This is a genomic window from Xanthomonas campestris pv. campestris str. ATCC 33913 (assembly GCF_000007145.1).
GTDB classification, from domain to species: domain Bacteria; phylum Pseudomonadota; class Gammaproteobacteria; order Xanthomonadales; family Xanthomonadaceae; genus Xanthomonas; species Xanthomonas campestris.
In genome coordinates this window covers 1,095,760-1,557,132 of sequence record NC_003902.1, presented here as the reverse complement: position 1 = coordinate 1,557,132, position 461,373 = coordinate 1,095,760, and the positions used below count along the sequence as shown (strand labels likewise).

Sequence of the window (461,373 nt, the reverse complement as noted above, 5' to 3'; positions counted from 1 at the left end):
GAACGCGGACCTGGTCGGCAAATTCGTCAACCTGGCCAGCCGCTGCGCCGGCTTCATCGGCAAGCGCTTCGACGGCAAGCTGGCCGACGCGCTGCCCGATCCGGCGCAGTACGCGCGCTTTGTCGAGGCACTGGCGCCGATTCGCGAAGCCTACGAGCGCAACGACCCGGCCAGTGCAATCCGCCAGACCATGGCGCTGGCCGACGAGGCCAACAAGTACATCGACGACACCAAGCCGTGGGTGATCGCCAAGCAGGAAGGCGCCGACGCGCAACTGCAATCGGTGTGCACGCAGGGCCTGAACCTGTTCCGCCTGCTGGTGGCCGCGCTCAAGCCGATCCTGCCGCGTACCGCCGCCGAGGCCGAGGCCTTCCTGTCGGCACCGATGACCAGTTGGGAGGACGTGAGCCGCCCGCTCACTTGCCATGTCATCCAGCCCTACACCGCCCTGTTCACCCGCATTGACCCCAAATTGATCGACGCCATGACCGACGCTTCCAAAGACACGATGGCCGCACCTGCGGCACCGGCTGCAACCACCGCCAGCGCTGAAAAGGTGGCCAAAATCGATGCAAAAGCGGCTACGCCGGCCAATCCCCCCGCCTCCGTCGCGAATCCAGGTCTTATTGGCATGGACGATTTCGCCAAGCTCGATCTGCGCATCGGCAAGGTGCTGGTGTGCGAAGCGGTGGAAGGCTCGGACAAGCTGCTGCGCTTCGAACTGGATGCCGGCGAGCTGGGCAAGCGCCAGATCTTCTCGGGCATCCGCGCCAGCTACGGCGAGCCGGAAACGCTGGTCGGCCGCAGCGTGGTGTTCATCGCCAACCTGGCCCCGCGCAAGATGCGCTTCGGCATCAGCGAAGGCATGATCCTCTCGGCCGGCTTCGACGGCGGCGCCCTCGCGCTGCTGGACGCCGATGCGGGCGCACAGCCGGGGATGCCGGTACGGTGAAGCAGGGAATCGGGAGTGGGGAATCGGGAATCGCAACGCACGCGGCCCTGTCCTTCACGCCTGCTCGGCTTCCACAGGGCAACGCAGCGCGAACGACACTCTGACAGCAGACGACGCAGTTCCCATTCCCAACTCCCGATTCCCGATTCCCCGCCCCAATGCAACTCGCCCTGTTCGATTTCGATCACACCGTGACCACCTGCGACACCTACGCGCGGTTCCTGCGCCAGGTGGCCAGCCCGGAACAGCGGGCGGCGGCACGGTGGCAGGTGGGTCCGTGGGTGGCGGGTTATCGGCTCGGGCTGGTGTCGGCGCCGCGCCTGCGCGCGCGGGTGACGCGGCTGGTGTTCACGGGCCGCGCCCTGGACGAGATGCAGACGCACGGCGCCAGCTATGCACGCACCGACCTGCCGGGCGTGTTGCGCCCGGAGGTGATGCGACGCATCGACTGGCACCAGGCCCAAGGCCATGAGGTGGTGCTGGTCTCGGGATCGCTGGACCTGTACCTGCAGCCGTGGTGCACGCAGCATGGCCTCTCGCTGATCTGCAACCAGCTGGAGCACGCGGCCGGCCGGCTCACCGGCCGCTACGCCGATGGCGATTGCGGCCCGCACAAGGCTGCGCAGATTCGCCTGCGCTACACACTGGCGCAGTACGACTGCGTGCATGCCTATGGCGACAGCCGCGAAGACCGGCCCATGCTCGCACTGGCGCAGCAGCGCTGGTACCGCGGCCAGCAACTGCACTGACACGCCGCGTAATGCCCACCTCGCTCCCCACGCTGGTCGAACGTCTGGACCGCCTGTTGCCGCAGACCCAATGCGGCCAGTGCGGGTTCGACGGCTGTCGCCCCTATGCGCAGGCGATGGCCGAGGGCAAGGCCACGATCGACCACTGCCCGCCCGGCGGCGATGCGGGCGCGCGGGCGCTGGCACAGGTGCTGCAGGTGCCGGCGCGCCCATATGACCGCAGCCGCGGCACCCATCTGCCCCCGCAGGTGGCCTGGATCGTGGAAGCCGATTGCATCGGCTGCACCAAGTGCATCCAGGCCTGCCCGGTGGATGCCATCGTAGGTGGAGCCAAGCATATGCACACGGTGATCGCCCCACTGTGCACCGGTTGCGAGCTATGCGTGCCGGCCTGCCCGGTGGATTGCATCGAGCTGCGTGTAGTCGGTTAAGCGCAGCGGTCGAAAACGGCTGCGCAGGTCCGCAGGCATAGTCCGCGCCTATTCGACGGTGTCCGCGCCCTGGCCGCCAACGGCGATGCCGAGCAGACGGAATGATGGCATCGCCCAAGCGCATGAACCACGCGCCCCAGGGCCCTCTGCGCCTTCGCCTCTACATGGCGACACGTCGTCAGATCCCCGAATGCCGAAGGGCACTGAGTGAAGCAGGGGGTGGCGAGGCGCACATCGTTGAGCGCGGTTGTTCGCCCGCTCCAGGCATCAGTATCAGCACCAGCTCCCCACCCCCGCCAGCCAGCCGCATCACCCCGACCGGCACCCCGCACCTGGCCACGTGCGCCGATTACTGTCACAGACGCTCGCCGCCCGCCCATCCTCCAACCTCAGGAACCCCCTGACGCCTCCCGCCGCATCCGTGCTGCGGACGCGCTCGTATCAGGTCAGGACTGTCATCGAGGAACGCGCCGATGCGCCTGCCCGCCGCCGTTACCAAGCTCGCCACGCTTTGCCGCCCCAAACCGCCGTTGCTGCTATTGGTGCTGGCCTGCCTGCCGTTGGGCGCTGCCGCCGCGGTCACCCGCGTCGACGGCGATGCCTTCGATGGCGACAGCGGTGCGCTGCGCTACCGCGAGTCGCATTGGCTGCTCGATGACGGCGGGCGGTTGGTGCTGTACCGCTGCAAGGACGGGCAGCCGTTCGCGCGCAAACAGGTCGATGGCGGCGGCAGTGCGCCCAATTTCAGCCTGGTCGATGGCCGCGATGGTTATCGCGAAGGCGTGCGGCAGCGCGACGGTGTGCGCGAGATGTACCAGCAGCTCCCGGGCAAGCCGGAACGCCGCACCGCACTGCCGGCGACCGAGACGCCACGCGTCATCGATGCCGGCTTCGATGCGTATCTGCGCACGCACTGGGCCGCCCTTGGCAGCGCTGCGCAGCAGGTGGAATTCGTGTTGCCCAGCCTGCAGCGGCAACTGACGTTCCGCGTGCAACGCATCGGCGAAACCGCCGGGCAGCGCCGCTACAAGGTCAGCCTGGATGCCTGGTATGGCGCGGCGCTGCCGGCCCTGGAAGTCACCTATGCCATCGCCGACAAGCGCCTACTGGAATTCCGTGGCGTGGGCAATCTGCGCGATGCCAATGGCCGCTATCCGCGCGTGCGCATCGTGTTTCCCGACACACCGGCGCAGCCAGCCAACGCCGAGTCGCTGCGCCAGGCCCGCGAGCAACCGCTGGTTGCGCGATGCGACGTGCCGTGAGCACCGCCGCGCTCTTCACACCCGCCCACACGCGCTTGCGTACAACGGCCCGGGCAGCCCTTTCCCCTGCAGGAGCATCGTCATGGCCAAGGCCTATCTCTGGATCAACGCAGTGCTCTATGTCGTCCTGGCGATCTGGTGCACCCTCTCGCCAAGCAAGACCGCCACGGCGGTGGGCTACACGCAGCTGTCGCCGGCTGGCCAGTCCGAATACCTGGTCATCTATGGCGGGCTGCAGTTGGGCATGGCCTTCCTGTTCGGCTATTTCGCCTGGATCGATCAACCGCGCACCGGCCTGCTGGTCGCACTGGCGTTCTACGTGCCCATCGTGCTGTTCCGCACCGTCTCGCTCTCGCGCCTGTGGCCGGTCTCCGCGCCAACGGTGGCACTGGCGGGTGTGGAAATCCTGCTGCTGCTCGCCGCCGTGCTGCTGTGGTTCAAGCACCGATGAAAGACTCTTTCGGCTCAGTCCGGTACGATCGGCGCCACCTCCGCCAACGCCCGACCGCATGAGTGCCATTCCTGGCCACGACGACGATGAGACCGGACGCCTGCTCACCGCAACGGCGGGCGGCGACCGCCACGCCTTCGAAGCGTTGTACCGGCAAACCTCGCCCAAGCTGTTCGGGGTATGCCTGCGCATGATCCCGCAGCGCGCCGAAGCCGAAGAAGTGCTGCAGGACGTGTTTACGCTGATCTGGCACAAGGCCGGGCAGTTCGACCCGAGCCGTGCGCGCGGGCTGACCTGGCTGGCGATGATTGCGCGCAACAAGGCCATCGACCATCTGCGCGCCACCGCGCCGCAGCGCCGTAACGTGGCGTTGGACGATGCCGGCGAACTGCGCTCGGCCGATGCCTCGCCGTTGGAGCGCGCCGAACGCCTCACCACGCGCCGCCGCATCGATCACTGCCTGGCCGAACTGGAACCGCCGCGCAGCGAGCTGATCCGCACCGCGTTCTTCGAAGGCATCACCTACGAAGAACTGGCCGAGCGCACCGATACGCCGATTGGCACGGTCAAAAGCTGGATCCGCCGGGGTCTGGCCAAACTCAAGGCATGTCTGGAACGATGAGCACGCCCTTCCCCATCGACCAGGAACCACCCCGCGACGTGCTGGCCGGCGAGTATGTGCTGGGCCTGCTCAGCGCCGACGACCGTCTGGCCGTGGAGCAGCGCATCGCCACCGATGCGCAGTTCGCGCAGGCAGTGGCGCAATGGCAAGAACATCTGGCGCCGCTGCTGGAAGAAATCGCCGCGGTGACACCGGCCGACCAGGTCTGGACGCGTGTGCGCCAGGCACTGGGCTTCGATACACCGTTGCATGCGGTGCCCGCATCCGGCGTGCAGAGCCCGGCGCCACCGGCGGCGGTTCCGCTATGGAACAGCGTGCGCTTCTGGCGCTGGGCCAGTGCCGGTGGCCTGGCCACTGCAGCGGTCTGCGTGCTGGCCTTGCTGAGCGTGCGCGCCCCGCCGACCGCGCCGCCATCTGGCCCGGTGCAGAACACGCCGATCGTGCAGACACCGCCGGCCAAGCCACCGGCAACCGGCATTGCGATGACCTCCACACTGGCCACCGCCGATGGGCGCCCAGGCTATGTGGCGTTGATGGATGCCGACAAGCAGGTCATCACCGTGACGCCGCTGGATCGCACCGCCACCGCCGGCAAGGTGCCGGAACTGTGGCTGATCACCCCCGATGGCAAGGCGCACTCGATGGGCGTGTTCGACGACCAGCGTGCGCGGCGCGCGTCGATCCCGGCGCCGTTGATGCCGATGCTCAGCAACGAGGCGATCCTGGCCGTCACCCTGGAACCACCGGGTGGTGCGCCGGGCGGCGTGGCCACCGGCACCGTGGTGGCCAAGGGCGGCATCAGCACGTTGGCCATGGCGCCTTGATCGCCTGAGTGCAGCGGCATCCGTCAAAGGATGCCGCTGGCAGCGTCATTGGCAAACACCTCGCGCGCCGTCGTCCAGCAGCACGGACCATGCGCACGCACGGCATCGTTCGAGCGAGCTGCTGCACCTGCGCACCGTCAGCGCCTGCCGCGCAGCCGTGCAGCCGTTTTCTTCTTCTGGCAAAGCAGACTCGTCCGCGCGCACGCGCTTTGCGCGGATGTTTTTGTGTGCGCCGCCACGCGAATCGCTTGCGTTCCCAACCGTAGACGCCGGATGCGTGCGACGATCAAGCGGACTGGTGCATCTGTTTGTCGGCAGCATCCGTAAAGGGTCCCATCCACCACGGAGAACCATGCGTGCCGAGCTCTGGACTCGACCCCCGCGTCGCACCCACGCCCCACCCCGCCACCCCGCCACAGCGCGCGGGCAAGGCCCGGCGGTTCGGCAGCCTGCGTCGCTGGGTGGATTCGCAAACCGACGAACCGCTGGACGAAGCCCGCGCGGACCGCATCGACTGGCTGCGTGCGCTGCCGTTCATCGCCTTGCACCTGGCCTGCTTTGCGGTGTTCTGGGTCGGTGTGTCGTGGTTCGCAGTGAGCATGGCCGTGGCGCTGTACGCGCTGCGCATGTTCGCGCTGACCGGGTTCTATCACCGCTATTTCTCGCACCGCGCATTCAAGACCTCGCGCGTGGTGCAGTTCGTGTTCGCCGCGATCGCCGCCACCTGCGTGCAACGTGGGCCGCTGTGGTGGGCCGCACACCATCGCAACCATCACCGGCATACCGACACCGGCCGTGACCCGCATTCGCCGGCACAGCACGGCTTCTGGTGGAGCCATACCGGCTGGTTCCTGACCCCGCGCAATTTCCGCACCGATTGGGAAGTGATTCCGGATCTGCGCCGCTTCACCGAGCTGCGATTTCTGGACCGCTTCGACATCGTGATGCCGGTGCTGCTGGCACTGGGCCTGTACCTGCTGGGCGACTGGCTGGCGGCTGCAGCGCCTGGCCTGCACACCAGTGGCGCGCAGTTGCTGGTGTGGGGCTTCGTGCTGTCCACGGTGGCGTTGTTCCATGCCACCTTCACCATCAATTCGCTGGCGCACCGCTTCGGCAGCCGGCGCTTCGACACCCGCGACGACAGCCGCAACAACTGGTTGCTGGCGCTGCTCACCTTCGGCGAGGGCTGGCACAACAACCATCATTTCTTTCCCGGCTCGGCGCGCCAGGGCGTGCGTTGGTGGGAATACGACATGACCTGGTACGGGCTCACGGTGATGTCGTGGGTGGGCCTGGTGTGGGATCTCAAACCGATGCCCGCCATGCTGACGCGACGCGCCGGACGGGTGGCGCGATGAGCGGTGGCAGGATCGCGGTGGTCGGCAGTGGAATCGCTGGCCTGGGCGCCGCATGGCTGCTGTCGCGGCGTTACGAAGTGACGCTGTTCGAGGCCGCCGATTATCTCGGCGGCCACACGCACACGCATGACATCCAGCTGGAGGGCCAGCGTTACGCGGTGGACAGCGGCTTCATCGTGTTCAACCCGCAGCACTACCCCTTACTCACCCGGTTGTTTGCCGAAATCGACGTGGCGTCGCAGTCCACCACCATGAGTTTTTCGGTGCACGACGCGCGCAGCGGGCTCGAATACAACGCCGGCTCGCTCGGAGGGCTGTTCTGCCAGCGCCGCAACCTGCTCAGCCCACGCTTCTGGGGCATGCTGGCCAATCTGCGGCGTTTTTACCGGCAGGCGCCTGCGGTACTGACCAGCGACGAGCGTTTCAGCACGTTGGGCGAGTACCTGCACCGGCACGGCTATTCGGACACCTTTCGCGACCAGCACCTGGTGCCGATGGCCTCGGCGCTGTGGTCCTCGCCCTCGCAACGCATTCTCGAATTTCCGATGGGCCAGTTGATCGGCTTCATGGCCAATCACCACATGCTGCAGATCAGCGGACGGCCGCAGTGGCAGGTGGTGCGCGGTGGTTCGTCGAGCTATGTGCGCGCGTTGCGGCGGCGTTGGCAGGTGCAGGAACGCCTGTCCACGCCGGTGCACGCCGTCCGCCGGGCTGGCAACGGCGTGGTCGTGACCTCGTTGCGCGGCGACGAGCATTTCGACGAGGTGGTACTCGCCTGCCATGCCGACGATGCATTGGCCTTGCTCAGCGATGCCACGCCTGCCGAGCAGCAGATCCTGGGCGCCATCACCTACCAGAACAACGACACCGTGCTGCACACCGATGCCAGCGTGCTGCCGCGCGACCGCCGCGCCTGGGCGGCCTGGAATGCGCATGTGCCGGCCGACCCGCAGGCGCCGTGCACGGTGAGCTACTGGATGAACGCGCTGCAGTCGATCAACGCACCGCAGCCGTTCATCGTCAGCCTCAATCGCGACCAGGACATCGCACCGGAGAAAGTGCTGCGCCGCATGCGCTACCGCCACCCGGTGCAGAACGCCGCCGCACTCGATGCGCAGGCGCGCAAGGCGCAGATCCAGGGCCAGCGGCACACCTGGTTTGCCGGCGCGGCGTGGGGCTTCGGCTTCCACGAAGATGGCCTGCGCAGCGGCGTGGACGTGGCGCATGCACTGGGAGTGCCGTGGTGACCCAGCTGCTGCGCGAAGCGATCACCGATGCCGTTCCACTGCCGCCCACCGAGGGCGGTGGTACCGGACGGCTGCACGGCCCGTTGCGCAGCGCCATCTATACCGGCTGGGTGCGGCACCGCCGCTACGCCCCCAAGCCGCTGCAATTCCGCTACCGCCTGTTCCTGATGTATCTGGATCTGGCCGAGCTGGAGCACGTCTTTGCGCGCCGCTGGCTGTGGTCGGTGGGCCGCGCGAATCTGGCGCAGTTCCGCCGCAGCGACTACCTGGGCGACCCGCAGGTGCCGCTGGACCAGGCCGTGCGCGACTGCGTGCAGGCCCACACCGGCGACCGCCCGGACGGTGCGATCCGCCTGCTCACGCACCTGCGTTACTTCGGCCATGTATTCAATCCGGTCAGCTTCTACTACTGCTTCGACCGCCACGACGGGCTGCGCTGGATTGTGGCCGAAATCACCAACACGCCCTGGCAGCAGCGCCACACCTATGTGCTGCCGGTGGCGCAGGCGCGCAGCCATCGGGATGTGCATGCCTGGCGCTTCGATAAACGCTTCCACGTGTCGCCGTTCATGGGCATGCAGCACCACTACGACTGGCGCTTCAGCGTGCCCACCGAACACCTGCGCGTGCACATGGATGTGCTGGATGCCATCGACGCCACGCCGCAACCCCCTGCGCAGCAGGCGCGCCGCTTCGACGCCACGCTGGTGCTGCAGCGCCAGCCGCTGACCGCAGGCACGCTGGCGCGCACGCTGCTTGGCTACCCCTTGATGACCGTGCAGGTGGTGCTGGCCATCCATTGGCAGGCACTGCGCCTGTGGCTGCGCGGCAACCCCGTCCACGATCACCCCACTCCGCCTGTGCGAGAACGCTCATGAGTGCCACCTCCCTGCCCGACACTGCCGCGCCGCGCGCGGCCTCGTGGACCGATCGTCTGTTGCGCAAGCGGCTGCTGGCCACACTGGGCGACCTGCGCGATGGGCAGCTGCAGCTGCATGAAGCCGATCGCGTCACCACCCTCGGCAATGCCAGCGGCACGCAGGCGCTGCAGACCCAGTTGCGGGTGACCGACCCGCGCTTCTATCGGCAGGCCGCGCTCAACGGCAGTGTCGGCGCCGGCGAGGCCTACATGGATGGCGATTGGCAGTGCGACGATCTGGTGACGCTGATGCGCCTGCTGCTGCGCAACCGCGACCGACTGGACGCGATGGAGACCGGCACCGCCCGCCTGGGCGGCTGGGCCATGCGCAGCCTGCATACGCTGGCACGCAATACGCGCAGCGGCAGCCGGCGCAACATCGCGGCGCATTACGACCTGGGCAACCCGCTGTTCCGGTTGTTCCTGGATGCCAACCTGATGTACTCCTCGGCCATCTTCGTCGACGGCGAAGAAGCGCAGGGCGAGGCGGCGCTAGAGCGCGCAGCCACCCGCAAGCTGGAACGCATCTGCGAAAAACTGCGCCTTGGCCCGCAGCACCATGTGGTGGAAATCGGCACCGGCTGGGGCGGGTTTGCACTGCATGCCGCACGCGAACATGGCTGCCGCGTCACCACCACGACCATCTCGCGCGAACAGTTCGAACTGGCCACCCAGCGCATCGCTGCAGCCGGCTTGAGCGAGCGCGTGACGGTGCTGCTGCGCGACTACCGCGACCTGGAAGGCCACTACGACCGCGTGGTGTCGATCGAGATGATCGAGGCCATCGGGCACCAATACCTGGACACCTACTTCGCCAAGGTCGGCAGCCTGCTGACCGACGAGGGCGAGGCGCTGATCCAGGCGATCACCATCGAAGACCATCGCTATGCGCAGGCGTTGCGCTCGGTGGACTTCATCAAGCGGCACATCTTCCCGGGCAGCTTCATTCCCTCGGTGGCGGCGATGACCGGCGCCATCGGCCGCGCCAGCGATCTGCGCCTGTTCAATCTGGAAGACATCGGCCCCAGCTATGCACTGACCCTGCGTGCGTGGCGGCAGCGCTTCATGGCGCAACTGCCGCAGGTGCGCGCACTGGGCTACGACGAGCGCTTCATCCGCATGTGGGAATTTTATCTGGCCTATTGCGAAGCCGGTTTCCTGGAACGCTCGATCGGCGATGTGCATCTGTGGTTGAGCAAGCCGGGCGCACGTCCGCCGCAGTTCGTGCCCGGGTTGAGCAGCGCCGCATGAAGCAGCTGGGCAACTACGTCGGCTTGCAGGTGCTGTGGCTGGTGGCGGTCAGCTCAGCCGCGCGTGGGCGCGTGTGGCCCACGCTGCTGGCGTTGGCGCTGTTTGCGCTCTACCAACTGTGGCCCACGCGGCGCGCGCGCGGCGACTGGCAGTTGCTGCTGGCCGCCGTCGCACTGGGGCTGTTGCTGGACACCACACTGGCCGCAGGCGACTGGGTGCGCTACGCCGCGCCGTGGCCGGGCAGCGTGCTCGCGCCGGCGTGGATCCTGGCGCTCTGGCTGGGATTTGCGCTCACGCTCAATCATTCACTGGCAACGGTGATGCAGCGCCCGTGGCTGGCGGTTGTGCTGGGCGCGGTCTTCGGGCCGCTGTCGTACTGGCTGGCCGAGCGCAGCTGGCAGGCCATCGAATTGCTGGCACCGCAGCGCAGTGCGGTGCTGGCGCTGGCGATTGGCTGGGGCGCGGCCTGCGGCCTGCTCTCGCTGTATGCCCGGCGCCTGGCACGCCCCGCGTTTGAGCCCATCACTGGAGACCCGCAATGACTGTCTGGCCGCTGCTGCATGTCGGCGTGTTCGCCGCCGTGGTGATGGTGTTGGGTTGGCTGTGGCAACGCCGCAGTGGCAACGCCGGCCCGGTGGACGTGTTATGGGCAGGCTGCCTGGCGGTTGCTGCGCCTTACTGCGCGTGGATGTCCGAGGGTGCGCTGCTGCCACGCGTGCTGGTGGCGGTGCTCGGCGGCGTGTGGGGCGCACGGCTTGCCTGGCACCTGGGCGTGCGCGTGTTCGGCGACCCCCACGAGGATGGCCGCTACCGCGCCCTGCGTGAGCACTGGAACGGCGATCAGCGCAAGTTCCTGGGCTTTTTCCTGGCCCAGGCGATGGTGGTGGTGCTGTTCTCGGTGCCGTTCCTAGCCGCGGCCAGCAACCCGAACCCGGCATGGAGCGTGTGGAGCAGCCTGGCGATTGTGGTGTGGTTGATCGCCGTCGGCGGCGAGGCGCTGGCCGACCGGCAGTTGTCTGCGCACAAGGCCAACCCGGCCAACCGCGGCAAGACGTGTCGCACCGGGCTCTGGCGCTATTCGCGGCATCCCAATTACTTCTTCGAATTCGTGCATTGGTTTGCGTACCTGGCCCTGGCGGTCGGTGCGGGGCCGTGGCTGCTGGCGCTGTGTGCGCTGGGCCCGGTGGTGATGTTCGTGTTCCTGTATCGCTTTACCGGCATCCCCTATACCGAGCAGCAGGCACTGCGCTCGCGTGGCGAGGACTACGCCCAGTATCAACGCAGCACCAGCGCATTTTTCCCGCTTCCCCCTTCGTCCTGATTCGCCTGGAGAGTCGCATGTCCACTGTCACCATCCCGCCCTCCGCGCATCCCGAAGAAGGCTTTGCCACCCGCCTGGCCGAATCCGGCGTGCTGCCCGATGCCGCGTTGCGTTACGGCATCCGCCGTCTATGCGCGCAGCGCCTGCTGGACGAACGCCGCGATGGCGCCGATGCCAGCGGCGAGCGCCAACGCACCTTCATCGACAGCCTGCGCGGCAGCGCCATCGCGATCGAAACCGATGCCGCCAATCGCCAGCATTACGAGCTGCCCCCGCAGTTCTTCACCCTATGCCTGGGGCGGCGCCTGAAATACAGCAGCTGTTACTGGGACGCGACCACGCCGGACCTGGACGCGGCCGAACTGCGCATGCTGGCGTTGTACGGCGAGCGCGCCGAACTGGCCGATGGCCAGCGCATCCTGGAGCTGGGCTGCGGCTGGGGCTCGCTCACCTTGTGGATGGCCGAGCGCTATCCGAATGCCAGCATCACCGCGGTGTCCAATTCGCGGCCGCAGCGCGCGCACATCCTGGAACAGTGCCGCGTGCGCGGGCTGAGCAACGTGCAGGTCATCACCGCCGACGTCAATGCGCTGGCACTGCCCACTGACAGCTTCGATCGCGTGGTCTCGGTGGAAATGTTCGAGCACATGCGCAACTACCGCGAGCTGCTGTCGCGGATCGGCAGCTGGCTGGCGCCGGGCGGCAAGCTGTTCGTGCATATCTTCTGCCACCGCGACCTGGCCTACCCGTTCGAAGTGGCCGGCGAAGACAACTGGATGGGGCGGCACTTCTTCACCGGCGGGCTGATGCCGGCGGCCGATACGCTGCTGCAGTTTCAGCAGGATGTGGTGATCGAACAGCGCTGGGTGTTGTCCGGCGAGCATTACGAAAAGACCGCCAATGCCTGGCTGGAAAACCAGGACCGGCACCGCGAACAGATCATGCCGCTGCTGCGGCAGACCTACGGCGAGGATGCACAGCGCTGGTGGCAGCGCTGGCGCATGTTCTGGCTGGCCTGCGCGGAGCTGTTCGGCTACGACGAAGGCCGCGAATGGGGCGTGGCGCATTACCGCTTCGCCAAGCGCTGACCTGCGCCGATTGACCAGCTCGGTCAGTCGGCAGCCATGCTGCCGACCGGCCCGCAGCGCGATGCCGCAGCACCGCGCGCAGTGATTGATCAGCCAATCAGCTCGTTGCTGCGGTGATCACGATCTCCACCTTCCACTCCGGGCGCGCCAGCTTGGCTTCCACGGTGGCGCGTGCCGGGGTGAAGCCATGCGGCACCCACTCGTCCCAGGCCTTGTTCATCCCGTCGAAATCGGCGATGTCGGCAAGAAAGATTTCCGCACGCAGAATCTTGGTCTTGTCGCTGGCGGCCATCGCCAGCAGCTTGTCGATCTCGGCCAGCACCTGACGGGTCTGCCCGGTGATGTCTTCGCTGGTGTCGTCGGCAATCTGCCCGGCGAGGTAGCACACGCCGCCATGGACGGTCATTTCGGACATACGCGGGCCGGTATCGAATCGCTGCAGCATCTTCAGGCTTCCTACGGTTGGTTGACCCGGGCATTGTCACGCGAATGCGATGAACGTGCAGCGCGTGCCAGCCAACTGCCCACCAGCGTCAACCAGATCACGATCAGCACGATGGCGGTCTTCTGGCTGATGCCGCGTGGCGCGGTGTGCACGCTCACGTTGAACAGCAAGACCGCAAACGCAACCAGGCCCAGGCCGAAGGCCGGCACGAAGCGGCTGCGCCAGCGTGGGTCGTTGCGGAAATACCACGACTGCAGCAGCAGCCCGGCAATCACGCATAGAAACGCGGCCTGCGCGGACAACAGATGCACCATCAACGCCGCGTTCGGCGCTAGCGTCGGCATCCAGCTGTCGCCGATCGAGACTGCGCTCAGGCCTAGTGCCGCGGCCCAGAACAAGCCCAGCACGGTGCGGCTGCGCGCGGTTGGCATCAGCGCGGCATGCAGGCCCAGCGCCAACCACGCCATGCTCGCGGCCAGCACGCAATAAGCGGTGCGCAGTACCAACCCGTAGGGCCCGTGCAGATACAGGCTCAGTTGCGCGCCCACCCAGTCCAGGTCGGCACGCATCAGTTGCAGGGTCAGCACCAGCACGACGAATGCCACGCCAACCACGGCGGCGGTGCTGCCGGCATGCGCGCTCCAGCGCGGCGGCGCGCCTGGCACGGCCTGTGCATCAGCTCCCCTGCCTTGCGCCATCTCACGCTTCAACATCCTGTCTGCACCTTCACTGCATCGCTTTGCATCGTTTCGTTCCAACCGCACGCATGCGCCCGTTTGGCCTATGATGCGCGCGGCCGTCCAGGGCCGACAATGTGTCGGCCCGATCGAACCCTGTGTTCACCCTCCACCGGCGCCCACGCGACCACGCTGCATGCACTCCCACGTTGTCCGGCCCATGCAGATCCTTCGCACTTGCTGCCTCCGCGGCGCGTGCGCACTCCCCTCCTTTCAGCAGATCCCGTTGCCCCCATGACGGATACCCCCGTGCCTTCCGAAGCGACCGCCAGCGGCTGGCGCCGTGCGCTGCCCGTGATCATCAGCCTGGCGATCCTGGCCATGGCGCTGCACGCGCTGTCCTCGCAATTCACCGATCACGGCTACCGCCAGATCCGGCAGGCGTTCCGCGCACTCGGCGCCGGCCAGATCGCACTCACCTTGCTGCTTGGCCTGAGCAGCTATGCGTGCCTGGTGGGCTTCGACTGGGTGGGCCTCAAGCGCACCGGCAAGCGCCTGCATCCGGCGCGGGTGGGCATCACCGCCTTCATGGCGCACGCGGTGGGGCAGACACTGGGCTTTGCGGCGCTCACCGGCGGCGCGGTGCGCTTGCGCGGCTACGGCAGCGTGGGGCTGACCCTGGCCGAGATCGGCCAAGTGGTGCTGATGAGCACGCTGGGCTTCATCTTCGGCGCCTGGGTGCTGCTCGGCATTGCGCTGATGCTCGAACCCGAAGCGGCCGCACGTGCACTGCCGATCGCCGCCGAAGGCATTCGCATCGCCGGCATCGCGCTGCTGGCCGGTTACCTGGCGATGCTGGTGCTGGTGGGCCGGCACGGACGCGAATTCGGCATCCGCAGCCATCGCTTCTGGCTGCCCGACCGCACCACCGTGCTGGGCGTGACTGCGCTCAGCGTGGTCGAACTGGGCCTGGCCGCGGCGGCGTTCTACGTGCTGCTGCCGCCCGATCCGGGCACCGGCTATTTCGGCTTCATCGGCATCTGGCTGGTGGCGGTGGTGGCCGGGCTGATCTCCACCGTGCCGGCCGGCCTGGGCGTGTTCGAGTGGAGCCTGCTCAAGCTGCTGCCGCATGTCACCCCGGCGGCGGTGCTGGCGGCCGCGCTGGCGTACCGGGTCACGTATTACATCGTGCCGTTGCTGATTTCGGTGGCCATGGCCGCGGCCACCGGCCTGCGCGCACCGGTGCGCGCCAGTGCCAGCACCGCGCGCACGGTGTGGAAGACCTTGCGGCCGTGGCTGCCGCAGATCCTGGCCTTGGCGGTGTTTGCGGTAGGTGCGGCGCTGGTGATCGACGGCACCCTGCCCACGCCACGCGCACGTCAGGAGGTGGCGCCGCTGCCGCTGATCGAGACCTCGCACCTGCTGGTCAGCCTGGGCGGCATGCTGCTGTTGCTAATCGGCCAGGGCCTGCAACGCCGCAGCCATTCGGCCTGGGTGCTGGCACTGGGCGTGTGCGTGTTGCTGCCGCCGCTGTCGCTGCTGCGCGGCAGCCATATCTCGGTGTCGCTGTCGGCCGCACTGGCCGCAGTGGCCTTGTGGGCGGCACGCCGGGAGTTCTATCGCCAGGGCGCGCTGCTGGACGAAGCCTGGTCGTGGCGCTGGCTGAGCAATCTGGGGCTGGTGCTGGTGGCCACGTTCTGGCTGTTGTTCTTCGTCTACAGCCATGTCGAATACAGCAACGACCTGTGGTGGCAGTTCGCCACCTCGGCCAATGCGCCGCGTGCGCTGCGTGCGCTGCTGATCCTGTGCGTGGGCGTGATCCTGTTCGGCACCGCACGCCTATTGCGCGGCGGTCGCCGGCCAATGCCGCCAGCCGATGCGCAAGCCTTGCAGGCCCTGGCACCGGTGCTGGCCAGCAGCGCCGACACCCAGGCCTGCCTGGCGCTCACCGGCGACAAGGCGTTCCTGCGTGATGAGAAGGGCCTGGGCTTTGTGATGATGCAGCGCTACGGCGGCTCGCTGATCTCGATGGGCGACCCGGTCGGGCCGCCGGAGGTGGCGCGTGCGCTGATCTGGCGCTTCCGCGAGGAAGCCGACCACATGGGCCTGCGCCCGGTGTTCTACCAGGTGGGCGAGAAATACTGGCAGACCTATCTGGACATGGGCCTGACCCTGGTCAAGCTGGGCGAAGAAGCGATCGTGCCGCTGGAGGGCTTCACCCTGGAAGGCCGCGACCGCGCCGACCTGCGCCAGGCCTGGAACCGCGGCAAGCGCGGCGGCCTGAGCTTCCGCATGCTGCAGCCCGAGCAGGTGGATGCGGTGATGGCAGAGCTGGGCGAGGTCTCCGAGCAATGGCTGGACGAAAAGGCCGGCGAAGAGAAAGGCTTCTCGCTGGGTAGTTTCGACCCGGACTACCTGCGCCGGTTTCCGATGGCGGTTGCCGAGGCGGAGGGCAAGATCGTGGCGTTCGCCAATGTGTGGTGCGCGCCTGCCGGCGGCGAGTTGTCGGTGGACCTGATGCGGCACAGCGCGCAGGCACCCAAGGGCACCATGGATTTCCTGTTTATCGAGCTGTTCCTGTGGGGCCATGCCAACGGCTACACGCGCTTCTCGCTGGGCATGGCACCGCTGTCGGGCCTGGCCGAGCATCGGCTGGCTGGCCGCTGGAATCGCTTCGCCAGCTTGGTGGCGCGGCATGGCGAACGCTTCTATGGCTTCAGCGGGCTGCGCCGCTTCAAATCCAAGTTCGCACCGACCTGGCGCCCACGCTATCTGGTCGCGCCCGGCGGCATGCATCTGCCCGCCGCGCTGCTGGATGTCACTCGGCTGATCTCGGTAGACCCGGGCCGGCAGGACTGACGCGATAACTGACCCGCGCACCGCGTGCGATCACGCGGTGCGCTGCCCTGCTCGTTACGGTTTCGACAGCGCGTGCAGCTGTTCCATGATCACCTTCGCCAAAGTCGCGTAATCGCCCTTGAAGTGATGATCGCCCGGCAGCACGACGCGCTTGGCCGTCTCCGCCGGCAGGCTTGGGCACAGCGCGTCTTCATCGTCCTGGCCGTAAATGCACACGGTGATGCCAGGCGGCAGGCGCTGCACTTCCGGGGCGATCGGCAAGCCGTCGTCGTCCGACCCCAGCCAGTTGCTGACATGGAACTCGTAGTCGGCCAGCTTGCCAACCGACAACAGCGCGGTCATGCGCAGGTTTTGCTTGGTGGGTGCGGGCAGCTTGTTGATGGCCGCCGGCAGCACGTCGGCACCTTGCGAGAAGCCGATCAGCACCACCCGCCGGCGCTGCCAACGCTGCGCATAGAACCGCGCGATGCGGTCCAGGTCGGTGGCGAATCCTTGCGGCGTGCGTTCGCTCCAGAAGTAGCGCAGCGAATCCAGTCCGACCACCGGAATGCCCTGCGCCACCAGCGCATCGGCAACCTCCTCGTCCAGCCCCGCCCAGCCGCCGTCACCGGAGACGAAGATGGCGAAGGTGTCGTCGTCGTTGTCGCCATCACCCCTGGCCGGCAATTCGACCACGGGCAGGTCTTCCAGGCCACCCGGCGGTGGCGGCAAGGCCACGCCTTTCTGCTCGCCCAGCGAGCGCGCCGCTGCGCGTAGCCCTGGCAAAATATCGCCCTGCCTGGAGCGCCGGAATGTCCGGGCCTGCGGAATCTGCTTGAGGAAGGCGTCTTCGGCAGCGGACGGGCAGCGGGTGCCCTGGCTGCTGGCAAGCACCCACGGAATCTGCAACGGCGCCGGCACCAGGCTGTTGCTGCCCGGGCGCACGCCCGGCTGGCAGATCGCCTGATCCGACACCGCCGCCGGGCACAGGCCGTCGGTCAGCACGCCGGCGAGCGTGTGCGGCTTGGCCTGCGCGGCGATCGCGTAGGCCAGTGCGGCGCCTTCGCCATCGCCCACCAGCAGCGGCAGCCGATAGGTGGGGATGTGATAGAAGGCCTGCAGGTAGCGCGAGAAGTTCTCCACATCGCCCACCGAGAACGCGCAGGTGCCGCCATCCTTGCGCACCACGCCATACAGATGCGCGGTATCCACCAGCGCCACCATTGCACCGTCGGCACGCAGCGCCTCGGCCTGGGCCTTACGGGTGGCCGTATTGCCGTCGCCGGCCAGCCAGATCACCACGCGTTGTGGCTCGCCCTTGGGCATCAGCACCGGAATCTGCTCGAAACGCCCGTGGCTGACCGCCTGCGGCGCCTGTGCAGCGGCCATGCCGGAGAGCGCCACTGCCGCCGCGCCGCAAAGCGCGCTCCACATCTCAAGTCGTCGCATGTCGCACCATCGGGAAGAGTGGGCCAAAGATAATCGTTCCACGTGCTGCCGCGAAGCGCATTGCTTCGCTCACGGCGCAGCCGCAGGCTGGCGTGCTTGCCAGGCGGCCAACGCGGCGCGGTAACGCGCCAGCTCCTCGGCGTACAGGTCATGCACGCATAAGGGGCAACCGCTCTCGCAGCACTCGTTGGGGCCCGGCGGTTGCGGCGGCTGCGGGCGTGGATCGTGGTGAGAAGAAGCGCCGTCGTGCATGTGGCAAGTGTACCGCGCAGGCTGACTGGGCCTTGGAACGCTCACTCAATGGAGCGAGCAATCGTCAGGCGGGTGCGGACAGCGCGGCGGAAGCCAAGCGTGTGGGGATGAGTGAGGATTTCGAACGCAGGCCGCGCCCGCCCGGGGGCTGCGCAATCGTGTTGATCGCTGCGCGTGGCCTAGCGGCCCAGCCGTCGGCGCAGGTTGGCCCGCGCGGCGGCATCGCAGCGCGCGTGAAAGTCATCGCTGAGGAAGATGCGCGGGCGCTTGAGCAGCCCGACCAGGAAACGGCCGCGGTTGAGCCGGAACAGCAGGCTGGGCACCACCCCACGGTATTCCTCGGCAATTCCGCGGTCGTAGGCGTCGAAAACCTCGGCCGGCGCAGCAAGAATGGCCATATCGCAATCCAGGAACAGCGCCGCGTCGGCATCCACGTCCTGCGGCTGCAGCTGGCCATGCCGGGCGGTGAGCAGGATCAGCGCCTGGACCCGGGCCAGGTCCACCGGCGCCTGCGGCCACCATTGCGGAATACAGGCCACCGCCCAGTCGGCCGAGCGGGCTTCGTTGTCGCGGCGGCCGGGCACGTACACCGCATCGTGGAACAGCACCGCCAGCCAGACTTCCACCGGCTGCTGCCAGCCTGGCCCCGCCGCAACCTCGGCGTAATGCTGCAGCACGGCCCTCACGTGGCCGAAGTGGTGGTAGGCGCGCGGCGGCGTGGCATAGGCCTGTTCCAGCGCGGCCAGATGGTCAGGCGATAACGGAAGCGGTGTGGAGTCCATGCGCGCAGGCTAACGCGTTGATGCCGGCGTGCACATCAGCGCAGTAACCAGCGCCCTTCGATCTGATAACGCGACTGGCCAAGAAAGCTGCGCACCAGGGCGAAGTTGGTGACGGTCCAGAGCAACGGGTCGCAGCGGCGTTGCGGCAGGGACTGATTGCAGTAGAGCAAGGTCATGTGCGGGGTGTATTGCGCATCGCCGGCAATGCCCACGTGCGCCAGTTGCCGGCCCAGCGCGCCTTGCAGGTCGTACAGCCCGCGTACCTGCTCTTCGCCACGCAACACGCACGGCAGTTGCGAGCGGCGCCCACCGAATGTGCCCACGCGGTCGAACTCCACCTCGAACGGTTGCTGCGCCACGCGTTCGGCCGCCTGGCTGGCACGCGCCACCAGCGATGGTGGCAGGCCGCCGGCGTAATCGCCCAGATGATGCAAGGTGACATGCAAGCGCTCCGGCGCCAGCGGCTTGCCTTCGACCAGCCCGGCCTGAAGCAGCGCACTGCCGATCTGTGCGGCATGCGTGGCAGTGGCGGCATCGGCCATCACCGCAAAAAACAGGCGCTCGGTGGTCTTCTCTTCGCCCAGGCCCAGCGACAGCTGCGCTTCGGCGGAGGACAGGTACAGGAACTGCTGCTGCATGGGATCAATCCACGACCGCGGACGCCGGCCTGCCTGAACAAGGGCGGCGGATACTAGCAGAACCGCTCACGCTGCAGAACACAGGGCGTGTTGGTGCTTGCTAATGACAGCGCTGATGCTGGGTGACTGCGGTCGTCGTTGCATCGACACGCGCAATGTAGACGATGCGACGTGCTACATCGCCTGCGTCACCCAAGTCGAGCGCCTACGCACCGTGCATCGACAAAGTGATGCGGGCCATATGCCACACATTGCCCGTAGCACTGCATATGGATGCGCCCCTGCTCCACAGCCGTTTGCCCGCTGAGTGTGGTGCGTTGGTCCAGCGCGTCCAGGTACTCGGTAATTGCGGTGCACTCGGCGATGAAGGTGCGCTCGTGCCACGTAATAACTCCATACAACTCAACAACACCACACAAAAAGAAACGGGCAGCTCGCGCTACCCGTTTCCGCCTCTATCGTTTACTTCCCGAAGCTGCACCATGCGGTGCATCCGGTCACGCTGTCGTATTACGCAGCGCTCTTCATCGCGTGCTTGCGGTTGCGCATGACGTCATGGCAAGCGCGCACTTCCGGCAGCAGGCGCAGCGCGGCATCACGTGCGGCAGCCGGGGTGTCCTGGTCGGCGATGGTTTCGTCAAACGCCTTCAGCAGGCGGTCTTCGGACTCTTCCAGCTCGGCCACGTAGCCGTACTTGGTGTCGCCCAGCGTGGCGCGCACCTTGCCGTAGAACTGCTGCATGCTGCCGACCATGGTGCCGTGGGTTTCCGGCTTGCCGCCAACCGACGCAACCACGCTGCTCAGGTTGCTGACAATGTCGGACTTCACGCCTGCAATGCGGCGGAACAGCGTTGCCAGTTCGGCATCGCCCACCTTGCTTGCGGCTTCTTCGTAGAAGTCCTTGCCGTCGCGGGAAATGGCGATCAGGTCGTTGAGGCTATGCTCGGTCTTGCTCTGGATGCTCATATGTCACTCCTGTGTTGCAGGTGGTCCAGCGCTGCGCACGCTCGTTACTGTCATGCGCTGCGGCGGAAGAAAGGGGTTTCAATCGTTCCGTGTCACTGCGGTGTCGCTGTGTACGGCCTCATCCTGGTCTTGCCGCCATAAGCCGTGTGTGAGTGATTGCCCCGCTGTCCTCACGCGGCCGTGCCTGCCATGAACATCGATTCATTCAATGCAAGCGGCCTGGACTGAAGTGACATGCATCAGCCGTCCTTGGGCAATTTGCTGGCCCACATGTTGTCGACCAGATTGGGATAGCGCCGCCCCGCCGCATCGGCGCGCGCCTTGGCTGCAGCCTTCTGTGCATCGCTCAACGGCGTGCTGCCAGTACGGCGCTTGGGCGCTGCACGCGTCCAGGGTGGTGGAGTCGGAGTGGTCACCGCGGCACGCTCACTGTGTTGGAAACCAGCAGTCTCGGCAGCGCGCCGTGAGCTAGCCGTGCAGCGCTACATGTGCGCGTTTGCAACTGAGCGGCGCCATATCGCATGCAGCGCCGCTGCGACTTAGAGCAGCTATCAAAACTACTGCGCAGCCGCCAGGTTTTGTTAGACGCTCTTAGTAGCTGGCTGCCAGCGCGCGCTGGCGACGTTCCTGCCACACCGCGCAGCTGTAGACCAACAAGCCGCCCAGTGCGGTGGCCGCACCGACATAGCCGGTGGAGGTCCAGCCCCACCCCGCCGTGATCGCCATGCCCCCCAGCCACGGCCCCAACGCGTTGGCGGTGTTGAACGCGGCATGGTTGGACGCGGCGGCCAGGGTTTGCGCTTCTGCGGCCACGTCCATCAACCGGGTCTGCAGGGCCGGTGCCAGTGCGCCCATGGTGCCGACCGCCACGATCGACACGAACACCCAGCTGCTCGACAACGCCGCCAACGGGAAGGTCAACATCACCACGATCGACCACACCAGCAACACCGGCACCGCGCGGAACTGCATGCGGTCGAACAACCACCCGCCAAGAATGCTGCCGAGCACGCCGCCTACGCCGAAGGCCGCCATGGCCAGCGGAATGCGCGCAGGCGCCACACCGGTCACGGCGGTGAGCGTGGGCGCCAGATAACTGAAGACGCAGAACATGCCGGAAAAACCTACCGCGCCAATTGCCAGCGCAAACCACACCTGCGGCTGATTGAACGCGCGCATCTCGCGCAGGGGTTGCTGGCGCGGTTCGTCCGGTGCCGGTGGCAGCAACACCGCAACTGCCGCGACCGTGCCCAACGCAATCACCGACACCGCCGCATACGCCCAACGCCAGCTCAGGCTCTGGCCAAGCCAGGTGGCCAACGGGTTGCCGACCAGCAGCGCCACGCTCAGGCCCAGCAACACGCGCCCCACCGCAGTGGCGCGCTGGTTGGGCGGGCTGATCGACGCCGCCACCAACGAGGCCACACCGAAATACGCCCCATGCGGAAGGCCGGCAATGAAGCGGCACAGCAACATGGTGTGGTAGCTCGGCGCCAATGCGCTGGCGAGGTTGCCCAGCGCATAGAACACCATCAGCAGCAGCAACAAGGTGCGTCGCGGCCAGCGCGCACCCAGGATCGCCAGCAGCGGCGCACCCACCACCACACCCAGGGCGTACGCGCTGATCACATGCCCCACCTGCGGCTCGCTGATGTGCAGCCCGTGCGCAATCTGCGTCATCAGGCCCATCGTGGAGAACTCGCTGATGCCGATGGCAAACCCGCCCATCGCCAGTGCCAGCAAGATCAGCACGTAGTCGCGGCGAGGCACGCGCGGCGTTGAAGCATCGTTGGAAGACATGCCCGGGTCCACAATGGCGAGCCGCCCATTATTGTGCAATGCAGCATCTGGCGAAAGGCGCGCCATCGCCTTGGTTCAGCACATGCCTCGTGACACTTCACAGAATGCGCTGAAACACGTTACAAAAGACGCACTGTCCCATCGGTGCAGCCTCGAATACAGATCAGTCCGCCACCATCGCTGGGAGGCCTACGTCATCGGCAAGATCGCGACGTACGCATTTTCTCCTTTTCAACTTGGCGACCGATGTCCACTTCCACTCCTTCTCCGTTGTTTTCGCCGGTGCGCCTGGGCGCGCTGGATCTGTCCAACCGCGTGATCATGGCGCCGCTGACGCGCAACCGCGCCGTTGCTGGCGCAGTGCCGTCGCCGCTGGCGGTGGAGTACTACGCCCAGCGCGCCACTGCCGGCCTGATCATCGCCGAAGGCACCCAGATCAGCCCGCTCGGCCAGGGCTACCTGGATACCCCCGGCATCCACACGCCCGCGCAGGTCGAAGGCTGGCGCGCGGTCACCGATGCTGTGCACCGGCAGGGCGGCAAGATCGCGCTGCAGCTGTGGCACGTGGGCCGCGTCTCGCACACCAGCCTGTTGCCGCCGGGCGAAGTGCCGGTGGCCCCTAGCGCCATCCGCTCCACCGGCAAGACCTTCACCGCGCAGGGCTTTTCTGATGTCTCCGAGCCGCGTGCACTGGCGCTGGAGGAAATTCCCGCGCTGATCGAGGACTACCGCGCAGCTGCGCGTAACGCCATCGATGCTGGCTTCGACGGCGTGGAAGTGCACGCGGCCAACGGCTACCTGATCGACCAGTTCCTGCGCGACGGCTCCAACCAGCGCACCGATGCCTACGGCGGCGATATCGAAAACCGCACGCGCCTGCTCGCCGAAGTGGTGCAGGCCATTGCCGACGAGATCGGCGCCGAGCGCACCGGTGTGCGGCTCTCGCCGGTGACGCCGGTGTATGACATGCACGACTCCGACCCGCAGGCCTTGTTCGAGCGCGCGGTGGAGCGGCTGAACCTGATCGGCGGGCTGGCTTTCGTGCACGTGATCGAGGGCGCCACCGGCGGCCCGCGCGACAACATCGCTTTCGACTACACCGCGCTGCGGGCCAAGTTCGATGGCGCATGGATCAGCAACAACGGCTATGACAAGGCGATGGCCGAACAGGCGATCAGCCGTGGCGACACCGATGCGGTCTCCTTCGGCCGTGCCTACATTGCCAACCCGGACCTGGTACGCCGCCTGCGCGAGGACGCGCCGCTGGCGGAACCGAACCAGGCCACGCTGTACGGCGGCGGCGCCGAAGGCTACACCGACTACCCGGCACTGCCGGCGTAACCGCACCGCTGCCCGGTCGCCATGCGTGGTGATCGGGCAGCGGCATTTTTCTTGAGCAGCCGCAGCCGAGCGTTGCCGCTGCAAACAAACGCAGCAAGTCACAAGCACGCGCGCGCGTGGCTCATCGACACAGATGACTGCGATAGCGCTGATCGCGCGCAGACGCCGTTGCACATGCACGACAACACCGAGTGGCAACGCCGGTGCCACGCCCAACCTGCACACGCTGCGTCGCAACGCGCACAGTGGACACCGACAGCGCATGGCAGACCGCACCTGGCTCCCGCGCCCTTCAACCGTCGTCTTCGCACCGGCATCAGCAACAAACAGCGCATCGCCTACAGCGCCACCACAACCTGCGCGCACATGACGCACACGCGCAGCCCGGCTAGGATCGTGCGACATGATTTTCGGGAATGCCCATGCGCCGCCTGCTCCCTGCCCTGCTGTTGTGTGCACTGCTGTTCTGCGACCAGGCAGCTGCGGTGCCGTTCTGGGGCGCGCGCCAATCCAGCCCTGCCGAAACCCCGCCGGACCAGCTCAAGCCCGGTGAATGGATCTGGGGTGGCGTGAGCAAGGGATGGGGGCCGATGGCGGTGATCGTCAGCCTCACCGAGCAACGCGCCTATGCGTATCGCAACGGCATCCTGATCGGCGTGTCCACCATCAGCTCCGGCAAGCCTGGGCACGAGACGCCTACCGGCGTGTTCACCATCCTGCAAAAAGACAAGGACCACCGTTCCAGCATCTACAACGCCGCGCCCATGCCCTACCAGCAGCGGCTCACCTGGGATGGCGTGGCGCTGCATGCCGGCGGACTGCCCGGCTATCCGGAATCGCATGGCTGCGTGCATCTGCCGTCCGAGTTCGCCCGCCTGCTGTTCGACAACTCCAACATGGGCATGGTGGTAGTTGTGGCGCAGGCCGGGGTGGATGCCGATGCGGTGGTGCACCCGCGCGCGCTCAGCCCGATCGACCCCTCCACCGGTGCACAGCGCCCGCTGTTGCCGCTGCCCAGCGGGCAGACCTATGCCTGGCAGCCCGAGCTTGCGCCCACCGGGCCGATCTCGATGCTGGTCAGCAGCAGCGACCAGCAACTGGCGGTGTATCGCAACGGGGTGGAAATCGGCCGCGCCCGCGCGGTGCTGCACGCACCTGCCGATGCCGCGCCCCTGGGCACGCAGGCCTTCATCGTTGGCCAGGGCTTCTTGCCCGGCGAGGTGCCTGGGCTGCCCGGCGTGCGCATGCCCAACTGGATGCGCATCGGCATTCCCGGCAGCGCGGCGGCCGCTGGGCAGGCGCTGGATGCGAACACCATCGCGCGGCTGCAGGTGCCGCCGGCCTTTCTCGCCAACCTGCTGCCGCTGCTGACGCCGGGCGTGGTGCTGGTGGCCACCGATCAACACATCCTGCCGGAGACCACTGGCGGCAAACTGCAGGTGCTGGATTCGGATCCGCCGGAAGCACCCTAGCGCCGGCAATGGCCGGTGAGAATCGCCGGGATACCTCGACCTACGGCGTACCGGAATGACGCACGGCATGACCGAAGCGACATCGGTCGGGGTGCGCACGCAGTCGCCTTCGACGAAGTTGCAGCAGAGCACACCGAGCGGCGTGGCGGTGACCTCGCCTACGGCAGTCAGCGGCTTATCGACTGCCCCGATGACGCGCAAGCGGCGTGGCGTCCGACCAACCGAATGGTTGGAACTTCAGTAAGAGCGGCTAACAAAACGTAGCGAGCAGTCGTCAGGTGGGTGCGGACCGCGCGGAGGAACCGGAATGTACGTGGGTACATGCCGATTCCGAGCACTGGCCGCGCCCGCCTGGCGGCTGCGCAGTCGTTTTGATAGCTGCTCTAAGTCGTTGCGCGTGCCACCCTGCAGCTCAAGGCCGCCATCACTGCCACGGTCGCCGCGCTCAACGCCGGCTTGGCCGCCGCGAACGATCCAACCTGACTCTGCACAGCGCGCCACCGCATGCGCCAAGCAGCACGCTCCCACGTGGTGGTCAGGCAGCGGATGCGCAGCGGCGCACGCACGCTTCGCCGTGCCTCCAGACCGCTAAATACGCCACCGTTCTCCTTCCCAACCAACGCTGCAGTCGCGATTGCCACACCGGCGCAGCGCGGTGATGATGCAGTCACTTCATTGCCAAGGATGTGCGTGATGCGCCAACGATTGCTCGCCCTGTTGTGTGCCGCGTTGTACGCGGCCGCGTCGCTATCGCGCGCCGATGAGATGCGCCCGGCTGCGCCCGACGCGTCCTGCCTGGATGCACGCCAGGTGGCCGAACTACAGCAGGCCGATGCCCGCACGTTGGCGGTGACCGGCCAGCAAGGCCGCCTGTTCCGCCTGCGCCTGGCCGAGGACTGCCCCGACATTGCCAACCAAACCGGCGCGTCGTTGCTGGCTGCGCATGGCTGGGTCTGCAACGGCGCGGCCGCGTTTGTGGGCACCGGCACGCAGCGCTGCGCCATTACCCAGGTGGAGCCGATCAATGCACGGATATACGCCAGCATCGCGCGTTACCGCGCAACCGATGGCACCGCCACGCTGGATCCGGTGACCGTCCGGCAGAGCCGCCGCCGCAACTTCGCCGGTTCTTCCAGCTATTGTTTCAATCCCAGCATGCTGCGCTCGTGGTCGGAGGACCCCGATGGCCTGCTGGTCGAAGTCTCCGCGCGCCATCCCGGCACACACCGGTACTACCGTGTGGAGCTCCTGGACAGTTGCCGTGAGCTCAGCGGCGCGCCGCCCATCCAGTTTGTTTCCGGCATGGGCATCAATGCCATCTGCGGCAATCCAGGCGACAAGGTGACCGTGCTCGACGAGCTCAGCCTGGCCGGCGCGGCGGCCGGCTCCGGACAGCAAGGCGAGTTCGCCACCAGCCGCGGCGGGATGCTCGCCCGCCTGCGCCAGAGCTGCACCATCGCAGCGGTGTATCCGCGCGATTGAGCGGATTGTCCGACGTCGCGATATAGACCCGGTGACGTCGGAGCGCGCTTGCGCGCGATGGGGCGTCACCGGTAACACCCCATCGCGCGCAAGCGCGCTCCTACAACGCGTTCCAGATCCAACAAGCGCTCTAGATCGCGGCTCAGGCCTTGCGCAGGAAGCAGGTCTTCAGCACCAGGCCCTTGATCTTGTCGGAGTTGCCTTCGATGTGCTCGGCATCGTCCTCGACCAGGCGAATATTGCGGATCACCGTGCCCTGCTTGAGCGGAATCGACGAGCCCTTGACCTTGAGGTCCTTGATCACCGTGACGGTGTCGCCGGCGTCGAGCACATTGCCGTTGCTGTCGCGCACGACCACCGCGTTAGCCGGCGCCTCGGCGGCGCTCCACTCGAAACCGCAATCGGCGCAGATCCACAGCGCGCCATCGGCATAGGTGTTGTCCAGACTGCATTGCGGACAGGCGGGCGCGGTGGACATGGGCTTCCTTACGAACACAAAGAGGGCGTGGATTGTAGCCGCAGCCTGCCGCGATCACGTATCGGCCACGGCAGCGGCGCGATAGTGCGTCGCCTCCCCCGGTAGTCGCAGGTTGCCCGTGTCCAATAAGCCCAGTGGTTCGCATCTGGTCGTCTACGTGGCGTTGGCAGGCAATCTGGCCATCGCCGTGGCCAAATTCATCGCCGCCGGCATCTCCGGCAGCTCGGCCATGCTCAGCGAAGGCGTGCACTCGCTGGTGGACACCATCAATGAAGTGCTGTTGCTGTACGGCCTGCGCCGCGCGGCACGTGCGCCCACGCCCACGCATCCGTTCGGCTACGGGCGTGAGCTGTATTTCTGGAGTTTCATGGTGGCGCTGCTGGTGTTCGCGATGGGTGCCGGCGTTTCGCTGTACGAAGGCATCGTGCATCTGCGCAATCCCGAACCGGCCAGCAGCCATTGGCTGGCGTATAGCGTGCTGGGTGTGTCGATCGTGTTCGAGGGCATCTCGTGGGTGGTGGCGTTTCGCGAATTCCGCGCCAAGAAGGGGCGCATGGGCTATTTCCAGGCGTTTCGGCAGAGCAAGGATCCCAGCACCTTCACCGTGCTGCTGGAAGACAGCGCCGCGCTGGTCGGTCTGTTCATGGCGCTGCTGGGCGTTGCCGGCGCGCAGCTGTTCAATATGCCCCAGCTCGATGGCATCGCCTCCATCGGCATCGCCTTCGTGCTGGCGTTCACGGCATTTCTGCTCGCACGTGAGACCAAGGGCCTGTTGATTGGCGAACCCGCGCATGCGCACGTGACCGACTCATTGCTGGCCATCGCCGCAGCCGATCCAGACGTGCGCGCGGCCAATGGCGTTCTCACCATGCAGATGGGCCCCAACCAGGTGGTTGCAGCGCTCAGCGCCGAATTCGAAGACAGCCGCACCACGCCGCAGATCGAAGCCTGCATCGGCCGCATCGAAGCGGCGGCCAAACAGAAACATCCCGAAGTCACCGCCCTGTTCGTCAAGCCGCAGACGCCGGAAACCTGGTGTGCACGGCGTGCGCAGATCGAGCGCGGCGCGCAGGCCGAGTAGCGCAGACGCTTGTGCACCAAGCTGATCCTGCCGTAACCCGCACGCGCGGTCGCGGTTGCATCGGCTGTATCGATTGCCTACCGTTGTGGTGCGCCATCGTCTCGCATCGTGATCTGACCGATGCACTCCCCTTGTACTCAATCAATGGAGGTTTCCCATGGAAATCACCCAGGGTCGCGTTGCGACCATTCACTACACCCTCTCCGACGACAGCGGCCAGGTGCTCGATCGCTCCACGCCCGACACCCCGCTGAGCTATCTGCACGGCGCCGGCAACATCGTGCCGGGCCTGGAACAGGCACTGGACGGCAAGCGCACCGGCGACACACTCACCGCCGATGTCGCGCCGGAACAGGGCTACGGCCCGCGCCATGCGCAATTGATCCAGCACGTGCCGCGCGAAGCTTTCCCCAGCGACGTGGACGTGGTTCCGGGCGCGCAGTTCGAAGCGCGCACCCAGCAGGGGCCGGTGATGGTCACTGTCACCGAGGTCGGCCCCGAGCAGGTCACCGTGGACGGCAATCACCCGCTGGCCGGGCAAACCCTGCATTTCGCCGTCGAAGTGACCGCGGTGCGCGAGGCCACCACCGAAGAACTCGACCAGGGCCACGTCACCGACATCGCCGCCTGAGGCGTTGCGCCGCGCGCCAGTGGTGCGCGGCGCTCCCGCCAGCGCAGGCCGCAGACCGGCCGTAAGGCCTGCCGCAACGGCAGGCAGGCAGCCGTAGTAAAGTGCGCGGCCCGCTCACAGGCGCGCCCGCATGAAACTCGGCATCGACTTCGGTACCAGCAACTCCGCCGCGGCGGCCATCGTCGACGGCAAGGTGGTCCCGGTGCGCTTTGGCGAGGCATTGCAGTTCCGCACCACCGTGTATTTCCCGGAAATCATGCGTGACCCGGACGATTTCAGCCTGACGCCGGCGCTGGAATACGAACTCGAACGCCTGATCGATGCCGGACGCCGCGACGCGGCCGCCGCCGGGCGCAGCCCCAGCCAGGACAGCCTGCGCCGCGACGCCCTGCGGGTGGTGCGCCGGCAATGGATGGAAGAACAAGTACGTGCGCCGCGCAGTTCCGCGGCATTGCTGCAGAACGCGGTCTACGGCGACGAGGCGCTGGATGCGTATTTCCTGGAAGGCGAAGGCAACCTGGTGCAGAGCCCCAAGTCGATGCTGGGCTACAACCTGCATCCGCGCGCGCGCCAGACCATTACCGGCATTGCCACGCATGTGCTGGAACACATCCGGCTGACCGCCTCGCAGCAATTCGATCACAACATCCGCAGCGCCACGCTGGGCCGCCCGGTGCAGTTCCGCAGCTCCATCGGCGAGGCTGGCAACGCACAGGCGCTGGAGATCCTGCAGACCGCAGCGATCGCCGCCGGCTTCGACCAGGTGGATTTCCTCGAAGAACCTGCGGCCGCAGCAATGCATTACCACGTCAGCCATGCCACCCGGCACGACACGGTGGTGGTGGATATTGGCGGCGGCACTACGGATGTCGCGCATGCCAGCGTGGGCGGCAGCGCGCCCCCACAGGTGCACCGCGCGTGGGGCATTGCGCGCGGCGGTACCGACATCGACCTGGCCTTGAGCCTGGCCGCCTACATGCCGTTGTTCGGGCGTGGCATCACGCGTGTCCCGGCGCACCACTACGTCGAGGCGGCGATGGTGCAGGACATGACGCGCCAGCGCGAATTCCGGCTGCACAAGTATCAGGACGTGCCGGCACCGTTCGATCGTCGCCTGCAGGCCCTGCAGGAGACCGGCAATACCGCACGCCTGTACCGCGGGGTGGAAGCCTGCAAGATTGCGTTGAGCGAGCACGACCGGCACAGCGCAGTGCTGGGGTTCATCGAGCGCGACCTGACGGTGGACGTCGACGCGGCCGCCCTGGTCGGGGCCGCTTCTAATTACCTGCGTGAACTGGAAGGCCTGTTGGCCCAGGTCAACGCAGACCTGAGCGCCGCGCCGGAAACGGTGTTCCTGACCGGCGGCATGTCGCGCGCCGGCTATATCCGCGACACCGTGGCAGCGGCGTTCCCGGCCTCGCGCCTGGTCCATGGCGACCCATCGTTCGGCGTGGTGCAAGGCTTGGCCTGGGCCACCGCGGGTGCCGGCGAAGCCCAGCCCGCGGTCGTTTAACGAAACTCTACGTCACCCCGACTAGACTGCGCGGTTGCTGCCGGACGCCCCGCCGTCTTGCCTGCAAGGCACGCTCCGCCGTGCCGCCGTGACCACGCACCGAACGTGATCGCACTCTTCGACACCGCTTCCGCGCGCGTACCCTAGCCGCACGCGGTGTCCTTGCACTTCCCCGCTACAGGAGGCCACATGGCACGTCCCGCGACCAAGCAGAAATCCCAGCCCAGCATCGCTCGCAGCGAAGGTAAGTCGCAGCCGCTCAGCCGTGAGCGTATCGCTGCCGACATCGCCGCGTTTCGAAAGACCGGAGGCCGGATCGAAGTGCTCACCACCAACTTCGGCCCCGCCCGTAACGACGGCGACAAGAGCGCCTGAGTTCGACCGACGTGCTGCCCTGCGGGGCGGCACGTCGTGCTGCACTGTCATGCGAGGTTGCCGGTGCCACAGGCAGCTGCCCTCAGCGGATCTGCAACACCTCAGTTGCCGTAATCGACCCGCACCGAGCCGGAATGCGACTCCAGTTTGATGTCGCCATTGCCCGCGCCCAGTGTCGTTTTCAGGCTCTTGCCTGGGCCGTACTCCGGCCGCTCGACCCGCCCGGCCACCGCGCGGATGTCGCCGCTGAAGACCTCTATGTTCAACGCCGCCGATACCGTGCGCGGCACGCCCAGCGCGATCTCTCCGCTCACACTTTCCGCCGCGATACTGCCGCCCGGCGCCAGGCCTGCCACCTTGAGCTCGGTTGTGCCAGATACGCTCTGCGCACGCAGCTGCGCCACCTGCCCGGTGCTGAGGTTGATATCGCCGGACACCGACTCGGCACTCACCTGGCCACTGGCACCGCTTGGCGCCGCGATCTCGCCGCTGACAGTGCTCAGGTTCAAACGCGTGGTGGCCACGGTGCTGCGCACATCGCCGCTGACCGACTCCAGACGCGCTTCCTTGGCGCGCCCGGCGGCCACCACCTCGCCGCTGACCGACTTGAGCTGCAGCCGCGCCAGATCGATCTGATCCACATCCAGACCGGCGCTGACCACCTCTGCCTGCAACACCGCGCCGCGCGGCACCCGCAGTTCGAGCTGCGCCCCGTTGCCGTTACGGCTGCTGCGCGGATAGATCACCTCGAACTGCAGCCGGTCGGCACTTTCATTGACATCCAGCCGCTGGCCCGGCCCAAGCGTGCCGGTCAACGACACCTCGTCGCGGTCCCAGCCACGCACGCGTACCTGCCCGGCGATGTTTTCAATCTCCACGCGCCCACCGCGCGCCAGTGGATGGGTCTGCTTCACCGCAGTCTGGGCCGCGGCGGGCAGTGCGCAGACGGCGCTCAACAACAACAGGGATAAGGTGGCGTAGCGCATGGGTGGCTTCCTCAGCTGGGGACGTAGGCCTCGCCCTGTGCGGCGAGACGGGTCAATTGCAGGCGCTTCGCATAGGTGCGCTGCAACTGCGACAACAAAAACGCAGAGCGCGGGCTCTGCACGATGGCGGTGTGGATCGACTGCGCGCTGCGGTCCAGCTCGTTCAGTGCCGGCAACAATGCAGCCGGCGCCTGCTCCACGGGAACCGCCGCGATGGCCTGCTGGTATTGCCCGGCCAGGGCCTGCGCCTGCATCACCAGCGCTGGCGGCGCAGCTGCATGGGCTGGCGCGGTCGGCAGAGGCTTAAGCCCAGGCGCGATGGCGATCACTCCCAGCGCAGCCGCGAGCGCAAGGCCGGCCGCTGGCCACTGCCATGCGCGGCGCTGCCGGCGTGGTGCCAGCGCCGCGACCGTGTCGCGCGGCGGCAGTGCGGCGGCAATGTTTTCCCACAGCTGCGGTGCTGGCTGGCGCTGCGTGGGCAAGGCCTGCAGGCGCGCGACCAAGGCCGCATCGTCGGTGCCGGATGGAGGAAGGGATTGGGTCATACGGGTTCTCCCAACCGCGCACGCAACAGGCCGCGTGCGCGATGCAGTTGCGCCTTGGAACTGCCGACCGCCATCTGCAGTTCTTCGGCGATTTCATGATGTTTCCAGCCCTCGATGTCGTGCAGCACCAGCACCGCACGCGCGCGTGGCGGCAGGGTCTCCAGCGCGCGTTCCAGATCCATTTGAGTGGCCTGGCAGGACGAAGCACCAGGAATTGCCGCGAGCAATTCGCCATCGGCATCGTCGAGCTCGTGATCGCGCGAATGTGCGCGGCGACGCAGCTCCATCAAGGCGGTATTGACCGCCAGCCGATGCAGCCAGGTGCCCAGGGCACTTTGAAAGCGAAACTGCGGCAAGGCCTTCCAGGCGGCGATGAAGGTCTCCTGCAAGGCATCGTCGGCACGGGCGGCGTTGCCGCCGCACAACCGCCACACCACCGCATACAGGCGTGGCGCATGGCGGCGGTAGATCGTCTCGTACGCCGAACGGCTGCCTGCCGCGGCTGCACGCGCCAATGCCGCATCGTCGCGGTCGGCGGGGCTGTCGCAAGCGGGGGCATCGGGGGGCACGGTGGTATCGAGCATAGCCAGTTCGATGCGCCGGGCAGCAAAAAGGTTTAGAGCAGCTATCAAACTACTGCGCAGCCGCAAGGCGGGCGCGGCCGGTGCTCGGAATCGGCATGTACCCACGTACACTCCGGTTCCTCCGCGCCGTCCGCACCCACCTGACGGCTGCTCGCTAAGTTTTGTTAGCCGCTCTTAAGCGCAGGCATCAACGCGACTGCGCAATCGCCAGACAAGCGCGGCAGACGCCCGAAATCGGCATATCTGCCCGTACACGCCAGTTCCTCCGCACCGCCCCCAACCGCCTGGCGATTGCTCACTACGTTGGTTCACCGCTCTACGCCCGACGCAGCCATTTTTCTACCGGAGTTCTAAACCTTTCTGGCGCAGGGCGCATCGAAGGCTTCGATTGCACAGCGTCGCGCCGCTGTCCTGGGCGGCCCCGCCCTGGCGTTATCCGCATGACCCTCATCGTTGGCTTGCTGCTGAGCCTGTGCCCGACCCACTGCCCTGGCCCGCTGCCCACGGCCGCCTTACGCCTATCGCTCAGCCCACAGCGCGTGGAAGCCTGCGTGCTGCCCGCAAGCAGCGCTGCGACACCGCGCTGTGTGCACGTGCCGTCGCCCAGTCACTGGGGCGCCGTGCGTACCCTGCGCGACAGTTGGCAGGCCGTGTTCGATCTCCGGGAATATCAGGCGATGCATCTACAGCGACGGTAATGCACTGCCAAGACCCGACACCCATAACGAAGGGCACTCCTGCCGCATGACAGCGATTGCAGCGGCCATCCCAGGCCCACGACCGCAGCGCTTCACGCGTTTGACCATGGATCACTGCACCACACAGCACACGCAGATGAGCGCGCATTTAGAGCGGCTGACAAAACGTAGCGAGCAGTCGTCAGGTGGGTGCGGACGGCGCGGAGGAACCGGAATGTACGTGGGTACATGAGGATTCCGAGCACCGGCCGCGCCCGCCTGGCGGCTGCGCAGTAGTTTTGATAGCTGCTCTTAGCCCACGCACCCATTGCGCAGGGAGTAGCCCGTTACACTAGGCTCCCCCACGTATCCGCTTGAGCTGATGGCTGCACCCGACCCCCTTCCCGCGATGATCCGTAGTCTGTTGCCGCACTGGAACCCGCAGTGGCTGGATGTCGCAGTGCCCGCCGTCAAGATCGTCGTGATCCTCGCCGTCGCGGGCCTGATCCGGCTGCTCTTGCGCCAACTGCTCAAACGCCTGTGCACGCGCTACAGCGTGCCGGCCGAAATGATGATTGGCATTCGGCGAACGGGCGGCTTCATCATTTCGGTAAGCGCGCTATTGATGGTGCTGCACGTGATTGGCGTCTCCGCCGGCACGTTGTGGACGGCGTTCACAGGATTTGCGGCGGTGGGTGCGGTGGCGTTCTTCGCTGCGTGGAGCGTGCTGTCCAACATCTTCTGCACGTTCCTCATCATCACCACGCGGCCGTTCCGGCTGCACGACCACATCGAATTGCTCGAAGGCGGCGACAAGCCGGGCCTCAAGGGCCGCGTCATCGACATCAATGTGATCTACACCACACTGGAAGAAACCGGCGACCACGCTGGCAGCGTCCTGCAGGTGCCCAACAGCCTGTTCTTCCAGCGCACCACCCGGCGGTGGCGCGAGACCAGCGGGTTCCATTCGCCTTAAACAGCGGCGCCTGTCAGCGCAGCTGGCTGTCCTTGCTGCCGCGCCGGTTGTAGCCGCCTTGCGCGGCTTGCGCATGGTCATGCGCCTCCTGGCAGGTGACGCATAGATGCACACCCGGCACAGCGTTGCGCCGCGCCTCGGGAATACGTGCATCACAGTCTTCGCAGTGCGTCAGGCTCGGGCCCTGGTGCAGCTGGCTGCGCGCCCGCTGGATCGCCTCGTCCACCGTGGCATCGATCTGGTCCTGCACCGCCCCATCACCCGCCCATCCGGTCGCCATGTCTGCATCACCTTGTTGGTCTGTTTCTGAAATGGGCACGCACAGCGCAAAATCCAAGCCGGCTCTGCACAGCGCCCTCAAACCGGGTGCTCTAGCATTCACCGATTCGCCGCCCACAGGAACCCCACCATGGAACAACCCGTCCACCCGTTCTCCGAACTGTTTGCACAGCTCGGCCTGCCCTCCGACGAAGCCAGCATTCGCCGTTTCATCGCCGAACATTCCCCGCTTCCGGGCGATGTGCGACTGGAAGAAGCACCGTTCTGGACACCGGCCCAGGCGCAGCTGCTGCGCGAAGAGCGCATCGACGATGCCGACTGGATCGTCACCATCGACCAGCTCAATATCGCCCTGCATACCGAAGCAGAAGACACCGGCGTGTCGGCAGGCTGAAGTACGGCTCCAGTAAAGCTAGAGCTCGTTTGCGCACTTGCCTGGCGATGGCTTGCAAGGCGCACAAAACAGCACGCACAAAAAAAGGAGCGGCATTGCCGCTCCTTTTGTATCTCTAACGCCTGCTAGCAGCGCTCGAAAGCGCTACTGCAGGCGATGGCAATCAGGTCACCTTTTTGGCAATCGTCATGCCCAGCACGAACAGCACAATGGCGATGATGATGCCGGCCCAGAACAGGAACTTGGCGATTCCCATCGCCGCACCTGCCATGCCACCGAAGCCCAATGCACCGGCAATCAGGCCGATGATGGCGAAAATAATGGCCCACTTGATCATGATGTCTCCTATCGGCAAAGCCGTTGCGTCAGTCGAGTGCTTTCAGCGGCGCAGTGCCGGAAAACATGCCGTGCACGCTACCCACCACCCTGTGCCGCACTCGTGAATAAGCGTGACACACGACGACACAGTTGCCCGGCCGTTTAGCTGTGCGAACACCTCTTCACATCGCTCGCAGACACACCGCGCATCGGCGATCATGCGGCCTGGGCAACGTTTGGATCACATGGACACGCTTCGCTATCTCACCGGTTACCCACCTGCAGTGCTGGAGCAGGTGCGCGCATTGATTGCGCAGGACAAGCTCGGCGCCGTCCTGGCGCAGCGGTATCCCGAGCGCCACACCGTGCGCACCGACCGGCAGTTGTACGACTACGTCAAAGAAATGAAGGAGCGCTACATGCGCTCTTCGCCCACGCTGCACAAAGCCATCTACGACAATCATCTGCAGGTGGTGAAGCATGCGCTCGGCACGCACACCGCCATCTCGCGCGTGCATGGCAGCCGCCTGAAAGCCAGCCGCGAGATCCGCATCGCCGCGATCTTCCGCGACGCACCCGCGCCCTTCCTGCAGATGATCGTGGCGCACGAACTGGCGCACCTCAAAGAGCCCGAGCACGACAAGGCCTTCTACCAGCTGTGCCACCACATGGCCCCGGATTACCACCAGCTCGAATTCGACCTGCGCCTGTATCTGACCCAGCTCGCGCTGAGCCCGCGCGACTGATTGCAAGCTTGGCCGGAACCCTGATCGTCCCGCTGCCGCTCCCGCCTGCTTCCCAACGTGGCACCGGCTCAGCACGATCCGCGTCTAGTTCAGTACCTTCAGGCCGGTGGTGCGGATTTGCGATACCACGCGCAGGTGCGGTGGTGTGCTTCGACAATCTGCTGGCCGACGGCACGCCTGATCCGGATTCGTTGCACGCGGGTCTGCCGGTGGATGCGGGCAGCAAATGGCTGGGCACGCTGTGGTTTCGGCAGCGCCGCTACCGGGATTGGTGAACGGGTTCATACACATCCACCGGCCAGCGTGGTTTAAAATGTTGCGGCGCGACGTGATCGGACAGGGTCTGGAGACGTCGCGTTTTTTGTTTCCCATTGCGCCGGCTGCAGGCCGGGCGTCAGGGAAGGCACATCACGCAGCCCCGCGGAGCCTTCGATGCTTTTCGAAACCCTCGATACCACCGGCCATGAGCAGGTGATTTTCTGCCACAACCGCGACGCCGGCCTCAAGGCCATCATCGCGTTGCACAGCACCCGTCTGGGGCCGGCACTGGGTGGGGTGCGCATGCGGCCGTATGCCAACAGCGAAGCCGCGCTCAACGACGCGCTACGGCTCAGCCGCACCATGACCTACAAGAACGCGCTGGCCGGCCTCAATGTCGGTGGCGGCAAGGCCGTGATCATCGGCGACCCGAAGACCGACAAGAGCGAGGCGCTATTCCGCGCCTTTGGCCGCTTTGTCGACACCCTGGGAGGCCGCTACATCACCTCCGAGGATGTGGGTACCGATGTCAACGACATGGAGCAGATCTACCTGGAGAGCGAGTACGTCACCGGCGTGCATCAGGTGCATCGCGGCTCCGGCGATCCCGCTCCGTTCACCGCCTACGGCGCGCTGCAGGCGCTGATGGCCTCGCTCAATCGCAAGCTCGGCCATGAAGAAGTGGGCAAGGCCAGCATCGCGATCCAGGGCCTGGGCCATATCGGCATGGAACTGGTGAAGTTGCTCAAGGAACGCGGCGCCAAGCTCTATGTGGCCGATCTCAATCCGGCGCTGGTGGATCGCGCAGTGTCCGAATACGGCGCCGAGGCCGTGCGCCCCGAAGAGATTCATGAAGTGCCCGCCGATGTGTTTGCGCCCTGCGCACTCGAAGGTGCCATCAACGAAGACACGCTGCCGCGGCTCAAGGCCAAGATCATCTGCGGCACGGCCAACAATCAGTTGTCCAGCGCAGCGATCGGCGAAGAGCTGCACAAGCGCGGCATTCTGTATGCGCCCGACTATGTGGTGAATGCCGGCGGCGTCATGAATGTGTCGCTGGAGATCGACGGCTACAACCGCGAACGTGCGATGCGCCTGATCCGCAGCATCTACCACAACCTGGAAAAGGTGTTCGACCTGTCCACCCAGCTCGGCATCCCGCCGCAGCAGGCGGCCGACCAGATTGCCGAAACGCGGATCGAAGCGATCAGCAAGCTCAAGCTGCCGCTGGGCCGCACCGCACCGCGCTTCCTGCACAAGTTGCGCGGCGAGTAAGCGCGCAAACGGGCGGGCCGCGGTTGACGACTCGGGCGATGACACAATGTCCACCGCACACCTGACGCCCGGGCATTGCACCCGGGCGTCAGGCACACCGATCAGAAATCGGCGCTGTACTTCAGGCTCAACGCGCGGTCATCGCCACGCTCGCCCACCCGCTGTTCGTAGCCGAAACGCAGCGCGCCGCGCTCACCGAGCGGCGCGGACGCCGCAACCCCGAGCAGCCCGCCAGACCGCGCCGGCTGCATGCCGCGTAACGGCGCCCACGCATCCACGCCGATGAAGCTGGCATCCAGGCTCAGGCCCTCGCTGCTGAGCGCTTGCTGCCACTCGGCATAACCGCCCAGCTGCAGGCCGCGCCAGCGGTACGCCGAACGCAAACCAGCCAACAGCTGCGTCCGTGCAGAGGTGCTGGCAGCGGCACGCAGACCGAACCCTTCACCCCCCTGTTCGCGGAAGCCTTCGCTGGCCAGGCGCACGTAGTCCACGCCCAGGTATGGCGTCAGCGAAGCAGCGACATCACCGAAGCGATACCCGGTTTCCAGGTTGCCGCTGAGATAGCTGCCGCTGTAATCGCTAAAGGCGGCACTGCGGTCCAGGCCAAACTGCAGGCTGCGCTCGATCTGCCGACGCACATTGCCAAAGCCCATCTGGCCCAGCGCATACCCCGGCCCGCGCGTGGTGCCCCAATACAGTTGGGCATGCACCTGGCGGTCGCGCCCACGCGCGCCATCCAGATCGCCCAGGCTGTTGGAGCGCGTTTCGCCGAAGGCAAACCCGGCCACCGCACCGGATGCCATGCGCAGATCGTTGCCCATCATCCAGCCCGAGGTGGCGAAGCCATTGCTGGTCGCACCACCCTCGCCCGGCCCGCCCAGTGCACGCTGCCAGACACCAAGCAGGCGCGGTTGTTGCGAGACGCCATCGAAATGCGTGGCCAGTGCGCGTCGACTCAGATCAATCGTGTCGAAGGTCATCGCCGCCGATTCGGCATGCGCGCGGCCGGAAAGGCTGCGCAGCGAATCCGCAGCCGTCTCACCGGTTGGCGACTGCTGCAGCGCGGCCGCAGCCTGGACAAACCCGCTACTGATCGCGCCGCTGCCCTGCAACAGCTGCACGTCCACTTGCTGAAATGCCTGTTCAACGCGCACGGCAGAGTCCATTGCCGTCGTGCCGGACAAGCCGAGCGTGCTGGCAACGGCAGTGGCTGTCAGACCGCGCAGCGCCAGGTACGCATTGTTGCTGTCGTAGGTCAGGCTTGCATCGAGAAAGGTCACCGCCGGGCCGCGCGTAACCGTCCCGAACGTGCCCTGCAAGCCACCGGCTGCCTGCAACAAGGTGTAACTGGCGTTGTCGACCACGTAATCGCGGCGCCCCAGCAATTGCAGCTCGCCGGCGATGCTCGCCGTGCCGGTGACGTTCAAGCGGTCGCCCACGTTCAAGGCCAAACGGCCGGTGCTGTCCTGGATGTAATTACCCGCGACCGCCAGCGTTGCGCCGTTGACCTGCACGGTGCCCGCATTGTTGAGCGTTCCGGCGATCCGGCCACTGCCAATCAAGCTGGCGCCGCTGGCCACGCCGACGCGCGCACTTTGCAGACTGGCGGTCTGCAAGGTACCGCCCAGCACCTGGGTGTCGCCAATAAAGGTATTGGCGGTGCTGCTCAACACCAACGTGCCGCTACCGCGCTTGGTCAACCCACCGTTGCCACTGATGTCGTTGGCCCAGGTCGAACGTAAGGTCATGACCTCGACATCCACCGTGCCCCAGTCGAAACGCGCCGGCCCCAGCACCGCCTTGCCCACGTTGAGCAGGCCATATCCGAACGTTGGATCGACGCCTGCGGCGCCGAGGTCGGTCGCCGTGCCCAACAAGGTCTGGCGCACCAGGTCGTTGTTGAAATACGGGTACGCCTGCCACACCAGCGCGGCGGCGCCGGACACCAATGGCACGGCAAACGAAGTGCCGCTGCCATAGAAGTAGCTCAGGTTACCGGCGGTACTGTCGGGGCCGACATACACCGACGTGCCCGGTGCCACCAGGCAATACCGCATCGTTACACCGCAGGCATTCGAATACGACGCCAGCTGGGTCGGATTGGCGGTATCCACTGCACCAACGACTAGCCAGCCGCGCTCTAGATCGGCAGCCGGCCGCGTGCCATTGGGGCCGGGCTGGCTGGGCAATGCAGCAGTATCGGATGGCTCGGTGCGCGATTCATTGCCGGAGGCGAATACCACCAAACCATCGTTGCCGATCACGAACGCACGGTATTCCTGTGCGACCGGGTTGGTCACGTTGGGGTCGGTCCAGTACAGCCCGCCCCAGGAGTTATTCATGATGCGCGTGCCTGCGCGGATCAGGTCCGCATGCACGGCCTCCAATCCAAGCGGCCCGTCGATCTCATTGCCCTGCCCGCTGCCGTCATCCGTAGGCGCCTTGTCGGCAATGATGCGCGCCGAGACCAGCGTCGCACCGGGCGCAATGCCGCCCGGCCATTGCCCCACCGCGCCTCCAGCCGCCAACTCAGCCACGACTGTGCCATGTCCGACCACGTCACCCACCGCGATATTGTTGTCGCGCGGATCCACATAGATGAAGCTGTCGGATAACCGCCCCTGCAACGCGGGATGATTGCCATTGATGCCGCTGTCGACCACGCCGATGCGGTAACCGGCGCCGGTGAAGCCAAGCGCCTGCGCGGTACGCGTATTGGTCAGCGCCAAGTGCGCATCGAACGCGGGCTGCGGGGTCGGTACGGTCGTGGGGGGCGGCGGCGTAGGGGCGGTCGTGGGCGGCGGCGGTGAGGTGGGCGGTGGCGGAGGTGGTGGCGAGGTCGGTGGCGGCGCAGTCGGCGTGCTCGGACGAATACCGCCCCCACCCCCACCACCGCCACACGCGGTCAATGCCACGGCCAGCGCCGAGGCCAGGACAGTCCTGGCGACGTCTGTCTTCTTCATCTTGAGTTTTCCCCTAACCAATCCATGGATCGGGCCCAACCCCGGGCCCGAATATCGCTTTTATACGTCACGTTAAGCCACCACTCCAGCGCGGTGCGCGCTGGCGCGAATCGGCCACGAGGCAGATAATCGTTTCACTTTAAACGGTATCCACTCATGTCCGACATCGTCATCGTTGCTGCAAAACGCACTGCCATCGGATCGTTCCTTGGCCAGTTCAATGGCGTCCCCGCCCCCACGCTTGCTGCTGCCGCCATTGAAGGCGCGCTGGCGCAGTCGGGCGTTGCCGCGGCCGATGTCTCCGAAGTGATCGTCGGCTGCGTGTTGCCCGCCAACCTGGGCCAGGCGCCTGCGCGCCAGGCCGCCATTGCGGCCGGCATCCCGACCTCGACCGGCGCCACCACCATCAACAAGGTGTGCGGTTCGGGCATGAAGGCAATCATGTTCGGCCACGACCTGATCAAGGCCGGTTCGGCCAGCATCGTGGTGGCCGGCGGCATGGAGTCGATGAGCAACGCGCCGCATCTGCTGCCGAACTCGCGCACCGGCAACCGCTACGGCAATTTTCAGGCGGTGGACCACATGGCGTGGGACGGTCTGACCAATCCCTACGATGGCCAGGCGATGGGCGTGTTCGGCGAAGCCACTGCCGAGAAGTTCGGCTTCTCGCGCGCCGATCAGGATGCCTATGCCATCGCCTCGGTAGAACGTGCACAGGCTGCGCAACGCAACGGCTCATTTGCCGATGAAATCGTGCCGGTGAAAGTCGCCACCCGCAAAGGCGAGATCGTCGTGGATAGCGACGAGCAGCCCGGCAAATCCGACATGGCCAAGATCCCCACCTTGAAGGCGGCGTTCAAGAAGGACGGCACTGTCACCGCCGCTAGCTCGTCGAGCATTTCCGATGGCGCCGCAATCACCGTGCTGATGGCGGCCGATGAGGCGCAGCGCCGCGGTATCACACCGCTGGCGCGCATCGTGGGCCATGTCACCCATTCGCAGGCACCGGAATGGTTCACCACCGCGCCAGTGGCCGCGATCCAGTCGCTGGTCGGCAAGATCGGCTGGACGCTGGACGACGTGGACCTGTTTGAAATCAATGAAGCGTTCGCCGTGGTGGCGATGACACCGATCAAGGAATTGGGAATTGCACACGAGAAGGTCAACGTGCACGGCGGTGCCTGCGCGCTCGGCCACCCGATCGGTGCATCCGGTGCACGCTTGGTGGTGACATTGGTGAATGCGTTGCGCAGCCGCGGCGGCAAGCGCGGAATCGCGACGCTATGCATCGGCGGCGGCGAAGCAACTGCCATTGCTATCGAATTGATTTGATTGGCATTAACAGCGAATTTGCAAAGCTGAATGCGCGCGCGCTTGACACTAGTCTTCGGGCCGTCATCATGTCGGGGGCGCGCAATAGCGCGTTGCCTAATCTAATCGACGAGGATTGAAACAATGACCATCAACAAGCTGCTGATCGCAATGGCTCTGGGCCTGGCCCTGACCGCTTGCTCGAAGCCGGAACAGGCTCAGGACGCTGCTGCTTCGGCTAACGAAGCTGCAACCGACGCTCAGACCGCTGCTGACCAGGCTGCTGCCTCGGGCTCGCAGTCGGCTGACGCCGCTCAGGCTGCTGCCAACACTGCCGCTGCTTCGGCTGACACCGCTGCTGACGCTGCCCAGGCTGCTTCCGGCGCCGCCACCGACGCTGCTGCTGACCAGGCTGCTGACGCTGCCAAGACGGCTGAAGACACCGCCGAAGCTGCTAAGGACACCGCTGAAGAAGCCAAGAAGTAATCACTTCTTAGCTCCAAGCGCGTTCGGAGAAAGCCGCTGGTTTCCAGCGGCTTTTTCTTTGCCTGGGTGTTGAGTGTTGCCCACCTCACGTCCACGCGTACTGCCCAACGCGTATCTATGCGCGCGTAACCGCACTGCGGCTCCACCGCTTCTGTTCGCGCAGCTGAGTGCGGCCTCGCGGCATTGACACCGGCTGCATCCGGGTCTGCATAAGCTCCGCTTTCCAATCGGAACCGGAACAGGACCCACCCATGAACAAGATCCGCATGCTGTCGCTGAGCGCCGTTGCTGTTGCTGTGGTAACCCTCGCCGCCTGCCAGGGCCCGGATGCCGAACAGGCACGCCGCGATGCCGCCTCTGCCGCAAAGCACGCTGCCGCCGCGACCGAGCAGGCCGCCGACCGCGCTGCCGTGCAGGCCAAGGAAGCCACTGCCGATGCACGCGTCGCCGCACGCGACCTGGCCGCCGACGCCAGCCGCGCTACCGCCAACGCCGCCGATGCCACTGCCGACAAGACCCGCGAGATGGCCAACAAGGCCGAGCAGAATGCGGCCGAAAAGAATGCCGAGCACGACGCGCAGCATTGAGTGCAACCGCAACGCCTGAGCACGCACGCAATCCGCGACGTGCTTCGCAACTCCTGCATGCACCGGTGATATCTGTCCGGTGCATGCAGCCCCGGACAAGCAGCCGGCTCGTGTTGTCGAGCCTGGCACGCTAGGATCTGCGGATGCCTTCTTCCTTTACCTCGCGGCGCCGCAATCAGCTGGCGCTGGTCTTCTCTGCGCTCATCTTTATTGCGATCGGGATCGGCATCTTCATCGGTGCGCGCCGCTCCCTCGCCGATGCCGCGCTCGTCTCGCATACGCATGAAGTCATTGGCCGCGTCGATGAGATCCAGGCGCGCGTGCTCGATGCCGAATCGGCCGAGCGCGGCTACCTGCTCACCGGCAATGACGCGTACCTGCTGGACTATCAGACCAGCGTGGAGCGGCTGCCGATCCTGATCGGCAACTTGCGCCGCAAGATCGCCGACAACCCTTCGCAGGTGGCGCATCTGGATCAACTGCATCATCTGGTCGACACGCGGCTCAAACAGATTCAGCACGTGCTCGACGTCTACGCCGACAGCGGCCTGGAGCCGGCGCGTACAAGCATTCGCCAGACCGCGTTTCGCACCACCAGCGTCATCCGCGAACAGGCACTGACCATGGTGCAGCGCGAGCAGGAGCTGCTGGCATTGCGTGCGGAAAGCAGCCGCCAAAGTGCGTTGTTGTTGCTGATCCTGGCGCTGGCCGGCATCCCGTTAGGGCTGGCCGTGGTCGGCACGGTGTACGGCCTGCTGATGCGCGAACTGCGGCATCGCGCGCAGGCCGAGCGGCATGCCGCACGTGCCAACCAGGAACTGGGCGAGAGCATCGGCGCCCTGCAGCGCAGCGCGGCCGATCTCAATTTGCTCAGCCGCTACACCGGCCTGCTGCAGAGTTGCGTCAGTGCCGAAGAAGCACTGGATGTCACCAGCCGCACGCTCGCGCATTTGCTGCCCGGCATTGCCGGCAGCGTGTATCTGCTGCGCGCCTCGCAGGACCGCGCCGAGGTGATCAGCCACTGGGGCACGCCGTTGGTGCACAGCGCCTCGCACCTGCTGCCCGAAGAGTGCTGGGCACTGCGCCGCGGCCAGCCCCACCTGATCGAAGACCTGGCGCGCGATGCGCCGTGCGCGCACATCGACCTGCCCGATGCGAGCGTGGCAATCACCACCGCGTGCCTGCCGATGTCGGCACAGGGCACGCAGCTGGGTTTTCTGTTCCTGTCCGCGCCCGGCCCGGCGCCGATGCCCCGCCTGGAGATCGCTGAAGCGGCCGCCGAGCAGTTGTCGCTGGCCTTGAGCAATTTGCGTCTGCGCGAATCGCTGCGCCGTCAGTCCATCCGCGATGCGCTGACGGGGTTGTACAACCGCCGTTACCTGGAAGAAGCGCTCAGCCATGAACTGGCGCGCTGCGCACGCCGTGATCTGCCGCTGTCGGTACTGATGCTGGATGTGGACCACTTCAAGCAGTTCAACGACGGCCAGGGCCATGCCGGCGGCGATCTATTGCTGGCCGCAGTCGGTGAATTGCTGCTCACCCGCCTGCGCGCCGAAGACGTGGCCTGCCGCTACGGTGGCGAGGAATTCACCGTGATCCTGCCGGAAACCGACGGCGAGGAAGCGATGCGCGTGGCCGAACAGATCCGCGGCCACATTGCTGCGCTGGCGGTCAGCGACGGCCAGCGCGCGCTGCCACGGGTCACCGCGTCGATCGGCGTGGCCAGCTTCCCGGCCGATGGCGAGCTGGGATCGGCCTTGATCCAGAAGGCCGATGCCGCGCTGTACGTGGCCAAGCGCCAGGGCCGCAACCGGGTGGAACGGCACGGGGCGGTGGCGGTGAATGCCGAACCGGTTGGCACAAACGGCGCAATTGTTTGAGATTCGTCACACAAAAGATGCTCTAGCGCAGCGATAGTCGGCGTGACCCATCCAAGCGAGGCAGTCCCGATGTCGATGTGGCGCGATCAAGGTCCCAACAAGAAAGACGGCGTTCCCGCAGCGCCCGAGGTTCCGCCGGCCGATGGCCGCTTGTTCAATGCCGAACCCACCCCCGCCCCGGCCGCTGCAGCGGCGGTGACGCCAAGCCCGCCGGTGGCGGCGACGCCGGCGCCAACCCGGCAGAGCGAGGCGAAGGAATCCCTGATCGCCGCCGACATCAGCATCGAGGGTAAGATCGAAGGTGCCGGACATGTGCGCCTGGCCGGCCGGTTCAAGGGCGACGTCAACGTCAAGGGCGATCTCACCATCGAACGTGGCGCCAAGCTCAACGGCGGCGTGCGCGCCAACAAGGTGATCATTGCCGGGGAACTGGAAGGCAATATCGAATCGGCTGCGCAGGTGGAGTTGCAGACCTCCGGCGTGCTGGTCGGCGACGTCAAGGCCGGTAGCCTCACTGTCGCCTCCGGCGCGCGCATGCGTGGCCAGGCCGACTTTGGCTGGGGCGAGGACACCGGCAGCAAGCCGCCGGCCAAACCGGTGGTTGCGGCCGGAGACAGCGACGCCACATGAGTGCACCCCGCCCGGGCACGCCCGGCGCCACGCGCAGCTGCCCGCATTGCAAGGCGACGATCCTGGAAAGCGCGGTCGTCTGCCCTGCCTGCCGGCACCATCTGCGCTTCGATTCGGCGGCGGCGCAGCACACCCAGCCGGCGCCGATCGTGCCGCTCAAGGTCGACGGCACGATTCGCCACCCGGCCGATGGCGATGCCTGGGAATACACGGTGGTGGTGGTGGTGCGCAACGGCAAGGGCGAGGAAATCCGCCGCCAGGTGGTGGACGTGGGCGCCATGCAGGGTGGTGAGGAACGCGGCTTCACCCTGGCGGTGGAAGCAACTGCGGTGCGAACGACTGGGCGGCGTACGCGGCATTAGCTGCGCTGCGTAATTGCGGTGTGGCGTGGCCCGCAGTCGGCGCCGTGCGCCTCCTGGGTCGGCAGTTGCATCGGCCTGTTGCGGTTTCCGGCGATCAGTCCGGACACAACGTTGGTAGCCCATCGCGCGCAAGAAATGGTTGATACTGTCCCACGTGCACCTGGATCGTGCTGGCAGCAATGGCGCCTTGTTACAGCACCTGCCCAATGCGTGCGTGCTCGTGGAGCAGTCGCCGCGCGCAGCTTCGTGACGCGGCTGCATCGTTGCCCACTGGCGACCAGCGCAACCTCCACCGCGCGGGGCTCTGTGCTCCCCATCGCGGCCTTCCACACCCAGGCACCTGACACCGCCGCGCACGCCGCATCTGCGCAACACAGGCAGCATCTCGCACGCACCGCCCCCATTCTCAGGATCTGCACATCGGCTTGGCCAGAGTTGCCGAATGCACAACGGCAATGACACACGCGGCGATCTGGTGGTGCTTGGGCCCGAAGGGCTGTACTGCCCACAAGGCGATTTCCATATCGATCCATGGCGGCCGGTGCCGCGCGCGGTGATCACGCATGGTCATGGCGACCACGCACGCGGCGGCATGGGCGAGTACCACTGCACGCGCGAAAGCCTGCCGATCCTGCAATGGCGGCTGGGCGAGCAGGTCTATCACCCGCATGCCAATGGCGAGGCGTTCACCCTGGGACGCGCGCGAGTGTCCTTGCATCCGGCGGGTCATGTGCTGGGCTCCGCGCAGGTGCGCATCGAAGTCGATGGCCAGGTGTGGGTAGCCTCCGGCGACTACAAACGCCAACACGACCCCACCTGCGCGCCGTTCGAAGTGGTGCCGTGCGACACCTTCATCACCGAAGCAACCTTCGGGCTGCCCGTGTACCGCTGGCCTGACACCGCGCAGGTGGCGGCCGATATCGTGGCCTGGCGCCATGAGTGCGCCGCGCGCGGCGAGGCGGCGATCCTGTATTGCTATGCGCTGGGCAAGGCGCAGCGCGTGCTTGCCGAATTGCGCGCCTGGGACACGCAGCCAGCGCTGTTGCATGGCGCAATCGCCGCCGGCGTGGAGGTGTACCGGCACGCCGGCATCGCCATGCTGGAGACGCAACCGGTGAGCGAACACGCACGCGGCGCCGACTACGCGGGGCAATTGGTGCTGGCCCCGCCATCGGCGGCCGGCAGCCCGTGGATTCGCCGCTTCCGGCATGCGCAGCAGGGTTTTGCCTCGGGCTGGATGCGCATCCGCGGCAACCGGAGGCGACGCAACTACGACCGTGGCTTTGTGGTGTCCGATCATGCCGACTGGCCCGACCTGCTGCGCACCATCGCCGACACCGGCGCGCGCCGGGTCATCGCCACGCATGGCAACACCGATGCGTTGATCCAGCACCTGCGCGAGCACGGCGTGGCCGCCGAAGCCTTCCGCACCGACTTTGGAGCCGAGGAATGAATCCGTTGCCTGCACGCCGCTATGTCCGCGCGCGGCCGCGGATCCGGCTGAGTGGCGCACTGGCGTTTCGCCGGCATGCGCTGGCCTTCTGCGTGCATCGCGCCACCCCCGCCGCCACGCTGGGGCCACCGCGCCCGCAACGGCGCCCACGTGCGTTGAGTGCATTCACCCGCGCTGCCTTGCGTCTGCGCGCGAAACCGCTGCTGGCCAGCGCGGAAACAACGCCGTGAAGCGGTTTGCGGCGCTGTACCGCACCCTGGACCGCAGCACCGGCACGCTCGACAAGCGCGCCGCCTTGGTGGCGTATTTCCGCGCAGCGCCGCCGCTGGATGCGGCCTGGGCGCTGTATCTGTTGGCGGGTGGCAAGGTGGCCAGTGCGCGCATGCGCATCGCCGCCAGCGGCGAGTTGCGCGAGTGGATCGCCGAGGCCGCCGGGATCGCCGACTGGCTGGTAGCCGACAGCTACGATCACGTGGGCGATCTGGCCGAAACACTGGCATTGCTGCTGGATGATCCAGCCAGCGAGGCGGTGGATGTGTCACTGGCCGAGTGGATTGAACAACGCCTGCTGCCGATCGCCAATCAAGACGTGGCGGTGCGCAAGCACTGCATCGTGCAGGCGTGGCGCACGCTGGCCTTCGACGAACGCCTGGTCTTCAACAAGTTGCTGACCGGCGCCCTGCGCGTGGGTGTGTCGCAACGGTTGGTGCAGCAGGCGCTGGCAGAACTGTCGGGCGTGGATATCGCACGCATTGCCCAGCGCATGCTCGGCAGCTGGCGCCCGCATGCCACGTATGTGGCCGACCTGCTCACGCATGAGGCGCTGCCCGGCGACCGCCAGCAGCCCTACCCGTTTTTTCTGGCATCGCCGCTGGAGGCCGATGTCGAGAGCCTGGGCGCCATCGACGACTGGCTGCTGGAATGGAAGTGGGATGGCATCCGGCTGCAGCTGTTGCGTCGTGCGGGTGAAGCGGCGCTGTGGTCGCGTGGCGAAGAACGCCTGGATGGCCGCTTTCCAGAGATCGAGCAGGCTGCCATGGGCTTGCCAGACGGCACCGTGATCGACGGCGAGCTGCTGGCCTGGCAACCAGAGCAACTGTTGCCGATGCCGTTCACCGCGCTGCAGACGCGTATCCAGCGGCTCAAGCCCGGGCCCAAGACGCTGGCGGCGGCGCCAGCGCGCGTGGTCGCCTACGACCTGCTCGAACTGGACGGCGAAGACCTGCGCGAGCGCCCGCTGCACGCACGCCGCGCACTACTGGAGCGCGTGCTCGCCACCCTCGCCGACCCACGCATCATCGCCTCGCCGCTGGTGCACTCCACCGATTGGCAGGCCGCCGCGCAAGTGCGATTGGATGCACGTGCGCGCGGCGTTGAAGGGCTGATGCTCAAGCGCGCGCGTTCGCCCTACCAATCCGGCCGCCGCCGTGGCGACTGGTGGAAGTGGAAGATCGACCCACTGACCATCGATGCGGTGTTGCTGTACGCACAGGCCGGCCATGGCCGGCGCAGCACGCTGTACACCGACTACACCTTCGGGCTCTGGCACGACGGCGCGCTGGTGCCCATCGCCAAGGCGTATTCGGGCCTGGACGATACCGAGATCCTGCAACTGGATCGCTGGATCCGCGCCAACACCACCGAGCGCTTCGGGCCGGTGCGCGCGGTCACGCCGCACCATGTGTTCGAACTGGGCTTTGAAGGCGTGAATCGCAGCACGCGGCACAAGTCCGGCATTGCGGTGCGCTTCCCGCGCATCCTGCGCTGGCGCCATGACAAACCCTTCGCCGAGGCCGACCACCTGAGCAGCCTGCAGGCACTGGCGCGGTGAGCCCGGCACCGCCACAGCGCGGCACGCCGTTGCAGCAATGGCGGGCCTGGTTTGCGCAGCGCGGCTGGGCGCCATTGCCGTTTCAACGCGATGTCTGGAAGCGCTATCTGGATGGCGAATCCGGCCTGCTGCACACCCCAACCGGCAGCGGCAAGACCCTGGCGGCATTTGGCGGCCCGCTGCTGGAAGCGCTGGCCGCACGCGGACGCACACCGCCGGCCACGGCGGTGGCACGTGGCCGGCGGCAGCCGCAGCGTAGCCTGCAGGTGCTGTGGATCACCCCGCTGCGCGCACTCGCTGCCGATACCGCGCGTGCCCTGCGCGAACCGGTGGAGGCCTTGGGCCTGGATTGGCAGGTGGGCCTGCGCACCGGCGACGCCAGCGCGCGCGACAAACGCCTGGCCCGCAGCGGCAAGCTCGATGTCCTGGTCACTACGCCCGAATCGCTGGCCTTGCTGCTGTCGTATCCGGATACCGCGCCGCAGTTGGCGGCGCTGCGCTGCGTGATCGTCGACGAGTGGCACGAGCTGCTCGGCAACAAGCGCGGCGTGCTGTTGCAACTGTGCCTGGCGCGCCTGCGCAGTTGGTCACCGGCGCTGCGCATCTGGGGGTTGTCGGCCACGCTGGGCAACCTGGCGCAGGCACGCGATGTGCTGCTGCCGCATCAACCGGACGCGGCCTTGGTGTCGGGGGTCAAGCCACGCGCCATGACCCTGGAAACGCTGCTGCCCGAGACCGGCGAGCGCTTCCCGTGGGCCGGCCATCTCGGTCTGGCGCAACTGGCGCGCGTGCTGCACAAACTGATGGAACAACGCACCAGCCTGGTGTTCACCAACACGCGCGCGCAGGCCGAACTCTGGCACCAGGCGCTGAGCGCAGTGTGGCCGGAGGATGCGGCCACACTGGCGCTGCACCATGGCTCGCTGGATCCGGCGCTGCGCACCGCGGCCGAACACGGCCTGCGCGATGGCAGCCTGCGTTGCGTGGTGGCCACCTCCAGCCTGGACCTGGGCGTGGACTTTCCGGCGGTGGATCAGGTGCTGCAAGTCGGCAGCCCCAAGGGCATCGCACGCCTGCTGCAACGCGCCGGCCGTGCACGGCACCGCCCGGGCGAATCCGGCCATGTGGTGTGCGTGCCCTCGCATGCGCTGGAATTGCTGGAATATGCGGCTGCGCGGCGCGCGATTGCACAGGGGCAGATCGAGACACGCCCGCCACCGCGGCTTTCATTGGACGTGCTAGCCCAGCATTGCGTGACCCTGGCACTGGGCGGCGGTTTCCAGGCCGATGCGTTGTTGCGCGAAGTCCGCGGTACCGATGCCTTCGCCACACTCGATGAGGCCACCTGGCAGGCCGTGCTCGACTTCATCGTGCAAGGCGGCAGCGCGCTCGCGCACTACCCCGATTTCCACAAGGTGGTGCGCGACGACGCCGGCATCTACCGCGTCACCGACCGGCGCGTGGCGCTGCGGCATCGCCTGTCGATCGGCACCATCACCAGCGATGGCAGCGTGCGCGTGCAGTTCCTGCGCGGCGGCCGGCTGGGCGCGGTGGAAGAACAGTTCGTCGGTCGCCTCAAGCGCGGCGACCGCTTCCAGTTCGCCGGGCGCTTGCTGGAACTGGTGCGGCTGGAAGACATGACCGCCTACGTGCGCATCGCCAAGGGCGGCAGCGGAGTAGTGCCCAAGTGGATGGGCGGGAGGATGCCGTTGTCCTCGGCGTTGGGGCGCGAGGTGGAGGCGGTGTTCGCCGATCCCGGCGACGCGCCGGAAATGCACACCCTGGCGCCGTTGCTGCAGTTGCAGTCCAGCCTGTCCGCACTGCCCGGCCCCGGCCATCTGCTGGTGGAAACCATCAAGGCGCGCGATGGCCGCCACCTGTTCGTGTACCCGTTCGCAGGCCGCCAGGTCAACGAAGGTCTGGCCGCATTGCTGGCTGCGCGCTGGGGCCGGCGGCAGCGCAACACCTTCAGCTTTGCAGCCAACGATTACGGGTTTGTGCTGTCGCCAGCGCAGGACGTGCCGGTGGATGCCGCGCTGCTGCAGGAATTGCTGTCGCCGGCACGGCTGTTCGAGGACCTGCGCGACAGCCTCAATCTGGGCGAGCTGGCACGCCGGCAGTTTCGCGAGATTGCGCGCGTCGCCGGGCTGCTCTCGCCATCGCTGCCTGGGCGTGCGCCGCGCAGCCTGCGCCAGCTGCAGGCCTCCAGTGGCCTGTTGTACGACGTGCTGCAGCGCTTCGACCCGGAACACCTGCTGCTGGCCCAGGCCGAGCGCGAAGTCTTCGAAGGCCAGCTGGAATTCGCGCGCCTGGCCAGTGCGCTGGAAGACTGCGCAGCGCGCGTCTTGCGCCTGTGCACGCCGCGCAGCCTGACGCCGCTGTCGTTTCCGCTGTGGGCCGAGCGCGTGCGTGGGCAACTCAGTACCGAAGACTGGAAAGCACGCGTGCTGCGTGCAGCCGCGCAACTGGAACGCAAGCATGGCCGATAGCGTGCACCTCACTCTGGCAGGCGAGCCGGTAGAGCTGCTCGGCGAGCGTGCGCTGTATCGGCCCGCGCAGCGCGCATTGCTGATCGCCGATCTGCATCTGGGCAAGGCCGATGTGTTCCGGCGTGCCGGCATCGGCTTGCCTGCGGGCGGCACCGAACACGATCTGGAGCGGCTGGACGCGTTGCTGGCATCGCGCCCGGTGGACGCGCTCTGGATTCTGGGCGACCTGCTGCATGGGCCGGCACCGCGCGCGGCCTGGCACCGCCGCTGGAGCGCCTGGCGCGAGCGCCATTGCGCCCTGCAGGTGATTGCAATCCGCGGCAATCACGACCGCGCATTGGCAGGGGCCGATCTGCACATCGAAGCGGCCGGCGAACAGGTGGAAGATGGCCCGTTCCTGCTGCGCCATGACCCGCTCCCGCATCCCAGCCGCCACGTGCTGTGCGGCCACCTGCATCCGTTGGCGGCGCTGCCCGGCCTGTCGCGCCGCTGGCCAGCATTCTGGTTGCGCGACGGCGTGACCATCCTGCCGGCGTTCTCGCACTTCACTGCCGGCATCGTGCCGACCCTGGTCGAAGGCGAACGCCTGGTTGCCTGCGTCGAGGGCGATGCGATGGCGCTGCCGGTCCGGTGACAACGCGCATCGCGTTGATGCAACAGTGCGCGTGCGGCGCACCAACTTCACTTCATCAGTGAAGCCAACCGCACGGCGACTGCCGCTGCACGTCACTACGCAGCCATGCCATCTCCTGCATTACTCGAACTTGGCACCGGCACCGGTTGCGCCAATGCATCGACGAACGCCGGGTCCAGCGCGAGCTTGCCGAACCAGCCGTGCTGGGTGCCGCTGAGCACGCGCAGCATGTGGCCGCGCCCACCCGGCACGCGGCCCATCGGCTGCAGCAACAGATCGCGTCCGCGCGCCCACACATCGCGCTCGGACTGGAACAGCGGCGTGAGCCAGCGACTCCAGCGGTGATAGATCGCCACATGCGCCTGGCGTTCGCGTTGGTAGCCCTGCAATGCGGCATCCAGATCCGCGCCGGCGCGCAAGGCATCGCGCATCGCCAGTGCATCCAGCAGCGCCATGTTCACGCCCTGCCCCAGCTGCGGGCTCATCGCGTGCGCGGCATCGCCGGCCAGCGCAAAGCGGCCGCGGTGCCAGCGCGACACCACCGCGTCGCGGTAGCTGGCGCGCGCCAAGGCGCCATGCACCTGCACGGTCTGCAGGCGCGCAAGCGCGTCCGGCCACATCTGCGCCACTTCTTCGCGCCAGGCGTCCATGCCGCGGGTTTCCCATGCAGCGAAATCGCTGCAGGGCAGGCTCCAGAAAAAGCTCAGCCGCGGCGTGTCATCGCCCGGCCGCGTGCCAACCGGCAGCAGCCCGATCATCTTGCGTGCGCCGATGTAGCGCTGCCGCAACTCGTCCACGTACGGCCAGTCTTCGCGCGGCAACAAACACCACAGCGCGCCCCATGGATACACCCGATCCAGCTGGGTGCCCTGGGCCTGTGCGCGCAAGGTCGATGCCGAGCCATCGGCGGCGATGATCAGATCGTAGGGGCCATGCCATTGCCCGCGCTGGTCCTGCACACGCACGCCGTCATGATCGATCGCAGTGATCTGCGTGCCGATGTGCAGGTTGGCGTACTCGGGCCAGGCATCGCGCAGCAACGCGAACAACGCGCCGCGCTGCATGCCCAGGCCCATCAGGCGCGCATCCAGGTCGCGGTAGCGCATGTCCATCACCGCACGCCCGCAGGGCGTCTCGCCATACAGCCGCCGCACCGGTGCACCGTGCTGCAAGGCCTGCTCCAGCAGCCCCATCTTCCACAGCACCTGCAGCCCGCTCGGCTGCAACAGAAATCCCGCACCAACCGGCCCGGGCGCGGGCGCGCGCTCGAACACGTCCAGGCGATGCCCATCGGCACCGAGCAGCACGGCCAGTGCCTGCCCCGCCGTGCCGTATCCCACTACCGCAATTCGCAATGTCTGCTGCATCGTCCGTGCTCTGTCTGCGTCCTCACCGGCCCGACATGGACCGGCGCAAAAAAAACCCCGCCGAAGCGGGGTTCTTCAATCGCACAATCGAGTGAATCACTCAACCGGCGTGATGTTCGAAGCCTGGGCACCCTTGGGGCCCTGGGTCACGTCATAACTGACGCGCTGGCCTTCCTGCAGGCTGCGGAAGCCCTTGGAGTTGATCGCGGAGAAGTGCGCGAAGACATCGGCGCTGCCGTCTTCCGGTGAGATGAAGCCAAATCCCTTGGCGTCGTTGAACCACTTGACGGTACCGTTCGGCATGGTGATGCGAGACCTTTGCAAAATTAATGGGTGGTGTACGGCGGAGCGTACGCGCCGAGTATGCAAAGCTTATGCCCCGATGACAATCACCCGCGTGCAAGTTCGCCAATCAGCTCCGGCAGTCCGGACGAGGCCGCATCCACGTTCGACAGCACCTCGGCCATGGTGATTTCCTGCGCGTCGCCACAGCCCGCCGCCCAGTTGGCCACGATCGCCAAACACGCATATTCCAGGCCTTTTTCGCGTGCCAGCGCTGCTTCGGGCATGCCGGTCATGCCGACCAGATCGCAGCCGTCGCGACGCATCCGCGCGATCTCTGCAATCGTTTCCAATCGCGGCCCCTGGGTGGCGCCATAGCATCCACCCGCTACCAGCGTGACGCCGGTCACCTTGGCCGCGGCGATCACCTTGCTGCGGAACATCGGCGAATACGGGTGGCCAAAGTCCACATGCTGCACCTCGCTGCCGGCCTCCTCGCAAAAGGTGGAGATGCGGCCCCAGGTGTAGTCGATCAACTGGTCCGGGCAGGCCAGCACACGCGGGCCGAAGGAATCGGTGATACCGCCGACAGTGTTGAGCGCCAGCACGCGGGTGGCACCAATTTGCTGCAGCGCAGCGATGTTTGCGCGGTAGTTGACCTTGTGCGGCGGCAGCGAATGACCTTCGCCATGCCTGGCCAGAAATGCCACGCGATGGCCGAGCAGCATGCCCACGCGGATCGGGCCGGACGGCGCGCCGTATGGGGTGTCGACCTCGTGCGTCTGCACCTGGTCGAGCTGGGCCAGCTTGTACACGCCGGTGCCGCCGATGACGGCCAATGCGATGGAATTGGAAGACACACAGACCTCTGCATCGAAAGACGAAAGAAGAACGCTGCACCGGCAATGGCGCAGTGCTGTACCCACCGGGGTGGGTAGGTGCGCTGGCTTACTGCTTCATCGCATAGATGGCAGGAATGCCGCGCAGCTGCTCGTTGACGTCCATGCCGAAGCCGAACACGTAGCGGTCGGCCACTTCCACGCCCACGTAGTCGGCGGTAACGCCCGGCACGCAGCGGTCATGGCGCTTGACGGTCAACACCGCCACGCGCACATCGGTGGCGCCCTGCTCCAGGCACCACTGGCGCACGCCCTGCAGGGTGTAGCCCTCATCCAGGATGTCGTCGACCAGGATCACCCGGCGGCCGAACAGCGCAGTGGCGGGGCGGTGCTTCCAGACCAGCTCGCCGCCGGTGGTTTCGCCGCGGTAGCGGGTGGCGTGCAGATAGTCGAACTGCAGGTCCTGTCCGCGCGCGCCCAGCTCCAGCGCCAACTGGCCGGAGAACGGCAGCGCGCCGTGCATGATGGTGAGATACACCGGCACTTCGCCGGCGTAGTCGCGCGCGATCGCATCGGCGATGGTGGCGACGGCGGCGTCGATGGCAGGGCGGTCGACCAGCAGATCGGCTTGGGCCAGGGCCTGGGAAATGGTGAGCGTGGACATCAGGCAAGTGTTCCGAAAGAGGCGGAAAGGGAGGTGGTGGGAGCATCGGCGAGCAGGCCATCCCAGCCCAGCGCGCCGCGGCCGATCAGGCCGATCAGTGCGGCAGTGTTGAGCGTACGGCCGGCCACCGCCTGCAAGGACTCGGCGACCAGTTCGGGGTGACAGACCAGCACCACGTCGCAGCCGGCATCCAGGTGCGCGTGCACCCGTCCGGCGACGCCGCCAGCACTGAACGAGGCGGCCATGCCGATGTCGTCGGAGAAGACCACGCCACGGAAGCCCAGTTGCCCGCGCAGGATCTGCTCGATCCAGCGCGACGCGTAGCCGGCCGGCTCCGGCGCCACCTGCGGGTAGACCACGTGGGCCATCATCACCGCGTCGGCACCGGCGTCGATCCCGGCCACGAACGGCACCAGGTCCTCGGCCAGCAGGACGTCCAGCGGCCGTGGGTCGCTGGCGTGGTCGACATGGGTGTCTTCCAGCACGGTGCCGTGGCCGGGGAAATGCTTGAGCGTGGCGCCCATGCCGGCGGCGTGCAGCGCCTGCACGTAGGCACGGGTGAAGCTGGCCACCACCTGCGGGTCGTCGCTGAAGGCGCGGTCGCCGATGGCGCGGTTGCCGCGTGCCAGGTCCACCACCGGGGCAAAACTGAGATCAACACCACTGGCGCGCACTTCGCTGGCCATCAGCTGCGCATGCGCGCGGGCCTGGGCAAGCGCGCCTTCCGGGTCGGTGGCATACAGCGCGCCAAAGCTCTGCAGCGGCGCCAAGGCGCTGTAACCCTCGCGAAAGCGCTGCACCCGGCCGCCTTCCTGGTCCACGCAGATCAATTGCGGGCGCGGCGCCGCGGCGCGGATGGCGGCCGACAACTCGGCCACCTGCGTGCGCGAGGCGAAGTTGCGCTTGAACAGCACCACGCCGGCGACGGCGTCGTGCTGCAGCCAGTCGCGTTCCTGTGCGCTGAGTTCGGTACCGGCAACGCCGATCAGAAGCATGTTGGGGACTCCCGGGCCAGACGCCACGATGGCGCAGCGCGGCATTGTCGCAGATGCGCGCAGCAGCGTCAGACCGCGCATTCAGGCAAGGGCGGCCGTGGCTGGCGGTTGTGCGGGTGCTGGGAATGGGGCCGGCGACCTTGTTGGGTGCCGGAGCTAGCCCTTCGCAGCGATTTTTTTATTGGGTTTGCTTGCAGGCGCTGTCGGCTGACTGGCTGCCGCGCTCTGCAGACCCGTGCCGGTGTGATTGCTTGTGCCGGTGTGGCGCGCGGTAACGCTTCCGCGTGACCAGCCAGGTTGCATGTGCAGGCGCAGCCAAGAATTCCCCCTCAGGCTGAAAAAGGGATCCAGCTACCAACGGCACCGAACTCGCCCCGACGGCCCCCATTGCCGTGCTACCCAGGCGCCTACAGCACCTCCAAGTGCGCGCGCCAATGCTCCGCCTGCGCCTGCAGCTGCGCCAGCGCCTCCGGCGCCATGTCGTCCAGTTGCCGGTACGGCAACGCCAGCCGCTCATTGCTTCCCAACAGCGCGCGCTGGCGGGCCAGAAAATCCCAGTACAGCGCGTTGTACGGGCATGCGCGCGGGCCCACCCGCTGCCTGCGCTGATAGGCGCAGCCAGTGCAGTAGTCGCTCATACGATCGATATACGCCGCGCCGCTGATATAGGGCTTGCTGCCGAGAAAGCCGCCGTCGGCGAACTGACTCATGCCAACCGTATTGGGCAACTCCACCCACTCGAACGCATCGATGTAGACGCCCAGATACCAGCGATGCAGGGCCTGCGGATCCAGCCCCGCCAACAACGCAAAGTTGCCGATCACCATCAGCCGCTGGATGTGGTGGGCATGCGCGTTATTCAACGAATTGCCGATCGCATCGGCCAGGCAACGCATGCCGATCTGCCCATCCCAGAACCAGTGTGGCAGCGGCGCGTGCTGGCCCAGCTGATTGGATTGCGCGTAACCGGGCATCTGCGACCAGTACACACCGCGCACATACTCGCGCCAGCCCAGGATCTGGCGGATGAAGCCTTCCACCGACGCCAGCGGCGCGTGCCCGTCGCGCCACGCCGCCTCGGCACGTGCAATCACTTCGGCCGGGTGCAACATCTTGACGTTCAGTGCGAACGACAGCAGCGAATGAAACAGCCGCGGGCTGCGCGTGCTCATCGCATCTTCGTAGCGGCCGAAGTGCGGCAGCGCGTGCGTGATGAAGTCGTCCAGCTGCTGCAGCGCTTCGTCGCGGTGCAGCGGCCACGGCAAGGCATCGGCCTGCGGCGCACCGAAACTGCGCACGCCAGCTGCTTCGATGGTCTGCCAGAGCGCGGCATGGTCGTGGGTCATGCGCCAGTCCGCCGGTGCCGGCGGGTCGCCCGGCCACGGCGCGCGATTGTCATGGTCGAAGTTCCAACGCCCGCCTTCCGGTGCGCCCGCGTGGTCCAGCAGGATGCGATGCCGTCGCCGCATGTGGCGATAGAACACCTCCATGCGCCAGGCCGCACGCGCATCGAAGCACCCGGCTACGTCCTCGCGCTCGGTCAGGAAATGTTCGCTGCCCACCATGCGGCTGGCGAACGGCTGGGCTGCGCACCACTGCTCCAGCAGTTCATCCAGGCGCCACTCGTCCGGCGCCTGGTATTCCAGCCACTTGGCGCGGTAGTGCACCATCAACGCTTCCAGATTGGCGGTGATCGACTGCCGATTGCTGGGCGTGTCGATGCTGACGTAACGCACGCGGTGCCCGGCCTGCCGCAAGCGTGCGGCGAAGGCGCGCATCGCCGCGAAAATCGCCAGGATCTTTTGCGCGTGATGCAATACGTAGTCGGTTTCCGCGCGCACCTCCATCAGCACGTAGACCACACTGGCGTTGGGCGTCACGAACCAGCTATGCAGCGGATTGAGCTGGTCGCCCAGCACCAGGCGCAGCGTATGCGCCGGCACCCAGCGCTGCGGTTCGGCGCCCGTGTCTGCACCGCCTGCATCGTGTTCACGCATCGGCGGCACGCGACTCGTATCCGACGCGGGATGCGCATGCTGCTTGCTTCATCACGCAGTGCGCCCGGCGCCGCCTGCTGTCATCGCGATGTGCCCGCTCAACCTGATCCGCCATGCGGCTGTGCTCCTAAACCTCTCCCCTGCAATACGCGCAGTGGCAGCAGATGGATTCAGTCGCGACCGCCTGCGTCATACGCGCAGATGCGTTGCGCCAGCGCGGCTCCGCTACACCAGGCGCCCTCGACCTTGCCGCCTGCCAACCAATCGCCGCACAGCCCTGCCGCCGATGCTGCATCCCACACGCACGCATCGGCCACGGCCAGGGATTCGGTACTGGCCGCTTCCCAGAAGAAGGCCTCACACGCCAGCGGCGCGGGGAGGCCGAGCGCCTGGAGTTCCGGCAACAGCTGGTCGATCACCTGGGCTGGCGTGGCATCCCGGTGGGCGTGACTCCACGCCGCGGTGGCGTGCAGCAGCCAGGTCTCCGCACCGACGCGGCCGGGCTTGCTGGAATTGCGGGCGATCCAGCGCAGTGCGCCGGCATTGACGAACAACCCGTCGTAACCCGCCTCCACCGGCGCCGTAAAACGTGCCACCACGGCCCAGGCCGGTTGCATGCGCACGCGGGCAGCAACGCGCGCCAGGTCGCTCGCAGCCGTCTCCAGCAACGCAGCGGCCTGCGGCGCGGGCAGTGCCAGCACCAGCAGTTCGGCAGGCACGGCTTCTGGCAGACCAGCACCTCTCAGTGCCCAGCCGTGTTCGGTGCGTTGCAGCGCATCGATGCGCGTTTCGGTACGCAGGTCTAGCCCGACCGCCAGCGCATGCGCTGGCGCCGCCATATCCGGCACTCCGACAAAGCGTTGCAGCGTGCCAAGTGAGGGCTGCAGGGTGGAGCCATCCCAACTGGCCAGACGCGCAAGCCAGGGCGCAGCGCAGTCATTTGCTACCCACGCCCCCACCGCCGCCATGAAGTCCGGATCACGCGCAGTGAAGTACTGCGCGCCGTGATCGCAGTGCCACTGCTGGCCTGCAAGCGCGCGCATGCGTCCACCTGGCGCCGGAGCCTGCTCGAAGACCGTCACGGCGTAGCCGGCCGCCTGCAGCACGCTGGCGCAGCGCAGGCCGGCCAGCCCGGCGCCGATCACCGCCACCGTGCGCCGCGTGCGGGGCCCGCGCATCAGGGTGTGGCGACCGCGGCCGCGCGCATCAGATCGCGCAACCGTCCGGGCCGCAGGCATCGCCGGTAGCGGCGGCCGGCGCGGATTCGGCGGCCAATTGCAGCAACGCCTGTGCCATGACATCGGCCGGTTGCGCACCCTGAAGCAGGCTGCGTCCGTCGATGACGAAACTGGGTACCGCGCGGATACCAATCTGCGCGGCCTGCAGCAGTTGCGCCTGGACCTGCGCACTGCCCTCGTCGGACGCCAGCAGCGCCTGCACGCGTGCCGGCGCCAACCCGCCAGCCGCACCGGCAGCGATCAGGGTGTCGGCCGCCGCAAGATTCTTGCCTTCGGCAAAGTGCGCATGGAACAGCGCTTCGATCACCGGCTCGACATCACCCTCGCGCGCCGCCAACCAGATCAGCCGGTGCGCGGGCAAGGTGGTGACCTGTACCTGCCCACGCGAAAAATCAAACGGCAGGCCTTCGGCGCGCGCGGTTTGCTGGGTCTGCGCCAGCAATTGTTCGGTACGTTCGGCGCTGCCGAACTTCGGCAGCAAGGCCTCGCGCAAGGGCACCGGCTGCAGGCCACTGTCTGGATCCAGCTGGAAGGCGTGGTAGTGGATTTCCAGCGCCGGCAAGCGCTCCCCAAGCGTGGCCACGGCCTGCTCGAAGCGGCGTTTGCCGATCCAGCACCACGGGCACACCACATCGGACCAGATATCGATTCTCATGACAGGTGTGTGCATCGCATGGTTGAGTTGGGTTGCAGCATAGACGCTGCGCCGCGCGAACAGATCCCCCGCGCCTTGCGGCCGGTGGAACTCAGCGTACCGACCACTGCGAAAATGGCTGCGATGCCAACGCCAGGTTGTAGTAACGCGCATCGTCGGTGACTTCTGCGCCGATCCAGTCTGGCAGTTGCAGCGCTTCGTCGGCGTGCTCCAGCTCGACCTCCGCCACCACCAGCCCGGCGTTGTCACCCAGGAATTCGTCCACTTCCCACACATGCCCGGCGTACTCAACCAGATGCCGGCGCTTGTCGATCAGCCCACCCACACACAACGCGAGCAACGCGCGCGCATCGTCGAGCGGAATCGGATATTCGAACTCCTGACGGGTATGCCCGAGCTCGCGCGACTTGAGGTTGAGGAATGCCGCATCGCCCTGGAGGCGCACACGCACCGAGGCATTCTGCGCACCACTGCGCAGCGACGCCTGGTCGTTGATATAGCCCTGCGCCATCGGAATGACCGCATGCGTGGCGGTACGCCAGCCGTCGCCGGTCACCAGAAATTTGCGTTCGATTTCGATACCCATGAAGGCAAGTATGGCCGGCCGCGCGGAAAAATGCCTGGCTATTGTGGGAGCCACCCACCTACACTCCGCGCCCCCACTGAAAGGATGCACGCCATGACAGGCCGTCGCCGTTACACACCGCAGATCGTTCTTGCCACCGCACTGCTGCTCGCCGCCAGCGGTGCAAGCGCCGCGGCCGCAGCGCCCTCGCTCGCACAGGCCCAAGCCGCGCTGGACACAGCGATGCAGAAGGACGCGGCAGGCAACCCCAACCAGGGCGATGACGTGATGGGTGAGCTGTTTCGCCCACGTTTGACGGCTCTAGTTGGCTGCCTGCCCGCCGCGGAGCAGACGACCCCAGGCGCAGTCGATTGCCTCGTCACCGGACAGGCCGGACCCAGCGAAAAGCACATGGCACTGCGATTCCTGCCAACCGCCAACGGCTGGCAGTTGCAGCACAGCGACACCGAGATGGAAGTCGCCGCACCGGTGCCCGACAACGCGCGCGTGCAGGTGCTGCTACGGGAAGATTTTTCCAAGAAGCTGGTGACCGAACGCAATGAAGCTGTGCGCAAGAGTCTCGAACAGGCGGTCAGCACGGCGCAGGTCCTTGCGGTGGAGCGCTGCGCCGTCTCCGAGCACGCACCGGTGGTTGCCTGCACTGTCCAGGCCAGTGCTGCCAACGAGCGCGGCGAATTGCCGATGCAGTTCGCCCTGGTCGATGGGCAGTGGCAGAACGCCACCCCCGCACACTGACTGACGCGGCGTACGCGCCTCGCTGCAGTAGTTCCGACGCGCTCGCCATCACTGGGTGCGTGCGTGGAATGGCCCACACACATCCCGACCGGGATGTGTGCAGCATCAGCTGCCAGTGCAGGTACGCTTCGGATCAGCACACGTGACGCGTGACGCAAACGCGCAAGCCTCGCGCTAGCGCTTCTCAAACACCGCGATGCTTTCCACATGGGCGGTGTGCGGGAACATGTCCATCGCACCGGCACTGAGCAGGCTGAAGCCCTGCTCGTTCACCAGGTAGCCAGCATCGCGTGCCAATGACCCTGGGTGGCAGCTCACATAGACGATGCGCTTGAACTGCTTCAGCGGCAGCTGCTGCAGCACGTCGATGGCGCCGGAGCGCGGTGGATCCAGCAACAGCTTGTCGAAGCCCTGGCGCATCCACGCAGTCTGCCGCTGATCTTGCGTGAGGTCCGCTGCGTAGAACTGCGCATTGTCCAGCCCGTTACGCTGTGCATTCTCGCGTGCACGCGCCACCAAACCGGCGTCGCCCTCCACGCCCACGACTTCGCGCACGGTACGCGCCAGCGGCAGGGTGAAATTGCCCAGACCACAGAACAGGTCCAACACCCGGTCATCGGGCTTGGCATCGAGCAATGCCAGGGCGTGGGCAATCATCTTCTGATTGAGCGAGGCATTGACCTGGATGAAGTCCAACGGACGAAACGCCAGCTCCACGTCCCATTTCGGCAACCGGAACGACAGCGGCACCTCTTGCGGCCACAACGGATGCACACTGTCCACGCCGCCAGGCTGCAGGAAGATCGCAAAATCGTGCGCCTGGGCGAACTCCACCAAGGCCTGCTCGTCACGTGCGCTGAGCGGCTGCAGATGGCGGATGGTCAGCGCCACGGCATCGTCGCCGGCGATGAATTCAATCTGCGGAATGTCGCGCTTGCCGTCCATGCCTTCGACCAGCGCCGCCAGCTGCGGAATCTTCTCGCCAATCTGCGGAATCACCGTGTAGCAGACCGACAGGTCGGCCACGAAGCGCGGGTCCAGTTCGCGGAAGCCGACCAGGGTCTTGTCCTTCTTCTCGACCCGGCGCACCGAAAAGCGGCCCTTGCGGCGATAGCCCCAGGTATCGCCCACCAGGGCCGGCAGCACCGTCTGCGGCGTGACGTGGCCGATGCGCTCCAGGTTGTCCATCAGCACGCGCTGCTTGGCCACGATCTGCTGCGATTCTTCCAGATGCTGCAGCACGCAACCGGCGCACACACCAAAATGCGGGCAGCGCGGCGCCACCCGCTGCGGCGATGCCTGCAGCACTTCCACCGTTTTGGCCTCATCGAAATGGCGGCTGCGTGCGGTGGGCTCGGCGACAACCACCTCACCCGGCAGCGCGCCACTGATGAAGGTGACCTTGCCGCCCTCGCCATCGCGGCGCGCCACACCGCGGCCGTCATGGCTCAGGTCGGTGATCGCGGTCTGGAACGGGGTACGGTCGAAACGGTTTCTGGATCTGGCCACGTGGCGAAAGCTGCGGGCAAAAAGGGTGCGTATTGTCGCAGATGCGATTGCCGCCGGTCGCCATACGGGTGCGAGCAATTGTCGCGCCCCGCAAACCAGGGCACACTTCGGGAGCTCGCGCTACACGCAGTACGCGGCACGCTGATAAGGAGGCAGCATGAACATGGCAACACGTCAGGAACCCCAGCCGCGCGTTCTGTTGGTCGAGGACGACCCGATCAGCCGTGGCTTTCTGCAGGCCGTGCTCGAAAGCCTGCCCGCCCAGGTCGACTGGGCCGACTCCCTGTCTTCGGCACTGGACCGCGCGCGCGCGCGCCGGCATGACCTGTGGCTGATCGACGTCAACCTCCCAGACGGCACCGGCAGCGACCTGTTGCGCGCCCTGCGCCTGCTGCACCCGGATGTCCCCGCCCTGGCGCATACCGCCGACGGCAACGCGGCCATGCAACGCGGCCTGCAATCAGACGGCTTTCTGGAAATGCTGGTCAAGCCGCTGACCTCCGAACGGCTGCTGCAGGCGGTACGCCGGGGCCTGGCACGTGGGCGCTACAGCGTGGCCCCGGTGGGCGTGGTGGATATCGCCGCCAGCGACTGGGACGAAGCCGCCGCACTGAGTGCGCTCAACGGCCAGCAGCATCACCTCAATGCCTTGCGCGAATTGTTCCTGGCAGAGCTGCCTGGCACCCGCGACGCCGTAGATTCGGCGCTGCTGGTCAGCGACGAGCTGGCGCTGCGCAATCACTTGCACCGTCTGCAGGCCAGCTGTGGGTTTGTCGGTGCCGCCCGGCTTGCTGGCGCAGTGCGGTTGCTGCGTGGCGATCCGCAGTCGCGCATTGCACAGAACCAGTTCCATGCCGCAGTGGCCGCGCTGCTGCACTGAACCGCTGGCCGGCATCTCCGGGGCACCCCCGGGCATCGACCGGGCGCAACGCCATCTAAGCGCCGCGTCGCGCCAATTCTTCCAGCATCTCCCAGGACTTGAGTCCGCGCCCGCTCAGGTGGTGCAGCAAGACTCCGCGCATGCTGCGGCGCAGCCCCGGCATATCCTCGGTGGCCGGTACCCGGTCCTCGCCCAGCGCCAGCAACGCCGCACCAGTCACGGTCTCGCGGCGATCCTGCGCCAGCCGCTCGCTCAATACCCGCCGCGCGCCGTCCTGCGGATCGAGCCGGTAACGGGCGGCCGGATCGATCGGCTGGCCGTCACTGTCGTGTTGCAGATCGAAGCCGAACCCCAGCCCGTCGAGCACGTCGCGCTCGAACTGCCGCAATCCCCATGCCAGCGCGGCACCGGAAGCCAGGTGCGCACGCGCCTGCGCATAGCAGTCGAACAGCTCCGGCACCGGCGCATGGCGCGGTGCAAGCCGCAGCAACAGTTCGCTGATATAGAAACCCGCCAGCATCGCTTCGCCAAGCAACCGCGGCGCGGTATCGATGGCCTCGGCCTGGCGCAGCTGCGCCAACTCGCCGCGCTGCACCGCGGTGAACTGGATCAATTGCAGCGGCTGCAGCGCAGCGCGCAACGCCTGCTTGCGTGGCCCGTGCACGCCCCGCGCCAGCAATCCCACGCGCCCGTGCTGCTCGGTCAACACTTCCACCAGCAAGCTGGTCTCGCGCCAGGCGCGTGCGTGCAGGACAAAGCCGCGCTCGTGTTCGATCAGCATGACAGTGTGTTCGGCCAGGTGCTCGCTTGGCAGCAGTTGACCGCCGCACGCCGGGACAGCGAAATTGCAGACGCCTCGCGCGTGAACTGACACATCAGCACAGGTCGGAACCTCTCACACAAGCACCGGCATGGGCGCCACCTGTTAACCCTTGACACTGGAAGCGTTGGTCTCAAGCAGGAATCAGCCCCATGCACACGCGCGCCTGGCGCTTGCGCCCTCGACTACCCCGCCTCTGCTCAGTCGTAACCGAAGGCCTTCAACGCAGCCTCGTCGTCCGACCAGCCCTCGCGCACGCGCACCCAGGTTTCCAGAAACACCTTGGCACCGAACAAGCGCTCCATCTGCAGGCGCGCCTTGCCGCCGATGTCCTTCAGGCGGGTGCCGCCCTTGCCGATCACGATGGCCTTCTGTCCCTCGCGCTCGACCCAGATCACTGCGCCGATGCGCAGCAGCGCACCGTCCTCGGCAAAGCGTTCGATCTCCACGGTGGTGGCATACGGCAGTTCTTCGCCCAGTTGGCGCATCAGCTGCTCGCGCACCAGTTCGCCGGCCAGAAAACGCTGGCTGCGATCGGTGATTTCGTCTTCGCCGTACATCGCCTCGGCTTCGGGCACCAGCTTGAGCAGGTCGCTCACCAACGCCTCCAGGCCCTTGCGCTTGAGCGCAGAGACCGGATGCACGGCGGCGAACGTGCGCCCTTCGCTGACCTGCGCCAGGAACGGGAACAGCGCGGTCTTGTCCTTGAGCCGGTCCACTTTATTGACCACCAGCACCACCGGCACGTCAGCGTCGCTGAGCACGCGGAATGCCAGGGTGTCTTCTTCGTCCCAGCGGCCTGCCTCGATCACCAGCACCGCGGCATCCACGCCTTCCAGCGAGCCGCGCGCGGCGCGGTTCATCACCCGGTTCATCGCGCGCTTCTGCTCGCGGTGCAGCCCGGGTGTATCGACCAGCATCAGCTGGCCTTCCGGGAAGGTGGCAATGCCCAACAGACGGTGGCGCGTGGTCTGCGGACGATTGGAGACGATGCTGACCTTGGCGCCAACCAGCGCATTGGTCAGGGTGGACTTGCCGACATTGGGACGGCCGATCACGGCAACGCTGCCGCTGCGGTGGGGAGAGGTTTCGCTCACGTGTTCGAATCCAGTTGTGCGATGACGGTGGCTGCGGCCTGTTGCTCGGCAAGCCGACGAGACGTGCCCTGCCCCTCGGCGCGGGCGGCTGGCTGCTCAAGGATGCAGGCGACATGGAACTGCTTGGCGTGTTCGTCGCCGCTTTCGCTGATCAGGGCGTACTGCGGCAATGGCAATTGCCGTGCCTGCAGCCATTCCTGCAGCCGGGTCTTGGGATCTTTCTCGGCCTTGCCGACCGGCAACGCGGCCAGCGACGGTTCGAACCAGGGCAGCACCACCGCGCGGCAACGCTCGAACCCGCAGTCCAGATAGATCGCCGCGACGATCGCTTCGACCGCGTCGGCCAGGATCGAATCGCGGCGATGCCCGCCGGATTTCAATTCGCCCGGGCCCAGCGTCAAGCGCTCGCCCAGGTTGAGGGTGCGCCCAATGACGGCCAGCGCGCCCTCGCGCACCAGCTCGGCGCGCGCACGGGTCAAGGCGCCTTCATCGGCCTTGGGCCAGCGCTGATACAACGCCTCGGCGATCAGCAGATTGACGATGCCATCGCCCAGGAATTCCAGACGCTCGTTATGCGGCGTCCCGGCGCTGCGATGACGCAGCGCCTGGGCGAGCAGACCCGGATCGGCAAACGCATGTCCGATCGGATCACCGCGCTGGAAAGTTCTATTCGACACCACGCCTCGTCAGATCCTGCTCGGTGTCGAACTTGCCGACAACATCGAGATTGCCGACCAGCTCACGCCGCACTTCGTAGTTGACCTTCATCCGCCAGCCGCCTTCGATGCGCTCGAACTTGACGTCCCCTGGCTTGACGCTTTCGGAGGAGTTGATATCGAGCCGCTTGAAGAACATGTCCTGCAATTTGGACGGGTCCATGTCGGCACTGCCCGCTTCATTCGCAAGGCCCTTCATCGACGTACGGACTGCGTAATATTCCTGATACATCGGGAACAACTTCATCCCCAGATACAACGCAAACCCCACCACCGCCAGCACCACCACGAACGACGTCAACGTCATACCGCTTTGCTTGCGCTTCATTGTGTGTCCCCCGGCACGCACCGCGTGCATTTACTGGATTCCAGTCCCGATCCGCGATGGATCGAAACTCCCCTTGCAGAACCACCCTTCACAATTGAGCCAGATCAGGAACGCCTTGCCGCGGAGATTGGCCTCCGGCAGGAAGTGCGTCTGCGTCCAGAATCGGCTGTCCTCGCTATTGTCGCGATTGTCCCCCATCACGAAATAGCTGTCTGCCGGCACCGTCCAGTCACCCTGGCCAGCCGGCATGTTGCGGTCTACCCACTCCAGCACGGTGTGGGTCCGCCCGGGCAGGTCTTCCACCAGCAGCGTGGTACCGGTCATCTCGGCGCCCTTGCCCTTGCCGATGTACTCGCCCTTGACGGTGTAGCGCATCGGCTTGTCGTTGATGTACAGCGTGTCACCGTGGAAGCCGATCTTGTCGCCCGGCAGGCCGACCACGCGCTTGATCCAATTCTGGTCCGGCGCATGCGGCGGCTTGAACACCACCACGTCGCCGCGCTTGGGTTCACCGGTCGGGATGAACTTGGTGTTGGTGATCGGCAACCGGAAGCCGTAAGCGAACTTGTTGACCAGGATGAAATCACCGATGAGCAGGTTGGGCATCATCGAGCTGGACGGAATCTTGTACGGCTCGGCCACGAAGCTGCGCAGGATCAGCACCACCGCCAGCACCGGAAAGAACGCACGCGAGTAGTCGATGATCGCCGGCTCGCTGTCCAGCAGACCGGCGCGCGCCGCGCGGCGCTTGGCCAGGAACAGCTTGTCCAGTAGCCAGATGAAGCCGGTGCCCAGCGTCAACACAACCAGGGCGATTTCAAACCATTTCATTGATGTTCCTTCGGAAAGGGAATCGGGAATCGGGAATCGAGAATCGGAACAGCAGGAGCGCGCACGCCCTGACGATTCCCGATTCCCGATTGACCATTCCCAGCTACTTATCCATCTGCAGAACGGCCAGGAAGGCCTCCTGCGGAATCTCCACGCGGCCGACCTGCTTCATGCGCTTCTTGCCTTCTTTCTGCTTTTCCAGCAGCTTTTTCTTGCGCGAAACGTCGCCACCATAGCATTTGGCCAACACGTTCTTGCGCATCGCCTTGACCGTAGAACGCGAGATGATCTGCGAGCCGACGGCGGCTTGAATTGCCACGTCGAACATCTGCCGCGGGATCAGCTCCTTCATCTTTTCGCACAGCTCGCGGCCGCGCCGATCGGCGTAGCTGCGGTGCACGATGATGCTCAGCGCATCGACCTTGTCGCCGTTGATCAGTGTGTCCACGCGCACGAACGGGCCGACCTGGAAGCGCAGGAAGTGATAGTCCAGCGAGGCATAGCCGCGGCTGACCGACTTGAGCTTGTCGAAGAAGTCCAGCACCACTTCGGCCATCGGCAGCTCGTAGCTGATCTGCACCTGGCTACCGAGGTAGTTGATGCCGATCTGGCTGCCGCGCTTTTCTTCGCACAGAGTGATGATGTTGCCGACGTAATCGGGCGGCGTGAGGATGTTGGCGCGGATGATCGGCTCGCGAATCTCTTCCACGTGGTTGAGCGGCGGCAGCTTGGACGGGTTGTCCATCGGGATGATGGTGCCGTCGGTCTTGAGCACCTCATAGACCACCGTCGGCGCGGTCGAAATCAGATTGAGGTTGTACTCGCGCTCCAGCCGTTCCTGCACGATTTCCATGTGCAGCATGCCCAGGAAGCCGCAACGGAAGCCGAAGCCCATCGCCTCGGAACTTTCCGGCTCGAAGCGCAACGCGGCATCGTTCAGACGCAGCTTGTCCAGCGCTTCGCGCAGGTCCGGATAGTCCTCGGCATCGACCGGAAACAGGCCGGCGAACACGCGCGGCTGCATTTCCTGGAAACCGGGCAATGCGTGCGGCGCCGGGTCGGCCGCCAGGGTGAGGGTGTCGCCGACCGGCGCGCCGTGCACGTCCTTGATCGAGGCATTGATCCAGCCCACTTCGCCGGCGCCCAGTGCCACCAGTTCCTTGCGCTTGGGTGTGAACACGCCGACCTTGTCGACCAGATGCGTACGACCGGTGGACATCACCTGGATCTTGCTGCCCGGCTTGATCTCGCCCTGCATCACGCGCACCAGCGACACCACACCTAAGTAGTTGTCGAACCACGAGTCGATGATCAACGCCTGCAGCTTGTCGGTATCGCGCGGCTTGGGCGGCGGAATCCGGTGCACGATCGCTTCGAGCACCAGATCGATATTGAGGCCGGTCTTGGCACTGACCGCCACCGCATCCTCGGCGTCGATGCCGATCACCGCCTCGATTTCGGCCTTGGCCCGCTCGATATCGGCGGTGGGCAGGTCGATCTTGTTGAGCACCGGCACCACTTCCAGGCCCTGCTCCACGGCGGTGTAGCAGTTGGCGACCGACTGCGCTTCCACGCCTTGCGCCGCATCCACCACCAGCAATGCACCTTCGCAGGCCGCCAGCGAGCGGCTGACTTCATAGGAGAAGTCCACATGCCCGGGGGTGTCGATGAAGTTCAGGAAATAGGTCTGCCCGTCTTTTGCCGTGTACGGCAAGGACACCGACTGCGCCTTGATCGTGATGCCACGTTCGCGCTCAATCGGGTTGGAGTCGAGCACCTGGGCTTCCATCTCGCGCGCCTGCAAACCGCCGCACAGTTGGATGATCCGGTCGGCCAGGGTGGATTTCCCGTGGTCGACGTGGGCAATGATGGAGAAGTTGCGGATATTCCGCATTGAATCAGAGGACATTGAGGTGGGCGCCGGCGGTGCCGTCGTCAGGGTAACGCCACATTATCGCACGGCTTGGCCTGCCAGGCCGGGATTGGGGAATCGGGAATGGAGAATCGTAAAAGCAGACGGCATGACCTGCCGCTGTTTCCGATTCCCCACTCCCAACTCCCGATTCCCTGCGTCTCAGCCGCCCGCCTTCAACGCCACATAGCTGGTGGCCTTGCCATCGGTGACCAGCAGCATCACCACGTCGCCCTTCTTGTAGCTGGCCAGCGCACGGTTCAGCTCGGCAACGCTGCCGACCTTGGTGCGGCCGACCCGGGCGATCACCAGGCCCGGAGCTAGTGGCGGCTGGGTACTGCGTGCAGCCGAGCCGGTGACCGAGGCAATGCGCACACCCTCACCCGCTTCCAGACCCATGCGGCTGCGCTCGGCGGCGGTCAGGTCCGCAACCTGCAGGCCCAGCAGCTCCACGCTGGCCGGCGCGGACGGCTTGCTATCGTCGGCCGCAGTGCGCGGGGCGCTGCTGCCAGACTCGTTTTCCAGCGTGCCCAGGGTGACGGTGACCTGGCGCGGCTTGCCGTCGCGCAGCACGTTCAAGCTGACCTTGGTGCCCGGCGGCATCAGGCCGATCATCGGCGGCAGGTCGCTGGCCACCGCGATTTCCTTGCCGTTGACCGAGCGGATCACATCGCCCACCTCGATGCCGGCCTTGCCAGCCGGGCTGCCGGCGGGGATGTCGTTGACCAGCGCGCCGCGCGTATCCGGCAGGCCCAGACCCTGCGCTTTCAGCGTATCGATCGGACCGACGGCCACGCCCAGCATGCCGCGGCTGACATGCCCGCTGGCCTTGATCTGCTCGGCCGCACTGAAAGCCAGGTCGATCGGGATCGCGAAGCTGATCCCCATGTAGCCACCCGAAGCGGAGAAGATCTGCGAATTGATGCCGACCACCTCACCACGCGTATTAAGTAGCGGACCACCGGAGTTGCCCTGGTTGATCGCCACGTCGGTCTGGATGAACGGCACGTAGCGCTGGTCGGCGTATGGATTGCTGCGACCGGTGGCGCTGACGATGCCGGCAGTGACCGAATGATCCAGCCCGAACGGCGAACCGATCGCCACCACCCACTGGCCCGGCTTGAGCGTGTTGGAATCGCCGATGCGCACGGTCGGCAGGCCCTTGGCCTCGATCTTCAGCAGGGCCACGTCGAACTGCTCGTCGCTGCCAACCACCTTGGCCTTGAACTCGCGACGGTCGGTGAGCTTGACGGTCACCTCGCTGGCGCCATCCACCACGTGATGATTGGTCAGCACGTAGCCGTCGGCGGAAATGATGAAGCCCGAACCCATCGACTTGCCGGCGATGCCGCCATCATCATCGCCCTGCCCCGGCCCCTGACGCGGGCCGCCCGGCATCTGGAAATCCGGGCCGAAGAAGCGCTTGAAAAACTCCGGCATCTGCTCGTCGTCGGGCATCGCGCCGCCGCCACGTCCGCCCGGACCGCCGCGCTGCGAGCGCGCCATGGCGTCCTTGCGGGTGATGGTGGTTTCGATATTGACCACGCCCGGGCCGACCTGCTCGACCAGATTGGTGAAATCCGGCAAGCCCGCCACCAGCTGCGGCGCCGGCGTGGTGCTGCGGTTGGCCGCGATCGGCGCGCTGGTCTTGGCTGGCGCTTCGGGTTGCTGCGCGCAGGCAGCCAACGGCAGGGTCATGGCCAACAGGCCGAACATCTGGGTGCGGATGCGGGGATTCATCAGGTTGCCTCCGATGGCAGGGCGACAAGGGCCCAGACCCGAGCAGTTGCAAGGGCCGGACACGGTAACGGGAGCATGGATGCCGAACGGGTGAGAAACGGCGAGAACATCAGTCCTGCGGCGGCGGAGCTGGCTGTGCTCGGCCTGCCGCAGCGGCCGCCTGCGGGGCGGGCTCGAACGGATAGAACGCTGGCGCCTGCCGGCTTTGACTGAAGCTGGCGTTGAGCGGGCTTTCGCCCGACCCCGCCAGTGCGGCGCGTGGCCACGGGCGGGCCTGCAGCGTGGCTTCAGGATGCGTGAACGGGTTTGCTGCCGCCGGCGAGGCGACCGCGGGCGTTGCAGCCGGGGCCGCAGCCGAGGCCACCATCCGGGCCGGTGCCTGCTGGTTGCGCGCCGCCACGCTGCGAGCGACCTGCTGATTGCGGGTCGCCGCGCCACGCCGGGCCGAGGCCAGCGCCGCCGCGGGCACGGCCGCCGCCAGGGCAACCACGTCGTCCGGCGCATCCGGGGCCTTCGGCGCCTGTGGGGCGGGAGTGGATGCGGGTAGCTGTGCGGTGGTGGCGAACACCTGCTCGGCGGGCGCGGGCGCGGCCACCTCAGGCAGCCGTTCGCGGGACACGAACAAGGCGATCGCGGCGACCGATGCCGCCAACGCAGCACCGCCCCCCCAACGCCAGCGCGCCGCAGGGCGTGCAGCGGGCGCCGCGGCAGGTGCCGGTTCTTCGGCCACGGCAGCGCGCACCTTGGCGGTGAAATCCAGCGGCGCCGGGGCACTTGCCGCGCCGCGCAGCACATCGCCGCAGAGCTGCCAGCGCTCCTGGCAGCCGGCCAACTCTTCGTCATGGGCCAGGCGCCGCAGCAAAAAGCGCGACTCCTCGGCACTCAGCTCGCCATCCACCAGCGCGGACAGCTGCTGGCGATAATGACGTTCGAACTTGTCGGTGGTGGACATGTCAGGGTTATTGGTCATACACGGTGTCGCTCACGGGTAGCGCTTTCGGTCTCCAGCAGAGGCCGTAGCTCGATGTCGATGGCCTCGCGCGCCCGGAAGATGCGCGAGCGCACCGTTCCGATCGGGCAATCCATCTTTCGCGCGATCTCCTCGTAACTCAGCCCTTCCACCTCGCGCAGGGTGATGGCCGACCGGAGTTCTTCCGGCAAGGCTTGGACCGCACGCATCACCGTTTGTTCCAGCTCCTGTCGCATCAATTCGCGCTCCGGGGTGTCGGTGTCGCGCAAGCGGGTCGCACCATCGAATTGTTCGGCGTCGCTGACGTCGATGTCATCGGTGGGCGGGCGGCGATTGTGCGCAACCAGGTGGTTCTTGGCAGTGTTCACGGCAATGCGGTGCAGCCACGTATAGAACTGGGCGTCGCCACGAAAACTGTTGATCGCGCGGTAAGCGCGCACAAACGTATCCTGGGCCACGTCCTGGCATTCGCTCCAGTCGGCGATGTAGCGCCCGATCAGGGCGACGATCCGGTGCTGGTACTTGCGCACCAACACATCGAACGCCGCGCTCTCGCCGCGCTGCACACGCCGGACCAGTTCCAGATCCAGCTCCTGAGGTGTATCGACTTCGGCCATGTCGGGCCGCACTCCTGTCTGCCCACCGAAGTCGGGCAATGAGACCGCCATTGAAAAGAAAAGTTCCTACCGATCCAAACGATCGCAGCGCTGCCGCAAACAGCGGCGCCGACGTGTCGCTGGCGACGCCTTGCACTGGGCCGGCACGGTCCTGCGACAGGTATGGGTATTTGACGTGAAGGAAACAACCTCTGGATGATAACGGCCTTTCCTTATATCGCCGGATGGCCAACCGCATGCTTCCAGGTTTCGACGGGCTCCGATTCAGCCATTGGCAGGCAGACCTGCGCGAGGACGGCGTGCTCGTGCTCAGCCTCGACCGCCAGGGCGCAGCGGTCAATGCCTTCTCGCAGGACGTGCTGCTCGAACTGGGCGATGTCATCGAACGCCTGGCACTGGATCCGCCCAAGGGCGTGGTGCTGCGCTCGGCCAAGGCCAATGGCTTCATCGCCGGCGCCGACCTGAAGGAATTCCAGGAATTCGACCGCCGCGGCACCGTCAACGACGCAATTCGGCGCGGCCAGCAGGTGTTCCAGAAACTGGCCGAGCTGCCCTGCCCCACGGTGGCCGCCATCCACGGCTTCTGCATGGGCGGCGGCACCGAGATTGCACTGGCCTGCCGCTACCGGGTGGCCTCCGACGATGGCAGCACGCGCATCGGGCTGCCGGAAACCAAGCTCGGCATCTTTCCCGGCTGGGGCGGCAGCGCCCGCTTGCCGCGCCTGATCGGGGCACCGGCGGCAATGGACTTGATGCTCACCGGGCGCACGGTGTCGGCCAAGGCTGCGCGGGCGATGGGCCTGGTCGACAAGGTTGCCGCACCGGCGGTGCTGGTGGATGTGGCTGCGGCGCTGGCATTGGCCGGCACCACGCGCCCGTTCAAGCAACGCGCCACCGCCTGGGCGACCAACACTCTGCTCGCACGCAAGCTGCTGGCACCGCAGATGCGCAAGCAGGTCGCGCGCAAGGCCCGCAAGGAACACTATCCCGCGCCGTATGCGTTGATCACCACGTGGGAGCGCGCCGGTGGCGGCGGGATCCAGGCCCGCCTGGCGGCCGAGCGCAAGGCAGTGGTCAAGCTTGCCAGTACGCCGGCAGCGCGCAATCTGATCCGCATCTTCTTCCTGACCGAGCGGCTCAAGGCCCTTGGCGGCAAGGACACCGGCTTGCCCGCCATCCGCCACGTGCATGTCGTCGGTGCCGGCGTGATGGGCGGTGATATCGCGGCGTGGGCCGCCTACAAGGGCTTTGAAGTCACGCTGCAGGACCGCGAACAGCGCTTCATCGATACCGCCCTTGCGCGCGGCGGCGAACTATTTGGCAAGCGCGTAAAGGACGAGACCAAGCGCCCCGCCGTGGCCGCACGTCTGCGCGGCGATCTGGCCGGCAGCGGCGTGGCGCAGGCGGATCTGATCATTGAAGCGATCATCGAAAACCCGCAAGCCAAGCGCGACCTGTATCAGAGCATCGAGCCGCACCTCAAGCCGGATGCGCTACTCACCACCAACACCTCCTCGATCCCGTTGACCGAATTGCGTGGGCACATCCAGCGCCCGGCACAGTTTGCCGGCCTGCACTATTTCAACCCGGTGGCGATGATGCCGCTGGTGGAAATCGTGCAGCACGACGGGCTGGATCCGGCCAACGTGGCGCGGCTGGCCGCGTTCTGCAAGGCGCTGGACAAATTCCCGGTGCCGGTCGCCGGCACGCCGGGGTTCCTGGTCAACCGCGTGCTGTTCCCGTACTTGCTGGAAGCGTCCACCGCGTATGCCGAGGGCATTCCCGGGCCGGTGCTGGACAAGACCGCGGTGAAGTTCGGCATGCCGATGGGGCCGATCGAATTGATCGACACCGTGGGCCTGGACGTGGCCGCCGGCGTCGGTGCGGAGCTCGCCCCGTTCCTGGGCCTGCCGATCCCGGCAGCACTGGCCACGGTGGAGGCCGGCAAGCGCGGCAAGAAGGACGGCCAGGGCTTGTACAAATGGGAAAACGGCCGCGCGGTCAAACCCGAAGTTGCCAGCGGCTACGAGGTGCCGACAGACCTGGAAGACCGCCTGATCCTGCCATTGCTCAACGAAGCGGTGGCCTGCCTGCACGAAGGCGTGGTGGCCGATGCGGACCTGCTCGATGCCGGCGTGATCTTCGGCACCGGCTTTGCGCCCTTCCGCGGCGGCCCGATCCAGCACATCCGCAGCGTCGGTGCAGACGCGCTGCTGGCCCGCCTGCATGCCTTGCAGGCGCGGTATGGCGAGCGGTTTGTACCGCGGCCGGGTTGGGAGTCGCCAGTGTTGCGGGAGCCGGTGGCATAAAAGATCTCAACCCAAAACGCCACTACGCAGTGGCGTTTTTTTTAACCGCCGCGCAGGATCGGTTGAGTGAGCGTATTGCGAGCGCACAGCTGCCTGGCTGCAAAGCAATCGTGCTTTCCTGCGCGGCACGGCATTCGTCGTTATTTGTTGGCTAACTGCGTGTGCTGTGCGCAGGAGGCATGCTAGTGGGAATGATGATGCGCGCCCTGGCCATGCGCATGACTATGCGCCTCGCCCGCAGCAGCCGGCGTGGAAGGCGTGCCGCACGGATCGGCTCCGCAATCGCCGCTCTCCACCTGCAAGGTGACGTGCGCGATGTCGAAGCGGTCGTGCAGCAGTTCGCCCAGCGTTTGACGCAGGCGGTCGCGGTCGATCGTTTCGCCAACCACCACGTGGGCCGTCAAGGCCGGGGTGCTGGAGGCCAGGGCCCAGACGTGCAGATCATGCACGTCGTCCACGTCCGGGTGCCCGGTCAGGGCTTGGCGTACCTGGGCGAGATCCACGCCTTTCGGCACGCCTTCCAGCAGCACATTGATGGCTTCGCGCAGCAACACCCAGGTGCGCGGCAATACCCATAGGCCGATCAGCACCGCCAGCACTGGGTCGATCCACTGCCAGCCAGTCCACCGGATCAGCAAGGCGCCGATGATCACCGCGACCGAGCCGAGCATGTCGCTCCAGACTTCCAGATACGCGCCCTTGACGTTGAGGCTTTCGCCACTGCCGGCGTGCAGCAGCTTCATCGCGATCAGGTTGATCACCAGGCCCAGCCCGGCGATCAGCAGCATGCCGTTGGAGGAAATATCCTGCGGTGCGCGAAACCGTTGCGCGGCTTCCCAGAGGATATAGGCGCCCACGCCGAACAGCAGCGCGCCATTGACCAATGCACCCAGCGCTTCAAGGCGCACGTAACCGTAGGTACGACGCGCGTCTGCCGGGCGCCGGCTGAGCCGGACCGCGACCAGTGCGATCATCAATCCCAAGGTGTCGGTCGCCATGTGCGCCGCATCCGACAACAGCGCCAGACTGTTGGACACGAACGCGCCGATGACTTCGGCAACGAGGAAGGTGGCGGTGAGAGCCAGCGCCCACCAGAGCGGTGTTTCGTGGCGGATTTCGCTGGGTGCGTGGCTGTGATCGTGTCCCATGGGGTGTCGGCCTTGTGCAATGCGCGCACCTTAGGGCCACGCGGTTGCGGAGACTATTACACCGGCGCGTGATGAGATCACATCACGTGAGGGCGGCGCTGCTCCTTATTGCCCAGGCCGGATAGCAACCTGGGGCGGCTAACGAAAGCTCTCGCACACCGTCGCAATGGCGGCACGTGCTGACCACGCTGCCTTCATTGGCGGGTGGAGTGATGTCGTATCAACAGTGACATTGCTCGGATGAAGAGGCTGACCAGACCGCCCGTCCTCAGACGGCTGCACTGCTTGCAAGCATGCGTACCGACCATCTCGACAGGTCCTTGCACGCACCGTCGCGTGACCTCATGCGGCATGGATGGCGCATAAGAACCTACAGGGAGGGACTTGCGGCGTGTCCCGCGATGGTGGGCGGGCAAGAGCCTCGCAGCCAGGCCGCAGATCGTCGCTCTGCCCCCTACGCCGCTCCGTTCGATCACCTACAAGACGGATGCCGGTGACAGGGCCAGCAACGCACACTTGGCGGTGGGCGTACCAGCTTTATCAGCTGCCCTCACACCTTGGCCACCAGCTTGACCACGCTGGAGAAATCCAGCGCGCCATTGCCAGCCCGGCTGTTCATGGCGTAGAGGTTGCGCGCCAGCTCACCCAGCGGAATCGATGCGCCCGCCTGCACCGCGGCCTCGGCGACCAGGCCCAGGTCCTTGAGCATGAGGTCATTGCCAAAACCGCCGCTGTAGCCGCGCGAGGCGGGTGCGTTCTCCAGCACACCGGGCCACGGGTTGCAGACCTCGGTGGCCCAGCTGCGCCCGGTGCTGACCGCCATCATCTGCGACAACACCGCCGGGTCGAGCCCCTGCGCCACGCCCAGCGCGATGGCTTCGCCGGTGGCGGCCATGATCACACCCAACGCCATGTTGTTGCACAGCTTGGCCACCTGCCCGGCGCCGTTGTCGCCGACGTGGAAGAGGTTCTTGCCCATCGCCTGCAGCACCGGACGCGCGCGTTCCAGCGCCTGTGCAGCGCCGCCCACGATGAAGGTGAGTGTGCCGGCTGCCGCGCCAGCAGTGCCGCCGGACACCGGCGCATCCAGCATGTCCAGGCCGCGCGCATGCGCAGCAGTGGCCACCGTGCGTGCCATTGCCGGCGCAATGGTGCTGCAATCGATCACCAACGCGCCGGCGGGAATGTGCGCAAGGATGCCGGCATCGCCCAGATACAGCCCTTCCACGTGCTTGCTGGCAGGCAACATGGAGATGACGACCTCCGCGCCGTGCAGGGTGTCGCTTGCGGAACTGGCCACCTGCGCGCCGGCGGCATGTGCGGTATCCAATGCACTGTGCACCAGGTCGAACACACGCAGCTCGTGCCCGGCCTTGATCAGGTTGGCGACCATCGGCCCGCCCATGTTGCCCAGGCCGATAAAAGCGATCTTGCTCATGCAGTTGCTCTCCGGATTAACGCGCGCCAAGGTCGGCCAGTCGGTGCTGTCCCGCCGGCCACGGCGCAGTGAAGAAGGTGGCTGCCCAGGCCGCATCGGCCTGTTCCAGCGTTGGCGGTTGCCATGCGGGCTGGCGATCCTTGTCGATCAACAACGCACGGATGCCTTCGGCGAAATCGCCATGCGCGGCTGCGTGCAACGCCACCATGTATTCGGTGCGAAACGCGTCCGCCAGCGTGGTGGTGCCGGGATGGCGCTGCAGCTCCCACGCCAGCCGTGCAGAACCCGGCGCGCCAGCGGCAAAGGTGGCGCGCGCGGCCTGCAGCCAGGCGTCTTCGCTTTGCAGTGCCAGTAGCGCGTCGGCAACCTGCTGCAGCGTGCCGGCCGAGACGATGCTCGCGATCAGCGCAGCGTGCAGTTGCAAGGGGCCGGGTTCCACTGGCTGCGCCAGGCCCTGCAGGAAAGCGCCCAGCTGCGCGCGATCGTGAGCGGCATCACCGGTCCAGGCATGCGCGCTCAGCGCATCCAGCACCGCATCATATTGCACATGTTCCAGGCGCACGTCGGCCAGTCCGGCGTAGATGGCGTCGCTGGCGTTGAGCGGTGCGCCGCTGAGCGCGAGAAACAGACCGCTGCCGTGGGGCACGCGGCGCAGCAACCAGCTGCCGCCCACGTCCGGAAACAATCCCACGCTGATCTCCGGCATTGCCAGCCGCGAGCGCTCGGTGACCACGCGATGGCTGGCACCCGACATCAAGCCGATGCCGCCGCCCATCACAATGCCGTGCCCCCAGCACAACACCGGCTTGGGAAAGGTGTGGATGCGATGGTCGAGGCGGTATTCCTCTTCGAAAAACGCAGCGGCATGCGCGTTGGCCTGTGGCTGCGCAGCGCGCCGCGCGATCTCGGGCACCGCCTCCGCATGCGCACGCATGCTCTGGTACAGCCCATGCAGATCGCCACCGGCGCAGAACGCCTTTTCACCGGCGCCACGCAAGACCACGCAGGCAATCTGCGCATCATCGGCCCAGGCACGTAGTTGCGCGTCCAGCAGTCGCGTCATCTCCAACGACAGACCGTTGAGGGTCTTGGGCGCGTTCAAGGTGGCGATGCCGATGGAGTGACCATCGGCGCAGGCACGTTGCTCGAACAGCACCGGTGAATGATCGGAGGCGTTTATTTCCACCATCAGTGATCGCTCCACTGCGGCGCGCGTTTTTCCAGGAACGCGGCCACACCTTCGCGCTGGTCGGGATGTTCGAACAGGTCCACAAAAGCTTCGCGCTCTGCCACCAAGGCGGCCGCGTGCGTGCCATGGCGTGTGGCTTGCACCAGGCGCTTGCACGCCGCCACGCTCTGCGGGCTTTGCTTGCCGGCGCGTTGCGCCCAGGCGATGGCGTGCGCGCGTGCTTCGCCGGGGCCGACCACCTCTTCCACCAGGCCGATGCGCTGCGCGGTGGCGGCATCGATGCGTTCGCCCAGCAGGATCATGCGCTTGGCCCAGCCCTCGCCTACCAGCCGCGCCAGGTTTTGCGTCCCACCGGCGCACGGCAGCAAGCCGACGCTGGCTTCCGGCAATGCCAGGTGCGCCTGTTGTTCGGCAATGCGCAGGTCGCAGGCCAGTGCGCATTCCAGGCCGCCGCCCATGGCGTAGCCATTGATCGCCGCGACCGACACGCCGCGGAATGCGCTCAGGGCTTCGAAGGCCTCGCCGAAGCGGCGCGCTGCCTCGCGTGCCAGCGCCTTGTCGCCCTCGGCAAACTGCTTGAGGTCAGCGCCGGCACTGAAGAACTTGTCGCCGGCGCCGGTGATCACCAAGGCATAGATGCTGCGGTCGGCATCCAGCGTCAGCACCAGGTCGCGCAAGGCGGCCAGGCTGTGCACGGTCCAGGTATTGGCTGGCGGGTTGCTCAACGTCACGATGGCGACGTGGCCATCGCGCTCGAGCTGCAAACCGGTATGCGCGCGTCCTTCCCAGTCGCTCATCGCAACTGCTCCTCGCTGTTGAGCAGGTGGCGCGCGATGATCATGCGCATCACCTCGTTGGTGCCTTCCAGGATGCGATGCACGCGGCTGTCGCGCAGCAGGCGCTCGATCGGGTATTCGCGGATATAGCCATAGCCGCCGTGGATCTGCAGCGCCTCGTCGCAGATCGCAAAGCCGGCGTCGGTGGCGAAGCGCTTGGCCATGGCGCACCACACCGTTGCGTCGTGGCTGCCGGCGTCGAGCTTGCGCGCCGCGGTGTGCACCATCTGGCGTGCGGCCACCAGTTGCGTGGCCATGTCGGCCAGCTTGAATTGCAGCGCCTGGAAATCGGCCAACTTTTTGCCGAACTGCCGGCGCTCGCCCATGTAGCGGCGCGCCGCATCCAGTGCGCCTTGCGCGGCGCCCAGCGAGCAGGCGGCGATATTGATCCGGCCACCGTCCAGCGCCTTCATCGCCATCTTGAACCCCTCGCCTTCCTTGCCGAGCAGGTTGCCGGCGGGAATGCGCACATCGGTGAAGGTGATGCCACGTGTGGGCTGGCTATTCCAGCCCATCTTTTCTTCCTTGCGGCCGTAGCTGATGCCCGGTGCATCGGCCGCCACCACGAATGCACTGATGCCGCGTGCGCCGTCTTCACCGGTGCGTGCCATCACCACCAGCACATCGGTGGCGCCCGCGCCGGAAATGAAGGCCTTGCTGCCGTTGAGCACGTAGTCGTCGCCGTCGCGCTGGGCGCGGGTCTTCAACGAGGCCGCGTCCGAGCCACTCCCCGGCTCGGTCAGGCAGTACGAGCCCAGCTTGGCACCGCTGGTCATCGCCTCGCCCCACTGCGCACGCACGCCGTCATTGCCGTAGCTGGCAATCAACCAGGTGGCCATGTTGTGGATGGTGATGAAGGCCGAAGTGGACGGATCGACCGTGGCCAGCTCCTCGAACACGATGGCCGCGTCCAGGCGCCGCATGCCCAGGCCGCCAACGCCTTCGTCGGTGTACAGGCCGCAGAAGCCCAGCTCGGCCGCCTTGCCGATGGCTTCGCGCGGGAAGTGGCTTTCCGCGTCCCAGCGCGCGGCGTGCGGTGCCAGTTCCTTGTCGGCGAAGTCGCGCGCGGCGGCGCGGAAGGCCTGCTGTTCGTCGTTCAAATCCACCGGGTCGGTGGGCAGTTGGATCGCTGCGTTCATGGCTGTGGGCTAGGCTTATTTGAGGGAAATGGTGGTGTTGACGCCATGCCCCAGCGTCTCGTCGTCGAACCAGCGCGCGGTGATGGTCTTGGTCTGCGTGTAGAACATCACCACCTGCTTGCCGTACGGCCCCAGGTCGCCGAGCTTGGAAGCACGCGAGCCGGTAAAGGAGAACAGCGGCACCGGCACCGGGATCGGCACGTTGATGCCGACCTGGCCCACGTCGATATCTTCCTGGAAGCGCCGCGCGGCCGCACCGGACTGCGTAAACAGCGCGGTGCCGTTGCCATTGGGATTGGCATTGACCAGTGCGATGGCCTCCTCCAGCGTGGCCGCCTCCAGGATCACCAGCACCGGCCCGAAGATTTCTTCGTCGTAGATGCGCATGCCCGGTGTGACGCCGGAAAAAATGGTGGGGCCGACGAAATTGCCGTGCTCCAGGCCAGGCACTTGCGGCGTGCGTCCATCCAGTTCCAGGGTGGCGCCCTGCGCCACGCCCGAGGCGATCAGGCCTTCGACGCGCTCGCGCGCCGCGCAGGAAATCAGCGGCCCCACATCGGTGCCCGGCGTGCTGCCGGCGCCCAGTTTCAAGCCCCTGGCCTTGGCCACCAGCGCCGGAATCCACTGCCGTGCCTCGCCCACCAGCACCAGCGTGGAGGCGGCCATGCAGCGCTGGCCGGCCGCACCGAAGGCCGCGCCGACCATCGCATTGAGGGTCTGCTCCTGATTGGCGTCCGGCAGCACCACCGCGTGATTCTTGGCGCCCATCATGCATTGCACGCGTTTGCCGGCCAGCGAGGCACGTCGATACACATGCGTGCCCACCTTGGTGGAGCCCACGAACGACAGCGCCTTGATGTCGGGGTGGTCGCACAGGGCGTTGACCACTTCTTCGCCGCCGTGCACCACGTTGAGCACGCCCTTGGGAATGCCTGCTTCCAGCGCAAGCTCAACCAGGCGCATGGTCACCATCGGGTCTTGCTCGGAAGGCTTGAGCACGAAGGTATTGCCGGTGGCGATGGCCATCGGAAACATCCACAGCGGAATCATGGCCGGGAAGTTGAACGGGGTGATGCCGGCGCACACACCTAGCGGCTGCAGCAAGGTGTAGGTGTCCACGCCATTGGCGACGTTGTTGGCCAGCTCGCCCAGCTGCAGGTTGCCGATCGCCGCGGCGTGTTCCACCACTTCCAGGCCGCGGAACACATCGCCTTCGGCATCGGCCAGGGTCTTGCCCTGCTCGGCGCTGAGGATGGCGGCCAGCTCGGGCATGTGTTCGCGAATCAGCTGCTGGTATTTGAGAAAGATGCGCGCGCGGGTTCCGATCGGCGTCTTGCGCCAGCCCACGAAGGCCTGCTGCGCGGCGGCCACGGCCGCGTCCACCTCGGCCGGTGTGGCAAAGGGCACCTGGGCCAGCACGCTCTGGTCGGCCGGGTTGACCACGTCCTGCCAGTGCGTGGTGGCAGAGACAACCAGGGCGCCATCGATCAACAGGGAAACGCGTGGGACGGATTCGCTCATTGCAGGGCTCGCTTACAAAGGGGGCTGATCAGCTGCTTCGCATTATTCGCACCCAGCCAGTGCCTTCCCAGTCTTGAAATGCTTAATCGCGCTAAGCTGCGGGCAGTCTTTTGCGAAGCTTGCGAATGCCCCAGTCCAGCGCTCTCCTCCGCCATCAGCTCGGCCTGCGCCTGCAGCGCCTGCGCCAGCGGCACGGGCTGACCCAGGCCGAACTGGCACGTCGGCTCGGCCTCTCCCCGAGCTATCTCAACCAGATCGAACGCAACCAGCGCCCGCTGACGCTGGCGATCCAGCAACGCCTCAAAACCGCGCTGGGCGACCTGGACGGCCTGCTGAGCGCGGACGACCCGGCGGCACTGGTCGAGCCGCTGGATGAGGCGTTACGTGCGCTCGGGCATGGCCTGTCGGCGGCGGAACTGCGCATGCTCACCGGCAACCTGCCGCAGGTGGCACAGGCGCTGCTGGACCTGCAGCGCGCGCATACGCATCTGCAAGAGCGCACTGCCGCGCTGGAAGTGCAGGTGGGCGCCGAACACGCCGCGTTGCCGTCGCTGTCGCCGGGCGAGCAGGTGCGCGACTACTTCAACCGCGCGCACAACTACCTGCCCGAGCTCGACGAACGCGCCGAGGCGCTCTACACCGAACTTGGGCTGACCCCGGAAAACCTGCGTCTGCGTCTGCGCCAGCGCCTGGCCGACCGCCACGGGCTGCTTGTGCAGGAAGCACCTGACCTGCACAGCGACAAACGCAGCGTGGATGTGCAGGCGCGCGTGCTGTGGCTGCCCGCCCATCTGCGCCCTGGCCAGCAAGCGTTCCAGATGGCGGCGCAATTGGCCTTGCTGGAATGTGGGCCGCTACTCGATGCGCGCATCGCCGATGCCGGGTTTGAGGATGCCGAACGCATTGCGTTGTCGCGGATCGGCTTGTCGAACTATTTCGCCGGCGCGCTGGTGATGCCGTACACGCCGTTCCTGCACAGCGCGCAGGCATCGCGCTACGACATCGAGTGGCTGGCCGACCGCTTCGGCGTCGGCTTCGAGGCGGTGTGTCATCGCCTGAGCACCTTGCAGCGGCGCGGTGCGGCAGGCCTGCCGATCTTTTTCATGCGCGTGGACCGTGCCGGCAATGTGTCCAAACGCCACTCCGCCACCGACTTCCATTTTTCGCACGTCGGCGGCGCCTGCCCGTTGTGGATCGTCTACGAAGCCTTCAACCAGCCCGACCGCATCCTCACCCAGATCGCGCGCATGCCCGATGGCCGTCGCTATTTCTGGCTGGCCCGGCAGGTGACCAGCGGGCCGCCCGGCTATGGGCGGCCACGCAAGACCTTCGCGCTGGCGATGGGCTGCGACCTGCGCCATGCCGATCAACTGGTCTACGCACGTGGCTGGGATCTGGGCGCAGTGGACGATGCAGTACGGATCGGCCCGGGCTGCCTGACCTGCGAACGCAGCGACTGTGTGCAGCGCGCATTCCCGGCGCTGCCACGGCTGCCGGGCACGCGTTAGTCCGCCGACGTGTGCGGCGCGACTACCTCATACGGATGCGATGCGGCGCACTGCGCCAGCGTGACGCAAGCGGGCGCTAGCGCTGCACTGCAGCATTCCAACGCGAGATAGCTCCCGCAAAATGCTTCATTGGAATGGAATGTCATGCGCTTCTACCCTGAAGCGGACACATGCAGTACAGGGGGCGCGCCATCGGGTCATGCGATGACGCGGCGCGCATACCGCAGGTGCACCACTAGCGCATTCGCAACACCATCATTCCGCGTAGAAACACGCTAGCCGCGCGTTTCGCGCCACCCGGCCACACCGTGGCCGGCCTCATTTCGATTCGGCCGTTTTGTCCTGGGAGGGATCAAAAGATGCCTGTTCACCACTCCGCCCGCCCGGTCAGCCGGCACGCGCGCCCGCTGCCTGCCCGTGCAGTGCTGTGCACCACCATCGCCTGCGTGCTCGCCACCGCCTTCAGTGCCCAGGCCCAGGACAGCGCGCCGCCCGCGCAGCCGCCGGCCACTGGCACGACGACCGCCCAGGCGCCGGTCACGCTGGACAACATCACCGTGATCGGACAGCGCGCCAGCCTCAACCAGGCCGTGCAAGCCAAGCAGATGTCCGACCATGTGATGGAGGTGATCTCCGCCGACAACATGGGCCAGATGCCCAATGTCACCGTCGCCGAGGCGCTGGTGCGCCTGCCCGGCGTCAACGGCACCCGCGACCGCGGCAACGAGAGCCTGGCCACCGTGCGTGGCCTGGGCCCGCGCATGACCATGGGCACTGTCAACGGGCGCGAAATCGCCTCGTCCGAACCCAATCGTGCCGTGCGCTGGGAAGTGTTCCCCACCGAGATCGTCTCCACGGTCAAGGTGTACAAGACGCAGTCGGCAGACCTGGTGGCCGGCGGTCTGGCAGCCACCGTGGACATCTCCACCATCAGCCCGCTGGACTATACCGGCGCAGGCTTTGTCGGCACCGCCGGCCCGGTGTTCTACGACCATGCCAAGGACGTGGACGGCTACAGCCCATGGGGTAACCGCTTCGGCGCCAGCCTGGTGCACAAATTCAACGACAACCTGGCCGTGGCGTTTGGCGCCACCTACCAGAAGCAGAAGAACTCCAACTCGTCGATCGGCAGCTGGGGCTATACCGACGCCACCACCTCGCGCGATGTGGATGGCGATGGCACCGTGGACCCCACCCCGTTCGGCGCCGCCGACCAGCTCAAGCTGACCGAACAGACCCGCACCGGCGCGATGGGCACGGTGCAATGGCGCTCGGGCAACTTCGAGATGAAGTTCGACGGGCTGTATTCGCGCATCGAAATCGACGAGGACCAGCTGCAGAACTGGTTCAACGGCCTGGCCTTCAGCACGTTCTCGACCGGCGCCAACCCGTACACCACACCCGGCTCGTCCTACACCATCGTCGATGGCGACGTGGTGGCCGGCACGCTGGCCAACTCGAACCTGCAGGTCGACCATGTGGTCAGCCACTACAACGAGGTCAAGACACTCACCGCGGGCGGTTTGAACGCCAAGTGGAACGGCGATGTATGGACACTGGCCAGCGACCTGTCGTTCTCGCAGGCCAAGCGCGACAACACCTGGCAGGCGGTGCGCTTCGGCAGCAACCCAGACACGGTGTCGTTCGATTTCCGCCGCAGCGTCACGCCCACCATCCGCACCAGTTCGGACACGCCCGAATACGGCATCGCCGGCCAGACCGAGCCGCAGGCATTGCGCGACAAGATCGCCGCGCTGGCGCTCGACGCCGGCCGCCAGATCGACATGGCCGCGTTCACCTCGGTGGAATTCGGCGTGCGCGCCGCGCGCCGCGAAAAACAGAACCGCCGCTTCATCAGCAACCAATCCGGCTACGACCAGCCGATTTCGGCGTACCAGAACCTGATCTACCCGGTGACCATGCCGGACTTGAACGTGCCCACGCTCACTGGTGGCAACATGGATGCCATTGCCGATGTCGGCTTCGGTGGGTTTGATCCGGCCACGCTCGACGAACAACTGCTCGACCACTGGAACGTCAAGGAAGACGTGCGCGAAGCCTTCGCCAAGGCGGTCTTCAGCTCGCAACTGTTCGGCACCGATGTCACCGGCAACATCGGCGTGCGCCTGGTCAACACCAAGACCACCAGCGACGGCTTCGATTCGGTTGGCACCACCGTGCAGGCCAGCAGCGACAGCAAGGAATACACCGACGTCCTGCCCAGCGCCACGCTCAACTTCCTGATCGACGACCAGCGCATCCTGCGCTTTGCGGTGGCCAAGGTCATCGCGCGCCCGCCGCTGGACGAATTGCGCACCGGCCGCCGCCTGGACGACCCCACCGTGACCGTCGGCCAGCTCACCGGCAGCGGCGGCAACCCGCAGCTGGACCCGTTCAAGGCCACCCAGGTCGATGTGTCGTACGAGTGGTACTTCCACAAGGAAGCGCTGGCCGCGCTGGCCGTGTATCGCAAGGAAGTAGACTCCAGCATCGGCTACCGCACCGACCGCGAAGTGATCAACGGCCTCGATTACCTGGTCAGCGCGCCGTTCAATGGCGGCGGCGGGCATATCAACGGCGTGGAGCTCACCTTGCAGACGCCGTTCTACTTCATCCCGCACATGGAAAACTTCGGCGTCTACTCCAACTTCTCGCTGGTGGATTCCAACCTCAAGGAATTCTCGCCGGCAGACAATCCGTTGCCGCTGAGCGGCCTGGCACGCAAGACCGGCACTTTCGACCTGTGGTACAGCAACGGCACCTTCGAAGCGCGCGTGGGCTACAAGTACCACAGCCCCTACACGGTGGTGTACGGCTGGAATGCGGCGCGGCTTGCGCGTCTGCAGAGCGAAGGCACGGTGGACTTAAGCTTGAACTGGCAGTACAGCAAGCAGCTGGGCTTCCGCTTCCAGGCCGGCAACCTCACCAACGAACCGCTGCGCGCCTACACCGACAACAAGCCCAACCGTCTGGCCAACCAGGACGACGGCGGCTACCAGGTGTTCGGCCGCCGCTACGCGCTGGAAGCCACCTACAAGTTCTGAGCACCACCGACAGCCTGGCTGCGCAGTCGCATAGGCACGCAGCCGCAACCGCAACCGCAGTGAATGTACGCACGTGCATTCCACTTCGCGTGACCGGCCGCGCCCAGGCGCGATGACCTGCGGCATGCTGTCGGCCGCTTCATGTTTTCGATCTGCCGAGGAATTGCATGCGCTCCACTCACCGCCTCTGGGCGCCGGCGCTGCTCGCGCTGGCACTGTCCACCGCCGCTTACGCCGCACCCGCCCCGAAAACGCTGTATCTGGGCGCGGACCTGTCCTACGTCAACGAGATGGAGGAATGCGGCGTGCAGTACCGCGAGAACGGGGTGGTGAAAGACCCGTTCGAACTCTTCCATACACATGGCGCCAACCTGGTGCGTGTGCGGCTGTGGAATGACGCACGCTGGACCAAATACAGCGACCTGTCGGACGTCAAGAAGACCATCCGCCGCGCGCGCGCGCAGGGCATGCAGGTACTGCTGGACCTGCACTACTCCGATGATTGGGCCGATGGCGAAAAACAGCTGATTCCCAAGGCCTGGGCCAGCATCACCGACACCGACGAGCTGGCGCGCACGCTCTACGGGTTTACCTACGACACGCTGAGCGCACTCGATCGCGCCGGGCTGATGCCCGAGCTGGTGCAGGTGGGCAACGAAAGCAATTCCGACCTGATGGACAGCATTCCCTGGGACAAGAAGCGCCCGATCGACTGGCAACGCAACGCCAAGCTGTTCAATGCGGGCATCAAGGCGGTGCGCGACATCAGCGCACGTTCGACCATCAAACCGCGGGTGATGCTGCATATCGCCCAGCCGGAAAATGTAGAGCCGTGGTTCGCCGCCGCCGCCAAGGCCGGCGTGACCGACTTCGATTTGATCGGCATCAGCTACTACCGCAAGTGGTCCAGCCAGTCGATGGCCGAGCTGGGCAAGACCATCAAGCGCCTGCGCGGCCGCTTTGATGCCGACGTGGTGGTGGTGGAAACCGCCTACCCGTGGACGCTGGCATCCGGCGACACCTCGCACAACCTGCTCGGCGAAGACTCGCTGATTGCCGGTTACCCCGCCACGCCGCAAGGTCAGGCGCGCTACATGGTGGATCTCACCCAACTGGTGATCGATACCGGCGGCGCCGGCGTGGTGTATTGGGAGCCGGCATGGACCAGCAGCAGCTGCAAAACACGCTGGGGCACCGGCTCGTCGTGGGAGAACGCCAGCTTCTTCGATTTCCAGCACAACAACGAAGTGCTGCCGGCGATCGACTTCATGCGCCATCCGTATACCGGCGTGCCTGCATCGCATCGCTCCGAAGCAGGCAAGCCTGCTATCGACACGCAAGGCGACGCTGCCGACAACAAGAGGGCGCAGCCATGACCGGCATCAATCGCCGCGAATTACTGCGCGGCATGTTGGCAAGTGGCGTGCGTGCCGCACTCCCGGCCGGTGCAGCCGGTGCGCTGTTGCCCGGCAGTGCGGATGCAGCGCCAGCCGCGGCGAAAGATGCCACGCCGCTCGCCCCGCTCGGCGATGCAAGCCTGGCACCACGCGAACGGCTGCTGTTCGACTTCGGTTGGCGGTTCCATCCCGGCCATGCCAGCGACCCATCGCGCGACTTCGAGTTCGGCACCTTCCAGCGCACCTTCGCCAAGGCCGGCAAGGACACCGCCACCGCCGCGCAACTGGCCTTCGACGACAGCAACTGGCAACAGGTGGACCTGCCGCACGACTGGGCCGTGACCCTGCCCTTCCGTCCGGAGCCGATCTCCGCCTCGATGACCGAAGAAGACCCGGCGGCCGCGCACGGCTACAAGGCGCTGGGCACGAGCTTTCCGGAAAACAGCGTGGGCTGGTATCGGCGCATGCTGCAGATCCCGGCCAGCGATCTGGGCAAGCGCATCTGCCTGGTGTTCGACGGCGTGTTCCGCGATTGCGTGGTGTTTTGCAACGGCCACATCGTCGGGCGCAACGCCAGCGGCTATTGCGGCTTCGAGGTCGACCTGAGCGAAGTGCTCGACTACGGCAAGCCCAACCTCATCGTCGTGCGCGTGGATGCCACGCTCGGCGAAGGCTGGTTCTATGAAGGCGCCGGCATCTACCGGCATCTGTGGCTGCAGAAGACCGACCCGCTGCACGTGCCGCAGCATGGCGTGTTTGTGCGCAGCAGCGTGCAAGGCGACACCGCCACCGCGCAGCTTTCCACCGAAGTGCGCAACGACGGCACCGCGTCACGCCAGTGCGTGGTGCAGGCCCGCATCACCGCACCGTATGGACGCATCGTGGCGCAAGCGGCCAGCGCAGCGGTCACGGTTGCGCCCGGTCAGGTACAGGTCGTCGAACAGACCGTGCCGCTCGGCCAGGCCGCGTTGTGGTCGATCGACACCCCGCAGCTCTACACCCTCACCACCAGCGTGCACAGCGCAGGGGTTGCGGTCGATGCGCTTGTCACACCGTTCGGCGTGCGCAGCATCGCTTTCGATGCGCAACGCGGCTTTCTATTGAATGGTGCCCCGTTGAAATTGCACGGCACCAATAATCACCAGGACCATGCCGGCGTTGGCACGGCCATTCCCGATGCCTTGCACGCATGGCGCCTGCGCCAGCTCAAGTCGATGGGCTGCAACGCGTATCGCAGCTCGCACAATCCGGCCACCCCCGAACTGCTCGCGCTGTGCGACCGCCTGGGCATGTTCGTGATCGAAGAAACCCGGCGCATGTCCACCGACCCGGAGGCAATGGCCGAACTGGAGACAATGGTCCGGCGCGGGCGCAACCACCCCAGCGTGATCCTGTGGTCGCTCGGCAACGAAGAGCCGCAACAGGTCACCGAACGCGGCGCGCGCATCGTCACGCGCATGCAGCAACGCGTGCGCCAGCTCGACCCCACCCGCCCTACTACGTTCGCCATGGACAAGGGCTTTGGCGACGGCGTGGGCCAGGTGGTGGATGTGGTCGGCTTCAACTACCGCACCAGCCAGATGGACGGCTTCCACGCGCAATATCCCAATATTCCGATCTACGGCAGCGAAACCGGCAGCACCGTCTCGGTGCGCGGCAACTACCAGCGCGACGATACCCGCGGCTACACCCGCGCCTACGACACCGACCACCCGTGGTGGGCCAGCACTGCCGAAGCCTGGTGGAGCTACGTCGCGCAACGCCCGTACATCGCCGGCGGCTTTATCTGGACCGGTTTCGATTACCGCGGCGAACCCACACCCTACAACCGCTGGCCGAATGTCGGCTCGCAATTCGGCGTATTGGATAGTTGCGGCTTTCCCAAGGACAACTACTGGTACTACCGCGCGCAGTGGACCAGCGAGCCAGTGCTGCATCTGTTCCCGCACTGGAACTGGGACGGTCTGCTGCAGCCCGATGACAAAGGCCGCGTCGAGGTCTGGTGTCACAGCAATCTCGAAGCGGTGGAACTACTGGTCAACGGCGTCAGCCAGGGCCTGCAGCAGGTGCCTGCCTACGGCCATGTCGAATGGCGCGTGGCATACGCACCGGGCGTGATCGAAGCGCGCGGCTATCGCGGCGGCAAACTGGTGCTCACCGAACGCCGTGAAACCGTCGGCAAGCCGGCAGCGATCCGCCTGAGTTGCGATCGCAGCGCACTGCGCGCCGATGCCGAAGATGTGGCGGTGGTGAAAGTGGAGATCGTCGATGCGCAAGGCCGGCTTGTACCGAATGCCGACCACCTGGTGCACCTCGTCCTGCGTGGACCTGCACGTCTGATCGGCGTGGGCAACGGCGACCCCAGCAGCCACGAAGACGACAAGGCGCCGCAGCGCAAGGCATTTAACGGCTTGTGTATGGCGTTGCTGCGAAGCACGCGCAGCAGCGGCCAGATCCTGCTGCAGGCCACCGCGCCAGGCCTGACCTCGGCAGCGCTGCATCTGCAGGCTGCCACGTCGGCCTTGCGGCCGTCGGTCGACTGAACGTCGACCACCAGGCGCAGTTCGCCCCTGCACAGCCCGCGTGTCTGATCGGCGCGGGCTGTGGCGACTCCGGGCACCCCGGAGACGACAAGATACGGCAGCACAGGGCGTTCAACGGTTTGTGTCCGGCCGTACTGCAAACCGAATGGACTTCCGTCGAAGTGATGTCGGACGTTGATGTATCCGGCCTGACATCCCGGAAACCGCGCCTGACTGCGCCGCGTGAATCGTTGTGGCTTGAGTCGCCTGCGATCTTCTCCAGCGACACTAACGATCATCGCTCACTGCTGGCAGCACTTCCTGCCCAACGGCAAGCCGGGAAGCAATAACGCTGACGGACGCGCTTGCCGAGAGACAACCTCAGTGGCAAAGCAGTACTGGGCCGTTCTTGCACATGTCTTCGCTGCGACAACCAATCGAGCAGATGACCGCTTGTCCTCACGCGCCGATTTTGCACAAGGTCACGTTTCTCGGTCTGGACATCAACGCACATGGCGTTCTCCAGCCTCGTGCGTATTGCCGCCAAACGAGCCAACTCACAAGGCCATTCCGAGAGCGGGGCGCTGCGATCGTCAATACGTGTGCATCCCGGTGCGCGGCGGCACTGAACTTAGCGGCGCAAATATCGGGCAGAAAGGCGATATCCCTTGGCCGAAAGCGACACGATACAAATTTATTTTCTTGACTGCTGCAAATCGCTTGACGCGCCACTCTGTCAACGCCGGATGAGCCTCCGCTATTCCACAGCCTCATAAGACACACCTGGATTCGTCATGAGCGTCAAAAAAAACCAGCATAGGCCATCACATAATGCATCGCTTAAATCAAACCATCTTCGCAATTCGAGGTCACTTTCCCCCGCAAAGATCTGGTTATCTTTTGAGATCAACGAACGCCTTTTAGTCGCAATGGTTAACTGATTTCTGCATGCGATAGTTTACGTAAAGATAGTAATCGACTTTATCGCACCGCGTGGTGATTCGTGGCAAGGGCTGACACAGATAACGTTGCTTGAACATGTACGTTAATCGCAGGCAACAACAGTTCGAACCTGATTTGGATAAGCCATTACCAACTCGATCCAAACTATGCGAAGTCTCTGAACCGCACTAGCGGAGTCATGCCTTACAAATTAAAGGGGATCTAGCCACACAGTCCCACGTCGGGGATGCATTTGCGCCCCCTCAATGGAGGCGCTTGACACGCATGCAAACGGCAATGTTCGTCGCTTTAATTTTCAAAAATCATTAAATAGTCGCCCCTGAAAAACCCCCTTCAAGCACCAAGTGTCATCGGCGACAGCGGCACGGCGCTAAAGGATGGCCATCCCATCGCCCGCATCCAGGCACGCAAAAACGCGATCCAGCGCAGCAGCCAGCGCAGGTTGTAGCCGGCGGCGCAGCCGAGTACGTGCAGCGCATCGCCTTGTGCACCTTTCAGCCTGCAGCGACGCAACCTGCAGTCGTCTTTCAGATGTCCGATCACCGGTTCCACCGCCTGCCGTCGTTTGATCCAGCGCCATTGCCGTCGCGTCAGCGTCTTGGCCTTGCCACGATGGAGCACCTGCACGCCATCGACCTCGCGCCCGCGATAGCCCAGGTCCACGATCGCCACCGTCGGTTCTACGCTCAGATCCTGCAGCAACCCGCGTGTCTGCTCCAGCTGCTCGGCCAAGGTGTCGCCGTCGTACGGGTTGCCCGGGAAGCTACGCGCACCCACGACCAATCCCTTGCAGGCGGTGACCGCAATGCCGACCTTGACGCCGAATTCGTACGCTTGACGCGCCTTGCCCTTACCGATGCATTCCACTTCCGGGGCATGCAATGCGTACAGTTTTTGTTTGTCCTTCGGACGCTGCGTGTACAGCCGTTGCGCACGTTCCAGCCAGACCGCGATGCGCTCGCGCACGCCGGGTTCCACCTGGTCCAGCTTGCGCGCGATATCGCGCAACACCCGCCCCAAGACCGTGCGTTGACGTCGCAGCACGCGCTGCATGCGCTTGAACTGGCGTGCATGCGCATAGCGGCCCGCCTTGCGGCTCAGGGCCGGACCTTGCCGTGCGTAGCTCTGCCGCAACCCGATGCCGTAACGCTTGGCCAGCAGCACCAGTTTCTTGCGTGCCACCTCCAGCAACCGACTATCGGTCGGATAGGCAATCGCCTTTTCCTGCACCGTGGTGTCCACGATCACCCGCGACAACTCGCGTGCGTCCACCGCCTGCATGGCATGTGCAGCGTTGATGGTGTGTGCCAGCAACTCTTCCATCCCCGCTTCGTCAAGCCGCTGACGCCAGCGCGTCAGCGAGCTGGCATCGCACGGCAAGCGCGTCTGGAACACGACCTCGCCAGTGAAAAACTGCCAATACGGATTTTCCAGCCAACGCTCGCACACCGCCTCATCGGACAGGTCGTAGGCGTGTTTGAGGTAGAGCAAACCGGCGATCAGCCGCACCGGCAATGCCGGCCGACCGCCACCAGCCTGGGTGGCCGGCAAGCGCGATGAAAGTGCTTGCTCCAACGCCGTCCACGGCATCCGTTGGCTCAGCTGCGCCAGCGGATGCCGCAGATCGATCTGGTTCTCCAGGCGCGAACGAAACAACTCCTCGGCAGGCATGTGCTCGGCAGCAGGACGGCGTGTATGCATGAGTGGAAATTGCCAGAAACCAGCCTTCAGCGTAGCGAAAACTGGTAGTTCTGGCACGCCGCTGCAGACATCAAGGCCTTGCGGGCGTTGGGTGATTGGGGGTTTTTCAGGGGCGACTAAATATCCAGCGAATTATCCGCCCTAGGAAAATCAATGACTGAAAATACTAGATTGGCCCACCCCAGAAAGTCCGCCACGCCATTCATCATCGCAGGAGTCGTGGCGGTCATTGGGGCGTACTCACTGATGCATCTTGCAGTTCAATCAGGCAGCCACAAAACTGTTGACGCAAGCCGTATCACCCAAACGCCCCGTCCCGTCGAAGTTGGCCATGCAACGCATGCGCAGCATGCGAAGATGAATCGGGTTGAATTCAACGACCTCACAAATTCTGAAACTGGCAAGCCCTTCGAGGCGGGCGAGGTCCAGCAACGCCTACAGGATTTTTTTGATCGTTGGGATTCAGGCCATGCCATGTCCCTGGCAGAACGAGACATCTTCATGTCCCGCTTACTCAGCACAATCGATTCCAGCCCGGAGGCGCGAAAGGCCGTGGCTGACTATTACGCGAGAATACCCGCAAAAGACGCTGAGAACCGGGAAATTGTTCAGAACATGATCGTTCGCAGCGAGTCCGGCATAAAGATGATGGTAGACGAAGCGAATCGCATCTGGAAAAGCAAGGACTCCAGCCTCTAAACCGCAATTTATAAAACGTATGCAAACTTTCCTGGTACAGCTTCCAGGGAGGCACTATCTGAAGCGATGTCCACTCTCAATAGCCACGCGAGCGACGTACCTACATCGGTCGCTGCCTTGAACTTTATTGGCACGATCGAAGAAGACACATCCAAGGATGCAATGTCGCTCAGAAGCAATGCACTTTCCCAGCTGAACTCGGTTGCGACCGGAAACGGCGACGACCTGGTGAAAGCACTGGCTGCGCAGAAGGTTTACCGACTCTCCGCCCCCGATGCCGCAGCAGATGCCGCAGTCAACTACCTGAGAGGCGGTGCAACCGAACAGCTGGTGAGACAGACGCTCAATGCGATCGCAAGCGGCGAAGTTGAGCTCACTCCCCCGCTAAGGTCGACCCTGCTGACCGCAGTCGCACGCCCCTCTGCGGCGCCTCAAGAACGGGAAGTTCTGGAATCTCTGCTACAGGGTCACAGCTGAGAGCACGCGTCCAACTCCAGCCACCACACACCCGCATTACCTAGCCATCTGTGCTGCGAGTCATGCGATAAATAATTTCAAATACCAAAATTCACCCGTTGATTTTTTCAAATCACATTGATCTGGACCAACCTGATCAATTGATAGCGCAGCAATGCACGTAACGCTTGAAAATAAGCCACACACACGAACAATAAAAATGCACCACTACTGGTTGCGCACCTGAAAATTATTGATACCTGGCAACACTTAACCCCCACTGGGTCGAGTCATCCAGAAATAAAATTCACCTCTAAAATCAAACAACCGCACGGAGACAATCGTGATTAAAAAGTTGAATAATTATCTCTACCCCGCTCTCTTGGTGTTGACCATGGTGGGAACCGCCCAGGCATCGCCGGAAAAACACATGTTCACCACCTTCGGAGGATAGTTAGGAAAAACTCAAAAGTCCTTCTACGAAGATGCCGCCGATCTTTCGGTATGTTACGGGGACGAAGCACATTGCCCCACCTCCACGAAGTCCACAACGCGCGGCGCATGCCGAACCGACGGCTTCGACATAGGCGGGAGCTGGGATTTGCCGATCAAGATTCCCGGATTATCCCTAGCGGGGAATTACAATTATAGCTGGACAGAATGCAATGAAAAAGCCGACGAGAACTCCTGCCCTCCGATAGCGAACTCGAAATACGCTCCTGCGATCCTGGTCGGCGAACGTTGGGGCCGCGAACATGTCACAGGAGCCAATTCCGCATGGTTCCAGAATGGTGGTTGCGAGGCTGGCTACACAAAGAAATGGATGGGTGGCGCCAACTTTCGGTGCGAATACACTGGTGCGCCGTACTACAGGGACGGCTATCTTCCTGAATTTCGTTACGTCGGTTGCGAATATATCCCGATCTGAGGGGGCATATTAAGCAGCAACCAGCTCGTTTACACAAAGTCACGACCGCATTCGTGCCTGCTCTGTTGAGTAGGCACGAATGTCAGGAGAGGCCGTGACCAATAACACGCAGGCAGTGCTTATGACGGGCGCAGGCCGGAGCATTTAGCGGTTGACGGTGCTAGCGAGCGTAATAACACCTGCACGGCGAGTGCTTAATTCAGATTATGTCCGGAGCCACGGTAACGGTTACGCAAGCTGCACTGCCCGCTCCAAGCGCGGCTTCGCTTGTGGATCCCGACATAGTGCGACGCCTGGAGTGCCGACCTAAGGCGTATCAACGTCGCGCGGAAAATAGCGGTTGAGTTTTTCTTCCCATGCCTGGAATTGCTCCAGCGTGTAGGCATCCATCGGGCGCGGGTCGTCCGCCAGCGCTTTCTTCTGCGCAACGTAGGCGATGCGCTGGGACGACAGCTCATCCCACGCCTTTCTGAGCATGCCCGGATCCGGATGCGAGACCAGCATCGCTTCCAGCAACGTGGCCTGTGCCACGCGTGCGGCCAGCAGATCGCTGAGCGCCTCGGTCACCGCCTGCATCCACTCGTGCTGTTTCTGTTCCATACCCAACCACGTCGCTTGCGTCATGCGCCGCACACCATAGCGCGTCATCCGGAACGGCGGTGTGCAGGCACGGTTCAAGAGTCAGTTCACCACGTGATGCGAAGACGCGGTTTCTCTCTCCATCGCTTCGCCTGATGCATCTCAAGCCCGCGAAACGACCTCACGGCAACGGCGCGCCCCCGCACGGCGCATGGCCGCGCGGGCGCACAAGCGCTCATCGCAAGCGCGAGAACGCGCCGATACCCGCGATCGCCAACCGGTCGGCGGGCACCGCCGTTTCCGCGAACGACAGCCGCAGGTAGCGAATCTGGCGGACCTCGGGAAAATTCAGGCGCTGGGTCGAGAGCGCATAGGCGATATTGGACAGCTCACCACTACCGGCCGGCTGCCAGTGCTGCCCATCTTCGCTGGTTTCAGCGCGATAGCCCTTCGGCGGTGCCGCACCGGCCATCACCGTGCGCGAGGGCGTGAGGCTGAAGCCGGCAACCTGATGCAGCGCACCGAGGTCGATGGTGGCCTGCACGGGATGGCCCGGCGTCGGCGCGGGCGTACTCCAGACCGTGCTGGCATCGTCGTCGAGCAATTTTTCCGCCCCTGGCGCGCTCGCCTCGACCACTCGCCAGCCGGCGGTGGACAGCACATCTGGTGCGTTCGCTGTAGGCCGCGCGACCGGCACTGGCGCAACGGCGCGGAACAGCGCGAATTCGCTGATTGCCGGGCACACCGGCGCCTCAAGCACCACCAGGCGCACCCGGCGCGCGGCGACCGGGCGATCCAGCCGCACGATGCGCTGGGCACCGATGCACTGCGCTTCGGCCAGCCGACGCCATTGCCCATCGACCTCGGCTTCGACCGCAAAGCGGGTGACGCGCACGCCCAGCGGCAGATATTCGCGCAGCCGGATCAGGTCGAAACTGTGCAGCGCCGACAGCTCCAGCGTCAGCGTCGGCGTGGTGACATCGTCCGGAGCGGACCAGTAGCTGTCCGGCTGGCGGTCGAGGACGCGCGCCGGCTCGAACCCAGGGCCATGCGATGCGCTGGCACTGGCCTTGGCACCCCTGGCCAGATCGATGGCGAAGCTGGCGCGGATCGCGTCGCCGAAACTCTTCAGCACCGCCACGTCGTGGTCGGGGATGCGGCCGCGTCGGTCGGGCGGAAGATTGAGGTTCATGTTGGTGCCGCGCGCGACGGAGGTGTCGAAATAGCGCACCAGATTCTCCGGGCTACGCACCTTGCCGTCTTCATCGGCATGGTAGAACCAGCCCGGGCGGATCGAGGTGTTGGTTTCGGCCGGCCACCACAGCGCCGCGCCGCGCACGCCGGAATTACCGTTTTCCTGGGTATACGGCGCATTGGGCATGGTCGGCCAGGATGGATCCCCGGCAATACCATCCTCGTTGCCGCCCCAGCGGATATCGGCGCCGAGCGGGTCGAAGGTACAGGCCATCGGCTGATGTTGATGCACCAGCTCGATCATCCGTGGCCAGTTGTAGTACGCGGGCGCATCGATCTTGCGCGATTCGCGCGCTCCACCGTAGTAGCCGTCGCCGCCATTGGCGCCGTCAAACCAGAACTCGAACAGGTCGCCATAGCCTGTGCAGAGCTCGACGATCTGCTTGCGGAAATAGTCGAGATAGCCGGGGCGACCATATTCGGCGTGATTGCGATCCCAGGGCGAGAGGTAGATGCCGAACGCCAGGCCGGCGCGTCGACACGCCGCTGCCATTTCGCCGACGATGTCACCCTTGCCGCTCTTGTAGGGCGAGTTCCGGATGCAATGCTCGGTCAAGCGCGTCGGCCAAAGACAGAACCCATCGTGGTGCTTGGCCGTGAAAATAAGCCCTTTCAGATTGCCAGCCTTGGCAGCAGCAACGATTTGATCGGGTAAAAAATCGCTGGGATCGAATTTGCGCGGATCCTCGTCGCCGTAGCCCCATTCCTTGTCGGTGAAGGTGTTCATCGCAAAATGCACGAAGGCGTATTGCTCCCACCGATGCCAGCGCAGTTGTCGCTTGCTGGGCAGCGCACCCCACGGCGCCGGCCCGTTGGCACGCGGCGTCTGCACGATCCGCGCCGCCGATGCACTGAAGCTGGCGGTAGCGGCAACCACCCCCGTGGCAAGAAAGGTACGACGATCGATCATGAGCGCTTCCGGCTTTGCACAGGCTTCAATCTTAGCTTTTCCAAAGCCGAAAGAGTCCTAACCCCGGAGCAACAGGACGGTTGCGCAAGGCACCGCGCGCGCGCAAACCCCTGTGCGGCTGGCGTTGAGAGCGTGCGAAGCAAGCAGCGAACGTTCGTGGCTTGACGTCTGATTGCCCTGCCAAACGATGCCTTATCGGCGCGCGCACGGCATCGCAGGCGGCGTCCGGATCGGCCCCGGTTCCGGCGCAGAGGATCCTGGCAGGTTGTTCAGAGCTTCCTTAGCAACACCACCGATTTGCATGCGGCCTCTCGCGCCAGTGCCAACGTTTCCCTGCTGCGCTGAGATGACTGCGCCCGTGCCGGCCGGATACGCCGGAATGGGTCGTCGAACAGCCCCAACGCCGCCTTGAATGCCAGCATGCGTCTTACTGCGGCATCCAGCCCTGCCATCGGCACCTCACCTGCGGCAACCAATGCAGGCAGGTGGCGCAAATACAAGCCACTTTCCATACTGATATCCACCCCGGCCAGGAACGCCAACCTTGCCGCATCACGCTCATCGGCCGCCACGCCGTGCGCAATCAATTCCTGGTCGGCCTTGAAGTCGGATACGACCAAGCCGGGATAGCCCAATTCCTGGCGCAACAGCCCATCCAGCAGCCATGCATTGGCTGTGGCCGGAATGCCCGATAGTTCGTTGAATGCAGCCATGGTCGTCACCGCGCCCGCGGCAAAAGCGGCCTGGAACCGCGGGAAATACACTTCGCGCAGCGTGCGTTCGGATACATCCACGCGGTTGTAATCCAGCCCACCCTCGGCCGCGCCATGGGCAGCGAAGTGTTCGTGGCAGGCGGCCATTGCTTCGGGATGGGCGAGCCCGGCACCACCCTGGAAGCCGTGCACCCGCGGCTGCGAAAACAGCCGCGCCAGCTGCACGTCTTCGCCAGCGGCTTCCACGCCACGCCACCGGCGTGCATCGCGGGCGATATCCACCATGGGCGCAAAGGTCCAGTCGAGACCCACTGCACTGGCCTCCCTCGCCGCTGCACGCGCCATGCGCCGCGCCAGCTCTTGCTCGAAGCTAGCCGCTTCACCTAGCGGCACAGGGAACACAGTGGTGTCGCCATGGACCACATCGGCAGCGAACAGCATCGGAATCCGTAACCGGCTTTGCAGCGCTGCATTATTGACGTGCAGCCGCACTGCGCCCATGTGCGAACCTGATTGGCGGAAGTTCTAATCCTTCCGCATACGCAAATGTATTCGGCCAGGCGAAGGCATGCCACACGGCACACATACTTCATCCGCACACGAATTGACAGATTCCGTTGCGGAATGATCATTTCGCAATTGAAGCGCCCCGGATCTCCGGCTTGATGTCACTTTCGAATCACTGACGACGATGACGTATGCCACGCAAGGTGGCCGTGAATGCCAGGGCACGCCTGAGCACTTCGATTGCACGCCGAGAAGTTCGCACTGTATTTGCCCGGACCGTGGATGACGGCACGTGCGCCAGACCGTGTCTGCATGCCGCACGTCGGCCGCGGTGACGCGTCGATCGACGCGTCATCCGACCACCAGCGACCCCGGCGCTGCAATCGAGGCTGGCACCGCATGCGGCCGTCGAATGGTGTGCCGGCTGTCAACGCCGCACGTCAGCAACCCAGCTAGCCCAGGCGGCAGCACGCCGCCGCCACTCCACCCCACAGCGAGGACATGCCGTGACGAAGATCCCTTCAGCCAATGCTTCCCAGCCAACGCGATCGACACACGCAGACGTCGTGATCGAAATGCCGCCGTTACAACAGCGCAACGAGACGCCGACACCTGCAGCGGACCCGGCGCTGTCGGGCCTGGCTCGCAGGCCTTCTGGACGACGCAGCAACGCGAAAAGCGACCACGGATCTGGCAGCGCTGATGAGAGAAACCAGCACGCCGGTGAGAGCCCGCTGCTGCATGCCTCGGGTGCGTCGATGCTGCATGGCAACGAGAGTACCAGCGAGCACTTCTTCGATGCCGAAGACTCCTTCGCCTCATCAGATCTGTCGTCCATTCGCCACGAACAACCTGCACCACCCGATCCGCCAGCGCACACCCCGGCAGTCACCACAGCAACCGCCGCACCCACACGCGCCGAGCGTCTGGGTGCGCTGGCTGCATCGATCGGAACCGGCGCAGCGCGTGGCGTGCACACCGTGCTTGGTCCGACCGCCAATGCGGTGAAGGCCGCGGCGCGCGGTGCACTGCCGATCAGTTTCGACAAGCAATACCTGGGTGCGATGCTGGGGCACCTGGTGCACCAGGCCACTTCCGTGGGGCCGACCACGTTCGCACGCGAGTTGCTGGGCGAAGGATTGTTTGCCGCCCTTCGCCAGCTGCCGCCCGAAGCGGTGGTCGCCATGCAGGCCGTCTCCGGCACGCTGCAGATGGCGCTGCATACGCTGCGAGCCAGCCGCGAGAGCCGCAATCCCGACGCGGCGGCACGAGGTTTCCACAATCTCAGTCTCGAACAGTGGGATGCATTATCCGTCGACGAACAGCAAGCTAAGGAAGGTCTGAACAATGAGGCCTGAGAGTGCGGGATGTCGCATCGCTCTGGAGAGTCGCGTTTGGATCTTCGGATTTTTCGCAATTTCTGGAGCTTTCCTTGGGAATTCCCCGGGTTACAGGCGCACGCTCCCCATAGCAGGCAATAACTGCTTTCGCTTCATCCACAGGTTTGACAGCGCAAACAGCGTCAGCACCTGCGCGGTGTTCTTCGCCAGGCCGCGATAGCGGACCTTGGTGTAACCGAACTGGCGCTTGATCACCCGGAACGGATGCTCCACCTTCGCGCGCACGCTGGCCTTGAAGTGTTCCCAACGCTGTTCCCGAGCACGCTCGCGTTTGTTGCCGATGGCTTGCAGCGTCGAACGCCTGGCGGCAATGAAAAATGCAGCCTTGCAGTCCTGCAGTTCTTCGCGGTTGTCCGCACCGGTGTAGCCGCTGTCGCCGAACACGCTGTCTTCTTTGCCATGCAGCAACGTGTGCGTCACCGTGACGTCGGCGACATTGGCGGCTGTGCAATGGACGTGGTGCACCAGCCCGGAAAATTCATCCACGCCGATGTGCGCCTTCATCCCGAAATACCACTGATTACCTTTCTTGGTCTGATGCATCTCGGGGTCGCGCGCATGGTCGGCATTCTTGGTCGAACTGGGTGCAGCGATCAGCGTCGCATCGACGATCGTGCCCGACCGCAGGCTCTGCCCCTTGCGTGCCAGATGCGCGTTGACCGCTTCCAGCATCCGCGCGGCAAGGCCATGGGTCTCCAGCAGGCGCCGAAAGTTGAGAATCGTGGTCTCGTCCGGAACGTTGTCCAAGCCACCGAGCTGGGCAAAGCGCCGCAAGGTCGGGATCTCGTGCAGCGCTTCTTCCATCGCCGGATCGCTCAGCGCATACCACTGCTGCAGCAGATGAATCCGCAACATCGTCGCCAGTGCGTATGGCTGCCGACCTGGCCGGCCCGACACGGGATAGTGCGGCGCGACCAGCCCGAGCAGTTGCTGCCACGGAACCACCTGCTCCATCTCGGCCAGAAAGATCTCGCGCCGGGTCTGCTTGCGCTTGCCCAGGCCCTCAGCGTCACCGAACGTCAGTTGCATGGATCACTCCTCAACATGAGGCGGGTAGTGTCGCGTATCTGTGGTGCGTTGTTCAGAGTTTCCCTAACTCAAACTGGATCAATCTTACGGGAGGCTGATACAGGCGCCACTACTGGTCTGAGAACTATCCGAATGTGGCTTCACACCACTTCGCATGTGCAACAACGAGGCGAGCAGCGCCGAATCGATCGTGGAGCGGTGTACCTTCGCATCGGCATGACCGAGCGCTCGCATGAGCATCTCCCAGCGCTTCCCTAGATTTTTCTCTCTTGCCGTTTTCAGATGGACGGCGTTAAAAGCCTTGTAGCCTAGGGTAGGCAACGCGTCCGCCGTCACCGGCTCGGCAGTATGCAGGTGTACGAACCATGGCGCAGGGCGCTTGCCGTTGGACAACGGTGCGTGGTCGATACGTATCTCAAACAGCGTGCCGCGATCTCCATTGTCGTGGTCGGAGGGTAATCGAATTGGTGAAGTTACGCGGGCAACCTCGCTCATCTTCAGCAAGCGCGAAAGATGCGGCGAACGGGGCTGCGGGTCGCTCTTCAGCGCATCTGCTTCGCGGATCCGCACACGCTGCTCGATCATGTCCACCAGCTGCAAACGCTCGGTGAGTTGGGCAACCCGATCGTCTTCTGGCGACAGTTTCGCCTTTGTCTGCAGCAACCGATCCCTTGCGAACCAGTCCCGGACCGACGCGCGTACGAACGTGAAAGCAATCGCCGCATCTTGCCCGGAGCGATGCATCATACTGCCGACGCTGCTGGTGTCCCTTCCCAGCATTTTCGCAATCAGCATGAAGTCCGCGTCCAGTTCGTTCACCATGGATCGTTCCAGCGGAATGCTCTTCAACAGCGCATCCGCTTGTTTTTGTGCAAGCGTCCGTTTATCGCTCAAGATGGCAGGAGGTGCAGGGACTAGGCTAGACTCTTCGGCCGCTCGATTGACCGGCTTGCGATGCTTGCTGGCCGGTCTCGGCGACGCCCTCGGCACGGGCAGCTGCTCGATCGTTGCAGATGGCGACGTGACGACCTCGCGCTTTCCGGCGACAACGGAACTGGTGAGGTCAAGCACACACTGTCGATAATCGGTCAGTGCCTGCGCCAAATCGAGCATCGATCTCCAGATATGATCGTCACAATCATTCTCAATGAGAGCGGCGACATCCACGCATAGCTTCAGACCGATGCGCCCAAAGTGCTCTGCATAGTCCTCAAGAACGTCTTTGTGTTGTGCCACCACCTGCGGAGTCAATGCAACGCCGGCTTCCGAGGGACATATCGATTCGATCACGACTTGGCTCAGCGCCGAAAACGCCGCTGCTACGTCATCGCCGCGGTAGTTCTTGGCCTCGTCCAATTCGTGCAATCTAGCCATGACTTCCGGCATGCCCTTGGCCTCGACCTGACGCTCCAGCTGCAGACGATGGATATCGACGAGCAGACTCCGGATTGACTGCATCGTTTCATGGCAAAAACCCAGATTGGTCCTGATCAACGGCACCATGGCTGAGACATTTTCGCGTATTTTCTTGTGTGTATCCGGCGCCTTCATGCGTCTCAGCAACTCATCCATTGCTCCCCGGTACTGTTCGATTTCGCTCAAATACCCCTGCCACTCTTCGGTTTGCTGACGCTCAACATCACTATTGTGCAGCTCCGCCTGCACAATAGTGGCGCCGATCGCGGGCTCAATCGGCTGAATGATGTCAAATTGCTGCATCCACTTGTCTTCCAGCAGTTCGTCACGTGCTGCATAACCGACTGCAGCGGACGTTCCGAGAAGCGTCAACAATGCATGTTCGTGCTCCACTGCGGCTTTAGACTGCAACCGCCCCTGCACCTTCAAATCGTCGACTGCCTGCAATCCTTCGCGGGCAGACTTCATGGCAGCCAGCGATAGCTTGACCTTCTGTTCCGGGACCACTTTTGACGTAGCCCCTCGTTGTCCCTGCGGGCCTTCGTTACTGCCGATCACATCTCTAAAGATCTTGGCCTTGCTAAGCGCTTTTCTCAGCATTTCGCCTGGGTCAATGCACTGAAGCTGCATGGCAGCCGCGGGTAATAACACAGGGCTTGATGGCCCCGGCAACACATCAGACGAACCCACAACGGTCTGCCTTACGGGCTTGGGGGGCCTGGCGGCAAGTCCGTGTAGTTGCGGCGACTGCTTAGCAGGGCGGCCGCCAGTAGTGTTTGTTGCCGTCGCGGAGTCTGTCGGCACAATGGCAAGGTTCGTCGACTCAGCCAACTCTATAGAGCGCTGCTTGATCATTTCGACACGATGCATGATTTCTTCCTTTTCTTCTGGCGTTCGTAACGCCGTCACTGATTAACTGTTCGCTGCGCTCTATTGACAATTATTAATCACGTCGCCAGCAACTGAAAATAATTGCTGAATACTGCCGATTGCCCTGCCAGCGCACAATTAGTCAATCGAAGGATTAGGAATAGCCCCGATTTTCTGCCAGCTTCCGCGATTAAAGGTGGCGCTTTCGCCCCTTCGAAAAGATCTCGAAGAGGATCCTTCTGAAGCATGTGGTCGGGCTGCCAATGAGTATGAGTGCGCTCGCCCTGTCTAGTTTTTTGTAAATGAATGTCCGCATATTCGTCGACAAAAGCGCGGGGACAACAAGTAAGTCAGAACCGATCCGGCTCTGCGCAAAAAGATGCGAACGGATGGTTATTGCTCCGAATCTCCGCACTGCTCCCCAGCGTGCATCGGCGATGCGGCGGTGGATCCGATTTTTCCTTGTCCTTGAGTGGCACTGATTAGCCCACCCTTATGCTCCATCGCGCGTTAGACGACGTCCAGAACGACGGTCGATTAACTCGCTTATTTCGCACATGAAAATAAAGGTTCGCTCTTCGAGAAATCTTAAAGTGCCAAGAGGATCAGACTTGCCGTCCCGTATCCAGGACGTTGACATGCCAAAGATCCATCGTTCCAATGGCTTACACGAATCCCATTCACCCAATGGCTTGGCAGGCTTCGATCAAGAGTCCATTGTCAAACTTCATGAATATACAGCTCCTGAGTTCCTCGGGTTGAGTAAGTTCAGTTCGAAAAAGAAGGAAGTAAACGCCTCCACTATGCAAAACTTGAAGCTCGCTGAAGATGCAGTGCTGAAAGTGAAGTACTTGCTACCTTATGGTGCAGGTAACCAGAAAACTGACATCAGTTACACCCAAGGAGAGTCATGGGCAAGGCGGGCGATGCTGCGAGACAATGAGTATAACCAGGATCCCATTCAGAATGCGGGTAGGGCTGTAGCTTACCAAGCCGGAAACTGCAACGAACATGCAAATGTGGGTTATACGCTATTGGCGGCCAGCTCACTCAATGCGCCTCTACTTCGAGTAAGCGACGCAGATGAAGACCATGCTTACGTGCTGATTGGTGATCCCCGTGACCCCACGTGGGGCGAGAAAGATACGGTCGTTGTGGATGCGTGGGTGACACATCCAACAGCAATGACGTTAGACCAATCAAAAGGCTTAAATCCGCAGCCTACTCCCTTGTTCCAACGGCCTCCACGGGCTCAGCCAGATGCCAGAGCGACCGCTGCACTTGCCAACGTAAGCCCAGTATCGACTGAGAATGTCAATAAATATCTTCTTGAGCAGAGAGGCGCACCTGAAATTGGGCAGCCGCTCCTAAGGCATATTGATGCCTATGTGGATACAAGCAAATTTTTCAACGAACGCGTTTCGGTTGGCGACCCAAGCACCAGATATCAATCCTCAGCACTATCCTCAAAGTCGTTCGATAAGATTATGTACTGCACAATCGAGAAAGAAAATTATGCAGATGCTGCCTGGCGTGGCAACGGGTTTAGGTGGTAGGTCGATGGAGGAGCCCGCCATCCGCCCGCGCAAGTGAACCCGACATCCCCCCGATTCGACTAGCGACCCGGTTTGGAGTCTGATTTCCTACTCCGAGGAAGTTGACGTGAAGAAGCGTTTTCCCCGTAGAACAGATCATCAGGCTTCTGCGCGAAGCCGACGCGGGCGTCGCGATCAAGGACCTATGCGGGCGCCATGGCTTCAGTGGGGCGTCTTTGCTCCCCGTCGCGTAGCAAGGCTCGCCGTAATGAGCGTGCCCGATGCCAAGCGATTCAACGTTCTGGTCAAGGATGCGCGACGAGAAAAGTCGTGAGCGCATTGGCGCACCGTGCGCCGGTGCACGCGTGGATCGGGGGTGGTGCCAGCGAGCGCCGCACCTTGGCAGCGATCGGCATTGGCACCAGTGCGCTGAGCTATTGCCTGCGCGACGACAATAATTTCGAACTGCGCTGGCGCCTTGGCGCCTTGGCGCACCGCCGTCGCCGTTATGGCGTTGGGATGATCGATCCCAAGTTGCGACGGCAAAAACGCATCGTGAAATACAAGCGTGGGGCGTGGTTGTACCCAATAGGGCTGCCGCCTCAATGGAAGAGAGAGAATCGTCGTGCTGAGAAAATTGTTCTGGAGTGCTCCGAAAGCCCATTCCGATGCTGCAAGCACAGACCATGGCGGCCCGCCGGCCGCGCCAGTGGTACCGGGGGAATGGTCAGGACTAGGTCGTGCGCCAAAGCGGCCTGACGGCACAGCTAAGCGGCGTTCCCCAGTCCGTATCCCTGTGCTCCCGGTGCCAGCGGCTAGGGCAGGTCGGTTGCCAGGGACCTCCGCGGTGGAAAGCCTTCCTTCAGCCCATTGGTCACGGTGCGAGACCCAGTTCCATCCTTCCGTAAGCAACCCGCTGCCTTTGCAGCAGCCCCCGCCGACTCGTCGCCAGACGCTGGGTGCATTGTTAGCCGAGGAGCTAAGCCAGGAAGAAGCCGCCAGGCTGGGCAAGCAAGCCCGGCGCGACGCACTGACGCAACTACTGCAGGCCGCCTTGCCCAACGGGGGGCGAACCATGAGGCGGCTGAAGGCGCGGGCGGCCAGAAAGCAACCTGTCAGCGTGGCCGATCGATGGAGCGTGATCCGCAATGGAGCTCCCAAACCGATGCAAGGGGAGCGAAGGGAGTCGTTCGAGGCACTGGTGCGCAGTGATCTGCTGGCGATCGCACGCGCCGGCGAGATCGATCCATTGGTTGCAGTCAAAAAAATGGCCGAAGCCCTGGAAGAGGCAATTCTGGGCCAGGGCATTTTGATGAGCGATCGGCAACTGCTGGATGAAGTATTGGACAGCCTGTCGATTGATCGCCTGTACACGCGGCTGAATCTGAAGATGACGGACGACACCATGCCTGCCTTCACCAACGCGCAGGTGCTGCAGGCGCCGAGGGAGCTAGGAGAAGGCCGCTCCAACACGGTGTACGAGGTCGAGATCCGGAACGCGGATGGAGCTGCGATGAGCGCGGTTTTCAAGCCGCTTATCCACGAGCCACCCTCTCCGGATAAGTGGAGTGTAGTTGCCAGATTGACGGGCATTTCCAGGGAAGAACCGCAAACAGCGATGCGCAATCTCGCAACCGTGGCCTATGCAAGGAGGCTCGGGTTCCACGTGGTTGCCGACACGCGCGTGGCGCTGATGAATTTGGGACAAGATCCCTTTGAGCCAGCTCTGGGTCTGATCATGGAACGCGCCCAAGGAAAACCAGCCGAAGAGGTCGATGCGTCCACCCTGGTCCAGGCGAACGTGTGCGCCGAAGTGATGAAGCTGCAGCTGCTCGACCATCTGACGGGCGAAGCTGATCGCCACGACAAAAACTATTTCATTCACGTCAAGCCGGATGGTCGAGCCAAGGTTATGGGCATCGACAACGACAACTGTTTTGGTGCGGAACTTACCGCCCCAGACGGTGCCCAGCCGGACCTGGAAGACCCGCAACGCAGGGCGTTTCATGGGACTGCGCTTCCCCCGGTGGTAGATACCGACATGGAGCGCGCCATCCTTGCACTCACGGAAGAAGACATTCGGTCGATGCTGAAAGACAAGCTCAACGATTCCGAGATCGCCGCCGCCATCCAGCGTTATCAAGGCGTCCGGCAGCATCTCCTTGCCCTGCGGAATTCCGGCCTGGTTATCGAGCCGCACGAATGGGGCCGGGCGGATGTACAACAACGCCTGACCCCGACAAACAGCTATTTGGGCCGCGAACTCGAATTTGCTTAGCTTCTCGGCCCGGCCATCCCAGGCCGCGATGCCACTCCTGCCAACGATAGCCAGCGAGCAACATCCCTGGGACCCTCTTGCAGGCGATGCGGACCAGGGCACCATCGCACCCACAGCCTAGTTCCAGTTTGGCCGGGAGCGGCCTCGCACGCAGGGTGCCCGTCTCCGTTACGCGCAGTCCGGCGGGCCGTGTCACCTCACGCGCTTTGGCAGGCACATGCCTGCCGGTAGAAGGCGACCGCAGGTAGAGCAGTCCCGGGGCGGGCGGCACAGGCCCGTGGGAGGTGCATGCCCGATGCCGTGCTGTGTGACGAGCGCCTAGCGAGGCTCTGGTGCCCAGTCTGGATCTTCGAAGTTCAAACGACATCGATGGGTAGAGGATCTTGCTGCGGACAACTTCCCGTCCTCGGGTAGCGTTGATCAGACCATCCCTAAGAGAATCGAGCAGCAACATTACTCGGATCTGGTCAGCCGGCTCGCGCTGGGTGGCATTCTGAGCAACATCGCCGTGGGTGCGGCCGGCAAGTCAGCGGGCCAACCGGAGATGGCGGCGAGGCTGCTGGCCAGCGATCTGAAGATCGCCGCTTATGCCGCAGCCCGCGACACCATCCAGGCGACATTTCGCATGGTGGGAATGCGTGGCCCCACCAATGGCGGCATCAGCGACCCGCGCATCACCAGCGCCGGCAGGTTCTATGGCATGGCCAACGTGCTGGCCAACCTGGCATCGAACGAGCTGGCATCGCCGGACTTTGCAGCGGCCGAGCAGCGCTGGGCCGGGCTGAACTCGCCTTTCACCAAAGGCGAGGCGACCAGCGTCATCTTTCGTCAATCGGCAGTGAACACCGCCTTGAATGTCGGCCTGGAAACGTTGGACTGTATCAACGTCACGCAGCACGAAGCCGACGAAGCCGGGACCAAGCAAATCTGGGAACCCGCGTGGAAGGGCAAGCGCGGGGATTACGAGCGGGTGATGATCACTCGGTCGCACGCACGGCCGCCATCAACTCCAATATCGCGCTCGGTACCTCCATCAACATGATTGGCGCCTGGGTCGGGTTGTCGCCTGCACGCAGCGGATTGCTCGCCAACACGGTGTCCGGCGTGGTCGCCGGCATGCAATACAAGACCATCGGTGCCACCTGGCAGGCCGAGGCCGCGGTTCGCGGCGCCGAAGCATCTCGCGCGCAGTCTGAGTAAGCACAGCGCTCAAACCACCGCCCCCGGTGGGCGCGGCGATGTACTGCACTACACGCGCCACTGCGGTCGCAACAGTGTCATTCGACAACCACACCGCGCCTGATCAGAATCGCATGAATGGCGTGCGCATATTTATCGCGCTCCGCGGGCGTTTCGGAATGATAGGCACCCACAGCGGCCCAGGTATTCCCGTATTTATTGATCATCTCGCGCAGCCGCCAGGCGGCGACATACACGCTGACGCACGGCTGCATCAACGCATCCCTGGAGATACCGTAGCTGGAAAGACGTCGCAGATGGATCGAATTGATCTGCATCTTTCCATAATCGATCGTGCCGTTGTTGTTGCGATGGATCGCGTCGGCACGACCACGTGATTCCTGCCACGCAATGGCGCGTAGCACCCATGGATTGACATGTTGATAGCCGGCGGCTTCTTCAAAACAGTCTGCGCGTGCGAGCGGCGCGGCGCACAGCAACGCCGCCGCAATCAATACGCGTCGCAGAGGGGCAGCAGCCTGCCCGGGCTGAAGCGCACAGCGTCGCTGGTCTGCTCGCATGTTGCTGCAGAGCGTGGCCCAGCACTGTGGACGCCAAGCACCCGTGCCGTGCACGGACGCACACGTGGTCGGCGTATCGGTCTCTTTCATGCCTGTCACCTGATCGTCGTTGATTCGAGCAACGCAGCGGCGTGGACGCACACCTCGATTGATCCAACGCTTCGCTCGATCGCAGCACCATAACGGTGCTGCGCACACGCATGCGCACGCTGGACGAAGCGTCTATGACGTAAACGAAATCACAGCGCGCACCGTTGCAACGCAGCTGTTTTTCAGTGTGTTTCCGATGTTTTGCGCAATCATGTTCGCAAGCAAAAGCGCGCCTTCGCGTCCTGGAAGATGCACCGCCGTTGCCTCTTCTACTTTGCGCTCGGGGGCAGCACAGCGCCCCGGTTGCGATCTTGCCGTTGCAACTTCCCCGGCAATCAGCGATGCATCCAGTTCAACCACATGAGACGAGAATCACCATGGACTCATCTATCGGAAACAAATTTTCCAACTTCATCAACCTGCAGACGATGGGCATCGGGCCCCAGCAAACCCAGAACTCCAGTCAGCGCTCGCCTTCGGCTGACTCCGAGCAGCAGCTGGATCAGCTGCTCGCCATGTTCATCATGATGATGCTCCAACAGAGCCAGGGCAGCGATGCCGATCAGGAGTGCGGAGACGAACAACCGCAGAGCGGTCAACAGGACGGTGTGAGTCCGTTGACGCAGATGCTGATGCAGATCGTGATGCAGCTGATGCAGAACCAAGGCGGCGCCGGCATGGGCGGCACCAGCTTGGGTGGCGGCTTCAATGCCAACCTGTCGAGCATCACCGGCCAAGCCTGATTGACCATGCGTGCAGGCTGCCGCGCCGTGCGGCAGCCTGCACGTTGTACCCGTATCGCGTGCAGCCCGACGCGTTGCTCAGGGCGAGACGATATGCGGGGTCAGCAGGAACAACCGCTGCAACCGCGACCCGCTCTGCTGGCGATGCTTGAACAGGTTGCCGACCAATGGAATCCTGGACAGCCCGGGGACGTTGTTCAGATCTGTCTGATCGGTGTCGGAAGCATAACCGGCGATCAGCAGGCTCTGGCCCTCGTTGACGAAGGCCTGCGTGGTGATCTCGCTGGAGGTGATGACGGGAATGCCATCGACGGTATTGGCGCCCAACTGCCCGTCTTCGATACGCACATCCAGGCGCATCTGACCATTTGGCGACCCCGGCACCACACTTGGCAATACGCGTAGCGATACACCCGCGGACAGGTTGTAGAGGTCGGCGGATGCATAACCGCTGACACGCACGAATGCCTGTTGCTTGTGGTCCATCACCGCTTCCACGTTGTCCAGCGTCGCCACCTGCGGGGTGGAGACGATCTTGGCCTTGTTGGTCTGCTCGAGCGCCGAGACGCGCGTCATCAGGTAACGCCCTGCATCGCCCAGGACAGCGGTCAACGTCCCGCCCAACGGCGCGGCTGCACCGGCGGCTGCTGCACCGCTCAAGCTGCCATCGTAGCCAAGCTGGCCACCACGCCCGTCGCCGGTCTGCACATCCACACGCCGGCTGTGGAACCGCCAGTCCACGCCGAGATCCTGCAGGGCGCCGTCGCGGATCTCGATGATGGTGGCATCGATCTGCAGCAGCTTGGGACGGTTGTCGAGCTGCTGGATCAACGTGCCATAGGCGGCCATCCGCTCGGGGCGGTCGCGAATGAGAATGCCGTTGGTGCGCGGGTCGGCTTCGATCACCGGCGCGTCGGATGCCAGCTCACCGCCGCTGCCGGCGTCCACCGCCAGCGGCGCATCGCGTCTGGCCTGGCTCATCTCCGGCCACACGCTGGCCGGCGCATTGGCGCTATTGCCACTGCCCGGCAACGGCGGACTGACCGGCACCCGCTCGGACGGCGACCCAGCGCCGAACCACGACGCAGGCAAACCGAGAATGCCGCTGCCGCCACTCTGGCGCTGACCGCTGTTGCCGAAGGTATTGGACGAGCCACCGCCGATCGGTTGCACACGCCCGAAATTCGCGCCTGGCCCGGGCAGCGCCGCAGTGGGCGCGCCACGCACGCCGTATATGTTGCGCAACAGGCTGGCCATGCCCGGCACCTGGATGTCTTGACCACCGATGCGGGTGGTGTGGTCGGCCGCCTGCGCATAATGCAGCTGAAACACCTGCACTTCGGTGGCGTCGCGTTGGCGCGCGACCTGCTCGACCTGCTTGGCGATCGCCGCGACGGTATCCACATAACCCGGCGGGCCCGACACCACCGCCAGGTGCGCTGTCTCGTCATAACGGACCGGAAAGCGCGGATCGTCCAGCCGCATGCGCGCAAGCGCATCGCGCAGCGCACTCGTCGATGCAGCGCCCAAACTCAAGGTCGCATTCTTGGTCTCGTTCGCGCCCCAGATTCTGAGCACCGAGCCATCGTAATACCAGACAAAACCGAACGTGCCCGATAGATCGTCGAGAAACTTCTGCGGAGTGGCTTCGAATTTGCCACTGAGCGTGCCGGTCACCTCCGGTGAAATCCAGGTGGTGATGGATTGGCTGGCGGACAGGTCGCGCAGCACCTCCTTGAGATCCTTGCGGTCGGCAACGTATTTGAAGCTGCGCGAGTGCCACGGCACCGACGCGGCGTTGGCATGCGGCGGCAGCAGCGGCAGCAAGCCAAGCAACAAGGCAGCGGCCAACGGCGCGCGTCGATGGCGGTGAACTGGAGGACAGGCGTATGCCATTGCGTTCCCTCTGCGAGGAAGTGAAAGAACATCGGAAAGGCAGCGCGCCTGGCGTGCACGCGTCTGCAGTGAATTGCGTGCCGGATGAGCCGGACTGGGACCGCAACGTTGCGCAGCACGTTGGCACTCCTGCAATCAGCGCCGGCAGCACACGGCCGTTGGTGTCTCAACAAGGATCAGTGCGATGCGCCTCCTTTTGCACTTGCGTTGGCGGCATCGTGCAACTGCTGCTGGAAGTGGAGGAAGCCGAGTGCGTCACCGGATTGCGCAATGAACACGCTGGTCAGCAAGGCCAGCAGCAGCAGCGCCAGCACCCCACGGATCGGTTGACTCAGATTGGAGGGGTCCAGCTTGTCGGCGGCGCGCGCCACAAAGCCGATGGCCAGATCCACCAGCACCAGCACCAACATCACTGGTGCGGACAGCTTGACGATGGCGGCCATCATGCCGTCGGTCTGCTGGATGACGAACGACTCGCCGATCGCTCCCATGTCCGGCATGAGCTGGCTCAGCGGCCACCAGCGAAACGATTCGAACAGCGCGCCGAGCAGCATCAGCATGCCGCCCAGCGCGTAGAACGACACGATCGCCAACTGCATCAACACGGTGGAGACCGGCGTGCTCTGCTCACCGCTCAACGGGTTGATCATCTGCACGTTGTTGTAGCCGGACACATCGTCGATGAGCAGGCCCACACTTTCGGCAACCCAGAACACCGTGGATGCGGCAAACCCGATCAGCAGGCCGATAAAGGCTTCCTTGAACACCAGCCCCACCAGGCCGGCCGCTTCGATCCTGGCCAGCGCATCGGCCGGTTGTCCGTAGGCGATGAACGAACTCAGCACATAGATCACGCCGTTGCGCGTCATTCCGGGAAGACTGTCCTGCGCGGTTGCCGGCAGCACGAAGAACAACACGAACACGCGCACACCGCACAGCGCCAGCAGGGTCAGCAGCGACACGCCCTGGGATGACAGCGCCAGCAGCGCGGTGGCGGTGTCGCTCATGGCCCCACTCCGCGGGCGGCACGATGCAGACGCAGCCCGATCAAGGCTTCGATCGCGTCTTCCTCCTCGGCCGCTTCGCGTTGGGCTTGCCAGGCACGGCGCGCGCGGGCGGCTTTTTCCGCATACACCTGCGCCTGCGCCTCCAGCCTGCTCACTGTCTGTTGCACAGTCGCCACCTCATCGTGCGCGCGCTGCAACGCCTGCGTCGCTGCGACCAGCGCCTGCTCTGCGGCGCCGCAGCGCTCTTCCAGCACTGCGCGGAAGCGCTGGTGCTGCAGGATCGCCTCGATGCCGATCGGCTCACCCGCGCCGGCCGTGTCGGCCAGCGCGGCATCGAACGCGGCCAGGCGCGTGGTGCAGGCGTCGGCCTGCTGACTGCAACTGGCGCGCTCGCCATCGCACTGCTCCAGCGCACGCCTGCAGTCGCTCAGGTGGTCCTGCATCCGCTGGTAACGGCGCGTCTTCAGCTGCTGCAACGTCCTCCAGGTGCTGACACGCTCACGCATCGTCGATCACGCCGGCAAGCTGTTCCAGGATGGTGTCATAGTCGCTGAGCTGATCGGTGGGCTGGCTCAGGAAGTCGCGTATCGCATCGATCCTGGCGATCGCTTCGTCGGCGACCGCATCGCTGCCGTGGCGGTATTCGCCGACCTGCAGCAAGGTCTCCACCTCGTTGTGCTTGGCCAGCAAACGCCGCAGCTGGCCGGCGTACTGGCGTTGTTCGGCAGAGACGATCTGGCTCATCACCCGGCTCAGGCTTCCCAGCACATCGATCGCCGGGTACTGGTTCCTGGCGGCGATCTCGCGCGACAGAATCAGATGGCCATCCAGGATGCCGCGCACTTCTTCGGCGATCGGATCGCTGCCGGTGTCGTCTTCGGCCAGCACCGTGTAGAACGCGGTGATCGAGCCCGTCTCGCCCATGCCGGCACGTTCGAGCAGGCGCGGCAACTCGGCGAACACCGACGGCGGGAAGCCGCGACGCGTGGGCGGCTCGCCGGCAGCCAGACCGATCTCGCGTTGTGCGCGGGCAAAGCGCGTCAGCGAGTCCATCATCAGCAGAACCCGCATGCCCCGATCGCGAAAATATTCGGCGATGGCGGTGCCGACATAAGCCGCCTTGGCGCGCTCGATGGAGGAGCGATCGGAGGTCGCGCACACCACCACGCTGCGTGCCAGACCGTCCGGGCCAAGAATCATCTCGATGAATTCACGCACTTCGCGCCCGCGCTCGCCGATCAGCACGATCACGTTGACATCGCACTGCGTGCCCCGCGCGAACATCCCGATCAAGGTGCTCTTGCCGACGCCAGCTGCGGCGAAAATGCCCATGCGCTGGCCTTCGCCCAGCGTCATCAGGCCATCGACGATGCGCACACCGGTCGGTAGCGGCTGTTCGATCAGGCGCCGGCGCATCGGATCCGGCGCCTGCGCCTGGATCTGCACCCAATCGTCGCCTGCAAGCGGCCCCTGGCCGTCCGCCGGCTCGCCCAGTCCATCGAGAACGCGCCCCAGCAGCGCCGATCCGACCGGCACCGCCAAGGGACGCCCCAATCCGATCACGCGCGTCTGGCGCGACAACCCCACCAGCTCGCCAAACGGCGCCAGCAAGGCGAGAGTGCGGCTGAAGCCCACCACCTCGGCACGCTGCAACAGCGTGCCGTCGCGCTGGCGCAACTCGCACACCTCGCCCAGGCTGACCTGCACACCAGCCACCTTGAGCATGGTGCCGATCACTTCGACCACCTTGCCGTAGCGGCGGCCGAACGCGAGCGCGGCCAGTTCGCGCTCGAGCGTCGTCTGCAGCAGCGGCATCTCAGCAAGCATCCGGCACCGCCTGCGGCGTGGCCAACACGCGGCGAATGACGCGCCGGAGACTGCGCAGCTGATCACGCAGATCGGTCTCGAACACGCCGGTATCCCATTCGCACACGCAGGCACCCAAGGCCAGAGTCGTATCACCGCACAGTTCCACCGGCATGCTCCATCCGCCGGCCGCTGCGGCCGCATCGAAGGCGCGCCGTGCATCGTCCAGCGCATCGGGATGCACGCTCACCTGCAGGGCGTTCGCCTCGTCCAGGGCGCCGTCCAGCGCCTGTGCGGCGCGCGCGTACAGCGCCGCAGGATCGTGCCCGTGCAGAACCTGCTCGCAGGCGTGCGCGACGATCTCGGCCAGGCGCTCGCGGGCGCGCCGTGCGGCGTCCTGGGCCGCGAAGGCATGCCGCACGCCGCGCTCGTTCCACGCGTCGAGCTGACGGCGCAGCCCGGCGGCATAGCCCAGGCGTGCACTGCGCTCGGCCCTGTCGTGGGCATCCTGAAGGATGGCCTCGGCCTGCCGTTGGGCAGCGTCGAGCAGCGCCTGCGCACGCGTCTGGGCGTCCGCCAGCGCCTGCGCGCAACGCGCGTGCACCTGTGCACCCGCTGCGTCCAGTTCCAGCACACAGGCCAATGCCTCGCGTGGGATGACCTCGCAGTCAAGGCCGACCGCTTCCGGTGTGGACCTCAGCCAAAGACGCATGGCAGCTCCGGCAACAGGGTGGGCAGCGCCCGCAGGAATGCATCGCTCGCGCCATCTGCCGCGATGGGCACCACACGGGCAGCGCCCAGCGGCAAGCACAGCGCCAGCACCTTGGCGATGCAGGGGTCGGGCCAGACACCATCGGCCTGCATTCGACGCCAGCCATCGCCGATCCATGCCGCCTGGTCGGCATCGTGCGGCAACAGCGGCGCTGTCATGCCGGTGCCTGCGCAATGGCGCACATAGTCAAGCACCGCCGGCCCCACCCGCTGCTCGAACCAGCTCAGGCGCTCGCGCTCGATACAGCGGCGCAGCGCCAGTGCGCGCGAAAACAACGCGCGGCTCATCAACACCCTGGCGAGCAGATCGGGCGCGAGCACGACCAGCCGATTGGCCAGCGGATCCAGTGCGCCGACCTGCATGCTCGCCCATCCCGACCAGGCCTGGATCACGCGCATACGGCGCTGCGCCGCTGCACGTTCCCAGCCCAGCGCAGCGACCGGACCCAGCCAGTGCGCCACCCGCTCTGCATCCAGCGATTGCGCCAGCGTGGACACGGCCGCCGTCCATCGTTGAAGCCACCGTGCTGTGTTGTCGATCCGTGCCTTGTCCATCCGCCGGCCTCACCCCGCATGTTTTCTGGACAACGCGCGCAGGCGCTGCCAGCCGCCCCAGCGGCGCGCATTGGCGCTCGGCCACCAATACAGCGCTGCCGCAGCGACCGCCACGCACAGCGCCAGCGCGCATCCAACCAGCCACGGCCACGCCCAGGCACGCGGCGGCGCCGATGCAGCGAACTGCGCATCGCTCTCCGCCCCGCCCGGCACCAGCGTGACGCTGACGTTCTCGTAGGTCAGTCCTTCCACGCTGTGCATCACCAGGGTCTTGATGCTGGGCACCAGGCTGGTCAGATCGCTACCGACGCGAAACTTGATGAACACCGCAGCGCTGGAGGGTTTGACCGATGCCGAAAGCGGGTCGTTATTGGGAAGCACGATCTGCACATCGGCCGCGATCACGCCATCGATATTCGACAGGGTCTGCGACAGCTGCTGCGACACGCCATAGATGAAGCGCACGCGTTCTTCGGTGGGTGTGGAGATCAGGCCGTCTTTCTTGAACATCTCGCCGAGATTGGCGTGTCGCTCATGCGGCATGCCATGCGTGCGCAGCACGTTCAATGCGTACGCCACCTGATCGTGCGGCGCGTTGACCGCCCAGGTCTTGCCGTCATCGGGCGTGAGCTTTTCTGCATCCACACCGGCCGTCAGCAGCACGGCCAGCATGTCGTTGGCGTCGTTCTCGGTCAGCCCGGAATACAGCTGCTGGTCGCAGCCGGACAGCAGCAGTGCGAGCAGCAACACCACCAGATATCTGAGCGTTCGCATGCTATTGGTTCTTGAACAGTGTCTGCACGGCGTTCTTGCCGGACTGTGCCAGGCTGACGCTGACGTTGAGGTTGAAACCGACCATCGTCAGCTCGTTAATCAACTTCATTTCCTCAGCCGCAATTTCCTCCAGCCCCATCTTTGGCGCATTGGCGCCGAACGCATCAACATGCTCGGTCATGGCCCGCACGCCGTCGTTCTGCATGTCCACCATGCGGCTGATCATGCTCGGCTCTCCCACGCGCTGCATGGCAGGCGGCAGCGGGCAGGAGGATTGCATCAGCGCCTGGAAGCGATTGACGAGCGACTGGTTCGGTGCGGCCGTCGGCGATACCGCAGGCGTGGACAGGCCGGTACTTGCAGTGATCGGTACAACAGGAGGAATGAGCGCCATGGCATGTTCCGCAGGCTGGGTAAAGTTCGGGTCAGGCGCGCAGATACTGGGCGTTGGGAACGTCCATCGGCGCGGCGGATTCGGCCGCCGCTTCCAGCGGCGCGGGTGCCGGGGTGTAGCGTCCTGACAGCGCCTTGACCAGTCCAACGGCGTCGGCATCGGCGTCCTCTTCGATCAGGCCCTCTGCAATGCCATGCCAGGACGGGTCGCCCACCGCAAACAGGCAACACGCGTACAAGGCCTTGCACAACGGCTCGGAGCCCGCATCGGCCTCCAGCTCACGCAGCAGGCGCGCGCCCTCCAGATAACTGCCGCGCTTGATCGCAATCCAGGCATCGAAGGTATCCAGCGCCTTCAACTCTGGCCGCAGTACTCGCACGGCGGCCAGCACCGCTGCGGCCTCTTCGATTTTTTCGTGGGTCAGCCCGACCGTGATCAGTTCGATCAGCCCGCTCACGACCGAACCGGGACATTCAATCTTTTCCATACCGCACCTCTTCATTCAATGGCCGTGGACAGCATGCGTGCGTAACGTACGCTTCGGCGCCAACGAAGACTTTTCAGAAGCGAACATCGGAATGCCATCGCGAACAAACACGTCGTGCTTCGTACACCCATGCACACGTTCGCCTTGGAAGCGGATCGTCCGGCGACGGCTCGCTCAGAATGGGGGTGCAGCAATAGCGGCCGGAGATCGCCATGTCGGATGAGAAGACCGAGAAGCCGACAGAAAAGAAACTGCAGGATGCGCGCAGGGATGGGGAAGTCCCGATCAGCCCGGACGTCACTGCCGCCGCAGTGCTGCTGGCCGCGCTGCTGGTGATGAAGCTGGCAGGCAGCTATTTTGTCGAACATCTGCGTGCATTGATGTCGATCGGTTTCGACTTCACCACCAATACGCGCGATGCCACCGCCTTGCACCGTGCGCTCGGTCGCATCGGCATCCAGGGTGTCTTGCTGACGCTGCCCTTCGTGACGGCCTGCCTGGCCGCAGGATTGATCGGCACCTTTGTGCAGACCGGGCTTAATGCCTCGCTCAAACCGGTCACGCCCAAATTCGATTCGCTCAACCCCGTCAACGGCGTCAAAAAACTTTTTTCGTTACGCAGTCTCATCAACCTGCTGAAGCTGGGCATCAAGGCGGCCGTGATCGGCGTGGTGCTGTGGTACGGCCTTCGTGCACTCATGCCGACCATCATCGGGCTCGCCTACCAGCCACCGGCCGACATCGCCCAGATCGGCTGGCGCGCACTGGGCATTTTGTGCGCCCTGGCGGTCCTGGTGTTCGTGCTGGTCGGCGCGGCGGACTGGAGCGTGCAGCATTGGTTGTTCATTCGCGACAAGCGCATGAGCAAGGACGAGCAGAAGCGCGAACACAAGGAGAGCGAAGGCGACCCGGAAGTGAAGGGAAAGCGCAAGGAATTCGCCAAGGAACTGGTCTTCGGCGACCCGCGCGAGCGCGTTGCCAAGGCCAAGGTGATGGTGGTCAACCCGACCCATTACGCCGTCGCGCTCGCCTACGAACCGGACGGCTTCGGTCTGCCGCAGGTGGTTGCCAAGGGCGTGGACGAGGGCGCACTGGAACTGCGTGCCTATGCGCACAACCAGGGCATTCCGATCGTGGCGAACCCGCCGTTGGCACGTGCGCTGCATGAGGTCGAACTGGGCGAGGCGGTTCCCGAATCGCTGTTCGAAACGGTGGCGGTGGTGCTGCGCTGGGTCGATGAACTGGGCCGCGACAACGATGAAGGCAGCGGTCCGCTGCCCTGCTAGGAGATGGCATGCGCGTAACACGGTATTTTGCATACACCGGTGAAGTGGCGATCGCCGCCTTGGTGGTGGCGGTCATCGGCTTGATGATCCTGCCGCTGCCTACCCCGCTGATCGATACGCTGCTGGGCATCAACATCACGCTGAGCGTGGTGTTGCTGATGGTCACGATGTATGTGCCCGACTCGATCTCGCTGTCGTCGTTTCCCTCGTTGCTGCTGTTCACCACGCTGCTGCGGCTGTCGTTGAACATCGCATCGACGAAATCGATCCTGCTGCACGCCGAAGCCGGCCACATCATCGAGAGCTTCGGCGAGCTGGTGGTGGGCGGCAATCTGGTGGTGGGCCTGGTGGTGTTCCTGATCATCACCACGGTGCAATTCATCGTGATCGCCAAAGGTTCCGAGCGCGTTGCGGAAGTCGGCGCGCGCTTCACCCTGGATGCGATGCCGGGCAAGCAGATGAGCATCGACGCCGACCTGCGCGGCGGCAATCTGACTGCAGACGAAGCACGCCGCAAACGCGCCCGGCTGGCCATCGAGAGTCAACTGCACGGCGGCATGGATGGCGCCATGAAATTCGTCAAGGGCGATGCGATCGCCGGCCTGGTGATCACCATGGTCAACATCTTGGCCGGCATCGTGGTAGGCGTGACCTACCACGGCATGAGCGCGGGCGAGGCCGCCAACCGCTTTGCGATCCTGTCGGTAGGCGATGCGATGGTGTCGCAGATCGCCTCGCTGCTGATCTCGGTGGCGGCCGGCGTCATGATCACCCGCGTCGCCAACGAGAATGAAACCAAGATCAGCTCGCTCGGGCTCGACATCGGCCGCCAGCTCACCAGCAACGCACGTGCCTTGATGGCAGCGAGTGTGCTGCTGGCCTGCTTTGCGTTCGTGCCGGGATTTCCGGCGCTGCTGTTCCTGCTGCTGGCAGCGGCGGTCGGTGCCGGGGGCTATACGATCTGGCGCAAGCAACGCGACACCAGCGGGAGCGATCAGCCCGCACTGCCATCAACCAGCCGCAAAGGTGCCAAAGGCGATGCGCCGCACATCCGCAAGAGCGCCCCGGATTTCGCCTCGCCCTTGTCGATGCGGCTTTCGCCGCAACTGGCTGCACGGCTCGACCCGGCGCTGCTGGATCAGGCGATCGAAAGCGAGCGGAGGCAATTGGTCGAGCTGCTGGGATTGCCGTTCCCGGGGATCGCGATATGGCAGAGCGAATCCCTGCAGGGCCTGCAGTACGAAGTGTTGATCCACGATGTGCCGGAAACCCGCAGCGCGTTGAGCGATACGGCGGACATGCAGAAAGCGCTGGCCCAACAAGCCATCGCACCGTTGCATGCACGCGCGCATCTGTTCGTCGGCATCCAGGAGACGCAGTGGATGCTGGAACAGGTGGGCGCGGACTATCCCGGGCTGGTTGCAGAGGTCAACAAGGCCATGCCAGCCCAACGCATCGCCGATGTGTTGCGGCGACTGCTGGAAGAACGCATCCCGGTGCGCAACATCAAGAGCATCCTGGAGAGCCTGGTGGTGTGGGGACCGAAGGAAAAGGATCTGCTGATGCTGACCGAGTATGTGCGCTGCGATCTCGGCCGCTATCTTGCGCACACCGCGACCGCAGGCACCGGACAGCTGCCTGCGGTGATGCTCGACCACGCCGTGGAACAGTTGATCCGGCAGTCGATTCGCGCCACACCGGCCGGCAATTTCCTGGCGCTGCCACCGGAGCAGGCCAATCAGCTGGTCGAGCAGGTGGAACGCATCGTCGAAGATCAGGCGCGGCATCCACTGGCAGTGGTCGCCTCGATGGACGTGCGGCGTTATGTGCGCCGCATGATCGAGGCACGCCTGAACTGGCTGGAGGTGTATTCGTTCCAGGAACTGGGCGCAGAGGTGCAGCTGCAGCCGATCGGCAGAGTGGTGGCCTGATGCGCAAGCCACCGGTCCGCCATGTGCGCATCCTGCCCATTGCCGGCGCACCGCTGCAGCCGCACGCAGCGGCAGCACCGGCGCGTGCGACGCAACGTGTCAGCTTCATGCAACTGCGCCGACGCCTGAGCAGCGTGCTGGCCGGATTGCCGGACACGGTGGTGCCGGAGGACGGCGACGACGATCCGACGCTGGCCGAAGTGATGGATGCTGCCAGCGACGATCACGGACCCGCAGCGCTGCCAACCGCACCGCCCTGCCTGGATGACGGCAATCGTCGACAGATCGCCCGAGGCGATGACGGCGACGCACTGGGTCGGCAGATCGCCACCGAGTGGATCCGCACCCAACGCGCGCAGCTGGCCATCAACCACATCGCGCTGCGGGTTGCCGAGTTTTGCAACGCCACGCCGGTACGCGGCGCAGGTACCTGGGAAGCGTGGCTGGAGATCAACCACGACATCCTGCCGCAGACCACGCTGTTCTTGCGGCTTTCGCCAGACCAGCTATCGCTTCGCTTCGACAGCGGCTCGCCGGAGACGCGCGAGGTACTTTTGAATGGAAGAAAACGTTTGGATACTGCATTGAAGGCTGCGCTCAGCGACACGCTTCAGATCAGCATCGAGGTCGTCTAGCGCTGCATCTGCAGCAAACCAGCCATAGCGAGGGACGCCGTGTTGTCAACAGAGCCGAGCCTGACGTCGCCGGCACGCGACTTGTCGCAGGCGCTGACCCACGTGCCCGCCGTGCGCGCGCAGCTGGGCAGAGTGCTCTGCGATCCGCGTGCGGCACAGCGTTGCGGCTACACCGCGCAACGCCGCGGCATTCGGGCTGCGGATGCAGCGCGCCTGCAGCTGCAGTTCGATAGCGGCAGTCTGGAGTTGCGGATCGCGGCACGCGACGGCCTGGCGCTGCTGTTGAACGAAGCCGATGACGCACTGCGCGTGGCGATCGCCGGTGTGCTGTTGAGCGATGATCTGCGCGCCCTGGAACCACTGGGACTAGGCGCTGCCGAGGTGGTCGCCTTCGAGCGCTGTGCGGATGCGGTCGATCGCCTCGATATCGGCATCACGCTGGGCGGCATCGACGCAATCGCAGAGACCGCCAGCCCGCTGCTGCTTGCCGCGCTGCAAACGGCTAGCGCTGCGCTGGCTCAGCCATCGCCACTGCCGGCCTGGCTGAGCGCACTGCGGGTGACTACGCGCCTGCGTATCGGCCAGCGCACGGCAACGGCGGCGTTGCTGCAATCGCTGCGCCCGGGCGATGTCCTGTTGCACGCTCTCGCCACGGCTCCCGTGCGCAGCGGCGAGCTGCTCTGGGGCATCCCTGGAGGTGCAGTGTTGCGCGCTCCGGTACGCCTGACCCTGCAACAGATGATTCTGGAGACTGCCCCCACCATGCAGCACGATATGCCCGCGTCCGACTCCTCATCGTCCGCCACCGATGTGGCGGCACTGGAACTGCCCGTACAGCTGGAAGTGGACCAGCTTGCGCTGTCTCTATCCGTGCTGTCGGGCTTGCAGCCCGGCCAGATCCTCGAGCTGTCGGTGCCGGTGGACCAGGCCGACATCCGCCTGGTCGTCTACGGCCAGACCATCGGCATCGGCAGATTGCTGGCGGTGGGCGAACATCTCGGCGTGCAGATCCTCAGCATGTCGGAGACTGCGCATGCAGATGCCTGATGTCGGCTCGCTGCTGCTGGTGGTCATCATGCTGGGGCTGCTGCCCTTCGCAGCGATGGTAGTCACCTCCTACACCAAGATCGTGGTCGTGCTCGGCTTGCTGCGCAATGCCATCGGCGTGCAGCAGGTGCCGCCGAACATGGTGCTCAACGGCGTCGCGTTGCTGGTGTCGTGCTTTGTGATGGCGCCGGTGGGCATGGAGGCGTTCAAGGCCGCGCAGAATTACAGTCCCGGTGCCGACAACAGCCGTGTAGTGGTATTGCTCGATGCCTGTCGCGAACCGTTTCGGCAGTTCCTGCTCAAGCACACCCGCGAGCGCGAGAAAGCCTTTTTCATTCGCTCGGCGCAGCAGATCTGGCCCAAGGACAAGGCCGATACGCTCAAGCCTGACGATCTTCTGGTGCTGGCACCGGCATTCACGCTGAGCGAGCTGACCGAGGCATTCCGCATCGGATTTCTGCTGTATCTGGTCTTCATCGTGATCGATCTGGTGGTGGCCAATGCGTTGATGGCGATGGGCCTTTCGCAGGTGACGCCAACCAACGTGGCCATTCCGTTCAAACTGCTGTTGTTCGTGGCGCTGGATGGCTGGTCCATGCTGATCCATGGCCTGGTCCTGAGTTATCGGTGACGCCATGGACCATGACGATCTGGTGCGATTCACTTCCGAAGCCTTGTTGCTGTGCCTCAAGGTGTCGTTGCCGGTGGTCGGCGTTGCCGCAGTGGCCGGGCTGCTGATCGCCTTCATCCAGGCAGTGATGTCGCTGCAGGATGCCTCGATTTCGTTCGCGCTCAAGCTGGTGGTGGTGGTGGCTGCCATCGCAGTCACTGCGCCCTGGGGCGCCTCGGCAATCATGCAGTTCGGTCAGGCGCTGATGCAGGCGGCGTTTCCATGATCCGGCGCATTTCGCCAGGCGCTGTGCCTCCGTCGCTGCCGAGCGCGCCCGGCGCATCGCACCACCACGCAGATGCGCCGCAGGCTGGCGTGCAGCCGCCGGCGGACACGGCACATCATGCACCCCGTCTGCGCCCCGCCCCGCCGCGCAAGCGGCGACGCGGCATGCGCTCGCTGGATGGCATGGACGACGAACTCGACGCCACCGAACTGGAAGAAGCCGAAGCGGCACGCGTCTCGGCGCTGCGCGGCCGGGTCAGCATCGCAGTCGCTCAGCCACAGGGCCAGGGACAACGCCAGGATGATCAGCACGGCGAGGGCGGCAACGCGCAGGCCGGCGATCCGCAGGCCGGTACGTGGCCGATCGCCGCGCCATCGCAGGTAGACGACAGCGCCCGTGCCAGCGTCCAGGAAGTGCTCGACCGCTACGCGGCGACCCCTGCCGCCGACCAGACGATCCGGCGACGCGCGCTTGCCGTTGCGCTGGTTGAGTTGCGTGCGATCGGTGTCGCCCATCCTGCCGCAGCACAGTTGACGACCATGGTCTGGAGGTTGATGCGCGAGCATCTGCACTCGGGCAGCGCAGGCGCAGCTGCCGAAACCCTGCAGGCCTTGCGCAAGCGCCTGCTGGATCTGGTGCCGGCGCAACCGGATACATCGCCTGCACTGCGCAGTTTCCATCTGCTGCTGCCGTTGATGCTGCTCAACGCAGAAAAACCGCGTAAACGCCTCGATCGCGCGCGTGCCATCACGCGTTTGAACACGCTATTGATTGAACACCACGATGGGACCGCTCAGGAGATTCGCGCATGACCATGCAACTTCGCGTGCTGACGGGAATCCATGCCGGCGCACGATTAGATTTGCAGCCAGGCAGCTATACGTTAGGCGCCGATCCCCAAGCCGAAATCCGGATCGAAGATTGGCCTGATTGTTCGCTCATCATCGAGGTGGATGCAGATGGTCAAGTGTGTTATCGCAGCGAAGCGTTGCCAACGACAGCCTTTGTTGCGCTGCATCCGGTGCGCTTTGGTCCGTTGGTGCTCTGCATGGGCGACGCTGCGGCCGATTGGCCGGACGATGTTGCGCTGCTGGAGCAGCTACTGTCGCCCGCCGCGACACCGGCAGCGCCTTCGCCACGCAGGTCCAGGCGCACTGCATTGCGTGCAGTGGTGGGCGCCATGCTAGCGCTGGCCGCCGCGGCACTGCTGCCCTCCCTGCTCCCGGCGTTTCTCTCCGATGCGGCTCCCCCGCGCAGCCAGGACAACCAGCTTAATCAGGTGCGATTCGTGCTGAAACGGCTGGGCTTGCGCGAAGCGCGCGTGGAGCAGGTCGGGTCGCGCGTGCGGGTCGAGGGCCTGGTGACAAGCAGCGCGGATGCGGCACGCCTGCGCGCACAACTGCATCGGGATCAACATGCGGTCACGGTCGATGTGGTGGTGGTGGATGAGGTATTGGCAACCCTGCGCGATACCTTGGCCGACCGCGACCTGAGCGTGCGTTACGACGGCCAGGGTGTTTTTTCGATTGCCGGCAGCAGCGACAACGCCGAGCGTGCGACCCGACGCATCGCCGATCTACGCAGCGATCTGGGCCCGGAAATCCGCACACTGCATGTGGAGATCACCCAGCAGGACCCGTCCGTGAAACCGCCCGCCAATTACGACGCCGCCCTGCTCGCCGACGGGCTGCATTACGTCGAGACGCCGGACGGTACCAAGCACCTGACTTCCCTGCCGCAGCAAGCGGCGCCATGAGAGCCGCACCATGTTCGATGCCATGACCGACACGCTCACCCAGGATATGAGCAAGATCTTGCAGACCAAGGCGCAGGATCTCTCAGGCGAGCGACTGCGCAACATCGAGGCAGCGCTGCACGCGACAGCGCAACAACTCCGTGTGCATTGGTCCGCCGCGAGCGATCAGGCTGCGCGCAACGATTTCATTGTCTTGCACGACGGCATCAACGCTGCACAAGACATCGTCGCGCACATCGCCAGCATGCCTTGATCATCGATTTCCTTGGCCACGTTGGTCAAGCAAAACGCGCCGACAAGCGCTCCACGTTACTTCTCTTCAGCTAAGGAGTATTTATATGCTAAATTTACAATCGATAGTGCCGCGATTGGGCCAGGCCAGGGATCTGCTTGGATCTGACCTTTCAAGCAGATTTGACAATCACACTGCCACTCAGACCTCGGACAATCAGATGGATAGTCTGATGGGTGGCATTGGTAAATCAGCCGCAGCACAGGAGCGCATGAACAACTACCTGACCGCGAAGAAGAACGAACTTGACTTCAACGTGGCGCTCAACAAATTCATCGGCAAGGCAGGCGACAACGCGAAGCAGCTGGTTGGCCAGTAATAGGCCCTGACATGACGCAGGGCCGGTGCATGGCCCTGCGCATGTCGTACGACAGATGAGCAGCACCCGATTCGAAGCGATCGTTCAGCAGATGTGCGAAGCATTGGACCTGCCGGATGTGCAGGCGGTGCTCAGCAGTCGTGTGCTCTGGGTGGAAGGGTTTGAAGTCTATCTGCACATGCCTGCAGCCCAGACCGACGATGAAGCACAGCAAGTTCCGGAAGAAGAAGCGCTGTACCTACGCATCTCCTATGGCCTAGCACCTGCAGGACGCACCTTGACGGTCTTCCGGCTGTTGCTGGAAGCGAATTTGTCGGTGTACGCACAGGACCAGGCGCAACTCGGATTGAACGATGCCGGCGTGATCGTGCTGGTCGTACGTGTTCCACTGGACGACGACGTCGACGGCGCATGGATCTGCGATCTGCTCGCCCACTATGCCGAGCATGGCCGTTACTGGAACAACAACATCTTCATTGCACACGACGAAATGTTCGAAGGAATCGCAACCGGAAATTATCTGTGGCTACGCGCGTGAGGTGCTCGGTCTTGCCTGCCTGCCGATGGTGCTAGAGAGAGACATGCACGCCTCCATAGCACGCTGACGCAGCCTTGCGTCTCCGCTGTGCTGTAGGACATCGCCACGCTGTGTCGCGGTTATTTCCCGCCGCAGGACTTCGTCCACCATTCATCTCTTGCAAGGACACTCGCCAATGAATCTTGCGATCCCCTCACAGACCAATGCGAGCTTACCGCCGTCCTCATTCTCCCTTTCGCAGCAGCAAGCCCTGACCGCGGTGATCATGAGCATGCTGACGTACTGCATGCAACGCATGCTCAGGGACATGCTGCAGCCACAGGATCAGCCATTCAGCGACGGTCAGCCACCGACCAACCCGAATCCGACACCACCGATGCCGCCCTCGCGCCCGCCCTGTTCCACCAACCCCGGCGGACAACACGGTAGCGGTACTGGCGATGGCAGCGGCGGCAATGGCGGCAACCACAACAGAGGCAACGGCGGCACCTGCGGAACGGGAGCCGATCACCGCGCATCGCCCACCAACCCGGGTCAGGCGGTGAGGCCCTGCCCCGATGGTCCGCAGGCCCCACTTCCTCCCGGCAAGGTCGTCACCGCGCCACCCGGCCTCCAGAACAAGACCATCGTGGTGCATAAGGGCGAGGTATTCGACGGCAAGGGTCAGACCTACATCGGTGGCCCTGGTCTGGGCGATGGCTCCCAGAACGAACACCAGCAGCCGCTGTTCGTCGTCGAGGACGGCGGTAGCCTGTGCAACGTCAACATGAAGGGCGGCGGCGACGGCGTGCATTTCATGGGCAGCGGCAAGATGGTCAACTGCGTCAACGACGATGTCAGCGAGGATGCGGTCACCATCGATGGCCAGGGCAACCGCGAGCATGATGCGCGCATTGCCGGTTGTCGCCCGGAGGTCAGCGGCCGGCCGAAGGTCGACATCATCAATTGCACGTTCAAGAATGCCGCAGACAAGGTCGTGCAGGACAATGGTGCTGCCGACGTGGTGATGTCGGGTTGCACCGTCAACGGCGCCGGCAAGGTCTTTCGTACCAACGGTGGACACGCTGATATCGACACGCATCTTCAGGTCGAAAATTGCGATTTCCAACAGGTCAAGGAAGCGGTGTTCCGTACCGATGCGCCGGGCGCGACGGTGAAGCTGGCAAACCTGAAGACCGATGCGCCCGACGAGGTGATTGCCCCCAGCGCTTTCCAGGCCACCGGAGCGACCCGAATCGGGCATCAGCCCTACAGCGGCTGATTGCCTCCTGCGTAAGCGGTGCCGGGCGCCGATCGCGCCCGGCAGATGCACCGCTTCGCCCCATCTTCCGGGCGTCGTCGCTGGGTGGTGTCCCTGATCGACGACCACCGACACATCGGTGGGCCGGTTGGCCTGCACATCGCGTACTACGTCGCAGGGTGCAAGAAGGCATGCGCACGCCCGGTCAATGGCCGGCATACGAAGCGGTGCCGTGTGCCGCCCCCCCCCCGTTCCACACCCACTGCCCGCACCTCAGCCGCGCACCCGCCTGGCACCGGGACCGCCAACACGCGACAGACGCCGGCGCGGCTGCGTCTGTCGTTGCGGCCGGCAAGACGCCACCGGATCAACGGTGGGATCGATCGCTCACGGCCGGCCATTCTCCCACTGACGAAGTTCCTCGCTCTCGTGCAGTGCACGCCTGAGCGTGCGTAACTCGGTGTCCAGTGTCTTGGTCACGTCGTCACGTGGCACACCGCTGAACATCGCCGCCCAGCCGGCATGCAGCTGATCGCGCACCGCGTCGATGGTCGCAATCGAGATGCACTGCGTGTCGATTTCCGTACGCAATCGCTCAAGCGTTTCACGCAACATCCTCGCCAGCGGCCCCGGTGCAGGCGCAAGCCGTACCCCCTCTTCCAGGGCGTGTGCAATCTCCGCCGGCGTCGGCGCCGAAAACAGCGCGATCGCCTCGTCGATGGGCTCGGCCAGCGCCTGAAGCGTGCGTTCGATGGTGCGTTGATGATTGGCCGCGGTGACGGCACGTTCCTGATCCAGTCGCGTCGCCTGGGTGGTGTTGGCGCCGTTCTTGGCCTTGAGCGCATTCCAGACCGTATCGTTGAACAGGGTCTGTACCGCCTGCTGCACGACCGTGGCGGTGGAATTGGCGGCTTCGCCTGCAACGCTGCCGTTCTCGTTGCCGCCGCGCAACGGCGCAGCGATCAGGCGGCCGGCCCCGAGCGAGGCAAAATTGGCCAGCACGTTGCTGAGCATGTGACGGCCCAGCACATCGCGTAGCGCAGTGGTAATCGCGTTGGTGGTGCTCAAGGCCTGCCTGGCCAACGCCAGGCCTTCTTTCCCGGTCTCCAGCAGATAGTTGGGAGGAAAATACACAGCGTCGGACCATTGCGCAGGCCGACGCGTCTTGTCCGGCACTGCCAGCGAAAACAGATTCAACCGCTGCTGTCCGCCAAGCAGGTCGGGGACGCTGCGGAGCTGTCCCAGTCCGATCATGCAGCACGGCGCAGCGAGTGACCAGCGTTGCCTGGTGGTGAAACGTTCTCGGTTCGTCTTTTCCTGGCTGATCGAGCGATTCCGTTGCTTGCATTTCCATCGGTCACGATTGTCGCTCAAGCAAGATCGTTACTTGCGGCGCCCCCTCACATGCCTGAGGTTTTCTTTCGTGTCTGCCTCGAAGTTGTCGGCAATTGCTTTTGGAATAAACTGTTTCCCCAATGGCACCCCGCCCGCCGCTTCCAGATTCTTGCGAATCTCGCCCTTTTTCTTCTCCTTATCCAGCCGCACTTCTTCATAGTGCAAGCCTGCCAACACGGGAGTTTTCAACATTTCAGTCGGCCTGTTGATGCTAGTACCTATTATGTAGCCTTTAGCAATATCAAGGGGTTTTTCCCGCTCGGCTACTCCCTTGCCGCCTCCTTTGGCCGCGCCCTTGGTTGTACCCTGGGTCGCTCCCTTGGCTGCGCCCTCGGCGACCCCCTTGGCTGCTCCCTTGGCTGCGAGTCTGGCCGTGGGTCCGCCAACGGCGCCAACCACCGCTCCAGCCATATTGATGCCGGCGAGTTTCCACGCGAGTGACAGGTTGCCACCTTGCAGTGCGGTATCAATTACCTGTGCTGCCTGCGCTTCGCTCTCAAATGCTAGCGCTGCTGCATCGGCAACCTCGCCGATCAGGGGAATGCCGTTCATTGCACTAAGTGCTACGGAAATCCCATCCAGGATCTTGCTGTCCCACTTGAGAAACTCATGCAATCCCTTGCTGAAGGTACCGACATCGTGTTTTTTCCTCTTGATCTCGGGCTGATCGGCTTTTCCCATCAGCATGTCCGCGACGGCCTTCTTTTGCTCGGGCGATGTGGCTGCATGCGTGGGCGGTGTATCCAGGGTTTTGTTGACCGCCGTCATGTGCTCGTAGAACTGCTGAAAATCTTTGTTGCTGATCTTTCCCGAGTCGACGACATGGCCACCACCGAAGAAGCTGTGGGGCTTCTTGTAGCCGGTGATCGCGTTGTTCAACAAGCCGAACAGTAGCGGGTCGCCCAAAAGTTGCTTGGCCGCGTCGCGCACTGCGGGGTCGGCTTTATCATCCTTGACAATCGTGTCGAGCTTGTCGCGCGTTACCTCTTTGCCGTCGCCGAAGAACGCTTCCTGGTGGCTATTGATGGTGTCCAGCGTTTTCAGTTCGGGCGCGGTCAGGTGCATCTCTGATGTAGATTTCTGCAGGAAATCTGCCGTGCTCATCGACTCTTTGTCGCCAGCCAGCGCTTTCCACTGGTCGGGATGCTCACGAAAATACTGTGCGGCGGCAATGACCTGCGGCGGGCTCTTCTTGGTCGTGCTATCGCCTTCGACCAATTGCTTGAACGCGTCCTGGTTTAGATCCTTGGGCAGATAGTCCGAGTAGCGGTAGAGTTCACGCATCGCGTCACTCTCGGTCATGACCGTCGGCTCGGTCTTGTCGGGGCTGTCAGACGCCACATAGTTTTGCGTGTAGCCCTTTGCTTGCTGCTCGGCATATTGAGCGATCTGTGCGTGTTTTTCGGGCACTGAAAAGCGTGTGAGATCCTTTTCAGTGAATTTTCCATCGCAACTTCCTTTGCTACCCTGCGCACCAATTGCATGAAAAAGAGCTGGATCTTGCTGTAGATCTGCAAACGCTTTTTGCAGATCCGGCGGGATGGCGGGATCCTTCGACTTTGCATCGAGATCTGTCCACTTGACTGGGCACTTGTCCTTGTGGCGATTAAGTGTGGCGACGATCTCCAATTCGTTCTGGGTGAGCGTCCCGCCATCCCACGTGACCGAAGAGCCGTCCACCGGCGGCGGCAGGTCGCGCCCCTTCATTTTTTCGGGATTGTAGGTCGCGTTCTTGCCGCCCTGCGCCGTCACCTGCGGATGGCGGTCGGCGAAGTCGTAAAGATTGTCGGCGATGAGCTTGCCATTGCACTTGCCCTGGTCGTCGTGGTGGTGCTTGCCGTGACCCTGAGACGCCATCGCAAAGAACAGGCCAGGATCCTGTTGCAGGCCCTGCAGCGCTTTTTTCAGGTCGGGCGGAGTGGCTGGGTCGTTGATCTTTTCATCGAGCTTGGCGAACTCGATCGGCATCATGTCGCGATGCTGATTGAGCGTAGAGACGATCTCAAGCTGGGATTGCGTCAGCGTGCCGCCGTCCCAGGTTACCGACGAACCTTCTGCGGCAGGAGGCGGTGTCGCTCCCTTGATGTTTTTAGGATTGAACTCGGCATTCTTCCCGCCCAGAGCGGTCACCTGTTGATGGTGGTCTGCAAAATCCCACAAATCACCCGCCTTGATCTTGCCGCCGCATTTGCCGTCGCCCTGCGAACCGATGGCGAAGAAAAGACGCGGATCTTTCTGCAAGCCTTGCAGCGCACTCTTCAGATCCGGAGGTGTAGATGGATCATTGATCTTGTCGTCGAGTTTTGCGAACTCCAGCGGCGTCTTGTCTTTGTGCTGATTGAGTGTCGAAACAATCTGAAGCTCCGATGGGGTGAGCGTGCCGCCCTCCCAGGTCACCGATGACCCATCCACCGCAGGCGGCAACCTGGATCCCTTGATGTCCTTGACATTGAACGGAGCCGATAGCGTCGGCCAGGAGGTCCGTTTCTCAATCGGCTGGCTGGCTTGAAGGTCGTCTGCTGAAGGCGTGTCAAGCCCCGGAATACCACTGCCTGGCCCATTGAGCGACGTATTGCCGTAGGTGGCGGCAATCAAACGGTAAATCTGCTGCAGAAACAGGTTGTCCATCGCCAGCAACAGATCGGAGTCATTCATGGCCGAATCGGATCCGAGCAGCCCCGGGGACGACGCGTCATCCGTCAGAGGTAGAAACAGACCGGCGGTACTCCCGGTCGAAAGCGTGTTGAGCGACATGTGCGGCCTCGCAGTGACAGAGCAGTGGCGGAGCTGCTGCATATAAGTACATGCTCATACGGTCACACGGGCATGTCTCATGCGGCGAGCTCTAATGTTGCCACTCCCGGTACGGGATGCATGCGCCGATGAACTATTTTGGCGAAAAAAGCGCAAAAACGAATGTGCGGGCGACACCCCTGCCGCACAACGGATCCTACGGGGCACCTTCACTCGGCGCGAAAACTTGTACCAGATACATACCGCGCCGCCATTGTTACGTTCGACTTAAAATGGTCACTTCAGTCGCACGCAGCGCCTTGCACTCGCGTGCAATTGAGGCTGAAATCATGGTCCAGAGCAGAATCGCCGAAAAGTGCGCGAGTTGTACGATACCCCAAGGCATGCCGCAACCGTGGAGCAACTGTGTTGATCAGGACCTCGATCCACGACCTACGCGACGCCAGAGGCGCGTCGCTTGGTAGAGGTAACATAGGTTTGAAATGACTTCATCGATGTACGAGCGCTGCAAGGGGCAGCGCGATTCCTGCTTTGCCACCATCAGCCGCGTATGCGGCTTGGATTGGACCCCGAACAATTCGAGCAAGTTGTGGTGGGCAGCGATGTGCCGCTGCAGTGGCGGGGCCGCCTGGCTGCCGCGCACGCTGGTGGAAGGACGTGGCCAAAAGGCGGCTGGTCCATGCAGCGCCCAGACACACGCACTGGGATATCAGCATGGAGATCTGTTTGATACGCCATATCGGCGGCTTGTCTCAGCAAGCCGAAGACACGTGGGAGAAACTCAAGCAGGGCAAGTTGAAGCACTAGCGACGCAATGGCCGACGGCAGCTACGACGAGATGCTGAAAATGCTGTCTACCGTCAAGTTTTAGGGCTTAGATCGCGCGTTGGCGTCGTCAGCACGGCGCCATCGCCGTGTTGCGTTCCAGCCACTCAACCAGCTATTGCGTTGTGGCTGGGAGAAGTCATGTGGCCGGCAAGTGCATGCATCCACGCCGCATTCCTCGGCACTACGCACTCACGGCCCGATTGCGCGCAACGATCGTCTCGTGGCTTGGCGGTATATCGCCCCCGAAGAACTCCGCCATCAACGCGTCGCGAAGATGCGGTGCGTCGCCCTTGACTGCAACGTTGAGCGCCGAGTGCAATGCGGCAAGCGGAAGCTCGGTGCAGTACGCAGGCATGCCGGGCTGCTGCCGCCACGAGTCTGCAATCGTCCCCGCGTCGAGCGCGTCGAACCCGGCATCGTCGAGCAGCTGCTGCGCGATCGCTTTGCCGGCCAGGCTGTCGCCTGCTACTGGAATAGCGATCCGGTTATCAGTACCTGCGGGCTTGCCACCGTCAGCAAGTGTCTTAGCGATTATTGCGTTGAACGCTTTGATGATGGGCCGGCCGAGTTGCTCCCTCGCCCAGACACTCTCCAGTTCGCCGTCGTCGACTTCCGGTATCCGGGTGCCAAGCTGCGGGTAGTAGTTCGAAGTATCGATCACCACCACCTCCGCAGGCACGGTGGAGAACAGGCCGGCAACCTCGGGAATCTTGGCAAACGGGATCGACAATACGATCACCTCCACGTCCTTGACCGCCTCTACAGCCGCAACAGGCTCGGCGCCGATGTTTTCAGCCAGTTCGCGAATGCTGTCGGGGCTTTTGGATCCAGCCAACTTGACGCTGTGACCTGCTGCGACGAATTTGCGCGCCAACGTGCCACCGATGTTGCCTGCGCCAATGATGCCGATTTTCATGTTCGTGCCTTCCTAAAGTAGGTGGGGTTTTGTTGGTCGATCAGTGAACTCGCCCGAGACGGCCATAGCTGATCCCCTCGTCAGTTTCCAAAGCCTGGTGATTCACAATACCCAAGAAGGAGAGCCCCTCCGTTTGCCACAAGAACTATATGGAGATACACTCCGGATATCAAGCAGCAGACCCACTGACCATGTCTCCCAACGTTCAGCCACGCCCTCCCCGAGCCGACGCCCAACGTAACAAGACCCACATTCTCGAGGTCGCCAGCGACGCGTTTGCCGAGGAAGGCATCAACGTTTCGATGGACAGCATCGCCAAGCGCGCAGGCGTTGGCCCGGGGACGCTCTATCGCCACTTCCCTAGCCGCGAAGCCCTGCTGGCCGCGCTTCTCGAAACGCATCACGCCAACATCGAGCAAGTGCGCATGGCCATCACTGCAGAAGAGCACGACCCAGGGTGTGCGCTGCAGCGATGGATTGAAGCGCTGGGAACTTGGATGAACGCCTACGAAGGTCTGCCGGAACCGCTACGGGCCGCATGGTGCCAACCGAGCTCGGTGTTGAGGCCGACATGCCAATCCATGGTCGAGGCCTCAAGCGTTTTTCTGCAGGCTGCACAGCGCTCCGGTCAGGCGCGGGAAACGTTGACCGGCCGCGACATCTTTCTGGCCGCGCTCGCGATCGCATGGGCAGGAGCTGCCAACGGCGGCGCGGATAGCGGCGCCCAACCGGTGCTGCAGGACGTCTTGCGCTCAGGCTGGGCGCTTTCGACTTGAAACGTGGTGCGTCTGTAAGGTGGCGATTCGCGCCCACCTCCACCGACGCCAAGGGCCTGGTGTAGGCAGACGACCATTGGCTTTACTCAACGACGGCCAACAACTGCGCCATCCGCGCAAGCCCCAACTCAAGCTCGGGCAACGACACGCCCCCTGCTCCCAGGCGCAGATGCTGCGGGCACGCATACGCACCACCCGACATCACGAACGTGTTGTACGGCGGCGCCAGCAGCTGTTTGCTGAAATCATCGGCGCTGATCGACAACTGCAGTCGTGCAAGCCCAAGCAGCCCGGCTTGCGGCGGTGTCCATGTCAGTGCGGGTTGTTCGGCGACGAAGCGATCCAGCAATGCGATCCGTTCGCGCCCGACCGTGCGCGAATGCGCCACCGCCGCATCGAAGTGCTCCGGTCGTAGCGCGACCTCGGCCACCCGCTCGCCCAGCACGTTCATGATCTCGCTGGTGTTCTCGCGCAGTACCATCGCAGCGTTCAACAGCGCACTATCGCGCGTCACCATCCAGCCGGTGCGCAAACCCTGCAGACCCAGCAACTTGGACACGCTACCGGTGCTGATGCCACGCTCGTAGAGCGTGGCGATGCGCGGGGTCTCCTGCTCGGTCCACTCCAGTCCCCGATACACCTCATCGGAGACGACGTACGCACCGACCCGATCTGCTGCGGCAATGATGCGTTGCAGTGTCTGCGTATCTTCCACGCGCCCCGTGGGATTGTTCGGGTTGCACAGGAAGATGAGCTTGGTCTTCGCTGTCACCAGCGATTCGAGCTGCGCGATGTCCAACGCCCATCCGGATGCTTCCGTGCGCGCCACGCGCCTGGGAATCGCGCCGATCTGCTCGGCAAGCACCAGCGGCTGTTGCCAACCGGGCGCATCGATGACGAATTCATCGCCAGCACTCAACAACTGCGTCAATGCAAGGTAATTGGCTTCCTGCGCACCGGCGGTGATCAGCACATCGTCCACGCCGCAGCTGGGGCGATAGCCATATTGATCCAGTACCCGCTCGCGCAGGCTCGGCAATCCCTGGTAATCCTCACCCGACCAGTCCAGCGACAGTGCAGGATCGAGTTGCGACAGGAACTGCTGCAAGGGGGGTGAAGGCGATAGGGAATACGTCACGCACGCCTCGGGTTTGGCACGATGCGCGATGAGCCACTGTTCCCAAAAACTATTCGACGGTACAGGCATACGTAGCTTCCTTATCCCATGACGGCTGGGCAGACGCCCAAGCCAAGCGAGGCGTCGATGACAGCGCCGCGCAAGATGCGCGCTTCATCGCGACAAAGGTAGAAGCAGAGATCGGCGATCTCGCGCGGCTCGATCAGGCGGCCACCAGGCAGCGAGGCCTCCAGCTCCTGTCGCTGCTGCGGCGACAGCGCATTCAAGGTACTGGCCTGGAACATCGGCGTATCGGTGGCACCCGGACATACGGTGAACACGTCGATCCCGGTGCAGGCAAGCGTTGCAGCAAGTTGCCGGCCCAAAAACGCGACGGCCGCCTTGCTCATGCCATCGGCCGCACGGAAGCGCGGAAAGTGGGTGATGCCACCATCCACCGAACTCATGAACAGAATCTTGCCCTGCCCGCGCGCTTGCATGCCGGGAATCAGATCTTCGCTCAACCACAACGGCCCGATCGTGTTGACGCGAAAAAACGCCTCGTCCTGTTCCTTGTACGTGGCAGCCGCACGCTCCACGGTCTTGGTGCCCACGCCGGCGTTGTGGATCACGATATCCACCGGCATCGTCAAAGCTTGCATGAAAGCAGCGTGGCTCCGCCGATCGCCGACATCTAATGCATGTGCGTGGACACGATCGTCACCAAACGCCGCGACCAGGTCGAGTGCGCGGCGCCGGCTGTCTTCGCCTGGGCGGTGAGTGAATGTCACCCGGCAGGATGCGTTTGCGAACACGCGTATCAGCTCGATGCCGATGCCACCGGCGCCGCCGGTGATCAACACATGCTTGTCTTCGAAGCCGGGCTGTTTCATCGCATGACCTCAGTGGTGCGGCATTGATTGTTCGATTGCCTGTCATCAGGCGCCAAGCACTGCGCAAGTGGCGCATCCAGCTGCATGAAATCCTCCGCTGCGTTGTACACCTGCGCCGAAATGCGCAATGTGCGGTTAGTTCGATGCGGCCAGGGCGTCACCGCCACATCGATGCGATGTGCGTCGTAAAGCCAACGTTGCAACGACGCCGCGGCATCGTCGGGCGCATCGCTCGCGGCATCCGGCAGCTGGAATGCCACCATGCTGCCCACCATCGCATCGGGTGCAAGGCGCGCGAGCGGCAAGGCCTGCGCCAACCGCGCAGCGGCCTGCGTCACCAGTGCATGGTTGCGTGCGAACACCGCGGGCAACCCACCAGGCAGCAGCGTGGCCAGAAAATCAATCGCAGCGGGAATGCACAGCAAGGCAGTCGGGTCTGCCGTGCCCAGCCAATCGAATTCCAGATGCAACCGCGGCCGGCCCGGCGTTGCATCGCCATACCCGCGACTGATCACCGGCGGATGCAAACCATCCTGGCGATCGCGGCGCACATGCAGAAAACCCGCACCGCGCGGCGTGCACAGCCACTTGTGGCAATCCCCGGCGTAATACGCCGCACCGATGGCGATAACGTCGAGTGGCAGCATACCCGGGGCGTGCGCGCCATCCACAAGCGTGTCGATGCCGAGCGCTGCAAGGCGCTCGACCAGGCGTGCGATCGGGAACACGATCGCGGTCGGGCTGGTGACATGGTCGAGCACCGCCAGGCGGGTGCGCGCTGTCACCCGCTCAAGCACGGCATCGACGATCGCATCGGGATGTTGCACCGGTACCTTGACAGGCGCGACCATCACCTCGGCGCCGGTGCTGCGCGCAATGAATTCGAGCAAATTGCGGCAGGAAAGATAGGCGTGGTCGGTGGTCAGAATCTGGTCGCCCGGTGCGAATATGCGTGAGCGCAGCACCGCGCTCATGGCGGTGGTGACATTGGGCAACAGCAGCAGATCTTGCGGGTCGGCACCGATCACCTCGGCCAAGCAATTCCGCGCTGTATCGAGCAGAGCGGGTAACGCGCGGAGCACGAATGCAGCCGGTTGCCGCTCCAGTTGTGCACGCAAGGTACTCTGCCGCTGCTGCACTGAAATCGGGCAGGCGCCGAGCATGCCGTGGTTGAGACATGCCACGCCCGGATCGAGCGAAAAATGCGCTTTGAAACGTGTCGGACTGACATCCAACTCCCACATGGACTGCATGGCGGACTCCATAACGGGCCAGGACATCACGCAAGTGGATGCGCAAAATCAACGCTGCGGTGTTGTTCGAGAACACGCAGAAGATCGCCTCTGGATGGAGCAGCCGGTGGCGACGGCTGCACACGCTCAAGGATGGAATTCACACGCTCCAACACCTCGGCTTGGCGAAAGATGGCCTCAGGCGCATCCAGCATTCCCGAACGCCGCGCCAGCGCTTGCCAAACAACCTCATCGTGGCGCGATGCCATCGCGATCTGCTGCAAGGTGATCGCATCTGCCTGCGTGGGTGGAGCCGGCGCGCCCGCCCAGAGCGCTGTGCGCACGCGGTCCTGCGCCGCGCCATCGTCATGCCACGGACGCACCAGATCCTGCGCCAGGGCGTCTGCCTCCACCGCAATCCGATGCGCATCATCCAGACCATCGCGCTGCAGCAGATCGGCGATGGCAAACGCATACCGCATCGCCAGCGACATGCCGCGCGTATAGGTCGGGTTGGTGATGCACAGCGCATCGCCGACCGCAATCGCACCCAACACGCGCGGGCGTCCTTCAACAAGCAGGGGGCGATAGCGGTTTTCGCAGAGCGGCCAGCGCAGCACACCCGACAGCGCATCCATGGCGCCGGGCGCAAGCCATGGCGCGATGCCTACATGCGACCGCGCCGCCGCGGTGAACGCGGCCGGCTCGGTGAACGCCTGCAAGGCCTTGTCCGCGTGAGTCACCATCAGGGTGATCGACGCGTAGCCGTTGTCGGCAGGGCAGACGATGCAACCACTCGATAGCGCGTAGCCACCTGCCGAAAAGCCCGCATCGAGCCGCACGCTCGGCCGCTGCACAATGCGATACCAGCGGGTGAAATACACCAGACCGCAGCCTTCCACCGTTTCCTCGGGTGGATGCACACCGGCTGCCCGCAGCCACTTTGCGAACGACGACCCGCGACCCAGCGCATCGATGGTCAACGCCGCACGCAGATCGCCTTGCGAGGTGGTCACGCCCTCCACGACCGGGATGTCGGCAGAACGCATTAGCAGACCGGTCACGCTGGTCTGGTCACGCACACGAATAGTGCGCTCGGCCAACACGATCGGCCTAAGTACGTCCTCCACCAACGAACGCCGCACCGACAATCCAAACAACTCCGGGTCCGCGCAACGTGGCACCGCAATGGCACCTTGCAGTTGTGCTCCGAAAGGCATCTCGATGGCGCCCGCATCGATCAATGCTTGCCACACATCTGGTGCGCGTTCTCGTAACGTGCGCCGCCCGAGTGCAGCGAGTGCGTGGGTATGCCGCGCCTGCGGCGCTCCCTTTCGCCACCAATATTCGACGCTGTCGTTCCCGCTCGCCGGGTCGGACCGCTGCGCAGTCAACGCATCCCGCTCGACAAGCTCAACTTGCGCTCCGGTACGCGCAATCGAGAGCGCCGTCATCAGGCCGGCCACGCTGCCGCCAAGTACCGCGATGGGTAGCGCGCTCATGGATACAGCGCCGAGCGCGCGGCGTGTGCGCCAATTCGTATGGCACCTTGCGTTTTCTGTTTGGCTAAGCACGTTTGAGGACGTTGCGGCGAAGGCGCGCAAGTGTTGTCCACCAGCGCTGTGACATCCGAAGAAATATCCATCAAGCAAAGCCCTCCATCACGAATCCGTAGCCCGCACTCGATCGGATCTGGGGCACGGCAGCCTTGCGCAGCAACAGGGAACGCACTGTCCACAGCTCGGTGAAAATGCGGTAGCGCGCGGTCTGATCCAGATAGTCGACGCCGCTGGAACCCCCTGTGCCTATGCGGCGCCCGATGAAGCGCTCCACCATGCGGGCATGCCGCTGTCGCCAGATCAGCATGGCCTGCTCCAGCTCAAGCACGCTTTCGAGCAACGCATGCGGCCATGCAAGCTGCGGCAATTCGCGGTAGCTCTCTATAAAGAGCATCGCCGCACGTCCCGCACGCCGCGTTTCACGCTCCGCATCGCTGGCCTGCGGATCGTCTTCGGCCAATAGAAATGCCTGTGCGCCAGCGTCTTCTGCCGCATAACGCGCCCTCAACTGCTCGATCTCTGCCGCAGCCAGGCCACTGCTTGCCAGCTTGAGTCGGCGATCATTCTCCGCACGCAGCGAGGCCAGGTACGCCTCAAGAAACCGCGTGATATCCGCTGGCGCATTCGAGCCGTCAATGGGCACGCGTGACAGCCAGTCGTACAGACAATGCTTGAAGCTTGGCCCATCGGCCGCACGTGCTTCGACGCGTTGCGCCGACGATGACGGCGCGCCACCGGGCAATTTGAGTGCATCCCGGTACGAGCACCCGTTGCCGATCGAAATACGCTGCGTGTCCTCCAGGCCCAACAGGATCTCGATTTCACGCAATTGGGCCGACTGGAAACCGCTGGCTGGAGCCAGTCGCTCACGGAATTCCAGGAAATCCCGCGCGGTCATCAGTCTCCATCAGCTGAAAATGCTGATTGGCTTGCCCGAATACCGAAATGGCGCGCTTTAGTGAGCGCACAGCCAGCACAATCTCCGGGCTATTGCTCGAATGCGCCGCCAGAATATTCCGCGACGAGCTCAGCTCACGCAAAATCAACTTGAACCATAGCTCATAGATCTGGTGTACGCTGATAAACAGCACCTCGTCATTAGTCGCCCCTGAAAAACCCCCTTCAAGCACCAAGTGTCATCGGCGACAGCGGCACGGCGCTAAAGGATGGCCATCCCATCGCCCGCATCCAGGCACGCAAAAACGCGATCCAGCGCAGCAGCCAGCGCAGGTTGTAGCCGGCGGCGCAGCCGAGTACGTGCAGCGCATCGCCTTGTGCACCTTTCAGCCTGCAGCGACGCAACCTGCAGTCGTCTTTCAGATGTCCGATCACCGGTTCCACCGCCTGCCGTCGTTTGATCCAGCGCCATTGCCGTCGCGTCAGCGTCTTGGCCTTGCCACGATGGAGCACCTGCACGCCATCGACCTCGCGCCCGCGATAGCCCAGGTCCACGATCGCCACCGTCGGTTCTACGCTCAGATCCTGCAGCAACCCGCGTGTCTGCTCCAGCTGCTCGGCCAAGGTGTCGCCGTCGTACGGGTTGCCCGGGAAGCTACGCGCACCCACGACCAATCCCTTGCAGGCGGTGACCGCAATGCCGACCTTGACGCCGAATTCGTACGCTTGACGCGCCTTGCCCTTACCGATGCATTCCACTTCCGGGGCATGCAATGCGTACAGTTTTTGTTTGTCCTTCGGACGCTGCGTGTACAGCCGTTGCGCACGTTCCAGCCAGACCGCGATGCGCTCGCGCACGCCGGGTTCCACCTGGTCCAGCTTGCGCGCGATATCGCGCAACACCCGCCCCAAGACCGTGCGTTGACGTCGCAGCACGCGCTGCATGCGCTTGAACTGGCGTGCATGCGCATAGCGGCCCGCCTTGCGGCTCAGGGCCGGACCTTGCCGTGCGTAGCTCTGCCGCAACCCGATGCCGTAACGCTTGGCCAGCAGCACCAGTTTCTTGCGTGCCACCTCCAGCAACCGACTATCGGTCGGATAGGCAATCGCCTTTTCCTGCACCGTGGTGTCCACGATCACCCGCGACAACTCGCGTGCGTCCACCGCCTGCATGGCATGTGCAGCGTTGATGGTGTGTGCCAGCAACTCTTCCATCCCCGCTTCGTCAAGCCGCTGACGCCAGCGCGTCAGCGAGCTGGCATCGCACGGCAAGCGCGTCTGGAACACGACCTCGCCAGTGAAAAACTGCCAATACGGATTTTCCAGCCAACGCTCGCACACCGCCTCATCGGACAGGTCGTAGGCGTGTTTGAGGTAGAGCAAACCGGCGATCAGCCGCACCGGCAATGCCGGCCGACCGCCACCAGCCTGGGTGGCCGGCAAGCGCGATGAAAGTGCTTGCTCCAACGCCGTCCACGGCATCCGTTGGCTCAGCTGCGCCAGCGGATGCCGCAGATCGATCTGGTTCTCCAGGCGCGAACGAAACAACTCCTCGGCAGGCATGTGCTCGGCAGCAGGACGGCGTGTATGCATGAGTGGAAATTGCCAGAAACCAGCCTTCAGCGTAGCGAAAACTGGTAGTTCTGGCACGCCACTGCAGACATCAAGGCCTTGCGGGCGTTGGGTGATTGGGGGTTTTTCAGGGGCGACTCATTATTGATGCCACGTTCGTCGTTATCAAAACCGCCTTGCAAGGCAAGCAACTGCTCGACCTTGATGTAATCCCAGTAATTGATCGCCTTCAATCGCTTTCCTCAGTGGATTTATCGCTGCTGTGACATTCATATCGATCAGGCCGCCAGCGCGAGGCAGCACCTAGGCGGTGAGAGAGGCTTTTTTCAATGCTTCCCACTCGGTGAGAGTTGCATAAGCGGCTTTCTCCAGATCGTTCCAGATTACGGTCTGGGCCACCTCGGGTTTGACGATCAATTCCATGCGGTGCCCGTTTGGGTCACGGAAATACCAGGAACGTGCCAGCTCTCCATGGATTCCATCTCCTGCCACGTCATGAATCACCGGGCCTTCGACCGCGACACCGCGCGCTTGCAAGCGTGCAGTGATTTCTTCGGCCCGGGCCTGATCGCGCACCTCAAGCGCCAGGTGCTGCGCCCAGTCGCCCGGCACCGGCACCAGCGGTTGTTCGCTTCCGAGCACCTCGAAGAAACAGATATAACTGCCGTCCTCCATCTCAAAGAACACGTTGTTATTGGTCGCCCTGAGCCCGGTGGATGGCACGTGGTCGATCAACGCGGCAGCAAACTTCAAGCCAATTGCCTGGACGTAGAAATCCACGGTTTCTGCAGCGTCCCGGCAGCGATACCCCACGTGATGAAGCTTGCTCAACATAAGACCTCGCTTGAGTGATTCAAAATATTCAGGACCAGCTCACCCCTGCATTTTCTGCATTACCAATTTCGAATAAACCACCTCGCAGCACGAGTCTGCAATGAGCATGCATACCAACGAGGCATAAGATTATATATTTTACGACAGGCGAAAAAATGCCACCCGAAATACTTTCGAGAAAGTGACCGACAACAACTTGGAAAACCTTTTGCCAAGCCAATTCAGCAAAGCGTCCGTGACCCCACTGTCAGCAAAATAAAAAAAAATCTCCAAGAGGTTTTTATGATCGATCCATCACGCATTCCACGCATCCATAAATCACGTTTACGAAAAACAAGCGAGTTCCTTGCTATCTGCGGATGAGCTCGCAATGCGCACGCGACCGACATCACGAAAGACAACACAGGATTTTTTTGTGGCTCGCATCTCTTCGGTGAACGCAATAATCCATCTTGCTTACCAGGTATTAGCGAAAACAAATACTCGACTACAAAAGCATTTGCCTTGGTCCAAGAGTGACCGACAAAAGCCGTGGGGAGCGGTTCTCAGATGGGGATGGGCGGCGCACGCCAGGAGCCGCGACGCACGGCGCCATGGATGCCACACCGCGTACCGGCCGCACGCGTCTGGCGGTGAGCGCAATGGACTTGTCAGCCGTTCCGAATCCGCACGCGAGTTCAACCGTTCATCGTCGCGGCCTGCGCTCCAGCGCAAGCGATGGCTGCTTCCCAACAGAGCCCTAATCAGCGCGCCGGCTCGCACGTGCAACCCGCTGCGGTCAGCCTGCGGCCGACGAACTGAGGTTTTTTTGCCATGTCGGCTTAAACTTGCACCCTCCACGGCCAAATGCACTCCGGCCACCGCTCCTCTTCCGTTCCATCGCAACGGGTCTGTTGGTCGCGACAGCGCATTGGCCTTTTTCGCGCAGCGCCGCCACACCGGCGTAGCAAGGCTACCGCCACGCGCCGCTTGCGACCCATCGACCGCCAGATTTATCGACCGCCAGATTTCCGGACAACGTTCTTGCAAACCGCCGACACCAAAGACAAAACCAAACTCAGCACGGGCGCCGCCGAGCACACCCCGCTGATGAAGCAATTCTTCGCAGCCAAGTCGGACTACCCCGACCTGCTGCTGTTCTTCCGCATGGGAGACTTCTACGAGCTGTTCTACGACGATGCGCGCAAGGCCGCGCGTCTGCTGGATATCACGCTGACCCAGCGCGGCAGTTCCGGCGGTGCGCCGATTCCGATGGCTGGCGTGCCGGTGCATGCCTACGAGGGCTATCTGGCGCGCTTGGTGGCGTTGGGCGAGTCGGTGGCGATCTGCGAGCAGATCGGCGATCCGGCACTGGCCAAGGGCCTGGTCGAGCGCAAGGTGGTGCGCATCGTCACCCCGGGCACGGTCACCGACGAGGCGTTGCTGGACGAGCGCCGCGACACGCTGTTGATGGCGATCTCGCGCAGCAAGCAAGGCTATGGCCTGGCCTGGGCCGATCTGGCCGGCGGGCGTTTCCTGGTCAATGAAGTGGACAGCGTCGATGCGCTGGAAGCGGAAATCGCGCGCCTGGAACCGGCCGAGCTATTGGTGCCCGACGAAGACAACTGGCCGGAATTCCTGCGTGGACGCGTCGGCGTGCGGCGCCGGCCACCATGGCTGTTCGACGCCGATAGCGGCCGGCGTCAGCTGTTGGCGTTCTTCAAATTGCACGACCTGTCCGGCTTCGGCATCGACGACAAGCCCTGCGCCACCGCAGCGGCCGGCGCGCTGCTCGGCTATGTCGAAGAAACCCAGAAACAGCGCTTGCCGCATCTGACCTCCATCGCGATGGAAGTGGCCAGCGAGGCGATCTCGATGAACGCAGCCACACGCCGGCATCTGGAGCTGGACACGCGCGTGGATGGCGATACCCGCAACACCTTGCTCGGCGTGCTGGACAGCACGGTCACGCCGATGGGCGGGCGCCTGCTGCGCCGCTGGCTGCATCGCCCGTTGCGTCTGCGCGAGGTACTGGTGCAGCGCCACCACGCGGTCGGCAGCCTGATCGACACCGGCGCCGATACCGACGTGCGCGAGGCCTTCCGCGCGCTGGGCGATCTGGAGCGCATCCTCACCCGCGTGGCGCTGCGCTCGGCGCGCCCGCGCGATTTCTCCACCTTGCGCGATGGCCTGGCGCTGCTGCCGAAAGTGCGCACGATCCTCGCGCCACTGGATTCGCCGCGCCTGCAGACGCTTTATGCCGAACTCGGCGAGCACGATGCCACCGCGCATCTGTTGATCAGCGCAGTGGCCGAACAACCGCCGCTCAAATTCAGCGACGGTGGCGTCATCGCCACCGGTTACGACGCCGATCTGGATGAGCTGCGCCGCCTGTCCACCAACGCCGACCAATTCCTGATCGACCTGGAACAACGCGAACGCGCCAGCAGCGGCATCGCCACGCTCAAGGTCGGCTACAACCGAGTGCACGGCTACTACATCGAGATCAGCAAGGGCCAAGCCGAGAAAGCCCCGCTGCACTACAGCCGCCGACAGACGCTGACCAACGCCGAGCGCTACATCACCGAAGAACTCAAGAGCTTCGAAGACAAGGTGCTATCGGCGCGCGAGCGCTCGTTGTCGCGCGAAAAACTGCTCTACGAAGGCCTGCTCGACGCACTCGGCGGCGAGCTGGAAGGCCTCAAGCGCTGCGCCAGTGCATTGAGCGAACTGGATGTGTTGGCCGGGTTCGCCGAACGGGCCCAGGCGCTGGATTGGTCGCAACCCGAACTGGAAAGCGCGCCGTGTCTGCACATCGAACGCGGCCGCCACCCGGTGGTGGAAGCCGTGCGCGACCAGCCATTCGAACCCAACGATCTGGACCTGCACCCGGACCGCCGCATGCTGGTCATCACCGGCCCGAACATGGGCGGTAAATCGACCTACATGCGGCAGAACGCGTTGATCGTGTTGCTGGCGCATATCGGCAGCTATGTACCGGCCAGCCGCGCGGTGATCGGGCCGATCGACCGCATCCTCACCCGCATCGGCGCCGGCGACGACCTGGCGCGCGGGCAATCCACCTTCATGGTGGAAATGGCCGAGACCAGCTACATCCTGCATCACGCCACGCCGCAATCGCTGGTGCTGATGGACGAGATCGGCCGCGGCACCTCCACCTACGATGGCCTGGCCTTGGCCGATGCGGTGGCGCGTCATCTGGCCCACACCAATCGCTGCTACACGCTGTTTGCCACGCATTATTTCGAGCTCACCGCGCTGGCGGATGCCTCGCATGCCGGTGGCGGCAGCGGCATCGCCAACGTGCATCTGGATGCGGTGGAACACGGCGAGCGCCTGGTGTTCATGCATGCGGTCAAGGACGGCCCGGCCAATCGCAGCTTCGGCTTGCAGGTGGCCGCGCTGGCCGGCCTGCCGAAGGCGGCGGTGCAGCAGGCACGCCGCCGGCTGGCCGAACTGGAGCAACGCGGCGGCGACAGCCACGCTGCCGAGATGGCACCCGCCGCGCTGGATGCACCGCAGCAATTCGGCCTGTTCACCGCGCCGTCTTCGGCCGCGCAGGAAGCCTTGCAGGCGCTGGATCCGGACGAACTGACGCCCAAGCAGGCACTGGAAGCGCTGTACCGGCTCAAGGCGCTGCTCTGAAGCAGCGTAATCCGGCCTGTGGCGCGCTGATCGCGTCACAGGTCTGCGCGGACGCAATGCTGATCAACGCCTGAAGTAAGCCGCGCGCCAGATCGCCAACGGTTTTTCTCGACAACGAACTGCACGTAGCCAACGTCACTCTGGCCGTTACCCACATCGTGCCGCTGCTGGAAAGCGACACGGCACCGCTACAACGCCCACCTGCGTTGCACGCTTGTCAGCGCTAGCAGCGCCACCTCAGGGATGCTGCAACTTCCTGTGTGCTGTACCGAAGACGCCACTACTGATTCCAGGCGCCGCGCAGTTTAGGCACTGCTACCGCAAGCTCTCTGCTGCAGCTAAAGCACCGCAACTGATCCGCAGCCGTCGCACGCTCCAGGCGCTGCCACCGCCCCCGCAGCGCACTCGCATCGACGCCCCGATACACGCCGCCCTACCGCCCCGCACCATCTCCGGATTGCCCTGCGCGCCAGACAAGCGCACCCTGCCGCAACGCTTGCTCACCAGGATTCGGCACCGATGACCACTTCCGACTCGCTCACCTCGCAACTTGCCGCGCAGCTGCAGGGCCCGCAGCTGCAGCAACTGGCCAGCCGCCTCGGCATCGCGCCGGAGCAGGCGCAATCGGCGGTGCAGACCGCTCTGCCCTTGCTGATGGGCGCGCTGGGCCGCAACAGTCAACAGGCCGGCGGCACGCAGGCGCTGGCTAGCGCGTTGCAGCGCGACCATGCCGCTGCACCAGACCTCGGCAGTCTGTTGGGATCGCTGCTGGGCGGCTCGGCCAGCGGCGCGCAGGCCAATGGCGCCGGCATCGTCGGTCACCTGTTCGGCGACAAGGCGCCACAGGCGGCCGCGGGCCTGGGCCAAGCCACCGGCCTGGAACCCAGCAAGGCCAACCAGCTGCTGCAGCTGCTGGCGCCCATCGTGATGGCATATCTGGCCAAGCGCTTCCTGGGCGGCGGCACGGCCGACACCAGCCAGCTGGGCAACGCGTTGGCGCAGGAACAGAGCCATGTGCGCAGCGACAGCAGCGTCGGCGGCCTGCTCGGCAGCGTGCTGGACCAGGATGGCGACGGCCAGCTCGGCCTGGGCGATGTAATGAAACTGGGCGGCAGCCTGTTCGGCAAGCGCTGACGCCGCCGACGCCTGGGCACCCACGTCCTATCGATAGCGTGACGCTATCGATATGGTTGGATAATTCGAATTCAACTAATGATCGGCGTTGTATATCGTGTGCCCACACCCATGCTGAGCCCGCCACCGATGCAGCCGCTGTCATCCACACCCGCCGTCGTACAGCGCCCATCGGCCGCCGCCCCGCCCTGACGCACTCGCGTCACCAACGTCGCCCAGATTCGCTTCACCACCGCCGCAGTCTTTCCACCAGCGCGCGCCCTCCGGCACGCAGCTCCCTACGTGCAGCCGCACCCAGGTAAATGCCATGACTACCGAAGCAAAGTGCCCCTTCAACCACAGCGTCGTCGGCGCCGGCACCACCAATCGCGATTGGTGGCCCAAGCAACTGCGTGTGGACCTGCTCAACCAGCACTCGGCCCGCTCCAATCCGCTGGCGGCGTCTTTTAACTACGCGGAAGCCTTCAAGCGCCTGGACCTGCAGACACTCAAGCAGGAGCTGCGCGCATTGATGACCGATTCGCAGGACTGGTGGCCGGCCGACTTCGGGCATTACGGCCCGCTGTTCGTGCGTATGGCCTGGCACAGCGCCGGCACCTACCGCACCGGTGACGGCCGCGGGGGCGGCGGCCGCGGGCAACAGCGCTTCGCGCCACTCAACAGCTGGCCGGACAACGTCAGCCTGGACAAGGCACGCCGCCTGCTGTGGCCGATCAAGCAAAAGTACGGGCAGGCGATTTCCTGGGCCGACCTGATGATCCTCACCGGCAACGTCGCGCTCGAATCCATGGGCTTCAAGACCTTCGGCTTTGCCGGCGGCCGGGAAGACACCTGGGAGCCGGACCAGGACCTGTACTGGGGCCGGGAAACCAAGTGGCTGGGTGGCGATGACCGCTACGCGCACGGCTCGCCGGGCGTGGACCAGGCGCATGGCGTGCTGGTCAAGGACGACGACAGCGAAGTGCAGCACACCCGCGATCTGGAAAACCCGTTGGCCGCCGTGCAGATGGGCCTGATCTACGTCAACCCGGAAGGCCCGGACGGCAATCCGGATCCGCTATTGGCGGCCAAGGACATCCGCGACACCTTCGGCCGCATGGCCATGAACGACGAAGAGACCGTGGCGCTGATCGCCGGCGGCCACACCTTCGGCAAGACCCACGGTGCTGCCGATGCGGCGCACGTGGCGGCCGAGCCGGAAGCCAGCGACCTGGAAAGCCAGGGCCTGGGCTGGCACAACAGCTTCGGCAGCGGCAAGGGCGGCGACACCATCACCAGCGGCCTGGAAGTGACCTGGACCACCACCCCGGCGCAGTGGAGCAACGACTTTTTCGACCACCTGTTCGGCTTCGAGTGGGAGCTGAGCAAGAGCCCGGCCGGTGCGCACCAGTGGGTGGCCAAGAACGCCCAGGCCATCATTCCCGATGCGCACGACGCCTCCAAAAAGCGTTTGCCAACGATGCTCACCACCGACCTGGCACTGCGCATCGATCCGGCGTACGAGGCCATCTCGCGCCGCTTCCACGCCAACCCGGACCAGTTCGCCGATGCCTTTGCGCGCGCCTGGTTCAAGCTCACCCACCGCGACATGGGCCCGCGCGCGCGCTATCTCGGCGCGGATGTGCCGGCCGAAGAATTGCTGTGGCAGGACCCGATCCCGGCCTTAAACCATGCGCTGATCGATGCGCAGGACGCTGCCGCGCTCAAGCAGACCGTGCTGAGCTCCGGCCTGAGCGTTGCGCAACTGGTTGCCACTGCCTGGGCCTCGGCGTCCAGCTTCCGTGGCTCGGACAAGCGCGGCGGTGCCAATGGTGCGCGCATTCGTCTGGCCCCGCAGAAGGACTGGGCCTCCAACGAGCCTGCGCAGCTGGCCCAGGTGCTGGCCACGCTGGAGCGTATCCAGGCCGACTTCAATGCACGCCAGTCCGGTGGCAAGCAGATCTCGCTGGCCGACCTGATCGTGCTGGGCGGCAATGCCGCAGTCGAACAGGCCGCGCACGCCGCCGGCCACGCGGTCACCGTGCCGTTCGCCCCCGGCCGCATGGATGCCTCGCAAGCGCAGACCGACGTGGAATCGTTCGCAGTACTCGAGCCGGTAGCCGATGGCTTCCGCAACTACGCCAAGGCCCGCTACGCGGTGTCTGCCGAAGCGCTGCTGATCGACAAGGCCCAGTTGCTGACCCTCACCGCACCGGAAATGACCGTGCTGGTCGGCGGCCTGCGCGTGCTCGGCGCCAACACCGGGCAGTCGCACAATGGCGTCTTCACCACCCGTCCGGGCGTGTTGAGCAACGACTTCTTCGCCAACCTGCTCGACATGCGCACCGAGTGGAAAGCCACGTCCGAGACCAAGGAAACCTACGAAGGCCGCGACCGTGCCACCGGTGAGCACAAGTGGACCGGCACCCGCGTGGATCTGGTGTTTGGTTCCAACTCGATCCTGCGCGCGGTGGCCGAGGTCTATGCCAGCGCCGACGCACAGGAGAAGTTTGTGCAGGACTTCGTGGCCGCGTGGACCAAGGTGATGCAGCTGGACCGTTTCGACCTGGCCTGAGTGAAGCGCAGCACGCGCTTGCTGCGCGCGCTGTCATGGCCGAGCGCGATTGCTGCCGACACGTGACGCCACTGCAGTAACGCAAACGCCCCGGTTCGCCGGGGCGTTTGCGTCTGTGGCATTGCGCGCGATTGCGCTGTGGCCGCGATATGGCGTTACGTGCAGCGTGGCGCGTGCAGCATTGACGTTCTGTGGTGCTGCGTCGTACGGCCGATAGAGCGTCTAGACGCCAGGACTCTGCGTCGTACGGCCGAGTGATCAAGTCACGAGGCGCGCCGCGCTTCATGCAACTCCCTCGCACGATGACCGGCCCGACATCCGCAACCGCAACGCTACAACGCGTCGATATCACCCAGCGCCGTGATCAAGCGACGTGCGCGTTTATCTGGCTTGCCATCGGGCGGGCGATACCCGGTGCGCTCGGCGGCACGTTGCAGCCGCCACTGCGCGCGCGCTTCGCGCGATGCCTCGGTTTCCGTGTAGAGCGCCTGCGCCACCGGCGCCGGGCCGCGCACCTCGCTCAGGGCCGCCACGGTGATCTCGAAAATTTCGCCGCCGCGGTCGATCCGCAGTTGCTCGCCGGTGCGCAGTGCGCGCGACGGTTTAGGACGCTGACCGGCCACACCCACCTTGCCGGTATCCACCGCATGCTTGGCAAGGCTGCGCGTCTTGAAAAAGCGCGCCGCCCAGAGCCAGACATCCAGCCTGACCGTGACCGCTGATTCCATCTGTAGAGTCATCGCGTTGTGCTTGTCGTGTCTGTTGAAGGGCCGCCGCAGCGCTCCGTCCGTTCGAAACTGCCGGGGGACAGGCAACGATCTGCTGCGATTTCCGATATTTGGGCCGGGCCCAGGGAACTCAAGCAAGGCCAGCCAGCGCGCAATGGCGTGCACGGGGCGGTGCCTGAACGCTTTGGTGTTGTGCTGGCCGCATGTGGCGTTACGGGCGCGCGCACGCAGTACTTGCAACGCCCCCAGTGCACCGAAAGCCCGCAATTAAAGTCGCTGCGGCACGCCTGGTGCGTTCACGCCAACCGCCGCCGCGCACAGGTGTCAGCAATCCTGGACCGGCTCTGCCAAGCCTTCGAGAAAAACTCCGGTAGTCACCGTCGTGCCCGCAGGCACTGCGCCGATCCCGGTGGGCACGCACAGCCGTCGCAGCTCAGCCGGAGCCACACCAACTTTCAGCGCGTATTTCCTCCGAACCGAAACGCGCCGCCGCCGCGCATGCATGCCGCACACCCGCAATGCTAGTGTGCGCAGCTTCCGTACATGGCTGGCCTGCGATGCCTAAATCCGCCGTATTGACCGAGGGACCGATCGGCAAGAACCTGCTGCTGTTCGCGTTGCCGATCCTGGCAGGCAACATCGCCCAGTCGCTCAACGGCTCGATCAATGCGATCTGGATCGGCCGCTATCTCGGCGAAGCCGCGCTCACTGCGGCGGCCAACGCCAACAGCATCATGTTCTTTCTGATCGGCTCGGTATTCGGCATCGGCATGGCCGCCACCATTCTGATAGGCCAAGCCATGGGCGCGCGCGACATCGCCCAGGCACGCAAGGTCATGGGCACCAGCGCCACGTTCTTTGGCGGGTTGTCGGCACTGATCGCCGTCGCCGGCTGGTGGCTGGCGCCACACCTGCTTGCCGCGATGGGCACGCCACCGGCCTCGCTGGCGCTGGCCGAGGATTACCTGCGGGTGATCTTCGTGGCCATGCCCACCATCTACCTGTTCGCGTTCCTGTCGGCGGCCCTGCGCGGCACCGGCGATGCACGCACGCCGTTTCGCTTCCTGCTGCTCTCGGTGGTGCTGGACATCGTGTTCAACCCGCTGCTGATCTTCGGCGTTGGCCCCTTTCCGCAGCTAGGCATCGCCGGCGCGGCCTGGGCCACGGTGCTGGCGCAGTCGGTGGCGCTGGCGGGGCTGCTGCTGTATCTGCGCAGCCGTGGCCACGTGCTGTGGCTGGGACGGCGCGACCTGGCGCTGTTCCGCATCGATCCCGCCATCCTGCGTGCGCTGGTGGGCAAAGGCGTGCCGATGGGATTGCAGATGGTGCTGATCTCGCTGGCCATGATCGCGATGCTGACGCTGGTCAACGGCTTCGGCACCGATACCGCTGCCGCCTATGGCGCAGCCCTGCAACTGTGGAACTACGTGCAGATGCCGGCGATGGCGCTCGGCGCGGCCTGCTCGACGATGGCCGCGCAGAATGTCGGCGCCGGCCTGTGGGCGCGCGTGGATGCCACCGCACGCACCGGTGTGGCCGCCAATTTCCTGATGACCGGCCTGCTCATCGCACCGCTGATCCTGTTCGACCGCTGGACGCTGGCATTGTTCCTGCCCAGCGACAGCCCGGCGCTGGAGATCGCGCGCCACCTCAATCACATTTCGATCTGGTCGTTCCTGCTGTTCGGCGTGACCTTCGTGGTTTCCGGCGTAGTGCGTGCCACCGGCGCGGTGATCCCGCCACTGCTGATCCTGGCGTTCGCGCTGTGGGGCGTCCGCGTGCCGCTGGCCAACCTGCTGCTGCCGCACCTGGGCGCGGACGCGGTGTGGTGGAGCTTTCCGATCAGCTCGGCCTGCTCGATGCTGCTGTCGCTGGCGTACTACCGCTGGGGTGGCTGGCGCAAGGCCCGCATGCTGGCAACACCGGCGCATCCCTCCGAACTGGCATCGGCAGCGGAAGTGCCGGCCCACCCGGCCGCCCCGATTGCCGACCCCGCCCCACTGACCGAGCCGCCTGCAGCGCAGCCGCGCTGATCGTTTAGCGAAGTTGCTGCTTACGATGCGTTGCAGACCGATCGAGCAATGCAATGCGATGCGCGAAGTGCTGTACCGCCGTGACCGACGCAATGAAACGCCAACGGCAACGTGCGCAAAAAAACCGCGATGGCCGCACGTGGCAACACAGCCGGCACCGGCGCAGCAAATGACGGACGGCGCTGCTCCGTAAAAGATGGCTAAATGCCGAAAGACGACGCGCGCATCACGCCAGCGGATCCTGCCACCTGTCATTCGGTCACCTGCTCAGTCTGCACATGTGTGCGACGAGACGACTTGGCAGCACTGCACACTAGCGCCGACCGCACGACGCGTGCGCTGCCACCAATGACGCAGTCACGCACTACGCAAGCTTGCGCCCGCAGCAGGGCGAAGACTCAGAGCGACTCACGCTGGGAAGAATGCGTGACACGTCGCGCGTGTTGAATGCATCGGTGCAACGACAGCTGCGCTGCAGGGTTGAACCACATGCAGTGCACCGACCAGCGTCTGCGCCAGTATCGCTACTGTCCGACAGAAACCGCATCGCGTGCCCTAACTGCATCGATGCAACGACAGTTGCGCTGCAACGTTGGACTACCCGTCCACTGCACAGCGCGTGCGACACGCATAGCTACCACTCGACACGAAACGAGCGTGTGCATCAGCGCAAGGACAGCTGAGCCGCACTGTTGAACCAGACTCGCTGCACTGCCCAACCCTGCTGCGGCATCGCTACCACCCGACAGCAAACGCGTCGCGTGCTCTGATTGCATCGATGCGTTGCCAACTGCGCGCTGCAGCGATCAATCACACGTGCCGCACTGCCGAGCGCCTGCGGCAACATCGCTACCGCCCGACAGCAAATGCATCGTGTGCTCTAACTGCATCAATGCATCGACAGTTGCGCTGCAATGTCGAACCAACCCGCCGCACTACCTCGCGTACGAAAGCCTCGCTACGACTCGACAACAAACCGGCACGCCACAACGGTCATTGCCATCGCATTGCTTACCGCCTTGCAGGCAGCCAAACGCCGAAACGCAAACAGCCGCCCGAAGGCGGCTGTTTGGCAGTGGCGGGACAAGCCCGCCAATGTGACTTACTCAGCCTTGGCAGCAGCCTGGCGAGCAGCCTTGGCCTGCGCAGCGGCAGCCAGATCTTCCTTGATGCGGGCAGCCTTGCCTTCCAGACCACGCAGGTAGTACAGCTTACCGGCGCGGACCTTACCGCGGCGCTTCACTTCGACCGAGTCGATGATGGCGCTGTGGGTCTGGAACACGCGCTCGACGCCGAAGCCGTGCGAGATCTTGCGGACGGTGAACGCAGAGTTCAGGCCAGCATTCTTGGTACCGATCACGACACCCTCATAGGCCTGCACGCGCTCGCGGTTGCCTTCCTTCACCTTGACGTTCACCACGACGGTGTCGCCCTGGTTGAACTCCGGCAGCTGGCGCTGGATCTGGGCGGCTTCGAAGTCAGCCAGGATGGTCTTGTTGAGTTTGCTCATGATGGGCACCGCGTGTCTGGTGATATTGGACCGGCAGTCGCCGCACGGCGATTGCTCGAGGTTCGTGGCAGGGCCAGACGCAAGGCTGGCCAGCAAGCCGCATATTATACCCCTATCTGTTTCGCTAGAGCTAGGGGTGAGCCCTTATTTCTCGTCGCCCGGGGCAAGTTCGCGACGGAACTCTTCCAGCAGACGTCGATCCTGCTTATCCAGCGTGGCCTCGTCGAGCAATTCCGGCCGACGCAGCCAGGTCCGGCCCAACGATTGCTGCCGCCGCCAGCGCGCAATGGCGCCGTGGTTGCCCGACCGCAGCACCTCCGGCACATCACCCCAGGCATGGCTGGATGGATGGCTGTAGTGCGGGCAGTCCAGCAGCCCCTGCGGGCCTTCGAAACTGTCCTGGGCTGCGGATTCGGCATCGTTCAACACGCCGTCCTGCAACCGGGTCACCACATCCACCAGTACCGCCGCACCGAGCTCGCCACCGGACAATACGTAGTCGCCGATGGAGATTTCCATGTCCACGGCCTGGTCGAGAAAACGCTCGTCGACACCTTCATAGCGCCCGCACAGCAGCACCATCCGTGGCAACTGGGCCAGCTCGCGCGCCAGTGGCTGGGTCAGCGGACGCCCTTGCGGGCTGAGGTAGATCACCGGTGCCGGCCGCGCATCGGCGGCTTGCGCCACTTCCAGACAGGCCCGCAACGGCTCGATCAACATCACCATGCCAGGGCCGCCACCGAAGGGACGGTCGTCCACCCGGCGGTAATTGCCCTGCGCATGGTCGCGCGGATTCCAACCCTTCAATTCCAGCAACCCACGTTCCTGCGCCCGCCCGACCACGCCGAACGCCGCGCATTGCGCGATGAACTCGGGAAACAGGCTGATGACGTCGATGCGCACTGGGGAATCGGGAATCGGGACTGGGAATGGGGAGAGCAAGAGCGGAGCAGAAGCACCGCTTCGATCAGAAATCCGGATCCCAGTCGACCACGATCAGATTGGCCTCGAAATCCACCGACTTGACGTACTCCGGCAACACAAACGGGATCATCCGCTCGCGATCGCCGCGCACCACCACCACATCGTTGGACCCGGTGGAGAACAGATGCGAGACCGTGCCGAGCTTGACGCCCTCGACGGTTTCCACCTGCAAGCCTTCCAGATCGACCCAGTAATACTCATCGGGCTTGGGCGGCGGCAGCGCACTGCGGGCGACATAGATCTCGGTCCCGTGCATGGCTTCGACGGTGTCGCGGTCGGTGATGTCGGGGAACACCGCAATCAGGTTCTTGCCCTGATCGCGCCCACGGACTCCACTGAGCACCGACTCCTGACCCGACGGCGTGCGCACGATCCACGGCTGATAGCGGAAGATCGCACTGCGCGGCTCGGTCCAGGATTCGAGCTTGAGCTCGCCCTTGACACCAAAAGCGCCGACAATCCTGCCTAACAGGATGCGGCGCTCGGTCGGCTTCATCTGTGTCGACTCTGGGCCAGGCAGCGATGCCCGGCCCTCAAGATCAGGCCGCAGCGGCCTGGGACTTGGAGGCTTCGCGATACAGGTTACGCACCTTGTCGGTCAGCTGTGCGCCCTGGCCGACCCAATGGTCGACGCGTGCAACGTCCAGCACGACGCGCGGCTCGGCGCCCTGCGCAACCGGGTTGTAGTAACCCAGGCGCTCGATGTTGCGGCCGTCGCGCGCGCTGCGCACGTCGGTCACGATGATGTGGTAGAACGGACGCTTCTTGGCGCCGCCGCGGGTCAGTCGAATCTTGACCATGGTGTGTAGTCCTAAGTTGCCCAGTCGCCAGGGTGGCGCGGTAAGCCGGCGATTATAGCGGGGCCCGGCGGCGAAGCCAACCCACCGGCCAGCAGCGCCTGTCATCGCTCAAATCGCTTGCCAGGGCTGGGTCTGCAGGGCCTGGGCCAGGAGCGGCAGTTGTGCAGTATGCGGACCCCAGCGGGCCGGCCCCATCGCCACGATCGCCTGCTGCCCCCGCGCATTACAGGCAAACGCCCCATCAAACCGGTCTAGTTCCTCCAGTGGCACCGGCCGGCGGATCTGGCTGACTCCCAGCGCCTCCAGCCCGGCCTGCAGCAGCTGTTGGCGGGTGCCCAGCAAGGACGCGCCCTGCGGCCAGACCACGCCGCCACGCTCCCACAGGCCAAGATTCCAGAACGCACCTTCCAGCACCCTGCCCTGCGGGTCCTGCAGCACCACGTCGTCGTGATCAGCGTTCATCGCCAACCGCCGCAGGTGCAGCAGCGGGAACGTGCCCACATGTTTGAGCTCCGGCTGCTCACGGACGTAGGGGGTCACCTGCACCCGCAGCCCGGTGTCGGGCATGTCCAGCGGCGGCGAGACCGCCATCAGCACGTCCAGCGCCACCTCGCGCAGCGGGTTGCGGAAGTCGTACTCCTGCGCGAACACGGTAATCCGCACACTGGCGTCGGCCATGGCAGAGGCCTGCAGGGCCGTCTGTAGCTGCGCACGCACCTGCGCGGGAGTGAGTTCCTGTCCGAACAATGCACGGCTGCCCTCCTGCAGCCGCTGCAGATGCAGCTCCAGGCCCTGGGTGGCGCCGCCACGCACCTGCAACGAGGTGAAGTGGCCGTAGTTGACCAGCGCCGCGGCGCCGAGCTGGGCCGCGGTAGCAGGCGCGCCGTTGCAGAAGATCACCGGCACACGCGTGCCTGTGCCTGGGCCCACCACTGCGTGACGAGGTCGGCGGCCGGCTGCGCGGGCGCCATCCATGCGGACTGCCCGGCCCAGGCCTGCAAGGCGTCAAGGCGATTCTCGCGGGCGGCCGCCTGGCGCATCACCGCCGTCAGCGCGCGCTGTACCGGGTAGGGCGCCGGCGGTGGCGCGTCCACTGCGGCGGCGGCGCGGACGTAAGCCGTGGCGATCGACCGCCCCAGGCGCCCGGAAAATGCACGTGTTGGCCAGGTCTGCTCCGGCTCTGTGGCCGCCAGGGCGTTGGCCCAGGCGCCGGGCAGCGCCGCTTCGGGCGTGCGCAACAAGCCGGTGCCGATCTGCACCGCGCTGGCGCCCAGGGTGAGGGCCGCAGCAATTCCACGTGCATCGGCAATGCCGCCGGCGGCGATGACCGGAATCTCCAGGTGGTCGACCAGACGAGGCAGCAACGCGAACAACCCGGTCATCTGGCGCTCGGCCTGGCTGGCATCGAACGCGCCGCGGTGACCGCCGGCTTCCGCCCCCTGCGCAACCACCGCATCGGCGCCCGCAGCCTGCGCCGCGCGTGCCTCCTCCAATGTGGTGGCGCAGGCGAACCAGGCGATGCCGGCGGATTTCAGGCGGCTGACCTGATCGGGCCGGAACACGCCCATGATCGAGGAGGCCACTGCCGGGCGGGCCTCCACCAATGCATCGAACTGCGCATCGAAACCGGCCGGGGTGGCATCGCCGGCATCGGCCGCCACCGCCGGGCCCCACTGCTCCAGAAATGCACGCATGCGCGCTTCGGCATCGGCGTCGCGGTCGGGCGCCGGATCGGGGATCCACAGATTGATCTGCGCAGGCCCGTCACTGGCCTGCCGGAAGGCCTGCACCCAGGCCACGATGTCCTGCGGTTGCGAGAGCACCGCGCCCATCGCGCCCATGCCGCCCGCCGCGGCCACCGCAGCCGACAACGGCACCGGGCAGGCGCCGGCCATCGGGCTGAGCAGGATCGGCACGCGCAGCCCGAAGCGCTGACAGAACGCGGCTACGTGCGCATAGGGACCGTCTGTCGCCAGGGTCGCGGCGGCCATGTCAGTGCGCGCCTTCCAGCAAGTGCACGATCCTGGGCCACTGCATCTGCCGTGCCAGGTCCAGCGCGGTCTTGCCGCTCGGAGTGCGCAAGGTGGGGTCGGCCCCATGCTGCAGCAGCAAGGCGACTGGCTGGTAATTGCCCGCAAGCGCATCGCGCTGCAACAGCGTCCAACCTGCGTCATCGCGCAGTTGCACCATCTCCGGCTGATCGCGAAGGCCTTCGTCGAACTTGGGGCCCATGTTCTCGCTCATCGGATGCTCCTGTTGCAGCGGATCTTCGATCCCCGGCGCAACAGGCGTGCCCTTGCCGCCGAACATCTTGTCGAACAGGCCCGGTTTGCGCGCCGCGGCCTGTGCCGGCACCAGCCGCACCGCGCCGGGCTCACCGAAATCCAGGCCCCAGGCGGCATCGTGCTCGGCGCGCTCGTCCGGCGCCATGCCACGCCGCATGGCATCGATGGTGTGGCCGCCGTAGACCTTGCCGTCGACCACGTACATCCAGTCTTCCAGATCCGCGAACGGCGCCGACACCGCGTCGCCGGCTGTGAGCGCTTCGATCCATTCCGGTTCGTTGAGCAGGCTGCCGGAGATCTGCTCGCCGTCGAAGTGCACATCGGAGATCCACATGTGCTCATGCGTTGGCGCAGCGTGCACTTCCTGCGCGGCGCTGTCGGTGGCGAACGGCAGTTTGACTGCGGCCATATCCAGGCCCGGAACGATGCGGCGGTATTCCCAGGACAACTCACGCCAGAAGAATTTGAACGTGTGGCGCGCGGCGACATAGCCCGCCTGCAACGCGGCATCCTGGTTGTCTGCGAAATACATCCGGGTATCGCTCATCTGCTGGCGCTCCTGCCAAGAAAGAGGCAACACGCTACTGCAGCCATGCAGCGAGGGCAACGCGTGCACGACAGATGTAGCGCAATGCCGCATCCGTGCGCGCATAAGCCAAACCGCTGCTGGAAGGCATCGGCATGCGAAAACGAACCCATCGTGGCGCGGCCCGGCCAGGGAGACATCATGGCCATTGTCCCTGCGCCTGGCGTGCGCTCGCCAAATTCAGAACCGGCGCCCACGCGGCATGGCGCTCAACACCGATCAGTACTGCAACGGCAACGGCAGGACATCCCGATACCAGTCTTCCACCATCACATCGCGCAATGCGAACGCGCGCACGGCCTGCGGACGCTGCACAAACGCGCCCCACAGGCGAATGTCGACAAATGCCGATGAGGGCCGCGTGCGCCACGCCTCCGGACCGAAGAGACGAACTTCCAGGCAATAAAAGCCATCGGCGATACATGTGATCTGCCTGCACGCAGGCGTTGTCGCACTTGCCCACAGATGCTCGAGATCCGGGCCACGGACGAGCTTGAACACACGCAGCTCGCCCTGGGTGCGCCCGGTGCAATTGTCGGGCAAGGGCAGCGGCTGGTCGAAGTATTCGGCGGCCCAGGCGCATTCCTGAGCCAGCACATCGCCCTGGCTCAGTTGCAGAAAATAACGATGAAGATGCGTATTTTCTTCCCGCCATGACGAAGCGGGATCCGACGCTGCCGTCACGTCCCACACATCCTGCGCGCTGCCGAATAACAGCACCGACCCGCTTGGCGCCGCACGCATTGTCGTCGTCTCCAATTGCGCATGCGGCAGTACACGCGCTTCGTCTTCGATACGCACTCTTGGCGTGCCGTCATCGCACTGTTCATAACGCAGATGCAAGCCATGCGCGGGCCGCCACGGCAGCGCAAGCCGGTCCGGCTCCGGCACGCACACCCAAAGACTCACCACACCCGGCGAAGGGCCATACGCCTGACCGATGCCGACTGAGTACACGCCGGTTTGCCCGACCGGCACACGCACCTCCCGCGTTGCGAAAACGTCCAGCCACTGCGGATGGTTGGCGGCGGGACGCCAGAGATCGCAGCGCCACTGCGCAGGTGCGTCGCCGTCGTTCGGTGCGGGGTGAAATGCGAGCACCAGCGCATCGCCTGCCCGCAGGAAAACATCGACCGTCGTACAGACGTCCTGCCGCGGGTAACGCTCTTCTTCGTAGGCGGCGATGTCGATGACATGGCGTCGCCATTGACGCGGCGTGTCCAGGCCAGGCTGCAAATCAGCGGGCCGCAGCGGCGTGTTCGGCAATGCCGCCAGGCGGCTGGCCGACTTCGACTTCGACTTCGGCATCGGCGTTTGCGCGGTATCGGACACCGCTGCCGCACCCGGCGGTTCACCAGCGACATCTGCGCGCGCCTCGGCGCGTTCATCGATCAACCCGGCGACCACCACGACCACCACGACCACCACCCAATACACCACCACCGCCAGCAGCACCGTCCAGCCAGTGGTCGACTGCAGCGCCAGCGTGATCGCCAGCGCGAGTTCCAGGCACCGCCTGCCAGCCACGGTACTCATGTGCGCGTCAGCGCCTGGAACTCAGCGGAACGGCATACCACCGCGGCCGCCCATGGCGCCCATCATGCCTTTCATGTTGCGCATCAGGCCCTTCATGCCGCCGCCGGCCAGCTTGCCCATCATCTTTTCCATCTGCTGGTACTGCTTCATCAGCTTGTTCACGTCGGCCGGCTGCATGCCGGAGCCGCGCGCGATGCGGGCGCGGCGCGAGCCGTTGAGCAAGGCCGGGTTGCGGCGTTCCTTCTTGGTCATCGAGTTGATGATGGCGATCATGCGCGGCACTTCCTTGCCGGTGACCTGCTGCTTGACGTTGTCCGGGATCTGGCCCATGCCCGGCAGCTTGTCCATCAGCCCATGGATGCCGCCCATGTTCTGCATCTGCTCAAGCTGTTCCTTCATGTCGTTGAGGTCGAACTTCTTGCCCTTGGCGACCTTGGCGGCGAGCTTGGCGGCCTTTTCCTGGTCGACGCTGTGTTCGACCTGCTCCACCAGCGACAGCACGTCGCCCATGTCCAGGATGCGGCTGGCCACGCGGTCCGGATGAAACACGTCCAGGCCGTCGGTCTTTTCGCCGGTACCGACGAACTTGATCGGCTTGCCGGTGATGTAGCGCACGCTCAGGGCCGCACCGCCGCGCGCGTCGCCGTCGGTCTTGGTCAGCACCACGCCGGTGAGCGGCAGTGCCTCACCGAAGGCCTTGGCGGTGTTGGCCGCGTCCTGGCCGGTCATCGCATCGACCACGAACAGGGTTTCGGTGGGATTGACCGCGGCGTGCAGCGCCTTGATCTCGTCCATCATCGCCGCATCGATCGCCAGGCGGCCGGCGGTATCGACCAGCAGCACGTCGGCGAAGGACTTGCGTGCATCGCTGATGGCCGCACGCACGATGTCCACCGGCTTCTGCGAGGCATCGGAGGGGAAGAACAGCACACCGACCTGTTCGGCCAGGGTCTTGAGCTGCTCAATCGCGGCCGGGCGATAGACGTCGGCCGAGACCACCATGACCTTCTTCTTGCGCTTTTCCTTCATGTGCTTGGCGAGCTTGCCCACGGTGGTGGTCTTGCCCGCACCCTGCAGGCCCGCCATCAGGATGATGGCCGGCGCCGGCACATTGAGGTTGAGGTCGGCAGCGGCGGCGCCCATGACGGCGGTGAGCTCGTCGCGCACGATCTTGATCAGCGCCTGGCCCGGGGTCAGCGACTTGAGCACTTCCTGGCCTACTGCACGCACCTTGATGCGTTCGATCAGGGCCTGTACCACCGGCAGCGCGACGTCGGCCTCCAGCAGCGCAATGCGCACCTCACGGGTGGCTTCGCGGATGTTCTCCTCGGTCAGGCGGCCACGGCCACGCAGGCGCTCCATGGTGCCGGAGAGACGTTGGGTAAGGGACTCGAACATGCGCAAGGGACCGCGTAAGGGGAAACGGGTGCCGATTATAGCGGCACCGGCTGACGGCCTGCCCCGGCCTGCCCCGGCCAGCGCCGCTACCCCGGACCAGCGCCCCTGTCCTGCCCGACATGGTCAGCTCGCCCAGGCCGCCCGCGTCGCCGCCAGCCCGACCAGCGCCAGGTCGATGCCCGGCCCCACGAGTGCTCGCTGCCAGCCCCTCAACTCGCGCGACCCACAGCTGCTGCTTCACGAATCCCGATTCCCGAATCCCGGCCCCACCAATATGCGAAACTTCAACGATGACAATCGTTCTCATCGCCTTTGCCCTGTACCTGCTGGCCGCCGGACTGCTCACCCGCGCCGTACTGCGCGATGGCAACCAGTCGCCCGCGCGCTGGCTGCTGCCGGCCCTGGCGGCCGTGGCACTGCATGCCGGCTATCACGTGCTGGTGGCGTTTCGCACTGCGGGCGGGCCGGACATGCACTTCTTCGCCGCACTGTCGCTGACCGGGCTGGGCATGGCCGGACTGACCGCGGTGTTTGGCGGACGCGGGCGCATGGCAGCGGTGGGCGTAGTGGTGTTTCCGCTGGCGGCAATCCTGCTGGCCTGTTACCACGGCTACGGCCACGAACCCAGCGCGGATCTGGGCTGGCGGCTGGAACTGCATGCCTGGATGGCGCTGCTGGCCTACGCCACGCTGGGGATCGCCGCGTTGCTGGCGATCATGCTGTGGCTGCAGGAGCGTGCGCTGCGCCGGCGCGACTTCCACACCTGGCTGCGGGCGCTGCCGCCATTGACTGAGCTGGAAACGCTGCTGTTCCGCACGATCACGGTGGGCTTCATTTTGCTCACCCTGACCTTGCTGACCGGCCTGCTGTTCGTGCAGGACTTCCTGGCCCAGCGGCTGCTGCACAAGACCGTGCTGAGCATCCTGTCGTGGATCGTATTCGGCGCGCTGCTGATCGGCCGCTGGCGCAACGGCTGGCGCGGCACCAAGGCGGTGCATTGGACGCTGACCGCCATGGCCTTGCTGGTGCTGTCGTTCTTCGGCAGCAAGTTCGTGATTGAACTGGTGCTGGGGCCGCGCGGCGGCTGAGGGTGGGCCAGGCGGTGGCGCGATGCGGCGATATTGGAGGCGTAAGCGCCTATCCATTGCTCGCGATTGATCAGGCACGCCAGCCTGCAGTGTTAGCGATCACTAAGGCCGGTGTTACCGGCCGTGTACGCTCGCTGCGCTGAGACGCATTGCGGCCGCCGAGGTGGCTGCAGTTACAGCCACGACCAGCAACGCGCCGCTACCTCACCGCCACGCCGGGCGTCATCGACGCACGCGCCGGACGATCTCGTCTGCAGGAGCAGCCCAGCGACCACCCTCACGCATTCAGCGCAGCGATCACCGACGTCCACGGCTGCTCCGGCCCGGGGGCCGCAAAGTGGTAGGCAATGCGCCGCCGATATACCTGGCCCGGGCGCAGGATCGCCGACGGGAACGCTGGCTGATTGGGCGCATCCGGATAGTCCTGCGGTTCCAGGCAGACGCCACGGCCCAGGCCGGGATGGTGGCTATCCAGATGCTGGCCTTCGTACAGCTGTACCGCCGGCGCATCGCTGGTGATGCGCAGCGCGACGCCGCTCTGCGGGGAGTACAGCTCGGCGATGCAGTCGTTGTGCGCGTCCTTCGCCAGCACCAGGCACTGGTCGTAGCCCTTGCCGAGCACCACCTGCGGATGCGCAGGGTCGATGCGCTCGGCCAGCGCAGCAGGCGTGCGGAAATCGAAGGGCGTCCCCGCGACCGAGGCAATTTCGCCGGTCGGAATCGATTCGGCATCCACGGGCAGATAGCGCTCCGCAGGCACGCGCAATACCTGCGAGGCCGCGCGTGTCTGCGGGTCACCGGACAGATTGAAATACGGGTGATGGGTGAGGTTCAACGGCGTGGGGGCATCGCACTGCGCTTCGAAATCCAGATGCAGGCGATTGCCCTGCACCTGCAGCTGCGCGCGTACCTGCAAGGTGCCGGGGTAGCCTTCCTCGCCATCGGGCGAGGTGTAGCCGAGCACCACCCGGTTCGGCGCCTGCTCCAGCACCTCCCACACGCGCCGCCCGAAGCCATGCAGCCCCCCATGTAGCTGATTGCGCCCTTCGTTGGCGGCGAGCACATGGGTCACGCCGTCCAGGGTGTAGCGGGCGCCAGCGATGCGGTTGCCGAAGCGGCCGACCAGGATGTTGAGGCTGTCGTTGTCGGCGGCGTAGGCGGGCAGATCGGGCAGTGTCAGCACCAGCGGCACGCGGCCTTGCGGGGTGGTCAGTTCCAGCGCGTGCAGGATGCCGCCGTAGGTGAGCACTTCCGCTTCCAGGTCGCCATCGCCACGCAAGCGCAGCGCATGCACCTGGACACCGTCCGCCAAGGTTCCGAACACTCGCTGCATGAAGACACCCGCCGATGAAGTGAGCGGCGAGCATAGCGGCGCCACCGGCCCGGCACCATGGCGCGGCGCACATCCTGGCGATGCGGTGCCACCTGGTACGCCACCCCGCACTCGCACGCGGCAGAGCCTGCCAGCCAGCAGATGTGGCAGTAAGCAACGTGGCCTGCGGCGCAGACAGGCGAGGCCGCACGCACTAGGCTTGCAGCGCGCCAGCGCTCGCCGACGCACCGCCCCCGCACTTGCCCTCGCCCATTCCTCGACAGGAGCAGCACACCGATGCAGTGGATTTCCAACACCTTGCGGCAACCGCGTTCATGGCTGTTGCCGGCCGTGCTGATCGCACTGACCGTGAGCGGTAGTGGCGCGCAGGCGGCCGATGTGCAGGTGCGCGGCACGCTGCAGGTAGAGAAGCCAGGCGCGCAGGTGTCGCGGCATCTGTTCGGGCAGTTCGCCGAGCACCTGGGCACCGGCGTGTATGGCGGTCTCTGGGTTGGACCGGAGTCTTCCATTCCCAACACGCGCGGCTATCGCAACGACGTGCTGGCGGCACTGAAGGCGATTGCGGTGCCGAATATCCGCTGGCCCGGCGGCTGCTTCGCCGATGAGTACCACTGGCGCGATGGCATCGGCGCGCCCGGCAAACGCCCGATCAGCGTCAACACGCACTGGGGCGGCGTGGAAGAGTCCAACCGCTTCGGCACGCACGAATTCATGGACTTCACCGAGCTGCTGGGCACCGACGCGTACGTGGCGGGCAATGTCGGTAATGCCGCGCCGGACGAAATTGCACAGTGGGTGGAATACATGACCGCCGGCACGCGCTCCAGCCTGGCGGAGCAACGTCGCGCCAACGGCCGCCAGGCACCGTGGAAGGTGCCGTTCTTCGGCGTCGGCAATGAGTTGTGGGGCTGTGGCGGCAACATGCGGGTGGAGTACGCCGCCGATGTGTATCGGCGCTACCAGACCTTCGTCAAGGCGCCGTCCGACCAGAAAATCCTGAAGATTGCGCCCGGCCCCAACAACGACGATTACCACTGGACCGAGGTAATGATGCGCGAGGCGGGCACGCTCATGGATGGCCTGAGCCTGCATTACTACACCGTGCCTGGCGGCTGGCCGCCGCGCGCCTCCTCCACCGACTTCGACGAAGCAGCCTGGATCGAGACGCTGTCGCGCACGCTGGTGATGGACGAGCTGATCACCAAGCACAGCGCGATCATGGACCGCTACGACCCGGCCAAGAAAGTGGCGTTGGTGGTGGACGAATGGGGCACCTGGTACGCCGGCCTGCCTGGCGCCAACCCGGGCTTTTTGCACCAGCAGAACAGCCTGCGCGATGCGCTGGTGGCAGCGTTGAACATCGACATCTTCAGTGCGCATGCCGATCGCGTGCGCATGGCCAATATCGCGCAGATGATCAATGTGCTGCAGGCGATGATCCTGACCGATGGCGACCGGATGGTGCTGACCCCGACCTATCACGTATTTGCGATGTACAAGCCGTTCCAGGATGCCACCCACCTGCCACTGCAATTGCAGCCCCCCGACTATCGGCATGGCGACATCCACGTGCCCGCCGTGCATGGCTCGGCGGTCAAGGCCAAGGATGGGCATGTGTATGTGGCGCTCACCAATCTGGATGCCAACAGCCCGGCCACGGTCAGCGTGGCGGTGGACGGGGTCAGCGTGCGCGGCGTGGAGGGGCAACTGCTCACCGCACCGACGATCACCGCGCACAACACCTTCGCTGCGCCCCGCACCGTGCAACCAACCGCCTTCACCGGCGCGCGGATTCAGGGCAACACGCTGCAGGTGGCGCTGCCGGCACGGGCGATCGTGATGCTCAAGCTACGTTAACGCGGCGACCATGCGCGGGCGCCGCATACGGCGCTGTGGATGATGCCGCCACGCTGCCATCGCGCCTGCACACTGCACCGCGTGCGCGATGGCGGCATGGCGGCATGGCGTGTGTTCTCAAATGCATGGTGTGTGCGCAGGGCTGCTGATCAGCGCGCATCGCTCTTTGACGACTGTGTGAACTCGTCCGCGTCGGTCGGGCGCGCAGCTGTCTCGCGTAACGCGGGGAGCGAAATCCGCCAGTCGTCCGGCAGCCGCTCCAGCACGTGCTCCATGAAAGCACGCACCTTGGGGGTGAAGTCGTGTCGGTCTGCCACGCACAGGTACAGCCGCAACGGCTCCAGCGCGAATGGCGTGGCCGTGCCGCCAGTGCGAGCAACGAACAACGGCTGCAGTTGTCCGCGTAGCAGATACGGCTGCACCACGAACGCGCCCAGGCGTGTGATGCCGCCGCCAGCCGCGGCCATGGCGGCCAGTGCGTCGACATCGTCGCTGACCAGCGCACGGCCGAGGTCGGGCTGAAAGCGCACGCCATCGCGGATGAAATTCCAGCGCAGGTAGCGCCCATCCACCGGGTAACGCAGCAGCAGGCAGTCGTGATATTTCAGCTCGTCCGGCGTCTGCGGCGCGCCGCAGCGCTGCAGGTACGCCGGCGCTGCGCATACCACGAACGGCACATTGGCGATGTGGCGCGCCACCAGGCCGTCCTCGAGCTGGGCTTCGATGCGCAGGCTCACATCCACGCTTTCCTGCGCGTGTTGCACCACCCGGTCGGTGCACAGCAGTTCGATCTCCAACCGCGGGTAGCGCTGCCGCAGTGACGGCAACATCGGTGCCAGCACATGCCGCGCGAAGGCGGCGGTGCTGGCCACGCGCAGGCGGCCGGCCGGGGCCTGCTGCGGGCCAGCCACCAGTTGCCGCGCGCGCTCCAGGTCGCGTTCGATCTGCCGCACCTGCTCCACGTACAGCGCGCCGCGCTCGGTCAGTGCCAGGCTGCGCGTGGTCCGGTGCAGCAGGCGCACACCCAGGTGTTGCTCCAGGCGCGCGATGTTCTGGCTCACCGCGGCCGGGCTCACACCCAGGCGCTTGGCGCCGCCGGCGATGCTGCCGGCATCCACCGTGCTGACGAAACTACGAATGGACTGAAGAATGTTCATATGCCCAGCCAGTTTTACCAATGGATTCGTAAGATTTTCTTACGTAAGCAACAAGGCTACGCGATCTACCGGCCTGGGTGAGCTGCTTCTACAGTGGCCGCTCCGCCGCACTCCACCCGAGGCCACCGCATGTCAGCCACCCCCACCGCCCTAGCCCGTGCTCGCTGGAAGCTGGGCGTGCGCGCCACCCCGTTCGTGTTCGCCTTCTACATGGCCGCGATCATGGCGCTGCTGATGTGCCTGGTGATCACCGGCGCCAACACCGGCCTGGCTGCCGGTTACCTGTGGCGGGTGTTGGATGCCTACCGCATCGCCATGCCCACTGCATTTTGCTGTGTGCTGGTGGTGCGCCCATTGGTCGTGCAACTGGTGGCCTGGACCGTGCATCCGCCGCGCTGAGCCGTGCCGCCTGTGGCTGCCGGCAGCGGCCGGGTTTGCCAACGCAAGCAGGTGCTGCCGCGCAGCATCGCGCCATGCCGGTTTGCGACCGCCGTCATGGCTGGCCGCAATGATTCCGGAATGAAATCCACGGAACTGAACTACAACCGCAAATTGCTTTGACTCTGTACCACCAGCTGCGCAGCGTCGCCCCTCCACGAACCCGGGTTCGTTTTTGGAGAGAGAGGCAATGAACATGCGATGCAATGTTGCTGTGCAGGTCGCCGTGCTACTGGGAACCGCCTGTGCAGCGCTCACCCCGCAGCTGCGCGCACAAACACTGGTGTGGGAAGACAATTTCAACGGCCCCGCCATCGACGGCAACACGTGGACCTATGACGTCGGCAATGGCTGCCAGATCGGCTTGTGCGGCTGGGGCAACGGCGAGATGCAGTACTACACCAGCCGGCCCGAGAACGCGCGCATCGAAAACGGGCGGTTGGTGATCGAAGCGCGCCGCGAAGCGTTTCAAGGCATGCCGTTCACGTCGGCGCGGCTCAAGACCGAGGGCCGCATGCACTTCAAGTACGGCACGCTGGAAGCACGCATCAAGACGCCGGTGGTCGGCAACGGGCTGTGGCCGGCGTACTGGATGCTCGGCACCATCGGCGTGTGGCCCGGCCGCGGCGAGATCGATCTGATGGAAGCCGGCATGGCCGCGGCAATCGCCAACGGCACCGCCAATCGCCGCATCGGCGCGGCCGTGCACTGGGACTACAACGGCGCGCAGGCCGACTACGACACCAGCTACACCCACCCAGTGGATCTGCATAACGACTTCCACGTGTACCGGATGACCTGGGACCCGAACGTCATCCGCATGAGCATCGACGGCCAGCAGTACTTCGAATTTGCGATCTCCAATATCGAAGGCGCCTCGCTGCACGAATTCCATCAGCAGCATTACCTGCTGCTCAATCTGGCTGTCGGCGGCACCTTCACCGGCATCAACACGCCGGGCGGTGTGACCGCGCCGCTGCCGGGCAAGATGGAAGTGGATTACCTGCGGCTGTATCAGAACCCAGGCGCGTCGCTCTATGTGGGCGCACAACACACCGCGCCGGCCGGGCGCTTTGGTGTGTTCACCGATCAGACCGACACCGCTGCGCGGCTCACCTTCGGCCAGGACGCGCAGCTGTATCTGTGGAACAACCTCAGCCCGATTGCGCAGGCACCGTTCGAAGGCGGCAACGTGATGGCCTACCGCGCCAATGCCGGCGCCTGGTATGGACTGGGCATCCAGACCGACTACCGTGACATGCGCAATTACGCGGGCGGCTCACTCAAGTTGCATCTGAAGACCACCACGCCGTCGACCTTCAAGATCGGCATCAACACCAGCTTTGGCGACAGTTGGGTGGACTTCGTGCCGGGCGGCAACCAGTACGGCCTGGTGCGCGATGGCGTGTGGCACGAGGTGAGCATCCCCTTCAGTGCCTTCTATGACCTGGATCTGCAATCGGTCAAACAGATGTTCATGCTGGTGGCCGACCCGCCGGCGAGCCCGGTGGAGATCGCCATCGACAAGGTCTACTACCAGAGCCGTTGAGCGCCGGCAGCGCCCCCTTGTCTGCATCGCTACGCACGCGGCGATGCAGACTAAGAGCGGCTAACAAAACGTAGCGAGCAGCCGTCAGGTGGGTGCGGACGGCGCGGAGGAACCGGAGTGTACGTGGGTACATGCCGATTCCGAGCACCGGCCGCGCCCGCCTGGCGGCTGCGCAGTCGTTTTGATAGCTGCTCTGAGCAGTAAGGCGACTCAGCCGCCCTCGCCCTTCAACAGGCCGATCAGCTGGCGCAGGCGATAGGGTTTTGGCAGGAAATCCACCTGGGCCGGCAGCGGCGGCAACTGTGCCTTGGCAAAGCCCGAGGCCAGGATGATGCGTGCCTGCGGCAGCAACTGGCTCACCTGTTCGCTCAGTTCGATACCGGACATGCCGTTGGGCATGCGGATGTCGCTGAACACCACGTCGTAGGGGCCGTTCTCGCGCAGCATGCGCAGCGCGCAGTGGCCATCGTCGGCGGTATCGACGGTGATGCCGGCGTCGCGCAGCGCTTCGCCGATGAGATCGCGCAGTTCCTGTTGGTCTTCGACCATCAGCAAGCGCAGGGAATCAGTCATGCTCGGCCTCCAGAATCGCCGGGAGCAACAGGGTCACGGTGGTGCCGCGGCCGGGCGCGGTCTGCAGATCGACAAAGCCGCCGGATTGCGCGGCAAACCCGTGCACCTGGCTCAACCCCAGGCCGGAGCCCTTGCCGACTTCCTTGGTGGTAAAGAACGGCTCGCTCGCACGCTGCGCCACCTGCGCAGACATGCCCGGGCCCGTGTCGCTGACGGCGATGCCGACATAGGCGCGCGCGGAGCCGTGCGGGTCGTCCAGCGGCGCGCGCTGTTGCGTGGACGCAGAGAGCACGATGCTGCCGCCGGCAGGCATCGCATCGCAGCTGTTGAACACCAGGTTGAGCAAGGCTGCCTCCAGTTGGCCGGGGTCCACGCGTACGTCGGGCAGCGCATCGGCAAAGTCCACGCGCAGGCTGATGCCGGCCGGGCAGGCGCGCCGCAGCAATTCGAGCGAGCGCTCCACCACCGCCGCGGGTGCGTGGCGCTCGGGCACCAACCGTTGTCCACGGGCGAAGGCGAGCAACTGCCGGGTCAGCAAGGTGCCACGATCCACCGCGGTCTGCGCGGCCTCCACCAGCATGCGCGTGCGTGCATCCTCGCCGGCGCGCAGCGCGATCAGGTCCAGGCTGGTCACCATCACGGTCAACAGGTTGTTGAAATCGTGCGCCAAACCCAGCGTCAGGCGTCCCAGCGCTTCGACTTTCTGCGATTGCAGCAACGCCTGCTGCGCGTGCTGAAGCAACTGCTGAGCTTCATGGCGCTCGGTGATGTCGCGGGTGACCTTGGCAAAGCCGATCAGCACGCCATGCTCGCGCACCGGCTCGATCACCACGCTGGCCCGGAAGCGGCTGCCATCCTTGCGCAGGCGCCAGCCCTCGGCGGAAAAGCGTCCTTCGCGCAACGCCGTGTCCAGCGATCGCGCAGGCTCGCCACGCTCGGCGTCTTCGGGCAGATAGAACCGCGAGAAATGCGTGCCGAGCACTTCGTCGGCGCTGTAGCCCTTGATGCGCTCGCCACCGGGATTCCAGCTACGCACGAAGCCCGCGGTATCCAGCAGATAGATCGCGTAGTCGGACACGCTCTGCACCAACAGATGGCATTGCCGGCTGTCGTAAGAAAGCGGCCCAACGCTGTCCACGGCCGTTTCCGCATCCATCGCGCGGTTTCCCCCGGAAAAGCGCGCGAACATAGTGACGGAGCCGTGAAGGCAATGTGCAAGCCAACACGGCTGTAAATCCGTCAAAAAACCGGCGATTTGCGTGTGAAATTTATCGGCTACCATGACCGCCCTCCCAGTTTGGTCCACACCTCCATGCAGAACATCACGACCTCGCGCGACCGCTGGATCTGGGTGATCGCAGCAGGGTTGATGGCCGGCACGTTGGGGGTGGAACTGGTCACGCCGCTGGGGTACGCGGTGTGGCTCACCTACTTTGTCGCCGTCGGCGTCACCGTGTTCCAGAACCATGTGCGCGTGCCGCTGGTGGTGGGCGTGCTGTCGTGCGTGTTGCTGGCAATCGGTTTCCACCTGGCCCCGTCCAGCACCAATTCGAGTTTCTCCTCGGTCAACCGCAGCATCGGCGGCATCTCCTTTCTGGCCATGGCGCTGGTGGTGATGCAGGCGATCCGCGCCCGCCGCCAGGCCGAAACCGCGCTGTGGCTGCAGCAGGCCGAAAACACCGTCGAAGCGAGCCTACGCGGCGACCAGAGCCCGGAAGCGCTGGCCGATGCCGCCGTGCGCGCCCTGTGCGACACGCTGGAAGCGCAAGTTGGCGCGCTGTATCGGCTGGAAGGCGAGCGCCTGCGCCTGACCGGCGGCGCCGCGCTGGCCGAGGACGTACCAAGCACCCTGCCCACCAACCTCGGCCAGCTGGGCGAAACCCTGCAGCGCGGCAGCGTGCGCCGCGTGCGTGGCGTGGATGCCGGGCACCTGCAGATTGCCTCGAGCCTGGGCAAGAGCGATTGCCAGGAATTGCTGCTGGCGCCAGTCACTGCCGACGGCCGCATCATCGGCATCGTCGAGCTGGGCCGCACGGGCGCGCCGGGCACGGCCGCCACCCGCGAAGAAGAGCTGCTCGCCCGCTGCGGCGAGAACATCGGCGTTGCCCTGCGCACCGCGCTGCTGCGCGCCCAATTGGTGAGCCTGCTCGAAGAAACCCAGCGGCAGAGCGAGGAATTGCAGACGCAGCAGGAAGAACTGCGCGTGGCCAATGAGGAACTGGAAGAACAGAGCCGCAGCCTGCAGCAGTCACAGAGCGATCTGGAACAGCAGCAGGCCGAACTGGAACAGACCAACGTGCAGCTGGAAGAACGCACCCAGGCACTGGAGGCGCAAAAACAGGCCTTGCTGGTGGCGCAGGGGCAACTGGTGCGCAACAGCAACGAGCTGTCCACCGCGTCGCGCTACAAGTCCGAATTCCTGGCCAACATGTCGCACGAGTTGCGCACCCCGCTCAACAGCTCGCTGATCCTGGCCAAGCTGCTGGCCGACAACAAGGACCACACGCTCACCGCCGAGCAGGTGAAGTACGCGCAGGCGATTCATTCGTCCAACAACGATCTGCTGGCGCTGATCAACGACATCCTGGATCTGTCCAAGATCGAAGCCGGGCATGTGGAATTGTCGGACGACACCGTGGCGATGAGCTCGGTGGTGCAGCGCCTGCGCGACACCTTCGAACCACTGGCGCGGCAGAAAGGCCTGCAGCTGGAGATCAGCGCCGACGCCGCCGCGCCGACGCAATTGGTGGTGGACAACCAGCGCCTGCAGCAGATCCTCAAGAACCTGCTGGCCAATGCGATCAAGTTCACCGAGCACGGCCAGGTCAGCCTGGCGGTGCAATCGCACGGCAATGGGCGCGTGCGCTTTGTGGTGTGCGATACCGGCATCGGCATTGCGCGCGAGCAGAGCGAGGTGATCTTCGAAGCGTTCCGCCAGGCCGATGGCAGCACCCGCCGGCGCTATGGCGGCACCGGGCTGGGTTTGTCGATCTCGCGCGACCTGGCGTTGCGCATGGGCGGCAGCATCAGCGTGGACAGCGAGCCCGGACGTGGCAGCTGCTTCACCCTGGAATTGCCCGTGGACGGCGCACCTGCCGACGCAGCTGCCCCGGCTGCTGCACCGGCGACGCACCTCGCGCCCACCCCGCGCAGCGACACCACGCAGCTCTTTGCAGCGCGCACATCCGCCGTAATCAGTGCTGCGCCGGTAACAACGCCTGCCAGCAACGCGGCACCGAGCGTGCGCGCCGAGGATGACCGCGATCAGCGCACCCGCCCCGGCCGCCTGATCCTGGCGGTGGAAGATGAAACCCGCTTTGCGCAGGCCCTGGTCGACCTGGCGCACGAGCTCGATTTCGATTGTGTGGTGGCGCCCAATGCCGAAGAAGCGCTGCGGCTGGCCGCCGAACTGCGCCCCAGCGGCATCCTGCTCGACATCGGCCTGCCCGATGCCTCCGGCCTGAGCGTGCTGGAGCGGCTCAAGCGCAACCCGGCTACCCGACACATCCCCGTGCACGTGGTCTCGGCGCTGGAGCGCAGCCAGATTGCGCTGGAGCTGGGTGCGGTGGGCTACCTGATCAAGCCGGCCACCCGCGAACTGCTCGCCGGGGCGATCCGCCAGCTGGAAGAAACCAACGCCCGCGCACTGCGCCGCCTGTTGATCGTCGAAGACGACAGCGCGCTGCGCGCCAACCTGGAACTGCTGCTGGCCCGCGATCAGCTGGAGATCGTCGCAGTCGGCACCATTGCCGAGGCGATGGACCAACTGGGCAGCGCCACATTCGATTGCATGGTCACCGACCTGGCCCTGCCCGACGGCAGCGGCTACGACCTGCTCGAACGCATGGCCGGCAACGATGCGGTGGCCTTCCCGCCGGTGATCGTCTACACCGGCCGTGCGCTCACCCGCGACGAAGAACAACGCCTGCGCCGCTACTCCAAGAGCATCATCATCAAGGGCGTGCGTTCGCCCGAGCGCCTGCTCGATGAGGTGACCTTGTTCCTGCACAGCGTGGAAGCCTCGCTGCCCAGCGACCAGCAGCGCCTGCTGCGCGAAGCGCGCCGCCGCGATGCGGTGCTCGATGGCGCCACCGTGCTGCTGGCCGAAGACGATGTGCGCAACATCTTCGCGCTGTCCAGCGTGCTCGAACCGCTGGGCGTCACCCTGCAGATCGCCCGCAACGGCCGCGAGGCGCTGGAGCACCTGGCCAAGCACGAAGTGGACCTCGTGCTAATGGACATCATGATGCCGGAGATGGATGGCATCACCGCGATGCGCCAGATCCGCGCCAACCGCCAGTGGCAAGACCTGCCGATCATCGCGCTGACCGCCAAGGCGATGGCCGACGACCGCGAACACTGCCTGCAGGCCGGCGCCAACGACTACATCGCCAAGCCCATCGACGTGGACAAGCTGGTGTCGCTGTGCCGGGTGTGGTGCTCGCGGCAATGACTGAAGTGGAGCTGTTCGACCTGGAGCTGCGCGTGCTGCTGGAAGCGGTCTACCAGCGCTACCACTACGATTTTCGCGATTACGCGGTGTCGTCGTTGCGCCGGCGCATGCGCCACGCCATGGGCCGCTTCGACTGCGCGCGCGTGGCCGATCTGCAGCACCGCTTGCTGCACGAGCCGGACACCTTTGCCCAGGCAATGCAGTTCTTTACCGTGCAGGTCTCGGAAATGTTTCGCGACCCGGCGTATTTTCGGGTATTGCGCGAACACGCCGTACCGGTGTTGCGCACCTATCCGTCGATCAAGCTGTGGGTGGCCGGCTGCAGCACCGGCGAAGAGGTCTGGTCGCTGGCGATCCTGCTGCACGAAGAAGGCCTGCTGGAGCGCGCGGTGATCTACGCCACCGACATCAATCCCGAAGCACTGAACATGGCCGAGGCCGGCGCCTACGGCATCGACCGCATTGCCCAGTTCAGCCGCAACTATCTGGACGCTGGCGGCCGCGGTTCGTTGTCGGACTACTACACCACCGCCTACGACGGCGCGGTGTTCGACCGCCGGCTCAAGCGCAATATCGTGTTCGCCGATCACAGCCTGGCCACCGACACGGTGTTCTCCGAAGTGCATCTGGTGTCGTGCCGCAACGTGCTGATCTATTTCAACCGCAGCCTGCAGGATCGCGCGGTGGGCCTGTTCTACGATGCGCTGGTGCACCGTGGCTTCCTGGGGCTGGGTAGCAAGGAGTCGCTGCAGTTCGGCGCCCATGCACAGGCCTTCGAAACCTGTGCGCGCGAGCAGCGGTTGTACCGGAAGGCCGCATGAGCCCGGCCACGCCGCAGTATCTGGAATTCGATGCCATCGTGATCGGCGCTTCCGCCGGTGGCGTGATGGCATTGCAGACGCTGTTGTCCGGCCTGCCGGCCACGCTGCCGATGCCGGTGCTGGTGGTGCTGCATTTGCCGCGCGACCGCCCCAGCCAGGTGGCCGAGCTGCTGGATGCGCGCTGCGCGCTGCCGGTGCGCGAAGCCATCGACAAACAACCGCTGCAGCCCGGCACGGTGACCATCGCGCCGCCGGACTATCACCTGCTGGTGGAAGGCCGCGACAGCCTGGCATTGTCGATGGATGCACCGGTGCTGTTCTCGCGCCCGGCGATCGACCCGTTGTTCGAATCGGCTGCCGATGTGTTCGGCCAGCGGCTGCTCGCGATCCTGCTCACCGGTGCCAGCAGCGACGGCAGTGCCGGCGTGGCCGCGGTGCGCACTGCCGGCGGAAGCGCGTGGATCCAGCGCCCCGACGATGCCGCATCTCCCCTGATGCCCGCCTCCGCGCTCGCCCATGCCGGCGCCGATGCGGTGCTCACCCTGCAGGCGATCTGCAGCCGACTGGAAGCCTTTCACGCATGAACCTCACCGCGACCAGCGCCGCCGCCCGCAGCGACGAACCCGCCAAGATCCTGATCGTCGACGATGTGCCGCAGAACCTGGTGGCCATGGAAGCGCTGCTGCAACGCGAGGGGATCCAGGTGCTGTGCGCGGCTTCCGGTGCGCAGGCGCTGGAGCTGCTGCTCGAACACGATGTGGCACTGGCATTGCTGGATGTGCACATGCCGGAGATGGACGGCTTTTCGCTGGCCGAGCTGATGCGCGGTTCGCAGCGCAGCCGGCATGTGCCGATCATCTTTTTGACCGCCTCGCCGAACGACCCGATGCGTGCGTTTCAGGGCTATGAAACCGGCGCGGTGGATTTCCTGCACAAGCCAATCGAACCGCACGTGATCCTGAGCAAGGTCAACGTGTTCATCGAGTTGTACCAACAGCGGCGCCTGCTCAAGGCCCGCAATGCCTCGCTCGAGCGCGCGCTCACGCTCAACGAAACCATGATGGCGGTGCTCACCCACGACCTGCGCACGCCGCTGTCGGTGATTCTGCTGTGCGCGGACAAGCTCGGCCTGGACGTGCCCGAAGACGGCTCGGCCGCGCGCACGCTGGAGCATCTGGAAAACAGCGCGCGGCGCATGGCGCGCATGGTCGAACAATTGCTGGATTTCTCGCGCCTGCGTACCGACGGGCTGTCGATGCAGTTCGGCCCATGCAACCTGGGCGAGGTGGCGCACAGCGTGGTGGGCGAAGTGGCGCAGGCCAACCCGCATACGCCGATCGAGCTGCGCACCGAAGGCGACCTGGACGGCGATGGCGATGGCGACCGCCTGGCGCAGGTGGTGTCCAACCTGGTCGGCAACGCGGTGCTGCATGGTGGGCGCCACCCGGTGCAGGTGCACCTGGATGGCCGTGAACACGACACCCTGCGGCTGTCGGTGCGCAACACCGGCCACATCCCCGACACCTTGATGCCGCGGTTGTTCGAACCATTCAAGGCCAGCTTCCATGCCAGCCAGGGGCTGGGGTTGGGGTTATTCATCGCTGATCAGTTCGTCAAGGCGCATGGCGGCACCTTGCAGGCGCGCAACGAAGACGGCGACGTGGTGTTCGAGGCCAAACTGCGCCGGCGCAACCTGGCTGCCTGACGCCGGTCTGCGATGCTGTTGGCAACTGCCCCAATGACTGGGCGCGGCACGGACAGCAGCAAGCAGCCTCATCCGCACGGTGCAACGCAATGCCGCGCGCAGTCTCTGATGTCGATTTTTGCAGGCTTCATTCGTCGTGATTTACAGACGCACGCCGTGCGTCCTGCCAACGGAGGTTGTCATGTCGTATATCGATGGGTTTGTGCTTGCCGTGCCCACTGCCAACAAAGAGAAGTTTCTCGAACACGCCCGTACCGGCGATGCGATCTGCCTGGAGCATGGCGCGCTGCGGGTGGTGGAATGCTGGGGCGACGATGTGGCCCATGGGAAGCAGACCGACTTCTACCGCGCCGTGGAAGCCAGCGCGGACGAAACCGTGGTGTTTTCCTGGATCGAATGGCCAGACAAGGCCACCCGCGATGCCGGCATGCAGAAGATGATGGACGACCCGCGCATGGATCCGGAGAACAACCCGATGCCGTTCGACGGCAGGCGCATGATCTACGGCGGCTTCGTGCCGGTCGTCACGCTGGGCAAGGCGGCCCGCTGAGCGCATTGCGCGGCAACCGCGGGTGGATGCATTCGCCAGTGGCAGTGCGTCCACCCGCCCTGCACAAGGCTGCAGCGGTGCGCGCATTACACTGACCAGCCTGCGCGTGCTGCATCGCAAGCCGATGCAGCACACGCCGTGCCGGGCAAATGCGCGTACCCACTGGAGAGTCTTGATGACCGATACACCGCTACTGGTGGCCTGCCCCAGCTGCGCCGCAATGAACCGGCTGCCGCCCTCGCGGCTGCGCGATGCGCCCAAGTGCGGCAGCTGCCATACCGCTTTGTTCCTGGGCACGCCGGTGGCGCTGTCGTCGGCGGATTTCGATAAACATGCGGTACGTAGCGAACTGCCGCTGCTGGTGGATTTCTGGGCCCCGTGGTGCGGGCCGTGCCTGAGCATGGCGCCGCAGTTTGCCGCGGCCGCCGCCAGCCTGGAGCCGCAGCTGCGCCTGGCCAAGGTGGACACCGATCTGCATCCGGTGTTGGGCACGCGGTTTGGAATTCGCAGCATCCCTACCCTGCTGATCCTGCGCAACGGCAAGGAACTGGCCCGTCAGTCCGGCGCCATGGGCAGCACACAGATCATCGCCTGGGCGCGTTCGGTGCTGTCCAGCCACTGAAGTCCGTGCATGCGGATGCGTGCTGCATGCGTGTGTGCATGCGACACATGCGCGCGTCAGGCCATGAGGTCGATCAGCGGCCGGCCAACTGGCAGCAGTGGTTGATCCACGCGCAGGTTGCACGATGAGACGCCTGCACGCTGCAAGCCGTTTGAACGCTGCAAGCCGTTTGAACGCTGCAAGCCGTTTGAACGCTGCAAGCCGTTTGAAAGCTGCAAGCCGTTTGAACGCAGTGCGGCGGCTCATGGCCGCCGCACTGCTTACAGCGCAAACGCTTTCGCTTACTGCCAGTTGACGTTGACCGACACGCCCACAATGCGCGGCTCGTTGTAGACCGCGGCCATGTAGTTCTCGATCACGCCCTTGACGTTCTTTTCGTTGGTGATGTTGCGCGCAAACGCCGCCACTTCCCACGCGCCGTAGCCACCGGTGTAGCCCAGCTTGAGCCCGCCCTCGAAGTTACCGTCGGCGCGAAACTCGGTGGAGTCGTACAGCACAAAGCTGGTTTCACCCTGCTTGTTCCAGTCGGTGGACACGAAGAACGCACCGTCATTGCCCACCGGAATGTCGTAGCGCGCGGCCAGGTTGAGGTTGTACTTGGGCGCGTTGGGCAGCGGGTTGCCATCGATCTGCGCGAAGGTGTTGGCGCCCACGCGGATGGTGGGGTCGTTGACCGTGCACACCACCACGCCGTTGAGCGCACAGGCCTGCGCATACACACGCTTGTCCTGGATTTCGCTGTGCAGCAGGCTCAGGCCGGCGGTCAGCGACAGGTTGGAGATCGGGCGCCAATCCAGGTCCGCTTCCAGGCCGTAGGCCTTGGCCTTGTCGGCGTTGAACAGCACGCCATTGCCGTCGGCGTCGTTGCCGTTGAGCTGGATGTCGTCCACCGTGTAGGTGAAGCCACTGACATTCAGGCGCAGGCGGTTGTCGAACAGGCTGCTCTTGATGCCTGCTTCCCAGGACAGGATGGTTTCCGAATCGGCGGTGGTGAAGTCCGAGTTGAACACCGCGCTGCGGCCCTGGATGGTGGGGCCGCGGAAGCCGCGGGCCACGCGTGCATACACGCTCAGGTCCGGGTTGATTTCGTACATCGCGCTCAGGTCCCAGCTGGGCTGGGTGTCGGACAGGCGCACGTCGCGACGGCCGCGGTAGGTGACCGCGCCGGCAGCGGTGTCGGCGGTCTTGAGCAGGCGGGTTTCCTTGGTGTCCTTGGTCTGGCGAATGCCGGCGGTCAGGGTGAGCGCATCGGTGGCCTTGTAGCTGAGCTGACCGAAGCCGGCCCAGGAGGTATTGGTGTTGCGCAGGCGCACCCAGTTGTTGGGGTTCCGCGCGGCGGTCTGCAGGAAATAGGCGCGCTGGTAGAAGTCGGTGGTGTCGCGGCCATCGAAATAGAACCCGCCCACCTGCCACTGCAGCGCGTCATCGCCCACGCTGGCCAGGCGCAATTCCTGGGTGTACTGGTCGAGATCGCGGATCTGCCCCATCGACTGGCCGAAGCCGTTCGGCACACCGTTGACCGGATAATTGGCCGCCGCGCCGCCATCGGTGTCGCCCCGGCTATAGCCGGAGGTGGTTTCGTAGGCGCTGATGGAGGTGAGCGACACGCCGCCGAAGTCGTACACCGCCTTGATCGAGCCGCCATCGGTCTTGTACGCCTGCGGGTTGTCGTGCGCTTCGTCATAGGCCACGCGGTCGCGCGGCACATCCACCTTGTCGCTGCCACGGGTCACCGCATTGCGCAGGAACAACGTGGAGGTACCGTCGTAATCGCGCGTGTGTGCGGACGCCAGCACCGAGAATTCCTCGCTGGGCTTGAGCAGCAGCTGCAGGCGCGCGTTGCGGTCGTTGTACCCGCCCATCGCGTCCTTGCGCGGCGTGCGTGTGCCGTCGGCGCTGCTGCCGGCGAAGGTGTTGTCTACCCAATCGTCGCGGTGCTGGTACAACGCCGACACGCGGAACGACAGCACATCGTTGATCGGGCCGCCAAAGCCGCCATCCAGCGAGATGGTGTTGTAGCTGCCGTAGCTGGCGTTGACGCGCCCGGTGTAGGTGTCGCCGGGTTTGACGGTGTCGAACTTGACGATGCCGGCCGTGGTATTGCGGCCGAACAAGGTGCCCTGCGGGCCGCGCAGCACTTCCACCTGGTCCACGTCGTAGACGGGGTTGGACTTGAGCACCACGTGCTCCAGCACCACGTCGTCCTGGATGATCGACACCGGCTGCGAAGCGCCGAGATAGAAGTCGATATTGCCCAGGCCGCGAATATAGAAGCGCGGGAAGATGCGCCCGGTGGTGGTTTCCGCATAGAAGCCCGGCACCCGGCCGGACAGCGCCAACAGCGTGTCGTCGCCACCGGCGGTGTACTCGCGCATCGCCGCGCCCTGCACCACGCCCACCGACACTGGCACGTCCTGCAGGTTCTGTTCGCGGTGTTCGGCAGTGACGGTGACCGTGTCCAGCGCGGTCGGGCTGGCTTCGCCCTGGCTCGCCGGCGCCTGTTGCGCGGCCGCGCCAGTGGCCACCGATGCAAACAGCAATGCGGCGCAAGCGCGTGCCAGCGGTGTGCGCTGCAGGCCGGCGCTGGAGCGTGTCACGCTGCGTGCGGCAAGACAGGACAGGGAAGAAGCAACAGGCGAGTACAGCGACATGCGAGGGTGATCCTTGGGTGGGTGGCGCGTGGTTGCGTCCGTTCGGCGTGCGCAAGCCGTGGGAGGCGCCGTGTGGCGCCGCGCGCACGATATGTCAGCGATGTTGCAGCTCTATGGCAGCGATGCCGGCCGCGATGCGTCGATCAGAGCGCGCCTCCAGCCATTCCGGCCGGCACACCTCGCATGGCAAACCGTCATGCCGGCACTGCGGGCGGGCTGTCATGCTTGGCAGCGCGCCGGAACACCATCCAAGGCGCCGCGCTACCAGGGGGAAATGCTGTGGAACGACTGCGATGGATGTGTGGCATCGCGCTAGCCATGGCCTGCCAGATGGCAATGGCCGGCACGGCGCTGATCACCCAGGTGGACTACCAGGGCGATGACGGTGGCGCGGTGCCCACTGACGCGCAGTACCGCAATCCAGTGCTGGCCGGCTTCTATCCAGACCCATCGGCGATCCGCGTCGGCAACGCGTTTTATCTGGTCACTTCCAGCTTCGGGTATTTCCCGGGCCTGCCGGTGTTCAAGAGCAGCGATCTGGTGCACTGGATCCAGATCGGCAACGCCATCGATCGCCCCGGCCAGATCAACTACGGCAACGACGCGCTCACCCGCGGCCTGTTCGCCGCCAGCATCAGCCACCATGACGGCACGTTCTACATCGCCAACACCTGTTTCTACTGCGACGGGGGCAATTTCCTGATCACCGCCAAGGACCCGGCCGGGCCGTGGTCGGATCCGATCTGGCTGGACGCCAAGGGCATCGACCCGTCGCTGTTCTTCGACGACGACGGCAGCGCCTGGCTGGTCAACAACGATGTGCCGGCCGGCACGTTGCGCTACGACGGCCACCGCGCCATCTGGTTGCAGCAACTGGATCTGGCGCGCATGAAGCTGGTCGGCCCGCGCCAGGTGATCGTGGATTCCGGCTTCCAACCGGCCAGCAATCCCGAGCACATCGAAGGCCCGCATCTGTTCCGGCGCGATGGCTACTACTACCTCACCGCGGCCGAAGGCGGCACCGGCGAACAGCACGCGCAGATGGTCTACCGCAGCCGCCAGATCGCCGGCCCCTACGAGCCGTGGTCGGGCAATCCGGTGTTGACCCAGCGCGACCTCGACCCGGCGCGCCCGGCCCCGATCACCTCCGCTGGCCATGCGCAGTTTGTGGAACTTGCCGATGGCAGCTGGTGGGCGGTGTTTCTGGCCACCCGCCCGTACCGCGGCAACCATTACACCCTGGGCCGCGAAACCTTCCTGCTGCCGGTGCAATGGCGCGATGGCTGGCCGCTGGTGTTGCCACATGGCAAGGCGATCCCGTCGGTGGCCACGCGCCCACCGCTGCCGGCCGGCACGCAGGCCACGCCGACCAGCGGGCCGATGCACTGGAGCGAGCGCTTCGATGGCGCGCGCGTGCCGATGCAGTGGATGACCATCCACCCGCCACGCCAGCCGTGGTTTGCCACCGGCCCGACCGGCCTGCGCATCACCCCGTCGACCATCGCACTGGGCACCGAAGGCGCGGGCCAGCCCGCCTATCTCGGCCACCGCCTGCAGCACCACCACGCCACGCTGGTGGCCAGCGTGGATGGCAGCGACCTCTCCATTGGCGAACAAGCCGGGCTGGCGGTGGTCGCCAAGGAAAGTCATTTCCTGGCCGCCATGCTGGTGCGCGAAGCCGCCGGCAATGCGGTGGTGCTGTACCGCCGCGCCGGCACGCAGGAGCCGCCCACCGGCGTGGTCCAGGCGCGCATGCCGCTGCCCGCGGTCACGCAACCGGTGACGCTGCGCGTTGCGCTGGATGCGGCAACGGTGCACGTGGATTTCGCGGTAGGCGACGGGCAATGGCAGACCTTGCTCGAACGCGGCGACGCCAGCCTGCTCAGCACCGAAACCGCCGGCGGCTTTCTTGGCGCCACCTTCGGCCCGTACGCCTACAGGCCGTAAGAACCTGTTCACGATCTTCTGAGTAATAGTGCCAAGAAGGCCAAATGGATGAACTGCAGGCTGGTGTTGAGTTTGCGCTCGCAGTTCTTCCATAGCCTTCGGTTCTTCTCCAGCCAAGCAAAACTACGCTCGACGATCCATCGCTTGGGCATGACCTTGAAGGTGTGCAGTTCGCTGCGCTTGGCAATCTGCACCGTGAGCTGCTCGCCTAAATCTCTCGCACGCCGTCGGCAAACCGTACGCCGGTGTAACCGCTGTCGCACAGTAAGGTTTGTACATGCGTCAAGTTTGACTGGCAGCGCTCCAACGCCTGCAGCGCACCTTTGCGGTCGGTCACCTCCGCCGTCGTCACCGCGATTGCATGGGGCAATCCCTGAGTATCAACAGCGATATGCCGCTTGATGCCCGACACCTTCTTGCCCGCGTCATATCCCTTTTGCCCTGCTGTGTCGGTGTTCTTTACGCTCTGCGCGTCCACGATCAAGAACCTGCTGCAGGCGTTGCGCTCCTGTCTGGCGCGGACCACGCCAACCTGATTTTTTAAGTGCCTGCTCCAGCAGGCTCACTCCCTCATCGTTGCACTCGCTCCACTTGGCAAAGTACGAGTGCACGGTCCGCCACTTTGGAAAGTCGCTGGGTAGCGCTCGCCATTGGCAACCGGTTCGCAGCAAGTACAACACTGCGCACCACACCTCATACATATCCACACGGCGTGGCTTGGTGCGCTTACGCGCTTGTTCCAGAATCGGCAGCACGTGTTCGAACTGCTCCCGGCTCATGTCACTTGGATAGGTCTTTTGGCGCATCCGCATAGTCTGCACTGATCAGGAAAGATCGTGAACAGGTTCTAAGCTGTGGTTCCGGCGCGCTGCCGTTCTCGGCGCGGGTATGGAGGTGCGAAAAATTCCTCCGCGCACGCAGCGCTGTGCAGCCGTCAGCCCAGCATGCGGCTGACGGTATTGAGCAGGTCGTTGAGGCTGAAGGGCTTGGGCAGCAACGCCATGCCTTCGGCGAGGAATTCCTGCCGGGTGGCCGCATTTTCGGCGTAGCCGGTGATGAACAGGATCGGCAACCCGGGGCGCAGATCACGCGCCACATCGGCCATGTCGCGCCCGTTCATGCCGGGCAGGCCGACATCGGACACCACCATGTCGATCTGTGCATCGGCGCGCAGCTGCGCCAGCGCGCCATCGGCGTTTTCGGCCTCGATCACGTGGTACCCGGCATCGCTGAGCACCTCGCTCACCATCATGCGCACCACATCGGTGTCGTCCACCAGCAGGATGCGCTGCGAGCGCCCACGCGGCGCATTCGGCGGCGGCGGTGGCAATGCCTCGCCCACGGTCAGCCCGCGCGGCAACAACAAGGCCACCGTGGTGCCGCTACCCAGCGTGCTGGTGATGCGTGCGGTGCCGCCGGACTGGCGCGCAAACCCGTAGGTCATCGACAAGCCCAGCCCGGTGCCCTCGCCGATCGGTTTGGTGGTGAAGAACGGCTCGAACACCTGGCTCAGGATCGCCGGATCGATGCCGCTGCCGTCGTCGATCACGTTCACCGCGACATAGTCGCCGTCCTCCAGCTCCGGGTCGTTGTAGGCGGTGTGCGGCGCGCTCTGGATGCGGATGGTGCCGTGGCCCTGCAGCGCATCGCGTGCGTTGATGACCAGGTTGAGCACCACGTTTTCCAGTTGATTGGCATCGGCGATGGCCACCAGTGGCGCCTCCGCCAGCTGCAGTTCCAGTGCGATGTTTTCGCCGATCGAACGGCGCAGCATGTCTTCCAGCGAGCGCACCCGCGCATTGACGTCGAACGGCTGCGCATCCAGCGACTGCTTGCGTGCAAACGCCAGCATGCGCTGGGTCAGCGCAGCAGCGCGATGCGCCGAGCCGGTGGCGATTTCCGCCAGCCGTGGCACGCGTTCGATGCGGTTGGATTCCACCGCCAGCTGGATCATGTCCAGGCCGGAAATGATGCTGGTGAGCAGGTTGTTGAAGTCGTGCGCGATGCCGCCGGTGAGCTTGCCCAGCGCTTCCATCTTTTGCGCCTGCAGCAGCTGGATTTCGGTGCGTTGGCGCTCGGCAATCTGATGCGCCAGCTCGGAGGTGGCGGTATCCAGTTCCTGGCGTTGCTCGCGCTCGCGCAGGCGTTGCTCGGTGACGTCTTCGACAAACAGCAGGCCCAGGTCCGGTTCGCGGTACGGCGACACCCGCCATTCGGTCTCGCGCACCGCGCCATCGCGCAGGATCGACAAGGTCCCGCTCCAGCGCTCGCGCCGGCCCAGTGCGGCGGTCAAGGCCTGCACGGTGGCGCACTGGTCCAGGCCGGGCACGTTGATCGCTTCGCATGGGGTGGCGCTGCCGATCAGCCGCTGAAACGCCGCATTGGCCTCCTGCGTGTGCAGCTGCGCATCGACCACCGCGATCGGCGCGCCGATGTGCTCGAAGATTTCGCGAAAGCGCGCCTCGCTGAGCCGCAGCGCTTCTTCGGCATTGCGCGCGCGCAGCAGCGTGCGCAAGGTGGCGACCAGCACGTTGGGGTCGACCGGATGGATCAGGTAGGCATCGGCGCCGGCGTCCAGGCCGGTGATCATGTCACCGGTGGCAATCGAGGCCGCCGAGACGTGCACCACCGGCAGCAGCGCGGTACGCGGCTCGGCGCGCAGCGTGCGCACGATGTCGAAGCCGCTCATGTCCGGCAGGTTGACGTCCAGCACCACGGCGGCAAATGCCTCGGCAGCCAGGCGCACCAGCCCCTCGCCACCGGTCCCGGCTTCTTCGACCACGAACTGGTGGTGTTCGAGCACGCGCCGCACCGAGTAGCGGGTGACCGCGTTGTCGTCCACTACCAGAATCCGATGACTGCTAGGCAAGACCATCCTCCTGCTGCGGCGCCAGCGTCACCGGCAATACCACGAAAAATTCCGAGCCCTGCCCGACCACGCTGTTGATGCCCACGGTGCCGCCCAGCAACTCGGCAAAGCGCTTGCAGATCGACAGGCCCAGGCCGGTGCCGGTGAGGCGCTTCTGCAGTGGCGAATCCACCTGCACGAAATCCTCGAACAGCGCGTCGTGCAGTTCGGCCGGGATCCCAATGCCGGTGTCCTGCACGCTGAAGCGCACGTGGGTGTCGCCCTGCAGTTGCGCGAACACGCGCACATGGCCTTGCGGGGTGAACTTGAGCGCGTTGGAAATGAAGTTGCGCAGGATCTGCGCCAGCTTCTTGTCGTCGGTGTAGAGCATCGGCAACACCGGCGGATCTTCGAAGATCAAGGTGGTGCGGTTGGCGTCGGTGAGCGGGCGGAACATGCCGCGCAAGGCCGCAAACAGATCCATCAGATCGAACCAGCCCGGCGAGATGGTGACCCGCCCGGCTTCGATCTTGGCCAGGTCCAGCAGGTCGTCCACCATTTCGCTGAGCTCGCGCGTGGACGCGCTGACAAAGCGCACCTGCTTGAGCTGCTCGGCGTTGAGCGGGCCATCCATGCCGTCTTCCAGCAGCCGGGTAATGCTCAGGATCGAGCCCAGTGGCGTGCGGAATTCGTGGCTCATGTACGACAGAAACCGGCTCTTGAGCTCGGACACGTCGCGCAATTGCTCAGCCTGCTGATCCAGCTCGGCATACAGCGCCAGCACGCCCTGGTTGGTTTCGTCCAGTTCCTCGCGCAGCGCCTGATTCTGCTGGCGCAAGCTCTCCAGTTCAGCCATCGCGTCGATGGCGGGAACCTCATTTGCGTGACTCATGACATGCCTCCCAAGCGCATGACAAACACACTGCAATCGTCGCGGCCGCGGTCGTGATCGCGCACCAACAGTGCGGCGATGATGCGCGGATGGCGCGACAGCAGACCCGGATGATCGCGCAGATTCCAGCGCGATTGCAGCCCGTCGCTGTGCATCACCAGCAGCTTGCCGGTGGCCTGTGGAAAATCGAATGGCTGCGCCTTGCGGAACTGCACGCCCACGATGCCCGGATGCGATGGCATGCCGCGCACGCCATCGCCGTCGCAGAGCGCGGCCGCGATATTGCCCACGCCGGCAAAGCGGACCTGCCCGCTGCGGCTATCGAACTGCGCCACCGCTGCCGCGCCGCCACGCGTGCCGGACATGGCGGCATGCAGGCGCGTGACCCGCTCGCCGGGCTCGCCGGTGGCCGCCGCGGCCGCGTGGGTGCCGGCGTCTGCCGCCTCCGCTGCACCGGCACCGTGGCCAAGCCCGTCGATCACCGTTACCGTGGCACGCGCCTCGCGGATCTGCAGATGCCAGGCATCGCCGCACACGGTTTCGTTGTGGATCGGCACACGCAGCGCGCCGTACGCCAGGTCCTGGGCAGCGCCTTGCTGCGCAAACACGCGCGCCACCACAATGGCGCCCTTCGCATCGGAATAGGCATCCAGCAGCTGCGCCTGGCGGTGGATCGCGCCCAGCCCGGTGCCCGGCGTGCCGGAGGTGGAATAGCCATCGCGCAGGCACTGCGAAAGCGCAAATCCGGGGCCGTTGTCGAGCGTGCACAACTCCACGCCAACGCCGGCGCGCCCGGCCACCGGCGACAGCTGCACGCAGCCGCCACGCCCATGCTTGAGCACATTGGTGGCCAACTCGGTGGCCACCAGCGCCACGCGCCCACAGCTGGCCTCATCCAGCGCCAATGCCTGCGCCAGGGCCACCGCTTCGCGGCGTGCCTGCCCGACCTGGCTTGCGTCGTCTAGACGAATCGACCGGGTCGGCGCACCTGCAAACGTCACTTCCATTTGGTGATGGTGATCCGCGTGCCCTTGCCGGGCGCGCTGTCCAGCACGAAATCGTCCACTAGCCGACGGCTGCCGGACAGGCCCAGGCCCAGGCCGCTGCCGGAGGTCCAGCCGTCGGTCAGCGCCAGGTCCAGATTGGGGATGCCCGGGCCTTCGTCGCGGAAGGTCAGCTGCACGCCCTTGCGGATGCCGCTCTCCACCAGCGCCCAGTCCATGTCGCCGCCGCCACCGTAGATCACGGTATTGCGCGCCAGTTCGCTGGCCGCGGTGACCAGCTTGGTCTGGTCGACCAGGCGCAGGCCGCATTGCACCACCAGCTTGCGCACGGTCTGCCGCGCCATCACCACGTCCTGCTCGGTACGCACCGGTTGCGAGCCAGCCGGCGTGCTCATGGATCGAGCACAGGTTGCTGTAGCAGCCGCATGCCGCGCTCGACATTCAAGGCGGTGCGCACGGTGGGCAGGGTCAGCCCCAGCTCAACCAGCGTGATCGCCACCGCCGGCTGCATGCCCACCACCACGGTCTTGGCATCCATGATCGCCGCCAGCCCGGAGATGGTGCTGATCATGCGGCCGATGAAGGAGTCGACGATGTCCAACGCGGAGATGTCGATCAACACGCCGCGCGCAGAGGTGGCGCTGATCTTTTCCGACAGGTCTTCCTGCAGGGTCAGCGCCAGCTGGTCGTGCATGTCCACCTGGATGGTGACCAGCAACAGATCACCCATCCGCAGGATCGGGATGCGCTCCATGTCAGCCCGCCTTGCTCACGGTCACGCCGGTGCGCTTGAGCGCCAACGCCAACGCATCGGCCAGGTTGGCCTTGGTCACGATGCCCTGCAGGTCCAGGCCCAGATGCACGATGGTCTGTGCAATCTGTGGGCGCACACCGCTGATGATCGCATCGGCGCCCATCAGGCGGATGGCGGTAACGGTCTTGAGCAGGTGCTGGGCAACCAGGGTGTCCACGGTGGGCACGCCGGTGATGTCGATGATGGCGATTTCCGAACCGGTATCGACAATGCGCTGCAGCAGCGATTCCATCACCACCTGGGTGCGCTGCGAATCCAGCGTGCCGATCATCGGCAGCGCCAGCACGCCTTCCCACAACTTCACCACCGGGGTGGACAGCTCCAGCATCTCTTCCTGCTGGCGCGCAATGATGTCTTCGCGGGTTTTCTGGAACGCCTTGATGGTGTGCAGGCCCAGCGCGTCCATCAGCTCGGACAGCGCCCACAGCTGGTGGCCGAGTTCTTCCGGCGTATCGGCGTATTCGCGCTGCACCAGTTCAAACAGCGCGCGCTTGAGCGAGAAGAGGAAGTTGGCGGTTTCCTGCGAATCGAAACCACGGGTGGCGCGGTCACGCGAGAGGTTCTCCAGGAACCGGCGCACTTCGCTCCATTCGGCACTGTCCAGGCTGCTGCCGCCGTCCTTCAACGAAGCCGCCAGCAAGCGCAGAAAGTCGGCGCCCTGCGCCTGTGCATCCTTGTGCGAAATGCGCGCATCGGCGGTCAGGCTGGAGCCCAGCCATGCCGACAACAAGCCGCCTTCCTGGCCACGAATCGCATCGATCGTGCGCTGCTGCAATGCCACCATGAGATCACCCGTCGAGTAGTAGTAAACGATGACGTGGCATGCGAGCTGGACTGCGCCCGAGTTGGCGCGGCGCCCCCACGCCGAAGCGCTGCAGATTAAAGCAATTCAGGTTTGCCAACCAGACACGAACCTGTAGCGGTCATTTGGATCGCTCCAGGCCAGTTTGACATTGCTCCGGAGCGCTGAACGTGCGCCGGGCCACGGCTGCGGGAATGGGGAATGGGGAATGGGGAATGGGGATTCGCGATTCGCGATTCGCGATTCGCGATTCGCGATTCGGGATTCGGGATTCGGGATTCGGGATTCGGGATTCGGGATTCGTAGGCTGCCGCTGCATGTGTGCGGTGGCTACTGGGGCGTGTTGGCGAAATGAGAGAGCTGATCTGGTCTGCGGGCTGCGTGTCAGGACACGTCGGGCGGTGTCTCACAGTGACGGCTGTGTTCGCTGCACGTTGTTGCGTGGGTTTGCGTGTGGCCGGAACTGTTTTGAGGTCGCGTTTCGCGGCATTGCCCTGCGAATCGGTGGCTGCACCGCCGCGCGCCGCAGCGCTCGATCAAGTTTGCTAGCTCGGCGATCTGCGCGCCTTCAGCCGCTGCAACGCGCTGTGCTACTGGCAGTGTTTTGATGCGCGCGGCGGCGTGCTCTGATCGCTCCCTGATTTTCCAAGGCTCTCTCCCCGATGTCATCGCTGTTTTCGCCGTATCAGCTCAAGGATGTCTCGCTCCGTAATCGCATCGCGATCCCACCGATGTGCCAATACACCGCCACCGACGGTTTCACCAACGACTGGCATCAGGTGCACTACGCCAGCATGGCGCGCGGTGGTGCCGGGCTGGTGATCGTCGAGGCCACCGGCGTGTCGCCGGAAGGCCGCATCACCCCCGGCTGCCTGGGCCTGTGGAATGACGCCCAGGCCGAAGGACTCGCAGGCATCGCCGCCTCCATCAGCGCCGCGGGCGCCGTGCCCGGTATACAGATCGGCCATGCCGGGCGCAAGGCCAGCGCCAATCTGCCGTGGGAAGGCGACGACCATATCGCCGACGGCGATGCGCGCGGCTGGGACACGCTGTCGCCGTCAGCGGTCGCGTTCGGTGCGAATCTGCCCAAGCTGCCGCGTGCAATGGACCTGGACGATATCGCCCGCGTGCGCGGTGATTTTGTCGCCGCCGCCAAGCGCGCCCTCGCTGCCGGCTTCAAGTGGCTGGAGCTGCACTTCGCTCATGGCTATCTGGCACAGAGCTTCTTCTCCGTACATGCCAACCAGCGCCAGGACGCTTATGGCGGCAGCGCCGAAAACCGCGCGCGTTTTCTGTTGGAAACATTGCAGGCGGTGCGCGCGGTATGGCCGGAACACTTGCCGCTGACCGCACGTTTCGGCGTGATCGAGTTCGACGGACGCGACGAGGAAACCCTGCAGGAAGCCATCGCACTGACCCGCAATTTCAAGCGCGATGGGCTGGATCTGCTCAACGTCAGCATGGGCTTCAGCACGCCCAACGCTGTCATTCCGTGGGGGCCTGCCCTGCTGGCACCGATCGCCGAACGCGTGAGCCGCGAGGCCGCGCTGCCGGTGGCCTCGTCCTGGAACATCGACGATCCGCTGGAAGCAGACCGCGTGGTTGCGGCCGGGCAGATGGAGCTGGTGATGGTCGGCCGCGCACATCTGGCCAACCCGCACTGGCCGTATCACGCCGCGTTGGCGCTGGGCGAAGAACGCCCATCGCGGGTGCTGCCGCCGTCCTACGCACATTGGCTGGCACGTTACGGCAAGCGCAGCTGAGTCAGCTCTTGAAGGTGTGCCTTGCTGAAAATGCAACGCACACGGTCGCAGACTGGCGCGGCGCATCGTGCACGCCAGTCTTGCTGGACGTTTGGCCGGATGCAGAACGCGTGGCATAAGCGCGAGAAATGTCGTGCCAGTCGCTGCGAGATCACACGCAAGCGTTACGCCGCCATTTCGCGTGCGCGCCCAAGCCACGCGAACATTCCGCTGTTTCTGCAGATTCAATGACGCCAGCTTGAGCGTCAAAAAAATTCCAGGGTCATCGCGCTTACCGGGCTAAAGACATCAGCGCCCGCATTGCGCTCCCCTACTAAAAAAACGGCGCGCCACGAGAACCGCAGCGCGCCGTAACCACTGGCGGTCTTACAGACCGTAGCGCTCGATCGCCTGCATATGCGGGGTGGTGTCCTGGTCGCAGGCTTCGGCAAGCCGCATCCAGCACATGCGGTGCGGCCAGCCGGCCGTCGCCATCACCAGCGCGCGGTGCAGTTCCAGCGGTGGCACTGCCTCCGGCAGGGCGACGGTGAACAGCACGCCCGGCAATCCGGACTGCGGGTCTTCCGCATCGAAGGCATCTGCATTGTCCGGATCGATCAGGCGATAGTCGTCGCGGCTGTGCACCCACAGCGTCCACCCACGCGCTTCAATGTCCTTGCGCAAGGCGTCGATCGCCGGCTCGCCCGGATGCACGCCATCCACCAGCCAGCTGTTGCCGTAGCCGCCGGCCTGCAGCACATGCACCTGCGGATAGGTCGGCACGAAGCGTGCGCGTTCGGCTTCATCCTCCGGCGGCGGATACACCAGCTCCGCGTCGAACACCACCCAGTCGCCCACGTGCTGGCGGCGCTGCGACGGCGCATTTTCAACGATGCGTGCGGTCACCGGCCCGGTGCGGCGCGCGTAATACTCGGCCACTTCGCCGTCTTCGATGCAGCGGATGATCACCCAGCCCCAGGTCTCCTCGACCACGCCACTGGTGCTGCTCAACTCCATGCCGATTGCCTGCGCGCAGGCACGCACTGCGTCCCAGTCCTGCGCCGCACTGGCGGCGGTCATGTGGTCCCAATATGCCGAGCGTGGTTCTTCCAGTAGCTCAGTCAGCTGCCGATAGACGTCGGCCGACTCGGCGAAACGCCCGGTGTTGAGGTACATGCGCGCCAACAGCCCGCGCGCACCGTGCGAGCTCGGCGAGAGCGCCAGCAATGCGGCGCAGGCCTGCTCCAGCGCGGGCCAGTCGGCCAGCCGCTGTGCCAGCTGCGCTTCGCACCACAACGCCGCCACCGGCACCTGGGCACGATACAGCTGCGCCAGACGGCACACGCTGGCCTCGTCGCCACGGCCGAGCAAGAGATTCATCAGCCGGAACGTGGGGCTGGTTTCGCGATCGGCGTGCCGCTGCACGAACTGCCACAGCAAGGCGATCGCGTCTTCATCGGCTGCGCATGCGCTCAAGGCCGATGCGGTGGTGTCCACCAGTTCGGCATCGTCGGGCCGCTCGGCCACTGCCTGCAGCAACCACTGCGCTTCCTGTTCCGGATTGCGCGCGGACTCCTGGTCCTGCGCGGACAACCACGCCAGCAACTGGTCGGCGGGCGCCGGCGGCGGCGCGCTCACCGGCGCCGCATCGATGCGTGCGGCCAGGGTGTTCAGCAACTCGGTGGCGCCACGGTCCAGCCGCAGCCTGGGCACATGCGCGCGGGCCAGCGCCAGGTGCCGGCGCGCGGTCCACACCGCGCCGCGCTGCAAGGCCATCCCGATCGCAAGCTCCGCTGCTTCGATCAAGATGCGGTGCGCACCCACCTGCGCGTAGTGGTCCAGCATGGTCTGCACGCGGCTGCCCAGGTCCCAGCTGTTGCGCTCGGGCGCGCGCGACACCAGCACCGCCACCGCACGCAACCAGTGCAGGCGATAGCGCGGCGCCACATCGCGCCACAGCAGCAGGGCCTGCATGGCCTCTTCGTCGCGCCCCAACAAGGCCAGCGCGCGGGTTTTCTGCAACTGACGCGGCTGGCTGCAGTTGGCCCACTCCGCGCCTTCGCGCGCAGCCTCGCGCTCGCGCTGCTCGACCAGTTCCAGCGCCTCGGCAGCGCGGCCCAGCGCCAGCAGGATCGAGATACGCATGTCCGGCACGCCGTCGTAGATCTCGCCGCCGTGCGCCAGGATGGTTCCCGACTGCTGCTCCAGATACGCCAGCGCCGCATCGCCGCGGCCATCGTCGAGCAAGGCGTCGGCCTTTTCGCAGCTCAGGCACTGGTAGCACGACCAGCTGGGGTCGATGCGCGCCAGGGTTTCTTCGCATACCTCGATGCGCTCTTGCACCCAGCCCGGGCCATCGATGTTGGCGTAACACGCCGCCAGGTCCTGGGTCACACACACCGACTGCGGGCATTCCACCGCATCGGGGCGGTGCGCGCGTTCGAACAGCGACACCGCATCGCCCAACGCACGTTCGCCCTCGCACAGGTTGCCCACCCGGTTGCGCATTTCCCAATGCCCGACGAACACTTCCAGCCACGGGTTGGCCAGGGTCTTGCCCAGCGCGCGCGCCTCCGGCAATAGCGCCTCGGCACGCTCGATCTGCAGATCGCAGATGTGATCGGTCAGGCGTGTCAGCAGCTGCGCATTTTGCGGCTGCCCGGCTTCGCCCAGATCGTCCTGCAGTTTTTCCACCCAGTTCCAGATTTCCATGACGCGTCCTTTGATCCGGCGCTCAGCGCGCCAGCAAGTGGGTGACAGCCGCGGCAAAATCGCCGAAGGCCCGATTCAACGCAGACACACCCGCCTCCGCTTCGGCCGCGCCTGGCGTCTGCTGGGTGCGGCCCTGTGCAGCAACAATCACCTTGAGCGAACGCAGCAAACGCGCGGCGACGGCCGCCTGCGGGTTGCCCGCGCGGTACGCAGCCAGCAGCGACTGCAAGGCAGGGGTGTCCAGATTCAGATACAGCCGCTGGGTCTGTTGCGATTCGATGCGCGCGGTGAACTGCCGCGCCAGGCGCAAGGCCGCGGTCGAGACGCGCTTGTCGTTCTCGTCCTGTTCCAGACGCCGCTTGAGCTCCGCCTCACGGTCGGGCACCACCACCAGCGGCAATTCCTCCGGGCTGAAACGCGCCGGCACCAGGGCCTCGCCATCGCCCAGGTGCTGCTCCAGCCAGGCCAGTTCGTCGGCAGGCAGGCTGTCCAGATGGAACAGCTGCCGGTTGCCTTGTTCGGTGCCCAGTTCGACCAGCCGCACGCCCTTGGCCTGCGCCCAGCGGCGCAGGAACGGCACCACCGCATAGCGGTTGCCATAGGCCACCGGCACGCCCATGGCGCGGAACAGCATTTCCTCGAAGCCGGCGTCGCTGTCCAGGATTACGTGCACCGCACCATGCGCCGGCAGTTGCTGCGCCGGCAGATCGCCTTGCGAGGTGGGAACGCGCACGTGTTCCATCAACAATTCGAACAGGCGCTCGTCGCACAACGCCGCGCCCAGCAGCGCTTCGTTGTGGCGGAGCAGGATGCGGCGCCATGCCTCCGGCTGCTGACGCGCGACCTCGGCCAGACCTTGCACCAAGGCTTCGGAGAGTGCGTGTTGCACCGCGCTGTACACCGCATCGCGCTGCAAATCTTCGCGGCTGGCAGTGGGCGTCAAGCGGTTGGATTCGATCACCCCACCGATGAAACCGGCCCATGGCGGCAGCAATTCGCGCGCGTTGTCATGGAGCAACATGCCACGCAAAAAAACCGACAGATTGCGGTTATCGCTGGTGCCGTAGGTCGCCCCATCCTGCACCCACAACAGACCGACTGCATCGCTGCCTTCGTCGCTGCGCACCGGCATGCAGCACAACGGCTCGAAGTTACGCTCGAAGCGCGCGGCAAATTCGCGCTGGCGGCGCCAGGCCTGCACCGGATGCAACGGCACCGCATCGACCATGCGCCACGGCGGCGGCTCCGGGTTGATCGGCTGTGCATCGCGGCCAATCTGGATCGGCTCGCGCAACAGCGCGCAGTACTGCGACAGGATCTCGCGCAGGCGGCCCTCCTGGGCCAACGGCAGATAATTCGGATGCAGCTCCAGCACCACCTCGGTGCCGACCTGGGCACGTGCGGCAATCGGGCTCACCGTGTATTGCTCGGCATTGCTGGACACATAGCAATGGCCCAGCGTCGGCGTCTGATACGAGGTGGTGCGCACGGTGACCCGCCGTGCCAGGACGAATGCCGACAGGAAGCCCAGCCCGAACATGCCGATCAGGCCGCTGTCTTCATGCCCGCCCTGACGCAGGCCGCGGGTGTAGCCCACGCCCACGGTGGCCAGATAGTCGTGGATCTCCTGTTGGGTCAGCCCGGCGCCGGTATCGATGATGCGCACGGTGCCCTGGGCGGGATCGCCATGCACTTCGATCAGCGACGCACCACCCCACTCCGGCTGCTCCAGGCGCCGGCGCAGGATCGAGTCGTGCGCGTTCTGCACCAGCTCGCGCAACGCGACCACCGGCGTCGAATACAAATGCTTGCTGAGTACGGACATGAGCCCGTTGAGATCGACGCCTGCGCGGCGGATCTGCGAGGCGTCCGTCGCCTCATTGATGGGATCTTGCATGATCGGTCGTCGTGTCCTTGGCGGCCGCGTCCATCCTCGGACACGCCTGCCTGGGTGGCAATGCGAGCCGGAAAGGATAGCCGCAAGCCACGGACCGCGCACGTACGCGCCGCGCCGGCGGCACAGGCCGGCCTTCTCAGGCAACAGATCCCAGCGTTACATCCATCGTTACATAGGTGCCGGGTATTCAAGGCCCGGCAGCACACTCTTGCAAAGCGCTGCAAAACGGCCGGATTTGCCGGCAAAAACTGCAAACGTCACGCCTGCTTCGTGCAAGCGCGCTGCGCATAAACGCCGGCTGAGCCAACGTCCGGCACAGCGCGAACAGGGGCGCATCGCCGCCGCGTGCCACCCCTCTACCCGCTCACCGCTGCCCTGCATTGCTGCAGGGCAGCGGCCTGCTTAGCGTTGCAGGGTTTCCATCGGCGCTTCATTGAAATGCTGGCGATAGCCCTTGGCCAGCGCCGAGCGACTGCCCACACCCCAGCGGCTCGCCGCCTGCAGCACGCTGCCACAACCGCCATCGGCCAACAGTTCATCGCGGATGCCCTGCATGCGATACCGGCGCAGCACCTGGGTCGGCGACAAGCCGGTCGCTGATTTGAAGGCCTGCTGCAGCGCGCGCCCGGTCACCCCGATCTGCGCGGCGACCTCGTTGATCGACAGGTCCGATCGATGGGCATTGGTGATCATGTACGCGTAGGCACGCCGGTACTTGGCCGGCAGGCGGGCGGAAATGTCATCGCTGACATGCGCCGGTGTGCCGCTTTCCAGCAACCGCGGCGCCTGGACCTCGCTGCGCAGGCATTGCACAGCCCCCAGGGCGTAGCGGTTGTAGAGCAGCAAGGCTTGCTCGGCACGTCCCAGTGCCTGGCTGATCTTGGCCTGGCAATACTCGAACTCCAGGTTCCAGCGCGGCGCGTGATGGCGCCCGGCACCGGCCAGCGCGCGTTCGGCCAGGTCCGCACGCCCAACCGCCAATGCGGCCAGCGCCAGCTCCACTTGCGCATCCTGCCGCGCGCATGGCGGGCAACCGGTGGCCGCTGCGGGCAAGGCATCGATCTGCGCGTCGAAGCCGAAGATGTCTCCACCAGCAATGCGCAGCAGATTGCGCACATGGCGCATGCGTTGCGCCAGCACCGGCATGCTCTCGGACAGATCGGCGATGCAGGCACGCAGCTCGCTGGCCTCGAAGGTATGCGCGGCATCTTCCTGGCGCAGCGTGGCCTGCCAGAACACGTGGTCGCTCATGCGCTCGCCGCGCCGGATCCGCAGCTGGGCGATCAGGTCCAGACGCAGCGCGCCGACCACACGCGTCCAGTCCGCCGCACCGAGCTCCAGCTCGGAAACCACCTCTTGCGCGCGTTCCAGCGTCTGCAGTGCCAGGGTGCTCTGGCCCAGGTGGAAGTGGGTCAGCGCCTTGCCGAGCAGGCTCTCGCCACACAGCACCGCCGGGGTATCGCGGTCCATGGCCAGTTGCGCAAAGCAATTGAGCGCTGCACTCAGCCGGCGCTGGCTCAACATCAGCCACGCGGTGTTGCGGCACGACAGCAGGCGCAGCTGCCGCTGGTGCCCACGCATCGCCTTGGACGCCTGCCGATAGGCATCCTCTGCCTCTTCCTGATACTCCAGAATCAACAAGGCATCGGCGCTGGCGCCCAGCAATGCGACTTCGTCGTCGCTGCCATCCGGAGCTGCCTGCCCCTCGCGACGTTGCTGGAGGTGCTGCAGACCCTGTGGCCAAGCACCAACAAGCATCCTGCTCGTATAGATCGGAAGACGGTCTGCGTAAGACAACGCAGAGATCGCTGCGAAGTAGGTCGAAAGGATCATGCCGGGCTCTCTGAAGGGGAGGAGCAAAAACAACAAAAGGCGCCGTTGTGGTGGGCGCAAACGATTGTATGCAGCGGATCCAATAGAATTTCTCACTTCGCAGCAGCTAGAAATTCAAAAATTCTCACTCTGTCTTGCAAACTGCGAAGTGGATCCCGCACCTGCATAGCGACGAAGGCCAGACGATGCGCCGGCGTATCTTGACGGTGCATCACAGGACGATGCGTGGGCGTACGGATGCGGTGTTCGGCACGCAGATGCGCGAAGGCGCGCTAAACATCTGCGATCGCTCGCGCTCAATGTCAAATGGCCGTTAATCCAGTGCAATGAGGGCACACGCTGTTTTCCGGCGATTCGCCGGTCCACCTGTAATTACAAGAGCATTTTGTTCAGCGGCGCGATAGTCAAGTCCCTCGAGATATTCTTTCTCGCGCAGGGAGTCAGCAAAATCTCTATACCTTGGTCTACACCTGCACGTTGGCATGCCGCCGCTCCAGCATGGGGTTTTGTGTGCAGCAACCCGACCGAATTAAAACGCCCCAACCAGCCCTATGCGTCAGACGACGATTGCATAACTAGAGAGTAAGAGCTGTGTTGCGGCTAACTGACCACCCGCTAAAGCGGATGACTCCGCTGATCGGAATTCGCGCTAGGCAACGAAACTTTTCGCCTCCGCAATGGTATATACCATTCGTCTGACGCAGGTCAGATCCCCCCGAAGCGGTCGAGTGATATGGCTATGTGCCTGGATACCTTTAGTAAGCCTGTTGTGCTCAGTTCCATGGTCTGGGCTGCGCCCGTACCGCCGGCGTGGGCGCGCGAGTGATGGACGCCGCTGCGAATGACCGCCAAGGATCGGCATTCGTACTGACGCAGGACGCGCGGCTGGCATCACAGATCAACGCCAGCCTGGCGACTCTGGTCCCAGAGGTCACCATCTTTTCAGACGAACTCGAATTGCTGCGCTGCCTGCGCCACTCGCCGTGCGAGCTTCTGGTTTTCGATGCCCATTGCGTGGCATCGGACGACAGTTCCCTGCTCGCCTGGCAGCGCTGCCACAGTGGTCACCCCACCCCACTGATTGTGCTGGGCCGTTTCGAGTGCCCCGACGACTTGCTGGCCTGGTATCGCGCCGGCGCCCACGAAGTGCTCAGCCTGCCAGTCAACTCACACGAGTTGCATGTGCGCGCATCGCTCGCCATTTGGCCGATGGCAGCCACCTGCATCCAGGCCCAGCAGATCAAGGTGGGCCCGTATCAGCTGCTCCGCGAGAAGAACACGGTGTACCTGCACGAGACCGCGATTGCCTTGACCGCGCGCGAGTTCTCCATCGCCTGGCTGCTGTTTTCGAATCCGGGCGTGTGCTTCCGCCGCTGCCAGCTGGCCAAGGCGGTCTGGGGTAGCCATACCGAGTTCACCGACCGCACCATGGAACAGCACATCTACAAGCTGCGCAAGAAACTGCGGCTGTGCAACCACAGTGGCGCGGTGCGCATTCGCACCGTGTATTCGCATGGCTACAAGCTCGAACTGGCGCTGTCGGACGGCAACACGGCGGCACCTTCCAAGGGCATGACGTCCAATACGGTCAATCGCACCGCAGCTTGCTGAGCTGCGGCTGCTCTGCTTGGAGATCACGCAGCGGTGCAGGCATTGCTGGCGTCTTGACGGAGCTCGCCTGAGTCAGAGTGTTTGGCTGCACGGGCGCGACGTCACGCGCACGGTCGATGGGGTTCGTTCGTGTTGCGACGGCTCATGAAGACTTGGGCTTCGCAGTCAGCGCAGACGTGTACGTTCGAGGCAGCAATGTCAGTAATGCGAGGCCGAAGCGCCGCATGGAGCAGTGCTTCGGCCGCCGTCGTTGCGGCATCGCCGACACCGGAAATATTGGCCATCCCTGCAGAGCGTTGATGTCCAGCAACAAGGCGGCGTTCTCGCCAGATCCCCCGCCGCTCCTGATCAAGCTTGCGCCGCATGGCAACCCCCGCTGCTGCCATTGCATTACCGCACCGATGCAAACACCCATAAACGACAACGGCGCCAGGTTTCCCTTGGCGCCGCTGTTTTTTGCAGTTTAGAAGAACTTACTGCTTCGGGCTCTCGCCGTACTCGTTCGGGCCGGGCGTACCTTCGAGGCACATAAACACCAACACGATGAAGCCGCCGAGGTAAGGCACCAGGCTGATCAGATAGAACCAGCCAGACTTGCCCTGGTCGTGGAAGCGACGCACGCTCACCGCAATGCTCGGCACCACCATTGCCAGCATCACGATCACCATGATCGCGAAGACCACCCAGGCCAGCGCGCCCGGGCCGTTATCGCCGCCGCCCACTGCCGCTGCGATGCCGAAAAGACCACCCAGCACCAGCAGGATGATGGCCTGCAGCAGCATGAACATCCAATATTCCTTGCGGCGCGAACGACCATTGAAGTCGGCATAACGCTTGAGCGGCAGCAACATCCATTCCATCGTGAGTCTCCTGGTGACGAGCAATAAGCGGTGTGTGTGATCCGGTGCACAGTGCAACGGGCCGCGCATGGTGCCATAGCCGCAGTCTGGTGAAAACGTTTTCTTTACGCTCTGGCGCGTATGGCTGGCGCTGTCCGACGAGCGGTCGGGCCTGGCGCTGCTGCTGACCCGCACGGCCGCACGCCCCCCATCGCACTTGTCGCTGGGGAGAGCTGCAGCTTGCAGAACGTGGAGGCGCAGCGCCTGCGCCGCCCGCAACAGCGAGCCCGGTAGAGGCGAGCAACCAGGCAGCGACTTAGCGACAACGTCGGTGGCGGCTGCGGGCTTACTCCGCCGCCGCTTCCAGGGCCTGGCTCAATCGCTCCACGGCAACGATCTCCATGCCCTTGATGCTGGACGCCTTCGGCGCATTGGCCTTGGGTACGATCGCGCGCTTGAAGCCGTGCGTCGCCGCCTCCTTCAGGCGGTCCTCGCCGTTGGGCACCGGGCGAATCTCTCCCGACAACCCCACCTCACCGAAGGCGATCGTCTTCTCGGCCAGTGGCCGGTCGCGCAACGACGACAACACCGCCAGCAGCACCGGCAAGTCGGCGGCGGTCTCCTGTACCCGGATACCGCCGACCACGTTGACGAACACGTCCTGGTCACCGACCACGATGCCGCCATGCCGGTGCAGCACCGCCAGCAACATCGCCAGGCGGTTCTGCTCCAGCCCCACGGCGACCCGCCGCGGATTGGACAACGGCGAGGCATCCACCAGCGCCTGCACCTCCACCATCAACGGACGCGTGCCTTCGCGGGTCACCATCACGCAACTGCCCGGCTGATGGGTGCTGCCGCCGGAAAGGAAAATCGCCGAGGGGTTGGAGACCTCCTTGAGGCCCTTCTCACCCATCGCAAACACGCCCAGCTCGTTGACCGCACCGAAGCGGTTCTTGAACGCACGCAGCAAGCGGAAGCGGCTGCCGCTTTCGCCCTCGAAATACAGCACCGCATCGACCATGTGCTCGAGCACGCGCGGGCCGGCGATGCCGCCTTCCTTGGTGACATGCCCGACCAGGAACACCGCCGTGCCGGTTTCCTTGGCATAACGCACCAGCCGTGCGGCGCTCTCGCGCACCTGGCTGACCGAGCCGGGTGCCGCGGTCAGCGACTCGGTCCACAGCGTCTGCACCGAGTCGGCCACGATCAATTTGGGCCGCGCCACGCTGGCGTGCTGCAGGATGTTCTCGATCCCGGTTTCGGCCAGCGCATTCAACCCTTCCAGTGGCAGGTCCAGCCGCACCGCGCGCCCGGCCACCTGGGCCAGCGATTCTTCGCCGGTGACGTACAACACCGGCAGCGTGCTGGCCATGCTGGCCAGCGCCTGCAGCAACAACGTCGACTTGCCAATACCCGGGTCGCCGCCGATCAGGACCACCGCACCCTCGACCAGGCCGCCACCAAGCACACGATCGAACTCGCCGATGCCGGTGGACACCCGCGCCTGCTCGGACTGCTGCACATCCTTGAGCGCGGTGATCTTGGGCGCTTCGGTCTTGCCCGCCCAGCCGCTGCGCCGCGAGGCCGCCGGCGAGGCCTTGCCAGCGGGCGTGGCGCTTTCCAGCACGATCTCGCTGAGCGTGTTCCACACCCCGCACTCGGTGCACTGTCCCTGCCACTTGGTGTACTCGGCGCCGCATTCGCCGCAGACATAGGCCGTCTTCGCCTTCGCCATCATCTTCTTGCCGTTGCTTCTAAAGCCGAAGCATAGCTGCGGCGGGTCTCACCGCGCGCGACCTGAGCCGGAGACTGGCGTCAGCCGATCGCCGTGTGATGTGTCAGCGGTTGCGGGTCCAGCCGGCGCGGCATCGACCGTTGATGCACGCCATTCGATTACTCAGTCCCGATGCAGAGCGCACTGCGCGTCGCGGATTCGGGATTCGGGATTCGGGATTCGGGATTCAAGAATGCTGCTCGCAGCTCGCGACAAAAACTACCCGCCTGCGGCATGCATGGAGTCGCTCAGGCATTGATGCAGGAAACGCACGCAGATGGTTCCGGCACCCGGACATAAGCCGGGATGGCGCCGTCACTCCGCGTAGCGAGATGCGGCGGCATGCCTCGCGCGAACAAAGGCCCTGAAAAGGCGCATCTAAACCACTACGACATTTGCAAACAGCGCACCCAGCGAGCGGCAAGGTGAACGAGCGACGCCCACGCACCAGACTGCTTCAGCCGAACAAGCACCGCTCATCCATCGACGATCATCCAGCTCTACACCGGCATCCTGCACGCATGCAGGATGCCGGCGCAGCGCTCCATTCAACGCGCCTTGTACAGCTCGCTCAAACGGTCCGGTTTGCCGGCAATCCGCTCAAGATGCGGATACAGCAGCCCGCCGTGGTAGTCGATGCGCACTGTGTCGTAGCGGTCGAGTCGCTTGACCAGCAGCTCGATCGGCACGGTGGTTCCCTTGGCGGCGGTGATCGCGTCCTTGATCACGTCACTACTGAAGGCGCGGCCGTTGACCGCCACGATCGTATTGCCCGTGATCAGGCCCGCATTGAAGGCCGGGCCGTCCCAAAGCACATCGCTGATATCGCCCGAGGCTTTCAACGACATGCCAAGCGAATAGGTCAGGCTGGCGTCCTTGTCGTCGCTCTCGTCGGTCTTGGTGGCCAGGTTCGGCTCGTCGTTGTAGACCAGCTTCCAGCCATTGGCTTCGATGCCGCCGATCAACGAACCATGCCCATCCATGCGACTGCGCAGGAAGCTCGCCCAGTCGAAGGCAGCCACGCCGTTGAGGGTGCTGACGATGTCATCAAACGTGTACGGATTGACGTCCCAATCGCCGTTCTTCATGCCGAAGAACGCCTTGCCGAAGTCATCGATGGAGCGCTTGTTGTTGGTCAACGCGCGCAGCTTGCTATCCACTTCCAGCCACATCATCTGGCCGCCGGAGTAATAGTCTTCCGACATTTGATAGTTGCGGTACGCCTTGGGGCGGCGCATCGACATGGTCGGGTCGTTGGTGGTGTCCTGCACCGTGCGCCACGCCATGCCGGGGCGGCCACGCTCGTATTGGGCGGCTACGCCGGCCAGCATGTCGCGTGCCTGTTCCTGCGTCCACAGGCCGGAGCGCGCCGACATCACTTCGCCCCAGAACTGGGTCTGGCCTTCATACAGCCACAGCAGGCTGTCGCCCATGGGCACGTTGAAATTCGGCGTCGCCAGATCCGCGCCGCGGCGGTACTTGCCGTTCCAGGAGTGGTTGAACTCATGCGCCAGCAAGTCGCGCCCGGTCCAGCTCTTGTCCCACTCGGTGAAGTAGTTCGGTGCACCGCTGTTCTCGCTGGAACGGTGATGCTCCAGGCCGATGCCGCCCAGCTTCTTGGTCAGCGCCAGCAAAAATTCGTAGTGGTCGAAATGCCGCGCGCCATACAGCTTGTCCATTTGCTGCACCAACGCGGCGTGCGCCTTGATCTGCTCGGGCTTGGCGTCCAGCGATTTGGCTTCGTCGGCAAAGACGTTGAGATACACCGGCTGCTTGCCGGCGCTCAATTCGACCCGCTTGTAGTACTTGCCGGCAAACATCGGCGAGTCGACCAGGTCATCGAAATCGATCGGCTTGAAGGTCACCGTATCGCCCACCCGGCGTTCGGTTTCCATGGCCGTGGCATAGCTCCAGCCCGCCGGCAAGGTCACGCTGGCCTGCGCCTTGATGTTGCGCGCGAAGTAGCCCGCCGGATACAGCGCCGTGGTATTCCACTGCAGGTTGAGCATTTCCGGGGTCATCATCACCCGGCCCTGGCTGCTGGCCTGCGGCGAGAGGAACTTGAATTCGGCCACCAGCTCGCTGGCGCCTTGCGGCACGTCCACCTTGAAGGCGTAGACATCGAACTGGTCGCGCGTCCAGGGCACCACCTTGCCATCGACCTTGATCACCAGGCCGGCCAGTTTGTCGATCGGGCAGGTGGGCGAATGGTTGCCCGGGATCCACTGCGGATACAGCAGCGTCATCGGGCCCGGCTTGGCCGGCATGGTGGTCTTGACCCTGAAGATGCGGTGCTGCAGATCGGTGGCATCGACGTCGATCTTCAAGGTGCCTTCGAACGGCACATCCTGCGGCGCGGCGGTCTGTGCGGCGGCAGGCAGGGACAGCGCCGCGAGCAGCGACAAGGACAAGACAGTGGGGACGTTCATCGCGATTCCGTTGGGACCTGGATCAGGCAGCCTTCGATGCTAAGCGCACGCCAGCGCTTCCCCCGTATGCCATTGGTCATGCTGCGATGGATTGCCGGGCAAAAAAAAAGCCGCCGGAGCTCCGGCGGCTTTCAGTGATCCGGCGTGGCTGCCGTCTCAATGCATCATGTTGACGTTCATGTTGTGCAGCACCCACAGCGAACCCACGATCACGATGCCGATGATCAGCAGCGAGAACAGGCCCACCTGCACGTTGGAACGCTGCTCCGGCGTACGGTCCATGTGCAGGAAGTACACCATGTGCACCAGCATCTGCACGGCAGCCATCACCGAGATCACGATGACGGTGACGCCCTTGGAGAACGCCCCGCTCATCACCATCGCAAACGGGATGACGGTGAGGATCACGGCCATGACGAAGCCGATCAGATAGGACTTCAGACCGCCGGCATGCGCGTCGGCAGCGTTTTCGGTGTGGTGGTGATTGGCCATTACAGCGCTCCCAGCAGATAGACGACGGTGAACACACCGATCCAGATGATGTCCAGGAAGTGCCAGAACAGGCTCAGGCAGGCAAGACGCGTGCTGTTGCGCGCGGTCAGGCCGTTCTTGGAGATCTGGATCACCAGCACCGCCATCCACAACAAGCCTGACGCCACGTGCAGGCCGTGGGTGCCCACCAGGAAGAAGAAGGCCGACAGGAACGCACTACGCCCCGGGCCCGCACCTTCATGGATCAGGTGGTTGAACTCCCAGATTTCCATGCACAGGAAGCCGATACCCAGCAGCGCGGTGACCGCCAGCCAGCCGTACAGGCCGGCCATCTTGCGCTTGTGCGCGGAGATCATGGCGAAGCCGAAGCTCAAGCTACTGAACAACAGCAGGAAGGTTTCCACCAGCACGAACTTCAGGTCGAACAGCTCCTTCGCCGTCGGTCCGTCCACCGTGGCGCCGGACAGCACCGCGTAGGTGGCGAACAGGCCCGCGAACAGCAGGCAGTCGCTCATCAGGTAGACCCAGAACCCGAAGACGGTGTTGCCACCGCCGTCGTGATGCTCGTGGTCGTGATCGTGGCCGCCCGCGTGGGCGCCGTGGTGGTCAAGCGTGGTCGTGGAGGACATGATCAGATCGCCTTCGCGGCCTGAGCCGCATGTTGCTGTTCGAGCTTGGCAAAGCGCGCGTCTTCGATGCGCTTCACTTCCTCGGCCGGCACCCAGTAATCGATGTCGTCATCGAAGGACCGGGCGATGAAGCTGCCGATCATGCCCGCCAGGCCGATGATGGCCAGCCACCAGATGTGCCAGGTCAGACCAAAGCCCAGCAGCACGCTGAAGGCGGCGATGTAGACGCCTGCACCGGTGTTGCGCGGCATGTGGATGGGCTCGTACGAGGACGGACGCACCCAGCCCTTGCCATTCTGCTTGTCGCCCCAGAACTGGTCGCGGTCGTCGATGTGCGGCAGCACGGCGAAGTTGTAGAACGGCGGCGGCGAGGACGTCGCCCATTCCAGCGTACGGCCATCCCACGGATCACCGGTGTGGTCCATGTTGTCCTTGCGCTTCCAGACGCTGTAAGCGATCTGCACCAGGTTCAGGAAGATACCCAGGCCGATGATCGCTGCACCTGCGGCGGCCACGTACAGCCACGGTGCCCACTCGGGGTGGTTGTAGGTGTTCATGCGACGCGTCATGCCCATGAAGCCAAGCACGTACAGCGGCATGAAGGCCACGAAGAAGCCGATGATCCAGCACCAGAACGAAGCCTTGCCCAGCCTTTCATTGAGCTTGAAGCCGAACGCCTTCGGGAACCAGTAGGTCAGACCTGCCAGGTAACCGAACACCACACCGCCGATGATCACGTTATGGAAGTGGGCGATCAGGAACAGGCTGTTGTGCAACACGAAGTCCACGGCCGGGATGGCCAGCATCACGCCGGTCATGCCGCCGATGGAGAAGGTGATGATGAAGCCGATCGTCCACAGCACCGGCGAGGTCATGTGCACGCGACCGCGGAACATGGTGAACAGCCAGTTGAAGATCTTCACGCCGGTCGGGATCGAGATGATCATCGTCGTGATGCCGAAGAAGGCATTGACGTTGGCACCCGAGCCCATGGTGAAGAAGTGGTGCAACCACACCACGAACGACAGCACGCCGATACACGCGGTGGCGTAGACCATCGAGGTGTAACCGAACAGGCGCTTGCGGCTGTAGGTGGCAATCAATTCGGAGAAGATGCCGAACGCCGGCAGGATCAGGATGTAAACCTCCGGGTGACCCCAGATCCAGATCAGGTTGACGTACATCATGGCATTGCCGCCACCGTCGTTGGTAAAGAAGTGCGTGCCCAGGTAACGGTCGGCACCCAGCAGCGCCAGCGCCACAGTCAGGATCGGGAACGCAGCGATGATCAGGATGTTGGTGATCAGCGCGGTCCAGGTGAAGATCGGCATGCGCATCAGGGTCATGCCCGGCGCGCGCATGCGCATGATCGTCACGAAGAAGTTCACGCCGGTCAGCAACGTGCCTAACCCGGAGACCTGCAACGCCCAGATGTAGTAGTCCACGCCAACGCCTGGACTGTATTCCAGCCCCGACAATGGCGGATACGCCAGCCAGCCGGTCTGCGCAAACTCACCAACACCCAGCGAGATGTTGATCAGCGCCGCACCGGCCACGAACAGCCAGAAGCTCAGCGAGTTCAGGAACGGAAACGCCACGTCGCGTGCGCCGATCTGCAGCGGCACGATCAGGTTCAACAGGCCGGTCATGAACGGCATGGCCATGAAGAAGATCATGATCACGCCGTGCGCGGTAAAGATCTGGTCGTAGTGGTGCGGCGGCAGCACGCCTTCGCCGCCGTTGCCGGCCAGCGCCTGCTGGGTGCGCATCATCGCCGCATCGGCGAAGCCGCGCAGCAGCATGATCAACGCCACGATGATGTACATCACACCGATGCGCTTGTGGTCCACCGAGGTGAACCACTCATTCCACAAGTAGCCCCACAGCTTGTACTTGGTGATGGCACCCGCGATGAGCAGGCCAAGCAGGCCGGCGCCACCGAGGGCGATCATGATGATCGGCTCGTGGTACGGAACCGCCTCGATCGTCAGCTTACCTAACATCAGTTGTCTCCGAAGTACACATGGCAAACGGCTCTACGACCTTTGCCTTACCGCCGGCATGGCTTTCAGAATGATGGCTACCCATCATGTATTTATCGATCAGCGACCGGAACATGCCGTCGGGCACCGATGAGTAATAGGTGACCGGATACTGTTCCTTGTCGTTGCGATTGGCGGCCAGCGCCTGGTATTCGGCAGCGTCCAGCGCCTTCGGCGAGGCCTTGACCTTGGCCACCCATGCCTCGAAGCCGGCCTGGTCGGTGGCACGCGCCACGAAGCTCATCTTCGAGAAGCCATGACCGCTGTAATTGCTGGACAGGCCGAAGTACTCGCCCGGCTCATTGGCAACCAGATGCAGCTTGGTCTCCATGCCGGCCATCGAATAGATCATGGTGCCCAGGTGTGGAATGAAGAAGGCATTCATCACCGTATCGGAGGTGATCTTGAAGTTCAGCGGCGCATGCACCGGGAACGCGATCTCATTGACCGTGGCGATGCCCTGATCCGGATAGATGAACATCCACTTCCAGTCCAGCGACACCGCCTCGATGTTGATCGGCTTGATGTCCGAGTCCAGCGGCCGGTACGGGTCCAGCGCATGCGACGAGCGCCAGGTCAGCACCGCCAGCACCAGGATGATCACGCACGGGATCGACCAGACCACCACCTCGATCGCGGTGGAGTGCGACCAATCCGGCTCGTAGCGCGCCTTGGTGTTGGACGCGCGGTATTTCCACGCGAACGCAATCGCCATGACGATCACCGGGATCACCACGATCAGCATCAGCACCACCGAGGTGATCAGTAGTTGCTTCTCGTCGTGGCCGATCTGGCCTTTCGGATTGAGGATGGCCGAGTTGCAGCCTGCCAACAGCAGGAACGGCAACATCAGACCTGGACGAAGTACACGCCCGAGATGTTTCAACGGAATCATCGGTCGATCCAAGTGCGAAGGAACGCCAGCCTCGTTCGTCTGATCCGCCAGCGGCGTTTTGAACAGCCCGCTCCCGGTGGAGATGGCGGCCCAGATCGAAGACACGGGTTAGCTCCCTGATTTTAGTCTTTGCTGCACCTGCACGAAACCCATTGGCAATGATCCATCGCAATGAATGCGCGCAGATGTGTGCGACATGTTGTCGCAGCGCGTCAAAGTGCAGGGAATGCGGCCAGTTGCGGCCGTCGTGCAGTGGGCAGAGAACCTACGCGATGCACTTAAAATTCCAGCGTCGACGCGCACAGTGCCCAAACGCAACTGGGCCGACCAAAGGTCGACCCAGTGATGATGCGATGGTGCCGGAAATAGGAATCGAACCTACGACCTACGCATTACGAATGCGCCGCTCTACCAACTGAGCTATTCCGGCGAGCCGTGAATTGTAGGAGCGGAGCGCCGCTGCGGTCAATCGCCTTGGGTGTCGCGGCTGTGCCACGCACCTGCGTCTCAGCCACCGCGATCGTTGCGCCCTCCTCCGCAGCGCTCGGCTTCACCGGAGCCGGTGAGGCAACTGAGCGAATGTTCCGCCGATGACCTGGCGCGCGCCTCCCGCTCAGCTGACCAGCCGCAGCCGCAACTCCTTGGGCAGGGCGAACACCATCGACTCCGGCTCGCCCGCCAGTTCGGACACGCCATTGGCTCCGAGCTCGCGCAGCCGCGCCAGCACGCCGTCGACCAGCACCTGCGGCGCCGAGGCGCCAGCGGTCAGGCCGATATGCTGCTTGCCGACGATCCAGGCCGGGTCGATCTCGCTGGCGTTGTCGATCAGGTAGGACTCCACCCCATCGCGGCGGGCCAGCTCGCTGAGCCGGTTGGAGTTGGAGCTGTTGGGCGAGCCCACCACCAGTACCAGATCGCACTGGCGCGCCAGGTCGCGCACCGCATCCTGGCGGTTCTGCGTGGCATAACAGATGTCGTCGTGCTTTGGCCCCTGCATGGCCGGATAGCGCACGCGCAAGGCCTCGATGATGCCCATGGTGTCGTCCACCGACAGCGTGGTCTGGGTCGTATAGGCCAGGCTCTCCGGCTGGCGCACCTGCAAGGTGGCGACCTGCTCGATATCTTCCACCAGGTAGATCTGCCCGGGGCCGCGCTCGCGGCTCCACTGGCCCATGGTGCCCTCCACTTCCGGATGCCCGGCATGGCCGATCAGCACCACGTCGCGGCCGGCGCGGCAATGGCGAGCAACTTCGAAATGCACCTTGGTCACCAGCGGGCAGGTTGCATCGAACACCTTCAGCCCGCGCCGTTCGGCCTCCACGCGCACGGCCTGGGAGACGCCGTGGGCGCTGAAGATCACCGTGGCGTCGTCCGGCACTTCGTCCAGTTCCTCGACGAAGATGGCGCCGCGCTGCTTGAGGTCGTCGACCACGAAGCGGTTGTGCACCACCTCGTGGCGCACGTAGATCGGCGCACCCAGCGTCTCGATCGCACGCTTGACGATCTCGATCGCGCGGTCGACACCGGCGCAGAAGCCGCGGGGATTGGCGAGCAGGACGTCCATAAGCTTCTTCTCTCGACGGCCCGGCCGCGATGGCCGGACGTTTTCAACAGGGGGCGCGGCCGCCGACAACGCGGCGCCAGGCGCTTTGCTGCGGCGTGCCCGTCAAGGCAGCGTCGCAGCGGGCATGGATCAGGATTATCCCGCTTTTCGACTGCGCTTGCCGTCGAACAAACCGAACAGTGCGATGCCGATCGCGCCACCCACGATCGCCGAGTCGGCGATATTGAACGACGGCCAGGTGTGCTCGCCGACATACCACTGGATGAAATCGACCACGTGGCCGTGCATCAGGCGGTCGATCACATTGCCGATCGCCCCGCCGATGACCAGCGCATACGGCACTGCGCTGCGCCAGTCGCCGCGCGCGGTGCGCGATAGCCAGAACGCCAGCAGGCCACTGATGCCGACCGCCAGCGCGGTGAAGAACCACAGCTGCCAGCCACCGGCATCACTCAGGAAGCTGAAGGCTGCCCCGGTGTTGTAGGTGCGGTACCAGTTCCAGAACCCGTCGATGACCGGCACCGGGGTGTATTCGGGCAGGCTGGACAGCACCCAGGCCTTGCTCCACTGATCCAGGCCGATCACAACAGCCGAAAGCAGTAACCAGATCAGGGCGGACGGGTTGGGTCGTTGACTCATGTCGAAATATCGCAAGTAGGAGGCCTTCTCCGTGGCGGAGAAGAGGCCTGGATGGCGGGAACAACACAGGATGGCACGCACGGGACAACCAACCGACCTGCCCCATGCCGGCATGCGCGCCGGGCTTCAGCTGCAGGGCCCGCCGCAGGGCAAACTGAGGAACGGTGGCTGCCCACCAGAACCGCGTCGACCGCACAGCTGGCCGGCGCCGCAACCCTGCAGCGGACGCGGCGGCGCGCCGAACACGCCGCCACGCCATAGCCGCATCAGAACCAGCGACGCTCCTCGCCCGGGCCTTCGATGTTGCTGACGCAGCGGCTGCACAACTCCGGGTGCCGCGGGTCGCTGCCCACGCTGGCCTGGTGGTGCCAGCAGCGCACGCACTTGGCCTTGGTGGTGGGCTGCGCACTGACGAAGATGTCGTCGGTGCTGGCCGCGGTCACGGTGACGTCGCCACTGATAAACAGGAAGCGCAGCTCATCGCTCAGCGGTTGCCAGCGCGCGGCGGTCTGCGCATCGGCGGCCACGGTGATTTCCGCTTCCAGCGCCGCGCCGATCGCGCCATTGGCACGCATCGGCTCCAGCACCTTGGCCACCTGCTCACGCAGTGCCAGCAACTTGTCGACGTCGGCGCTGGTCAGTGCGGCATCGGCCGGCATCGGCGCCAGCCCGTCGTACCAGGTGGCGAACAGCACGTTGCCGGAGTGCTCGCCAGGCAGGTACGCCCACAGCTCTTCGGCGGTGAAGCTCAGCACCGGCGCAATCCAGCGCACGAACGCCTCGGCCACGTGATACATCGCGCTCTGCGCCGAACGGCGGCCGCGCGCATCCTCGGCCATCGTGTACAGGCGGTCCTTGGTGACATCCAGGTACAGCGAACCCAGGTCCACGCTGCAGAAATTCAGCAGCGCCTGCACGATTTCGGCGAAGTCGTAGCGCGCGTAGGCGGCAGTGATCTTCTCCTGCAGCTCGTGGGCGCGATGCACGATCCAGCGGTCCAGCAGCACCATGTCGTCCAGTGCCACCAGATGCTGCAACGGGTCGAACCCATGCAGATTGCCGAGCAGGAAGCGCGCGGTATTGCGCAGGCGACGGTACGCATCGGCATTACGCTTGAGGATCTCCTGCGACAGCGACATTTCGTTGCTGTAGTCGGCCGAGGCGATCCACAGGCGCAGGATGTCGGCGCCCAGCGTGCGCATGATTTCCTGCGGCTCGATCCCATTGCCCAGCGACTTGGACATCTTGCGGCCGTGCTCGTCCACAGTGAATCCGTGGGTGAGGCACTGCTTGTACGGCGCGACCTTGTCCATCGCCACGCCGGTCAGCAGCGAGGACTGGAACCAGCCGCGGTGCTGATCGGAGCCTTCCAGGTACAGGTCGGCCGGCTTGGGCAGGCCGCGATCCACCAGCACCGCCTCATGGGTCACGCCGGAGTCGAACCACACGTCCAGGATGTCGGTGATCTTGTCGTAGTCGCCGGCTTCATCGCCCAACAGCTCGGCTGCGTCCAGCGTGTACCAGACATCCACGCCGCCCTGCTCTACCCGCTCTGCCACCTGCCGCATCAGCTCGGTACTGCGCGGATGCGGCTCGCCGGTTTCGCGGTGCACGAACAACGCGATCGGCACGCCCCAGGTGCGCTGGCGCGAGATGGTCCAGTCCGGACGCCCGTCGATCATGCCGGCGATCCGCGCCTGGCCCCACGACGGATACCAATGCACGGTTTCGATGGCCTTGAGCGCATCGGCGCGCAGGTTGGCCTGCTCCATCGAGATGAACCACTGCGGCGTGGCACGGAAGGCGATCGGCGTCTTGTGGCGCCAGCAATGCGGATAGCTGTGCTCCATCGTGCTGGCGGCCAGCAACACGCCGGTGTCGCGCAACGCATCGATGATGACGTCGTTGGCTTTCCAGATATGCAGCCCGGCCAGCACGGTGTCGCCCAGCGGCGGGGTGGACGGCAGATACACGCCGCGCCCGTCGATCGGGTTGATCTGCGCGGCGCTGTAGCGCTCCAGCAGACCGTACTGCTTGGAGACCTGGTAGTCCTCCTGTCCGTGGCCCGGCGCGGTATGCACCGCACCGGTACCGTCGTCGTCGGAGACGTGATCGCCCAGGATCAGCGGGATGTCGCGTTCGGCATAGAACGGGTGCGCCAGCAGCAGCTGGTCCAGCGCCGCGCCCTTGGCATGACCATGCACCACCACCGCCTCGACGCCATAGCGCGCCAGCGCCTTGCCGGCCAACGCCTCGGCGATCACCAGCCAACGCGGCTGGCCGCGATCGGCCGGGCCTTCGACCAGCACGTAGTCCAGTTCCGCGCCCAGGCTCACCGCCAGCGAGGCCGGCAGCGTCCAGGGCGTGGTGGTCCAGATCGGCACCGCCACCTGCGTGCCGGCAGGCAGCGTGACGCCGAATGCCGCAGCGATCGCGGCCGGATCACGTGCCGGGTAGGCGATGTCCACGGTCGGCGAGAGCTTGTCGGCGTATTCGATTTCCGCCTCGGCCAACGCCGAGCCGCAGTCGAAGCACCAGTGCACCGGCTTGACGCCGCGCGTGAGGTGGCCGTTGTCGATGACCTTGGCTAGCGCGCGGATTTCATTGGCTTCGAAGCGGAAGTCCAGCGTCTTGTACGGGTTGTCCCAGTCGCCGATCACGCCCAGGCGCTTGAAATCGCGCCGCTGCAGGTCGATTTGCTCGGTCGCGTACTCGCGGCACTTCTGGCGGAACTGCGCGGCGTCCAGCTTCACGCCGACCTTGCCGAACTTCTTCTCGATCGCGATTTCGATCGGCAGCCCATGGCAGTCCCAGCCCGGGATGTAAGGCGCATCGAAGCCAGCCAGGTACTTGGACTTGACGATGATGTCCTTGAGGATCTTGTTGACCGCGTGACCCAGATGGATCTGCCCGTTCGCATACGGCGGGCCGTCGTGCAGCACGAACAGCGGGCGCCCGGCGGCATTGGCACGCACTTGTGCGTACAGCCCCTCGCGCTCCCAGCGCTCCAGCATCGCCGGCTCGCGCTTGGGCAGGTCGCCGCGCATCGGAAAGTCCGTGGCGGGCAGATGGAGTGTGGCTTTGTAGTCTTGGGTCACGGGAATCTACCGTTGCGCTGCGTTATGTGAACCGTCCGCACGGGCGTGCGCAGGGCTTTGCGAGGGGCTCGCAGGTGAGGTCTCTGCAGACATGTGCGTAGCTGTCTGCGTCGAAGGTGCATCGGCGTGCTGTGCATCGGCCTGCTGCGGCAAAGAATGCGTGCGCGCATGCGTGGCAAGCACGGCGCGCGCCTGCTCGGCATCGCGATGCATCTGCACGGTCAGCGCTTCCAAGCCATCAAACTTTTCTTCATCGCGCAGCTTGGCGACGAATTCGACCGCGATGTGGCGCCCGTACAAGTCGCCCTGGAAATCGAACAGGTGCGCTTCCAGCAACGGCTCGATCCCGGCAACCGTGGGCCGCGTACCGAAGCTGGAGACCGACGGCCATGGCTGCGCGGCCACGCCATGCACCCAGGTGGCATAGATGCCGGACAGCGCCGGGGTGCGGGAAAACCGCAGATTGGCGGTGGGATACCCCAACGTGCGGCCAAGCTGCTTGCCGCGGACCACACGTCCACCGATCGCGTACGGCCGGCCGAGCAATTCGCCGGCATGGGCAAATTCACCGGCCACCAGCAGTTCCCGGATGCGCGTTGCCGAGATGCGCTCGCCGCGCAGATGCACCGGCGCAATCTCGCCGGCAGCAAAGCCGTGCTGCTCGCCCAGGGCACGCAACAGCGCAATGTCGCCGCCACGTCGATGGCCGAAGCGGAACTCCGGGCCAATCCAGACTTCGCGTGCGCACAGGCGCCCTACCAATGCCAGGCGGACGAAGTCCTGCGCGCTCATCGCCGACAGCCGGCCGTCGAAACGGATCATGCCGACGCTATCGGCACCAAAGCCGTACAAGCCTTCGATCTTGGCGCGGGCCAGGGTCAGGCGCGGCGGCGGCGTGTCGTTGGCGAAGAATTCGCGCGGCAACGGCTCGAAGCTCACCGCCACCGCCGGCACGCCCAGCGCACGCGCACGTTCGACCGCATGGCGCACCAGCGCCTGATGGCCCAGGTGCAGGCCATCGAAGGCACCGATGCAGACCACGCTTCCGTGCGGGAACAGCGTCCCGCCCTCGACGTCTCTAAACAGCCTGCTCATTCCTCGTTCCAAAGCGACGCCAGCCTGCGGGCCAGCCCTCGATCATGCATAACCGTCAAGTATAGCCGCGCGCAACAAATCGCATGGCCCCGGCAGCTGAGATGGGGACGTCCGCCCGGCTTGCCAATCGACCGGCAGCCGGCGCACGCGCCGCGTGTGCCGGGTCGCCCCGGCCGCGTGAGGAGCGACACCCATCTCCGACACGCAAGCCTCCAGCGTCCAAGCCCCTTCGCGGCGTCACTGCTCGCGCAGATGCCGCGGCCGCAGGCCCAGTGCCAACTGCGCCACCACATAGGTGAGCCCGCCACTGCCCACCAGCACCGCCAGCCAGCCGATGCGCTGCCACTTGTCCATGTCGGTGAACGAGGGCAACCACCACAGCAGGCCCAACAGCACCACCACCATCGCCGCACAGGCCACCAGCAGCCGCGCCGCATAGCCTGCCCAGCCCGGCCGGCGCTGATACACGCCGGACTTGCCCAGCCAGAACCACAACAGGCCCAGGTTGAGATAACTGGACAGCGCACTGGCAATGCCCAGCGCCAGATGCAGGCCGGGCTGCTTGCCGAGCGCCTGCATCACGCCTTGCTCCTTCAATTCCGGCGGCACCATCACCTGGTAGAGCACCGCCAGGAACGCGAAGTTGAACACCATGTTGGCGATCAGCGCCGCCACGCCCGCGCGCACCGGAGTGCGGGTGTCCTGCCGCGCATAGAACGCTGGCAGCACAACTTTCAGCATCGCGTAGGCCGGCAGGCCAAAACTCAGCCCGTAGACCGACAGCGCAGTCATGCGGGTGTCGAACGCGGTGAACTGGCGGTACTGGAACAAGGTGGCCACCAGTGGCTCGGCCAGTAGCAGCAAGCCCAGCATCGCCGGCATCGCGATCAGCAAGGTAGTGCGGAAGCCCCAGTCCAGCGCCCCGGAGAACGCGGTGCGGTCGGTCTTGACGTGATGGCGCGCCAGCGCCGGCAGGATCACCGTGCCCAGGGCCACACCGAACACGCCCAGCGGCAACTCCAGGAAGCGGTCCGCCAGCGACAGCCACGACTGCGACCCGTCGCTCAGGCGCGCGGCAATCACCGTGTCCAGCATCAGGTTGATCTGCGCCACCGATGAGCCGAACAGCGTCGGGATCATCAAGGTCAGCACCTTGCGCACGTCCGGATGACGCCAGCCCCAGCGCGGCAGCGTGAGCAGGTCGATGCCCTTCAACGCCGGCAGCTGGAACAGCAGCTGCAACGCACCAGCCACCAGCACTGCCCAGCCCAGCGCCAAAATCGGCACATCCAGACGCGGCGCCAACCACAGCGCACCGGCGATCATGCATAGATTGAGGATCACCGGGGTCAGCGCGGGAATGGCAAACCGCTGGAAGCTATTCAGCGCACCACCGGCCAGGGCCGTCAGCGAAACGAACAGCAGGAACGGAAAGGTCAGCCGTAGCAGATCCACCAGCAGGCCGTACTTGTCCGGATCGGTGGCCGCGCCATCGGAGAACACCGAAGCGAGCTGCGGGGTGAAGATCAGCCCCAGCGCCGTCACCAGCAGCAACATGCCGCCCAGGGTGCCGGAGACACGCGCCATCAATTCGCGCAGGTCGGCGTGCGGCCGGGTCTCCTTGACCTCGGTGAACACCGGCACGAAGGCGGTGGCGAACGAGCCTTCGGCGAACAGGCGCCGCAGGAAGTTCGGAATCCGGAACGCCACCCAGAACGCGTCGGTCACCGCGTTGGCGCCGAAAGTAGTGGAGATCGCCTGATCGCGGATCAGGCCCAGCACCCGCGACACCATGGTCATACTGCTAAACGAGAGCAGCCCCCTCATCATGCGGGGTGTGCTCATGGGCAATCCCTCTTGACAACTGACTTGACGTACATATCTGGGTCCATCATACTTTTGCGCTTGCTTTTTCCACCATACCGATTTTTCAGGAACCCACCACCGTGGCCAATATCAAGTCCGCCAAGAAGCGCGCCAAGCAGACCGTTGTGCGCAACGAGCGCAACACGGGCCAGCGTTCGATGCTGCGCACCGCCGTCAAGAAGGTGATCAAGGCCCTTGACGCCAACGATGCTGCAGGCGCCGAAGCTGCTTTCGCCGTTGCTCAGCCCATCCTCGACCGTTTCAGCGCCCGTGGCCTGATTCACAAGAACAAGGCTGCGCGTCACAAGAGCCGCCTGACCGCTCGCATCAAGGCCATCAAGGCCGCGTAAGCGATCAGCAGGTTCGCCATCGAAAGCCTGGCTTTCGATGGCACAAGAAAACCCGGCCTTGGCCGGTTTTTTTGTGGGCGCCTGTCTGCGCTCAACCTGCATTGCGCGCCTCGAGCTCGTCCTCGCGCTGACGATCGAAGAAGGCCATCACGTCCTTCATGATCGGGAAGGTGCCATCACGGCCCAGTGCCGACACCAGGTACCACGGCGCCGTCCAGCCCAGCTCGGCCACGATGGCCTCGGCAGCGGCCTGCGCCTCCTCCGGGAACATCAGGTCGGCCTTGTTGAGTACCAGCCAACGCGGCTTTTCCAGCAGCGCCGGATCATGCCGTTCGAGTTCGCGCTCGATGGTGCGCACCTGATCGACCGGTGACACGCCATCCACGCCGCCGTCCATCGGCGAAATGTCCACCAGATGCAGCAACAGGCGGGTGCGCTGCAGATGGCGCAGGAACTGCGTACCCAGGCCGGCGCCATCGGCGGCGCCCTCGATCAGGCCCGGCACGTCGGCGATCACGAAGCTGCGATACGCCTCGACGCTGACCACGCCCAGATTCGGGTACAGCGTGGTGAACGGGTAATCGGCCACCTTCGGCGTCGCCGCCGAAACCGCGCGAATCAACGTGCTCTTGCCGGCATTGGGAAAGCCCAGCAGGCCGACGTCGGCCAGCAGCTTGAGCTCCAGCTTGAGCAGGCGCTCCTCGCCCTCCTCGCCGGTGGTGGACTGGCGCGGCGCGCGGTTCACCGAGCTCTTGAAATGCATGTTGCCCAGGCCGCCCTTGCCGCCCTTGGCCACTAGCAGACGATCGCCGTGCTGGGTCATGTCGCCGATGATTTCATCGGTCTGCACGTTCATCACCACGGTACCGACCGGCACCACGATGACGCGGTCTTCGCCACCCTTGCCATAGGCCTGCCGGCCCATGCCGTTCTCGCCGCGCTGCGCCTTGAACGCGCGCTCATGGCGGAAATCGACCAGGGTGTTGACGTTTTCGTCGGCCACGATCCAGACGCTGCCGCCGTTGCCGCCGTCACCGCCATCCGGCCCGCCAAGCGGGATGAACTTCTCGCGGCGAAAGCCGACACAGCCATTGCCGCCATTACCGGCGGTGACCAGGATTTCTGCTTCGTCGACTAACTTCATGGGCTTGCAACCGGGAATGGGGAATAGGGAATGGGGAATCGGCCAGCAAAAGCGGCGGATTCCTGCCGGCGAAAACACCCGCCAGCACGGCTGTAGAAACACGCGATGGGACGCAGAACCGGCTTTTCCGATTCCCGACTCCCTACTCCCGATTCCCAGCCGTCAAACGAAAAACCCCGCCGAAGCGGGGCTCTCCGTCTCGCCCGCCAGGCAATACTGCCGTGCGGGCTGGTCTGCATGGAGCGGGCGATTACGCCTCGGCAACCACGCTGACGGTGCGACGCTTCTTCGGGCCCTTGGTGGTGAATTCCACCTTGCCGTTGACCAGCGCGAACAGCGTGTGGTCACGACCCAGGCCGACGCCAGCGCCCGGATGGAACTGGGTGCCACGCTGACGCACGATGATGTTGCCGGCATCGATGGCCTGGCCACCGAAGATCTTGACGCCGAGGTACTTCGGGTTGGAATCGCGACCGTTGCGCGAGGAACCTACGCCCTTTTTATGTGCCATGACTGGTTCTCCTTACTTCTTGTCGCCACCGGCGATGCCGGTGATCTCGATTTCGGTGTAGTACTGACGGTGTCCCTGACGCTTCATGTGGTGCTTGCGGCGGCGGAACTTGATGATGCGCACCTTGTCGGCGCGGCCATGGGCCACAACCTTGGCGGTGACCGAAGCGCCCTTCAGCGCGTCGCCCAGCTTGATGCCGTCGCTATCACCCAACATCAGGATGGTGTCGAACTTGATCTCGTTGCCGGCTTCGACTTCGAGTTTTTCCACGCGGAGCGTTTCGCCCTGCGCGACGCGGTATTGCTTACCGCCCGTTACCAGAACTGCGTACATGACCAGGTTTTCCTCTGTAGTTATTATGGTCGCCTGACTTGCCCATGGGGCAGACAGGAGCGGGATTGTACTGCCCTAGCCGGTTTCGGGTCAACCCGCAAGCAGGTCTGCCGCCGCAGGCCAAAATCACCCCCGTGAAACGGATCATCCGGCCGCCACAAGCGCTCGGTCACACTGGCATTTGGGGCAATTGCCCTCACCTAGCTCGGCGGGTAGGCTGATCGACTGCCACTCATTCCTGCTGAGCACGCTCGCACCACTGCCGGTTCGCCGGCCCGACATCGGATCCCCCATGGCGATGGATTTCATCCGCATCCGCGGCGCGCGGACGCACAACCTCAAGAACATCGACCTCGACCTGCCTCGCGACAAATTGATCGTGATCACCGGCCTGTCCGGCTCGGGCAAGTCGTCGTTGGCGTTCGACACCATCTATGCAGAAGGCCAGCGCCGCTACGTCGAGTCGCTGTCGGCGTATGCGCGCCAGTTCCTCAGCGTGATGGAAAAGCCGGACCTGGACCACATCGAAGGGCTGTCGCCGGCGATTTCGATCGAGCAGAAGTCCACCTCGCACAACCCGCGCTCCACGGTCGGCACGATCACCGAGATCTACGACTACCTGCGCCTGCTGTACGCACGCGTGGGCCAGCCGCGCTGCCCGGATCATGGCTTCCCGCTGGAGGCGCAGACCGTCAGCCAGATGGTCGACCACATGCTCACACTGGACCCGGAGCAGCGCTACATGCTGCTGGCGCCGGTGATCCGCGACCGCAAGGGCGAGCACGCACAGGTGTTCGAACAACTGCGTGCGCAGGGCTTCGTGCGTGTGCGCGTGGATGGCGAGCTGTATGAAATCGACGCGGTGCCGCCGCTGGCGCTGCGCCAGAAGCACACCATCGAAGCGGTGATCGACCGCTTCCGCCCGCGTGAAGACATCAAGCAGCGGCTGGCGGAAAGCTTCGAGACCGCGCTCAAGCTCGGCGAAGGCATGGTTGCAGTGCAGTCGCTGGACGATGCCACTGCTGCGCCGCATCTGTTCTCGTCCAAGTACAGCTGCCCGGTGTGCGATTACTCGCTGCCGGAGCTGGAACCGCGCCTGTTCTCGTTCAATGCGCCGGTCGGTGCCTGCCCGAGCTGCGATGGCCTGGGCGTGGCCGAATTCTTCGACCCGGACCGCGTGGTGGTGCATCCGGAGCTGTCGTTGTCGGCCGGCGCAGTGCGTGGCTGGGATCGGCGCAATGCCTATTATTTCCAGCTGATTGCCTCGCTGGCCAAGCACTACAAGTTCGACGTGGATGCCGTGTGGAACACGCTGCCGGCCAAGGTGCGCCAGGCGGTGCTGTTCGGTAGTGGCGATGAGGTGATCAGCTTCACCTACTTCACCGACGCGGGCGGGCGCACCACGCGCAAGCATCGCTTCGAAGGCATCCTGCCGAACCTGGAACGCCGTTACCGCGAGACCGAATCGCCGGCGGTGCGCGAAGAGTTGACCAAGTACGTCAGCCAGCAGCCCTGCCCTGCCTGCAACGGCACGCGTCTGAACCGTGCCGCGCGCAATGTATTCGTGGCCGACCGCCCGCTGCCGGAACTGGTGGTGCTGCCAGTCAACGAAGCGCTGAACTTTTTCCGCGGACTGTCGCTGCCGGGTTGGCGCGGCGAGATTGCCAGCAAGATCGTCAAGGAAATTGGCGAGCGACTTGGCTTCCTGGTCGACGTGGGCCTGGATTACCTCACCCTGGAACGCAAGGCCGACACGCTGTCCGGTGGCGAAGCACAGCGCATCCGTCTGGCCAGCCAGATCGGCGCCGGCCTGGTCGGCGTGATGTACGTGCTGGATGAGCCCTCGATCGGCCTGCATCAGCGCGACAACGAGCGCCTGCTCGGCACGCTAACGCGACTGCGCGACCTGGGTAACACGGTGATCGTGGTCGAACATGATGAAGACGCCATTCGCCTGGCCGATCACGTGCTGGACATCGGCCCTGGCGCGGGCGTGCACGGCGGTGAAATCTGCGCGCAGGGCACGCTGCAAGACATCCTGGAGTCGCCACGTTCGCTGACAGGGCAATACCTGTCGGGCAAGCGCCGCATCGAGATTCCCAAGCAGCGCCACAAGCCCAACCCGAAGATGATGCTGCATCTGCGTGGGGCCACCGGCAACAACCTGAAAAATGTGGACCTGGAGATTCCGGCCGGCCTGCTGACCTGCATCACCGGCGTGTCCGGTTCGGGCAAGTCGACGTTGATCAACGATACGTTGTTCACGCTGGCGGCCAACGAGATCAACGGTGCATCGCACACGGTGGCACCGCATCGCGAAGTGGAAAATCTGGACCTGTTCGACAAGGTGGTGGACATCGACCAGTCGCCGATCGGGCGCACACCGCGCTCCAACCCGGCGACCTACACCGGCATGTTCACTCCGCTACGCGAGCTGTTCGCGCAGGTGCCGGAATCGCGTGCACGTGGGTATTCGCCGGGCCGCTTCAGCTTCAATGTGCGCGGTGGTCGCTGCGAGGCCTGCCAGGGCGACGGCATGATCAAGGTGGAGATGCACTTCCTGCCCGACGTGTATGTGCCGTGCGATGTCTGCCATGGCAAACGCTATAACCGCGAGACGCTGGAGATCCGGTACAAGGGCTTCAACATCAGCGACGTGTTGCAGATGACGGTGGAAGACGCGCTGCGGCTGTTCGAGCCGGTGCCAAGCATCGCGCGCAAGCTGGAAACCTTGGTGGACGTAGGCCTGAGCTACATCAAGCTGGGCCAGAGCGCGACCACGTTGTCCGGCGGTGAAGCACAGCGCGTGAAGCTATCCAAGGAACTGTCGCGGCGTGATACCGGGCGCACCTTGTACATCCTCGACGAGCCGACCACCGGCCTGCATTTCCACGACATCGAAGCGCTGCTCGGCGTGCTGCACAAGCTGCGCGACGAAGGCAACACGGTGGTGGTGATCGAACACAACCTGGACGTGATCAAGACCGCCGACTGGATCGTGGATCTTGGGCCGGAAGGTGGCCACCGCGGCGGCACCATCCTGGTCTCCGGCACGCCGGAAGACGTGGCCGCGCACAAGGCCTCCTACACCGGGCAGTTCCTGGCCAAGATGCTGCCGTCGGTGAAGGCACGCGAAACCCGCCCGGCCGCGATGGCCAACAAGCCTGATGCGCGGCCACCGCGCAAGGTCAAGCCGGAGAAGGTGGCCAAGGCCACCAAGACCGCCACCAAGAAGACTGCGAAGAAGAAGGCAAGCTGATGAGCGAACACAAGATCCTGGCACGCGTTCCGATCAGCGTGCGCTGGCGCGACATGGACAGCATGGGCCACGTCAACAACGCCAAATACATTTCCTACCTGGAAGAAGCGCGCGTGCGCTGGATGCTGGGCGTGGAAGGCGTGGCGATGACCGATCGCATCGCACCGGTGGTCGCGGCCACCAACGTCAACTACAAGCGGCCGTTGGTTTGGCCCAATGACATCCTGGTGGAATTGTTCGTCGAACGCCTGGGCAGCAGCAGCGTGACCATCGGACACCGCATCCTCGACCAGAAGGACGAGGGCGTGCTGTATTCGGACGGCAACGTGGTGGTGGTGTGGATCGATACCCAGACCGGCAAGAGCGCGTCATTGCCGGATGCGGTACGCGCCGCGAGCAGCTGATCGCGCGCAACGCAGACGCGGGTGAATGACATACGGCGGCTTCTTTATGGAGCCGCCGTTTTTTATTCGCGCGTTTCTCGCCCCCGGTGAAACAGCTGGCGCCCACGTGCGCTGGATGCTGCACTGTGCCTGCGCGCGCGCCAGCGGCGGCAATGCATCCAGCAGCGCGTTTGCATGCACGCACCGCGTGCAGCGACGGCCGTCTATCATGGCCAGACTTTCAGGAGCCCCACATGAGCATCCAGATCCTTGACCACGGCCGTCTTCGCGAAATCCGTCTGGCGCGCCCGCCGGTCAATGCGCTGGATACCGCGCTATGCCAGGCACTGACTGCCGCCGTGCAGCAGGTGGGAAGCGAGGTCGACGGCGTGGTGTTGTCGGGCAGCGAACGTATTTTTTCCGGTGGCATGGACGTGCCGCACCTGCTCTCGCATGGCACCAACCGCGGCGCGCTGCTGGAGAGCTGGACAGCGTTTTTCGATGCGGCCAACGCGCTGGCGCACTGCCCGGTGCCAGTGGTCGCGGCAATCGGCGGGCACGCGCCGGCCGGCGGTTGCGTGCTGGCGTTGTGCTGCGATTACCGGGTGATGGCGCGCAGCGCCGATACCGCGCGGCCGTACGCGATTGGTCTGAATGAAGTGCAGGTCGGCCTGGCCGCGCCGGAAGGCATCCAGCGCCTGTTGCGCCGCGTGGTCGGTGCGCACCGCGCCGAACGCCTGCTGATCGCCGGGCAGCTGGTGCCGGCCGAAGAGGCAGTCAAGATCGGGCTGGTCGACGAGCTGGTGGATGGCGAGCTGGTCACCGCGCGCGCCGTGGCCTGGCTGCAGGACCTGCAGCAGTTGCCGCGCCAACCGATGCTGGCCACCCGCGCGGTGGCGCGTGCCGACCTGCGCGCGGCGCTGGCGCCGGAGTTGATCCAGCTGGAGCGCTTCATCGACGGCTGGTACGCGCCGGACGCGCAGGCCGCACTGCATGGGCTGGTGGCGCGCCTGCAAAAGGCATAGCACGCACAGGCGGGCCGCTATAATTGTGCTCCGTCGCACGCTCAGGCCAGCCTCTTGTCCGCCAACGCCGAACCCGTGGTCTCCGAACTGATCAGCCTGCTCTCGCTGGAGCGGCTGGAAGACAACCTGTTCCGTGGCCAGAGCCGCGACATCGGCACCAAATACGTGTTCGGCGGCCAGGTGCTGGGCCAGGCCCTGTCCGCGGCCCAGGCCACGGTGGAGAACGGCCGCCAGGCGCACTCGCTGCACGCCTATTTTTTGCGCGCCGGCGATATCGACCACCCCATCGTCTATGACGTGGACCGCACCCGCGATGGCGGCAGTTTTTCGGTGCGCCGCGTTACCGCGATTCAGCACGGCAAGGTGATCTTCTTCTGCGCGGCCTCGTTCCAGGAACGCGAAGACGGCGCCGAGCATCAGTCGGCCATGCCGGTGGTGCCGCCGCCGGAGGACATCGAACCCACCGCGCCGCTGGCACCGGAGGTGCTGGCGCGCCTGCCGGCCAAGGTGCAGCGCTGGCTCTCGCGCGGCGGCCCGTTCGAATTCCGCCACGTGTTCCCGCGCGACGAGCTCAAGCCGCCCAAGCGGCCGCCATTCCAGCAGATGTGGCTGCGCCTGAGCGACCCGGTGGGCGATGACGTCGGCCTGCACCAGGCACTGCTGGCGTACGCATCGGATTTCCAGCTGTTGGGCACCTCGACGTTTCCGCACGGCATCAGCTATTACACGCCCAACGTGCAGATGGCCTCGCTCGATCACGCGCTGTGGTTCCATCGCCCGTTCCGCACCGACGACTGGCTGCTGTACTCGCTGGATAGCCCGACCGCACAGGGCTCGCGCGGCCTGGCGCGCGGGCAGTTCTTCACCCGCGACGGCGTGCTGGTGGCCAGCACCACCCAGGAAGGATTGATCCGGGTAGTGCGTGACGGCAGTGCCACCGCCGTGCCGGCCAAGGACTGACACGTGCGATCGCTGCAACCGGCCGTGATCACTGCATGGGCGATACATCCGCGCGGGGGAGCGCTTGGCGCAGTGATGTTGCGCGATAGGCCGGCCCGTGCCGCGTCTAGCGCCGCAACAACCGTAGTTGGTAACCGCGCGCTACTGCGGATTCGCCCACGCACACAGGCGGCACGCACTGCACCGCCAGCCCCTTTTCTTTCTCCCGTTCTAAGCAATTGCGCGCCCAGCGCAGTGGCGACAGACATCGATGGCACGCCCTAATGCGCAAGATTTTCAGCAGTCAACGGATCGAAACCGCCGAGGGCGTGGCCAACCTGCTGCGCAATGCCGGAATCGAGATCCGCATCAGCAATGGCCGGTCTTACCAGAGCAAGCGCAGCGGCCAGTTCAGCTATCTCGAACAAGGCAATGCGCAGGCGCATCCAACCGTGTGGATCGTGCACGCCAACGACCAACCACGTGCGCGCGAACTGTTGCGCGATGCGCGCCTGCTGGACACCACGCGCCGTGACATGCCCAACGTGGAATACACCTTCCGCGAGGGCGAGACCGGCTCAAGCACCAGCGCGCGCAGCTGGGCTTGGCGGATCCGGTTGGTGCTGTTGCTGGTGATCGGCGCCGTGGCCATGGTGGTGGTGATGCGTCACCGCGCAGCGCCCGAGGCACCGGCGGCCACGCCGGCAGCGCAACCGGCACCGGCAAAAACACCGCAAGCGCCCGCCGCGGAAGAAGACCAGACACGGGTCCGCATCCAGCCGGCCAGCTGATTGGCGCGTGGCCAATCGGCCGCGCAGGCGCCAATGCGCATCGCCTGGCATAGTGGCGCGCGTTGGTCATCGCACGACGTGGCCACGATGCCGCAGTCGATCTGGCGACCATAGCTAAGAGCGGCTAACAAAACGGAGCGAGCAGTCGTCAGATGGGTGCGGACGGCGCGGAGGAACCGGAATGTACGGGCGTACATGCCGATTCCGAGCACCGGCCGCGCCCGCCTGGCGCCTGCGCAGTCGTTTTTATAGCTGCTCCAAGTAATGCAACGGCTCCAGGGAACCAGTCCAGCACGCTTACGCGCTGACGCAGCGAGCGGTCACATTCGCCAGGCAACTGCGTCATGCTGGTACCTGGACACGGATTCCGACGATGCACGCCGACACCCTGGACGCGATGCTCCACCACGAACTGCCGCACGCCGCGGCGGGTTGTCAGCAGGCGTACGGCCGCATCGTGACTGCCTGCCAGAACACGGTCACCGCCATCGCGCTGGCGATCACGCGCGATGTAGCGGCCAGCGAGGACATTGCGCAGGAAGCATTCCTGCGTGCGTGGCAGCGGCTGGCGCAGCTGCATCAACCGGCCAGCTTCCTGCCCTGGCTGCGGCAAATTACCCGCAACCTGGCGCGCGACTGGCTGCGTAGCCACCGGCATCGCCCACTGAGCGGTGAGGCGGCGGATCTGGCCATCGCAATGGCCGCCGACCCTTCGCCCTCGCCGGCCGAACAGGCCCTGCAGGTGGAAGAAGAGCGCGCCGCGCTGGAGATCATGTCCGCGCTGCCCAACGACAGCCGCGAGATCCTGCTGCTGTACTACCGCGAGGGCCAGCGCTCGCAGCAGGTGGCCAGCCTGCTCGGGCTCAGCGATGCGGCGGTGCGCAAGCGCCTGTCGCGCGCCCGTGCCACCGTGCGTAACGAACTGCTGCAGCGCTTTGACACCTTCGCACGCGGCAGTGCACCGGGTGTAGCCTTCGCCACCACGGTGACCGCTGCCACGATGCTCGCCGCGCCCGGAACGGCAAGCGCGGCGATTGCGCTGGGGGGGATTGGCAGTCTCGGCGGCGTCGGCAAACTGGGTGCCAGCGGCCTGAGCGGATCGGCGTTGACCAGTGGCAGTGCCGCCGGTGCGCTGAGCGTCCTGCTCGGCATGCCGATGGCAATCGCCTTGCTCGCAATCACGGGCGTGACGCTGACAACCTACATGTCTGGCGCGTATCTGTTGCGCTTTGCGACCACCGCGCGGGAAGCCGCTGCGATTCGTGGTTTCACTCGCCTGAGCACCTTGACCGCTGCACTGACCTGTGGAGCACCCTTGTTGCTGCGGGCGTTCGGTGCGCCCAAGTGGCTGGCGCTCTGCGTGCTGGCAGTTGGCATGTCGGTGGTCTGTTACCACACCTTGGGCACCCTGCCGCGCATCATGCAGCCGATGCTGGAGCGCGACGCGCGTCGACGCGGCACCACCCGCCCGCCGTTACTGTACCGCTGCATGTTCAGCCGCAGCGCAATTGCAGTCAGCCTGGCTGCGGTCATCGTGCCCATCGCCTACCGCTATGGGGTGCTGGGACTGGTGTGACGTGGGCATGGCTACGTTGTCGCTGAGAATGCGCGCTGCAAAAGAAACGGCCTCCTGCAGTTGCAGAAGGCCGTCGGTCGATCGGCGCCTTGTTACGGTGTTGCTGAGCTGCGACTACGTGTGTTGTCCGTGTTGTCCGTGTTGCCAGTCATCGCCACACGCCCTGGCTGAGCCCCTCTCGTCAGGGCATGCGTGGGCCTTCCTATCGATCAGTTACCGGCCGCCGGCTTGGCCGGCATCGGGCGCTTGCCATGCTCGCCACGCTCGCCGTGTTCACCCCGCGGACCATGTTCGCCGCGCAACTTGGACGCCGCATCGAACTCGGCCTTGCTCAGCTTGCCGTCCTTGTCGGTGTCGGCCTTGGCGAACCAGGCATCACGGTGCTGCTGCATGCGCTGCTCGCGATCGGCACGGTCGACAAACCCGTCCTTGTTGATGTCCATCTGGTCGAAGCGCGCGGCGAACTTGGGGTCGGCCTTGGCTTCGTCACGGCTGATGCGCCCGTCCTTGTTGGCATCGAGCTTGGCCCACATTTCGCCGCGGCCATCACGGCCCGGGCCGCGACGGTGCGGACGTTCGTCGCGCGACAGCTTGCCGTCCTTGTTGGTATCCAGGCTGTCGAACTTGGCGGCCAGGCGTGGGTCCGCGGCCGCTTCGCTGCGGTCGATCACGCCATCGCCGTTGGTGTCGAGCTTGGCCGGGCGCGGTGCGTCGCCTGCGGCAGGCGGGGTGGCAGCGAAGGCGCTGGCGGTGGACAGCGCGGCCAGCACGGCCAGGGCGAGAAACGGTTTGCGGGACGTCATGAGAAACTCCTTGGATGTGAAAACCACACGCGGCACTGCATGGGCCGCATCGCGTGGGTGGTGCGTCCGGACGCGCCGTGCGCTGCCACCAACATCCACATCAACGGGCGATTGCCGCCGCCGTTGACGCGCCAACCGGGCGCATTCATCCAGCGGACAGTCGCCGCCGTTGCGACGCGCAGGCGCTATCCTGCGCGCATGGCCATCCATGCCGACACCCACGACGACCTGCGCCTGTTCCAGACCGGCGAGCATGCCTGCGGGTATTGGTCCGATCGCCAGGCACGCGACCTGGTGCTGGACCCGCACGATCCACGCCTGGGCGCGCTCTATCCGCAGGCGCTGGCGTGGGGATTTCGTCGTTCCGGCGATCTTGTGTACCGCCCGCATTGCGAACGCTGCCGCGCCTGCGTGCCGGTGCGCATTGCCGTGGATGCGTTTCATCCGGACCGCAGCCAGCGCCGCTGCCTGGCGCGCAACCAGGATCTGGTGGTGCGCGTGGTCGCCGCGGAACGCACCGAAGAGCAGCTGGCGCTGTATCGCCAGTATCTGCAGCACCGGCATCCGGGCGGCGGCATGGACACGCACGGCGCGGCCGAGTTCGATCAGTTCCTGATCGGCGGCTGGTCGCACGGGCGCTTTCTGGAAATCCGCGAACCGGCCGTCGACCATGTGCCCGGCCGGCTGCTGGCGGTGGCGGTGACCGATGTCACTGAGCACGCCTTGTCGGCGGTGTACACGTTCTACGCACCGGATGCGGCTGCACGCAGCCTGGGCACCTTTGCCATCCTCGAACAGATCCAGTGGGCCAGGCGCGAACGCCGCGCGCACCTGTATCTGGGCTACTGGATCGAAGGCCACGCCAAGATGAATTACAAGCGCCGCTTCAACGCGCTGGAAGCCTACGACGGCCGTCATTGGCGCGGCCTGCCCGCGGCCCAGGGCTCGGCCCGATAGCGCCACGCGACATCGGTCTGTCGCATGCTGCATGCGAGAATAGCGCCATGATCAGACCTGTCTTATTGCTTGCACTGGCCGCGCTTTGCACCGCCTGTGCCCACCGTACCGCCCCGACCGGGCAGAGCGCTGCATCCACCACGGCCGCCCCCTTGCGCATCGCCACCTACAACACCTCGCTGTACTCCGACGAGGCCGGCGGGCTGGTGCGTGAACTGCAGGGCGACAGCGCGCATGCGCGCAAGATCGCCGCCGTGCTGCAGCGCGTGCGCCCGGACCTGGTGCTGCTCAACGAGTTCGATTTCGACCCTGCGCATCGTGCGGCCGATCTATTCCAGCAACGCTATCTGCAAGTGGCCCAGCCCGGCGGTGGCGACGCATTGTCGTATCCATATCGCTACCTGGCACCGGTCAATACCGGCGTGCCCAGCGGCCTGGACCTGGACAACAACGGCAGCGTTGGCGGCGATGGCCGCAGCCGTGGCAACGATGCCTGGGGCTATGGGCTGCACCCTGGCCAATACGGCATGCTGGTGCTGTCGCGCTATCCGATCGATGCGCAGGCAGTGCGCAGTTTCCAGTTGCTGAAGTGGAGCGCGCTGCCCGGCGCACTGCGCCCGGTCGATCCGGCCACCCGGCGCCCGTTCTACAACGATGCGGTCTGGGCACAGCTGCGGCTGTCGTCGAAATCGCACTGGGACGTGCCGGTGCGCACGCCGCTGGGCGTGGTGCACGCATTGGTTTCGCACCCCACTCCGCCGGTATTCGACGGTGCGGAAAAGCGTAATGCCGCGCGCAACCACGACGAACTGCAACTGTGGCGCGCCTACCTGGACAACGCCGCCGACACCACGCGTTGGCTGTGCGACGACCAGGGCCGCTGTGGCGGCCTGGAACGCGACGCGCACTTCGTGATCCTGGGCGATCTCAACAACGACCCCATCGATGGCGCCGGCCGGCATGAAGCCATCCGTGCGCTGATCAATCACCCGCGCGTACTAAAGTACCCCACACCCGTCAGCGCCGGTGGCCCGGAAAAAACCGCCGAATACGCCGCACAAGGCATTGCGCATACCGGCGACCCGCACCAGGTCACCGGCGACTTCGGACCGCAGGCGGGCACGATGCGGCTGGACTACGTACTGCCATCGCATCAATTCACCCTGGCCGGCAGTGGCATCTTCTGGCCCGCCGGCAGCTCGCCGGATGCGGCGATCGCCGATGGCAGCGATCACCATGCGGTGTGGGTGGATGTGGCTGGGAAGTAAGGGCCTACCAGCACCCGAGAGATTTTATGAATGACGCCCGGCGACGGCAGGCGGCGCCCGCTCGCTCGCCCGCCCGGGCCGATAGTGGCAACAAGCTGGCTGGTGGTTTGCCGCCTGCCAGCCAGCAGTAACGAAGCTCGGTATTTCAGCTTTTACAGGCGCCAGGCATCACCTCATCCCTTTATACACAAGGCAGGCCTAGTCGGCTTCAGATCGCGGGTTACACTCTGACGCAATCCTGTCTGCAATGAGAACCGGATGAGACCAAATTTGCAGGATATGCGTTCCCGCATGCGGGGTTTGTGGTCATCAATCGTGATCGCTACGATGCTGGCTGCCTGTGGTGCAAGCAAAGCGCCGCAGTCCGAGAAACAAGATCTTTTTCTCAGTCAACCATTTCGCGTGGATGCCACGGACGAACATGTGCGCTTTGAATTCGAAGCCACACCGGACAACGTGAACCTTACGCAGCCCTATATCGTCGGGTTGACACTAAGTCGCAAGGGATCTATCGACCCAGTCACGATGTTAAACAAAAGCGAATCGCCCGTGCGATATGCGCTTAAAGTTGAGGCATGCAAGTGGGTGGGAGACCGATGCTTAGAAATAAAAACAGAAGATGCATTTCAAGAATATATGAGGGAGGAACCCAGCAGAAAAAAATTTTTCGACTGGAGAAAGGGAAAAGATGAAGTAAAATACATCGACATCGGAGCCCATACTTCAAACTCAAGTGACTGGGTTGTATGCAACCTACCTCTAGAAAGTTACGGCCGCTACCGCATTGACATCTCCACACAGCCAAGCAATCCAACATTGAAAGACCCCACTGCACAGGTTTCCATTCAAAAGAGATGGACTTCCTCGAAATAGCCTCGAGATCTCACATGGAGCAAGAGATGGATAAGCAGCAATACACCGTAACGATTGTTATCGCGGCGCCTGGCACCCCGCTATATAAAAACGGCGAACAGCAGGTTATAGATGGCGAACCGGCCAATTCCGGGCCAGGGCACATGTTTTTTATACTTGACGATAGCAAGAGCAAACCGATTAGTTATGGATTTGCTCCCATCACGCACGGCGAGATGAACGGACCAGGAAAAATCTATAACTCAGACGCTAAGGAATACCATAACCCTGCCTATTCCAGAACGATTGAAATAAGCAAAGAGCAGTATGAAAAACTGCAAAAATTCGGTGAAGAGCCGGAAAAACTGGGGTTCGACAAAGAGTACAGGGACGTGCACAACAACTGTGTCGACTTTACCTGGGCTGCACTCAATCATGCCGGGCTCCATCGCAACAAGAGCATTGATGTGAATGGATTGCTTGGGCCTGGCGGAGTCGGACAACTGCTTCCGGACGTTCGCATCCCTTTGCCGGTTGAAGGCTCGGGGAAAGATGCTTACCGCCCCTTGCGCAATATTCATGGCGTGGAAAGCATTGAGGCACCGTTTCCGCAAAGCCCGCTGAACAAAGAAGTTCGGCATCCGCTTCCGGCAGACAGATCGATCCAACAACATCTCTTGAGCGATCAGCAGCAACTGCCGTCACTCCGTAATCCCGATCATCCTGGGCACACGCTGTTCGCCCAGGCACAGACCCATGTGCAAGCTTTGGATCAGGCAAACAACCGGCAATCGGATGCGCGCAGCGACAACCTGGCTGGTTGCCTGGCGGTGCAATCCTGCAAAATGGGCATGAACCGCATCGACGACGTTCGTCTAAGCGAGGACGCCTCACATGCGTTTGCGGTACAGAACAATCCCAACTCACTGGGACCGCATGACCAGTTGCGTGCCCATGTGGATACTGTCGTTGCACTCAATACACCGCTGGAGCAAAGCAGTCAGAACTGGGTCCAGGCTGCGGCAGAACGCGCGCACGGCGAACAGCAAAGGCAGATACAGCAAGAGCAGAGCCAACCACACCCTGCAAGGGCCTTGACCTGAAACTTGCAGTTCGACTTACATGCCCCCTGCGTCCTACGCCTTCGATGGAGCAGACGGATGCCTATCAGATCACTGTCTGACAGTGGTTTGGTCTCACCCGCAACGGATGTAATGCGGGTGTAGCCACCATGGTTCACGAAGCAATGTTTCGAGATTGCTGCACGTTGGCTGCATGCCAATCTCGCCAGCTGAAAGCAAGGCAGTCTTGAAAATCGTGGGCAACGGTCAAGCCGATGCCCACAAGGCCCCGCAAGAACTACGTTATTTAATCGCGAAGCTGAATCGTCAGCGCCGCGGCAGCCACGCGCGCTTTCTCGCGCGCCGCATCGATGCTGCCGGCGCGCGCCAGCGTCACGCCAACCCGGCGATGACCGTCCACGCGCGGCTTGCCGAACAGGCGCAGCGCGGTGTCCGGGTCGCGCAAGGCCTCGGCCACGTTGTCGAACACCGGCACGCCGTTGCCATGCGCCAATAGCGCGCACGATGCGGAGGGACCGCTCTGACGGATCACGCCGCCGTTCTCCGCTCCGACCGGCAGGCCCAGAATGGCGCGCGCGTGCAGCGCGAACTCGCTCAGTTCCTGCGACACCAGCGTGACCAGGCCGGTGTCGTGCGGGCGCGGCGAGACTTCGCTGAACCACACCTCGTCGCCCTTGACGAACAGCTCCACGCCAAACAACCCCCAGCCGCCCAGCTCATCAGTGATTGCCTGTGCAATCTCCTGCGAGCGGCGCAGCGCCGCGGCCGACATCGGCTGCGGCTGCCAGCTTTCGCGGTAGTCGCCATCTTTCTGCCAATGTCCGATCGGGTCGCAGAACGAGGTGCCACCGGCATGGCGCACGGTCAGCAGGGTGATCTCGTAATCGAAATCGATGAAGCCTTCGACGATGCAGCGGCCGGCGCCGGCGCGTCCGCCCGTTTGCGCGTAGTCCCAGGCTGCGTCGATGTCCGCCTCGCTGCGCAGCGTGCTCTGGCCTTTGCCCGAGGACGACATCACCGGCTTGACCACGCACGGCAGCCCGACTGTGGCGATCGCCTCGCGATACTCGGCGGCGGTGTCGACAAAGCGGTAGGGCGAGGTCGGCAGGCCCAGGGTTTCGGCAGCCAGGCGACGGATGCCTTCGCGGTCCATGGTCAGACGCGCGGCACGCGCGGTGGGGATCACCTTCTGCCCCTGCTCGTGCTCCAGCGCTACCAGGGTCTCGGTGTGGATGGCTTCGATCTCCGGCACGATCAGGTGCGGCTGCTCCTGCGCGATCAGCGCCCGCAAGGCTTGCGGGTCGAGCATGTCCAGCACGTGCGAACGATGCGCCACCTGCATGGCCGGTGCGTTGGCATACCGATCGGCGGCAATCACTTCCACCCCGAAGCGCTGCAGCTCGATGGCGACCTCCTTGCCCAGTTCGCCCGAGCCCAGCAACAGCACACGGGTGGCGGAAGGCGACAACGGCGTGCCGAGAGTGGTCATGAGCGCGGTCCAGATCGGGAGGGGCCGCCATTTTAACGAACGCGCGATTGCCGCAGATGGCGGCAGCCCTTGAATAATCTGATATCACTTTGATATCTTTCTCACGAACCCACATGGACTCCCTCCTCATGAAAGAGAAGCCGATCGGCTCGTTGGCAGGCATCCCCATCATCCTTGCCGTGGGCGCCGCGTTCGCGGGCATGTCCTGGTATTTGCTCAGTGCAATTTCCGCCGCGAGCATCACGCCGGCCAGCTTCATCGCGGCGCTCGCAGTCGTGGTGGTCGGGATCTTTTTCTTCGCCGGCCTGTACACCCTGGAACCGAATCAGGCCGCGGTGCTGAGCCTGTTCGGCAAGTACGTCGGCACCGTGAAGGACCCAGGCCTGCGCTGGAACAGCCCCTTCTATGCAAAGAAGCGGATCAGCCAGCGCGTGCGTAATTTCGAAAGCGGCCGGCTCAAGGTCAATGAACTCGACGGCAGCCCGATCGAGATCGCGGCCGTGATCGTGTGGCAGGTGATGGATGCTTCTGAGGCGGTGTACAACGTGGACGACTACGAAAGCTTCGTGCACATCCAGTCCGAAGCCGCGTTGCGCGCGATGGCCACCAGCTATCCGTACGACCAGTATGCAAAGAAGCGGATCAGCCAGCGCGTGCGTAATTTCGAAAGCGGCCGGCTCAAGGTCAATGAACTCGACGGCAGCCCGATCGAGATCGCGGCCGTGATCGTGTGGCAGGTGATGGATGCTTCTGAGGCGGTGTACAACGTGGACGACTACGAAAGCTTCGTGCACATCCAGTCCGAAGCCGCGTTGCGCGCGATGGCCACCAGCTATCCGTACGACCAGCATGAGGAAGGCCAGATTTCGCTGCGCAGCCACCCGGCCGAGATCAGCGAACAACTCAAGCGGCATCTGGACGAGCGCCTGACCCAGGCCGGCGTGGACGTGATCGAGGCGCGCATCAGCCACCTCGCCTACGCACCGGAAATCGCCCAGGCCATGCTGCAGCGTCAGCAGGCCAATGCGGTGATTGCCGCACGCTCGCGCATCGTGGCCGGCGCCGTGGGGATGGTGGAGATGGCACTGGCCGAGTTGCAGAAAAACGGCGTGGTGCAGTTGGACGAAGAGCGCAAGGCGCATATGGTCAGCAACCTGCTTACCGTGTTGTGTTCTGATCGCGGCACCCAACCGGTGGTCAACACCGGCTCGCTCTATTGAGGTGAAACAATGAATGTCATGGTGCCGTTGGTGGTCGCGCTGTCCGGCTTGCCCGCACTGGCGATCGCCGCCTCCATCGGTGCGGACGACGACGACCGCGCACGCGGCCTGGGCCTGCGCTGGGCCTTGATCAGTCTGGTGATCCTGATCGGTGCCGCCTGCCTGTACTGGGCCGGCGACAACCGCGCCGGAATCTATGCAGTGGTGATCGGCATGATCATCGGCGTCAACGTCTTGATCGTCTCGATGGTCATGCACCTGCGCCGCCACAGCGGCCGCGGTGAGCGCGAGTGAGCGAAAAGAAGGCCTACCCGCTGCGCATCAACGCCGATGTGCTGGCAGCTGTGCAGCGCTGGTCCGATGACGAACTACGCAGCCTTAACGCGCAGATCGAATATGTATTGCGCGATGCCTTGCGCAAGGCAGGGCGGCTGCCAAAGCCGCCCGCCGACAAGGAACCACACGCATGAGCAAGCGCTGGACTGACCTGACGCTCGAGTTGAAGCCCTCGTTCATCGGCAGCATCAAGACCAAGGATCTCCAGGCCGAACTGACCAAACCGGGCAACCTCGGCTGGGAGCTGGTCAACAGCATCATACCGGCACCGCTGAGTGCGGCGTTGCTGGTATTCAAGAAGGAGCTCTGAGGTGACGAGGCCATCGCGCCAGCGGCCCGGCGGGACTGCAGCAACGGTGGCATGCAGCGGGCAACGCCGGCCGCCGTGCCAGCTACTGCAGGATCGGCTGCAGCTGGCCGCGCAGCGCGCTTAGCCCTACCCTGTTGCGATGCGCCCGACACAGACCCTGCTGCTCAACACCACCGCGATCGAACTGCTTCCTGCTGCCCTGCTACGCGCGCGCAGCAATGCCGACGCACGCGTATTGGCACAGGCCGATTGGCTGCTGCGGCGCAAGCGCGATGGCAAGTACCTCGCCGCGCAGCTGCCGCATGGGTTGATGCCACTGATACCACGCCTGGCCCGCGAGCCGGGCCTGGACGAGGCGCTGGATCTGCTCCACACCAGCGCGCGCCGCACCACGCAGGCGCTGGATGCCGTGCTGCCGATCGACGGGCTGCAGCGTCGTCTGACACAGCTGGGCATTGGCGCCGACGCGTATGTGGCGCAGACCGGGCTGGACCTGATCGCCGAACCGGCAGCGCTGCACCTGGCCGGGCGCGATCGCTTTGCGCGCCCACTGTGGCTCAGCGCCGGTGCTGCGCGTGCGTGGCGGCAACTGCGTGCGGCCGCGCTGCGCGAAGACGTGGTCCTCGATGCCATTTCCGGCTACCGCAGCCACGACTATCAACTGGGCATCTTCGAACGCAAGTTCGCGCGCGGCCTGACGCTTGCGCAGATCCTGGCGGTCAACGCGGCACCTGGTTTCAGCGAACATCACAGCGGCGATGCAGTGGATATCGGCACGCCTGGCGAACCGCCGGCCGAAGAAAGCTTTGAGTCAACCGCGGCAGTCGCGTGGCTGCAGACGCATGCCGGGCGCTTTGGTTTTCGGCTGAGCTATCCGCGCGACAACCCGCACGGCATCGTCTACGAGCCCTGGCATTGGCGCTGGTGGCCGGCCTGATGGCGCGTGCGCAGGCAGTGCGCAGCGTGGCCGCTCATTCCTGCGAACGCGGCGTCGGCACCTTCGCGGCAATACTGAAGTCGGCGATCTTCCACAGGTAGAACGCGGCGTAAGTGCGGTACGGCCCCCAACGCTCGCCGCGCTCGGCGAGTTCCTTCGGCGTTGGCATCTGCGCTTGTTTGTCCACGCGCTGGGCGCCCTTGCGCACGCCCAGGTCGTCGATGGGCAACAGGTCCGGGCGGCCGAGGCGGAACATCAACATCATCTCCACCGTCCAGCGGCCGATGCCACGGACCGGTACCAATGCCTCGACGATGGCGTCGTCTTCCATGAAGGCGAGTTTGCGCAGTGAAGGGATCTCGCCCAGTGCCTCGCGCCGCGCCAGGTCGCGCAGTGCCAGCGCCTTGTTGCCGGACACGCCGCAGGCGCGCAGCGCCGCATCGTCCACGCGCCCCAACGTGTCGGCATGCAGCCGGCTGGCACCGATCGCCACCTCCACGCGCCCAACAATGGTGGCCGCGGCCTTGCCGCTCAGTTGCTGAAACAAGATGGCGCGCGCCAGTGCGTCCACCGGATCGAACGGCTTGCGCCATCCCGGCTGCGGTGCGATCGGGCCGATGCGTCTCATCCAGGCCCCCAGCGCGCGATCACTGCGCGCCAGATGGGTGAAGGCCATCTCCACATCGAAGCCGCGGGCGTGACGTGGCATCTCAGCGCCTCAACGCACCGATCGCCAGCACCACCCAGCCCAGCATCAGGCTGACCCCGCCGATCGGCGCCAGGCTGGTGGGCCAGTGCAGCAACGCGCCGCCAACCAGGCTGCCGGCAAACAGCAGGGTGCCAAGCAACAGCAGGTACAGGCCGATGCGGCCCAGCGCGCGGGTCTCAGCACCGCCCAGCACCACCAACACGGCGCCATGGCCGAAGGCGTACAGCGCGGCCAGTTGCAGGCGCGATTGCACCAGCGCATCGGCCACACCATGCGAGGCGTAGGCCGATAGCCCCACTGCGGCGGCGGCCAGCAGCGCTCCCACAAAGGCCAGGAGCGAAGGATGTTTCTTGCGACGATCAGGCAACGACATGGTGGCAGTTCCAAAGGCAGCGCCGCAGCGCAAAAAAAAACGCGCCGCAAGGATGCGGCGCGTTTTCGTCTGGATCACATCATCGTGGTGAAACGATTACTTGATGGCCCAGTAGACGTCGTAGGTACCGTCCTGCGTGAACGACTTGTCCACCCCACCCTTCCACGACTCGTACGGACGCTCGGTCACGTCGTTGCCGCTGGTGGCAGCCCAAGCGCGCAGCGAGTTACGCACTGCATCCAGGCCGGCCATGTGGCCTGCGTAGGTTGCGAACGCGGAACGGTGCGCCTTGGTGCGCTCGTACTTCACCGGTGCTTCGGTCGGGATGTTGACCTTCAACTCTTCACCCGTCGCGGCAACCGGGGTTGCGTCGACAGGTGCAGCAGCAGCGGCGTCGTCCTTCTTGTCGTCAGCCTTGGCGGTGTCGGCCTTGGCGTCGGTCTTGGCAGCGCCGCCGGCCTTCTTGCGCACCGGCTGCACGACGTCAAACGCGTACTTGTCGGTGGCGAAGTCGGTGGTGACGATCCGCACCGGACCCGACGGCTCGAGGCCATTGGAATCCATGACGCGCTTGATCCACTCCTGGTTGTCCTTGATCGACTTCTTGATCGTCTCGTTGTCGCGATCGATGTTGCCGGCGGTGACGACCAGCAGGTCCTCGGCAGGCACATCGACGAGCTTGAGATCGCTCAACACCGGCTTGCCTTCCAGCTCGGCGCGGTAGTCGAAGTTCGGCACGGTGGCCAGTGCGGTGGCCAGGCGCGACAGACCCAGCTTCAGGTCATCGCCGACATGCCGGCTGACGTACAAGCCCGCGTAGCGACCAAACAGGTTCCAGCCGTACTTGACGCTGTAGTCCTGGGTGATGCGCACGTTCTTGTTGTTCTTGCCGGTCGGCTTCAACGTGAAGTTGGTGACCTTGTCGTAGCCCTTGGTGGGATCTTCGATCGAGATCTCAACGCGCTCGTTCTTGACGCTGTTGGTGATCTCCCAGCTGCCCTGACCGATGTAGCCTTCAGTGGAGCTGTATTCAACGCGTGCACCCTTGCCCTCTTCCGGGCCGGCCAGCTTCAGCTGGATCTTGGGATCACGCAGCACAAGCGGGTTCCAATCCTTGAAACGACGGAAGCTGTTCACGGTGTCGTAAACAATCGTCATCCTGCGGTTGGTCTCGACACTCTCGGACATCTGCCGCTCCGAGGGCAACACCAAGCCCACCACGACAAACAAGCCAGCCACGATCCCCAAGGCGATCAGGAACTCGATAATACGGGTCATTCAGGAGGTCTCCGGGGCCGATCCCACGGCCGGGTTGAGTGAAGCGAAGCCGCCATCCTAGCAGGCTTCGAGAAAGATGTTCAGTTGTGCGACGGGTAGCGCGGTCCTGCGGTGTCATCCGCGCGCTCGCGCCGCGTGGTGCAAAGGCGCAATCGCAACCTGGACAAGGGTTTGCAGCGATTGCGCGCGGACATCATGCACGCGATGACGCGAGCGCGTGTGATGCACGGGACGCACTCCCTCGCCATTGCGGGTAGGCAGCCTGTTCCGTTCACTTGTAGACGACTGCGCCGCGATGAACAAGCGCATCGGCCAGACGCGGTGCCAGCGTGCACCGACACCCTGCACGCCGGGGTTCCGTACCCTCAGACCAGCTGCAACTCGAACGCCTTCAGCACTGCCCGGGTGCGGTCGCGCACGCCCAGCTTGGACAGGGTGAGCGGGCGCTGCTTGCAAGCCACTGGCTTGCGCGCCCGCGAACGCACGGCGCGCTGCGCCGGGCCGGGCATCCTGTGCTCAGACCAGCTGCAGCTCGAACGCCTTCAGCACTGCCCGGGTGCGGTCGCGCACGCCCAGCTTGGACAGGGTGAGCGGGCGCTGCTTGCAAGCCATTGGCTTGCGCGCACGCGAACGCACGGCGCGCTGCGCCGGGCCGGGCATCCTGTGGCTCAGACCAGCTGCAGCTCGAACGCCTTCAGCACCGCCCGGGTGCGGTCGCGCACGCCCAGCTTGGACAGGATGTTGGACACGTGATTCTTGATCGTCCCCTCCGCCACGCCCAGCGAATTGGCGATCTCCTTGTTGGAAAAGCCGCTGGCCATCAGGCGCAGGATCTCGGTCTCGCGGTCGGTGAGCGGGTCGGGCCGGTCGAGGCTGACGAACTCGTTGCGCATGTGCTCCAGGCCCGACAGCAGGCGCTGGGTCACCGCCGGCTGCACCAGCGAGCCGCCGTCGGCCACGGTGCGGATCGCGCCGACCAATTGCTCCAGCGAAACGTCCTTGAGCAGGTAGCCCTTGGCGCCGGCCTTGAGCCCGGCCAGCACCAGTTGGTCGTCGTCGAAGGTGGTCAGGATGATGGTCGGCGGCAAGGTGCCGTTGCGCGAGAGCATCTGCAGCGCTTCCAGGCCGGACATCACCGGCATGCGCATGTCCATCAGCACCACGTCCGGCTGGATCTGCGGAATCTGCTCCACCGCCTGCCGGCCATCGGCCGCCTCGGCCACCACCTCGATCCCGGCGTCCAGGGCCAGCAGCGAGCGGATGCCCTGCCGTACCAAGGTTTGGTCATCGACCAGGCACACACGGATCATCACGACACTCCTTGAGTAATGGCCGCGGGCATCAGTGCCGGCGCGCCTGGAACGGAGATGCGCAGGCAAAAGCCGTCACCCCGCCGGGTTTGAATCTCGAGCTGTCCACCATACTGGTTCAGGCGTTCGCGCATGCCGCGCAGGCCATTGCCGGGCGCGACCGCGTCGGCACCCTGGCCGTCGTCGCGCGCATCGATCAACACGGTGTCCGCATCGCGGCGCACCTGGATCCACAGATTGCGCGCGCCGGCGTGGCGCACCGCGTTGGTGATGATTTCCTGGGTACAGCGCAGCAGCACATGCGCGCGTTCGGGGTCGTCCAGGGTCAATGGCTGACCGATGTCCAGATGGATATCCAGCGACGGCACCTGGGTCACCAATGGGCGTAGCGCCGCTTCCAGATCGATGGCGCCACTGTCGCGCAGCTGACTGACCGCTTCGCGCACGTCGGTGAGCAGCAGCTTGGCCAGGGTATGGGCCTGGCGTACGTGTTCCTGCGCCTGGCCCTCGGTGATGTGGCCGGCCACTTCCAGATTGAGGCTCAGCGCAGTGAGGTGATGACCGAGCAGGTCGTGCAGCTCGCGCGAGATGCGGGTGCGCTCGTTGATGCGCGCGCTTTCGGCCAGCAGCGCGCGGGTGGCACGCAGTTCCGCATTGAGCCGGCGCTGTTCTTCGCGCGCATCGGTCTGCTGGCGCGCGACCAGGCTGGTCACGAAGATGAACATCGAAAAGCCGCCATACAGCAGCGACTGCATCAACGCAGCGAACAAGGTGAAATCCGGGCGCAAATAATAGAAAACCGGCAGCACGGCCAGCTGGCTGAGCACCAGCCAGGCCACCCCGATACGCAGCGGTAGCAACCAGGGGATCACACCGGCGGCCACCATCATCAGGATGCTGCCCAGCCCGGTTCCGCTCAGATAGCTGACCGCCAGCGCAAAGATCGTGAGCAGCAGCAGGATCAGCCGGTCGTACCAATGGGCGTGTCCGCCCCCCCTCAAACCACGGGTCAGCCAGAAGTAGCTGGCGCCAAAGCCAACGAAGAACGTCGACATCAGCAGACCTTCCGCCGCACTGCGATGGTCTCCCTCTTCGGCGGCGGGCCAATACGTGTACACCAACGGCATGGCGATCATCGCCCAGGTGAACAGGCCGGCGAAGCGCAGGACGCGCGTATGACTGAGGTATCCCAACATGCACGCATCTTAGGCGTAACGCCTGCGTCTGCCCTCTTGCCGGAAGTCATGCATGCCGATGGTCGTCACGTCAGGTCGCCGCTTCAGGCCTGCCATGTAATAATCCGACGCAGATCCGATTTCGGGTCGATAGCGTTACCCCACGGAGTCCCAATGTCGATCGTCATCCGCGACGTGCGCGAGCACGAGCTCGATTCCGTCCTGGCCCTGAACAACAATGCCGGACTGGCGATCCTGCCGCTGGATTCAACCAAACTGCAGCGTTTCTACGAGCAGGCCGAATACTTCCGCGTCGCCGAGCGCGACGGCAACCTGGCCGGTTTCCTGGTCGGTTTCGGCAGTGGCAGTGCTCATGACAGCAGCAATTTCGCCTGGTTCCGGGACCGTCACCCGGAGTTCTTCTATATCGACCGCATCGTGGTGGCCAGCCGCCGCCGTGGCGGCGGTGTCGGCCGTGCGTTCTATGCGGACGTGCAGAGCTACACCGAACTGCGCTACCCGCAGCTGGCCTGCGAGGTGTTCCTGGACCACGGCGCCGATGCGGCGCTGCTGTTCCATGGCAGCTTCGGCTTTCGCGAAGTGGGCCAGAACACCATGGCCGACGTGGAAGTGCGCGCCAGCATGCTCATGAAAGACATGTGCAGCTACCCGTGGGTCAAGGAGACCTATGCCGGCAAGCTGCCCGAAGAGCTGCCCTGGGTGGGACGGCCGCGGCACGCTGCCGCCGACAACCGTTCGACGGGGACCTGAGGCGTGTCGAGTGTGAATGTGGATTTTGAACAGGCCGGCGAACTGAAGATCGGCCAGGTGGGCATTGCCAACCTGCGCATCCGCACCCTGGATGTGCCGCGCCTGGTGCGCGAGATGCAGGACCGGGTGACCCGCGCGCCGAAGCTGTTCGGCCGCGCGGCGGTGATCCTGGACTTCGGCGGCCTGGCACAGGCCCCGGACCTGGCCACCGCCAAGGCCTTGCTCGATGGCTTGCGCAGCGCTGGCGTGTTGCCGGTGGCCCTGGCCTATGGCACCAGCGAGATCGACCTGCTCTCGCAGCAGCTCGGCATCCCGTTGCTGGCCAAGTTCCGCGCCCAGTACGAAACCGCCGCGGTCAGCCCACCGCCGCCTCCCCCGCCACCGCCTGCACGCGCCGAACCGGCCGCCCCCGTGGCGCGGCCGGCGCCGGGCCGCATGCAACGCAACGCGGTGCGCTCGGGCCAGCAGCTGTACGCGGAGAACTGCGACCTGACCGTACTCAGTACGGTGGGTGCCGGCGCCGAGGTCATCGCCGACGGCAGCATCCATATCTACGGTACCCTGCGTGGCCGCGCGTTGGCCGGCGCCCAGGGCAACCCTGACGCGCGCATCTTCTGCCGCGACTTCCACGCCGAACTGGTCGCCATCGCTGGCCACTACAAGGTGCTGGACGATGTTCCCATGGACCTGCGTGGCAAGGCCGTCCAGGTCTGGCTGGAGCAGGATCAGATCAAGATCGCTGCGCTGGATTGACGCAGCCCAACCACAGAAATATTTCGGAGAAATCCTTTGGCTGAAATCATCGTAGTCACCTCCGGCAAGGGCGGCGTTGGCAAGACCACCACCAGCGCGAGCCTGGCCTGCGGGCTGGCACGGCGCGGCAAGAAGGTCGCCGTCATCGACTTCGACGTCGGTCTGCGCAACCTGGACCTGATCATGGGCTGCGAGCGGCGCGTGGTGTACGACTTCGTCAACGTCGTGCATGGCGAAGCCACGCTCAAGCAGTCGCTGATCAAGGACAAGCGCTTCGACAACCTGTACGTGCTGGCTGCCTCGCAGACCCGCGACAAGGACGCGCTGACCCAGGAAGGCGTGGAGAAGGTGCTCAAGGACCTGGCCGCCGACGGCTTCGAATACATCGTCTGCGATTCGCCGGCGGGTATCGAGAAAGGCGCGTTCCTGGCGATGTATTTCGCCGACCGCGCGGTGGTGGTGGTGAATCCGGAAGTGTCTTCGGTGCGCGACTCCGACCGCATCATCGGCCTGCTCGATTCCAAGACCCGCAAGGCCGAGGAAGGCAAGAACGTGCCGGCCTTCCTGCTGCTGACCCGCTACAGCCCGGGCCGCGTGGAAGGCGGCGAGATGCTCAGCATCACCGACGTGGAAGAAGTGCTGGGGCTCAAGGCCATCGGCGTGATTCCCGAATCCGGCGACGTGCTCAATGCCTCCAACAAGGGCGAGCCGGTGATCCTGGATGGCGAGTCCCCGGCAGGCCAGGCGTATGACGACGCAGTCGCCCGCATCATGGGCGAAGAGCGCCCGATGCGATTCATTTCCGTGGAGAAGAAAGGCTTCTTCAGCAAGCTGTTCGGAGGGTAAGCATGGGCCTGCTCGATTTTCTCAAGAGCAAGAAGAACACCGCCGAGACGGCCAAGAACCGTTTGCAGATCATCATCGCGCAGGAACGTAACCATCGCGGTGGGCCGGATTATCTGCCGCTGATGCAGCGCGAACTGCTGGAAGTGATCAAGAAGTACGTCAACATCGATGCCGATGCGGTACGGGTGGATCTGGTCAAGGATGGCGAGCACGATGTGCTCGACATCACCGTCGCCCTGCCGGAAGACGGCGACAAGTAAGCTGCACGGCACCGTGTGCGCACGGTGCCGTGTTGTTGTGGTCCACCCGCCTCCGCGCCCTGCGGCGGCCTGCATCTACCGCGAGCCCTGCGCGTGAGCACCTCCCCCTCTTCCCTGCCTGCCGCCGATGCCGTGTTGTGCGTGGGCGATATCGGCCTGGACGCGCCTGCCGCCCTGCTGGCCCGGTACGGATTGCGTCTGCAGCATGTGGACGCGGATGCGCCGATTCCCGGCAGTTTCTGGGGGGAGCCGGAAGCGGGCATCATCGGTTGCGATGTGTATGTGCGCGACGACACGCCGGTGCATTCGATGCTGCACGAGGCCGGGCACCTGATCGTGCTGCCGCCGGACAAGCGCGCCGCCGTGCATACCGATGCCACCGATTCGGTGGATGAAGAAGACGCCACCTGTTATCTGCAGATCCTGCTGGCGGCGCAGTTGCCCGGCGTGGGCAGCGCGCGCCTGATGGCCGACATGGACAGCTGGGGCTACACCTACCGGCTGGGATCGACCCGCGCCTGGTTCGAGCAGGATGCGGAGAATGCGCGCAGCTGGCTGCTTGCGCGCGGCCTGTTGCCGGTGTAATGGGTGTGCCGCGTTTGAACGCGGCGGTGTGCGCTAGGTCAGGGTCGCGCCACTGAGATCCAGCGTGGCCACCGTGCCCTGCCCCGCACTGGAATCCAGGCGCAGGTGCCAGCCCAGGTGCTCGCAGAGGCGACCGATCAATTCCAGGCCGATGCCGTTGCCCTGACGCGCGTTGCCGCGTGCCAGCCGCGCATAGATCGCACTGATTTCTTCCGGGGTCATGCCGTGGCCGGGGTCGGTGATCTGCACCACGCCCGGTGACGCCAGCGCGATATGGATGATGCCGCGATCGCTGTTCTCGATCGCGTTGCGCAACAGGTTGCCGATGGCCGTCTGCACGATCGCCACCGGCGCCACCAGGCTGCACGGTGGCAGCGGTGCGACCTGCAGTTGCAGGTCCTTGTCGGCGCACAGGTGCGCATGGTCGGCCACGATCTCCGGCAGCAATTGATCCAGGCGCAGCGTGTCGCTGCTGCGCACCAGCCGGCCCGGGTCCTTGGCCAGCACCAGCAACAAGGTGATCAGCTGTTCCACCGCGCCGCTGGTCTGCGCGATGCGTTGCAGTTGATGGCGCACCACGGCCGGCGTGTCCGGTTGCTCCAGCGCCAGCTCGGCGGCGTTGCCGATCACCGCGATCGGCGTGCGCAGTTCGTGGCTGGCGCTGTCGATGAAGGCGCGCTCGCGCTCGACGAACTGGCCGTTGCGTTCGAGATAGTCATTGAGGGCATCGGCGATCACGTACAGCTCGGTGCTGCCTTGCGGGCCCACCGCGATACGCTGGTCGCGCCGCTCCGGTCGCAATGCGCCGATATCGCGCGCAAGATCCACCAGCGGACGCACCAGCCGCGCCATCGCATAGGTGCCCATCAGCACGGTGATGGTGATCAAGGCGATGCCGGCGGCCAGCATCCAGCGGGTGAGGAAGTGTTCCAGCGCTTCGAAGTCGGTGATGTCCAGCACCAGCGCCAGGCGGCCGGCATGCGTGGTGTCGCGCACCATCACCGCGCTCTGGCGGCCGGCGATCTCCAGGTCGTCGTGCAGGCCGGGATGCAAGCTGCGCAGCGCCGGCGGCACCTGCGCGCTGCCGTCCACGCGAAACAACCGCAAGGTGTCCGAATCCTGCCAGCGATAGCCCGGATCCTGCGCGCTGCGGTCCAGGATGCTGTCCAGTTCCGAATTGAGCAGCGAGCGCCACACGCCATGCTCGGCGCGTTCGTGCAGGTACTGCGCGGTGCCGAACACCGCCAGCACCATCAGGAAGGTGTAGCCGAACAGCCAGACCAGCACGCGCCGGCCCAGCGGGCGATGCTTAGCCATCGGTGCACTCGATGGCAGTGGCGGCGTCATCGGCGGCTTCCAGCGCGGCCACCCGGTAGCCCAGCCGCGGCAAGGTGTGGATGAGCTTTTGCGCGAACGGGCCATCCACGCTGCGGCGCAGTTCGTAGATGTGGGAGCGCAGCATGTCGCCATCGGGCGGATCGTCGCCCCATAGCGCCTGTTCCAGACGCTGGCGGGTGACCACGGCGGGGCTGGCCTGCATCAGGATCTCCAGCAACTTGCGGCAGGCCGGGTACAAATGCAGCGCCTGGCCGGCGCGGGTGGCGTCCAGCGTGGCCAGGTCCAATCGCAGGTCGGCCACCTGCAGCAGCTTGCCGCGGCGGCGCCCCTGCGCGCGTGCCAGCAGCGCTTCCAGACGCACTTCGAGCTCGGGCAGGGCGAAGGGTTTGGTCAGATAGTCGTCGGCGCCGGCGCGGAACCCGGCGATCTTGTCGGGCAGTTCGTCGCGCGCGGTGAGCATGATCACCGGCAGCTCGGACTGGTGCTGCTCGCGCAGCCGGCGCAGCACTTCCGGCCCGTCCATGCGCGGCATCATCCAGTCCAGCACCAGCGCGTCGTAGTGCTGGGTGGTGGCCAGATGCAAGCCGGTGATGCCATCGGGCGCCGCGTCCAGGGTATGCCCGCGCGCTTCGAAATAGTCGAACAGGTTGGCGACCATGTTGCGGTTGTCTTCGATGACCAGCAGGCGCATGGCGGTCTCCGGGGCGTCCGCGGCACGGACAAGTGTGCGCATCCTAGCCGAGCCACGGCGGCGGCGGCGATCGGGTGCATTCCGACATCCTTCTGACACGCGCATGGGCATCGTCCTGCACCGTTTCGACCAAGGCGCCCGTGTGCCGTCTGCCGTTTCCGCCGCGCTGTCGCGCAAACCCGCCCTGGCTGCCGCGCTGGCGTTGATCGTCATTGCGCTGCTGGCCGGGCTGGGCCTGCGCCAACCCAACCCGCCGGACGAACCACGCTTCGTGCTGGCCGCGCGCACCATGGTGGAGACCGGGCAGTGGTTGCTCCCGCACCGGGGCAGCGAGTTGTATGCGGAAAAACCGCCGGTGTTCATGTGGTTGCAGGCGGCCAGCTACGAACTTGTGCCGCACTGGCCGATCGCCTTCCTGCTGCCATCGTTGCTGGCCGCATTGCTCACGCTGTGGCTGACCTGGGACCTGAGCCGGCGGCTCTGGAACCGACGTGTCGCGCGTTACGCGGTGCTGTCGCTGTTCACCGTGCTGCAGTTCGGGCTGATGGCCAAGCGTGCGCAGATCGACATGGTGCTGGTGGCGCTGACCACGCTGTCGCTGTGGGGGTTACTGCGTCATCTGCTGCGCGGGCCGGACTGGCGCGCCTGGGTGATCGGGCTCTGTGCTGCTGGCGTGGGCACGGTGACCAAGGGCGTGGGGTTTCTGCCGCTGCTGGTGCTGCTGCCGTGGATGGCGCTGCCACGCCGTCACCCCAGCGTGCTGCCGGCGCGGGCACTGGCCGGGCGCAGCTGGCTGCTGGTGCTGCCGGCGTTTGTGGCCGGCACCGCGCTGTGGCTGGGGCCGCTGGGCATCGCCCTGCTGCACAGCCCCGACCCGGCGTTGCATGCCTACGCGCACGAGTTGTTGTTCAAGCAAACCGGCACGCGTTATGCGCACGCTTGGCATCACGTCAAACCGTTCTGGTACTACCTGCAGGTGATCGCCACGCTGTGGTTGCCGGGCTGCCTGCTGCTGCCGTGGCTGGTGCCGGCGTGGTGGCGCCGGCTGCGCCGCGGCGACCCACGCCTGCTGTTGCTGCTGGCGTGGAGCCTGCTGGTGCTGGTGTTCTTCAGTGCCAGCCCGGGCAAGCGCGAGGTCTACATCTTCCCGATGCTGCCGGCGCTGTGCATCGCCGCCGCCCCGCTGCTGCCTGGCCTGTTGCGACGCCGTGGCGTGCAGCGGCTGCTGCTTGGCTATGTGCTGTTGCTGGGCGTGGCGGCGCTGGCACTGGGCGGCGGTATCGGCCTGCACCTGCACTGGGCCGAACGCAGCGCGCTGCAACGTGGCATCGCGTTGGCATCGCTGCAGACCATGAGCGTGTGGCTGATAGGTCTGGGGCTTGTCGCGCTCGGACTGGTGGCCTGGGCACGCGGCAGGCGCGCCGGCAGCGCGCTGGTCGCCGCCACCGCGGCGTTGTGGACGGTCACCGGCCTGGGCGTGATGCCGGCATTGGACCCCTATAGTTCATCTGCGGCGCTGATGCAGCGCGTGGGCGAGCGCATCGGCCCGCACGCCGAGCTGGGCATGCTGGCGTGGAAGGAACAGAACCTGTTGCAGGCCGACCGACCGGTCACCGACTTCGGCTTCAAGGCGAGTTGGCAGGCGCAGTGGGCGCAGGCCGGCCCGTGGTTGGCGCAGGCGCCGCAGCGGCGCTGGTTGTTCGTGCTCAAGCAGGCGGTACCGGCCTGCGTGGCGCGCGCGCAGGTGGTGGAGATCGGCGAATCGAATCGCAACCAGTGGCAATTGGTGCCGGGCACGGCATGGCACGCGGGGTGCAACGCTGCAGGCTCCGCCGCGGAAGGCGCAGATGCCGACACCGACACAGACTGAACCAACACAGTGCGCTTAACGCCGGTCCAACCCGGGTCCGACCGCTTTCCGACACGCCGCTTTCGAAGATGCCCGCCATTGCAATGGTCCGGATCTTTCGATGACAACGCTCCCCCTTCATGCGCCTGCGCTGACACGCACCGCCACCAGCTGGCAAACCCGCTTTCTGCTGGCGCACCTGTGGCTGCCGCTGGCGGCGTTGCTGGCGATCAGCGCGCTGCTGATGCTCGGCGGCGGCGACCAGTGGGTGGCCGACGCGCTGTATCGGCTGGAAGGTGGGCACTGGCTGTTGAAGGAACAGTGGTTCACCAGCCAGCTGGTGCACCGCGGCGGCAAGTGGCTGAGCACGGTTGCAGCCGTGGTGGTGCTGGGCATGGCGGTGTTGGCATGGTCGCGGGCGCGTCCGGGCGCACGCGCCTTGCGTTGGCCGCTGACCTACCTGGCGGCGTCGGTGGCGCTGTCCACCACGCTGGTGTCGCTGCTGAAGTCGTGGACGGCAATGGACTGCCCGTGGGATCTGAGCCGCTATGGCGGCACACATCCGTTGATCGGCTTGTTCGCCTCGCGGCACGGCCTGCATGCCTCCGGTTGCTTTCCGGCCGGCCATGCCAGCGCCGGCTATGCATGGGTGGCGCTGTACTTCTGCGCACTGGCGCTGCGCCCGGCCTGGCGCTGGCCGGCGCTGTTGACCGGGCTGGCCGCAGGGGCGGTGTTCGGCATATCGCAGCAGTTGCGCGGCGCGCATTTCCTCTCGCACGACCTGTGGTCGCTGGGCGTGTGCTGGTTGACCGCGCTGGGTCTGTATTGGCTGCTGCTGGCGCCGCCGCGGCAACCGCTGCGCATGCTGGTGCTGACGGGAGGTGAGCAATGAGCACCTTGCTGCCGCATCCGCGTTGGCGCACGCGCCTGCACGCGCTGAGCTGGAGCACGCGCCCCACTGTCTCTACCGAGATGCTGGTGTTGCTGAGCAGCCTGTTCTTCGCCCTGGTCTGCAACCAGGTGTTCTGGCGCACCGCCATGGCGACCCACCCGGGCAGCCTGGGCTTCGCCGCCTCGCTGATGGCCTTGCTGGTGGCGGTCAATGCGCTGGTGCTGGGGCTGCTGGTGTGGCGCTGGAATGCCAAGCCGCTGCTGACCGTGCTGCTGCTCACCACCGCCTTGGCCGCGCACTACATGGACAGCTACAACGTCTATCTGGACGCGGACATGCTGCGCAACGTGCTGCATACCGATCACAAGGAATCGCGCGAGTTGCTGACGCCAGGGTTGATCCTGCCGTTGCTGTGCTACTTCGCCATCCCGGCCACGTTGCTGTGGCGCGTGCGCGTAGGGACCCGCAGCTTGGGCAAGACCTGGGTGATGCGGGTCGGTTTTATGGCCGTGATGGCAGTGGGCGGAATGCTGGGCGCGCTGCTCTCGTTCCAGGACATCTCCGCGTTGATGCGTAACCACCGCGAAGTGCGCTATCTGGCCACGCCGATCAACTACCTGGTGGCACTCAAGCAGAACTTCAAATCCGATTCGCCGATCAAGCATGCGCCCAAGCAGCCGGTCGAGCATGATGCGATGGCCACGCCGCGCGCGGCCGGCAGCCGCCCGCGCCTGTTGCTGGTGGTGCTGGGCGAAACCGCACGTGCGCAGAACTGGGGCCTCAGCGGCTACGCGCGCCAGACCACGCCGGAGCTGGCGCAGGCCGGGGTGATCAACTTCCCGGACATGCATTCGTGCGGCACCAGTACCGAGGTCTCGGTGCCGTGCATGTTCTCGCCGTTCGGCCGGCGCGATTACAACGAAGACATGATCCGCGGCCATCAGTCGCTGCTGCATGTGCTCGAGCACGCCGGCATCTCCACGCTGTGGCGCGACAACCAGTCCGGCTGCAAGGGCGTATGCGACGGCTTGCAGATCGAACAACTGGACAACGCCACCACCCCGGGCCTGTGCGCCGATGGGCGCTGCATGGACGAGATCCTGCTCGGCGATCTGGCCGCGCAGGTGCGTGCCAGGCCAGGCGATCGCGTGGTGGTGCTGCACCAGTTGGGCAGCCACGGGCCGAGCTATTTCGAACGCTACCCGGCTGCGTTCGAACGCTTCAAACCGGTGTGCAAGACCGCCGACCTGGGCAGCTGCAGCCGCCAGCAGATCGTCAATGCCTACGACAATTCCATCACCTACACCGATCACTTCCTCGCCCAGGCCATCCACGCGCTGCGCGGAATGCCGGACTACGACACCGCGATGATCTACCTCTCCGACCACGGCGAATCGCTCGGCGAAAAAGGCCTGTATCTGCATGGCGTGCCGTATGCGATCGCGCCCAAGGAGCAGACCCACGTGCCGATGGTGATGTGGTTCTCGCCGGAGTTCGCCCGCGACCGTGGCCTGGACGAAGCCTGCCTGCGCCATCGCGCCGGCCAGTACACCGACCAGGACGCGCTGTTTCCGTCGGTGCTCGGCCTGCTGCAGGTCAAGACCAGTGCCTATGCCCGCGAGCGCGACGTGTTCGCCAGCTGCACCGGCTGAGCCCGGCGCCGCGTACGCTTGCCGATTCACCGGCGCCATGCAGCACGCATGGCGCTTTTACTTGCCCTGAACCCCGGCGCGCTCTAGCCTTCGCCGGACTTCACCGCAAGGACCACCCGTGAATCCTCGTCTGCTGTTGCTGGCGCTCGCCGTTGCCGCCGGTACGTTGTCGCTGTCGTCGTGCCGCCAGGATGCGGTGCCGACGCCCAAGCCCGCCACCACCAAAACCGCACCCAGCGAAAGCGCCGACCAGTTCGTGGCGCGCATCAGTGCCGAATACAAGGCGGCGTATCCGGAAATGACTGCCGCGCAGTGGCTGTCGTCGACCTACATCAACGGCGACTCGCAGTTGCTGGCGGCCAAGGCCAACGAGCGCGCGCTGAGCCAGCTGGATCGCTGGATCGACCAATCCAAGCAGTACGCCGGCACCCCGATGTCCGCCGACAGCGCGCGTGCGCTGCAATTACTCAAGCTGATGAGCGCCCTGCCCGCCCCGCGCGACCCGACCAAGCTGGCCGAACTCACGCGTATCGCCGCGAAGATGGAAGGCGACTACGGCGCGGGCAGCGCCTGCACCGGTGAAGGCGAGCAACGCCGTTGCCGCCAGCTGGGCGAGCTCGAACAAGTGCTGGCACGCAGCCGCGACTACGACGAACAACTGCAAGCCTGGCAAGGCTGGCACGCCACCGCGCAACCCATGCGCAAGGACTACCAGCGCTTTGTCGAGCTCGCCAATGACGGTGCACGCGGCATGGGCTTTGCCGATGTCGGTGCGATGTGGCGCAGCGGCTACGACATGCCGCCGGCGCAATTGGCCAGCGAAACCGACCGCCTTTGGGAACAGCTCAAACCGCTGTACACCCAGCTGCAATGCTACGCGCGCGGCAAGCTGGACACGCAGTACGGCAAGGACAAGGGCGAGGTGGCCGGCGGCATGCTGCCCGCGCACCTGATGGGCAACATGTGGCAGCAGGACTGGAGCAACCTGTGGGATCTGCTGCAGCCCTATCCCGGTGCGGGCGACCTGGACATCACCTCGGCGCTGGAAAAACAGTACCAGGGCAACCTGAGCGCCGTGCTGGCGCGCAACACCGGTGGCGATGGCGGCGCAGCTGCACGCTTCCTCGCCGAGCGCGACGCGCAACTGCGCACTGCCCAGCAGATGACCGAACGCGCGCAGGATTTCTACACGTCGCTGGGCATGCCGAAGTTGCCGGACACCTATTGGCAACGCTCGCAGTTCATCAAGCCACTGGACCGCGACGTGGTCTGCCACGCCAGCGCGTGGGACATGAACATGGGTGGCGAGCCGAACGCGGGCATCGGCCCGGACGTGCGCACCAAGATGTGCATCCGCCCCACCGAAGAAGACTTCACCACCATCTACCATGAGCTTGGCCACATCTATTACGACATGGCCTACAACCCGTTGCCGCCGCTGTTCCAGAACGGCGCCAACGACGGCTTCCACGAAGCCATCGGCGACACCATCGTGCTGGCGATGACCCCCAAGTACCTGCAGTCGATCGGCATGGTTGGCGAGCAGCAGAGCGGGCGCGAGGCATTGATCAATTCGCAGATGCGCATGGCGCTGAGCAAGGTGGCGTTTCTGCCGTTCGGGCTGATGATCGACCGCTGGCGCTGGGGCGTATTCGACGGCTCGATTCCCCCGGAACGCTACAACCAGGCCTGGTGGGAGTTGAAGGCCACCTACCAGGGCGTGGCACCGGTGAGCCCACGCGGCGAGGACTTCTTCGATGCCGGCGCCAAATACCACGTGCCCGGCAACACGCCCTACACCCGTTATTTTCTCGCGCACATCCTGCAATTCCAGTTCTACAAGGGCCTGTGCGATGCCGCCGGCCACCAGGGGCCGCTGTACGAATGCAGCTTCTACGGCAACAAGGAAGCCGGCCAGAAATTCTGGTCGATGTTGCAACGCGGCTCCAGCCAGCCCTGGCAGACCACGCTGAAGGAAGTGACCGGCAAGGACACGCTCGATGCCGGCCCGATGCTGGAATATTTCGCACCGATGCAGGAATGGCTCAAACAGCAGAACCAGGGCCAGATGTGCGGGTGGCAGGCCAAGGGGGCCACTGCAACGCCGCCGGCAACGCCGGCGCCTTCCGCGCGCTGATCCACGTGCGTGACGTCATGCGGTTGCCGGATCCCGGCAGCCGCATAACGACCTGTTGATAATCGCGAAAAACCTCGGCGATATACTTCGGCCCCCGCTGCGTCAGCGCAGCATGCAAGGAGCAATCCGATGAACCAGGCCTCCACTGGCCCGGGTCCGCACGATGCGGATCGCGATGCACAGATCATTGCAGACGCGCAGCAGGGCGCGTTTGATCCAACCTACGGCAGCACTGGCACCGAATTCGCGGCCAACGGGCCGGGTGGCCGCAGCCTGGGTCTCAACCCCGGCGAACAGTCGGTCAAGCACACGCAGAGCACGCAGCAGAGCAGCGGCAGTGCGACGCAGCCGCTGGGCGAAACCAGCCTGCGCAGCGCCAGCTCGCAGAGCCTGGGCGTGGTCAGCGATGCCGATGCAAAGACCACCACCTTCAGCCTGGAAGCAGACGCGCAGACCGGCTTGCAGCAAAGCCGACAGACCAAACTCGGCAGCGGCACGTTGAACCTGGAAGCCGGCGTGGCCGCCGGCCAGCGCATGCGCTACACGCTGACGCTGCCTGGCGCCGATCAATCACTGGACGCAGCCACGCAGGTGAACCCGCTACAACCGGAGAGCTTGCCGGTGGGCGCTCGTGCGGTGCTCGATAGCCAGGCCTTCGCACAGCGCGAGGTCAAGGCGGACCTGCAACAGGTTGCGATGCAGAGCAAGATCACCGAAGCCAGCGGCCGCAGTTATCTGATCGAACGCGTGGACGAGCGCCACGTGCGCGTGGCCACCGGCCCCAACGACGCCATCGAAGCGGCCAATGCGATCGGACTCAAGGCCGGCCCCGCGCAGGCCCTGGTTGGCCGCACCGACCGCCTTGGCACTTCACGTGTGCAGAGCGCGCAGTTCGACCTGGCCGATCCACGCGCCGTCGACGCCATGACGGCGTTCGCGCGCACGGGCGAGGTTGCGCCCGGCACGCCCGGCGTGGATCAGATCCAGACGCTGGAGCGGATCGGTTTCAGTTCGCAGCAGCGCATGCAGTTGCAACTGGGCCCGCTCGACGCCGATCTGGGGGGCACCCGCAATGAAGGTAGCCAGATCCGCATCAGCGAACCCGGCCAGGACGACTACGCCGTGCTGCAGCAGCTGAAATACGGCGATAACGTGCCACTGACAGTGCTGCGCCACTACGACGGCAACAATGTCGAACGCGTGCAGGAGCGCAGCTACCGTTTCGAAATCGACGGCGACGTTGCCACCCCTGGGCTGATGCAACGCCTGGGCGGCCGCAACGAGGCCAGCGAAGAAAAAGCCATGGCGCAATCGCTCAATAGCGCGATCAGCGGCGACATGGCGGGCACAGGCGCAATTCAAGCCGGGCAGAAAACCACGCTGGTGTTCAACGAGCAGCAGATGCAGGCGTTGCTGCAGCAGACCCAGACCGCCGCCACGGCCAACAAGATCGGCGCGAGCCCGTTGGCACTACTGGTCGGCAACGGCCAGGCATCCGACACCGAGCAATTCGCCATCGCGCTGGCGCGCAATGTGGGCGGGCAGCCTGCGGCCTTTGCCGAGCGCCTGCAACGCATCGCAGACGGCGCCGACGGCCAGTTCGACGGCCGGCTGCAACGCATCGACGCCGATGTGGCACCGCGCCCGGCGGCCGCAACCGCGGCAGTGCCTGATCCGCGCGACCCTGCGCATCCGGACCATGGGCTGCTGCAGCAATGCACCGCCGCCGTAGGGCGACTGGAAGGCGCGCATGGCCCCACGCCGGGCATGGACAGCGAGCGTCTGGCACTGGGATCGCTGGTGGCCGCGCGTGAGCATGGGCTACAGCGCGTCGACCACGTGCTGCTCGGGAACGACCCGGCCCGCGGCTTCGTGGTCCAGGGCGCGCTCGATTCACCGGCGCACCTGCGCGGCAGCTTCGACGCCAAGGCGGCGCAGGAAGCGCCGGTGGAAGCCAGCCTGCAGCGCTTGCAGGCATTGGGACCGTCGCCCGAGCGCGATGCTGCCGCATTGGAGCAGGCAACGCAGCAGGAGTCGGTGCGGCAGTCGCAGGCGCGTTGACTGCGTTAGCCGGTTCAGTGGCAGCGTCGTGGCCACGCCTGCGACGCTGCCTTTGCTGGATCGCAAGGGCAGCGATGTAGCGACCCTTCGGCAGTTGCTGGGCTGTCGTAGGAGCGGTGCTGCCGATCTTCCTGGCCGGGCTGGGCATGGCGCTGATCTTCCCGATCCTGGCGCTGGCGGTGCTGGACATGTACCCGCAGCAGCGCGGCCTGGCGTCGCTCGAATTCCATGCCGTCCGCAGCGGCCTCGGCGTGCGCGGCGTCCTTGAGGGCGTCCGAATAGGTCAGCCGCACGGGGGTGCCCTGGCGTTCGTGCAGTTCGGCCGCTCGCATGATCAGGGCCAGCACCTGCGCGGCGCTGGTGCTTTCGCCGGCGATGCGGCCATCCATGCCCAGCACCCACTCGCCGTCGCGGCGCACGATGCCGGCCAGCAGCGTGCGTTGCTGGTCGCGCAGTTCGGCATGCGGTTCGATCGGCGAGACCGGCGCGGGGTTGGCAGCGGCCTGGTTGCGCGCGCGCTCGGTGGCCCGCTTGCGGGCATCGCGGCGCAGCTTGGAATCGGTGGACATGCAGGCTCCTGTGGGGTCAAAGGTGGTCGGCCGGCTCCAGAGGCAGTGCCTCGGCAGCCTGGCGGCGCCGCAAGCGGCGGCCGCTGCGGCGCTCCCAGCGCCAGAATAGCCAGCCCAGCAAGAAAAAGCCGGTCATGCCGAACGCCAGATGCCGCGGGTGTTCACTCAGCAGCGGCGACAGCACCCCGGCCACCACGGTATTGGTCATCAGCTGGGTGAAGGCCTGCAGCGAGGACGCCAGGCCGCGCTGCTGCGGGTACATGTCCAGCACCGCCAGCGCCAGGATCGGGAAGATCAGCGCCATGCCCAGCCCGGCCAGGAAGATCGGCAGCACCGCCCACGGCAGGCTGATCTGCGCCACCGCCAGCGTATAGCCAAGGTTGACCAGCGCCGCCACACCGCAGTAGATGAAACCGATGCGCACCTGCCGCACCGGATCCATCCGCCCGGCCATGCGCCCGGACAGGAACGACCCCAGGGTCATGCCGCCAATGGTGGGAATGAACAACCAGGCGAAATCGCCCTCGCCCAGGTGCAGGTGGCGCATCACCAGCACCGGCGCCGAGGCGATGTACAAAAAGATGCCGGCGAAGTTGAACGCACCGGCCGCGGCCAGGCGCTGGAAACGTGGGTTGAAGCCGATCCGCACGTAGTCATGCAGCAGGCGGCGCAGCTGCAGCGGCGTGCGCGCCTCCACCGGGTGGGTTTCCGGCAGCCAGGTCACCGTGGCGATCAGCAGCACCAGCCCGAACACCGCCAGGAACCAGAAGATCAGCGGCCAGCCGGCGCCGCTGAGCAGGATCCAGCCGCCGATGATCGGCGCGATCGCCGGGGCGATGCCGAAGATCATCGACACCTGGCTCATCAGGCGCTGCGCGTCGTGGCCCTGGAACAGGTCGCGGATGACCGCGCGCCCCACGATCATGCCCACGCCGGCCGACAAGCCCTGCAGCGCGCGGAAGGCCAGCAGCGTCGGCAGATCGCGCGACAACGCGCAGCCAATGGTGCCGGCGATGAACAGCACCAACCCGCCCAGGATCACCCGCTTGCGGCCCCAGGCGTCGGAGAGCGGCCCGTGCGCGATGCTCATCAGCCCGTAGGCCAGCAGATACACGCTGATGGTCTGCTGGATCGCCACCTCGTCCACCGCCAGGCTGCGGCTGAGCTGGGAGAACGCCGGGAAGATGGTGTCGATGGAAAACGGGCCGAACATCGCCAGGCCGGCGAGCAGCAGCGCCATGCGACGGGTGGAGGGCGTGGTCGGGGTCATGCCGGGATCCGGAAAGCGGGTACAGCGGAGTGTGCACGTCAGGGGCCGCGTCGGCGGCGGGACTGGATGCACACAGGGCCGCAGATGATAGGTGTTCACCCCGGCAAGGTTAAGCAAACCCGAGCGCAGCGCCCCTGCCGCGGCAGCGTGGTGCGGCGCGCCGGCGGCTTGGGCGCAGGCTATAATCGGCAGGTAACACGGTGGGAGAAGCGGCACTGCCGCTGCCGAAGGCGCAACAGCCCGTAATCGCTCAGGCCCGATACCATCTTCAACACAACTCTGGAGAGACCGGTTCACTCCGGCGCCGAAGGGGCACGGAACGCAGGCAGGCCACAGGCCAGGCCGCGTTCTTAAACTCTCAGGCAAAAGGACAGAGGGGCGCGAGGAAGACCGCCAGTGCGGCAGGTCGTGGTGCGCGTATGCGCGTCATGCCGGTCGTGGTGCTTCCGACCTTTCGCATGCCCCCTGCCCCGGATGCCCGCCATGTCCCAGACTCCGTCTTCCCTGCGCGACCTCGAACACCACAGCGCGTTCGTCGAACGCCACATCGGCCCCAACGACGCGGAAATCGCGCAGATGCTGGGCGTTGTCGGCCACGACTCGCTGGATGCGATGACCGACGCCATCGTGCCGTCCAACATCAAGTCGCCGGCCGCGCTGGCGCTGCCCGATGCGATCACCGAAGAAGAAGCGCTGGCCAGGATCCGCGCCATTGCCAGCAAGAACCAGGTGCAGCGCACGTTCATCGGCCAGGGGTACTACGGCACGCATACGCCGAAGGTGATCCTGCGCAACATCCTGGAAAACCCGGCCTGGTACACCGCCTACACGCCCTACCAGGCCGAGATTTCGCAGGGCCGCATGGAAGCGCTGATCAACTTCCAGACCATGTGCGCCGACCTCACCGGCATGCAGATCGCCAATGCCTCGCTGCTGGACGAAGCCACCGCCGCAGCCGAAGCGATGACGCTGGCCAAGCGCTCGGCCAAGTCCAAGTCCGATACGTTCTTCGTGCACGACGCAGTGCACCCGCAGACGCAGGAGCTGCTGCGCACGCGCGCCGAGCCGCTGGGCATCGTGCTGCGTGTGGGCACGCCGGACGAAGCCATGCAGGCCGAGTGCTTCGGCGTGCTGCTGCAGTACCCGGACAGCTTCGGCCACATCGGCGATCACGCCGCGTTGGCCGATGCCGTGCACGCGCAGGGCGGCCTGGTCGCCGTGGCCACCGATCTGCTGGCGCTCACGCTGATCGCCGCGCCGGGCGAATGGGGCGCGGACATCGTGGTGGGCAACTCGCAGCGCTTCGGCGTGCCGTTCGGCTTCGGTGGCCCGCATGCGGCCTTCATGGCCTGCCGCGATGCCTACAAGCGCTCGATGCCGGGCCGCTTGATCGGGGTGTCGATCGATGCTGCCGGCAACCCGGCCTATCGCCTCACGCTGCAGACGCGTGAGCAACACATTCGTCGCGAAAAGGCCACCTCCAACATCTGCACCGCGCAGGTGCTGCTGGCGGTGATGGCCTCGATGTACGCGGTCTACCACGGCCCCGAGGGCCTCACACGCATTGCCCGCCGCACCCATCGCCTGGCGGCGATCCTGGCGGCCGCATTGCGCAGCGCCGGCGTCACCGTGGGCGAGCATTTCTTCGACACGCTGCACGTCAAGGCGATCGATGCCGATGCCATCCACGCCAAGGCGCATGCGGCCGGCATCAACCTGCGCGCGATCGATAGCGAAGCGGTCGGCATCAGCCTGGACGAAACCAGCACGCGCGCCGATGTGGTGGCACTGGCGCAGCTGTTCGGTGCCCAGGCGGATATCGATGCGCTGGATGCGGCCACCGCCGACGCGCTGCCGCAGGGCATGCGCCGCACCAGCGCATTCCTGCAGCACCCGGTGTTCAACACCCATCACAGCGAACACGAACTGCTGCGCTACATGCGCTCGCTGGCCGACAAGGACCTGGCCATGGATCGCACCATGATCCCGCTGGGCAGCTGCACGATGAAGCTCAACGCCACCGCCGAGATGATTCCGGTGACCTGGCCGGAATTCGGCGCGATCCATCCGCTGGCACCGCCCGAGCAGTCGGCCGGTTATGCGCAGCTGATCGAAGAACTGGAAGCGATGCTGGTCGAATGCACCGGCTACGACGCGGTGAGCCTGCAGCCCAATTCCGGCGCGCAGGGCGAATACGCCGGCCTGCTGGCAATCCGCGCCTATCACCGCTCGCGCAACGAAGCCCACCGCGACATCTGCCTGATTCCCGAATCCGCCCACGGCACCAACCCGGCCTCCGCGCAGATGTGCGGCATGACCGTGGTGGTGACCAAGTGCGATGCCAACGGCAATGTCGATGTCGATGACATTCGCGCCAAGGCCGAGAAATATTCCGACCGCCTGGCCGCGCTGATGATCACCTACCCGTCCACGCACGGCGTGTTCGAAGAAGACGTGGTGGCGATTTGCGAAGCGGTGCACGCGCACGGCGGCCAGGTGTATACCGACGGCGCCAACATGAACGCCCTGGTCGGCGTGGCCAAGCCCGGCAAGTGGGGCTCGGACGTGTCGCATCTCAACCTGCACAAGACCTTCTGCATTCCACATGGCGGCGGCGGCCCTGGCGTGGGCCCGTGTGCAGTCAAATCGCATCTGGCCCCGTTCCTGCCCAAGACGCTTCCTAATGCCGGCATCCGTGCCGGCGAAAATCAAAAAGCTGCCATCCATGGCAGCGGATCCAACTTCGGCGAAGGCGAGGTCGGCATGGTCAGCGCGGCCAGCTACGGCTCCGCCTCGATCCTGCCGATCAGCTGGATGTACGTGACCATGATGGGCAGTGCCGGCCTGCGCAAGGCCACGCAGGTGGCATTGCTCAACGCCAACTACATCGCCAAGCGTTTGAGCGCGCACTACAAGACGCTGTACACCGGCCGCAACGGGCTGGTGGCGCACGAGTGCATCCTCGACGTGCGCCCGCTGGAAAAGACCAGCGGCATCGGTGCCGAGGACATCGCCAAGCGGCTGATCGACTTCGGCTTCCATGCGCCGACGCTGAGCTTCCCGGTGGCCGGCACCTTGATGGTGGAGCCGACCGAAAGCGAATCGCAGCATGAACTGGACCGCTTCATCGACGCGATGATCCAGATCCGCGAAGAAATCCGCGCGATCGAAGACGGCCGCCTGGACCGCGAGGACAACCCGCTCAAGCACGCCCCGCACACCGCCACGCAGGTCTCGGCCAGTGAGTGGACGCATGCCTATCCGCGCGAGCTGGCCGCCTTCCCGCTGCCCTCGCTCAAGCAGCAGAAGTACTGGCCGCCGGTGGGCCGCGTGGACAATGTCTACGGCGACAAGAACGTGATGTGTGCCTGTATCCCGGTGGATGCGTACAAGGACGATGTGGTGGCATAAGCGCCGCAACGCTGCCCTTCGTTGAACTCAAACCCGGCCGCGTGTAGCGTGGCCGGGTTTTTTAGTGTCTTGAACGTGGGATGCAGCAGCATGCGTCGCAGCCGCCGCGGCATAGCCTCGCTGTCTTGCACGAGTACGGAAGAGAAAAATCCTGCGCGCTGGCCTGTCACCACGGTCCGCGCATGGCATCCGAGCCACGGAGCGCCAAGATCGCCCAACAGAAGCCGGCAGCGCGCGATTCTGCAAAGCCGCAGCTGCCCGACTGGCGACTCAACCGTCGCACGCAGCGATGCCGGGCGCGGTGACGCACAGAGGGCGGATGTACTGGGCAGCGCACGCACATGTGATGTTGCCGCGTGCCTGCGCCAGCTGCCCGCCGAGACCCCGGCCGATGCCGAACTGCAGCGCCGCGGACTGACCGGCCTGGACGCCGATGCGCGGTGGCGATGTACTGCCCGCACCGCCAGGCCTGGCCATTGCCCAGGCGCGGCAGCTCCAAGTGTTGTTGTTGATCGGCAGCAATCGCACTGAGGGCCGCCCGTTTGCGCAATTGCTTTACTACGCCAACAAGTTGAACCCTGCAAAGCGGCTACGAGGTGCGCGTAAAACGCATGTATGCCGCGCAGGCACCGGTCCTGGCGCAGTATGCGCACATGGCGGCGCAGTCGCGCAGTCGCGCTGGCGTGCACCTGCAAACTTGTTACAGATCGTGCAAATCCAGTCACACATCGCGGATCCGCCTGCACCACCCGACGCTGGACCAGCTGCTGCGTACCCGCGTGCCGATGTACGCCTACGAAGTTCGACGACCCGGGTGCGCCATTCAGTCTATTGCGGTTGACGTTTCACATGCACTGGGCGCGTATCACGCCCCCGAGCCAAAGTTTCTGTGCCAGCGCCACGGGTGCTCAGCGGCATCGGATGCAAACGGATTATGGGAAAACGGCTCCGCCCGAAGCTACACCGATTCGATGACGCTCGATTTCCCATCTACAGAGTACCGTCCATTTTAATACCGCCGAGCCCCACTTTACACGCCGCGATGAGCACCCTTTACATTATCTTATTTTAATTTTTTTAGTTTTGATAAATGGAGAATCCGCCCTTGATCTCCTTTGCCTTCAACGGAGAACTCGAGAGCATCAAAGCGAGTGCTTTGCGGGGAGTCAGCTTACCTTTCACGGCGAAAGTCGGAATTTCATGCACATCTGTATTCGCGACTTCGTCAGCATCGATCGACACTGGGCAATGTGTCAGCTCTGTGAACCGAGCAACGGCCTCGCCCAGGGGCATAGACGGGATGCTCATTCGGATCCGCTTATTCTGACAATCGTAAAAACTTGGTTCCTGTGCAAGCGCGGCATTGGAACTGATCGCCAATGCCAGCAGCGCAACGGTTAGGTAGATTTTCTTCACGTTATTCTCGAAGTGTGATTAGAGGGTCATCATTTAACTACAGATCCGTGGTGCCATACGCGATACGCAGGATGCATTCAGCGCATGGACAGGGCTGGAGCAGGGGCGCGTATTTTAAATTGGTAGCACCGGAGTTCACGTTGCGCAGCACGCACTTGCCAACACGCTGCAGGATTACTGGGGCGCCTTCGCGCGCAGCGGCGATCCCAATGGCGGCGGGCGTCCAGCCTGGCCACGCTTCGATGGCGACACGCCGTTGACACTGTCGCCCGGCAGGATCGGGCCCACGCCGGACTTCGTCGCACAGCATCGCTGCGCGTTCTGGGATGCGCAGGCCAAGGCTGCAACGCGCCCGCTGCCCACTGCCCACTGCCGTGCCGGTGCCTGCACCACCCTCTCACTGATCGCTGGAGCCCTGCCATGTCCGAATCCGACACCACCCACTGCCCGCAGGTGACCTTGCGCAACGGACGCAGCGTGCCTGCGCTGGGCATGGGCTCCTGGAACCTGGTCCAGGGACGGCATGCGCCGCAGCAGGAGATCGAAGCACTGCAGACCGGCCAGGCGCTGGGGATGCGCTTGATCGATACCGCCGAGATGTACGGCAATGGCCGCTCGGAACAGTTGATCAGCCAGGTGATCGCACGCGGGCAGCCGCCGTATCTGGTGTCCAAGGTGCTGCCCAGCAACGCCAGCGCGCGCGGCATTGCGCGTGCCTGCGAAGCCAGTCTGCAACGCCTGGGCGTGCGCACGCTGGATCTGTATCTGCTGCATTGGCGCGGCGGCAGCGATCTGGCGGAGGTGGTCGCTGCGTTCGAAACACTGCGCGATGCGGGCAAGATCCGTGACTGGGGCGTGTCCAATTTCGATGTCGACGACATGCAGGAGCTCTGGCAGATCGATGGCGGGCAGCACTGCCTGGTGAATCAGGTGCTGTATCACGCCGGCAGCCGCGGCATCGAGTTCGATCTGTTGCCGTGGTGCGCGCAACATGCGGTGACGGTGATGGCGTATTCGCCGCTCGGCAGCCGTGCGTTGCTCGATCACCCGGTGCTGCATGCCATCGGTGCGCGACGCGGCGTAGCGGCTACCGCGGTGGCGCTGGCGTGGGCCATCCGCAGTGGCCAGGTGATCGCCATTCCCGAATCCGGCACGCCGGCGCATGTCCGCGCCAATGCGGATGCATGCACGCTGCAACTCGATGCGCGGGATCTGGCAGACCTGGACAGCGCATTTCCACCGCCCACGCGCAAGCAGCCACTGGATCTGCTGTAGACCTCGCTCACGGTCGCGCTTGCAGCATGCCGTGCGTCACAGTGTTGTCATTGCACTAAACAGCTATTTTTGCGTGTAATTGTTCGCTAGACGCTGACCTTCAACGCGCTCGCATGCGCGTGTGAGTGTTCGTTCGCATGCAGACACATCCATTTAACAGCGCCACTCCCAGGCTCGACTGGATAGCTCGCATCCCAGCCCGCCAACGTGGAGTCCCCCATGGCCAAGTCCCCCAGCAAGCCCGCACAGATTCCTTCTGTCGGCAGTTCCGCAAGCGCGCATGAGTTGCGCGGCACCGGCGACGAACTGCACCAGAAGGCTGGCGGCTCGCATCCGCAACTGACCACCAACCAGGGCATTCCCGTTGGCGACAACCAGAACTCGCTCCGCGCCACACCGCGCGGCCCGACGTTGCTGGAAGATTTCATCCTGCGCGAAAAGATCACGCACTTCGACCATGAACGCATTCCCGAGCGCATCGTGCATGCGCGCGGCAGCGCGGCGCACGGCTACTTCGAGCTGACCAAGTCGCTGAGCCAGTACACCACGGCCAAGCTGCTCACCGAAGTGGGCGAAAAAACCCCGCTATTCACGCGTTTTTCCACCGTGGCCGGCGGCGCCGGTTCGGTCGATACGCCGCGTGACGTACGCGGCTTCGCGGTGAAGTTCTATACCAAGGAAGGCAACTGGGATCTGGTCGGCAACAACATCCCGGTGTTCTTCATCCAGGATGCAATGAAATTTCCAGACCTCATCCACGCGGTGAAGATGGAACCGGACCGCGGCTTTCCGCAGGCCGCCAGCGCGCACGACACGTTCTGGGATTTCATCTCGCTCACCCCCGAGTCGATGCACATGATCATGTGGGCGATGAGCGATCGCACCATTCCGCGTTCGCTGCGCATGATCGAAGGCTTCGGCATCCACAGCTTCCGCCTGCTCAACGAAAACGGCGACAGTACCTTTGTCAAATTCCATTGGCGCCCCAAGCTGGGCCTGCAGTCCACCATCTGGGACGAGGCAGTCAAACTTGCCGGTGCCGACCCGGACTTCCAGCGTCGCGATCTGTTCGAGGCGATCCAGAAGGGCGACTTCCCCGAGTGGGAATTGGGCGTGCAGCTGTTTACCGAAGCCGAGGCCGAAGCATTCCCGTTCGACCACCTGGATTCGACCAAGGTCATTCCGGAAGAGCTGGTGCCCTTGCAGATCGTCGGGCGCATGGTGCTGGACCGCTGGCCGGACAACTTCTTCGCCGAAACCGAGCAGGTGGCCTACTGCCCGGCCAACATCGTGCCGGGGATCGACTTCAGCAACGACCCGCTGCTGCAGGGCCGGCTGTTCTCCTACCTGGACACGCAGCTGAGCCGCCTGGGCGGGCCCAACTTCCATCAGATTCCGATCAACGCGCCGAAGTGCCCGTTCGCCAACAATCAGCGCGATGGTCACATGCAGATGGGCGTGCCGAAGGGCCGCGTGGCGTACGAACCCAGCTCGTTGCAGGCCGATGCGCCACGCGAAGCGCTGCGCGGTTTCCCCAGCCATGCCACACCGGCCGAGGATGGCGCCAAGGGCCGCGTGCGTGCGGAAAGTTTTGCCGACCATTACAGCCAGGCACGCATGTTCTTCCGCAGCCAGACCGCGCCGGAGCAAGCGCATCTTGCATCTGCACTGGTGTTTGAACTCTCCAAGGTGGAAACCGCGCACGTGCGCGAGGCCATCGTGGGACATCTGCGGCATATCGATGAAGCGCTGGCCAAGCGCGTGGCCGATGGCATGGGCATGACCAGCCTGCCGCCGGCACCGCCGGCCGCCGTTGCACCGACCGACATGCAGTTGTCGCCTGCGCTGCAGTTGATCGGCAAGATGAAGGACACGCTGCAGGGCCGCACCGTGGGCATCCTGATCCACGACGGCTCCGACGCCGCGGCAATCAAGGCTGTGCGCAAGGCGGCCGAAGCGGCCGGTGCAACGGTCAAGATCGTGGCCCCCAAGCTGGGCGGCGCCAAGCTCAGCGATGGCAAGCAACTGGCGGCCGATGGCCAGCTGGCCGGCACGCCGTCGATCGTGTTCGACGCGGTGGCGGTGTTGCTGTCTTCGGAAGCGGCCAAGGCGTTGACGCGCGAATCGGCGGCGCTGGATTTTGTCAGCAATGCCTGGGCGCATCTGAAGGCGATTGCTTTCGACGACGGCGCGCAACTGCTGCTCAAGGCCGGCAATGTCGGCAAGGACCCCGGCGTGGTCGATGCGGCCGACACCAAGGCCTTCATTACCGCCGCCAAGACCCGCCAATGGGCACGTGAGCCGAAGGTGCGCATGCTGGCGTAACCCACCAGCGCCACCGAAAGCTGCCTTGGGCGCGAGCGACTTTCCATGTCGTTTCGCGCCCATTGCATTTGAAGCACGCTACGTTTCGAAATCTCGGGTTGTTTGGAGTTTGTTGGACAGGGGTGTTGATTGCTTGCAGAGCAGATGATCTGCCGCTTGGCTGCAGGGCCCTTGCCCGCCCACCATCGCGGGACACGCTGCAAGTACGTCCTTGTAAGCTCTTACGCGGCATCCATGCCGCGTAAGGTCCCGCGACGGTAAGCGGGCAAGGACCAATCAGGCATGTCGGTGTGCATGGTTGCATGCAGCGCAATACGCGCGCTTTTCTGGATGACGGCGCGCCCGATCAGCGTCGCAACGCGAACGAATAACAGGCAGGCTTTCAACGAAGCGACCTGCGAACGTTCTGGTGCGGTGTCCTCGCCGCTTGCGGGACCGTGTGGCGGCATGGATGCCGCCACCGAGCCTCCACGGACGGATTCACGGCGTGTCCCGCAAGCGGTGAGGGCGCCGCGCACTCGACTAACTAAGAGCGGCTTACAAAACGTAGCGAGCAGCCGTCAGGTGGGTGCGGATGGCGCGAAGGAACCGGAGTGTACGGGGTACATGCCGATTCCGAGCACCGGCCGCCCCCGCCTGGCGGCTGCGCAGTCGTTTTGATAAGTGCTCTAAGCTGTTGACTCAATGCTCTGCTGCAGTGAGGGCACCACACACTCAACTCACTTCGCTGCTGCCAATTCGTCTTACGAATTCGTCTTATCAGACCGCCCTAAGAAGTTCCGGCAGGAAACTGCGCAGCATTTGCCAGCGTGCGGTACTCACGTGGGGTCATGCCCACGGCCAGCTTGAACTGCCGTGTAAACGCGCTTTGATCGCTGAAACCACAGGCATGGCCAATCTCGGTCACGCTTTTGGTTCCATGCAATAAATGCATCGCCATCTGCAGACGCAGCTTGGCCAGTACCTGTTGCGGGGTGAGCTGAAACACCTTGCGGAACGAGCGCTGCAGCTTGGACATCGAGAACCCGGTGATATCCACCAGCGCCTGCATGCGCACGTTTTGCGCGTAGTTGGCGTTGAGGTAGGCCAGCGCGAGACGCAGTTTTTCGTACTGCGATTCCTGGCCATCCTGCGGCCCCAGATCGCGCGAAATGCCGATGATGCCCTGCACCTTGCCGTCCACCAGCAGCGGACGCTTGCAGGTGAGGCACCAGCCAGGCTCGCGGTTGGCAAACAGATGCAGTTCGAGCAGGTTGTCGATCACCGCACCGGCCAACACCTGTTCGTCCTGGTTGGCATAGTTGGCGCCCAGCCCGCTGGGGTAAACCTCGGCGACGCGCTTACCGATCAAGTCCTTGCGCGACTTCAGGCCCAATCGCCGCAGCATGGTCTGGTTGACGTGGGTATAGCGGCCTTCGCGGTCCTTGACGAAGAACAGCACGTCCGGCACGGCATCGAACAACGCTTCCAGATCGGCAGGATCAACGCTCTTCATTCAGGACGATGGGCTCAGGGCAAGGAATGACGGCGCTGCGGGCACTGCAGTTCGCAATCGCTGCGCAGGCAGGCCACGTCATGATACGCCGCGGCGCGATTCCTTCTGAATGCCGATCAGCGCGGATCTTTCGTCGCGTTGGCCGCGCCGGACGTTGCGGCCGCTGCAGTCGGCGCGGGCGTGGTGCCGGCCGCGGCCGACGCGGTTCCGGCAGCAATCCGGTCAGCCGTCACCGGGCGCGTGGCCCAGCGCTGCACCACCGCAGCACCGGCTTGCGAGCCGATCTGCACACGCAGGCGGGTGCCGGGTGTTGGTGCGACGAATTCGATCTCGCAATCACCGGCGGCCATGCAGCTGTCGGCAGCCAACGGGTCCGCCGGCTGCCAGCCCTGCTCCATCACTGTCTGCGCAAAGGCGCGGTAGCTCATGCCGGACTGGAGTGTGGCCGGCAACGGCACTGCCAGCGCGTCACCCACTGCATCGGCTGCGGCAGACGCGGCAGGCGGCGTCTCGGCCGCTGCGGTTGCACGCACGGGCGCACTGGAAACAGGCCGCGGCACGGCGCTCCAGGCGGGAGAGGAAACAACAACAAGCCCCAATATCAGTGGGCGGACAAACATGCGCATGCAAACGATCCTTGCGATCCTGCAGGGAACTGGGAAAGGTGGAGACGCCTCATTTTGCCATGTCGGCATGACGCTGAAGCGATGACGCACGTGCGCGATTAGCTGCCGTTATGCGACCAAACCCGCCAAGAGCGTACTCATCTGCACCCCTTAGCGGCAGCACGTCGGATGACTTGAGCAACGTGGTGGCATTCGCAGGTCGCCTTGTCGCGCGCCTGCCGGCATCATGCGCGTTTGTACTTTCGGAGATGCCCATGACCCTGCCCACTTCCACGCCTTACGCCGTCGGGCAACTGTGGCGCTGCCGCGGGCGGCATGCAGGCGAAAACCCGCTCCTGCTGATCAACCGGATCGATGAGCATCCGCAGGGCGGGCAGATCCTGCACGCCACGCTGCGCGAGGTGCAGATCCAGCATCCGGGTGCACCCGGTGGTTTGCTGGAAACGCTGCCGCATGTGCCGGTGATTGCGCAGACGCTGGACCGCAGTGATGCGGCGCTGGTTGGCAGCAGCGCGCCCGACCCGGCCTATCTACCCGGTTACAGCGAATGGAAAGCCGCATTCGATGCCGGCCAGGCTGGCTCGTACGGCATCGCGGTGGCCGAGATCCTGCAGATTGTGGAAAGCCACCTGGCCAAACGCGCGCTCGCTGCCCACTAAGAGCGGCTAACAAAACGTAGCGAGCAGCCGTCAGGTGGGTGCGGACGGCGCGGAGGAACCGGAGTGTACGTGGGTACATGCCGATTCCGAGCACCGGCCGCGCCCGCCTGGCGGCTGCGCAGTCGTTTTGATAGCTGCTCTAAGCCACAAACATGACCGGCACGCCGCATTGCACGGCGTGCCTGTCAGTGCTTCAACGGGCGATCACTGCCCGATGTGCTGCTTCAACCAGGCATTGACGGTGTCATGCCACAGCACGCTGTTGTCCGGCTTGAGCACCCAGTGGTTCTCGTCCGGGAAATACAGGAACTTGGAGTCGATGCCCTTGCGCTGCAGCGCGGTGAACGCGGCCAGGCCCTGCTCGACCGGGATGCGGAAATCCTGCTGGCCATGGATCACCAGCATCGGCACCTTCCACTTGTCCACGTGCAGCACCGGGTTGAACTTCTCGTAGCCTGCGGGGTTCTGCCACGGCGTGCCCCCGTTTTCCCATTCGCTGAACCACAATTCCTCGGTGGCATAGCCCATGGTGCGGTTGTCGAAGACGCCGTCGTGGTCGACGAGGCACTTCCACGGTTGGTTCCAGTTGCCGGCCATCCAATAGACCATGTAGCCGCCGTAGCTGGCACCCAGCGCACAGGCCTTGTCGCCGTTGAGGAAGCCGTATTGCTTCTGCGCAGCGGCCCAACCCTTTTGCAGGTCTTCCAGCGGGCGGTCGCCCCAATGCTGGCTGATCGCGTCGGTGAATTCCTGGCCATAGCCGGTGGAGCCATGGAAGTCGATCATCACCACCGCATAGCCCTGGCCGGCGTAGGTCTGCGGATTCCAGCGGTTGCTCCAACCATTGCCGAAACTGCCCTGCGGGCCGCCGTGGATCAGGAACGCCACCGGATAGGTCTTGCCTTCCTCATAGTTGTACGGCTTGACCACGTAGCCATGCACGGTGTCGTTGTTCCAACCCTTGAACTGGAACTGCTCGTAGTCGCCGAACTGCACGTCGGGCAGCAATTCGCCGGCGCTCTGGGTGATCGCACGCAGGCCCTGGCCCTGCACATCGCTGACAACTATCTGGTCGCCGCTCTTGAGCGAGTTACGCGTGAATGCCAGCGTGGTACCGGCCAGCACAGGTGCATGCACGCTGCCCTCGCCCACCACCTTGGTGGCGTCACCGCTGGCAATGTCGATCTTGAACAAGGGGTGCTCGCCCAGATCGTCGGCGCTGGTGTACAGGCTGCTGCCATCGTCGCTCAGCACGATCTCGCCCGCCGAGCGGTCCCACTTCGGCGCGATCTCGCGGGTCTTGCCGCTGGCCAGATCCATCGCCATCAGGCCGAAACGGTCGGCTTCGAAACCCGGGCGCTTCATGGCGCGGTAGTACAGCGTCTTGCCGTCGGCACTGAACACCGGGCCGGCATCCCAGGCGGGATTGGCGGCGGTGAGATTGACCGGCGCGGACTTGCCGGCCGCATCCAGGCGATACAGGTCGAAGTTGGTCTGCCACGCTTCGTCGTTGCCGGTGGCCTTGCCTTGCGCAGCCGTCTTGCCGGCGCCCGGGCCATGCGGCTGCGGGATGCGCACGCTGGCCACCACGCTGGCGCCATCGGGCGACCAGGCGTAATCGTCATTGCCGCCGAACGGCTTGGACGGTGCATCGCCGGCCAGCGTGGCGCTGATCGCCGAGGCACCTGCCACGGCCTTCGCACCGGCCGCAGGCAGCTCGGCGACGAACAACGTGTTGCGACGGCCATCGTTCCAGGTATCCCAATGGCGCACGAACAACTGGTCGTACACCACGCCGCTGGCCTTGGCGTTCTTGAGATCGGCCAGCTTCTTCTTGGTGCAGCCCAGGTCCGAGCCGCAGTCCTGGAACACGCCCGCACTGAAGGCAATGCGCTTGCCATCCGGCGAGAGCTTGTAGCTGTCCAGGTCCACCGCAAAGGCGGTGAGTTGCTGCGGGATGCCGCCGGCCAGCGGCTGCGCGTACAGCTGCTGGGTGCCGGACTTGCTGCTGAGGAAGTACACCTTCTTGCCATCCGGCGACAGCGCCGGGCTGTTGACGTTCCAGCCTTCCGGTGTGAGCCGCTTGGGCGGCGCCAGATCGCGGGTGCGCAGATTGCGCATCCACAGGCTGGTGGCGGCCTTGCCATTGGCGGTCTTGGCCTGGCGCTTGGCGAATACCACCACGCTGCCATCGGGCGTAAGCGTGGGCGAGGACACGCGGTCCAGCGCCACCATGTCGCGCACATCGAAACCGCGCGCGGCGGCCAGCATGGGCAAGGCAGTCAACAGGCACAGGGGCAATACGGCAGTACGAAGCTTCATGGGAGTTCCGGCAACGGCAAAACGTCGATGGTAGGCGTTGCTGCGGCGCACGCGCAAAGACTTGCGCTTGCGCCTGCCTGCATTGCCGCGTGGGCCTCGCCTCGTGCATGGAATTGCGCGCGTCAGCGCAGCGACCAGAATCCCCAGGCGCGTGCTGTCGAACACGTATGGCTGTCGCGCGTGGCGGCGTGGCGGCATGGGTCGTGCAGCCATCAAGCTGATGGCAGCGGCCAGGCACGCTTGACGCGTGCACGCTGTGTTGGATAGGTGATTGCAACAGCCGCCGCTACGTGGAGAGGGCTTTGCCCTGCGGCAGCACCCGCTCAGCGTTGCTCAAGCATCAGCAGTGACCGAAAAGCCACGTGCTAATGGTGTGAGGCGCCAGTCAACCTGGCGCCTCGCAACTTTGACCATGCTTGCAACGCGGTGGCACGTACGCCAACTCACCCTGCCTGGCCCATCACACGCATCAGAAGCGGTGCGCCAACCCCACATACACCTGCGCATCCGGGTTGCGGTCGTTGAGGCCGAAGTTGGCGCCCACGTCCAGTTGCAACAGCGGATTGATCAGATACGCAGTGGCGATGTCGGCCGAATACTGCTCGATGGTTTCGGCGGGGTCGCGATTGATCGAGGACCACACTTCCACCGCCATCGACAACTTCGGTGTCAGCGGGCGGGCCAGGTTGATCGCATTGATCACTGCGATGTGATTGCCGCTGCCATCGCTGTCGGCCAGCCAGTCGACCTCCGGGCCGAAGGTCAACGAGAAGCTATTGGGCAAGGCGAAATTGATCGGCAGCGCGATGCCGCCTTCCCACTCCTCGTTGCCCAGACCGGTGCGCGCGGTGGGCGCCTTGACGAACGGCAGCACCGCGACGGTAGCGGTATCGCTCTCGTAAAAGCGCGCCTTCATGCGCAGATAGATGTCGCCACCGCCGCTCAGGCTGCTACGTGCGCCGGTGGCGCGATCGGTGGTCTTGACCTGCAGCTGCGGCGCCCAGTTGAGCTGCAGATCGATGCGGTCGCTGACGCCGTACTTGAGCGTGGGATTGGTGAACACCGAGGTTTCGATGCGCGTGCCGGGCTGGCTGTCGCGGGTGTAGCTGCCGATGTCGGTTTCCAGCTGCCAGGCGCCGGCCGGCACGGTACAGGTGGAATTGGCCTTGGTCGGCCGATCGGTGCACAGCGGTGCTTCGGTGGCGTCTTGCGCCTGCGCCTGCGCTTGCGAGGCCAGACCGCACAGCACGCCGGCCAGGGCGATGACCAGCACAGGGGTGCGCGCTACACGGGACGAGGAACGGGAAATAACAGTCAGCATTGCAGTAACTCCATGGCAGAGCGCTGGATCGGCGACACGACAAACCAGCAGTGAGTGGGCGGGGGTGCGCGTGGAGAGGTGGATCGACTGCACGACGCCGGAATCGCGGCGTCTGCTCGATCCTGTCGAACTGTCGAGCTCGCCAGGCAAAAAGCGACCGCAACCGCACATTGGAAGAGGCGCGGTGTGATTGGGCTAACGTTTTTGTCGGCAACAGCGGCGGCGCGATGGCCTATGGCGCGAAGATCAGCGGGGTCGATCGAGGCATGCGGCAGCCGTAACGCAACATCCGTGCGGGAGACGGCACGATACGGAGCGGCGGCATAAAGGCGCTATGCATGCGCGCTGGGCCTGGCATAAAGCCGGCGCAAAGACAGGTCGCAGACGAGGACGTGCTGTCAGGGCCGCTCGATGCGGTCTGCGGCGGCGGTGCGTTGGGATGGTGCAGAGGGCAGCGGGATACGCTGCAGGCAGGTCGCCTTGCGCGCCTGCCAGGACGGCGCATGCATCGCATGCGCCGTGTGTGTCGCTGACTCAGGCGGCTCTTTCGCCGTGCTTGCCGACGCGATAGAGCAGCCAGCCCACCAGGGCCAGGATCGCCAGGCCAACCCACTGATTGAGTTGCAAAGCAGCCGGCAGTGCCAGCACATCGGCGCGGCTGGACAGCACGATCGGCACCGCAATGGCGATGCCCATCAAGGCTTCGCCGGTGATCAGGCCGGCGGCAAACAGCACGCCCGGACGATGCACGCGGTCACGGCCGTCTTCGTCGTCGGCGCGGATGGTGTGGAAGCGCTCCACCAGATGCGCGATCAGGCCACCGAGGAAGATCGGCACCATCAGTTCCAGCGGCAGGTAGATACCGATCGCCGCGGCCAGGACCGGCACGCGGAAGCGCTTGCCGGTCTTCTTCAACCATTCGTCGAGCGCAATGATGGCCGCGCCCACGCCGGCACCGATGGCGATCATGCTCCACGGCAACTGGCCGCCAAACAGGCCTTTGGCCACCGAAGCCATCAAGGTGGCCTGCGGCGCGCCCAGCGAGTTGGGATGCTGCGGCGTGGCCGGGCCGATGCCGTAGGCCTGGGCGAGCAGGTTCAGCACCGGCGCCATGATCAATGCGCACGAGAACGCACCGATGCCCAGCATCAGCTGCTGCTTCCACGGCGTGGCGCCGACCAGATAACCGGCCTTGAGATCCTGCAGGTTGTCGCCGCCCACCGCCGCCGCGCAGCACACCACCGCGCCGATCATGATCGCGGCCACCGCGCCCAACGGGGCGGCGCCGATGCCCACCGGCACCAGCCCGCTCTTGCCCAGCAGCAACACCAGCACCGCCGAGGCGAACAGGATGGTGGAAATGGTGATGCCCGACACCGGATTGTTGGACGAGCCGATCAGGCCGGCCAGGTAGCCGGACACCGACACGAACAGGAAGCCGGCCACGATCATGATGATGGTCATCGGGATAGACACGTGCCACTGCTGCACGATGGCCTGGTACAGGCCCAGCAGCGGCAAGGTGCACAGCACCAGCGCCACCAGCATCCACTTCATCGGCAGATCGCGCTCGGTTTCGGCAACCACGCCGCCACCGCTTTTACGCGCAGCGGCAAAACCGCTCTTGATGCCGGAGAACAGCGACTTGCGCAGCGAGAACAGCGTCCACACGCCGCCGATCAGCATTGCGCCCACACCGAGGTAGCGGATCTTCGCGCCCCAGATACCGAATGCGGCATCGGCTGCCGGCGCATTGACCAGGCTCTGTGCCAGCGCCGGGTCGCTGCCCATGAAGAACTGCTGGTACAGCGGGATGGCGATGTGCCAGGACAGGATCGAGCCGGACAGCACCACGATGCCGACGTTCAAGCCGACGATGTAGCCCACGCCGAGCAAGGCCGGCGACAGGTTGGTGCCCAGATAGCCAACCAGGCGGCTGCTGCCCAGGTAGGTGGCCTGCGCCCAGGTGTCGGGGATCACGCGCAGGCCGCTGGCCGCGCCCAGTTTGACCAGCGCGCCGATGGCACCGGAGATGGCCAGGATCTTCAGGCCCGGGCCGGGGTTCTCGCCGGCCTTGAGCACTTCGGCGGCGGCCTTGCCTTCGGGGAACGGCAGCGGGTCTTCGACGATCATCGAGCGCCGCAACGGCACCGAGAACAGCACGCCGAGCAGGCCGCCCATGCCGGCGATGCCGAGCACCCACCAGTACTTGAAGTCCGGCCAGTAGCCCATGATCACCAGCGCCGGGATGGTGAAGATCACCCCCGCCGCGATCGACGAGCCGGCCGAAGCGCCGGTCTGGACGATGTTGTTTTCCAGGATGGTGCCGCCACCGAGCAGGCGCAGCACGCCCATCGAGACAACCGCCGCCGGAATGGCGGTGGCAATGGTCAACCCGGCGAACAGGCCGAGATAGGCATTGGCGGCCGACAACACCACCGCCAGCACGATGGCCAGCACGACGGCACGGAAGGTGAGCTGGCGCGGCTGCGCGTCATGGCGCATTGGGCATTCCCCTGAGGCAAAAAATCCGCATCACGCTAGCGCCTGCAGCGGTTTCCGTCCAGCTGCGGCGCGGCGTGACAGTGTGCGGTCTGTGGCGGATGGCCGCTGGACCCGCCGCGCCAGCGATCTCCTAACAGGCTGCAACATGACAGGCCGCTTCGCCCCGGTTAACACCGATGCGTTTTCCAAGGACGGTGTGGCCCCGGGGCTCACTATGCTGCGCACTGAGTCGATGTAACACGCACACAGGCTGGCGCGCGGCGTCACGCAACGCAATCGATGCCGGGAATTGCCTTCCAATCCACAACACGGCCATGTGCCCAGAGGCGTCAAACCATGCAATGTCCTCCAACAGCGCTACTTCTTACTGGCATGCTGCTGTCGCTGCCATCGGCCAGCGTCTTCGCCCAGGAACCCACCGCACACGGCGCGCAGTGCCCCGCACCTGCAGCGGTTCACTACGAGGCAGGACGCTACCGCGCCACTGCAGCGCTCGACGCAGGGTCGGGACGTGGCGAGTGGTCCAGCACGATACAGACTTTCAAGCGCAAGCCGCGGCATCTGGCCTCTGTGCTGTACTACGGCAGACGCACCGATACGGCGCGCAGCGAAGGCGTGCTGGTCAACTGCACCTACTCTCTGCCTCAAGGCGAAGAAGTGGATCTGGCCTATTTCGATCATGAGGCACCTAAGACGCAACGCAATCTGATCGTCGCTCTCAAGCACCCTTCTTACTGGCTGCTGGATCAACCGCCCGCGCCCGGGCAGGAGCCGTTCTACACGTGCACGCGCGGAGCCAAGGACTGCGCGTTCGAACCGCTGCGACTGGAATGACCCAGCGGCGTATGCCATTGGCCGATGCCATTCTTCACGCCGGAGGTGAGGTAGTTTTCGATCGCTACTCTGCTGCCGCACCGGCAGACGGCTAATGCCCGCCACAGAGAAGCTGCGACGGTAAAAGGTCTTCCAGTTGAATCCCGGGCATGCGAAATACTTCGGCCATCACAGCGAGTGGTGGACAGCATCAAGGCATCACGCAAACCTCCATCCCGTTGACGCGGCATTGCATGAAGGTCAAACCGCTGCCTTCAATGAAAATCCCGCGACGGCAGCTGCATCTCGCCGAGCAGGTCGCTGAGGTCGTAGAGGTCGCCGGCGATGAGGTGCTCCACGCCGTCCACGCGTTCCCAGCGGCCGCGCACCGCCAGCAGGCGCGATTCCAGCAAGGCGCGGCGGCGGCGCATGGCCAGGTGCGACCAGACGATGACGTTGATCATGCCGTGCTCGTCTTCGAGGGTGACGAAGATGGTGCCCTTGGCGGTGGCCGGGCGTTGCCGCTGCGTGACCAGCCCGGCCACATGCACGCCGCTGCCATGCCGGCGCGCCTGCAACTCGCGCAGGCCCAGGATGCGCCGCTGCAGCATCTGCGGGCGCAGCAGTGCCATCGGATGCTGGCGCAGGCTCAGGCCCACCGCGCGGTAGTCGGCCAGGATCTCTTCACCGGCGCGCGGCGCAGGCAGTTCCACCGCGCGTTCGGCCGGGCTGCCGGGCAGCAGCGGCCGGCGCGCCTCCACCCCGGCCATGGCCCAGCGCGCGGCATTGCGATTGCCCACCATCGACTGCAACGCGCCGGCTTCGGCCAGGGCCAGGCGCGCCTTTTCATCGAGTGCCGCGCGCAGGCACAGGTCGCCGATGTCGGCAAATGGCCGCTGCGCGCGTGCGGCAACGATGCGCTCGACCACCTTCTCGGACAGGCCGCTCACCTGGCGCAATCCCAGCCGGATCGCCGGCTGCTCGCCGGGATCGGCATCGCTGTGCCACGGCCGGCCGCCGACCAGGATGTTGTCCCAGTCGCTGTGCAACACATCCACCGGCAACACCTCCACACGCTGGCGCTCGGGGCTGCCGCGGCGCGCGTCCTGCACGATCTGGCTGGCCGAATAGAACCCCATCGGCTGCGCATTGAGTAGCCCGCAGGCAAAGGCCGCCGGTTCGTGCCGCTTGAGCCAGCAACTGGCGTACACCAGTTTGGCGAACGAGGCGGCGTGGCTTTGCGGGAATCCGTACGAACCGAAGCCTTTGATCTGCTCGAAGATCTGGTCGATGAATTCCGGCGCGTAGCCGCGCCCGGCCATCAGTTCGCGGATGCGTACGCGGTGCGGCTCCATGTCGCCGCCGCGCCGCCAGGCCGCCATCGACCGCCGCAGCTGGTCGGCCTCGCTGTCGGTATAGCCGGCATGGATCACCAGCTCCATCACCTGCTCCTGAAACAGTGGAATGCCCAGCGTGCGGCCCAGGATTTCCTCAACGCCTGGCGAGGGGAAACTGACAGGCTCATAGCCCTGCCGCCGGCGCAGATACGGGTGCACCATGTCGCCCTGGATCGGGCCGGGCCGCACGATCGCCACTTCGATCACCAGGTCGTAGAACTCCCGGGGCTTGAGCCGCGGCAGCATCGCCATCTGCGCACGTGATTCGATCTGGAACACGCCCACCGTATCGGCACGCTGGATCATCTTGTAGGTTGCGGCATCCTCGCCCGGCAGCGTGGCAATGGTGTAATCGCGCCCGCGGTGACCGCGCACCAGATCCAGCGTCTTGCGGATGCAGGTCAGCATGCCCAAGGCCAGGCAATCGACCTTGAGCAGCTTCATGGTTTCCAGATCGTCCTTGTCCCACTGGATGATGGTGCGATCGGCCATCGCCGCGTTTTCCACCGGCACCAGCATCGACAGCGGCTCGTCGGAGATCACGAATCCGCCTACGTGTTGCGACAGATGACGCGGGTGGTCGCGCAAGTGCTCGGTGACTGCAAGAATCTTGTTGATCAGCGGGTTGGCCAGGTCGAACCCGGCTTCTGCGATGCGCTGTTCCATCGGCGTGTCGCCATTGCCCCACCCGTAGCAATTGGCCAGCAACGCGATCTGGTCCGGCGGCAGGCCGAACGCCTTGGCGACATCACGCACCGCGCTCTTGCCGCGGTAGCAGATCACCGTGGCCGCCAGTGCAGCGCGTTCGCGGCCATATTTGGTGTAGACGTATTGCAGCACTTCTTCGCGCCGCTCGTGCTCGAAGTCCACGTCGATATCCGGCGGCTCGTCGCGCTCCTTGGACAGGAACCGCGCCATCAGCAACCGGGTCTCGCTCGGGTTGACCGCGGTGATGCCCAGCGCATAGCACACCGCCGAATTGGCCGAAGATCCACGCCCCTGGCACAGGATGCCCTGCGCCCGCGCGAAGCGCACCACATCCTGCACGGTGAGGAAAAACGCTTCATACCCCTTGTAGGCGATCAGCTCCAGCTCGCTGTCGATCTGCGCCACCACCTGGGCCGGCGCGCCCTCGGGCCAGCGCTCGCGCATGCCGGCTTCAGTGAGTTGGCGCAAATAGCTGGCCGGCGTATGGCCCTGTGGCACCAACTCGCGCGGATAGGTGTACTGCACCTTTGAAAGATCGAAGGTGCAGCGTTGCGCCAATTCAACCGACGCCTGCAACAACGCATGCGGATAGATGTTGCCCAGCGCACGCCGGGGGCGCAGGTGCCGTTCGCCATTGCGAAATAGATGCGCGCCGCAGTCGGCCAATGGCAGCGTGTGGCGGATGGCGGTCAGGGTGTCCTGCACGATGCGGTCGCGCCGCTGCGCCATTTGCACATCACCGCTGGCCAGCGCGCTCATGCCCAGCTGCTGGGCCAGCGCCTGCAGGGCCTGCAGGCGCGCGGCATCGTCCTGCTCACGATGCAGTTCCACCGCCAGGAATGCGCGCTCTGCAAACACGCGCTGCAGCCACGCGCCCTGCTCGGCCTGCGGTTGATCACCAGGCAGCCACAGTGCAAAGACGCCCGGGACCACATCGCGAAAGTGCGCTTCCACCTCGGCACGCCCCAACCGGTACGCGCCCTTGCCTGCCGCACGCCGGCCGGTGGTGATCACACTGCACAGCTGCGGATAGCCGTGCGCGTTCTCCACCAGCAGCACGAAGCGCGTGCCATCGACCAGGGTGAACTCGCTGCCGACAATCAGCTGCACGCCGGTGGCGCGCGAAGCTTCCAGCCCACGCACGATGCCGGCCAGCGAGCATTCGTCGGTGATGGCCAGCGCGCTGTAGCCGCAGTGGTGCGCACGCGCAAACAGCTGCTCGGCACTGGAGGCCCCACGCAGGAACGAAAAATCCGACAGGCAGTGCAGCTCGGCATACGCCGGCAGCGTGTCGGCCACTGCGGCATGGGTGATGTCGTCGTTGGCCGCACGCAGCCGCGCGGCAACCGTCCAGCCGCGCGGCATGCGCCCGCCGGGCGTGTCGCGATCCACGCCATCGATGGCATCGTCCCAACTCATGGCTGGCTACACGTGGCGCCACGCTGCCACCACACAGGCCGGCACGGTGGCAGACGATCACCAGGCAGCATCGATGGCGCAGTGGCGTGGCCGCGATCACGTTGCGGGCGCTGCTCGGGATGTGCATGCGCGGGTGCGCTGCTGGGTGCCGCCGGCCGTTGGACAAGCGTTTGCGGCGCAGTGGCCGCCGTTGGCTGCGGGGAGATAGCGCAGGCTGGCGTGATGCGCGCGAATCGGCCTGCAGTGCCTTCCCGCCTGCCGACGCAGCTACGCACACGCCATCTGGGCGCAGGCCATCTCATGCGAACCACCCGTGCAGCATCCAGCCATCGGTGCGGCCGGGCGATGCGAACACCCAGGCGCGCCGGCCACGCGAGGTTTCCACCACGTAATAATCGCGGCGCGCTTCGGCATCGTCCCACCAGCCGCTTTCCAGCCGTTCCGGGCCGGAAACGATGCGCAGATGCGGGTCGTGCAGCGGCACCGGGAGCGGCATCAGCCAGGTCGGCCGCGGTGGGCGCGGTGGTGCGGCGGCTTCGCGGATGTCATCGCCAATGGCCTTCTGCCAGGCGCGCTCCGGGCGCGGGTCATCTGCCGGCAGCACGCGGTACACCGCTTCATCACCGAGGCGTGCGCGCAGGCGTTCGCGCAGCTGCGGCCAGTCCACCGACTGCTGCGCACGTTGATCGAACAGGTCGCGCATGGCCGGCACGAACGGCGGCAACTGTTTGGCCAGCAGGCGCATCGCCACCACCGGCCGTGGGATCTCCACGCGCTCCAGGCGGTTGCGCGCCAACTCGAACAGCAGCGCCGGCGCGCGCTCGGGCGTGAGCAGGCCCACGTCGACATCGGTGGCGCCTTCTTCGTGTTCCAGCCGCAGCAGAAAACGCTGCACCCCGCCATCGCGGATCGACAGGTACGTGCACAGGTCGCCGATCAGGCGGCGCAGCGGGAACAGCAGCGCCGGGTGTGTTTCCACCTCGTAGCCAAGCTCCACGCGCTGGTCGAAATGGTCCGGTGGTGCGTAGCACTCCAGCGGGTCGTCGGCCTGGCCGTAAAGGCGATCGAGATGGTCGAGCAAGGCGCCGCCGAAGCGCCGCCGCACCCCTTCGCTGGGCAGCGCACGCAACGCCGCCAATGTGCGCACGCCCATGTGCTGCAGGCGTTCGCCGGCATCGCCCGGCAACGCGGCGCGACGCACCGGCACCTTGTCGAGCAAGGCCTGCAGCGCGGGTAGCTGGGTCACCGCCATGCCATCGCGCAAGCCGGCCAGCACGCGCGCGGCGCGCGGCGTTGGCGCCAAGGCCAGCCGGTGCTGGAAACCCAATGCCTGCAGTTCCTCACGCAGGCGGCGCTCGAAGCGCGGCCATGGCCCGAACAGGCGGAAGCTGGCACCCGCCTCCAGCACGATGGCACGCCCCCATTGCTGACTCACCAGCGAGCTATGCCGGTAGGCCCAGGACGCGAGAAAGCGCTGGCAGCGCGCTTCGGCCTGCGGGTCGTAATCGCAGGTCTGCACCTCGGCCATCAACGCGTGTGCAGCCGACAGGCGCATGCCCGGTTTCAGGCCGGCCGCTGCCGCTGCAGCGTTGACCGCATGCAGGCTGCGCAGCTGCGCTGGCCCTTCCACCAGCGCCAACGGTGCCTGGGTGTCTTCGCGACGCCGCAGCACATCGTCCAGTGCCAGCTGTGGCAACAGAATGCAGGCCCACAACATGCGCGGCCCTCAATGCGCCAACCGCAACGGCTGCGACGGCACCTGGCCGCCGCGGCATTTGCGCACCTGCCAGGCATCGCGCTCGGGCAGAAATTCCAGCCGCAACGCCGCCGGCGATGCATTCACCGCATGGCGACGATCGCGCAATGCGAACGCGCAGCAGTTGCCGCTGTCCGCAGCCACCTGCAGGCGCCGCAGTGCGCGCGCATCGCCGGTCTGTGGCCAGCCCAGCACCGCCGCGCAAGCGCCGCTACGCAGGCATTGTTCGAAGGCCCATAGCGCGTCGCGCGGTTCTGCCTGCACGATCTCCAGCTGCTGCAAGGCCACCCCACCCGCCTGCCAGGCCGGCGCATACGGCACGTACGGCGGCGCCACCAGCACCACCCGACTGCCGGCGCCGGTCATGCGCGCCAGCGTGGGCAGCAGCAATGCGATTTCGCCGATGCCGTGGGCAGGCAACAGCAGCTCGGTCAACGCGCGGCGCGGCCAGCCGCCATCGGGGAGTACCGCATCCAGCGCGGCATGCCCGGTGGATTCGCCGCCATTGGCGGTGGCCGTGCCGTGGCCGGCGCGCCAGACCGTGCGCGCCGCCAGCAAGGCATCCAACGGCATGGCCAGGGCGGCATTGCCGTGTTGCCGCAGCGGGACAGGTTCGCTCATCTCAGCCCTGCCGGATCAGGCCGCAGTACACGCCTTCAATCGCGAAGTCGGCATCGGCGGCCACCACGATCGGCGCATGCGCCGGATTGCGCGGCAACAGGCGGATGGCATCGGCGCTGCGCTCCAGCCGCTTGATGGTGATCTCGCCATCCACGCGCGCCACCACGATCTGGCCATTGCGCGCGTCGCTGCTGCGCTGCACGCCGACCAGGTCGCCTTCCAGGATGCCGTCGTCGATCATCGAATCGCCCTGCACCTGCAGCAGGTAATCCGGCCGCAGCGCAAACAGGCTGCGGTCCAGCCAGAGCTGCCGGTCCAGGCCAATGTCCGCACCGATCGGCACACCGGCCGCCACCCGGCCCAGCACGGGCAGCGCCAGCAGCGCATCCGGCCCGGCCCCGCCCGGTACGCGGATGCCGCGCTTGCGGTTGGGCACCAGCTCGATCAACCCCGCCTCGGCCAGGGCCTGCACATGCTTTTGCGCCGCATTGCGCGAGGCGAACCCGAACGCCTGCGCGATCTCGGCCAGACTGGGTGCCAGGCCGGCCTGGGCCTGCTGCTGCAGGAACGCCAGCACGGCGGCGCGCTTGGGAGAGAGACTATCCATCGGGAAGACCAGCCACGGAACAAGGTGTACATTTGTACACCCAACCGTCGCAGCAGGCGAGATCGCCGACCTGAGCCGCTCAGCTGCCGGACTGGTGTTGTGGCACGAGGGAGTTGTAACGCCTGTACTGGCACCAGGAGCGGGCCACGAACCTGCGCCGGACGACCGCTAAGGGTACGGCGCAGTTTCACCATCAAGAACCTTGGGCCGCTGGACAGTGCGCGTGACCACGGCGCCCGCCCTCTCGTCGGGGCGCACAAAGTGGCAGCAGAATCGATCAGCTCTCGCGTTTGCTCGCCGACCGCTTCCGCGTCGCCGCCGCTTTCTTGGCGGCCGCCTTGCGCACGCCAGGGCCCTTGGTCTTGGCGGCCTTTTTGGCCGCTGCCGAGCGGCTGCTGGAACTACGCTTGGCCGCTGCACTCTTGGCCTGCCGCGACAATGCCTGGGTGCCGGCAACCTGCTTGGCGGTGGTCTTCTTGCTGGCGGTCTTCAAGGCCTTCTTGGCGCCTGCCGACCGCGCGGGCGAGGTCTTCTTGGTGGGTTTCTTGGCCGCCTGTTTCGTCGTCTTCTTGGTCGCTTTCTTGGTGGCCTTTTTCGCCGTCTTCCTGGTCGTTTTGCTGGTGGTCTTCTTTGCCGTCCTGGCGGCGGTCTTCTTGGCCGTCTTGCTGTCCTGCGCTGCCTTTTTCTTGGTGCGCTTGGACGCGCTCTTGGACGGTTTGGCATCCACGCCATCGCGGCGCGCCTTTGAAAGGCCAATCGCAATCGCCTGCTTGGTGCTTTTGGCACCATGCTTGCCTTCGCGCACGTGTTCGATTTCTTCTTTGACGTATTCGCCGGCCTGGGTACTGGCCGACTTGCCCTCGCGCTTGTCCTGGGCGGCCGCGCGACGCGTCTTGGCTTCTGGCATGGGGTGCTCCCGGTGCGTTGTGACGTGCCGATGTAAACAATCGCCACGTCAACACATGGTAGACAACGCACTCACTTGCTGTTGAACAACGTGCTGTCGACCAACGGGCCATTGAACAGCGGCCCGTTGAACAACACGCTACCCGCCTGCATGCACCGCGCTGCGTATCAGCCTTCGCCTGCCGGCAATGGTTCGCCCTGCGCATCGTAGGCCGGCGGGTGATAGAAGTTGACCGTCTTCAGCGGCGTGTCGCCGGTATTGCGAATCTCGTGCGCCTGGCCACGCTCGATCGCGATCAGACTGCCGGCCTGCAAGGCCTGCGTGTGACCATCCACGATGGCCTCGCCTGCGCCGTCCACCACGAACAGCCATTGATCGGCGCCGCGATGGCGATTGTCCGGGCCACCTTCGCGATCACCCGGTGCAATCACCATTTCTGCCGCCTGCACCTGGCGCAGCGAAAACAGCACCTTGAATGCGTTGTTCAATTCCAACGTTGCGTACTGCATGGGTGCGTCTCCTCATCGGTTGCGCCGATGCTGTCGCTGCACACGTCAAGGCGGTGGCAATGCGCTTTGCTATGCGCTGCGGCAGTACCAGTCCCAGATCACGCCGGGCAGATGCGCCTGCAGTGGCAGCTCCAATGCGCGGTAGCCATCCAGCACGTCGCGCAGCATCTGTTGCGTTGCGGTGGGCCCGGTGACGCCGTCGAGTTCGTCCTGGCTCAACTGCAACAGCGACCAGTCGTACAGGCGATCGATCCGCTGGGCCATTGCCGCCTGCAGCCACGCCTGCAGCGCGAACACCCGATACCCCTGCTGTTCCAGCTGCGCCACGGCCACCTCGAGTGCCTGCCCCACACCGCGAAACCATTCGGTGTGCCCGCCCGCCGCGCTGCGAATCGCCATTGGCGCCGGTGCGTTGTGCTCACCTAAGGGCCGGCGCAGTTGCAGCTCCAGATCCCGCGCATCGCGTTCGCGCTCGGCTTCCACCAGCACGCCGCGCTCCAGGTCGAAGAACGCAAACCAGCGCGGATGCAGGCTGCTGATGCGGCCCAATGGGTCGCGCGAAAAGCCGATCTTGCAATGGTCTTCCCACTGGCAAGGGAACACATAGGTGAAGCAGCGGCCGTCGATGGCCACCTTGCCACGGCGCAGTTGCGCGCTCATTGGCCTGCCTTGCGCTGCGCCTGCGATGCAAGCGATTGATGATCCTCAACCGGCGGCTCCCAACCGAACACGCTGCGCCCGCCATAGCGGTGCGCATCCACGCGTTCCTGCGCGATATACGCTTCCACCGAAGGACCCCGTGCGCTGGCTTCCAGCCGACGTGCCTGCGCATCCAGCCGCGCAATCGCCTGCAGCCGCTCCTCGTTGCCAAGCCGGGCCTGCTGCATCGCCTGCTTGAGCACGCCGATGGTGTGATCGAACACCCGCGTGGGCACCGGAAACGGATGCCGATCCTTGCCGCCGTGGGCAAGCGAAAACCGCGCCGGGTCACTGAAACGGCACGGTGTGCCATGCAACACCTCGGCCACCATCGCCAGCGAACGCACGGTGCGCGCACCCACGCCCGGCACCTGCAACAGCGCGGTGAAATCGGCGGGGCCGCACTCGGCCGCAGCCGCCAGGCTGGCATGCAGCCGGCGGGTGATCACGTTCTCGCTGCGCACGTCGTGATGGTCGGGCATGCTCAGATGCGGTTGCTGTGCGGGATCCCAGCCCTGGCCTGCAAACAGGTCACCGGTGACCGGTGCTTGCGCTACAGCAGGCGCAACCGGCGCCTGCGCGGCGTCGATGCGCTGCCATTCGCGGGCAAGGCGATCCGGCGGCAGCGTCTGCAATAACGCCACCTGCGCCTCACGCGCGGCAGCGGCGCGATGGTCGGCCAGGTTGACGATGCTGCCCTGCTGCGGCCCATCGATCGCCGCGTGCGGCGCATCCACAAAACTGCTCAGCCCTTCCGACAACCAGTGATAGCGGCGCGCCTGCTTGCGTTGCCCGTTCATGCCTTGCTGCACCACCACCCAGCGCCCCTCGTCGCTGACGACAAAACTGTGCAGATACAGATCAAAACCATCCTGCACCGCGGCGCTGTCCACCTTGGCAACCAGGCGGCTGGCACGCGCCAACGCAGCGCCATCCAGCCCCACGCCATCGCCCACTGCCAGCAACTCGGCAGGCGTTACGCGCGAATATCGCCCACGCCCACCGCAGACATGAATGCCCAGTTCGCCCGACAACGGCGTCAGCCCACGCTTGAGTGCGCCCATCACGCTGGTGGTGATGCCGGAGGAATGCCAGTCCATCCCCATCACCGCGCCGAAGGACTGGAACCAGAACGGATGCGCAAGCCGCCGCAACAATTCGTCGCGCCCATAGGTGTGCACGATGGCCTCGCACATCACCGTGCCCAGCCGCGTCATCCGCTCGCCCAACCAGCGCGGCACACGCCCACCATGCAGCGGAAGATCGGCGCTGCCGCCGCGCCGGCTCATTGCAACCTCGTCATCATCTGCACAGGATACCGAGACCGCTGTCGCACGCCGTGCGATTGGCGTGGAGCGCAACAACGCGCAGCTGACGAATTCAGTTCCAGCCTCCCCATGTGCAAGGCAAACGGCGAGCTCGGCCTGCCGCCCGTTGCACGTTGCGTTGCACAGTTCAGCCTCAAACATCGCATCGATGTGAACACCACCACCGCATTGCGTACACCCTGCGTTGACCGCCGCGCGGTCAAGGTGAAGACCCTCTCAGCCATCGCCACGGGGCTCGCATGAATGCCACTCCCGCCGCAGCCCGTGACACGGCACCGGCCACTGCCACCACTGTTGCGCCCACCTACCCGGTAGCGCTGCGCATCAATGGTCAGCCTTATCAACTGCAGCTCGAAGCCTGGGTGAGCCTGCTCGACCTGCTGCGCGATCGTCTCGATCTCACCGGCACCAAGAAGGGCTGCGACCACGGTCAATGCGGCGCCTGCACGGTGTTGGTCGATGGCCGTCGCATCAACAGCTGCCTTACTCTGGCGGTGATGCAGGACGGCGCGGACATCACCACCGTCGAAGGCCTGGCCGAAGGCGAACAGCTGCATCCGCTGCAACGCGCCTTCATTGCCCACGATGCCTTCCAGTGCGGCTATTGCACGCCCGGGCAGTTGTGTTCGGCGGTGGGCCTGATCAACGAAGGCCAGGCGCACGATCGTGATCAGGTGCGCGAATTGATGAGCGGCAACATCTGCCGCTGCGGCGCCTATCCGCAGATCACCGATGCGGTGATGGAAGTACTGGGCACACCCTCGGACAGCAGCGACTCGGCCGACACCCCGTGGACTCCAGGGACGGTGCCGGCATGATTCCGCTCAGCTACGCACGCCCGGAGAGCGTGGACGCGGCAGTCGGCGCGATCGCCACGCGCGGCACTGATCCGCAGCCAGTCCCGTCCGAAGCGCCGGTACGCCTGATCGCCGGCGGCACCAACCTCACTGACTTGATGAAGCTGCAGCTGATGCGCCCAAGCCGGTTGGTGGACATCAACCGCCTGCCATTGGGCGAGATCACCACCAACGATGCGGGTGGTCTGCGTCTGGGTGCGCTCGCACGCAATGCCGACACCGCCTATCACCCCGAGGTTGAGGCACGCTACCCGTTGCTGAGCGCGGCGATTTTGGCCGGTGCCTCGCCACAGATCCGCAACATGGCCAGCAATGGCGGCAACCTGCTGCAGCGCACCCGCTGCGTGTATTTCTACGACCGCGCCACGCCGTGCAACAAGCGCGCGCCTGGCACCGGCTGTTCGGCGATTGGCGGCCTGACCAAATACCACGCCATCCTGGGCGCCAGTACGCACTGCATTGCCACACATCCTTCCGACATGTGCGTGGCGCTGGATGCGGTGGTGCACGTGCAAGGCCCCAATGGCGCGCGCGACATCGCCTTTGCCGATTTCCATCGCCTGCCTGGCGAGCATCCGGAGCTCGATAGCACGCTGCAGCCGGACGAGCTCATCGTGCATATCGATCTGCCGGATGCGCAGCGCCTCGTGGCGCATAGTGCCTACCTCAAGATTCGCGAGCGGCTGTCCTACGCCTTTGCGCTGGCATCGGTCGCCGCGGCGCTGGAGCTTGCCGACGACGGCAGCATCCGCGCCGTGCGCGTGGCGCTGGGTGGCGTGGCGCACAAGCCCTGGCGCCTGCCGGAGGCCGAAGCGCACGTAGTTGGCATGCCGGCGACGCCGCACACCTTTGCGCAACTGGCCGATGCACTGCTACAGGGCGCGCAATCGCAAGGCGAGAACGCCTTCAAGATTCCGCTGGCACACCGCACGATCGTGCGCGCACTCGACGTCGCGCGCGAAGGCACCATCGATAACCGCGGGCGCACCAGCGCGCTGGAGGACTCCCCATGAACGCACGCCCCGACGAGCTCATTGCACCGGTCGCCGACCCCGGCACCGGGCACCGCCCCACCGGCACCGGCATGCCGCGCATCGATGGGCGCGCCAAGGTCACCGGCCAGGCGCGCTACGCCGCCGAATGGCCGGTGCCCGACCTGGCGTATGGGGTGGTGGTCAACAGCAGCATTGCCAAGGGCCGCATCGTCGCCTTCGACCTGGAGGCCGCACGCGCGGTGCCCGGCGTGCTGGAGATCGTGACCCACGAAAACCGCCCGCACATGCGCGGCATGGACCTGTTCTACAAGGACATGACCGCACCGGCCGGCTCGCCGTTCCGGCCGCTGTACGACAACGCCATTCTGTATAGCGGCCAGCCGATCGCGCTGGTGGTGGCGGAAACCTTCGAGGCTGCGCGCCATGCCGCGCATCTGGTCCAGGTGGAATACGCCAGCGAGCCGCACGACACCAACCTGATGGCCAACCTGGGCCGCATGCACAAGCCCAAGCCGCTCAAGGCCGGCTTTTCGCCGCCGCCCAAGGACAAGGGCGAGCCGGACACGGCCTTCGTCAATGCCGCGCACCAGATCCAGGCCGACTATTACAGCGCGGTGGAACACCACAACCCGATGGAGTTGTTCGCCTCCACGGTGATCCGCGATGCGCAAGGACACTTCACCATCTACGACAAGACCCAGGGCTCGCAGAACAGCCGCTGGTATGTCTCGCACGTGTTCGGGCTGAGCAAGCAGAAGGTCACCGTGCGCAACCCGTACGTGGGCGGTGCGTTCGGTTCCGGCCTGCGCCCGCAATACCAGTTGGCGCTGGCGGTGATGGCCTCGATCCTGCTGGATCGCTCGGTGCGTGTGGTGCTGACGCGGCAACAGATGTTCACCTTCGGCCACCGCCCGGAAACGGTGCAACGGCTCAAGCTCGGTGCCGATCGCGACGGCACGCTGCGCGCGATCTGGCATGAAGCCATCGCCGAAACGTCGCGCATCGAGGATTACGTGGAGGTGGTGGTTAACTGGAGCGGCCAGCTGTACGCCTGCGACAACGTGCACCTGGGCTACAACCTGGTGAGCCTGGATCAGTACACCCCCATCGATATGCGCGCGCCCGGCGCTGCGCACGGCGTGCATGCGCTGGAAGTGGCGATGGACGAGCTGTCCTACGAGATCGGCATGGATCCGCTTGCCTTGCGCTTGAAGAATTATGCCGAGGTCAATCCCGCCGACGACAAGCCCTATTCCAGCAAGGCGTTGCGCGAGTGTTACCAGCAAGGCGCAGAGCGCTTCGGCTGGGCACAGCGGCCGCTGCAGCCGCGCGCGCGCAAGGAGGGGCGCGAATGGGTTGGCTGGGGCATGGCCACCGGGCAATGGGATGCGATGCAGATGTTTGCGCGTGCCCACGCGGTGCTGCATGCCGACGGGCGTCTGGTGGTGAGCAGCGCCGCCAGCGATATCGGCACCGGCACCTACACGGTGATGGCGATGATTGCCGCCGAAGCGCTGGGCCTGCCGATGGAGCAGGTCACCTTTCAGTTGGGCGATTCCACCTTGCCGGTCGCACCGATCGAAGGCGGCTCGTCGCATGTGACCACGGTAGGTTCGGCGGTGGATGGTGCATGCGGGAAACTGCGCGCACGGCTGCTGCGGCTGGCCCAGGCGTTACCGAATTCGCGCTTTACCAAGGCCAAGCTGGACGAGGTGGTCTTCGCCGATGGCACGCTGGCATTGCGCGCCGATGCCGGCACCACCATCGCCTTGCCCGAGCTGTTGCGTGCCGCTCAGCTGGAACAGATCGAAGACAAGTTCCTGCTGTTGCCCAATGTGTTCAAGCAGCGCAACTACACCCGTGCCACCCATGGCGCGGTGTTCGTGGAAGTGCGCGTTGACGAAGAGCTGGGCACGGTGCGGGTAACCCGCGTGGTCAGTGCGATTGCGGCCGGTCGCATCCTCAACCCGATCACTGCGCGCAGCCAGATTGTGGGCGGCGTGGTCTGGGGCATCGGCCAGGCGCTGCACGAGCACACCCAGTCCGATCACCGCTTCGGCCGCTTCATGAATCACGATTTTGCGATGTACCACGTCTCGGCCAATGCCGACATCCACGACATCGATGTGACCTTCGCCGACGAGGACGACCGCATCGTCAGCAGCCTGGGCGCAAAAGGCGTTGGCGAAATCGGCCTGATCGGTGTCTCGGCAGCGATCTGCAATGCGATCTTCCATGCCACCGGCAAGCGCATCCGCAGTACCCCGATGACGCCAGACAAGGTGATGGCGGACTGACGAACGCGGGGCGATGTGCCTGCAATGCACAACGCAACCGACAATTGATGGGGTACGACAGGGCTCAGTGCATCGAATGCACTGGGTCCGTTTCATTTTCGTCACTGGTAGACATCTAGGCGTATTGCGCTACCGCACGTCCATCCAGCGCGCGTGCACGACACCGACGTGCATGACCGGTTCGTGATCGATCTGCAGGCCTCTGCGTTGTCACCGCGCGGAAAGCGAAAGCAGTCTGGTTACCGGGGTCGCCCATCCTGTAGCGTGCACACACACTCCACCCAAGAATCCTCACATGTCTCCACGCACGACGCGGCGCCAGCTGCTGGGTGGCGCCGCCGCGCTAGGCCTGCTCGCGCGCATTCCCACCGGCTGGGCGCTGCCGTCCGGGGCGGTGCGCACGCCTGCTTTCATCGACGCACTGATCGCGCGCATGAGCGTGGAAGAAAAAGCTGGCCAGCTCAGCCTGTTCAGCTCGGCGCAGCAGGATGGCAAGGCGATCGTCGCCAACCCGCTTGCACGCTCTGCCGATGGGGACGATCAGCTGGCTGCGGCCCGGGCCGGGCGGCTGACCGGGGTCTTCAATGGCTCCAACGTGCGCTGGCACCAGCAACTGCAGAAGGCAGCGCTGCAAAGCCGGCTGCGCATTCCGTTGCTGTTCGCCGCCGATGTGATCCATGGCTATACCACCGTCTTCCCCGTGCCATTGGCCGAAGCGGCCAGCTTCGAGCCAGACCTGGCACGGCGCACGGCGCGCGCAGCGGCCATGGAGGCCAGTGCGGTGGGTCTGGACTGGACCTTCGCGCCGATGGTGGACATCGCCCGCGATGCACGCTGGGGCCGTGGCGTCGAGGGCGCTGGCGAAGACGTGCTGCTGGCGCGGCTGTTCGCACAGGCGCGGGTGCGCGGCTTCCAGGGCGATGCAGGATTGGCAAATCCCGATGCGATGGCAGCCTGTCCCAAGCATTTCGCCGCCTACGGCGCGGCCGAAGGAGGGCTGGATTACAACCGTGTAGATGTCTCCGAGCGGACGCTGCGCGAGGTCTATTTCCCGCCGTTTCAGGCCGCCTTCGCTGCCGGTGCGGTCACGACCATGGCGGCATTCAACGAACTGTCGGGCATTCCGGCAACGGCCAACGTGTGGTTGCTGGATGGCGTGCTGCGGCAGGAGTGGAACTACCCAGGCTTGGTCGTGTCCGACTTCAGCGCCGACCAGGAACTGGTTGCGCACGGCGTTGCAGCCGACGACCGCGAGGCGGCCAGGCTGGCCTTCATGGCCGGGGTGGACATCAGCATGGAAAGCGGCCTGTATCTGCGCTACCTGCCTGCCCTTTTTGCCGCAGGCGAGGTGCCGATGGCACGGCTGGATGCCTCGGTGCGCCGCGTGCTGACGTTCAAGGCGGCGTTGGGGCTGTTCGACGATCCGTTCCGGCGCATCCGGCCCAGGCTCGCGCAGTCGCGTCAGCGCCGCGCCGAGACCCTGGCACTGGCGCGCGAAGCCGCATGCAAATCGGTGGTGTTGCTGAAGAACGACGGCGAGCTGTTGCCATTGCGACGCAGCGGCCAGCGCATTGCGTTGATCGGGCCAATGGCGCGCGATTGGCTCAATCACGCCGGGCCGTGGAGCCTGTTCGATGAAGAGGACAACCGCAACACGCTGGCCGCTGCACTGTCGGGCGCGCTGGACGACCCCACTGCACTGCGCGTGGAGGACGGTTGCGGCTTCGATCAAACGCTGCCGGGCGGGGTGCAGGCGGCAGTGGCAGCCGCTGGCAATGCCGATGTGGCGCTGCTGGCAATCGGTGAACCCTTGAGCTACTCGGGCGAGGCGCAGTCGCGCACCGAGATCAGCATTCCCGAGGTACAGCAGCAATTGCTGGCGGCCGTGATCGCCACCGGCACGCCGGTCGTGGTGCTGCTGAGCACCGGCCGTGCACTCGCGCTGGAGGGGCCGGTGCTCGCATGCGCGTCGATCCTGGTCAGCTGGTTCCTGGGTTCGGAGGCGAGCGCTGCGGTAGCCGACATCCTGTTTGGCACGCGTGCGCCATCGGGCCGCTTGCCGGTGAGTTTTCCGCACGCGGCAGGCCAGGTGCCCTACTTCTACGCACACACCTCCAGCGGCCGCCCCAATCCGCAGCCGGATGTGCTGGAGCCGTATAAAACGCACTACCGAACGGTGCCCAACACCGCACTGTTCCCCTTCGGCCACGGGTTGACCTATGGCCGCATCGAATACGGCGAGCTGCGCTTGAGCGATACGCGGATGACGGCGACCGGCAGCCTGCGCATCAGCGCGCGCATCCACAACCGCGGCACGCGCGATGCGGAAGAAGTGGCGCAGCTCTACATCCGCGACCGCAGCGCCAGCGTCACCCGCCCGGTGCGCGAGCTGAAGGATTTTCGCAAGCTTGCAGTGCCGGCAGGCGGCAGCGTGGCGGTGGAGTTCGTGCTGCGCCGTGAGGACCTGTTGTTTATCGGCCAGGCATTGCAGCCAACCGTGGAGCCCGGCGTGTTCGATGTGTGGGTGGCGCCATCGGCCGAAGCTGCAGGCGTTTCTGCGAGATTTGAACTGCTAGAGTGAGTGCTCTGCGTCGCTCAGTTTGGCGGCCTGGATCTCTCTCCCTTACGTCACCACGATTCTCGACTTCCAGCGTTTGCCTGACACAGGCGAAACTGCCGCGCAGATGCGGGAGACATTCAACGCGCATCTGGCGCGCACGGAACAGAGGCTGCGCACCGTGACACGTATTGATGCGACGATCAACTTCGCATCGGCTCGACGAAGCGCACCGCTCGCGCGATCCCAGATGTATCGGATAATGAGGCTCGGACAATTGGCGCCGGCCAAGGCATGCTCCCCCAGCGTAGGACAAGCGGCCTGAAGTCCCATGCCTGATGATGCGAAAGCAGCGTTGCGCTGCGGAGCGACACAGCTGATTGAAAATGCACGATGCCTGGGTGGTCGGTTACTCCTGGCCCGACGTGATCTGGCTGCCGGCGACGTCCTGGCCCGGGGCATCGTCATCCGACAATTCCTTCAGCATGGCCACTATTGCGGCATGCGCACCGGCGCCCAGATCACGCGCCTGCATCACGACCGATCGCGCGGCAAGTGTATGCTCGTCGATGTCGCGCAACGCCCCGACATCGTCTGCCAGCCGGGCGCAAAGACTATCTTTCAACGACACGAGCTCTGCGATGCGATCACGGGTCGCAGCCATCTGCTGCAAGGCGTCCTTCATCGCATCTTCAAGTGTCTTGATGGCCTCTGCCTTGCCCTCCGCATCAATCGCTTTTGCAGCGTCCGTCCCCCCAGCATGCCTGTCCAATACCTGCAGCGCTTCGTTCCGGACCTCTACAAGGCGTTGTTCGGCATCTTCAAAAGCCCTGCGCTCCAGCTCAGAGGCCTGGCCCAGTCCATCGAGACGCGGCAGCAAGTCGTCCAGCCTGTCGTCCATATCCCGGAGCTCTCGGTCCTGCACCTCATATATTTCTGCGGTCCGACGCAAGAGAACGTCGACTGCAGACACCAGCGTGTGATCGCACTCGGCAGCGCGCTGTAGAAATTCGAACGCATGTTGAACCGCCGCAATGTCCCTGTTCTCGGCGCGACTGGCGTCCATGTGGGTGCGGAAGTCGTCGTATGCCTTGTCCAGCGCATCGGTTGCCTGATGCACAGCATCGCGACAGGCCTGCAGCGAAGCGAGCCTACGATGCAGGCCTGATCCGGTGATAGCTGCCTCGGTCACGCCGTCGTCTGCGGGTGCAAGCCTGGCCAACAATTGATTGATGCGTTCGCCTACATTGGCCTGTGCGCCACTCACTGCATCTGCTAAAGCGTCGTGTGCCAGATACTGTGCCACGGTGCGCTGGGTCTGCTCCTCGAACCGTGTCAGGTCGCGCGTCAAGGCGCGCAGGTGTGGGCCAACCGGCACGACGCCCATCTGGAGATGGCGTTCGAATTCCAGGTCGCGCGCTTCCTTCAGCCTGGGCCGTTCGCCGCGCGGCGAGACCGGAACGGATGAGGGAATGTTCGCCCTCTGACGTTGCCCGAGCGCCTGCACACCCACCACCTGCAAAGGGTCCAGTGACTGTCGCAGTGCACGTACTCCTGCCTCGAGCACTTCGGCGCCCTCGATACGATCGTACAGCCCATAACGGAACTGGATCTCTGCCTCGAACAGCTGGTGCGACGACACTGCCGTAGCTGCCACATTCAGCAGCGGCAGGCCGACGCGACTGGTCACCGGGTTTTCGTCGGTATTGTGCACAGCGATAGCCGCCAGACGGTAGAGATCCGGCGACCGCTGCGCGGCAACGAGCGCATCACGCCAGGCCATTGCACCTGCGGGCTCCCGCAATCCCAGTGCGGCTGCAGCCTGCGCGTGCTGTTTGACCTCCAGCGCGTCGTTGATCGCGACAATTGCCTGGGGCCGCATTTCGAACACGAAGCGAACCTGATTCACGTTGGGAACATCCTTGAACCTCTGCAATACCTCGCCCAGCCCGGGAATCTTGCGACGCAGCTCCGCAACGTCGCGCATTTTCTCGCCAAGCGCGTAATGACCAATGGCATGGCTGACCACCGCGTCGAGCGATTCGCGCCCGAACATGTTGATCTCCACACGTGCGCCAGGAATGATGCGCGCACGCTGCTGGATGGCGGCAGCGTCCTCTTGCCGCAACTGGTGCAGCAGGTCGACCATGGCCGCGCGCTCGGAGGGCGAGCCGCCCTTCCATAGCGAGGACGCCTCGGCAAGGGTGGCTTGTTCGGCGCACGCACGTTGTTGTGCCAGCGCCGGACCCTCCAGCAAGGCGCCAGCTTCGATCGCACGCGCCTGCGCCCCCTGAATACGTTCGATTGCTTTCAGCAGTACGTCCCGTCGCTCGCCAGGTGTCGCCGGATATCGCATTCCATCAAGTTCGGCCATGCTCTCCGGGATGATCTCTTCGAGCCGTTTGCGCATCGCGTCCCATGCCTGCGGGCTAATCGGCTGGGCGGCTTGCGTGTCAAGCGTGCGCTTGTAGCTGGCGGTCCCCAGCAAAGGACCGGTGCGCGTATCGTCCAATGGCGCATCGGTCGGCAGTTGCACGTCGCTGGAGGCCACTCGAACACCGGCCAACTGCAGATTGCCGGCACCGGTAACCGCGTTGACCAGCCGTGCGAAATTTCGGCCAAGCACCGACGTCAATGCGCCCGAGAGATTGATGCCGCTGCTGACCTCGGCAGTGAGGCCGACGCGGCCCTGGAACTCGAGTCCGATGATCTCTTGCCACGCATGGTCCAGATGCAGCTCCATCTGGCTCCATTGCACACCGGCCTGCGCCGTCATGCTGAACGGCAAGGAGGCCGAGACTGCGCTACGCGGGTTGTCGGTGCCGGCTGCGTCTGGCGCGGCGTTGGGTGCGACGGGCTGTCTTGGACCGTAAGAATGCCGCACCGCGAGCGGCTGTAAGGTCAGGTTGACGTTGAGCGATCCATTGGCATTGGTTTCGAACAGATCCAGCCCGATCGCCCCCTCGTTCACGCCTGCACGCAATAGCTTGGTGGTATCGTCATCATGACGATCAAACAACAGCCTGGCGAACTCAGGAATCGTCGATGGCGAGAGGATGACGGCTGCGCCCACGCCATGTTGGTAGGTACCGCCTGCGCTGAGATTTGCCGCCCCGCCCCACGTCGCCGACAAGGTCCGTGCAGGATCCGCATCGTAGACATGTGCGCCGGTTCCTGGGCCAGGCCGGAGATCAATGCGTATGCCTGCCGTCCCTGACGCGGTCGCTTTGGCATGCCGAACGAAGAAGGCAACCAGTCCCGCATCGCCGTCCTTCGAGTCGCCGATGCGTTCGACACCCAGCGCGTGGATGGCTTCGCCGCCCATGCCGACGCTGACCGGATTGAGATCCATCCATTGCGTAGAACCGAGCGAGCCGCGCAGCTCGGCAGAGCGCACTCTGCTTGTGAAGAACGTGCTGCGATTGAACAGGTCCTGCAACACATCGATCATGCGCGCAGCCATTTCGTCCGGGGCCGCGCCTGGCGACAGGCCGATGCTCTTGAGCAATTGCAGCTGACGCGCGCTCCCCGGGGTGGCGACTTCCTCGCGGAAGGTGGTCACCACGTCGTCGAAGGCCTCCAATTCACGCCATGACGACAGACCCAGCTTCGCCAGGGCTCGCAGCCCGGATTGCCGCTGCCTTGCGTCGGCCGCCTCCAGCGCCGCCGCATCATCGACATCCAGCAACGCGTTGTACTCCATCAGACTTGCGAGCAGGCATGCACTGCGCAGGGCATGCGGATCACTCGACGCATCGGTGGCGCGACCATTTCGGATCGGCAATCTGACCCCGGCAGCCTTGAGCCGATGACTGACCTCGCGCAATTCGGCCAGTTGTGCATGCTCCATAGCGGTCAACGCCTGCGGATGCAGCGACGCACCGCCGGCCAGCGCAGCGATGCAACGATCCAAGTGCGGCAACATGTCATCGCTGTTCTGTACCGTCGTGCGCATCACGGCCGAACGCGCCCGCCGCCAAAGCTCGGCGGCGCGATAACTTGCGGTCGAACTCGCGCGCTGGGTGCACCCGCCATCCGCCATGGAGAAATCGGCAGCCAGAACGCCCTCACGGAACCCGATCTTGCGCAGATCGCGCAGCAAGCCAGCCAAGGTTGTTTTACGCAGCGTCGTAAGTCGTTCGTGCTGGCTCTGCGACAGCGCGGCAGGCTGGTGCGGACCTGCGGCACCGGCAATACGCGCCTCTGCCAGTACCGGCAAGGTGTCGAACATCTCAAGCGCCAAAGACAGGACCTGCTCTGCCTCGGAACGGAAACGGGCGAGCCGCCGTTGCTGCGTGGTGGGCGCGTATCCAACGCCAGTCCACCCGGCCACGGCACGCGCAGTGCCACCGGCAACGTCCGTGAGCACCTTTACGAGCGCAGCGGCCTGCGCGCGGCCGCTCTGTGCGAGCACCCGTGCATTCGAGCGCAGGCTCAGTGGATCGGTAGAGGTGGTCCCCAGCAACGTGGTGCTGACCGCCGCATCGTGGTCCGGTGTCCTGAGACGGCTTGCCTGCTGCCGATTGACCCGTGCATTGGAGCCGGACTGGGTGCCGGAAACGGCCACGTCATCAGGCGACGCATGCGCAGCCACGCGTGCAGGCAAGCGGGCCCGGTCGGGACCGGTCATCGCTGGCAGCACCGTGTGCCACTGCGCGCCGAGCCGTAACTGCAGCTGTCCGGTACGCGTGGTTCGCAGCGCACTCGGGAGTGGCGAGGTCTGCGGCAACGTAACCGGAAAAGCCTCCCACCGGTCATGGTCGTGCGAAAGACGGTGCACGTGTGCAGATCCATCGCCGGGTTGGCTCAAGGCGTACAAGGCATCATCCAATCCCACCGCGATCGCGACAACGCCTTCCAGCGCGGGCACGTCCCCGCTGTTTCGATCCGCATCGACCTTGATCAATCGCCCCGAGGCGGCCATCACCACAGCGCTGCGGTCTGCATGCACCGCCGCCTGCGCGATGTCTTCATCGAAGCGGGCGATCGGCAGGCAACGCACCTCCACCACGTCCGGCACCACGGCGAGCGGCCCACCCGAGGGTGTGCTGGGCGCCGCATGAGCAGCCAGCCAGGTGGTGCGCCCGGGAAGCTTGAGCTCGACCAATCGGGACGGTGCGGCCAGCAGTGCGAACACCGGACGACGATCGACAAAACCGCGCGGACCGCTATGCAGGGAGACAACGCCGGTCAACGGCGCGCCGCCGGGAAGCGTCAGCCGCTCCCATGGCTGGTTCGGAGAAGGCGAGTAATGCAGTACGCCGTCCAGATGTCCCAGTTGCGCGTGCCCATCAAGCACCACCCGCGACTGCATCGCCTCATCCGCAGGCATCTGCAGCCCCTCGCTGCGCATGAGCAACAACGGACGATCCAGCATGAACGCCGGCTGGAACTGCGCTTGCCCTGCCGGCCGCTGCAGCGAGATGCGCCTGCCGTCGCTGTGTTCGAGCAGAAGATGCACGCTGTGATCGGTCGACAACCCCATGGAGGTCACCGCCCAGCCCTGCTCGCTGCCCATCGGGCGAGGCAACGTCAATCGTCGCGCGACAATCGGCCCGCTCCCGCGCATGTCGGCTTCATACACACGTCCCTTGTCATCAAGCACCAAGACAGCGGCATGCGCCAGTGGCAACACATCCACAGGCATCGCAGGTGTCGACTCGAAGGCCGGGCCGCCAGCTACCGGACGCGTCAGTTCCACGACCCGGCCGGGCTGATCGTCATCGCAGCGGCGCAGTACACCAGCATGGAGCATGCATGGCCTGCCGTCCGCATCGAACCGCAGCAAGGCGCCTTCGGGCGTCGGGCCCACCGCGATGGACATCTGCTCGTTGCCGGCACGCCAGCACAGCTCGCCTGCACGGACGTACACACCGCCATCGGCCTGCCGGCCAAGCATGCAGAGATGAGCAATCGCATCACATGCCGGTGGCAGCGGTACGGCTGCCCAGTGCCCGGACGCCTCGACACGATGCAGTTGGTTGGCACGCAGGGCGAAACATTGCCCGTCGGCAGCCTGCCAGATGCCGGTCAGCTGGCCGATCGGCGGATCGGCCAGCTGACTGGCGACCTGGTCGGCCGTCGGCGTAGTACCGGTGCGGCGCTCGACCGCCGGATGCACGGTAAGAGCTGCGATCAGCAAGCCGGGGATGGTGGTGAAGAACGCCTCGTTGCGTGGCATGCGCGAGTCGTCACGATCCGGCATGTAGCGCAACAGACGTCCACCGCCACCCAGACTGGATTCGCTGTGAACGACGGGCCGACGCGCCAGACACGCCTCCATCAAGCTCGTGACATCGCCGTCTGCGGCAGCCGCGCCCTCAAGGTGCATGCGAGCCCGCCGTCCACCATGCGATGAAACGTTCTGCACGTGGAGCGCAGCATTGGCGGTCTTACTGGATGCCCTGCGCCCCGCCCGTGCAGGCAAGGCGCCCAGGATGTCGGCCGCAGTCTCGGGTGCAGGCCTACTCTGCGGTGAAGCCGTCGCTGGTTCTGCAGGCTCCAGCGTTGGCGTTTGTCGCGACTGACTCGAACGTGTGATCGAATCCGGTAAGGTCATTTGAATAGCCCAAATATATGGATACTAGACATCGGCATCTACTGACGACGATCTCGCATTCTCTGCAACGCCCACGCGCGGCTATGCAGCAGGCGTGCGAATCCACGACGCCAGAAAATGCATGGGTCCGATCGCTGGCTGGAAATGCATTCGAACCGCTGCGATACCGGAGATGCACAAGGCATCCGACCGCTGAGGCGAAGCAGTGCTTACGTCCCCAGCTGCGCAAGCCGAGCGCACAGTCACGCAGCGCGGTCCATCTAGACCATCGCGCGCGGTGTTTGCACGCGCACTGCTGGCCGAAACATAAGCATCGTGATCAATACAGACCGACGCCGGTACCGTTGCATCTTCCACAATCAAGCACATGCCCGTCTCCCTCCCAGAAGAGTTGGCACATCGCGCGGGCACATAGTGTCCTAAGAACCCTAGACACCCAGCTTGGGTTAGTCCCGATTACCTTAGTTCGATTATTTCGGTGCGGAAATGCACATGCGAAACTCTGCGCGAGCTAGCGAACCTTCTTGACACTTAGACGGCGCGTTGTCGTCCAACTGCGACCTCTATCATCAAACAGATCAGCGCCCCGAGAAAGGGAGCAGTCAGGCTGCCGCGATGCCGTGCAACCACATCAGGTGTACCCGCCACCACAACATGGCCGCCCGCACCACCAGCGCCCGGCCCCATGTCCAGCACCCAGTCGCTGCTGGCGGCCACGCGCATATCGTGTTCGACCACGATCACCGTATTGCCCGCCGCCACCAGGCCTTGCAGCTGGCGCATCAAGGTATCCACGTCGGCCGGATGCAGGCCGGTGGTCGGCTCGTCCAGCACATAGACGGTGTCGCGCCGCTGCGCGCGTTGCAGTTCGGTGGCCAGCTTGATGCGCTGCGCCTCGCCACCGGAGAGTTCAGTGGCCGGCTGGCCGAGCCGCAGATAGCCCAGCCCTACTTCGCGCAACACCTGCAACGGACGCAGCACGCTGGCGTCTTCGGCAAAGAATGTGGCGGCTTGGTCCACCGTCATTTCCAACACCTGCGCGATGCTGTGGCCACGCAGTTCGATCTCCAGGGTCTTGGCGTTGTAGCGCGCGCCATGGCAGGTGGGGCACGGTGCGTAGACGCTGGGCATGAACAGCAATTCCACGTGCACCGAGCCTTCGCCTTCGCAGGTGGCGCAGCGGCCCTTGGCGACATTGAACGAAAACTGCCCCGGGTCGTAACGGCGGCGACGCGCGGCCGGCGTGGCGGCGAATAGCTTGCGTACCGGATCGAACAGGCCGGTGTACGTGGCCAGATTCGAACGCGGTGTGCGGCCGATCGGTTTCTGGTCCACGCGCACCAGCCGACGCACCTGATCGAGCCCACCGACGATCGCGCCACCCAGCGGCACCTGCGTGCCACGCTCCAGCGGATCCAGCGCCTCGTCTTCCTCTGCCTGCGTTTGCCCAAGATGGGCGGCCAGCAATTCCACCAGCGCCTGGCTCACCAACGACGACTTGCCCGAGCCGGACACACCGGTGACGGTGGTGAACACGCCCAGCGGCAAGTCCACATCCAACGCGCGCACATTGTTGCGGGTGATGCCGCGCAGCTGCAGCCACCCGGTGGCATCGCGCGCATGGCTGTGCACCTGCGGCGGCGTGCCGAACAGATAGCGCCGCGTGGATGAGGCGTCCACCTGTTCCAATCCTGCAGGCGGGCCGCTGTAGAGCACCTGCCCGCCATGCACGCCAGCCGCAGGGCCCACGTCCACGATCCAGTCCGCATGGCGGATCACGTCCACCTCGTGTTCCACCACGAACACCGAATTACCGGCCGCCTTGAGCTGATCCAGTGCGCCGAGCAAGGCCTGCGCATCGGCCGGATGCAGGCCGGCCGAGGGCTCGTCCATCACGTACACCACGCCGAACAATTGCGAACGGATCTGCGTGGCCAGACGCAGGCGCTGCAACTCACCCGGCGACAGCGTGGGCGTGCTGCGCTCCAGCGTGAGATACCCCAGGCCCAGCGCCTGCACCACCGCGATGCGCGCGCGCAGGTCTTCGGCGATACGTTGCGCGGCGATTACCTGTTCGGGATGTTCGGCTGTGGCGCTGCGCTTGCGTTTGCCCTGCGCGGCCTGCGTGGCGGGTGTGGCTTCGGCGGCCGGGCGCAACAGCTCGGCCACCTCATCCAGCGGGCGCTGCGACAGCGCGCCGATATCCAGCCCGGCAAAGGTCACCGACAACGCCTCGCGGCGCAGCCGCTTGCCATCGCACTGCGGGCACTGCGTGCTGATCAGATACTGCGCCACGCGCTTTTTCATCTGCGCGCTCTGTGTGATGGCAAAGGTGTGCAGCACGTAGCGCCGCGCACTGGTGAAGGTGCCCATGTAGCTGGGCTCTTCCTTGCGCTTGAGCGCGCGCCTGACCTCGTCCAGGTCGTAGCCGGCGTACACCGGCGCCACCGGCTGCTCGTCGGTGTAGAGAATCCAGTCGCGCGTTTTCTTCGGCAACTTGGTCCATGGCACGTCCACATCAATACCGAGCGTGGTGAGGATGTCGCGCTGGTTCTGCCCGTGCCACGCGCCCGGCCAGGCGGCCACCGCGCGCTCGCGGATGCTCAGGCTGCGGTCCGGCACCATGCTGGCCTCGGTGGCGTCGTAGATGCGCCCCAGGCCGTGGCAGGTGGGGCAGGCACCGGCCGGCGTATTCGGCGAAAACCCATCCGCATAAATGATCTCCTGCCCCGGTGGGTACTGGCCGGCGCGCGAATACAGCATGCGCAGCGAGTTGGAGATGGTGGTCACGCTGCCCACCGAGGAGCGCGCACTCGGCGCGCCGCGCGCCTGCTGCAGTGCCACCGCCGGCGGCAGGCCGTCGATGGCATCCACTTCGGGCACGCCGACCTGGTCGATCAGACGCCGCGCATACGGCGAGATCGAATCCAGATAGCGCCGCTGCGCTTCGGCAAACAAGGTGCCGAAGGCCAGCGACGACTTGCCCGAGCCGGACACGCCGGTAAACACCACCAGCGCATCGCGCGGGATATCCACGTCCACGTTCTTGAGGTTGTGCTCGCGCGCACCACGCACGCGCACCAGGCCGGGGACAGGAGAAGACGCTGAGCTGGACATGACACCAAACCGACAACTGGACAGTGCGCCAGCCTAGCGCGCCACACATGCAGCGCGCGTCAGCGCTTGTGCCCGATCCACCGTGATTGCACCGCTGCGCCGGTCAGGCCACCGCGTGCGCAGGCACGGTGTCGATGGAGCTGTCGGCCAGTGCCTGCATGCGCGCCACCACGCCGCTGAACAGGCGCGCGGTGGCGGCCTTGCGGGTGCGGAAGATCTCTTCCAGCGCAGCGTAGTACCACAGCGTGCCATCGCGCCCGGCGGTGAACACGTTGAAGATCTCCTGGCCCACGTCGGGGTTTTCCAGATCCTGCACGATGGTGCGGGCGTTGTAGAGCTTGTCGCAGCCGGACACCAGCAGTGCGCGCTCGGGCGTCTTGCGCAGATGCGCCAGGTAGGACTGCTTGCGCTCGCGCCAGTCGCGCTTGCGGGCGCTGGCGGTGTTGTCCACGTCGGCCTTGTCCTCGGCGGTGGCGTCGGTGCAGGCCATCACGATATCGGCCACCGCATCGCCGAACTGCGCGCGAATCGAGCCCTCATGGCCGCCGCCGCAGTCTTCCACCACATCGTGCAGCAGGCCGGCGATGGCCTGGTCCTCGTCACCGCCGCATTCCAGCACCAGGGTGGACACGCCAAGTAAATGGCTCAGGTACGGGATCTGCGTGCCCTTGCGCAGCTGCCCGGCGTGGGCAATGCGGGCGTAATCCACGGCCTGGGCATAACGTTCGGTGAGCGCGGTCATGGGGCGTCCAATCCTGAAGATGGCCGCAGTATCGCCGAGCGCGACGGCAGCGGTGGTGATGGCCTGCAACATCGTCCCTCAAAGACACCGCCGTGCGGCCGATAGGACTAGGGTTGTCTGTCACTGCACGATTGCTCGCCGATGCCTACTCTCCCCGTTTGCCGTGCCTGCCGCGATGGCCAGGACTTTCCCACCGCCATTACCATGGCCTTTCAACCCATTGTCGATGTAGCCACGCGCCGCATCTACGCCGGCGAAGCGCTGGTGCGCGGCGTCGACGGCGCCTCGGCCGCGAGCATTCTCGGCGCGGTGGACGAGCGCAACCGCTATGCGTTCGACCAGGCCTGCCGGATCAAGGCGATCGAATGCGCCGCGGCGATCGCGTTGCCGGCGCTGCTGTCGATCAACTTCATGCCCAACGCGGTGTACAACCCCGAACACTGCCTGCGCGCCACGCTGGAGGCCACCGAGCACTACCAGTGGCCGCTGCACAGCATCATCTTCGAAGTCAGCGAGCAGGAGCACATGGCCGACCCGGCGCATCTGCTCGGCATCCTGCGTGCCTACCAGGCACGCGGCCTGAAGACCGCCATCGACGACTTCGGTGCGGGCTATGCCGGGCTCGGCCTGCTGGCCGATTTCCAGCCAGACCTGCTCAAGCTCGACATCGCCCTGGTCCGCGGCATCCACACCGACCGCAGCCGCCAGGCGATCGTGCGGCACGTCACCGGCATGTGCGAAGAACTCGGTATCGCCGTCATCGCCGAAGGCATCGAAGAAGCCGACGAATACCGCACCCTGCGCGACTTAGGCATCCACCTGCAGCAAGGCTATTTGTTCGCCCGCCCGCAACTGCGCGCCCTGCCCCCGGTGCATTGGCCGGACTGAGGTGCAAGCGCGGGTGACGCTGCCCGCGCATGCGGCGCACGAGTCACTCGGGCGGCCCACGATCATCGATGCGTGACTGCGTGCGCGCAGCGCGTCAATCAATGCGGCTAGGAAAGCCGCACGTACCCGCCGAGAGAAGACGCGGCGCAATCAACACGACTCCGTCAGCACGGAGCAGTGAAACGCGGAGATACCCCACCGCAAGCCACGCCCTTCCGATTCCCCACTCCCGATTCCCCATTCCCAGCGGCGCAACGCGCCGCTCACACATACCGCGGAATCGGCCCCAGCTGCGGCGTCTGCTCCGGCAGTTCCACTTCCAGCTCATCCTCGTAGCACCAGCCCCAGCCTTCCGGCGGGTCGTAGCCTTCGATAATGGGGTGGCCGGTGCTGTGGAAGTGCGCGCTGGCGTGGCGGTTGGGCGAATCGTCGCAGCAACCCACATGCCCGCACTCGCGGCACAGGCGCAGATGTACCCACACACTGCCGCTGGCCAGGCACTCTTCGCAGCCGCGTGCGCTGGGGGTGACGTGGTGGATGTGGTTGAGGTGCGTGCACTGGCTCATGAGGTCGCGGACTCCTGCGTGGCGTTGGCAAGTTCGGAAACGGCCACCGGCGTGGCCTGGTGCGCCAGGAATTGATGGATCTGCGCGACCACCGCGGCACCCTCGCCCACGGCGGCAGCCACGCGCTTGACCGAGCCGGCGCGCACATCGCCAATGGCGAACACGCCACGGCGGTTGGTCTCCAACGGCAGGCACGGTGGCAGCCCTTCGGCGCGCACGCTGCCGGTCACCACGAAGCCATGCGCATCGGTTTCCACGCACTGCTGCAGCCACCCGGTGTTGGGGTCGGCGCCCACGAACAGGAACAGGTGGCGCAGCTCCAGGCGTTGGGTCTGGCCATCGGCACGCGTGCGCAGCACCGCCGCCTGCAGACCGCGCTCGGGGTCGCCTTCCAGCGCGGCCACTTCGGTGCCGGTGTGCAACGTCACGTTGGGCAGCGCGGCGATGCGTTCGATCAGGTATTGCGACATCGACGCTTCCAGGCCTTCGCCACGGATGATCAGGTGCAGTTCCTTCACCCGCGGCGCCAGGAATGCCACTGCCTGCCCGGCGGAATTGCCGCCGCCCACCAACGCCACCACGCCGCCCTCGCACAGGCGTGCTTCCACCGGCGAGGCCCAGTACGAGACGCCGTGGCCTTCGAAACGGTCCAGCTGGTCGATCTGCGGCCGCCGATAGCGTGCGCCCGAGGCGATCACCACCGTGCTGGCCTGCAGCTGCTTGCCATCGGCCAGATCCAGCCGCAATGCCCCGTCTTCGCGCCCGCATTCCAGCGTGGCCGCTTCCAGCGGAATGGCCAGCTCAGCACCGAATTTCAGCGCCTGGTTGTAGGCGCGCCCAGCCAGCGCCTGGCCAGAGATGCCGGTGGGAAAGCCCAGGTAATTTTCGATCCGTGCCGACGCGCCGGCCTGCCCGCCAATGGCGCGCTGGTCCAGCACAATCACCGACAGGCCTTCGGAGGCCGCGTACACCGCGGTGGCCAGGCCCGCCGGGCCGGCGCCCACAATCGCCACGTCGTAGCGGTGATCCGGGTCGATGTCGGGCGTCATGCCCAGGCAATGCGCGGCTTCGGCATCGCTGGGCTGGCGCAGCACGCGCCCGCTGGGGCACACCATCACCGGCAGGTCCTGTTCCTGGATGCCCAGCCGCTCCACCAGCGCGCGGCCGTCCTCGTCGGACACATCCATCACCGTGTTGGGATAGCCGTTGCGGGTGAGAAAGCCCTGCAGCCGGGTCAGGTGCGGGTCGTCGGGTTCGCCGATCAGCACCGAGCCGGAGGCATCGCCCTCGATCAGCCCCACGCGGCGCAGGATCAGCGCGCGCATCACCACCTCGCCCACTTCGGCCGAGCTGATCATCAGCGCGCGCAGATGCGCGGTGTCGAACGGCAACGCCAGGCAACCGTGCTCGCCCGCGCGCCCGGCGGCAAGTGACGCGCGCCCGGCAAGCTGGCTCACTTCGCCAGTGAATTGCCCGGGCGTGTGCAAGGTGATGGGTTTTTCGTTGCCCAGGCCATCGCGGCGCACCACCTCGATGGCGCCTTCCAGCACCACCCAGACCGGCGCGTGCGCATCGCCCACGTCGAACACCATTTCACCGGCCTCGAAGCGCCGCGGCGGGCCGCTGGCAAAGCGCCGGGTGATGGCAAGTTGCGCCGTATCCAGCTCGGGAAACATCTGATGGTGACGGGTGTCAGCCAGGCTCATGGAGCGGCGGTATCGGGTGGGGGAAGTGCATGCAAGCATGGCCAGACGTGATGGCGATGGCAATCACCCGAAATGGGCAGCGTGCGGGCGCAGGCATCCAGTGCAACTGCGCGGTGTTCGCGGCCGCTGCGCATATGTTGCGAGGTATGCACGCACGTGCCGCACATGTGTTCAGTCCGTTTGCGTGAGTGCTTCCCAGTGCGGCCCGTGCTGACCGGCGGCCATGCGCGCGGGCGGGCGCACCCGGAACACCACGCTGATGCGCTCGCCGAGCGCGCGCGTGGTCTTGGGAATACCGTGCTCATGCGTCAGCTGCGAGGCATGGCTCATCGCCAACAGGCTGCCGGGCGCCAGCTCCAGCGTGATCGCGCGCGTGGCGCCCTGCTTGGCCCGCAGCTGCATCCGCCGCGGCGTGCCCAGCGACAGCAACGCAATCGGGTGCGGCGCCAGCAGCGTGTGCAGCTTGTCGTGGTGCATGGCCACGCTGTCGCGGCCGTCGCGGTACAGGTTCAAGCCCACCGCGTTGTACGGTGCCGGCAACTGTGCCTGCACCGCGGCCAGCAAGAGCTGCAGCGGCAGGCCCGGCGGCAGTGGCGCATCCAGGCGATACGAGGCCAGCAGGCGCGGCACATCCACCACGCGGTCGTACATCGTGCGCTGGTGGCGCTGCCAGTCCGCGCCGTCGCGCAATGCCGCAAATGCGGCCTGCGCCACGGCGGGCGCCAGCAGCTGCGGCCAATAGCGCACGCCGCCTTCGGCATCGTCCAGCACCTGCAGCGGCGCGAGCGGTGTATCGAACAAATCCATTGCGCTCAGATGGGGATGGCGGCCGTGATTTTCAGCACTGGATGCTGATCACGTCGCACAACTTTTGCCAAGGTTGCGGTGCCGGTTGGCTTCACGCAGCGGTACGCAAATGGCCGCGTGCCATTCACAGGCCAGCATCAAGCATGGACGCTTCTACGACCCAGGAGCCTCCGCATGCATCGCACACATCCTGCCCACGTGGTGATTTCCGGCGCGTCCAGCGGCATTGGCCAGGCCACCGCCGAAGCGTTTGCCGAACGCGGCGCGCGCCTGGTGCTGGCCGCGCGTGGCGAAGAGGCATTGCAACAGGTTGCCGAGCGCTGCCGTGCGCGCGGCGCCGAAGTGCTGGTGGTGCCCACCGACGTCAAACAGGCCGATCAGGTGCAGGCGCTGGCCACCAGCGCGCGCAGTTTTCTGGGCCGCATCGATCTGTGGTTCGGCAATGTCGGCGTAGGCGCGGTGGGCACCTTCCACGAGGTGCCCATCGAAGCGAGCACGGCGGTGGTGCAGGCCAACCTGATCGGGCGCATGCACGATGCGCATGCCGCCATTCCCATCTTTGTCGAACAAGGCCATGGCGTATTCGTCAACATGATCTCGCTGGGCGGATTTGCCGCCACGCCCTACGCCGCCGCCTACAGCGCCAGCAAGTTCGGCCAGCGCGGGTTTTCCGAAGCATTACGCGCGGAATTGATCGATCACCCCAAGGTGCATGTCTGCGATGTGTACCCGTACTTTGTCGACACGCCGGGGCTGTCGCATGGTGCCAACTACGTGGGCCGCCGCGTCACCGGCCCGCCGATGATGCTGGACACGCGCACCGTGGCGCAGGCGGTGGTGCGGCTGCTCGATCGCCCGCGCAATACCGTGGTGATCGGCCCGGCCGTGCAGGCCATGCGCGTTGGTCATGCGTTGGCACCCAACCTGTTCGCACGTGCGATGAGCCGGTTCTTTCAGCGTTACTTCGCGCAAGCACCGCGCGTGGGCCGTTCCAGCGGCAATGTGTTTGGCCCACCTGCCATCGCCGGTGGCATCGATGGCGGCTTCCGCCGTCGCCCGGCCGTGCGCGCACGTGCGGGGCGCAACACCTTGGCCATCGGCGCGGCAGTGGCAGCGCTGGCAACCGTGGCGGTGCTGGCCGCGAAGCGCGCGCGTTGATGCACATCCACGTGGCTGGCGGGTGTGCAGGAACGCAGTGGCGGACACAAGCGCGGCGGCATGCACGGCGTTATGCGGCGACGTCGATCCAGTGAAGGGCCTGTGCTACGGTCCGGCGCTGCACTTGCCCGGAGTCGTCCCGCATGCAGCATCGGTTGATCGCGTTGTCCCGTATCCGCTGGCTGGCGCTGCTGGCCGCCCTTGCCGTCTTCGCCAGCACTGCCGCGCCACGCGCCGCCGACTCGGCCTATCGCGCGGTCGATCCCTTCATCGGCACCGGTGGCGAAGGCCATACCTACCCCGGCGCCACGGTGCCGTTCGGCATGGTGCAGTTGAGCCCGGACACCCAGATCAAACCGCGCAAGGAGGCCTACGGCTGGGCCGCCGGTTACCGGCATAGCGACAGCACGATTGTCGGCTTCTCGCATACGCATTTCTCCGGCTCCGGGCATTCGGACCTGGGCGATATCTTGCTGATGCCAATCGCCGGTACGGTGAAGCTGGAACGCGGCGATGTCGGCACACCCGGCAGCGGCTACACCGCGCAGTTCGATCACGCCAGCGAGCAGGCGCAGCCCGGCTATTACGCGGTGACCCTGAAAGACCGCAACATCCGCGCCGAACTCACTGCCAGCGCGCGCGTGGGCGTGCACCGCTACCAGTTCCCCAAGGGCGTGCCCGCGCATGTGCTGGTGGATCTGCGCACCAGCCTCTACGACTACCCGGGCAAGGTGCAGTGGTCGCGCCTGCGCGTGCGCAGCGATGGCACGGTCACCGGATTCCGCGAAACGCGTGGCTGGGCGCCGGGCCGGCAACTGTATTTCGCCATGCGGTTTTCGCGCCCTCTCACCGCCACGCAATTGCACGACACCGAGCAGGACATCCCGTACAAGGGCTTCCCGCCGCCGGGCGACAAGAACCCCGCGCAACGTGCGCAAATCGAAGGCCGGCAGCTGGTGGGCGTGTTCGATGTTGCCAATGACGGCACGCCACTGGTGGTCACCGTTGCGCTGTCGCCGGTCAGCGAAGACAGTGCCATTGCCAACCTGGCCGCCGAAGTGCCCGGCTTCGACTTCGACCGCGTGCGCGCCGATGCACGCGCGCAATGGACACAGGCGTTGTCGGCGATCGATGCTCAAGGCACGCCGAAGCAGCGCACCCAGCTGTACACCGCGCTGTACCACACGCTGCTCGGGCCGACGTTGTTCATGGACAGCGACGGCCGCTACCGCGGGCCAGACAACGCCGTGCATCAGGCCACCGGCTGGAGCCACTATTCCACCTTCTCGCTGTGGGACACCTACCGGGCCCTGCACCCCCTGCTCACCCTGGTGCAACCGCCGCAGCGCACCAGCGACGTGGTCAATTCCCTGCTCGCCTCGCGTCGCGAAAGCGCCTACGGCATCCTCCCGGTGTGGGCGTTTCATGGCCTGGAAACCTGGTGCATGATCGGCTACCACGCCGTGCCGGTGATTGCCGATGCCTACATGAAAGGCATCGGCGGCTTCGATGCCAACGAAGCACTCGATGCCATGGTGGCCAGCGCCAACTACGGCCCGTACGATGGCATCGCGCAATACCGCGAACTGGGCTACGTGCCGATCGACGAAGAAGGCGAAGCCGCCTCCAAGACGCTGGAATACGCATTCGACGACTGGACCATCGCGCAGATGGCCGACAAGTTGGGCAAGCCCGCCATCGCCGCAGAATTCAGCAAGCGCGCCAGCAACTGGAAGCACGCCTTCGACCCGGCCACCGGCTACATGCGCGCACGCACCCGCGCCGGCACTTTCCGCGAACCGTTCGACCCCTCGGCCAGCGGCTATGGCAGCGACTACACCGAAGGCAATGCCTGGCAATACTCCTGGTACGTGCCGCAGGACGTCGCCGGCCTGGCGGCCGCACACGGCGGCGAAGACACGTTGCTGGCGCGGCTGGATGCGGTGTTCGACGCCAAGGTGGACCCGAAGGTGTTCGAGCACATGGAAGACATCACCGGGCTGATCGGCTGGTATGCGCACGGCAACGAGCCCAGCCATCACGTCGCGTATCTGTACGCCTATGCCGGCCAGCCGTGGCGCACGCAGGCACGCCTGACCCAGATTATGGGCAGCCAATACCACGCCGGCCCCGAAGGCCTGGCCGGCAACGACGACCTCGGCCAGATGTCGGCCTGGTACGTGTTCACCACGCTGGGCTTCTACCCGGTGGCGCCGGGCAGCAATCAATACATCATCGGCCGCCCGTTCCTGCCGCGCGCCACGCTCAACCTGCCCAACGGCAAGCGCTTCAGCGTGATCGCCGAAGGCGTGAGCGATGCACGCCCATACATCGGCAGCGCCACCCTCAACGGCCAGCTACTGACGCGCGCTTATCTGACGCACGCAGAAATTCAGGCCGGCGGCGAGTTGCGCTTCCGCATGCAGGCCACGCCGAATCAGCAATGGGCCATCGACCCCGCGCAGCGGCCGTATTCGATGTCGGCGCGCTAACGCGGTGCGTCAGTAGCGGATCGCCATGCGCAAGCCATGGCGGTCATGCTCCACCACCGCGGGCAAGCTGCCGGCGGTGCCTGCCGCAATCCGCTGCGCACTCCAGCACGCCACCAGCGCATCGAGCACATCATCCGGCGCAGCCAAGCGCCGCGGTACGGCCGCCAGCAGCGCCTGCACTCGCGCGTGGCCGACGTGTTCGCCGAGCAATGCCACGCGCTGTGCATGGCCGGCCGGCGTCTTCTTGCCGGCGGCGAGTCCCTGGCCGCCGTTGAGCACGGCGAACGAAACTTCCGGGTGCACCTCATGCACGCGCACAGCCCAGGCTGCATCGCTGCGCAGGGCGGCATCCCAATGGCGGATCTTGTCCAGCAACCCGAAGGACTGCACACCGAAGCCGCGCTGCTTGTCGTGATCCAGCGCACGATGCAGGCGCGATGCTTCGGGCTGCGACTGCGCATGCAACATGCCGCGTAACGGCGCAGCAAAGATGCTGCAGGCGCGGCGGCCGCCCACGAAGCGGCGTGCCTGCACGTCGGCCGCGCGCGGGGCGTGCTCACTCAGGCCAATGGGAATATCCACGCCGATGACCTCCGCCGCACGCAGTGCATGCGCCACGTCCTGCACCGTTGCGTAATACGCAAATGCCAACGCGTCCTCGGTGTCCCACACCGCCAGCCAACCGCTACGCGCGCCATCGATTCCCACCCACCGCATCGTGTACCTCGTCATGCGCCCACCGTCGTGGTGGTGATTGACGCATATCTGCATGGTTTGCGTGCGGTCACGCATTCACACCATGCACAACATTCGTTCACCGCTGCACAGCGCATCGCTTTCCACACTGGGCGCCGCTCGGTGCGCAGCCGTCCTGCGTGCCCCCACTCCCCCTCGACAGGAGACCCGTGCATGTCCAGCGCGAAGAACCAATACGCAATGCAGAACCCGCTCACCCAGTTCCCGCAGCCCACCTTTCCGGAGCAGACCCAGGAAGCGCCCGGCACCATTCATGAGCTGCAGCCCAAGGCCGACCATGGCGAGCAGAGCTATCAGGGCTTCGGCCGCCTGCAGGGCCGCAAGGCGCTGATCACCGGTGCGGACTCGGGCATTGGCCGCGCCACCGCCATCGCCTATGCGCGCGAAGGCGCAGACATCGTGCTCAACTACCTGCCCGAAGAAGAACAGGATGCCGCCGAGGTGGTGCAGCTCATCCAGGCTGAAGGCCGCAAGGCCATCGCCGTGCCGGGTGACCTCAAGGACGAAGCCTTCTGCAACCAGTTGGTGGAGCGTGCGGTGAAAGAACTCGGCGGCCTGGATCTGCTGATCAACATCGCCGGCAAGCAGACCGCCATCAAGGACATCGCCGACATCACCACCGAGCAGTTCGACGCTACCTTCAAGACCAACGTCTACGCGATGTTCTGGCTGTGCAAGGCGGCCATCCCGCATCTGCCGCCGGGCGCATCCATCATCAACACCGGCTCGATCCAGTCTTACCAGCCCTCGCCCACCCTGCTCGACTACGCCTCCACCAAGGCGGCCATCGTCAACTTCACCAAGGGGCTGGCGCAGCAGGTGGCCGAAAAAGGCATCCGCGTCAACGCCGTGGCGCCGGGCCCGGTGTGGACGCCGCTGCAGCCCAGCGGTGGCCAGCCGCCAGAAACGATCCCGGAATTTGGCTCGGAAACGCCGATGAAGCGCGCCGGCCAGCCGGTGGAAATGGCACCGCTCTACGTCCTGCTCGCCTCGCAGGAATCGAGCTATGTCACCGGCGAGGTGTTCGGCGCCACCGGCGGCCTGCTGTTGTCTTGAGTCGCCCCAGCGCCCAGTTCCGCCGCGATGCCAGCGGCACGTTACCGATTGCCGGCTATGCCGCCATCGGTGACGGCCGCTCGGTGGCGCTATGCGGCGCCGATGGCGGCATCGACTGGTGGTGCGTGCCGAAGATGGACGCACCACCGTTGTTCGATCGCCTGCTCGATGCCGGCAATGGCGGTTTCTTTTCGCTGTGCCCGCGCGAGTTGCAACAGGTGGAGCGCCGTTACCGCGACGGCAGCAATGTACTGGAAACCACCTTCATCACCGCAAGTGGCCGCGCGCGCCTCACCGAATCGGTCAACAGTGGCGAGGCCGGCCGGCTGCCGTGGTCGGAGCTGGCCCGGCGCATCGACGGGCTGGAGGGCGAGGTGGTGTTCGAGCTCATCTATCGGCCAGGCACGCGCGCAGGCGAAGCGACGCCGTGGCAGAGCGATACGCCCAACGGCCGCGTGCACCACGTTGGCCCGTTGATGACCATGCTGCGCTTCGACGCGGAGGCGGTGCAGATCGCACACTGCGATGACCGCAGCGTGCGCGGCACCTTGCCCGTTGCCGCCGGCGATCGCCAGCTCGTGGCATTGCTCGCGTCCGAGCGCGAAGCCTTGCCGGTGCCGCCACTGGCGGATATCGACGGCCGCATCGACCGCAGCGATCAGGAATGGCGTGAATGGAGCGGCAACCTCAGCTACGACAATGGCTACCACGGCACCGTGGTGCGCTCGGCGCTTGCGCTCAAATTCCTGTGGTTTTCGCCCACCGGCGCCATTGCCGCGGCGGTCACCACCTCGCTGCCGGAGCAGATCGGTGGCAATGGCAATTGGGACTATCGCTACGCCTGGGTGCGCGATGCCGCGTACACCACCAAGGCATTCATGCGCGTGGGCGCACTGGCCGATGCCAAGGCCGCCTTCAGCTGGCTGATGCACACCATTCGTCGCCACCGCCCCTGGATTCGGCCGTGCTACACGCTCGATGGCGAGCTCGTGCCGGATGAGCGCGAGATCGACATTGCCGGCTACCGCGACACCCGCCCGGTCCGCGTTGGCAACACCGCGAATGACCAATTGCAGTTGTGCCTGTACGGCGATGTGTTCGAGATGACCGCGCGCTTTGTCGATGCCGGCCACATCCTGGACCCGGAAACCGCACGTCAGTTGTTCGACCTGGGCAACGAATGTGCCGATGCCTGGATGCGCAAGGACGCAGGCTTCTGGGAGCTGGAGCAGGACGAGCACTACACCATGTCCAAGATCGAATGCTGGATGGCGCTGCGCCGTGCCAGCGAGCTGGCCAAGGTCGGCCACCTGTCGTCGGCCATGCTGCCGCGCTGGGAACGCGAGCAGGCGCGCATCCTGGCCTGGATCGATGAGCACTGCTGGTCCGAGTCCAAGCAGGCCTACACCTTCTACGCTGGCACCGACGACCTGGATGCCAGCCTGATGCTGGCCTCGCGCTTCGGCCTGGCCGAGGTGCGCCACGCCCGCATGGTGTCCACCCGCGACGCCATCCGCCGCGAGCTGGGCTGCGATGAGCTGCTGTACCGTTACAGCGGCATGCAGCAGCGCGAAGGCACATTCACCGCCTGCGCGTTCTGGATGGTGGAAGCCTATGGCTTGCTGGGCGAACGCTACGAAGCCAAGCGCCTGTTCAAGCGGCTGCTGGAGCGCCTGGGCAACGATGTCGACCTGATGCCGGAAATGGTGGACGCCAACACTGGCGATGCGCTGGGCAATCTGCCGCAGGGGTTGAGCCATCTCGCCTTGATCCATGCCGCATTGGCGGTGCACGGGGAATAACGCTGCACAGGCCGCACATGCGCGCCAGTGGCACGCACGTGTACGCGTGGCGACGCCTCACTGCGCCAGCACCACCGTCTGGATCGCATGCGCGGGAATCTCCAGCACGCTGGAGGCATCGCCCACATACAGGTTGTAGCGGATCGCCACATCCGTGGCATTCATCACCACCGTCGCCAGGCTGCCATCGCTGTTGACGAACGCAGTGGTAGCCAGGTTACTGCGGCTGCTCGCCGCACTCACCCGCTGCGCGCCAGGCCGGATGAACTTGGAAAAGTGGCCGATATACCAATAGCTCGGCGTGTAGATCACCTCGCCGGTGCGCGTGTTGGCATGCACCGGTGCAAAGCAATAGTTGCCCACGTGATTGGGGCCACCGTGCTCGTCCAGCAGGATGTTCCAGTCCGTCCAACCCACCGCACCGTGATTGAGGTCGTTGATGATGGCCGTGCCATAGCGCTCGCCATTGGGCCAGTGCTGCAGCTTGGCCGGGTCGAACTTTTCCACCGCCGCTTCGGTGAGCAGCAGGTGCTTGTCCGGGTACGCCTGTGCCACCGCCGCCACGTTCTCCACCATCGGCGCGAACCCGGCCCAGGTTTCGTACCAGTGGAAGCCCATGCCCCACGCATATTTGGAAGCCTCCGGATCATCGAAGATCACATGCGCGCGGTGCACCATCATGTCGCGGTTATGGTCCCACACGATGATCTTGCGATCGCCATAGCCGGCCTTGGCCATGGTGGGGCCCAGATGATTCTTGAGAAAGTCGCGCTCTTCTTCCGCAGAAAACAGCATCGACTCCCAGGTCTGCACTGCCATCGGCTCGTTCTGCAGGCTGATGCCCCAGATCGGGATGCCGGCCTTTTCATACGCGGCAATGAAGCGCGTGTAGTACGTGGCCCAGGCCTGCGCATATTCGGGCAACAGCTTGCCGCCCTTGAGCATGGCGTTGCTGTCTTTCATGAAGGCCGGCGCGCTCCACGGGCTGGCAAACGTGGTGAGCGTGCCACCGGCCGCAGCAATGGCCTGGCGCAGCATCGGAATGCGGTATTTCGCATCGTGCTGCACCGAAAAGGTCTTCAGCGCCGCGTCGCCTTCCTTGATATAGGTGTAGCTGCCACTGCTGAAATCCGAGCTATGGATGGTGGTCCGCGCCAGCGTGTAGCCGATGCCCTTGTCCGGGTCGTAGTAGGCGGTGAGCAGTTGCCGCTGCGCCTGCTTGGGCAGTTTGGCGAAGGTTTCCGCGCTGGAATCGGTGATCGCCCCGCCAATGCCCAGCAACGCCTGAAACCGCCGCTGTGGATTGACGAAGATGGAATTCTCTTTCTCGGTCAACGCATGCCCTGCCGTGGGCACATCGACAGTGCTGACACGCATCTGCTGCGTTGCGCCTTGGGCAGAGGTGTAAACGCGTAGTGCGCCGGCAGGTGCTGCTGGCGGAACAGCAGCATCCGCAACCGCAGCCTCTACCGCCTTCGATGCGGGCGTGGATGCAGATGCCGTCGATACCGGCACCGGAATAGGCGTTGCTGTTGCTGTTGCTGTTGCTGTTGCTGTTGCAGATGCAGAAGCAGATGCCAACACCGTTTCAGTCGCAGCACCCCAAACTCCCAGAACCCCCACCATCGACCACGCAATCGCTCGCTTCACCGTGCACCCTCCCAGGTTGGTGACCAAGCCTAACCGACCAACGCGGCGCAACATCGCGCCACAAACGAGCGCAACCATGCATCCTTCCACCATCGGACACTTCCTTCTCCCCTCGGGAGAAGGTGGCCCGAAGGGCCGGATGAGGGTACGTCTGCCAAGAGTGCGACCCGCCCCCGGCAATCAAGGCAACAACATAAACCCCAACTGGAAAGACAGCTCCACGACTTCAGCAAACGTACCCTCACCCCAACCCCTCTCCCGCTGGAGAGGGGCTTTTGGTCTGCGCACGGCATCAACGCAACGAGCGTCGATCATCCCCTCGGCAACCGGTCCAGGATCCCCGGCACTTCCGGCGGAATTTCGCGCGCCAGAAACCCCACCGTGCCAATGCGCTTGGCCAACTGCTTGCCCGCCGTTGCATGCACAAACACGCCCCACAGTGCAGCGGTCAGCGCATCGCATCCACGCGCGGCAAAACCGGCAATCAGGCCGGCCAAGGTATCGCCCGAGCCCGAGGTGCCCAGTCCCGGCACACCGCCGCGGTGCACCCACAGCGCACCGTCCGGCCCGGCGACAAAACTGTCTGCGCCTTTCACGATCACCACGCTGCGCATCTTCTTGGCAAACGCCAATGCGTAGTCGGCGGGCGCCGCTTCCACTGCTGCCTTGTCATCGCCGGCCAGGGCCGCCATCTCGCCCGCATGTGGCGTCAACACGAAGGGCCGTCCCAGGGGCGCACGCAGCCGTGGCGACAATGCACCGGCATCCAGCACCAACGTGCACACCGCCTGGTCGATCGCGCGTTTGACCAACGCCGCAGTGGTGTTGGTCGATGCCATGCCCGGGCCGATCACCGCCGCATCGCATGCGCTCATGGCTGCATCCAGCGCACGATGGCCGCGCACGATCTCGCCCTGCCCGTTTTCGCCCAGCCCCAGCACCAACGCCTCGGGCATGGCCAAGGCCATGCCTGGCGCCACGCTGGCCGCGGTGGCGAGCTGCAACTTGCCCGCACCTGCGCGCAAGGCCGCCTCGCCCGCCAGCATCACCGCACCGGGCACGCGCGCCGAGCCGCCCACAATCAACACACGCCCGCGCTGCTCCTTGTCGCCGCCCGGCGCCGGCAGCGGCTGTGCGCGCAAGGCCGCAGCGGTAACGGTGCGCACGCGTGGCCCGGTCATCTCAGCGTGCTCCTGCCGGCCGATCGGATTCGGTGGTCACCGGCTCATCCGCCAGCTCCGGCGGCACGAACTTGGTGCGCACCAGTTCCAGCGACTGCCCATCGGCCACCGCGGCGTATTCGGTCACCCCGCAATTGGGCACATCGCCCTCGCGGTCGATCGCCAGGATGGTGGCCTCGTCCATCTGCTCGATCAGATACCGGAAGCAATTGACGATCACCTGGTGCCCCACGATCAGCACCCGCGCGCCCACATGATTGCGCTGCAGATCGCCCACGATGCTGCGCAGGCGAAAAATCACATCGCACCAGCTCTCCCCACCCGGCGGGCGGAAGTAGAACTTGCCCACCAACTTGCGCTGCTCCGACAACTCCGGAAACGTGGCGATGATGCCGGCCGTGGTGTAGCGGTCCAGTACGCCGAATTCTTTTTCGCGCAACCGCTCGTCCACGCTCACGGCCGTGTCTGGCTGGCCCATCGCACGCGCCACCGCCAAGGCGGTCTGGCACGCACGCACATAGGTGGAACTCAGGATCAACGTGGGCCGCTCATGCTCCGGCAAGCCGGCCATCCACGCACCCAGCGCCCGCGCCTGGCGCTCGCCCAATGCTGAGAGCGGCACATCCGCATCACGGTGCTCCAGGTCGATCAACGTCGCGCCATTGGACTCGGCCACATCGCGCGCCACGTTACCTGCGCTCTGCCCATGCCGCACCACCCACAACCGCGCCGGCCATTGCGCCGAGACACCGGCAACCGCACTGTTCTCACTCACACCCATCTCCTGCACAACCGGACTCCACGTGTCGCACAGCGGCCGTGAACGGCTGGTCGATCACCGCCACCCACTGCCGCCGCATCGCGCCACCGGTGTCATCTCTGCGCCAGCCCCCAGCGCCGTGCAATGGACGTGACCGGCGCCTCATCCAGGCCGCGCCATCCAACGGATGCGTAACCCCGCGCCGGTATACTGCAGGCCCCGTCCAGACCGCTCGCCATGTCCAACGTCCTTCTGCTGCGTACCGCAAAACAGCGCGAAGAACTCTTGGTCGACGAAGTGCTGGACGCCGCCGAACGCTGCATCGACGAGATCGGCCTGTCGGCCACCAGCTTCGAGCTCATCGCCGAACGCGCGCGGCTGTCTTGCGGCACCCTGCTGCAACGCTTCGAAGACAAGGACGCGCTGGTGCGCGCCTTGCTGGAGCGCAACTACATGCGCGCCATCCGCCAGATGTGGCTGGTGGAACGCCCGGCCAACGTGCACGTGGTGGATTTCATCGCCGGCCTGCTCGAAGAATGGCTGCTGCAGGAAATCAACATCAAACGCACCCGCATCGACCTGGAACTGCACCTGGCCACCCTGCGCGACCCGGTGCTGGCCGCCTTTATGCGCCGGCAGAGCGCATCGCTGATCGAACATCTCAGCGCCCTGCTCAAGCGCCTGCTGCGCGGCCACGCCGACCCGGCCAGCAGCGAGCAGGAATTCCAGGCCCGCGTCTTCGCCGTGGCCGCCATGTGCGGCGGCCTGCACAACGTAATGACCAGCGGCATGGAACTCAACCGCATGCATCTGCAGTTGATCTTGCGAGAGAGTTTGTCTGGGATTTTGAAGTCTGCGCCGGTGTAGTTCGGAAAACCCGGCAGGGCATGCGTGGCCCGCCACTCCAACCAGCAACGCGTGGGATCACCTTTCAACTGCCGTACGATGCAGACGCCTCTGCAGACGCGCGGGCTCTTGCGGCCAAGAGCAGTTGCGTGACCAATGCGTAGGCGTCGTCGCCAACGCCGCTGGCAGCGCGCCAGAGCTCTGGCGGCAGCCGGGAACGGTCTGCCGTTGCCAGGTTCTGAAGATCTGCTGCCAGCGCAGCTGCCTCTTCTTCGGTCATCTCACCCCCGGGACCGGCCACCTCCCCCTTGTTCACCATGGCAACGGCCGCGTCCAGGCATGCTTCGGTGACGCCCAACTCCTTCGCCCTGTCGGCCTTGCTGACACTCGTCTGCGACTGCGCTTGCAGGTACCGGTTCGCCAGATACTGCACGGCAGACAGCGTGCCCATCACCACGGCGTAGGCCAAGGCCGGCGCAAGCGTGACACCCGCATTCTTTTTCCAGGACACCTCCCCTTTTGCATAGTCATATGCCGCCGCAGCGGGCGCATGCACCGCGTCCAGAACTGCGGCTTCGGCTGGCCCTGCGACCGCAGAGGTGGCAAACCGCGCTGCCTGCAGCCCGGTATTCGCAATGTGCACACCGATAGGCACGCGTGGGGCCTTGAGCCGCGCCGCACGCACGGGCGCACGCGACAGGTCTTGCTTCAATTGTGGATTGGCCTGCGGGTCGCCGCGTTGCGAGGAGTAACCCACCTCACGCGGGGCCTGCGCCTCGCGCTGATCGTGTCTTACCGCTTCACGAGCCACAGAAGTCACTGGGAAGGAACCCATGCCTCACCTCTTAGAACAGATTCACCAAAGTGCTTGCGTACCACTCTGCTACGCAAGCGTCATTGCGCTTGGCGCAAGACCGAAAAAATGGACGGTCTGGCGACGTGCATGCGTCGCAGCGCGCTCAGCCAGCAGACGATGCAGAAGCCTTTACAGATGCGCGGCTTCGCGCAGCCGCAAGTAAGTGACTGACCAATCCATCTGACAACGGCGTAGAAGGCAGTCGTCAGGCAGACGGCAATCGCATCGTGAGGGCGCAGGATCTCTGCAGATCGCAACGCGCGCCATGCTGATGGTCACGCTTTCACACTCGAAGCAGTGCAACAGGCAACCTGCGCTTCGTGTCGTTGCAACGCCCTTCGCCGATCGATATCCCAGGGAATGGAGCCGCCTCCATCCTGATCGCTTCATTGGCCAGCATCGACGCGAGGACAGCAGATGGATTCCATCAGGCATCGCCCCACACTGCATGTGCCCGCAGGCGCTCATGCAACGTCCGGGTCTACGGGTGAGCGCACTGCAACCGTGTCGGCAGATCAACACCTGCCCTGCGCGCAGATCAGCGATGGGGCGCTGCAGGCATTGCCGCGGAAAAGACCACAAGGCGCTGCCGTCCTCAAACGCTCACTCAGTGCGCCTGCGCTGACGGCAACACAGCGCCGAATGCTTGCCGAACTCGGGGCCGAAGGCGGTACGTGCCTGACGCCCGACGAAGCAGCGGTGCTGCGGGAGCTCAGTTTCCACACCCCGGCGACACCGCGCGACACGGTGCTGTTTACCGACCCCAACAAGGACCCCGACGATGTGGTCGCCTACACCATCGGCAAGCAACTGCAGGTAACGGGCTTTGTACGCCTCACCGACGTTGCGGTGACCTTGGGCGATGCCAGCGTGCGCGAGGAGCGCGCCCGGCTCGCAAAGGGCGTGTTCAACCGCCTGCAACTCCCCAATGTGCGTGTCTCACGCGGGCAGGATTACCTGATGAGTGCGAAACAGGCCAAGGACCATGCCAAATTCCTGCAGGAAGGCCAGGGGTTGCGTGCGGAATCGGCCGAAATTTGCGACAACAGCCTGCAAGCGCTGCACGAGCGCCTGATGCAGGCACCGCAGGGGCTGAGCATGGTGGTGATTGCCGGCATGACCGACGCCCATGCGCTGGTCGATGCGCATCCGGCGCTTGTGCGCGAGCGCGTCAAGAGCATCACCATCATGGGGGGCGTCGAGCCGGCCAGGGACGCCGACGGCCATGTGCAGCCCGACGCACGCGCCTACAACAATGCGACAGACCTGGACGCGGCCTGTGGCCTGTACCGCAAGGCACAGCAACTGCAGATCCCGTTGCGCATCGTGACCAAGGAAGCTGCCTACAAGACAGCGGTGTCGCCCTCGTTCTACGAAGGCCTGGCGAAGAGTGGGCATTCGGTGGGCAGATATCTCGAAGACGTGCAGAAAAACGCCTTGAACGGCTTGTGGGAAGGGATTCAGGCAGGGCTGCTTCCGGGCCTGGATCAGGCGTGGTTCTTTCGCACGTTCACCGCAGACGCACTACCGCAGGCAAACAGCCCGCAAGAGGGCGCAAACCAAGCCATGGCCTTCGACCAGATCTGGCCGAGGGTCACCAAACTCAACTTGTACGACCCGTTGACGCTGCTGGCCTCGGTTCCCGGCGCGGCAGGCATGCTGTTCACGCCAAGGCAGATACAGGCCGATGGACTCAGCGTTGTGGAGCAGGTGAGCGAAAACGAGGTCAAGCATCCGGAGAAGGCAAAACGGCTGATGTCCGCCTTGGCAAAAGCGGCGCTTGCCACGAAACAATGACGACCGATCGTTCTGCAGACGCGATACGCCGGGTTCTGCAGATCGGCCGCTGCACGCAGCGACGGGTGGCGCTTGTATCTGCCACGCCAACGCGCAGGCACCATGGGCGCAGGGAGCAGACAAGACAGGGCCATCAAAGCCGCTGAAGCGCCAACTGGTCCAGGATGGTGCGCATGGCACCGGCCGCATCGAAGATGGCGCTGCCCAGCACGGGCAAGGTGCCGCGGCCCAGCCGATCGGCGTTGCCGGCAGCGATCACATCGCCATGGGCGGCGATGGTCAGCAGCAACTGATCCAGCGCATCCACTTGCTCCAGGGTGATGGCGAAGGCAAACACCTCACGCGGCTTGTCATCTCCTGCCCGCCTGCGCGCGCGGGCCGACGCCATCACCGTCCAGCTCATGCGGCCTCCCCGTCGTCAGCACGCGCGTTGTCAGAGACGTCGAGCTCAAGCCGCGCGGGCCACTGCACCTGCGCCAGTGCCTGCGTTACCTGCTCGGCCAGCAGCTCCAGGCAGCACGCCAGCTCGTCCAAGCGGATAGCCGGTTGCCTCGCCTGCTCTTCGGCCTGCGTACGCGGCTGCGCCAAGCGCGCCAAAAAGCGCATGTGGTCACGTAGTTGCTGCAGGCGGTATTGCGCGTGCTCTGGCAGGTAGTAGCCCGGGTGTGACTGCGCATCTCGTACAACGTCCGACATGGCCTGCTCCTCATTCCATGGAATCAGCCCACCCGCCGCAAGGCGACGGACGGGAAGTCGGGAGGCTCGAAACCGCGTACAGCCGGCGGGCGTATTCCCCTTGCGGGTGTTGTATTAGCCGCCCTCCCGACGCAGGCATCACGTCGGTTGCGCCCCTAAACAAGCAGGCACAAAAAACCCACCGGTTTGTCGGAGGTGGGTACCGCTGTACGGGGAGTTTCGAGGCTCCGTACCGCTAGATTGCTACCCAAATTACAATGAGTCAAGAAGACTCGCAAAAAACCGCATTCGGTTGTCGATTCCCTGAAGAATCCAAAACTCGAGCGATTACTCTTGCACCAGATCTCGCAAAAACTCAGACTCCGGCTTCACTGCCGAGACAAGCAGCTGATCGCGGGCACGGGTGCAAGCCACGTACAGCAACTGGCGCTCGGTATTGTAGATTTCGGTCAAATCGGCCTCGTCGGCAGCAGTGTCGATGCGCATCTGTGAAGGAATGATTTCATCATCGCAGGCCATCACCGCAACCACGCGAAATTCCATGCCCTTGGCTAAATGCATGGTGGTAATAGTGACGAAGCTCTCTTCCGTGGCCATGTCCTTACCAAGTGCGCGCCCTTGCAGGTCAGCGGCCTTTACTGCCGCTTGTGCGCGAGACAATTCACTTTCGGACCGGACAAAGAGACCTATTTCCTGCGGCAGCACGCCACTGCTATTGCATTGTTTCAACCATACACCGACAGCCTGGATTTCCGCGTCGGCATCGGCATAGCTGCAGATGGTCGGCTCCGGCCCATTGAACACGGAAATTGTGCCCTTACGGCTTTCGACGTTTCCGTCCACATCAGATACATCGGGGCCGAGTAGCCGGTCGGCCTGCAAGCGAATCTGGTGTGACGTACGGTAATTGATATTGAGCGTGCGCGATCGACCACGCACATCAACACCCAGATGTTTCCACGAGAACGGCGTCTGGAAGATGCGTTGGCCGAGGTCGCCAGAGAAAAAGAGTGCATTGGCGCGATTGCCGGAAATCGTTGCAAGGAAGCGCAATTGTTGCACGCTAATGTCCTGCGCCTCATCCACCACGATGTAATCGAATACCGGATGCTTACGCTTGGGCATGACTTCGGCAAGCCTAGCGAACATTTCAGCGGCAGTGATCTTGCCAGCCTGTTCCAACTGTGACTTTACTTGGGCGAATGCCTGCCAATACAAGGCGCGCTGCACCTCCGGTAGGCGCGTCTTTCGGCCCAACCGCTTGGCATCCCGGTAACTCTCCCAGTCATCGACCTGCCAGGTGTCTACCACGTCCTCCCATTCGGAGAGCATGAATGCAGTGTTGGCTTTCAGGCCATCGACTTGCATGGCGGCAGCCTTCAGCAGAGTGGAAATTTCATCCCGGCTAGCGAATACTGGCTTGCCAAATTCCGCTGAATACAAGCGAATACCGATAGCCTCCATCGCAGCCACGTCGATACGCTCGCCGAGCTTAGGAGTGTTCCAGATAAGTCGGTACAGATTGCCGCGCAACGCGTTGGCCAGGGTATCGGAAAACGTGGAAAGCAGAACACGTGCGTCTTCATCTTTATGTGCCAGATGCACAGCGCGGTGCAAAGCCACCACAGTTTTTCCCGTGCCCGCCGAGCCGGACACGCGCGCCGCTCCGTTGTAATTCCGTTCGACGAGTTGCCGCTGTGCCGGATGTAGGAACACAGTCCATTTGTCCCATGGATACTCAAGGGCGCGAACCAACTCGTCCATATCAGACATGACGCGGAAGCGGCGTTGCGCATCGGGGTGCTGGAATGGGTCTGCTCCTTTGCTCGCCACTTCCGGCAACGCAGGCGTACCGCCGGTCGCAAGTTCGAGCAGCGCCTCGGCCGCTTCGCCCGGCAGGTGATCAGCCAAATCCAGCAGCGAATCCTCATCGCTAGCCTTTACATCGCCTAGCCATTCCTGCGGCACGCCATAGGCCAGCAATTGCGCATCACTGTATTTTTCGAAAAATTTCGGCTTAGGGCGCGTAGCCGATGCACGATCCTCGACGTACTTCGGAACGAGGATTTCCTCGACACGTTCGCGGATCTCGACGAGTTGTGCCGCGCCGGTCGTCGGATGCACCTCAAGCTTGCGCCGCTCGGCCCATTGATAGGCCCTGTCGTGGTGATCGACGTAGCACAGCAACAGGCTGCCCGCTGTTTTGTGAACGATCAGACGGATGTCACGGCTGACGCGCACTGACCAGAAATTCAGGTCTTTGGCCCTGTCGAGCTTATGAAAGCTCATACCCTTGCCGCTCGGATTAACCTGCAAATCGAACGCGGTGGTCTTGGCGGCCTTCTGCTCATCACCGGTCAAGCGGGCAAGGCTGGTAGTAAACGTATCGGCGATCCGGAATTCCATCAGTTCACCTTAAATACCTTCATCACCTCATCACCGAGGTGATTGATGACCTTCACCGCAAACCGACCGTTACTCGGTTTCGGGAAAGGGCGCGAGGTGTCGCAGTTGAGCGTTGCCCAGGCGTCGGGGTCGATTTCAGCTTTGAGGGTAGTCTTCAGAGCCTTGTACGGGTCGTTCGCGCCGAGGAAGTAGGCATGGCGGACGAAGAAGGATTCCTCGTTGTAGTCGGTATCCAAAAACCAGCAGGCGATGCCGTCTGCACCGTCGCTACGCACTTCACCGGTGCTGGGATGGAATACATCCACGCCGTTGATGCGCACCACCAGTTGCCCGTCGGCAGGTACCTCGATAACGTCACGCTTGCCATCGTATCGGCGGATGCTGTGACCCTGTGTGTCCAGCACGTCCACATCCGGCTCGCCGAAGATCACGAACAGATTGCCCTTGCCGGTGTTCTTCAGGTCTTCGGCCATGTGTAGCTCGGCATTCATGCGCGCTTTGAGTACATTGATGCGGCCCAGCTTACTGAACTCGCTGGCAGGAGCGTCGTAGTTAAAGGCGCAGGCAATTAGTACATCGAAGTTGGCATCACCCGCTTCGCGGGCGGCATCAACTAGGTCAGCGCGGGTGACCGTGCCAAATTCCGGACCAACTAGGATGCCGGCACGCTTCACCTGTCCATTTTCGAGGTAGCGGCCTTCGGCGCAGACCAGTTCGCCCGGCCACGGCTCTAGTGAGGTGAATTCGATCTTGTCGGCCTTGCGTGCCTGCTGCACACCGGCGGTGCGCAGGTTGGCCAGGATCAGGCTGGCAAAGTCCTGACCGTATTCGGCTTGGGTCTCGGCCACATGGTCAATCAGGTTGTCTTCCTCGTCCACGCCCAATACGCGGTGCGGACTAAGCGATTCAACCGTGAAGGGGCCCGCCACTCGCACCTTCTTCTTGTCCCCGTAGGGTTTGTCGTAGAGGTACTCGAACTCGGCCTTGGCCGCGATCGAGGCGTCAATTTCCTTTTGGCAGGCGACTCGTTGCTGCCACCAGTCGGCATGCAACTCTTTCGCGGTATGGCTCCATTTTGCATCGGCTTCGCGCGGAATCTCCCACTCCTTCCACTGCTTGCCGAGTGCATGGCTCAGCTTTTCGCGCAGCGACTCCAGCGTAGTCCGGAACTTGTCCCAGATGACTTCAATCTCGGCGTTGTTGGCGATGGATTTGAGCGTGATGTGTGGCACGCGTTCATAGACGAAGCCGTGGACAATGTTACCCCAGGCGGGCTGGCTGGAGGGCGCGCAGCGGGTAATCTCGCCCTCCTTCAATTGACCTTCGCGGGAATCGGCCAGTAGATAATACGGGTAGCGCGCTCCCATTATCCGCGCGCGGGCCAGTGCTAACGCGACGCGACTTGTGTCGATGGTCACCCACCGGCGTCCCCATTGTTCGGCAACATAGGCGGTGGTACCGGAGCCGCAGGTAGGGTCGAGCACTAGATCGCCAGGGTCGGATGCCATCAACAGGCACCTCTCTACGACTGAGGTTGCGGTTTGCACAACGTAGATCAAGCCCGTGCCGATTTGCAGCGACTCCCAACGATCTGCGATAGGCAAAACGGAGAAGTCATTAAGATAGCGTTTGTAGTGCACCGTTGACGCGCCTGCCGCAATACGCCCTGCCTTTGCAAGAACGCCAAGACCACTGACTGTCGTTTTCCAATGATTCGATGCACCCGGACGATATTGCTTGTTCTGAAAAACAAAGATTTGTTCGCTTGACGCTTGACCAGATGATATTAGGCTAGTTTGCCGAAAAATTCGGCCTGGCGGAATTTCAACCTTTCTATCCAATTCATCACGCTTAAGCCGACGTTCTTCGCCGTCGTCAAGTTCGATTTGATCGTAGCGATCGGAAGAAACATGCCCTGCAGTGCGGTCCGAGTAAAGCTGTCGATATTTGACTTTTTTCTTTGTGCGGGCATACCACAAAACAAAGTCAACTGTATTCGCCAAAAGATTTGACGCTTGGCTACCTGTTTTTTGCACCTGAATCATAGAGACAAAGTTATCTTCGCCAAAAACTTCATCAAGCACAGCCCGCACGCGATGCACGTTCTCATCACCAATCTGCACAAAGATCGACCCAGATTCCGTCAACAAATCCCGCGCCACCATCAATCGGTCACGCAAATACGTCAGATACGAATGAATCCCGTCGCGCCAGGTATCCCTGAACGCCTTAACCTGCTCCGGTTCGCGAGTGATATGGCCGGTATTGCCATCCTTCACATCACGGCTAGTGGTTGACCACTGGAAATTGCTGTTGAATTTGATGCCATACGGCGGATCGAAATAAATGCACTGCACCTTGCCGCGCAACCCTTCGCGCTCGGCCAGGCTGGCCATCACCTGCAAGGAATCGCCCAGGATCATACGGTTCTGCCAATGGCCCTCGTGCTGGTAGAACTCGGTGCGGTCCGCGCCTTCGGGCAGGCCGTTGAAGTCGCCGAATAGATCCAGCATGTCCTGCTGCTGCGGCGCGGCGGCTTCGCGGCGCGCGTCGGTCTGACGGCGCAGGTCGTCGATCAGCGCCTTGGGCTTGACCTTTTCCTGGATGTAGAGAGGCGGCGCGTTGACGACCAGATCCGACCAATCCTGCTGGTCCTTGCCGCGCCAGATGAGTTGCGGGTCAAGATCGCGGTTAAGTCGCTGCTGGAATTCCTGGGAGACCTTTCCCGCGTCATGCAAAGCGCACAGTTCCTCTAACCATTGCCGGTTGGCACGTGGGTAGGCCACCTGCACCGGCGCTTGCTCGTGATGCTGCATCACCGACTGATGCTCCACCGTCGGAATGTTCTTGCGTTTGGCCTCGGTATGAGTGATCTGCTCGATACTCTTGCCGTGCTTCTCTGTTTTCTTCGTTGCCATATCAGTATTCCTTGTTTCCCGGCGCGGGCACAGCCGTTTCAATCATTTGGTTGAACTTCGCCTCGACCTCTTTGGCGAAGTCATCCTGCATTTCGTAAACGTCACCAAACTCGACGAAGGCCCAGCGACCGTGTGTGCCGAGGTGGTTCACGCCAGGAATCCAGTAGGTGTCCATGGTGGACTTCTTCTCCTTCGCATCTTCGCGCCGGTAGCCCTTGATCTCGACGATCAGATTCAGTGAATCGTTCTTGCCGCGACCATCGTCCACTTGAACGATGAAGTCAGGTATGTAGATGCGGTTGGCCGAGCCAAAGCGGTAGGGTACTTCCAGGCCGAGGTTGTGGTTCTTGGTGTAGGCCAGCACCTTGGGATGCGATTCGGCGATGCGACAGAATTCGCCTTCCCAGCCGCTGTCCAGAATCACCCAGTTGACCTGGTTTTTCGGCTGGTTCTCTACACCGAGGGTTTCCCAGCGTTCACTGCCCGGACGCGAAGTGTTGAAACGCACGTGCGCGGTGCTGCCGGTCGGGTTGAATGGGTCGAGGATGGCTTTGACCTGCCGGCCCTTTTCCAGTTCCTTCGCGGTAATACCCTTGGTGATGCGCTGGCAGGCCATGTCCGCCAGTTCGCGGTACATCAACTGCGCCGGATACGTGCCGCCCTTGCACTCCAGGCACTCGTCCAGCCACTGGCGCACGATGCGCTTGAGCTGACCAAACAATGCAATCGGTGCATCCTGGCCTTTATCACGCCAATGCTGGAACAGCAGATGCTTGGTCAACTCCATCAGCAGGGTGGACTGGCGCACGTCTCCCAGATGCTTGATATCCAGCTCCACTGCCTCGCCAATGATGCCGGCGTTGTGGGTCTTGGTCGCACCAACCCTGTCGGGCGTCAGGCTGACGTGGTGGTCGTCGTTGAATTCAGCTTCGAGTTGTTCTTCTGGCAGCTCGACGCGATAGCCCTGCACGCGCGGGAACCAGATTTCCAGATGATCGCGTTCCGGGCGCAGTGCCTTGACTGTGATGGTTTCGCGGGGCTTGGGCGGCGTGACGACGACTGGTTTGGCTGTGAAGTCGAAGGGGATGCCGAATACGTCGGCGTACTCCACGTCAAAGAGGCCTTGTTCGTTCAATTCATAGGACTGACGACGCAGGGCACGGCCAATCACCTGCTCGCACAGCAGTTGGGTGCCGAACGCACGCACCCCGAGGATGTGGGTAACGGTATTGGCATCCCAACCTTCCGTGAGCATGGACACCGACACCACGCAGCGAATTTGTTCGCCCAAGCGGCCCTGCTTGCCCACGGTGTTCATTACCTCTCGCAGCAATTCGCTGTCACTCAGGTTCTCAGCCTGGCCGCGATCGCCGGTGCGCTCGATGATCTCGCGCTTGAAGCGTTCGATCTCGTCGGCGGCCATCCCCCGGAAGTTATCGTCCAGCGCCTCGCCAGATTCGAGTTGCTCGCTGTCGATCAGCAAGGTGTTTGGGCGCGCCAGCGGCTCGCCATGTTCGTCGAAGTTGCGGAACAGCTCCAACCGGCCTGGCACACGCGTGCTGGAGCCATCCTCATTCGTGCGCTCGAAGCCGGAGATGTAATCGAACACCAGTTTGGAAGTTGCGGTGTTGTTGCACACCACAATGAAGCATGGCGGAACGTTGATGCCTGCCTGCTTCCAAGCTTCGTAGGTTTTGAGGTAGTGGCCGTACAGAGCTTCCAGTGCGGTCTGCAATTCCACCGGGATGGCCAATGGATCGAGCTGGGCGTTTTTGCCGCGCCCCTTCTTCGGCATCTTCTTGCCTATGTGCTTCCAGAGCTCACGATAGATGGGCATTTCCGCACCGGGAATGTTGTCGGCGACCGGCACGCGCGGCAACTTGACGATGCCGCATTCGATAGCGTCCATCAGCGAGAAATCGCTCATCGTCCACGGAAAGAGCGTGCCCTCCACATAGCCAGAGCCGGCCAGGAAGAAAGGCGTTGCAGACAGGTCCATCACCTGCTGCAGCCCCAGCTTGCGGTTGACCGCTTCTAGGCCAGAAATCCAAAGCCGAGCGGCTTCATTGTTGTCCTCGGCTTCCGCTTTCTGATCTTTATCGAGATCTTCATCGTCTACGGCAGCGTGCGGCTTCTCCCGATAGCAATGGTGTGCCTCGTCGTTGATGGCAAGAATATTCTTCAGCCCCATCAATTCCGGCATGACTCGCTGGAGCATCTGTCCCTCGGTTTCCAGCGTTTCCAGCTCGCTGCCGGTACGGCCTTGCAACAGGCGGCGGCCGCCCTTGGACAGCTCCATGCGTTCACGTCGCTTGAAAGCGTGGTAATTGGTGATAACGATCTTGGCCTTGTCCAAATCGGCCAGCATGTCGCGTGGCACGATTTCGCGGTTGGCGTAGTAGCTGTCTGCATCATTGGGCAATAGCACACGCAAACGATCCTTGATGGTCAGGCCAGGAGCGACCAGCAAGAAACCACGGGTGAATTTCTTGCTCTGCGGATGCCGTACGGCATTAACCGTCTGCCAGGCAATGAGCATGGCCATGACCGTGGTCTTGCCTGCACCAGTCGCCAGCTTCAGCGCCAAACGCATCAAGCCGGGATTGGCATCAGTGCTGGCCTTTTTCAGGTGATCGAGGAAGCGCTCGCCGTTCTTTCCAAGCTGTGGAGCGACCTCGGCCAACCAGATGGCGGTCTCGGCCGCTTCTACTTGGCAAAAGAATGGGCGCACACCGGCGAACTTGTGGTTGCGCCAATGTTCCAGTAAGCGGGCTGTTTCAGGGGTGACGCGCCACTGCGCAGGTGGCAAGAGACGCCAAGCATCGACCTCCCGCCGCACCGAATTGATTAGCTCAGAGTGTCGGTAGCGCTGCCCGTCGTCAGCCAGGCTCTCAACTTCATCCAGCGCCAGGGTAGCCTGCTCGCCCTGGTGCCGACGTGGCTTTGGAATCGGACTAACGAAGCTGGATGCTCGGCGAGATTTGACTACTTGCTGTGTAGGTTGCCCCTTTTCGTCGAGCTCCCAGTGCAAAGACGGGTAACCGTATGGAGAATTGAGAATAGGCTGCTTGAAAAACTGGTCACTCACTATCTTTAACCCCTGATTTTGGCCCTGCCCGGGCATCGACTCTCACGCCAAGAGGTGGACGCAGGTGCCTAACTCAATGATAGTCGTCTTCACGCTGATGCCTGACTGCCAAAACGGTGACGACCTGATTGCTTTCAACCTCAAACAGCAGCACATAGCCGCTGGCACCGAAGCCGATCACCAACTCCCGCAAGAACGGGTCTGCCGGCACCGCCTTGCGGCAGCTCAACGGGGCAAGTGCCAGCACGGTGACGCCGTCGCGGATGGCCTGCAGCGCGCGCTCGACCACGGTGAAGCCGCTTTCGGCACGCTGTAGCAGCCAGTCGTAAAGACGCGCGAGATCGTTGCGCGCGTACTGAGTGAAGCGGACGGAATATCCCACGCTGGCTCAGCCCTTGCGCGCCTTGTCCAGTTGGGACTGCAGCCCGGCCAGCACATCCTTCGCCTCGATGTACCGGTTGGATGCCTTGGCGCTGTCACGCGAAGCCAGCCCACGGGCAATGAAGGCTTCCTGCTGCTGGCGCTGCTGCACCTGGGCACGCACGGAGTGCTCGACAAAGCTGGAAAGCGTCTCACCCTCCTGCAACACGGCTTCGGCCGCTTCGCGCAGCGCCGGGTCTACCCGGAGCGATGGAAGTGATGCGGATTTCATGGCCGGCCCAGTGCGTTGCAATTGCGATGCATGATCGCAAGCGGGCGCCGGTGCTTCAAGGTTTTGTTTGCAGACCTAAGCCGACGGTGTCGCAGCTACGCTGATGCAATGGTGCGTAGGCGCTGAAGCACGACGCTTGCGCGCTCCGGTTCGGCGACCAATCCCGGCAACGCATTCACAAACGTCGGGTTATCGACTAGCCCCAAAAACACGTCGGCAACCCAATGCCGAAGGTCTGCATGCTCCACGGCAAGCTCTTCCACCAGCTCGGCCCGGCCATCGACGACATTGAGGACGTCCTCTAGGTCGTGACTGGAAAGGAAGTCACTGTTGCCTCGGGTAACGAAGGCTTCGAGCTTGGTCGCCACGAATGCTGTCGCTGTCACCAAACGGATGGACAGGCGATCGCTCAAGGCCACCACTTGGGCCGTCTCTACAGCATGGGCGTACCAGCGGTTGGAGAATCCAAGCACGCCTTCATCCACTGGCATCAAGTCGAAGATGAAGCCCGATGCTTTGTGTACCCAGCGGCAGACGACGCCGCTCTGCATCTCGCGCGCGAAGCCCTGCGATTCCACACGCGCCTCAATACCGCGAAACCGAGACCAATCAAGATTGACCACCGCATCGACGTCATAGGTGGCGCGGACGTTTTCAGCCAATGGATCCGACACCAGCAGGCCAACCACTGCCCCGCCAAGAAAGACTACGTGTTCGCGAAGCTCGCCCAATGCATCCGCAATCACAAGCAGATGCGGCAGATTAGGATCATCAGGCCGCATCACCAATCCCCAGCAATTGCTTGAGATAGCTTGCTGCCAGCGCGCGCTCGCGGGCACGCCCGCTGCGCAGGGCATCCTGCAGCGCCAGCAGCGCATGCAAGGCAGGGTCGGCCATCGCAGCAGTGGGCACACCGGCTGACAACGGCGACAAGCTAGGCCCTTTGGACGTGCCCTGCGCGCTTGGCCATACCGGTGCGTCCCCTGGGGCGCTGGAAATGGCAATGGACAGAGGAGGCGCGCCAAAGGAGGTCGGAATGCCGCGCTTTAGCGGCCCGATGACGGCAGGAAAGGCATAGCGCACGCCGTGGACCGCAAACTCGTGCAAAGCCGTGCGCACCGTCTCCCACTCGCCCCGGCTTTTTTCAAGAGCCAAACCAGATGCCACCGCGCGCTTGACGCTGCGATGCACCTGAGAGGCGCTCATGCCCAGCGCTTCTCCCAGCGAGGCATAGGTCCAGGTTTGGTTCGCCTGGGCGACTTGCTTGTACAGCACCACCAGATCCTGGGGCTTCAATTCCACAGCCAGCCCGCCTTATTCCAGATTCCGGAATCTGGAATATCGGTCGGACGATCGCTTTTTGCAAGCGGGCGCTTTCAAAAGAGAAACCGAGCGCTTGTCCACAGCCGAAGGCTGGGAACGGACAACCTCACCCAATACTCCGGGGCTTGACCGCCTCTTCCTGAGCCACCGCTCTTTCCTGCGCCTGACTCTGCGCTTGCGCCAAGGTACGCGCATCTAGCTCCTGCAGCTTTGCCAGCGACTGCTCCACCGGCGTAGTGACAGCCAGATCGGTGGGCATGCTGGCGCGCAGATGGGCCGGGTTGCTGGGTTCGCCCTGTACCACGAACACGGTGGCACCGGCCGCTGCACGCGATGTTTGGTTGCTCAGCATTACGTGATCAATCCGCTCAAGCCCATGCTCCTTTGCCAAGTGCGCAAGGCTGGCGCTCATCCGCTCGCTGTGCGCATCGCTGGCGCGGCCCATGCTGGCGTCCAGCCGGCCGACCAAGGTGCTGGCCTGCGCATGCAACGGGTGAGGCGCGGGTTGGGCGTCTTCTGCGTCTGCCTGTCGTGGCCTCCCAGGCACAGGCGCTGCAGGCCCGCCGTTCTGCCGCTGCGGCTGGGCCGGCGGATGCCCCCGCTCCTCCTGCCCTGGCTGTGCCCCTTCATTCCCTCGCCCTTGGTCCCGTTGCTGCTCCCGCACCGGCCCGGGCGTGGTGCTGGTCAGCACGTATTGCCAGCGCGTTTGTGCGGGGTTGCCTTGAACAGCATCCATGAACGCGTCGTAGTCGTCCGCGTGGATCGTCTGGCAACCGGCGGAATCCGTACTTCCACGTGATCCGCGATGGATCTTGAACGTGTCGTTGAGATCCTGCGTACCGTTGACATCGGTCTAATCGAACCAACCATCGGCATTGCTGTCTCGCTGCACCATCTCGCGCCCTGCGGTGACCGCAGCCTGACTGGGCCTCAGCGCGTCGTCCAGGGTTCCGGCCAGCAAAGGATTGGGATGCTGCGCCCTCTGCATTTCGATCGTGCCGTCATGCAGACGTCCAAGATCTCGAACGCCGTCTGCATTGACGTCGTCACCTTCGATCTTGCGGGGCCGCGTAATGCTTTCAAACCCAGGGGAAGGATCGAATCGTCGATTCTCGCGGCCGCCCTCGCCCAGCGGCCTCGCTCCCGTATTGCCGGCGTGATGGTCGTATTGCGCGGTGGGCTCTGTATTGGCGCGATTGGATTCCACCACGTGCGGGGTGCCGTCAGCATCCTTCCACAAGACGACCAAGCGGTCGTTGTAGACGCCACTGCCGCCACGCGATTCGTCACGCGCAGTTGCCGGGTTATCTGCCGCTCGTTGCGTTGGATGAGCCGAATCTACCATGGCGTCGAGCGTGGAGTTTTCTTGGCGCAACCCCAAGATGACCCGTTGCCCTGGCGTGGCCAGCGATTGATCCGCGGCCGTGTTGCCGCGAGCCTGGGCGATACTTGCGTAGACGTCGTACTTCTGCCGGTCGGAAAGAACCGCCATCTCCGCTTCGGCTGGAAATCTCGGTGGAGTTGTTGGGATGCCTTGTAGGCGCTGTAGCCCTGCTGCTACGGAGGGTGTCTGCGGGCCTTCAGCACCGCTGGCGATGCCGCGCTCTGCCTGGCTGCCGACATAACGGTCCATGCTTTCTCGCACGACCTCAGGCTGTCCCTGGCGGTGTTGTTCCAGCAATGCCACCGCGTCTGCTGGACGGTTCGCATTGAACAACACCACCACTTCATCCGCACGCTCTTTGATATTGAACTCTATGACCCGAGCCATCTTTGCTCTCCATGCATCGATTAAGAACGGCCAACAAAACGTAGCGACGCCATCGTTTTGGTAGCTACTCTAAGGAGTGACGAAACGATCGCCCCTGTTATCCAGCGGGCCAGAACAGGCCGCCGTTCCTTCAGCGACGGGCCTACACGGCCAACGTGAGCGATCAACCTTATCCATCAAATCGAAGCGCTTTCCGTTCCATACCAGAAACCCGAAATGTAGATACGCCCAATCGTTGTAATAGCGCGGGTCACCGGCCAACGGCGCATCCGGGTCGAATTCGATGACCCAGCGCAACACGGGAACCTGCCACAGACGCGAAACATCCAGAGAGGGAACCGGCTCCGCATAGGCTTGATAGCGACGCACGTCGTCTTCGGACAATGTAGGCGCCGCTGGCAATACGTTCTTACTGACATCCACAAGCCGATCTTTCCCCTCAAACCGGAACCCGCGTACTCCACGCGAATCTTTGCAGTTCAATGCCTGATCGGTACAGCTCACACCGCCGACCAGATAAACGGTTTGAAGCGGATCATGCGATTCGAATGAGCGCACCCAGAATTTATCGCTCGCCAACAAGAAGTCCGCGCGCTCACCCAAGCCAGGTGACGCAACGTAAACGGCATGCTTCAAGGCCTCGCCCCGTGCTTCAACTGAAAGCCCAAGATCAGACGGTGTAAGCGACAAAATGACTTTGGCAAGGGGACGCGGCGCAGGGCCGATACATTCGTCAGCCGGCAGCAGGGCGCTGCGGCCAGAAGAGGTTCGCTGCGACCGGGTTGAACACGTTGCCCCCATGCCTTGCTCCAGCGCGAAGCGCTTCCAAGGCTTTGGAGAAGACGATGGCACTGCTGGGTAGGCATGCTCGGAGGCGGGTGCTGCCGTAGAGGTACGGTTTGCCGAGCGCGCGCTGTCTTGGGCGCATCCAGCTGCAGCGATGAACACGGCACCCACAACCAGTCCGTTTAAATGGCGATGACGCATGCTCTGCTCCGTCTGAATGGGGTAGCCCAAGATCTACGTAATTTTTACCAAAACACGTCATTGCTCTGCGTCGCACTGCTTACAGTTCTGGTCTAGTGACTCGTGCGCGAGCCTTTCACCTCATGCCGCACCTAACAGCATGGTAATCCGTGTTGCCACTGCATTTACCTCGAAACGAAACGGTCCTCACCATCGGGATAATCCGAGCACGCGGGTTGGCCTGTGCGTTGCTGACGACATGGCCACTGCGCTCTAGGGACTCGCTCTACCAGCTCGAAGCGTTCGCCTGTCCACCGAAGAAAACCAAAATGGGCGTAAGACCCGACGCGCTTCGGGTCATCGGTGGCCAGTGGCTGGTCGGGATCAAATTCCATCAGCCATCGCATTGTCGACGCCACAGGTAGCTTGTCGTCGAACAGAAAAAGCTCCGAGCCGCCGTGGTCGTTTTGCCTGGCAATGTCTTGAGCGCTCAGGCTGGGCACCGGCGGGAACACCAATGCACTGACGTCATGTGCGGTGCCGTCCTTACCGAGGCGATAGGCTTTGCGGCCTTTGCCTGACTGACACGCGAGGCCAGCTTCGCCCGGACCGCATTTCACCGACCAAACCACGTACACCGTTTTGTCAGGCTCAGCACTCTCAAACGAACGGATCGTCAGATCACCCGCAACCACGGTGAAGTCCGCGCGCCGTCCCAAGCCGGGTGCGGCCACATACACGGCATCGCGCAGGCTCGCTTCGCGCGCTCGCGGCGAGGCGTCAACCGCACTTGCAGGCAGGGCAAGCAATGCGCGCGCTATATGCGCAGGCGCCGGGCCTTTGCAAAACCCGTCCCTTAGCAATGGTGCAGGCGAGGAACCCTGTGATTGCATACGATCCACACAGACCGCACCCATCTGCCGTTCCAGCTTGAAGGGCACCCAAGGCGAAGGCGTGGCAGCAGGCGCCTGAGGAAAAAACGATGCTTCTTGTGCACCACTTGGGGGTTTTGCGGCAGCCTTTTCCATCGAAAGCCGTGCACACCCAAGCGTCATGATGGGCACCAGCGCGGTCGCCACGATGCAATGGGTCAGCTTCTTCACGGGCATCCTTGAACGAAGAGGGCGAACGTCCCGGACTGTGGCCGTATGAGTAGGCTCGGTCAAGTGACTGATCGCAGACGAAAATGGTTCAGCGGCGCTCCCATTGCGGGACCGAAATAGACGCTGCATCCCGCAACGACACCATCTGGTATGGACTCAGCGCGACTGTCCGGGGTGAGCAGCAATTCGGATAGTTTGAAACGTTTAAACAACACGCTGCGCGCGGCTCCATGTGCTCACCAGCATTGCACAAGGAGGTTGAAGTGGCCTGTGTTAAAGCCAGCCTAGAACATGGATGTCCCACAGGCGCTGCCCCGTCCCTTCCTGATTTACCGCACCAATCATCCGACAACGACTTCGCCTGAGCGACGGCCAATCACGATCGTCTCGTACCACCTGACCATTGACCGTACTGAGTAGCGGCAAGCGCACCTCGATTAGCGAGCAGGTGCGCGCACGCCATCGAAAGCCCTCTGCCCGCTCGCACCCTGTTTATCCGCGCAGCGCCACCCGAAGCGCCTCCCCCGCCAAGCGCGCACTCGCCAGCAGACGCTCCAGGCTCTGCCCATGCCGGGCGCTGGCGGACAGCCCGGCCATGGTGGTGCTGACGAAATCCGCCAGCCGGTCGGCGTCGTGCGGGCGCTGCTTGGCGATGTGGGAGCGGATCAACTCCTGGGCGGCGACATGAAAACCACAGGCCGCCTCGCGCGCCTGCGCGTCGTTGCTGCGCGTGCCTTCCAGCACCAGGCAGCCGGTGGCAGCGGGGTCTGCGGCGTAGCAGCGCGCAGCCTGCTCCAGTACGTCTGCCAGCGCGTCGGCCAGCGGGCGGTCGGTGTCCAGGATCTGTGGCAGCGGGATGGCCCCGGTCTGCGCGTAGCGGTCGAGGATGCGCGCATACAGGCCGGCCTTGCTGCCGAAGGCGGCGTAGAAACTGGGCGGGTTGATGCCCAGCGCCTGGGTGAGGTCGGCCACGCTCAGTGCGTCGTAGCCGCGCGCATGGAACAGCTGCTGCGCGGTGGCGACCGCTTGATCCGGGTCGAATGCGCGCGGCCGGCCGCGCGCCCGGGAGGTTTCTGTAGTCATTGTTACAACATCCTTGACGGCAGGCGAAATATATTATGTATTACCCGCTACATTAATTGCGAGGTGGTGCATGTCAGCGTTCAAAGACAAGTCGGTATTGGTGCTCGGTGGCAGCCGGGGGATTGGGGCCGCCATCGTGCGGCGCTTCGTGAGCGAGGGCGCGCGGGTGACGTTTACCTATGCCGGCTCTGTCGAGGCGGCGCAGCGCCTGGCCAGCGACACCGGCAGCACCGCGGTGCTGGCCGACAGTGCCGACCGCGATGCGGTCATCGAAACGGTGCGCCGCAGCGGGCCGCTGGATGTGCTGGTGGTCAACTCCGGCATCGCCTTGTTCGGCGATGCGCTGGACCAGGATCCGGACGCGGTGGACCGGCTGTTGCGCATCAACGTGCACGCGCCCTACCACGCCGCCGTGGAGGCCGCGCGGCAGATGCCGCCCGGCGGGCGGATCATCGTGATCGGCTCGGTCAACGGCGACCGCATGCCGCTGCCCGGCATGGCGTCCTACGCGCTGAGCAAATCCGCGCTGCAAGGGCTGGCGCGCGGGCTGGCCCGCGACTTCGGGCCGCGTGGCATCACCATCAACGTGGTGCAACCGGGCCCGATCGATACCGATGCCAACCCGGAAAACGGGCCGATGAAAGACCTGATGCACAGCTTCATGGCGATCAAACGCCACGGCCGTGCCGACGAAGTGGCCGGCATGGTGGCATGGCTGGCAGGCCCGGAAGCGAGCTTTGTCACCGGCGCAATGCATACGATCGATGGCGCGTTTGGAGCATGACGCGGCGACGTCTGCGTTGACCACGCTGCAGCTCGACACTTAGTGCGATCAAGGGCGGCAAACGTCCTTCTTCGGCACACGTGGCGAGCGGCCGTTGCACCGCCCGCGTTTTGATCCACGCGCCTTTCCTTCCGGCAGAGCGTGATCGCATTCCCATGTCGTGCGGCGCATGGCACGGACAATCGCAGGCTTGGCCCTTGCTGTCGCGCTGATCCCAAGTTGCCTATAGTTGCGGCGAACCCTGCAATGGATTGACCAATGCACATGATGTCATCCGGCCGGTGCCTGGCCCTTGCACTCGCCATCGCTGTCACCGGCAGTGCCTGTGCACGGACGCCATCACCCGAACAAAAAAGGACTTCCCCCATGTCAGGCACCGTTACCACAGGCCGCACCATCAACGGGCACACCTATTCGGATGCTCCCGTCGATGTGAAGCTAGGGCCGAACACCTTCCGCATCCCCGCCAACTATCTGGATAGCCAGATCGCACCGTGGTCCATCGAGGTGGTGACGCTGGTCATCGAGTGGCCAGATATGACCCCCACCCCGCCCGGTGCGCGGGCGAACCCGCGCACGAATGATTTCCGCAAGGAGATCCATGCCTCGATGAATTATGTTGACCGTGTCCCCATCGAAGGATTGCTGGCACGTTATTCGTCTAACGAAGCGCTTACCGAGCCTGATTCTGTCGAACGGGGTGATCCCGTCGACAGACTCGATCTGCGTATTGCACAGCCTGAAACACTCGGATTGACGCCGTATGCCATCGATGAAGAAAAGATGGCGGTGTACGTTAAAGCGTACGAAGCCCACTACGGCAAGCCTCCAACGCGCAACCCTGCGTTTGAGGACGACTGGTACGTCGCGCGCGACTCCAGCGGCAATTTGACCACATTCATCAAGTGCGACAGCAAAAAATTCCGAGGAGATGGCGTTCGGCTGGAGGGATCTGAAGTAGTCCATGAAAAAGGTGCCGTCGCTGCAAGTTGCGTCCACTACTTCTCCGATATCGAAAACAAACTTTCCATCACTCTCAACTACAAGCGTGCATTCTTGAAGGACTGGAAACGCATGGAGGATGCAGTAAAAGAAGTACTGGCACGCACCAAAGTCAGGTGATCGGTCTACTGACAGGGAGTAAAATATGAGTGGATTGACTGGGCAAGATCTCAAGATCCTTACCAACTACGCGGATAAAGGCAATCGCGAGTTGTACTGGAACTATCTTTCGCAGCTGGATGGCGCGGACGGCTACGGTACGCTGGCGCTGGGCGTGGTGCGCAACGACAGCTTGCCCGGCCAAGTGGCCAACAGTTACGCGCAAGACTATGCCAGGACACAGCACGATACTGGCTCTCGTTTTGCCAACGCGGACTTGAGCGAGCGGCAGTGGGAGGATTTTGGACAGACACTGCTCAAGAAGGATCTTGAACTTCGGAAAATCTGGTTCCGTCAAGATCGTCCAGATCTGGCGCTGAACCTGCCCGGGGCCTCCGTCATGCTGGCGCACGACCAAGCCTTCCTGGACCATGAGCTCGACCCCAACTGCTGGACGCCTCGCGTCCTTCTGCAAGCGGCATTGGAAAAAAGCGGCCCCCAGAAGCTGGAGCAGATCTGGACCAACATGCTCGACAACGAGTACGCCGGCACCACCCGTATCAGCAACACGGGCTACGAGACCTTTGCGCAAATGGGGGTGGTGGACGGCAGCCAGTACCTGGCAAAGCTGGGGACGACCGACGCGATCCAGATGCTGGAAGGCCGCTCCGCGGTCGATCCCAATGTGATCGGCAGCAACAGCTTCTATGCGATGTACTTCGAAAAAGAGCAAAAATGGGTGAATGTCAGCGCAGGCGGCGGGCATCTTTCCATGCGCGAAGAGACCAATCCCGGCCGTATCGCCGAACTCAACGATACCCGCGCCGTCCGCATGGAACGGCAGCACAAAGCCACGCAGTTTCATGAGGACGACCCGCACCGCTCCATCACCCGCAGCCCGTTAACCGCGTCGGTCGATGGCGTTCTAGACCCGAAACAGGCGCCCACCCAACTGGCCGATATTGGGCCTGGCCACCGGGACTATGCATTGCTGCAGCAGGTCCGCGCAGGCGTCAACGCCATCGATGCGCAAGCCGGGCGCACACCGGACGAGAACAGTGAGCGCCTCATCGCCAGCGTGATGACCCTCGCCCGCCAGAACAACCTGGACCGCGCCGATCACGTGGTGCTGAGCACACAGACAGCCGACAGCCCCGCCGGGCGTCACGTGTTTGTTGTACAGGGCGAATTGAATAACCCCGCGCACCTGCGCGCTCACATGCCGACCGATGTCGCGGTGCAGACGCCGGTTGAGCAATCGCTGCAGCGGCTGGAAATTGCCAACACGGATCGCCAACAGGCATTAGTGCAAAGCCAGCAGCAGGAGATGGACAACCGGGTGCGTGAGGGTTCGGCAATGCGCATCGGGTGAGGCGCAGGGAATTGACCGCTCGGCCCTTGCCGACAACAGCGAGCACTTTCAGTAAGCACCGGCGCAGACAGTTGGGGACATCGCACTCCGTCTCGCTGCTTGTAACGCTATCGCTCAGCAACTAGCTGGGCGATAGCGCTGCAGGGTCTGTACTACGCGTCTATCGATGCCTTGGCTGGCCACGTAGTTCGCATGGACTACTCGATCTTCGGATTGAACATCAACCCATCGCCCACCTGCTCCAGGCATTGCAACGGCTGCTTGGGCAGCCGCAGCCAGCGCTTTGGTGGCTCACCGTCGTGGTCGACGCTGCCCTGCGTGCGCCAGGCGCGGCCGGTGAGGTAGTTGATGCTGAGCGCGTTGGTCTCGCCGGTGTTGCGCTGTACCGTTGAGCGCTCGTAGCCGATCAGGCGCAGGCAGCCGTCCTGGTAGCGGAAATTGAAGCTGGTCTCGCCCATTTGCCAGGAGCCCATCGAGGCAAACTGGCTCAGGGTGACGGTGACCGTACCGGCTGTGTTGATACCAACGCCGCCGCCTCCGGTGGTGCCGCTCTCGTCGAGAGACTCATCCTGATCAGTGGAGACGCCGCGTGGGATCAGGGCGTGATCCTGCGTCACCGTACGATAGCCACCAGCCGGGTCCATGAGCGCTGCAATGAGCATGCGTGGGTTGGTGTCCAGCGGTTCGGGCGTGCGCTCGTCAACCTGCAGCACGTTCGCCGCGTCGGTCATTTTCAATACCAGCACGACATCGTTACGGCCGTCGCGGTCCAGGTCACCTTGCAGCCGTTGCTCTACCCGCCACCCCGTAGGGACCAGACCTTCCACGGCGGCAGCATGTGCAGCGATCTGCGGGTAGCGCACCTGCGCAATAGTGCGTGCGCTGGCCGCTGTACACGTCAGCGTGCAGACAAGCGCAATGACGCGTGCGGTGCTGCACGCGACACGCGCCACAGAAAAGTGATCAGTTGAAACAACACGCATTGGCATCGTCCATGTAGCAGTGCGGCCATCTTGGCGAGCACCATCGTCATTGGCAAATGCAGACACCACGCACTGATGTCAATGCGGAAGTCACGGGCTGGCACCTATCCGCTGGGTAGCAAACAGATGCCATGCACCGTGACGCCATTTCAACGCTTGCGCGCGGCCAACCACGCTTTGATCTGCGGCAGCGACGCCGCCCGCAGCTTCACCCGCGTCTGAATCGTGTTGATGGCGTTGTCTGCGGTCTGCCGAGAGGTTGGCGCGATGTACGTGTCGGCGTAGGCCTTGATCTTGTTGGCTGTGGCGAGGTCGGCCGAATCCATCCCCAGGCTTGGGTAGTAGCGGGCACGCGAGGTGGAATCCACCAACATGTCTACTTGTGCGCGATGCGCCACCGCAAAGTCGAACGCCAACTCCGGGTGCCGGGAGGCGACCCGGTCGATCATGCTCGCACCGGTGGTGGCGCCTGGCTCCTCTGTCAGCGCCAGTTCCAACGCGCGCTTGGCCAGCGCCTGATCATCGGCCATGGAAAGAAAGTCGTAATAGGTGTCGCGCACCATCGATGAGGTCTCCTGCTTGGCCAACGCATGTAACGCATCCCAGGTAGCGGCATCGGCATTGAGCGCAACCGCACCGAGCACGCTGTCGCGCAGTTCGGGCGACAGCGACGCGGGGTTGGCCTGGAACCCGGCAAACCGCCGGCGCGCTTCGGCAATCACGGCCGCATCGCCCATGCCGCTGAGGCTGCCGATCAAGCGTGTGCGCAGTTGTTGGATCTCCGCCGAATCGTCATCACGATTGTCCCAGCCCAATGTTGCGAACTCCGCCGACAGGTGCGGCACGGCGTACGCGCGCCAGGCAGCGCGCGCAGCCTGGTCACGCTCGAAGCTTCCATCCACACTGTCGTAGATGCTGGCCACCATCTCCCAGATATCCGGCGATGCGCCGACCTTTACCTGGGCCGCGAGATTCAGCAGGTCCGTCTCCGGTTGTACGCCCGCGCCGGCCAGTGCATTGGTGTCGTTCAACACGCCCAGCTGGTCCACCACCGGCAATGCGCTGAAGCCCGCGGCCAGCGCCTTGAACTGCATCGGTGCATACGCTGTGCGGAAATAGCCCTTTTGCCCGGCATTGACCACCACCGGCACCTTGCAGCCAGGCAACTGTACCTGTGCAGTGCCGTCCACCAGCACACGCACCTGTTTGCCATCACCGCCACGCAGCACAACTGGCACATGCCAGCGCAGCGGCTGCTTGTCGGGCCGATCCAGCGTGAACTCGCCCTGCTCCAGCGTGACCGTGGTCTGACCACCCACGCAACGGCTGCTGGCCTTGATCAACGGCACGCCCGGCTGCAGGGTGAAGTCGTGAGCCACCTGGATGAATTGCTTGCCGGGTGCCACCGTATCGATCTGCTGCCACAACTGGTCGGTCACCGCATTGCCGTACTGATGCTGCCGGATGTAGCTGCGCACGCCGGTGCGCCAGGCATCCTCGCCAACGTAGTCTTCCAGCATGGCAATCACGGCCTCACCCTTGGCGTAGGTGATACTGTCGAAGGCCTGGCTGGCCTGCTCCACGGTGGCCACGTGCTGCACCACCGGATGGGTGGTGACATACGCATCGCGACGCATGGCCGCGCGACTTTTTTGCGCCGGGCCGGTCTTGTCGATATCCCATTCCGGATGCAATTTTGCCGTGGTGCGTGCTTCCATCCAGTTGGCAAAGCCTTCGTTGAGCCACAGGTCGTCCCACCACGCCATGGTCACCAGATTACCGAACCACTGGTGCGCGATCTCATGTGCTGCAACAGTGAACACGCCTTGTTTGGTACTGACGTTGGCCACCGCAGGATCGAGCAACAGCGTGTACTCGAAGGTAAAGATCGCGCCCCAGTTTTCCATGGCACTGAAGAACTGGCTGCGCCCTGGTGCGGCGATATTGTCCAGCTTGGGCAGCGGGTATTGGATGCCGAAGTAGTCGTTGTATTCGTGCAGCACATCACGGCCGGATTCCAGCGCAAACTGCGCCTGGCCTACCTTGCCCTTCTGCGCAATGACGCCGATCTCGGTACCGTTATCGGCCTTGACGGTGGCGCGCTCAAAGTCGCCCACGCTCACGAAGAGCAGGTAGGTCGACATCTTGGGCGAGGTCTGGAACGCCACGCGGGTGCACCCGTTTGTACCCGGCTTGGACGAGGCGACCGGCATGTTGCTCACTGCCATCTGCCCGGCGGGCGCATTGATGACCAAATCGAAGGTGGCCTTGAAGTTGGGCTCGTCCCACGAGGGTACGAAGCGGCGCGCATCCGAGTTTTCAAACTGCGTGAACAGTGCGCGGCGCGCGCCCTGCGCAGTGGTGTAATCGAGCGCAAACAAGCCATTGGCCTGCGTGTTGATGGTGCCGCTGTAGGCCAGCGTCAGCACATATTTACCCGGCGCCAGTGGCTTGCCGGTGGCAATGCTGGCGGTCTGCGCATCCGCGTCGGTGGTGACCTTGGCTGCGACCGGCTTGCGGCCTGCTGCGGCCAGCGTGGCCTTGCCGAAGGTCAGCTGCGCGGCCTGCAGCACGATGGCATCGGTGGGCGCCAGCACCTCGACATCGATGCTGACCTTACCGTCGAAGGTCATCGTCTCGGCATGTGGGGTGATCTCGATCGCGTAGTGGCTGGGCCTGGCGGTACGCGGCAGCTGGGTGGTGATGGCCGATGCGGCGGATGTGGCCGCAGTGGGTACTGCAAATTCGGCAGCGTACACGCCGCTGGTCAGGGCGGTACCGGTCAGGACCAGGGCGATGGCGGTCACCAGGGGAAGACGCATGGCAGTTCTCGTAGGCGGAGGGAGGCGCATGTTGCGCGGTGCTAGCGATGATCCTCCGCTCACGCTCGCTCGCGCACCGCCAAAGGTCATGCCAATGCTCAGCAATCCTCAAATGAAAACGGCCCGGACAAGCCGGGCCGTTTTGGCAGTGCGATGGCGTCAGCCGATCAGGCGAACGGGTCCTGCAGCACCATGGTGTGGTCGCGATCCGGGCCGGTGGAGACGATCGAGATCGGGCAGCCGGCCAGTTCTTCCAGCGCGCGCAGGTAGGCGCGTGCGGCGACGGGCAGCTTGTCCCACTCGGTGATGCCGTGGGTGTTCTCGGTCCAGCCCGGGAATTCCAGGTACACCGGTGTGCACTCTTCCCAGCCCTGCGCATCCAGCGGGGCGTATTCGGTGCGCTTGCCGCGGTATTCGTACGCGATACAGACCTTGAGCTTTTCCATGCCGTCGAGCACGTCGAGCTTGGTGATGCACAGGCCGGAGATGCCGTTGATGGCCACCGCACGCTTGAGCGCGACGATATCCATCCAGCCGCAGCGACGCGGGCGGCCGGTGGAGGCGCCGTACTCGGCACCACGGTCGCGGATGCCCTGGCCCACTTCGTCATCCAGCTCGGTCGGGAACGGGCCGCCGCCAACGCGCGTTGCGTAGGCCTTGGCAATGCCCAGCACGTAGTCGATTGCATCCGCGCCCACGCCGGTGCCGGCCAGTGCGCCGCCCACAGTGGTGTTGGAGCTGGTGACGTACGGATAGGTGCCGTGGTCGATGTCCAGCAGTGCGCCCTGCGCGCCTTCGAACAGCACGCGCTTGCCCTGCTTGCGCAGGTCGTGCAGGATGCCGGCCACGTCGGACTTCATCGGCTGCACGTACTCGCCGAACGCCAGTGCTTCGTCGAAGGTCTTCTGGAAATCCACCGCTTCCACGCCCAGGTACTTGGTCAGCACGAAGTTGTGGTAATCCAGCGCGGTGCGCAGCAGTTCTTCCAGCTGCGCCGGGTAATGCAGGTCGGCGATGCGGATACCGCGGCGCGCCACCTTGTCTTCATATGCCGGGCCGATGCCGCGGCCGGTGGTGCCGATGGCCTTGCCGCCAGCAGCCTTCTCGCGGGCCTGATCCAGCGCGATGTGGTACGGCATGATCAGCGGCGCGGCCGGACTGATCTTCAGGCGCGAACGCACTTCCACGCCGGCCGATTCCAGCTCGCCGATCTCCTTGATCAACGCGGCCGGGGAGATCACCACGCCATTGCCGATCAGGCACAGCGCGTCGTCGCGCAGGATGCCGGACGGGATCAGGTGCAGGACGGTCTTCTTCCCGTTGATGACCAAGGTGTGGCCGGCATTGTGGCCGCCCTGGAAACGCACGACGGCACCGATCTCCTCGGTAAGCAGATCGACGATCTTGCCTTTGCCTTCATCGCCCCACTGGGCACCGAGCACGACAACTGACTGACCCATGACGGGTGGACTCCTGAGTTTTGCTGCGGCCATCGGGGCCGCGGGATGGGACCGGGCCAGGGCTGGCGGCGACACGTGCGCGCAGCTCCATCGGGGAGCGTTGCTGTGGCGCGGAGCCCTGACACGGAAAAAGCCGAACGGGGTGCTCTGGTTGGAGCGTGCCCGGCCGGCTTTTGTGCATTATCCGGGTTTCGGGTGGCATGCACTACCCCTTGGGGGTGGCCGCTCCGGGATTGGTCAGATTGGGGCGCGCTGCGTGCCCGCCGGGTGCTTCAAACGCGCTGAGCGCCCCAGCGGCGCAACCCTGCTGGTGGCTGCAATCGGCTGTTGCCGATCGCCGTCTCCCTGCCCGCTTCTGTCACAGCCGATGACGGGCTGTCCCCTCAGTGGCGCACGATCCACAGCGCGATTGCACCCAGCACCAACGTGATGCCGCCAATGGCGCGCAATTGCGTGGTGGGCAGGCTGAACAGTTGCTCGACCATGCGCTTCCAGGCGGTGGGCACGGCAAACAGCAGCAGGCCTTCGATGACGGCGATCAGGCATAACGCGGACAGAAACTCTTGCATCACCAACACCATCGCAACCTGGGAGATGCAGTGTGCCCGACAAGTTCCGCGTCGTAGGAGCGCACCTGGGCGCGACGGGCATTCCCGGTAAGGCGGTCGCGCCCGGGTGCGTTCCTCCGCTTGGGGCGCGCATGCCTGCTCGACAGTCAGAGGCAAATACAACAACGCCCGCATGACGCGGGCGTTGTCGGTTCAAAGCAGAGCGATCAACGATCGCTTCTGAGGTACTGCAGGAATGGGTCGTTCTTGTCGAGGACGATCACGCCGTTGCCGTCGGTCATGGAGCCGCGGTAGGCCTCCAGGCTGCGGTAGAACGCGTAGAACGACGGGTCCTTGGAGCCGGCCTGGCCGTAGATGCGGGCAGCTTCGGCATCGCCTTCACCACGCAGCTTCTGCGCATCGCGCTCGGCGTCGGCCACGATCACGGTGGATTCGCGGTCGGCCTGGGCGCGGATGGTCAGGGCCTGTTCTTCGCCTTCGGCGCGCAGCTTGCTGGCTTCCTGCTTGCGCTGGGCACGCATGCGCTCGTAGACGTCGGTGATCACCTGGCTGTCGGTGGGCAGGTCGATCTGCTTGATGCGCAGGTCGGTGATCTGCATGCCCAAGCCCTTGATCGCGGCGTTGATGCCCTTGAGCTGGTTGGCGATCAGTTCGCTGCGGTCGCCGGAGACCAGCTGCTGCAGGGTGCGCGAGTTGATCTGGTTGCGCAGCGAGTCGGTGATGATCGGGGCCAGACGCGAGTTGGCCACCGATTCCTCACCACCGGTGGCGCGGTAGAACGCCCGCACATCGGAGATGTACCCGATGGCGAAGAAGTCCACGCTCACGTCTTTCTGCTCGGCGGTGAAATAACGCGCCGGGGCGGTGTCCAGCACCTGGAAGCGGCGATCGAACACGCGCACCGATTCCACCACCGGAATCTTGAAGTGCAGGCCGGGCTTGAGGTCGGCACGCACCACGCGGCCCAGGTTGAGCACCATGGCGGTCTGGTCTTCGCGCACCACGAACACCGAGCCCATCAGGCCAAGCAACACGGCGACAATCAGGCCGATGACTAGCGAATTCTTCATTATTCGGTCCCCTCACGGCCGGTCGGACGCGGGCCGCGTTCCGGATTGCGAATGCCTTCGGCGCTGCCGCCATTGCCTTGCGGCGGATTCAACAGCACGTCCTGCGGCACCATCGACGGGGTGCTGCCGTTACCCGTAGCTGTTCCGGCATTGCCGCTCTTGCCGGCATCGGCCGGCAACGGCACGTAGATGACCTGGCGGCCATCGCTGCCGATCACCTTGCGGTTTTCCGACAGCACCTTCTGCACGGTTTCCAGCCACAGCCGCTTGCGGGTGACGTCCGGCGCGCCGGCGTACTGCTCCTGCAGCAGGGTGAAACGGTCGGCATCGCCCTCGGCCTTGGAAATCACGGCCTGCTTGTAGCCTTCGGCGCCGGTGCGGGTGCGGGCACCCTGGCCGCGCGCTTCGGGCACCACCTTGGCGGCGTAGGCCTGGGCTTCGTTGATCAGGCGCTCGCGCACCTGCTGGGCACCGTTGACCTCGTCGAAGGCCGGCTTCACTTCTTCCGGCGGACGCGCGTCGGGCAGGGTCACGCCAGTCACCGACAAGCCGGTGTTGTAGGCATTGAGCGCCGCCTGCAGGCGGTCCTTGGACGCAATGGCCAGCGGGCCGCGATTGTTGAGCACGGTGTTGAGGTCGGAGCGACCGACCTGCTCACGCACCGCACTCTGCGCAGCCTGCTCCAGCACCAGGTCCGCATTGCGCGAGCCGAACAGGTACTTGCGCGGGTCGCTGATCTGGTACTGCACGTTGAGCGAGACGTTGACGATGTTCTCGTCGCGCGTCAGCACCGGTACCTGGTTGCTGAAGGTCTTGATCTCGGTGGCGTTGACCTTGCGCACCGATTCGATCGGCCAGGGCAGCTTGAAGCTGGGGCCAGGCTGCAGGATCCGCGAGAACTGGCCAAAGCGCAGCACCACGCCACGCTGCTGCTCGCCAATGAGCTGGAAGCTGGAAAACAGCACCATCAGCACCACGGCGATCAGCACCCAGCGCCACACGCCGCCATCGAACAGCTCTTTCAACGGGGCGGGCAGATTGCCCCAGCCACCACCGTTGCCGCCCCCGCGCGGCCCCCAGGACCTGCGACGGTTGGGATCCGGGCCGTCTCCGCCCTTGTTGCCGGGTGTGTTCCAGGCCATGCACGCTCCATGATCAGGGGGCTGTGCGGGCCAGTCCCGCAGTGCCGCCGTGTTGTGATTTCGATGATTCTACTAGATGGGGCAGACCGGCCGTTTTGAAAGGGCCAGATTGGTGCGGCGTGGTTTAGCCGGCGGCGGATTGGGGGTGGGTGGTTGCCGGGGCCGGGCGGAGGCCGGGAAGGCGGGAAGCGAGGGTTAGGCCTGGTCTGGAACGTGGATGAGGAAGGCCACAGGGCGCCAGGTGCACCCGATAGGCGGGTTGGCCTTGATGGGCGGCGAGCGTACGGGACAGACCTGGAAAGCCGGTCTTGGCAGGCGGCCACCCACCATCGCGCCGAGCACCCACAGCGGGCAGGCAGGACGAGAGGCGTGCTGATGCTGATGCTGGGTTGGCGGGATGACTCCCGTGGTCAGAGGACCTGGACCTTCTGCCGGGCATCTGAGCTGTGCCAGCGCCACCCTGCCCGCCGGCCCTCGACCACTGACAGGCTCGCGCCCTGCTAATGCAATCACACCACCCGACGCTGGGGGGCATTCTGGTTGGCTGTCTATCCGTCACTTCCAGCAGCTCGTCCAGGCACGGTTTTTAACGTGCTCCGATTCGCCGAGCAGACACCGCGCATGCGCTAATTCAAGGAAGGGCTGCCGCACTGCCGGTGCGATCGCACGCCAGCGGCTTGTCAGTCTGATTGGGCGAGCTGTCCGGTCACTTCCAGTAGCTCGTCTCCCGGAGGACGGCTTATGACATGCCCGGACTGCCGCCCACCTATCGCGCGTGCGCATGCTTCAAGAAGTCCGGGCGCACTGCCGGGTGCGGTCACGCAGCCAGCAGCTCGTCTTTACTGATCGACCATCTATCGGGTCACGTCCAGCAACTCACTTCCGAAGGATGGCGTATCGCGTGCCTGGACCCTAAAAGCGCCTATCTCCCGTGCGCCCAAGCAAGAAAGGCTGGCGCACTGCCGGCGCGATCACGCCGCCGGCGGCTCGTCTTTCTGGTTGAACACCCGCTCCATCACTTCCAGCAGCTCGTCTTCGGAGAACGGCTTGGTGATGTAGGCGCGGGCGCCCTGGCGCATGCCCCACATGCGGTCGGTGTCCTGGTCCTTGGTGGTCACCAGGATCACCGGGATGTGCTGGGTGGTGGGCTCGCGCTTGAGCGTGCGGGTGGCCTGGAACCCGTTGAGGTTGGGCATGACCACGTCCATCAGCACCAGGTCCGGCAGTGCCGACTTGGCCGCTTCCACGCCGGCGGCGCCGTCGGTGGCAGTGATGGTTTCGTGCCCCAACTTCTCGACGATGCGCTGAATCCCCAGCAGCTGCGACGGCGAGTCGTCGACAATCAGAATACGTGCCATGTGTTTCCCCTAGTGTGCGCGGCGAGTGTAGTGCGCCGGCCGCGCTTTCGGTAGCTGGTCGTGGCGTTTGCGGGGACCCGGAGAGCCTGGGTGCGATGGGCGTTGGCGGCCCGAAGCACATAGCCCTGTCGAGGCGATAGCGAAGAACGCAGCGCTTCGGGCCATCGACCGGCCAACGCCATGCCGGGCAGCGATCGCGACGCGATTCGCGGCCATTCAAAACACCACGCCGGCAACCCGCACCACCGGCCCTGCAGCCGGGCAATGCAGCGCGCGCTGACACATCAGCACGCGCTTCATCACAACACCCACTGCGTCAGATCGATTCGCCGAAGGCCTTGGCCAGCGTCCGATACGCCTTCTTCTGCGCCTCGTCGGTGGGCGCCGGGGCCAGGATTTCCAGCTCCACGATCTGGTCGCCCGGGGTGGCGCCCGGCAAGCCGCGGCCGCGCAGGCGCAACTTGCGCCCAGCCTCGGAATCGGCCGGCACCTTCAGCTCCACCGCACCGCCCAGCGTAGGCACGCTGATGGTGGTGCCCAGCGCGGCCTGCCACGGCATCACCTGCAGCGTGTACAGGATGTTGCGCCCATCCACTTCGAACTGCGGGTGCGCGGCGTGTTCAATTTCCAGCAGCAGGTTGCCGCCGCCGTTGCCCTGCCCGCTCAGGCGGATCACCTGGCCGGGCTGGATGCCCTTGGGCACGCGCACGTCCAGCTGCTTGCCGGTAATGGTGATGCGCACGCTGTCGCCGGAATACACCGCTTCCAGCGGCACCGCCAACTTGGCGCGGGTGTCGCCGCGGGTCTGTGCGCCCGGGCCGGCACCGGCGCCCGGGCCGCGTGGGCGGCCGCCGCGCTGGCCGGCAAACAGGCTTTCGAAGAAATCGCTGAAGCCGCCGCCGGCGCCGCCGTTGCCGAACACTTCCTCATAGTCGAAGCCCTGCCCGCCGTTGAAGTTGGGCGGGGTCTGGAACTCGTCGCCCGGGCGGTAGCCCTGCGCCTTGAGTTGGTCGTAGGCGGCGCGCTTTTGCGGGTCGCGCAGTGCCTCGTAGGCTTCGTTGATCGCCTTGAACTTGTCTTCCGCGCCAGCCTCCTTGCTGACATCGGGGTGATATTTGCGCGCAAGCCGGCGGTAGGCGGTCTTGATTTCCGCCTCGCCAGCGCTCGGTTCGACGCCCAGCGTCGCGTAGTAATCCTTGAATTCCATCCATCACCTCTGAAAAAAGAGCGGCCCGCAGCCGAGGCCACGAGCCAGTCATTCGCAGCCGGGCGGGCGACCGCGCCTATTCTACGGCGCGGCCGTCGCCGGGGAGCGAAGCCGCGCGGGCTCCGCTCCAGGTCCGCAGCGCTTACTGCACCGTGGTACCACCGCCGTCCTGGCCGCCACCGACCTGGATGCGGCGCGGCGTGGCCGCCGGGCGCTTGGGAATGCGGATTTCCAGCACCCCGTTACGGCCGTCGGCGGTGATGCCGTCGGCATCGGCACTGTCGGGCAATGCGAAGCGGCGGTGGAAGCTGCCGTAACGGCGCTCGATGCGCGAGAAGCGCTCGGTCTCGCTGCTGGACTCGCTCTTGCGCTCGCCCTTGATCGACAGGATGCCCTTGTCCATCTGCACCTCGATCTGGCTGGGGTCGATGCCCGGCAGGTCGGCATACAGCACGAACTGGTTGGCTTCTTCCTTGATGTCCACGCGCGGGACCCACTGCGCGGTGACAACGGCCGACTCGTCGGTATCGCCGCTTTGCTCGAAGAAGCGGTCGAACACTTGCTTGATCTCGTTCTGCAGGGCGTGGGTGGGCCACTGTGGGTAACGGACGATGTTCATGAAAGCCTCCAATGGTTGAGTGACGGGCGGGCCGCGCCGGTGCTCACCGGTGCAACCGGCCATGCGCGTCAGATAGGCGTGCGCGTGCGGATTTCAAGCGCGTTGACGCGCTTTTCCCCTTCGCCTTTCTAGACTTTGTTCAGCCACAGGAGCCCCACCCATGACCATCCAAGTTGGTGACCGTATTCCCGAGGTGGTGCTCAAGCACCTGCGCGAGGGCATCGAAGCGGTCGACACCCATACGTTGTTCACCGGGCGCAAGGTGGTGCTGTTCGCGGTACCGGGCGCCTTTACGCCGACCTGCTCGGCCAAGCACCTGCCCGGCTACGTGGAGCAGTTTGAAGCGTTCCGCAAACGCGGCATCGAGGTGCTGTGCACCGCGGTGAACGACCCCTTCGTGATGCAGGCCTGGGGCCGCAGCCAGCTGGTGCCCGACGGCCTGCACCTGGTGCCGGATGGAAACGCCGAACTGGCCCGTGCACTGGGGCTGGAGATCGACGCCAGCGGCTCGGGCATGGGCCTGCGCTCGCGCCGCTATGCGCTGTATGCCGACGATGGCGTGGTGAAGGCGTTGTTCGTCGAAGAGCCCGGCGAGTTCAAGGTGTCTGCCGCTGACTACGTGCTGCAGCATCTCCCCGATTGATGCATTGATTCCCCCGTCCACACAGAAGGAACCCGGCCAGCCATGTCTACACAGCCAGCCAACACCCCCGCCACCGGTCTTACCGATACCGCCACCCTGCGCGCCCGCGCACGCCAGAGCATCGAAGACGGTGCCATCACCGAGAGCTACCACGCCGATCGCGAGAAGGTGATCGAACTGCTCAACACCGCGCTTGCCACCGAATACGTGTGCACGCTGCGCTACTACCGCCACTACTTCATGGCCAAGGGCATGCTTGCCGACGCGGTGAAAGGCGAGTTCCTGGAGCACGCGCAGCAGGAACAGGCGCACGCGCACAAGCTTGCCGAACGCATCGTGCAGCTTGGCGGCGAACCGGACCTCAATCCGGACACGCTGACCAAGCGCTCGCACGCGGAATATAAGGAGGGCACCGACCTGCGCGACATGGTGCGCGAGAACCTGATTGCCGAGCGCATCGCCATCGACAGCTACCGCGAGATGATCGACTTCATCGGCGACAAGGACACCACCACCAAGCGCATCCTGGAAAGCATCCTGGCCCAGGAAGAAGAGCACGCCGACGAGTTCGCCGACATGCTGGAAGGCTGGATTGGCGAGTGAGTTTTGGCGTATCGGAGCTGATGCGCCGATAGCGTGCTTCACGTGATGCAGAGACAACAGGGCGCCTATGGCGCCCTGTTTTTTTTCCCGCATCGATGAACTTGTGGCCCGGCGTGGCTAACACGATGGGCAGCGCTTCTTGCATCGACCACACAGGCGACCATCATTCGTAGGAGCGCCCTTGGGCGCGATGGGCGTTACCGGGAAAGCCCATCGCGCCCAAGGGCGCTCCTACAAAAGCCGCGGCTGCGTCTGCAGATGCGTGCGGCGCTGGAAGAAACAGTTTTTGCTTTGGCCGTGGCGGATGACTGGATGGGCGAGGCTTCTTCCATCGGCCACACAAGCAGCCCTAATCTCGTAGGAGCGCCCTTGGGCGCGATAGGCGTTACCGGGAAAGCCCATCGCGCCCAAGCGCGCTCCTACAAAAGCGGTCGCTGCCTCTGTAGATGCATGCGGCGCTGGGAGAAACAGTTTGCTTTGGCCGTGGCGGATGACTGGATGGGCAGCACGTCTCCCATCAGCGACACCGGCAGCCCTAATCTCGTAGGAGCGCCCTTGGGCGCGATGGGCGTTACCGGGAAAGCCATCGCGCCCAAGGGCTCCTACACACGCGCTGCAGCATCGTGCTCAACGCAAGACGCGAAAACGCACCTGGGTCCAGGCGCCGTCGCTGGCCATCGCGGTCAGGGTGTGCGTGCCCACTTCCGCAAAATCACGCTGGAATCCCTGGCGCCCGGCGGTCTGGGCAATCCAGCGGCCGTCCAGCAGCCAGTCGATGCGCGCTTCGCTGCCAAGCGCGCGCAATTGCAGGCGTACCGGGCGTGCGGTGTCGTTGGCGCGGGCCAGCGTGGCGCGATCGGTCAGGCCGTCGATGCGCAGCACGCCACCGCCGGTCATGCGGCCGTCGGGCAGGCAATCGGCGGCCAGTGGCGGCAGCTGTGCGGCGGCACGCTCGGCAGCGGTGAGCCAGGGTGATACCAGCGCCGGCCAGCGCGCCAGGCTGCGTGCGGCGCGCGGATGCGGCTGGGTGCATTCCTGCGAGAGCCGCTGGCCGCTGCGGGCGTCCACCTCGTACTGCAGTTGCCCGCTCTGCCACAGCCGCGCATCGCGTTCGGCGAAGGTGGGCGGCACCGCGCCGTCGAGTACGAAGGCCTCGTGGCGGCGCGCGCACAAGTTTGGCGGCGTCTGCGCGGCGGCAGTGCCCAGCGGCCAGCAGATCTCCAGCGCCTGCACGCTGGCCGGCATCGGCATCGGGGCGCTGTCGCCGGCCGCGCGCGGCAAGGCATCGATCACCTCGAACATCAGCGGTAGCGCGGTGACTGCGCCGTACTGCCCCGGCAACGGCGTGCCATCCGGTCGGCCGACCCACACACCGACCGTGTAGCGGCGCGTCCCGCCAATCGCCCAGGCATCGCGGTAGCCGTAGCTGGTGCCGGTCTTCCACGCCACGCCCGGGCGCGCGGTGGTGTCGAAGGTGCCGCTGGCATACCCGGGGCGCGGATTGCTTTGCAGGATCTCGCGCACGATCCACGCCGCGCCCGGCGACATCAGCCGCCGATCGATGCGCGGATCATCCGGCGTATAGCGCACATGCCCGGCAATGCCACCACGCTGCAGGGCCGCGAACGCACCCACCAACTCCTGCAACTGCGCACCGGTGCCGCCCAGGATCAAGGCCAGGTTCGGCGTGCTGCCATGTGCAAAGCGCAGCGCAATGCCGGCGTTGGACAAGCGCGCGGCAAAGCGCGCCGGGCCGATGCGATCCAGCAAATCCACGGCCGGCACGTTCAACGACAGCCGCAATGCCGTGGCTGCGGCCACCGGGCCGTTGAAGGCCGCATCGAAATTGCCGGGGCGATAATTGCCGAAGCTCTGCGGCGCATCCACCAGCAGGCTTTCCGAATGGATCACGCCATCGTCCAGCGCCATGCCATACAGGAAAGGCTTGAGCGTGGAACCGGGCGAGCGCCAGGCCTGCACCATGTCCACATGGCCCAACCGCTTGCGGTCGCCAAAGCTGGCCGAGCCCACGTATGCGCGCGCCTCCATGCTGGCGTTGTCCACCACCAGCAAAGCGGCCGAGGTGCGTTCGGGCAACTGCGAAAAATATGTGGCGACGCGTTCTTCCAGCGTGCGCTGCAGCTCCACGTCGAGCGTGGTGACGATGCGCGCGGCGCGTGGTTGCGCGCTGTGCAGGCGCTGCGCCAACAGCGCGGCATGCAACGGTGGTTTGAGTGAGCGCGTCACCACCGGTTCGAAGCGGGCATCGTCCACCTGTGCGCGCGACCACACGCCCAGTTCCACCATGCGGTCGAGCACTTTGTCGCGCGCCCGTTGCGCCGCTTCCGGGTGGCTATCCGGGCGCAGCCGGCTCGGCGACTGCGGCAGCACCGCCAGCAACGCCGCTTCGGCCTGCGACAACGCGGTGGCCGGCTTGCCCAGGTAGGCCCAGCTGGCCGCTTCCACGCCCTCGATGGTGCCGCCGTACGGCGCGCGCTCCAGATACAGCGCCAGGATCTGCTGCTTGCTGAGGTGCGCTTCCAATTGCAGCGCGCGCAGCAACTGCTTGGCCTTGCCCCAGGGCGTGCGCGTGTGCGGGTCGAGAATGCGCGCCACCTGCATGGTCAGCGTCGAACCGCCGGAGACGATGCGCCCGCTGCCGATCCACTGCTCGCCCGCGCGCAGCAGCCCCCACGGGTTCACGCCCGGGTGGTGCCAGAACCAGCGGTCCTCGTAGTTCAACAGCGCCTGCAGGTACAGCGGCGACACGCTCTGCGGCGTGGCCGGGTAACGCCACACGCCTTGCGCATCGGCAAACGCGCGCAGCGGCGTGCCATCACGCGCCACCACCAGGGTGGAGGTATCGCGCGACTTCGGCAGCGGTAGCGGAAAAGCCAGGTCCAGCAACAGCACGGCAGACAACAGTGCCACGGCGCTCCAGCGCAGCCACGTCAACCAGCGGCGGTGGCCGCGTTGGGCCACATCATCGGTGCCAGCGACGCGTTCCTGCGTCCTCTCGGTGCTTGCCTGCGCTTGCTGCTGTTCATCCATCCTGCGAAGCATGCAGGGCAAAACACATTTCGGCCACTCTTGCGCACCGCGCATCGGGTGAGCAGCTCACCTGCGCACTCCTGATTGACGTAATGACGAACGCGCTAGCTTGTAACGTCCGCACGCAGCGGGCGAGGCGGCGTTACAAACAGCCGCAGCAATCCCATCGCCAGGAATACGGCAGATAGCCGCAATGCCATGCCGAGCCAGCCACTGGCGGCCGAATCGGACACCGCGAAGACCGTCCAGGCCGCATTGAGCGAGACATGCAGCACCCAGCCGCTCCAGATCGTGTAACCGTCCTGCGCGTCCACAATGGCAAACAGCAGCGCGCCGATGCCGGTGATGGCGAAGATCAATAAGGCGTCGCCGCCTCCGCCGCCTGCCCCGAGCCAATGCACGCCGCCGAACACAACCGCCTGCACCAGCGCGGCGATCGCCGGACGCCAGGCCAGCGCGCGGTAGGCAAAGACAAAGCCGAAACCACGAAAGACGATTTCTTCGGCCAACGGAAACAGCAGCGCCAGCCACAGCAGGCCAAGCAGATCGCCGGTGCCGACCGAGGTGGATTGCGTCCACAGCCCAAGCCAGCACGGCAGTGTGGCCAACAGCGTCAGCGCCGGGCCGCGCAAACCGTTCCAACGCAGCCCCAGACGCGCTGCAATCTCGCCTGGCGTACCAGGACGCAGCAAGGCCGCTGCGACCAACACGACCACCACGCTGAGAAAATTGTCGGCAATCCCGCCGCCATGGGGCACGGGAATTTTCGGGATGGGCAAACCAACCGCCTTGGCCACGTCGCGCACCTGCAGCGCGATCAGCAGCACCACCAACCAGACGACATGCGGACTGAATTTGCGCAGGCGTGTATCGAGCGGCATGCAGACATCCTTGCGTGCAAACAACGCCTGACTATAGCGGCGGCGGGGTCCCCGCAGTGCCATGGGTCATGCTGCGCGGCGACAGTGCGCATCCGTCGCAAGCCTGCTGCGTGCAGCGAGGTAACGCGGCGCTCAACGCGTCTCCAGCGTCGCGCGATAGCGCAGCAAAGCTTCCGGCGCATCGGTCTGGATGATGGAGATGCCGTCGCGGTGCATGCGGCCCCAGACCTTGTCCGGGTCGCGCTCGGCATCGGCATCGCCGCCGTACCCGGCGATGAAGCCGTCCCACAGCGAGTTCACCATCAGGCGCACCTGGTGCGCCTTGCCCACCTTGGCCAGTGCGGGCAATTGTGCGGCCGCCATCTTGGGCAGTTCGAACGCGACCGGATGCGCGTTGCGTGTCTGCGCCGTTGCAATGGCCGCAAGATCGGCGCTGCCGTGCGCATTGATCAGGATCGGGAAGAAGTACACGCGGTCGAACGGCTGCATCGCTGCCAGCGGCGGCGTGGCGATCCCGGCTTCGGCCTTGACGATCACCTGGTGCTGCATGCCCGCGCGCGTGACCGCGTCGACCACCTGCACATAGATCGCATCCTTGACGTCTAGGTTCAGCAGGATGTGGCCCTTGGAGGCGGCCAGCATCTGCTCCAGCGTGACCACGCGCTGGTCGGTGAGCGGCGCCTGTGCCCCACCCTCGTCGGTGCGCAGCCGCAGCTTCTGCAGATCGGCCAGCGTGAGCTCGGACAGCTTGCCGGTGCCATCAGTGGTGCGGTCCACGGTGGCGTCGTGCAGCATCACCAGGGTGCCGTCTGCGGCGCGGCGCACGTCGGTTTCCATCACGTCCGCGCCGATGGCAATACAGCGTTGCAAGGCCGCCAACGAATTCTCCGGCGCGGTGTCGTTGAATCCATGGTCGGGCGCCGCGGCGTGGCAGCCGCGATGCGCCACCACCACGATGCCGCCGTCGGGATTGGTCAGCCGTGCCTGGATTGCGGCAACCCCCACCGGCGCGGCAGTCGCATCGGCGGCAATGGCTGCGCACAGCAGCGCGGCAAAAGAAGCAACAGACTGCAAGGTCATCGTACGGCTCCGCTTGAATGCGTGGGCAACGCGACGCATCCGCCAGGCGGCTGCATCGCGTTGCATGTGCTTGGATGGCCGCACACTGCGCGGCCATGGTTGTCTAGAGCGAGGGCGTAAAGCGCAGGCCCACCCAATAGGTGCTGGGCACCGAGTAACTGTCCTTGAGCAGGTTCTGCCCCGGGCCGGTCACGCTGCTGATGCGGCTGTGGGTGAGGTTGCTGACCTGGCCGATCAGGCTGAGCTGCTTGCTGACCGCATACGTCGCGGTGAAATCCAGCTGCGAACGCGGCGACCAGTACAGATCCTGCCAGTCGATGTTGCTGACGATCGCACGCAAGGCCTTGCCCTGCCGGTTGTAGGCGGCGCGCAATTCCAGGCCGCCGGTGTTGTAGAACAGCGTGGCGTTGGCGGTGTAGTCCGGCTGGCCGACCAGGTTGTCGAGCTTGCGCTCGCGCTGGCTGACGGTGCTGCCGCTGCCAACGCTATACGGTACGTCCAGGCTGCCATCGAGCAGCGCAAAGTTCGCACTGAAGCCCACGCCGCTGAGCCACGGTGCAATCGGCGCCAGCGTGTTGACGATGCCGTTGAATTCCACCCCGCGAATACGCGCCTTCGCAGCATTGGCCGGCGTACTGATCAACGCATTGGCGTAGGTGGTGCCATCGAAGGTAAAGCTATCGGTGCGCGAGAGCGTAAAGATCTCGTCCTGGATACGCTTGTCGAACACGGCAGTGGAGGCGAAGGCATCGAAGTCGCCCGGCAGCCGCCATTCCAGCGACAGATCCAGGTTGTTGGACACGCGCGGCTTGATGTCGGGGTTGCCGATGGTGACGGTGACGCCCTGCGCGCTCGGGTTGCCGGCGTCGGTGGTGTTGACGAAGCCGATCGAGGTGCGGGCTGCGTACGCATCGTACGGCGGGCGGCCAAGTGTGCGGCTGGCGCCGACGCGCAGGTCCAGTGCGTCGGTCAGGTGGTACGTCATGATCGCCGAAGGCAGCAGATAGTCGTAATCCGCATTGGTGGGGTTATCGACATACACGTAGCGGTTGCTGGCGGTGTCCAGCTGGCGCTGGCGGCCTACGGTGTTGAGCTTGGTGCTGTCCAAGTGCAGGCCGGCCTGCACGTTGAGACGCTCACTGCGGTAACTCACCAACCCGTAGCTGCCGAAGGTCTTTTCGGTATGGGTGAAGTTGTCCTGGTTGCTGAAAGCCTGCTGGTCGGTGCTGTTGAACGCGCTCAACGGCGTTGCCGCCAGCACGCGGTTGGCCTTGTCCGGATCGATGGTGATCAGGTTCAGACCGGCATAGCGCATCGGCGCCCTGCCAGTGCCCGCAACATCGGCCAGGCCGAACGTCGGTACGCTGGTGTTGGGCTGGTACTCCACGCGAAAGATGTCGTAAGACGGCTTGTCGGTGGTGTATGAAACGCCCGCGGCAAAGCCGATGCCCTGATCGCTTTCGCCTTGATTGAAGCCGTAATCAAGCCGCCCGGTGAGAATGCGATCGGCGGCGGTGCGTTTATAGTCCGGCCGCCAGTACGACAGGCTGTAGTTATCCAGATTGTTGTAGGCCTGCGGCGACACCCCGAAGCGCTGGTCAAAGCCGGAGGTGTCGTAATTGAACGCATAGTTGGGTGTGGCATTGACGGTCACGCCGCTACCGGTCTGCCCCACCGGTACCGCAGCCGGCCGATTGATGCCGGTGGCGTACTTGATCATGCGGATCGGCTCGTCATAAGTCGCATCCGACCACGAACCACGTGCAGAAAACTGCTGTCGATCGGTGGGCCGCCAGATGCTGCCCAGCTGCGCCACCTTGGTGCGCGTGGTGACGATCTGGTTGGAGTACCCCACCTCAATATCGCCACCGGGATAGCTGCCTGAGGTCGCGGTCTGGTTGAACACCTGGCCACGGTTGCGCGGGTCGATGATGACCTCGTTGCGCTCCATGTCGTCCTTGAAATAGTAGTAGCCGGCCATGGCGTAGGCCTCGAAGGCCGCACTCGGGCGCGCTTCAAACTTGCCGGTGACGCCATAGCGGTCGCGTTGGTTCTGCACGTACCAGTACTTATCCTGCTGCGGCACCGCCCAGCCATTGCCGAGATCGGCGCCGGTCTGCAGCACACCGTTGTTGTCGTAGAACCCGTAATGCACCATGTCGGTGGTCATGTGGGTTTCGGTGTAGCTACTGAGCGTCTGGTAGTTGGCCGAAAGCGTGAAGCCGTATTGCTGTTCGCTGCCGAAGGTGCGGCTGCCGGTGGCATTCAAGCGATACCCAGGGTCGTCCTGGTCGCGCGGCTTGCCCACGTCGTTGGCGTGGCCCAGCGCGGCTTCGGCGCTGAAGAACGGCTTGCCGCCGTTCTCGAACGCACTGCGCGTCTTGAGATTGATCGCACCGCCGGTGGCATTGGGATCGAGGTCAGCGGTGAACGTCTTGACCACCTGCAACTCGCTGACTATCGACGCCGGCAGCAGATCCAGACGCACGCCGCGGGTGATCGAGCCAAGCGTGCCATTGGGCGTGCCGGGCGAGGCGATGGTGAGCCCATCGATGGTGACGTTGTTGTACGACGGCCCCAGGCCACGCAACACCGGCGTGGCGGCTTCATCGCGCGGATGCTCGTTATCGGTGGCCGGCAACACGGATAAGCCAGGCACACGGCGCAGCGCTTCAACGATGGTGCTGTCGGGCAAGGCCCGCACGTCGGTTGCGCTGATCACATCGGTGATGTTGGTGGCCGCGCGCTTGCTTTCCACCGCCGCCGCGTTGGCACGCCGCACACCGGTGACCTGCATGGCATCGAGGGTTTGCACGCCTGTGGTGGCACTGGGACTGGCACTGGGACTGGCACTGGCGACTTTGCCTGTGCCTGTGTCTGAAGCTGCACCTGCACCTGCACCTGCACCTGCACCTGTCGCTGTCGCTGTAGTAGCGGTAGCTGTAGCAGACGTAGCGGTAGCGGTAGCGGGGAGATCTTGATTCGATGCCTCGCTTGATGTCTGGGAAGCATTCGCCGCCGCGGCTGGCGTTTCCGCATCACCGGCATCACCGCTTGCATCTGCAGGCGTCGCCGCGGGCGAGATCGGCGAGCGTTGCCCCGCAGCATTTGAAGCGTCGAGGGCCTGCGCCTGCACGCCCGACGAACAGGCCGCGATGGCAAGGGCAAGAACAGAGAGGTGCACACGGTACGAATCGGAGCGCTGCATGGAATCCCGGAAATCGCGCGGCAAGGGCGCCGCGTCTGTGCGAAAGCACGCCACCGTAGGCAGCCAGGATGACCTTTGCGTGTCGCGCACATAGCACCAAAAAGACAATGCGAACACCTGTCGCGCAATGCGAAGAACCGTAGGAGCGCGCTTGCGCGCGATGGGGCTTTCCCGTGAACGCCTCATCGCGCGCAAGCGCGCTCCTACCGGGGCCCCGTAGATCATGGACAACGGATTTACCCCTTCGCAGCGCCAGTGCCTACGTGAGGTGCTTCGTTCAACCACAGCTGGACGCAAACCCAACGTAGGAGCGCGCTTGCGCGCGATGGGCCTTTACCGGGAACGCCTCATCGCGCGCAAGCGCGCTCCTACCGGGGCCTCGTAGATCATGGACAACGGAATTACCCCTTTGCCGCACTGCCGCCACGAGATGTATCTCGTTTAACCACAGGACGACGCAACCCAAACGTAGGAGCGCGCTTGCGCGCGATGGGGGCTTTCCCAGGAACGCCTCATCGCGCGCAAGCGCGCTCCTACAAGGGCATCGCAGATCATGGATGACGGATTCAACCCTTCGCAGCGCCACCGCCATGAGAGGTGTCTCGTTCAACCACGGCTGGACGCAAACCCAACGTAGGAGCGCGCTCGCGCGCGAGAAGCTCTCCCGACAACGCCCGCCGCCCAAGCGCGCACTCCGGCGCGGAGTCCGCTGACCCCAATCCAGGGATTGCGCCAATGCAGCCCATCGACCAGGCACGTCAATCTGTTGGCATGACTGATCCCACTTCGCCCGGACATCGCGCCCTTCGCCGCGGCCGCCATTCGCTTGCGGGGCATTGCTACCTGCTCACCACGACAACCCACCAGCGGCAGCGCCTGTTCGACGATCCTCGCCTGGCTGCAAGCGCGTGTGGCGCATTTACCAAAGCAGCGCCCGCAGATGCCACCTTGCTTGCCTGGGTATTGATGCCGGATCACGTTCACTGGCTGCTGCAGTTGGGCCATCACACGCCGCTGGCGCGGGCTGTGGCGTGCCTGAAGGCTGCGAGCAGGCGTGCGGTCAACACGCAGCGTGCGATGCAAGCGCCCGTCTGGGCTCGCGCCTATCACGACCATGCCGTACGTCATGACGCGGATCTGCGTGCGGTTGCACGTTATGTCATCGCCAACCCATTGCGTGCCGGGTTGGTGCAGCGCATTGGCGCCTATCCGTTTTGGGATGCGATCTGGCTGGGGTAGAGGCGTGCCTGCGTGGTGAGGCACTCCCGGGAACGTTCCATCGCGCGCGAGCGCGCTCCTACAGTGATCACTACGGCTGTGCCGCTGATCGTGGCCTCATTGGAACTACGTTTGGAACGCCGGTCTGATTGGCCTGGAAGCGAGCAGGCGCGCGGCGAGGCATTCCCAGGGAAGCCTTACCGCGCGCAAGCGCGCTCCGACCGTGATGCCTTACGGCTGCACCACCGTGATGGTGGCCGGGTTGGTGCGGCCGACGCCACGCAGGTCCGGGCGGTACATGTCTTCCACCAGGGACGGCGGCACGGTGTAGGTGCCCGGGGTGACGGCGCGCACCAGGTAGAACACCTGCGCCTTGCTGCCCGAAGACAACGACAGCGCGGCCACGTAGCGGTCGTCGCGGAATTCTTCGTGCTTGACGTCGGCAGCGCTCGAACGTTCGCTGATGCCGATGCCGTCCACCACCACGTCGGCCCACTGCTTGGCATCGCCCAGGTTGAAGTTCTCGATCTCCAGGCCGGCCGGCAGCAGGTCGGTGAGCAAGGCGTCACGCATGCTGGTGTTGGCGGTGATGGTGACGCGCACGATCAGCGCCTCGCCTTCCTTGAGCGCACGCGGCGTCCACGGCTTGCCGTCGGTGGTGTACCAGGTGCGTTCCACACTGAGATGGCGGGTGTCCGCTTCCGGTGCGCTGCGCGGGATGCCGGCCACTTCCAGGCTGGCGTACATCGGCGCCTCGCCTTGCGGGACGAACTGCACGCCACGCGCCAGCGCGGCGCTGTCGAAGCTACGGCCAAACAGCCGTGCCGGCGCGATCTCCTGCGCCTCCCCACCCACCGTCAACGTGCCGGACACCGTCTTGCCCTGCGCCACCATCAGCGCCTTGCCCAGCCGCGCCAGCGCAACCTGCTCCTGCGTACTCAGCCACAGCGAACCACCACCGCGGCGCGCGTCCAGCGCCTGGCCCAGCGTCACCGCGCGCGTGTCGTACTCCGGCGAGGACAAGCCGCGCTCATGCAGCAACGCCATCATCAATGCATCGTCGCGGATCGCGCTGCCGTAGTCGCCGAAGTACGGCGGCCGGTCTGCACTGTTCTTGGCGAAGCCGGCCTTGATCGCTGCCTGGCCACGCTTGGTATCGCCCTGCAGCGACAGCGCCGCGCCCAGATGCACCAGCGACAACCCGGTCAGCGCCTTGTCGCGCTGGTTGTCGTACAGCGCGCGCAGCGTGCCCAGCGGTGCACGGTTCACGCGCGCCAGCACATAGCCGGACCATGCCTGGTTGGCGAACTTGAGGTTGTCGCGGCGGTCCTGGCCGTAGAACTCGTTACCGCCGGAGAGCAGATCCTCGCTGAGGCGATTGAGCGCCTTCTGCAGCACGTTGTCGGGCACCGCAAACCCGGCGTCCTTGGCATCGAGCAGGAACTCGGCGATGTACGGGGTCAGGCCCGGATTGACGTAACCATCGTCGCCCCACATCGAGAAATGCCCGCTGGCAATCTGCATCGAGGCCAGCCGACCGAACGCGCCTTCCATGCGCTCGCGGCGGGTGGCCGCATCCAGCCCCTTGGTGCCCAGCGCCCTGGCCGTGGCCTCGTCCAGCAGCAAGGCCGCATAGCCCTTGCTGGTGGTCTGCTCGGCGCAGCCGTACGGATAGTTCAACGCATCCTGCAGCGCACTGGCGAACGGAATCGGCGGCAGCGGGCTGACCAGCATGCGCGCGGTCACCGAGCCGGCCATCAGGCCCTCGGTCAGGCCCGCATCCATGCTCACCGGTGCCAATGGATCCAGCACACGCGTCTGCGTGCGCAGCACCTGCGGCCAGCCGGCACGCACCGGCAGGTCGTAGCTGCGGTCGGCCTTGAAGCCGTTGCCGTCCACACGCACGCGCACCTTGGCCACGCTATAGCCTTCGGTGGCGGTGAGCGGGAAGCTCAGCGTCTGCTTGCCATCGGTGGCCAGCTTGACGCTGCGCGCCGCCTCGGCAATGGCCAGTGGGCCGATGCCGTCCACGCGCACGTTGAACTCGCCCGGCCTGCCGGTGAAGTTCTGCACGTCCAGCGTCACCGTGCTGCGGTCGCCCGGCGCCATCACGCGCGGCATGCTGGCTTCGGCCAGGATCGGCGCACGTACGATGGTTTCCATGTCGCGGTTGCCGTAGCGCGTGTCCGAGTACACCAGTGCCGAGACACGCAGCGTGCCATTGAAATCCGGCACCGGCAGCTGCACGCGTGCATTGCCTTTGGCGTCGAGTTTCACCGAGCCGGAGAACAGGTCCACCGTCTGCACGCGTGCGGTCGGGCGCTTGGCCTGTGGCAGCGCTTCCAGGGCCATGTCGCCGCCGAACTTGAGCTTGCCGCTGGCGCCTTCGAAACTTTCGATCACCCGTCCGTAGATGTCGTAGGCATCGGTGCCCAGCCGGCGCTGCGCGAAGAACTGCGCGTTGGCATCGGGCACCGGGAAGCGGGTGATGTTGAGAATGCCCACGTCCACCGCCGAGATGGTGACGTGCGCGGCCTTGCCAGCCAGCTCCGGCACACTCACGGTCACCGGCAACGGTTGTTCGGGGCGCATCTGATTGGGTGCAGACAGACCCACCGCCACGCGCCGCGCCTTGCGGTCCATCGGCACGAACGCCACGCCCACCGCGCGTGCCGGAGTGATCTTGCTCGGCGCGCTGCCGCCGCGGAACACCAGCGCGGTCACGTACACGTCGTGCCGTTCCCAGGCCTCGGTGACCGGAATCTCGAAGGTGCTGCCCGGCTTGACGTCGATGTCCTGCACGTACAGCAGCTTGTCGCTTTCCACCAGCAACACACCCTTGCCGGCATGCGGCGGGGTTAGCGTGACCTTGAGCGTGTCGCCGGCGCGGTAGCCGGTCTTGTCCAGCGCCAGCTTGACCTTGTCCGGGCGCGCGTCCAGTCCGCGGTTTTCGTCATTCCAGCTCCAGCCGGCGCGGAACGGGTAGCGCGTGGTCAGGCCGGTGGCCGGGTCGAACACGTCCAGACGATACTCACCCCACTCCACCGGGAAATCGAGCTTGGCATTGCCGCTGCCGACGTCGATCGTGCGGGTGTCCTTGTTCTCGAAGCGGCGGGTGAAGTCGTAATCCCAATGGTCGTCGGTGTAGTTCCAGTGGTAGTCGCGCAGTTCGCGCACCAGTGTGGCCTTGAGCCCCTTGGCCGGCTGCGGCTTGCCCTCGGCATCCACGCGGGTGATCTCGAAGCGTGCGTTGCTGTTGGCATCGGCGCCGTCGGTGTCATCGAACAACGGGCGCACGCCGACCAGCGCCTTGGCTGGCCACAGCACGCGCTTGATGGTGCGGGTCACGGTGCGCCCGCCGGTCTCGTACACACTGCCCGACACCACTGCGGCAATGGTGCTGACCGGCTTGGCTTCGTCCGGCAGGGCGATGTCTTCGCGCAACACGCCATCGCCGCCGAACTCGGTGTCGATCACGTCCTTGGCTTCGCGCGGCAGCTCCAGCGTGGGGTCACCGAAGAACCAGCCCGGCAACGACTCCAGCGGATGCTGCTCCACGCTCACCGCCAGCTTGGCGGTGAAGCGGTTGCCATCGGCCGGCGCGCCGTACAGATACGCGGCATTGGCGATCAGGGTGAAGGGCTTGCCGGCGCTCAAGGTCTTTTGCGCGGCGTCCAGGTCCAGCTTCATGCGTTCGGGCAGGAACTCTTCCACGCGCACGGTCATGCCCTGCACGGCGTCCTTGCTGCCCGGGTCGGTGCGGAATTCCACCTGCCAGCGGCCGGTCGGCGCATCGGCGGGAATCTGCTGGGTAAATTCGAAATAGCCCTGCTCGCCCGGCTGCAGCTTGGTTTCGCGGAAGGTCTTGCCGTCGGGCTGCTTGAGACGCAGGAACACCGGCTGGCCGCCCTTGGTCGGCCCGCTCGTGGGCTTGCCATCGTTGTCGCGCAGGATCGCCGACACGCGCATGGTCTCGCCGGGGCGATACAGGTCGCGGCCGGCCCAGGCGAACACGTCGAACCAGGCGCCTTCGCGCCCGGCCACGGCAAATTCGCTCAGATCCAGCGCCGGCTGGTTGAACGGCAGCATCGAAATATCGGTCTTGCTGCGCGCCACCAGCACGTGGCTGGCGTCGAGTGTGTAGTTGAGCAACGCATTGCCGTTGGCGTCGGTGCTGCCCTTGAGGAACAGCTCGCCCTTGGCATCGAGGATGCGCAGTTCCACGTTCTTGGCCGGCTCACCGCTCTGCAGCGAGGCGGTGTGCACGAACAGCTTGTCCTTGTAGGCGCGCGTGTGCAGGCCGATGTCGCTGACGGTGAAAAAAGCGGTGTCGAATTCGTTTTCGAAGGTGCCGGCGCGCTTCATCACCGCGAAATACAGGCCCGGCTCCTGCAGCTCCTTGATGTCCTGGGTGGGCAGGTAGGTCAGCACGCGCTCGTTCTGCTTGCCGCCCAGGATGAAGCGGTTGACGTAGATCGGGTCGGCCAGTTTGGACAGCGGTGCGTTCTCGCTGTACTCGTTTTCCAGGTCCCAGCTACCGCGTCGGCCGCCGCGCTGGAACTGGTGGAAGAACGCCGGCAGCGACTTCTCGCGCACGCGCAAAAATTCCACGTCCACTTCCGGCACGTTCACCGACACCACGGGCAGGCCGCGGCTTTCGCGCGCCGGCAGCACGCTGCCCTGCGAGGCGAAGCCGGCCACCGGCTTCAACTCACCGGTGTAGACCTTCTGCTTGAGGGGCTTGCCCAGGCGGCTGCCATCGGCGGCGAGCAGGTTGGCGGCGATCAGGACGGTATAGTCCTTGGCCGCTTCCACGTACGGGTAGCGCAGCGTCTTGCCGTCGTCGGACAGCGACCAGCTGCTGTCGCCGTTGCCGACCTTTTCCTCGAAGCGCACCAGCGCATCGAAGTCCTGCGTGCCCACCAGCGGCCGCGAGAACTCCAGCGCCAGCGACAGGCCGTCGCTGGTCTGGTCGGGGTAGGCGCGCGCCAGGCCAAAGCCGGTGATGCCCTGCTTGTCGGCCTTGATCGCCTCGCCACTGGCAGTGGGCAACTGGCCGCTTTCGTTGCGCTTGCACGCCACGCTCCCCAGCGCCACCGTCAGCAACACCACCCACAGCAGCATCCGCCGCACGCCCGACGACGTCATCCCTGATTCCTGCCTGTCCATTCGCGCTACCCCATGACTGAGGCGGCAAGTATAGCGACATGCTTCACGCCGCCGATGTCCGATATGTGGCCGGTCGCGGACTTGCCGATGGGCGGTGAGCCTGCGCTGCGGTAGATGCGTGGCGATGGCAACGGCGCGTCCGACCCGCGGACGCAGTGGCTTTTTAGCCGCACGTTTTAGATGCAGTCAAAAGCCTGGTTGGTCGTGGGCGCGGTGCCCCCGCCGCTAGCGGGACACGCCGTGAGTCCGTCCATGCAGGCTCAGTAGCGGCATCCATGCCGCTACATGGTCCCGCAATCGGCGAGGACACCGCACCGGAGTGTGAGTCGGTTGCGTTGTTGAAAACATGCACACCGACACTCTCGACCGGATCGCCGCGTGGACAATCAGCTCCACAACGCAACGACATCAACGCCAGCGTCTACAAAGCAACCGGCTCACTGTCTAGCGCGGCGCTCTCGCCGATTGCGGGACCGTTGGCCGCATGGATGCCGCCATCGAGCCCCCAGGGACGGGTTCACGGCGTGTCCCGCGAGCGGTGGCGGCGCCGCGCAACCGGCCAACCAGCCTGTGGCTGCGTCCGATAAAGTGCGACCAACAAAACCACTGCGCTGACCGCCAGGCTGGCGTTCGCCACGACAGGTGGTGGCAGCGGCGCGCAGGAACCGAAGTGGACGCATGCGACATGCCGATTCGTAACGCGCCCGCGCCCGCCTGGCGGCTGCGCAGTCGCTTTGATCCCTGCTCTTAGAGCGGCTAACAAAATGTAGCGAGCAGTCGTCAGGTGGGTGCGGACGGCGCGGAGGAACCGGAGTGTACGGGGGTACATGCCGATTCCGAGCACCGGCCGCGCCCGCCTGGCGGCTGCGCAGTCGTTTTGATAGCTGCTCTTAGTGCGACTGCAACAACGTGCGCATGTACATATCGATCAACGCCGGCTTGTCCGCGCGCAGGCAAGCTTGCACGTTCGGCGTGCCGGTGCCTTCGCGCGTGTACCCCTGCGCATCGACTTCCAGATGCAATGGCGTGGTCGGGCATAGCTGCGGTTGCAGCAGCCAGGCCACCGGCACCACGTCGAACAACGTTGGCGTGGCGCTGGCCCAGGGCTGGTCGGTATTGCGCCACTGGTAGTACAGCTGGGTGAGTGCATCGGTCAGGCCATCGCCCTGTGCAAACAGGGCCACGCGCTCGGATTCTTCCAGCGTGATCTGGGTGGCGTCCAGCGGTAGCAGCACGATCGGCACGCCAGCGGCGAACACCCGTTGTGCGGCGGGTACATCGGCCAGCAGGTTGTACTCCGGCGCCGGTGCGCTGGCCGGGCGGTACGCTGACTTGCCGTAGCCCACCCGCACCGAGCCGCCCATCGCCACGATGCGCTTGAGCTTGGCAAACCCTGCCGGGTCGCGCTGCTGTGCACGTGCCGCATCGGTCATCGGCCCCAGCACCAGCAAGGTCAGCTCGCCGGGATGCAGGCGCGCCTGCTGCAGGATCATCGCCGCCGCATCCGGCAGCTTGCCTGGTAGCTGCCCCTTGGCCGCCCAACGCGCCTGGCTGAAGGGAATCGTGCTGGTGGTGCGCTCGCCCACCGCCAACGGAATCTCGCTGCGTCCGGCCAGCTGCAACAGCCGCTGCAGCAACTGCGCGCGCAGCGTGGTGTCGCCCCAGGCCGAGGCGATGCCCAGCACCTGCAGCTGCGGGCTGCGCAGCAGCAGGCCCAGCGCGAAGGCGTCGTCGATGTCATCGCCGATGTCGGTGGACACCACCACGCGCTCGGCCGCGGCGATGGCCGGCACTGTCTGCGCCTGCGCCGCCGCTGCCTGCACACCGCTGCACACCAGCATCCCGCACAGGCCCACCGCTATCAGCCACCTCGTTGCCCACCGCTGTCGCATCACCGCACTCCACCACGAAAAAAACCGCCGGCATGATAGCCGGCGGCCTGGATCGCTTACCTCACACCGGCCATCAGAAATTGGCGCGGAACTGTGCACCGACGATGCGTGGGTCGTTGATGAAACCGGTGAGGTTGTTGAAGTCGATCGCACCGGTGGCGCGGATCTGGTTGGTGCAGTTGCGGCAGAACACCGACAGCTCGTACGCACCGGCGCCCCAGTTGTAGCCGATCTTCGCGCCACCTTCGACCAACGGCTGGCCAACGAACTCACGCGAGTCGTACAGGAAGAAGTTCACTTCGCTGCGGTAGGACCAGTCGGTGTAGAAGAACAGCTCGCCGTCATCGCCCATCGGGATGCCGTAGCGCAGCGTGGCGTTGGCCATCCACTTCGATGCCTGCGGCAGCGCATTGCCATCGATGATCGCGTTGCCGGCGGCGTTGAGCGGGTCGGTTACGGTGCAGGTGCGGCACACGCCCACCGACAGGGTCGGGTCTTCGATGCGGGTCCAGTTGTAGGCACCGCCGGCGGTCACACGCAGGTTCTGGGTGATCAGCGCTTCGAAGTCGAATTCGGCACCGCGTGCCTTGGTCTTGTCGGCGTTGAGCAGGCGCACATCGTTGGAGGCGCCGCCCACTGCGGTGAGCTGCTGGTTCTTCACCCGGAAGTCGTAGACGTCGAAGCTGATGCGGGCGCGGTTGTCGAACAGGTCGGACTTGATGCCGATCTCGAACGAATCCACCGTCTCCGGCTCGGCCACGGTCAGCGGTGCGGTGCCCGAAGGCACACCAAAGCTGGCGCCGCGGAAACCGCGTGCGGCACGTGCATAGACGTTGACCGCATCGTTGATGGCGAAGGTCGCCGCCACATCGCCGGTGACCTTGGAGTTGTCGGTCTCGCCGCTGGAGGGTTCCACCAGCGTGACGCGGTCCAGCGCCAGCACGTCGAAGGTCTTCTTGTCGTAGGTGTAGCGGATGCCGGCGCGCAGGTTCAGGCGGTCGGTGGCGGCATAGTTCAACGAGCCGAACGCTGCCCACGAGGTATTGCGCTGACGGGTCAGCTGGTAGCTGGCCAAATCGCCGCCGCTGAAGGTGTTGTAGGTGTAGTTCTCGCCTTCCACATCGTCATGGAAGTAGTACAGGCCGGCCTGCCAGTTGAGCGGGCCCGCGTACTGCGATTCGGCACGCAGCTCCTGGCTGTACTGGTCCAGGCTCTTGATGCCGCCGGCGGTTTCCACCGGGAACGGGATCGGGCCGGGGCCGGACGGCGGCGCGAACACTGCGCCGAAGCCGCCGTCGATATCGCCGCGGCTGTAGTACTTGCCGATGCCTTCATAGGCGGTGATCGAGTGCAGCGCGATGTCGCCCAGGTCCCAGCTCAGATTGGCGCTGCCGCCGTAGGTCTGCAGTTCCTGGTTGTTGGCGCCATCGATGGAGGCACGCTCCGGGTCGAAGCCATCCACCAGCTGGTTGGTGCCGGGCTGGAAGATGTTGGCGCGAAACAGACGCGCGGTGCCGTCCAGGTGGCGGGCGTGCGCGTTGAACAGCGCACTGAACGTGTCGCTGCCCTGGTACAGCAGCTGCAGGCGCACGGCCGAGTCGGTATAGCCTTCCAGATCGCGGCCGTCGCGGTTTTCCACCCAGTCGTCGCGGCGTTGGCCCAGCGTGGACAGACGCGCCGCCCAATGCTCGCCCATGGCGATGCTCAGGCCGCTTTCCAGGGTCATGGTGCCGTAGGTGCCATAGGACAGGCTGGCGTAGCCGTCATTGGCGCCGATGGTCGGCTTGACCGAATTGAACTTGACCACGCCGGCCGGCGTGTTGCGGCCGAACAGCGTGCCCTGCGGGCCGCGCAGCACTTCCAGGCCTTCCAGATCAAAGATCGGGAAGCCCTTGAGGAAGGCGTTTTCCTGCACCACGTCGTCGTACACCAGCGACACCGGCTGAGAGGCGTAGGTATTGAAGTCGGTGTTGCCATAGCCGCGGATATACACGCGCGGGAACACACGGCCGTTGGAGGATTCGATATTCAGGCTCGGCGCCTTGCCGGCCAGCACGCGGATGTCCGAGCCGCTGGTGGAGATGGCATCCAGAAATTCCGGACGCAACACGCTGGCGGACACCGGCACGTCCTTGGAGTCTTCCGAGCGGCGCTCCACCGTGACCTTGACCGCGTCCAGACGCGCAATGCCGTCATCGCTGGGCGCCTGCTGGGCCGCGGCGTAGAACGGAAGAAGGGAAGCGACGGCAACGGCGAGCGCGCTGACCTGAAGCGACCGGCTGGCTGACATGGGAGGACTCCGGATTCTGGTGACGGGGCGGCCTGGCTTTCATGCCGCGTTGCAACAGAATTAACATGATTTACACAAATATGGCAGGACGCGTGCGAAAAAGTTTTCGGAATTCGAAAGTGCGTTCTAATTAATGCAACAGGGGCGTGCAATTTCCGCACTACAGCCCTCGTTGGCGGCAGCGGGACGACACAGCCGCCGCCGCCCCGGATCAGCGCAACGACGCGGATTTCCGGCCTGTTTTGCTGCGCCGATTACCCGATCCCGGCAGCATCAGCCGGCACCCGTACCCACCCTTCCATCAGCACGCGCGCACTGCGGCTCATCAATGCTTTGGTGACCTGCCACTGCCCACCCACCTGGGTGGCCTCGGCGCCCACGCGCAGGGTGCCGGAGGGGTGGCCGAAGCGCACCGCCGAGCGCGCCGCACCGCCGGCGGCCAGATTGACCAGGGTGCCCGGCACAGCGGCGGCGGTGCCGATCGCCACCGCGGCGGTCCCCATCATGGCGTGGTGCAATTTACCCATCGACATCGCGCGCACCAGCAGATCGACCTCGGCCGCATGCACCGGTTTGCCGCTGGAAGCGGTGTAGTCGGCCGGCGGCGCCACGAAAGCCACTTTTGGGGTGTGCTGGCGCGTGGCCGCATCCTCCACGCGTGCGATCAGGCCCATGCGCACCGCGCCGTGTGCGCGCAGGGTTTCGAACATGGTCAGCGCGCGCGGGTCGCCATTGATGGCGTCCTGTAGCTCGGTGCCGGTGTAGCCCAGGTCGCGCGCGTTGACGAAGATGGTGGGAATGCCGGCGTTGATCAGGGTGGCGTCGATGGTGCCCAGGCCGGGGACCTCCAGCGCATCGATCAGGTTGCCGGTCGGAAACATCGCCCCGCCCTCGCCTTCGGCAGCATCGGCCGGGTCCAGGAATTCCAGTTGCACTTCGGCCGCCGGAAAGGTCACGCCATCCAGCTCGAAGTCGCCGGTTTCCTGCACCTGGCCTGCGCGCATCGGTACGTGCGCCACGATGGTCTTGCCGATGTTGGCCTGCCAGATCCGCACCGTGGCCACGCCATCGCTCGGCACGCGTGCCGCATCGACCAGGCCATTGGCAAGCGCGAACGGCCCCACCGCCGCCGACAGATTGCCGCAGTTGCCGCTCCAGTCCACGAAGGCACTGTCGATGGACACCTGCCCGAACAGATAGTCCACGTCGTGCGCCGGCCGCGTGCTGGTGGAGACAATCACGCTCTTGCTGGTGCTCGACGTCGCCCCGCCCATGCCATCGATCTGCTTGCCATACGGATCCGGGCTACCGATCACCCGCAGCAACAACGCATCGCGCGTCGGCCCCGGCTGTTGTGCGGCAGGCGGCAGATCCTGCAGGCGGAAGAACACGCCCTTGCTGGTGCCGCCGCGCAGGTAGGTGGCGGGGATGCGGAGTTGGGGCAAATGGGTCATGTCGGCTCGGTGAGGTCGAATTGAGTTGTGTGCATGGACACGTCCGGTGCAGCAGCGCCGCGTGCTCGGCTTGGCGGGGCTGCGTGCCAGGCGTTACGGATGTGCGCTCATCCACGCAGGAATATCGCGTTGCATGTGCAGGACACGCCAGATGACGATGTCGGTTGCGCGCTCGTTGTAGAACAGCAGATAGGGAAACCGCTTGAGCGGCCAGACACGAATCTGCGGCAGCTTCAGCACCACCGCGTGGCGGCTAGAACCGGCCGCCGGATTGCGCATGAGCGTGGTCACCGCCGACTCCAGTGCTTTGGTAAAGGCCAATTCCAGCGCAAGCCCGCCCTCGGCGCCGTACCAGGCGGCTGCCTCGTCGACATCGCGCAGCGCCAAGGGGCGCCAGCGCGCCGGCTTCATTTTCCGGCAGCGCGCTGACGCGCACGCGCGCGCATGCTGTCAAAGAAGTCGGCCTCCATCGCAACAGCAGGCCCGGACTCTGCGCCGTCCAGCAACAGCGCGCGCAGGCTTTGCGCATCACGCTGCATACGGATCAGCTCGCGCAGATATTCGCTGCTCGAGCCGTAAGCATGTTCCAGGACCTGCTGGTCGACAAATTCCTTGAGCTCGTCCGGGAGCGAGATGTTCATGGTGGCCATGCAGCGACCCGATGGCAAAGATTGCCAAAGTGTGCCTCCCGGCAGCGGCATCGGCAAGCCGCTGGGCGAGACGTACTGGCGCATATTCAGGCAGCCTTGGTTGCTTCCAGAAAATCCTGTGCAAACCGCTGCAGCACGCCGCCCGCCTCGTAGATCGACACTTCTTCTGCGGTATCCAGGCGGCAGGTCACCGGCACCTGCAGCTGCTCGCCGTCGCGTCGATGCACCGACAGCGTCAGCGTTGCGCCCGGGGTGCGTTCGCCGACCACATCGAACGTCTCGCTGCCATCGATACCCAGCATCTTGCGGTCGGTCCCCGGCTTGAACTCCAGCGGCAACACGCCCATGCCGATCAGGTTGGTACGGTGAATCCGCTCGAAGCCTTCGGCCACGATCGCCTCCACACCGGCCAGCCGCACGCCCTTGGCCGCCCAATCGCGCGACGAGCCTTGCCCGTAATCGGCACCGGCAATGATGATCAGCGGCTGCTTGCGCTGCATGTAGGTTTCGATCGCCTCCCACATGCGCAGCACCTGCCCTTCCGGCTCCAGCCGCGCCAGCGAACCGGCCGTGACCTGGCCATCGACCACTGCCATTTCGTTCACCAGCTTGGGGTTGGCAAAGGTCGCCCGCTGCGCGGTGAGATGGTCGCCGCGGTGGGTGGCGTAGGAATTGAAGTCTTCTTCCGGCACGCCCATCTGGGTGAGGTATTCACCGGCCGCACTGCTGGCAAGAATCGCATTGGACGGCGACAGATGATCGGTGGTGATGTTGTCGCCCAACACCGCCAGCGGGCGCATGCCCTGCAAGGTGCGCGCACCTGCCAGCGCGCCCTCCCAATACGGCGGGCGGCGGATGTAGGTACTCTGCGCGCGCCAGTCGTACAACGGGCTGACGCGTGCACCCTGCAGGCCACTGCGCCTGAACATCGGCTCGTACACGCTGCGGAAATGCTCCGGCTTCACGCTGCGCGCGACCACCGCATCGATCTCCGCATCGCTGGGCCACAGGTCCTTGAGCGTGACCGGCACACCCTCGGCATCCACGCCCAGGACATCCTTCTCGATATCGAAGCGCACCGTGCCGGCGATGGCATAGGCAATCACCAACGGCGGCGATGCGAGAAAAGCCTGCTTCGCGTACGGGTGGATCCGTCCATCGAAATTGCGGTTGCCCGACAACACCGCGGTGGCATACAGGTCGCGCTCGATGATTTCCTGCTGGATCACCGGGTCCAGCGCGCCGCTCATGCCGTTGCAGGTGGTGCAAGCGAACGCCACGATGCCGAAGCCCAGCTGCTCCAGCTCGCCAAGCAAGCCGGCCTCTTCCAGGTACAGCTGCACCGCCTTGGAGCCAGGTGCCAGCGAACTTTTCACCCATGGTTTGCGCGTAAGACCGCGCGCATTCGCATTGCGCGCCAGCAAGCCAGCGGCGATGACGTTGCGCGGATTGGAGGTATTGGTGCACGAGGTAATCGCCGCGATGATGACCGCACCATCGGGCATCTGCCCGGGCACCTGCTCCCACGCAGCGGCAATGCCACGGCTGGCCAGCTCGCTGGTCGCCACACGCTTGTGCGGGTTCGACGGGCCGGCCATGTTGCGCACCACGCTGGACAGATCGAACTGCAGCATGCGCTCGTACTGCGCGGTGACCAGATCGTCGGCCCACAAGCCGGTCTGGCGGGCATATGTTTCCACCAGCGCAATCTGCGTGTCTTCGCGCCCGGTCAGGCGCAGGTAGTCCAGCGTCTGCTGGTCGATGTAGAACATCGCCGCGGTGGCGCCGAACTCCGGCGTCATGTTGGAAATGGTGGCGCGGTCGCCGATGGTCAGCGCACTGGCACCCGCACCGTAGAACTCCAGGTACGCGCCCACCACGCGCTGCTGGCGCAGGAATTCGGTGAGCGCCAGCACGATATCGGTGGCGGTGATACCCGGCGCCGGCCGCCCCAGCAACTCCACGCCAATGATGTCCGGCAGCCGCATCCACGAAGCGCGGCCGAGCATCACGTTCTCCGCTTCCAGGCCACCAACGCCTACGGCAATCACGCCCAACGCATCCACGTGCGGGGTGTGGCTGTCGGTGCCCACGCAGGTATCTGGAAACGCCACGCCGTCCTGCACGTAGATCACCGGCGACATTTTTTCCAGATTGATCTGATGCATGATCCCGTTGCCCGGCGGGATCACTTCCACATTCTCGAATGCCCGCTTGGTCCATTCGATGAAGTGAAACCGGTCTGCGTTGCGGCGGTCTTCCACGCCACGATTCTTGGCAAAGGCCTGCTTGTCGAAGCCGGCATATTCCACCGCCAGCGAGTGATCCACGATCAACTGCACCGGCACCACCGGATTGACCTGCGCCGGGTCACCACCCTGCTCGGCAATGGCATCACGCAAACCGGCTAGATCCACCAATGCGGTCTGCCCAAGGATGTCGTGACACACCACGCGCGCCGGGAACCACGGGAAATCCAGGTCGCGCTTGCGCTCGATCAACTGCCGCAGATAAGCGTCCACGTGTTGCGGATCGGCGCGGCGCACCAGGTTTTCGGCATGCACACGCGCGGTGTACGGCAGCGTGGCATACGCACCGGGCTGCAACGCATCCACAGCGGCGCGGGCATCGAAATAGTCCAACGAGGTGCCCGGCAAGGGCTTGCGGTACGAGTTGTTCATGGCTGGCGACATCACGAAGCGGGCGGGGGCTTTGGAGCGGGAATCGGGAATCGGGAATCGGGAATCGGGAATCGGGAATCGGGAATCGGGTAGAGGCTGCAGGGCTGTGCGGTGTTTGCAAGTACACAGTTGCGCTGTTTTCCGGCGATCTGCTCAAGAGGCAGGCAACCGGTCAACAGCGCAACCTGCAGCGCCTGCTCAGGCGCGCTGATCCAGCGGCACAAACGCCTGGTCTTCCGGCCCGGTGTAGTTGGCCGAGGGGCGGATGATCTTGCCATCCACGCGCTGCTCGATGATGTGCGCGCTCCAACCGGCCGTGCGTGCCAGCACGAACAGCGGTGTAAACATCGCCGTCGGCACGCCCATCATGTGGTAGCTCACCGCACTGAACCAATCCAGGTTCGGGAACATCTTCTTGATGTCCCACATCACCGTTTCCAGGCGCTCGGCGATGTCGTACATCTTGCGGCTGCCCTGCTCGTCCGACAGTTCGCGGGCCACGTCCTTGATCACCTTGTTGCGCGGGTCGGACACCGTGTACACCGGGTGGCCGAAGCCGATCACCACTTCCTTGCGCTCCACCCGTGCCTTGATGTCGGCCTCGGCCTCATCCGGCGTGTCGTAGCGCTTCTGCACTTCGAATGCCACTTCGTTGGCGCCACCGTGCTTGGGGCCACGCAGCGCGCCGATGCCGCCGGCAATGGCGCTGTACATGTCGCTGCCGGTGCCGGCGATAACGCGGCTCGCGAATGTCGACGCGTTGAACTCATGCTCGGCATACAGGATCAGGCTGGTGTGCATCGCGCGCACCCACGATTCTTTCGGCGCAAATCCATGCAACAGGTGCAGGAAATGCCCACCGATCGAATCGTCGTCGGTCTCTACCTCAATGCGCTTGCCGTTGTGGCTGTAGTGATACCAGTACAGCAGCATCGAGCCCAGGCTGGCCATCAGCTTGTCGGCGATATCGCGCGCACCTGGATGGTTGTGGTCGTCCTTTTCCGGCTGCAGGCAGCCGAGCACGGAAACGCCGGTGCGCATCACATCCATCGGGTGCGCCGAGGGCGGCAGCTGTTCCAGCGCAGTTTTCACCGCCGCCGGCACGCCGCGCAACGAGCGCAGCTTGGCCTTGTAACCACGCAGTTCACCACTGTTGGGGAGCTTGCCGTGCACCAGCAGATACGCGATCTCTTCGAATTCGCTGCTGGTGGCCAGGTCCAGAATGTCGTAACCACGGTAGTGCAGATCGTTGCCGCTGCGCCCCACGGTGCACAGCGCGGTATTGCCGGCGGCGGTGCCGGACAGGGCAACCGATTTCTTCGGCTTGAAACCAGGAATGACGGTGTCGTTCATGCGTGGACCTCTTCAGATATGGCGTGTCGCGAAATGACTAACGGGATGGCACCGGCGACGTGCTGCGCAGCGCGATCATGCGCCCTTGCGCGCGAACAAGGCATCCAGTCGCTGTTCGTAATCGTGATAGCCGATGCGCTCGTACAACTCTTCGCGCGTCTGCATGCTTTCCAGCACGGCGTTCTGATGCCCATCGCGGCGGATTGCGGTGTACACCGCTTCGGCGGCCTTGTTGGCAGCGCGGAAGGCAGACAGCGGGAACAACTGGATCGCCACGCCGGCCTGCGCAAGTTGGTCGCGGGTGAACAACGGCGTCTTGCCGAATTCGGTGATGTTGGCCAGCACAGGCACGCGCACCGCATCAACGAAGCGCTGGTAGGTCTCCAGGTCATAGGCGGCCTCGGCGAAGATACCGTCCGCGCCCGCCTCCACGCAGGCAATGGCGCGTTCGATCGCCGCATCCACGCCTTCCATCTGGATCGCGTCGGTTCGCGCAATCAGGAAGAACGCCGGATCGGTCTTGGCATCGGCCGCTGCCTTGACCCGATCCACCATCTCGCCCTGGCTGACGATCTCCTTGCCCGGGCGATGGCCGCAGCGCTTGGCGCCGACCTGATCTTCGATATGGCAGCCGGCCGCGCCCGCCTTGATCAGCGACTTGATGGTGCGTTCGATATTGAACGCGCTCGGCCCAAAGCCGGTGTCCACATCCACCAGTAGCGGAAGTTCGCAGACATCGGTGATGCGGCGCACATCGATCAGCACGTCTTCCAGGGTGTTGATGCCCAGATCCGGCAAGCCCAGCGACCCGGCCGCCACCCCGCCGCCGGAAAGATAGATGGCTTGATAGCCGGCGCGTTGCGCCAGCAACGCGTGGTTGGCGTTGATGGCGCCGATCACCTGCAGCGGCGATTCGGCGGCCAGGGCTGCACGGAACCGGGCGCCAGCGGAAGACAGGGGCAAGGACGTCATGGCGATTCCTGAAATGGGATGACTGCAGTAGCGCAAGGGGCGTGCCAACCGTAAGCCATTGATGTGATTGACCGTGCCCGCTCGCAGCGTTGCATCAATGAAACAGTCGGAGCACTATGCAACATCACTGAAACGTCAGCGAATCATGCCTCACTCCTCCTTCGTCGCTCCTGCGGATGGCACCCTGCCGGTGATCTGGACGGTCAGCGTGTCGCGCCTGACCGGCCTGCTGGCCGATGTCATTCCCGAGTTCGACCAGCGCGCACACATTGAGCAGATCAACCTCGGCTTTGCCGAGGCGGTCGAGGTCATCGGCCAGCGCCTGCGCCGCGAGCGCTGCGATGTGCTGGTGGCTGGCGGCTCCAACGCCGCTTACCTGCGCAGCCGGCTACCGCTGCCGCTGGCGCCGATCCAGGCCACCGGCTTCGACCTGATGGAAGCACTGGCGCGCGCGCGCCGCATCGCACCGCGCATCGGCGTGGTGACCCATGCCACCGACGTGCCGTCATTTCAGCCGTTCCAGGACAGCTTCGCGCTGGACATCGCCCACCGCCGCTTCGTCACTGCCGAGGACGCCCGCGACTGCATCGCCGACCTGCGTGCCAGCGGCATCCAGGTGATCGTCGGGACCGGCATGGCGATCGACTTCGCCGAACAGGCCGGCCTGCCCGGCGTGTTGTTGTACTCGGCCGACTCGGTCCGCCTGGCGCTCGACCAGGCGATCGCCCTGGCCACCGCGCCCAGCAGCGCAGCCCCCGCTCTACGCAATGCCACACGCCGCACGCGCAACCAACCGGCCGCACTGCTCGGCGAAGACACCGCCATGGTGCAGGTGCGCGCACTGGTGCAGCTGTACGCGCCGCACGCCAGCACCGTGTTGATCAGCGGAGAGACCGGCACCGGCAAGGAGCTGGTTGCGCGGCAGCTGCACGCCGGCAGCCGCCGCCGGGGCCGGTTTGTGGCGATCAACTGCGGCGCGATCACCGAGTCGCTGCTGGAAGCGGAACTGTTCGGCTACAGCGATGGCGCCTTCACCGGCGCGCGGCGCGGCGGCCACACAGGGCTGATCGAAGCCGCGCAGGACGGCACCCTGTTTCTCGATGAAATCGGCGAGCTCCCACTGCCGCTGCAGACCCGCCTGCTGCGTGTACTGGAAGAACGCGAGGTGCTGCGCGTTGGCGCCACCGTGCCGGTACCGGTCGATGTGCGCGTGGTGGCGGCCAGCCTGCAGCCGCTGCAGACACTCGTCGACCAGGGGCGCTTCCGCCGCGACCTGTTCTATCGCCTGGCCGCGTTGCGCATCGACCTGCCGCCGCTGCGGAATCGCCCCGACGACATCGCCTTGTTACTCACGCACTACGCGCAACACGGCAGCGAGACGGCATTGCCACTCTCGCCCGCTGCGCTGCAGCGACTGCAACAGCACGCCTGGCCCGGCAACGTGCGTGAGCTACGTAACCTGGTCGAGCGTCTGTGCATTCATTGGAAGGCGCAAGCACAGGGCCAGGTGAGTCTGGCCCAGCTCGAGGCCTGGGCTCCGGAGCTGGCCGATGCCAGCACGCCAGCGGGCTACGATTCCACATCCGCCGACGCAGCCAGCTCGCGCGCGCACCTCACCGCGACATTGGTACGTGCGGCACTGGAACGTGCGCAGGGCAACCGCGCGTCCGCAGCCAAAGCGTTGGGCGTCTCGCGCACCACCCTCTGGCGCTGGATGCAGGCACAGGAGCTCGCTTCTTCGCAGTGACCGGCGCACGCACGCGCGCTTGAGTACTAGCGCTAGAACAGATCGCCGCGGCACGGCTTTTGCGACTGACGCTGCACCTGCGCCCGCAGGCACGCACTACTTGACCGGTGTGTACTCGGATTCGCCGGTGCTCAGGTTGCCGGTCGACTGATCGATGGCGTAGTTGATCGTGCCCACGCCATTGGAAACCTGCAGCACATCGCCACGCAGTACCGCCGGATAGTTCTTGGTCTTCACCCCGTTGCCGAACAGCTCGGGCCGGGTATCGCGAATGATGAAGCTTTCGCCGTTGTGCTCGATGCTCAGCACGTTCTTCGGCGCCTTGGCGTTGACCCATTTGCCCACGAATTCCTCGCCCATGTCTTTGGCGCAACCGGCCAGCAGGAGCAGGCTCGCAGCCAATGCAGTTCCAAGCAGCGTCTTCATCGCCACTCCTTCGTTGAATCCAGGGCCGAGCAGGATGGCGGTTCTCCCACGGCCCTGCAATAAGCAGACGCCACCGCAATCCCATTGCGGCCGGTTGGGATTCACCAGCCTGGCAAAAAGGTGACGCACGCCGCAGTGCACGCGTCGAACGCACAGCACACCGCTACAGCGACCGCACGGCGGCTGGCCGCCGAAGGAGGCGCAGCGTCAGCGCAACGCCAGCTGCAGATCGCCGGGCGCAGGCGGCATCACCAGATCGGCCGTGTCCAGCAGGCTCTGTGCCGACGCGGCTGCAGCGGCCAGATCGCCGAAGCACCCGCCCAGCTCGCCGACCGTGTAATGGCGCGTCACCGCACCCTGCTCGCTGACGCGCACCTCATACACCGGAAACCGGCGTGTTCCAGCCACCATCATTCGACTTTGCGTACGCATGGGTCTGTCTCCGTCGAGTAGCGCGTCAGGGTCGCTGCGCTGCGGCCGGACTGTCGGGGGCTGCCTGCAAGTGAACCGATCGTTCCCATCGCAGCGCTTCGCCCCCACCCCATCCGCACCGCCGCCGCATCTGCGCGCTACCTTCCGCGCACCACCGCTACCGGCAGGTGAAAAACTTCTTACGCGGGTGTACGTTGCGTGTGCATGCAACGCGCCGACGCGACCACCACCGCGGCTCGCTGACTAAATTCCTGCAACGAACGCCTGAACGAACGCATGAGTCTTCGGAGATAGCTCATCGTTGCTACCCATCCCAGCCTCCGGACTTAATTCCGTAGACGAAATCTACTAAAGCCAAGGACACCATAAGAGCATAATCAGTAAAGGCTCAAACCATCTAAGACACCGGAGCTTTCGGCACTTCATCAAACACATGGGAGCCGAAAAAATCGAAGCCCGCCGGCCAAGGTGCCACGACCTTACAAAGCACCTTATAAGCAGCAGGAGCATTATTATTAAGCCGCTCAACTGTCACCAAAAGATCCTGAGGCGGGCAAAGTTCCGCTAAACGGGAAAGGTCGTGACTGTAGTACCTCGGAGCGTACCCAACTACTGACACCGGATCTCCAGTGCGCAAAAGCAATGCCGCGGAATCCTGCTCGTTCTGAAAGTCCTTCATGACAAAGAGGCGATCACCGATTTTCAAGTCGATATCAGCGGTTCCCGGAATGTAACTGATGCCACGCACAAAAAAGAAAGCCTCAAAGCTTCCGTCTTCTTTCCTCTCTGGCGCAGGAATCAGCTCGATTTGGTCTGTAGCACGAATACCGCCAGATCTCGCCAACTCGTCAAGTTCGTCATGCTCTTCTGGTGAGAGACCAAGCCATAAAATATAATTTTGATACTCAGGCCGCGACCGAGGCAAAGTCCGATTTTTCAAGATCGGAAAAATTTCCGCAGAGCGGTACTCTTGATACAGATCTTCCATGCGCGCAAATCCGCTGAAGCCCGGCACCTCCCATGCGCCCTTCGTATACACCAGACGATAGACACCTCCGTTCTTTGTAACCTTAGCTACAGGAGACCAGCGACGACTTTCATGTTGTTGAATGGCGAGGTAGAGGGATTTCATTTTTCGTCCAAAAGTCGGTCTCTGTTGACCTTGAGGAGCTCGGCAGCAAAGCGGCGGGCTGGATCTGTAATCCAACCTACAGGAATTCTATTTAGCAGTGCCAAGAAACTACTCGGATCCAGCTCATGGAGTCGATTTAGCCAGTAAGCTCCTTTATCTGGGCATGATCTGGCAAATGCAAAAAAAGCTTCACCTGATTGCAATGGGCCCATGCCGTCGTAAATGGGCACCTTTGCTCTCCTTGCATATCCAAGAACACCATGATCAGGATGGTTTGCGTCCAACTTCTGTATTCGCCTTTGATCTGTCTCATTCCTACCTAGACTTGAAGCGTGATCAAACGTCGGCGCGAGGTAGATTGCACCGTGTGAGTTGATGAGGCCCCAGTTCTCCTCATGCCTATCCTGATTTGCGATCAAAGCATCGAGCAGAAGATATCCAGACATCACATCTGCCGCGTTGAAAAAGGACGTCGGTGAGACCCATCCGCTTGGAAGCGCAACCTGCGGTCTATTCAGGAGGCTGCTCAGGCGGCCAATGGTGTGTGCTTGGCCCCTAGTGTGCCTACTCACCGTCTCACGGGCTGCGAAGCCAATCAGCTCATTGCCAAGGATGAGCCGCGCGCCAGATGGAACAAAGGATTCGGTAACCACACCTCGTCGGCCTTCATACTCTGCCAAGCTATACGTAGCGTGCGGCAAACCGAGGAGGGCCGCTAGCTCGGCTGCAATCACCTCTGCCCAGTTTTCCCCAGTCCCAGGTCGCCCCTCCTTAAAGAGACGACGACTGTCGTCAAACCAGAACTTCGCTTTGGTTCCCATCTGCTCTGGCAAGTCAGCAGCACCACTTGGAACTTGCACGATCTGGAACATAGAACCCCCCCTGTCCATGGCCCACTGCACTTACCTCGCATTTACGAAAAAAACCGGCCATTGGCCGGTTTTTTTCGTAAACACTACAAATATGGTGGGCGGTACAGGGATCGAACCTGTGACCCTTGCCGTGTGAAGGCAATGCTCTACCGCTGAGCTAACCGCCCGGTGACGCGAGCCGCACATTATAGGGCAGCGGCGGAGATCGTCAATAGTTGTTTACCGCGTGGCGCAACGCACTGAAACCGCCGTGCCGCCGCCCCACGATCACCACACGCATGCAGCGCACCTGTGGCCCAGTCTTGCAATCGCCGCGCGCCATCGGCCGCGGCGATTGCCTGCCTTACATCGTGTGGGTCGGCTTGTCGGAGGTGGTCAAACCGGCCAGCAGTGTTTCGATCTTGTTGCGCACCGCCTCGCCTTCCGGGCCGTCCGGGAACTGCACGCCGATGCCGGCCGCGCGGTTGCCCTGCGCGCCCGCAGGCGTGGTCCACACCACCTTGCCGGCGACCGGGAGACGCTCGCTTGAATCAGGCAGCGTCAAAAGCAGAAACACCTCATCGCCCAGCATGTAGCGCTTGGGCGTCGGCACGAAGATGCCGCCACTTTTCACGAACGGCATGTAGGCGCTGTACAGCGCGGCCTTGTCCTTCAACGCCAGCGACAAAATGCCTTGGCGTGCATTCATTGCACTCATCGAGTTCCCCTAGAACGGGCCTGGCGCTCTCCCTCGCGCCAGGCCAGCAACAATTCCGCCACCGCCAGATCGGCGCGGACGGTGGTGCGCAACAAATCACGGGTGCGATTGGCGGCGTCGAACCAGGTCGCCAGCTTGTGCAACCGTGATGGATCGGTCAAGCCGGCCGATGCCTGCGCCAACGCCAGGTCGGCGGCATGCCGCAGACGCTGATCGGCCTGGCCATCGTTGGTCCAGCGCTGCGCCACGTCCACAGCGCCGACGCGGCCACTGGCGATCTGCTCCAGGTCCTGCGCCACGGCGCGGCGCACGGCCAGGCCGTCTTCGCGCAGCCACTGGGCGGCAAGCCCGGGATGGCCGCGCGCGGCCTCCAGCGCCTCCTGCGCCGCACGCTCGCTAACGCCTTGGGTCAGCAGCCAGGCCAGCGCTTCGTGGGCCGGCGGCAGCTTGAATTCCAGGCGCTGGCAGCGGCTGCGGATGGTGGCCGGCAAGCGCGCCGGCTGCGCACTGATCAACCACAGGTAGCGGCCTGGCGAGGGTTCTTCCAGCGTCTTGAGCAAGGCATTGCAGGCGGCGCGGTTGATCGCATCGGCCGGGTCGACGATTACCACCTGCGCGATGCCGTACTGCGGCGTCAGCGACAGTTTCTGCGAGATCTCGCGCACCTGTTCAATGACGATCTCGGTGCGCAGCTTGTCGCCGGTGCGGTTGGCAATGAACGACACCAGCTGCAGATCCGGATGCGTGCCGGCGGCGATCAGCTGACGGGTGCGCTGCGCCACTGCCGGATCCGGCGCACTGGCCAGCACGTGCTCGGCCAGCGCCAGCGCCACCGCGCGCTTGCCCAGCCCGTCCGGGCCGCAGATCAGCAGGCCATGCCCGAGCCGGCCGGCATCCAGCGCGGCCAGGGTCTGGTCGTAGGCGCGTTGTTGCCAGGGTGAAAACGTAGGCGTCATGGCGTGGGCTCCGGCTGACGGCGGCGCTGCAGATAGCGCGCCACCGCCGCATTGTGTTCGTCCAGCGTGGCCGAAAACGTATGCGCACCGCTGCCATCGCCCACCGCGACGAAGTACAGCGCGTTGCCCGGCGCCGGGCGTACCGCCGCCAGCAGCGCTTCGCGGCCCGGCATCGCGATCGGCGTGGGCGTCAGGCCGGTGCGGGTATAGGTGTTGTACGGCGTGTCGGTGATGAGATCGCGGCGACGGATGTTGCCGTCGTAGCTGCTGCCGATGCCATAGATCACGGTCGGGTCGGTCTGCAGCTTCATGCCCATCTGCAGGCGGCGCACGAACACGCCCGCGATCTGCGGCCGCTCGGTGCCCAGTGCGGTTTCCTTCTCGATGATGGAGGCCAGGATCAACGCCTGCTCGGGCGAGCTCAGCGGCAGTTGCGGGGCGCGCTGTTCCCAGGCCTGCGCCAGCGCCTTGTCCATTGCCGCATGCGCGCGCTTGAGCACGTCCAGGTCACTGTCGCCGCGCTGGTACAGATACGTTTCCGGTAGGAAGCGCCCTTCCGGATGCTGGCCGGCAACGCCCAGCCGCGCCATCAGTGCGGCATCGTCCAGGCCCGCGATGGTCTGCTGCAGCGGCGTGGCCGTGCCCAGGGCCGCGCGCAGTTGACGGAAGTTCCAGCCTTCCACCAGGGTGAAGCGGTACTGGATCACCCGGCCCTGGCGCATGCGCAATAACAGCGCACGCGGCGGCAACGCCGGCGTCAGCGCGTATTCGCCCACCTTGAGCTTGCCGGCCGCATCCACCTGGCGGGCCAGCAACTGCCATTCGAGATCACTGCCCTGCTGCACCCCGGCCTCGCGCAGCTTGCGCAGCGTCGCTTTGAGCGAATCGCCGGGCGCGATGACCACGCTGGGCGTGCTCGCAGTGACCGGCGTCTCGGCAAAATGCACGTAGTGCCGCCACGCCACCACGGCCGCGATCGCCAGCAGCGCCGCAAGCAACAGCACCGTCCCCAGCACGGCCAGACATCCGCGTTTGCCAGTCACCGCCACACCCACCTCGTCATTGCTCCAGCGCCGCGCAGGATACCGCGCGCCGGTGATGTGCCGTTGAAGTACTCATGCCGGGTCCAGCGCACGCAGCAGCCCGCGCGCCTTGGCACGGGTTTCGTCCAGTTCCCGCTGCGGGTCCGAGTCCACCACGATGCCAGCACCGGTGCGGAACCGTACCTGGCTGCCGGCCACTTCGGCGGTGCGGATCAGGATGTTCAGATCCATGTCGCCGTCGCGGTTGAGCCAACCGAACGCGCCGGTATAGGCGCCACGCGCGGTCTGTTCCAGCTCGGCAATGATCTGCATGCAGCGCACCTTCGGGCAGCCGGTGATGGTGCCGCCCGGAAATACCGCCGCAATCACCTCGCCAGGGGTGACGCCCTGCCGCAACCGGCCGCGGACATTGCTGACGATGTGATGCACGTGCGCATAGCTCTCTACGCCCATCAGTTCGTCCACCTCCACGCTGCCCGGCGCGCAGATGCGGCCCAGGTCGTTGCGCTCCAGGTCGATCAGCATCACGTGTTCGGCGCGTTCCTTCGGGTGACCGACCAGCTCGCGGATGCGCGCGGCATCATCGTCACCGGCAAAGCGTGCACGGGTCCCGGCAATCGGCCGGGTCTGCACTACTCGCCCGTGCACCGACACCAACCGCTCCGGCGAAGAACTCACCATCGCGCGCCCGGCCGCCACAAACAGGCCGGAAAACGGCGCCGGATTGGCCGCACGCAGCCGCGCATGCAAGGCGGCAGGGTCGACGGGCCGATCGAACTGCGCCTGCCAGGCGCGCGAGATATTGGCCTGGAACACATCGCCGGCACGCAAATAGTCCAGCACCCGCAGCACCGCATCGGTGAATTGCTCAGGCGGGTCTTCCTGCACCACCGTCGGCGCTGCCCAGGCAGGCAAGGCTGGCAGGCTGGCGCAGGCGGTGATGTCGTCGTCAATCTGCTGCAGCAGGTCTTCGCGCCCCGGCTCGGCCACGGCGAAGCAGCGCCCGTCCATGCGGTCGCGCAGCACTGCCGCCGGCGCCCGCAGGGCCAATGCCGCGGGCGCGGCGTCGCTGCGCATGGGCAGGCGCAGGATCGGCTCGACCTGTGCGGCCACCTCATAGTCCAGCAGCACCGCCCAGCCACCGCGAAACGGCCAAGAACTTTCGCCCTCGTGCGGCAGCCGCTCGGCCTGCCAGGCTGCATCCAGGGCGTCGAGAAAGCCGCCTTCCAGCAGTTGGCCGTCACCATTGCGGGTGCAGCCGTCCGGGTCCAGACGCAGCTGCGCGCCCTGCGCCAGCAGCAACACATCCCAACGCCCGTGCGCGGTGCCCGACGCGCTGGATTCCAGCAACGCGGGATACCGCTGCGGTGCCAGGCGATGCAGCGCCAGCAGGTCGATGTCCGCGTGCAGTGGTCGGGTCAGCGTCATCGGCCTGGCTTGGCGTGGAGGGACGGATGCGGCGCTGCGCGCCGGTGACAACCAGCGCGCCGCACACCGCACGGTAAATCAGCAGAAGACACAACGGGCCGAACGCGCGACGCGTTGCAGCCCATCGCGACCCTGCGCCATTGCGGCGCAGGACCAATGGCTCAGATGCGCTTGAACACCAGGGTGCCGTTGGTGCCGCCAAAGCCGAAGCCGTTGGACATCACCGCATCCACCTGCACCTCGCGCGCCACGTTCGGCACGTAGTCCAGATCGCAGCCTTCGCTGGGCTCTTCCAGGTTGATGGTCGGCGGAATGATGCCGGTATGCAGCGCCATCACCGAGAAGATCGCTTCCACGCCGCCGGCCGCGCCGAGCAGGTGGCCGGTCATCGACTTGGTCGAGCTGACCATGGTCTTGTACGCGTGGTCGCCCAGCGCACGCTTCATCGCCATGGTTTCGGCCAGATCGCCCAGCGGCGTGGAGGTGCCGTGCGCGTTGAGGTAGCCGATCTGCTCGGGGTTGAGCTTGGCATCGCGCATCGCCGCGGCCATGCTGCGCGCCGCGCCTTCGCCATCTTCGCTGGGCGCAGTCATGTGGAACGCATCCGAACTGGCACCGAAACCGACCAGCTCTGCATAGATGCGCGCGCCGCGTGCCTTGGCGTGTTCGTACTCTTCCAGCACCAGCACGCCGGCGCCGTCACCCAGCACGAACCCGTCGCGCTGCTTGTCCCACGGACGCGATGCAGCGGTGGGGTCGTCGTTGCGCGTGGACATCGCCTTCATGGCGCAGAACCCGCCCACCGAACTTGGGGACGAACCGCGCTCGGCGCCACCGGCCAGCATCACGTCGGCATCGCCGTGCTGGATCATGCGCATCGCAGTGCCGATCGAATGGTTGGAGGTGGCGCAGGCCGACACGGCCGAGAACGTCGGGCCCTTCAGGCCTTTGATCAGGCTCACCTGGCCCGGCAGCATGTTGATGATGGTGCTGGGCACATAGAACGGCGAAATCTTGCGCGCGCCGCCCTCATGCAATTTGATGGTCTGCTCTTCGATGCCGAGCAGCCCGCCGATACCGGAGCCCAGAATGGCGCCCACGCGTTCGGCATTGCTTTCGTTGATCTCCAGCCCGGAATCGTCCAACGCCATGAACGAGGCGCCGACACCGTAGTGGATGAACGAATCCATCTTCTTGACGTCCTTGGCGGACACAAACTGGGTGGGATCGAAATTCTTGATCTCGCCCGCGATCCTGGTGGTGAACTGCGAGGCATCGATCTGCCTGATCGGGCCAATGCCCGAGCGACCGTGGATGATCCCATCCCAACTGGTGGCCAGATCATTGCCCAGCGGCGACACCATGCCCATGCCGGTAACGACAACACGACGACTCATTGCAGATCTCCTCACCACACGACGGACGGTGCTTGCGGTTTACGGTTGACGCTCAAAAACACAGGGCCGCATCAGCGGCCCCATGGGATGTCTGACGCAGCAGCAGCCAAATGCCCGCCACCGCTGTCAGGAACAACGCATCAGCTCTTGACGTGAGCCTTGACGTAGTCGATCGCCTGCTGGACCGACGTGATCTTCTCAGCTTCTTCGTCCGGGATTTCGCACTCGAACTCTTCTTCCAGCGCCATCACCAGCTCGACGGTGTCCAGCGAGTCGGCACCCAGGTCATCGACGAACGATGCGCTGGTGGTGACTTCCTCTTCCTTGACGCCGAGTTGTTCGACGACGATTTTCTTGACGCGTTCTTCGATGGTGCTCATTGAGATATCGCTCCAGATGGAGTAGTGGTGGTACAAAAAAAACGCCATCGCCGCTGCGATGGCCGCGTTGGATAGTGTAGTGGAAGCGACCGGGCCTTGCATTGCATCACAAATCCCGGCCGATCAGCCACTTAGCGCCTCCCGGCGCCGCACGCTCACGGCATGTACATGCCGCCGTTGACGTGCAGGGTCTCACCAGTGATGTAACGGGCGGGCGGGCCAGCCAGGAATGCCACCGCATTGGCGATGTCGTCCGGCTGCCCCAGATGGCCCAGCGCGATCTGCTGCAGCAACGCTGTCTTGGCATCTTCCGGCAGCGCCTTGGTCATATCGGTATCGATGAAGCCGGGCGCGACCACATTGACAGTGATCCCGCGCGAGCCGATTTCCTTGGCCAGCGACTTGGAAAACGCAATGATGCCGGCCTTGGCCGCCGCGTAGTTGGTCTGGCCCGGATTACCGGTCACACCCACCACCGAGGCGATGTTGATGATGCGACCCTTGCGCGCTTTCATCATGCCGCGCATCACCGCCTTGGAGGTCCGGAAGACACTGGTCAGGTTGGTGTCGATGATCGCCTGCCAATCGTCGTCCTTCATCCGCATCAGCAGGTTGTCGCGGGTGATGCCGGCGTTGTTGACCAGGATCGAGACCGCACCGAACTCCTTGCCGATCGCATCGATCAAGGCATCGACCGCGGCCGCATCGGTGACATTGAGCTCCCGGCCGTGGCCGCCGTTGGCAGCCAGGCGCTCGCCGATGGCAGCGGCCCCGGAGGCGGAGGTGGCCGTGCCGATGACCGTGGCACCCTGGGCGGCCAGCGTATCGGCGATGGCCGCGCCGATGCCGCGGCTGGCGCCGGTGACCAGAGCGATCTCGCCCTGCAATGGCTTGCTCATGTTGCTGTTCCTCAAGAGGGGACGTCACAACCGCAGTTGCGAGCGTCGAGGGCCGGCATCACCGGCAAATCGGTCAACTCAGTGCGCCCACGCATCCAGCGCGCCGGCGTAATCGGCCGGGGTCGCGAGCGAACGGGCATCCAGGCTTTTGTCGATACGTTTGATCAGCCCGCTCAGCACCTTGCCCGGGCCGCATTCGGCGATCCGGCTGATGCCCTGCGCGGCCAGCGCCTGCACGCAGCCGGTCCACTGCACCGGCAGATACAGCTGCTCGACCAGGGCCTGGCGGATCGCCTCGTGGCCGGCGTGCACCTGCGCGTCGACATTCTGCACCACCGGAATCTGCGGCGTGTGCCAGGTCAACCCGGCCATCGCCTCACCCAACTGGTTGGCCGCCTCGCGCATCAGCGGAGTGTGCGACGGCACGCTCACCGCCAGCTTGACCGCCTTGCGCACGCCACGCTCGGCCAGCAACGCCAGCGCGCGATCCACCGCCGCCGCATCGCCACCGATCACAATCTGACCGGGCGAATTGAAGTTGGCCGGCACCACCACCTGGCTGCCCGAGGCCTCGACACAGACCTCGCGCACCAGCGCATCCTCGGCGCCCAGCACCGCGGCCATCGCGCCGACACCGGCGGGCGCCGCTGCCTGCATGAACTGCCCGCGCAGCCGCACCAGATGGGCACCATCGTGCAGCGACAAGGCGCCGGCAGCGACCAGTGCGGTGTACTCGCCAAGGCTATGGCCGGCCAGCACCGCCGGTCGTTCGCCGCGCTGCGCGTTCCACAGGCGCCACACCGCCACACCGGCGGCCAGCAACGCCGGCTGGGTGTATTCGGTGCGGTTGAGCATCTCTTCCGGGCCGCCCTGCGACAGGGCCCACAGATCGACGCCGGCGCCATCGGAGGCCTCGACGAAGGTCTCGCGGATCTGCGGATGCAGTTCGGCAAGTTCAGCCAGCATGCCCAGGGACTGCGAGCCCTGGCCGGGAAACACGAAAGCGAGCGTAGATTCGGTCACGCGTTGCTGCCTACAAAAATCGAGCCGGGATAATACGTGCGAAATCGCCCGGCCGTCTGTACTGACGCGTATGCAAGGCGCCAACGCCCGCATCGCACAGGCGTCTGCCGGCAGGGTCTGAGCAGGTCAATGTCGCCGTTGAGGAGCCAGTCCAGGCACGGCATCGACAGCTTCAACGCGGTGGTCGCGTAGATCGCCGGGCGGCGCGCTGGCGCGTCAGCTGGGCGTGGAAGAGAGGCGGGTCAGATGCGCGAAACGCGCGGTTACTTGACCACCTGGGCGCAGGCAGTCCGCACACGAACGCGCTGTCGCTGAGCATCAGTGGCGTGCCCCTGACAACGCTCTACCCCGCCTGCCCGCAGGCCATCACCCGCAACAGCTTGACCGCCTGAGCCTGCAGCGCGCTGCGCCGGCTACATTCCCCGCAGGGACCGCATCACCGCCACGCTGCGGCGGTGGAGGCAGGACATCCAGGCCCTAGTGGCGTGCGAGAACGTTGCGTGTGTCGATCAAGACTGTGCGGCGGCTGCACTGCGTCAGGGAGACTCACTGACACATCAGCCCGCAATGGCAAGGCTCTTTGCACCAACAGAACCTCAAACGCAAAAAGACACCGCCGGCAAACGCGGCAGTGCCTGCGCAGATCAGTAGCGCAGCAGCGCCGAGCCCCAGGTAAATCCGCCCCCGAAGGCTTCCAGCAGCAGCAACTGGCCACGCTGCACGCGACCGGAGCGAACCGCTTCGTCCAGCGCGAGCGGCACCGAGGCCGACGAGGTATTGCCATGCCGGTCGACGGTGACCACCACCTGCTCCATCGGCAGATCCAGCCGCTTGGCGGTGGCTTCGATAATGCGCAGATTGGCCTGATGCGGGATCAACCAGTCCAGGTCGTGCGTGTCCAGGCCATTGGCGGCGAGGGTTTCATCGACCACCGAGTCCAGCGCCTTGACGGCGTACTTGAACACGTCGTTACCCTTCATCAGCAACGCGCCACCGCCGTTCTTGCCTTCGCCGAAGCCAACAGACACACCGACCGGATCCCACAGCAATTCCTTCTTGCTGCCGTCGGCATGCAGATGGGTGCTGAGGATGCCGGTGTCTTCGTCGGCCTTGAGCACGACCGCGCCCGCACCGTCGCCAAACAGCACGCAGGTGGTGCGATCGGTCCAGTCGACGATCCGGGTCAGCGTTTCGGCGCCAACGACCAGCACGGTCTTGGCGTCGCCACTGCGAACGAACTTGTCGGCCACGCTGAGCGCGTAGACGAAGCCCGAGCAGGCCGCGTTGACGTCGAAGGCACCGCAGCCGACATTGCCCAGCCGCGCCTGCAACAGGCACGCAGTGGACGGGAAAATCAGGTCCGGGGTGGTGGTGCCGACAACGATCAGGTCGATCTCGTCGGCAGTGACACCGGCTGCTTCCATCGCCTTCAGCGAGGCGAAGTACGCCAGGTCGCTGGTGGTCTGGTCGTCGGCAACGATGTGACGTTCACGGATGCCGGTACGCGAGCGGATCCATTCATCGCTGGTGTCGACGATCTTGGACATATCGTCGTTGGTCAACACCTTTTCGGGCAAATAACTACCCGTGCCCGCGATTCTGGAGTAGATCCGCTTGCTCATACTGTTCCTTGGTGCAAGAGCCGCGGTGATTGGCGGCTCCGGAAGTATCGAGGGTCACCCGCCTGCAAAACTGCGGCGGGTGCCACGGATCAATCTTCTTGGACGGCCGACGACTTGGTCGTGATCACCTTCTTGCCGCGGTAGTAACCGTCAGCGGTGATGTGATGGCGCAGATGGATCTCGCCGCTGGTCGGGTCGGTCGACAGCTGCTTGGCGGTCAGGGCATCGTGCGAACGACGCTGGCCGCGGCGGGACGGGGTGACTCGGGATTTCTGCACAGCCATGGGATTGCTCCAAACTTAAGTTCGATAACTTTTCTGTTGAGTCGAACAGGACTGTACGCCCGCGCCGACCTGTGTTTCCGCCCTTAACAGCGGCGGTTACTGTTTCTTCAACGCCGCCAGCGCCGCGAACGGACTGGCCTTGTCTTGCTCTTCCTGGGTCGGAACCCACTCGGCCTCGACTGCCTCGCTCCCCGGCGCCATCGGCACCACGGGAACCGCCAGCACCAGCTCGTCCTCCACCAGGTCCACTGCCCGCAGCATGCCGTCGTCGGGCACCAGCAAGGCTTCGTAGTCGGGCGGCAACGCGGCCTCATCGGCCTCGTCGCGGATCAAGCCGAGTCGCTGCCTGATCTGCACCGGATACAGAAAACGCTGCAGGCTGCGCTGGCATTCCAGCGGCAGCGCGACATCGATGCTGAGTTCGACATAGGCGACCTTCAACAGATCGTCCTGATCGAACTGAAGCGAATAGACACATTCGCCTTCGGTATCAACCAGGCTTCCCTGAAGACGGGTCATCGCAGATAGCGGGATGCGGCCGTCGAAGCGCCTGCGCGCTGCGACCATCCGCCAAGCATCCAGCATTTCGGGCACGTTCGCGGACATAAGCCGCAGAATGTTAAAGACCCGCCGGGGCCATGTCAAATCTGCCGCCGCTGGGATTGTGGCCCGGCGCCGGGGCCGGCAGACTCCTCTGCCCTCCCTCGCAGTGCGCCCATGATGCCACGCCTGATCCTGGCCTCCACGTCTGCCTACCGCCGCGAGCTGCTGGGCCGCCTGCACCTGGACTTCGACACCGCCCGCCCCGAGGTGGACGAGCACGCCCTGCCCGGCGAAACGCCGCAGGCGCTTGCGACCCGGCTGGCCGGCGAGAAGGCGCGCGCCGTGGCGGTGCGCTTCCCCGAGGCCTGGGTGATCGGCTCGGACCAGGTCGCCGACCTGGACGGCCAGGCGCTCGGCAAGCCGGGCACGCTGGAGCAGGCGCGCGCGCAGCTGACGCGCATGTCCGGCCGCATGGTGCGTTTCCAGACCGCGGTCAGCCTGATCGGCCCGGACGGGTTTGCCGCGCAAGCGCTGGACCTTACCGACGTCCAGGTGCGGCCCCTGCAGCCGCAGGAGATCGAACGCTACCTGGCAGCCGAACCGGCGCTGGAGTGTGCCGGCAGCTTCAAATGCGAGGGCCTGGGCATCACCTTGTTCGACGCAATCCGTAGCAACGACCCCACCGCCCTGGTCGGCCTGCCGCTGATCGCAGTGGCGCGGTTGCTGCGGCAGGCGGGATTTTCGCTGCCTTGAAGCTGCCTCAGCCCGCCTGGCGCAGCGTGCAAAACTGATACGGATAGACGGTTTGCCCAATGCGTGAGAGCAACGTGCGGCACTGCGCCGGGTCCAGCGTCAGCCCGTACGCACCCAGGCGCTGCTGCGCCATCTCGCGAATGGCCTGATCGGCCGCCGCGATATCCAGCGCCCTGGCCTTGGGCACGACCAACAGGCAGCGGCCGGGCGTGGAAGCAGCCAGCTCGGCGCGCAGACCGCGCGCGATCAGCCAACGCAGGCGTGCGCAGTCCGGCTGCGCTGCCCACCCGAACTGATGCGCCCAGCGATTCATGCGATCCACCCGCGCCTGCTGTTTGTCGCGCGCCGCACCCAGCATCGCGTAAATCTGTGGGCGCTCGGCCACCAGGGTGCGCACGCGCGCCCGATACGCATCGGTCTCGCTGATGTTGGTTGCGACCCCGATGTAACGGGACTGCTGCGGCAACAGCGTGACGCGCCATGACTGCGGCTCATCGCCGACCAGCAAGACCGTTACCCGTGCCGGATCGATGATCTGCGGTTGCGTGACCTCAAACCCCGCGCGCGCCCAGGGCTCGTGCCCCCAATCCTTCCAGCCGACCACGGCCACCAGCGCGCACAGCCCGATCAACCACGCAGCCTTGTGATCGGCACGTTGCGCAAACGCATGCCGGCAACAGATCCACAGCACCACCGGCGCCAGCAATTCCAGCACGACCAGATAGCGGTGGATGCTGAAGATGGCCTGCCACAACACATAGGCCGTGGCCACGAACACCAGCACCACAGTGGCCGAGCGATCCAGCCCAACCCCAGCAACCCGGCGACGCAGCACAGCGCGCGCAGCCACGATCAGCACCAGCGCATACAGCACGGCCCACAGTGCCTGCACCAATCCCAGGTCGCCGATACGTTGCGGCTTCAACGTAAACAGCAGCGGCCAGAGCAGGTGTTCGCCAAGATTGCGCGGCAGCCAGCGCGTGTCGGCGATCGACACCGGCGCGGCCAACGGGGATTTAAACAGCCCATTGAACTGCGGGAATAACGGGTTGCCCAGGTGTTGCCAGACCTGCCAGTACCACGGCCCGGCCACCAGCGCGAATACACCGCCCGCGACGACGATCACGATGCCCAGCGCCAGCAGCCGTGCCCGCAGGCGCGCGCCATCGCACATCAGCGCCGGCACCAGCGCGAGGGCGTAGAGCGCATTGGTCAACTTGAGCGCACCGCCAGACCCAGCAACGCGCCTGTACGCCATAGATGGAGGGCGGTTTTGCCCTGCCGCGCACGTGCCTGTGCCTGCAGAACCAGCGCCAAGGCCCAACACGGGCAAGGCCGTGGCGGTATCGCCCATGGTGCCGCCGAGTTCGGACAGAAACACGGCGCTGCTGAATCCTGCGGCCACCAGCAGCGGTGTCCATTGCGCACGCCGCGGATGCACCGAAAGCCCCCGCCAGGCAACCGCGGCCACCGGCACGAACACCAGCGCATGCAGTGCACCGAGCAGCACGCCAACCAGTGGCGCGGGAAGGTGCAACATCAAGGCGGCATGCATCGCATCCAGCAGCGGGCTGAAGTAGCTTTGCATCTGCGCCAGCGCGAGGTCGGTCGTCAGTCGCCCGTGCAATCAGGCATCGCCGATGTACAGGTGATAGTTGCGCAAGTCCCAGTTGGCGTCCTGGCCGAGGCCGAGCGACATCAGTGCACCGAGCAGCACGATGGCAAGTACGGCGGCGGCACTATGCCGCAGAGAATGGAAACCGAAGCGACGATCCGCCCAGGCGAGCAGGCGTTGGCGGCGCGTCGCTTTCGCTGTTGCTGCACTTGCCCGCATCACGCCCGCTCCTGCGCATGTCTGGATGCAAGCGCTGCCACGCTCGGTTCGGCGAGATAGGCCAGATGCTTGGACTCGACACGACCACGGGTCACCGTGTCCAGAATCAGCCCGCACGCCAGCAACAGGAAACCGAGCAGCATCAGGGCTACGCACAGGATCGCGGTTGGAAAGCGCGGCACCAGGCCCGTTTCCAGATAGGTCTGCAACAACGGTACGGCCAGCACGATCGACAGCGCGGCACTGAACAGGAAGCCGATCGAAAAGAACAGCAGCGGACGCTCGGCCTTGAACAACTTCACGATGGTGGTAAGGATCCGCCACCCGTCGCGCCAGGTATTCAACTTGCTCTGCGAGCCCTCCGGCCGCACACCGTAGGCAGTGTCGACTTCGGCGACCGGCATGCGCAATTGCAACGCGTGCACCGCCAGTTCGGTTTCGGTTTCGAACCCATGCGCATGCGCGGCAAAGGATTTGACTTAGCGGCGCGAAAACACCCGGCAACCCGACAACATGTCTTCGAAACTGCGGCCGCACAGCAGGCCTGCGCAGCGTGTCAGCAGCACATTGCCCAGCCGATGTCCGGGCCGGTACGCGGCCTGCTGTTGATCGCGCCGCGCGCCGACCACCATGTCCAGTTGCTCGCTGAGCAACTTGCGCACCAGCGCTGGCGCGGCAGCCGCGTCGTACGTCGCGTCGCCATCGACCAGCACATAGATGTCGGCGTCCACATCGGCAAAACCGCGGCGCACCACATTGCCCTTGCCCTGCAGCGCCACGCGCCGCACCTGCGCACAGGCCGCTACGGCGATCGCCGCGGTGGCATCGCTGGAGTTGTTGTCCAGCACATGGATGGCCGCCCGCGGCAACGCCACGGCAAAATCACCGACCACTGCGGCAATGGTGGCGGCCTCGTTGTGGCATGGCACCAGCACGGCGATGCGGATCCCGGCAAAGGTGTCGGGACAATCGGTACTCATCACGTAGGCCAGTCTCCGGTCAGGGGACGGGAACGGTGAATGGCTGCTCCCACCAGTCCTCGACGCTGCCGTCGTGGCCGTGCAGGCGCAAGCCCAACCAATGCGTGCCGGGCGTCAGCGCGCGCGTGTCCAACGTGGCAGTAAAGCCGACGCGGGGATGTTGCGGGTCGTTAGAGATTTTCCAATACGGGCGCACATCCAGGGTGGCACCGTAGTCGGCGCGTCCAGCGGGGCGACCATCGACCAGCAGCTCGACGCGCGACAGGCCCACGCCGTCCTTGAAGGCCCAGCCACGCACCTGCATGGTGGTCGTGGCGGCAACGCCAGGCAGCGGCGTATCGATCCACGCCATCGCAGGCGCGATGCAGGGGCCGGGCTGGCGTTGCGCCGGCAGCGCGAACAGCAGGAAGCGCTGATAGCCGTGGTCAGTGGAGACCACCTTGGGCGGCGGCAGCGGCCCGACCATGGCGCAGATGGCGTGGTAACGCGTGAGCAGATCGCGGTAGCGCTGATCGCTGGGCGAGAGCACCAGCAGGCGCGGGCCGCTGCGTTCGCCATGGCTGAGCAGCCCCCACTGGGCCAGTTGCGCCGAGCGGCCATGCTTGTCGTTCAGATCAGCCTGCAGCACTTCGATCTGTGCATCGTGCAATTGGAAGCCGAGCTCGGCGCCTACCTTGAAGTTTTCCGCCAGCACGCGGGTGCCGGGCGGCAGCTGCGCCAGTTCAGTCTTGACCGCACGCGCCAGGTCTTTCCAGCCGGCAAAATTGCGCGGGTAGTATTTTTCGCCCGCCGCTTGCGCGCGGATTGCCGGCACCGACACCGCCAGGTAATAGCTGTAGGCGCCCAGCATGCCGAGCAGCGCGATCAGCCAGGTGGCACGCCGCAGCGGGCGCGGCCAGCGCATCAGGATCACCGGCGCGGCGACCAGCAGGGCGAGATAGCCCGGCAACGGCCAGTGGAAGCTGATCCGCTCGGCATCGCTGAAGAACCCCAGCACGAAGATCGCCAGCGTGGAAATACCGCCCAGCAGGCCGAAGTAGCGCCACTGCGCACGCGAGCCGCCACTCCCGGCACGGGTGCCGGCCAGGCTGACCTTGACCATCGCCCAGGCCAGCAGTGGCGTCACCAGCGCGGCCTGGATCAGCAAAAACCACAGCCCGGTGATCTGGAACGTCCACGGATGCCGGTCTACCAGCTGAAAGCGCAGGCCCGCCTCGTCATGGTCGGTGTTCCAGAACAGCAGCGGCAGCCAGCTCATGGCACCTACCGTCAGCGCCATCCAGATGCGTGGGTCGCGCAAGACCGCACGCCCCTGCGGAATGCACAGCAATGCAATGCATCCCACTCCGATCACACCGACAAAGCGGTAGTGGCTCAGTGCACCGATGACCAGGCCGATGGCGAGCTCCAGCGCGCTGGTGGCATCGACCTCGCGCAACAGCCGCGCGCCCGCATCCATGCACAGCACCGCTGCCAATGCCATGGGCACATCGGGCACCGCCAGGATGCCGAGCGTGGCCGACAGCGGCATTAGCAAGGTCAGACTGCCGGCCTGCCAGCCCAGCGTGGAGCCGAACCAGCGCGTGGCGATGTGCGCAACCAGCCACGGCAGCAGCGCAGCGATGGCCAGAAACGGCAACCGCAGCGCCAGTAAATGGTGCCCGCCAAGTTCCACGCCCAGGCGCGTCAGCCACGCGGTCATGCCCGGCAGATCCGAGTACGCCGCTGCCAGATGCTGGCCTTCCTGCCAGTAAAACGCCTCGTCCACGAACAGCGGCAGACGCGCGGCAATCAATAGCTTGACGGCCGTCGCCAGTGTCCACAGGATCACGAAGGTGCGATGTGCGCGTTGGTCCCCTGGCATTGCCCTGTGCACTCTTCTTCCACCTACGGATTTGTGATGTCGACACCGCTGCGTTCCACGGAAATGCTAACCGATGCGCTGCGCCAATCGCTGCGGCGCGCACAGGACCAGGTCAATTCGCTGTTGCTGGGCAAGGCGCAGGAAGTGCGCCTGGCGTTCGTGGCACTGCTGTCCGGGGGACATCTGTTGATCGAGGACCTGCCCGGCCTGGGCAAGACCACCCTCGCCCACGCCATGGCGTCCAGCCTGGGCCTGGGGTTCCAGCGCGTGCAGTTCACCTCTGACCTATTGCCGGCCGATGTGCTGGGCGTGTCGGTCTACGACGCGGCCTCGCGCCAGTTCCAGTTTCATCCCGGCCCGGTGTTCACCGACGTGCTGCTGGCCGACGAGATCAACCGCGCGCCGCCGCGCACGCAGAGCTCGCTACTGGAAGCGATGGCCGAGCAGCAGGTCACCCTGGACGGGGTGACACATGCGCTGCCGGAGCCGTTCTTCGTGATCGCCACGCAAAACCCGGTTGATCTGTCGGGCACCTTCCCGCTACCGGATTCGCAACTGGACCGCTTCCTGCTGCGGCTCAGCCTGGGCTACCCCAGTGCCGATGCCGAACGGGCGCTGCTGTCGGGCGTGGATCGTCGCGAGTTGATCGCCCAGGCCGCACCGCAGTTGAGCGATGCCGATGTCGTGGCGTTGCGCGCGGGGGTCAACCACATCCACACCAGCGACGCCTTGATCACCTATGTGCAGGCGCTGCTGCTGCGTAGCCGTCAGCACGCCGGCGTGCGCGTGGGCCTGTCGCCGCGTGCGGGGATTGCGCTGTTGCGCGCAGCCAAGGCCTACGCCCTGCTGCTGGGGCGAGAGCATGTGCTGCCGGAGGATGTGCAGGCGTTGTTCGTGGCGGTCGCCGGGCACCGCCTGGTGCCGGAAGCCGAATCATCGTCCGGGCCGGCGCTGGCCAAGGCGTTGCTGCACAGCGTACCGGTGGACTGAGCACGTGCGTGCGCACCTGCGTGGCATGGGCCGACGGCTCAGCCTGCTGGCCCGCCCGCGCGGGCCGGAAGCTGTGCCGATCGTGCTGGATCGGCGCCGGATCTATGTGCTGCCCACGCGATTTGGCCTGTTTCTGGCGGCCTTGCTGATGGCCATGCTGCTCGGCGCGCTGAACTACAACAACAACCCGGCGTTGTTGCTGGCGCTGCTGCTGGCCACCGCCGGCATCGCCAGCAGCATCGTGGCGCACCTGCAATTGTCGGCACTGCGGATCGAAGCGGTCTCCGCCGAACCGGTGGTGGCCGGTGAGCCGCTGCGCATGCGGGTGTCGTTGGCACGCCGCGACACCCGCGCCCGCCGCGGATTGCGCCTGGATCATCTGGAGCACAGCGGTTTTTGCTCGCTCACCGACTACGACAACGCGGACGTGGATCTGCTGGTGCCCACCGTGCGTCGCGGCTGGCAGGACATCGAGCGCATTCGGCTGTCCAGCACTCAACCGCTGGGGCTGGTGCGCGCCTGGTCATGGGTCTGGCCGGAAACACCGCTGCTGGCGTACCCGGCCCCGGAAGCGCACGGCCCCGCGCTGCCCGATGGCGCCGGCTCGCCCAATCAGACCCGTCTGCATGCACAAGGCGAGGAACTGCACCAACTGCGTCCGTACCGGGCCGGCGACGCACCGCGCACGATTTCGTGGAAGCACTCTGCGCGCCGCGATGCGCTGCTGGTGCGCGAATACGAGCAGCCGCTGGGTGTGGAAGTCACCCTCGACTGGCGCAGCCTCAGCGCCCTGCCCTACGAACGCCGCATCGCGCGGCTGACGCGCTGGGTCAACCTTGCCGAACGCGATGGCCGCCGCTACCGGCTGCTGTTGCCGGGCCAGCCACCGCTTGGTCCTGCACAGGGCCCGTCGCACCATCATCTGTGCCTGCGTGCGTTGGCGCTACTACCGCATGACTGAGCCTACCGCCCCGATCACCCAGGCCAGCCGCGGCTGGGTACTGGCCACCACCTGGCTGGCGCTGGCGCCGCTGCTGCTGCAGTTGCCCGGCCTGCTCGCCGGCACCATCGCCGTCGCCGCGCTGCTGGTCGGCGTGATGAGCTGGCGTGGCAGCCTGATGGCACCGGTCCGGTTGCTGTTGGTCATCGCGATGCTGGCCGCGGTGTACTGGCAGATCGGCATGCGCTTCGGGCGCGACACCGGCTGCGCGGTCCTGGCGGCGATGCTGGCGATCAAGGCCTCCGAATTACGCACCCTGCGCGATGCGCGCAGCCTGCTCGGCTTTGCGTTGTTCGCACCGTTTGCCGCATTCCTGCTGGACCAGGGCCCGGCCACCATGGGCCTGGCGTTGCTCGCGGTGCTGAGTGCGCTGTTGTGCATGCAGCGCCTGGCCGACGAGGAACACCGCACCGGCACGCCAGGGCTGCGCCTGCAATTGCGCAGCATCGGCAAGCTGGTGGCCATTGGCGTGCCGCTGGCCCTGGCCACGTTCTGGCTGCTGCCACGTTTGAGCTCGCCGCTATGGGGCGTGCCGGAGCGGGCGCTGTCGCGGCCCGGCCTGTCGGACAACATGTCGCCGGGTGAGTGGATCGACCTGATGGCCGATGACAGCCCCGCCCTGCGCGTGCAATTCACCGGCAAGGCGCCGCCACCGGAGCAGCGGTACTGGCGCGGCCCGGTCATGTGGGATTTCGATGGCCGCACCTGGCAGCGCGCGCGCTGGACCGGCCGCGCGCAACCAGCCGCCTTCGCTGCCGGGCCGGCAACGTATCGCTACCGCCTGGACTACGAGCCCACCGACCGCCGCCAGCTGGTCGCGCTGGATCTGCCGGTGCAAGGCGTTGCGAACGCCGAGCTGTCGCCCGATTACGAATTGTTCGCGCAGCGCCCGTTGAGTGCACTCACCCGCTGGGACCTACAGTCCGCGCCGCCGGCACGCTTCGACACCGATCTACCGGCGCCGCTGCGCGCACGCGCATTGGCGCTGCCACCCGGCTTCAATCCACGCACCATCGCCCTGGCCCGCCAGTGGCGTGCCGAAGCGGGTCGTGACGATGCCGCAGTGGTGCAGCGCGCGCTGCAATGGATCACGCGCGAATTCGCCTACACGCTCGACACCCCGCTGCTCGGGCGCAACAGCGTCGATGAGTTTCTGTTCCAGCAGAAGGCCGGTTTTTGCGAACACTTCAGCTCGTCGTTTGTGGTGCTGATGCGCGCGGCCGGCATCCCGGCGCGCGTGGTCACCGGCTATGCCGGCGGCACCTACAACGGGCTGGGCAATTACTGGGTCGTGCGGCGCATGGACGCGCATGCGTGGAGCGAGGTGTGGCTGGCCGGCCGTGGCTGGGTGCGCGTGGATCCCACCGCCGCCGTGGCACCGGAACGCATCTATGACACGCTGGAGGATCGCCTGCAGGCCGGTGGCGGCGGTGGTGGCCAGCTGGGCACCTGGGACAGGCTGGGCGAGGTCAGCGACTGGTTGCGTCGCGGCTGGAACGAGCTGGTGCTGTCCTTCGACGCCGACCGCCAGCAGCGGCTGCTGCAACCGTTCGGCATCGACCGCCTGGACACCAACCAGCTCGCGGCCATCTTCGGCGTATTCGCGGTCAGCGCACTGGCCTGGATGGGGTGGCTGCTGGCGCGCGGCGAACGCGAACGCGACCCCCTGCTGCGCGCCTGGCACCGGCTCGGGCGCCGTTACCGCAAGCTCGGCCTGGCCCGCGAACCGCACGAACCGGCCACCACCTGGGCGCAACGTGTGGCACAGCACGATCCCCACACGACACTGTTGGCACTCAGCCAACGTTTCGCTGCGGCGCGCTACGCTGGAGCTGATTCGGACAGCGCCTCTCTCATCAAAGATCTGCAGCAGCATCGCCCGCGAACCGGAGCTTCCTCATGAGTACCCGTTTTCTTCTTCCAGTCATCGCTGTCCTCGGGCTCGCTGCCTGTGCCACGGCGCCCAAGCCGTTGCAGGGCCAGTTCCCCACGGTCAGCCCGAGCGACTCGACCGCCAGTGCACAGGTCGGCACCTCGGTGCGCTGGGGCGGCAAGATCATCCAGACCAAACCGGCCCAGGGCCAGACCTGCTTCGAGCTGATCTCGCGCCCGCTCAACGCCAGCGGCCGCCCGGACCGCAATGCGGTGGATGCCAGCGATGGCCGCTTCCTCGCCTGCCGCGCGGGCTTCTACGACCCGGCGGTGTTCGAGCCAGGCCGCGAAGTGACCTTCATCGGCAAGATCGAAGGCTACGAAACCACCAAGATCGGCGAGTACGACTACAAGCTGCCCAAAGTGGCCGCCGATGTCGTCTACCTGTGGCCGCAGGTGCGCGAGGTCGATGTGGTGCCGGCCTACCCGTACGGCCCCTGGGGCGACCCGTGGGGTCCGTGGGGCCCGCGCTGGGGTGGCGGTTGGGGCCGCGGTTGGTGGTAACCAGCCACTGCTGAGATGACACAAAAACGCCGCTCACAGGGAGCGGCGTTTTTGTATGTGGCGTCCGACGCAGCAGGATCCTCTGGGCCTAACCACATCGATCACGGCGTACCGAAACGCCCCAGCGGCGCACCGGCCAGCAGATGCAGATGGATATGGAATACGGTCTGCCCAGCATGCTCGCGGCAGTTCATGACAATGCGGTAACCGTCCTGCGCTAGCCCTTTTTCGCGCGCATATGCCGCGGCCGCCAGCGCCAACTTGCCGACCAGCAGCGCCTGCTCCGGCGGTACATCGTCCAGGGTCGGGATCGCATGCAACTTGGGAATGAAGAGCACATGCACCGGCGCCTGCGGTGCGATGTCCTCGAATCCCAGCACCTCGTCGTCTTCATAGACGATGGTGGCGGGAATTTCGCGACGAATGATCTTGCCGAAAATGGTGTCGGTCATAGGAAGGGAATCGAGAATCGGGATTGGGGAATCGCAAGAGCTTACCGCGCGGGCTTCTGACTTTGCTTCTCCGATTCCCCATTCACGACTTACGATTCCCGGCGCTTAAAGCACCTCACTACGCGTGCCGAAGGCATGCGACAGCGTGCCGCGATCCACGTACTCCAGCTCGCCGCCCAGCGGCATGCCTTGTGCAAGCCGGCTGGGGCGCACGCTGTGTTGGCGGGCCAGTTGCGCCAGGTAATGCGCGGTGGCCTCGCCCTCGACGGTGGCGTTGGTGGCGATGATCATTTCGGTGACCTCGCCCGCTGCCAGACGCTCGGCCAGGCGGTCCAGCCCCAACTCACGCGGGCCGATACCATCCAGCGGCGACAAACGCCCCTGCAGGATGAAATACACCCCGCGGTAGCCGGTGGCGTGCTCGATCGCCAGGCGATCGGCGGGCGATTCCACCACGCACAGCTGCTGCCGATCACGGCCGGAATTGGCGCAGATCGCGCACACCTCCGACTCGGTGAAGTCGCGGCATTGCACGCAATGGCCCACCTTCTCCACCGCATTGGCCAACGCCGCCGCCAGCCGCCGCCCACCCTCGCGCTCACGCTCGAGCACGTGGTACGCCATGCGCTGCGCCGACTTCTGACCCACACCGGGCAGCACCCGGAAGGCTTCGATCAGTTGTTCTAGAAGGGAGGACATGTGCTCGGGAATCGGGAATGGGGATTGGGGAATCGCAAGAGCAAAGGTGCAGGTTGCTTCACGATTCCCGATTCCCTACTCCCGATTCCCAGCCTCTCAGAACGGCAGCTTCATGCCAGGCGGCAACTGCATGCCGGCCGTGGCCGAGCCCATGCGCTCCTTGGATTCGGCATCGATCTTGTTGGAGGCGTCGTTGAAGGCGGCGGCGATCAGATCCTCGGCCATCTCCTGGTCGGAGAGGATGCTCGGGTCGATGCGCACCTTGCGGCATTCCTTGGCACCGGTGAGCGTTACGCTGACCATGCCGCCGCCGGCGCTGCCGGTGACTTCCAGCTTGGCCAGTTCTTCCTGGGCGCGCTGCAGGTTTTCCTGCATCTTCTGCGCCTGCTGCATCAGTTGGGCAATATTTCCACGCATGCGGGGTTACTCGTCGTAAGGGCGGATGGAATCGGGAACGACCCGCGCGCCCTGCTGCTGAATCAGCTGCTGCACATTCGGGTCATTCATGAAGGCGGTTTCGGCCGCACTCTGGCGCTCGCCTTTCTGGCGATTGGCGCGCTCGTGCAGGGTCTCGACATCGGCGCTGCCGGTCTCGATCACGATGCGCGGCGTGTTGCCCAACTCTGGCGCCAGCGCCTGCGCAAGATTGGCGATGGAACGTTCGGAGTTGAGATATTCAAAGCCCGGCGCCAGCGCCAGGCGCAGCACGCCGTCGCGATGGCCGATGAAAGCCGCATTGGCAGCGAGCTGGCGCGAGGGGCCATTCAGACCGCTGCGCGTGACCAGCTCCAGCCATTGCTCGGCATCGGCGATGTGTCCGTCGTCGAACGTAGCGGCCGGCGGTGTCACCGGCGCGGGCGCAGACGGCGGGGCCACAGGCACCACCGCATCCATGGCAGCAGGCGCCGCGTCGTCGGCCACGGTCGCAGGCAGCGCCATGGCCGCTTCCGGCGCCATTAACGGCACAGCAGCAGGCACCTCGGCAGTGGCACGTTGCGGTGCAGCCTGTGCACGCACCGGTGCGTCGTCCACCGCCCACGGCGGTGTGTCATCCGTGCGCGCAGGCGGCGCTGACGGCGCAGGTTCGGCCGCGGCCGTGGGCAACACCACCACCGGCGATGGCGCGGCAGCGACGGGCGGTGCGGACACCACGGGGGCCGGGCTGACGTCGGCTGCCTTGGCCGACGTCGCCGCCCGTGCAGGTGCGGCGGCCGCAGGCGCCGCCTGCACGCCGGTGGCCGTTCCACGCGTGTGGCCGCCGGCGCTGGCGCCACGTCCATCGTCGCCGCTGCCGGCCGGCACCGCGGCAGCCGGCCGGAAGGCGAGCATGCGCAGCACGGCCATTTCAAACCCGGCGCGCGGACTCGGCGCCAGGTACAGATCGCGGCGCCCGTTGAGCGCCATCTGGTACCAGAGCTGCACCACTTCCGGCCGCAGCTGCGCGGCAAAGCCGGTCGGGTCGATGCCATCGCCCACGAACGCCACCGACGGCACCAGCTGCTGCACCTGGATGCGATGCAGTGCCTCCGCCAGCGCCTCCAGCACGCCGCTCCAGTCCGGCGAGAATTCCGCCAACGCGGCAACCACCTTCAACAACTGCGCGCCGTCCCCATCGGACAGCGCCTGCAACATCGCGCCGACCTGGGTGCGGTCGACCGTGCCCAGCATGGTGCGCACCACGTCTTCGCGCAGCGCACCGCCGGCATAGGCGATGGCCTGGTCGAGCAAGGACAGCCCGTCACGCAGCGAGCCATCGGCCGCCTTGGATAACTGCACGATCGCCGACGGGTCCGACTCGATTTCCTCGGCTGCCAGGATGCGGGTCATCTGGCCCTGGATCTGGTCTTCGTCCAGCCGCTTGAGGTTGAACTGCAGGCAGCGCGACAGCACCGTCACCGGCAGCTTTTGCGGGTCGGTGGTGGCCAGCAGGAATTTCACGTGTTCCGGCGGCTCTTCCAGCGTCTTCAGCAGCGCATTGAACGCTGCCTTGGAGAGCATGTGCACCTCGTCGATCAGGTAGACCTTGAACTTGCCGCGCGAGGGCATGTACTGCGCGTTTTCAATCACTTCGCGCACATCGTCCACGCCGGTGTTGGATGCGGCGTCGATCTCCAGCAGGTCGATATAACGCCCGGCATCGATGTCCAGACAGGCCGGGCACGTGCCGCACGGATCGGCACTGGTGCCCGTCTCGCAGTTCAGCGATTTGGCGAAAATGCGCGCGATGGTGGTCTTGCCCACGCCGCGGGTGCCGGTGAACAGGAACGCGTGGTGCACGCGGCCACTGTCGAGCGCATTGCTGAGCGCGCGGACCACGTGTTCCTGGCCAACGAGTTCGGCAAAACGCTTCGGGCGCCACTTACGGGCGAGAACGAGATAGGACATCGGGAAACCAGCGAACGTTGAACCGATATTGTGCCACGCCGCGCACTCTTGATCGTTCAGCGAAGGGCCGTCGGCCGCAGACACGCACCGGTCGGATCGACAGCGGCACAGTGCCGGCAGCGTGACGCGCGCGCAGCGCCAGCTGTCGCTGCGGCATCGGACCTGAGTGGGGTGGTGTCCCCGCCGGTTGACCTCGGCGCCCGCATCAATCGATACCGTTGCTGCCTTCCGGCCCTGGCGGGATTTTCGATCTAGCGTCGCGAGGGACCGACGGGGCCACCATAAGACGTGGGCCACCGGCGTGGCCCTGGATGTCGGCAACGTGCACAAGCGCGCAACGCAGACATCATGAAACTGGCGGAGAGAGGGGGATTCGAACCCCCGAAGCGCGGTTTAGACGCTTACACACTTTCCAGGCGTGCTCCTTCAACCACTCGGACACCTCTCCGTGCCTGTCGGGCGGCCTGGCCGTCGACAGAAGCGGAATTCTAGCTGTCGCGCGCGGCTTTAACAAGGTGAGTCTTGGCGCGGCCCGCAGAGGGCGCGACAGAATTGCGGTGCCGCAGAGGAACCCACCCGCGCGGGCACCTGTCGATTCAAACACCAGCCGCGCTCGCCTGGCAGATGCACCGCAGGTGAGGCATTGCCTTACTGCGACTCCGGATGCAGCCAGCCCGCATCGCCTTCCAGGTAGTGCTCGTGCTTCCAGATCGGCACGCGCGCCTTGACCTCGTCGATGATGAAGCGGCACGCCTCGAATGCGGCGCCACGGTGCGCCGCGCTGACGCCAACCCACACCGCCATTTCGCCGATGCCCAGCTCGCCCACGCGATGCACGCACTGCGCCTGCAGGATGGAGAACCGCGTCATCGCCTCGTCTAGCACACGCTGCCCTTCGGCCTGAGCGAGCGCGGCATAGGCTTCGTAGCGCAGCCCGGCAACGCTGCGGCCATCGTTATGGTTGCGCACCCAACCCTCGAAGCTCGCAAACGCACCAGCGCGCGGGTGCTCCAGTGCCTGCCGCAACGCTTCCACCTGCAGGGGCGCGTCTGACAGCGCGAAGCTCGGCCTGATCTGCTCATGCATGCTCAACCTCCAGAGACCGGCGGAATGAAGACCACTTCGCTGCCATCGCGCAGCGGGTCGTCCCAGCGCGCGAATGCGCCGTCCACGGCCACGCGTAACTGCGCCGGCGTCCAGCGCAGCCCGTGCCGTGCATCCAGTTCCGCATACACGCCGCGCAAATCGGCTGCACCCGAATGCACCTGCTCGCTGGCGATGCCGGCAGCCTCGCGCAAGCTGGCGAAATACAGCACGGTGATGGTGGCGCTCATCGTGCAGCTCCGATATCGCGCTTGCCGCCGCGTTTGGACAACAATTTGGTTGGGCCGATCCGCATGGTGTGCGAGAGCGCCTTGCACATGTCGTAGACCGTCAACGCCGCCACGCTGGCACCGGTCAGTGCTTCCATCTCCACGCCCGTGCGGTGTACGCAGCGCACCGTGCAGACGATCTGCAGCACCTGCGCGCCCGCCCAATCGATCTCGAAGCGGCAGCCATCGATGGGCAGCGGATGGCAGAACGGAATCAGCTCGTGCGTGCGCTTGACCGCCATGGTGCCGGCGATCACCGCCGTCTCCACGATGCCGCCCTTGGCGCTGCGCAAGCCGTTGGCGCGCAGTTGCGCTGCCACGGCCGCTGGAAAGTGCACGCGGCTCTCCGCGGTGGCACTGCGTGCGGTGACTTGCTTGTCCGAGACGTCCACCATGGTGGGCAGCCCGGCGTCGTCCAGGTGGGTGAGACGTGCGGAAGTGGTCTTTGCTGGCATGGGAAACGACACGGGAACAGAACGTCAGGATGCGGGATTGTCGGTGAACGGGGTGGCTTGATGGAACAGCATCCGCCAGCGCGCACCATCCAGGCGCCATAGCGAACTGCGCAGGGCACACCGCACCACGCCGTCGGCGTGCACGCGGGTGCGATAGCGCAGCTGCGCCAGCTGTGGGGCCAGCAGCACGCAGCTGAAGTCGTCGGTCACGTAATCGGCAGCCGCCGCACTGGTGGTCAATGCGGCGATGACCTCCCCGCGCGTGTAGCACCGGCCCGAGGCACCGAACTCGACGAACGCGGGATCCAGCAACGTCTCCAGTTCGGCCGCTGAGCCACGTACCTGTGGATCGAGCAGACGCAGCTCCATGTCGCGCAACTGCGTCAGCAGCGCTCACCCGCCGATCAGGAACATCTCGACCGGCTTGCGACGCCGGGAGGTGGACGCGCGCACTTCGCTATAGCGGTCCGCACGCACGCTCCAGCGCTGGCGCAGATGCGTGGCCAGGCCCTGCTCGCCCTCGGCCAGTGCCGGCTTGAGGTCATGCCCCTGGCTGGCAAACAGGCAGGTGTACAGGTGCCCATCGGCAGAGACGCGCGCGCGCTGGCAATCGCCGCAAAACGGCACGCTGACCGAACTGACAAAGCCCACCTCGCCCAGCCCGTCGGCAAATGCGTGCCGCTGCGCCACTTCGCCGGTGTAGTTGGCATCCAGCGGCGCCAACGGCCACCGCGCATGGATCCGGTCGCGCAACTGCGCGGAGGTCACCACCGCCTCGGGCCGCCAGCCATTGCAGCTGCCCACATCCATGAATTCGATGAAACGCAACACATGCCCGGTGCCACGGAAGTGCTCGACCAACGGCAGCACCTGGTCTTCGTTGACGTCGCGCTGCACCACGCAATTGATCTTCAGGCGCTTGAACCCGGCCTGCTCGGCCGCGGCAATGCCGGCCAGCACCTGGTCGATCTCCCCACGCCCGCCACTCATCTGGCGGAACAGCGCAGGCTCCAGCGCATCCATGCTCACGGTGATGCGGCGCAGCCCGGCCTGGCGCAGGGCCACGGCCTGGCGCGCCAGCAGCGCTCCATTGGTGGTCAGCGCCAGGTCCTCGATGCCCTCGATCGCCGCCAGGCGCTGGATCAGCACCGGCAGGTTCTTGCGCAACAACGGCTCGCCGCCGGTCAGGCGCAGCTTGGTCACGCCTACCGCCACGAAGGCGCGCACCAGGGTTTCCAACTGGTCAAAGCTCAGCCGCTGGTCAGCGTCCAGCCCGTAATCGTCCGGCACGCGGTCGGCGGGCATGCAGTAGCCACAGCGAAAATTGCAGGCCTCGATCACCGACAAGCGCAGGTCGCGCAGCGGCCGGCCGTAGCGGTCCTGCATCGGTGCGGCGCTCAGGTCCGGCAGCATCAGGGCACCCATCAGCGCGGCGCCATGGCGGCAGTGGGTGTTGCCAGCGCAAGCACCTGGCCAGGTACAGCCACGCGATGGCCGCGTGCCCGCAGCACGTCGCCGTCGGCGTTGCTGGCGTAGTGATACAGCCACATGCGGCTCAACAGGTCCTGCGGGTATTCCCGCTCCAGGTCATCCACACCAGTATGCGACGGGTTGCCGTGAACGCCGCAGTCATGCGCGATGAGCTCGCTGTCATCGGCATAGCGCGCCAGCATCTCCGGGATCGGCCGGGTGTCGCCGGTCCAGACCAGCGCACCCTGCAGGCGCAGCCCGTAAGCGGTCTCCGGCCAGTGGTGGCGCACCGGGAACACTTCCAGGCGCACACCGTCGTGCCAGAAGGCTTCGCCCACCGGCACCAGCTGAAATGCATCCCAGAAGTTTGCACCGCCCTCGGCCAGCACGTTCGGGTAGTCGGCCAGCCGCCGCTGCAGCAGCGGCACCACCGGCGCCGGCACGTACAGGCGGGTGCGACCGCGGCGTTCGGAGAAATAGCTGTCCACGAACAAGCGCTCCAGCCCGCCGACGTGGTCCAGATGCACGTGGGTGATGAAGACCGCCTGTGGCATCTGGCCGTAATGGGCCTGATAGCTGGTGAGCCCTTCGCTGCCGCAGTCGATGGTCAGCCACGGCGCACCGCCACGCTCCAGCGTGGCCATCGGCGACCCCAGCGCCACGGCCGACGCATTGCCGACCCCCTGCACCCGCAAAGCCCACTCCATCAGTAGCCCCGGCCCCAGGCCAGCTCGTAGGCGCGGTGCAGGCGCTCGTAGTCCTTGTCCACGTCTTCGCGGGTGCGGTTGCCGCGCAGCTTCAGCAGCGAACGATGCAGGCGGGCCAGGTTGCGCTCGCGCCAGCGAGTGGCCGGAATACGCAGCACGCCGCGGTCGAAATCGATCAGCCAGCCATGCCCGCCGGCATCGAACAGGATGTTGTGCGCATTGAGATCGGCGTGATCCAGGCCGGCGCGGTGGAAACGCGCGATCAGCCGCCCGGTGTCTTCCCACGGCGCGCCGCGGCCAGCCACCTGTGCATGGTCGGCCAGCGACCGCACGTTCTCCAGCCGCTCCATCAACAACGCAGCGCGGTAGCCGAGGCCTTCGCGCAGATAGCAGGCCGCCAACGGGCGCGGCACCGGCAGCTTGCGCTTGAGCAGCTCACGCATCAGCCGGAATTCGGCAAAGCTGCGCGTGCGCCCGGCGCCTTTCCAGAGGTATTGGTCGCGACTCACGCGTGCGGCCATGCCGCCGCGCCGGTATTGGCGCAGCACGCTGTGGCCAAACGGGGCATCCACGAACCACGCGCCACCGCGCCCGCCCTCGTCCACCGGACGCGCCCTGTCGCCCCAGCGCTGTGGCGAGAACAGCCCGGCGTCGGCTTGCCGCAGCCGTTCGCGGTCGAACAGAATGGCGCCGTACCCGCGGCCTTCGCGGTACGGCGTCAGCGCTTCAGTGGCGTCGAAAGAAACCATCCATCGAGTCTAACAACACCATGGCTTCTACGCCTGCTTCGTTATGCCTGCTGCGCCTGTCCGCCCTGGGCGACGTCACCCACGTGGTGCCGCTGGTGCACACCTTGCAGGCGGGCTTTCCGCAGGCGCAGTTGCACTGGATCATCGACAAGGCCGGGCTCAAATTGCTCGACGGCCTGCCCGGCGTGCAATTCCATGCCTACGACAAACGCAGCGGGCTGGCCGGCATGCGCGCAGTGCGCCAGTCGCTGGCCGCGCATGGCCACTTCGATGCCTTGCTGCAGATGCAGGTCGCGTTTCGTGCCAACGTGCTGTCGGCGTTCGTACCGGCGCGCCGGCGCATCGGCTACGACCGCAGCCGCTCGAAGGACCTGCACGGCCTGTTCGTCAACGAGCGCATCGCCGACCGCCCGTGCATACATGTTCTGGACGCCATCGGCAGCTTCGCCGAGCCACTGGGCCTTCGGCAGACCGAGGTGCGCTGGAACCTGCCGGTGCCTGCCGACGCACATGCGTGGGCCCAGGCGCAGTGGCAAGACGATGGGCGCCCGGTGTTGATGATCTCGCCGTGTTCCAGCCACGTGCGGCGCAACTGGTACCCGGACCGGCACGCTGCGCTGGCCGACCATGCTGCCGCGCAGGGCTGGCGGGTGGTGCTGTGCGGCGGGCGTAGCGGGCTGGAGCGCAGCACTGCCGATGCCATCATCGCGGCGGCAAGAACGCCGGTACTGGATCTGGTCGGCAAGGACACGCTCAAGCAGCTGCCCGCCCTGCTCGCCCGTGCCGCGCTGGTGGTCACACCGGATTCGGGGCCGATGCATATCGCCAACGCGATGGGCACCAAGGTGCTCGGCCTGCATGCCGCCAGCAACCCGCGACGCAGCGGCCCGTATTCGGATGTGCGCTATTGCGTGGATCGCTACGACGACGCCGCACGCAAGCACCTGGGCAAGCCGGCCGCGCAGCTCAAGTGGGGTACCAAGATCGAGTTCGAAGACGTGATGACCTTGATCAGCGTCGACGATGCCATCGCCGCGTTCGAGCGCTATCGCGCAGATCACCACTGAGCTACTGATCAGCGTCGGCGCGCCTGCAACACGCGCCGACGATCAGCCCGCATCAGGCGCCGCTGGCGCGGTAGTCCTGGTAGGACTTCTCTTCCACGTACGAAGACCCCAACGCCAGGTTGATCTCCTTCTTGATGCGCGCGCGCTCGTCGTTTTCGATATAGACACTGCGCGCCAGCTGCACGAAGGCATCGTCGAAGGACTGCGCCTGTTCCTTGAGGCGAATGTCGTCCTCGATCACCCACAGCCGCTCGTTGACCGCTTTCAGCTCCGCGCGTAGGCGAACGATGTCGTGGCCAGCAGCCGGATGCGCCATCCAGCTGGTTTCCAGCGCCGAAAGCTCATTGCGCACGTTGGCCAACTTGGCCGCGTCCTGCATGCGCTCGGACTTGATCTGCAGAATCGCGATCTTGTCGAGCAGCTCACCAAAGGACACCGGCACCAGGATCTCGGACATGACAGACCTCCAACGAAGAATCGGCAATTGTAGGCATAGCGCCGGCGGGCTGCGACCCGAAAACAAAAAGCCCCCTTGCGGGGGCTGATGTAGCGATGACGCAGAGTGCGCAGAAAACAGAAGCAGCATCGAAAACGCGTCACCACGATCCGGCGGAGAGGGGGGGATTCACTCGGCACTACGTGCCTTCGCCCTTTGGGCGGCTTCGCCGTGCAGACGGCGATGACGTCTGTCGAACCCGGGGCTTCTCACCCCCCAATGACGCCGGCGAAACTCACGCGGCATTGGCACAACGCGTCACCACAATCTGGCGGAGAGGGGGGGATTCGAACCCCCGAGGCGCTATAAACGCCTGCCTGATTTCGAGTCAGGTACATTCAACCGCTCTGCCACCTCTCCAGATGGTCCCCGGTGTCCCGGGGCCGTGCATCATACGGGCACACGCGGTTTGCCACAAGCGGGCGCGGCCTCCCGCAGAGACCGCAGTGGCAGGGCCGGCGTGAACATCCGCCACGGCCATTGCACCCCATCGGTTGCCCGCCGCCTGCGGGGCCGCGATGATGGTGCGGCACATCTCATCCTGGCGACCCCGCACCATGCTCGAATTCGGACACCTCACCCACGTGGGCCTGCGCCGTGACCTCAACGAGGACACGTACTACGGCGACAGCGAGCTGGGGCTGTGGCTGGTGGCAGACGGCATGGGTGGCCATGCCTGCGGCGAGGTGGCCAGTGCGTTGGCGCGCGAAACCATCGTGCGCGAAGTGCGTGCCGGTACGCCGCTGGCCCAGGCAGTGCGCATCGCCGACGAGGAAATCATCAAGACCTCGCGCCGCTGCAACGACACCCTGCCGATGGGCACCACCGTGGTGGCCGCGCGCGTGCTCGGGCAGCGTTTCGAAGTGGCCTGGGTGGGCGACAGCCGCGCCTACCTATGGCGTGACGGTCGGCTGGCGCAACTGAGCCAGGACCACAGTTATGTGCAGGAACTGATCGCCCAGGGCACATTGACCAGCGAGCAGGCGCGCGCGCATCCGCATCGCAATGTCGTCACCCAGGCGCTCGGCGTCACCGACCCGGCCCATCTCAATGTCGCCACCATGCAGGGCGAGCTCAAGTCGGGCATGCAGCTGCTGTTATGCAGCGATGGGTTGACCGAAGAAGTGGACGACACCGCGATCGCTACAACGCTGTCGCAGGCCGATTGCAGTGCCCAGGAATGCGTGGAATGCCTGGTCGCCGCCGCACTCGATGGCGGCGGCTCGGACAACATCACCGCCATCCTGGTGCGTAGTCACTGACTGCGCGGGCAGCGCGTCCTTCAGCGTCGCCTTAGCTGGCGACCGCGACCTCGTCCAACTCCGGCGCATCCCACAGCGCACGCCCGGCCTTCTTGCGCAGCCGCTCCAGACGCGCCTCGTGTGCCTGCAGCTCCGAGGGCGTTACCACCACGCGTGGGCGCGGCAGCAACAGCGACGGATCGAACGCGATCATGCCCTCGCCGCCTTCGGCATGCTGGCCGGCATCCATCGCGCCGAAGCCGATCTCTTCCTGCCCGGAGGTCAGCGCGATGTAGACATCGGCCAGGATCTGCGCATCGAGCAAGGCGCCATGCAACTGCCGGTGCGAGTTGTCCACGCCCAGCCGTTTGCACAACGCGTCCAGCGAGTTGCGCTGACCGGGATAACGCTCGCGCGCCATCATCAAGGTATCGACCACGGTGGCGCGGTCGATGATGCGGCCAAACTGATCGCCCAGCAGCGACAGTTCGTTGTCCAGGAAACCCAGGTCGAACGCGGCGTTGTGGATGATCAGTTCGGCGCCGTCGATGTAGGCCAGGAACTCTTCCACCACCTCGGCAAACACCGGCTTGTCCGCCAGAAATTCCAGGGTCAGCCCGGTGACCTCCTGCGCGCCGGGCTCGAAGTCGCAGTCCGGCCGCAGATAGCGATGGAAGTTGTTGCCGCTCGGGCGGCGCTCCAGCAGTTCCACCGCACCGATTTCGACGACGCGGTTGCCCTTGCGCCATTCCAGGCCGGTGGTTTCGGTATCGAGAATGATCTGACGCATGCGTCCTCTTACGATGTTGCGAGGCCACCGCGCTGGGCGATGGCCTGATTGCGGGCAAGCACGTCGACGCGCTCGTTGTCCGGGTCGCCATTGTGGCCTTTCACCCAGCGCCATTCGATGCTGTGGCGCTGGGTGGCCGCGTGCAGCCGCTCCCACAGCTCGCGGTTCTTGACCGGGTCGCCGCCGGAGGTCTTCCAGCCGCGCCGCACCCAGCCAGGCATCCACTCGGTGATGCCCTGGCGGACGTATTGCGAATCGGTGTGCAGCAGGATCTGGCATGGCTCGGTGAGCGTTTCCAGCGCCATGATCGCCGCCATCAACTCCATGCGGTTGTTGGTGGAATTGGCTTCGCCGCCGGCCAGTTCCTTCTCGCGGCCGTTGTAGCGCAGCAAGGCGGCCCAGCCGCCCGGCCCGGGATTGCCGAGGCAAGAGCCGTCGGTATGGACTTCAATGGATTTCATCAGGACCTAATTTGGATTGCGATGTCAGATCGTGGCCACAGGCTGCGGCCAACGCGACGGCAGGGCGATCGGCGTCGGACCGATCGGCGCTGCGGCACGCTTTTCCACTTCGAGGAGATACACCGCACGCCAGGGCGCACGGCTCGGATCGGTGGAGCCGCGGCCGGGGCCCCAAATCGGCCCCAGATACCGCTCCTTGTCCACGCATTGCAGCCCGGCCCGCTGCGCCAGCAGCCGCCACCGATCCGGGCGCAGCGCCACCGGGCCACGACGCGCCCAGCGGAACCGGTACGGGCTCAGCGGATTGAGCGTGAACAACCAAAGCCGCCCACCCGGCATCAGCACCCGCTCGCATTCGGCCAGGAACTCCGCCGCCCCATTGACCACCGCATGCTGCACCACGATGGCCTGCAGGCTCTCGGCCGGCAGCGGGAACGGCAGCGCACAGCGTGCGTCGCCGCCAAAGCGGCTACCGCTGCGATACAGCCGCAAGCCGCGCCCCTGCAGGGCCTCGCGCGGTGGCAGATCGGTGGTCGGAGTGACCCACAGCCAGGGCTGCGACGGGCGCGTCTGCATCGCCGCGAGCGCCAATTGGCGCTCCAGCTGGAGCAGGCTGCGGCCTCCGCCCGTTTCAAACCAGGATGAGACACCAGCTTGACGGGAGAACGGCGTGGCAGGCATGGTCCCAATTCTATGCGACTCACCGCCCTGCCCGCATTCGACGACAACTACATCTGGGCCCTGGTCGCCAATGATGGCCGTGCAGTGATCGTCGACCCTGGCCAGGCAGCACCGGTGCTGGAGGCCGCGCAGCGTGAGGGCTTCACTCCGGTGGCCGCCCTGCTGACCCACCACCATGCCGACCATATCGGTGGTGTGGCGGAGCTGCAGCAGCATTTTCCGGCGCTGGAACTGTACGGGCCGGACGACGAACGCATGCCTTCGGCCACCCGCCACGTCGCCCACGGCGACACTGTGACGGCCCTGGGCATCGACTTTGCGGTGCTGGAAGTCCCCGGCCACACCCGCAGCCATGTCGCCTATGTAGGTGACGGGCACCTGTTCAGTGGTGATACCCTGTTCAGCCTAGGCTGTGGGCGGATGTTCGAAGGTACGCCCCCACAGATGTTCGACGCCTTGCAGCGTCTGGCCTCCCTGCCAGGCGAGACGCTTGTGTGTTGCGGCCACGAGTACACCTTGGCCAATGCGGCCTTCGCGCTGCACGTCGATCCCACCAACGCTGCCTTGCAGCGCCGTCAACAGGAAGCCCAGGCAATGCGTCATGCAGCCCGTCCTACCCTGCCGATTTCGCTCAAGAGTGAACTGGCCACCAATCCGTTCCTGCGTCTGCATACTCCCGAAATTCGCGCCGCGGCCGCCGCGCACGCAAGCATTTCGATAACGAGCGATGTAGACGTATTTGCCGAACTTCGGCGCTGGAAAGACGCATTTCGCGCATGAGGCGCCTGCTTCTGGGTGTGTTGGCCGCTCTGTCGGCCGCCGCACCGGTCGCCGGCTCCGCCAGCGAGCCAAGCACCTCTTCCACCGTCAGCAGCCCAGCACCGGCCGTACGCAACGGCCGGGATATCTTTGCCTCCTTCCTGGAAGGACGTGCCGACCCGGGCTGCGATACCGAGCACAGCGATCGGCGTTGGGAGCAGCACTTCTCCCGCGCTCCGGCCCGCCTGGCCGATGATGGCCAGGACGTTCTCCCGCTGTTCGGTTACGTGGTCGACCAGCTGCGCGAAGCCGACATGCCCACCGAATTCGCCCTGATTCCCTTCGTGGAAAGCGGCTACCGGCCCGGCGCACGCAACGGCAGCGGCCCGGCAGGCCTGTGGCAATTCATCGCCACTACCGCGCGCAATCACCACGTGCCGGTCGGCGCCCAGTACGACGGCCGCCTGTCGGCGGTGGACTCCACCACCGCGGCAGTGCGCTATCTCAAGACCCTGTACGGCATGTTCGGCGGCGACTGGCGCCTGGCGCTCATGGCCTACAACGCTGGCGAATACCGCGTCTTGCAGGCCATGCGCAGCGCCGGCATGAATGCGCAGAACGCCCGGCCGGCCGAGTTGCCAGGCATGTCCAAGGTCACCTACGAATACGTGGAAAAGCTGCACACGCTGGCGTGCGTGCTTGACCATGCGCAGGAGCAAGGGACCTTGATGACGTCGCTGGATCGCCCGGTGCCAGTGCTGACCGAGCACGCATTGCCGGCCGGCACCAGCCTCACCACCTGGGCTGGGCAACGCGCCCTGGAACCGCAACTGCTGGCCCGCCTCAACCCGGCAGTGGCCAGCGCCCGTGCAGCGCCGCGCGGCGTGCATGTGCTGGCGCCAATCGCGCCAGCACAACCGGGGTCAGCTGGCGCTGTTGTCGCCCTGGCCGATCGCGGCGCCCTTGCAGATACGGATGACGGCAATGCCACCACTGCGGTGGCCAGCGTCCAGACCTCCAAGCGCAGCAGCGCGCGCACGCACACCGTGCGTAATGGCGAGTCCGCATGGGCCATCGCCAAGCGCTACGGAATCACGGTCACCACGCTGCTTGCCAGCAATGGCCTGGACAAGCGCGCGGTGTTGAAGCCGGGCATGGTGCTGTCGTTCGAAGATTCGCCCTGAGCCCATAGCTGCGCTTGCGGTGATTCGCCGGTAATTGCTCGGCGTGCACTGCACCGCGCGGCTGCATAGCTGCAGCATTTTCCGGGCATCGCGTTTGAGAGCCTGCGGCGACAAAGGCGCTTTGCGCGGCCCCGCTATTCCTTGAGCAATTATTTGCCTGCGGCCGAGCTTTCCTGAGCAGTGATCTGTCGTCGGGAGAACGCGCCCGAGGGGCCGATGCGTGCAAAGTTGCTCACACTGGCCGGGGCGTGACGCTTGGCTTGGGGCGCCCACCTCGGCACATGGTGAACCAAGCACGGAGCACACCAAGTGCTAGGTTTTCGCGCATGCGTCGCGAGGTTCTTTGTCTAGGTAGCAGCCACCAAAGCTGCTTTCGCCGACGCACGTCGATCCGGTGACGCTACGCTGGCGCGCTGTACGCGGCGCGCGCGTCTAACTCGTTCCGCTCATGCACGCATCCAGTTCTTTCCCAGGAGAGGCACAGGAGGCGGACGAGATTTCGGCGTCTGTACTTTTGAGTGGTGACGAGCGGTTGGGCACCCTCCACTGCAGCAGGAGTACGAAGCGTGAAGCAGGCAAGTGCAGAGCTTTCGCGCCTGCGGCGCGAGTTCCTTTTGTCTTGGCAAAAGGAACCAAAACCGCTGTCGCCGACGCGATCCGGTGCGGTGCGGTGCGGTGAAGCTGCACCGGTGCCCTGTGCTCCTCGCCACGCGCGGCACGGCGCCCAAACTCGCTGCGCTCAGAAAAGGGCGCCTCTTCGGCCCCGCGCAGCTGCGGTGCTCGGCTCGCTTTAAGGCGACTGGGTGAAGCAGGAGCAAGAGCGAACGGCAAGGCCGGAGCAGAGTCTGTGGTATAGCGGCAGCCGATCGGCGTCGATTAGCAGAGCAAATGCATGCAAAACCAGATCTACAGCGACAGCGAGAATCACACACGTCATGTAAGCCTTCGCAGATATATCCGATCGGCCGGTTTGTTTGAGCACGAGCATCTGTCGCCCGGAGTCAGCAATCACGTGTGGCTGCTCTCCACTTCGCCTACTCGGCGGATGCAAATCAAACCAACGGTCTCCGCAGGTGAATCGCCAAGCGGTGCTCTGCGCCACTCCATCGTCAGGCTAGACCCACGCGTTACTGCAGAACTCATTTCATGAGTACACCGCGTACAGGGCTAGCGACAGTTCGGCGACGCTGGTCCGCCACAATCGCGGTCACCCGTCGGCACACAAGCGGGCTCCGGTGCTCCGCCTAGCGCACCAGGAGTTGAGACCAATCGAGCAGCTTCTGCACGCTTGCTCATTACCACCTCCAGCAGATCGCTACAGCGCACGGTCGTACCACGCGCCTGCCCACACCCCTGTCCACAACCGTCGCGCTCACCAAACAACAGACCACCAAGCCACAATGGCTCCGTATCTCGGCCAAAGAAAAGCCCGGTGATGCCGGGCTTTTCCGTTTTATCGATATCAGAAGGGCTTACAGCTGCGCTTCTTCGATCTGGATCTTGTAGCGCTTGCGCATTTCCTTGACGTAGGCCTGCGCCGCATTGCCGCCGTCGATCTGACTCAGCTGCTCGCGCAGCATGGTCTGCTGCTCGGCCGGCATCTGCTTAAGATCGCCCGGGGTCGATTTACTCACCACGAACACCGCATAACGCCCGCCAGTGAGCTCAACCTTGCCAACCGACGGCTTGCCTTCGGTAGGGCGCGGGGCGCTGAAGATCGCGCGATTGGCGGCGGGCGTCGGCACCGGCGCGGTGCGCGGCAGCCCCGGAATCGGCGTGACCTGCAGCTTTTCGGCCGCCGCGAGCGATTGCAGGGTTTCACCCTTCTGCACACGCGCCAGCAGCGCGTCGGCCGCAGCCACCGCAGATTTCTTGGTGCGGTCCGCATGCACTGCGGCAATCACCTTCTCGCGCACCTTGTCCAGCGGCAGTGTCTGTTCGGCGGTGTGATTGGTCACGCGCAACACCACGCTGTGATTGGGCGCAATGGTGATCGGGTCGCTCACCGTACCGTCCTGCACCAGCGTCTCGGAGAACGCCGAGCGCAGCACCGCCGGGTTGGCGGCAATGCCGCTGGCATCAGTTCGGGAGAACGGGCCCAGCGTCTGCACCGGCAGGCCGACCTGCTTGGCCGCCGGCTCCAGCGCGGTGGGGTTTTTGTAGACCTGGTCGACGAGCTTGCCGCTCAGGTCGGCAAACGCCTTGTCGGCGTCGGCCTTGAGCTGCTCGGCAGCCAATTGGTCACGCACCTGCTCGAACGACTTGCCCTGCCCACCCTTGACCTCACGCAACTGAATCACGTGGTAGCCAAACTCGGTCTTGATCGGGCCGACCACATCGCCTGCCTTCATCGCGAACAGCGCGTCTTCGAACGGCTTGACCATCGTGCCCTTCTCGACCCAGCTCAGATCGCCACCGGCGTCCTTGGAACCCGGGTCCTGCGAGTTGGCCTTGGCCAGCGCAGCAAAGTCCGCGCCCGGCTGCTTGGCCTCGGCAGCCAGCTTGGCCGCTTTTTCTTCAGCGGCCTTCTGCGCAGCGGCATCGCTGCCGGCACTGATCAGGATGTGCGATGCCAGACGCTGATCCGGCTCGACAAACCGTGCCTTCTCTTCTTCATAGCGTTTACGCAGCGTTGCTTCGTCAGCCGCGGTGGCGGGCGGCAAGGTAGCTGCATTGAGCTCGACGTATTCGATCGTCACAGTTTCCGGCTGGCGGAAATCCTGCGGATGCCCGTCGTACCACTGCTTGATCTGTGCATCGCTGACCGGCGCGGTATCGGCGGTCGGCTCCGGCAGCATCGCCAACTCGACATCGCGCGTCTCGCCCATCAAGGTGAGCAGGCGCTCGAATTCACTCTTGGTCGCAAAGCCCGATTCGGCCACCGCTTGCGGAATCACCGACTGCTGCAAGCTATCGCGCACCAGCGCGTCGAACTGCGCAGGCGTGCGCGGCGGGGTGCCCTGCGCAAGCGCTGCGCGATACTGATCGGGGCTGAACTTGCCATCGATCTGGAAGGCCGGAATATTGGCGATGTAATCGCGCACGGTGGCATCACCGATCACGATTCCCGCATCTTCCGCACCCAAACGCACGACCTGCTCGTCGACCAACTGATCGAGCACCTGCAGTTTGTTCTCGCGCGATTCGAACTGACGCGGGTCGAAATTCTCGCCCTGGCGCTGACGTTCCTGCATACGCGATTGTTCGAAGCGCGCACGGAAATCCTGCGTGCTGATCTCATGGTGCTGCCACAGCAGCGAGACCGGCCACCATGACGGTGCGGACTTCCACCATGTCGGGGGTGCCTGCACCTTGGCCACGTTGTTGGCGCCAATGCCGCCAAGGTAGCTGTTGTCGATGACGAACAGGAACGGAATCATCAGCAACCCCAGGATGGCGGTAGCGATCCAGCCTGACGTCTTGTCGCGAAGTTTCTGCAGCATTGGCAAATCACGGCCTGTGGGCGAGCCGCGCAGTGTAACGCGCTTCGCAGCCGGGCACCCAGCCCGACACCACCGTAGCGCCAGCCGCTTGTCCGGTTGCCAACGGAACGCATTGACCTCGGCCAAAAAAAAGCCCCCGGCACAAGGCCAAGGGCTTGGAAAAACTGGCGGAGCGGACGGGACTCGAACCCGCGACCTCCGGCGTGACAGGCCAGCATTCTAACCAGCTGAACTACCGCTCCGCTTTAAACTTGGATATCTTCTCTCCACGACATCCGCTCAATGCAAATGCTGCGGAGAAAACGAAGCCCCCAATTGCTCAGGGGCTTCGGTGTAACTGGCGGAGCGGACGGGACTCGAACCCGCGACCTCCGGCGTGACAGGCCAGCATTCTAACCAGCTGAACTACCGCTCCGCGCTTGAAACTTTTGCCTGGTGCTTATCTGGTGGGTGCTGAGGGTTTCGAACCCCCGACCCTCTCCGTGTAAGGGAGACGCTCTACCGCTGAGCTAAGCACCCTAGCGAGTCAATTAGTTTACTGCATCCTTCAGGGCTTTGCCAGCCTTGAATGCAGGATTCTTCGAAGCAGCGATCTTGATGCTGTCGCCCGTCTTCGGATTGCGGCCGGTACGCTCAGCGCGCTCGCGGACCTGGAAGGTGCCGAAGCCAACGAGGGTGACAGCGTCGCCCTTCTTCAGCGCCTTGGTGATTTCGCTCACAACCGCGTCGACAGCACGGCCGGCTTCAGCCTTGGAGATGTCAGCAGCAGCGGCAACGCCATCGATCAATTCGGTTTTATTCATTCTTGAAACTCCCTTTGCGGCAGATGCCGCGGAATCGACAATCGGCGCTCTTGCCGTTAGCGAAGAACCCGACACAAGTGGTATCGCGTGACGCATCACATTTTGCCGCGCCCACGAGTCGTGCATTTATACCAGCGCACCCAAGCGCGCGCAAGCCAAAACCCAATAACGACGCGGGTTTTGGCCTGTTTTGCCTGGGTTTAAAGAGCGCACTTTAATGCTTGACGCGGGTGCCCGGTGTGGTACGCGACTTGCCCCGCACCGCTACACGCGAGGCGGTCTTGCGTGCTTTTTCCTTGCCGGCTTTCTTCGGCGCCAACGGGCGCTCCAGGGCCAGATCCAGCACTTCGTCGATCCACTTCACCGGCACGATCTTCAGATCGCGCGTGACGTTGGCCGGGATGTCCGCCAGGTCCTTGCGGTTCTCATCGGGGATCAACACGGTACGGATACCGCCGCGCAATGCCGCCAGCAATTTCTCCTTCAAGCCGCCGATCGCAGAGACGCGGCCGCGCAAGGTGATTTCGCCGGTCATCGCCACGTCCGCACGGATCGGCACCTTGGTCAGGATCGACACCAGCGAGGTCACCATCGCGATACCTGCGCTGGGGCCATCCTTCGGCGTGGCACCGTCGGGCACATGCACGTGCACGTCCTGCTTCTGCAGGAAATCCACATCGATGCCCAGCCGCTCTGCGCGCGAGCGCACCACCGACAAGGCCGCCGATGCCGACTCCTTCATCACGTTGCCCAGCTGACCGGTGAGGATCAGGTTGCCCTTGCCCGGCACCAGCGTGGACTCGATCTGCAGCAGTTCGCCACCGACCTCGGTCCATGCCAGACCGGTCACCAAGCCAATCTCGTTCTCTTCTTCTGCACGACCGAAATCGAAGCGACGCACGCCCAGATACTTGTCCAGGTTCTTGGAGGTCACCGTCACCAGCGCCTTGGGCTTGGCCTTCTTTGCGACCGCCTTCTTGGCCGCCGGCTGCGGGCCGGCCAATGCGATTTCCTTGACCACCTTGCGGCAGATCTTGGCCACTTCGCGCTCAAGGTTACGCACGCCCGACTCACGCGTGTAGTAACGCACCACGTCCTGGATGGCATCGCTGCCGATCTCGATCTCTTCCGGCTTCAAGCCATTGGCCTTGATCTGCTTGGGCACCAGGTAGCGCATGGCGATGTTGAGCTTTTCATCCTCGGTATAGCCGGGGATGCGGATCACTTCCATGCGGTCCAGCAACGGGCCGGGGATATTGAGCGAGTTGGAGGTGGCAACGAACATCACCTCCGACAGGTCCAGATCCACTTCAAGATAGTGGTCGTTGAAGGTGTGGTTCTGCTCGGGGTCGAGCACTTCCAGCAACGCCGACGACGGATCGCCACGGAAGTCCATCGACATCTTGTCGATCTCATCCAGCAGGAACAGCGGATTCTTGCTGCCGACCTTGTTGAGGTTCTGCACCAGGCGGCCCGGCATCGAACCGACATAGGTCCGGCGATGGCCACGGATCTCGGCCTCGTCGCGCACGCCACCCAGGCTCATGCGCACGAACTTGCGGTTGGTCGCCTTGGCGATCGACTGACCCAGCGACGTCTTACCCACACCCGGCGGGCCGACCAGGCACAGGATCGGGCCCTTCATCTGCTTCACGCGCGACTGCACGGCCAAGTACTCAAGGATGCGTTCCTTGACCTTGTCCAGACCGTAGTGATCGGCATCCAGGGTGTCCTGCGCAACCTTGAGATCCTTGCGAACCTTGGTGCGCTTCTTCCACGGCACGCCGAGCAACCAATCCAGATAGTTGCGCACAACCGCAGCTTCGGCAGACATCGGCGACATCTGCTTGAGCTTGTTGAGTTCGGCCTTGGCCTTGGTCTCGACCGGCTTGGGCATGCCGGCCTCGGCGATCTTGCGGGCGAGTTCTTCCAGTTCGCCGGGCGCGTCGTCCAGATCGCCCAGTTCCTTCTGGATCGCCTTCATCTGTTCGTTGAGGTAGTACTCGCGCTGGCTCTTTTCCATCTGCGACTTGACGCGGCCGCGGATGCGCTTTTCCAGCTGCTGCACGTCGATCTCGCCATCGACCAGACCAACCAGCAGCTCCAGCCGGTCGCCGATCTCGGTGATTTCGAGCAGGCGTTGCTTATCAGCCAAACGCACGCCGATGTGCGCGGCAATGGTGTCGGCCAGACGTCCGGGTTCATCGATGCCGGCCAGGGTCTGCAGCAATTCCGGCGGCAGCTTGCGGTTGGTCTTGACGTACTGTTCGAACAGCGACATCAGCGAACGCGCAATCGCCTCCAGCTCACGCGGCTCGCGTGCATCGCTGGCTTCCACTTCGGTGCCGCGGCCCTGCAAGGCGCCGTCCTGTTCCGCCACCTTGTCGACGGTGACGCGCGACAACCCTTCGACCAGCACCTTGATCGTGCCATCGGGCAGCTTGAGCAGTTGCAGCACCTGGGCGAGCGTGCCGACCGTGTACAGATCGCCCGCTGCCGGGTCGTCGGTCTCGGCCGACTTCTGCGCAACCAACAGGATGCGCTTGTCCGCCTCCATGGCTTTTTCCAGCGCGCGCATCGACTTGTCACGGCCGACGAACAGCGGAATCACCATGTGCGGAAACACCACCACGTCGCGCAGCGGCAACACTGGCAGATCGAGAATTTCTGGTTGGGACTGGGCCATGGGGCGCTCCGCGGGATCGAGGAATTGGGGCGTAAAAAAAGCCGATGGCCCCGTTATGGGGCCATCGGCGAGGTGTTGCAAGTAGCGGTCGGAAACCCTTTAGCCGCCAGCGAGGCCACGGCCTGCCGGCATCGCCGCGAGGCCTCAGTCGCCAGACGCGGCCTTGGCCGGAGCCGGCTGGGCCTGGTAGATCAGATACGGCTCGGACTTGTGTTCGATCACCGATTCATCCACCACCACCTTGCTCACGTTTTCCTGTGACGGCAGTTCGTACATCGTATCCAGCAGCACCGATTCCACGATGGTGCGCAGGCCACGCGCGCCGGTCTTGCGCTTGAGCGCCTTCTTGGCGATCGCCGACAGTGCATCCGGACGGAACTCCAGCTCCACGCTTTCCATCTCGAACAGCTTCTTGAACTGCTTGGTGATGGCGTTCTTCGGCTCGGTCAGGATCTTGATCAGCGCCGGCTCATCGAGTTCCTCGAGCGTGGCGACCACCGGCAGGCGGCCGACGAACTCGGGGATCAAGCCGAACTTGATCAGGTCTTCCGGCTCGACTTCGGCCAGGATCTTGCCGACTTCCTGCTTGCGCTCGCTGCTCTTGACCTTGGCGCCGAAGCCGATACCACCGGCATCGTTGGAACGCGCCTGGATCACCTTGTCCAGCCCGGCAAACGCGCCGCCGCAGATGAACAGGATGTTCTTGGTATCGACCTGCAGGAATTCCTGCTGCGGATGCTTACGCCCACCCTGCGGCGGCACCGAAGCCACCGTACCTTCGATCAGCTTCAGCAACGCCTGCTGCACGCCTTCGCCAGACACGTCGCGGGTGATCGACGGGTTTTCGCTCTTGCGCGAGATCTTGTCGATTTCATCGATGTAGACGATGCCCTGCTGCGCTTTCTCGACGTCGTAGTCGCACTTCTGCAGCAGCTTCTGGATGATGTTTTCCACGTCCTCGCCGACATAGCCGGCTTCGGTCAGCGTGGTGGCATCGGCAATCGTGAACGGCACATTGAGCAGGCGCGCCAGCGTTTCGGCCAGCAGCGTCTTGCCCGAGCCGGTCGGGCCGACCAGCAGGATGTTGGACTTGGCAAGTTCGACCTCGTCGTTCTTGCTCCGGCTCTCGATCCGCTTGTAGTGGTTGTACACCGCCACCGCGAGCGTGCGCTTGGCGCGCAGCTGACCGATCACGTACTGGTCCAGCACCTCAAGGATCTCGCGCGGCTTGGGCAGGCTGGAACGTGCCGACTGCGCCTTCTCTTCGAGTTCCTCGCGAATGATGTCGTTGCACAGCTCCACGCACTCATCGCAAATGAATACGCTGGGACCGGCAATCAGCTTGCGGACCTCATGCTGACTCTTACCGCAGAACGAGCAGTAGAGAATCTTGTTGCTGTCGCCGGAACGACCTTGGCGGTCTTCGCTCATGCTTCTGTTACCCAGTTACCCCACCCGATGCACGGGGGTTCGATTTCGAGAATAGCACAGGGTCGGGAGACATTCGTCCAGCCCGACCCTGCCAGTTTTTCCAGCAATTTCAGGCGTCTGCGACTCAAGACGGCTGGATCGACTCTTCCGGACGACGTTCCAGCACATGATCCACCAGGCCATAAGCCTGTGCATCGACCGCGCTCTTGAAGTTGTCGCGTTCGGTGTCGCGCGCGATGGTCTCCAGCGACTGGCCGGTGTGCTTGGCGAGGATCTCGTTCAAGCGCGAACGCAAGGTCAGGATCTCGCGGGCGTGGATGTCGATATCGGTCGCCTGGCCCTGGAAGCCGCCCAGCGGCTGATGGATCATCACGCGCGAATTCGGCAGCGCATAGCGCTTGCCGGCCGCACCGGATGCCAGCAGCAGCGCGCCCATCGAGGCCGCCTGGCCCACGCAGATCGTGCTCACGTCCGGCTTGATGTACTGCATGGTGTCGTAGATCGCCATGCCGGCGGTGACCACGCCACCGGGCGAATTGATGTAGATGCTGATGTCCTTTTCCGGGTTGTCCGCTTCCAGGAACAGCAGCTGCGCCACGATCACGTTGGCCATATGGTCGTCGATCGGACCGACCAGGAAGATCAGACGCTCCTTCAGCAGACGCGAGTAGATGTCATACGCACGCTCGCCACGGCTGGTCTGCTCGACCACCATGGGCACCAGGTTCAGGGCTTTAGTCACAATGCTCATCAGTCTTCCTGTTGTGGCAGCGGCCTGTGCCGATGCCCGTGTGTGAGATCCGCACCCTGGCTAAACGGGTGCGGGCTCGTACCACGCGGTCGCGTTAAACGCGAATCGCGTCCTGGAACGAAAGCGACTGCTCGGTGTGCTTGGCGCGCTCGGCGATCCAGTCGATCACCTGCTCCTCCATCACACGGCTCTGCAGCCCACTCATCAGTTGGGGGTCGTTGCGGTACATCTCAATGACCTGTTCCGGCTCCTCGTAGGTCGAGGCGATCAGACGCAGCGTTTCGCTGACACGCTTGGATTCCAGGCGCAGCTCATTGCGACGTGCGACTTCGCCCACCAGCAGGCCTACCAGCACGCGTTTGGCAGCGGCGTCCATGAACCCCTGGTGCGCATCGGCCGGGATCTCGCCCGGGTTGCGGCCGCTGCGACGCATCTGGTCGACCTGTTGCGCCAGCATCGAACCGGCTTCGTTCTCGACCAGGCGCGGCGGCATTTCCACGTGCGCGTAGGCGGCGATCAGTTGCTCGCCCACTTCACGGCGCAGACGGTTCATCAGCGCACCCTTGAGCTCGCGCTCCAGATTGGTGCGGATGTCGGCGCGGAACTGCTCGGCATCGCCACTCTTCACGCCGAAGCTCTTGATGAACTCCTTGTTGACTTCCGGCAGCACCGGCTCGGACACCTCGACCGCCTTGACGTGCACCTGCACCGTCTTGCCAGCCAGCTGCGGCACGCGCCAGTCCGCCGGGAAATCGATGCTCAGGGCCTTGTCTTCGCCCTTGGACAGGCCTTCCAGGCCTTTTTCGATTTGGTCGAACATCACGCCCGAGCCCAGCACGCTGCTGCCGGTCTCCACGCCTTCAGCGGGCAGACGCTCGTTGCCGGCCTGCGACCAGGTCTCCAGCGCGACCAGATCACCGACCTGCGCGCCGCGCTCGACCGGGTTCCAGGTGCGGCGCTGCAGACGCAGGTTCTCGATCATCTGGTCGATGTCGGCATCGGTGACTTCAGCGGTGTGACGCACCACCGACAGGTTGGTCACGTCGATGTCGCCGAAATCCGGCACCACTTCGAAGGTGGCGACGAAATCGAAATCGCTCTCGCCCTGGTCGATGCGTGGGTTGCCGGCCAGACGCAGCGAGTGCTCGCGCACCGCCGAATCGAAGGTCTCACGCAACAGGCCTTCCATCGCCTCGGCACGCACCTGCTGACCGAAGCGCTGCTCGATGACCTTGGTCGGCACCTTGCCGGGCCGGAAGCCCTTGATGCGCGTGGTCCGCGCCAGTTCGCGCAGGCGACCACCAACATGCGTCTCCAGGCGCTCCTGCGGCAGGGTGAAGGTCAGACGGCGTTCCAGATTGCCGGTGGATTCGATCGATGCTTGCATGTTGACTCCTGCCACCGACAGCACACGGCGTCGGCACGAGATGGAAGAGACGGGTTGACGGATGGCGAGAAAGCCGCCGAGCCTTGTAGTTTCGCCGATAACGGCGGCCGCTGCCAGCGGCATGCGAAGAACGGCTGCGCTGCGGGGATGCGCCCGCCGCGGTGCGCGTGAAACGGCCGGAACATTCACGGCCGCGCTGCACTGGTGCGAAAGGGGGGACTCGAACCCCCACGCCTTGCGGCGTCAGAACCTAAATCTGGTGCGTCTACCAATTCCGCCACTTTCGCGAGGCTGCACGTGCGGGTGCATTGTTGCAGGGATGCCTGCAAAGAAAAAGGCACCCGCAGTGCGGATGCCTTTTAATTGGTGGGCCGTCAAGGATTCGAACCTTGGACCTATTGATTAAGAGTCAACTGCTCTACCAACTGAGCTAACGGCCCTGAAACTGGTCGCACATTGTATGTGCGTTTTTGCTTCGTTGCAACACCCCGCGATGCATCGGGTCTAACTTTCCTGCAATCAGTGGGGTGGCTGAGGGGACTCGAACCCCCGACATCTGGAATCACAATCCAGTACTCTAACCAGCTGAGCTACAGCCACCACTGAAACCTACTTCCTACCGCACCGCCGATGGCGCGCCCGACAGGACTCGAACCTGTAACCGCCGGCTTAGAAGGCCGGTGCTCTATCCGGTTGAGCTACGGGCGCCCGGACCGAACTTCGCATTCCCACGCCGCCAAAGAGCTCAGAGTGGTCGGGGTAGAGGGATTCGAACCCCCGACATCCTGCTCCCAAAGCAGGCGCGCTACCAGACTGCGCTATACCCCGGCGGGACCTTTCAATCCCGAAGGCTCGAAAGGTCGGCTATTTTGGGAACGATTGACGCTGCTGTCAATCACCACGCGCAAAATCGATCATCCGGTATCCTGACAACTGCAGTCATTCACCTCGCACGCCAGCACGGCGGGCACAACCTTCATGGAGAACATCATGCGTAGCGGCAACCCTGCCCTTCGGGAATCCACGTTCCTCGACCTCGGCTCCGGCTCGGTGGTCACTCGCGACGGTCAGGCAATGACCCTCAACGGCACCGTCAACAAGACCGGCCTGTTGTTGCTGATGGCGGTGGTGACCGCAGCGTTTGCGTGGTCGCAGTCGGTGGGCGCCGACGGCATGCCGCTGCCGGCCGCCAAGCTGTACATGATCGCCGGTGCCATCGGCGGGCTGGTGTTCGCACTGGCGACCTCGTTCAAGCCGACCTGGGCACCGGTCACCGCGGCGCTGTATGCGCTGGTGGAAGGCTTCTTCCTCGGTTCGATTTCCGCCGTGTACGAGGCACGCTTCAACGGCATCGTGTTCCAGGCCGTGCTGCTGACCTTCGGCACCATGTTTGCGCTGCTATTCGCCTATCGCAGCGGCTTGATCAAGGCCACCGAGAACTTCAAGCTGGGCGTGGTCGCGGCGACCGGCGGTATCGCGCTGGTGTACCTGGCGACGATCGTGCTGGGCCTGTTCGGCGTGCGTATCCCTTTCATCCACGACTCGGGCCTGATCGGTATCGGCTTCAGCCTGTTCGTGGTGGTGGTGGCGGCACTGAACCTGGTGCTGGACTTCGACTTCATCGAAAGCGGCGTGGAGCACGGTGCGCCCAAGCACATGGAGTGGTACGGCGCGTTCGGCCTGATGGTGACGCTGGTGTGGCTGTACATCGAGTTCCTGCGCCTGCTGTCGAAATTGCAGTCGCGCAACTGAGGCGGGAATCGGGAATCGGGATTGGGGAATCGCAACAGCGATCCCTTGGTCTGATGGCTTGACACTGGCTTCAAGCAACCCACTTCCAAAAAGAAAGGGCGCCGTCGGCGCCCTTTCTTTTTGTGCGATCTACCCGCGCGCTCAGAGGCGGCTGGCGATGGCCTTGGCAAAGCCCATGGTGTTGCCGGTGCCACCCAGGTCGGGGGTCAGCGAGTCCTTGGCTTCCAGCGTGGCGACGATCGCTTCGCGCAGGCGTTCGGCGTTCTGCGGCTGGCCGATGTGGTCCAGCATCTGTGCCGCGCCCAGCAGCAGCGCGCACGGGTTGGCCTTGCCCTGCCCTGCGATATCCGGCGCCGAGCCGTGCACGGCCTCGAAGATCGCCGCGTCCACACCGATGTTGGCGCCCGGAGCCAGGCCCAGGCCGCCGACCAGACCGGCACACAGGTCGGAGATGATGTCGCCGAACAGGTTGGTGGTCACGATGATGTCGAACTGCTCCGGACGCATCACCAGCTGCATGCAGGTGTTGTCGACGATCATTTCCTGGAATTCGATTTCCGGGTACTGCGTGGCGACATCGCGGGCGACTTTCAGGAACAGGCCCGAGGTCGACTTGATGATGTTGGCCTTGTGCACCGCGGTGACCTTCTTGCGGCCGGTGGCGCGCGCCAGGTCGAAGGCGTAGCGCACGATGCGCTCGGAGCCCTTGCGGGTGACGCGGGCGCCGGAAACGGCCACTTCGCCGTCGGCCGAGACTTCCTGGCCTTCGCTCAGGTAGGCGCCTTCGGTGTTCTCACGCACCGTGATCAGGTCCACGCCATCGGCGAAACGCGACTTGGTGTTGGGGAACGACTTGGCCGGACGCACGTTGGCGTACAGGTCGAACTTGCGACGCATGGCGACGTTGATCGAGCTGAAACCCTCACCGACCGGCGTGGTCAGCGGGCTCTTCAGCGCCACCTTGTTCTTGGTGATCGAGGCCAGGGTGGACTCAGGCAGCAGATCGCCGTGCTTTTCCAGCGCGACCAGGCCGGCATCGGCGTACTCGTAGGTCAGGCCAGCCTGCAGCGCGTCGAGCACGAACAGCGTGGCATCCATGATCTCCGGGCCAATACCGTCGCCGCGGATGACCGTGATTGTCTGCGTCATAACGTTGGGTTTCCGAACTTGAAGGGGGGAGCGCCAGCCGGAAGCCCGGCTCACCGGCGCAAGGAGGTTTCACCGGCAATTATGCCCGATGCCGGTGAAGGCGCCCAAACCGACCTTGGTCTAAGGGTCGGGTGTGGCACGCGCGGCCGCACAGCGACATCGGGCTGGTAAGCGCCATGGGCAAGAAGGCGGCCCGGCGACGCGGCAGGCCTCCCACGATTTTGGCACGCGCCCCCAAAACGCAACACGCCGCCTCACAGGACGGCGCGTTGGGGCGTGCGAGGCGAGGCTGATCAGCCGTGGCTGTGTTCGGCCGGCGCGGGTGCACCGCCTTCGAGCTGGTCGAGGAAGTCCACCGCGCGGCGCAGGTGCGGGATGACGATCGAACCGCCCACCACCAGCCCAACCGAGAAGGTTTCGAAGAACTCTTCGCGGGTGACACCGGCCTCCTTGCACTGCGCGACGTGGTAGCTGATGCAGTCGTCGCAGCGCAGCACCATGGAGGCGACCAGGCCCAGCAGCTCCTTGGTCTTCACGTCCAGCGCGCCGGCCTGGTAGGTCTGGGTGTCCAGGGCGAAAAAGCGCCGCACGACCTGATTGGGCTCGGCCAGAATGCGCTGGTTCATGCGCTGGCGGAAGTCGGTGAACTCGCGCAGGCGATCGGCGCTGCCGTCGTCGGAACCACTCATGCCTGACCGCCTGCGGCGGCGAACAGTGGTTCGAGCTTGCCGGCGCGGTGCATGGCCATCATGTCGTCATAGCCGCCCACATGGATGTCGCCAACGAAGATCTGCGGCACGCTGGTGCGCTTGGCCAGGGCAACCATCTTGTCGCGCTCGGCCGGGTCCAGGTCGATGCGCACCTCGGTCCAGGTCTGGCCCTTGCTCTTGAGGAAGTTCTTGGCCGCCACGCAGTACGGGCAAATGGCGGTGGAGTACAGGGTGATCTGCGGACCGGTGGCCGCCTGCTGCCCGGTGTGGTCTTGGCTCACGGGAAACTCCGTGGTTGGGTCTGTGGTCTGACATATGGTAACGGGCGACTGGAATTTCGAGGTCGTCACCGCAACACTGTGGATTAACTGCCGATTCACGCCAACGCGCCGCGCTGCCCGCATGCTCCGCGCACCACCTGGGAGTTCCTCTTGCGCCTGCTACCGCTCGCTACCGCCCTCACGCTGGCCGTCGCCATGGGCGTGGCGCCCGCGCAGGAGAATCGCCTGCCCGACATCGGCTCGTCGGCCGGCGAGCTGCTGACCCCGGCGCGGCAGGCCGAGTACGGCAAGATTATGCTGGCCGAGCTGCGCAACTACGACTACGTACTGGACGACCCGCTGGTGACCGACTGGCTGCAGACCATGGGCACGCGGCTGGGCGCCAACAGCGACCAGCCGCAGCAGCCGTTTACGTTTTTCATGCTGCGCGACCGCCAGATCAACGCCTTCGCCACGCTGGGCGGCTATATCGCTGTCAATGCCGGCCTGGTGCTGACGGCCGAGCGCGAGGACGAAGTGGCGGCGGTGCTGTCGCATGAAATCGCCCACGTCACCCAACAGCACGTGCTGCGCGGGGTGGAACGCGCCCAGCGCGACCAGATCCCGATCCTGCTCGGCATGCTGGCCGCCGTGGTGGCTGCACAACAGGCCGGCGGCAATTCCAGCGGCGACGCCACCATGGCCACGATCACCAGTGCCATGGGGCTGATGCAGCAGCGCCAGATCGACTACACCCGCTCCAACGAGTCCGAAGCCGACCGGCTGGGCATCCGCACGCTGGTGCGCAGCGGCTACGACGTGGACGCGATGGCCGGCTTTTTCGAGCGCATGTCGGTGGCGATGCGTGCCAACGAGGGCGGCTACAGCGCGCCGGACTTCCTGCAGACCCACCCGGTGACCACCACCCGCATCAGCGAGGCGAAAGCGCGCGCGGAGCAGATGAAGAAAAACACCGTGGTGCTGACCACCTCGGTGCCGGGCGGCACGCGCCAGGAGCGCGTGGACCCGTCCGACCCGTCGTTGTCCGAACCGCTGAGCCGCAACGGCAACGCGTTGCTGCCGTATGCGTTGCGCCTGCCGGTGGATGCGCTGAGCCGCAGCAGCGACCAGCAGGGCTTCGACTGGGCCAAGGAGCGCCTGCGCGTGCTCAGCGCCAGCACGCCCGATAGCGCCATTCGCGAATACGAGAACCTGCGCCGCAGCGCCAAGCAGGGACTCACCGACGCGCAGCGCTACGGGCTGGCGCTGGCGCGGCTGCGCAACAGTGGCAGCCGCCCGGCCGAGCCGGTGGCCGAACTGACCAGCCTGCTTGAGGCGCATCCGGACAACCTGTGGCTGGCGCTGGGCCTGAGCGAGGCACAGGCACGCGTGGGCCCGCGCGAACAGGCCAACGCGCGCTTCGATGCGCTGCTGAAGCGGCTGCCCAACAACCGCGCAGTGGCGCTGACCTACGCCGGCGCGCTCAACGAGCAGGCCAGCAAAGAGGCCGGCCAGCGCGCGCGCCAGGTGCTGGAGCCGCTGCTGTACCGCAGTGGCGAGGATCCGCTGCTACAGCAGACCTATGCGCGCGCCTGCGAACTGTCCGGCGACCAGGTGCGCGCCAGCGAGGCGTATGCGGAGTCGGCCTACCTCAATGGGCGCGCGGAACAGGCGCTGATCCAGCTGGAAGCGCTGAAAAAGAAGGATCTCGATTATGTGACACGGGCCCGCGTGGATGCGCGCATTGCCGCGATCACCCCCACCGTGCTGGAGCTGCGCCGGCAGGGAATTCGCGACCCCGACCTGTCACAGCGCTAGGGGTGTCACATGAGAGTCACAAAACCGTAGTCTACTGGCGACCATCCGAAGCCAGACGGTAAGCCCCGCGTGCAGAAACGCATCCTGATCGTCGATGACGAACCCGCAATCCGCGACATGGTCGCGTTCGCACTGCGCAAAGGCGAGTTCGAGCCCATCCACGCCGGTGACGCCCGCGAGGCGCAGACCGCCATCGCCGACCGCGTTCCCGATCTCATCCTGCTCGACTGGATGTTGCCCGGCACCAGCGGCCTGGACCTGGCGCGGCGCTGGCGCAAGGAATCGCTGACCCGCGAGATCCCGATCATCATGCTGACCGCGCGCGGCGAAGAGAACGATCGCGTCGGCGGCCTGGAGGCCGGCGTCGACGATTACGTGGTCAAGCCGTTCTCGGCCCGCGAATTGCTGGCACGCATCCGTGCGGTCATGCGGCGCACCCGTGAGGACGACGAAGACGGCAGCGTGGCCGTGGGCCGCCTGCGCATCGACGGTGCCGCGCACCGCGTGTTCGCCGGCGATGCCCCGGTGCCGATCGGCCCGACCGAATACCGGCTGCTGCACTTCTTCATGACCCATCCTGAGCGCGTCTACACCCGCACCCAGCTGCTGGACCATGTGTGGGGCGGCAGTGTGTATGTGGAAGAGCGCACGATCGATGTGCACATCCGCCGCCTGCGCAAGACGCTGGAACCGTTCGGCCTGGAAAACATGGTGCAGACCGTGCGTGGATCGGGCTACCGTTTCTCCTCGGCCACCTGATGCCGGCCGCGCAGGCCGGCCCGGTCGCATGCCTACCTGACGCTCCGTGGTAACGCCTTCCATGCCCCAACATATCCGTTCCGCCTGGCTGAAGACGCTCGGCACCCTTGCGCTGTTGCTGGGCGCTGCCGTGCTGGCCGGGGTGCTGATCGGGCATGTCTGGATGGCGCTGACGCTTACCGCGCTGAGCGTGCTGGCCTGGCACTACTGGCGGTTGCGCCAGGTGCTGCGCCGCCTGACCGCGCGCCAGCGTGCCGAACCGGCCGCCGGTGTGGGCGCCTGGAACGAACTCGACCGGCTGCTGTATCGCAGCCAGGCCGAAATGCGCGCACGCAAGCGTCGCCTGATCGACATGTTGCGCACCTACCGCGCCGCCGCGCAGGCATTGCCCGATGCGGTGGTGGTGGTGGACCGCAACAGCCAGCGGGTGCAGTGGTTCAACAAGGCCGCCGCCGGCCTGCTCGGCCTGCATCATCCCGGCGATATGGGCGTGTCGGTGGTGGAGCGCCTGCAGCCGTTGCCATTGGCGCACTGGCTGGCAGCCGGGCGCAATGCCGAGCCGATGCTCGATGCCGCCTCGCCGGTGGACCCGGACCTGCGCCTCAATCTGCGGCTGATCCCGTATTCGGACGACTACTGGCTGCTGGTGGCGCGCGACGTCAGCAAGCTGCTGCGGCTGGAACAGGTGCGCCGCGACTTCGTCGCCAACGTCTCGCATGAACTGCGTACCCCGCTCACCGTGGTGCACGGCTATCTGGACATGCTCGACCCGGAAGACTTTCCGGATTCGGGCCCGATGCTGGCGGAGATGCGCAAGCAATCGCAGCGCATGGCGCAGCTGGTGGAAGACCTGCTGACGCTATCGCGCCTGGAATCGCAGGAAGAGCTCGGCGAGGAACACGTGGCGATGGCACCGATGCTGTCCACGCTGCGCCGCGAAGCCGAAGCGCACAGCCAGGGCCGCCACACCGTGGAAGTGTTCGACGAAGCCGGCGTGGATCTGCTCGGTTCCAATAAGGAACTGCACAGCGCGTTTTCCAATCTGGTGACCAACGCGGTGCGCTATACGCCCGGCGGTGGCACGGTGACGATTCGCTTCGTGCGCGAAGGCGATGGCGCGGCACTGGCAGTGCGCGACACCGGCTACGGCATTCCCGCCTCGCACCTGCCGCGCATCACCGAACGTTTCTATCGTGTCTCCAGCAGCCGCTCGCGCGAGAGCGGCGGCACCGGGCTGGGTCTGTCGATCGTCAAACACATTCTGGGCCTGCACCAGGCGCGCCTGGAGATCGAAAGCGAAGTGGGACGCGGCAGCGAATTCTCGTGCCATTTCGGTGCGGCACGTGTTGTGCAACGCGAACAGTCCCTGCCCTTGTCACGCTCGGCGTGATATGAAGGATGCGCGCGCCACGGCGCTGCGCACTGCAACGACGCAGCGCTGTGTGTGGCGCATGTTGCGCATGGCGCGCACCGCATCGCCGCCGCCTGCCTTACCTTGATGACCGCCTCGAAGACCGACTCCATGGGCCACGCCAAGCACTCTAAAGACCCCGCACCTTCCGAGGACATCGGCAGCGATCCGCTGCGCGACCCGGCGCTGTATCTCAACCGGGAACTGTCGCAGCTGGATTTCAATTTCCGCGTGCTGGCGCAGGCGCTGGACGAACAGGTTCCGCTATTGGAGCGGCTGCGGTTCCTGTGCATTTCCTGCACCAACCTAGACGAGTTCTTCGAGATCCGCGCAGCCACCGTGCGGCATGCGCAAGAGTTCGGCCTGCCGCCCGCACCCGATGGCATGAGCCCCACCGCCATCCTCAACGCGGTGCACGACCGCGCCGCCAAGCTGGTGGATCAGCAGTACCACGTGTGGAACGACGTGCTGCGCCCGGCGATGGAACAGGCCGGCGTAGCGGTGCTGAGCCGCACCACCTGGAATTCGCGCCAGAAACGCTGGCTGCGCGCCTACTTCCGCAACGAGATCATGCCGGTGCTGTCGCCGCTGGGCCTGGACCCGGCACATCCGTTCCCGAAGATCCTCAACAAGACCTTGAACATCGTGGTGGTGCTCGAAGGCCAGGACGCGTTCGGGCGCGCCGGCCATCTGGCGATCGTGCGCGCGCCGCGCTCGCTGCCGCGCATCATCCAGCTGCCGGCCAGCCTGTCGCCGGACGGCGAGCAGAGCTTCGTGTTCCTGTCCTCGGTGCTGTCGGAGTTCGTGGATGAACTGTTCCCCGGCATGCAGGTCAAGGGCTCCTACCAATTCCGCGTCACCCGCAATTCCGAGCTGGTGGTAGACGAAGAAGAAGTGGAAAACCTGGCGCTGGCGTTGCGCGACGAACTGGTCACGCGCGGCTACCGGCCGGCGGTGCGACTGGAGATTGCGCACGATTGCCCGCCGGCGATCATGCGCACCCTGCTGCAGAATTTCGGCCTCAACGAAAACGCGGTGTATCGCATTGCCGGTCCAGTGAACCTGAGCCGCGTGACCCAGGTCTACGACCTGGTGCAACGGCCCGAGCTCAAGTACCCGGCGTTCAATCCGCGCACCCTGCGCGACAACGTGGGCATCTTCGAGATCGTCAACAAGGGCGATGTGCTGCTGCATCACCCCTTCGATGCGTTCACTGCGGTGCTGGACGTGATCCGCCAGGCGGCGGTCGACCCGAACGTGCTGGCGATCAAGCAGACGCTGTACCGCACCGGCAAGGATTCGCTGATTGTCGATGCGTTGATCCTGGCCGCGCGCAACGGCAAGGACGTCACCGTGGTAGTGGAGCTGCGTGCGCGCTTCGACGAAGAAGCCAATCTGGGCCTGGCCGACAAGTTGCAGGAAGCCGGCGTGCAGGTGGTCTACGGCGTGGTCGGTTACAAGACCCACGCCAAGATGTTGCTGATCGTGCGCCGCGAAGGACGCAAGCTCAAACGCTACGTGCACCTGGGCACCGGCAACTACCACAGCGGCACAGCGCGCCTGTACACCGACCTGAGCCTGATCACCGCCGATGTGGAGATCGGCAACGATGTGCACATGCTGTTTCAGCAGCTCTCCGGCCTGGCGCCGCGCATGAAGCTGGAACAGCTGCTGCAATCGCCCTTCACCCTGCATACCGGCGTGCTGCAGCGGATCGAACGCGAGACGCGGCTAGCGCGCAACGGCCGGCCCGGGCGCATCATCGCCAAGATGAACGCACTCAACGAACCGCAGGTGGTGCGCGCGTTGTATACCGCCTCGCAGGCGGGCGTGCAGATCGACCTGATCGTGCGTGGGGCCTGCACCTTGCGCCCGGGCGTGCCGGGCGTGTCGGACAACATCCGCGTGCGCTCGATCGTGGGGCGTTTTCTGGAACATAGCCGCGTGTACTGGTTCGGCAACGACGGCGCAGCGGAGTTGTATTGCGCCAGCGCCGACTGGCTGGAGCGCAATCTGCTGCGCCGGGTGGAGACCTGCTTCCCGATCCTGGATCCGGACCTGGCCAAGCGCGTCTACCGCGAAGTGCTGCAGAACTACCTGGACGACAACGTCAACGCGTGGGAACTGGATGCCGAAGGCATCTATCACAAGCGCACGCCCGGGCCTGGCGAGCCGGCGCATTCGGCCCAGATGACCTTGCTCGATCGGGTCTGAGGCCAGACGGGCCGCCGCCTCTCACGGGGCTGGCAGCCCATCGGCTACCATGCGGCCATGCCAATGCCCTCCCCCACGATCCCGCCCCTGCGCGATGGCGATTTTCTCGCCGCCATCGACTTAGGATCCAACAGCTTCCACATGGTCATTGCGCGCTACCTGATGGGTCAGTTGCGCGTTGTCGACCGCCTGCGCGAAACCGTGCGCATGGCCGACGGCCTGGATGGCAAGGGCGGCATTTCCAACGAGGCGCGCCAGCGCGCGCTCGAGTGCCTAGCACGCTTCGGCCAACGCATCCGCGAGGTGCCATCGCTGCGCGTGCGCGCGCTGGCCACCAACACCGTGCGCCAGCTGCGCTCGCCGCAGGCGTTCCTGATGCCGGCCGAAACTGCGCTTGGCCATGCTATCGAAGTGGTCAGCGGGCGCGAGGAAGCGCGCTTGATCTATCTGGGCGTGGCGCATGCGCAACCACCCAAGCCCGATCAACGCCGGCTGGTGATCGACATCGGCGGTGGCTCCACGGAGTTCATCATCGGCCGCGGCTTCCAGACCCTGGAACGCGAAAGCCTGCAGGCCGGCTGTATTGCCAGTACGCGGCGGTTCTTTCCCGGCGGCAAGCTCTCCAAGAAAAAGTGGAAAGACGCGCTGACCGAGATCGGCGCCGAGTTCCAGCAGTTTGCCGGCCAGTACAAGGCGCTGGGCTGGCATGAAGCGATTGGCTCGTCCGGCACGCACAAGGCCATCGGCGAGATGTGCGCGGCGATGAAGCTCACCAAGGGCGCGATCACCGCCGAGGCGCTGCCAGCGCTGCGCGATGAGCTGCTCAAGGCCAAGCGCATCGAAGACATCCAACTGCCCGGCCTGGCGGCCGAGCGGCGGCCGATCATCGCTGGCGGCATTCTGGTGCTCGAAGCGGCCTTCCAGGCGCTGGGCCTGGAGAAGCTGATGGTCAGCAAGGCGGCGATGCGCGAAGGCATCCTGTACGACATGCTCGGCCGCGGCGGCGAGAACGACCCGCGCGACAGTTCGGTGGCGTCGTTGGTGCAGCGCTATGGCATCGACGAGGCGCAGGCACAGCGCGTGGAAGCCACCGCGTGCCGCCTGTTCGACCAGGTCTGCGAATCCTGGCAGCTCGATGGCGACGACGCGCAGGTGCTGCGCCGCGCCGCACGCCTGCACGAACTGGGCCTGATGATCGCGCACAGCCAGTACCACGTGCACGGTAGCTACATCCTGGAACACTCGGATATCGCCGGGTTCTCGCGGCAGGAACAGCAGGTGCTGGCCGCGCTGGTGCGCACGCATCGCCGCAATGTGCCCAAGACTGCCTTCGACGCATTGCCCGACCGCTTGCTGCTGCCAACCCGGCGCAAGGCCGCGCTGCTGCGGTTGGCCGTACTGCTGCACCGCGCCCACGAAACCGATCCGATCCCGACCCTGGAACTCACCGCCGACGACAACCGGCTGTCGCTGATCCTGTCGCAGGCCTGGATCGATTCGCGCCCGTTGCTGCGCGCCGACCTGATCGGCGAAGTGGAAGGGATGGCGGGTCTGGGCATCATGTTCCGGCCGTTTGTGACGTAGGCCAGCGGCCGTTGGCCTCAGGCGGGAATGGGGAATGGGGAATGGGGAATTGTCGGCTGTGGGACGCCGGGCGTTCCCATCGCAGTTGCGTTAAGCGCCACAGCCCCACGCTTTTTACGATTCCCGATTCCCGATTCCCCACTCCCGATTCCCACCCCTCTGTCACCCCCGCGACTTCTTCGCGCAATACCGCTGCCATCGCGTTCCCGGAAGCTAGATCAAACGGGAGAACGACCATGCGCTACGCGATCGTTACCGAAACCTATCCACCCGAAGTCAACGGCGTTGCGCTCACCGTGCATGGCCTGGAAACCGGTCTGCGTGCGCGCGGCCATCAGGTCGATGTGGTGCGCCCACGGCAAGCGGCCGACAGCACGCCGGCCGACACCGTGCTGGTGCGCGGCGCGTCGCTGCCACGCTACCCCGGGCTGAAGTTCGGGCTGCCGGCCACCCGGCGGCTCACCCGGCATTGGGCAACCACGCAACCGGATGCGATCTACGTGGCCACGGAAGGCCCGTTGGGATGGTCGGCCATGCGCGCGGCGCGGCGGCTTGGCATTCCGGTCGCCACCGGCTTCCACACCCGCTTCGACGAATACCTGCCCGATTACGGCGCGGCCTGGCTGCAAGGCACCGCGCTGCGCTGGATGCGGCGCTTCCACAACCAGGCCGAAGCCACGCTGGTTCCCACCCGCGAGCTGCAGCAGTTCCTGCGCGGCAGCGGTTTCGAACGGGTGCAGTTGCTGGCGCGTGCGGTGGACAGCCTGCAGTTCGATCCGTCCCGCCGCGACGCCGCGTTGCGCGCCGAATGGGGCATCGAAGGCGAAGGCTTTGCAGCGATCTACGTAGGCCGGATTGCCAACGAGAAAAACCTGCCTCTGGCGATCCGCGCGTTTCGCAAGCTGCAGCAGCTCCGCCCCAAGGCGCGCTTTGTGTGGGTGGGCGATGGCCCGGCGCGCGAAAAGATCGCTCACGAGAATCCGGACTTCATTTTTTGCGGCATCCAGCGCGGCGACGCGCTGGCGCGGCACTTCGCCAGCGGCGATCTGTTCCTGTTTCCCAGCCGTAGCGAGACCTTCGGTAACGTCACCCTGGAAGCGATGGCCAGCGGCGTGGCGACGGTGGCCTTCGATTACGGTGCGGCGCGCGAATACCTGCGCAATGGCCAGACCGGCGCTGCAGTGGAGGACGACGCTGCATTCGTGCAGGCCGCACTGACACTGACCGAAAACGACGACGTGCGCCAACGCATGGGCCATGCCGCCGCACAGGCGATGAAGAAACTGCATCCGGACAACGTGGTGTCCGATTTCGAAGCACTGCTGCTGGGGATCACGGCGGCACGGGGGCGGTATGTCGTCGACGCGGCTTGAACTCCTGCACGGTCACGAAGCGCGCTGGTGCCGGCGGGCCAACCACTGGTGCCGCCGGCACCCGGTGCGGCGCAGCTTCGCGGCGATCAGCCGGCTCGGCGACGGGGTGTTCTGGTACAGCCTGATGGGCCTGCTGGTGCTGCTGGACGGTATGGACGGCGTGCGCGCCTCCGCGCACATGGCCGCCACCGGCGTGCTGGCGCTGACCCTCTACAAGACTCTCAAACGCTGGACGCGCCGGCCGCGTCCGTATGCGGCGGATGTGCGCATCCGCGCCTGGGTGGCGCCTCTGGATGAATTCAGCTTTCCCTCCGGGCACACCCTGCACGCGGTGTCCTTCAGCATCGTCGCGCTGGCCTATTACCCCTGGCTGGCCCCGCTGCTGGTGCCGTTTTCTGCGGGTGTGGCGCTCTCGCGTGTGGTGCTGGGACTGCACTATCCCAGCGACGTACTCGCCGCCACCGCGATCGGCATTGCGCTGGCCAGTCTCTCGTTGTGGTGGTTGCCGGTTCCTGCCTTGTTCGTCTGATGCGCGACTTCCCGATCAGGGAACACCACACCGCATGCAAGCATCGTCAGACCCGCAGCCAGCGATGCGTGAGGCGCTGATGCATCCGGGACGCTCCCGTACAATGGCGCGATGACGACCCTGTTCATCTCCGACCTGCATCTGGACCCGGCCCGGCCGGCGATCACCGAGCTGTTCCTGGATTTCCTGCGCACGCAGGTACCCGGCAGCGACGCGCTCTACATCCTTGGCGATCTGTTCGAGGCGTGGATCGGCGACGACACCCCGTCGACCGCCGCGGATGCGGTGGCCGAGGCCTTGCACGCGGTGGCCACCACCGGTGTGCCGGTGTTCTTCATGCCCGGCAATCGCGACTTCCTGGTCGGTGCCGCCTACGCGCAACGCGCCGGCTTCCGCATCCTGCCCGACCCCACCGTCATCGATCTGTACGGGCAGCCGACGCTACTGATGCACGGCGACCTGCTGTGCACCGACGACACCGCCTACCAGGCCTTCCGCGCGCAAACGCGCGACCCGGCTTTCCAGGCACAGTTCCTGTCGCAGCCGCTGGCCGCACGCGTGGCGTTCGCACAGCAGGCACGCGCCGCGAGCCATGCGCGCCAGTCAGAGCTCAAGCAAGGCGACCAGGCACAGTTCGAAACCGTGACCGACGTGGCGCCGGCCGAGGTGGATGCCACCTTCGTGCGCTACGGCCTGGACCGCATCATCCACGGCCACACCCACCGCCCGGCCATCCACACCGTGCAGGCCGGTGGCCGCACCTGCACACGCGTGGTGCTGGGCGATTGGTACGAACAAGGCTCGGTGTTGCGCGTGGACGCCGACGGCCTGGCGCTGGAACAGCTGGCGCTGTGATCTAGCGCGTCCGTGCGACGGCGAAGGCATGGCGCGGTGGCGGTGCCTGCACGCTGCGTAGTGGGCTTCAATACGTCTGCGCTGCTGATCGGCGCTGCATCACTGCGTGCTGCGCTGATGCTCGGCGTAGTCGACAAAATCCCCGTTGACCACGTCGTACCAGAGCAAGCGGCCATCGGCCTGCACGCGGAAGCGGTCGCGCACCGGACTGGTCTGCGGATCGCCCGGGCAGCCATCGCCGTGGCGTTCGTGCACGGCGAATTCAAAGGCATCCGATACAGGCGCGTCTTCTTCCTGCTCGGTCATGATGCTGATGCAGTCATCGGGATAAAAACGGTCGCGCTGCAGTTGTGTCTGCAGGCGTTGCAGCGCGCGTTCTTCCGCTGCGTTGCCCGCGCTGGCCGCAGCTGCGGGGGTGGTGACTGCAGGTTTGGCCGGGGATGCGGCAGGCTCGGCAGGTTGCTGACGACAGCCGGCAACCGCCAGCACGGCCAGGCACAACACGCTGCAGGTCAGGGACTTGGACATGATCGCTCCGCTGGACATCACATGGCCGGCAACCACCGGCGGTGTGCCTAGTCTGCGCGATCGGCGTGCGCGGATATAGCGGCACTGCCCGGCACGCGTGGTGCCGGGCAGGCTGGGCAGTGATCAGCGGAACGCGGCGATGTTGGCCTTGGTGTTGACCAGCACACGTTGGTTGTCCGCGGTGCTGGCGTTGCCCATGGGCACGCCGTTGTAGCTGATGTTGGGATTGGACCAGTAGTTCAGTCGCGGGCAACCGCTGGGGCAGGCGTAGGCCATGATGGTGCGCCAGCTGTTGCCGTAGCGGTAGCCGTGGCCATACGCAAACGGCGAGGTGCTCGGGTCGGTGGCCGCATCGTGACGTGCACTCTGCAGGTGGCCGATTTCATGCGCAAAACTGTAGTAGCCGGTGGCGCAGTCCCAGTACACCGATGCAAACGCCGTGGCCGCGGTGGAGCCGATACCCGACGCCAGGCCGCAGTAGCTGCTGTTGTTCAACACGATCACGCCCACATCGGCGGTATAGGTGTTGCGGCTGGTGTGGATGCTGTCCATGTAGCCGTCGTTGGTGACTCGGAAGCGCTGCAGATCGGTGGTGAAGTTACCGGTTTCCGCATAGCTGGTGGTCTCATAGCGCGCCAGCTGCAAGGTGATGCCCACATTGCTGTTGACGTAGCCCTGGTTGGCCTCGGCGACCGCCAGTTGCACCAGCGACTGCATGTTGCCGCCGTACGCAGTCACCGCCTGGTTGGTGGCCACCACCAGCACGCGGATGGTGGCCGGGCTGCCGGACGAAGCCTGCGCAGCGGTCACGCGGCCGTCGTTGGGCATGTCGAACTTGGGCAGCAAGCTGTATTCGGCCGGATGCTCCTGCGGCATGCGCTGCTCGTCCACCTGCACCAGCACATGGCGGCCATCGGCAAGCGGCCGCAGGCGATAGAGCTTGCCGGCGTAGCGGATGGTGCCGGTGACGGTGTCGCCGCTCCGCACCAGGATCGCCGAGTTGAGCGGGTCCACGCCGGACAAGGTGCGTGCACGGGTGCCGGCACGCGGGCCGAGATTGCCGTACCAGATGCTGTCGCCACCTTCCAACGCGTCGACCTTGGCCTGGGTAGCGGTGATGGTCTGGCCATCCAGCTGTAGCTCGAGCAGTTTTTCCGCCGGCGCCACCGCGCCCGCATCGATCTGCACCACCTGTGCGTTTGCGGTGGATGGCGAGCTCAATACGCGCTGTAACGAGGGTTCTGCCGTGGCGGTGGCTGCAGCGCTGCGGCTCAATGCCGGGCCGGTCTGGTACAGCGGCTTGCCTGCTGCTGCCGCCGAGCCAGCCAGACACATGGCGATCAGACCGACCGTGGTGCACATCGACTTCGACTTCATCGTCTCTCTCTCCTAGACATGGAAGCAACGGGATGTGAAACACCGGGCCCCTGTCCCCGGGACGCCATTAGGGCGCGCCGATCAGGATGGAATGCAAGTTGTTACAACAGAAACTTACAGTTCTGTGATGTTTGACGTCGACTGGATGCGATTCCAGCACCGGTGTGGCGCGACGGAGTGCACATTCCGGTGGACGGCGATGTCTTCCACTGGGTCTCGACCCGGTGCTGCGAGGGTGGCGGATGGCTGATCCTGGGCGTTGATGAGGCCTGGCTTTCGGTTGGCAGTGCTCACGCACGCGGACGTCCAAGCAATGTTGGGATACGCGTGAAGGAAGGTAGTGACCGGCACTACCCTCGCGCTGCACCGCATGCAGATTGTCCGGCTCCAAGAGCATGCTGGCTTACAGGGCCCGCTCTCCGTCGGATGGTGTTGCTTGGGCGCACACACGCTGGCCGACCGATAAAGCGCTCATCGAAGCACCCTAATCAGACAGCATGCTTCGCTACGTTGTGCGCACGGCATGCAGCGTCGGCAACGCGCTCCTTGTCGGCCTGCGCGGAGGGATGCAAACCGATAGTTCTCCGCGCTAACCAGCGCGCGCGCCTCAGCCAGCCTGCTCCACGAGGCTAGCCAATTCGTCTTCATCGAAGCCTGCCAGCAGACGCGCTTCGATATTGAACGGGCCGTGCAGGTAGCCGCCGGCGTAGTCGCGCAACAGTTCCTTGAAGCGCGCGCGCGGCTCGATGCCGGCCTGCTCGCAATACCAGCGATACCAACGCGAACCCGCGGCGACGTGCGCCACTTCTTCGCGCAGGATGATCTCCAGCACCTGCGCAGTGGCGGTATCGCCCAGCGAGCGCAGTTTGTGGATCATGGCCGGCGTAACATCCAGCCCGCGTGCTTCCAGCACCCGCGGCACCAGCGCCATGCGTGCCAGGCCGTCGTGCGCGGTTTTCTCGCACATCTCCCACAGCCCGTTGTGCGCGGCAAAGTCGCCATAGTCGCGGCCGTGTGCGTGCAACCGTTCGCGCAGCAGCATGAAATGACGCGACTCGTCATCGGCCACCGCCACCCAATCGGCATAGAACCCGTCCGGCACACCACGGAACCGGTACACCGCATCCCAAGCCAGATCGATGGCGTTGAGCTCGATGTGCGCGATGGCATGGATGAAGGCCGCACGCCCCTCCGGCGTACCCAGGCCGCGCCGCGGCAGCTCGCGCGGATGGACCAGCAACGGGCGCGGCGGGCGGCCCGGCATACGAATGGGTTCAGGCGCGGCGGCCTGGGCCGGCAGCGGCAAGCTGCCCGCGCGAAACGCTGCGGCGTACTGCTGGGTCAGCGCGACCTTTTCGACCGGATCACACGCCTGCAGGCAGGCGTGCGCGGCTTGCAACAGATCCATCGTCACTCCCTGCGGCGCGCAACCTTGCACTGGCTGCGGCGCGCGCACTCACACTGCCGCGTCACAGCGCCCTGAGTGATCAGGCGCGCCGGCGCTTCTTGGCATCGTCCGAACGCAGCTGCTGGATGCGCTCGAAATACCCTGGCTCGATACCGGTGATGTACTCGCCGTTGAAGCACGACGAATCGAACTGCTTGATGTCCGGATTGCCTTCGCGCACCGCCACTTCCAGGTCTTCCAGATCCTGGTAGATCAGCCAGTCGCAGCCCAGGAATTCCTGGATTTCCTGCTCGCTGCGGCCATGCGCAATCAGTTCTTCGGCGGCCGGCATGTCGATGCCGTAGATATTCGGGTAGCGCACCGGCGGCGCGGCCGAGGCCAGATACACCTTGCGTGCACCGGCGTCGCGCGCCATCTGCACGATCTGCCGGCTGGTGGTGCCGCGCACGATCGAATCGTCGACCAGCAGCACCACGCGGTTGCGGAATTCCAGATGGATCGGGTTGAGCTTGCGGCGTACCGATTTCTGCCGTTCGCCCTGCCCCGGCATGATGAAGGTGCGGCCCACGTAACGGTTTTTGACGAAGCCTTCGCGGTACTTCACGCCGAGCACGTTGGACATCTCCAGCGCCACATCGCGCGAGGTATCCGGGATCGGAATGATGGTGTCGATGTCATGGTCCGGGCGCAGGCGCAGGATCTTCTCGCCCAGCTTCAGGCCCATGCGCATGCGCGCCTTGTGCACCGAGATGTTGTCGATCATCGAATCGGGACGCGCGAAATACACGTACTCGAAGATGCACGGCGCATGGTCGGTCGGCGCGGCGCAGATTTCGGAGAACAGCTCGCCACGCGCAGTGATCACCAGCGCCTCGCCCGGGCGCACGTCGCGCACGCGCTGGTAGCCAAGGATGTCCAAGGCCGCCGATTCGGACGACACGATGTATTCGGTGCCTTCGGCGTGTTCGCGCTTGCCCAGGACCAGCGGGCGGATGCCGTGTGGGTCGCGGAATGCCACCAGGCCCAGGCCCAGCACCACACTGACCACCGCATAGCCACCCTTGCAGCGGCGGTGCACGCCAGCTACCGCGCGGATCGCCGCTTCGGGGGTGAGCATGCGTTGCGCGTCCAGCTCGTAGGCGAACACGTTCAACAGCACTTCGCTGTCCGAATCGGTGTTGATATTGCGGCGGTCGGCCTCGAACACCTGCTGGCGCAAGGCCTCGGTGTTGATCAGATTGCCGTTGTGCGCCAGCGCGATGCCGTACGGCGAATTGACGTAGAACGGCTGTGCTTCGTCCATGCCTTCCGAGCCGGCGGTCGGGTAGCGGCAATGCGCGATGCCGACGCGGCCTTCCAGCACCGCCATCTTCTTTTCGTCGAAGACGTCGCGGACCAGGCCGTTGGCTTTTTGCACGCGCAACCGCGTGCCATCGGCCGTGGCGATGCCTGCGGCATCCTGCCCGCGATGCTGCAGGACGGTCAGGCCGTCATAGAGCTGCCCGGCGACGTTCTGGTTGCCGACAATACCGACGATGCCACACATGGTGCGCGTTCTCCGCTTCGGCTTGCGCCGTTACTGTGAAGGTGGCCGTGCCTGGCCTTGGGACTCGACCCGAGCCGGGTCGCTTTCTCCGCCGCGAACCTGCGCCGGATCGATATTGGCCGGCATCGCCTGCGTCGGATCGCGTCCGTCGCTGGCAGCTTTGCCGGGTTTGCCGAGCGCCTTGTTGATCCTGTCGCTCAGGCCAGACCCGGAGAGCGCCTTGCCCAGGTCCGTATTATCGCCTGCCGAAGGCAACTTCCCCAACTCCGCTGATACGTTGCCGAGTTCCATCGATGGAAGGTCCATCGAGGGCATCCGCCAGGCCGGCAGTTGCGCGCGCATCCAGCCAGCGCCCGGCGACAGCACCGGCAGCAGGACCGATTGCCGCCAGGCCGGTTCGCGCGGCAGCGGCGTGAAGCCCATCAGCAGCACCAGCACGCAAGCCAGGAAGGCCCCGCGCACCACGCCCAGACCGAACCCGAGCATGCGGTCGGTCCCACCGAGCTTGACCGCGTCCACGCCGGCGCGGATCACCATGCCGATCACCGCCACGCTGATCAGTACGCCCACGAACACCATGGCGTAGCCACCGAACGACTCGGTGGCCGAGGGGTGCTTGCCATCGGCCAGCCAGCGCGCGGCCGGGCCGCCGAACAGGAACGTGGCCCAGCCGGCCAGCAGCCACGACAGCGTGCCGACCACGATCGCCACAAATCCACGCAGCAGACCCAACAGCGCCGACACCAGGATGATGACGCCCAACACCATGTCGATCATGGCCAACCTCGTGACGCGGGGTGCGCGCCGCTTGCCTGGCAGGATGCAGTCATCATCGCCCTCCCCTCCATGGGTGTGAGGCTATCGAGAATCAAGGATGTGGACGCACCATGCCGGAGATGCCGACCTTGGCCGCCACCTGGGCACGCAATTGCTCGGCATCGCCACGGTTGGCCACCGGCCCGACGCGCACGCGGTTGAGCGCGCCCTTGTCGGTGCGCACCTGTTCCACGAACGCGCTGAATCCGGCGGCACGCACGCGGTCGCGCAGCGCATTGGCGTCTTCGGCACGGCCAAAGGCGCCCAGCTGGACCGCAAACCCAACCCCACTGGCGGCCGGCGCGGCGGGCGCGGTCGGCGCTGCCGCGACCGGCTTGGCCGGCTCGGGCTTGCTGGGTTCGGGCTTGGGCGCTTCCGGCTTGGCCGGCGCAGGCCTGGGTGCCTCGGCCGGCTTGGGCACTGCGGCCACTGGCTTGGCCGGCTCCGGCGGCAGGCTCTCGGTCTTGGTCGGTGCCGTGGTGGCCGCCGCGGTGGTGCTGCCGGCCGGCTTGGGCGCGGCGGTGCTCGGGGTGGGAGCGGTCACCGGTGCAGGCGCATTGGCACCGGCATCCAGCGTCACCACCTGCGCGTTGACGTCGCTGCGCACCTTGACCGCCTGCAGACGGGCCGCTTCGGCCTGCGCCTGCTCGGCATACGGGCCCACCCGCACGCGCCAGGCAGGGCGACCATTGATCTGGGTCTTTTCGCTGAAGCCGGGCAACTGCGCCTGCTTGAGCCGCGCGATCACTGCATCGGCGTCGGCACTGCTGGCGTAGGCGCCGAAGTTGACCGCGTAATTGCCGGCAGCCACCTCCGGTGCGGACGGCGTGCTCGACGGGGCGGCCAGATCGGCCGCATCGGGGTTGTCCTGCACTGCGGCCGGTGCGGTGGCAGCGCCCCGCATGCCGAGCGCGCCGCCAGCCGGTGTGGCACCGGGCGTGACCAGCGGCAATTCGCGGGTTTCAAACTCGCCAGTGCCGGGTGCGGCAGGCGCGTCGAGCGGAACATCGGCCACGCCACTGGAGGGCGCAGGGCCCTTCACCAGCATCGGCAGGAAGATCACGGCGAGCGCCACCAGAACGATGGCGCCAATCAGTCGCTGTTTCAGAACAGTATCCACGGAAGAGACAAGAGGCGGCGTGGCGGGGTGCCGCGGCGATTATAAGGCCGGCGCCCGGCAACCGACCTCAATGGCCTGAATGAAGTGCCTGCAACGCATCGGCCACGGTGTGGAAGGAGCCGAACACCAGCACGCGGTCGCCTGGCTGCGCCTCCGCCAGCACCGCATGCAGCGCACCGGCCACATCGCCATGGCAGGCCGCCTGTGCGGCGGCGGTGCCCTGCAGGCGGGCGCGCAAGGCCTCGGCCGACTGCCCACGCGCGCCCTCCAGCCCGGCCAGTGCCCATTGGTCCACACACCCGGTCAACGCCTCGACCACACCGCGCACATCCTTGTCCGCCAGCGCCGCATACAGCGCAACGGTGGTGCCGGCCGGCGTGGCCTTGCCCAGCGCCTGGGCCAGGGCACGCGCGGCCTGCGGGTTGTGGCCGACATCCAGCATCAGCTCCACCCCATCGCGCGCGACCCGCTGCAGGCGGCCAGGCAGCTGCGCGGCAGCCACACCCTGCGCCCAGGCGGTTGCAGGCACCTCGACCGGCAACGCCTGCAATGCGGCGATCGCCGCCGCTGCATTGGCCAGCTGCACCGGCGCCTGCAAGGCTGGCATCGGCAGCTCCAGGGTCTGCGCAACATCACGCCAACGCCAGTGCTGCGCATCGATGGGCTCATGGAAATAATCGCTGCCGGCGCGGATGGCGTTGGCACCCAATTGGTAAGCCCGCCGCAACACACTGGATGGCGGGTCGATCTCTCCCAGCACCACCGGCTTCCAGCCGCGGATGATGCCGGCCTTCTCCGCACCGATCGCCTCGCGGTCCTCGCCCAGCCAATCGGTATGGTCGATGTCCACAGTGGTGATCACCGCCACATCGGCGTCGATGATGTTGACCGCATCCAGGCGCCCGCCCAGGCCGATTTCCAGCACCGCCAACTCCAACTCGGACTGCTGCAACAGCCACAGCGCGGCCAGCGTGCCGAATTCGAAATAGGTCAACGCGGTATCGCCGCGCGCCGCCTCCACCGCAACGAACGCGGCCACCAATTGCGCATCGCTCGCCTCGACCCCGTCGATACGCACGCGCTCGTTGTAGCGCAGCAGATGCGGCGAAGTGTAGGCGCCCACCTTCCAGCCGGCTGCACGCCCGATCGCTTCGATGAAGGCCACCGTGGAGCCCTTGCCATTGGTCCCGCCGACCACGATCACGTGCGTAGCCGGCGCTTCAATCTGCAACCGCGCAGCAACTTCGCGCACACGTTCCAGGCCCATGGCAATGGCGCTGGGATGCTGTTGCTCGATATAGGCGAGCCAGTCGGAGAGTGTGTTGGGGGTGGTCACTGTGCTACCTGAGGTCTTGCGGGCAGCGCGCATTATCGCGGTTGCCCGGGTCCTGGACTACCAGCAGCAGTTTTTCATCCTTGACCCGCGGACGCTTGCTGTCTGCCACCAGTGAGCAGGTGGCAACGCGCTGAACCTGGGACGACACCTATCCGGCCAACGTGACGACCACACAGTGGCGCGTCATTGCGGACCATAGATTTCCACAATGTGTGTCCCCAGTCGTGAGCGCTGCCCTTTCAATATCACTGCGACCTGCTGCTGTGGATAGCGGTGATACAGGTCTTCGTGGATGCAGAGGTAATCTGGAAACCCATGTTCCATTGGCCCACCCCGCAGCCGATATTCACAGGTGCTTCGACTCGATTGATGGTCCGTCTGCATCACGTACGCTTCTTCGAATGAACCGCCAATGGCCCAGGTCAGCAACCAAGGTGCCGTTTTTGCCAGCAACAACCACGACACAAAACCCAGCATCACCGGTGTTGCGAAGAACATGAAGGCACTGAAAATACGCCCGTGTCCGTCCAAGTCCGTTGGTCGACCAAGACGCCGATTGTGCCTGCGCAGCCACACCGTCAGCACGATGCCAACCGCTAAACATGGCCATTTCAAAGTGCGTCCTTGCAGGAATTGTGCAGGAACGAAATCGGCAAACAGGCCCAAGACAAGCAGACCCATCACGGCGAAGAACGTTCCGATCTTCATCCATGCAAACAGTTTCGATGTCACTTGATCATCCTGACGAGGTACGTTGGAGCGTGCGCCGAATTACGGCAGGGCCGACGCGATGCGCATGCCCAGCACCGACCGCTGGCCACGCACCCGCATCGCAACCGGCTGGTCCGGATGCCGCCGATACAACTGCTCACTGATGCACAGATGGCTCGGGAAACGATCTTCGAGCGGGCCGCCGCTCAACCGGTATTTGCAGGTCCGCGCATTGCGCACGTATTCGGTTTGCATGAGGTGGGTTTCTTCAAAACCCACGCCCGCGATACGCGTGTAGATCCACGGCGCGCCTCTGGCCAGCACGATCCAGCACAGCAGCCCCAACAACGGCGGCGCCAGGCAGATCGCAAGCACGGTGTTGATCAGCTGCTTGCCGACGACCACCTTCCATCCACCGAAGCGATAGCCCTGCACGACGATAAACGCCGTCATTGCCGCGCCCAGCAGCCACATCGGCGCAATCCAGCTCCGCCCGGACATGAAGGGTGCGGGGATGAAATCGGAGAAGCTCCCCAGCGCCAACAGGCCGGCTACTCCCGCGAGCGCCGTCATACGGAACGCTTTTGGCCAGCGGGGCGGTGTTACGGTCGAACGCGCCATGGCGTCTTCCAGCATCCTTGCCGCACGTGGCCTTATAACGCCCGATGCTTGGCTTCACCAAAGAACGGCGTGTGGTGCGCGCAATCGTTGAGGCGGACCACTTCCAGGTGATCGACGTCGTCGCCTTCGAGCAGGTTGAGCGTGGTGGGGGCCTGGCGGAATGTCCACAACTTGGACAGCGGCAGGCCGAGGATCTTGCACAGGATCACGCGGTTGACCGCATCGTGCGCGACCACAAGCAAGGTGTCGTCTGCACCCAGGCCGTCGGCGGCGCGCGCCAGACCGCGCCAGCTGCGATCGAGCACCTGACGCAGCGACTCGCCGCCGGGCATCAGTACGGTGTCGGGTTCTTCGCGCCATGCGCGCAGGCGTGCCGGATCCTTGTCATTGATTTCGCTTGCAAGCAACCCTTCCCATTCGCCATGGGCGATTTCCTGCAGGTCCGCATCGGTCTGCAGCAGGCCTGCGCGTGCACTGCCAAGCGCCAACGTTGCGGTGGCCTGGGCACGCGAGAGTGGCGATGCCACTGCGCGGGTGATCTGCAAGGCCTGCAGACGCGCGCCCAACGCGGCGCCCTGCCCTTCGCCGACCGGTGACAGCGGGATATCGATCTGGCCCTGGTAACGGCCTTCGGCGTTCCACGGCGTCTCGCCGTGACGGGCAAGCAGGATGCGCATGCGCGAGAGATTCCTTGGGGAGGGGCCGGCTCGCCTTGCGGCCAGACGGGAGCGGCATGATACCGCCCTCGCCGCCTCCCCGGGCCGCGAATCAGCCAGACGGTGATCTGGTCGGCGCACCGTCCTGCGCGTTGCATGCCACCCGCACGCCGGCCAGAACCCGCGGCTGGCTCAGGCGCGACCGAGCGCCGGGTCGCTGCGACTGGGCTTGCCGGTTTCCAGGTGCCCGGCCAGCCGGCGGCGGAACGCGCTGCCCGGCTGCTCCACCACAATGTCATACCAGTGATCGCTTGCCGCCAATGTCAGGCGCAGAGTGTGGCGCTGCCCTGCGGCCAACTGCAGCGGCTGTGTGGTCGGCTCGGCGTAATCCAGCGCGCGCACCTGCAGCGTGCACGGCTGGCGCCCGGCATTGCCGATCTCCAACACCAGCAGCTCGCCATCCTGACGCGCCTGCACCCACGGCGCAGCCAACGCCGGCTGCTCGGCACCTAAATTCCCTGCGAACTCGCGCAAAAATCCATTCGGGCCGTGCACGCGCAATGCATACGCGCCGTCGTGCACCGCGCCCATCGGCACGTCGTCCAGCTGAGTGCCGGGCAAGACGGTGTAATACCAGGGGCCGCCTGTCGCGGCGGACGTGTACACGTTGAAGGCAGCTGCAGCGGCACCGGTGTTGATGAACTGCAACTGCACGCCGCTGTCATCGTGGACACGCGCATGCACCTGCAACGCATACGGCAGCGCGCGCGCGGGCCGCTGCCCTGGTTCCTGCCGCGGCATCTGCGCAGTGGTTGGCGGCACCGGCAGCGGTTTGTCGCGCACCGCGGCCGTGCGTGCGCGGTAGTCGCCGATCGCTGGCAGCGCGCTCAGCGCGGAATGGTCCGGCTGGCGGAAGTCGAACACGCTGGTGAGATCGCCACTCACCGCGCGTCGCCACGGGCTGATGTTGGGTTCGGCCACACCGAAACGGCGCTCGAGCAAACGCAGCACAGAGGTGTGGTCGAACACCTGCGAGTTGACCCAGCCGCCGCGCGTCCAGGGCGAGATCACCAGCATCGGCACGCGAATGCCCAGCCCAACCGGAACGCCCTCGTGCACTTCGCCGCGCGCGTCCACGTTACTGCGGCCCATGCGCGCATCCAGTGCCGGCAGCGGCGCAGGCACGTGGTCGAAGAAGCCGTCGTTCTCGTCGTAGTTGATGATCAGCGCGGTCTTGGACCACACCTCGGGATTGGCGGTGAGCGCATCGATCAGCCGCGCCACCAGCGATTCGCCATATGCCGGCGGCGCTTCGGGATGTTCGCAATAGGCGGTGGGCGGGATCACCCACGACACCTGCGGCAGTCGGTTGGCTTGTACATCGGCGGCGATGGCTGCGACCAGATGATCGGCCTGCGTGGTGGCGGCATTGTCGGCAGTGGACCCCGGGACGCACGCACGTGCGCGTCGATAGCGCTCATCGTTGCGATCCAGATCGCGATAGTGCGCAAAGTACGCCAACGAATTGCAGCCGAAGTTGTCGTACTCCTGATACACCCGCCAATCGACACCGGCCGCCTGCAGCCGCTGCGCGTAGGTGGTCCATTGCATCGCGGCGTAACCGGGTTTGTCGCGCGCCATGTCGGCGGTCCAGTTGCCGTCGTCGGCATTGGTGACCGTCTGCGCACCGGTGTTGCCCACGCTCAAGCCGCTGGTACCGGTGAACAGATACATGCGATTGGGATTGGTGGGCCCGTGCAGCGAGCAGAAATAACCATCGCAAATGGTGAACGCATCGGCGAGCGCGTGGTAGTACGGAATATCGCTGCGCTGGAAATAACCCATCGTCAGCTCGCCCTTGTACGGCACCCAGGCGTCGTATTCCTGCCAGCGCAACGGGTCTTGCCCATGGCCGGCTTTCCAGGAGTGATCCAGGCTCTTGATCAGCGGCGCGCAGGTGTTGCGCGCATCGAAGGCGAACGGCAACACACGTCGCCCGTCGCTGGCTGCCTGGCTCCACACCGGGTTGCCGTCGCGTAACTGCAGCGCACGCGGGTCGCCGAAGCCGCGCACACCGCGCATGGTGCCGAAGTAATGATCGAAGGAGCGGTTTTCCTGCATCAGGATCACCACGTGTTCGATGTCGCGCAAGGTACCGGTGCGTGCGTTTGCCGGCAGTGCGAGCGCGCGTCCGATCGAGGCGGGTAGCGCACCGGCAGCCGTCAGTGCTGCCACACGTTTGAGAAAGTCGCGACGCGAGGGGGAGGCCGTCATGGAAGAAAAACCTTTGGAAAACACTGAAAAAGACGGCGTGCCGCAGCGGCGCGCGACGCCAGTGCACACGTATAGCCCCCGCACGCGACAGTTTTGCGACAGCCACCGTCATCAATGTTTCATGAGCCGTTGACACCCTGCGTCGCGAAACGCCGGTCTTGCACCGTGCGTCCGCCCTCAGCCGTGCTCGAACAGGATTCCCCCATGACTTCCGCCCGTCGTTTCCATGTCACGCCACTGGCACTCGCCCTCGCCGTGCTGCTTCCCGTCATCGCACACGCCGCCGACCCTATCCCCGCCAGCGCGGCGGACGCGCCGGTAACGCCCGCCGATGCGGCTGGCAACGCGACCCAGCTGGATGCGATCAACGTGGTCTCGCAAGGCAGCACGCGGCAGGTGCAACGCATCAGCCGGCAGGACATCGAGCAGCTGACACCGGGTAGCAGCGCCTTCAAGGCGGTGGAAAAGCTGCCCGGCGTGCAGTTCCAGTCCGCCGATCCCTTCGGCACCTATGAGTGGTCCACGCAGGTCACCTTGCATGGCTTCGACCAGAGCCGCCTGGGCTACACGCTCGACGGCATCCCGCTGGGCAACATGAGCTACGGCGTCACCAACGGCCTGCACATCACCCGCGCCATCATTTCCGAAAACATCGGTTCGGTAGAGATCGCACAAGGCGCCGGCGCGCTCGGCACTGCGTCCAACACCAATCTGGGCGGCACCATGCAGTTCTACTCCGCCGACCCGCAGACCACGCCCGGCGCGCGGCTGGTGCAGACGGTGGGCAGCGATGCAACGCGACGCACCTTCGCGCGCGCCGATACCGGCGATCGCAATGGCCTGTCGGCGTATCTGTCCTACGCCAACGCCAGCACCGACAAGTGGAAGGGTTTCGGCGATCAGCAATCCGAGCAGGCCAACCTCAAGACCGTGTACCAGTGGGGCGATGGCAATCGTCTGAGCCTGTTCCTGGATACCTCGCGGCGCAAGGAATACGACTACATGGACTTGTCGTTGACCAGTCAGCGCGCGCTGGGTTGGGACTACGACTACCTGCAACCGGATTGGGCCACCGCGGTGCAGATGGCACGTGCGTATCAGACCACCGGTGCCACCAGTGGCGTGGCCAACGGCTATCCGCAATCGCTGGCCGGATTGCCGGACGACTACAGCTGGCTCGATGCCAGTTACTACGCCGGTGGCGGCCTGCGCCGCGACAATCTTGCCGGCCTTTCGGGCACGTTCGTGTTCGGCGGTGCAACCCTGGATGCCGCCGGCTACTACCACGCCAATCGCGGCGAGGGGCAGTGGGTGACGCCGTATGTCGTCACCTCGGCGCAGATCCCGGTGTCGATGCGCACCACCGACTATGGCCTGGACCGTTTCGGTGGTACCAGCGCATTGAAGTGGTCATGGGGCAATCACGATCTGGAAGCCGGCGTCTGGGCCGAGAATGCACGCACCACGCAAGGGCGCAATTACTTCGCGCTGGGCAACGAGGGCTACACGTCGCTGTACAACGTGTATGAAGCGCAGACCCCATTCCGCCGCGATTTCCAGCAGCGCTACACCACTCAGACCCGCATGCTGTACCTGCAGGACACCGTGCGCCTGCTCGATGACCGCCTGACCGTGAACTACGGCGCAAAGGCGCTCAGCACCACTACGCGCGCGCAATCGCTGGTGCCGACCACCGCGCTGGCACAGGGGCGCATCCGTGCCGAAGACAACTTCCTGCCGCAAGTCGGCGTGAACTACAAACTCGACGAACGCCAGGACATCTACGCCTCCTACAGCAAGAACATCGCCGCGTTCGGCTTTACGCCGTTCGCCACCTCGCAGGCCGCGTTCGACCGCAGCCGCTCCACGCTGGAACCGGAAGAGTCGCAGACGGTGCAGGTGGGCTACCGCGTGCAGGACGCGCAATTCCAGCTCTCGGCCGACGCCTACTTCACCAAGTTCTCCAACCGCCTGTTGACCACCTCGCCGTGTACGGCCGTGCAGACCTGCGCATCGATCCTGAGCAACGTCGGCGCGGTGCACAGCGCCGGCGCCGACCTGGCGTTGATGTGGCGCCCGATCGAGGGCCTGAGCTGGTTGAACTCGCTGTCGTGGAATCGCTCGCGCTACCAGGACGATTACCTCAACAACGGCGTGGTCGCCACCGCGGGCAAGGACGTGGTCGGCATTCCGGCGTTGATGTTCTCTTCCAGCGCGAGCTACCAGATTGGCAACCTGCGGCTGGATCTGGACGGCAAGTATGTCGACAAGCGCTACATCACCTTCCTCAACGATTCGCAGGTGCCCTCGTACTGGCTGTTCAATGCCGGCGCGCGCTATGACTTCGGCCGCCTTGGCGGCGTAGCCGATGTCGCGCTGGCCTTGAACATCACCAACCTCACCGACAAGCGCTACTTCGCCAGCACCGGCACCAACGGCTATGTCGCCTCCGATCCGAATGGCTACAACCAGACCATGGTGGTGGGCGCGCCGCGGCAGACCTTCCTGAGCCTGGATGTGAAGTTCTGACGCTGGCGAATGAGCGGCGCAGGGGTGGATGCGCGTTGCTTCCGCGAGTGAATGCGGTGCAACGCCAGCGCATGGAGGAGTCCACCGTAGTGGCGCCTTCTCCGGCGCCAGCAGGTTCTCGACCCAAGCCCCTCGCCGTCGGGAGAGGGGTTGGAGACAGCGGATGCCGGCAGCGGCGCTGGATGGCACGGCCATCAAGCGCCGCACGTTGCATCGGGCGTTCCTGCCAGGCACTTTTCTTCAGGGGCAAGCTCTGGCGGGCTGATCCACCGCGCCACCAGTCGATCGCAAGCATCAGTCCGCTAGGGCGGCTCTGCGAGGCTCACATGCGTCTGCCTCGCACGCCTCCGGATCTCTCCATCAGGCACGGGCATGGCCCATTCCGCGACATGATCGACCGCAACGCGCTCAGCGCCATTCGCTTGACGCGCCTCCCGCTCCACCCCGTCCTACCGAGCCGAGTTCCACCGCAATCGTGCACCGCCGCATGGCGCCGACGCCCGGCCGCATATAATTGCCGGCTTATCTTTCACTGAGCAGGTCCCGCCAGATGGCGCAGACGATGAAGGCGCTGGTCAAGCGCGAAGCGAGCAAGGGCATCTGGCTGGAACAGGTCCCCGTGCCCACCCCGGGCCCGAATGAGGTCCTGATCAAGCTGGAAAAGACCGCCATCTGCGGCACCGACCTGCATATCTACCTGTGGGATGAGTGGAGCCAACGCACCATTACGCCGGGCCTGACCATCGGCCACGAGTTCGTCGGCCGCGTGGCCGAGCTCGGTTCGGCGGTGACCGGCTACCAGGTCGGCCAGCGCGTGTCGGCCGAAGGCCACATCGTCTGCGGGCATTGCCGCAACTGCCGTGGCGGCCGCCCGCACCTGTGCCCCAACACGGTGGGCATCGGCGTCAACGTCAACGGCGCCTTTGCCGAATACATGGTGATGCCGGCCAGCAACCTGTGGCCGATCCCCGACCAGATCCCCTCCGAGCTGGCCGCCTTCTTCGACCCCTACGGCAACGCCGCGCATTGCGCGCTGGAATTCGATGTCATCGGCGAAGACGTGCTGATCACCGGCGCCGGCCCGATCGGCATCATTGCCGCCGGCATCTGCAAGCACATCGGTGCGCGCAATGTGGTGGTCACCGACGTCAACGACTTCCGCCTCAAGCTGGCCGCCGACCTGGGCGCCACGCGCGTGGTCAACGTGTCCAAGACCTCGCTCAAGGACGTCATGGCCGACCTGCACATGGAAGGCTTCGACGTGGGCCTGGAAATGAGCGGCAACCCGCGCGCGTTCAACGACATGCTCGATTGCATGTACCACGGCGGCAAGATCGCGATGCTCGGCATCATGCCGCGCGGCGCCGGTTGCGATTGGGACAAGATCATCTTCAAGGGCCTCACCGTGCAGGGCATCTACGGACGCAAGATGTACGAGACCTGGTACAAGATGACCCAGCTGGTGCTATCGGGTTTTCCGCTGCAGAAAGTGCTGACCCACCAGTTGTCGATCGACGAGTTCCAGAAGGGGTTCGACCTGATGGAAGAAGGCAAGGCCGGCAAGGTTGTGTTGAGCTGGAACTGAGTAACCGCTCCACCGCTGTGAAACGCAAAAGGCGCCGGAAGGCGCCTTTTGCATGTCAGCCTCAGTGATTATCTCGACACGCATCACCGGCGCTGTCGCTTCGCCGCCAGCTGCACCAAAAATTGATCGCACTGCCCCACTCTCATGCCCGCAGCGCGCTCCAGTGTTCCGGCAAATGCCCTGAGCGCAGCGCCTTGCTTACGGCCAGGTCACCGTCGCCGTGGCGACCAGATGGTTCTGCGAATTCTGCCGGCCAAATCCGAACTCCGCCGCTTCGCTGGTGTCGTAGTAGCCCACGCTCAAACCGAGCGGGCCGAACGCCTTGCCCACGTTCACCCCGAAATCGTTGTAGTCGTGGTCCACCTGGCTAAGCGAAGAGGTATAGATGCTGTGGCCCGCGTGCGCACCAAAGGTGAAGTCGTACGGCAGCGTCCAGTTGGCGTCCAGCGCGTAGTAGTAACCATCGGTCTTGGTGCCGTACAGATCGTTGGTATAGGCAACCGTGACGCTATAGGTTTTCAGGAACGTGGTCTTGGTGATCAGTTCGGCGTAATTTGACGCGCCCGCTCCCAGATACTGGTAACGGTTGACCATGACATCGACATTCCAGTTGGCCCCAAGGTCCTTGTTGTAGCCGACAAAACCATCCACTTCCCAATCCGGATCGCCCGCGCCGTAATCGACGTTGGAAGTCCAGGTGCCGATGTACAGGCCGAACGGTGTCTTGTAGGTCAGCCCGGCCTGAAACGCAGCCTCTTCGTTGGTCTGCGAAATGCCGCGGAACAGGTAATCGCTGGTCACCGCGAAGGTGCCGGTGAACGGTGAGGCGGGTGCGTCTTCGTCCTGTGCCTGTGCCAACGGCGCGGCACCCAGGAGCAACAGCGACAGGCAACAAGCAAGCGAGGATGGCTTCATCGGGCATCTCCTGGAGCGGTGGGCGGTCGGATTGCATGAAGCGAGACTGCACAGACTTATTAGTCCAACTGCCATTGCAGTGCAACATAAATGTCGCGCTCGCTTGACCTGGCGCACATCCTTCGACGGCAGGCCGTGCGACTCAGCCTCCCTTTCATCGACCGCCGACGCCCAATCTTGATGCGCGCACCGACGCGTCACAGCCACGCGCGAACGACGCGAACTGACAACCGCGCTCACCGCTAACCACTCACGCATTCGAGCTCAACAACCCAGCGCCAACCGGCGATGCATCAGGCCGGAAACACCCCGTAATGCCGCGCAGCCAGCCGCAGTTGCTGGCCTGCCGTGATGGTGCCCGCTGATGCCGGCAGTTCCACTTCCACTTCATTGCCCGCCGCGTCCAGGATGGCGCGCACCCGCAGGCGGGCGCCGCTGCGTTGTGCCCAGGCCACGGTGGCCGGCCAGCCATCGGCGTCCGGCACCAGATCCTCGGGGCGCACGTAGACTTCTACCGGGCCCGCAGCCAGTGCGGGGTTGGCCGACGGCAGCGCATGACCGGCCACCTGGATCTGGCCGTGCGCGAGCACGCCCGGAATCCGGTTCACCGCACCGACGAACGAGTACACGAACGGCGACGCTGGCGTGTCGTAGACGCGCGCCGGCGTATCGAGTTGTTCGATCCTGCCACGGTTGAGGATGGCCACGCGGTCGGCCAGTTCCAGCGCTTCTTCCTGATCGTGGGTCACGAACACCGTGGTCAAGCCGGTTTGCTCGTGCAATTCGCGCAGCCAGCGGCGCAGGTCGCGGCGCACCTGTGCATCCAGGGCACCAAAGGGCTCGTCCAGCAGCAGCACGCGCGGCTCAATGGCCAGCGCGCGCGCCAGCGCCACGCGCTGACGCTGCCCACCAGACAACTGGGTCGGGTAACGCTGCTCCAGGCCCTGCAACTGCACCAGCGCCAGCAGCTCTTCCACGCGTGCGCGGATGCGCGCTTCGGCCCAGCGCTCCTTGCCGCGCCGCACGCGCAGCCCGAACGCGATGTTCTCGAACACATCCATGTGCTTGAACAGCGCGTAGTGCTGAAACACGAAACCCACCCGCCGCGACTGCACGCTCATGCGGGTGGCGTCTTCGTCGCCGAACAACACCTGCCCGCCGTCG

At 64.9% G+C, this 461,373-nt stretch carries 387 protein-coding genes, 12 tRNA genes, 9 other RNA genes, 11 pseudogenes and 1 riboswitch (2 of these 420 cut by a window edge); of the genes and pseudogenes, 160 read left to right on the top strand and 259 right to left on the bottom strand.

Annotated features, from left to right (window positions below):
* The 14 genes from metG to XCC_RS06910 all read left to right on the top strand — a co-directional run.
* A protein-coding gene (metG, locus tag XCC_RS06975; protein ID WP_011036531.1) for a methionine--tRNA ligase crosses the window boundary here: on the top strand, positions 1-952 show its 3' portion. Its footprint begins 1,139 nt before the window's first position; the window shows 952 of its 2,091 coding nt (coding positions 1,140-2,091); its start codon lies beyond the left edge, outside the window; it ends in the stop codon at positions 950-952.
* Positions 953-1,110: 158 nt separating this feature from the next.
* Positions 1,111-1,701: an HAD family hydrolase gene (locus XCC_RS06970; protein WP_011036530.1), complete on the top strand. Its 591-nt coding sequence runs from the start codon at positions 1,111-1,113 to the stop codon at positions 1,699-1,701.
* A gap of 11 nt (positions 1,702-1,712) precedes the next feature.
* On the top strand, positions 1,713-2,132 hold the full coding sequence (rnfB, locus tag XCC_RS06965) for an Rnf electron transport complex subunit RnfB (protein WP_011036529.1): 420 nt from the start codon (positions 1,713-1,715) through the stop codon (positions 2,130-2,132).
* Positions 2,133-2,605: 473 nt separating this feature from the next.
* Positions 2,606-3,394, top strand: coding sequence for a hypothetical protein (locus tag XCC_RS06960; RefSeq protein ID WP_011036528.1), 789 nt, complete (start codon positions 2,606-2,608; stop codon positions 3,392-3,394).
* An 82-nt stretch (positions 3,395-3,476) separates the two neighbouring features.
* Positions 3,477-3,845 carry a DUF4345 family protein gene (locus XCC_RS06955; RefSeq protein WP_014507208.1) on the top strand — a complete coding sequence of 123 codons (369 nt, stop codon included), beginning with the start codon at positions 3,477-3,479 and terminating at the stop codon, positions 3,843-3,845.
* A 58-nt stretch (positions 3,846-3,903) separates the two neighbouring features.
* Positions 3,904-4,467, top strand: a complete 564-nt coding sequence (locus XCC_RS06950; protein WP_011036526.1) for a sigma-70 family RNA polymerase sigma factor — start codon at positions 3,904-3,906, stop codon at positions 4,465-4,467.
* A complete protein-coding gene (locus XCC_RS06945) occupies positions 4,464-5,291 on the top strand; it encodes an anti-sigma factor (protein WP_043877808.1) in 828 nt (275 codons plus the stop codon). The genes XCC_RS06950 and XCC_RS06945 overlap by 4 nt, the downstream gene beginning before the upstream one ends.
* Positions 5,292-5,647: 356 nt before the next feature.
* Positions 5,648-6,649, top strand: a complete 1,002-nt coding sequence (locus XCC_RS06940; RefSeq protein WP_012438843.1) for an acyl-CoA desaturase — start codon at positions 5,648-5,650, stop codon at positions 6,647-6,649.
* Positions 6,646-7,896 carry an NAD(P)/FAD-dependent oxidoreductase gene (locus XCC_RS06935; protein ID WP_011036523.1) on the top strand — a complete coding sequence of 417 codons (1,251 nt, stop codon included), beginning with the start codon at positions 6,646-6,648 and terminating at the stop codon, positions 7,894-7,896. The genes XCC_RS06940 and XCC_RS06935 overlap by 4 nt, the downstream gene beginning before the upstream one ends.
* The gene (locus XCC_RS06930; protein ID WP_014507203.1) at positions 7,890-8,774 is read left to right on the top strand and encodes a DUF1365 domain-containing protein; all 885 of its coding nucleotides are present in this window, start codon (positions 7,890-7,892) and stop codon (positions 8,772-8,774) included. The genes XCC_RS06935 and XCC_RS06930 overlap by 7 nt, the downstream gene beginning before the upstream one ends.
* A complete protein-coding gene (locus tag XCC_RS06925; RefSeq protein ID WP_011036521.1) occupies positions 8,771-10,066 on the top strand; it encodes an SAM-dependent methyltransferase in 1,296 nt (431 codons plus the stop codon). Before XCC_RS06930 ends, XCC_RS06925 begins: the two co-directional genes overlap by 4 nt.
* Positions 10,063-10,608, top strand: coding sequence for a DUF2878 domain-containing protein (locus tag XCC_RS06920; RefSeq protein ID WP_011036520.1), 546 nt, complete (start codon positions 10,063-10,065; stop codon positions 10,606-10,608). The genes XCC_RS06925 and XCC_RS06920 overlap by 4 nt, the downstream gene beginning before the upstream one ends.
* A complete protein-coding gene (locus XCC_RS06915) occupies positions 10,605-11,387 on the top strand; it encodes a DUF1295 domain-containing protein (protein ID WP_011036519.1) in 783 nt (260 codons plus the stop codon). The genes XCC_RS06920 and XCC_RS06915 overlap by 4 nt, the downstream gene beginning before the upstream one ends.
* Positions 11,388-11,404: 17 nt before the next feature.
* Positions 11,405-12,475, top strand: coding sequence for an SAM-dependent methyltransferase (locus XCC_RS06910; protein WP_011036518.1), 1,071 nt, complete (start codon positions 11,405-11,407; stop codon positions 12,473-12,475).
* Positions 12,476-12,572: 97 nt separating this feature from the next.
* On the opposite strand, the gene XCC_RS06905 is transcribed toward XCC_RS06910, so the two are convergent.
* Positions 12,573-12,920, bottom strand: a complete 348-nt coding sequence (locus tag XCC_RS06905) for a RidA family protein (RefSeq protein WP_011036517.1) — start codon at positions 12,918-12,920, stop codon at positions 12,573-12,575.
* Between the two features lie 11 nt (positions 12,921-12,931).
* Positions 12,932-13,633 (bottom strand): DUF998 domain-containing protein, encoded by a 702-nt coding sequence (locus tag XCC_RS06900; RefSeq protein WP_016944161.1) that lies wholly within the window; start codon positions 13,631-13,633, stop codon positions 12,932-12,934.
* Between the two features lie 258 nt (positions 13,634-13,891).
* Here XCC_RS06900 and mprF point away from each other — a divergent pair, with 258 nt between their 5' ends.
* The gene (gene mprF, locus XCC_RS06895) at positions 13,892-16,456 is read left to right on the top strand and encodes a bifunctional lysylphosphatidylglycerol flippase/synthetase MprF (RefSeq protein ID WP_011036515.1); all 2,565 of its coding nucleotides are present in this window, start codon (positions 13,892-13,894) and stop codon (positions 16,454-16,456) included.
* Positions 16,457-16,510: 54 nt separating this feature from the next.
* On the opposite strand, the gene XCC_RS06890 is transcribed toward mprF, so the two are convergent.
* The 7 genes from XCC_RS06890 to XCC_RS06865 all read right to left on the bottom strand — a co-directional run bounded on the left by XCC_RS06890 (position 16,511) and on the right by XCC_RS06865 (position 22,322).
* Entirely contained in the window at positions 16,511-17,884 is a 1,374-nt protein-coding gene (locus XCC_RS06890; RefSeq protein ID WP_011036514.1) for a virulence factor, read from the bottom strand.
* Between the two features lie 69 nt (positions 17,885-17,953).
* On the bottom strand, positions 17,954-18,136 hold the full coding sequence (locus XCC_RS06885; protein WP_012438846.1) for an oxidoreductase-like domain-containing protein: 183 nt from the start codon (positions 18,134-18,136) through the stop codon (positions 17,954-17,956).
* Positions 18,137-18,315: 179 nt separating this feature from the next.
* On the bottom strand, positions 18,316-18,918 hold the full coding sequence (locus XCC_RS06880) for an HD domain-containing protein (protein ID WP_011036513.1): 603 nt from the start codon (positions 18,916-18,918) through the stop codon (positions 18,316-18,318).
* Between the two features lie 35 nt (positions 18,919-18,953).
* Positions 18,954-19,556, bottom strand: a complete 603-nt coding sequence (locus XCC_RS06875) for a 2'-5' RNA ligase family protein (RefSeq protein ID WP_011036512.1) — start codon at positions 19,554-19,556, stop codon at positions 18,954-18,956.
* A 510-nt stretch (positions 19,557-20,066) separates the two neighbouring features.
* Complete coding sequence (locus XCC_RS06870) at positions 20,067-20,522, bottom strand: PA2169 family four-helix-bundle protein (protein ID WP_011036511.1); 456 nt, start codon at positions 20,520-20,522, stop codon at positions 20,067-20,069.
* 239 nt (positions 20,523-20,761) lie between these two features.
* Positions 20,762-20,938, bottom strand: a complete 177-nt coding sequence (locus tag XCC_RS22065) for a hypothetical protein (protein WP_011036510.1) — start codon at positions 20,936-20,938, stop codon at positions 20,762-20,764.
* A gap of 175 nt (positions 20,939-21,113) precedes the next feature.
* The gene (locus tag XCC_RS06865) at positions 21,114-22,322 is read right to left on the bottom strand and encodes an MFS transporter (protein ID WP_040942359.1); all 1,209 of its coding nucleotides are present in this window, start codon (positions 22,320-22,322) and stop codon (positions 21,114-21,116) included.
* 246 nt (positions 22,323-22,568) lie between these two features.
* On the opposite strand from XCC_RS06865, the gene XCC_RS06860 reads away from it, so the two are divergent.
* Positions 22,569-23,663 carry an alkene reductase gene (locus XCC_RS06860; protein WP_011036508.1) on the top strand — a complete coding sequence of 365 codons (1,095 nt, stop codon included), beginning with the start codon at positions 22,569-22,571 and terminating at the stop codon, positions 23,661-23,663.
* 416 nt (positions 23,664-24,079) lie between these two features.
* Positions 24,080-25,135 (top strand): L,D-transpeptidase, encoded by a 1,056-nt coding sequence (locus tag XCC_RS06855; protein ID WP_011036507.1) that lies wholly within the window; start codon positions 24,080-24,082, stop codon positions 25,133-25,135.
* 248 nt (positions 25,136-25,383) lie between these two features.
* On the opposite strand, the gene XCC_RS06850 is transcribed toward XCC_RS06855, so the two are convergent.
* A non-coding RNA gene (locus XCC_RS06850) (sX9 sRNA) lies at positions 25,384-25,458 on the bottom strand.
* A 361-nt stretch (positions 25,459-25,819) separates the two neighbouring features.
* On the opposite strand from XCC_RS06850, the gene XCC_RS06845 reads away from it, so the two are divergent.
* The gene (locus XCC_RS06845) at positions 25,820-26,617 is read left to right on the top strand and encodes a DUF6491 family protein (RefSeq protein ID WP_019237835.1); all 798 of its coding nucleotides are present in this window, start codon (positions 25,820-25,822) and stop codon (positions 26,615-26,617) included.
* Between the two features lie 142 nt (positions 26,618-26,759).
* Here XCC_RS06845 and XCC_RS06840 read toward each other — a convergent pair whose 3' ends face one another.
* The gene (locus tag XCC_RS06840) at positions 26,760-27,095 is read right to left on the bottom strand and encodes a zinc ribbon domain-containing protein YjdM (RefSeq protein ID WP_011036505.1); all 336 of its coding nucleotides are present in this window, start codon (positions 27,093-27,095) and stop codon (positions 26,760-26,762) included.
* A gap of 118 nt (positions 27,096-27,213) precedes the next feature.
* On the opposite strand from XCC_RS06840, the gene XCC_RS06835 reads away from it, so the two are divergent.
* From XCC_RS06835 to XCC_RS06820, 4 genes are all read left to right on the top strand, one after another.
* A complete protein-coding gene (locus XCC_RS06835) occupies positions 27,214-28,176 on the top strand; it encodes a cation diffusion facilitator family transporter (RefSeq protein WP_019237836.1) in 963 nt (320 codons plus the stop codon).
* A 157-nt stretch (positions 28,177-28,333) separates the two neighbouring features.
* Positions 28,334-28,807, top strand: coding sequence for an FKBP-type peptidyl-prolyl cis-trans isomerase (locus XCC_RS06830; RefSeq protein ID WP_011036503.1), 474 nt, complete (start codon positions 28,334-28,336; stop codon positions 28,805-28,807).
* A 130-nt stretch (positions 28,808-28,937) separates the two neighbouring features.
* Complete coding sequence (locus XCC_RS06825; RefSeq protein WP_011036502.1) at positions 28,938-30,320, top strand: Hsp70 family protein; 1,383 nt, start codon at positions 28,938-28,940, stop codon at positions 30,318-30,320.
* A gap of 189 nt (positions 30,321-30,509) precedes the next feature.
* A complete protein-coding gene (locus XCC_RS06820) occupies positions 30,510-30,695 on the top strand; it encodes a hypothetical protein (protein WP_008578219.1) in 186 nt (61 codons plus the stop codon).
* Between the two features lie 101 nt (positions 30,696-30,796).
* On the opposite strand, the gene XCC_RS06815 is transcribed toward XCC_RS06820, so the two are convergent.
* Genes XCC_RS06815 through XCC_RS06805 form a run of 3 tightly spaced genes read right to left on the bottom strand, consistent with a single transcriptional unit; the run spans position 30,797 to position 32,810 of the window.
* A complete protein-coding gene (locus XCC_RS06815; protein WP_011036501.1) occupies positions 30,797-31,681 on the bottom strand; it encodes a DUF4097 family beta strand repeat-containing protein in 885 nt (294 codons plus the stop codon).
* Positions 31,682-31,692: 11 nt separating this feature from the next.
* Complete coding sequence (locus XCC_RS06810; RefSeq protein ID WP_011036500.1) at positions 31,693-32,226, bottom strand: hypothetical protein; 534 nt, start codon at positions 32,224-32,226, stop codon at positions 31,693-31,695.
* Positions 32,223-32,810 (bottom strand): RNA polymerase sigma factor, encoded by a 588-nt coding sequence (locus tag XCC_RS06805; protein WP_011036499.1) that lies wholly within the window; start codon positions 32,808-32,810, stop codon positions 32,223-32,225. The genes XCC_RS06810 and XCC_RS06805 overlap by 4 nt, the downstream gene beginning before the upstream one ends.
* A gap of 95 nt (positions 32,811-32,905) precedes the next feature.
* On the opposite strand from XCC_RS06805, the gene XCC_RS06800 reads away from it, so the two are divergent.
* Both XCC_RS06800 and XCC_RS06795 read left to right on the top strand, forming a co-directional pair.
* Positions 32,906-32,980: non-coding RNA, sX9 sRNA (locus XCC_RS06800), on the top strand.
* A gap of 270 nt (positions 32,981-33,250) precedes the next feature.
* Positions 33,251-33,508, top strand: coding sequence for a hypothetical protein (locus tag XCC_RS06795; protein ID WP_138922052.1), 258 nt, complete (start codon positions 33,251-33,253; stop codon positions 33,506-33,508).
* A 155-nt stretch (positions 33,509-33,663) separates the two neighbouring features.
* Here XCC_RS06795 and XCC_RS06790 read toward each other — a convergent pair.
* Positions 33,664-33,738, bottom strand: a non-coding RNA gene (locus tag XCC_RS06790) — sX9 sRNA.
* A 131-nt stretch (positions 33,739-33,869) separates the two neighbouring features.
* On the opposite strand from XCC_RS06790, the gene XCC_RS06785 reads away from it, so the two are divergent.
* A complete protein-coding gene (locus XCC_RS06785; RefSeq protein ID WP_029629005.1) occupies positions 33,870-34,463 on the top strand; it encodes a mechanosensitive ion channel domain-containing protein in 594 nt (197 codons plus the stop codon).
* A gap of 13 nt (positions 34,464-34,476) precedes the next feature.
* On the opposite strand, the gene XCC_RS06780 is transcribed toward XCC_RS06785, so the two are convergent.
* Positions 34,477-34,743, bottom strand: coding sequence for a DksA/TraR family C4-type zinc finger protein (locus XCC_RS06780; protein WP_011036497.1), 267 nt, complete (start codon positions 34,741-34,743; stop codon positions 34,477-34,479).
* Positions 34,744-34,872: 129 nt separating this feature from the next.
* Between XCC_RS06780 and XCC_RS06775 the strand changes: the two genes are divergently transcribed.
* On the top strand, positions 34,873-35,136 hold the full coding sequence (locus XCC_RS06775; RefSeq protein ID WP_011036496.1) for a DUF2789 domain-containing protein: 264 nt from the start codon (positions 34,873-34,875) through the stop codon (positions 35,134-35,136).
* 163 nt (positions 35,137-35,299) lie between these two features.
* Here XCC_RS06775 and XCC_RS06770 read toward each other — a convergent pair whose 3' ends face one another.
* Positions 35,300-35,473, bottom strand: a complete 174-nt coding sequence (locus XCC_RS06770; protein WP_003489471.1) for a DUF1328 domain-containing protein — start codon at positions 35,471-35,473, stop codon at positions 35,300-35,302.
* Positions 35,474-35,672: 199 nt separating this feature from the next.
* Here XCC_RS06770 and XCC_RS06765 point away from each other — a divergent pair, with 199 nt between their 5' ends.
* The 3 genes and pseudogenes from XCC_RS06765 to XCC_RS06760 all read left to right on the top strand — a co-directional run bounded on the left by XCC_RS06765 (position 35,673) and on the right by XCC_RS06760 (position 37,733).
* A complete protein-coding gene (locus tag XCC_RS06765) occupies positions 35,673-36,200 on the top strand; it encodes a YgjP-like metallopeptidase domain-containing protein (RefSeq protein ID WP_029629006.1) in 528 nt (175 codons plus the stop codon).
* Between the two features lie 125 nt (positions 36,201-36,325).
* Positions 36,326-36,475: pseudogene (locus XCC_RS22370) on the top strand (2OG-Fe(II) oxygenase); the annotation flags it as partial.
* Between the two features lie 157 nt (positions 36,476-36,632).
* A complete protein-coding gene (locus tag XCC_RS06760; RefSeq protein WP_011036492.1) occupies positions 36,633-37,733 on the top strand; it encodes a Glu/Leu/Phe/Val dehydrogenase dimerization domain-containing protein in 1,101 nt (366 codons plus the stop codon).
* A 101-nt stretch (positions 37,734-37,834) separates the two neighbouring features.
* Here XCC_RS06760 and XCC_RS06755 read toward each other — a convergent pair whose 3' ends face one another.
* Entirely contained in the window at positions 37,835-40,696 is a 2,862-nt protein-coding gene (locus tag XCC_RS06755; RefSeq protein ID WP_011036491.1) for an autotransporter serine protease, read from the bottom strand.
* 156 nt (positions 40,697-40,852) lie between these two features.
* Here XCC_RS06755 and XCC_RS06750 point away from each other — a divergent pair, with 156 nt between their 5' ends.
* The 12 genes and pseudogenes from XCC_RS06750 (at position 40,853) to pdeM (ending at position 52,359) form a co-directional block, all read left to right on the top strand.
* The gene (locus XCC_RS06750) at positions 40,853-42,028 is read left to right on the top strand and encodes a thiolase family protein (protein WP_011036490.1); all 1,176 of its coding nucleotides are present in this window, start codon (positions 40,853-40,855) and stop codon (positions 42,026-42,028) included.
* A gap of 123 nt (positions 42,029-42,151) precedes the next feature.
* Positions 42,152-42,493 carry a hypothetical protein gene (locus XCC_RS06745; RefSeq protein ID WP_011036489.1) on the top strand — a complete coding sequence of 114 codons (342 nt, stop codon included), beginning with the start codon at positions 42,152-42,154 and terminating at the stop codon, positions 42,491-42,493.
* 251 nt (positions 42,494-42,744) lie between these two features.
* Positions 42,745-43,080 carry a hypothetical protein gene (locus XCC_RS06740; protein WP_011036488.1) on the top strand — a complete coding sequence of 112 codons (336 nt, stop codon included), beginning with the start codon at positions 42,745-42,747 and terminating at the stop codon, positions 43,078-43,080.
* A gap of 143 nt (positions 43,081-43,223) precedes the next feature.
* Positions 43,224-44,960 (top strand): diguanylate cyclase, encoded by a 1,737-nt coding sequence (locus XCC_RS06735; protein WP_011036487.1) that lies wholly within the window; start codon positions 43,224-43,226, stop codon positions 44,958-44,960.
* Positions 44,961-45,029: 69 nt separating this feature from the next.
* Entirely contained in the window at positions 45,030-45,590 is a 561-nt protein-coding gene (locus tag XCC_RS06730) for a bactofilin family protein (protein WP_011036486.1), read from the top strand.
* Positions 45,587-45,952, top strand: a complete 366-nt coding sequence (locus XCC_RS06725) for a hypothetical protein (RefSeq protein WP_012438863.1) — start codon at positions 45,587-45,589, stop codon at positions 45,950-45,952. The genes XCC_RS06730 and XCC_RS06725 overlap by 4 nt, the downstream gene beginning before the upstream one ends.
* Before the next feature lie 124 nt (positions 45,953-46,076).
* A pseudogene (locus tag XCC_RS22205) lies at positions 46,077-46,196 on the top strand (MBL fold metallo-hydrolase); the annotation flags it as partial.
* 198 nt (positions 46,197-46,394) lie between these two features.
* A complete protein-coding gene (locus XCC_RS06720; RefSeq protein ID WP_011036484.1) occupies positions 46,395-47,405 on the top strand; it encodes a ligase-associated DNA damage response exonuclease in 1,011 nt (336 codons plus the stop codon).
* Positions 47,402-47,635, top strand: a complete 234-nt coding sequence (locus tag XCC_RS06715; protein WP_011269921.1) for a hypothetical protein — start codon at positions 47,402-47,404, stop codon at positions 47,633-47,635. The genes XCC_RS06720 and XCC_RS06715 overlap by 4 nt, the downstream gene beginning before the upstream one ends.
* Positions 47,632-49,236 carry an ATP-dependent DNA ligase gene (locus XCC_RS06710; protein WP_011036483.1) on the top strand — a complete coding sequence of 535 codons (1,605 nt, stop codon included), beginning with the start codon at positions 47,632-47,634 and terminating at the stop codon, positions 49,234-49,236. Before XCC_RS06715 ends, XCC_RS06710 begins: the two co-directional genes overlap by 4 nt.
* Positions 49,233-51,725, top strand: coding sequence for a ligase-associated DNA damage response DEXH box helicase (locus tag XCC_RS06705; protein WP_011036482.1), 2,493 nt, complete (start codon positions 49,233-49,235; stop codon positions 51,723-51,725). The genes XCC_RS06710 and XCC_RS06705 overlap by 4 nt, the downstream gene beginning before the upstream one ends.
* Positions 51,715-52,359 (top strand): ligase-associated DNA damage response endonuclease PdeM, encoded by a 645-nt coding sequence (pdeM, locus tag XCC_RS06700; protein WP_019237841.1) that lies wholly within the window; start codon positions 51,715-51,717, stop codon positions 52,357-52,359. The genes XCC_RS06705 and pdeM overlap by 11 nt, the downstream gene beginning before the upstream one ends.
* Positions 52,360-52,454: 95 nt before the next feature.
* On the opposite strand, the gene XCC_RS06695 is transcribed toward pdeM, so the two are convergent.
* The 9 genes from XCC_RS06695 to XCC_RS06655 all read right to left on the bottom strand — a co-directional run bounded on the left by XCC_RS06695 (position 52,455) and on the right by XCC_RS06655 (position 60,982).
* Positions 52,455-53,726 (bottom strand): FAD-dependent oxidoreductase, encoded by a 1,272-nt coding sequence (locus XCC_RS06695; protein ID WP_011036480.1) that lies wholly within the window; start codon positions 53,724-53,726, stop codon positions 52,455-52,457.
* A 96-nt stretch (positions 53,727-53,822) separates the two neighbouring features.
* Positions 53,823-54,029, bottom strand: a complete 207-nt coding sequence (gene cspE, locus XCC_RS06690; RefSeq protein ID WP_003488188.1) for a transcription antiterminator/RNA stability regulator CspE — start codon at positions 54,027-54,029, stop codon at positions 53,823-53,825.
* Positions 54,030-54,115: 86 nt separating this feature from the next.
* Positions 54,116-54,868: an S-methyl-5'-thioinosine phosphorylase gene (locus XCC_RS06685; RefSeq protein WP_011036479.1), complete on the bottom strand. Its 753-nt coding sequence runs from the start codon at positions 54,866-54,868 to the stop codon at positions 54,116-54,118.
* An 88-nt stretch (positions 54,869-54,956) separates the two neighbouring features.
* Positions 54,957-55,511, bottom strand: coding sequence for a hypoxanthine-guanine phosphoribosyltransferase (locus tag XCC_RS06680; RefSeq protein ID WP_011036478.1), 555 nt, complete (start codon positions 55,509-55,511; stop codon positions 54,957-54,959).
* Entirely contained in the window at positions 55,511-56,506 is a 996-nt protein-coding gene (nagZ, locus tag XCC_RS06675) for a beta-N-acetylhexosaminidase (protein ID WP_011036477.1), read from the bottom strand. Before nagZ ends, XCC_RS06680 begins: the two co-directional genes overlap by 1 nt.
* Positions 56,507-56,913: 407 nt before the next feature.
* Positions 56,914-58,503 carry a cryptochrome/photolyase family protein gene (locus tag XCC_RS06670; RefSeq protein ID WP_011036476.1) on the bottom strand — a complete coding sequence of 530 codons (1,590 nt, stop codon included), beginning with the start codon at positions 58,501-58,503 and terminating at the stop codon, positions 56,914-56,916.
* Between the two features lie 170 nt (positions 58,504-58,673).
* The gene (locus XCC_RS06665; RefSeq protein WP_011036475.1) at positions 58,674-59,681 is read right to left on the bottom strand and encodes an NAD(P)/FAD-dependent oxidoreductase; all 1,008 of its coding nucleotides are present in this window, start codon (positions 59,679-59,681) and stop codon (positions 58,674-58,676) included.
* 28 nt (positions 59,682-59,709) lie between these two features.
* Complete coding sequence (locus tag XCC_RS06660) at positions 59,710-60,396, bottom strand: DsbA family oxidoreductase (protein WP_016944378.1); 687 nt, start codon at positions 60,394-60,396, stop codon at positions 59,710-59,712.
* 91 nt (positions 60,397-60,487) lie between these two features.
* Positions 60,488-60,982 carry a CYTH domain-containing protein gene (locus XCC_RS06655; RefSeq protein ID WP_011036473.1) on the bottom strand — a complete coding sequence of 165 codons (495 nt, stop codon included), beginning with the start codon at positions 60,980-60,982 and terminating at the stop codon, positions 60,488-60,490.
* Positions 60,983-61,075: 93 nt separating this feature from the next.
* Here XCC_RS06655 and XCC_RS06650 point away from each other — a divergent pair, with 93 nt between their 5' ends.
* Positions 61,076-61,717 (top strand): hypothetical protein, encoded by a 642-nt coding sequence (locus XCC_RS06650; RefSeq protein WP_170873872.1) that lies wholly within the window; start codon positions 61,076-61,078, stop codon positions 61,715-61,717.
* Between the two features lie 174 nt (positions 61,718-61,891).
* Here the strand turns inward: XCC_RS06650 and rlmD are convergent, their stop codons facing one another.
* On the bottom strand, positions 61,892-63,226 hold the full coding sequence (gene rlmD / locus XCC_RS06645; RefSeq protein WP_011036471.1) for a 23S rRNA (uracil(1939)-C(5))-methyltransferase RlmD: 1,335 nt from the start codon (positions 63,224-63,226) through the stop codon (positions 61,892-61,894).
* 157 nt (positions 63,227-63,383) lie between these two features.
* Here rlmD and XCC_RS06640 point away from each other — a divergent pair, with 157 nt between their 5' ends.
* The gene (locus XCC_RS06640) at positions 63,384-64,106 is read left to right on the top strand and encodes a response regulator (protein WP_011036470.1); all 723 of its coding nucleotides are present in this window, start codon (positions 63,384-63,386) and stop codon (positions 64,104-64,106) included.
* A 55-nt stretch (positions 64,107-64,161) separates the two neighbouring features.
* On the opposite strand, the gene recO is transcribed toward XCC_RS06640, so the two are convergent.
* The 9 genes from recO to rpoE all read right to left on the bottom strand — a co-directional run bounded on the left by recO (position 64,162) and on the right by rpoE (position 73,137).
* Positions 64,162-64,887: a DNA repair protein RecO gene (gene recO, locus XCC_RS06635; protein ID WP_011036469.1), complete on the bottom strand. Its 726-nt coding sequence runs from the start codon at positions 64,885-64,887 to the stop codon at positions 64,162-64,164.
* Between the two features lie 239 nt (positions 64,888-65,126).
* Positions 65,127-66,023, bottom strand: a complete 897-nt coding sequence (era, locus tag XCC_RS06630; protein WP_011036468.1) for a GTPase Era — start codon at positions 66,021-66,023, stop codon at positions 65,127-65,129.
* Positions 66,020-66,700 carry a ribonuclease III gene (rnc, locus tag XCC_RS06625; protein WP_011036467.1) on the bottom strand — a complete coding sequence of 227 codons (681 nt, stop codon included), beginning with the start codon at positions 66,698-66,700 and terminating at the stop codon, positions 66,020-66,022. Before rnc ends, era begins: the two co-directional genes overlap by 4 nt.
* Positions 66,690-67,097 carry a DUF4845 domain-containing protein gene (locus XCC_RS06620; protein WP_011036466.1) on the bottom strand — a complete coding sequence of 136 codons (408 nt, stop codon included), beginning with the start codon at positions 67,095-67,097 and terminating at the stop codon, positions 66,690-66,692. The genes rnc and XCC_RS06620 overlap by 11 nt, the downstream gene beginning before the upstream one ends.
* Positions 67,098-67,898 (bottom strand): signal peptidase I, encoded by an 801-nt coding sequence (gene lepB / locus XCC_RS06615; RefSeq protein ID WP_011036465.1) that lies wholly within the window; start codon positions 67,896-67,898, stop codon positions 67,098-67,100.
* A 103-nt stretch (positions 67,899-68,001) separates the two neighbouring features.
* A complete protein-coding gene (lepA, locus tag XCC_RS06610) occupies positions 68,002-69,792 on the bottom strand; it encodes a translation elongation factor 4 (protein ID WP_164923356.1) in 1,791 nt (596 codons plus the stop codon).
* A 180-nt stretch (positions 69,793-69,972) separates the two neighbouring features.
* A complete protein-coding gene (locus XCC_RS06605; protein ID WP_011036463.1) occupies positions 69,973-71,550 on the bottom strand; it encodes a DegQ family serine endoprotease in 1,578 nt (525 codons plus the stop codon).
* Positions 71,551-71,659: 109 nt separating this feature from the next.
* Positions 71,660-72,520 carry a sigma-E factor negative regulatory protein gene (locus tag XCC_RS06600; protein ID WP_011036462.1) on the bottom strand — a complete coding sequence of 287 codons (861 nt, stop codon included), beginning with the start codon at positions 72,518-72,520 and terminating at the stop codon, positions 71,660-71,662.
* On the bottom strand, positions 72,517-73,137 hold the full coding sequence (rpoE, locus tag XCC_RS06595) for an RNA polymerase sigma factor RpoE (protein ID WP_011036461.1): 621 nt from the start codon (positions 73,135-73,137) through the stop codon (positions 72,517-72,519). Before rpoE ends, XCC_RS06600 begins: the two co-directional genes overlap by 4 nt.
* Positions 73,138-73,373: 236 nt before the next feature.
* On the opposite strand from rpoE, the gene XCC_RS06590 reads away from it, so the two are divergent.
* The gene (locus XCC_RS06590; protein ID WP_011036460.1) at positions 73,374-75,446 is read left to right on the top strand and encodes a 3-hydroxyacyl-CoA dehydrogenase NAD-binding domain-containing protein; all 2,073 of its coding nucleotides are present in this window, start codon (positions 73,374-73,376) and stop codon (positions 75,444-75,446) included.
* Positions 75,447-75,628: 182 nt separating this feature from the next.
* Here the strand turns inward: XCC_RS06590 and XCC_RS06585 are convergent, their stop codons facing one another.
* From XCC_RS06585 to XCC_RS06560, 6 genes are all read right to left on the bottom strand, one after another.
* Positions 75,629-76,594, bottom strand: coding sequence for a cation diffusion facilitator family transporter (locus XCC_RS06585; RefSeq protein WP_011036459.1), 966 nt, complete (start codon positions 76,592-76,594; stop codon positions 75,629-75,631).
* Positions 76,595-77,144: 550 nt separating this feature from the next.
* Positions 77,145-78,032, bottom strand: coding sequence for a 3-hydroxyisobutyrate dehydrogenase (gene mmsB, locus XCC_RS06580; RefSeq protein WP_011036458.1), 888 nt, complete (start codon positions 78,030-78,032; stop codon positions 77,145-77,147).
* Between the two features lie 16 nt (positions 78,033-78,048).
* Entirely contained in the window at positions 78,049-79,236 is a 1,188-nt protein-coding gene (locus XCC_RS06575) for an enoyl-CoA hydratase/isomerase family protein (RefSeq protein WP_029629007.1), read from the bottom strand.
* Positions 79,221-80,018, bottom strand: a complete 798-nt coding sequence (locus XCC_RS06570) for an enoyl-CoA hydratase (protein WP_011036456.1) — start codon at positions 80,016-80,018, stop codon at positions 79,221-79,223. Before XCC_RS06570 ends, XCC_RS06575 begins: the two co-directional genes overlap by 16 nt.
* On the bottom strand, positions 80,015-81,196 hold the full coding sequence (locus tag XCC_RS06565) for an acyl-CoA dehydrogenase family protein (protein WP_011036455.1): 1,182 nt from the start codon (positions 81,194-81,196) through the stop codon (positions 80,015-80,017). Before XCC_RS06565 ends, XCC_RS06570 begins: the two co-directional genes overlap by 4 nt.
* A 15-nt stretch (positions 81,197-81,211) precedes the next feature.
* Positions 81,212-82,717, bottom strand: coding sequence for a CoA-acylating methylmalonate-semialdehyde dehydrogenase (locus XCC_RS06560; RefSeq protein WP_011036454.1), 1,506 nt, complete (start codon positions 82,715-82,717; stop codon positions 81,212-81,214).
* A 125-nt stretch (positions 82,718-82,842) separates the two neighbouring features.
* Here XCC_RS06560 and XCC_RS06555 point away from each other — a divergent pair, with 125 nt between their 5' ends.
* The 4 genes from XCC_RS06555 to galA all read left to right on the top strand — a co-directional run bounded on the left by XCC_RS06555 (position 82,843) and on the right by galA (position 91,209).
* Entirely contained in the window at positions 82,843-84,225 is a 1,383-nt protein-coding gene (locus XCC_RS06555) for a helix-turn-helix domain-containing protein (protein WP_011036453.1), read from the top strand.
* 359 nt (positions 84,226-84,584) lie between these two features.
* Positions 84,585-87,269, top strand: a complete 2,685-nt coding sequence (locus XCC_RS06550) for a TonB-dependent receptor (protein WP_011036452.1) — start codon at positions 84,585-84,587, stop codon at positions 87,267-87,269.
* Positions 87,270-87,436: 167 nt separating this feature from the next.
* Complete coding sequence (locus XCC_RS06545; protein ID WP_011036451.1) at positions 87,437-88,645, top strand: glycoside hydrolase family 53 protein; 1,209 nt, start codon at positions 87,437-87,439, stop codon at positions 88,643-88,645.
* Positions 88,642-91,209 (top strand): beta-galactosidase GalA, encoded by a 2,568-nt coding sequence (gene galA / locus XCC_RS06540; protein ID WP_012438873.1) that lies wholly within the window; start codon positions 88,642-88,644, stop codon positions 91,207-91,209. Before XCC_RS06545 ends, galA begins: the two co-directional genes overlap by 4 nt.
* Positions 91,210-92,484: 1,275 nt before the next feature.
* On the opposite strand, the gene XCC_RS06535 is transcribed toward galA, so the two are convergent.
* On the bottom strand, positions 92,485-93,852 hold the full coding sequence (locus tag XCC_RS06535) for an IS5-like element IS1478 family transposase (RefSeq protein ID WP_011035783.1): 1,368 nt from the start codon (positions 93,850-93,852) through the stop codon (positions 92,485-92,487).
* Between the two features lie 153 nt (positions 93,853-94,005).
* Between XCC_RS06535 and XCC_RS06530 the strand changes: the two genes are divergently transcribed.
* The 3 genes from XCC_RS06530 (at position 94,006) to XCC_RS06520 (ending at position 95,935) form a co-directional block, all read left to right on the top strand.
* Positions 94,006-94,551: a hypothetical protein gene (locus tag XCC_RS06530; RefSeq protein WP_011036449.1), complete on the top strand. Its 546-nt coding sequence runs from the start codon at positions 94,006-94,008 to the stop codon at positions 94,549-94,551.
* Positions 94,552-94,617: 66 nt separating this feature from the next.
* A complete protein-coding gene (locus XCC_RS06525) occupies positions 94,618-95,028 on the top strand; it encodes a hypothetical protein (protein ID WP_011036448.1) in 411 nt (136 codons plus the stop codon).
* A 580-nt stretch (positions 95,029-95,608) separates the two neighbouring features.
* Positions 95,609-95,935, top strand: coding sequence for a hypothetical protein (locus XCC_RS06520; RefSeq protein ID WP_138922053.1), 327 nt, complete (start codon positions 95,609-95,611; stop codon positions 95,933-95,935).
* A gap of 306 nt (positions 95,936-96,241) precedes the next feature.
* Here XCC_RS06520 and XCC_RS06515 read toward each other — a convergent pair whose 3' ends face one another.
* From XCC_RS06515 to XCC_RS06505, 3 genes are all read right to left on the bottom strand, one after another.
* Entirely contained in the window at positions 96,242-96,583 is a 342-nt protein-coding gene (locus tag XCC_RS06515; protein WP_016944372.1) for a hypothetical protein, read from the bottom strand.
* A gap of 166 nt (positions 96,584-96,749) precedes the next feature.
* Positions 96,750-98,678: an alpha-L-fucosidase gene (locus XCC_RS06510; RefSeq protein ID WP_011036446.1), complete on the bottom strand. Its 1,929-nt coding sequence runs from the start codon at positions 98,676-98,678 to the stop codon at positions 96,750-96,752.
* A 269-nt stretch (positions 98,679-98,947) separates the two neighbouring features.
* Positions 98,948-99,832 (bottom strand): glycoside hydrolase family 3 N-terminal domain-containing protein, encoded by an 885-nt coding sequence (locus XCC_RS06505; protein ID WP_237351692.1) that lies wholly within the window; start codon positions 99,830-99,832, stop codon positions 98,948-98,950.
* Positions 99,833-100,404: 572 nt separating this feature from the next.
* Here XCC_RS06505 and XCC_RS06500 point away from each other — a divergent pair.
* Positions 100,405-101,256 carry a hypothetical protein gene (locus tag XCC_RS06500; protein WP_225443823.1) on the top strand — a complete coding sequence of 284 codons (852 nt, stop codon included), beginning with the start codon at positions 100,405-100,407 and terminating at the stop codon, positions 101,254-101,256.
* Between the two features lie 90 nt (positions 101,257-101,346).
* Here XCC_RS06500 and XCC_RS06495 read toward each other — a convergent pair whose 3' ends face one another.
* Positions 101,347-102,327: an IS5-like element IS1646 family transposase gene (locus XCC_RS06495; RefSeq protein WP_011036443.1), complete on the bottom strand. Its 981-nt coding sequence runs from the start codon at positions 102,325-102,327 to the stop codon at positions 101,347-101,349.
* A gap of 84 nt (positions 102,328-102,411) precedes the next feature.
* Positions 102,412-104,613 (bottom strand): type III secretion system effector XopP, encoded by a 2,202-nt coding sequence (gene xopP, locus XCC_RS06490; protein ID WP_011036442.1) that lies wholly within the window; start codon positions 104,611-104,613, stop codon positions 102,412-102,414.
* A 638-nt stretch (positions 104,614-105,251) separates the two neighbouring features.
* On the opposite strand from xopP, the gene XCC_RS06485 reads away from it, so the two are divergent.
* The 4 genes and pseudogenes from XCC_RS06485 to XCC_RS22620 all read left to right on the top strand — a co-directional run.
* Entirely contained in the window at positions 105,252-106,169 is a 918-nt protein-coding gene (locus XCC_RS06485; protein ID WP_012438879.1) for a hypothetical protein, read from the top strand.
* A gap of 134 nt (positions 106,170-106,303) precedes the next feature.
* Positions 106,304-106,733, top strand: a pseudogene (locus tag XCC_RS22365) (IS3 family transposase); the annotation flags it as partial.
* Positions 106,734-106,995: 262 nt separating this feature from the next.
* A complete protein-coding gene (locus tag XCC_RS06470) occupies positions 106,996-108,426 on the top strand; it encodes a hypothetical protein (RefSeq protein ID WP_228442271.1) in 1,431 nt (476 codons plus the stop codon).
* Between the two features lie 433 nt (positions 108,427-108,859).
* Positions 108,860-109,626: pseudogene (locus tag XCC_RS22620) on the top strand (hypothetical protein); the annotation flags it as partial.
* A gap of 77 nt (positions 109,627-109,703) precedes the next feature.
* On the opposite strand, the gene XCC_RS06455 reads toward XCC_RS22620, so the two are convergent.
* Positions 109,704-110,186, bottom strand: a complete 483-nt coding sequence (locus tag XCC_RS06455; protein ID WP_223648109.1) for a lytic transglycosylase domain-containing protein — start codon at positions 110,184-110,186, stop codon at positions 109,704-109,706.
* Between the two features lie 467 nt (positions 110,187-110,653).
* Between XCC_RS06455 and xopA the strand changes: the two genes are divergently transcribed.
* Positions 110,654-111,019, top strand: coding sequence for a XopA/Hpa1 family type III secretion system protein (gene xopA / locus XCC_RS06450; RefSeq protein ID WP_011036435.1), 366 nt, complete (start codon positions 110,654-110,656; stop codon positions 111,017-111,019).
* Positions 111,020-111,097: 78 nt separating this feature from the next.
* Here xopA and sctC read toward each other — a convergent pair whose 3' ends face one another.
* The 9 genes from sctC to XCC_RS06405 all read right to left on the bottom strand — a co-directional run bounded on the left by sctC (position 111,098) and on the right by XCC_RS06405 (position 118,709).
* Positions 111,098-112,915 carry a type III secretion system outer membrane ring subunit SctC gene (sctC, locus tag XCC_RS06445; protein WP_011036434.1) on the bottom strand — a complete coding sequence of 606 codons (1,818 nt, stop codon included), beginning with the start codon at positions 112,913-112,915 and terminating at the stop codon, positions 111,098-111,100.
* 176 nt (positions 112,916-113,091) lie between these two features.
* Positions 113,092-113,922 carry a type III secretion system export apparatus subunit SctT gene (gene sctT, locus XCC_RS06440; RefSeq protein WP_011036433.1) on the bottom strand — a complete coding sequence of 277 codons (831 nt, stop codon included), beginning with the start codon at positions 113,920-113,922 and terminating at the stop codon, positions 113,092-113,094.
* Positions 113,919-114,428: a type III secretion protein HrpB7 gene (locus XCC_RS06435; RefSeq protein WP_011036432.1), complete on the bottom strand. Its 510-nt coding sequence runs from the start codon at positions 114,426-114,428 to the stop codon at positions 113,919-113,921. Before XCC_RS06435 ends, sctT begins: the two co-directional genes overlap by 4 nt.
* On the bottom strand, positions 114,421-115,749 hold the full coding sequence (gene sctN / locus XCC_RS06430) for a type III secretion system ATPase SctN (protein ID WP_011036431.1): 1,329 nt from the start codon (positions 115,747-115,749) through the stop codon (positions 114,421-114,423). Before sctN ends, XCC_RS06435 begins: the two co-directional genes overlap by 8 nt.
* On the bottom strand, positions 115,739-116,440 hold the full coding sequence (sctL, locus tag XCC_RS06425) for a type III secretion system stator protein SctL (protein ID WP_011036430.1): 702 nt from the start codon (positions 116,438-116,440) through the stop codon (positions 115,739-115,741). The genes sctN and sctL overlap by 11 nt, the downstream gene beginning before the upstream one ends.
* A complete protein-coding gene (locus XCC_RS06420; RefSeq protein ID WP_011036429.1) occupies positions 116,425-117,054 on the bottom strand; it encodes a type III secretion protein HrpB4 in 630 nt (209 codons plus the stop codon). The genes sctL and XCC_RS06420 overlap by 16 nt, the downstream gene beginning before the upstream one ends.
* Before the next feature lie 9 nt (positions 117,055-117,063).
* Positions 117,064-117,828, bottom strand: a complete 765-nt coding sequence (gene sctJ / locus XCC_RS06415) for a type III secretion system inner membrane ring lipoprotein SctJ (protein ID WP_011036428.1) — start codon at positions 117,826-117,828, stop codon at positions 117,064-117,066.
* Between the two features lies 1 nt (position 117,829).
* The gene (locus tag XCC_RS06410) at positions 117,830-118,222 is read right to left on the bottom strand and encodes a type III secretion protein HrpB2 (protein ID WP_011036427.1); all 393 of its coding nucleotides are present in this window, start codon (positions 118,220-118,222) and stop codon (positions 117,830-117,832) included.
* Between the two features lie 31 nt (positions 118,223-118,253).
* On the bottom strand, positions 118,254-118,709 hold the full coding sequence (locus XCC_RS06405) for an HrpB1 family type III secretion system apparatus protein (protein ID WP_011036426.1): 456 nt from the start codon (positions 118,707-118,709) through the stop codon (positions 118,254-118,256).
* 212 nt (positions 118,710-118,921) lie between these two features.
* Between XCC_RS06405 and sctU the strand changes: the two genes are divergently transcribed.
* The 12 genes from sctU to XCC_RS06345 all read left to right on the top strand — a co-directional run bounded on the left by sctU (position 118,922) and on the right by XCC_RS06345 (position 128,670).
* A complete protein-coding gene (gene sctU, locus XCC_RS06400) occupies positions 118,922-119,995 on the top strand; it encodes a type III secretion system export apparatus subunit SctU (protein WP_011036425.1) in 1,074 nt (357 codons plus the stop codon).
* Positions 119,996-120,003: 8 nt separating this feature from the next.
* Positions 120,004-121,926, top strand: coding sequence for an FHIPEP family type III secretion protein (locus XCC_RS06395; protein WP_011036424.1), 1,923 nt, complete (start codon positions 120,004-120,006; stop codon positions 121,924-121,926).
* Positions 121,926-122,561, top strand: coding sequence for a type III secretion system protein SctP (sctP, locus tag XCC_RS06390; protein WP_043877809.1), 636 nt, complete (start codon positions 121,926-121,928; stop codon positions 122,559-122,561). The genes XCC_RS06395 and sctP overlap by 1 nt, the downstream gene beginning before the upstream one ends.
* 93 nt (positions 122,562-122,654) lie before the next feature.
* On the top strand, positions 122,655-123,608 hold the full coding sequence (gene sctQ, locus XCC_RS06385) for a type III secretion system cytoplasmic ring protein SctQ (protein WP_029629008.1): 954 nt from the start codon (positions 122,655-122,657) through the stop codon (positions 123,606-123,608).
* Positions 123,595-124,239: a type III secretion system export apparatus subunit SctR gene (sctR, locus tag XCC_RS06380; RefSeq protein ID WP_006451038.1), complete on the top strand. Its 645-nt coding sequence runs from the start codon at positions 123,595-123,597 to the stop codon at positions 124,237-124,239. The genes sctQ and sctR overlap by 14 nt, the downstream gene beginning before the upstream one ends.
* Positions 124,240-124,243: 4 nt before the next feature.
* On the top strand, positions 124,244-124,504 hold the full coding sequence (gene sctS / locus XCC_RS06375) for a type III secretion system export apparatus subunit SctS (protein WP_005994479.1): 261 nt from the start codon (positions 124,244-124,246) through the stop codon (positions 124,502-124,504).
* Positions 124,501-125,316 (top strand): HpaA protein, encoded by an 816-nt coding sequence (locus XCC_RS06370; RefSeq protein WP_011036420.1) that lies wholly within the window; start codon positions 124,501-124,503, stop codon positions 125,314-125,316. The genes sctS and XCC_RS06370 overlap by 4 nt, the downstream gene beginning before the upstream one ends.
* Positions 125,313-126,260 (top strand): HrpD5 family protein, encoded by a 948-nt coding sequence (hrpD5, locus tag XCC_RS06365; protein WP_011036419.1) that lies wholly within the window; start codon positions 125,313-125,315, stop codon positions 126,258-126,260. The genes XCC_RS06370 and hrpD5 overlap by 4 nt, the downstream gene beginning before the upstream one ends.
* 10 nt (positions 126,261-126,270) lie before the next feature.
* On the top strand, positions 126,271-126,513 hold the full coding sequence (gene hrpD6, locus XCC_RS06360) for an HrpD6 family protein (RefSeq protein ID WP_011036418.1): 243 nt from the start codon (positions 126,271-126,273) through the stop codon (positions 126,511-126,513).
* 85 nt (positions 126,514-126,598) lie between these two features.
* Entirely contained in the window at positions 126,599-126,871 is a 273-nt protein-coding gene (hrpE, locus tag XCC_RS06355; protein ID WP_011036417.1) for an HrpE family protein, read from the top strand.
* A 55-nt stretch (positions 126,872-126,926) separates the two neighbouring features.
* On the top strand, positions 126,927-127,409 hold the full coding sequence (locus tag XCC_RS06350; protein WP_011036416.1) for a CesT family type III secretion system chaperone: 483 nt from the start codon (positions 126,927-126,929) through the stop codon (positions 127,407-127,409).
* Positions 127,410-127,584: 175 nt separating this feature from the next.
* Positions 127,585-128,670, top strand: a complete 1,086-nt coding sequence (locus XCC_RS06345; protein WP_014507104.1) for a pectate lyase — start codon at positions 127,585-127,587, stop codon at positions 128,668-128,670.
* Positions 128,671-129,036: 366 nt separating this feature from the next.
* Here XCC_RS06345 and XCC_RS06340 read toward each other — a convergent pair.
* The 3 genes and pseudogenes from XCC_RS06340 to XCC_RS06330 all read right to left on the bottom strand — a co-directional run.
* A pseudogene (locus XCC_RS06340) lies at positions 129,037-129,891 on the bottom strand (hypothetical protein); the annotation flags it as partial.
* A gap of 141 nt (positions 129,892-130,032) precedes the next feature.
* Positions 130,033-132,798 (bottom strand): HrpF/NolX family T3SS translocon protein, encoded by a 2,766-nt coding sequence (locus XCC_RS06335; protein WP_011036413.1) that lies wholly within the window; start codon positions 132,796-132,798, stop codon positions 130,033-130,035.
* Between the two features lie 1,009 nt (positions 132,799-133,807).
* Complete coding sequence (locus tag XCC_RS06330; protein ID WP_011036412.1) at positions 133,808-134,542, bottom strand: NADPH-dependent F420 reductase; 735 nt, start codon at positions 134,540-134,542, stop codon at positions 133,808-133,810.
* A 191-nt stretch (positions 134,543-134,733) separates the two neighbouring features.
* Between XCC_RS06330 and XCC_RS06325 the strand changes: the two genes are divergently transcribed.
* Entirely contained in the window at positions 134,734-135,318 is a 585-nt protein-coding gene (locus XCC_RS06325; RefSeq protein WP_016945359.1) for a TetR/AcrR family transcriptional regulator, read from the top strand.
* Between the two features lie 82 nt (positions 135,319-135,400).
* Here XCC_RS06325 and XCC_RS06320 read toward each other — a convergent pair whose 3' ends face one another.
* The 9 genes from XCC_RS06320 to XCC_RS06280 form a co-directional block, all read right to left on the bottom strand.
* Positions 135,401-136,456 carry an aminotransferase class I/II-fold pyridoxal phosphate-dependent enzyme gene (locus tag XCC_RS06320; RefSeq protein WP_223647661.1) on the bottom strand — a complete coding sequence of 352 codons (1,056 nt, stop codon included), beginning with the start codon at positions 136,454-136,456 and terminating at the stop codon, positions 135,401-135,403.
* A gap of 80 nt (positions 136,457-136,536) precedes the next feature.
* Positions 136,537-137,298, bottom strand: a complete 762-nt coding sequence (locus tag XCC_RS06315; RefSeq protein WP_228878767.1) for an SDR family oxidoreductase — start codon at positions 137,296-137,298, stop codon at positions 136,537-136,539.
* A 26-nt stretch (positions 137,299-137,324) separates the two neighbouring features.
* Positions 137,325-138,572 (bottom strand): aminotransferase class V-fold PLP-dependent enzyme, encoded by a 1,248-nt coding sequence (locus tag XCC_RS06310; protein ID WP_011036408.1) that lies wholly within the window; start codon positions 138,570-138,572, stop codon positions 137,325-137,327.
* A gap of 35 nt (positions 138,573-138,607) precedes the next feature.
* Positions 138,608-140,164 carry an NAD(P)/FAD-dependent oxidoreductase gene (locus XCC_RS06305; RefSeq protein ID WP_227971172.1) on the bottom strand — a complete coding sequence of 519 codons (1,557 nt, stop codon included), beginning with the start codon at positions 140,162-140,164 and terminating at the stop codon, positions 138,608-138,610.
* A 40-nt stretch (positions 140,165-140,204) separates the two neighbouring features.
* The gene (locus XCC_RS06300; protein WP_011036406.1) at positions 140,205-141,017 is read right to left on the bottom strand and encodes a tryptophan 2,3-dioxygenase family protein; all 813 of its coding nucleotides are present in this window, start codon (positions 141,015-141,017) and stop codon (positions 140,205-140,207) included.
* Positions 140,986-141,249: a tryptophan 2,3-dioxygenase family protein gene (locus XCC_RS22540; RefSeq protein WP_195919081.1), complete on the bottom strand. Its 264-nt coding sequence runs from the start codon at positions 141,247-141,249 to the stop codon at positions 140,986-140,988. Before XCC_RS22540 ends, XCC_RS06300 begins: the two co-directional genes overlap by 32 nt.
* Positions 141,242-142,609, bottom strand: a complete 1,368-nt coding sequence (locus tag XCC_RS06290; protein ID WP_011035783.1) for an IS5-like element IS1478 family transposase — start codon at positions 142,607-142,609, stop codon at positions 141,242-141,244. The genes XCC_RS22540 and XCC_RS06290 overlap by 8 nt, the downstream gene beginning before the upstream one ends.
* 26 nt (positions 142,610-142,635) lie before the next feature.
* The gene (locus XCC_RS06285; RefSeq protein ID WP_154727149.1) at positions 142,636-142,821 is read right to left on the bottom strand and encodes a hypothetical protein; all 186 of its coding nucleotides are present in this window, start codon (positions 142,819-142,821) and stop codon (positions 142,636-142,638) included.
* A 70-nt stretch (positions 142,822-142,891) separates the two neighbouring features.
* The gene (locus XCC_RS06280; RefSeq protein WP_011036405.1) at positions 142,892-143,422 is read right to left on the bottom strand and encodes a VOC family protein; all 531 of its coding nucleotides are present in this window, start codon (positions 143,420-143,422) and stop codon (positions 142,892-142,894) included.
* A 1,089-nt stretch (positions 143,423-144,511) separates the two neighbouring features.
* Between XCC_RS06280 and mutS the strand changes: the two genes are divergently transcribed.
* The 3 genes from mutS (at position 144,512) to katG (ending at position 150,755) form a co-directional block, all read left to right on the top strand.
* On the top strand, positions 144,512-147,067 hold the full coding sequence (gene mutS, locus XCC_RS06275; RefSeq protein WP_372357252.1) for a DNA mismatch repair protein MutS: 2,556 nt from the start codon (positions 144,512-144,514) through the stop codon (positions 147,065-147,067).
* Between the two features lie 519 nt (positions 147,068-147,586).
* Complete coding sequence (locus XCC_RS06270; protein ID WP_011036403.1) at positions 147,587-148,201, top strand: DUF937 domain-containing protein; 615 nt, start codon at positions 147,587-147,589, stop codon at positions 148,199-148,201.
* A gap of 307 nt (positions 148,202-148,508) precedes the next feature.
* Positions 148,509-150,755, top strand: coding sequence for a catalase/peroxidase HPI (katG, locus tag XCC_RS06265; protein ID WP_011036402.1), 2,247 nt, complete (start codon positions 148,509-148,511; stop codon positions 150,753-150,755).
* Between the two features lie 332 nt (positions 150,756-151,087).
* On the opposite strand, the gene XCC_RS06260 is transcribed toward katG, so the two are convergent.
* Positions 151,088-151,495, bottom strand: a complete 408-nt coding sequence (locus XCC_RS06260) for an RNA-binding S4 domain-containing protein (protein WP_011036401.1) — start codon at positions 151,493-151,495, stop codon at positions 151,088-151,090.
* Between the two features lie 545 nt (positions 151,496-152,040).
* Here XCC_RS06260 and XCC_RS06255 point away from each other — a divergent pair.
* The gene (locus XCC_RS06255; protein WP_011036400.1) at positions 152,041-153,516 is read left to right on the top strand and encodes an MATE family efflux transporter; all 1,476 of its coding nucleotides are present in this window, start codon (positions 152,041-152,043) and stop codon (positions 153,514-153,516) included.
* Between the two features lie 1,102 nt (positions 153,517-154,618).
* Here XCC_RS06255 and rplS read toward each other — a convergent pair.
* From rplS to ffh, 9 genes are all read right to left on the bottom strand, one after another.
* Complete coding sequence (gene rplS, locus XCC_RS06250; RefSeq protein WP_011036399.1) at positions 154,619-155,026, bottom strand: 50S ribosomal protein L19; 408 nt, start codon at positions 155,024-155,026, stop codon at positions 154,619-154,621.
* Positions 155,027-155,170: 144 nt separating this feature from the next.
* Entirely contained in the window at positions 155,171-155,929 is a 759-nt protein-coding gene (gene trmD, locus XCC_RS06245) for a tRNA (guanosine(37)-N1)-methyltransferase TrmD (RefSeq protein ID WP_011036398.1), read from the bottom strand.
* A gap of 64 nt (positions 155,930-155,993) precedes the next feature.
* Positions 155,994-156,506 carry a ribosome maturation factor RimM gene (rimM, locus tag XCC_RS06240; RefSeq protein ID WP_011036397.1) on the bottom strand — a complete coding sequence of 171 codons (513 nt, stop codon included), beginning with the start codon at positions 156,504-156,506 and terminating at the stop codon, positions 155,994-155,996.
* 43 nt (positions 156,507-156,549) lie between these two features.
* Positions 156,550-156,810 carry a 30S ribosomal protein S16 gene (gene rpsP / locus XCC_RS06235; RefSeq protein WP_011036396.1) on the bottom strand — a complete coding sequence of 87 codons (261 nt, stop codon included), beginning with the start codon at positions 156,808-156,810 and terminating at the stop codon, positions 156,550-156,552.
* A 108-nt stretch (positions 156,811-156,918) separates the two neighbouring features.
* A complete protein-coding gene (locus XCC_RS06230; RefSeq protein WP_011036395.1) occupies positions 156,919-157,716 on the bottom strand; it encodes an aminotransferase class IV family protein in 798 nt (265 codons plus the stop codon).
* Positions 157,707-158,801 (bottom strand): NAD(P)H-dependent flavin oxidoreductase, encoded by a 1,095-nt coding sequence (locus XCC_RS06225; protein WP_011036394.1) that lies wholly within the window; start codon positions 158,799-158,801, stop codon positions 157,707-157,709. The genes XCC_RS06230 and XCC_RS06225 overlap by 10 nt, the downstream gene beginning before the upstream one ends.
* 1 nt (position 158,802) lies before the next feature.
* Entirely contained in the window at positions 158,803-159,642 is an 840-nt protein-coding gene (locus XCC_RS06220; protein WP_011036393.1) for a DUF2314 domain-containing protein, read from the bottom strand.
* Between the two features lie 258 nt (positions 159,643-159,900).
* Positions 159,901-161,217: a hypothetical protein gene (locus XCC_RS06215; protein WP_011036392.1), complete on the bottom strand. Its 1,317-nt coding sequence runs from the start codon at positions 161,215-161,217 to the stop codon at positions 159,901-159,903.
* A 21-nt stretch (positions 161,218-161,238) separates the two neighbouring features.
* On the bottom strand, positions 161,239-162,615 hold the full coding sequence (gene ffh / locus XCC_RS06210; protein WP_011036391.1) for a signal recognition particle protein: 1,377 nt from the start codon (positions 162,613-162,615) through the stop codon (positions 161,239-161,241).
* Positions 162,616-162,905: 290 nt separating this feature from the next.
* On the opposite strand from ffh, the gene XCC_RS06205 reads away from it, so the two are divergent.
* Positions 162,906-163,703 (top strand): cytochrome C assembly family protein, encoded by a 798-nt coding sequence (locus XCC_RS06205; RefSeq protein ID WP_011036390.1) that lies wholly within the window; start codon positions 162,906-162,908, stop codon positions 163,701-163,703.
* A 277-nt stretch (positions 163,704-163,980) separates the two neighbouring features.
* Here XCC_RS06205 and XCC_RS06200 read toward each other — a convergent pair whose 3' ends face one another.
* The gene (locus XCC_RS06200; RefSeq protein ID WP_012438939.1) at positions 163,981-165,036 is read right to left on the bottom strand and encodes an aldose epimerase family protein; all 1,056 of its coding nucleotides are present in this window, start codon (positions 165,034-165,036) and stop codon (positions 163,981-163,983) included.
* Positions 165,037-165,312: 276 nt separating this feature from the next.
* Here XCC_RS06200 and XCC_RS06195 point away from each other — a divergent pair, with 276 nt between their 5' ends.
* On the top strand, positions 165,313-166,893 hold the full coding sequence (locus XCC_RS06195; RefSeq protein WP_012438940.1) for an alpha-N-arabinofuranosidase: 1,581 nt from the start codon (positions 165,313-165,315) through the stop codon (positions 166,891-166,893).
* A 149-nt stretch (positions 166,894-167,042) separates the two neighbouring features.
* Here XCC_RS06195 and XCC_RS06190 read toward each other — a convergent pair whose 3' ends face one another.
* Positions 167,043-168,050: a LysR family transcriptional regulator gene (locus XCC_RS06190; RefSeq protein ID WP_011036387.1), complete on the bottom strand. Its 1,008-nt coding sequence runs from the start codon at positions 168,048-168,050 to the stop codon at positions 167,043-167,045.
* 129 nt (positions 168,051-168,179) lie between these two features.
* On the opposite strand from XCC_RS06190, the gene XCC_RS06185 reads away from it, so the two are divergent.
* Both XCC_RS06185 and XCC_RS06180 read left to right on the top strand, forming a co-directional pair.
* Positions 168,180-168,449: a DUF2798 domain-containing protein gene (locus XCC_RS06185; RefSeq protein ID WP_011036386.1), complete on the top strand. Its 270-nt coding sequence runs from the start codon at positions 168,180-168,182 to the stop codon at positions 168,447-168,449.
* A gap of 229 nt (positions 168,450-168,678) precedes the next feature.
* Complete coding sequence (locus XCC_RS06180; protein WP_011036385.1) at positions 168,679-170,037, top strand: glycoside hydrolase family 16 protein; 1,359 nt, start codon at positions 168,679-168,681, stop codon at positions 170,035-170,037.
* A gap of 58 nt (positions 170,038-170,095) precedes the next feature.
* On the opposite strand, the gene XCC_RS06175 is transcribed toward XCC_RS06180, so the two are convergent.
* From XCC_RS06175 to XCC_RS06165, 3 genes are all read right to left on the bottom strand, one after another.
* Positions 170,096-170,170: non-coding RNA, sX9 sRNA (locus XCC_RS06175), on the bottom strand.
* Between the two features lie 77 nt (positions 170,171-170,247).
* Positions 170,248-170,610 carry a response regulator gene (locus tag XCC_RS06170; protein WP_011036384.1) on the bottom strand — a complete coding sequence of 121 codons (363 nt, stop codon included), beginning with the start codon at positions 170,608-170,610 and terminating at the stop codon, positions 170,248-170,250.
* The gene (locus tag XCC_RS06165; RefSeq protein ID WP_011036383.1) at positions 170,603-171,766 is read right to left on the bottom strand and encodes a two-component system sensor histidine kinase NtrB; all 1,164 of its coding nucleotides are present in this window, start codon (positions 171,764-171,766) and stop codon (positions 170,603-170,605) included. Before XCC_RS06165 ends, XCC_RS06170 begins: the two co-directional genes overlap by 8 nt.
* Positions 171,767-171,922: 156 nt before the next feature.
* Between XCC_RS06165 and XCC_RS06160 the strand changes: the two genes are divergently transcribed.
* The 6 genes from XCC_RS06160 to trxC all read left to right on the top strand — a co-directional run bounded on the left by XCC_RS06160 (position 171,923) and on the right by trxC (position 178,761).
* Positions 171,923-175,063: a hybrid sensor histidine kinase/response regulator gene (locus XCC_RS06160; RefSeq protein WP_011036382.1), complete on the top strand. Its 3,141-nt coding sequence runs from the start codon at positions 171,923-171,925 to the stop codon at positions 175,061-175,063.
* Positions 175,036-175,884, top strand: coding sequence for a CheR family methyltransferase (locus XCC_RS06155; protein ID WP_016944969.1), 849 nt, complete (start codon positions 175,036-175,038; stop codon positions 175,882-175,884). Before XCC_RS06160 ends, XCC_RS06155 begins: the two co-directional genes overlap by 28 nt.
* Entirely contained in the window at positions 175,881-176,468 is a 588-nt protein-coding gene (locus tag XCC_RS06150; RefSeq protein WP_011036380.1) for a chemotaxis protein CheB, read from the top strand. The genes XCC_RS06155 and XCC_RS06150 overlap by 4 nt, the downstream gene beginning before the upstream one ends.
* The gene (locus XCC_RS06145) at positions 176,465-177,589 is read left to right on the top strand and encodes a hybrid sensor histidine kinase/response regulator (protein ID WP_011036379.1); all 1,125 of its coding nucleotides are present in this window, start codon (positions 176,465-176,467) and stop codon (positions 177,587-177,589) included. Before XCC_RS06150 ends, XCC_RS06145 begins: the two co-directional genes overlap by 4 nt.
* A 181-nt stretch (positions 177,590-177,770) precedes the next feature.
* Complete coding sequence (locus XCC_RS06140; RefSeq protein ID WP_011036378.1) at positions 177,771-178,139, top strand: DUF1428 domain-containing protein; 369 nt, start codon at positions 177,771-177,773, stop codon at positions 178,137-178,139.
* A gap of 175 nt (positions 178,140-178,314) precedes the next feature.
* Positions 178,315-178,761: a thioredoxin TrxC gene (trxC, locus tag XCC_RS06135; RefSeq protein WP_011036377.1), complete on the top strand. Its 447-nt coding sequence runs from the start codon at positions 178,315-178,317 to the stop codon at positions 178,759-178,761.
* Between the two features lie 281 nt (positions 178,762-179,042).
* Here trxC and XCC_RS06130 read toward each other — a convergent pair whose 3' ends face one another.
* Positions 179,043-181,412: a TonB-dependent receptor gene (locus XCC_RS06130; RefSeq protein ID WP_011036376.1), complete on the bottom strand. Its 2,370-nt coding sequence runs from the start codon at positions 181,410-181,412 to the stop codon at positions 179,043-179,045.
* Between the two features lie 183 nt (positions 181,413-181,595).
* Between XCC_RS06130 and XCC_RS06125 the strand changes: the two genes are divergently transcribed.
* Entirely contained in the window at positions 181,596-183,359 is a 1,764-nt protein-coding gene (locus tag XCC_RS06125; RefSeq protein ID WP_372357251.1) for a glycoside hydrolase family 43 protein, read from the top strand.
* An 8-nt stretch (positions 183,360-183,367) separates the two neighbouring features.
* On the opposite strand, the pseudogene XCC_RS22350 reads toward XCC_RS06125, so the two are convergent.
* From XCC_RS22350 to XCC_RS06090, 8 genes and pseudogenes are all read right to left on the bottom strand, one after another.
* Positions 183,368-183,837: pseudogene (locus XCC_RS22350) on the bottom strand (IS5 family transposase).
* Positions 183,785-184,138, bottom strand: a complete 354-nt coding sequence (locus XCC_RS22345; protein ID WP_237343614.1) for a transposase — start codon at positions 184,136-184,138, stop codon at positions 183,785-183,787. The pseudogene XCC_RS22350 and the gene XCC_RS22345 overlap by 53 nt, the downstream one beginning before the upstream one ends.
* Before the next feature lie 155 nt (positions 184,139-184,293).
* Entirely contained in the window at positions 184,294-186,228 is a 1,935-nt protein-coding gene (locus XCC_RS06115; RefSeq protein ID WP_029217109.1) for a response regulator, read from the bottom strand.
* Positions 186,221-187,099 carry a sensor histidine kinase gene (locus XCC_RS06110; RefSeq protein ID WP_011036372.1) on the bottom strand — a complete coding sequence of 293 codons (879 nt, stop codon included), beginning with the start codon at positions 187,097-187,099 and terminating at the stop codon, positions 186,221-186,223. The genes XCC_RS06115 and XCC_RS06110 overlap by 8 nt, the downstream gene beginning before the upstream one ends.
* Complete coding sequence (locus XCC_RS06105) at positions 187,096-188,106, bottom strand: ATP-binding protein (protein ID WP_011036371.1); 1,011 nt, start codon at positions 188,104-188,106, stop codon at positions 187,096-187,098. Before XCC_RS06105 ends, XCC_RS06110 begins: the two co-directional genes overlap by 4 nt.
* Positions 188,097-188,498 carry an anti-sigma regulatory factor gene (locus tag XCC_RS06100; protein ID WP_011036370.1) on the bottom strand — a complete coding sequence of 134 codons (402 nt, stop codon included), beginning with the start codon at positions 188,496-188,498 and terminating at the stop codon, positions 188,097-188,099. Before XCC_RS06100 ends, XCC_RS06105 begins: the two co-directional genes overlap by 10 nt.
* Positions 188,495-188,857, bottom strand: coding sequence for an STAS domain-containing protein (locus tag XCC_RS06095; protein WP_011036369.1), 363 nt, complete (start codon positions 188,855-188,857; stop codon positions 188,495-188,497). The genes XCC_RS06100 and XCC_RS06095 overlap by 4 nt, the downstream gene beginning before the upstream one ends.
* A gap of 1 nt (position 188,858) precedes the next feature.
* Complete coding sequence (locus tag XCC_RS06090; RefSeq protein ID WP_011036368.1) at positions 188,859-189,701, bottom strand: STAS domain-containing protein; 843 nt, start codon at positions 189,699-189,701, stop codon at positions 188,859-188,861.
* 680 nt (positions 189,702-190,381) lie between these two features.
* Between XCC_RS06090 and XCC_RS06085 the strand changes: the two genes are divergently transcribed.
* Positions 190,382-191,482 carry an NADH:flavin oxidoreductase/NADH oxidase gene (locus XCC_RS06085; RefSeq protein ID WP_011036367.1) on the top strand — a complete coding sequence of 367 codons (1,101 nt, stop codon included), beginning with the start codon at positions 190,382-190,384 and terminating at the stop codon, positions 191,480-191,482.
* Between the two features lie 366 nt (positions 191,483-191,848).
* Here the strand turns inward: XCC_RS06085 and XCC_RS06080 are convergent, their stop codons facing one another.
* From XCC_RS06080 to XCC_RS06070, 3 genes are all read right to left on the bottom strand, one after another.
* Positions 191,849-194,173, bottom strand: a complete 2,325-nt coding sequence (locus XCC_RS06080) for a hypothetical protein (protein ID WP_011036366.1) — start codon at positions 194,171-194,173, stop codon at positions 191,849-191,851.
* A 22-nt stretch (positions 194,174-194,195) separates the two neighbouring features.
* Entirely contained in the window at positions 194,196-196,070 is a 1,875-nt protein-coding gene (locus tag XCC_RS06075; protein WP_019237863.1) for an ATP-binding protein, read from the bottom strand.
* Positions 196,071-196,472: 402 nt separating this feature from the next.
* Positions 196,473-197,828, bottom strand: coding sequence for a helix-turn-helix transcriptional regulator (locus XCC_RS06070; protein ID WP_016944964.1), 1,356 nt, complete (start codon positions 197,826-197,828; stop codon positions 196,473-196,475).
* Positions 197,829-198,728: 900 nt separating this feature from the next.
* Here XCC_RS06070 and XCC_RS06065 point away from each other — a divergent pair.
* Both XCC_RS06065 and XCC_RS06060 read left to right on the top strand, forming a co-directional pair.
* Complete coding sequence (locus XCC_RS06065) at positions 198,729-199,514, top strand: winged helix-turn-helix transcriptional regulator (RefSeq protein WP_029217108.1); 786 nt, start codon at positions 198,729-198,731, stop codon at positions 199,512-199,514.
* A gap of 224 nt (positions 199,515-199,738) precedes the next feature.
* Complete coding sequence (locus tag XCC_RS06060; RefSeq protein ID WP_129589115.1) at positions 199,739-199,981, top strand: hypothetical protein; 243 nt, start codon at positions 199,739-199,741, stop codon at positions 199,979-199,981.
* Between the two features lie 6 nt (positions 199,982-199,987).
* On the opposite strand, the gene XCC_RS06055 is transcribed toward XCC_RS06060, so the two are convergent.
* From XCC_RS06055 to murJ, 13 genes are all read right to left on the bottom strand, one after another.
* Positions 199,988-200,374, bottom strand: coding sequence for a DUF805 domain-containing protein (locus XCC_RS06055; protein ID WP_011036362.1), 387 nt, complete (start codon positions 200,372-200,374; stop codon positions 199,988-199,990).
* Between the two features lie 325 nt (positions 200,375-200,699).
* On the bottom strand, positions 200,700-202,091 hold the full coding sequence (gene radA, locus XCC_RS06050) for a DNA repair protein RadA (RefSeq protein WP_012438953.1): 1,392 nt from the start codon (positions 202,089-202,091) through the stop codon (positions 200,700-200,702).
* 587 nt (positions 202,092-202,678) lie between these two features.
* Complete coding sequence (locus XCC_RS06045) at positions 202,679-204,559, bottom strand: M61 family metallopeptidase (protein WP_164923327.1); 1,881 nt, start codon at positions 204,557-204,559, stop codon at positions 202,679-202,681.
* A 156-nt stretch (positions 204,560-204,715) separates the two neighbouring features.
* Positions 204,716-205,051, bottom strand: a complete 336-nt coding sequence (cyoD, locus tag XCC_RS06040) for a cytochrome o ubiquinol oxidase subunit IV (protein ID WP_011036359.1) — start codon at positions 205,049-205,051, stop codon at positions 204,716-204,718.
* The gene (gene cyoC / locus XCC_RS06035) at positions 205,051-205,686 is read right to left on the bottom strand and encodes a cytochrome o ubiquinol oxidase subunit III (RefSeq protein ID WP_029217107.1); all 636 of its coding nucleotides are present in this window, start codon (positions 205,684-205,686) and stop codon (positions 205,051-205,053) included. The genes cyoD and cyoC overlap by 1 nt, the downstream gene beginning before the upstream one ends.
* Positions 205,683-207,683: a cytochrome o ubiquinol oxidase subunit I gene (gene cyoB, locus XCC_RS06030; RefSeq protein ID WP_011036357.1), complete on the bottom strand. Its 2,001-nt coding sequence runs from the start codon at positions 207,681-207,683 to the stop codon at positions 205,683-205,685. The genes cyoC and cyoB overlap by 4 nt, the downstream gene beginning before the upstream one ends.
* Complete coding sequence (gene cyoA, locus XCC_RS06025; protein WP_011036356.1) at positions 207,673-208,617, bottom strand: ubiquinol oxidase subunit II; 945 nt, start codon at positions 208,615-208,617, stop codon at positions 207,673-207,675. The genes cyoB and cyoA overlap by 11 nt, the downstream gene beginning before the upstream one ends.
* A 354-nt stretch (positions 208,618-208,971) precedes the next feature.
* Positions 208,972-209,047, bottom strand: a tRNA-Thr gene (locus tag XCC_RS06020).
* Between the two features lie 183 nt (positions 209,048-209,230).
* Positions 209,231-210,181, bottom strand: a complete 951-nt coding sequence (gene ispH, locus XCC_RS06015; RefSeq protein WP_011036355.1) for a 4-hydroxy-3-methylbut-2-enyl diphosphate reductase — start codon at positions 210,179-210,181, stop codon at positions 209,231-209,233.
* 135 nt (positions 210,182-210,316) lie between these two features.
* Positions 210,317-210,820, bottom strand: a complete 504-nt coding sequence (lspA, locus tag XCC_RS06010) for a signal peptidase II (RefSeq protein WP_011036354.1) — start codon at positions 210,818-210,820, stop codon at positions 210,317-210,319.
* A 266-nt stretch (positions 210,821-211,086) separates the two neighbouring features.
* Entirely contained in the window at positions 211,087-213,918 is a 2,832-nt protein-coding gene (gene ileS / locus XCC_RS06005; protein WP_011036353.1) for an isoleucine--tRNA ligase, read from the bottom strand.
* Between the two features lie 6 nt (positions 213,919-213,924).
* Positions 213,925-215,013 carry a bifunctional riboflavin kinase/FAD synthetase gene (locus XCC_RS06000; protein ID WP_011036352.1) on the bottom strand — a complete coding sequence of 363 codons (1,089 nt, stop codon included), beginning with the start codon at positions 215,011-215,013 and terminating at the stop codon, positions 213,925-213,927.
* Positions 215,014-215,250: 237 nt separating this feature from the next.
* Positions 215,251-216,843, bottom strand: a complete 1,593-nt coding sequence (gene murJ, locus XCC_RS05995; RefSeq protein WP_011036351.1) for a murein biosynthesis integral membrane protein MurJ — start codon at positions 216,841-216,843, stop codon at positions 215,251-215,253.
* Positions 216,844-216,959: 116 nt separating this feature from the next.
* Between murJ and rpsT the strand changes: the two genes are divergently transcribed.
* Positions 216,960-217,229: a 30S ribosomal protein S20 gene (gene rpsT, locus XCC_RS05990; protein WP_002807888.1), complete on the top strand. Its 270-nt coding sequence runs from the start codon at positions 216,960-216,962 to the stop codon at positions 217,227-217,229.
* A 91-nt stretch (positions 217,230-217,320) separates the two neighbouring features.
* Here the strand turns inward: rpsT and obgE are convergent, their stop codons facing one another.
* From obgE to rplU, 3 genes are all read right to left on the bottom strand, one after another.
* On the bottom strand, positions 217,321-218,373 hold the full coding sequence (obgE, locus tag XCC_RS05985) for a GTPase ObgE (RefSeq protein WP_011036350.1): 1,053 nt from the start codon (positions 218,371-218,373) through the stop codon (positions 217,321-217,323).
* Positions 218,374-218,623: 250 nt separating this feature from the next.
* Entirely contained in the window at positions 218,624-218,884 is a 261-nt protein-coding gene (rpmA, locus tag XCC_RS05980; protein WP_011036349.1) for a 50S ribosomal protein L27, read from the bottom strand.
* Positions 218,885-218,896: 12 nt separating this feature from the next.
* Complete coding sequence (rplU, locus tag XCC_RS05975; RefSeq protein WP_005989959.1) at positions 218,897-219,217, bottom strand: 50S ribosomal protein L21; 321 nt, start codon at positions 219,215-219,217, stop codon at positions 218,897-218,899.
* Between the two features lie 292 nt (positions 219,218-219,509).
* Here rplU and uvrA point away from each other — a divergent pair, with 292 nt between their 5' ends.
* From uvrA to XCC_RS05950, 5 genes are all read left to right on the top strand, one after another.
* The gene (gene uvrA / locus XCC_RS05970) at positions 219,510-222,476 is read left to right on the top strand and encodes an excinuclease ABC subunit UvrA (protein ID WP_011036348.1); all 2,967 of its coding nucleotides are present in this window, start codon (positions 219,510-219,512) and stop codon (positions 222,474-222,476) included.
* A complete protein-coding gene (locus XCC_RS05965) occupies positions 222,476-222,880 on the top strand; it encodes an acyl-CoA thioesterase (protein WP_011036347.1) in 405 nt (134 codons plus the stop codon). Before uvrA ends, XCC_RS05965 begins: the two co-directional genes overlap by 1 nt.
* 233 nt (positions 222,881-223,113) lie before the next feature.
* Positions 223,114-223,884, top strand: a complete 771-nt coding sequence (locus tag XCC_RS05960) for an enoyl-CoA hydratase/isomerase family protein (RefSeq protein WP_011036346.1) — start codon at positions 223,114-223,116, stop codon at positions 223,882-223,884.
* 54 nt (positions 223,885-223,938) lie between these two features.
* Entirely contained in the window at positions 223,939-224,844 is a 906-nt protein-coding gene (gene tesB / locus XCC_RS05955) for an acyl-CoA thioesterase II (protein ID WP_011036345.1), read from the top strand.
* 263 nt (positions 224,845-225,107) lie between these two features.
* Positions 225,108-225,614, top strand: a complete 507-nt coding sequence (locus XCC_RS05950; RefSeq protein WP_011036344.1) for a putative signal transducing protein — start codon at positions 225,108-225,110, stop codon at positions 225,612-225,614.
* Positions 225,615-225,736: 122 nt separating this feature from the next.
* On the opposite strand, the gene XCC_RS05945 is transcribed toward XCC_RS05950, so the two are convergent.
* Positions 225,737-225,811: non-coding RNA, sX9 sRNA (locus XCC_RS05945), on the bottom strand.
* Between the two features lie 176 nt (positions 225,812-225,987).
* Here XCC_RS05945 and XCC_RS05940 point away from each other — a divergent pair.
* Positions 225,988-227,190, top strand: a complete 1,203-nt coding sequence (locus tag XCC_RS05940) for an RNA polymerase sigma factor (protein WP_011036343.1) — start codon at positions 225,988-225,990, stop codon at positions 227,188-227,190.
* 209 nt (positions 227,191-227,399) lie between these two features.
* On the opposite strand, the gene XCC_RS05935 is transcribed toward XCC_RS05940, so the two are convergent.
* On the bottom strand, positions 227,400-227,993 hold the full coding sequence (locus XCC_RS05935) for an EF-hand domain-containing protein (protein ID WP_011036342.1): 594 nt from the start codon (positions 227,991-227,993) through the stop codon (positions 227,400-227,402).
* A 39-nt stretch (positions 227,994-228,032) separates the two neighbouring features.
* On the opposite strand from XCC_RS05935, the gene XCC_RS05930 reads away from it, so the two are divergent.
* From XCC_RS05930 to XCC_RS22340, 4 genes are all read left to right on the top strand, one after another.
* Positions 228,033-228,950 carry an arginyltransferase gene (locus tag XCC_RS05930; RefSeq protein ID WP_016944959.1) on the top strand — a complete coding sequence of 306 codons (918 nt, stop codon included), beginning with the start codon at positions 228,033-228,035 and terminating at the stop codon, positions 228,948-228,950.
* Positions 228,951-228,997: 47 nt separating this feature from the next.
* Positions 228,998-230,218, top strand: a complete 1,221-nt coding sequence (locus XCC_RS05925) for an endonuclease/exonuclease/phosphatase family protein (RefSeq protein WP_012438966.1) — start codon at positions 228,998-229,000, stop codon at positions 230,216-230,218.
* A gap of 258 nt (positions 230,219-230,476) precedes the next feature.
* Entirely contained in the window at positions 230,477-231,091 is a 615-nt protein-coding gene (locus XCC_RS05920; RefSeq protein ID WP_012438967.1) for a hypothetical protein, read from the top strand.
* 26 nt (positions 231,092-231,117) lie between these two features.
* On the top strand, positions 231,118-232,173 hold the full coding sequence (locus XCC_RS22340) for an XVIPCD domain-containing protein (RefSeq protein WP_011036338.1): 1,056 nt from the start codon (positions 231,118-231,120) through the stop codon (positions 232,171-232,173).
* A gap of 265 nt (positions 232,174-232,438) precedes the next feature.
* Here the strand turns inward: XCC_RS22340 and purT are convergent, their stop codons facing one another.
* Positions 232,439-233,641 (bottom strand): formate-dependent phosphoribosylglycinamide formyltransferase, encoded by a 1,203-nt coding sequence (purT, locus tag XCC_RS05910; protein ID WP_011036337.1) that lies wholly within the window; start codon positions 233,639-233,641, stop codon positions 232,439-232,441.
* A 128-nt stretch (positions 233,642-233,769) separates the two neighbouring features.
* On the opposite strand from purT, the gene XCC_RS05905 reads away from it, so the two are divergent.
* The 5 genes from XCC_RS05905 to XCC_RS05885 all read left to right on the top strand — a co-directional run bounded on the left by XCC_RS05905 (position 233,770) and on the right by XCC_RS05885 (position 236,444).
* Complete coding sequence (locus tag XCC_RS05905) at positions 233,770-234,861, top strand: SPFH domain-containing protein (RefSeq protein WP_011036336.1); 1,092 nt, start codon at positions 233,770-233,772, stop codon at positions 234,859-234,861.
* Between the two features lie 9 nt (positions 234,862-234,870).
* Positions 234,871-235,155, top strand: a complete 285-nt coding sequence (locus XCC_RS05900) for a hypothetical protein (RefSeq protein ID WP_011036335.1) — start codon at positions 234,871-234,873, stop codon at positions 235,153-235,155.
* Entirely contained in the window at positions 235,152-235,331 is a 180-nt protein-coding gene (locus tag XCC_RS05895) for a hypothetical protein (RefSeq protein WP_011036334.1), read from the top strand. The genes XCC_RS05900 and XCC_RS05895 overlap by 4 nt, the downstream gene beginning before the upstream one ends.
* On the top strand, positions 235,328-235,507 hold the full coding sequence (locus XCC_RS05890; protein ID WP_011036333.1) for a hypothetical protein: 180 nt from the start codon (positions 235,328-235,330) through the stop codon (positions 235,505-235,507). Before XCC_RS05895 ends, XCC_RS05890 begins: the two co-directional genes overlap by 4 nt.
* Positions 235,508-235,646: 139 nt before the next feature.
* The gene (locus XCC_RS05885) at positions 235,647-236,444 is read left to right on the top strand and encodes a M15 family metallopeptidase (RefSeq protein WP_012438969.1); all 798 of its coding nucleotides are present in this window, start codon (positions 235,647-235,649) and stop codon (positions 236,442-236,444) included.
* Between the two features lie 34 nt (positions 236,445-236,478).
* Here XCC_RS05885 and XCC_RS05880 read toward each other — a convergent pair whose 3' ends face one another.
* The 6 genes from XCC_RS05880 to XCC_RS05850 all read right to left on the bottom strand — a co-directional run bounded on the left by XCC_RS05880 (position 236,479) and on the right by XCC_RS05850 (position 241,310).
* Positions 236,479-237,153, bottom strand: coding sequence for a DNA-3-methyladenine glycosylase family protein (locus XCC_RS05880; RefSeq protein ID WP_014507013.1), 675 nt, complete (start codon positions 237,151-237,153; stop codon positions 236,479-236,481).
* Between the two features lies 1 nt (position 237,154).
* Positions 237,155-237,526: a DUF423 domain-containing protein gene (locus tag XCC_RS05875; RefSeq protein WP_029629014.1), complete on the bottom strand. Its 372-nt coding sequence runs from the start codon at positions 237,524-237,526 to the stop codon at positions 237,155-237,157.
* Positions 237,527-237,622: 96 nt separating this feature from the next.
* Positions 237,623-238,804, bottom strand: a complete 1,182-nt coding sequence (locus tag XCC_RS05870) for an SRPBCC family protein (RefSeq protein WP_011036329.1) — start codon at positions 238,802-238,804, stop codon at positions 237,623-237,625.
* Between the two features lie 365 nt (positions 238,805-239,169).
* The gene (locus XCC_RS22745) at positions 239,170-239,313 is read right to left on the bottom strand and encodes a hypothetical protein (RefSeq protein WP_011269936.1); all 144 of its coding nucleotides are present in this window, start codon (positions 239,311-239,313) and stop codon (positions 239,170-239,172) included.
* Between the two features lie 159 nt (positions 239,314-239,472).
* A complete protein-coding gene (locus XCC_RS05855) occupies positions 239,473-240,114 on the bottom strand; it encodes a response regulator (RefSeq protein WP_011036328.1) in 642 nt (213 codons plus the stop codon).
* Positions 240,114-241,310, bottom strand: coding sequence for a sensor histidine kinase (locus XCC_RS05850; RefSeq protein WP_011036327.1), 1,197 nt, complete (start codon positions 241,308-241,310; stop codon positions 240,114-240,116). Before XCC_RS05850 ends, XCC_RS05855 begins: the two co-directional genes overlap by 1 nt.
* A gap of 153 nt (positions 241,311-241,463) precedes the next feature.
* On the opposite strand from XCC_RS05850, the gene XCC_RS05845 reads away from it, so the two are divergent.
* From XCC_RS05845 to XCC_RS05825, 5 genes are all read left to right on the top strand, one after another.
* Entirely contained in the window at positions 241,464-242,060 is a 597-nt protein-coding gene (locus tag XCC_RS05845) for a GNAT family N-acetyltransferase (RefSeq protein WP_011036326.1), read from the top strand.
* 3 nt (positions 242,061-242,063) lie between these two features.
* A complete protein-coding gene (gene minC, locus XCC_RS05840; protein ID WP_011036325.1) occupies positions 242,064-242,813 on the top strand; it encodes a septum site-determining protein MinC in 750 nt (249 codons plus the stop codon).
* Between the two features lie 36 nt (positions 242,814-242,849).
* Positions 242,850-243,659: a septum site-determining protein MinD gene (gene minD, locus XCC_RS05835; protein ID WP_011036324.1), complete on the top strand. Its 810-nt coding sequence runs from the start codon at positions 242,850-242,852 to the stop codon at positions 243,657-243,659.
* Positions 243,660-243,661: 2 nt separating this feature from the next.
* A complete protein-coding gene (gene minE / locus XCC_RS05830; RefSeq protein ID WP_011036323.1) occupies positions 243,662-243,919 on the top strand; it encodes a cell division topological specificity factor MinE in 258 nt (85 codons plus the stop codon).
* Positions 243,920-244,012: 93 nt separating this feature from the next.
* Positions 244,013-244,504, top strand: a complete 492-nt coding sequence (locus XCC_RS05825; protein WP_029629015.1) for a hypothetical protein — start codon at positions 244,013-244,015, stop codon at positions 244,502-244,504.
* Between the two features lie 33 nt (positions 244,505-244,537).
* Here XCC_RS05825 and XCC_RS05820 read toward each other — a convergent pair whose 3' ends face one another.
* Positions 244,538-245,821, bottom strand: coding sequence for a sensor histidine kinase (locus XCC_RS05820; protein WP_011036321.1), 1,284 nt, complete (start codon positions 245,819-245,821; stop codon positions 244,538-244,540).
* On the bottom strand, positions 245,814-246,533 hold the full coding sequence (locus tag XCC_RS05815; protein WP_011036320.1) for a response regulator transcription factor: 720 nt from the start codon (positions 246,531-246,533) through the stop codon (positions 245,814-245,816). Before XCC_RS05815 ends, XCC_RS05820 begins: the two co-directional genes overlap by 8 nt.
* A 103-nt stretch (positions 246,534-246,636) precedes the next feature.
* Between XCC_RS05815 and XCC_RS05810 the strand changes: the two genes are divergently transcribed.
* The 6 genes and pseudogenes from XCC_RS05810 to XCC_RS05785 all read left to right on the top strand — a co-directional run.
* Positions 246,637-248,403, top strand: a complete 1,767-nt coding sequence (locus XCC_RS05810) for an ArnT family glycosyltransferase (RefSeq protein ID WP_043877813.1) — start codon at positions 246,637-246,639, stop codon at positions 248,401-248,403.
* Positions 248,404-248,503: 100 nt separating this feature from the next.
* The gene (locus XCC_RS05805) at positions 248,504-249,274 is read left to right on the top strand and encodes a phosphatase PAP2 family protein (protein ID WP_011036318.1); all 771 of its coding nucleotides are present in this window, start codon (positions 248,504-248,506) and stop codon (positions 249,272-249,274) included.
* Positions 249,271-250,926 carry a phosphoethanolamine transferase gene (locus tag XCC_RS05800; RefSeq protein WP_011036317.1) on the top strand — a complete coding sequence of 552 codons (1,656 nt, stop codon included), beginning with the start codon at positions 249,271-249,273 and terminating at the stop codon, positions 250,924-250,926. The genes XCC_RS05805 and XCC_RS05800 overlap by 4 nt, the downstream gene beginning before the upstream one ends.
* A gap of 118 nt (positions 250,927-251,044) precedes the next feature.
* The gene (locus XCC_RS05795; protein ID WP_011036316.1) at positions 251,045-253,063 is read left to right on the top strand and encodes a M2 family metallopeptidase; all 2,019 of its coding nucleotides are present in this window, start codon (positions 251,045-251,047) and stop codon (positions 253,061-253,063) included.
* A 129-nt stretch (positions 253,064-253,192) separates the two neighbouring features.
* The gene (locus tag XCC_RS05790; protein ID WP_019237885.1) at positions 253,193-255,124 is read left to right on the top strand and encodes an XVIPCD domain-containing protein; all 1,932 of its coding nucleotides are present in this window, start codon (positions 253,193-253,195) and stop codon (positions 255,122-255,124) included.
* 101 nt (positions 255,125-255,225) lie between these two features.
* Positions 255,226-255,343: pseudogene (locus XCC_RS05785) on the top strand (MFS transporter); the annotation flags it as partial.
* On the opposite strand, the pseudogene XCC_RS05780 reads toward XCC_RS05785, so the two are convergent.
* A pseudogene (locus tag XCC_RS05780) lies at positions 255,325-255,693 on the bottom strand (hypothetical protein); the annotation flags it as partial. The pseudogenes XCC_RS05785 and XCC_RS05780 sit on opposite strands and share 19 nt — an antisense overlap.
* Before the next feature lie 16 nt (positions 255,694-255,709).
* Positions 255,710-256,963, bottom strand: coding sequence for a multidrug effflux MFS transporter (locus tag XCC_RS05775; protein ID WP_011036313.1), 1,254 nt, complete (start codon positions 256,961-256,963; stop codon positions 255,710-255,712).
* A 269-nt stretch (positions 256,964-257,232) separates the two neighbouring features.
* Positions 257,233-257,347: riboswitch (glycine riboswitch) on the top strand.
* A 99-nt stretch (positions 257,348-257,446) separates the two neighbouring features.
* On the opposite strand from XCC_RS05775, the gene gcvP reads away from it, so the two are divergent.
* Positions 257,447-260,374, top strand: coding sequence for an aminomethyl-transferring glycine dehydrogenase (gene gcvP / locus XCC_RS05770; RefSeq protein ID WP_011036312.1), 2,928 nt, complete (start codon positions 257,447-257,449; stop codon positions 260,372-260,374).
* 1,077 nt (positions 260,375-261,451) lie between these two features.
* Here the strand turns inward: gcvP and XCC_RS05760 are convergent.
* Positions 261,452-261,790: a hypothetical protein gene (locus XCC_RS05760; RefSeq protein WP_012438983.1), complete on the bottom strand. Its 339-nt coding sequence runs from the start codon at positions 261,788-261,790 to the stop codon at positions 261,452-261,454.
* A 142-nt stretch (positions 261,791-261,932) separates the two neighbouring features.
* On the opposite strand from XCC_RS05760, the pseudogene XCC_RS05755 reads away from it, so the two are divergent.
* The 3 genes and pseudogenes from XCC_RS05755 to XCC_RS05745 form a co-directional block, all read left to right on the top strand.
* A pseudogene (locus XCC_RS05755) lies at positions 261,933-262,247 on the top strand (hypothetical protein); the annotation flags it as partial.
* Complete coding sequence (locus XCC_RS05750; RefSeq protein ID WP_011036310.1) at positions 262,211-263,065, top strand: aldo/keto reductase; 855 nt, start codon at positions 262,211-262,213, stop codon at positions 263,063-263,065. The pseudogene XCC_RS05755 and the gene XCC_RS05750, both read left to right, overlap by 37 nt.
* A gap of 219 nt (positions 263,066-263,284) precedes the next feature.
* On the top strand, positions 263,285-265,390 hold the full coding sequence (locus XCC_RS05745; protein ID WP_011036309.1) for a catalase: 2,106 nt from the start codon (positions 263,285-263,287) through the stop codon (positions 265,388-265,390).
* Positions 265,391-265,611: 221 nt separating this feature from the next.
* On the opposite strand, the gene XCC_RS05740 is transcribed toward XCC_RS05745, so the two are convergent.
* From XCC_RS05740 to XCC_RS05725, 4 genes are all read right to left on the bottom strand, one after another.
* Positions 265,612-265,839 carry a hypothetical protein gene (locus tag XCC_RS05740; protein WP_016944870.1) on the bottom strand — a complete coding sequence of 76 codons (228 nt, stop codon included), beginning with the start codon at positions 265,837-265,839 and terminating at the stop codon, positions 265,612-265,614.
* 85 nt (positions 265,840-265,924) lie between these two features.
* Positions 265,925-265,998: non-coding RNA, sX9 sRNA (locus XCC_RS05735), on the bottom strand.
* 161 nt (positions 265,999-266,159) lie between these two features.
* Positions 266,160-266,885, bottom strand: coding sequence for an AraC family transcriptional regulator (locus XCC_RS05730; RefSeq protein WP_011036308.1), 726 nt, complete (start codon positions 266,883-266,885; stop codon positions 266,160-266,162).
* A gap of 116 nt (positions 266,886-267,001) precedes the next feature.
* The gene (locus tag XCC_RS05725) at positions 267,002-267,511 is read right to left on the bottom strand and encodes a hypothetical protein (RefSeq protein WP_011036307.1); all 510 of its coding nucleotides are present in this window, start codon (positions 267,509-267,511) and stop codon (positions 267,002-267,004) included.
* A 248-nt stretch (positions 267,512-267,759) separates the two neighbouring features.
* Between XCC_RS05725 and XCC_RS05720 the strand changes: the two genes are divergently transcribed.
* Entirely contained in the window at positions 267,760-268,170 is a 411-nt protein-coding gene (locus XCC_RS05720; protein ID WP_011036306.1) for a hypothetical protein, read from the top strand.
* Between the two features lie 4 nt (positions 268,171-268,174).
* On the opposite strand, the gene XCC_RS05715 is transcribed toward XCC_RS05720, so the two are convergent.
* The 4 genes from XCC_RS05715 to XCC_RS05700 form a co-directional block, all read right to left on the bottom strand.
* Positions 268,175-268,249, bottom strand: a non-coding RNA gene (locus XCC_RS05715) — sX9 sRNA.
* A 125-nt stretch (positions 268,250-268,374) separates the two neighbouring features.
* Complete coding sequence (locus XCC_RS05710; RefSeq protein WP_011036305.1) at positions 268,375-270,492, bottom strand: alpha/beta hydrolase family protein; 2,118 nt, start codon at positions 270,490-270,492, stop codon at positions 268,375-268,377.
* A gap of 469 nt (positions 270,493-270,961) precedes the next feature.
* Entirely contained in the window at positions 270,962-271,813 is an 852-nt protein-coding gene (locus XCC_RS05705) for a transporter (RefSeq protein WP_019237883.1), read from the bottom strand.
* Positions 271,814-272,347: 534 nt separating this feature from the next.
* Positions 272,348-274,318 carry an OPT family oligopeptide transporter gene (locus XCC_RS05700; protein ID WP_011036303.1) on the bottom strand — a complete coding sequence of 657 codons (1,971 nt, stop codon included), beginning with the start codon at positions 274,316-274,318 and terminating at the stop codon, positions 272,348-272,350.
* A 372-nt stretch (positions 274,319-274,690) separates the two neighbouring features.
* Between XCC_RS05700 and XCC_RS05695 the strand changes: the two genes are divergently transcribed.
* Entirely contained in the window at positions 274,691-275,152 is a 462-nt protein-coding gene (locus XCC_RS05695; protein ID WP_019237881.1) for a DUF3757 domain-containing protein, read from the top strand.
* A 254-nt stretch (positions 275,153-275,406) separates the two neighbouring features.
* Here the strand turns inward: XCC_RS05695 and XCC_RS05690 are convergent, their stop codons facing one another.
* The 8 genes from XCC_RS05690 to XCC_RS05655 form a co-directional block, all read right to left on the bottom strand.
* Complete coding sequence (locus tag XCC_RS05690; protein ID WP_019237880.1) at positions 275,407-278,655, bottom strand: error-prone DNA polymerase; 3,249 nt, start codon at positions 278,653-278,655, stop codon at positions 275,407-275,409.
* A 298-nt stretch (positions 278,656-278,953) separates the two neighbouring features.
* Positions 278,954-280,372, bottom strand: coding sequence for a Y-family DNA polymerase (locus tag XCC_RS05685; RefSeq protein ID WP_011036300.1), 1,419 nt, complete (start codon positions 280,370-280,372; stop codon positions 278,954-278,956).
* Positions 280,373-280,381: 9 nt separating this feature from the next.
* Positions 280,382-281,032, bottom strand: a complete 651-nt coding sequence (gene imuA, locus XCC_RS05680) for a translesion DNA synthesis-associated protein ImuA (protein ID WP_014506979.1) — start codon at positions 281,030-281,032, stop codon at positions 280,382-280,384.
* 1 nt (position 281,033) lies between these two features.
* Positions 281,034-281,639 (bottom strand): transcriptional repressor LexA, encoded by a 606-nt coding sequence (gene lexA / locus XCC_RS05675; RefSeq protein WP_011036298.1) that lies wholly within the window; start codon positions 281,637-281,639, stop codon positions 281,034-281,036.
* Positions 281,640-281,916: 277 nt separating this feature from the next.
* Positions 281,917-282,546, bottom strand: a complete 630-nt coding sequence (locus XCC_RS05670; protein ID WP_011036297.1) for a hypothetical protein — start codon at positions 282,544-282,546, stop codon at positions 281,917-281,919.
* A gap of 167 nt (positions 282,547-282,713) precedes the next feature.
* Positions 282,714-283,055 carry a cupin domain-containing protein gene (locus tag XCC_RS05665; RefSeq protein WP_011036296.1) on the bottom strand — a complete coding sequence of 114 codons (342 nt, stop codon included), beginning with the start codon at positions 283,053-283,055 and terminating at the stop codon, positions 282,714-282,716.
* Between the two features lie 69 nt (positions 283,056-283,124).
* A complete protein-coding gene (locus XCC_RS05660; RefSeq protein WP_011036295.1) occupies positions 283,125-283,715 on the bottom strand; it encodes a GIY-YIG nuclease family protein in 591 nt (196 codons plus the stop codon).
* Positions 283,712-285,043 (bottom strand): DUF763 domain-containing protein, encoded by a 1,332-nt coding sequence (locus XCC_RS05655; RefSeq protein WP_011036294.1) that lies wholly within the window; start codon positions 285,041-285,043, stop codon positions 283,712-283,714. The genes XCC_RS05660 and XCC_RS05655 overlap by 4 nt, the downstream gene beginning before the upstream one ends.
* Before the next feature lie 108 nt (positions 285,044-285,151).
* On the opposite strand from XCC_RS05655, the gene XCC_RS22055 reads away from it, so the two are divergent.
* The 5 genes from XCC_RS22055 to XCC_RS05635 all read left to right on the top strand — a co-directional run bounded on the left by XCC_RS22055 (position 285,152) and on the right by XCC_RS05635 (position 291,812).
* Complete coding sequence (locus XCC_RS22055; protein ID WP_016944861.1) at positions 285,152-285,325, top strand: hypothetical protein; 174 nt, start codon at positions 285,152-285,154, stop codon at positions 285,323-285,325.
* Positions 285,322-285,900, top strand: a complete 579-nt coding sequence (locus tag XCC_RS05650; protein WP_011036293.1) for a (2Fe-2S)-binding protein — start codon at positions 285,322-285,324, stop codon at positions 285,898-285,900. Before XCC_RS22055 ends, XCC_RS05650 begins: the two co-directional genes overlap by 4 nt.
* A complete protein-coding gene (locus XCC_RS05645) occupies positions 285,873-286,952 on the top strand; it encodes an FAD binding domain-containing protein (protein WP_165442007.1) in 1,080 nt (359 codons plus the stop codon). The genes XCC_RS05650 and XCC_RS05645 overlap by 28 nt, the downstream gene beginning before the upstream one ends.
* A complete protein-coding gene (locus XCC_RS05640; protein WP_011036291.1) occupies positions 286,949-289,231 on the top strand; it encodes a xanthine dehydrogenase family protein molybdopterin-binding subunit in 2,283 nt (760 codons plus the stop codon). The genes XCC_RS05645 and XCC_RS05640 overlap by 4 nt, the downstream gene beginning before the upstream one ends.
* A gap of 295 nt (positions 289,232-289,526) precedes the next feature.
* Entirely contained in the window at positions 289,527-291,812 is a 2,286-nt protein-coding gene (locus XCC_RS05635; RefSeq protein WP_011036290.1) for a glycoside hydrolase family 3 N-terminal domain-containing protein, read from the top strand.
* Positions 291,813-292,197: 385 nt separating this feature from the next.
* Here XCC_RS05635 and XCC_RS05630 read toward each other — a convergent pair whose 3' ends face one another.
* The 3 genes from XCC_RS05630 to XCC_RS05620 all read right to left on the bottom strand — a co-directional run bounded on the left by XCC_RS05630 (position 292,198) and on the right by XCC_RS05620 (position 302,206).
* A complete protein-coding gene (locus XCC_RS05630) occupies positions 292,198-298,347 on the bottom strand; it encodes a transducer protein car (RefSeq protein ID WP_011036289.1) in 6,150 nt (2,049 codons plus the stop codon).
* A gap of 531 nt (positions 298,348-298,878) precedes the next feature.
* A complete protein-coding gene (locus XCC_RS05625; protein WP_011036288.1) occupies positions 298,879-301,464 on the bottom strand; it encodes an excinuclease ABC subunit UvrA in 2,586 nt (861 codons plus the stop codon).
* A gap of 103 nt (positions 301,465-301,567) precedes the next feature.
* Entirely contained in the window at positions 301,568-302,206 is a 639-nt protein-coding gene (locus XCC_RS05620) for an HD domain-containing protein (RefSeq protein WP_011036287.1), read from the bottom strand.
* Positions 302,207-302,347: 141 nt separating this feature from the next.
* Here XCC_RS05620 and XCC_RS05615 point away from each other — a divergent pair, with 141 nt between their 5' ends.
* Positions 302,348-303,094, top strand: a complete 747-nt coding sequence (locus XCC_RS05615) for an EAL domain-containing protein (protein WP_011036286.1) — start codon at positions 302,348-302,350, stop codon at positions 303,092-303,094.
* A gap of 263 nt (positions 303,095-303,357) precedes the next feature.
* Here the strand turns inward: XCC_RS05615 and XCC_RS05610 are convergent, their stop codons facing one another.
* From XCC_RS05610 to XCC_RS05600, 3 genes are all read right to left on the bottom strand, one after another.
* Positions 303,358-303,660, bottom strand: a complete 303-nt coding sequence (locus XCC_RS05610) for a UBP-type zinc finger domain-containing protein (RefSeq protein ID WP_011036285.1) — start codon at positions 303,658-303,660, stop codon at positions 303,358-303,360.
* A complete protein-coding gene (locus tag XCC_RS05605; protein WP_011036284.1) occupies positions 303,657-305,366 on the bottom strand; it encodes an FAD-dependent oxidoreductase in 1,710 nt (569 codons plus the stop codon). Before XCC_RS05605 ends, XCC_RS05610 begins: the two co-directional genes overlap by 4 nt.
* 171 nt (positions 305,367-305,537) lie before the next feature.
* Complete coding sequence (locus XCC_RS05600; protein WP_011036283.1) at positions 305,538-306,173, bottom strand: alpha-ketoglutarate-dependent dioxygenase AlkB; 636 nt, start codon at positions 306,171-306,173, stop codon at positions 305,538-305,540.
* A gap of 174 nt (positions 306,174-306,347) precedes the next feature.
* On the opposite strand from XCC_RS05600, the gene XCC_RS05595 reads away from it, so the two are divergent.
* Positions 306,348-307,331, top strand: coding sequence for an SDR family oxidoreductase (locus XCC_RS05595; RefSeq protein ID WP_011036282.1), 984 nt, complete (start codon positions 306,348-306,350; stop codon positions 307,329-307,331).
* 143 nt (positions 307,332-307,474) lie between these two features.
* Positions 307,475-309,823 (top strand): GH92 family glycosyl hydrolase, encoded by a 2,349-nt coding sequence (locus tag XCC_RS05590; protein WP_011036281.1) that lies wholly within the window; start codon positions 307,475-307,477, stop codon positions 309,821-309,823.
* A 9-nt stretch (positions 309,824-309,832) separates the two neighbouring features.
* On the opposite strand, the gene XCC_RS05585 is transcribed toward XCC_RS05590, so the two are convergent.
* The gene (locus tag XCC_RS05585) at positions 309,833-310,555 is read right to left on the bottom strand and encodes a DUF429 domain-containing protein (protein WP_011036280.1); all 723 of its coding nucleotides are present in this window, start codon (positions 310,553-310,555) and stop codon (positions 309,833-309,835) included.
* Between the two features lie 177 nt (positions 310,556-310,732).
* Here XCC_RS05585 and XCC_RS05580 point away from each other — a divergent pair, with 177 nt between their 5' ends.
* The gene (locus XCC_RS05580) at positions 310,733-311,635 is read left to right on the top strand and encodes an SDR family oxidoreductase (RefSeq protein ID WP_011036279.1); all 903 of its coding nucleotides are present in this window, start codon (positions 310,733-310,735) and stop codon (positions 311,633-311,635) included.
* Positions 311,632-313,437: a glycoside hydrolase family 15 protein gene (locus XCC_RS05575; RefSeq protein WP_011036278.1), complete on the top strand. Its 1,806-nt coding sequence runs from the start codon at positions 311,632-311,634 to the stop codon at positions 313,435-313,437. Before XCC_RS05580 ends, XCC_RS05575 begins: the two co-directional genes overlap by 4 nt.
* Positions 313,438-313,494: 57 nt before the next feature.
* Here the strand turns inward: XCC_RS05575 and XCC_RS05570 are convergent, their stop codons facing one another.
* The 3 genes from XCC_RS05570 to XCC_RS05560 all read right to left on the bottom strand — a co-directional run bounded on the left by XCC_RS05570 (position 313,495) and on the right by XCC_RS05560 (position 317,049).
* The gene (locus tag XCC_RS05570; RefSeq protein WP_011036277.1) at positions 313,495-314,814 is read right to left on the bottom strand and encodes a glycoside hydrolase family 30 protein; all 1,320 of its coding nucleotides are present in this window, start codon (positions 314,812-314,814) and stop codon (positions 313,495-313,497) included.
* A 584-nt stretch (positions 314,815-315,398) separates the two neighbouring features.
* Positions 315,399-316,268 carry an NAD(P)H-hydrate dehydratase gene (locus XCC_RS05565; RefSeq protein WP_011036276.1) on the bottom strand — a complete coding sequence of 290 codons (870 nt, stop codon included), beginning with the start codon at positions 316,266-316,268 and terminating at the stop codon, positions 315,399-315,401.
* A 1-nt stretch (position 316,269) separates the two neighbouring features.
* The gene (locus XCC_RS05560; RefSeq protein ID WP_011036275.1) at positions 316,270-317,049 is read right to left on the bottom strand and encodes a histidine phosphatase family protein; all 780 of its coding nucleotides are present in this window, start codon (positions 317,047-317,049) and stop codon (positions 316,270-316,272) included.
* Positions 317,050-317,265: 216 nt separating this feature from the next.
* Between XCC_RS05560 and XCC_RS05555 the strand changes: the two genes are divergently transcribed.
* Positions 317,266-317,895, top strand: a complete 630-nt coding sequence (locus XCC_RS05555; RefSeq protein ID WP_011036274.1) for a TetR/AcrR family transcriptional regulator — start codon at positions 317,266-317,268, stop codon at positions 317,893-317,895.
* Between the two features lie 64 nt (positions 317,896-317,959).
* On the opposite strand, the gene xopAV is transcribed toward XCC_RS05555, so the two are convergent.
* On the bottom strand, positions 317,960-318,709 hold the full coding sequence (gene xopAV / locus XCC_RS05550) for a type III secretion system effector XopAV (protein WP_011036273.1): 750 nt from the start codon (positions 318,707-318,709) through the stop codon (positions 317,960-317,962).
* A 438-nt stretch (positions 318,710-319,147) separates the two neighbouring features.
* Between xopAV and xopQ the strand changes: the two genes are divergently transcribed.
* A complete protein-coding gene (gene xopQ, locus XCC_RS05545) occupies positions 319,148-320,527 on the top strand; it encodes a type III secretion system effector XopQ (RefSeq protein WP_011036272.1) in 1,380 nt (459 codons plus the stop codon).
* Between the two features lie 133 nt (positions 320,528-320,660).
* Here xopQ and XCC_RS05540 read toward each other — a convergent pair whose 3' ends face one another.
* From XCC_RS05540 to XCC_RS05475, 13 genes and pseudogenes are all read right to left on the bottom strand, one after another.
* Positions 320,661-320,930: a hypothetical protein gene (locus XCC_RS05540; protein WP_011036271.1), complete on the bottom strand. Its 270-nt coding sequence runs from the start codon at positions 320,928-320,930 to the stop codon at positions 320,661-320,663.
* Positions 320,927-321,223, bottom strand: coding sequence for an XAC0095 family protein (locus XCC_RS05535; protein WP_011036270.1), 297 nt, complete (start codon positions 321,221-321,223; stop codon positions 320,927-320,929). The genes XCC_RS05540 and XCC_RS05535 overlap by 4 nt, the downstream gene beginning before the upstream one ends.
* Positions 321,224-321,550: 327 nt before the next feature.
* Entirely contained in the window at positions 321,551-323,629 is a 2,079-nt protein-coding gene (locus tag XCC_RS05530; RefSeq protein WP_011036269.1) for a UvrD-helicase domain-containing protein, read from the bottom strand.
* The gene (locus XCC_RS05525) at positions 323,629-326,547 is read right to left on the bottom strand and encodes a site-specific DNA-methyltransferase (RefSeq protein WP_011036268.1); all 2,919 of its coding nucleotides are present in this window, start codon (positions 326,545-326,547) and stop codon (positions 323,629-323,631) included. Before XCC_RS05525 ends, XCC_RS05530 begins: the two co-directional genes overlap by 1 nt.
* A 1-nt stretch (position 326,548) precedes the next feature.
* On the bottom strand, positions 326,549-329,635 hold the full coding sequence (locus tag XCC_RS05520; protein WP_225443828.1) for a BPTD_3080 family restriction endonuclease: 3,087 nt from the start codon (positions 329,633-329,635) through the stop codon (positions 326,549-326,551).
* A 73-nt stretch (positions 329,636-329,708) separates the two neighbouring features.
* Entirely contained in the window at positions 329,709-330,017 is a 309-nt protein-coding gene (locus XCC_RS05515; protein ID WP_011036266.1) for a type II toxin-antitoxin system RelE/ParE family toxin, read from the bottom strand.
* Between the two features lie 6 nt (positions 330,018-330,023).
* Positions 330,024-330,287: a YlcI/YnfO family protein gene (locus tag XCC_RS05510; protein WP_011036265.1), complete on the bottom strand. Its 264-nt coding sequence runs from the start codon at positions 330,285-330,287 to the stop codon at positions 330,024-330,026.
* 95 nt (positions 330,288-330,382) lie between these two features.
* Positions 330,383-331,069, bottom strand: coding sequence for a hypothetical protein (locus XCC_RS05505; RefSeq protein WP_057673074.1), 687 nt, complete (start codon positions 331,067-331,069; stop codon positions 330,383-330,385).
* Positions 331,059-331,589 (bottom strand): hypothetical protein, encoded by a 531-nt coding sequence (locus XCC_RS05500; protein ID WP_011036263.1) that lies wholly within the window; start codon positions 331,587-331,589, stop codon positions 331,059-331,061. Before XCC_RS05500 ends, XCC_RS05505 begins: the two co-directional genes overlap by 11 nt.
* 127 nt (positions 331,590-331,716) lie before the next feature.
* Positions 331,717-333,381: pseudogene (locus XCC_RS05490) on the bottom strand (XVIPCD domain-containing protein).
* Between the two features lie 69 nt (positions 333,382-333,450).
* On the bottom strand, positions 333,451-334,368 hold the full coding sequence (locus XCC_RS05485; protein WP_162470832.1) for a hypothetical protein: 918 nt from the start codon (positions 334,366-334,368) through the stop codon (positions 333,451-333,453).
* A gap of 164 nt (positions 334,369-334,532) precedes the next feature.
* Complete coding sequence (locus XCC_RS05480; protein WP_164923326.1) at positions 334,533-335,450, bottom strand: hypothetical protein; 918 nt, start codon at positions 335,448-335,450, stop codon at positions 334,533-334,535.
* A 492-nt stretch (positions 335,451-335,942) separates the two neighbouring features.
* The gene (locus XCC_RS05475) at positions 335,943-336,533 is read right to left on the bottom strand and encodes a TetR/AcrR family transcriptional regulator (protein WP_011036258.1); all 591 of its coding nucleotides are present in this window, start codon (positions 336,531-336,533) and stop codon (positions 335,943-335,945) included.
* A 70-nt stretch (positions 336,534-336,603) separates the two neighbouring features.
* Between XCC_RS05475 and bdcA the strand changes: the two genes are divergently transcribed.
* The 3 genes from bdcA to XCC_RS05460 all read left to right on the top strand — a co-directional run bounded on the left by bdcA (position 336,604) and on the right by XCC_RS05460 (position 339,790).
* Positions 336,604-337,317: an SDR family oxidoreductase gene (gene bdcA / locus XCC_RS05470; RefSeq protein ID WP_011036257.1), complete on the top strand. Its 714-nt coding sequence runs from the start codon at positions 336,604-336,606 to the stop codon at positions 337,315-337,317.
* Positions 337,318-337,575: 258 nt separating this feature from the next.
* Positions 337,576-338,439, top strand: coding sequence for a Smlt3025 familytype IV secretion system inhibitor (locus tag XCC_RS05465; protein ID WP_057673075.1), 864 nt, complete (start codon positions 337,576-337,578; stop codon positions 338,437-338,439).
* 25 nt (positions 338,440-338,464) lie between these two features.
* Entirely contained in the window at positions 338,465-339,790 is a 1,326-nt protein-coding gene (locus tag XCC_RS05460) for a Smlt3024 family type IV secretion system effector (RefSeq protein ID WP_164923325.1), read from the top strand.
* 197 nt (positions 339,791-339,987) lie between these two features.
* Here XCC_RS05460 and XCC_RS05455 read toward each other — a convergent pair whose 3' ends face one another.
* The 9 genes from XCC_RS05455 to XCC_RS05415 form a co-directional block, all read right to left on the bottom strand.
* Entirely contained in the window at positions 339,988-340,839 is an 852-nt protein-coding gene (locus XCC_RS05455) for a hypothetical protein (protein ID WP_228415088.1), read from the bottom strand.
* A gap of 83 nt (positions 340,840-340,922) precedes the next feature.
* The gene (locus XCC_RS05450; RefSeq protein ID WP_011036254.1) at positions 340,923-343,595 is read right to left on the bottom strand and encodes a M1 family metallopeptidase; all 2,673 of its coding nucleotides are present in this window, start codon (positions 343,593-343,595) and stop codon (positions 340,923-340,925) included.
* 167 nt (positions 343,596-343,762) lie between these two features.
* On the bottom strand, positions 343,763-345,055 hold the full coding sequence (locus tag XCC_RS05445; RefSeq protein ID WP_011036253.1) for an adenylosuccinate synthase: 1,293 nt from the start codon (positions 345,053-345,055) through the stop codon (positions 343,763-343,765).
* Positions 345,056-345,438: 383 nt separating this feature from the next.
* On the bottom strand, positions 345,439-345,624 hold the full coding sequence (locus XCC_RS05440) for a DUF2065 domain-containing protein (RefSeq protein ID WP_057673096.1): 186 nt from the start codon (positions 345,622-345,624) through the stop codon (positions 345,439-345,441).
* 206 nt (positions 345,625-345,830) lie between these two features.
* Complete coding sequence (hflC, locus tag XCC_RS05435) at positions 345,831-346,694, bottom strand: protease modulator HflC (RefSeq protein WP_011036251.1); 864 nt, start codon at positions 346,692-346,694, stop codon at positions 345,831-345,833.
* The gene (gene hflK, locus XCC_RS05430; protein WP_011036250.1) at positions 346,694-347,836 is read right to left on the bottom strand and encodes an FtsH protease activity modulator HflK; all 1,143 of its coding nucleotides are present in this window, start codon (positions 347,834-347,836) and stop codon (positions 346,694-346,696) included. Before hflK ends, hflC begins: the two co-directional genes overlap by 1 nt.
* Positions 347,837-348,807: 971 nt before the next feature.
* Positions 348,808-349,194 carry a twitching motility response regulator PilH gene (gene pilH / locus XCC_RS05425; RefSeq protein WP_011036249.1) on the bottom strand — a complete coding sequence of 129 codons (387 nt, stop codon included), beginning with the start codon at positions 349,192-349,194 and terminating at the stop codon, positions 348,808-348,810.
* A gap of 316 nt (positions 349,195-349,510) precedes the next feature.
* The gene (locus tag XCC_RS05420; RefSeq protein WP_011036248.1) at positions 349,511-350,401 is read right to left on the bottom strand and encodes a DnaJ C-terminal domain-containing protein; all 891 of its coding nucleotides are present in this window, start codon (positions 350,399-350,401) and stop codon (positions 349,511-349,513) included.
* A gap of 142 nt (positions 350,402-350,543) precedes the next feature.
* Positions 350,544-351,020: an Hsp20/alpha crystallin family protein gene (locus tag XCC_RS05415; RefSeq protein ID WP_011036247.1), complete on the bottom strand. Its 477-nt coding sequence runs from the start codon at positions 351,018-351,020 to the stop codon at positions 350,544-350,546.
* A gap of 160 nt (positions 351,021-351,180) precedes the next feature.
* Here XCC_RS05415 and XCC_RS05410 point away from each other — a divergent pair, with 160 nt between their 5' ends.
* Positions 351,181-351,663 carry a peroxiredoxin gene (locus XCC_RS05410; protein WP_011036246.1) on the top strand — a complete coding sequence of 161 codons (483 nt, stop codon included), beginning with the start codon at positions 351,181-351,183 and terminating at the stop codon, positions 351,661-351,663.
* 42 nt (positions 351,664-351,705) lie between these two features.
* On the top strand, positions 351,706-352,266 hold the full coding sequence (locus XCC_RS05405) for a ferritin-like domain-containing protein (protein WP_011036245.1): 561 nt from the start codon (positions 351,706-351,708) through the stop codon (positions 352,264-352,266).
* A 627-nt stretch (positions 352,267-352,893) separates the two neighbouring features.
* Here the strand turns inward: XCC_RS05405 and pbpC are convergent.
* The 4 genes from pbpC to XCC_RS05385 all read right to left on the bottom strand — a co-directional run bounded on the left by pbpC (position 352,894) and on the right by XCC_RS05385 (position 360,486).
* A complete protein-coding gene (gene pbpC, locus XCC_RS05400) occupies positions 352,894-355,317 on the bottom strand; it encodes a penicillin-binding protein 1C (protein WP_011036244.1) in 2,424 nt (807 codons plus the stop codon).
* A 104-nt stretch (positions 355,318-355,421) separates the two neighbouring features.
* The gene (locus XCC_RS05395; protein WP_011036243.1) at positions 355,422-356,261 is read right to left on the bottom strand and encodes a CPBP family glutamic-type intramembrane protease; all 840 of its coding nucleotides are present in this window, start codon (positions 356,259-356,261) and stop codon (positions 355,422-355,424) included.
* Positions 356,262-356,330: 69 nt separating this feature from the next.
* A complete protein-coding gene (locus tag XCC_RS05390) occupies positions 356,331-357,278 on the bottom strand; it encodes a glycerophosphodiester phosphodiesterase family protein (protein ID WP_012439027.1) in 948 nt (315 codons plus the stop codon).
* 103 nt (positions 357,279-357,381) lie between these two features.
* A complete protein-coding gene (locus tag XCC_RS05385; protein WP_011036241.1) occupies positions 357,382-360,486 on the bottom strand; it encodes a TonB-dependent receptor in 3,105 nt (1,034 codons plus the stop codon).
* Between the two features lie 771 nt (positions 360,487-361,257).
* Between XCC_RS05385 and XCC_RS05380 the strand changes: the two genes are divergently transcribed.
* The gene (locus tag XCC_RS05380) at positions 361,258-361,725 is read left to right on the top strand and encodes an REP-associated tyrosine transposase (RefSeq protein ID WP_011036240.1); all 468 of its coding nucleotides are present in this window, start codon (positions 361,258-361,260) and stop codon (positions 361,723-361,725) included.
* Positions 361,726-361,935: 210 nt separating this feature from the next.
* Here XCC_RS05380 and XCC_RS05375 read toward each other — a convergent pair whose 3' ends face one another.
* The 10 genes from XCC_RS05375 to prpB all read right to left on the bottom strand — a co-directional run bounded on the left by XCC_RS05375 (position 361,936) and on the right by prpB (position 378,165).
* Positions 361,936-366,852, bottom strand: a complete 4,917-nt coding sequence (locus XCC_RS05375) for an alpha-2-macroglobulin family protein (protein WP_029629025.1) — start codon at positions 366,850-366,852, stop codon at positions 361,936-361,938.
* A gap of 775 nt (positions 366,853-367,627) precedes the next feature.
* A non-coding RNA gene (locus XCC_RS05370) (sX9 sRNA) lies at positions 367,628-367,702 on the bottom strand.
* 61 nt (positions 367,703-367,763) lie between these two features.
* The gene (locus XCC_RS05365) at positions 367,764-368,714 is read right to left on the bottom strand and encodes a nucleoside hydrolase (protein ID WP_011036238.1); all 951 of its coding nucleotides are present in this window, start codon (positions 368,712-368,714) and stop codon (positions 367,764-367,766) included.
* 124 nt (positions 368,715-368,838) lie between these two features.
* Entirely contained in the window at positions 368,839-371,055 is a 2,217-nt protein-coding gene (locus XCC_RS05360) for a TonB-dependent receptor (RefSeq protein WP_011036237.1), read from the bottom strand.
* 254 nt (positions 371,056-371,309) lie between these two features.
* Positions 371,310-372,509, bottom strand: a complete 1,200-nt coding sequence (gene prpF / locus XCC_RS05355) for a 2-methylaconitate cis-trans isomerase PrpF (protein WP_011036236.1) — start codon at positions 372,507-372,509, stop codon at positions 371,310-371,312.
* 93 nt (positions 372,510-372,602) lie between these two features.
* Positions 372,603-372,920, bottom strand: coding sequence for a type II toxin-antitoxin system RelE/ParE family toxin (locus XCC_RS05350; RefSeq protein WP_011036235.1), 318 nt, complete (start codon positions 372,918-372,920; stop codon positions 372,603-372,605).
* Positions 372,917-373,159: a type II toxin-antitoxin system ParD family antitoxin gene (locus tag XCC_RS05345; protein WP_043877819.1), complete on the bottom strand. Its 243-nt coding sequence runs from the start codon at positions 373,157-373,159 to the stop codon at positions 372,917-372,919. The genes XCC_RS05350 and XCC_RS05345 overlap by 4 nt, the downstream gene beginning before the upstream one ends.
* A gap of 86 nt (positions 373,160-373,245) precedes the next feature.
* Positions 373,246-375,840, bottom strand: coding sequence for a Fe/S-dependent 2-methylisocitrate dehydratase AcnD (acnD, locus tag XCC_RS05340; RefSeq protein ID WP_011036233.1), 2,595 nt, complete (start codon positions 375,838-375,840; stop codon positions 373,246-373,248).
* A gap of 198 nt (positions 375,841-376,038) precedes the next feature.
* Positions 376,039-377,193 (bottom strand): bifunctional 2-methylcitrate synthase/citrate synthase, encoded by a 1,155-nt coding sequence (prpC, locus tag XCC_RS05335; RefSeq protein ID WP_011036232.1) that lies wholly within the window; start codon positions 377,191-377,193, stop codon positions 376,039-376,041.
* A gap of 75 nt (positions 377,194-377,268) precedes the next feature.
* A complete protein-coding gene (gene prpB, locus XCC_RS05330) occupies positions 377,269-378,165 on the bottom strand; it encodes a methylisocitrate lyase (RefSeq protein WP_011036231.1) in 897 nt (298 codons plus the stop codon).
* A 145-nt stretch (positions 378,166-378,310) separates the two neighbouring features.
* Here prpB and prpR point away from each other — a divergent pair, with 145 nt between their 5' ends.
* Positions 378,311-379,912: a propionate catabolism operon regulatory protein PrpR gene (prpR, locus tag XCC_RS05325; protein WP_011036230.1), complete on the top strand. Its 1,602-nt coding sequence runs from the start codon at positions 378,311-378,313 to the stop codon at positions 379,910-379,912.
* 96 nt (positions 379,913-380,008) lie between these two features.
* On the opposite strand, the gene XCC_RS05320 is transcribed toward prpR, so the two are convergent.
* The 16 genes from XCC_RS05320 to XCC_RS05245 form a co-directional block, all read right to left on the bottom strand.
* A complete protein-coding gene (locus XCC_RS05320) occupies positions 380,009-380,338 on the bottom strand; it encodes a hypothetical protein (protein WP_014506900.1) in 330 nt (109 codons plus the stop codon).
* Between the two features lie 207 nt (positions 380,339-380,545).
* Positions 380,546-380,770 carry a hypothetical protein gene (locus tag XCC_RS05315; RefSeq protein ID WP_011036228.1) on the bottom strand — a complete coding sequence of 75 codons (225 nt, stop codon included), beginning with the start codon at positions 380,768-380,770 and terminating at the stop codon, positions 380,546-380,548.
* Between the two features lie 397 nt (positions 380,771-381,167).
* Positions 381,168-381,902 carry an HIRAN domain-containing protein gene (locus XCC_RS05310; protein WP_228442138.1) on the bottom strand — a complete coding sequence of 245 codons (735 nt, stop codon included), beginning with the start codon at positions 381,900-381,902 and terminating at the stop codon, positions 381,168-381,170.
* Positions 381,899-382,774, bottom strand: a complete 876-nt coding sequence (locus tag XCC_RS05305; protein ID WP_194734220.1) for a hypothetical protein — start codon at positions 382,772-382,774, stop codon at positions 381,899-381,901. Before XCC_RS05305 ends, XCC_RS05310 begins: the two co-directional genes overlap by 4 nt.
* A 92-nt stretch (positions 382,775-382,866) precedes the next feature.
* Positions 382,867-382,941, bottom strand: a tRNA-Val gene (locus tag XCC_RS05300).
* Between the two features lie 176 nt (positions 382,942-383,117).
* Positions 383,118-383,471 carry a PilZ domain-containing protein gene (locus tag XCC_RS05295; RefSeq protein ID WP_011036225.1) on the bottom strand — a complete coding sequence of 118 codons (354 nt, stop codon included), beginning with the start codon at positions 383,469-383,471 and terminating at the stop codon, positions 383,118-383,120.
* Positions 383,468-384,427 (bottom strand): DNA polymerase III subunit delta', encoded by a 960-nt coding sequence (locus XCC_RS05290; RefSeq protein WP_011036224.1) that lies wholly within the window; start codon positions 384,425-384,427, stop codon positions 383,468-383,470. Before XCC_RS05290 ends, XCC_RS05295 begins: the two co-directional genes overlap by 4 nt.
* Positions 384,424-385,482 (bottom strand): endolytic transglycosylase MltG, encoded by a 1,059-nt coding sequence (gene mltG / locus XCC_RS05285; RefSeq protein WP_011036223.1) that lies wholly within the window; start codon positions 385,480-385,482, stop codon positions 384,424-384,426. The genes XCC_RS05290 and mltG overlap by 4 nt, the downstream gene beginning before the upstream one ends.
* Before the next feature lie 60 nt (positions 385,483-385,542).
* On the bottom strand, positions 385,543-386,898 hold the full coding sequence (locus tag XCC_RS05280; RefSeq protein ID WP_011036222.1) for an aminodeoxychorismate synthase component I: 1,356 nt from the start codon (positions 386,896-386,898) through the stop codon (positions 385,543-385,545).
* Positions 386,899-387,059: 161 nt separating this feature from the next.
* Positions 387,060-388,295: a beta-ketoacyl-ACP synthase II gene (gene fabF, locus XCC_RS05275; RefSeq protein WP_011036221.1), complete on the bottom strand. Its 1,236-nt coding sequence runs from the start codon at positions 388,293-388,295 to the stop codon at positions 387,060-387,062.
* A 140-nt stretch (positions 388,296-388,435) separates the two neighbouring features.
* Positions 388,436-388,675 carry an acyl carrier protein gene (acpP, locus tag XCC_RS05270; protein WP_002814322.1) on the bottom strand — a complete coding sequence of 80 codons (240 nt, stop codon included), beginning with the start codon at positions 388,673-388,675 and terminating at the stop codon, positions 388,436-388,438.
* 155 nt (positions 388,676-388,830) lie between these two features.
* On the bottom strand, positions 388,831-389,574 hold the full coding sequence (gene fabG / locus XCC_RS05265; RefSeq protein ID WP_011036220.1) for a 3-oxoacyl-ACP reductase FabG: 744 nt from the start codon (positions 389,572-389,574) through the stop codon (positions 388,831-388,833).
* Between the two features lie 78 nt (positions 389,575-389,652).
* Positions 389,653-390,597, bottom strand: coding sequence for an ACP S-malonyltransferase (gene fabD / locus XCC_RS05260; protein WP_011036219.1), 945 nt, complete (start codon positions 390,595-390,597; stop codon positions 389,653-389,655).
* A gap of 644 nt (positions 390,598-391,241) precedes the next feature.
* The gene (locus tag XCC_RS05255) at positions 391,242-392,219 is read right to left on the bottom strand and encodes a beta-ketoacyl-ACP synthase III (RefSeq protein WP_011036218.1); all 978 of its coding nucleotides are present in this window, start codon (positions 392,217-392,219) and stop codon (positions 391,242-391,244) included.
* A gap of 89 nt (positions 392,220-392,308) precedes the next feature.
* Positions 392,309-392,503, bottom strand: coding sequence for a 50S ribosomal protein L32 (gene rpmF / locus XCC_RS05250; protein ID WP_010368401.1), 195 nt, complete (start codon positions 392,501-392,503; stop codon positions 392,309-392,311).
* A gap of 96 nt (positions 392,504-392,599) precedes the next feature.
* Entirely contained in the window at positions 392,600-393,109 is a 510-nt protein-coding gene (locus tag XCC_RS05245) for a YceD family protein (protein WP_011036217.1), read from the bottom strand.
* 111 nt (positions 393,110-393,220) lie between these two features.
* Between XCC_RS05245 and XCC_RS05240 the strand changes: the two genes are divergently transcribed.
* Positions 393,221-393,799: a Maf family protein gene (locus XCC_RS05240; RefSeq protein WP_011036216.1), complete on the top strand. Its 579-nt coding sequence runs from the start codon at positions 393,221-393,223 to the stop codon at positions 393,797-393,799.
* 7 nt (positions 393,800-393,806) lie between these two features.
* On the opposite strand, the gene XCC_RS05235 is transcribed toward XCC_RS05240, so the two are convergent.
* From XCC_RS05235 to XCC_RS05220, 4 genes and pseudogenes are all read right to left on the bottom strand, one after another.
* Positions 393,807-395,387: a hypothetical protein gene (locus XCC_RS05235; protein WP_011036215.1), complete on the bottom strand. Its 1,581-nt coding sequence runs from the start codon at positions 395,385-395,387 to the stop codon at positions 393,807-393,809.
* Positions 395,388-395,426: 39 nt separating this feature from the next.
* Positions 395,427-395,636 (bottom strand): hypothetical protein, encoded by a 210-nt coding sequence (locus XCC_RS05230; protein ID WP_129589140.1) that lies wholly within the window; start codon positions 395,634-395,636, stop codon positions 395,427-395,429.
* Positions 395,633-396,613: pseudogene (locus tag XCC_RS22615) on the bottom strand (glycosyltransferase). Before XCC_RS22615 ends, XCC_RS05230 begins: the two are co-directional and overlap by 4 nt.
* 19 nt (positions 396,614-396,632) lie before the next feature.
* A complete protein-coding gene (locus tag XCC_RS05220; protein ID WP_016944816.1) occupies positions 396,633-398,477 on the bottom strand; it encodes a glycosyltransferase family 39 protein in 1,845 nt (614 codons plus the stop codon).
* 36 nt (positions 398,478-398,513) lie between these two features.
* Here XCC_RS05220 and XCC_RS05215 point away from each other — a divergent pair, with 36 nt between their 5' ends.
* The 4 genes from XCC_RS05215 to XCC_RS05200 are packed head-to-tail and all read left to right on the top strand — an operon-like array spanning position 398,514 to position 402,903.
* On the top strand, positions 398,514-399,467 hold the full coding sequence (locus XCC_RS05215; protein WP_011036211.1) for an AAA family ATPase: 954 nt from the start codon (positions 398,514-398,516) through the stop codon (positions 399,465-399,467).
* A 4-nt stretch (positions 399,468-399,471) separates the two neighbouring features.
* Entirely contained in the window at positions 399,472-400,428 is a 957-nt protein-coding gene (locus XCC_RS05210; RefSeq protein ID WP_011036210.1) for a DUF58 domain-containing protein, read from the top strand.
* Positions 400,421-402,370, top strand: a complete 1,950-nt coding sequence (locus tag XCC_RS05205) for a transglutaminaseTgpA domain-containing protein (RefSeq protein ID WP_011036209.1) — start codon at positions 400,421-400,423, stop codon at positions 402,368-402,370. The genes XCC_RS05210 and XCC_RS05205 overlap by 8 nt, the downstream gene beginning before the upstream one ends.
* The gene (locus XCC_RS05200; protein ID WP_011036208.1) at positions 402,367-402,903 is read left to right on the top strand and encodes a Slp family lipoprotein; all 537 of its coding nucleotides are present in this window, start codon (positions 402,367-402,369) and stop codon (positions 402,901-402,903) included. Before XCC_RS05205 ends, XCC_RS05200 begins: the two co-directional genes overlap by 4 nt.
* A gap of 101 nt (positions 402,904-403,004) precedes the next feature.
* Here the strand turns inward: XCC_RS05200 and XCC_RS05195 are convergent, their stop codons facing one another.
* The 13 genes from XCC_RS05195 to XCC_RS05135 form a co-directional block, all read right to left on the bottom strand.
* Positions 403,005-403,355 carry a histidine triad nucleotide-binding protein gene (locus XCC_RS05195; RefSeq protein ID WP_011036207.1) on the bottom strand — a complete coding sequence of 117 codons (351 nt, stop codon included), beginning with the start codon at positions 403,353-403,355 and terminating at the stop codon, positions 403,005-403,007.
* A 105-nt stretch (positions 403,356-403,460) separates the two neighbouring features.
* Complete coding sequence (recR, locus tag XCC_RS05190) at positions 403,461-404,054, bottom strand: recombination mediator RecR (RefSeq protein ID WP_011036206.1); 594 nt, start codon at positions 404,052-404,054, stop codon at positions 403,461-403,463.
* A gap of 96 nt (positions 404,055-404,150) precedes the next feature.
* Complete coding sequence (locus tag XCC_RS05185) at positions 404,151-404,471, bottom strand: YbaB/EbfC family nucleoid-associated protein (protein WP_011036205.1); 321 nt, start codon at positions 404,469-404,471, stop codon at positions 404,151-404,153.
* A gap of 6 nt (positions 404,472-404,477) precedes the next feature.
* Positions 404,478-406,439: a DNA polymerase III subunit gamma/tau gene (gene dnaX, locus XCC_RS05180; RefSeq protein ID WP_011036204.1), complete on the bottom strand. Its 1,962-nt coding sequence runs from the start codon at positions 406,437-406,439 to the stop codon at positions 404,478-404,480.
* A gap of 177 nt (positions 406,440-406,616) precedes the next feature.
* Positions 406,617-406,713: signal recognition particle sRNA small type (ffs, locus tag XCC_RS05175), an RNA gene on the bottom strand.
* Between the two features lie 81 nt (positions 406,714-406,794).
* Positions 406,795-406,887, bottom strand: a tRNA-Ser gene (locus XCC_RS05170).
* Between the two features lie 200 nt (positions 406,888-407,087).
* Positions 407,088-407,525, bottom strand: coding sequence for a molybdenum cofactor biosynthesis protein MoaE (locus XCC_RS05165; protein ID WP_011036203.1), 438 nt, complete (start codon positions 407,523-407,525; stop codon positions 407,088-407,090).
* Positions 407,526-407,527: 2 nt separating this feature from the next.
* Positions 407,528-407,773 carry a MoaD/ThiS family protein gene (locus XCC_RS05160; protein WP_011036202.1) on the bottom strand — a complete coding sequence of 82 codons (246 nt, stop codon included), beginning with the start codon at positions 407,771-407,773 and terminating at the stop codon, positions 407,528-407,530.
* Positions 407,770-408,267, bottom strand: a complete 498-nt coding sequence (gene moaC / locus XCC_RS05155) for a cyclic pyranopterin monophosphate synthase MoaC (RefSeq protein ID WP_011036201.1) — start codon at positions 408,265-408,267, stop codon at positions 407,770-407,772. The genes XCC_RS05160 and moaC overlap by 4 nt, the downstream gene beginning before the upstream one ends.
* A gap of 24 nt (positions 408,268-408,291) precedes the next feature.
* Complete coding sequence (locus tag XCC_RS05150) at positions 408,292-408,636, bottom strand: DUF4440 domain-containing protein (RefSeq protein ID WP_011036200.1); 345 nt, start codon at positions 408,634-408,636, stop codon at positions 408,292-408,294.
* Between the two features lie 24 nt (positions 408,637-408,660).
* The gene (gene moaA, locus XCC_RS05145; protein WP_019237906.1) at positions 408,661-409,692 is read right to left on the bottom strand and encodes a GTP 3',8-cyclase MoaA; all 1,032 of its coding nucleotides are present in this window, start codon (positions 409,690-409,692) and stop codon (positions 408,661-408,663) included.
* A complete protein-coding gene (locus XCC_RS05140; RefSeq protein WP_011036198.1) occupies positions 409,692-410,444 on the bottom strand; it encodes an MBL fold metallo-hydrolase in 753 nt (250 codons plus the stop codon). Before XCC_RS05140 ends, moaA begins: the two co-directional genes overlap by 1 nt.
* Complete coding sequence (locus tag XCC_RS05135; RefSeq protein ID WP_011036197.1) at positions 410,444-411,193, bottom strand: 3-deoxy-D-manno-octulosonic acid kinase; 750 nt, start codon at positions 411,191-411,193, stop codon at positions 410,444-410,446. The genes XCC_RS05140 and XCC_RS05135 overlap by 1 nt, the downstream gene beginning before the upstream one ends.
* 20 nt (positions 411,194-411,213) lie before the next feature.
* On the opposite strand from XCC_RS05135, the gene XCC_RS05130 reads away from it, so the two are divergent.
* The gene (locus XCC_RS05130; RefSeq protein WP_011036196.1) at positions 411,214-412,260 is read left to right on the top strand and encodes a glycosyltransferase family 9 protein; all 1,047 of its coding nucleotides are present in this window, start codon (positions 411,214-411,216) and stop codon (positions 412,258-412,260) included.
* 52 nt (positions 412,261-412,312) lie between these two features.
* Here XCC_RS05130 and XCC_RS05125 read toward each other — a convergent pair whose 3' ends face one another.
* Positions 412,313-412,717, bottom strand: coding sequence for a DUF6165 family protein (locus XCC_RS05125; RefSeq protein ID WP_011036195.1), 405 nt, complete (start codon positions 412,715-412,717; stop codon positions 412,313-412,315).
* Positions 412,718-413,025: 308 nt separating this feature from the next.
* Positions 413,026-413,116, bottom strand: a tRNA-Ser gene (locus XCC_RS05120).
* 197 nt (positions 413,117-413,313) lie between these two features.
* Here XCC_RS05120 and XCC_RS05115 point away from each other — a divergent pair.
* Complete coding sequence (locus XCC_RS05115; RefSeq protein WP_011036194.1) at positions 413,314-414,018, top strand: PP2C family protein-serine/threonine phosphatase; 705 nt, start codon at positions 413,314-413,316, stop codon at positions 414,016-414,018.
* Positions 414,019-414,049: 31 nt separating this feature from the next.
* Here the strand turns inward: XCC_RS05115 and dnaQ are convergent, their stop codons facing one another.
* Genes dnaQ through XCC_RS05100 form a run of 3 tightly spaced genes read right to left on the bottom strand, consistent with a single transcriptional unit; the run spans position 414,050 to position 415,929 of the window.
* The gene (gene dnaQ / locus XCC_RS05110; protein WP_011036193.1) at positions 414,050-414,787 is read right to left on the bottom strand and encodes a DNA polymerase III subunit epsilon; all 738 of its coding nucleotides are present in this window, start codon (positions 414,785-414,787) and stop codon (positions 414,050-414,052) included.
* Positions 414,788-414,795: 8 nt separating this feature from the next.
* The gene (gene rnhA / locus XCC_RS05105) at positions 414,796-415,248 is read right to left on the bottom strand and encodes a ribonuclease HI (RefSeq protein ID WP_011036192.1); all 453 of its coding nucleotides are present in this window, start codon (positions 415,246-415,248) and stop codon (positions 414,796-414,798) included.
* 24 nt (positions 415,249-415,272) lie between these two features.
* Positions 415,273-415,929: a hypothetical protein gene (locus XCC_RS05100; RefSeq protein WP_011036191.1), complete on the bottom strand. Its 657-nt coding sequence runs from the start codon at positions 415,927-415,929 to the stop codon at positions 415,273-415,275.
* 12 nt (positions 415,930-415,941) lie between these two features.
* On the opposite strand from XCC_RS05100, the gene gloB reads away from it, so the two are divergent.
* Positions 415,942-416,709, top strand: a complete 768-nt coding sequence (gene gloB / locus XCC_RS05095; RefSeq protein ID WP_011036190.1) for a hydroxyacylglutathione hydrolase — start codon at positions 415,942-415,944, stop codon at positions 416,707-416,709.
* Entirely contained in the window at positions 416,706-417,872 is a 1,167-nt protein-coding gene (locus tag XCC_RS05090) for a lytic transglycosylase domain-containing protein (protein WP_011036189.1), read from the top strand. Before gloB ends, XCC_RS05090 begins: the two co-directional genes overlap by 4 nt.
* A 1,472-nt stretch (positions 417,873-419,344) precedes the next feature.
* Here the strand turns inward: XCC_RS05090 and XCC_RS05080 are convergent.
* The 14 genes from XCC_RS05080 to XCC_RS05015 form a co-directional block, all read right to left on the bottom strand.
* The gene (locus XCC_RS05080) at positions 419,345-421,315 is read right to left on the bottom strand and encodes a peptidyl-prolyl cis-trans isomerase (protein ID WP_011036187.1); all 1,971 of its coding nucleotides are present in this window, start codon (positions 421,313-421,315) and stop codon (positions 419,345-419,347) included.
* Positions 421,316-421,480: 165 nt separating this feature from the next.
* Positions 421,481-421,557 (bottom strand) — tRNA-Asp (locus tag XCC_RS05075).
* 96 nt (positions 421,558-421,653) lie between these two features.
* Positions 421,654-421,730 (bottom strand) — tRNA-Asp (locus XCC_RS05070).
* A 29-nt stretch (positions 421,731-421,759) separates the two neighbouring features.
* Positions 421,760-421,834 (bottom strand) — tRNA-Val (locus XCC_RS05065).
* An 11-nt stretch (positions 421,835-421,845) separates the two neighbouring features.
* Positions 421,846-422,118: an HU family DNA-binding protein gene (locus XCC_RS05060; RefSeq protein ID WP_002806049.1), complete on the bottom strand. Its 273-nt coding sequence runs from the start codon at positions 422,116-422,118 to the stop codon at positions 421,846-421,848.
* A 214-nt stretch (positions 422,119-422,332) separates the two neighbouring features.
* On the bottom strand, positions 422,333-424,804 hold the full coding sequence (gene lon / locus XCC_RS05055) for an endopeptidase La (protein ID WP_011036186.1): 2,472 nt from the start codon (positions 424,802-424,804) through the stop codon (positions 422,333-422,335).
* A 144-nt stretch (positions 424,805-424,948) separates the two neighbouring features.
* A complete protein-coding gene (gene clpX, locus XCC_RS05050) occupies positions 424,949-426,235 on the bottom strand; it encodes an ATP-dependent Clp protease ATP-binding subunit ClpX (RefSeq protein ID WP_011036185.1) in 1,287 nt (428 codons plus the stop codon).
* A gap of 124 nt (positions 426,236-426,359) precedes the next feature.
* The gene (clpP, locus tag XCC_RS05045) at positions 426,360-426,986 is read right to left on the bottom strand and encodes an ATP-dependent Clp endopeptidase proteolytic subunit ClpP (protein WP_011036184.1); all 627 of its coding nucleotides are present in this window, start codon (positions 426,984-426,986) and stop codon (positions 426,360-426,362) included.
* Between the two features lie 94 nt (positions 426,987-427,080).
* Positions 427,081-428,373, bottom strand: a complete 1,293-nt coding sequence (gene tig, locus XCC_RS05040; protein ID WP_011036183.1) for a trigger factor — start codon at positions 428,371-428,373, stop codon at positions 427,081-427,083.
* A gap of 202 nt (positions 428,374-428,575) precedes the next feature.
* Positions 428,576-428,660, bottom strand: a tRNA-Leu gene (locus XCC_RS05035).
* Between the two features lie 77 nt (positions 428,661-428,737).
* Positions 428,738-428,813: transfer RNA gene (locus XCC_RS05030), tRNA-Lys, on the bottom strand.
* 83 nt (positions 428,814-428,896) lie between these two features.
* Positions 428,897-428,973, bottom strand: a tRNA-His gene (locus tag XCC_RS05025).
* A gap of 31 nt (positions 428,974-429,004) precedes the next feature.
* Positions 429,005-429,081 (bottom strand) — tRNA-Arg (locus XCC_RS05020).
* Between the two features lie 43 nt (positions 429,082-429,124).
* Positions 429,125-429,201, bottom strand: a tRNA-Pro gene (locus XCC_RS05015).
* 162 nt (positions 429,202-429,363) lie between these two features.
* Between XCC_RS05015 and XCC_RS05010 the strand changes: the two genes are divergently transcribed.
* The gene (locus XCC_RS05010) at positions 429,364-430,125 is read left to right on the top strand and encodes a Bax inhibitor-1/YccA family protein (protein ID WP_011036182.1); all 762 of its coding nucleotides are present in this window, start codon (positions 429,364-429,366) and stop codon (positions 430,123-430,125) included.
* A gap of 141 nt (positions 430,126-430,266) precedes the next feature.
* On the opposite strand, the gene XCC_RS05005 is transcribed toward XCC_RS05010, so the two are convergent.
* The 3 genes from XCC_RS05005 to grxC all read right to left on the bottom strand — a co-directional run bounded on the left by XCC_RS05005 (position 430,267) and on the right by grxC (position 432,265).
* Positions 430,267-431,274: an isocitrate dehydrogenase gene (locus XCC_RS05005; protein WP_011036181.1), complete on the bottom strand. Its 1,008-nt coding sequence runs from the start codon at positions 431,272-431,274 to the stop codon at positions 430,267-430,269.
* Positions 431,275-431,567: 293 nt separating this feature from the next.
* Positions 431,568-431,963 carry a carboxymuconolactone decarboxylase family protein gene (locus tag XCC_RS05000; protein WP_011036180.1) on the bottom strand — a complete coding sequence of 132 codons (396 nt, stop codon included), beginning with the start codon at positions 431,961-431,963 and terminating at the stop codon, positions 431,568-431,570.
* On the bottom strand, positions 431,960-432,265 hold the full coding sequence (grxC, locus tag XCC_RS04995) for a glutaredoxin 3 (RefSeq protein WP_014506861.1): 306 nt from the start codon (positions 432,263-432,265) through the stop codon (positions 431,960-431,962). Before grxC ends, XCC_RS05000 begins: the two co-directional genes overlap by 4 nt.
* 150 nt (positions 432,266-432,415) lie before the next feature.
* Here grxC and XCC_RS04990 point away from each other — a divergent pair, with 150 nt between their 5' ends.
* From XCC_RS04990 to lpxH, 8 genes are all read left to right on the top strand, one after another.
* Positions 432,416-434,062: a M48 family metalloprotease gene (locus XCC_RS04990; RefSeq protein ID WP_011036178.1), complete on the top strand. Its 1,647-nt coding sequence runs from the start codon at positions 432,416-432,418 to the stop codon at positions 434,060-434,062.
* 69 nt (positions 434,063-434,131) lie between these two features.
* A complete protein-coding gene (gene phoB, locus XCC_RS04985; RefSeq protein ID WP_011036177.1) occupies positions 434,132-434,821 on the top strand; it encodes a phosphate regulon transcriptional regulator PhoB in 690 nt (229 codons plus the stop codon).
* Between the two features lie 61 nt (positions 434,822-434,882).
* Positions 434,883-436,211, top strand: a complete 1,329-nt coding sequence (gene phoR, locus XCC_RS04980; protein ID WP_016944810.1) for a phosphate regulon sensor histidine kinase PhoR — start codon at positions 434,883-434,885, stop codon at positions 436,209-436,211.
* Positions 436,212-436,343: 132 nt separating this feature from the next.
* Complete coding sequence (gene ppk1 / locus XCC_RS04975; protein WP_011036175.1) at positions 436,344-438,446, top strand: polyphosphate kinase 1; 2,103 nt, start codon at positions 436,344-436,346, stop codon at positions 438,444-438,446.
* Between the two features lie 63 nt (positions 438,447-438,509).
* On the top strand, positions 438,510-440,030 hold the full coding sequence (gene ppx, locus XCC_RS04970) for an exopolyphosphatase (RefSeq protein ID WP_016944807.1): 1,521 nt from the start codon (positions 438,510-438,512) through the stop codon (positions 440,028-440,030).
* Between the two features lie 236 nt (positions 440,031-440,266).
* Positions 440,267-441,403: a glycosyltransferase family 4 protein gene (locus XCC_RS04965; RefSeq protein WP_011036173.1), complete on the top strand. Its 1,137-nt coding sequence runs from the start codon at positions 440,267-440,269 to the stop codon at positions 441,401-441,403.
* Positions 441,384-441,932 carry a phosphatase PAP2 family protein gene (locus XCC_RS04960; protein WP_011036172.1) on the top strand — a complete coding sequence of 183 codons (549 nt, stop codon included), beginning with the start codon at positions 441,384-441,386 and terminating at the stop codon, positions 441,930-441,932. Before XCC_RS04965 ends, XCC_RS04960 begins: the two co-directional genes overlap by 20 nt.
* 111 nt (positions 441,933-442,043) lie before the next feature.
* The gene (lpxH, locus tag XCC_RS04955; RefSeq protein WP_011036171.1) at positions 442,044-442,787 is read left to right on the top strand and encodes a UDP-2,3-diacylglucosamine diphosphatase; all 744 of its coding nucleotides are present in this window, start codon (positions 442,044-442,046) and stop codon (positions 442,785-442,787) included.
* 99 nt (positions 442,788-442,886) lie between these two features.
* On the opposite strand, the gene XCC_RS04950 is transcribed toward lpxH, so the two are convergent.
* The 11 genes from XCC_RS04950 to XCC_RS04900 all read right to left on the bottom strand — a co-directional run bounded on the left by XCC_RS04950 (position 442,887) and on the right by XCC_RS04900 (position 455,180).
* Entirely contained in the window at positions 442,887-443,315 is a 429-nt protein-coding gene (locus XCC_RS04950) for a hypothetical protein (RefSeq protein ID WP_011036170.1), read from the bottom strand.
* A gap of 123 nt (positions 443,316-443,438) precedes the next feature.
* Positions 443,439-444,692, bottom strand: coding sequence for a zinc-dependent metalloprotease (locus tag XCC_RS04945; RefSeq protein ID WP_011036169.1), 1,254 nt, complete (start codon positions 444,690-444,692; stop codon positions 443,439-443,441).
* A 607-nt stretch (positions 444,693-445,299) separates the two neighbouring features.
* A complete protein-coding gene (locus tag XCC_RS04940) occupies positions 445,300-446,100 on the bottom strand; it encodes a ferritin-like domain-containing protein (protein WP_043877820.1) in 801 nt (266 codons plus the stop codon).
* Between the two features lie 79 nt (positions 446,101-446,179).
* Positions 446,180-447,646, bottom strand: a complete 1,467-nt coding sequence (purF, locus tag XCC_RS04935; RefSeq protein WP_011036167.1) for an amidophosphoribosyltransferase — start codon at positions 447,644-447,646, stop codon at positions 446,180-446,182.
* A 30-nt stretch (positions 447,647-447,676) separates the two neighbouring features.
* Positions 447,677-448,423 (bottom strand): CvpA family protein, encoded by a 747-nt coding sequence (locus tag XCC_RS04930; RefSeq protein ID WP_011036166.1) that lies wholly within the window; start codon positions 448,421-448,423, stop codon positions 447,677-447,679.
* Between the two features lie 91 nt (positions 448,424-448,514).
* On the bottom strand, positions 448,515-449,582 hold the full coding sequence (locus tag XCC_RS04925; protein ID WP_011036165.1) for an SPOR domain-containing protein: 1,068 nt from the start codon (positions 449,580-449,582) through the stop codon (positions 448,515-448,517).
* Between the two features lie 67 nt (positions 449,583-449,649).
* Positions 449,650-450,951 carry a bifunctional tetrahydrofolate synthase/dihydrofolate synthase gene (gene folC / locus XCC_RS04920; protein ID WP_043877821.1) on the bottom strand — a complete coding sequence of 434 codons (1,302 nt, stop codon included), beginning with the start codon at positions 450,949-450,951 and terminating at the stop codon, positions 449,650-449,652.
* Positions 450,952-451,101: 150 nt separating this feature from the next.
* The gene (locus tag XCC_RS04915; RefSeq protein WP_019237909.1) at positions 451,102-451,626 is read right to left on the bottom strand and encodes a hypothetical protein; all 525 of its coding nucleotides are present in this window, start codon (positions 451,624-451,626) and stop codon (positions 451,102-451,104) included.
* A gap of 63 nt (positions 451,627-451,689) precedes the next feature.
* Positions 451,690-452,250 carry a hypothetical protein gene (locus tag XCC_RS04910; RefSeq protein WP_373372539.1) on the bottom strand — a complete coding sequence of 187 codons (561 nt, stop codon included), beginning with the start codon at positions 452,248-452,250 and terminating at the stop codon, positions 451,690-451,692.
* A gap of 32 nt (positions 452,251-452,282) precedes the next feature.
* The gene (locus XCC_RS04905) at positions 452,283-452,927 is read right to left on the bottom strand and encodes a histidine phosphatase family protein (protein ID WP_011036162.1); all 645 of its coding nucleotides are present in this window, start codon (positions 452,925-452,927) and stop codon (positions 452,283-452,285) included.
* A 171-nt stretch (positions 452,928-453,098) separates the two neighbouring features.
* Positions 453,099-455,180: a phosphocholine-specific phospholipase C gene (locus XCC_RS04900; protein WP_011036161.1), complete on the bottom strand. Its 2,082-nt coding sequence runs from the start codon at positions 455,178-455,180 to the stop codon at positions 453,099-453,101.
* 114 nt (positions 455,181-455,294) lie between these two features.
* Between XCC_RS04900 and XCC_RS04895 the strand changes: the two genes are divergently transcribed.
* On the top strand, positions 455,295-457,709 hold the full coding sequence (locus tag XCC_RS04895; protein WP_011036160.1) for a TonB-dependent receptor: 2,415 nt from the start codon (positions 455,295-455,297) through the stop codon (positions 457,707-457,709).
* Between the two features lie 550 nt (positions 457,710-458,259).
* A complete protein-coding gene (gene tdh, locus XCC_RS04890) occupies positions 458,260-459,294 on the top strand; it encodes an L-threonine 3-dehydrogenase (protein ID WP_016944800.1) in 1,035 nt (344 codons plus the stop codon).
* 198 nt (positions 459,295-459,492) lie between these two features.
* Here the strand turns inward: tdh and XCC_RS04885 are convergent, their stop codons facing one another.
* Positions 459,493-460,209 (bottom strand): TorF family putative porin, encoded by a 717-nt coding sequence (locus XCC_RS04885; RefSeq protein WP_011036158.1) that lies wholly within the window; start codon positions 460,207-460,209, stop codon positions 459,493-459,495.
* Positions 460,210-460,502: 293 nt separating this feature from the next.
* Positions 460,503-461,373 carry the 3' portion of a sulfate/molybdate ABC transporter ATP-binding protein gene (locus tag XCC_RS04880; protein WP_011036157.1) on the bottom strand. It continues 161 nt past the right edge of the window, so only the last 871 of its 1,032 coding nucleotides appear in the window; the start codon falls outside the window, past its right edge — the gene reads right to left on this strand; its stop codon occupies positions 460,503-460,505.

What these genes read in the sequence shown, in the direction of transcription:
- XCC_RS06970 (WP_011036530.1), top strand. Translation starts at nt 1,111, where the DNA reads ATGCAACTCGCCCTGTTCGATTTCGATCACACCGTGACCACCTGCGAC.
- rnfB (WP_011036529.1), top strand. Translation starts at nt 1,713, where the DNA reads ATGCCCACCTCGCTCCCCACGCTGGTCGAACGTCTGGACCGCCTGTTG.
- XCC_RS06960 (WP_011036528.1), top strand. Translation starts at nt 2,606, where the DNA reads ATGCGCCTGCCCGCCGCCGTTACCAAGCTCGCCACGCTTTGCCGCCCC.
- XCC_RS06955 (WP_014507208.1), top strand. Translation starts at nt 3,477, where the DNA reads ATGGCCAAGGCCTATCTCTGGATCAACGCAGTGCTCTATGTCGTCCTG.
- XCC_RS06950 (WP_011036526.1), top strand. Translation starts at nt 3,904, where the DNA reads ATGAGTGCCATTCCTGGCCACGACGACGATGAGACCGGACGCCTGCTC.
- XCC_RS06945 (WP_043877808.1), top strand. Translation starts at nt 4,464, where the DNA reads ATGAGCACGCCCTTCCCCATCGACCAGGAACCACCCCGCGACGTGCTG.
- XCC_RS06935 (WP_011036523.1), top strand. Translation starts at nt 6,646, where the DNA reads ATGAGCGGTGGCAGGATCGCGGTGGTCGGCAGTGGAATCGCTGGCCTG.
- XCC_RS06925 (WP_011036521.1), top strand. Translation starts at nt 8,771, where the DNA reads ATGAGTGCCACCTCCCTGCCCGACACTGCCGCGCCGCGCGCGGCCTCG.
- XCC_RS06920 (WP_011036520.1), top strand. Translation starts at nt 10,063, where the DNA reads ATGAAGCAGCTGGGCAACTACGTCGGCTTGCAGGTGCTGTGGCTGGTG.
- XCC_RS06915 (WP_011036519.1), top strand. Translation starts at nt 10,605, where the DNA reads ATGACTGTCTGGCCGCTGCTGCATGTCGGCGTGTTCGCCGCCGTGGTG.
- XCC_RS06910 (WP_011036518.1), top strand. Translation starts at nt 11,405, where the DNA reads ATGTCCACTGTCACCATCCCGCCCTCCGCGCATCCCGAAGAAGGCTTT.
- XCC_RS06905 (WP_011036517.1), bottom strand. Translation starts at nt 12,920, where the DNA reads ATGCTGCAGCGATTCGATACCGGCCCGCGTATGTCCGAAATGACCGTC.
- XCC_RS06900 (WP_016944161.1), bottom strand. Translation starts at nt 13,633, where the DNA reads ATGTTGAAGCGTGAGATGGCGCAAGGCAGGGGAGCTGATGCACAGGCC.
- mprF (WP_011036515.1), top strand. Translation starts at nt 13,892, where the DNA reads ATGACGGATACCCCCGTGCCTTCCGAAGCGACCGCCAGCGGCTGGCGC.
- XCC_RS06890 (WP_011036514.1), bottom strand. Translation starts at nt 17,884, where the DNA reads ATGCGACGACTTGAGATGTGGAGCGCGCTTTGCGGCGCGGCGGCAGTG.
- XCC_RS06885 (WP_012438846.1), bottom strand. Translation starts at nt 18,136, where the DNA reads ATGCACGACGGCGCTTCTTCTCACCACGATCCACGCCCGCAGCCGCCG.
- XCC_RS06880 (WP_011036513.1), bottom strand. Translation starts at nt 18,918, where the DNA reads ATGGACTCCACACCGCTTCCGTTATCGCCTGACCATCTGGCCGCGCTG.
- XCC_RS06875 (WP_011036512.1), bottom strand. Translation starts at nt 19,556, where the DNA reads ATGCAGCAGCAGTTCCTGTACCTGTCCTCCGCCGAAGCGCAGCTGTCG.
- XCC_RS06870 (WP_011036511.1), bottom strand. Translation starts at nt 20,522, where the DNA reads ATGAGCATCCAGAGCAAGACCGAGCATAGCCTCAACGACCTGATCGCC.
- XCC_RS06865 (WP_040942359.1), bottom strand. Translation starts at nt 22,322, where the DNA reads ATGTCTTCCAACGATGCTTCAACGCCGCGCGTGCCTCGCCGCGACTAC.
- XCC_RS06860 (WP_011036508.1), top strand. Translation starts at nt 22,569, where the DNA reads ATGTCCACTTCCACTCCTTCTCCGTTGTTTTCGCCGGTGCGCCTGGGC.
- XCC_RS06855 (WP_011036507.1), top strand. Translation starts at nt 24,080, where the DNA reads ATGCCCATGCGCCGCCTGCTCCCTGCCCTGCTGTTGTGTGCACTGCTG.
- XCC_RS06845 (WP_019237835.1), top strand. Translation starts at nt 25,820, where the DNA reads ATGTGCGTGATGCGCCAACGATTGCTCGCCCTGTTGTGTGCCGCGTTG.
- XCC_RS06840 (WP_011036505.1), bottom strand. Translation starts at nt 27,095, where the DNA reads ATGTCCACCGCGCCCGCCTGTCCGCAATGCAGTCTGGACAACACCTAT.
- XCC_RS06830 (WP_011036503.1), top strand. Translation starts at nt 28,334, where the DNA reads ATGGAAATCACCCAGGGTCGCGTTGCGACCATTCACTACACCCTCTCC.
- XCC_RS06825 (WP_011036502.1), top strand. Translation starts at nt 28,938, where the DNA reads ATGAAACTCGGCATCGACTTCGGTACCAGCAACTCCGCCGCGGCGGCC.
- XCC_RS06820 (WP_008578219.1), top strand. Translation starts at nt 30,510, where the DNA reads ATGGCACGTCCCGCGACCAAGCAGAAATCCCAGCCCAGCATCGCTCGC.
- XCC_RS06815 (WP_011036501.1), bottom strand. Translation starts at nt 31,681, where the DNA reads ATGCGCTACGCCACCTTATCCCTGTTGTTGTTGAGCGCCGTCTGCGCA.
- XCC_RS06810 (WP_011036500.1), bottom strand. Translation starts at nt 32,226, where the DNA reads ATGACCCAATCCCTTCCTCCATCCGGCACCGACGATGCGGCCTTGGTC.
- XCC_RS06805 (WP_011036499.1), bottom strand. Translation starts at nt 32,810, where the DNA reads ATGCTCGATACCACCGTGCCCCCCGATGCCCCCGCTTGCGACAGCCCC.
- XCC_RS06795 (WP_138922052.1), top strand. Translation starts at nt 33,251, where the DNA reads ATGACCCTCATCGTTGGCTTGCTGCTGAGCCTGTGCCCGACCCACTGC.
- XCC_RS06785 (WP_029629005.1), top strand. Translation starts at nt 33,870, where the DNA reads ATGGCTGCACCCGACCCCCTTCCCGCGATGATCCGTAGTCTGTTGCCG.
- XCC_RS06780 (WP_011036497.1), bottom strand. Translation starts at nt 34,743, where the DNA reads ATGGCGACCGGATGGGCGGGTGATGGGGCGGTGCAGGACCAGATCGAT.
- XCC_RS06775 (WP_011036496.1), top strand. Translation starts at nt 34,873, where the DNA reads ATGGAACAACCCGTCCACCCGTTCTCCGAACTGTTTGCACAGCTCGGC.
- XCC_RS06770 (WP_003489471.1), bottom strand. Translation starts at nt 35,473, where the DNA reads ATGATCAAGTGGGCCATTATTTTCGCCATCATCGGCCTGATTGCCGGT.
- XCC_RS06765 (WP_029629006.1), top strand. Translation starts at nt 35,673, where the DNA reads ATGCGGCCTGGGCAACGTTTGGATCACATGGACACGCTTCGCTATCTC.
- XCC_RS06760 (WP_011036492.1), top strand. Translation starts at nt 36,633, where the DNA reads ATGCTTTTCGAAACCCTCGATACCACCGGCCATGAGCAGGTGATTTTC.
- XCC_RS06755 (WP_011036491.1), bottom strand. Translation starts at nt 40,696, where the DNA reads ATGAAGAAGACAGACGTCGCCAGGACTGTCCTGGCCTCGGCGCTGGCC.
- XCC_RS06750 (WP_011036490.1), top strand. Translation starts at nt 40,853, where the DNA reads ATGTCCGACATCGTCATCGTTGCTGCAAAACGCACTGCCATCGGATCG.
- XCC_RS06745 (WP_011036489.1), top strand. Translation starts at nt 42,152, where the DNA reads ATGACCATCAACAAGCTGCTGATCGCAATGGCTCTGGGCCTGGCCCTG.
- XCC_RS06740 (WP_011036488.1), top strand. Translation starts at nt 42,745, where the DNA reads ATGAACAAGATCCGCATGCTGTCGCTGAGCGCCGTTGCTGTTGCTGTG.
- XCC_RS06735 (WP_011036487.1), top strand. Translation starts at nt 43,224, where the DNA reads ATGCCTTCTTCCTTTACCTCGCGGCGCCGCAATCAGCTGGCGCTGGTC.
- XCC_RS06730 (WP_011036486.1), top strand. Translation starts at nt 45,030, where the DNA reads ATGTCGATGTGGCGCGATCAAGGTCCCAACAAGAAAGACGGCGTTCCC.
- XCC_RS06725 (WP_012438863.1), top strand. Translation starts at nt 45,587, where the DNA reads ATGAGTGCACCCCGCCCGGGCACGCCCGGCGCCACGCGCAGCTGCCCG.
- XCC_RS06720 (WP_011036484.1), top strand. Translation starts at nt 46,395, where the DNA reads ATGCACAACGGCAATGACACACGCGGCGATCTGGTGGTGCTTGGGCCC.
- XCC_RS06715 (WP_011269921.1), top strand. Translation starts at nt 47,402, where the DNA reads ATGAATCCGTTGCCTGCACGCCGCTATGTCCGCGCGCGGCCGCGGATC.
- pdeM (WP_019237841.1), top strand. Translation starts at nt 51,715, where the DNA reads ATGGCCGATAGCGTGCACCTCACTCTGGCAGGCGAGCCGGTAGAGCTG.
- XCC_RS06695 (WP_011036480.1), bottom strand. Translation starts at nt 53,726, where the DNA reads ATGCAGCAGACATTGCGAATTGCGGTAGTGGGATACGGCACGGCGGGG.
- cspE (WP_003488188.1), bottom strand. Translation starts at nt 54,029, where the DNA reads ATGCCGAACGGTACCGTCAAGTGGTTCAACGACGCCAAGGGATTTGGC.
- XCC_RS06680 (WP_011036478.1), bottom strand. Translation starts at nt 55,511, where the DNA reads ATGTCCACGCTCACCATTTCCCAGGCCCTGGCCCAAGCCGATCTGCTG.
- nagZ (WP_011036477.1), bottom strand. Translation starts at nt 56,506, where the DNA reads ATGCTTCTGATCGGCGTTGCCGGTACCGAACTCAGCGCACAGGAACGC.
- XCC_RS06670 (WP_011036476.1), bottom strand. Translation starts at nt 58,503, where the DNA reads ATGCGTGAACACGATGCAGGCGGTGCAGACACGGGCGCCGAACCGCAG.
- XCC_RS06665 (WP_011036475.1), bottom strand. Translation starts at nt 59,681, where the DNA reads ATGCGCGGGCCCCGCACGCGGCGCACGGTGGCGGTGATCGGCGCCGGG.
- XCC_RS06660 (WP_016944378.1), bottom strand. Translation starts at nt 60,396, where the DNA reads ATGAGAATCGATATCTGGTCCGATGTGGTGTGCCCGTGGTGCTGGATC.
- XCC_RS06655 (WP_011036473.1), bottom strand. Translation starts at nt 60,982, where the DNA reads ATGGGTATCGAAATCGAACGCAAATTTCTGGTGACCGGCGACGGCTGG.
- XCC_RS06650 (WP_170873872.1), top strand. Translation starts at nt 61,076, where the DNA reads ATGACAGGCCGTCGCCGTTACACACCGCAGATCGTTCTTGCCACCGCA.
- XCC_RS06640 (WP_011036470.1), top strand. Translation starts at nt 63,384, where the DNA reads ATGAACATGGCAACACGTCAGGAACCCCAGCCGCGCGTTCTGTTGGTC.
- recO (WP_011036469.1), bottom strand. Translation starts at nt 64,887, where the DNA reads ATGCTGATCGAACACGAGCGCGGCTTTGTCCTGCACGCACGCGCCTGG.
- XCC_RS06620 (WP_011036466.1), bottom strand. Translation starts at nt 67,097, where the DNA reads ATGCACGCGGTGCGTGCCGGGGGACACACAATGAAGCGCAAGCAAAGC.
- lepB (WP_011036465.1), bottom strand. Translation starts at nt 67,898, where the DNA reads ATGAAATGGTTTGAAATCGCCCTGGTTGTGTTGACGCTGGGCACCGGC.
- lepA (WP_164923356.1), bottom strand. Translation starts at nt 69,792, where the DNA reads ATGCGGAATATCCGCAACTTCTCCATCATTGCCCACGTCGACCACGGG.
- XCC_RS06605 (WP_011036463.1), bottom strand. Translation starts at nt 71,550, where the DNA reads ATGAATCCCCGCATCCGCACCCAGATGTTCGGCCTGTTGGCCATGACC.
- XCC_RS06600 (WP_011036462.1), bottom strand. Translation starts at nt 72,520, where the DNA reads ATGACCAATAACCCTGACATGTCCACCACCGACAAGTTCGAACGTCAT.
- rpoE (WP_011036461.1), bottom strand. Translation starts at nt 73,137, where the DNA reads ATGGCCGAAGTCGATACACCTCAGGAGCTGGATCTGGAACTGGTCCGG.
- XCC_RS06590 (WP_011036460.1), top strand. Translation starts at nt 73,374, where the DNA reads ATGCTTCCAGGTTTCGACGGGCTCCGATTCAGCCATTGGCAGGCAGAC.
- XCC_RS06585 (WP_011036459.1), bottom strand. Translation starts at nt 76,594, where the DNA reads ATGGGACACGATCACAGCCACGCACCCAGCGAAATCCGCCACGAAACA.
- mmsB (WP_011036458.1), bottom strand. Translation starts at nt 78,032, where the DNA reads ATGAGCAAGATCGCTTTTATCGGCCTGGGCAACATGGGCGGGCCGATG.
- XCC_RS06570 (WP_011036456.1), bottom strand. Translation starts at nt 80,018, where the DNA reads ATGAGCGACTGGGAAGGACGCGCGCATACCGGTTTGCAGCTCGAGCGC.
- XCC_RS06565 (WP_011036455.1), bottom strand. Translation starts at nt 81,196, where the DNA reads ATGAACGCAGCGATCCAACTGCCCACCGACCCGGTGGATTTGAACGAC.
- XCC_RS06560 (WP_011036454.1), bottom strand. Translation starts at nt 82,717, where the DNA reads ATGAGCGAATCCGTCCCACGCGTTTCCCTGTTGATCGATGGCGCCCTG.
- XCC_RS06555 (WP_011036453.1), top strand. Translation starts at nt 82,843, where the DNA reads ATGCCCCAGTCCAGCGCTCTCCTCCGCCATCAGCTCGGCCTGCGCCTG.
- XCC_RS06550 (WP_011036452.1), top strand. Translation starts at nt 84,585, where the DNA reads ATGCCTGTTCACCACTCCGCCCGCCCGGTCAGCCGGCACGCGCGCCCG.
- XCC_RS06545 (WP_011036451.1), top strand. Translation starts at nt 87,437, where the DNA reads ATGCGCTCCACTCACCGCCTCTGGGCGCCGGCGCTGCTCGCGCTGGCA.
- galA (WP_012438873.1), top strand. Translation starts at nt 88,642, where the DNA reads ATGACCGGCATCAATCGCCGCGAATTACTGCGCGGCATGTTGGCAAGT.
- XCC_RS06535 (WP_011035783.1), bottom strand. Translation starts at nt 93,852, where the DNA reads ATGCATACACGCCGTCCTGCTGCCGAGCACATGCCTGCCGAGGAGTTG.
- XCC_RS06530 (WP_011036449.1), top strand. Translation starts at nt 94,006, where the DNA reads ATGACTGAAAATACTAGATTGGCCCACCCCAGAAAGTCCGCCACGCCA.
- XCC_RS06525 (WP_011036448.1), top strand. Translation starts at nt 94,618, where the DNA reads ATGTCCACTCTCAATAGCCACGCGAGCGACGTACCTACATCGGTCGCT.
- XCC_RS06515 (WP_016944372.1), bottom strand. Translation starts at nt 96,583, where the DNA reads ATGACGCGCTATGGTGTGCGGCGCATGACGCAAGCGACGTGGTTGGGT.
- XCC_RS06510 (WP_011036446.1), bottom strand. Translation starts at nt 98,678, where the DNA reads ATGATCGATCGTCGTACCTTTCTTGCCACGGGGGTGGTTGCCGCTACC.
- XCC_RS06505 (WP_237351692.1), bottom strand. Translation starts at nt 99,832, where the DNA reads ATGCTGTTCGCTGCCGATGTGGTCCATGGCGACACCACTGTGTTCCCT.
- XCC_RS06495 (WP_011036443.1), bottom strand. Translation starts at nt 102,327, where the DNA reads ATGCAACTGACGTTCGGTGACGCTGAGGGCCTGGGCAAGCGCAAGCAG.
- xopP (WP_011036442.1), bottom strand. Translation starts at nt 104,613, where the DNA reads ATGCATCGTGTCGAAATGATCAAGCAGCGCTCTATAGAGTTGGCTGAG.
- XCC_RS06485 (WP_012438879.1), top strand. Translation starts at nt 105,252, where the DNA reads ATGCCAAAGATCCATCGTTCCAATGGCTTACACGAATCCCATTCACCC.
- XCC_RS06455 (WP_223648109.1), bottom strand. Translation starts at nt 110,186, where the DNA reads ATGCGAGCAGACCAGCGACGCTGTGCGCTTCAGCCCGGGCAGGCTGCT.
- xopA (WP_011036435.1), top strand. Translation starts at nt 110,654, where the DNA reads ATGGACTCATCTATCGGAAACAAATTTTCCAACTTCATCAACCTGCAG.
- sctC (WP_011036434.1), bottom strand. Translation starts at nt 112,915, where the DNA reads ATGGCATACGCCTGTCCTCCAGTTCACCGCCATCGACGCGCGCCGTTG.
- sctT (WP_011036433.1), bottom strand. Translation starts at nt 113,922, where the DNA reads ATGAGCGACACCGCCACCGCGCTGCTGGCGCTGTCATCCCAGGGCGTG.
- XCC_RS06435 (WP_011036432.1), bottom strand. Translation starts at nt 114,428, where the DNA reads ATGCGTGAGCGTGTCAGCACCTGGAGGACGTTGCAGCAGCTGAAGACG.
- sctN (WP_011036431.1), bottom strand. Translation starts at nt 115,749, where the DNA reads ATGCTTGCTGAGATGCCGCTGCTGCAGACGACGCTCGAGCGCGAACTG.
- sctL (WP_011036430.1), bottom strand. Translation starts at nt 116,440, where the DNA reads ATGCGTCTTTGGCTGAGGTCCACACCGGAAGCGGTCGGCCTTGACTGC.
- XCC_RS06420 (WP_011036429.1), bottom strand. Translation starts at nt 117,054, where the DNA reads ATGGACAAGGCACGGATCGACAACACAGCACGGTGGCTTCAACGATGG.
- sctJ (WP_011036428.1), bottom strand. Translation starts at nt 117,828, where the DNA reads ATGCGAACGCTCAGATATCTGGTGGTGTTGCTGCTCGCACTGCTGCTG.
- XCC_RS06410 (WP_011036427.1), bottom strand. Translation starts at nt 118,222, where the DNA reads ATGGCGCTCATTCCTCCTGTTGTACCGATCACTGCAAGTACCGGCCTG.
- XCC_RS06405 (WP_011036426.1), bottom strand. Translation starts at nt 118,709, where the DNA reads ATGGAAAAGATTGAATGTCCCGGTTCGGTCGTGAGCGGGCTGATCGAA.
- sctU (WP_011036425.1), top strand. Translation starts at nt 118,922, where the DNA reads ATGTCGGATGAGAAGACCGAGAAGCCGACAGAAAAGAAACTGCAGGAT.
- XCC_RS06395 (WP_011036424.1), top strand. Translation starts at nt 120,004, where the DNA reads ATGCGCGTAACACGGTATTTTGCATACACCGGTGAAGTGGCGATCGCC.
- sctP (WP_043877809.1), top strand. Translation starts at nt 121,926, where the DNA reads ATGCGCAAGCCACCGGTCCGCCATGTGCGCATCCTGCCCATTGCCGGC.
- sctR (WP_006451038.1), top strand. Translation starts at nt 123,595, where the DNA reads ATGCAGATGCCTGATGTCGGCTCGCTGCTGCTGGTGGTCATCATGCTG.
- sctS (WP_005994479.1), top strand. Translation starts at nt 124,244, where the DNA reads ATGGACCATGACGATCTGGTGCGATTCACTTCCGAAGCCTTGTTGCTG.
- XCC_RS06370 (WP_011036420.1), top strand. Translation starts at nt 124,501, where the DNA reads ATGATCCGGCGCATTTCGCCAGGCGCTGTGCCTCCGTCGCTGCCGAGC.
- hrpD5 (WP_011036419.1), top strand. Translation starts at nt 125,313, where the DNA reads ATGACCATGCAACTTCGCGTGCTGACGGGAATCCATGCCGGCGCACGA.
- hrpD6 (WP_011036418.1), top strand. Translation starts at nt 126,271, where the DNA reads ATGTTCGATGCCATGACCGACACGCTCACCCAGGATATGAGCAAGATC.
- hrpE (WP_011036417.1), top strand. Translation starts at nt 126,599, where the DNA reads ATGCTAAATTTACAATCGATAGTGCCGCGATTGGGCCAGGCCAGGGAT.
- XCC_RS06350 (WP_011036416.1), top strand. Translation starts at nt 126,927, where the DNA reads ATGAGCAGCACCCGATTCGAAGCGATCGTTCAGCAGATGTGCGAAGCA.
- XCC_RS06345 (WP_014507104.1), top strand. Translation starts at nt 127,585, where the DNA reads ATGAATCTTGCGATCCCCTCACAGACCAATGCGAGCTTACCGCCGTCC.
- XCC_RS06335 (WP_011036413.1), bottom strand. Translation starts at nt 132,798, where the DNA reads ATGTCGCTCAACACGCTTTCGACCGGGAGTACCGCCGGTCTGTTTCTA.
- XCC_RS06330 (WP_011036412.1), bottom strand. Translation starts at nt 134,542, where the DNA reads ATGAAAATCGGCATCATTGGCGCAGGCAACATCGGTGGCACGTTGGCG.
- XCC_RS06325 (WP_016945359.1), top strand. Translation starts at nt 134,734, where the DNA reads ATGTCTCCCAACGTTCAGCCACGCCCTCCCCGAGCCGACGCCCAACGT.
- XCC_RS06310 (WP_011036408.1), bottom strand. Translation starts at nt 138,572, where the DNA reads ATGTGGGAGTTGGATGTCAGTCCGACACGTTTCAAAGCGCATTTTTCG.
- XCC_RS06300 (WP_011036406.1), bottom strand. Translation starts at nt 141,017, where the DNA reads ATGACCGCGCGGGATTTCCTGGAATTCCGTGAGCGACTGGCTCCAGCC.
- XCC_RS06290 (WP_011035783.1), bottom strand. Translation starts at nt 142,609, where the DNA reads ATGCATACACGCCGTCCTGCTGCCGAGCACATGCCTGCCGAGGAGTTG.
- XCC_RS06280 (WP_011036405.1), bottom strand. Translation starts at nt 143,422, where the DNA reads ATGTTGAGCAAGCTTCATCACGTGGGGTATCGCTGCCGGGACGCTGCA.
- mutS (WP_372357252.1), top strand. Translation starts at nt 144,512, where the DNA reads ATGAAGCAATTCTTCGCAGCCAAGTCGGACTACCCCGACCTGCTGCTG.
- XCC_RS06270 (WP_011036403.1), top strand. Translation starts at nt 147,587, where the DNA reads ATGACCACTTCCGACTCGCTCACCTCGCAACTTGCCGCGCAGCTGCAG.
- katG (WP_011036402.1), top strand. Translation starts at nt 148,509, where the DNA reads ATGACTACCGAAGCAAAGTGCCCCTTCAACCACAGCGTCGTCGGCGCC.
- XCC_RS06260 (WP_011036401.1), bottom strand. Translation starts at nt 151,495, where the DNA reads ATGACTCTACAGATGGAATCAGCGGTCACGGTCAGGCTGGATGTCTGG.
- XCC_RS06255 (WP_011036400.1), top strand. Translation starts at nt 152,041, where the DNA reads ATGCCTAAATCCGCCGTATTGACCGAGGGACCGATCGGCAAGAACCTG.
- rplS (WP_011036399.1), bottom strand. Translation starts at nt 155,026, where the DNA reads ATGAGCAAACTCAACAAGACCATCCTGGCTGACTTCGAAGCCGCCCAG.
- rimM (WP_011036397.1), bottom strand. Translation starts at nt 156,506, where the DNA reads ATGAAGCCGACCGAGCGCCGCATCCTGTTAGGCAGGATTGTCGGCGCT.
- rpsP (WP_011036396.1), bottom strand. Translation starts at nt 156,810, where the DNA reads ATGGTCAAGATTCGACTGACCCGCGGCGGCGCCAAGAAGCGTCCGTTC.
- XCC_RS06225 (WP_011036394.1), bottom strand. Translation starts at nt 158,801, where the DNA reads ATGGCCGCCGCGACCCTGGCGACAGACGGTCCCTATGCGCACGTAGCC.
- XCC_RS06220 (WP_011036393.1), bottom strand. Translation starts at nt 159,642, where the DNA reads ATGAGCGATACCCGGATGTATTTCGCAGACAACCAGGATGCCGCGTTG.
- XCC_RS06215 (WP_011036392.1), bottom strand. Translation starts at nt 161,217, where the DNA reads ATGAGTACCGTGGCTGGCAGGCGGTGCCTGGAACTCGCGCTGGCGATC.
- ffh (WP_011036391.1), bottom strand. Translation starts at nt 162,615, where the DNA reads ATGTTCGAGTCCCTTACCCAACGTCTCTCCGGCACCATGGAGCGCCTG.
- XCC_RS06205 (WP_011036390.1), top strand. Translation starts at nt 162,906, where the DNA reads ATGACAATCGTTCTCATCGCCTTTGCCCTGTACCTGCTGGCCGCCGGA.
- XCC_RS06200 (WP_012438939.1), bottom strand. Translation starts at nt 165,036, where the DNA reads ATGCAGCGAGTGTTCGGAACCTTGGCGGACGGTGTCCAGGTGCATGCG.
- XCC_RS06195 (WP_012438940.1), top strand. Translation starts at nt 165,313, where the DNA reads ATGCAGTGGATTTCCAACACCTTGCGGCAACCGCGTTCATGGCTGTTG.
- XCC_RS06190 (WP_011036387.1), bottom strand. Translation starts at nt 168,050, where the DNA reads ATGAACATTCTTCAGTCCATTCGTAGTTTCGTCAGCACGGTGGATGCC.
- XCC_RS06185 (WP_011036386.1), top strand. Translation starts at nt 168,180, where the DNA reads ATGTCAGCCACCCCCACCGCCCTAGCCCGTGCTCGCTGGAAGCTGGGC.
- XCC_RS06180 (WP_011036385.1), top strand. Translation starts at nt 168,679, where the DNA reads ATGAACATGCGATGCAATGTTGCTGTGCAGGTCGCCGTGCTACTGGGA.
- XCC_RS06170 (WP_011036384.1), bottom strand. Translation starts at nt 170,610, where the DNA reads ATGACTGATTCCCTGCGCTTGCTGATGGTCGAAGACCAACAGGAACTG.
- XCC_RS06165 (WP_011036383.1), bottom strand. Translation starts at nt 171,766, where the DNA reads ATGGATGCGGAAACGGCCGTGGACAGCGTTGGGCCGCTTTCTTACGAC.
- XCC_RS06160 (WP_011036382.1), top strand. Translation starts at nt 171,923, where the DNA reads ATGCAGAACATCACGACCTCGCGCGACCGCTGGATCTGGGTGATCGCA.
- XCC_RS06150 (WP_011036380.1), top strand. Translation starts at nt 175,881, where the DNA reads ATGAGCCCGGCCACGCCGCAGTATCTGGAATTCGATGCCATCGTGATC.
- XCC_RS06145 (WP_011036379.1), top strand. Translation starts at nt 176,465, where the DNA reads ATGAACCTCACCGCGACCAGCGCCGCCGCCCGCAGCGACGAACCCGCC.
- XCC_RS06140 (WP_011036378.1), top strand. Translation starts at nt 177,771, where the DNA reads ATGTCGTATATCGATGGGTTTGTGCTTGCCGTGCCCACTGCCAACAAA.
- trxC (WP_011036377.1), top strand. Translation starts at nt 178,315, where the DNA reads ATGACCGATACACCGCTACTGGTGGCCTGCCCCAGCTGCGCCGCAATG.
- XCC_RS06130 (WP_011036376.1), bottom strand. Translation starts at nt 181,412, where the DNA reads ATGTCGCTGTACTCGCCTGTTGCTTCTTCCCTGTCCTGTCTTGCCGCA.
- XCC_RS06125 (WP_372357251.1), top strand. Translation starts at nt 181,596, where the DNA reads ATGGCAAACCGTCATGCCGGCACTGCGGGCGGGCTGTCATGCTTGGCA.
- XCC_RS22345 (WP_237343614.1), bottom strand. Translation starts at nt 184,138, where the DNA reads ATGAGCCGGGAGCAGTTCGAACACGTGCTGCCGATTCTGGAACAAGCG.
- XCC_RS06110 (WP_011036372.1), bottom strand. Translation starts at nt 187,099, where the DNA reads ATGAGTCACGCAAATGAGGTTCCCGCCATCGACGCGATGGCTGAACTG.
- XCC_RS06105 (WP_011036371.1), bottom strand. Translation starts at nt 188,106, where the DNA reads ATGGAAGTGACGTTTGCAGGTGCGCCGACCCGGTCGATTCGTCTAGAC.
- XCC_RS06100 (WP_011036370.1), bottom strand. Translation starts at nt 188,498, where the DNA reads ATGAGCACGCCGGCTGGCTCGCAACCGGTGCGTACCGAGCAGGACGTG.
- XCC_RS06095 (WP_011036369.1), bottom strand. Translation starts at nt 188,857, where the DNA reads ATGGAGCGCATCCCGATCCTGCGGATGGGTGATCTGTTGCTGGTCACC.
- XCC_RS06090 (WP_011036368.1), bottom strand. Translation starts at nt 189,701, where the DNA reads ATGGTGGCATTGCAGCAGCGCACGATCGATGCGATTCGTGGCCAGGAA.
- XCC_RS06085 (WP_011036367.1), top strand. Translation starts at nt 190,382, where the DNA reads ATGTCATCGCTGTTTTCGCCGTATCAGCTCAAGGATGTCTCGCTCCGT.
- XCC_RS06080 (WP_011036366.1), bottom strand. Translation starts at nt 194,173, where the DNA reads ATGGAAATCTGGAACTGGGTGGAAAAACTGCAGGACGATCTGGGCGAA.
- XCC_RS06075 (WP_019237863.1), bottom strand. Translation starts at nt 196,070, where the DNA reads ATGCAAGATCCCATCAATGAGGCGACGGACGCCTCGCAGATCCGCCGC.
- XCC_RS06070 (WP_016944964.1), bottom strand. Translation starts at nt 197,828, where the DNA reads ATGCTTGTTGGTGCTTGGCCACAGGGTCTGCAGCACCTCCAGCAACGT.
- XCC_RS06065 (WP_029217108.1), top strand. Translation starts at nt 198,729, where the DNA reads ATGGACGCCGCTGCGAATGACCGCCAAGGATCGGCATTCGTACTGACG.
- XCC_RS06060 (WP_129589115.1), top strand. Translation starts at nt 199,739, where the DNA reads ATGGAGCAGTGCTTCGGCCGCCGTCGTTGCGGCATCGCCGACACCGGA.
- XCC_RS06055 (WP_011036362.1), bottom strand. Translation starts at nt 200,374, where the DNA reads ATGGAATGGATGTTGCTGCCGCTCAAGCGTTATGCCGACTTCAATGGT.
- radA (WP_012438953.1), bottom strand. Translation starts at nt 202,091, where the DNA reads ATGGCGAAGGCGAAGACGGCCTATGTCTGCGGCGAATGCGGCGCCGAG.
- XCC_RS06045 (WP_164923327.1), bottom strand. Translation starts at nt 204,559, where the DNA reads ATGAACGTCCCCACTGTCTTGTCCTTGTCGCTGCTCGCGGCGCTGTCC.
- cyoD (WP_011036359.1), bottom strand. Translation starts at nt 205,051, where the DNA reads ATGGCCAATCACCACCACACCGAAAACGCTGCCGACGCGCATGCCGGC.
- cyoB (WP_011036357.1), bottom strand. Translation starts at nt 207,683, where the DNA reads ATGTTAGGTAAGCTGACGATCGAGGCGGTTCCGTACCACGAGCCGATC.
- cyoA (WP_011036356.1), bottom strand. Translation starts at nt 208,617, where the DNA reads ATGATTCCGTTGAAACATCTCGGGCGTGTACTTCGTCCAGGTCTGATG.
- ispH (WP_011036355.1), bottom strand. Translation starts at nt 210,181, where the DNA reads ATGGACGTCCTGCTCGCCAATCCCCGCGGCTTCTGCGCCGGTGTCGAC.
- lspA (WP_011036354.1), bottom strand. Translation starts at nt 210,820, where the DNA reads ATGAGTCAACGACCCAACCCGTCCGCCCTGATCTGGTTACTGCTTTCG.
- XCC_RS06000 (WP_011036352.1), bottom strand. Translation starts at nt 215,013, where the DNA reads ATGAGCAGGCTGTTTAGAGACGTCGAGGGCGGGACGCTGTTCCCGCAC.
- murJ (WP_011036351.1), bottom strand. Translation starts at nt 216,843, where the DNA reads ATGATGAGGGGGCTGCTCTCGTTTAGCAGTATGACCATGGTGTCGCGG.
- obgE (WP_011036350.1), bottom strand. Translation starts at nt 218,373, where the DNA reads ATGAAGTTAGTCGACGAAGCAGAAATCCTGGTCACCGCCGGTAATGGC.
- rpmA (WP_011036349.1), bottom strand. Translation starts at nt 218,884, where the DNA reads ATGGCACATAAAAAGGGCGTAGGTTCCTCGCGCAACGGTCGCGATTCC.
- rplU (WP_005989959.1), bottom strand. Translation starts at nt 219,217, where the DNA reads ATGTACGCAGTTCTGGTAACGGGCGGTAAGCAATACCGCGTCGCGCAG.
- uvrA (WP_011036348.1), top strand. Translation starts at nt 219,510, where the DNA reads ATGGCGATGGATTTCATCCGCATCCGCGGCGCGCGGACGCACAACCTC.
- XCC_RS05965 (WP_011036347.1), top strand. Translation starts at nt 222,476, where the DNA reads ATGAGCGAACACAAGATCCTGGCACGCGTTCCGATCAGCGTGCGCTGG.
- XCC_RS05960 (WP_011036346.1), top strand. Translation starts at nt 223,114, where the DNA reads ATGAGCATCCAGATCCTTGACCACGGCCGTCTTCGCGAAATCCGTCTG.
- XCC_RS05950 (WP_011036344.1), top strand. Translation starts at nt 225,108, where the DNA reads ATGCGCAAGATTTTCAGCAGTCAACGGATCGAAACCGCCGAGGGCGTG.
- XCC_RS05940 (WP_011036343.1), top strand. Translation starts at nt 225,988, where the DNA reads ATGCACGCCGACACCCTGGACGCGATGCTCCACCACGAACTGCCGCAC.
- XCC_RS05935 (WP_011036342.1), bottom strand. Translation starts at nt 227,993, where the DNA reads ATGACGTCCCGCAAACCGTTTCTCGCCCTGGCCGTGCTGGCCGCGCTG.
- XCC_RS05930 (WP_016944959.1), top strand. Translation starts at nt 228,033, where the DNA reads ATGGGCCGCATCGCGTGGGTGGTGCGTCCGGACGCGCCGTGCGCTGCC.
- XCC_RS05925 (WP_012438966.1), top strand. Translation starts at nt 228,998, where the DNA reads ATGATCAGACCTGTCTTATTGCTTGCACTGGCCGCGCTTTGCACCGCC.
- XCC_RS05920 (WP_012438967.1), top strand. Translation starts at nt 230,477, where the DNA reads ATGAGACCAAATTTGCAGGATATGCGTTCCCGCATGCGGGGTTTGTGG.
- XCC_RS22340 (WP_011036338.1), top strand. Translation starts at nt 231,118, where the DNA reads ATGGATAAGCAGCAATACACCGTAACGATTGTTATCGCGGCGCCTGGC.
- purT (WP_011036337.1), bottom strand. Translation starts at nt 233,641, where the DNA reads ATGACCACTCTCGGCACGCCGTTGTCGCCTTCCGCCACCCGTGTGCTG.
- XCC_RS05905 (WP_011036336.1), top strand. Translation starts at nt 233,770, where the DNA reads ATGAAAGAGAAGCCGATCGGCTCGTTGGCAGGCATCCCCATCATCCTT.
- XCC_RS05900 (WP_011036335.1), top strand. Translation starts at nt 234,871, where the DNA reads ATGAATGTCATGGTGCCGTTGGTGGTCGCGCTGTCCGGCTTGCCCGCA.
- XCC_RS05890 (WP_011036333.1), top strand. Translation starts at nt 235,328, where the DNA reads ATGAGCAAGCGCTGGACTGACCTGACGCTCGAGTTGAAGCCCTCGTTC.
- XCC_RS05885 (WP_012438969.1), top strand. Translation starts at nt 235,647, where the DNA reads ATGCGCCCGACACAGACCCTGCTGCTCAACACCACCGCGATCGAACTG.
- XCC_RS05880 (WP_014507013.1), bottom strand. Translation starts at nt 237,153, where the DNA reads ATGCCACGTCACGCCCGCGGCTTCGATGTGGAGATGGCCTTCACCCAT.
- XCC_RS05875 (WP_029629014.1), bottom strand. Translation starts at nt 237,526, where the DNA reads ATGTCGTTGCCTGATCGTCGCAAGAAACATCCTTCGCTCCTGGCCTTT.
- XCC_RS05870 (WP_011036329.1), bottom strand. Translation starts at nt 238,804, where the DNA reads ATGACCCGTATTATCGAGTTCCTGATCGCCTTGGGGATCGTGGCTGGC.
- XCC_RS22745 (WP_011269936.1), bottom strand. Translation starts at nt 239,313, where the DNA reads ATGCCCGGCCCGGCGCAGCGCGCCGTGCGTTCGCGGGCGCGCAAGCCA.
- XCC_RS05855 (WP_011036328.1), bottom strand. Translation starts at nt 240,114, where the DNA reads ATGATCCGTGTGTGCCTGGTCGATGACCAAACCTTGGTACGGCAGGGC.
- XCC_RS05850 (WP_011036327.1), bottom strand. Translation starts at nt 241,310, where the DNA reads ATGTTGGGATACCTCAGTCATACGCGCGTCCTGCGCTTCGCCGGCCTG.
- XCC_RS05845 (WP_011036326.1), top strand. Translation starts at nt 241,464, where the DNA reads ATGTCGATCGTCATCCGCGACGTGCGCGAGCACGAGCTCGATTCCGTC.
- minE (WP_011036323.1), top strand. Translation starts at nt 243,662, where the DNA reads ATGGGCCTGCTCGATTTTCTCAAGAGCAAGAAGAACACCGCCGAGACG.
- XCC_RS05820 (WP_011036321.1), bottom strand. Translation starts at nt 245,821, where the DNA reads ATGGCTAAGCATCGCCCGCTGGGCCGGCGCGTGCTGGTCTGGCTGTTC.
- XCC_RS05815 (WP_011036320.1), bottom strand. Translation starts at nt 246,533, where the DNA reads ATGCGCCTGCTGGTCATCGAAGACAACCGCAACATGGTCGCCAACCTG.
- XCC_RS05810 (WP_043877813.1), top strand. Translation starts at nt 246,637, where the DNA reads ATGGGCATCGTCCTGCACCGTTTCGACCAAGGCGCCCGTGTGCCGTCT.
- XCC_RS05805 (WP_011036318.1), top strand. Translation starts at nt 248,504, where the DNA reads ATGACAACGCTCCCCCTTCATGCGCCTGCGCTGACACGCACCGCCACC.
- XCC_RS05800 (WP_011036317.1), top strand. Translation starts at nt 249,271, where the DNA reads ATGAGCACCTTGCTGCCGCATCCGCGTTGGCGCACGCGCCTGCACGCG.
- XCC_RS05790 (WP_019237885.1), top strand. Translation starts at nt 253,193, where the DNA reads ATGAACCAGGCCTCCACTGGCCCGGGTCCGCACGATGCGGATCGCGAT.
- XCC_RS05775 (WP_011036313.1), bottom strand. Translation starts at nt 256,963, where the DNA reads ATGACCCCGACCACGCCCTCCACCCGTCGCATGGCGCTGCTGCTCGCC.
- gcvP (WP_011036312.1), top strand. Translation starts at nt 257,447, where the DNA reads ATGTCCCAGACTCCGTCTTCCCTGCGCGACCTCGAACACCACAGCGCG.
- XCC_RS05750 (WP_011036310.1), top strand. Translation starts at nt 262,211, where the DNA reads ATGTCCGAATCCGACACCACCCACTGCCCGCAGGTGACCTTGCGCAAC.
- XCC_RS05745 (WP_011036309.1), top strand. Translation starts at nt 263,285, where the DNA reads ATGGCCAAGTCCCCCAGCAAGCCCGCACAGATTCCTTCTGTCGGCAGT.
- XCC_RS05740 (WP_016944870.1), bottom strand. Translation starts at nt 265,839, where the DNA reads ATGCCGCCACACGGTCCCGCAAGCGGCGAGGACACCGCACCAGAACGT.
- XCC_RS05730 (WP_011036308.1), bottom strand. Translation starts at nt 266,885, where the DNA reads ATGAAGAGCGTTGATCCTGCCGATCTGGAAGCGTTGTTCGATGCCGTG.
- XCC_RS05725 (WP_011036307.1), bottom strand. Translation starts at nt 267,511, where the DNA reads ATGCGCATGTTTGTCCGCCCACTGATATTGGGGCTTGTTGTTGTTTCC.
- XCC_RS05720 (WP_011036306.1), top strand. Translation starts at nt 267,760, where the DNA reads ATGCCCATGACCCTGCCCACTTCCACGCCTTACGCCGTCGGGCAACTG.
- XCC_RS05710 (WP_011036305.1), bottom strand. Translation starts at nt 270,492, where the DNA reads ATGAAGCTTCGTACTGCCGTATTGCCCCTGTGCCTGTTGACTGCCTTG.
- XCC_RS05705 (WP_019237883.1), bottom strand. Translation starts at nt 271,813, where the DNA reads ATGCTGACTGTTATTTCCCGTTCCTCGTCCCGTGTAGCGCGCACCCCT.
- XCC_RS05700 (WP_011036303.1), bottom strand. Translation starts at nt 274,318, where the DNA reads ATGCGCCATGACGCGCAGCCGCGCCAGCTCACCTTCCGTGCCGTCGTG.
- XCC_RS05695 (WP_019237881.1), top strand. Translation starts at nt 274,691, where the DNA reads ATGCTGCTGTCGCTGCCATCGGCCAGCGTCTTCGCCCAGGAACCCACC.
- XCC_RS05690 (WP_019237880.1), bottom strand. Translation starts at nt 278,655, where the DNA reads ATGAGTTGGGACGATGCCATCGATGGCGTGGATCGCGACACGCCCGGC.
- XCC_RS05685 (WP_011036300.1), bottom strand. Translation starts at nt 280,372, where the DNA reads ATGTTGTGGGCCTGCATTCTGTTGCCACAGCTGGCACTGGACGATGTG.
- imuA (WP_014506979.1), bottom strand. Translation starts at nt 281,032, where the DNA reads ATGAGCGAACCTGTCCCGCTGCGGCAACACGGCAATGCCGCCCTGGCC.
- lexA (WP_011036298.1), bottom strand. Translation starts at nt 281,639, where the DNA reads ATGGATAGTCTCTCTCCCAAGCGCGCCGCCGTGCTGGCGTTCCTGCAG.
- XCC_RS05670 (WP_011036297.1), bottom strand. Translation starts at nt 282,546, where the DNA reads ATGCCAGAAGCCAAGACGCGTCGCGCGGCCGCCCAGGACAAGCGCGAG.
- XCC_RS05665 (WP_011036296.1), bottom strand. Translation starts at nt 283,055, where the DNA reads ATGCAGTACGCAACGTTGGAATTGAACAACGCATTCAAGGTGCTGTTT.
- XCC_RS05660 (WP_011036295.1), bottom strand. Translation starts at nt 283,715, where the DNA reads ATGAGCGCGCAACTGCGCCGTGGCAAGGTGGCCATCGACGGCCGCTGC.
- XCC_RS05655 (WP_011036294.1), bottom strand. Translation starts at nt 285,043, where the DNA reads ATGAGCCGGCGCGGCGGCAGCGCCGATCTTCCGCTGCATGGTGGGCGT.
- XCC_RS22055 (WP_016944861.1), top strand. Translation starts at nt 285,152, where the DNA reads ATGTGCAAGGCAAACGGCGAGCTCGGCCTGCCGCCCGTTGCACGTTGC.
- XCC_RS05650 (WP_011036293.1), top strand. Translation starts at nt 285,322, where the DNA reads ATGAATGCCACTCCCGCCGCAGCCCGTGACACGGCACCGGCCACTGCC.
- XCC_RS05640 (WP_011036291.1), top strand. Translation starts at nt 286,949, where the DNA reads ATGAACGCACGCCCCGACGAGCTCATTGCACCGGTCGCCGACCCCGGC.
- XCC_RS05635 (WP_011036290.1), top strand. Translation starts at nt 289,527, where the DNA reads ATGTCTCCACGCACGACGCGGCGCCAGCTGCTGGGTGGCGCCGCCGCG.
- XCC_RS05630 (WP_011036289.1), bottom strand. Translation starts at nt 298,347, where the DNA reads ATGACCTTACCGGATTCGATCACACGTTCGAGTCAGTCGCGACAAACG.
- XCC_RS05625 (WP_011036288.1), bottom strand. Translation starts at nt 301,464, where the DNA reads ATGTCCAGCTCAGCGTCTTCTCCTGTCCCCGGCCTGGTGCGCGTGCGT.
- XCC_RS05620 (WP_011036287.1), bottom strand. Translation starts at nt 302,206, where the DNA reads ATGACCGCGCTCACCGAACGTTATGCCCAGGCCGTGGATTACGCCCGC.
- XCC_RS05615 (WP_011036286.1), top strand. Translation starts at nt 302,348, where the DNA reads ATGCCTACTCTCCCCGTTTGCCGTGCCTGCCGCGATGGCCAGGACTTT.
- XCC_RS05610 (WP_011036285.1), bottom strand. Translation starts at nt 303,660, where the DNA reads ATGAGCCAGTGCACGCACCTCAACCACATCCACCACGTCACCCCCAGC.
- XCC_RS05605 (WP_011036284.1), bottom strand. Translation starts at nt 305,366, where the DNA reads ATGAGCCTGGCTGACACCCGTCACCATCAGATGTTTCCCGAGCTGGAT.
- XCC_RS05600 (WP_011036283.1), bottom strand. Translation starts at nt 306,173, where the DNA reads ATGGATTTGTTCGATACACCGCTCGCGCCGCTGCAGGTGCTGGACGAT.
- XCC_RS05595 (WP_011036282.1), top strand. Translation starts at nt 306,348, where the DNA reads ATGCATCGCACACATCCTGCCCACGTGGTGATTTCCGGCGCGTCCAGC.
- XCC_RS05590 (WP_011036281.1), top strand. Translation starts at nt 307,475, where the DNA reads ATGCAGCATCGGTTGATCGCGTTGTCCCGTATCCGCTGGCTGGCGCTG.
- XCC_RS05585 (WP_011036280.1), bottom strand. Translation starts at nt 310,555, where the DNA reads ATGACGAGGTACACGATGCGGTGGGTGGGAATCGATGGCGCGCGTAGC.
- XCC_RS05580 (WP_011036279.1), top strand. Translation starts at nt 310,733, where the DNA reads ATGTCCAGCGCGAAGAACCAATACGCAATGCAGAACCCGCTCACCCAG.
- XCC_RS05570 (WP_011036277.1), bottom strand. Translation starts at nt 314,814, where the DNA reads ATGCGTGTCAGCACTGTCGATGTGCCCACGGCAGGGCATGCGTTGACC.
- XCC_RS05565 (WP_011036276.1), bottom strand. Translation starts at nt 316,268, where the DNA reads ATGACCGGGCCACGCGTGCGCACCGTTACCGCTGCGGCCTTGCGCGCA.
- XCC_RS05560 (WP_011036275.1), bottom strand. Translation starts at nt 317,049, where the DNA reads ATGGGTGTGAGTGAGAACAGTGCGGTTGCCGGTGTCTCGGCGCAATGG.
- XCC_RS05555 (WP_011036274.1), top strand. Translation starts at nt 317,266, where the DNA reads ATGTCCAACGTCCTTCTGCTGCGTACCGCAAAACAGCGCGAAGAACTC.
- xopAV (WP_011036273.1), bottom strand. Translation starts at nt 318,709, where the DNA reads ATGGGTTCCTTCCCAGTGACTTCTGTGGCTCGTGAAGCGGTAAGACAC.
- xopQ (WP_011036272.1), top strand. Translation starts at nt 319,148, where the DNA reads ATGGATTCCATCAGGCATCGCCCCACACTGCATGTGCCCGCAGGCGCT.
- XCC_RS05540 (WP_011036271.1), bottom strand. Translation starts at nt 320,930, where the DNA reads ATGAGCTGGACGGTGATGGCGTCGGCCCGCGCGCGCAGGCGGGCAGGA.
- XCC_RS05535 (WP_011036270.1), bottom strand. Translation starts at nt 321,223, where the DNA reads ATGTCGGACGTTGTACGAGATGCGCAGTCACACCCGGGCTACTACCTG.
- XCC_RS05530 (WP_011036269.1), bottom strand. Translation starts at nt 323,629, where the DNA reads ATGGAATTCCGGATCGCCGATACGTTTACTACCAGCCTTGCCCGCTTG.
- XCC_RS05525 (WP_011036268.1), bottom strand. Translation starts at nt 326,547, where the DNA reads ATGGCAACGAAGAAAACAGAGAAGCACGGCAAGAGTATCGAGCAGATC.
- XCC_RS05510 (WP_011036265.1), bottom strand. Translation starts at nt 330,287, where the DNA reads ATGAAATCCGCATCACTTCCATCGCTCCGGGTAGACCCGGCGCTGCGC.
- XCC_RS05505 (WP_057673074.1), bottom strand. Translation starts at nt 331,069, where the DNA reads ATGCGGCCTGATGATCCTAATCTGCCGCATCTGCTTGTGATTGCGGAT.
- XCC_RS05485 (WP_162470832.1), bottom strand. Translation starts at nt 334,368, where the DNA reads ATGCGTCATCGCCATTTAAACGGACTGGTTGTGGGTGCCGTGTTCATC.
- XCC_RS05475 (WP_011036258.1), bottom strand. Translation starts at nt 336,533, where the DNA reads ATGACTACAGAAACCTCCCGGGCGCGCGGCCGGCCGCGCGCATTCGAC.
- bdcA (WP_011036257.1), top strand. Translation starts at nt 336,604, where the DNA reads ATGTCAGCGTTCAAAGACAAGTCGGTATTGGTGCTCGGTGGCAGCCGG.
- XCC_RS05465 (WP_057673075.1), top strand. Translation starts at nt 337,576, where the DNA reads ATGCACATGATGTCATCCGGCCGGTGCCTGGCCCTTGCACTCGCCATC.
- XCC_RS05460 (WP_164923325.1), top strand. Translation starts at nt 338,465, where the DNA reads ATGAGTGGATTGACTGGGCAAGATCTCAAGATCCTTACCAACTACGCG.
- XCC_RS05450 (WP_011036254.1), bottom strand. Translation starts at nt 343,595, where the DNA reads ATGCGTCTTCCCCTGGTGACCGCCATCGCCCTGGTCCTGACCGGTACC.
- XCC_RS05445 (WP_011036253.1), bottom strand. Translation starts at nt 345,055, where the DNA reads ATGGGTCAGTCAGTTGTCGTGCTCGGTGCCCAGTGGGGCGATGAAGGC.
- XCC_RS05440 (WP_057673096.1), bottom strand. Translation starts at nt 345,624, where the DNA reads ATGCAAGAGTTTCTGTCCGCGTTATGCCTGATCGCCGTCATCGAAGGC.
- hflC (WP_011036251.1), bottom strand. Translation starts at nt 346,694, where the DNA reads ATGAAGAATTCGCTAGTCATCGGCCTGATTGTCGCCGTGTTGCTTGGC.
- hflK (WP_011036250.1), bottom strand. Translation starts at nt 347,836, where the DNA reads ATGGCCTGGAACACACCCGGCAACAAGGGCGGAGACGGCCCGGATCCC.
- pilH (WP_011036249.1), bottom strand. Translation starts at nt 349,194, where the DNA reads ATGGCACGTATTCTGATTGTCGACGACTCGCCGTCGCAGCTGCTGGGG.
- XCC_RS05420 (WP_011036248.1), bottom strand. Translation starts at nt 350,401, where the DNA reads ATGGAATTCAAGGATTACTACGCGACGCTGGGCGTCGAACCGAGCGCT.
- XCC_RS05415 (WP_011036247.1), bottom strand. Translation starts at nt 351,020, where the DNA reads ATGAACATCGTCCGTTACCCACAGTGGCCCACCCACGCCCTGCAGAAC.
- XCC_RS05410 (WP_011036246.1), top strand. Translation starts at nt 351,181, where the DNA reads ATGACCATCCAAGTTGGTGACCGTATTCCCGAGGTGGTGCTCAAGCAC.
- XCC_RS05405 (WP_011036245.1), top strand. Translation starts at nt 351,706, where the DNA reads ATGTCTACACAGCCAGCCAACACCCCCGCCACCGGTCTTACCGATACC.
- pbpC (WP_011036244.1), bottom strand. Translation starts at nt 355,317, where the DNA reads ATGGATGAACAGCAGCAAGCGCAGGCAAGCACCGAGAGGACGCAGGAA.
- XCC_RS05395 (WP_011036243.1), bottom strand. Translation starts at nt 356,261, where the DNA reads ATGGCACTGCGGGGACCCCGCCGCCGCTATAGTCAGGCGTTGTTTGCA.
- XCC_RS05390 (WP_012439027.1), bottom strand. Translation starts at nt 357,278, where the DNA reads ATGACCTTGCAGTCTGTTGCTTCTTTTGCCGCGCTGCTGTGCGCAGCC.
- XCC_RS05385 (WP_011036241.1), bottom strand. Translation starts at nt 360,486, where the DNA reads ATGCAGCGCTCCGATTCGTACCGTGTGCACCTCTCTGTTCTTGCCCTT.
- XCC_RS05380 (WP_011036240.1), top strand. Translation starts at nt 361,258, where the DNA reads ATGACTGATCCCACTTCGCCCGGACATCGCGCCCTTCGCCGCGGCCGC.
- XCC_RS05375 (WP_029629025.1), bottom strand. Translation starts at nt 366,852, where the DNA reads ATGACGTCGTCGGGCGTGCGGCGGATGCTGCTGTGGGTGGTGTTGCTG.
- XCC_RS05365 (WP_011036238.1), bottom strand. Translation starts at nt 368,714, where the DNA reads ATGCTGGTGTGCAGCGGTGTGCAGGCAGCGGCGGCGCAGGCGCAGACA.
- XCC_RS05360 (WP_011036237.1), bottom strand. Translation starts at nt 371,055, where the DNA reads ATGTCAGCCAGCCGGTCGCTTCAGGTCAGCGCGCTCGCCGTTGCCGTC.
- prpF (WP_011036236.1), bottom strand. Translation starts at nt 372,509, where the DNA reads ATGACCCATTTGCCCCAACTCCGCATCCCCGCCACCTACCTGCGCGGC.
- XCC_RS05350 (WP_011036235.1), bottom strand. Translation starts at nt 372,920, where the DNA reads ATGAAGCCGGCGCGCTGGCGCCCCTTGGCGCTGCGCGATGTCGACGAG.
- XCC_RS05345 (WP_043877819.1), bottom strand. Translation starts at nt 373,159, where the DNA reads ATGGCCACCATGAACATCTCGCTCCCGGACGAGCTCAAGGAATTTGTC.
- acnD (WP_011036233.1), bottom strand. Translation starts at nt 375,840, where the DNA reads ATGAACAACTCGTACCGCAAGCCCTTGCCGGGCACCTCGTTGGACTAT.
- prpC (WP_011036232.1), bottom strand. Translation starts at nt 377,193, where the DNA reads ATGAACGACACCGTCATTCCTGGTTTCAAGCCGAAGAAATCGGTTGCC.
- prpB (WP_011036231.1), bottom strand. Translation starts at nt 378,165, where the DNA reads ATGACGTCCTTGCCCCTGTCTTCCGCTGGCGCCCGGTTCCGTGCAGCC.
- prpR (WP_011036230.1), top strand. Translation starts at nt 378,311, where the DNA reads ATGCCTCACTCCTCCTTCGTCGCTCCTGCGGATGGCACCCTGCCGGTG.
- XCC_RS05320 (WP_014506900.1), bottom strand. Translation starts at nt 380,338, where the DNA reads ATGAAGACGCTGCTTGGAACTGCATTGGCTGCGAGCCTGCTCCTGCTG.
- XCC_RS05315 (WP_011036228.1), bottom strand. Translation starts at nt 380,770, where the DNA reads ATGCGTACGCAAAGTCGAATGATGGTGGCTGGAACACGCCGGTTTCCG.
- XCC_RS05310 (WP_228442138.1), bottom strand. Translation starts at nt 381,902, where the DNA reads ATGAAATCCCTCTACCTCGCCATTCAACAACATGAAAGTCGTCGCTGG.
- XCC_RS05305 (WP_194734220.1), bottom strand. Translation starts at nt 382,774, where the DNA reads ATGTTCCAGATCGTGCAAGTTCCAAGTGGTGCTGCTGACTTGCCAGAG.
- XCC_RS05295 (WP_011036225.1), bottom strand. Translation starts at nt 383,471, where the DNA reads ATGAGTGCAATGAATGCACGCCAAGGCATTTTGTCGCTGGCGTTGAAG.
- XCC_RS05290 (WP_011036224.1), bottom strand. Translation starts at nt 384,427, where the DNA reads ATGACGCCTACGTTTTCACCCTGGCAACAACGCGCCTACGACCAGACC.
- XCC_RS05280 (WP_011036222.1), bottom strand. Translation starts at nt 386,898, where the DNA reads ATGACGCTGACCCGACCACTGCACGCGGACATCGACCTGCTGGCGCTG.
- fabF (WP_011036221.1), bottom strand. Translation starts at nt 388,295, where the DNA reads ATGAGTCGTCGTGTTGTCGTTACCGGCATGGGCATGGTGTCGCCGCTG.
- acpP (WP_002814322.1), bottom strand. Translation starts at nt 388,675, where the DNA reads ATGAGCACCATCGAAGAACGCGTCAAGAAAATCGTCGTCGAACAACTC.
- fabG (WP_011036220.1), bottom strand. Translation starts at nt 389,574, where the DNA reads ATGAGCAAGCCATTGCAGGGCGAGATCGCTCTGGTCACCGGCGCCAGC.
- XCC_RS05255 (WP_011036218.1), bottom strand. Translation starts at nt 392,219, where the DNA reads ATGAGCAAGCGGATCTACTCCAGAATCGCGGGCACGGGTAGTTATTTG.
- rpmF (WP_010368401.1), bottom strand. Translation starts at nt 392,503, where the DNA reads ATGGCTGTGCAGAAATCCCGAGTCACCCCGTCCCGCCGCGGCCAGCGT.
- XCC_RS05245 (WP_011036217.1), bottom strand. Translation starts at nt 393,109, where the DNA reads ATGTCCGCGAACGTGCCCGAAATGCTGGATGCTTGGCGGATGGTCGCA.
- XCC_RS05240 (WP_011036216.1), top strand. Translation starts at nt 393,221, where the DNA reads ATGATGCCACGCCTGATCCTGGCCTCCACGTCTGCCTACCGCCGCGAG.
- XCC_RS05235 (WP_011036215.1), bottom strand. Translation starts at nt 395,387, where the DNA reads ATGCAAAGCTACTTCAGCCCGCTGCTGGATGCGATGCATGCCGCCTTG.
- XCC_RS05220 (WP_016944816.1), bottom strand. Translation starts at nt 398,477, where the DNA reads ATGCCAGGGGACCAACGCGCACATCGCACCTTCGTGATCCTGTGGACA.
- XCC_RS05215 (WP_011036211.1), top strand. Translation starts at nt 398,514, where the DNA reads ATGTCGACACCGCTGCGTTCCACGGAAATGCTAACCGATGCGCTGCGC.
- XCC_RS05205 (WP_011036209.1), top strand. Translation starts at nt 400,421, where the DNA reads ATGACTGAGCCTACCGCCCCGATCACCCAGGCCAGCCGCGGCTGGGTA.
- XCC_RS05200 (WP_011036208.1), top strand. Translation starts at nt 402,367, where the DNA reads ATGAGTACCCGTTTTCTTCTTCCAGTCATCGCTGTCCTCGGGCTCGCT.
- XCC_RS05195 (WP_011036207.1), bottom strand. Translation starts at nt 403,355, where the DNA reads ATGACCGACACCATTTTCGGCAAGATCATTCGTCGCGAAATTCCCGCC.
- recR (WP_011036206.1), bottom strand. Translation starts at nt 404,054, where the DNA reads ATGTCCTCCCTTCTAGAACAACTGATCGAAGCCTTCCGGGTGCTGCCC.
- XCC_RS05185 (WP_011036205.1), bottom strand. Translation starts at nt 404,471, where the DNA reads ATGCGTGGAAATATTGCCCAACTGATGCAGCAGGCGCAGAAGATGCAG.
- dnaX (WP_011036204.1), bottom strand. Translation starts at nt 406,439, where the DNA reads ATGTCCTATCTCGTTCTCGCCCGTAAGTGGCGCCCGAAGCGTTTTGCC.
- XCC_RS05165 (WP_011036203.1), bottom strand. Translation starts at nt 407,525, where the DNA reads ATGCATGAGCAGATCAGGCCGAGCTTCGCGCTGTCAGACGCGCCCCTG.
- XCC_RS05160 (WP_011036202.1), bottom strand. Translation starts at nt 407,773, where the DNA reads ATGAGCGCCACCATCACCGTGCTGTATTTCGCCAGCTTGCGCGAGGCT.
- moaC (WP_011036201.1), bottom strand. Translation starts at nt 408,267, where the DNA reads ATGCCAGCAAAGACCACTTCCGCACGTCTCACCCACCTGGACGACGCC.
- XCC_RS05150 (WP_011036200.1), bottom strand. Translation starts at nt 408,636, where the DNA reads ATGGAGCTGCGTCTGCTCGATCCACAGGTACGTGGCTCAGCGGCCGAA.
- moaA (WP_019237906.1), bottom strand. Translation starts at nt 409,692, where the DNA reads ATGGGTGCCCTGATGCTGCCGGACCTGAGCGCCGCACCGATGCAGGAC.
- XCC_RS05140 (WP_011036198.1), bottom strand. Translation starts at nt 410,444, where the DNA reads ATGGAGTGGGCTTTGCGGGTGCAGGGGGTCGGCAATGCGTCGGCCGTG.
- XCC_RS05135 (WP_011036197.1), bottom strand. Translation starts at nt 411,193, where the DNA reads ATGGTTTCTTTCGACGCCACTGAAGCGCTGACGCCGTACCGCGAAGGC.
- XCC_RS05130 (WP_011036196.1), top strand. Translation starts at nt 411,214, where the DNA reads ATGGCTTCTACGCCTGCTTCGTTATGCCTGCTGCGCCTGTCCGCCCTG.
- XCC_RS05125 (WP_011036195.1), bottom strand. Translation starts at nt 412,717, where the DNA reads ATGTCCGAGATCCTGGTGCCGGTGTCCTTTGGTGAGCTGCTCGACAAG.
- XCC_RS05115 (WP_011036194.1), top strand. Translation starts at nt 413,314, where the DNA reads ATGCTCGAATTCGGACACCTCACCCACGTGGGCCTGCGCCGTGACCTC.
- dnaQ (WP_011036193.1), bottom strand. Translation starts at nt 414,787, where the DNA reads ATGCGTCAGATCATTCTCGATACCGAAACCACCGGCCTGGAATGGCGC.
- rnhA (WP_011036192.1), bottom strand. Translation starts at nt 415,248, where the DNA reads ATGAAATCCATTGAAGTCCATACCGACGGCTCTTGCCTCGGCAATCCC.
- XCC_RS05100 (WP_011036191.1), bottom strand. Translation starts at nt 415,929, where the DNA reads ATGCCTGCCACGCCGTTCTCCCGTCAAGCTGGTGTCTCATCCTGGTTT.
- gloB (WP_011036190.1), top strand. Translation starts at nt 415,942, where the DNA reads ATGCGACTCACCGCCCTGCCCGCATTCGACGACAACTACATCTGGGCC.
- XCC_RS05090 (WP_011036189.1), top strand. Translation starts at nt 416,706, where the DNA reads ATGAGGCGCCTGCTTCTGGGTGTGTTGGCCGCTCTGTCGGCCGCCGCA.
- XCC_RS05080 (WP_011036187.1), bottom strand. Translation starts at nt 421,315, where the DNA reads ATGCTGCAGAAACTTCGCGACAAGACGTCAGGCTGGATCGCTACCGCC.
- XCC_RS05060 (WP_002806049.1), bottom strand. Translation starts at nt 422,118, where the DNA reads ATGAATAAAACCGAATTGATCGATGGCGTTGCCGCTGCTGCTGACATC.
- lon (WP_011036186.1), bottom strand. Translation starts at nt 424,804, where the DNA reads ATGGCCCAGTCCCAACCAGAAATTCTCGATCTGCCAGTGTTGCCGCTG.
- clpX (WP_011036185.1), bottom strand. Translation starts at nt 426,235, where the DNA reads ATGAGCGAAGACCGCCAAGGTCGTTCCGGCGACAGCAACAAGATTCTC.
- clpP (WP_011036184.1), bottom strand. Translation starts at nt 426,986, where the DNA reads ATGAGCATTGTGACTAAAGCCCTGAACCTGGTGCCCATGGTGGTCGAG.
- tig (WP_011036183.1), bottom strand. Translation starts at nt 428,373, where the DNA reads ATGCAAGCATCGATCGAATCCACCGGCAATCTGGAACGCCGTCTGACC.
- XCC_RS05010 (WP_011036182.1), top strand. Translation starts at nt 429,364, where the DNA reads ATGCGTAGCGGCAACCCTGCCCTTCGGGAATCCACGTTCCTCGACCTC.
- XCC_RS05005 (WP_011036181.1), bottom strand. Translation starts at nt 431,274, where the DNA reads ATGACGCAGACAATCACGGTCATCCGCGGCGACGGTATTGGCCCGGAG.
- XCC_RS05000 (WP_011036180.1), bottom strand. Translation starts at nt 431,963, where the DNA reads ATGAGTGGTTCCGACGACGGCAGCGCCGATCGCCTGCGCGAGTTCACC.
- phoR (WP_016944810.1), top strand. Translation starts at nt 434,883, where the DNA reads ATGCCCCAACATATCCGTTCCGCCTGGCTGAAGACGCTCGGCACCCTT.
- ppk1 (WP_011036175.1), top strand. Translation starts at nt 436,344, where the DNA reads ATGGGCCACGCCAAGCACTCTAAAGACCCCGCACCTTCCGAGGACATC.
- ppx (WP_016944807.1), top strand. Translation starts at nt 438,510, where the DNA reads ATGCCCTCCCCCACGATCCCGCCCCTGCGCGATGGCGATTTTCTCGCC.
- XCC_RS04965 (WP_011036173.1), top strand. Translation starts at nt 440,267, where the DNA reads ATGCGCTACGCGATCGTTACCGAAACCTATCCACCCGAAGTCAACGGC.
- XCC_RS04960 (WP_011036172.1), top strand. Translation starts at nt 441,384, where the DNA reads ATGTCGTCGACGCGGCTTGAACTCCTGCACGGTCACGAAGCGCGCTGG.
- lpxH (WP_011036171.1), top strand. Translation starts at nt 442,044, where the DNA reads ATGACGACCCTGTTCATCTCCGACCTGCATCTGGACCCGGCCCGGCCG.
- XCC_RS04950 (WP_011036170.1), bottom strand. Translation starts at nt 443,315, where the DNA reads ATGTCCAAGTCCCTGACCTGCAGCGTGTTGTGCCTGGCCGTGCTGGCG.
- XCC_RS04945 (WP_011036169.1), bottom strand. Translation starts at nt 444,692, where the DNA reads ATGAAGTCGAAGTCGATGTGCACCACGGTCGGTCTGATCGCCATGTGT.
- XCC_RS04940 (WP_043877820.1), bottom strand. Translation starts at nt 446,100, where the DNA reads ATGGATCTGTTGCAAGCCGCGCACGCCTGCCTGCAGGCGTGTGATCCG.
- purF (WP_011036167.1), bottom strand. Translation starts at nt 447,646, where the DNA reads ATGTGTGGCATCGTCGGTATTGTCGGCAACCAGAACGTCGCCGGGCAG.
- XCC_RS04930 (WP_011036166.1), bottom strand. Translation starts at nt 448,423, where the DNA reads ATGATCGACATGGTGTTGGGCGTCATCATCCTGGTGTCGGCGCTGTTG.
- folC (WP_043877821.1), bottom strand. Translation starts at nt 450,951, where the DNA reads ATGCGCGCTGCCCGCAAGACCTCAGGTAGCACAGTGACCACCCCCAAC.
- XCC_RS04915 (WP_019237909.1), bottom strand. Translation starts at nt 451,626, where the DNA reads ATGAAGATCGGAACGTTCTTCGCCGTGATGGGTCTGCTTGTCTTGGGC.
- XCC_RS04910 (WP_373372539.1), bottom strand. Translation starts at nt 452,250, where the DNA reads ATGGCGCGTTCGACCGTAACACCGCCCCGCTGGCCAAAAGCGTTCCGT.
- XCC_RS04905 (WP_011036162.1), bottom strand. Translation starts at nt 452,927, where the DNA reads ATGCGCATCCTGCTTGCCCGTCACGGCGAGACGCCGTGGAACGCCGAA.
- XCC_RS04900 (WP_011036161.1), bottom strand. Translation starts at nt 455,180, where the DNA reads ATGACGGCCTCCCCCTCGCGTCGCGACTTTCTCAAACGTGTGGCAGCA.
- XCC_RS04895 (WP_011036160.1), top strand. Translation starts at nt 455,295, where the DNA reads ATGTTTCATGAGCCGTTGACACCCTGCGTCGCGAAACGCCGGTCTTGC.
- tdh (WP_016944800.1), top strand. Translation starts at nt 458,260, where the DNA reads ATGGCGCAGACGATGAAGGCGCTGGTCAAGCGCGAAGCGAGCAAGGGC.
- XCC_RS04885 (WP_011036158.1), bottom strand. Translation starts at nt 460,209, where the DNA reads ATGAAGCCATCCTCGCTTGCTTGTTGCCTGTCGCTGTTGCTCCTGGGT.